We start from the raw sequence: 453483 nt of genomic DNA, 5'->3' as shown, positions 1-453483 counted from the left end.
GGCGCGGATGGAACAGGAGTTGGCCCGCCTGCAGGAGGGAATCGCCTCGATCCAGGACACCTACGGCCAGGATCACCTGCATCTGACCGTGATCAAAGCCTACATCAGCAAGCTGCTTGGGAACGCCAGGGTCGTTCGCTACCTCATGCAGACGCGACCGGAATTCCTGTCCGAGTTTCAGACGATTGCAGAGATGGACTCTGTCGCGCCGGCAGAGGCGGAATAGCCGGCGCGGCAGACTTGATGGGGACCCGGACCCGATAAGCGCGGGGACCGCGGGAGACGCCGGACGGTGGGCCGGATCGAGCGCGGCGGTGGAGATGGCGGCGAACCCGCTCGGAGCCCACCAGGCTGGCTCGAGTTTTCGCCGACCGCGCAGATTGTATCGACCCACTGAAAACCTGCTCATGCTACAAGGGAGAACGTAGCCATGAGTAAGACGATGGACGACAGCATCAAGCGGTTGACGGCGAAGCGTAAAACGGCGCTCGTCATCGAGATCATCCAAGGCAAGACGACCGCGTCGGAGGCAAGCCGGTCCTTCGACCTGACGCCCTCCGAGATCGAGGGCTGGGTCGAGGATGCCAAGCGCGGCATGGAGAACTCGCTGCGCGCCAACCCGCTCGACATCCGCGAGCAATACGAGAAGCAGCTCCGGGACCTGCAGGAAGCCTATGGAGAGGCGATGCTGGAGCTGCGGGCGCGAAAAAAGCTGCAGGCCCTGCTGGATGCGCAGGACGGGAATTGATCCGTCGCACCCAGCAGGGCCTCATTGCCGAGGGCGTCGTTGTGTCCGTCGCCAAGCTGTGTGCCTGGTTCGGCATCCCGAGGCGGACGGTCTACTACAAGCCGGTGAAGGCTGCGCCTAAGGTCGAGGCCCGCTTTTCCGAGCCGATCAAGAAGCTGATCGAGGAAGAGCCGTCCTTTGGCTATCGGACCGTGGCTTGGCTCCTGGGGTTCAACAAGAACACCGTGCAGCGGATCTTCCAGATCAAGGGCTGGCAGGTGCGCAAGCGTGCCGTGGGCATGCGGCCTCGCATCCAGGCCGTGCCGTCGGTTGCGGCTGCGCCGAACGAGCGCTGGTCGACGGATCTCGCCCGTATCTGGACGGGCAAGGACGGCTGGGCTTCCTTGGCGTTGGTGATCGACTGCCACAACCGAGAGTTGCTGGGCTGGCATCTGTCGAAGTCCGGCAAAGCCACGACCGCCAGCGCCGCCCTCGAGCACGCCCTGATCGCCAGGTTCGGCACTTTGGGCAAGGTCGAGAAAGAGTTCCTGCTGAGGTCGGACAACGGTCTGGTCTTCACCAGCCACCACTTCACCAAGATCGCCCGCAGCTACGGTCTGAAGCAGGAGTTCATCACCCCACACTGTCCCCACCAGAACGGCATGGTCGAACGCTTCATCCGGACGCTGAAGGAGCAATGCGTGCATCGCCACCGTTTTGAGACCATCCAGCACGCGATGCGCGTCATCGGTGACTGGATCAGCTTCTACAACAAACGCCGCCCTCATCAGGCCCTTGCCATGCGCACGCCTGCCGAGGCATTCACATTAGCGGCTTAACCTGAGCAGATTCAGCTGGGTCGATACAGACACACGCCGGAGATCATTGCGCGCACTGCCCGCGCGCTGAAGAAGGAGCGGCCTGGTGCACCAGCAGTTTGCAGGCATGAGAGCCGATGTAGCCCGCGCCGCCCGTGACCAAGACATGTTTCATTGGATCTGCCCTTCAAATTCCGATTTGTGTCTGCGGCTGATTTCAGATGGACCGCAATTGGTCCGCCCCGACAGCCACGCGGGTCTGCACGCCCATGATTTCCATCAGGACCCAGACACGCCGGTCGGGTGCGATCTTTTCCACCTCTGCCACAAAATTGGCAAACGGTCCCTTGGTCAGGGTGACCTGATCGCCGGGCTTCAGAAGCTTTGGTGGCAGCAGCTTGCCCTCGGCGTCACAGCGCAGCATGAGCTGCGAGACCAGGTCCAGCGGCACGGCTGTCGGCTCCTTGCCGAAGCTCACCAGCCGCGTGATGCCATAGGTCGAGTTCACGGTGCGCCAGAGCCCGCGGGCCACATCGAAAGCCACGAAGATGTAGCCTGGAAACAGTGGCCGCATGGCGGTGACGAACTTGCCGTTCCGCTGGCGCGTCTCCTCTTCCATGGGCAGGAAGGTCTGGAAGCCCTGGCGCTTGAGGTTCTTGTCCGCGATGTTGGCGCAGTTCGGCTTCAGCTGCGCCAAAAACCAGCTCGTGCCGCGCTCGTGGAATGTCACCTCGGAACCTCATTAACACCTCGCCGCCCACATATCGCTCAAGCTTGAACAGGTGCAAGAAAGCTCTTCCGGGTGCGACGTGACGTCTTGATGAAGATGACGGCCGCTCGCCCTCCAGCGCATTGATATAATGGGAGAATACAGAACTATCAGCTTGATACACTTTCCTGCCTACGCAAACGTCCGACTGACTTGACGACAGTTCGGAGGCTGAGTTGGACGGGAGTGGCGAGATTACCGAGTTTCGGGCGGCGCAATATGTGCGCATGTCGACAGAGCACAAGCAGTATTCAACGCACAACCAATCCGACAAGATCCGCGAATATGCCGAGAAGCGCGGCATCGAGATCATCAAGACCTATGCCGACGATGGTAAGAGCGGCCTTTCAATCGGCGGGCGCGCTGCCCTGCAGCAGCTGATCGCGGATGTGGAATCCGGTGCGGCCGATTTCAACGTGATCCTGGTCTATGACGTCAGCCGCTGGGGCCGTTTCCAAGACGCGGATGAAAGCGCCTATTACGAATACATCTGCAAGCGCGCCGGCATCAACGTCGCCTATTGCGCCGAGCAGTTCGAGAATGACGGCTCCCCCGTCTCGACCATTGTCAAAGGCGTCAAAGCGCCATGGCCGGCGAATACAGCCTCGAACTCTCGGTCAAGGTCTGCGCCGGCCAGTGCCGCCTGATCAAGTTGGGCTTTCGCCAAGGCGGCGCGGCAGGCTTGCCTGAGCCGCTCTTGAGCAGATGCCCACCGATAGCCCTACGAGCGTTAACGACTGACGAACTGGTGATGTTCATCTGGCGCGAAGGGCGTAGGCAAGGCACCAGCGACGTGGCCTTGGACGCCGCGGTCGAAGCTTTCAAGCGTGCGGGCCAGGCAAGCCAACCGAGTCTGAGAACTGCGGCACGGGTGCTGCAGAGGGCAGCCGATCTCGAATGTCACCCCACGCTGCATTGAACCGATGTCACGAGCTCGTCACACAAGGGAGGCGGCCTCGTGACTGAATTCGAGATTATCTTCGACGTGTTTGGTATCGGCGCATGCATCGTTGGCGCCATCCAGGTCACCATCGCCTACCGCTCTTCGATACGAGATGTCGAACCAGATCCGGAACGGGTTCGGCGATTTGTGGAACGGGGAATGGAGTTACGGCGGCAGGCACTGGAAGAATCGCGCGCAACCGACAGGCCGAGCGACGACGTCACCGAGCCAAAGTCTGCAGATCTTCCCACGCGGCAAGCGGATACTGATTGAGCTCGTCCCGTATGCTGCGCCACTTCGGCATATTGTCGTCAAGGACCTTGATGAAACGCTCATCATGGCGCGGCGATATCAAGTGGGCGAGCTCATGCAGCAGTACGTACTCAATCGCCCGAACGGGTTTCTTCGCGAGCTCGAGGTTGAGCCAGACGATCTTCTTGTCCGGATTGCAGCTCCCCCATTTCGTTTTCATTGGCCGGATGCCCCAAGCTTCGGTGGCAACGCCTAAGTGCGATGACCAATGCTCGAGCCGTGGAGCCACGTGCTCCCTTAGGCGAGCCTTGTACCAATTCTCCACACAACGCCTGCGTACTGCAGGCGTTGTGTCTGCCGGCACCGAATAGCGGAGCCGGTCACTGCCGATGAGTTCGATCCGGTGGACCTTCTTGTCCCAGTGGATCACATCCAGTCGAAGAGGCCAGCCGAAAACGAAGTGCGTCTCGCCGGAGACGTACTGCCGGCGAGTCTGGCGCTCCTGAGCGAGGAAACGGGCCTGTTTGCGGCGAACCCAATCCATTCTCGTGAGTACAGCCAGCTTGACGGCATCGAGACTGACGCTCAGCGGGGCGGCGACTCTGACCTGGCCATCAGGCGGATAGACACCGACATGGAGGTTCTTGATCGCCTTCCAGCGGACCTCGACCGGCGTCCCTCCGATGATGTGGTGTTCAGTATTCACCATGGTTCTTCAGTATCTGCAGCAGCGTTTCGACAGTGTCGGGATCCGAAATCTCAGCTTCCAGGCAGCGTTTGACTTTCTTTTCTTTCATCGTATGACCGCGCCACCCGTGGGGGGCAGTCGCTCGTACAGCCTCGTCGACCCGGCGCGCGAGGGCCTCATCTTGTCCGAGGTTGTCGAACAACGCCTTTTGCCCGGGCGATTTCATGCTCTCAGGATAGGTATTGCCATGCCCGGATTTCGCGGCCCTTACCAGTTCCGCGACCTTCTCCAAATACTCGGCATACTCGATCGCGCCGCTCCGGCGCTGCGCCACCAGGTCAGTCAGCAGCTCCGACATCTTCTCGTAGAACTTGGGGTTCACGGGGGTTTCGTCGATGATCAGCTTCCTGACGTTGTTCTCGATCGCCTCGGCGACATTCTCACGCTTCCGCTTGGATAGCGCCGGAAGATCATCCTCGGCTTGGGCGCCCTTGCTCTCGACCAGGTCAATAAGGCTGATGTCATCCAGGTGAGAGATGACCTGAGAGTCGTCGGCCCGGATGTAATTGTCGATCAGGTGGCGCATGGCCGGCTCGTAGAGCTTCATGTCAACGGCATCGCCGCTGTGGAGCCGCACGGCATCGCGGACGCCGATGGCATGTTCGACCTCCTTGCGCATTTCCCCCAGTTCCAGCTCGTTGAAGTCTGATCCGTCCGGCTCGGCGGCGACGTTCGTGTAGGCGCGCGCATACCGCCCAGCCAACTTGTAAAGCGCTTGGCGGCGGCGAGCCTTCTCTTCCGCGTCCGGATCGCTTTCAATCCCCCCGGGGCTCGAGAAATAGGCGAAGAGCTCATCGTCCCCCTTGGGCTGTTCAACGGCATCCAGAAGCCCGAGCCAGGCATCGCGCGCTGTCCGCAGATCCGTGTCGGCCTGCTCGGCACGGTCCGTGATCAGGCCCTCGACATCCTCCTTGTCGAAGGCATCGAACGCCTCGGACGTATAGTCATCCACCGCGCTCTCGATGTTTCGGAACAGATCCTTATAGTCTACGATGTAGCCGAAGTCCTTATCGTCACCGTCCAGGCGGTTCACCCGGCAGATCGCTTGGAACAGCCCATGATCCCGCATCTGCTTGTCGATGTAGATGTAAGTGGCCGTCGGCGCATCGAAGCCGGTCAAGAGCCGGCTCACGACGATCAGCAGCTTCATCCGCCCCGGCTCTTTCTTGAACAGCCGCAGGGCCCCTTCTTCGTATTCTTCCTCAGACGTATCACCCAAGAGATCGGTATAGACCCGGTGGACGCGCTGCTTCTCGGTCTCGCCCATGCCGGTTTCTTCACCGGTAATTTCCGGGGCGGCGCGTTTGTAGGACGTCACGATCGCGCACTTGTCGGCCAGGATTGACCCGGACTTCCGGAAAATCTCGAAGAGCTCGCACGCCTCGGGGATGGAGCCCGCCACGAGCATGGCGTTCCCCATGCCCGCATTCAGGCGCGGCTTCATCTCCATGTCCAGGATGATATCGTTCGCGATCTGCTCCAGCCGGTCACGGCTCGACAGCACACGTTGAAGCGTTCCCCATCGTTGCTTGAGCGTCGCCTTTGCGATCGGGGTCAGCCCCTTCGTCTTGGCCTCGAACCAGGCGTCGATCTTGTCCGGCGCACTGATCCTCTGGTCGATGTCGCGGGCTTCATAGCGCAGGTCCAGCACCACGGCGGCGGAGGTGGACATGGCGTTGGGGATGGCACGTCCTCGGGCAGAGCGTGCTCTGGCGGCGCAACAACGATCACATCAGCAGGTGAACAGCTGGGTTCCGCGGCAGGTGGTCTGGGCGGCTTGAACGGTCAAGCGCCACGTTCTGGAAATAACGGCGAAGGGACAGCATACGGTCCTGGTGGCGCCGGGGGAAAAGTCAATTCTGCTGGCGGCGCGGCGCTCAGTTCATCCTATGGCGCGGGTGGTGGCGGAGGGGGCGGAGATAACCCATCGACCTATGATTCGTCCGGTGCGGGTGGGTTTGGCGGCTCGGCTGGGACGCGGCGCACTGGCTCGATTGAGTCGGTCTACGGTGCCGTGCTGAACATCAGAATCGGCGCTGGCGGCCCCGGTTCTAATGCCGGCTATCGCGGAGGCGACGGCGCTGCGGGATATGCACTGACCTGCCCCCCGGAAGTTCCCTCGCTGTGATGTAGAGTCTGCCCAACCTGAGAAGGAGCAGACGATATGAGAAAAAGCCGTTTCACCGAGGCGCAGATTATTGGGATGCTCAAGGAGCAGGAGGCTGGTTTGCCGAGCTCCGAGCTTTGCCGGAAGCACGGGCTGAGCCCCGCGACGTTCTACAAGCTCAAAGCCAAGTATGGCGGGATGGATCTGTCGGACGCCAAGCGGCTGAAGCAGCTCGAGGACGAGAACGCGAAGCTGAAACGCCTACTGGCGGATGCGATGCTGGACAACGTGGTTCTGAAGGATCTGTTGGGAAAACCCTGACGACACCGATGGCGCGGCGGGACGCGGTGTTGCGGGCGATGAAGGACCATCCGATCTCTCAACGCCGGGCCTGCGTCCTGATCGGTGTCGATCCGAAGACGGTGCGGCGTGAACGGCCGCCCGACAACCCGGAAATCCGTGAGGAAATGCACAAGATCGCCGAGGAGCGCCGTCGCTTCGGCTATCGGCGCGTGGGTATCCTGCTGGAGCGCAAGGGCATGATCATGAACGAGAAGAAGCTCTACCGCATCTACCGGGAAGAGGGCCTGTCGGTGCGCCGCCGCCGTGGCCGCAAACGGGCGCGCGGCAGCCGAACCCCGATGCCAGTGCCCCTGCAGCCAAATCAGCGTTGGTCGCTGGACTTCCTATCGGACACATTCGGGGCCTGCCGGAAGTACCGCATCTTGGCCGTGAACGACGATTGCTGCCGCGAGAACCTGGCGCTGATCGCTGACACCAGCATCTCGGGAGCCAGGGTGGCGCGGGAGCTTGATGCGCTGGTCAGGGTCTACGGAAAACCGGCCTGCATCGTCAGTGACAATGGCACCGAGTTCACCAGCAAGGCCATCCTGAAATGGGCCAACGAGAACGGTGTTGAATGGCACTACATCGATCCGGGCAAGCCCCAGCAGAATGGCTACATCGAAAGCTTCAACGGCAGCCTGCGCGACGAATGCCTGAACGAGGAGATCTTCGACAGACTGGCCGATGCCCGGCGCAAACTGGCAATCTGGCGATACGATTATAACCACGTCAGGCCGCATTCCTCGCTGGGCAACAAGACCCCCGCAGAAGCTCGCCGGGCGCTTGAGCAATCTGAGGGCTCCGCGCCCGGCGCGCTTGCCACACCTGAAACCTACCACTATCAACCCCAAGGGCTCTCGTTATGAACGAGGGACGACCGGGGGGCAGGTCAGCACGCCTGACCTGGGACGAAAAAGCCGCCAGCTTTACAGCCGGCGGCTCGGTGGTTGTCGACTAGGAGGCGAGAAAATGCAGTTTCTAGAGATCGACGCTTTGACGGGATATTCGGCTGCACTGGATGCCCTGATTGAAGGCCAGCGCGCGGCGCTCGTGGAAATCGTGTTTTGTAACAGGCTCGGGTCTTTATCGGCGACGGCCGTGTTCGAAGACATTGAAGCCCTGCGCGAGATTGCCGGTCAGGTCCCGGCTGAGATCGAGAGGGCCGTCTCGAAGCGTTATGGCGTCGATCTTGAAAGCCTGGCCGAAGGCCGGGCTCGGTTCTACGTCGATGGTGACGATTCAGAAACCGTGCTCCTTGGATTCACCTATTCTGCTGTAGGGCAGCTGAAAGAATGGAAGCGATATCGACGAGATCCTGATTGCAAACTGCGCCTCCTGATCGATCGGTTCGATGCCGCGGACGTGGCAATATCGATCGGAGAGGTGGAACACGCTGGAGGTCCAGATCTATGGAAAGGGCCGCGAGATTTGCCTAACAAGGCCAAGCAGGCAGGTTTGCAGGTCATTTTCCTCGCAAAAGACGCAAAGGATCAGTGCTACTTGCGCGTACTGCCATCATGAGCACCACGTCCATTGGGGAGTTCACGAAATGTTCTTGAGGCGACAAGCGTGAATTGCGATCTCACCCGAGCAAGACACGTTTCACGCGCTCCACGCCCTTCGCAACGAGTTCATCGTCGCCACGCGCTTCAACGTTCAGCCGCACAACCGGTTCGGTGTTTGAACTGCGCAGATTGAACCGCCAATCTCCCATGTCGAACCCCAAGCCGTCCATTTCGTCGATGGATATCGCTCCGGGTTCAAATTCTGATCGGACCCTCGCGATGGCGGCCTTGGGATCGTCGAGCGTGAAATTAATCTCCCCCGAAGAGGGAAATGCCGCTTTGCGATCCGCCACAAGATCCGCCAGCGGCCCGTGCCGGCTGACAAGTTCCGCGACGAGGAGCCAGGGGATCATGCCACTGTCGCAGTAAACGAAGTCGCGGAAATAGTGATGCGCAGACATTTCTCCGCCGTAGACAGCGTTTTCATCCCGCATCGCTACTTTGATGAAAGCGTGACCTGTGCGGGTTTGGACCGCCCGCCCGCCGGCTTTCGCCACAAGGTCCTGTGTGTTCCAGATGATCCGGGGATCATGAATGATAGTCGCGCCTGGATCTTTGGCGAGGAATGCCTCTGCGAGCAGACCGACAACATATTCGCCGTCGATGAATGAGCCTGTGTGATCAAAGAAGAAGCAGCGGTCAAAATCGCCGTCCCACGCAACCCCGAAATCAGCCCCTGAAGCGTGGACAGCTTCAGCGGTCGCTGATTGGTTTTCTGGAAGGAGCGGGTCTGGGATGCCCTGCGGGAACGTGCCGTCTGGCGCGTGGAACAGACGTTCGAACACCAGCTGGGCCCCAAGCTCTCCAAGCCGTGCTGCGATGGCATCTAAGGTCGGGCCAGCAGTGCCATGGCCGGCATTCACCAAGATTTTCAGAGGCTGCAGAGCGGAGATGTCGACCAACTGGCAAATATGCTCGACGTATGCTGTCCGCGCCTCTTCGGCGACGTTCCGGATCTTGCCGAGAGTAGCGTTTTTCTCGAACGCGTTTGCTTCAGCGACTTCTTTGATGCAGGCCAAACCACTTGCTGCATCAAGTGGCGCCGAACCTGCCCGCACCATCTTCATGCCATTATAATCCATCGGGTTGTGTGATGCAGTAACGCAAATCCCGCCATCGGCACCGAAATGCGTGGTTGCGAAATACATTTCCTCTGTGCCAGAAAGCCCGAGATCAAGCACCTCGCACCCCTGGTCAATCAAACCCTGTGCGACGCAATTCGCCAGCGCTTCCGAGGACGATCGGACATCGTGGCCGAGAGCTACCGTTTTCGCTTGAAGAGCCACGGCAAAAGCTGCACCGATGCGGTAGGCGATGCCTTCGTCCAAGTCGATGCCCAGGCGTCCACGAATGTCGTAGGCTTTGAAGCAGGTGAGAGGGGTTATCCTTTCGTCCCTTGCCCGCGGGCATAGACATCCTCATAGCGGATGATGTCGTCCTCGCCCAAATAGCTGCCGGTTTGCACCTCGATAAGGGTTAGCGGCACTTTGCCGGGGTTTTCCATGCGGTGGATGGCGCCGAGAGGGATGTAGACGGACTGGTTTTCCGCAACGAGTTTCACTTCACTATCGACAGTCACCTTTGCTGTGCCCTCAACGACGATCCAGTGTTCGGCGCGGTGGTGGTGCGACTGCAGCGACAGTGCGGCACCAGGATGAACGACGATGCGCTTTACCTGGAAACGAGGCCCGACGACGAGGCTTTCGTACCAGCCCCAGGGGCGGTAGTCGCGCGGCAGTGTCTCAGCCTGTGACACGGCTTTCGATTTGAGCTCGGCGACCGCCTGTTTGACCTCCTGCGCGCGATCCTTGTGTGCAATGAGCACGGCGTCTGGCATGGCGACGGCAATAATGTCCGTCAGGCCGATGCCCACAAGTTGCTGCGCCTCGCTTGTCGCCTGCAAGAACGTGTCATGGCAATCAAAGGCGGTTGCAGGGCCTGCGGTGACGGTGCCCGAGGTGTCTGCCTCGGCCTCGCGCCAGACGGCTTGCCAGTCGCCGAGGTCGGACCAAGCGCCGGCATAGGGGACAACGGCCAAGTTCGGCGCGCGTTCCATCACCGCGTAGTCGATCGAGATATCGGGCAGCTCTGACCATGGTGTCGGTGCGAGCCGGGTGAAGCTAAGGTCTTTTTCGGCTGCGTCAAAGGCAGCGCGAGTGGCGGTCAGAACCTCGGGCGCGTGGATGGCAAAGGCCTCGAGGACTGCGGTGGTAGAGAAAAGGAAGATGCCGGCGTTCCATAAGTGCATGCCACCAGCGAGTAGCGCCTCGGCTTTGGCGAGGTTGGGCTTTTCGACAAAACTGCGCAGGGTTTGCGGCACGGGGGCGAAGTCTGGCGTCGGGCTTGAGAGTTCGAGCCAGCCGTAGCCTGTCTCGGGGCGGTCGGGGCGGATGCCGAAGGCAACAAGCTGCCCGGCGGACGCGGCGGGTGCTGCGGCCTGAACCGCAGCACGGAAACGGCCGGCGTCAGGGATTACATGGTCCGAGGGCGCAACCAGCATCAACGCGCCGGGCGCGCGGGCCTCAAGCGCCAGAGCGGCGGCACAGATGGCGGCGGCGGTGTTCTTGGCGGCAGGCTCGATCAGGATGTCGGAGGGAGCAATTTCCAACGCGGCAAGTTGCTCAACTACGATAAAGCGGTAGTCGGCGGAGGTGACGATCGAAGGTGCTGCAAATCCGGCGCCCGAGAGGCGGCGCGCAGAGGCCTGATAAAGGCTTTCATCGCCAGTCAGCTTGACGAACTGCTTAGGATAGGATTTGCGCGACAAAGGCCAAAGTCGAGAGCCGGAGCCACCGCAAAGGAGGACGGGATAAATGAGTTGGGTCATAATATTTGCCTAGCGGCGATAGTTGTCGGCATTTTCCAGAAACCACTGGTAGGTTTCGGCTAGGCCCTGGTCTAATCCGATCTGCGCCGACCAGCCCATATGCGCAAGCCGCGAGACATCCATTAGCTTGCGCGGGGTTCCGTCGGGCCGCGTCGAGTCGGTCACGATGCGGCCTTTGTAACCCGTGACAGCCGCGACCTTCTGCGCCAGTTCAAAGATTGAAATATCGGTGCCGGAGCCGACGTTGATGTGGCTGAGCATCGGTTGGGTATTCGTCTCATAGTCGGCTTTCGGCAGATCCAGCACGAAAAGCGATGCTGCCGCCATGTCATCCACATGCAGGAATTCACGCCGGGGCGTACCGGTGCCCCAAATCATCACCTCTTCGGTCTCTGAATGCACGGCCTCGTGGAAACGGCGGATTAGGGCGGGGAGTACATGGCTGTTCTCGGGGTGGAAATTGTCGCCTGGCCCATAAAGATTGGTCGGCATGACCGAGCGGTAGTCGGTGCCGTACTGGCGGTTGTAGCTCTCGCATAGCTTGATCCCGGCGATCTTGGCTATGGCATAGGGCTCGTTCGTCGGCTCCAGAACGCCTGTCAGCAGCGCATCCTCGCGCATCGGCTGGGGCACCGCGCGGGGGTAGATGCAGGATGAACCAAGCTGCAAAAGCCGGGTGACACCAGCGGCATAGGCCTGGTGGATGACATTCGCTTCGATCATCAGGTTTTGGTAAATGAAATCGGCAGGGTAGCTGTTGTTCGCCATAATGCCGCCCACCTTTGCCGCAGCCAGGATCACCACATCAGGGCGCTCCGCCTGCATAAATGTCCGCACGGCAACCTGATCGGTGAGGTCAAGTTCCACATGGGTGCGGGTGATGATGTTGGTTTCGCCGCACGACTGCAGAGCGCGCAGGATCGCGCCTCCAACCATGCCACGATGGCCTGCGAGGTATATCTTGCGCATCGCCTTAACCCTCGATCGAGATCGGGAGATCTAAACCGTGATCGCGCAAGAGGCGGGTGCGCCGCGCGTTCCTCAGGTCATGTGCGACCATCTCGGCGCACATCTCCTGAACCGTGATCTCGGGCGTCCAACCCAGCTTGGCCTTGGCCTTGGAGGGATCGCCGAGCAGGGTTTCGACCTCGGCAGGGCGGAAATAGCGCGGGTCGATGCGAACGATCACATCGCCAACCGACAGCGCGGGTGCCGCATCACCGTCAATCGCAGCTACAATGCCTACCTCGTCAAGCCCTGTGCCCTCAAAACGCATCGTGACGCCCAGCTCGGCGGCGGACCATTCAATGAACTGGCGCACGGAATATTGTACGCCGGTGGCGATGACAAAATCGTCGGGCGTATCCTGTTGCAGCATCATCCACTGCATGCGGACGTAATCTTTGGCGTGGCCCCAATCGCGCAGGGCGTCGATATTGCCCATGTAGAGGCAAGGCTCCAACCCTTGGGCGATATTTGCGAGGCCGCGGGTGATCTTGCGGGTCACGAAGGTCTCACCCCGGCGCGGGCTTTCGTGGTTGAAGAGGATGCCGTTGCAAGCATAGATCCCGTAAGCCTCGCGGTAGTTCACCGTGATCCAGTAGGCATACATCTTGGCCACGGCATAGGGCGAGCGCGGGTGGAAGGGCGTCGTCTCGCGCTGCGGGATTTCCTGCACGAGGCCATAGAGCTCCGAGGTCGAGGCCTGGTAGAAACGCGTCTTCTTCTCCAGCCCGAGGAAGCGGATCGCCTCCAGCAGGCGCAGCGAACCGATCGCATCCACGTCGGCAGTGTATTCGGGCTCCTCGAAGCTGACGGCAACATGGCTCTGTGCACCCAGATTGTAGACCTCGTCAGGCTGGATCTCCGAGAGGATCCGGGTGAGGTTCAAGCTGTCGGTCAGATCCCCGTAATGCAGGATGAAATTCGCGTTGTTGACATGCGGATCCTGGTAGATGTGATCGACCCGCTGGGTGTTGAACAAAGAGGTACGGCGCTTGATGCCATGAACCTCGTATCCCTTCTTCAGCAAAAATTCCGCTAGGTAAGAGCCATCCTGCCCCGTGATGCCGGTTATCAATGCTTTCTTGGACATATCTTCTTCACTCATTTATCTTTAGGTTGTGAACGCATTGTTGCCAACGCATGCTTGGTTCTGAACTGATCTGGAAACCCCCGGCGCTTCGTATTTGCGCATCCCGCCACAGGTCCATGACACATCGTCGGGAAGATCAACGCAGCGACCGTATTGATGATCTCATGTTCTTTCAGGGTTGCCGACGAAAGGCTGACAAGAGCACATCAAAGATGAACACTGGAGCCGAAACGAACATCCGTTTCCATAACCGTCTTGGCTGTTGCGCCAGTCGCGGCAACCATTCAAGGCCAAGTTTCTGGAAAATCATCGGAGATCGCTTCACCTGGCCGGTATAGAAGTCGAACACAGCGCCAATGGCGCCGGCAAACTTCACCGGCAGCTGATCTCTGTGCTCTGCGATCCACTTCTCCTGTTTGGGGGCGGTCATTCCAACCCAGAGAACATCCGCTCCGGACGCCGCCACTGCGGAGATAATCTCTGCGTTGTCCTGGGGGCTGAATTCAGGCTTGAAGGGCGGGGAATATGCACCGGCCAGACGGACATTCGGATAATCCAAAGCCAGCTTTTCCCCTATCAAGCTAATGGTATGCTCCGTACTGCCCAGAAAAAACACGCTGCCACCGAGCCTTTCGAGGTCTGACATGACACTCTCAAAGACATCGAAACCGGTGATGCGCTCATTGATCGTACCTCGAACCAGCTTAGACGCTATCACGACGCCGACACCATCCGGAACCAACCACTGTGCGGCCTGAAGAGCTTGTCCAAACCCCGTGTCACCACGTGCAACAGTATAGGAGTGAGGGTTGAGACACGCCAACCACTTGCACTGGCGCTCTTCGCTCCTCAGGCAGACGCCAAGCTCCTCGGCAAGCTTGCTTTTCGGCGATGAGAATACATTGTATCCAACAATATCGACCGTCGTCATCTAATCTTCCCTTGATAGCTCTCGGCACGGAGAGGCGGTTCGGTATGCCTGATCGGGCCTCTTCCCGTCCAGCGATGCATGCGGTCTCCGTATGCTGTAAAAAGCAGGTCGCGGACAAGCTCTGTGCGGGTTCTCGAGACGTTGCCATAGGCGCGCACGCAGATCGCTTCGAAGCTGATCATTCCTCAAGGGCATCCGCTGATACAGGAGCCGGAATGGCATCGGGTCGAAAAAATGCCCAAGGGGCATCGCGCCAGATGCCGGTTCCATCCATCCCGATACCTGCTCATGATTTCAGACTGGCCGTCTCTGACGACAGCTTCTTTTTGAGCATCCGCGCCGAAAAGACCGGTCGCGACAAGGCTGCCAGAACGAAGTAGATCGACTTGCTCGATCTCCCCTCCAACTTGGCAATCAAATGCTTTCTGAACATATTGCACGATGCCGCGAAAAACGCAGCTTCCACGCCCAGTGGAATCGACGTTCCGGCACGATCGACGAAGTCCAGATACGCGATATCCTCGCCGAGTTTCGAACGGCTGCGGGCAGCCTCCAACGCGTATTTGTAGGCAACAAGCCGTTCCCTTGCCTTCGATGCAGAATAGGAATTGAGATCCACCCGCAGGTGATGAACGATTTCCGGCAGGTTCCTAAGCTGCGCCACTTCCGATGCTCTTATGAAGAAATCCAGGTCCTGACCCGGGCCAAAGACGTGATACCCACCAATCGCATCAAACACGTCCCGTCTGATCATGGCCGCCGGATGACAGACCGAAAACCGCATAAGATACAGATCCCGAACGATTTCTTCGTGCTCTAACGGAAACACAGGTCCCGTTCTGGACAGATCGTTATACATGAAATCGATCTGCCCGCCGACAACACCACAGTCTGGATGTCTGCGAAGAAACGCGACCTGGGATGAAAGACGCCCGGCCGGCATGACATCATCCGCATCCATGCGCGCAACAAGAGGCGATTCAATCTGCGAAAAGCCAAAGTTCAACGTGTCGCCCAGGCCCCGACCGGACTGGAACCGGCAGACCTTCAATCTTCTATCCTGGATGTTCTTCAGTATTTCGGGGGTCTCGTCCGTGGACTCGTCATCCACAACGAGAACGTCAAAATCTTCAAAATCCTGTGCCAGAACACTGGTCAGGCATTCCTCCAAAGTATCCGCGACATTCCTGGCAGGGATCAGAACTGTAACCTCGGGCATGCGACAATAGCCTTTCTTCTTCCGCTATTGATCTCAGACGCAGATCTGCGTCACAAAATCTTAAAAAATGACATACTCATCCAACAAAACTCAGCCAAAGGCCCAAGACACGCATAGCGCCGTCTTGCACCGAAGCTTCCATAGCAAAAAAGTTCAACCTTCCAGGGGATGAGATAGAGGTAGAATAAGGTGCCAGCCACCGGCCCCGGCAGCCAGGTGATGTCCCTGGACCAGACCTCGCAGGGGCCCTTCGCGTGGAAGCTCGCAGGTGGCTTGGACCGGCTCGGTGGCCGGGCGCGACCGCAGCGGTGGTTCTGCCCGCGCTCCTGCAACACCCTGTACATGCTGGATTCCGAGGCGATGTATGTGCCCTCGTCGGCCAGGCGCGGCACGATCTGGCTCGGCGGCAGGCTCGCGAACTCCGGCGCGTTGCAGGTGGCGACGATCTGGTCGCGCTCCGCCTCGCTCAGCTTGTTGCGCGGTGCGGGCCGTACGGCACCGGGGCGTCCATCCTCGCGGTTCCCGCCGGCCGGATCCCGCCAGCGCTGCAGCGTTCGCGGATCAAGCCCAAGCACCGCACAGGCCGCCGCCTGGCGCGCACCGGAACCGACAGCTTCGTTCACGAGGGCGACGATCTCCTTGCGATCAGGGGCAGAGGTCATTCGTCCTCTCCCGCCCTGCGGCCCCAGATCGCTTCCGCCTTTTTTCCAGCAAGAGCAGCGCGGCCGCCTCGGCCAGCGCCTTCTCCTTGCGCGCCAGCTCCCGCTCCAATTCACGGATGCGCTTCCTGTCGTCCTTGGTCTCCTGCGCGATCTGCCGCGACGCCGCACGGTCCCAGTCATTCGCCCGCGCACAGGCTTCCCGCCACACCCGAACCTGCTCCGGATACAGGCCCCTCTGGCGGCAGTATTCGGACAGCTCGGCCTCGTTCAGTGCCGCCGTCTCGATCGCCGCCGCAAACTTGTCCTCGGAGGACCAGCCCTCCGGTCCTGATTGCCCATCGGGAAGCAAATCGCCCCACGCGCGCGCCTCCGAACGCCACCGCGACAGCGTCCCGATCGAGATGCCTTCTTCAGCGGACAAGCGTTTCAGCGACTGGTTGTGGGGGGAAGCATCTTCGCGATCACCGATGCCTTCTGCTCGGTCGAGTATGCCATAGGTCGTCCTCTCCTCCGCCCGCCTCGTCGGGTTCAATTTACCATTGAAACCCAGGCGACAACTATCCTGACGGAGGGGGAAGGCTACCATCTGTCGATATCTCGGAACGAACGAGACCTGAGAGCCAATCTCAAATCCCAAACAACCCGCCAAAACCCTTAACGGGGTTTTCTGCACTCAGCCCCACTCGACCCCTTACAGGAATCGTCTGAACTCTCGCTCCGGAAGTCGCACCATCAAGGGCAAGAGCATGATCAGCAGCCACATGAATGTCGACTGAACGAACACATTTGCAATGGTGCATCCCATCAGGAAGAACCAGACAATAGAATGTGCGAGGAGCGCGCCATTGCTCCTTCGTTTTATAGCACTTCGCAAAAACCCAAAGACAACACTCAGCCAGAACGCAACAAACACGCCCAGCCCAATCAAACCATAATCGGTGAGGACTCTGACATATTCATCATGGGGGTCCTGCGAGCCCCAGCCAGCAAAATATGTTGATCGGTTTGACGCCGCCCCGGACCCCAAGCCAATAGCCGTCGACATTGGTTCGGAAAATACCTGCGACGAAAAATAATGCCAGAAGAAAATGCGTGCGCCGATCGTGCCCCCACCGTATCTATCACCGGCCTCCAGCCTGGAGGCAACCACTTCGGGAGTATTGGATTCGATAGCGTATCCAATTTTGTCCCAATGGACAAAGACAACAGTTGACATCATAGCGATAGCTAACACTTGAAAAATAAATGCCTTCGCCTTGCCCCTGATGGCGACGGCCATTGTTATATGTATCCAGATCGCAATAGACGCAAAAAGAGCGCCGCCGACGCCGCCGAGCAATATAAGCAGCGAAACGGGAAGAGCGAAATGAAAAGCAGGAACCCTCTTCAGTCCGAACTGAAGGAGAAGAAGGAGACCCGTAAGGTACATCAAGTGGTTGTTGTTGGTCAATGTGCCGGCCGGCCGGTCCATGCCCAGTCCGAACTTTTGAAAAAACAGTATCGGCACCTGAATGCAGAGAAGAATTAAAAATAGCCGATAGATCTTGAAAAAATCAATCCTGCCATTTCGGACAAGTATATACGCAGAAATATACGTCGCAAATCGAATGACCTCCAGCGCGAAAAACTTGAGAGTCCCGTATTGCACGTAGACATGAAAGCCGCTGAACAGAAGAATGACACCAGAAATGAAAAGAAAGATAAATACCCTCTGACTGACGATGATCTCTTTCTTTTCCAGCATCAGCAACACGGTTGCGATCAGCAGAATCAGCGATCCAACGATTCCGAGCCCGATACCGTCCAATACGTAGCGGAAGAAAAACGCAAGAGAGACAAGCAGAAACCCGGCGTCATACGACGTATTTGATCTGCTAAGTATCAAGGCTGTTCCATTTCAGAAACATGACGTTCAATATCATTGAAGATCCACACTTCGCGCTTGCCCATAACATTCGTGTCCAACTGAATGGACAACCCATCCTGTGAAACCGACGGATGAAAATCACACCTAGCCGACACATCGAGGCTCGGCCGTTCAGGCAACGCCAGTACCCGCGCAATCCTGCCATCGAATGCGCAAAGGTACAACTCTCGATGCTGCTTCCCGTTCGGGTAGGTATCCGTGATATACAGGTTCTCCCGGAGGAGGTTTGGATGGCCATCCGGCAATGACGTTGTCACCGGCTGAACGTTCGACGAAATATCAACGAGATAGTATCCGGGGACATCGTCCAACTTCCCCCACAGGATAATCTCGCGCGCATTTTTCCACGAATAGTGACTCACCATCGCGTCGCGCAGCAAACATGTTGTGGTGCCGTTCCGGACGTCGTGCAGCATCAGGAAATGTTTGGTCGACTGGTCGTTAGTGCCGCTCCCATACCGCAACAAAAAGACGATGAAGTTGCTGTCGGGAGAGATACAGGCATGGTTCAAACGACACCCCTGCGGGATCGTCTCGCCCCCCCCGATTGCATTGGAAAATGTCTCCCATCGCACAAATCGTTCCGTATTCGTTCGATGGTCGAGAACAAAAAGATAGGGAGACAGGTCATCCCCCTCCCCCAAAAGGCTTTCGGTATATCCGTAATCCTTGCGGAATCGGCTCAGGCAGCGATAATTCAGAGACACGAAGCAATCGGATGTCGCATCCTGAACGGGATGTTCCAGCTTTTCCGTTGTGGACTGGTGCAGGTTGAAAATTCGGGTGCCAATCTTCCCGTCCTCGTATTTGTTGTAGATCAGACGATCCTCGTCCAACCAGAAAAGACGAGACCCCTGTTGCCAGTTCCACGCAAGGGTCGAGTCTATCTTGAGGACGAGCTCTTCTTTTTCTCTATCCCACAAGAGCAGATCGGTCTCACTCTGGTTCGCGGGTTCTCTGCTGGAGTTTTCGTTATTTGCATGGAGCAGGACGTGGTTCGAATGCCCCGGACGAAAGGGCGAACGGTCATAATATCCGCAAAAGACGTGCCGGTAACCCGGCACGCGGATCTTGGTCATCGACATGTCGCTCTCCGGCGTAAAGAGCGAGGCGCGGTATCTTTTGTAATTCCTTAGAAACCGCGCATAATCATAGGCTCGGGTACTCCGAAGGCGTGCTTTGATTTCATTTGCTCTGAACATTCGACCATCAACTCTAAATGTGGGGTTTCTCGGGGCGTGATCGATAGAAGCGGTGTTATCGTCGGGTGAAAAAGTCTGCGACAGCATAATAATAGGAATGAAGCAGTCCGGGAACCGCAGACACTGTCCCGCGCCTGTTCCCCGGTTCCAGCGCCTTGTTGATCGCCATCTTTATCGTTTCACCCGCACCTTCCACCAGATACTGGGCCTTGATGTATCTTGCGACGTCTGTGTTTTCATCTTGCGCAGCGAGAAGCGTTTCCTTTGTGGAGATCATCTCCAACAGCGGCTTGAAATCGGTTTCGAACTGGCGTCCGGTAAAATTTGTCTTTTGCAGAGTCCGAACGGTTTCGGTTGTAATCGGAATGACACCGTTATCTTCGGACAGAACGAAGCTCGGCTTTTCAAGCATGGAGCTGGTAAGGACACTGCGCCCCTTGCCGATAGCGATATCCATGGGAACGACGGCTGTTTCGATGTTGTCGACCCAGCCATGGCTGATAAAGCGGAGATTTTCCGGCCGATCCAGATTTTCAGGCGCCATCGCCTTTTCAAAATCACTGGCAGAGGGGTCCAGCAGGTTCTGTCCGAAAAAATGTACGGTCACGTTCGCCCAGGAGCTCGATGCGTTTTCGTAGAAAAAACGGATACAATCCCGGACACCCGCGTGTGTCGTCTGCTTCAGGTTGCCGACGACCGCGATGTTCAGCTCTGTGTTGTCTACAGGCTTCGGCGTGGTCATGCTGCAGTCCAGCTTGATCCGGTTGGAGCAAAGAAAGACGTTCTCTTCGGGATAGCCGGATTTCAGCAGTTGGGCGACATTCTCGGCGCTATAGGCGATTGCAGTCCGGTCTTTGGTCGCTGCAAGCTGTGCCGTTCTGGGAGCTCCCCCGGGAATCACGATGAGCAGCGGGATCGAGAGTTTCGCGGCGATCGGTGAGAGAAAGCGGAACTGGCTTGCCCGGTTTGAAATAATGATATCGGGCGCTTCGCTCTTCAGAATCTTCATCCACGCCTTCGCAGTGGTGAATATTCCCAAAAGGTTTTTCGATGGAAACCTAGGCGCGCAAACGACCTTTGCTCCCGGCGGCGCGAGGCGGTTGATCTGGTCGCTCAGGGTGCTCGCGGTGATCGTGAATGCGAATTCGCTGCTGTCGAGTTGGGAAATCTGTGCGGAGAGAGACCGTGGAGACCCGCCAATATCGTCCAGAAGGTCAACCAGCACTCGGATTTTGCTCTGCGTTTGGACCACGTTAAATTTCTTTTTTACAATGGGTTGTGAGAAATATGTATTATGACATCAGGGCTTGAGTGACCCTGGACATGTCGGATCCGCTGGCCCGGATATGCGCCGCAGGTCACGAGGTGGTGCGTCTTGCCGGTGCCTATGTGTAGATGTTGCCGTAGACCTCGATAGTGGTCCACCTGTCCAAAACGTGATTTGGTTCCGAGGTTACGCCTACGAGCGCCACCCGTCCAGCAAAGCCGCGCATTAGCGAGGATACCACTGTTGCATTGCCCGAACCGAATATCGGCCGGGTAAAATCTGTGCCCTCAGCCAGCTGAAAGCCGTTAGGACCCTGATCTGACACATCACCGTTTACGCCTGTCGTCATAGGCACGTCATCACAAGCGCAGATCGGTAACATTGCGGCCAGCGCCGACATCAGATCGAAAAGCGCTACGCTTTTCTTGCTGTCGGAGTGAACGTTTCAATGCCAAGCGCCTCCAATTCATGATGAGTGTGTCGCGCCCTTCGGCGGTGCCAACGCTGGCCATTAAATTGGTATGCACGACTGCTGTACCGAAGCTGTAGCTTCTAAATCCAAGCCCCTCTATGATCGTACTGGGCGGGGCATAGTCTGGGTAATGTACCGGGTGAGCCGAGAAGATGGATCCGATGTTGCGCAGCTTGCGCGGGAAAAAACGACTGCAGCCGACAGGCATCACCATCCCTCCACGGAGGATATCTGGCTGATCCCTTCGCTCAATCCGCAATGCATGCCAAATATAATCATTTCACAACCTCCAGAACAACCTTGTCCGCTGGATACATCTTACCATCAACCCCTACAAAAAGTGCTTCGGCTTCCATTCGGTAACCTGTGGCGTTCTCAACTGCATTCGTGATGCGCGATATTAGTTCCAGAACATCTCTCGCGCGTGCTCCACCGGCGTTGACGATGAAATTCGCATGGCGGGAAGAGACTAACGCTCCACCAATGCGTTGTCCCTTAAACCCTAAATGTTCAATGACAGCGCCGGGCGGGCCTATTTTGGAGTACATGACTGGGTTGGATTTGAAAACGGACCCGCAATTGGGTTGCTTGCGGGGAAATTTGCGCCGTCGATCGGCCAATATGGCGCGCATCTCGGAGCGGATCTCGGCGTGCGGACGTGGGGCGAACCGCATGCTGGCGGCGGTAATCACCTCGCCATTGGTTTGAAAAACGGACCGGCGGTAGGCAAAGCCGCAGTCGGCCGCCTCGCGGCGGCGAATCATTCCGATAGAATCTACACTGTCGACGGCAAGGATGTTGGACCCGATTCCCTTGCGCTGGCTGCCGCCGTTCATGCAGACAAGGCCGCCTAGGGTGCCAGGGATGCCGCAGGTGTGCTCGGCCCCGCCAAGCCCGGCCTGCATCAGTTTGCGCGCAAACCCTGGAACCCAGGCGCCGGCCTGCGCCCGCACCTCTGACCCGTCGAAGGCGATCTGAGCCATGCGACCGCCAATCTGGATGCAGGGCGCGCGCAGCCCGGCGTCGTCGAACAGCATGTTAGTGGTCAGTCCTATCACCGCAGGGCGTATCCCGTGCCTAGAGAACCAGCGCAGCAGGGCGGCGACTTCTTCGGTCGAAGAGGGCCGCAGCACAAGGTCGGCCCGCCCGCCGATACGCCAAGCGCTGATCGAGGACAGATCGACGTTGCGCTCTAGCCCGCCGGGGCAGAGCGCGCCCAATTCTGTGATCGCTGTTTCGCTCAGTCGGTCCATTCGGCCTGTGCCCCCAGGCTGCGGAGTTTTTCGGGCAGCCGGTTGTACCCCCGCAGCGCCATTTCAACGGCATCCACCGTGCTTGGTCCTTCGGCGCACAAGGCGGCCATGATTTGCGCCATGCTTCCCCGAAGGTCCGTCGATGCCGCATGCGCGCCGACAAGCTTAACAGGGCCGCGAACCGTGATCTTGCCGCGCTCTGCCTCAAGCGCACCGGGGGCGAATTTCGCCAGTTCCGCAACATATGCGATACGTTCTGGATAGCGATAATCATGGATGATTGAGCGGCCATTCGCGAACAATGCAAGAAAGACATAGAACGACTGCATGTCCGAAATGACACCGGGATGTGTCCCGGTCGCCAGTTCGAAAGGCTGAAGCCCTTGCGGCCCGATGCAATCAGGGCCAACCTGCACGGAGTTCGAGTTCGTGAAGAAGTCCAGCCCAGCATCGCGCAGGTGAATGAGCGGCACCTGCATCGTGTCAAGGGGCACGTTCTGGATCGCAAGCCGCCCGCCGCTGACCGCGCCGAGCACCAGCCAGGTCAGTGCTTCGATCCGGTCCGCCATGATGGAGAAGGTCGCATTGCCCAGCACGCCGCCATTGCCCGTCACGTTGATGTGGCTGCTGCCCTCCAGTTCGATTTTTGCCCCCATCTCGCGCAGGAAGGCGATGAGATCGCGCACCTCGGGGGTGACGTAGGCATTTCTGATTTGCGTTTCGCCTGACGCGACCGAGGCGCAGATCAGCGCATTCTCGGTGCCGCCCACCGTGGATATCGGGAAATCTATCTCTCCGCCGCGGAGCTTTCCGGTGACGTTGATGTAGTCGGGCAACTCCTCCACTTCGCAACCAAGGGCTTTCCACACCATGATGTGCAGGTCGTATCCACGGCTGCCTATCTTGCAGCCGCCAGGATAGGGAACCCGGGCGGTCCCGTGCCGGGCAAGCGCCCCGCCGGCAAGAAGATAGGTGGTTCGAATGGGAAGGTTGAAATCCGAAATGTCATCGAAGCTTAGGTTTTGTGCATGAATGCGCAATTCCTCCTGCTCGGGCGACGGCGTCAGCTCGGCACCCATCGCGCGGATGAACGAAAGCTTTGCTTTCACATCCTCCAGTTCTAGTGGAAAATTTCTCAAGGTGACCGGTTGGTCACTCAACAAGGCTGCGGCGAGGACGCGGGTCGCGGAATTTTTTGCACCGCTGACATTTACGGTCCCGTTGAGGGAGGTTCTATCGCCAAGAAAAAGTCTCAAGACGTGGTCCTTCTATACCCGAGGGATGAAGCGGTAAGCGTAATACACACTCAGGGCATAGTGCAGCGAGAGCGTTGCTGCATATGCCCAGACTGTTTTTTCGGCCGTCCACGCGAACAGAGTACTGGCACCGAAAATCGCGATGATCACAAGCACCCTTTGTGCATTCAGCCAAAGCAACTGTTTCTGACCGTCGAAAATATAGAAGACGTGTGCAACAGGAGTTTGGATAAACTGAAAAAACAGGTAGGTGGCAAGGCCTTGGGCAAAAACACCAGCCAAAGCCCAGTCGTCACCGAACAAGAGAGGAAAGAGCCAAGGGGCGAAAAAGAGAAACACGGCGGCAGGGGCGGTTGAGATAAAGCCCAACCTAAGTATCACAGATCTGAGCATCGTTCTTATTTCCTCTGGGCGCTGCCGCCCGAGGGTGGAGGCTTCTGCAAAGAAGGCCTGCGACATCGTACGCCCGAGGATGTTCACCGGCACCGACAAGGCCATCATCGCGAACCCGAACTGGCCGATTGTCTCCGGATCGTAAAGCGCGGCCATTAACAGCGTCGGGGACTGCACGGAAAACACCATCAGGAACTGCGACGGCACCCGCCAGATCGGGAAGCCCCGGTGCCGCCAGGCCGCCTTGCGCATGCGGCTCGCCGACACATGATACCAGTTCGCACGGAACTCTGCTATGAACCCGCGTAGCAAACGGCCGATTCCGCCGGCCTGTGCCACCACCTGACCCAAAAGCAGGCCCAGCGGCTGCAAAGGGGACAGCCCCAGTCCGATCTTCAGCAGTGCGCCCGCCGCGCTTTGGGTCACGTTCGTCTGGGCGATCACCTTGTAGGCCCGTTTGCGCGTGGCCCACATGGTCAGCATTTCGTATGTGGCAACGCCCACTATTCCCAGCGCGATCAGCCACCACCAGGGTGCCAGAACCTCCATGGATACAAGCGCCAGAAGCGGCGCCCCCCACAGGCATAGCACAAGCCCGAGAAGCAAGCTCAACCCCAGCATAAGCGCCGCCGAGAGCACCAGCAGGTTCATCGCCACGCCGTCCTGCCGCGGCAAGGGCAGCGCCAGAACATAGCGCAGCGTGACCAGCGGCGCGAGCATGGTCACCAGTGCGGTAAAGACCGCCAGAACCCCGAAATCCTGGGGTGTGTAAAGCCGCGTCAGGATCGGGATCGACACGATGCCGATCACACGCCCGCCCCCGCTGCCTAACGCCAGCGTAAGCATGCCGCGAAACACCCCGCCCGAGGCGCCACCGAAGACGCGGGCCGAAAAACGCTGCTTCAGGCTATGGAGATCAGACACCGTAATAGGCCCTATACCAGCGCACGAACTGCGCCACACCCTCGCGAAAATCGGTTTCGGGGCGATAGCCGGTCAGGGTCTGCAGCAGCGTCGCATCGGCCCATGTGGCGGGCACATCGCCGGGCTGCATTTCCATGTAGTTGTGGATTGCGGGGCGGCCGACTTCCGTCTCGATGGCCTCCACGAAATCGAGCCGCCGCACCTTGTTGGAATTGCCGATATTGACGATTCGATAGGGCGCAACGGGGGAGAGGCTGTCGCCGTCTGGCACCACGCCATCGGCAGGACGTTCGGGCACTACGTCGATCAGCAGGCGGATGCCGCGCACCAGGTCGGTGACATAGGTGAAGTCGCGCCACATCTCGCCGTGGTTGTATATGTCGATGGGCCGCCCCTCGAGAATCGCTGCCGTGAATTTGAACAGCGCCATGTCCGGCCGTCCCCAGGGCCCGTAGACGGTAAAGAACCGAAACATTTAGGTTGGGATGCCATGCAAGTGGGCATAGCTGTGGCCCATCGCCTCGTTGGCTTTCTTGGTGGCAGCATAGAAGGACATCTGGGTATCGGTCTTGTCAGTCTCGGAATAGGGCATGTCGGTATTTGCCCCGTAGACCGATGAGGTGGACGCCATCAACAGGTGGTCCACCGCATGCCGCCGGGCGGCCTCCATCACGTTGAAGGTTCCGACGATATTGGCATCGACATAGGCGCGCGGGGTCTCGATCGAGTAGCGCACCCCGGCCTGCGCCGCGAGATGGACAATGATGTCGGGCTGGAACGCATCGACGGCGGCGGCAAGGGCGGTTTCGTCCTCCAGCATCGCCTCGGTCGCGGAGAACCCCGACGATTGCAGCAGCATCGCGTGGCGGCGCTGTTTCAGACGACTATCGTAGTAATCCGTCAGTCCGTCAAAGCCATGAACGGCAAAGCCCTCCCGCAACAGCAGGCTGGCCAGGTGGAACCAGATGAAGCCTGCCGTTCCGGTGACGAAGGCCCGTCTCATCGGCCCACTCCCACATACGCCGTGAACCCGGACGCTAGCGCATCGTCACGGCTATAGATATTTCGAAGATCGGCGAGTTTGGCTTCAGTCATCGACCCTGCCAACCGTTTCAGGTCGAGGGCGCGGAACTCGTTCCACTCGGTTAGGATCACCAGGGCGTTGGCCTTCTCCGCCGCCTCGTAGGCGTCGTCCATCCAGTTCACGCCCGGCAGCAGGGCCTCGCCCTCTCGCAGGCCCTTGGGATCCACCACCCGCACCTTCGCGCCCCCGCCTACCAGCGCCGGCACAATGGTCAGGGACGGAGAGTCGCGCATGTCGTCGGTGTTCGGTTTGAAGGTCACCCCAAGCACTGCGATCGTCTTGCCGTTTACCGAACCGTCGCAGAGGTCCATCACCTTGTCGATCATCCGGCGCTTGATATCGTCGTTTAGCTTGATTACCGCCTCGGTGATCTGCATCGGCAGCCCGTGCTCCTGTCCGATCCGTGCCAGCGCCTTGGTGTCTTTCGGGAAGCAGGAGCCGCCGAACCCTGGGCCCGCGTGCAGAAACTTGTTGCCGATCCGGTTGTCAAGCCCCATGCCTTTCGAGACCTGTTTCACGTCCGCACCCACCCGCTCGCAGAGCGCAGCGATCTCGTTGATGAAGGTGATCTTCGTGGCCAGGAAAGCATTGGCCGCGTATTTGATCATTTCTGCGGACTCGAGATCAGTGGTGACGATCGGAAAATCGCGCAGGAAGAGTGGGCGGTAGATCTCCGCCATCACCTCGGCAGCACGTTCGTTCTGGACACCTACAACAACGCGATCGGGGCGCATGAAGTCGTCGATCGCAGCCCCCTCACGGAGGAACTCCGGGTTTGAAGCGACGTCGAACTCGGCCTTTGGATTGGCTTCACGGATGACGTGTTGAACTTTTTGATTGGCGCCAACCGGCACTGTCGATTTCGTCACGACCACCGTGTAGTCGCCGATCGCGTTGGCGATCTCTGCCGCGGCAGCGAAGACATACGTCAGGTCGGCATGGCCGTCGCCCCGGCGTGTCGGCGTGCCCACGGCGATGAAGACGGCGTCCGCGCCGGCCACCGCCTCGCGCAGGTCGCCTGTGAAGCTCAGCCGCCCCGCTTCCACGTTCTTGGCCATTAGTTCATCAAGGCCGGGCTCGTAAATCGGCACATTGCCTGCCTTCAGCATCTCGACCTTGGAAGGATCCTTGTCGACGCAGACGACCTCGTGGCCGAAGTCCGAAAAGCAGACGCCCGAAACCAACCCGACGTAGCCCGTTCCAATCATTGCGATTTTCATGCGAAGATGCTCCCTAGTTCTGTAAATTATTGATTTTACTAGGTTTCAAGGCGTCCAAATTTCTCTATTTAAGACATTCCCTGCCCCAAACGCCCGATAACGCAAACTCTGTGCGATGTCCCAGACGGCGCCGCGTCATCATCGATTTCGGCCGAAAGAGCCTCGATTTCGGCACGAAGCGCCTCGAATTCTTCCATCTTGCGCAGCAGGAACCTTCGCGTGATGGCCGCTTTTTCCGAAATGCCCTTCGCTGTCAGAACATAAGCATACCTACGCTTGTCTTCGGCTGCGGTGAAGTTCCCCAGCTTCACCAGCCCTTTGTCGATCAGGGCGTTCAGCACGTAGTGGATCCCACCGACACTGACGCCGACCGCCTCTGCCAGCTCTCGCTGGGACATTTCAGGATTTTCTTGCAGAAGGCGAAGCACGCGAAAATGCGTGTCCTCCTGCAGCTTGGTGCGCTTGCTGCTCATTTAAGGATTTTCTCAGGCTACCGCACAAGGACTGCCCGGAGGGCGCCTTGTTGGATGCAAAGGTGATGATGAGAATAGCTTCCACATCGTTCAGCTTCGAGCGGTAGCAAATGCTGCGCACGCAAACAAGAGGAAAATTCGGATGATTCAAGAGCTTTTCGGCAATGAAGTCGCAGTAGTCGATCTACGAGTTGGCCGCTCTGATGAAAGCGGAGCCTTGCCCGGGTCGAGGCTGCGGCTGGCATTCATGCAGCCTCCCGCGCCATAGCACTTATATGCAATAAATTCATAACTGAACGACCCTGTCAGCGCAAGGCTACATCATGAACCTGGTTGGTCTTCGACCCCGCTCAGGCTCTGTTGCACAAATCGGGTGATGGGCGGGGTTACCCCTTCCCCGGACAGACTTATCCCGCAGCCTCCGTGATCGGGATGCCGAGCGCGGTGTAGCCGTTCAGGACGGCGATGCGGACTTGGAGTTCGGCGACCTGACTGTCAAAGTTCCGTGCCATGAGCCGCTGGCCCATCCGTTTCACGCAATGCATCTTCGTCTCGACGCGGCTCCGGCGGTGGTATCCCCTCCATCGTCGCCAAATGGCCCGGCCGAGGTATTTCGATGCGCGCAGTGCCTCGTTTCGTGCGACCGCGCCAGCGGTTACAGTCTTCCATGGCTTGGCGTTCTTGCGGGGCGGGATGACAGCATGTGCGCCGCGGTCGGCGATGGCATCGTGGCATTTGCGGGTATCGTAGGCGCCGTCTGCCGTGACGCTGCCGATCTCCTGGCCCTCCGATATCTGGCTGAGAAGGTCGGGCAAGACCGGTGCATCGCCAATGTGGCTTCCGGTGATCTCGACTGCCCGGATTTCCAGTGTTTCCTCGTCGACCCCAAGGTGGATCTTGCGCCAGACCCGCCTTTTTGGGCCCCCATGCTTGCGGGCGTGCCACTCACCTTCGCCCTCGACCTGGATGCGAGGCCGCATGCCCACGGCACGCTTGCGCACCTGCCAGCCCTTGATCTGGAAGATCCGCTGCACGGTGTTCTTGTTGAACCCCAGGAGCCAAGCCACGGTCCGATAGCCAAAGGACGGCTCTTCCTCGATCAGCTTCTTGATCGGCTCGGAAAAGCGGGCCTCGACCTTAGGCGCAGCCTTCACCGGCTTGTAGTAGACCGTCCGCCTCGGGATGCCGAACCAGGCACACAGCTTGGCGACGGACACAACGACGCCCTCGGCAATGAGGCCCTGCTGGGTGCGACGGATCAATTCCCGTCCTGCGCATCCAGCAGGGCCTGCAGCTTTTTTCGCGCCCGCAGCTCCAGCATCGCCTCTCCATAGGCTTCCTGCAGGTCCCGGAGCTGCTTCTCGTATTGCTCGCGGATGTCGAGCGGGTTGGCGCGCAGCGAGTTCTCCATGCCGCGCTTGGCATCCTCGACCCAGCCCTCGATCTCGGAGGGCGTCAGGTCGAAGGACCGGCTTGCCTCCGACGCGGTCGTCTTGCCTTGGATGATCTCGATGACGAGCGCCGTTTTACGCTTCGCCGTCAACCGCTTGATGCTGTCGTCCATCGTCTTACTCATGGCTACGTTCTCCCTTGTAGCATGAGCAGGTTTTCAGTGGGTCGATACAAACCCGCTGACCAAGGCAGTGCCGAAGCGTTCCCACCAGGCGCCGATGAAGGCGTTCCAGGCGGCGCCCTCGCTGTCGGAGGACTCCATCATCTCCTCGAGATTGCCGAGGAAGCCGGGGATGCCTGCGACCTCGAGCACGCCGCCGAGCACGTGCGCCCAGTTCTCGAAGGAGCCGATGCTGCGCCCGCCCCGCGGACGGCCGACGGCGATCCACGCCTGGCAGAGCGTCAGGCAAGCCGCGACCAGCCGCGACCGGTTGGCGCGCACCCAGCTCATTAGGTCGGGGTGGCGGAAGTCGGAGCGCTGCCAGGGGCGGTCGGTATGCGGATCGAGGCGGATGCGCACCAGGCGCCGGGCCATCTCGTTGGAGAACTCCCGGTTGTTGCCGGTGGCGATCCAGAGGCAGCGGATCGGCAATCGCGCCATCTCGGAATGGCCCAGGATGCGGTCCTCCCAGAAGGGCGCGGTGAGCGCGGCGGCGAGGGCCGAGCTGTCGAGCGTGGCCCGGAGGTTGTCGATCAGCACGATGGAGGGGATCTGGCGGAGCTTCGCGGTCACGCGCTTGCGCCATTCCTCGTCGTCGCGCCCCTCGGTCATCACGCTGGCGCCCGCGCCGGTCAGGATGCCGGTGATCGCGTCGACCATCAGCGTCGCCCCGGTGCCGGGCGCGGGCTTCTCGATCAGGTGGAGCGGCGTGGGGCCGTCGATCATGCCGCGCAGGAAGCCCAGCAGCAGGAGCGCCACGACATGGGATCGCTCGGCGTCGCCGGTGAAGGGGAAGTCCCCGAGCAGGTCCTCGCAGATCAGCGTGCGCGCCGCGGTGATCTCGGCCGGTGTGGGCTTGACGGGAATATCCGGCACGGCGAAGCCCAGCGCCGGGACGTAGAGCAGCCGCGCGTCGGGATGATAGCCGGGCGTGGTGAGCAGCGTGCCGTTTCGACCGAAGACCGGCGTGTTCACGATGCCGGTCAGCACGGGTACGCCACCACTCCCTCAACGCGCTCGGAGTTCTGGCGGGCCAAGTTCGCGGCGAACGTTGCACGGGACAGCGTCGTTCGCGGAGCGCTGCTTGATCAGGGGTGGCGCGTGGCGACGATTTGGGAGTGTGCCCTGCGTAAACCCGAACAGGTCTCCGTGGCCGCCGACCGCCGTGCAGAATGGCTGGTGGCTGTTGGTGACACGCTCGAACTCGGTGAAAACGAGGCTTCGGCACACGTGAGAGAAGGTGAGGACGCCGGCTCTTCCCACTGATTGATCCAGCGCAGCAAGGCTATGATCCGCCTGTTGAATGTTCGATCCGGGTTCCTTTTCACGAGCGCCGCTGACATCGAAGTGTTCAGGTGGGGCGCCGTAAAAAGATATATATTTCTGATAGTTGCAAGCTATTCACCAAATTGGCGCAGTCATGAGGTCTGGAGAATACTGGCCCTTAGAGACCGATCCCCGGCCCCCTGGTGCAGATGCCAGTGCTCAGCCCGTCCCGCATAACCCTCGAAAACAACGATAAAATCCGGCCGCAGCCGGATCGGGAGAACGCTTTCGCGAGGGCAAGTGGCGGAGAGACAGGGATTCGAACCCTGGAGACGGTTCCCCGCCTACACGCGTTCCAGGCGTGCGCCTTCGACCACTCGGCCACCTCTCCGTGACCGGGTGTCTACCCTCGGCCGGGGGCGCGATGCAAGAGGAGTTTGAACCTTCCGCGAGACCTTGCCCGCGACGCTCCGGCACGGGCCGGAACCAAGCCCGAGCCGAACCCAGCGCTACGCGCCGAGAAGCACCGTCACCCGGCGGTTCCGGCGGCCCTTTTTCTCGATCTTGCCGATCCGGACCGGGCCGATCTCGCCGGTCCGCGCGACATGGGTGCCGCCGCGCGGATAAAACAACGGCGCCGACAGCAGCACGCCGCCATCGGCATGGGCCGTCACCAAGGCGGCGGCCTCTCTCAGATAGGGATCGCTGCGGTAAAGCGGATCCGTCATCGGGGTCCGTCTCCTCCATCGCCATCGCCATCGGCATCGCCGCCGAGATCGTCAAGCGGCTCGGGCTGCGGCTCGGCGCTCTGGCGCGGCAGGAACGGGCCCGGCGCCTGCTGGGTCCGAGCCGCGGGCCGGTCGCCCAGGGTTTCAGGATTGCGCAGCCAGATGTCGCGCTGGGCGAAGGGGATCTCGAAGCCCTCCTCGGCGAAGCGGCGGGCGATCTCGTGGTTGAGCTCGGTGCGCACCGACAGCCCGTAATTGATGTCGCGCAGAATGACCCTCAGCTCGAATTCCAGCGCATCGGGGCCGAAGCCCTGGAACACGACCAGAGGCGCGGGATTGACCATCACCAGCGGGTGGCTCTCGCCGATTTCCATCAGGATCTTCTCGACCTGGCGGGTGTCGCTGCCATAGGCGACGCCGACCTTGAGGATCACCCGCCCGGTCAGGTTCTGCCGGGTCCAGTTGGTGACCTGCCCGGCGATGAGATCGGCATTGGGCACGATCACGTCGGTGCGGTCGAAGGTCTGGATCCGGGTCGAGCGGACCGAGATGTCCTTGACGATGCCCATCACGCCGCCGACCTCGATCCAGTCGCCCTGGCTGACGGGCCGCTCGATCAGCAGGATGATGCCCGAGACGAAGTTCTGCACGATGGTCTGCAGCCCGAAGCCGATGCCGACCGATAGCGCGCCTGCGACGATGGCCAGCGAGCTGAGATCGATGCCCGCGGTCGTCACCGACACCACCCCGGCGAGGAAGATCCCGATATAGCCCACGCCCGAGATCAGCGCGGTCTGGCCGCCCGGATCGATCTTGGTCTTGGGCAGCACGGTCGAGCGCAGCATCCCCTGCAGCAGCCGGGTCAGCGCATAGCCCAGCGTGAAGACCACGACGAAGGTCAGGAAGCTGGTGGGCGAGATCCGGGTGCCGCCGATGCTGTATCCGGCGGTGAAGCGCGCCCAGAGTTCCGTCAGATCGGCCACCCGGGCGCCCCAGATCAGCGCCAGAACCGGAAGCGCCAGCAGCGCGAGGATCATCCCGATCAGCACCGGGATCAGATCGCCGCCATTCTCGGGGTCCTCGACATCGCGGCCCATCAGGACGGCGTAGATATCCGTCACGAAGCGTTGCAGCAGCAGCAGGAACCCGACCAGCGCCAGCGTCAGGATCGAGGGATAGACGAAGAAATCGCCCGCCTCGGCATAGCCCACCGCCCCCAGCAGGGGCCCGATCAGCCCGGCCCCGATCGCGGCGCGGCCGAAGAAGGCGGCGACGCGGTTGCGGTAGGACCGCTCTTCCGGCCCCTCGGCCGTATCGGCGCGGACATGGACCAGCAGAAGCTGCCCCATTCGGGACAGCATCAGCCCGGCCAGAAGCAGGATCGGGAAGGTCAGCACCGCCACCGCCTCGGCCGGGTATTCCTCGACCTTGCCCGCCTCCCGCGCCAGCATCGCCAGCGCCAGGATCAGCCCGAGGATCCAGGAATTGAACCGTCCCTCGGACCGGCGCTCGGGCGGCAGGGTCAGGATCGCATGGCTGACGCCCAGCTGGGCGAAGACCCGTCCGCCAAGCCAGCCCGCGGTGAAGACCGTGAGCCCGAGCATCGGCAGCATCTGCACCAGCCGCTCGCTGCGCAGCCCGAGCATCGCCGAGGATTTCAGCGCCCCCGCCAGCAGCACGATACCGAGCGTCGGCACCACGATCTGACCGAGCGAGGCGATGCCGGAAAACAGCGTCCGTCCCCTGCCCCGGCCGCGCTGGGCGAGGAAATCCGACAAGATCTCCATCCAGCGGCGGCCGCGCACCGTCAAGAGCCCGGCCAGGGTCAGAAACAGCAGCGTGACCGGCAATCCGCTGCGCAGCGAGGCGCGTGCATTCGGGTTGTCCCAGTTCGCCGCGATCTCGTTGCCGACCTCGACAAGCGTGCCGCGGATCGCGATCAGACCGGCAGGCCAGTTCACCGGGTTCACCGGCGAGGGGCCGAGCTTCAGAAGCTGATCGGCCTGGCGCTCGCGGATGGTCTGGTCGATTTCGCGGATCAGCCCGTCGGCCCGGCTATAGGCCTCGACCGCCTTCAGGCTCGGCGCCTGCGCCTGGTTGAGCTGCTTGGTCAGCTCGGCCCGGCGCTGGGCGATCTCCTTGGGTTCGCTCTCGCCCTCGGCGGGCGGATCGCCCAGGGCCGAGATCTGGTCGCGCAGGGTCTTGATCCGGGACGAGTTGATGTTCTGCGCGTCGAGAAAGCGCGTGCGCCAGTCGACCAGCTCGCTGCGCAACGTGTCGAAGGCAGGCGTCGTGGCCTTGCCCTCGGCAAGCACCTTCTCGGCGCGCGAGGCATCCCTGTCCCACTGGGCGTAGTCGATCCCTTCCTGCTGGCTCTGGGCCTGGGCGAAGGCGGGGGCCGCGCCGCCATGCGAAAACACGGCTGCGGCCATGGCCAGCAGCAGAACGGCCAGAAAACGGGTCTTCATCCGGCGAATACCTCCGGCAGCGCAGGCCTGCATCCATTGCCGTCGTTTCTCATGGCAGCGCGGTCCATCCAGGGCGGGACCGGCAGGCCCTTGCCGCGAAGGAAGTCCGGATCGAACAGCTTCGACTGGTACCGCGTGCCATAATCGCACAGCACGGTGACGATGACATGGCCGGGGCCCATCTCGCGCGCCATCCGCATCGCCCCCGCCACATTCACCCCCGACGAGCCGCCGAGGCAGAGCCCCTCCTCCGCCAGCAGGTCGAACAGCACCGGCAGCGCCTCGTCATCGCCGATCCGGCAGCAGAAATCGGGCGCGAGCCCCTCGAGATTGGCGGTGATCCGGCCCTGCCCGATCCCCTCGGTGATCGAGGAGCCCTCGGATTTCATCTCGCCGGTGGTGTAATGGCTGTAAAGCGCGGCACCATGCGGATCGGCCAGCCCGATCTTCACGCCTTTGGGCTGCAGCGCCATCGCCGTGCCCGCCAGCGTGCCGCCCGAACCGACCGCACAGATGAAGCCGTCGACCCGGCCGCCGGTCTGCTCCCAGATCTCGGGGCCGGTGCCCTCGGCATGGGCCTGCCGGTTGGCGGTATTGTCGAACTGGTTGGCCCAGATCGCGCCATTGGGCTCGGTCTTCGCCAGCGCCTCGGCCAGACGGCCCGAATAGCGGACGTAATTGTCGGGGTCGCGATAGGGTTTCGCGGGCACCTCGACCAGCTCGGCCCCGGCCAGGCGCAGCATGTCCTTCTTCTCGCGGCTTTGGGTCTCGGGGATCACGATGACGGTCCGGAACCCCATCGAGGCGCCGACCAACGCCAGCCCGATGCCGGTATTGCCCGCGGTGCCCTCGACGATGGTGCCGCCCGGGGCCAGCGCGCCGCGGGCCACCGCGTCGCGGATGATCGACAGCGCAGCCCGGTCCTTGACCGACTGGCCCGGATTCATGAACTCGGCCTTGCCGAGGATCTCGCAGCCGGTCGCCTCGGACGGCCCTTTCAGGCGCACCAGCGGCGTATTGCCGATCAGATCGGCCAGATCGCTCCGTATCGCCGCCATGTGGGTCTCCCTCTGCCAGCCAGTTTCGTCATTGCTACTGGCGCCCCGCTGCGAACTCAAGCCAGGCGCTGGTTCGTCTCACGGTGACGTGCAAGCCAGAGCAGCGACAGGATGAGCGGGGCATTGCCGATCTCGCCGGTTCCGATCAGTTCCATTGCCCGGTCGAACGCCACGACATGGCCGCGGATATCCTCGCCCTCGGCCGCAAGCCCGCCAAGCCCGCCCGCCTCGGCGCCCAGATCCGCCTCGCCGACGAAGGAATAGACGTATTCGGCCTTGGCCCCGGGCGAGGGATAATAGCCATAGCAGCGATGCAGCGCCCCCAGCGTAAGCCCCGCCTCCTCGACCGCCTCGCGGCGCACCGTCTCCTCGGGGCTCTCGCCCGGGTCGATCAGCCCGGCAATGGCCTCGACCGACCAGACCTGGCTGTCGCCCCGCGCATAGGGCCCGACGCGCAGCTGCTCGATCAGCAGCACGGCGTCGCGAACCGGATCGTAGGGCAGCACGGTCGCGGCATCGCCGGTCAGGAAGGCCGCGCGGACCATCTGATCGCTCATCCGCCCGTCGAAACGGGTATGGCGGAAGGTATATTCCTCGACCGCGAAGAAATTGGCATAGGGCTGGACCCGCCCGGTCTCGACGACATCGCCCGGCCGGGTCGGTTTGCGCAAGCTGGCGGGGCCCGGCGCGCGCGCCCGCAGCGTCGAGGCGGCGCGGGCCAGCATCATCCGGTCGCGCCGGGCGTTCACCTCGGGCGGGCGGTCAGGATAGCCCAGCATCACCTCGCCCGCGGCCTCGGTCACCAGATCGCCCCAGCGCGCGCGCCAGGCGTCCGGATCCCAGGCCTCGGTGGGCGCGCGCCCCGACCGGGCCCGGGCATAGATCCCGGCCGCGACCGGCCCCGCGGCGGTCTCGACCGTCACCTCGTCGTGGGCGAAGCCGTAGCCGCCCTCGTAATAGTCAAGCCGCGCCCGATCCTCCGTCGTCAGCCCACTGACCAGAAGCCCCTCGGCCTCCGTGCCGGGCTCGGGCAGGATCAGCGGAAAGCCCTCGCCCCCGGCCAGCCGCACGGCATGATCCGGCAGCCGCGCGGGAAGGGTGTCCAGCGTACCGGCGGGGCGGTTCAGCACCCGCGCCAAAAGCGGCAGATGGCACAAAGTGCCGTAAAGGAACATGCGTTCCATGTTCGTGTCCTTCAGCTCCAGAAATGTGAGATGGCCCCGGCCGCCAACCCGGCCGGACCGCGACCGACCGGCAGGAGGCCGATGACCGCAAGCAAGACGCCAAGCCACGGCCCGTAGCCGCCCGCAAGCCCGATCCGGCCCGCCGGAACGGCCTGGGCCAGCCCTCCGCAAGGACGGCATGCGACGGGCTTGGCGGCAATGGGCATGGGTCAGGCGGGCCGTGCGACTGTCAACTGGGTCACGTCGCAGTTTCCGCTGTGGAAGGTGGCCGCGCAAGACGCGAGATAGAGGTTCCACATGCGCCGGAACCGCGCATCGAAGCCCAGCCGCGCGACCTCGTCCCAGCGGTCGTTGAAGGTCTCGTGCCAGCGCCGGAGCGTCAGCGCATAGCTTTCGCCGAATTCCATCGAGCGCCGGATCTCGAGCCCGGCCGCACTGGCCTGGGCGCGCAGGACGCCGGGGCTGGGCAGCATGCCGCCCGGGAAGATGTATTTCTGGATGAAATCGACGCCCTTGCGGTAAATCTCGTAGCGGCGTTCCTGCACGGTGATGACCTGCAGCGTGGCCTGCCCGCCGGGCTTGAGACAATCATTCACCTGGCGGAAATAGGTCGGCCAGTATTTCTCGCCCACCGCCTCGAACATCTCGATCGAGGCGATGCCGTCATAGCGCCCGGTCTCGTCGCGGTAATCCTGCAGCTTGATCTCGACCCGGTCGGCCAGCCCGGCCCTGGCGATCCGCGCCACCGCATAGTCGTGCTGTTCGCGGCTGATGGTCAGCCCGGTGACCTTGAGGCCCCGCTGTCCGGCAGCATATTCGGCGAAGCCGCCCCAGCCGCAGCCGATTTCCAAGACGTGATCGCCCGGCGCCACCCCCATCTGGTCGACCATGGCGGCATATTTCAGCTCCTGCGCGGCCTCGAGGCTTTCTTGCCCGGTGCGGAACAGCGCCGAGGAATAGGTCATCGTCTCGTCGAGCCAGAGCCCGTAGAACTCGTTTCCGAGGTCGTAATGGTGCGAGATGTTCTTGCGCGCCTGGGTCTTCGAATTGCTCTGCAGCCAGAACCGCAGCCGCTCATAGGCGCGGAGCAGCCCGAGGCCGGGGAACCCGTCGAAGAGTTCGTCGTTATCGGCATGGACGAGATCCATGAAGGCCATCAGGTCGGGGGTGGACCAGCCGCCCTCGACATAGGCTTCGCAAAAGCCCAGATCGCCCTCGCGGATCAGCCGGGCGAAGACGTCGGCATCGTGGATATCGAGCTGGGCCACCGGGCCGGCGCCGCGCCCCTCGGCGCGAAAGCGCCGCCCGTCGGGCAGCACGAAGTCGAGCCGACCGTGGCCCATGCGCCCGGCGATGTCGAAGACCTGTGTGAAATAGCGCGGCAGGTCGGCCTGCCCTCTCGTACTCGTCAGGACAGTCATCCTGGCTCCCTCGTTCCCTTATGGTTCTTGTCGTTCGTGCCATGCGATTGTGCAGATCGCGCGCGGCCGTGCAACGGCCTAGCCCTCCCGCGCCTGATAGGCCGCCAGCGCGCGGCGGCGCCCGGCCTCGGGCGTCACCGCCGGGGCCGGATAGGCGGCGTCGGGCGACAGCCCCCAGGCGCGCGGCACCGCGTCGAAATAGTCCCGCGCGCCCTGGCCCGGGCTCTGCCGCCCCTCGGCGATCCAGGCATCGCGATAGGCGCCGTCGGGGTCGAATTTCGCCGCCTGCGTCTCGGGATTGAAGATCCGGAAATAGGGCGCGGCATCGGGGCCCGATCCGGCCACCCATTGCCAGCCCATCGCATTCGAGGCCGGGTCCCAGTCGGTCAGGTGATCGGCAAACCATTCCATGCCCACCCGCCAATGGGTCATCAGGTTCTTTGTCAGCCAGGAGGCCGCGACCATCCGGGCGCGGTTATGCATGGTGCCGGTCACATACATCTCGCGCATCGCGGCATCGACGAAGGGGATGCCGGTGCGGCCGCGCTTCCAAGCGGTGGCCTCGGGGCTGTCGCCATCCGTGGACCAGGGGAAATCGTCCCAGCCCTCGCGCCAGTTCCGCTCGGCGATATGCGGACTGTGCCAGAGCAGATGCCAGGCGAATTCGCGCCAGACGAGTTCCTTGAGAAAGGTCTCGGCCCCGGCCTTGCCCGCCTCCATCGCCCGCAGCCCCGCATGCCAGCAGCTGCGCGGGGAAATCTCGCCCCAGCTCAGATGCTCGGACAGGCGCGAGGTGGCCCCGGCCGCCGGAAAATCGCGCCGCTCGGCGTAATCGGCGATCTTCTGCGCCGCGAAGGCACCCAGCCGCCCCTGCGCCGCCTCCTCGCCGACCGAGGCATGACGCGCCAGCACGGCCGCCCCCCGGCCAAGCGCCGCCCCCATCCGCCAGTCCTCGATCTCGTCGGAGGCGGGCCAGAAATCGGGCCGCGGGATCAGCCCCGGCGCAGGCGCGGGCTCGGGCAGGTCGCGGTCGCGCACCGCCTTCCAGTAGGGCGTATAGACCTTGTAGAAGCCGCCCTGCCCGGTCTCGACCGTCCAGGGCTCGAACAGCAGAGACCCGGCAACCGCGCGCAGTTCGATCCCGGTCCCGACAAGCCCGTCCTCCACCGCCTTGTCGCTGTCACGCCCGAGCGGGTCGTAGGCGCGGCTCCGGACGATCGCGGCGGCACCGGTCTCGGCCGCCACCGCGCGCAGCACGCCCGGCGCGGCGCCCCGGCGCAGGATCAGCCGCGAGCCGCGCGCGCCCAGAGCCCGGGCGAAAGCCGCAACGCCCTCGCCCAGCCGCCATTTCGCCGCCGCGCCAAGCGCCTCGACGGTTTCGTCATGGATGAAGAGCGGCACCACCGGCCGCCCCGACCCCGCCGCCGCGGCAAGCGCGGCGTTGTCGCCGAGGCGCAGGTCGCGACGGACCCACCAGATCACGGGCGCTTGGTCTGACATCCGGTTTTGCCATGTCCCCTTGAAGGCCCGCCACGCTGCGGGTCCTAGAGTTCCGAATCTAGCGCGGCGATCAGGCGGTCAACCTCCTCGGGGAGAGTGTAATGCAGCAGGCTCAGCCGCAGCACGCCCTGCCTGGGGTCGATCCCCATCGCCCCGAGCAGCCGCTGGGCGTAGAAATGCCCGCCTCCGGCCAGCACGCCGCGCGCCGCCAGACGCCCGGCAACCTCGGCCGCCGAGCGGTCCAGCGCGATCGACACCGTCGGCAACCGCGTCGGCCCCGCCGCCCGCGGCCCCAGCACGCGCAAGTCCGGCCGGGTCGCGAGATAATCGAGCAGCGGCTCCAGCACCCGGGTCTCCTGCGCCCGGATCATGCCGGCCACGATCCCGGCCCGGGCATGGGCATCGCGCCCGCCCCGGACATGGTGATCGTAAAGCGCGTCGATATAGTCCGAAATCCCGGCCGTGGCCGCCACCTGCGCGTGATCGGGCCCGGCCGGATCGAACCGGCGCACGGCATCGTCGCCGTTGAACCAATGGCCTTGGTTGGGAAGCTGATAGGCCAGTTCGCGCCGGACCAGCATCACCCCCTGATGCGGCCCGAAGGTCTTGTAGGTCGAGAACAGGTAGATATCGGCCCCGAGCGCGGGCAGATCGGGCAGCCCGTGCGGCGCGAAGCTGACCCCGTCGACGCAGGTGAAGGCGCCCGCCCGGCGCACCATGGCGGTGATGCGGGCGACATCGTTGACCTCGCCGAGGATGTTGGAGGCATGCGGAAAGCAGACCAGCCGCACGGTCTCGTCCAGCAGCGGCTCGAGCCGCTCGGGGTCGAGATGCCCGGTATCGGGATCGACCTTCCATTCCCTGATCTCGATGCCGCGCGCCGCCAGCCGCCGCCAGACGCCGGAATTGGCCTCGTGATCCTGATCGGTGACGACAATGGCCTGGCCTGCCCCGATCCAGTCGCCGAAGGCCTGGGACAGGACATAGGTATTGGCGCTGGTCGAGGGGCCGAAATGCAGCTCGTCCCGGCCGATGCCCAGATGCGCGGCAAGGCGGGTATGGGCCTCGTCCATCTCCTCGCCCGCCAGGCGCGAGACGCCGAAGGCGCCATGGGGCTGGACCTTTCGTTCCTGGTAGAAGCGATGCAGCCGCCAGATCACATAGCGGCAGGCATAGGAGCCGCCCGCATTCTCGCAGAACACCTTGTCGCGCAGATCCTTGTACCCGAAGGCAGGAAACTGATTACGAACAAATTCGATATCGAGCGCAACCATTGCCCACCCAGATGCTGCCTGGCCGTTGGAACCTGTCTAATCGGCCAGGTGCGGCCAGGCAACGCCTTGAAATCCGGGCCCTACGGACTAGGGCCCGGAAGATTCGCCGCTAGCGGCTCTCGGTCTGCAGTCCCCGGAAGATCGAGAAGCACATGACCAGCAGGACCAGCGTGAAGGGCAGCCCGGTCGAGATCACCATCGCCTGCAGCGCAGACAGGCCGCCGCCGACCAAGAGGACGATGGCCACCGCCCCCTCGAAGGTGCACCAGAACACCCGCTGGGGCAGCGGCGCGTCGATCTTGCCGCCCGCGGTGATCGTGTCGATCACCAGCGACCCCGAATCCGACGAGGTGACGAAGAACACGATCACCAGCACGATCCCGATCACCGAGGTGATCGACGCCCAGGGCAGCGCATCGAGCATCGCAAAGAGCGACATCGGCGGGTTGTAAGCGTCGATCACCTGCGCCTTGACCGCGCTGCCTGCCGGATCGGACAGAACCTGATCGATGGCCGCACCGCCGAAGACCGCCATCCACAGCACGCAGACGAGGCTCGGGATCACCAGCACGCAGATCACGAATTCCCGCACCGTACGGCCACGGCTGACGCGGGCGATGAACATGCCGACGAAGGGCGACCAGGAGATCCACCAGGCCCAGTAGAAGGCGGTCCAGCCCTGCAGATAGTCGGTATCCTCCCGGCCGAACGGGTTCGACAGCGCCGGCAGATCCCTGACATAGGCCAGCATGCCCTCGCCGAAATCGGTCAGGATGGTGCCGGTCGGCCCGGCCACCAGCACGAAGACCAGCAGCAGCGCGGCGACGATCATGTTGATCTCGGACAGCACCTTGACGCCGCCGTCGAGCCCGCGCAGCACCGAGATCAGCGCGATCGCGGTGATGCCGGTGATCAGCAGGATCTGCACCGTCAGATCCTCGGGCACGCCGAAGACATGGCTCAGACCGGCATTGGCCTGCTGCGCCCCGAAACCAAGCGAGGTGGCCAGGCCGAACAGCGTGGCGAAGACCGCAAGGATGTCGATGAAATGGCCGGTCCACCCCCAGATCCTCTCGCCGAAGATCGGGTAGAAGGCCGACCGGATCGTCAGCGGAAGCCCCTTGTTATAGGTGAAAAGCGCCAGCGCCAGCGCCACGATGGCATAGATCGCCCAGGGGTGCAGCCCCCAGTGATAGATCGTGGCGGCCAGCCCCATCTCGCGCGCCGCATCGACATTCTCGGGGATCAGGCTGCCATCGGCGGCAAAGGGCGACGGCGTGCCGAGCGGCTGCGAGATCGCCATGTGATAGACCGGCTCGAGCACGCCGAAGAACATCAGACCGATGCCCATGCCCGCGGCGAACAGCATCGCGAACCAGCCCGAATAGCTGTAATCGGGCGTCGCATCGGCGCCCCCCAGCCTGACCCGCCCCACCGGCAGCACGATCAGCGCCAGACAGAACAGCACGAAGACATTGGCCGCGCTCAGAAAGAACCAGTCGAAGGTCGAAGTCAGGAACGGCCTCAGCCAGCCGAATACCGCTCCTGCCTGCTCGGGCAGCGCGAGCGCGTAGAACACGAAGGCCATGATACACAGGCCAGATACCAGGAAAACCGGGTTGTGGATGTCAAAACCGAACGGTCCCAGACTGCCTTCGATATTGTCCTGACCGATCTCGTAATCCGTCTCGATCAGGTCCACCTCGCCTTCCGGCGCGGGAATGCCCTGATCCGTTAACTGCTCCGTTGTCTGGTCACTCATACTTGTTCCTTCTGCTTGAATTCTCAGGAGCGGCTATCCGCGGAGCCGCTCTCGGGCCGCACCAGCAGCACCGAGACCCGCGCATGACCGGCCAGCCGGCCGCCATGCGAGGGCCAGATCCGCTCGGCCACACCCGGCAGATGGCTCGCCATCACCACCAGATCGGCGCCCACCTCTTTCAGCGCGTCCATCAGCGCCGCGTCGAGCTCGGCGGCCGGGTCCGAACAGACGATCACCCGCGCATCGGCAAGGTGACCATGGGTCTCGGCCTCGGCCCGGGCAAAGGCCTCGAGCTTCTTGCGGTATTCCTCGGGCGAGCGCGCCAGCCGGCCGGGCTGCGGCGCGGTCACCGCGACATAGGTGACGCCGATGCCGTAATGCCGCGCAAGATCGCCCGCGACGTCGCAGGAACGCTTCAGCGCCTCGGCATGGGCCAGATCGACCGGCACCAGTATCTTCTTGAACATGGACCCTCCTTCATGGACCCTTCTTCCCCCTGCGGCACCCATGGCAGAGCCCTGCCCCGCCCACCGCCGGACCAGAGCACAGCTTAGAAGTTTTTGTTAGAAAGACCAAGCTTTCGCCCCAAAACGGCCGTCAACGCCCGCGAAAGCCATGGCAGTATTTCGCCATGTCCCTGATTTAAAAACGGAAATATTTTCAGGAGACGCTTAGGGCGGGTAAGCAGATCGCCATCAGAAAGCAGATTGCCAAAGACAAAAAGGGGCGCGACCTCGCGGCGCGCCCCTTTTCAAGCCCGTGTTTCAAGCCCGTGTTTCAAGCCCGGGCCGGGAGGCTCAGGCGTTCAGGTCGACGACGACCCGGCCCTGCACCTGCCCCTTCAGGATGTCCTTGCCGAGCCCTGGCAGATCTTCCAGCGTCGCGCTGCGGATCATGCCCTTGAGCCGGTCCATCGGCAGGTCCGTCGCGATCCGCTTCCAGGCGCGCAGCCTGGCCTCGTAGGGCTGCATCACGCTGTCGATGCCCAGAAGGTTGACCCCGCGCAGGATGAAGGGCGTGATCAGCGCGCCCTCGATGGCCGCGCCGCCCGCAAGACCCACGGCCGCGACCGAAGAACCGTATTTCATCTGCTTCAGGACCCGGCCCAGCATCGCGCCCGCCACCGGGTCGACGCAGCCGGCCCAGAGCTCGCTTTCGAGCGGCTTGCGCGTCACCTCGGACAAGTCCTCGCGCTGCACGACCTGGCTGGCCCCGAGGGCACGCAGATAGTCCTCGGACCCGGGGCGGCCGGTCACCGCCGCCACCTCATGGCCCAGCTTCGCCAGCACCGCCGTCGCCACCGAGCCCACGCCTCCCGAGGCGCCGGTGACCAGGACCGGACCGTCGCCGGGCTTCAGCCCGTGATCCTCCAGCGCGATCACCGCCAGCATCGCGGCCATGCCCGCCGTGCCGACCGCCATCGCCGAATGGGTCGACAGCCCGTCGGGCAGCGGCACCAGCCAGTCGGCCTTGACCCGCGCCCGCTGGGCATAGCCGCCCCAATGCACCTCGCCCACGCGCCAGCCGGTCAGCACCACCCGGTCGCCGGGCTTGTAGCGCGGATCGGCGCTTTGCTGGACCACCCCGGCAAAGTCGATCCCCGGCACATGCGGCCATTGACGCACCAGCCCGCCGCCCGAGCCCAGGCACAGACCGTCCTTGTAGTTCAGCGTCGAATACTCGACCGCGACCGTGACATCGCCCTCGGGCAGACGGTCCTCGTCAAGATTTTGCACCGCGGCATGGGTCTTGCCCTCTTCGTCCTTCTCGACGACCAGCGCCTTGAACATGCTTGTTTCCCTCTTTCTGGTTTTCCCTAACCGACGAGATCCGGCATCAGAAACAGATCTGTCGGGGCCGTCAGCACCCCGGCCGCCGTCAGCATCGCACTGATCTGGCCGCGGTGATGAGTCTGGTGATTGAACATGTGAACGATGCAGATCGCGCGCGGCACGGTCATCTCGCGCCCCGCCGCCCCCGAATACCAGGACAGATCCTCCGCGAGATCGGCCTCGGACAGGCCCTGCGACCAGCGGCTGATCCGGGCATCGGTGATCTGCCGCTTCGAGCGGTATTCCGACCAGTCGGCGACGAAGCCGGCGCTGTCCTCGAGACGGGCATGCGGCGCCTCCCAGCCGTCAAGCCGCGACATCCAGACATGATCGGCCCAGAGCAGATGCGCCATCGTGCCCTGGATCGATCCCCAATGGGCCCCGCGCGGCGCCATGCGCTCGGCCGCGTCAAGCCGGGCGACCTCCTCCATCATCGCGCGGTTCTGCCAGCGATTGTATCGCGCCATCAGCCGGCACCACCCGACCGTGACCACTGCCTGTCCCATCTGTCCGTCCTCTTCTCTGGGCCCCCTTGTGGCAGACCGGCGCGGCAGAGGCGAGTCCCCGCCAATACCCTTGAGCGGAGCCCGGCGCACGACTAGCGTGAATCCGATCCAACCCCCAAAGCGAGGGAAGCCCATGACCATCCGCCCGATTCTCGTCAGCACCGTGGCCCTGATCGCCGGGTCCGCCGCCTGGGCCGCCGACCCCGATCTGCTTGTCTTCGACTATTCCGGCTTCGAGATCCCGGCCTTCCATGCCGATTACGCCGAAAAATACGGCCAGGAGCCGAGCTTCACCTTCTTCGGCGACGAGGAGGAGGCGCTCCAGAAGCTGCGCTCGGGCTTCAGGACCGATGTCAGCCATATCTGCGCGGGCTCGGTCACGAAATGGATCGAATCCGGCATTCTCGAGCCCTGGGACACATCGAGGATCACCGCCTGGGAACATATCAACGCCGATCTCAAGGGCACCGACGTGGCCGATACCGGCGCCGAGGTCTATTTCGTGCCGACCGATTTCGGCTCGACCGCCATCGCCTACAACACCGAGGACGTCCCGGCCGGGGACGTGGCCTCGCTCGACGTGTTCAAGAACCCCGAATATGCGGGCCGGGTGACGCTGCCCGACAATGTCGACGACGCCTTCGCCCTGGCCTATCTGGCGACCGGCACCACCAACTGGAGCACCGTCACCGATGCCCAGTTCGACGCCGCCGTCGCCTGGCTGCGCGATGTGCATCCGAACCTGCGCACCTACTGGACCGATCCGGCCGAGCTGGCGCAGCTGCTGGCCTCGGGCGAGGTGCTGGTCTCCTGGGCCTGGAACGAGACCTTGCCGACCATGGTCGATCAGGGCTTTCCGGTCGGGTTCCAGCGCGAGGCCAAGGAGGGCTCGTCGCTCTGGGTCTGCGGCTATGTCGACCTGAAGGACGGCCCCGGCTCCGAACAGAAGGCCTATGACTTCCTCAATGCCACGCTTGCCCCCTCCTCGACCAAGGCCCTGCTCGATGCGGGCTACGGCCAGGCGAATGCCAAGGCGATGGCCGCGATCGGAAACGAGGCGCTGACCGCGATCGGGCTCGGGCCGATCGACGTGCCGGTGCTGGCCCAGTTGCCGATGCCGGGCGAGCTGCGCGAGAAGCAATCGGCCGCCTTCGAGAAGATCAAGGCAGGCTTCTGAGGCCACGCGCGACCAGGACCCTAAGAACGAACGGGCGGCGCCTCCCAAGTCGGGGGGCGCCGTTTTTCATGAGCCTTCGTGTCACGCCCCATCCCGGCCCGTGAGAGCTGGTTCGGTTCCTCCGGACAGGCTCCAACCTTTTCCCAGGTGGTTTTACGTCTCGGTTGCGGCGCTGCCATCTCTGGCGAAAACGGGGGTGACACAGGCCCGATCCGGCATTCTGCCGTCAGGCGGTAAATGGAAGCGACGGCGCCCATATTGGGACGTTTGGTGTCTTGGGACCCGCGCCACTCGGTGGCTACCTGCCACACCTATTGGATGCTTTCGAACCTGTAGAGGGCAGTCATTTGCGCCGGACCGTCCGGTTGCCGCGCTCACCATAGGCGTTCTGCCGGGGCCTGCCGGAATGGATGCGGGTCAGGGCGATGCCCCTGCTCTCGGCTCATTCCAGGAGCGTGCCACTGACATATCCCGGTGAGACTGTCCGGAATTCCGTGCCACGGCTTGGGACCTCGGAGATGAAGCGATCCGTGCAAGGGCATCGACAGAGATCTTCCGGACGCGCTGATGACAGGCCGATCCGCCGGCGCGCCTTTCGGCAAGGACGGTGTTCCCCGCCTGCCGCAGGAGGCCGATGATCCGGGCTCCGGTGAATCGCGTTTTCTTCCCCACAATTTCCTCGGCCATCCAGCCGGGACAATGCCACTGCCGCCCCCCAAAAACCGAGGGATACCCCCGCTTTGCTAGGGGTCAGCACATCCGCCTGTCACCGATGGATAGCCCCTGCCGGAGGCGAGTGGCGCAGCATCAAACGCTGGAACGTGAGGCTCGCGAGATTCGAGGACATTCAGCCATGGCTTGAAAAGGGCGAAGCATGAAATCAACGCCGCCAGATCCCCCGGCATCTCTCGTCGCCATGGAGGACCATATCGGGGACTGCGTCGAAACACAGCCGTAAGGCCTTGATCTTGCTTGGACTATGGTGCGGTCGAGAAGACTCGAACTTCCACGGGAGTTACCCCACAGCGACCTCAACGCTGCGCGTCTACCAATTCCGCCACGACCGCACGTGTCTGGTAGTGCGGCGGTTCATAACGAGTCGGATCGGGGATGTGAAGGGGGATTTTCGCGTTTTTTCTGCCGCCGGGTGCGGCGCAACGGCAGGGCAGCACGAGGCCCCGTAATCGGGCTCGAAAGCCCCCCTCTCGCCGCCCGCCGGACGGATGCGGAAAGGCCTCGCCCGCCCGCCGGGCGCCGCTCCCATGACCACAGCCTGCGCCGCCCCGGCACCAGACGAAAGCCGACCGGCAGACAGATCCGCACGAATCCGACAGCCCGGGCGACATCGCCGCTTCCGATCCGCGGCCTGACGAACATCGCCGACCGCAGCGCAGAATGCGGGCCGGAGGCGCCGCAAGGCAGGGCATTGCAACTTTCGTCGTCATGCCGACATGTCTCTCCTGACTGGCACGAACGCGCCGCCCCCGCCCGAAGGCAGGGCATTCTGCACGGGCGCGGTTGGCCGCGACAGAAGGAAGACGTGAAGATGGGGCCGGAATGGCTTGAATTAAAAGAACTTTCACCCTACGAGGAAACGGTTGCCGCGATGGAGGCCAGAGCCGGGCAGATTGCGGCCGGACAGGCCCGCGAGGCGATCTGGCTGCTCGAACATCCGCCGCTCTACACCGCGGGCACCTCGGCGCGGCCCGAAGACCTTACCGATCCGGGCCGGTTTCCGGTCTACGAAACCCGGCGCGGCGGCCAGTTCACCTATCACGGGCCGGGCCAGAGGGTGGTCTATGTCATGCTCGATGTCGGGCGGCGCGGCCGTGACGTGCGCCGCTTCGTCTGGCAACTGGAGCAATGGGTGATCGAGACCCTCGCCGAATTCAATGTACGGGGCGAGCGGCGTGCGGGCCGGGTCGGGGTCTGGGTGGTGCGCCCCGATCTGCCGCCCGGGCCGTCGGGCGCGCCGCGCGAGGACAAGATCGCCGCCATCGGCGTGCGACTGCGGCGCTGGGTCAGCTTCCACGGGCTCTCGATCAATGTCGAGCCGGATCTCGGGCATTTCGACGGGATCGTGCCCTGCGGCATCCGCGGCCATGGCGTGACCAGCCTGGTCGATCTGGGGCTGCCGGTCACCATGGCCGATGTCGATGTCGCGCTGCGGCGCAGCTTCGACCGGGTCTTCGGGCCGCTGCCGCCCGAAGCCTCCTAGGCAGAGGGGCGCGCGGCGCGCGCCCCTGAAACCGTCAGGACCTGAAGGCGCGGGCCGAGATATCCTTCAGCGCGCCGGTTTCCTCGATAAGCAGCGAACGCCGGCCGCCCTCGGCCGCGGTCGGAGCGGTGCCCTTCAGATCCTGCAGCTCGCGCTCGAATTCCTCGGCCTTCAGCCGGAAAAAGCGCTGCGACAGGTCCTCATACATCTCTCGCGCGAGCAGCAGCCCCATCCCCACCGCCGTGAGGATGAAAAGCGGATGCTGGTAGATGAAGAGAAACGTGACCAGATGCACCGTGATCAAGGCCAGCGCGCCCGCGCGCAACAACAGCGCCGGCCAGTCTTCGGGTTTGACATTCTTCAGGTATCTCAGCATGGACCGATCCCCGCCTCCGTGTAAGTCTTCACGTTATCTGCCCTCGAGCCCGGGCGGAAGGGCATGCAGCCCCCTGCCTTTCCCCTTACGACGCCGTTTTCCGGATGGCCATGCGCGCACGCGACGCAAGGGGGGCCGCAGAGACGGGCCCTGACAGGACGCGGCCGCCCGCGGTCAGGACAGACGCTGACGCACCATCGGGCCGACGGCGGCGAAATCCATCCGGCCGGCATATCTGGCCTTCAGCTGCGCCATCACCCGGCCCATGTCGCGGATCGAATTGGCCTCGGTCTCGACGATCGCCGTGCCGATTGCCTCGTCGACCTCGTCCGCGGTCAGCTGACGCGGCAGATATTCCTCGATCACGGCGATCTCGGCACGTTCGCGTTCGGCCAGGTCGAGTCGCCCGCCCTCTTCATAGGCGCGTGCGCTTTCCTGTCGCTGCTTGACCATGCGGGCGAGGATGGCCAGCAGCTCGGCCTCGCTCACACCCTCTTCGGTATCGCCGGTACGGGCCGCGATGTCGCGGTCCTTGATCGCGGCATTGATCAGCCTCAGCGTTCCGAGCCGGTTCGCCTCCCTGTCCTTCATCGCCGCCTTGAGCGCCGCAGAAATGCGGGTGCGTAGGTCCATCGGCTGCCTCATCTCGTTTGCCAAGGTCAAGTTGGGCAAGATAAGGGCAGGACCGGACCCTGACAACCCGGGCAATATGACGCTAAATAACTGAATTTAAACCATTTTGCATTTTGCCGCTGGCTCTTGATTCTTCTTTGGCCTCGACCTAGTGTCCGGCCGACCAGCGCCCAGGAGATCCCGATGCCAGCCGCCACGCCTCACCCGACCGCCTGCCTGACCCTCGCCGACGGGACCGTCTTCTACGGCCATGGCTTCGGCGCCGTGGGCGAGACGGTGGCCGAGCTCTGCTTCAACACCGCCATGACCGGCTATCAGGAGATCATGACCGACCCTTCCTATGCGGGTCAGGTGGTGACCTTCACCTTCCCCCATATCGGCAATGTCGGCGTCAATCCCGACGATGACGAGACCGCCGATCCGGTGGCCGCGGGCATGGTGGTGAAATGGGACCCGACCGAGCCCTCGAACTGGCGCGCGGCCGATGCGCTGAAGGACTGGCTGGCCCGGCGCGGCCGGATCGGCATCGGCGGCATCGACACCCGGCGGCTGACCCGGGCGATCCGCCAGCAGGGCGCGCCGCATGTGGCGCTGGCCCATGATCCCGAGGGCAAGTTCGACATCGAGAAGCTGGTGGCCAAGGCGCGCGCCTGGTCCGGCCTGGTCGGGCTCGACCTGGCCAAGGATGTCACCTGCGCGCAAAGCTATCGCTGGGACGAGATGCGCTGGAGCTGGCCCGAGGGGCACGCGAAACGCACCGAGCCCGGCCACCGGGTCGTGGCCATAGACTATGGCGCCAAGCGCAACATCCTGCGCTGCCTGGCCTCGGCCGGCTGCGACGTGACCGTGCTGCCCGCCAGCGCCAGTGCCGAGGACGTGCTGGCGCTCGAGCCCGAGGGCGTGTTCCTGTCGAACGGTCCGGGCGATCCGGCGGCGACCGGCGAATACGCGGTGCCGATGATCCGCAAGATCCTCGACAAGGACGTGCCGCTGTTCGGGATCTGCCTCGGGCACCAGATGCTGGCCCTGGCGCTGGGGGCGAAGACCGTCAAGATGAACCACGGACATCACGGCGCCAACCACCCGGTGAAGGATCTCGAGACCGGCAAGGTCGAGATCACCTCGATGAATCACGGCTTCACCGTCGACAGCCAGACCCTGCCCGAGGGCGTCAAGGAAACCCATGTCTCGCTGTTCGACGGGTCGAATTGCGGCATCCGCATGACCGACCGCCCGGTCTTCTCGGTGCAATATCACCCCGAGGCGAGCCCGGGCCCGCAAGACAGCTATTACCTGTTCGAACGCTTCGCGGCCGCCATGGCCGACCGCAAGCAGGCCTGAACTGACGGGCGGGGGCTCCGGCCCCCCTGCCCTGCCCATTCCCGGGCCTCAGTCTTCCAGAAGCTCCAGCACCCGTTCGGGCGGGCGGCCCAGAACGGCACGGCCATCGGCCATCGCCAGCGGCCGCTCGATCAGCTTCGGATGCGCGGCCATGGCCGCGATCAGCACCTCGTCGGGCGCATCCCTGGCAAGCTCCAGCTCGGAGAATAGCGGCTCGCCGGTCCGCATCATGCCGATGGCGGGTCCGCCCAGCATGTCGAGAACCTCGCGCAGCTCCTTCTCGTTCGGCGGCACCTCGAGATAGCGCCGCACCTGGGGCTCGACGCCCCGCTCCTGCAGAAGCGCCAGAGCCGCGCGCGATTTCGAGCAGCGCGGATTGTGCCAGATCGCGATCGCCGTCATTCCCAGCCCCTCATTCCCAGTCCTTTCGTCCCGTGCCCACGGCCTCGGAGACATGGGCGAACCCGTCCCGCGCCAGCAGCCGGTCGAGCCCCTCGACGATGTCGCCCACGAGGCTCATGCCGCCATAGACCAGCGCGGTATAAAGCTGCAGCGCCGAGGCGCCCGCGCGGATCTTGGCATAGGCCTCCTCGGCCGAACCGACGCCGCCCACCCCGATCAGCGGCAATTGCCCGCCGGTCGCGGCCGACAGCCGGGCCAGAACCCGGGTCGAGCGCGCGAAGAGCGGCGCGCCAGACAGCCCGCCCGCCTGCCCGGCCCCGGCGCTTTTCAGCCCGGTCCGCGCCAGCGTGGTATTGGTGGCGACGATGCCCGAGACCCCGGCCTCCAGCGCCACGGCGGCAATGTCGTCGATCTCGGCATCGGTCAGATCCGGCGCGATCTTGAGGAAAACCGGAACGGGGCGGGAAAGTTCCGCCCGCGCCGCCATCACCCCCGCCAGCAGCGCCGCCAGCGCCTCGTGGCCCTGCAGATCGCGCAGCTTCTCGGTATTGGGCGACGAGACATTGACCGTGGCGAAATCGACATGCGCACCGCAGGCCCGCAGCACCGTGGCGAAATCGGCCGCCCGGTCGGGGCTGTCCTTGTTGGCGCCGAGGTTCAGCCCCACCGGCACGCCTGCGGGCCGCGCCGCCAGCCGGGCGCGGACCGCCTCCATGCCGTCATTGTTGAAGCCGAAGCGGTTGATCGCGGCCCGGTCCTCGATCAGCCGGAACAGCCGCGGCCGCGGATTGCCGGGCTGCGGCCGGGGCGTCGCGGCGCCGACCTCGAGAAAGCCGAAGCCCGCCCGCATCAGCGGTCCCAGCGCCACCGCGTTCTTGTCGTAACCTGCCGCCAGCCCCACCGGGTTGGGCAGCGAAAGCCCGGCCAGATCGGTGGCCAGCCGCGAGCTGGTGAGTTGCCCCGGCAGCGGCACGAGCCCGCGCCGCAGCGCCGTCAGCGACAGCGCATGGGCGCGTTCCGGCTCGATCCGGTGAAACACCGCCAGCCCCACCCGTTCAAGCGGCGTCATATCACCCCCTCGGGAAAGATATGCCCGGTCGCGCCCAGCGGCAGCGACTTGTCCCAGACCAGATCGGCAAGTCGGAGCTCACGGTAAAGATGCGGGAACAGGGCGCCGCCGCGCGAGGGTTCCCATTTCAGGTCGGGCCCCAGCCTGTCGGCCTCGACCGCGACCAGAACCAGGTCGCTTTCGCCCGCAAAGTGCTTCTCGGCGGTGCCGGCCACCTGCCCGGCGGTCGAGAGATGGATGAAGCCATCGGCCAGATCGACCGGCGCGCCGCGACTGGCGCCCCGCTCGCGGAGCGCATCCCATTCGGCGCGTCGGAAAATCTTGTAGATCAGCATGCGCCCGACATGCCCCCTGCCGCGCCCCGGGTCAAGCGCGGGGGGCTTTGACAGCCCGTCCGAACCGCGCCAATCTGGCCCGCGTCAACCATATGGAGCCCCGGACCGATGACCATGCGCATCCTCTTCCCGGCAGCGGCGCTGGCGCTGCTGGCCGGTACGGCGCAGGCCGATTTCGCGCTGACCCTGCTGCACACCAATGATGTGCATGCCCGGCTGGAACCGATCTCGAAATACGATTCGGACTGCCCCGAGGAAGACAACCTGGCCGGCGCCTGTTTCGGCGGCACGGCACGGCTCGCGACCGCCATCGCCGCCGCCCGGGCCGAGGGCGGGCCGATGCTGCTGCTGGATGCGGGCGACCAGTTCCAGGGCACGCTGTTCTACAGCTATTACAAGGGCAAGGCCGTGGCCGAGATGGTCAACCGGCTGGGCTATGACGCGATGGCCGTCGGCAATCACGAATTCGACGACGGTCCCGAGGGGCTGGCCGATTTCGCCGCCCGGGTGACGATGCCGCTCTTGATGGCCAATGCCGATCTGTCGGCCGAACCGCTGCTGAGGGACGCGATCCTCAAATCGACGGTGATCGAGGTGGCGGGCGAGAGGATCGGCGTGATCGGCCTCACCCCGCAGGGCAATCCTGACCTCGCGAGCCCCGGCCCCGATATCGTCTTCACCGATCCGGTCGGGGCGGCGCAGGCCGAGGCCGACCGCCTCACCGCCGAGGGCATCGACAAGATCGTCCTGCTCAGCCATTCGGGCCATGAGACCGACAAGCGGATCGCGGCCGAAACCACCGGCATCGACGTGATCGTCGGCGGCCACAGCCATACCCTGCTGTCGAATACCGATGCGGCGGCGGCTGGCCCCTACCCGACCATGCTGGGCCGGACCGCCATCGTGCAGGCCTATGCCTATGGCCGGTATCTCGGCCGGGTCGATCTGGTTTTCGACGATGCGGGCGGGCTGGTCTCGGCCGGGGGCGACCCGATCCTGCTCGACGCCTCGGTCGCCGAGGATGCGGAGATCAAGGCCCGCATCGCGGAGCTTGCCAAGCCGCTGGAAGAGATCCGCCAGAACGTGGTGGCCGAGACGACGGCCCCGATCGACGGCGATCGCGGCTCCTGCCGCGCGGGCGAATGCGCGATGGGCAATCTGGTGGCCGAGGCGATGCTCGACCGGGTGCGCAGCCAGGGCATCCAGGTCGCGATCCAGAATGGCGGCGGCCTGCGGGCCTCGATCGACGAGGGGCCGGTGACGATGGGCGAGGTGCTGACGGTTCTGCCGTTCCGGAACACGCTGTCGACCTTCCATGTCAGCGGCGCGACGCTGCGCGCGGCGCTCGAGCACGGGCTGGGTCTGGCCGAAGAGGGCGCGGGCCGCTTCCCGCAGGTCGCGGGGCTGCGGTTCATCTGGGCCCCCGGCGCCGAGCCCGGCCAGCGGCTGCGCAAGGTCGAGGTGAAGGAGGGCACCGACTGGGAGCCCCTCGATCCCGACAAGAGCTATGGACTCGTATCGAACAACTATGTCCGGAACGGGGGCGACGGCTACACCATGTTTCTCGACGCCCGCGAGGTCTATGATTTCGGCCCCGACCTTGCCGATGTCACGGCCGAGTACCTGGCCCGGAACACGCCCTATGCACCGGAGACCGACGGCCGCATCGCCGCCGAGTGATCCCCCGGGGCCTTCCCCCCGGGGGCCGGGGGTACCCCTGGCGATCTTCCGGGTTGAACTTGCCGCCCGTGACGGGTTCAACGGGCCGAGCCCGCCCGCCGGAGAGCCGCGATGCCCGACCCCCGCCCTGTTCCGCCCGTTCCGGGCCCGTCCGCCCTGCCCGGGGCGACCGGGGTTCTGGTCGCGGGCGCGGGCTTTGCCGGGCTGACCGCGGCCATCGAGGCGCGGCTTTGCGGGGCCGAGGTGACGCTGATCGACCCGGCCCCGATGCCTCTTTGGGGCGGAAACACGCGCCATTCGCGCAACATCCGCCTCGCCCATGACAGCGAGACCCGCTGGCAGCGCGGCAGCTATCCCGCGGCCGAGTTCACGGCCGATATACAAAAGCTCGTGCCCTCCGATACCGGGCTTGCGGGCGTTCTGGCACGGGGCTCGGCGGATCTCGGGCCCTGGCTGGCGGCAAGGGGCGTCGCCTTCGAGCCCTGGGACGAGGGCAACCTGCCCTTCTCGCGCCGCACCGCCTTCTTTCGCGGCGGCGGTCAGGCGCTGAGCCATGCCTTGCTGCGCGCGGCCGGGCAGCTGGGCGTCCGGATCGCAAGCGGCCGGATCGAGGCGCTGCCGCCCGACTGGGCCGAGGACCGGCCGCTTTGCCTGACCGTGCAGACAGCGGACGGGCAGCACAGCCTTCAGGCAGAGGCGCTGGTGCTGGCCACGGGCGGCTATGGCGCGAACCCGGACGAGATGATCCGCCATCTCGGCCCGGGCGCGGCCGCCTTCGCCAATCGCGGCACGCCGCATCAGGACGGCGCGCCGCTGCTGTGGCTGATGGCGCATGGCGCGGCCACGGTCGGGCGTCCGGGCGACGGCCATCTGGTCGCCGTCGATGCGCGCGCGGCCGCAAGCGATGCCGGCATCGTCAGCCGCGCCGACGGGATGCAGTTCGGCCTCGTCGTCGATGCCGCGGGGCACCGGTTCCGCGACGAGGGGGCGGATGTCGGATCGGCCCGCTATTCGGTCTGGGGCCGGGCGCTGGCAGAGCGCGCCGATCCGTGCGCCTGGCTGATCCTCGATGCCGGGGGCGCGGCCCGGCTGCCGCCGCTGCTTTACCCGCCGCTCACCGCCGAAAACCCGGCCGATCTTGCGAGGCTTTGCGACATCGAGCCCGGGGGGCTTGCCGCGACACTGGAGGCCCTCGCCGCGCATCTGGACCGCGGCACCCCGTTTGAGCCGCCCAGAAGCCGCCCCGAGGGCGTGCCCTTCGCCCCGCCGCTCCGGCCGCCCCTCGCCGCGATTCCGCTGCGGCCGGGGCTTACCTTCACCCGCCACGGGGTCGCGGTCGACGCAACCGCCCGGATAAGGCTTGCCGAGGGCGGAAGTGCGCATCGGGTCTTTGCCGCGGGCGCCTCGATGGCGGGCGCGCTGCTGGGCCAGGGCTACCTTTCGGGAAGTGCGCTGGCCATCGGCGGCGTCTTCGGCCGGATCGCCGGGGCGGGTGCCGCCAGCCTCGCAGATCATGGCGTCGGCCAGGCAGGCCCCGCCACCGACAAACTGCGTCAGGCCTCCGCGGTTCCGGCCCTCCAGCCCGCACCGCCACAACCTGCCGCCCCCGCCTCCGAGCCCGAGCCCGAGCCCTGGGACGAAGCCGCCCGCGCGCTGAACATCTGCAATACCTGCGGCTTCTGTACCGGGCTCTGCGCGGTCTTTCCGGCGGCCCGGTTGCGCCCGGCGCTGGGGGCGGGCGATCTGCGCCACCTGGCCCATCTCTGCCATGACTGCCGCTCCTGCCATTACGACTGCCAATATGCCCCGCCCCATGCGCTGGCGGTGAACCTGCCCGCCGCGCTGGCCGAGGCGCGGGCGGCCGATTACGCCGCCCGCCTGCCCGCGCGGCTGCCGCAGGCGGTCTTCCTGCTCTGCCTTCTCGGCCTGCCGCTCATGGCCCTTCTGGCGATCCCGCCCGAGAGGCTCTTTGCCGCCGGAGCCGCGCCGGGCGCCTTTTACGAGGTGATCCCGCATGCCCTCATGGCGGGCGGCGCGGGCCTGGCTTTCGGCGGCGCGGCGCTGGTGCTGGCGATCCGGCTCTGGCGGTTCTGGCGCCAGACCGCAGGCCCTGCCGCGCAGCCGGGCATCCGCCCTTTGGCCCGCGGGCTCGGCGCGGCGCTGCGGCTTACCAATCTCGGCGGGGCTCGCGGCTGCGACGGGCCGCGGGGCCCGACCGGCCCGGCGCGGCGGATCTTCCATCACCTGCTGGCGGGCGGGTTCGTGCTGACCGGGCTGGCGACGCTGGCCGGGGCCGTGCTTCACGCCGGGGGCGAGATCGCGCCCTATCCGCTGGCCTCGGCCCCGGTCGCGCTTGGCACGCTGGGCGGCATCGCGATGCTGGCGGGGCTTGCGGGCCTCTCGCATCGGCGCAAGCGGGCCGACCGCCGCCCCGCCTCGGCCCGGATGGAGGCCGCCGACCGGGACCTGAGGCGGGCGCTGGGCATTGTCGCGGGCTCGGGGCTGGCACTGCTGGCCCTGCGCGACGGCCCGGCGATGGGGCTGATGCTGGCGCTGCATCTGGGCGCGGTGCTGGGGCTCGCGCTGGCGCTGCCCTTCGGCAAGCTCTCGCACGGGGCCTATCGCAGCCTCGCGCTGATCCGCCATGCCGCCGAGCGCGCGGCCCGGCCAGGGGCCCGCAAATGAGCCCCGCCGCAGAGCCCCCCGCCGGGGCCTTCGCCCGCGCATCGCGCTTGACAAGCGCGCGGCATGAAGGGCATGAACCGCCGCGCTGGTGCCCGTCAGTTGACGGGTGAAAAGGGAATGCGCCAGAGGCATCCGGCCTTCAAGCGCAGCCGCCCCCGCGACCGTGACCGGAGAGGCCGCCCGCTGCCACTGCCCATTCGGGCCGGGAAGGCAGGGCCGCCGCCGAAGGCCCCCCGCCTTCGAGATCCGCAAGCCGGGAGACCTGCCAGCCCGAACGACGTGAACCGGACGGGGTGTTCCGGTGTCGGGTCCGGCTTCGGCTCTGCCCGCCCCCGCCCTTGTCCCCCGACCCCGTGGGGCCCGACGATGAGTGTTTCCGTTTCCTGCCGCCGCCTCCTTTGCCGCCGGGGCCGCCCGGCATGAGCGCGCCCGAGCCCGCCGCGGTCGAGCTTCTGGTCTGCACGACCTGCAAGCGCCGCCAGCCCGCCGACCCCGATGCCCCCCGCCCCGGAAGCCTGCTTCACGACGCCGTCCGGACCCATGGCCTGCCCGAGGGCGTGCGCCTCGTCCCCGTCGAATGCCTCTCGGCCTGTTCCTCGGGCTGCACCGTGGCGCTGAGGGGGCCCGGCCGCTGGACCTATGTCTATGGCAATCTCGACGAGACGACCGGCGCGTCCATCATCGCCGAGGGCGCCCGCGCCTATCGCGACGCGCCGGACGGGCTTGTGCCCTGGCGCCAGCGCCCCGAGCATTTCCGCAAGAACTGTATCGCCCGTATCCCGCCCATGGAGGCCCTTAAATGACCGATCTCGCCAAGCTTCCCGTCACCGTCGTCACCGGCTTTCTCGGCTCGGGCAAGACCACGCTGATCCGCCATCTGATGCAGAATGCGGGCGGCCGCCGCCTGGCCGTCCTGGTCAATGAATTCGGCGATGTCGGCGTCGATGGCGAGATCCTGAAGGGCTGCGCCTTGCCCGACTGCCCGGCCGAGAACGTGGTGGAACTGGCCAATGGCTGCATCTGCTGCACCGTGGCCGACGAGTTCATCCCGACCATGGAGGCGCTCTTGCAACTCGAGCCGCGCCCCGACCATATCCTGATCGAGACCTCGGGGCTGGCGCTGCCGAAACCTCTGCTGAAGGCCTTCGAATGGCCCGCGATCCGCTCGCGCATCACCGTCGACGGGGTGATCGCGGTCGCCGATGCCGAGGCCGTGGCCGCGGGCCGCTTCGCGCCGAATGTCGCCGCCGTCGATGCCCAGCGCGCGGCCGATGACAGCCTCGATCACGAGACCCCGCTGTCGGAGGTCTTCGAGGACCAGATCGCCTGCGCCGATATCGTGCTCCTGACCAAGCCCGATCTGGCCGGGCCCGAAGGCGTGGCCGCCGCCCGTGCCGCGGTCGAGGCCGAGGCGCCGCGCAAGCTGCCCGTGGTCGAGGTGACCGAGGGCGCGGTCGATCCGCGGGTGATCCTGGGGCTTGGCGCGGCCGCCGAAGACGATCTCGACGCCCGGCCCAGCCATCACGACAACGGCGCCGAGCATGACCATGACGAATTCGAAAGCGTGGTGATCGAGCTGCCCGAACAGGACGCGCCCGAGGCGCTGGCCGCCCGGATCGAAGCGCTGGCGCGCAGCCAGAACATCCTGCGGGTGAAGGGCCATGTCGCGGTCGCGGGCAAGCCGATGCGTCTGCTGGTGCAGGCGGTGGGCGCGCGGGTGCGGCATCAGTTCGACCGGCCCTGGGCCCCGGACGAGACCCGCTCCACCCGGCTTGTGGTGATCGCCGAGCATGACGATATCGACGAGGGCGCGATCCGTGCGGCCCTGAGCGCCTGAGGCCCCGCAGATGCATGTCGTCTTCCGCGAAAGCCACGGGCTCGAGGAAACCGCCGTTCCGACGGATCTGGGTCAGGACCCGGCCGATCTGGCGGTGCTGTCCTTTTCCGACAGCGATCTCGGGGCCTTCGCGGCGGGCTGGCATCGGGGCGGCGGCTCCGAGGGCCGGATGCCGACGCTGCGGCTTGCCAATCTGGCGGCGCTGCTCCATCCGCTCTCGGTCGATACCTATGCCGAACGCACGCTGTCGGGCGCGAAGGGCATCCTGATCCGGCTGATCGGCGGGCGCGCCTATTGGGAGTACGGACTGACCCAGATCGAGGCGCTGGCCCGCGCGCACGGCATCGCGCTGGCCGTCCTGCCCGCCGACGGCCGCCCCGATCCCCGGCTCGACGCCGCCTCGACCCTGCCGGTCTCGACGCTCAGGCGCCTGTCCGAGCTCTGCGACGAGGGCGGCGCGGTCGCGGCCCAGGCAGCGCTTGCGCAGCTTGCGCTGGCCGCCGGGCTTTACGCGGCCCCGGTGATCGGCACCAAGACCGTGCCCGAAATGGGCGCCTGGAGCCCCGAGGGCGGCGCCGTGCCCGCGCCCGACCTGTCGCCGGTGGATGCCCCCCGGATCGTCCTGACCTTCTACCGGGCCTATGTCACCGCCGCCGATCTCGGGCCCATCGAGGCGCTTTTCAAAGCGTTCCGGGCCCGCGGCTGCGCTGTCACCGGGCTGTTCGTGCCCTCGCTGAAGGCGCCCGAGGCGGCGCGCTGGCTGGCCGGGCAGATCGCGGCCCTCGCCCCCGCCGCCATCGTCAACGCCACCGCCTTTTCCGGCAAGGGCGAGGATGGCACATCGCCGCTCGATGCCGCCGAGGCGCCGGTCTTCCAGGTGGCGCTGTCCTCGGCCCCCGAAACCGCCTGGGCCGAGGCCGAGCGCGGGCTCTCGCCGGCCGATCTTGCCATGCATGTGGTCCTGCCCGAGGTCGATGGCCGGATCTTCGCCGGCGTCGCCTCGTTCAAGGAGGCGGGCGCGCGCGACCCCGGCCTGCAATTCGCCCGTATCGCCCACCGGCCCCATCCCGCGCGGATCGCGGCCATCGCCGATCGGGTGATGGCCTGGCTGGGCCTCGCCCGGACGCCGCTGGCCGGGCGCCGCCCGGCGCTGGTGCTTTCGACCTATCCCGGGCGGCCCTGGCAGATGGCGCATGCGGTCGGGCTCGACGCGCTGGCCTCGGCCGAGGCGGTGCTGGAGGATCTGGCCCGCGCCGGGCTGCCCGGCGCCCCTGCGGAAGAACTGACCGGCGATCTGGCCGAAACCCTCGGCCGCGAGACCCTGAGCTGGCCGCTGCCAGAATACGAGGCGGCGCTGGCCGCCCTGCCCGCCCCCCTGCGTGACGCCCTGTCGGATGTCTGGGGCGCGCCCGAGGCCGATCCCGCCTGCCGCGACGGGGCCTTTCATTTCGCGGCGACCCGGCGCGGCGCGGCGCTGGTCGCGCTCCAGCCCGAGCGCGGCACGCCCGAGGCCCGCGAGGGCGACTATCACGACCTGTCGCGGGTGCCGCGCCATGGCTATGTCGCCTTCTATCTGTGGCTGCGCCGCGCCATGGGCTGCGATGCGCTGATCCATATGGGCGCCCATGGCACGCTGGAATGGCTGCCCGGCAAGGCGGTGGCGCTGTCTGAGGCCTGCTGGCCCGAGGCGCTGATCGGCGACATGCCGGTGATCTATCCCTTCATCGTCAACGACCCGGGCGAAGCCGCGCAGGCCAAGCGCCGGATCGGTGCCGTGACACTGGGCCATCTGCCGCCACCGCAGCGGCAGGCCGGCGGGTCCGAACGGCTGGCACGGCTCGAGACGCTGCTCGACGAGTTTTCCAATGCCGACGGGCTCGACCCGCGCCGTCGTGACCGGCTGATGGCCGATATCCGCGCCGAGGCGCAGGCGCTGGGTGTCGAGGCCGATCTGGGGCTGGAACCGGGCCTGTCGCCCGCCGAGGCCATCACCCGCATCGACCGCTTCGTCTGCGACGTCAAGGAAAGCCAGTTCGGCGACGGGCTGCATGTCTTCGGCCGCCCCCCCGAAACGCCTGCCGAAGCATGGTCCGGGGCAGGAACCGAAGCGGGAAGCGGCTTCGACACCGCCCCTTCCGTCGCGGCCGAAAGCGCCGCCCTTCTCGGTGCCCTGCAGGGCGCCCCGGTCGCGCCCGGCCCCTCGGGCTCGCCCTGGCGCGGGCGGCGGGACGTGCTGCCCACCGGGCGCAACCTCTTCACCACCGATCCGCGCGCGGTGCCGACGCGGTCGGCCCATGCCCAGGGCGTGCGGCTGGCCGAGGATCTGGTGCGCCGCCATCTGCAGGACCATGGCGACTGGCCCCGGCAGCTGGTGGTCGATCTCTGGGGCTCGGCCACCATGCGCACCGCGGGCGAGGACTTCGCGATGGCGCTGCACCTGCTGGGCGTGAAGCCGGTCTGGGACGAGGGCACCGAGCGCGTCTCGGGCATCGAGGTGCTGCCCGTCGCCATGCTCGAACGGCCACGGCTCGACGTGACGCTGCGGGTCTCGGGGCTGTTCCGCGATGTCTTCCCCTCGCTCTCGGCGCTGTACCAGCAGGCCATCCGCGCACTTTCCCAGCGCGACGAGGCCGCCGACTGGAACCCCTATGCCGGCCGCCCCGAGACCCCGCGCGTCTACGGCCCCGCGCCGGGGATCTACGGGATCGGTATGGACATGCCCGAGCCGACCGAGGCCGGACGGCAGGCGGCCGGCGCCGCCTGGCTTGCCGCCAGCGCCTGGGCGCTCGACGGGGCCGAGGCACGGCGCGACGCCCAGGGCATCCGCGACCGGGTGGCCGGGGCCCAGGCCTTCGTCCATGCCCAGGACCTGCCCGAGACCGACCTGCTGCTGGCGGTCGATTATGCCCGGCACGAGGCGGGCTTTGCCGCGGCCCAGGACGTGACGGGAAGCGAGGCAGGCGGCCGCGCCGCGCTTTATCATCTGGACAATACCGATCCGGCCCGGCCCCGCACCCGGACCCTGACCGAGGAGATCGCCCGCGTCGTCCGTGCCCGGGCCACCCACCCGGCCTGGCTGGCGGGCATGCAGCGCCACGGCTTTCGCGGCGCGGCCGAGATCGCCGCGACGCTGGACCACATGGCGGCCTTCGCGCGTCTGGCGGGGGTCGTGCCCGATCACCTTTTCGATCTCTATTTCGATGCCACGCTGGGCGATCCGGGCTTGACGACCTTCCTCGAAGAGGCCAACCCGCAGGCGCTCGCGGCGATGCGGGCCGAATTCGCGGCGCTGGCACGGGACGGGCTCTGGCAGACCCGCAGGAACTCGATCGCCGCCGCGCTGACAGATCTGGAGACACCGAATGCCTCATGAGTACGAAAAGGACGGCGCGGCGATCTACCTGCAATCCTTCGCCACGATCCGGGCCGAGGCCGATCTGGCACGTTTCGATGCCGACGAGGAACAGGTGGCCGTCAGGATGATCCATGCCGCGGGCATGGTCGAGCTGGCGCCCCATATCCGGTTTTCGTCGGGCTTCGTGCCCGCCGCCCGCGCCGCGCTGGAAGGCGGGGCGTCGATCCTCTGCGATGCGCGGATGGTGTCGGAAGGCGTCACCCGCAAGCGCCTGCCCGCAAACAACGAAATCCTCTGCACCTTGCAGGCCGAGGGCATCGCCGCGCGCGCCGCAGCCATGGGCAATACCCGCTCGGCCGCCGCGCTGGAGCTGTGGCGCCCCCATCTTGCCGGGGCGGTCGTGGCCATCGGCAATGCGCCGACCGCGCTTTTCCATCTGCTGAACATGCTGGAAGACCCCGCCTGCCCGCGCCCGGCCGCCATCATCGGCTGCCCCGTGGGCTTCGTCGGCGCGGCCGAGTCGAAGGACGCGCTCTGGGCCGGGCAGCCGGTGCCCTGCTGCATCGTCGAGGGCCGCCTCGGCGGCAGCGCCATCACCGTCGCCGCCATCAACGCCATCGCAAGCCGACAGGAATGACCATGGCCACCGTCTACGGTCTGGGGCTGGGCCCCGGCGATCCCGATCTGATGACCGTCCGCGCCGACCGGCTGCTGCGCGGCGCCCGCCATGTCGCCTTCTTCCGCAAGGCGGGCTGCGAAGGAAAGGCCCGCTCGATCGTGGCCGATCTGATCCCCGAGGGCGCGACCGAACACCCGATGGAATACCCGGTCACCACCGAGATCCCCTTCGACGATCCGCGCTACAACGAGATCCTCGCGGCCTTCTATGCCGACAGCACCGCGCGGCTGAAGGCGCTGGCCGAGGCCGGCGAGGACGTGGTCGTGCTTTGCGAGGGCGACCCGTTCTTCTACGGCTCGTTCATGCATCTCTATACCCGGCTCAAGGACGATGTCGCGGTCGAGGTGGTGCCCGGCATCACCGGCATGTCGGCAGCCTGGACCGCCTCCGGCGCGCCGATCACCTGGGGCGATGACGTGATGTCGGTCCTGCCCGGCACCCTGCCCGAAGAGGTTCTGGTCCGGGGCATCAAGGCCGCCGATGCGGTGGTGGTGATGAAGATGGGCCGCCATCTGGGCAAGCTGCGCCGCGCGCTTTTGCTGGCGGGCCGGGCCGAGGATGCCTGGATCGTCGAATATGCCGCGATGCCGGGCCAGACCGTGACCCGGCTTGCCGACTATCCCGGCCGGACCGCCCCCTATTTCTCGATAGTTCTGGTCCATGGCCAGGGGCGGCGGCCATGACCGGCTGGGTCGCCATCGCAGGCCTCGGCCCGGGCGCCGAGGCGCTGGTCACGCCCGAGGTCACCGCAACGCTGGCCGAGGCCACCGACGTGGTCGGCTACATCCCCTATGTGGCCCGGGTCGCGGAACGTCCGGGGCTGACGCTGCATGCCTCGGATAACCGGGTCGAGCTCGACCGCGCCCGCCACGCGCTGGAGATGGCGGCCGGGGGTCGCCGGGTGGTGGTGGTCTCGTCGGGCGATCCGGGCGTCTTCGCCATGGCCGCCGCCGTCTTCGAGGCGCTGGAGGCGGGCGCGCCCGAATGGGGCGATCTCGACATCCGGGTCCTGCCCGGCATCACCGCGATGCTGGCCGCCGCCGCCCGCGCCGGTGCCCCCTTGGGCCATGATTTCTGTGCGATCAACCTGTCGGACAATCTCAAGCCCTGGGCCCTGATCGAAAAGCGCCTCCGGCTGGCGGCCGAGGCCGATTTCGCCATGGCCTTCTACAACCCGCGCTCGAAGGCGCGCCCCGAGGGCTTTGCCCGGGTGCTCGAGCTGCTGCGCGAGGCCTGCGGCGACGACCGCCCGGTGATCTTCGCCCGCGCCGTCTCGACCCCGGAGGAAAGGCTGACCGTGGTGCCCCTGACCGAGGCCCGGCCCGAGATGGCCGACATGCGGACCGTGGTGCTGGTCGGCTCCTCGCTGACCCGGGTGTTGCGGGACGGCGCGCGGCCGCTGGTCTACACCCCCAGATCCGCCCCGGAATGAGCCAGCCAACCCAATACCTCGTCGGGCCGGGCCAGCTCCCGCCTTGCGGGCAGCGCGGGCCGGTCGATCATCAGGACCGGCAAACCCAGCGCCCGGGCCGCATCGATCTTGGCGCGCGCGCCCGTGCCGCCCGCGTTCTTCGAGACCACCAGTTCGGTGCCATGCCCTTCCATCAGCGCGCGGTCATCCGCTTCGGTGAACGGCCCGCGCGAGACGATGACCTCCGCCTGCGGCAAGGGCAGCGGGGCGTTCGGCCGATCGACCAGGCGCAGCAGGTAACGGTGCTGGGGCTGGGCCGCGAAGGCCTGAAGATGCATCCGCCCCACGGCCAGGAACACCCGCCGGGCCGGGCCGGCCAGCGCCCCGACCGCGCCCGCGATATCGGCCACATGGCGCCAGTCGTCGCCGGGCTGCGGTGTCCAGGCCGGACGGGTCAGCGCGACCAGCGGCAGGCCCAGCGCGGCACAGGCAGAGGCCGCGTTCCGGCTCATCTGGGCGGCGAAGGGATGGGTCGCGTCGATCACATGGGTCACACCCTCGGCGCGCAGATAGGCGATCAGGCCCGCCACGCCGCCAAAGCCGCCCACCCGCATCGGGATCGGCTGGGCCCTGGGGTTTTCCACCCGGCCAGCCAGCGACAGGGTCGCCCTTATGCCGGTTCCGGCCAGCCGGGCGGCCAGCGCGGTCGCCTCGGTGGTGCCGCCAAGGATCAGAAGGGTGGGATGCATGGCTGAGACTCCGTGGCTGACCATCGTGGGCGTGGGCGAAGATGGCCCGGACGGGCTGCCGCCTGCAAGCCGTCGCGCGCTGGAGGCCGCCGAAATCGTCATGGGTCCGGCCCGCCATCTGGCGCTTTTGCCGGATCTCGCGGCCGAGCGCATCGAATGGCCGGTGCCCTTCGCCGACGGGCTGCCGATCCTGCAGGGTCTGCGCGGGCGCAGGGTCGCGGTACTGGCCTCGGGCGATCCGTTCTGGTTCGGCGCGGGCAGCGTGATCGCGCGGCATTTCGCGCCCGGGGACTGGCACGCCCTGCCCGGGCCCTCGGTCTTTTCGCTCGCGGCGGCGCGGCTTGGCTGGCGGCTGGAGACGACCCGTTGCGCGGGGCTGCATGCCGCGCCCTTCGCCCGGCTGCGGCCGGATCTGGCCCCCGGCAGCCGGGCCATCGTGACCCTGAAGGACGGCGCGGCGGTGGCCGAGTTTGCGGCCTTCCTGACCGGAGCGGGCTTCGGCGACAGCCGCCTGCATGTGCTGGAAGCCCTCGGCGGCCCGCGCGAGCGCATCCGCGAGACGACCGCCCGCGCCATGGACCTGACCGGCATCGCCCATCCGGTCGCCGTGGCGCTGGAACTGGCGGGCGAGGGCCCCGCGATCCCCGCCGCCTCGGGCTGGCCCGACGCCTTCTTCGACAATGACGGACAGATCACCAAGCGCCCCATGCGCGCGCTGACGCTCTCGGCGCTGGCGCCGCTGCCGGGCGAGCATCTGTGGGATATCGGCGGCGGCTCGGGCTCGATCTCGATCGAATGGCTGGCGCGGCATCCGCGGATGCAGGCCACCGCGATCGAGGTCGATCCCGAGCGCGCCCGGCGCATCGCGGCCAATGCCGCCGCCCTCGGGGTCGAGCGGCTGCGCATCGTCACCGGCCGCGCCCCCGAGGCGCTGGACGGGCTTGCCGCCCCCGATGCGGTCTTCGTCGGCGGCGGGCTCTCGCAAGAGCTGCTGCAGGCGCTGTGGGACCGGCTCGCCCCCGGCACCCGGATCGTCGCCAATGCGGTCACGCTCGAATCGGAAGCGCTGCTGGCCCTGTGGCACGCCGCCCATGGCGGCGAGCTGCTCCGGATCGAGCTGGCCGAGGCCCGGCCTCTGGGCCGCAAACGCGGCTGGCGCGCGGCCTATCCGGTGGTGCAATGGACGGCAAGGCGGTGAGGGTCGCGGGCTTCGGCTTTCGCGCCGCCGCGACCGAGGCGAGCCTGGCCGACGCGCTGGACCGCGCGGGCGGCCCGGCGGGGCTGACGGCGCTTGCCGTCCCGGCCGACAAGGCGGGCGCGGCCGGGATCGCCGCATTGGCCGCACGGCTTGCCCTGCCGCTATGCCCGGTCGCCGGGGCCGAGCTGACACGCCCCGCCACCCCGACCCGCTCGGCGCACAGCCTCGCCCATCGCGGCACCGGATCGGTCGCCGAAGCCGCAGCCCTTGCCGCCTGTGGCGAGGGGGCTCGCCTTCTGGCCCCGCGCAGGGTATCGAACGACCGGATGTCCACCTGCGCCATCGCAACGAAAGACCTGCCATGACCGTCCATTTCATCGGCGCCGGGCCCGGCGCCCCCGATCTTCTGACCCTGCGCGGCCGCGACCTGATCGCCGCCTGCCCGGTCTGCCTTTATGCCGGATCTCTGGTCCCCGAAGAGATCCTCGGCCATTGCCCCGAGGGCGCGCGGATCGTGAACACCGCGCCGCTGGATCTCGATGCCATCATCGCCGAATGCAAGCGCGCCCATGAGGCCGGGCAGGACGTCGCCCGGCTGCATTCCGGCGACCTGTCGGTTTGGTCGGCCATGGGCGAGCAGATCCGGCGGCTGAAGACCCTGGGCATCCCGGTCAGCGTGACCCCGGGCGTGCCCTCCTTTGCCGCCGCCGCCGCCGCGCTCGGGACCGAGCTGACCCTGCCGGGCCTGGCCCAGTCGGTGGTCCTGACCCGGACGCCCGGCCGTGCCTCCTCGATGCCCGAGGCCGAGAGCCTTGCCAATTTCGCCGCCACCGGCGCGACGCTGGCCATTCACCTCTCGATCCACAACCTCGCCAAGGTGGTCGCCGATCTTGTCCCGCATTACGGCGCGGACTGCCCCGCCGCCATCGTCTACCGCGCCAGCTGGCCCGACCAGCAGATCCTGCGCGGCACGCTCGGCACGCTGGAAGCGGCCCTGCCCGAGGCCATCGAGCGCACCGCGCTGATCCTTGTCGGCCGCAGCCTCGGGGCCGAAGGCTTCGACGAAAGCTGCCTTTACGATCCCGATTACGACCGCCGGTTCCGGCCGCGCTCTGCCCGGGCGGGCAGCGATGGCTGAGAGACCGCCGGGTCTGGTGATCGCGGCGCCCGCCTCGGGCAGCGGCAAGACCACCGTCACGCTGGGGCTCTTGCGGGCCTTCCGCGCGGCGGGTGTTGCCGTGCAGCCTTTCAAGAACGGCCCCGATTACATCGACCCGGCCTTCCATGCCCGTGCCTCGGGACGGGCCTCCTACAATCTCGACCCTTGGGCGATGGGCGAGGGCCTGCTGGCGACATTGGCGGCCGAGGGCCATGGCGCCGATCTGGTGATCGCCGAGGGCGCGATGGGGCTTTACGACGGCACCCTCACGCGCGGCGTCGCGGGCCATGGCTCCAGCGCCGAACTGGCGCGGCGCTTCGGCTGGCCGGTGGTGCTGGTGATCGATGTCTCGGGGCAGGCGCAATCGGCGGCGGCGGTGGCCCATGGCTTTGCCCGCCACCCCGAAGCGCCCCCCGTCGCGGGCGTGATCCTGAACCGCGTCGCGGGCGCCCGCCACGAGGCGATGATCCGCCCCGAGATGGACCGTCTCGGCATCGCGGTCCTGGGCGCCCTGCCCCGCCGCCCCGACCTGACCCTGCCCGAGCGCCATCTGGGTCTCGTTCAGGCGGGCGAGCAGGCCGATCTCGAGGCCCGGATCGAGGCCATCGGCCGCTTTGTCGCGGAGCATGTCGAGCTTGACGCACTGCGCGCCGCCGCACGTCCGGGCCCCGAGGCGCTGCCGGGCCCGTGGCCCGCGCCCCCGGCCCAACGCATCGCGCTGGCCCGCGATGCCGCGTTTTCCTTCGCCTATCCGCATCTCCTGGAAGGCTGGCGCCGGGCAGGGGCCGAGATCCTGCCCTTCTCGCCGCTGGCCGACGAGGCGCCCGACGAGGGCGCCGATCTGGTCTGGCTGCCCGGCGGCTATCCCGAGCTGCATGCGGGCCGGATCGCCGCTGCCACGCGGTTTCTCGACGGCCTCCGCGCCCATGCCGAAACCCGGCCCGTCCATGGCGAATGCGGCGGCTACATGGTGCTGGGCGAGGCGCTGATCGACAAGGATGGCAGCCGGCATCAGATGGCGGGGCTTCTGGGCCTTGCGACCAGCTTCGAGAGCCGCCGCCTGCATCTGGGCTATCGCCGGGCCGAGCTTCTGGCACCGATGCCGGGTCATGCCCCCGGCACCCGGCTGCTGGGCCATGAATTCCACTATTCGACGATCCTTGCCCAGCCCGACGCGGCGCTTGCCCGCGTCACCGATGCCAATGGCACGGAGGTGGCCGAGACCGGATCGCGGCGCGGCCCCGTGACGGGCAGCTTCTTTCACATGATCGCGGAGGACCCAAGATGAGCGGTTTCGTGAGCTTCGTGAGTTCCGGTCCCGGCGATCCCGAGCTGCTGACGCTGAAGGCGGTCGACCGGCTGTCAAAGGCCGATGCGGTGCTGTTCGACGATCTCTCTTCGGGGCCGATCCTGGGCCATGTCCGGCCCGGCGCGGACCTCGTCGGCGTCGGCAAGCGCGCGGGCCGGGCCTCGCCCAGGCAGGACCATGTCAGCCGCCTGCTGGTCGATTACGCCGCCTCGGGACAGCGCGTGGTGCGGCTCAAATCGGGCGATTCCGGCCTGTTCGGACGGCTCGAAGAGGAAATCACCGCGCTGCGGGCGGCCGGTATCGGCTATGAGGTCATCCCCGGCGTCACCTCGGCCTGCGCGGCGGCAGCGGCGGCGGGCATCCCGCTGACCCGGCGGCTGACCGCGCGGCGGATCCAGTTCGTGACCGGCCATGACGTGACCGGCCACCTGCCGCGCGACATCGACATCGCCGCACTTGCCGACGAACATGCGACGACCGTCGTCTACATGGGCAAGCGCACCTTCCCGGATCTGGCCGAGACATTGATCGCGCGCGGCCTGCCCGCGGACACCCCCGCGCTTCTGGCCGAGGGCGTGGGCACCCCCGAGCAGGCCCTGACCCGGACCACCGTCGCGGGGCTGGCGGCGATGCTCACTGAGGGTCCCGGCTCGGCCGCGCCGGGGCTGATCCTGTTCGGACCGCTGGTCGAGGAGCCCGAGAATGCATGAGCTTTTCCTGATCGGCATCGGCACCGGCAATCCCGATCATGTGACCTTCCAGGCCGCCGAGGCGATCCGGGGCGCCGATCTGATCCTGATCCCGCGCAAGGGCGCCGACAAGGCCGACCTCGCCGATCTGCGCCGCCAGATCTGCGCGCGGGTCCTTGGCGAGGACGCAAGCGAGCGGATCGCCGAATTCGACCTGCCCGTTCGCGATGCCTCGGGCGATTACCGCGCGGGCGTGCTGGACTGGCACGACGCCATTGCCGGGGTCTGGACCGACACGGTCGCCGCGGCCAGCCCCGCCCCGCGGAAGGTGGCGCTGCTGATCTGGGGCGATCCCTCGCTTTATGACAGCTCGCTCCGGATCGCGGCACGGCTGTCACCCGCGCCCAGGATCACCGTCATCCCGGGCATCACCGCGATCCAGGCGCTGTGCGCCGCCCATCGCATCCCCCTGAACGAGATCGGCGCGCCGGTCGTCATCACCACCGGGCGGCAGATCCGCGATCATGGCTGGCCCGAGGGCGCCGATACGGTCGTGGCGATGCTGGATGGCGGCTGCGCCTTCCAGAGCCTCGCCCCCGAGGGCATCCGGATCTGGTGGGGCGCCTATCTGGGCATGGCGGAGGAAATCGCCATCGCCGGGCCGCTGGCCGAGGCCGGCCCCGAGATCCTGAAGACCCGCGAAGAGGCCCGCGCCCGACATGGCTGGCTGATGGACATCTACCTGATGCGGCGGGGCTGAAAACCGGGCTGAAAACGCGGCTGAAGCCGGTATTTCAAAAAGGGACCGGGCGTTCAGGCGGGCACCAGCCGCCCGGCCTGCAGCCGCAGCCCCTCGGGCGCGATCCGGGCCCGCATCTCGGCATCATGGGTCACCAGCAAAAGCGCCTGCGGCAGGCCTTGAAGGATCGCGACCAGCCGCTCGGCATTCTCCTCGTCAAGCGCATTGGTGGGCTCGTCGAGCAACAACACCTCGGGCTCCATCGCCAGCACGGCGGCAAGGCTGACCAGCCGCTTCTCGCCGCCGGAAAGCCGATGGGTGATCCGGTCCTTCAGATGCATGAGATCGAGCCGGGTCAGAACCGTCTCAACCGTTTCCATCGCCGCCTCGCGCCCGAGCCCCAGATTGAGCGGCCCGAAGGCCACGTCCTCGGCCACGGTGGGGCAGAATAGCTGATCGTCGGGGTCCTGGAACACCAGCCCCGCCCGGCGGCGCACCTCATGGAAATCGGCCTCGGCCCGGCGCACCTGCCCGAAGGCATGGATGCAGCCCGCCTGCGGCTGCAACAGCCCCACCATCAGATGCAGAAGCGTCGACTTGCCCGACCCGTTCGCGCCCGCGATCGACAGGCGCTGGCCCGCCTCGAGCCTCAGCCCCGCCCCCTGCAGGATCGCGGGCCGACCGGGATAGCCGAAGACGAGCCCGTCGATCTCAAACAAGGACATGGGCCAGCTCCGCCAGGATCATGGCCAGAAGCAGCACTCCCAGCCCGGCGCCGAAGACCGCATCGCGCCTCCCGTAGGCCAAGGAGGACAGGACCGGCATCCGGCCCGAGAAACCCCGGCATTTCATCGCCGCCAGCACCCGTTCCGAACGCTCGACCGCGCGGACCAGCATCATGCCGACCAGATAGCCGAGGCTGCGATAGCTGTGCCAGGAGGTGCCGGGCCGGAAGCAGCGGACCTTCATCGCCCGGCGCAGCCGCAGATATTCGGCGCGCAGCACCTCGATATAGCGGATAGTGAACAGAAGCAGATGCACCAGCCGGTCGGGCGCGCCGAGACGGTGCAACGCCTGCCCCATGGTCACCGGCTCGAGCGTGCCGACCAGCGACAGAAGCGCCAGCACCACGGCATTGGCGGTCAGCAGGATCCTCGCGGCATGGACCAGCCCCTCGCGCGAGGCGTCGAACCCCCAGAGCGTGAAGACCGGCGCGCCGGGCGTGGTGAAGGGCAGCATGGCGACCAGCAGGAAGATGAACCCGTCCATCGCCGCCATCCGCCGGAGCGTGGCCCCGACCGGCCGGCCCGACAGCGCCATCAGCCCGAGCGCAAGCATCAGCGCGGCCAAGAGCACCGGTAGCCAGGAACAGGCGACCGTGACACAGGCGAAGGCCCCCGCGCCTATCACACGCGCGCGGGGATCGATACCGTCAAGTGCCGCGCCCGGCCCGGACCGGCCGGCCGTCAGGATCTCGGACACCGGACTAGCCCTTCATCCGCCGCCGCGCCGCCACATAGAAGCCGAGCCCGAAGATGCCCACGATATAGCCGATGCCGCCGAGGATCGACTGAAGGTCGTTCTTCTCGCGATAGGCGGCGATCTCGCGCCGCAGCGGCCGCATCTCGTCGCGCACGATCTTCGCCACGGCCGCCTTGTCGGCGTCGCTCAGCCCGGGCGCGGCGGTCAGCGGCACCGCCGAAGAGCCGACAGCCGCCGTCCCGGAGGCCGCGTCCAGCGGGAAGGTCGAGGGGTTGCCCCCGTCCGAAGCCGCCTCGGCCTGCCCGGCCCCGGGAATGCCCCCGGTATCGGCCGCGGCTTCAGCGGCGGCGCGGGCCGCCGGGCTGTCGAGGATCGCGGCGACGTCCTCGGCGCTCATAGTGACCTCGGCCACATGGCCCGCGCCCAGATCGGCGTGGAAGACATGGGCCACCGCCACGCTCGGGCGGAAGGTGAACATCCCATCGGCATCGGTGGCGGTCTCGCCCAGCGGATTGCCCTCGGGATCGGACACCGCGACGGTGGCATCCGCAGCCATGTCGCCATTGGAAAATCCGACCTCGCCCTCGATCAGGGCGCCATCGGCATAGACCGCCGCGATCACCTTATGCGCAAGCGCGGGCAAGGGCGCCAGAACAAGCGCCAGGGTCAGGAAAACAGGGCGGATCATCGGACGGGTCCTTGCAGGCTGAGAAAGAGATCGGGCTTGACCTGGATGGCCAGATAGACGGCAGCGGCACTCAGCAGCCCCTCGATCGCCATCACCGGAACATGGGCGAGGAGGACGAGCTTGGCCGCCGGAATGAAGGCCGCACCGCTGAGCGCGAGCGCCAGGGCGACGCAGGCGGCGGTCAGCGCGATGGCAAGCGCGCCGCCGATGCCGCCCCAGATCGCGGCGATGCGCGGGCTGCCGGTCGCGATCCCGTGGCGGCAGATGTAATGCACGATCACCGCGGGCAAGGCGATGTCGAGCGTATTGACCCCCAAGACCGTCAGCCCGCCGAAGCCGAAGAAGACGGCCTGCAGCAGAAGCCCCACGAACAGCGCCGGAAAGGCGGCCCAGCCGAGCACCAGCCCGGCCAGACCGTTCAGGATCAGGTGCACCGAGGACGGGCCGATGGGCACATGGATCAGCGAGGCCACGAAGAAGCTGGCCGAGAGCATCCCGGCAGCGGGGATCTTTTCCAGCGTCAGGTCGCGCAGGCCGCGCGCCAGGCCCCCCGCAGCCAGCACCGCGCCGCCGATCACAACGGGCGCCGCCAGCGCCCCGTCCACGATATGCATGGGTCCGTCCCTATTTCAGATCGAAGGCGCGGATCCAGAGGACCGCATCCTGGCTGAGCTCCTTGCCCTCGTATTCGGTATCGGGCCCGACCCCCAGCGCGGCAAAGCCCCAATAGCCCGCCTTCGGCACGCCGAAGGTGAAATAGCCGTTCTCGTCGGAAACCGCGACGATCGCGCCGCCCGGCATCGGCCCGGCAATGGCGGGTTTGGGCGCATCCGTCTCCATGTCGGGCTCGGCCGCCATGTATTCGATCTCGATCTCGGCGCCCGCGACCGGCGCCCCCTCCGACAGCACCCGCCCGGTGAAGGTCGAGCCCGCGATCACGTTATAGGGTTTGACCAGCGGCAGGATCTCGGCCTTGAGCCCCTGCGGGCCGTCCCAGTCGGTCGGCATCTGGCCGCGGTTCACATAGGTCTTGGTGATCTGCTGGATGAAGATGTCCTCGGACTCTTCGTAATAGGGGGCAGGCACCGTCACCAGAACGTAATCGCCCATCCGCTTGACCGGCAGGCTGCCATCCCAGGCCACCGCCTCGTTCAGCGGGCCGTGAAAGACCGTCTGGCTGAGCGTCGGTTTGAGATCGATCCGCTCGCCGCGATGGATGGCGTAGAATTCCAGCGGCTCGCCCATATCCATGACCGGGCCGCTTTCCTGCGGATGCCAGAAGATCAGCTTGACCGGCACATCGCCGGGCGCGTCGATGAGGCTTTCCTCGGTATAGGCCAGCTGGAAATGCGCCGCCGCAACCCCGGGAACGAGGGTCAGGGCGAGCGCGGCGGTCACGAGATTGCCGTGGAAGATCAAGGTCGTTGCCTTTCAACATGGGCGGCCGGACAGGCCGCGGGTGAAAGGACGAACGGGATGAGAGGCTCGGAAGCGGCCGGATTGCGGCCGATCCGGGCCAGACGCGCACCCCGGCGTCCGGTGGAAACCGCCCCCATGCGGGGGGAGGCGGGCGGCCGGCAGGTCTCCTGGCTCGCGGGTCGTCGCTTGGCTGGCCTTCCCGGGGGACATCCCCAGTGGCACTCTCAGCCGCGCTCGCCGCTTACAGTTGCGGGGGCAGCCGCGGAATAGCGCGTCCTTCAGGACGGGCGCACCGCGTTCCCTTTTCACGTCCGGGCCATCGGGGCCCGGGCGAACCGGTCACGGATCCGTCATCGCAAGCGCCGCCCGCCTTGTCAATCCGGCCACTCCTGCGCCCGGCCGCCGCAGCGCCGCCCGGGCGCAGGTCCGTTACGTCACGACCCCGATCCGTATGGGGGCCGTGGTTCGGATTTGACGCCCGCCCTGCGCCGCCCTAGCTCCGCCGGGACATCCAAAGCGAGGGAAAGAGCCCATGACCGCCCGCGACCCCGTCTCCGACGACGATGCCCGCCACGCCGCCAAGATGGCCAAGAAGAAGGCCGCCCGCGACAAGATCATGGCCGGCAAGAGCGACGAGAAGGGGCTGATCCTGGTGCATACCGGCACCGGCAAGGGCAAGTCCTCCTCGGGCTTCGGGATGATCCTGCGCTGCATCGCCCACCAGATGCCCTGCGCCGTCGTCCAGTTCGTCAAGGGTGCCTGGGATACCGGCGAGCGGCGGCTGCTGACCTCGCATTTCGGCGATCTCTGCCAGTTCCACGCCATGGGCGAGGGCTTCACCTGGGAAACCCAGGACCGCGCCCGCGACATCGCCGCCGCCGAAAAGGGCTGGGAGAAGGCGAAGGAGCTGATCCGCGACCCCGAGATCCGGATGGTGCTGCTGGACGAGATCAACATCGCGCTGCGCTACGGCTATCTCGACCCGGCCGAGGTGGTGGCCTTCCTGCAGGCCGACAAGCCCGCCCTGACCCATGTCGTGCTGACCGGCCGCAACGCCCCCGAGGAGGTGATCGAGGCGGCCGATCTGGTGACCGAGATGACGCTGATCAAGCACCCGTTCCGCTCGGGCATCAAGGGCCAGCCCGGCGTCGAATTCTGAGCGGCGCTTGACAATGGCAGGCCCCCGGCCCATCACCCTGCGCCGACTGCCGCAGGAGCCCCGATGACATCCGACCGGACCTCGCGCCCGCCTTCCGACCTGCCCGCCGGTGACGCGGCGCCGCCGATGCCCGAGATTTCGGTGCCGATGCTCGACCCGGCCCCGCCGCGCCGGGCCCGGTCGCTGATGCTGCAGGGCACCAGTTCCGATGTGGGCAAGAGCCTGCTGGTCGCTGGCCTCGCCCGCGCCTATGCGCGGCGGGGCCTGAAGGTCGCGCCGTTCAAGGCGCAGAACATGTCGAACAATGCCGCCGTCGCCGCCGACAGCGACCTGCCGCCCGGCCCCGACGGCACCGCACCTAAGGGCGAGATCGGCCGGGCCCAGGCGCTGCAGGCGCAGGCCGCGGGGCTGCCCCCCTCGATCCACATGAACCCGGTGCTTCTGAAGCCGCAGGCCATGGTCGGCTCGCAGGTCGTGCTTCGGGGCCGTCCGCTGGGCAACTGGCCCGCGCGGCATTACCACAAGCTCAAGCCGCAGCTGCTGCCCGCGGTCATGGACAGTTTCAACCGCGTCGCGGCCGAGGCCGATCTGGTGCTGGTCGAGGGCGCGGGCGCGGGCACCGAGACCTATCTGCGCAAGAGCGACATCGCCAATATGCGGTTCGCCGAGGCCGCCGATCTGCCGGTGGTTCTGGTCACCGACAATGACCGCGGCGGCGCGATGGCGGCCGTGGTCGGGTCGTGGTGCCTGCACAGCGAGGCCGAGCGCGCCCGCATCGCGGGCTATCTGGTCAACAAGTTCCGGGGCTATTTCTCGCTTTACGAACCGGCCTGCGAGACCATCACCGCGACCACCGGCTGGCCCTTTCTGGGGGTCGCGCGCTGGTTCGAGGGCGCGGGCCGGCTTCCGGCCGAGGATGCGCTGGCGCTGGAACGGCCCGCTTCGGGCGCCGGACAGGGGCTGGTGATCGCGGTGCCCCATATCGCGCGGATGGCCAATTTCGACGATCTCGATCCGCTTTCGGCCGAGCCCGGCGTCGATCTGCGCTGGGTCCGCCCGGGCGAGCCCATTCCGGCCGAGGCCGATCTGGTACTGCTGCCGGGCTCGAAGACCACCCGGCCCGCGCTCGACTCGATCCGCGCCAATGGCTGGGACATCGACATCCTGGCCCATCTGCGCCGCGGCGGGCGGGTGCTGGGCATCTGCGCCGGGTTCCAGATGCTGGGCCACAGGGTGCACGACCCCGAAGGCATCGAGGGCCCGCCCGGCGAGACCGAGGGGCTGGGGCTTCTGGACATCGAGACCACCATCGGCGGCGACAAGCGGCTGGTCGAGATCGCGGCCGAGGATGCCATCAGCGGCACCCGCGTCACCGGCTACGAGATGCATATGGGCGTGACCCGCGGGCCCGGGCTCGAGAGGCCCTGGCTGCGGCTCGACGGCCGGGCCGAGGGCGCGGTCTCGGCCGACGGGCGCGTGATGGGCGGCTATCTGCACGGGCTGTTCGGCGCCGACGGGTTCCGGCGCCACTGGCTGACGGCGATGGGCGGGCGGGCCTCGGGGCTCGACCATGCCGCCCGGGTCGAGGCGGCGCTCGACGCGCTGGCCGATCAGCTGGAACACGATCTCGATCTCGACGCGCTGCTGGCGCTGGCGCGATGACCGCCCGGCGGCTGATGGTGCTGGGCACCGGCTCGGATGTGGGCAAGAGCCTGCTTGTCGCGGGGCTGGCCCGCGCCTATGCCCGGCGCGGCCTGAAAGTGGCGCCGTTCAAGGCGCAGAACATGTCGAACAATGCCGCCGTGACGGCCGATGGCGGCGAGATCGGCCGCGCCCAGGCGCTGCAGGCGCGGGCCGCGGGCGCGCCGCTTTCGGTCGACATGAACCCGGTTCTGCTGAAACCCGAAACCGATATCGACTGCCAGGTGGTGGTGCGGGGTCAGGTGCGCGGGCGGTATTCGGCCTCGGCCTATCAGGCGCTGAAGCCCGATCTGCGCGCCGAGGTCGTGGCCAGCCTGAACCGGCTGTCGGCATCCCATGATCTGGTGCTGATCGAGGGCGCGGGCAGCGGCGCCGAGCGCTATCTGCGGCCGCAGGACATCTCGAACATGGGCCTGGCCGAGGCCGCCGACCTGCCGGTGGTCCTGCTGGGCGACGAGTCGCGCGGCGGCGTGACCGCGGCCGCCATCGGCCATCACCGGCTCTGGACCGAGACCGAGCGCGCCCGCGTCCGGGGCGTGATCGTCACCAAGTTCCGCGGCGATCCCGGGGTCTTTTCCCCCGCCGCCCGGGACATAAGGGCCGAGACCGGCTGGCCGGTTCTGGGGCTGTTGCGCTGGTCCGAGGCCGCGCGCGCCCTGCCCGAGGAGGATTCGCTGGGGCTCGGGCGGCGCAAGGGCGCGGGCGGGCGGTTGGTGATCACGGTGCCAGAACTGCCCCGGATCGCCAATTTCGACGATCTCGATCCGCTGGCGGCGGAACCGGGCGTCGATCTGCGCTGGCTCCGGCCCGGCCAGCCGGTGCCGGGCGATGCCGATGCGGCGATCCTGCTGGGCTCGAAGACCACCCGCGCCGCGCTTGACGCGATCCGCGCCGAGGGCTGGGATATCGACCTGCAGGCGCTCCTGCGCCGGGGCGGACGGGTGATCGGGCTTTGCGCGGGCTATCAGATGCTGGGCCGCGTCGTGCGCGACCCCGAGGGCATCGAGGGCCCCCCGGGCGAGACGCCGGGGCTGGGGCTGCTCGACATCGAGACGGTGATGACCGGCGACAAGCGGCTTGCCCGGATCGAGGCCACCGACCGGATCAGCGCTCAGCCGGTCACGGGCTACGAGATCCATATGGGCCGGGTCGCGGGACCGGCGACCGCGCGGCCCTGGCTCGATCTCGACGGCACGCCCGAGGGCGCGGTCTCGGCCGATGGCCGGGTGATGGGCAGCCATGTGCACGGGCTGTTCGGCGCTGACGGGTTCCGGCGCCACTGGCTGGCCGGGATCGGCGCCGACCTGTCCCCCGATGCGATGGCAGCCGATCCGGTCGAGCGCGCACTCGACCGGCTGGCCGAGGAGATCGAGGCCGATCTCGATCTCGACGCGCTGCTGACGCTGGCGCGCTGAAACGCGCGGAGGCGCGGCGCCCCGCCGCTTGCAGAGACGCCCCCCGCCCCGATATCGGAAACCGGAGAGGATCGGTCCGGAGGAGGTCTGGCGTGAACGGGAATGCGCAGCAGGGATCGCGCCGCCTTGGCTAGGGGCGAAGAGATCGCAGCCGAGAACCGGCTCGGGGCCCAGATCCGCGACACGCTGGGGCTGTTCCGCGCTTCGGGCTTCGGGCGGCGGGCGGTGCTGCTGGTGGCGGCTCTGGTCGCGGTGATCGGGCTGACCGCCTATATGCAGATCCGGCTGAATGCCTGGAACGAGCCCTTCTACGACGCCCTCACCCGCAAGGACATGGCGGCCTTCGTCACCCAGCTTGGCGTCTTCGCCACGCTGGCGGGCATCCTGCTGGTTCTGAATGTAAGCCAGCTCTGGCTTGACCAGACCATGAAGCTGACGCTGAGACGGGGGCTGTTCCGGGCGCTGGTGCGCGACTGGATGGCGCCGGGGCGCGCGCTCAGGCTGTCGCGGGCGGGCAAGATCGGCGAGAATCCCGACCAGCGCCTGCAGGCCGATATCGACCAGCTGGCCGATCTCAGCGCCGCGCTGGGGATCGGGCTGTTTCAGGCGACGCTGCTGCTGGGGTCCTTCATCGGCGTGCTGTGGCGGAAATCCGAGGGCTTCACCCTGACCCTCGCCGGGCAGATCCACGAGATCCCGGGCTTCATGGTCTGGTGCGCGCTGTTCTATGCCGCCGCCGCCTCCTGGCTCAGCTGGCGCGTCGGCCGCCCGCTGGTCGCGCTTAGGGCCGAGGAATCCGCGCGCGAGGCCACGCTGCGCTTCGATCTGGTCCGGGTCAGTGAGGCCGCGGGGCGGATCGCGCTTGAACGCGGCGAACGCGCCGAGACCGCCCGGATCGAGACCAGCTTTGCCGGGGTCGTCGGCATCGTCGAGGCGGTGATCCTGGCCACCGCCAACCTGACCTGGGTGACGGCGGGCTATGGCTGGTTCACGCTGGTCGCGCCGATCCTGGTGGCCGCGCCCTTCTATTTCACCTCGGACATGAGCATCGGCGAGCTGATGCTGGTGGCGGGCGCCTTCACCCAGGTCCAGGGCTCGCTGCGCTGGTTCGTCAGCAATTTCGCGGTGATCGCGACCTGGCGCGCGACACTGTTCCGGGTCGCAAGCTTTCATCGCGCGATCCGGGCGGTCGACCGGGCCGAGGCCGATGACGGCGCCCCGCGGATCGACCGGCGCGAGGGCGCCGCGCGGATCGAGCTTTCCGGGCTGCATGTCGTCACCCCGCATGTGGGCGTCCGGCTCGATCCGCCCGAGATAAGCCTCGCCCCGGGCGACAGGGTCTTGCTGCAGGGCGGATCGGGCTCGGGCAAGACGCTTCTCTTCGACACGCTGGCCGGGCTCTGGACCCGGGCCGAGGGCCGTCTGGCGATGCCCGCGCCCGAGCGGGTGATGTACATGCCGACCCGGGCCTATGTGCCGCCGGGACGGCTCGATCTGGCGCTTTGCTATCCGGAACCGGCCGAGCGCTACGGCCGCGACGACATGGCGGCGGCGCTGAGCGCGACCGGGCTCGGGCATCTGACCGGGTCGCTGGCCGAAGAGGGGCGCTGGGACCAGTTGCTGAGCGAGAGCGACAAGCAATGTCTGGTCTTTGCGCGGGCGCTGCTGCGCGGTCCCGACTGGCTGGTGATGGATGACGTGCTGGACCAGCTCGACCCCGAAGCGCTGGGCCGGATCGAGGCCTTGCTGCAAGGGCAGATGGCCCGGATCGGGGTGCTGGGCATCGGCGACGGCGCCACGCCCTCGCCGGTCTTCGGCCGGGTGGTGGAGATCGTTGCCGAACCGGGCAGCGGCCGCCCTGCCCCGCAGCCGCGCCGGGCCCCCGAAGGCTGAGCCGCCATCTGTCGCCCCGCGACCCCGCGGGCACGCAGAAGTTGACGCTACGGAAAATCGTGGCGGATACACGCAATGAATGAGAAGATTACACCCATTCTATTTTGGGAGGAATCAATGTTCACGCGCTCCGTCATTTTCTCACTGTTGTTTTCCGGCGCGGCCGCGCCTGTCGCGGCCCAGACCGTTTTCGTCGATCAGGGCGACAGCTGGAGCCCCTCGCTCCGCGCCGCCTTCTACACCCAGGACCAGGGCTCGCGGATCATGCCGCTGGCCTGGATGGAGGCGCTGGCACAGCCCGACGGCACCCCGTTCCTCGCCGACGGGCTGGCGCGCTATGGGTATCTGCCGATGCCCGATCGCGACGACGGCGCGGCCCTGCCGGTCGGGTTCACCACCAATGAGGGCATGGGCGGCACCGCCATCGGCATGACCTGCGCCGCCTGCCACACCCGCCAGATCGAGGTCCGCGGCACCGCCTACCGGATCGATGGCGGCCCGGCCATCGTCGATTTCCAGAGCTTCCTCGCCGATCTCGATGCCGCCATGCAGGCGGTTCTGGACGACGACGCCACCTTCGACGCCTTTGCCGACAAGGTGGCGGGAGAGACGGGCGACCGGGCCGGGCTGCGCGCCGAGCTCGAGACCTGGAGCCTGCGCTTTCATACCCTCATCGACCGCTCGCTGCCCGATCCGGGCTGGGGGCCGGTCCGGCTCGACGCGGTCTCGATGATCTTCAACCGGCTGACCGGGCTCGATCTCGGCAGGCCCGAGGACGCCTATCTGATCCCCGAGAACGTCATGCTGGCGGATGCGCCGACGCGCTATCCGTTCCTGTGGAACGCGGCGCGCCAGGACATGACGCAATGGCCGGGCTTTGCCCATAACGGCAACGACCTGCTGGGGCTCGCGCGCAATCTGGGCGAGGTCTACGGCGTCTTCGGCGAGTTCCATCCGATCAAGAAACAGGGGCTTCTGTTCAACCGCGACTATGTCACCAACAACTCGGCCAACTGGGGCGGGCTGAAGGCGCTGGAGGAATGGATCTGGGACATCGGCGCGCCGCGCTGGCCCTGGGAGCTCGATGCCGGTCTGGTCGAACAGGGCGGCGCAATCTTCGCCCGCCCGACCGATCAGGGCGGCTGCGTCGAGTGCCATGGCAAACGCCAGGGCGCATTCCGCTCGATCTTTCACGCGACCTGGGCCACGCCGATCCTGCCGGTGGGCACCGACGAGCGCGAATGCGAGATCCTGACCCGCACCGCCAAGACCGGCGTGCTGGAAGGCGCCAAGGTTCCGCTGTCGAGCAACGCGCTCGGCGCCGAGGCGCCCGCCTTCGATCTGCTCGGCGCCTCGGTGATCGGGGCCATCATCCAGCATGCCGTCGGTTTCCGCGTCACGGGCGGGCTCGAGGCGACCGGTGCCGCGGCCGCCCTGCAGCAGGATGACAAGTTCATGGCCGAATTCGACGATCTGCGCGGCGCCTTCCCGCGAAGCGGTGACGACAGCGCGCTGGAAACCGCGGCCGCGCCCTGCGCCTATGAGGCCCGCGTCCTGGACGGGATCTGGGCCGCGGCGCCCTATCTGCATAACGGGTCGGTCCCGACCCTGCGCGAACTGCTGACCCCGCCCGATGAGCGCGTCGCCGACTTCACGCCGGGGCCGGCCTATGACCTCGAGGCGGTCGGCATGGCGGTTGAGCAGACCGCCTTCGACCATGTGATCGAAACCACCGGCTGCGACGATCTGAGTTCCGGCAACAGTCGCTGCGGCCATGATTACGGCACGGCGCTCAGCGATGACGACAAGCGCGCGCTGCTCGAATATCTCAAGTCGATCTGACCGGCGCGGCCGATCCGGCCGCCGCCCCCTGCCTTCCGACGCGCCGCCGGGATCCCTCCGGCGGCGCCGTCATTTCGGCGCGCGCGGCCAACCAGGCGCGAGACTCGGCGTAAAGGCGGGCGGGGACATTGGCCGCAAGGCGTCAAGAACAAAGACGCGGCACCGATCGGTATTGACAACCTGTAAGCGATAAATTCGCAACATCCACGAGGGCGCAGAATCGTTTCCCCAAAGATGGCCATGCCGCAGCAACGCACTGACAGGTTATGTTTTTCCCCGTAAATCCCGCTTGATATGCGCCAGCGTTGCGGGCGGCCATCCAGCCTTCCCGCAACGCCCCGCCGCCCCGGTAGCCTTTTGTGAAGGTTTTCAGGGGAGGATTTTTTTGGACTTTCGGCCATTTTTCGCCGATAATCGGTGCAGTGCCGCGAAGGGACCCGGGTCTCCGGTTCGAGGGGCGCGACACAAACCATAAGAGGCGCCTTGCCAGGGCGGCCGCCGGAAACGGCTGGCCCGTCACGGGATAAGTGCGCGCGAGCGAGGCGAGAGCGGTTGTGCGTAAACTGACGGGATTTTGGGGGCTGGTGACGGCCTACTGGGTCTCCTCCCGCTGGGCGGAGGCCTGGGCCTTGACGATCGTGGTCTTCGGGCTGACGACGCTTCTGAGCAAGGCCAGTGTCTGGGTCGCGACATCGAGCGCCGATTTCCTTGCCGCACTGGCCAATTTCCACCGCGCCGAGGCGGGCGTCGACCCGGCCGAGGTGCTGCTGATGGCCGCCGCCGCCCTGGTCGGGATCTATGCCGCCCGCGCCTGCGGCGTGGCGCTGCGCCATTTCCTGTCCTCGACCCTGCACCGCCGCGCCCGGGCCTGGCTGGTCGGCCGCTTCGACGCCGCGATCCTCGCCGATGAACGCATCGCCTTCGACCTGATGAGCGACCGCAGCGAAACCGCGCGCGGCGCGCGCCTGCCCGACGCCATCGACCAGCGGCTCGACGAATGTTCGATCGGGCTTTACGGCGGGCTGATCGGGCTGACCATGGGGCTCTGGGGGGCGGTGACCTCGGTCTGGTTCGTCTCGGCCGCGATCATCGAGCGCAGCCAGCCGGTGCCGCAGCTCGACCGCTGGGGCGCCTCGGCCAATGCCTGGATCGAGGCCGAATTCGGCCCCGGCCTCGCCGCGCGCATCGATCTGGTGCCGGGCGACTATGGCACCGCGCTGCTGGTGGCGGGGCTGATCCTGCTTTACGTGCCGGCCATCACCTGGATCGCCTGGCGACTCGGGCGCATCATCGAACGGCTCAAGCTGCAGCGCCAGCGCCGCGACGGCGCCTGGCGGGGCGAGCTTGGCGGGCTGCTGCACCGGGTCGGACAGATCGCCGCCTCGCGCGGGGAACGCGCCCAGCGCCGGATCAACACCCGGCTTTACGGCGCGCTCGACCGGACCTGGAGCCGGCAGAACGGGCTTGGCGCCGGGATGATGCTGTTCACCGATCTCTACAATTTCCTGTCGCACCGGATGCTGGCCTATCTGCCCGCCCTGCCCGCCTTCATGGCCGGCCATATGAGCTTCAAGACCTTCGCAGCCAGCAGCGAGCTGACCGCCGGGCTGATCGGCGATCTGTCCTGGTTCATCAACGTGATGCCCGAAATCGCGACGCTGCGGGCCAATGCCGGGCGGCTGACCGAGCTTGCCGCCGCGGTCGAGCGGGTGCGGGCGCGGCAGGACTTCTATGCCGAGACCGGGATCAGCCGCTTCGAGCGCAGCCGCGACGCGAAGGACGCGCTGGTCGAGATCGGCGGGCTTGCGCTCTGCCATCGCGGTCACGATGCGACGCCCTTCGTCGAGGTGCCGCGGCTGCGGCTCGGCCGCGGCGACCGGATCTACCTGCGCGGTGCCAACGGCTCGGGCAAAAGCAGCATCCTCAAGGCCGTGGCCGGGCTCTGGCCCTATGGCGAGGGCCGCGTCGCCCTGGCCGGGGGCGCGCGCATGTTCTTTGCCGGCCAGGAACCCGACCTGCCCGAGCGGATGAGCCTCAAGACGCTGGTCTGCTATCCCGATCCGGCCGAGAAGCATGCCGATCTGGTGGTCGCGCGGGTGCTGTTCCGCGCCGGGCTTCAGGACTTCGTGACCGAGATGCATCACGATCTCTATCACGGCAAGACCTGGCGCACGGTGTTCTCGGGCGGCCAGAAACAGCGCCTGGTGCTGGCCCGCATCCTGCTGATGCGCCCCGACATCCTGCTGCTGGACGAGGCGACCTCGGCGCTCGACGTGAACGCCTCGGTGGATTTTCACGACGCGCTGTGCGAGGAATTGCCGAAGACCGCCGTGATCGCGGTTCTGCATGGTGAAACCCTGCCCTACGATCCCGACGGGCGCCCCTTCTATAGCGCAGTGCTCGACATTGCGCAGGGCGTGGGCCGGGTCCGGCCGGTGATGCCGCCGAGCCTCGCCGCTGCCCGCCACGCCGCGGAATAGGCGCAGGACGGATCTGCAGGCGAGGCGAAGGGAGGCCCGCATGGGGAACAGGTCCAGCGAAGATGCCGTCGCCCGGCTGATGGCCGAAATGACGCTGGCCGAGAAGATCGGCCAGCTGAACCTTCTGGCCGCGGGCGAGGGCCTGACCACCGGGGCCGCGACCGACACGCCGCTGGCCAAGAGGCTGGATGCGGGCGAGGTCGGCGCGATCTTCGGCACCAAGTCGCTGGCCTCGGCGCAGGCGCTGCAGGAACGCGCGCTGGCGGGTTCGCGCCTGAAGATCCCGCTTTTCTTCGCCGAGGACGTGATCCACGGCCACCGCACCGTCTTTCCGCTGCCCCTCGCGCTGGCCGCGAGCTGGGACATGGCGCTGATCGAGGCCACCGCCGGTTTCGCCGCCGCCGAGGCCTCGGCCGAGGGGCTGCACCAGGTCTATGCGCCGATGATCGACATTGCCCGCGACGCGCGCTGGGGCCGGATGGCCGAAAGCCCGGGCGAGGATCCGCATCTGGCAGGCGCCATCGCCGCGGCCATGACCCGGGGCCTGCAGGGCACCGACCCGGCCGCACCCGGCAGGGTTGCCGCCTGCCTCAAGCATTTCGTGGCCTATGGCGCGCCGCTTTCGGGGCGCGACTATGACAATGCCTCGCTGGCCTGGGAGGATCTGCTGGAGATCTATCTGCCGCCCTTCGCCGATGGCGTGGCTGCCGGCGCGGCCTCGGTCATGGCCGCCTTCAATGCCGTCAACAAGCTGCCGATGCATGCCCATGGCCCGCTGATCGAGGGCTGGCTGCGCGGCCAGGCGGGCTTCGACGGGCTGGTGGTGTCGGATTATACCGGCATCCGCGAGCTCAGCGCGCATGGGCTGGGCGCCCCCGCCACCGTGGCGCTGCGGGCGCTGGCCGCGGGCATCGACATGGACATGGTGGGCGAGGATTACCTGACCCATCTGCCCGCCCTGGCCGAAGCCGGGCTGGAGGCGCCCGAGGCCGGGCTGACCCTCTCTGCCGAGCGGGTGCGCGCGCTGATCGACCGCGCCTGTGCCCGGGTGCTGGGCTTCAAGGCAGGGCTGGGGCTGCTCGACGATCCCTGGCGCGGCCTGACCGGCAGCCCCGCCGCGCCCGACCGGGCCGAGGGCCGCAAGCTGGCCCGCAAGGCCGCCGCCCGCTCGGCCGTTCTGCTGAAGAATGACGGGCTTCTGCCGCTTTCCCCCGACACCCGGCTGGCCCTGATCGGGCCGCTGGCCAATGACCGCGCCAACATGCTGGGCACCTGGTCAGTCTCGGGCCGGGCCGAGGATGTGACGCCGCTGCTCGAGGCGGTCGGCGCGCTGGCCGGGCCTCCGCCCAGCCATGCCGCGGGCTGCAATCTGGTCGAGGAAGACTGGCTGATCGAGCGGCTGAACGTCCATGGCAAGACCGTCACCCGCGACCCCAGAAGCGAGGCCAACATGCTGGCCGAGGCGGTCGCGGCGGCGAAGGCGGCCGATGTCGTTCTGGTCGCTCTGGGCGAGGCCAAGGAACATGCGGGCGAATCCTCGTCGCGGCTTTGTCCCGACCTGCCCGCGCCGCAGCGCCGCCTGCTTGACGCACTGGCCACGACCGGCACGCCGCTGGTCGTCGCGGTCTTCGCGGGGCGCGCGCTGGCACTCGGCGGCATCGACCGGCACTGCGGCGCGCTGCTTTACGCCTGGCATGGCGGCATTGCCGGGCCCGAGGGCGTGGCCGATCTGCTCTTCGGCCGGGCCGAGCCCTCGGGGCGGCTGCCCGTCACCCTGCCCGCCGCGCCCGGCCAGACCCCGCTCAGCCATGCCGAGGACCCGACCGGCCGCCCCTGGACCGGCCGTTTCGCCAAGTTCCGCACCGGCTGGCTCGACCTCGCGGATGACAGCCAGCCCTACCCGTTCGGCTTCGGGCTGTCCTATACCCAGATCGATTACGGCCCGCCGCGGCTTTCGGCCACCGAGGCCCGGCCGGGCGAGCGGGTCAGCCTGTCCGTCACCCTGACCAATACCGGCGCACGGCCCGCCATCGAGACGGTGCAGCTTTACCTTTCGGACCCCGAGGCCCGCATCACCCGGCCCGCGCGCCGGCTGGTGGCGTTCCGCCAGGTCGAGCTGGCCCCGGGCGAAGAACGCGAGGTCACCTTCGAGATCGGCGCCGAGATGGCGCAATACCCGCTGGCGCCCTCGCTCGAGGTGGCGGAATGGGTCCGCGACCCGGGCCGGATCCTGCTGCATGTCGGGCCGAACAGCCGCGACACCCTCTCGGAGACGCTGACATGGCTGGCGTGATCCGGGGCCTCGACGATGCCGCCCTGCGCGACCGCATCGCCCAGGCGACGGCCGGCTATTTCCTCGACTGGAGCCATCCGGTCAGCGGCATGGCGCGCGAACGGAGCGCCGGAGCCTTCGGCTATGACATCGAGGACACGGTCTGTACCGGCGGCACCGGCTTCGGGCTCCTGGCCCAGATCGTCGCGGCCGAGCGCGGCTGGCGCCCCCGGCGCGAGATCCTCGACCGGGTCGCGCGGCTGGTGGGTTTTCTCGAAACCGCCGACCGCTTCGACGGCGTGTTCCCGCATTTCCTGCATGGCGCGACCGGCCGCGTGCTGCCCTTCATGGCCGGGGACGATGGCGGCGATCTGGTCGAGACCGCCTTCCTGATGACCGGGCTTCTGGGCGCCGCCGCCTTCTTCACCGAGGCGCCCGAGATCGGCGCCCGGATCGAGGCGCTTTACGACGCGGTGAACTGGGCCGCGCATCTGCGCGCGGATGGCGCGGTGATGTGGCACCGCCACCCCGAGCGGCCCTGGCCCGGGAACGCGCTGCCGATCCGGGGCTGGAACGAGGCGATGCCGGTCTTCGTTCTGGGCGCCGGGTCCGAGACCTTTCCGCTTCCGCCCGCCAGCTATCACGACAGCTGGGTCAAGACGCCCAGCTTTCTCAACGGGCGCAGCTATGGTGGCACGGTGCTGCCGCTCGGCCCCGACTGGGGCGGGCCGCTGTTCCTGTCGCAATATCCCTTCCTCGGGATCGACCCGCGCGGGCTGAAGGATGCCTATGCCGATTACGGCCTGCAGGCCCGTGCCCATGCGCTGGTCAACCGCGCCCATTGCCTGGCAAACCCCAAGGGCCATGCGGGCTATGGCCCCGATTGCTGGGGCCTCACGGCCAGCGACGACCCCAAGGGCTATGCCGCGCATTCGCCCATCCATGATACCGGCGTCATCACCCCCACCGCCGCGCTGTCCTCCTTCCCCTATGCACCTGCCGAGGCGATGCCGGTGCTGCGCCACCTGCATGACGATCTGGGCGACCGGATCTGGGGCGAGGCGGGCTTTGTCGACGCCTTCTGCCCGAATGGGGACTGGGTCGCGGAAAGCCGTCTGGCCATCGACCAGGGACCGATCGTGGTGGGGCTGGAAAACCACCGCTCGGGGCTGATCTGGCGGCTGGTCTCGAACCGGCCCGAGATCCGGCGGGGCCTTTTGCGGCTGGGCTTTGCCGCGCCCTATCTCGACGCCAGCGCCTGATCGCGGGCCGCCGCCGCCGCAAGATAGGCCGCCGCCGACCAGCTCAGCCCGAGGCAGGAGCTCGGCGCGCCGGTTTCGCGGTCGGCCTGTTCGGGCAGGTCGTCGCCCTCGGGCGCCAGGTCTTCCACCACCGCCATCAGCGCCTCGGCCCGGTCGAATTCGGCCGCCTCGCCGGTCGCCGCCGCGATCCGGTAATGCGCCTCGGCAAAGCCCAGCGTCACCGGAAACCACGGATTGCCGCCGAAGAACACATCCCCGGCCCAGCGCCCCAAGGCGGGCGCGGCGCGGCCCAGGTTCAGGGGATAGAGCCCGGCAAACAGTGCCTCGAGCGCGGCCATGGTGGCCCGGCTCCGGACCGCGGTCAGGGCAAAGGGGCCGTCGATGCGACCCGCCTGCACCAGCGCCAGCACCGTTGCGGCATCGAGCGCACCGGGCGCCGCCTCGAGGCTTTCGCGCCAGCCGCCCGTCACCGGATCGGCGGCCCCGGCGATCAGCCCTGCGAGCCTGGCAGCGGCCTCGGCCAGATCCGCGCGGCCGAGATGCCGCGCCCCCAGATCCAGCGCATCCCATTGCGCGATCAGCGTGAAGCTGCTGCGCCGGGCGGGGTCTTCCTCCCAGGGGCCGAGACAGGGCGCCCCCGCCATGGCAAGGGTAAAGTCGAGATCGCGCGCGATCAGCCGGGCAGCCTCCGGGCCCTGCGCCTCGGGCATCAGTTCGCCCAGCCGGATCAGCGCCGCGGCCCTCAGCGCGGGCCCGTCGAATTGCGGCCGCCCCCAGCGTTCGAGATCCGGTCCGCCATCGGCGGCACAGCGCGGCTCGGCCAGCCAGGCCGGTCCGCCAAGCGCCGCCAGCTCGGCATCGGGGCGCAGATAGGGGCGGAAGGCCCCGGTCGCGGTGGCTTTCAGCGGGTTGAGTTCCGGCCCGCGCCGGTTCGGGTCCGAGATCGCCAGCGAAAAGCGGATATGATCGACGACCGCCTGGCGCCAGAAGGCCGCGGCCTCGGGCTCGGCGGCCATTGCCGCTGGGATGGCGGCAAGGGCGATGGCGGCATCGCGGGTCCAGTGGTGGAAATAGTCGGGCTCGGGGTCCCATGAGGCCACCCGCGTCGAGGCGAGGATCGCCCCCGGCGCAGGCACCACCGTCCAGCCGAAGCCCGTCCGGTGGCGGGACAGCCCGGTGGCCGAGACCGCCCGGCGCAACGCGCGCGCAGCACCTCGGCGCCGGGTCTCGATCCAATCCGGGTCCGGCCGGGGGCTCAAGCCCCGAGCGCGGCCAGCGCCACGTCCAGCATCGCGGCAACGTCAGGGCCCGAGGGGCAATGGTTCTGCCCCGGCAGCGCACCGAAGAAGCGTCCGTCGGGCGCGGCATTGAAATAGGCCCGGGCATCCGAGAGCGGCACGATGCCGTCCTCGGCCCCGGTGATCACGCCCAGCGGGCAGGCGACCCGGGCCAGCGCGGGGGCGGCATCCTCGGCCTCCATCTCGGCGCGCAGAAGCGGTACCTCGCGTTCGAGCGCGGCGACGGCGGGCGGCCCCATCGCCACCCGGGCAGCCAGAAGCCGAGGGCCCGACAAGACGGGCGAGGCCGCCAGCAGGTGATGGGCCGTGCCGGGCCCGGCACCGAGATGACCGATGGCAAAGCCGCCCAGGCTGTGGCCCGCCAGCGCCAGCGGAGCCTCGGGCCAGCGCGCGCGGGTCCAGCCCATGACCTCGGCCGCGGCGCGGCGCAGCCCGTTCATGGTCAGCCGCTCGGCCGGCCCGGAGGCCGGCAGCGCGATGGAATTGGGCAGCTCGGGCGCCACCACACGCCAGCCGCGCGCGAGATAGGCCTCGGCGATGACGGCGATCTGCACCTGGTCGGGCGCGCCGTTCCGGCCATGGATCAGAAGCACCGTGCCGCGCGGCGCGATATCGGGGTCGGCCATGACCACGGGCACGGGATCGTCGGCGCGCAGCCGCTCGGCGCGGTCGGTCCAGAGAGCGGAGGGAGAGGAAGGGTCCATGCTCCGAGTCTAACCCCTCCGGGCATCTCCGCAAGATCCGCCTTGCGGGCGCATTCCGAAATCGGCGGAAAAAGGGAAACGGCGTGCTTGCCTGTCAGAAGATGCCGGATCTGAAGAGGCCGTGCCGACTGAGCCTGCCGGGTCGCAAGCCCCCGCCCGCACCGGAGGCAGCCCGACCCGCTGCCCGACCGCACGCTTCCTGCCGAGGCCTTGGCCGGACGTTCCCGCCAGCCTCCTCCGCATGCCGGTCATCGGGCCGGGGCGGATCGGGGCAGGTGGCGGCCTGAAGCGACGACGGGGTCCCGTCGCCCCGGCAACGCTCTCGCCCGACCCTTCATCCGCCGTGAAGGCCTTGCCATGACAGACATGCCAAGCGTCGACGCCAGCGGGGCGGAAGGCTGTCACCACGCGATTACCGAAACCGCCGCCCAAGGCCGCAGGACCGGTCCGGCTGCGACGGATATGGCCGACGGCCATTCGGCCCGCATTGCGGAGGACGACCGACCCGCCGCCCCGGGGATTGGCCACCGCTCCGGCCGGCGTCGCCCCGTTGGACCTTCCCTCCCCCTCCGTTCCGGCCGACGGTCATTTCCAGAGCGCGCAGACCCCGCCGGTCAAGCCTCTTTCAAGCGGAAAGGGGCGATCGAGCGCCCGCCACCAGGCCTCGAGCGCGGCCGGGTCGCAGGCCAGCCGCACGGCGCAGCCGCCGGTCAGATCGAGCCAGGCTCCGAACCGCGTCGCAGGCACCGGTACCAGAACCGGCCGCCGGGCGGCGCGCGCCGCGACCAGCGCCGGGCGCCAGTGCCGTTCGGCCGCGACGCCGCCGCAGAGGGTAAGCGCCAGAAGATCCGGCACCCCTGCCCCGGTCGGCTGGTCGCACCCGCTCTGCGGCAGCCGCAGCACCCGGCGGCCCTGTCTGCAAAGCCGCGCCAGGAAGGCCGCGATCACCGGACCGGGGGTCTCGCCCGCAACAAAGGTCAGGGCCGCGACATCGCCATCGGCATCTTCAAGCAAGCATCGGGTCTGGATCATCGGGGCCTCCGGGCGGGGTCGGTCGATCATTGGCCATTCCATCATTATAAAGTCGAACTATATATCGAAATCACGGCACCAACCATCCCATGCAGGCTCCCGCTCTGCCTCGGCGGGCGCGGCGCCCGGGGATTGGGCAGGCAGCTCGTCATTGCGAAAAGCAAAGGCACGGTTGCGCCGCCCGCCTCCAGCCCCCCCGGAAAACGGCGCGACTCGGGCGGTCTCCGACAGGTTTTCTTGCTGAATTGCCTTGTTTTCAGGCACACCCAGACCTGTTGCCCGGATTTCCATCAGCCCTTTCACATCGGCCCTGCGGCGGATCGCACCGATCCGGCGGCAGATCCTTCAAAACCGTTATAAAGCCGTCCTTCCTAGTGTTCAGGCTTGCGCCGATCCGGGGCGGCTCGTTATGTCGTAGAAATACATAGCGCCAGACATGTTTGCAGGACCCCGCCCGATGCCAAACCCATCGCTCAAAGCCGCCCTCACCCTTCAGCGCGAAGGCGCCCCGCGGGTCGGCGGCGACCGCATCCGGCTGCTGCAGGCAATCGACGCGCGGGGCTCGATCGCCGGTGCCGCGCGCGAGATCGGGCTGTCCTACAAGGCCGCCTGGGATGCGGTCGGCTCGATGAACAACCTTTTCGCCCATCCGCTGGTCGAAGCGGCGCCGGGCGGGCGTGCGGGCGGCGGGGCGCGGGTGACGCGCACCGGACATGACCTGATCGCGTGTTTCTCGACGCTGGAAGGCGCGCTCGGAAAGACCTTTGCCGCCATCGATACCGGATTGAAGGCCGCGCCGGGCGGCGCGGTGAACACGCTTTGGAGCCTGATGATGCAGACGAGTACCCGCAACACGTTCCGTTGTACCGTGACCCGCGTCACCCCCGGCGCGGTCAGCACCGAGATCGACATGGCGCTGACCGATGGCCATCGCCTGACCGCCATCATCACCGAACGCAGCGCAACCGAGATGGGGCTTGCCGAAGGGTCCGAGGTCTTCGCGCTGATCAAGGCGACCTTCGTGATGCTGGCCGCGGGCGAGGCGCCGGCGCAGATCTCGGCCTGCAACCGGCTGACCGGCACCGTCTCGGCGCGCGAGGACGGACCGGTCAACAGCGAGGTGACGCTCGATCTGGGCGAGGGCAAGACCATCACCGCCATCCTCACCCGGAAAAGCGCCGAGGCGCTCGGTTTCGAGATCGGCAGCACCGCGACCGCGCTGTTCAAGGCCAGCCACGTGATCGTGGCGATGCCCTGACCGCTCCCGCCCCCAAGGCCCCGTTTCACCAAGTCACCGTTTTACCGAGGAAAGGACCCTCCATGACATTCCGTCCGACCGCCCTTCGTTCCGGCATCGCCGCCCTCCTCGCCGCGCTTGCGCTGAGCAGTCCTGCCCGGGCCGCGGAAACCGTGGTCGCCGTTGCCGCGAACTTCACCGAGGCCGCGACCGAAATCGGCGAGGCCTTCGAGAAAGCCACCGGCGATCGCGTCACCTACAGCTTCGGCTCGACCGGACAGCTTTACGCCCAGATCACCCAGGACGCCCCCTTCGAGGTGTTCCTCGCCGCCGATCAGGCCCGCCCCGAAAAGGCCGAGGCCGAGGGATTTGCCGTGCCCGGCAGCCGCTTTACCTATGCGGTCGGCAAGCTCGTGCTTTACAGCACCGATGCCGGGGCCATCGACGGCAGCTCTGACGCGCTGGAGCAGCCCGGTTTCGCCCATGTCGCCATCGCCAACCCGGTGACCGCCCCCTATGGCGCGGCGGCGGTCGAGGTGATGAAGGCGCTCGGCCTTTACGAGACGCTGGAACCGAAAATCGTGCAAGGCAAGAGCATCAGCCAGACCCATCAATTCGTCGCCACCGGCAATGCCGAGCTGGGCTTCGTCGCGCTGTCGCAGGTCGTCGCCGATGACAGCGGCTCGAAATGGATGATCCCGCAGGAGCTTTACACCCCGATCCGCCAGGACGCGGTGCTGCTGGAGAAGGGTGCCGGGAACGCGGCCGCCCGGGCCTATCTCGACTTCCTGAAAAGCCCCGAGGCGCTGGCGATCATCGGGAAATACGGCTACGGCACCGAGGACTAGGCAATGACGGCGTCCCCCCTCTTCGATGCGGCGATGATCGAGACGATCCTGCTGACCCTGAAACTGGCGGGCATCACCACGGTCGTCCTGCTGCTGGTGGGGACGCCGCTGGCCTGGTGGCTGGCGCAGGGCGGCGGGCTCTGGAAGGAGATCGTCGCCACCGTGGTTGCGCTGCCGATCGTGCTGCCGCCGACCGTTCTGGGCTTTTACCTGCTGATCGCGATGGGGCCGCAAAGCCCGCTGACCGGCCTTCTGGGGCGGCAGCTTTCCTTCACCTTCACCGGGCTGGTGCTGGGCTCGGTCATCTATTCCCTGCCCTTCGTCGTGAACCCGATCCGGAACGCCTTCGAGGCGATGGGCCCGCGCCCGCTCGAGGCGGCGGCGACACTGCGCGCGGCACCGCTCGACGCCTTCGTCAGCGTCGCCCTGCCCTTGGCCAGCCCCGGCATCATGACCGGCGCGATCCTGGGCTTCGCCCATACCGTCGGCGAATTCGGCGTGGTGCTGATGATCGGCGGCGGCATCCCGGGCCGGACCAAGGTGCTGTCGGTGACGATCTTCGATTATGTCGAGACGCTGCAATGGCCCAAGGCGCATGTGCTGGCGGGCGGCATGCTGGCAATGTCCTTCGTGGTGATCCTGGCGATGATGCTGATCGAGCGGCGGCTGAACGGAGGCCGGAGATGATCGAGGCGGATTTCATGGGCCGCCTCGGCGGCTTCGAGCTGGATGCGGGCTTCACCGCCCCGGGCGAGGGCATCACCGCGCTGTTTGGGCCCTCGGGCTGCGGCAAGACCACCGTTCTGCGCGCCATCGCGGGGCTGCTGCGCCTGCCCGGCAGCCGGCTTTCGGTCAATGGCGAGATCTGGCAAGAGAGGCGTCAATTCCGCCCGCCCCATCGCCGCGCCGTCGGCTATGTGTTTCAGGAGGCAAGCCTTTTTCCGCATCTCTCGGTCCGCGCCAACCTGACTTTCGGACTGCGCCGGGTGAAGGGTCCGGTTCGGATCGGCGAAGACGAGGTGGCCGAACTGCTGGGCATCGCGCCGCTCTTCGACCGGCCGACCCGGATGCTGTCGGGCGGCGAACGCCAGCGCGTCGCCATCGGCCGGGCGCTGCTGTCGCAGCCCGAATTGCTGCTGATGGATGAACCGCTCTCGGCGCTCGACCGCTTCTCCAAGGACGATATCCTGCCCTATCTCGAACGGCTCCATGCCGCGCTGTCGATCCCGGTGCTCTATGTCAGCCATGACATCGCCCAGGTCGAGCGGCTGGCCGATACGCTGGTCCTGATGGAGGCGGGCCGGGTCCGCGCCGCCGGGCCCCTGGCCGAGATGCTGGCCGATCCGGCGCTGCCCCTGATCCACATGCCGGCGCCCGCCGCGGTGATCGACGGCGAGGTCGTGGGCCGCGATCCGCGCTACGGGCTGTCCGAGGTGCGGGTGCCGGGCGGCGTGGTCGTCGTGCCGGGCGATCTGGGGCCGAACGGGATGCGGCGGCGGCTGCGCATTCCGGCCAGCGATGTCAGCCTCGGGCGGCATGCGCCGCTCGACACCACGATCCTCAACGCCCTGCCCGCCCGGATCGAGGGGGCCGAGCCCGCGGGCGCGCATCAGATCACCGTGCGGCTGCGTCTTGGTCCCGACGGACGGGGGTCTGCACTTCTGGCGCGGGTCTCGCTGAAATCCTGGGACCGGCTGGCGCTGAAACCGGGCGAGCTGGTGGTGGCGCGGCTCAAGGCCGTGGCCTTGGCCGAACCCGCGCAATCGCCCGCGCAGCCCGTCCCCGCCCTCGCCCGCATCCGCATCCGCATCCGCTGAAAGGAGCCCCGCCATGCGCCTGTCCATCGCTTTCGTCCCGATCCTCGGGCTGGGCCTGTCCGCCGCCGCCCCGGCCGAAACGCTCCATGTCTATTCCGGCGCCGGGCTCCGCCCCGCGGTCGAGCCGCTGGCCCTGGCTTTCGAGGCCCGGACCGGGGCCGAGCTTGCCATCGAATATGCCGGAACCGGCCAGATCCTCGCCCGGGCGAGGACCACCGGCAGGGGCGATGTCTTCATCGCGGGCACGCGCTTCTTCTCGGACCAGCTCGAAGCCGAGGGCCGGATCTCGGGCGTGGTCGCGCTGGGCATCCATGGCGCGGCGATCGGGGTATCGAAGGCGGCGGCATCAAAGGTCGCCGATATCGCCGATCTGGGCCGTCCCGGGCTGAGGCTGGCCCTGGGCGATCCGCAGGCGATGGCGCTCGGCCGCACCGCCGCCGAGATCATGGCGCGCTGCGGCGATCCCGAGGCGATCCGCGCCAATACCGTCGTCCGCGCCACCACGCTGCAACAGCTGGCGATGTATGTCGCGACCGGCGATGTCGACGCCGCGATCATGGCCCGCTCGGCCGCACTGCCCCATGGCGAGCGGATCGCGCTCGTGCCGATCCCGCCCGAATGCTACACCGCCGAGGAAATCACCGCCGGCCTGCTGGACAGTGCCGAAGAGCCGGAGCTGGCCACAGCCTTCATCGCCCTTCTCGCCTCGCCCGAAGGCCGCGCCGCCTTCGAGGCGGCGGGCTTCGGCGCGGAATAGGCCGATGCGCGGGCTGGCGATCCTGCTCTGGGCGCCGCTCGTGCTGATCGTAGCGACGATCCTCGGCGCGCTTGTCTCCCTTGCCAGCCAGTTGCCGCTGGCGGGACTTGCCGAGGCGCTGGCCGCAGAAGAGACCCGCTTTGCCATCGCCATGTCGCTGCGCTCCTCGCTGATCGCGCTGGTGCTGGCGCTGCTTCTGGGCCTGCCCACCGCCTGGCTGCTGGCGCGGCGGCGCTTTGTCGGCAAGGCAGTGGTCGAGACCGTGCTGGATCTGCCGATGGTGACGCCGCCGCTGGTGGCGGGCATCGGGCTCTTGCTGCTGCTGGGGCGCGAGGCGCCGGTGGGCGGGGCGCTGGCCGGGCTCGGGATCGAGATCCTGTTCTCGCCCGCGGGCGTGATCCTCGCCCAGACCTATATCGCCAGCTCGGTCGTGATCCGCAGCGCCCGCGCCGCCATCGGCGCGGTCGATCCGGGCTATGCCGCCAATGCCGCGACGCTGGGCCTGCCGCCCTTCTGGGCCGCAAGTCTCGTCGAGCTGCCGATGGCGGGGCGCGGGCTGATGGCAGCGGCGGTGCTGGGCTGGGCCCGGGCGCTGGGCGAATTCGGCGCCACGCTGATGCTGGCGGGCGCGACCCGGATGCGCACCGAAACCCTGCCGATGGCGGTCTATCTCAACATCGCCAGCGGCCGCACCGACATCGCCATCGCCTGCGCCCTGATCCTTCTGGCGCTGGCCTTCGCGCTGCTGCTGGCGATCCGCCTGCTGACCGCCGACCGCCCCGACCCGATGACGGAGGCGCAGCATGCCCGCCCTCAGGCTTGAGCGGATCGGGAACGCGGTTCTGGGGCCGCTCGATCTCGAGCTTGCCGCGGGCGAGGCGGTGGCCCTGCTCGGCCCTTCGGGCGCGGGCAAGAGCACGCTTCTGAAAATCGTGGCCGGGCTTCTTCCGCATCGCGGCCGGGTCATCTTCGAGGGCCGGGACCTGACCGGCCTGCCGCCGCACCGGCGCGGCATCGGCTACATGAGCCAGGATCTGCACCTCTTCCCCCATCTCAGCGTTGCGGGAAACCTGGCGCTGCCGCTGGTCTTCGCAGGCCTCGACCGCCAGGCCCGCGCCCGGCGGGTGGCCGACACCCTGGCGCTTTGCGCCATCGCCCACCGCGCGAGCCGCCGCCCCGCGCAGCTTTCGGGCGGCGAGCGGCAACGCGCCGCGCTGGCCCGCGTGCTGTCGCTGCGGCCCCGGCTTCTGCTGCTCGACGAGCCCTTCGCCAATCTCGACCGCGACACCCGGGCCGGGCTCTGGGCCGAGCTCGACGCGCTGCGCCGCGGGCGCGGCATGACCGCGCTCATCGTCACCCATGACCCGTCCGAGGCCCGCGCCCTGGCCGACCGCTCGGTCGCAATCAATGCGGGCCGTCTCAACGAAAGGACCCCCTTGCCATGCTGCCCCTCGACGACGCGACCCTCCTTGGCCTTCTGAAGGAGGATGCCCCCTATGGCGACCTGACCACCCGAAGCCTCGGCTTCGGAGCGGCTCCGGGGCGGCTGACGATGCGGGCGCGCGGGCCGATGACCGTCTGCGGCACCGAAGAGGCCGCGCGGATCCTCACCCTGCTGGGCGCCCGGGCCGAGATCGCGGCGCCCAGCGGCACGGCGGTTCCGGCGGGCACGGTGCTGGCCGAGGCCACGGGGCCCGCCGAGCCGCTGTTTCTGGGCTGGAAGGTGGCGCAGACCCTGACCGAATGGGCCTCGGGCGTGGCGACCGGCGCCGCCGCCATCGTCGGCGCGGCCCGCGCCGTGGCGCCCGGGATCGGCGTGGCCTGTACCCGCAAGGCCGTGCCCGGGACCCGCGCGCTGTCGCTGAAGGCCATCCTTGCGGGCGGCGCCGAGATCCATCGCACCGGGCTTTCGGACACGGTTCTGCTGTTTCCCGAACATCGCGCCTTCGGCGGTCCGGAGGCGCTTGCCGCCCAGATCGGCATGCTGCGCCTTGCCTGCCCCGAGCGCCGCGTGGTGGTCGAGGTCAAGACCCTGGCCGAGGCCGAAACCGCCGCCGAGGCCGGGGCCGACGTGCTGCAACTGGAGAAATTCCCCCCCGAGGAGGCCGCCGCCGCCGCCCGCGCGCTTGCGGGCTGGACCGGCTGTCTGGCCGCGGCGGGCGGCATCACGCCCGAGAATGCCGCCGCCTATGCCGCGACCGGCATGCAGGTGCTGGTCACCTCCGCGCCCTATTACGCCAAACCTGCCGATGTTTCGGTCACGCTGGCGCCCGCCTGAGCCTCGGGTCTTGCCCCGTGCCGCCGCCAAGGCGTAAACCTGATTGCAAGACTCATCTTTATTTCAGCCGAGGACCCCTGCCATGACTGACGCCGTACCCGAGATCCGGCCCCGCGGACGCGGCAGAAACGCGCCGCTGACCGCGATCGCCACCGGGCGGCTCGTCCGCGATATCTGGCTGTCGCCGCACCGGCCGTTCTTTGCGCTATCGGCGCTCTGGGCGGTGCTGGCGGTCATGTGGTGGCGGTTCGGCGACCGGATCGGGCTGCCGGTGCCCGCGCTTGGCACGACGACGCTCTGGCATGCGCATGAGATGACCGTGGGAGTCGGCGGCGCGGCGATGGCGGCCTATTTCCTGACCGCGATGCCGAACTGGACCGGAGCGCGGCGGGTGACCGGGCGGGGGCTGATGCTGCTGGCCGGGCTCTGGGCGCTGGCACGGCTGGCCGCGGCCCTGGGGCAGGTTCTGCCGCTGGCCTTGGTGCTGGCGCCGGGGCTGGCCTTCTACGCGCTCTTCACGCTGGTCTATCTGCGCGCCGTGGTCTCGGGGCGACGCGGGGACCGCTGGGCGATCCCGGCCGCCATCGCCTTTCTGGGGCTCGCCGATGCGGCATTCCTCGCCACCGCGCTTGGATATCTGAGTTCTCCGGGCGATGCCGCGATGACGCGCGTCCTGGTGCTGTTCTTCGCGATCAAGGTTTCGATCATCGCGGGCAACATGGCGCCTGCCCTGATCGCGGGCTGGGTCGGGCGCCAGGGCAAGGCCTTGCCGCGCATCGACCCGCTCGCAAGCCGCATCGGGCTGGGCCTCATGCTGGCGGCCCTAGCGCTGACGCTTGGCGGCGCGGTCACGGCCGGATCGACGCTGCTGATCGCGGCGGGGGCGGCGCAGCTCTGGCGGATGCGGCACTGGCACGGCCTCTCGGCCCTGGGCTATGCGCCCGCGCTGATGCTGGTCCTGGCCTTCGCCTGGGCACCGCTGGGGCTTGCCCTGACCGGGCTGGCGGCGCTGGTCCCCCTGCCCTGGCGCGAGGCCGATGCGATCCACGTTCTGATGATGGGGGCGATGTCGGGGCTCGCCTTCTCGATCGCCGCGCGCGCGGCGGCCCGGCGCGAGGGCGGGCTTCTGCGCATCGGCCCGCTGCACAAGACCGGGTTCGCGCTGCTTTGGGGCGCGGTCTGGCTGCGTCTCGCGGCGCCCGCGATGCCGTCGCTTTACGAGCCCCTTCTCGATGCCACCGCGGCCGCCTTCTGCGCCGGCTGGGCGCTGTTTCTGGCCGGCTATCTCCCCAGCCTGCGCGGAGCGGTGATCAACCCGGTCTTCAATGTCGGAGGCCATGGTCACGGGCATGGACACGGGCTTGGGCACGGCAAAGGTCATGGCCAAGGCTGCGGATGCGGCGGGCATGGTGGGGGCGGCGGCCACGGACAGCATGGCGGCCCGGGCCGAGGCGGCGGGCCGTTCCGGATGCCGGAGCCGAGTTAAGCCGGTTCGGTCAGCCCGCCGATCTCGCACAGAAGCCCGATCGCGGCCTCGACGCCCTCGCCCTGCTTCAGCGCGGCAAAGACGGTCGGCAACGCCCCGCGCATGCGTTTGGCGTCGCGGTCCATCACCCCGAGATCGGCGCCGACATGGGGCGCGAGATCGGTCTTGTTGATGACCAGCAGGTCCGACCGGGTGATCGCGGGACCGCCCTTGCGGGGGATCTCCTCGCCCGCCGCGACGTCGATCACATAGACCGTGACATCGGCCAGCTCGGGGCTGAAGGTGGCCGAGAGATTGTCGCCGCCCGACTCGATCAGCACGATATCCAGATCGGGAAAGCGCGCGGTCAGCTCGGCAATGGCGGCAAGGTTGATCGAGGCATCCTCGCGGATCGCGGTATGCGGGCAGCCGCCGGTTTCGACGCCCTTGATGCGCTCGGAAGGCAGAACCTGCATCCGCATCAGCGCCTCGGCATCCTCCTGGGTGTAGATGTCATTGGTGACGACCGCGACCGAATGGGTCTTCGAGAAGGCGCGGGCCAGTGCGGCTGTCAGCGTGGTCTTGCCGGCGCCGACGGGACCGCCGATGCCGATGCGGAGGGGGCCGTGAGGGGAACTCATGTGCGGAAAAGCCTCGAATACTGGGTTTCATGCGTCATCGACGCGATATCGGCGAGGAAGGTCGTCCCGGCAAGATCGTCGAGCGTCTCGGTCAGTGCGGCCTCTGCCACCTCCTCGCAAAGCGGTTGCAGCGCGGTCAGCACCCGCTGGCCCTCGGTCTGGCCGATGGGAATGAGCCTGATCCCGGCCAAGACGAGGTTCGAGACGAAGGCCTGCAGATACATCCGGGCGGTCAGCCCCAGCGGCAGGTCATGAAGCCGCGCGGCGCGGCCAAGCGCCACCGGATAGGCGAAGGCGGGCAGATCCCCGGGCCAGACGGCAGAGGTGACCTGCGCGAAGGCCGCGCCCTGGGCCGTGGTTTCGGTGCGCCGCTCGGCCGAGGGCTGGAAGGCGCAGGCCAGCGCATCGATGCGCGGCAGATCCTCGGGGCGAGCCTCATGGGCGGCCTTGAGAAAGATCGTGTCGGAGCGTCCGGCGCCGAAGCGGAGGATATCGGCCAGCCAGTCCTGCAAAGCGGCGCCATCGCCCACGGCGCCGCTGGCGACCGCCGCTTCCAGACCGTGGCTATAGGCGAAGGCCCCCACCGGATAGGCCGGCGAGAGCCATTGCGCCAGTCTGAGGATCTGGCCGTCAGTGGCCATGCCCGCAGCCACCTCCGCCGCGATTGCCACCATCGGAGGCGCCGCCGTGACCGTGCCCGCCGCAACCGCAGCCGCCCTGCCCCGAACCGCCGCAACAGCCCCCGGCCCCGTGGCCATGGCCATGGCCATGGTCGTGGTGGTGAGGATGGCCATGATCGTGAGCGTGGTCATGATCGTGGGAATGGCCGTGCCCATGGCTGTGGCTGTGGTCGTGCGGATGGTCGTGGGAATGCTCATGCCCGTGCCCATGCGCGTCGCCATGGGAATGGCCATGGGTGCGGCCATGGCCATAGGCGCCGCCTTCGGGCGTGAAGGGCTCGACCACCTCGCGCACGGTGGCGCCGATCCGGTCCAGCATGTCCAGAAGCACGTGATCGCGCTGGATCAACAGCCGCGTCTCCTCGACCTGGCAGGGCGTATGGCGGTTGCCGATATGCCAGGCGAGCCGGGCAAGATCGGTGCCCGTGACCTCGAGCAAAGGTTCCGCCGCGGCCCTGACCACGATGCCGCGGCCGTCTTCCAGCACCAGCAGATCGCCCTCGGCCAGCGAGGTGGTATGCGCCAGATCGACAAGGAAGGCCTGCCCGCCATCGCTGGTCAGCCGCTTGCGGCGCAAGAACCGCGCGTCATAGTCAAGCGTCACGCTGTCTTCGTCCGCCCCCGCGCCCGGCCGGACATCGAGCGCCACCGGAAGCCCGCTCATGCCGACCGCCCCGGCGCCCGCGCGCCTAGCTGAAGAGGTCGCGGAAGACATAGCCCGGGATATCGTCCCGGGTGATCCCCAGCTTGGCCAGCTGCGCGTCGGAACAGGCGTTCAGGTTCTGGATTTCCCGCATCCTTGCGCGCCTGAGCCCATAGGGGTTCACTCCGAGACCGAGCCCCGCGAAGAACAGGTCGAGCCGTTCCGACATGCCGCCGGGCACGGACTTGACCGTCATGAATGGAGTCGCCATCGGAAACCTCCGTCTGTGTCCACAGGCATGGTTTCCCCCCTTTCCCCTTAAAATAGGGCTTACAGACCGGCCGGCCCAGCGCATTCGCTGCCGGGAGGCCATTTTTTTGCTGCATTGCAGCACAGACCGTCGCTGTGATCATTATTGCCTCAGAACATGAAATAACGTTGCGCCATCGGCAGAACCTCGGCGGGTGCGCAGGTCAGCAACTCGCCATCCGCGCGAACCTCGTAAGTCTCGGGATTCACCTCGACCTTCGGCATCGCGTCGTTCAGCCTGAGATCGCGCTTGCCGATGCCGCGGGTCTGGCGGACGGCGACGGTCTGCTTGGCAAGGCCCAGCCTGGCGCGGATGCCCTCGGCCTCGGCCGCGGCGGAAACGAAGGTGACGGCGGAATTCTCGACCGAGCGGCCATAGGCGCCCCACATCGGCCGGGTATAGACCGGCTGCGGCGTCGGGATCGAGGCATTCGGATCGCCCATCTGGGCGCAGACGATGGTGCCGCCGATCAGCACCATCTCGGGCTTCACCCCGAAGAAGGCGGGGTTCCACAGCACAAGATCGGCGCGCTTGCCCTCTTCGATCGACCCGATCTCGTGGCTGAGACCATGGGCGATGGCGGGGTTGATGGTGTATTTCGCGACATAGCGGCGGACCCGCAGGTTGTCGTTCGCGCCGGTCTCGTCGGCGAGGCGGCCGCGCTGGAGCTTCATCTTGTGGGCGGTCTGCCAGGTGCGGATGATGACCTCGCCGACCCGGCCCATGGCCTGGCTGTCGGAGGCGATGATCGAGAAGGCGCCCATGTCGTGCAGGATGTCCTCGGCGGCGATGGTCTCGCGCCGGATCCGGCTTTCGGCAAAGGCCACATCCTCGGGGATCGACTTGTCGAGATGGTGGCAGACCATCAGCATGTCGAGATGTTCCTCGAGCGTGTTGACGGTGAAGGGCCGGGTCGGATTGGTCGAGGACGGCAGCACGAATTCCTCGCCGCAGACCTTGATGATGTCGGGGGCATGGCCACCGCCCGCGCCCTCGGTATGGAAGGCGTGGATGGTCCGGCCCTTCATCGCCGCCACGGTCTGCTCGACGAAGCCCGATTCGTTCAGCGTGTCGGTATGGATCATCACCTGCACGTCCATCGCATCGGCAACCGACAGGCAGCAATCGATGGCGGCGGGCGTGGTGCCCCAGTCCTCGTGCAGCTTCAGCGCGCAGGCGCCCGCCTTGACCTGTTCCTCAAGTGCTGCGGGCAGCGAGGCATTGCCCTTGCCCGCGAAGGCGAGGTTCATCGGGAAGGCATCGGCCGATTGCAGCATCCGGCCCAGATGCCAGGCCCCGGGCGTGCAGGTGGTGGCCAGCGTGCCATGGGCGGGGCCGGTACCGCCGCCCAGCATGGTGGTCAGCCCGGAATGCAGCGCATCCTCGATCTGCTGCGGGCAGATGTAATGGATATGGCTGTCGAACCCGCCCGCGGTCAGGATCTTGCCCTCGCCCGCGATGACCTCGGTGCCGGGGCCGACGACGATGTCGACGCCGGGCTGGGTGTCGGGATTGCCGGCCTTGCCGATCTTCGCGATCCGGCCGTCCCGGAGCCCGACATCCGCCTTGTAGATGCCGGTCCAGTCGAGGATCAGCGCATTGGTGATGACGGTATCGACCGCGCCCTCGGCGCGGGTGGCCTGCGACTGGCCCATGCCGTCGCGAATGACCTTGCCGCCGCCGAACTTGACCTCCTCGCCATAGACCGGGCCGTCCCCGCCCGCCCCCGCGCGTTCGGCGGTCAGGTCGCGCTCGACCTCGACGATCAGATCGGTATCGGCCAGCCGCAGCCGGTCGCCGGTGGTGGGGCCGAACATCGCGGCATAATCCGCGCGGGAAATCGTGACGGGCATCTGGAACCTCATGCGAACGGGAAGAAGGGCGGCGCCGTAAACCGGAAAGGCAGGGACGCCCCCTCTCCGGCGCGGCCAGAGCAGTGCCTTTGGCGCCGGAGAGGGAAATAGGTCATTGCGGCAGCAAGGCGCGCAGGTCGGCGGTGCGCCGGTCGGTCAGGCGGCGGAGGCAGTCGGCATGGACGAGCGGCTGAATGCTGCCTCCGCGATATTGCGCGGCCTCGGCGGCACAGGCGGCATCGCGAAAGGCGATCCACTTGCGCTGCGCATCAAGCAGCAGACCGTCGGCGCCCGAGGCTGCGGCGGCGGCCCGCGCCGCGGGCCAGACCGCGTTCAACTGCGCATCGGCATCGCGATAGGCAGAGGCCGCGCAGTCGTTGATCTCGAGCTGGGTATTGCCCGGACAGGCGGCCAGCGCCGTTCCGGGTAGTCCCCCACAGGCCAGCAGCGCGGCCAGTGTCACCGCAAGATGCCTCACCTGTCGCCCTCGGGACCGCTCCCGTCACCCGGCAGGATCTGCGGCGAGGCGGGCTTGCGCCGTCCCCGGCCCGAGGCCCCGGAGCGCGCAGCCCGCGGCGAAGCCCCCTTGCGCGCCGCCGCCCCCCGCGGCCGCGCCTTGCCCGACGTTGTCGCAGCTGCGGGCGCGGCGGCGGCCATGGCAGGCTCGGGCTCCGGTTCGGATCCGGGCGCGGGACTGGCCTCGGATGCCCGCTTGGGCGCGGTCACGGGCGTAGAACCGGCCGGGGCATTGGAGGCCGCGGGCGCCGCCCCGATGGAGGGCTGGCCAGAGGTCCGGGCGGGCGCGGCGACGGCCGGTTCGGCAACAGTCTCGGCAGCGGCCTCAACGGCCGGATCTGCGGAAGGTTCTGCAGCAGCCTTGACGGAAGGTTCTGCGGCAGGCTCGGGCCGGGTCGGCGAGAGGGCCGAGACATTCGACGGCTCCGCCTCCTCTCCGCCGCCCGAGGCGACACCGGCATCGAGCGGTATCTCGTCGTCGCAATCGGCGCGGCTGAGCCCGGAATCGGCGGTCAGCGGGTCGAACCCGCCCGCCCGCATCATCAGCGCCCAGGGATTTGCACGCAGCATGAAATCGGTGCTGGCCTGAAACAGGCGCATTTGCTGATCGAACATCACATTCGCCGCCCAGAACGGATTGGCAGCGAGAAAGGCCGGGGACGTGAAAGTCATCGCAGGTCCTCCTTGCGGTCTTGCGCTCGATGCGGGCACATCAGAGCGCGCCCATCACCTTCTGATTGAAGCCGAAGATACGCCGCTGCCCGGAAATCGGGATCAGCCGCACCTCCCGGCGCTGGCCCGGCTCGAAGCGGACCGCAGTGCCCGCGGCAATGTCGAGCCGCAGCCCCCGCGCGGCATCCCGGTCGAAATCGAGCGCGGGGTTGGTCTCGGCGAAATGGAAATGACTGCCGACCTGAACCGGCCGGTCGCCGGTATTCGCCACCATAAAGGTGTGCGACTCGCGCCCTGCATTCAAGGTCAGGTTGTCATCGGCGACAAAAAGCTCTCCGGGGATCATCGGCGCACCTCAGCGGATCGGATTGTGAACGGTGACAAGCTTGGTGCCGTCGGGGAAGGTTGCCTCGACCTGCACCTCGTGGATCATCTCGGCCACGCCCTCCATGCACTGGTCGCGGGTCACGACCTGGGCGCCCGCCTCCATCATGTCGGCGACCGAGCGGCCGTCGCGCGCGCCCTCGACCACGGCATCGGTGATCAGCGCGATCGCCTCGGGATGGTTCAGGCTGACGCCACGGGCCAGACGCCGGCGGGCGACCTCGGCGGCCATGGCGATCAGAAGCTTGTCTTTCTCGCGGGGGGTCAGTTGCATGTCAGGTCATCCATGATCTTGGCAGGGCTTGGGTCAGGCGCGACAGCACCGGGATCAGCACCTTGCGCAAGTGGTAACTGTCGGGCGCCAGCAGACGCAATGCCAGCACGTCCTCGGCCAGCAGGCTGGCGCCGCCCATCGCAGGCAGGATCGCCCGCAGCGGCGCCAGATGCGCCGCCGCATCGGGCGCCACCAGCACCAGGCTCGCCAGCGCCCCGGCGCCCTGTGCGACGGCCGGCCGGGCCAGCTGCGCGGCGACGTCGCCCTCGAAACGCAGCGCATCGAGATAAAGCGGCACGCCCTCGCGGCGGATCTCGATCCGGTCGCGGAACCGCGCGGCATGCAGGCTTTCGCCCATCAGCGCGCGGCCGAAGACCAGCGGCTCGACCAGAAGCAGCCGGGCGCCGGGGGCAAGCTCGGCCACGAGGCTCCGTTCGAGGCGGCAGCCCTCGAACAGGATCGTTTCCTGGGGCAGCCAGTCGAGCCTTGCGCCCGCCGCCACCGTCAGCCGGTTCGCGACCTGCCCGGTCTCGCCCGGCTGGGCACGATAGGCGCGCTCGGCCGCCTGGGTCGTCAGCCGCAGATGGCTGCCCGCCCCGGCCTGAAGGCTGCAGGAAAAGCGGTCGCCGCCGGTGATGCCGCCCGCGGTATTGACCAGCACCGCCTCGAGCGGCGGCACCGATCCGGCCCCGGTCACGCGCGGGAAGACCGCCTTGAAGGCACCACTCTGGCGCAGCCCGGCAATGGCCGTCCCGCGCGGGCCGTCCCTGACCGACAGCCGCACCTCGCCGATGGCGCGCGGCTGGCCGAGCGGCGCGACCGCCGCGGCCTCCATGGTGGATTTTCCCTGAAAGGCGATGTTCCCGCCCCCTTCCGAAATCTTGCGCCCCCGTTCTTCCGCATCGCGGGCCGAGCTGCACGGATTTTCGGCGCGAACCGGGCCGGTCCGGGCCAGCCCAGCCGCATGCTGCGCATTAATTGCGCGCGACGCCCGGAAGTGACCTCTTTTTGGGCAGATTATCGCAAGAGGCCGGAATTCCTCCTCCTGTTTCACGGAGTTGCGATTGCGCGTCTTCCGGCCCGGGGAAACCCTTCGCTCACCCGCAGCGGCGACCGGCGTCGATCCTGCCGGGGGTGCGGCAGCCTCGGGACCGGCCCGAGCCCGCCGTGCGGGACGCAACAACCGTCGCAGCCGCCCGCGCAAAGGCGCAGGGACGGGCGCGGGCCGTGTACGCCCGGAGGTAGACCATGACATCCATGAAGAAAATCCTGCTTGGCGCGGTGGCCTGCGGAGCGATCTCGATGCCCGCCTGGGCCGATCACACGATCAAGGTGGGCGTGCTGCATTCGCTTTCGGGCACCATGGCGATTTCGGAGATGACGCTGAAGGATACCGTGCTGATGCTGATCGACGAGCAGAACGCCAAGGGCGGCCTGTTGGGCGAGCAGATCGAGGCGGTGGTGGTCGATCCGGCCTCGGACTGGCCGCTTTTCGCCGAGAAGGCGCGCGAATTGCTGACGGTGCAGGATGTCGACGTGATCTTCGGCTGCTGGACCTCGGTCAGCCGCAAATCGGTGCTTCCGGTGATCGAGGAGCTGAACGGGCTGCTGTTCTACCCGGTGCAGTACGAGGGCGAGGAAAGCTCGAAGAACGTCTTCTATACCGGCGCCGCCCCGAACCAGCAGGCGATCCCCGCGACCGACTATTTCCTCGACGAGCTCGGGGTCGAGAAATTCGCGCTTCTGGGCACCGATTACGTCTATCCGCGCACCACGAACAACATCCTGCAAGCCTATCTGAAATCGAAGGGAATCCCGGAAAGCGACATCTTCGTCAACTACACCCCCTTCGGCCATTCCGACTGGTCGAAGATCGTCTCGGACGTCAAGGCGCTGGGCGCCGACGGCAAGAAGGTCGGCGTGATCTCGACCATCAATGGCGATGCCAATATCGGCTTCTACAAGGAGCTCGCGGCGCAGGGCATCTCGGCCGAGGACATCCCCGTGGTGGCCTTCTCGGTCGGCGAGGAGGAACTGTCCGGCCTCGACACCTCGAACCTGGTCGGCCACCTCGCGGCCTGGAACTACTTCGAAACCGCCGAGTCGCCTGAAAACCGGGCCTTCGTGGCCAAGTGGAAGGAACGCATGGGTCAGGACCGGGTGACCAACGACCCGATGGAGGCGACCTATATCGGCTTCAACATGTGGGTGGACGCGGTCGAGGCGGCCGGCACCACCGATGTCGACGCGGTCTCGGCGGCGATGATCGGGCAGACCTTCCCCAACCTCACCGGCTCGACCGCCGAGATGCTGCCGAACCACCATCTGACCAAGCCCGTGCTGATCGGCGAGATCCGCGCCGACGGCCAGTTCGACATCATCAGCGAGACCGATCCGGTGCCGGGCGATGCCTGGACCGACTACCTGCCCGCCTCGGCGGTGCTGAGCTCGGACTGGAAGGATCTCGGCTGCGGCATGTACAATACCGAAACCGAAACCTGCGTGCAGATCAAGTCGAACTACTGATCCGCAGCGGGGGCGGCCCCGTCCGCCCCCCTTCCTCTCCGAGCAGGGTCCCTCATGCGCCTTTTCTCCGTCCTTTTCGCCTGCCTTTTCGCGGTCGCGGTGGTTGTCGCGGGGCCAATCACGGGGCCGGCGCTGGCGCAGTCGGGCCCGTCTGTGCCCGGCCAGGGCCAGCCCAGCCCGATCCAGAACATTCTTCAGGAAAACCGAGCGCTTATCGAGAAAAGCTCGCGCAGGACAATCGGCCCCGCCATCGCGGCGCTGCGCGACAGCGGCCTGCCCGCCGCCCGGAACGTGCTGGAGAAATGGCAGGACAAGGCGCTTTACCAACGCAAGTCCGACGGGCTGTTCTTCTTTGCCGAGAAGGCCGGCGAGGACAGCTACCGCCTGATCGACATCGCCACCGGCGCCGATGCCGGCACGGCGAACCGGCAGAATCTGGACCGCCTCAGGCCCAATAGCGGCGTGCGTGCGCTGATCGGCGCGGCGCTGGTGCCCTACCAACTGACGGATCCGGACCCGGCGGTCCGCTCGGGCGCGCTGGACGCGATTTCCCGCAATGGCGAGGCCGCCCATCTGCGCGCCCTGCGCGGCGCCATCGCGTCCGAGACCGAGCCGGGGCTGAAGGCGCGCAAGGAGCGGCTGGAACGGCTACTGACCATCGCCTACGACCCCGACCCGGCCGCGCGGATCGCGGCCATCGAAAGCTTCGCGGGCGATCTGGGCGTCGATGTGCGCGCCACGCTGAACCCGCTGGTCGCAACCACCCGCGCCGTCACAACCGGCGCACCGCCCGAGACCGAGAACATCGCCCGCCGCCTGATCCCCGGCAGCGACGCCCTGCCCGAGGCCGAGGCCTACCGGCTGCTGGTCGCGGCCGGTCTGGCCCCGCCCCGCATAAGCGCTGCCGACAGGCGGAACGCGCTTGCGGCCCATATCGAGGACGGGGCCGTCGCGGGCATCCCGCTGAACGACCTGAACAGCGAGGCGACCCGCGAGCGCGCCTATGCGGCGCTTGCCGCCCGGGGCCTCGGCGCTGGTCACGCTGTCGCTGCGCGGCCCGCTTGCGATGCTTGCCTTTGGCCTGAGACTGGCTGTCATCCCGGATGACCGGGCGTCGTCCACCGGCTGACATCCCCCGGGCCACAGCAACTCGCGACGGGCCTCATCGCGAAACCGTCGCGCCGAGGCACATCTTCCCGAGGCCCGCGACCGTGTCGGGGTTGGCGCGTCGAGAAAAAGGCCCCCCTCCTGCATATCTCAGCCGAAACAGCCGGGGGTTGGCATTCCCTTCGATCTCTAAGGGCGGTGGATTTGGGCGATCCTCATGACCGGATGGCTGGCTTCTAGCCCGGCGCTGTCGATCTCGCCCCCCGCCTCCCTCGCGATGCTCCCACCCGCGGCACCGGCCGCGACCTGCGGCCGGGCAAGCTGTCCGGCCGCCCGCTGCGCGCGACCGACCCCGCCCGACCGGCCCGGGCAGACCGCCGGACGGGCGGGCTCAGGCCTCGGCCAGCACCTCGGCCAGCGTCGCGGCGGACAGCGGCACCGGATTACCCTTCATCGAGGACGATGCCCCCGCCTCGGCCGCGACCGCCGCATGGTCCATCCCGGGCAGCGGCGGCAGCCCAGACGCGGCGATCCAGTCCCAGAACCGGTCGAGCGCCTCCGGCCCCTGCCCGCCAAAGGCCGCCCCGATCCAGTCCAGAACCCGCTCGATCCGGGCGGGATCACCCCCTGCATCTGCAAGCGCCGCCCGGTTGGCGCGCAAGACCGGCACCAGCAAGCGGCCGCAGATCGCGCCATGCGGCGCCCCGGTCCGGCCGCCGATCACCCCGGCCAGCCCGTGCACCGCGCCGAGCCCGGCATTGGCCAGCGCCAGTCCGCCGGTCAGGCTGACCCGCGCCATCGCATCCCGCGCCGCCGGGTCCTCGGCCGCCATCAGCCGCGGCAGCGCCGCCAGCCCCTCGGGGATCGCGGCGGCGCAAAGCGCGTCGGTCAGGGGGGTCGCCCGGCAGGACAGATAGGGCTCGATCACCTGCACGATGGCATCGAGCCCCGAGGCCAGCGTCACCGCGCGCGGGCAGCCATCGGTCAGGGCAGGATCGACCAGCGCCAGATCGGGCAGCATGCGGATGTCGCGCAGGCTGACCTTGCGGCCCGCCCCGGGCACCCCGATCACCGCGTTGCGCGTGGCCTCGGACCCGGTGCCCGCCGTGCTGGGCAGCGCGGCAAAGGGCAAGGGCGCGCGCGGCAGCGGCAGCCCCGCGCCCACCACCTCGAGATGGTCGAGCACCGGCCGGTCCGAGGGCACCAGCGCGGCCAGAGCCTTGCCGAGATCGATCACCGCGCCGCCACCCAGCGCGACCACCGCCTCGGGCCCGAAGGCCCGCGCCTCGGCCAGAGCCGCCTCAAGCGCGGGCAGATCCGGCTCGCCCCGGCCTCGGATCTGGCAGACCATAGCACCCGCATCGGCAAGATCGGCCGCCAGCCGGTCGGCGAAGGCCACCGATCCGCCCCGCACCAACAGGATGCGCCGCCCCCAGCCCAGAAGCGCGGGCACGACCTCGGCCGCCCGGCCCCGGCCGAAGACGATCCGGCCGGGCGCGGCGAAGTCGAACCCCGCCACGCTCAGACCGCCTGCACCGCCGCGACCGCGCGCTTCCAGCGCTCGTACCGCGCATCGCGGGCGTCGCTCTCCATCGCCGGGGCGAAGCTGCGCTCCAGCGCCCAGGTCTTGCCGAATTCCTCCATCGTCGGATAAAGCCCGGCGCGCTGGCCCGCGAGCCAGGCCGCCCCCATCGCCGTGGTCTCGAGCACCTTCGGCCGGTCGACCGGGGCGCCGAGAATGTCGGCCAGGAACTGCATCGCCCAGTCCGACGCGCTCATGCCGCCATCGACGCGCAGCGCGGTATCGCCCTCGGCCGACCAATCGGCCCGCATCGCCTCGAGCAGATCGCGGGTCTGGTAGCCCACCGATTCAAGCGCGGCGCGGGCGAATTCGGCCGGCCCCGAATTGCGGGTCAGCCCGAAGACGCCGCCCCGGCATTCGGCGTTCCAGTAGGGCGCGCCGAGCCCCGTGAAGGCGGGCACCAGCACCAGGTCCTGGCCCGGGTCGGCGCGCTCGGCCAACCCCTGGGTCTCGGCCGCGGCGCGGATGATCTGAAGCCCGTCGCGCAGCCATTGCACCACCGCGCCCGCGATGAAGATCGAGCCTTCCAGCGCGTAGGTGCGCTTGCCGTCCATCTGATAGGCAATCGTGGTCAGCAGCCGGTTCTTCGAGGCGACCGGCGCGTCGCCCGTGTTCAAGAGCGCGAAACAGCCCGTGCCATAGGTCGATTTCAGCATGCCGGGCCGGAAACAGGCCTGACCGATGGTCGCCGCCTGCTGGTCGCCCGCGATGCCCATGATCGGGATCTCGCGGCCGAACAGGTCGGGCCGGGTCATGCCGAAATCGCTGGCGCAGTCATGCACCTCGGGCAGCATCGACATCGGGATGTCGAGCATCCGGCACATATCCTCGGACCAGACGCCCTTGCGGATGTCGAACAGCATCGTCCGCGCGGCATTGGTGGCGTCGGTGACATGCACCTTGCCGCCGGTCAGCCGCCAGATCAGCCAGCTGTCGACGGTGCCGAAGGCCAGGTCGCCGGCCTCGGCCCGGGCCCGCGCGCCCTCGACATTGTCGAGGATCCACTTGAGCTTGGTGGCCGAGAAATACGGGTCGAGCAGCAGCCCGGTTATCTCGGTGACCTGCGCCTCGCAGCCCTCGTCGCGCAGCCGCCGGCACAGATCGCCGGTGCGGCGGTCCTGCCAGACGATGGCGTTATGCACCGGGCGGCCGGTGGCGCGGTCCCAGACCAGCGTCGTCTCGCGCTGGTTGGTGATGCCGATCGCGGCGATATCCTCCGAAGCCAGTCCGGCACGCTCGATCACCTCGCGGCTGGTCCCGGCGGTCGAGGTCCAGAGATCGTCGGCATCATGCTCGACCCAGCCGCTGGCCGGGTAATACTGCTCGAATTCCTCCTGCGCGGTGGCGACCACGCCAAGATCCTTGTCGAACAGGATCGCGCGGCTCGACGTGGTCCCCTGATCGATGGCGAGAATGTGCTGCATGGCGAGTGCCTCCCCTGCTCCCTGGTCTCGTTGACTGTGTTCTGCAGGGAAATTTCTACAGGGAAATGGTCGGGGCCGGAAGAGAAAGCCCCCCAAAGGCCCGGAAGGCGCGCTCAGACCCGCCCGTCGGCCCCCGACAGGAAAACATCGACCGCCAGCTCGATGCGGTCGCGCAGGCCCGCGATGTCCCCCTCGGTGCCGCGCAGCAGGTTTTCCAGCGAACAGGGCAAGGCCATGTCCAGCAGCAGATCGGCGGCGCGACCGGTATCGGACAGCCGGATCTCCTGGCGGGCAACGGCGCGGTCGAGCTCGTGGCGGACCGCGCGGCCGTAGCTGCGCGGCCCCTCCTCGATCAGCAATTCGACCAGTTCAGGCGCGCGCGGCGCCTCTGCCAGCACCGCGCGCACCAGCTCGAGCGGCGCAGCACAGATGCCGGGCGCGAGATCCGGCCCCAGCAGCCGCTTGAGCCGGACCGACAGCGACAGCTCGCGCTCCTCGGGATCGAGCGGACGCACCACCCGCGCCCCGAGCCGCCGCAGCACCCCCCCGAACAAGGCGGTGCGCCCGTCGAAGACGGCATAGAGCGTGCGCTTGGACATGCCCGCCTCGCGGGCGACCGCGGACATGGTCGTGCCCGCCAGGCCGCTGGCCAGCAGCACCTTCTCGGTCGCGTCCAGAATCACCGCCTCGCGCTCGGCAGCGGTCATCTGCAGCGGTCTGCCCCGCCTTGGTGCGGTTTCGCATCGGTTCAAGGCAACTCTTCCGCAGTTCAGGTTTCTGTCACATCCGCCATGCAATTTCATGTTGCACAGAGGCGCGGAAGCAAATACCGAAACCGGAAAGTTTTGTAAATCCGTGCGACCAAATTACCGCCCCGAGAGGAGCCTCTTCATGCCGCGATCCTGTCCGCGCCCTGCCCGGGCCGTTCTTCCTGTTCTTGTCGCAGCGCTGACGCTGACCGCGGCTGCCGCCTTCGCGCAGGCACAGGGCGGCGAAAAACCACCGACGGCGGTGACCGTCGTCACCCTCAACGCCGAGGACGTGACGCTGAAAACCACCCTGCCGGGCCGCGTGGTCGCCTCGGGCATGGCCGAGGTCCGGCCGCAGGTGGCGGGCATCATCACCGACCGGCTGTTCGAGGAAGGCGCCGAGGTCGAGATCGGCGACGCGCTCTACAAGATCGACCCGGCCAGCTACGAGGCCCAGGTGGCCGCGGCGCGGGCCTCGGTCGCGCAGGCCGAGGCCAACCTGAAGGCCGCCGGCAAAGAGGCGACCCGGGTGCAGGAGCTGCTTGAACGCAATGTCGCCAGCGAACAGGCGGTCGATGACGCCATCGCCGCGCGCGATGCCGCCGGGGCCGCGCTGCAGGTTGCCGAGGCTCAGCTTCTGAGCGCCGAGATCGACCTCGAGCGGACCACGATCAAGGCGCAGCTTTCGGGCACGGTCGGCCGCTCGCTGACCACGCGCGGCGCGCTGGTGACGGCCGGGCAACCCGAGCCGCTGGCGGTGATCCGGACGCTCGATCCGGTCTATGTCGATGTCACCATGTCGGCGGCCGAGCTGGTGCGCTGGCGCCGCGGCCATACCGAACGCCAGCTGGCCAATGCCGATGTCTCGGTCGATCTGAACCTGCCCGATGGCAGCGGCTACGAACACAAGGGCACGCTGACCGCGGCCGAGCCGCATGTCGACGAACAGACCGGCGTGATCGTGCTGCGGATGAACTTCCCGAACACCGAAGGGCTTCTGCTGCCCGGAATGTATGTGCAGGCCGACATGCCCCAGGGCGTGATCGAGGGCGCGTTCCTCGTGCCGCAGGAAGCGGTGGGCCGCGACAGCCGCGGCCGGCCGACGGCGATGGTCGTCAATGCCGATGACGTGGTCGAGGCCCGCGTGCTGACGGTCCTGCGCGACAGCGGCAATGCCTGGATCGTGACCGACGGCATCGCGGATGGCGACCGCGTCATCGTGGCCGGTCTGCAGAAGGTCCAGCCCGGCGCCAAGGTCGCCCCGCAGGAACGCGCCGCGGCCGCGGCCGACGGTTCGAGCGGCGGCGGCAAAGACCAGCCCGCCCAAGGCAACTGAGCGCCAAGGAGCCCCAGAAAATGGCCCGTTTCTTCATTGACCGCCCGGTCTTCGCCTGGGTCATCTCGATCCTCATCATGGGGATCGGGCTGCTGTCGATCTCGACCCTGCCGGTCGCGCAATACCCGCAGATCGCCCCGCCCAACGTGACGGTGCATGCAAGCTATCCCGGCGCCTCGGCCGAAACGGTCGCCAATACCGTGACCCAAGTGATCGAACAGCAGATGACCGGCCTCGACGGGCTGCGCTACATCTCGTCGTCATCGACCTCGGAAGGCGGCGCCTCGATCGATCTGACCTTCGAGACCGGCACCGACCCCGACATCGCCCAGGTGCAGGTGCAGAACAAGCTGGCACAGGCGACCGCGCTGCTGCCCGAGACGGTTCAGCGCCAGGGCGTGACCGTGCGCAAATCCTCGGCCAGCTTCCTGATGGTGATCGCGCTGATCTCGAAGGACGGCACGCTCGATCAGGTCGACCTGTCGGACTACATGGAAGCCAACCTCGTCGACGAATTCGCCCGGGTCGAGGGCATCGGCGAGGTGCAGGTCTTCGGCTCGCAATATGCGATGCGGATCTGGCTCGATCCCTCCAAGCTCGCCGCCTATGACATGACCCCCTCGGACGTGGTCTCGGCGGTCTCGGCCGAGAACGCGCAGATTTCGGCCGGGGCCTTCGGGTCCCTGCCCGCCCCCGACGGCCAGCAACTGAACGCGACGATCACCGCGCAATCGCTGCTGACCAAGCCCGAGGATTTCGAGCAGATCGTGCTGCGCGCCGAAACCGACGGGGGACTTGTTTTACTGAAGGATGTCGCCAGGGTCGAGATCGGTGCCGAGAACTACTCCACCATCGCCCGCCGGAACGGCCAGCCCGCCGCCGGCATGGCGCTGCGGCTCGCGCCCGGCGCCAACGCGCTCGACACGGCAGACCGGGTCAAGGCCAAGATCGACGAATTCGCCGAGTTCTTCCCCGATAACGTCGATTACGTGATCCCCTACGACACCACCCCCTTCGTCAAGATCTCGATCGACGAGGTGGTCAAGACCCTGTTCGAGGCGATCATCCTCGTGTTCCTCGTGATGCTTCTGTTCCTGCAGAACCTCCGGGCAACGCTGATCCCGACGCTGGCCGTGCCCGTCGTCCTGTTGGGCACCTTCGGCGTGCTCGCGGTCTTCGGCTATTCGATCAACACGCTGACCATGCTGGCCATGGTGCTGGCCATCGGCCTTCTGGTCGACGACGCCATCGTCGTGGTCGAGAACGTCGAGCGGATCATCGAGGAAGAGGGCCTGTCCCCGCGCGAGGCCACGCGCAAGTCGATGGGCCAGATCACCGGCGCCCTTGTCGGCATCGCGCTGGTGCTGTCGGCGGTGTTCATCCCGATGGCCTTCTTCGGAGGCTCGACCGGCGTCATCTACCAGCAGTTCTCGGTCACCATCGTCTCGGCAATGGCGCTGTCGGTGCTGGTCGCGCTGACCCTGACGCCCGCGCTCTGCGCCTCGATCCTGCGCTCGAAGGATGCGGTCCATACCCATCGCGGTCCGTTCGGCTGGTTCAACATCCTGTTCGAGAAGGTCGCCGGCGGCTATGCCTCGACCGTGGGCTGGATCGTGCGGCGGCCGCTTCGGGTCGGCGTGATCTACATCGCCCTGGCCGCGGTAATGGCGCTGCTCTTCATCAGGACGCCCACCGGCTTCCTGCCCGAAGAGGATCAGGGCATCCTGTTCACGCTGATCCAGGGGCCGACCGGCGCCTCGGCCGAACGCACCCAGGCGGTGGCCGACGAGATCCAGAACTACTACCTGACCACCGAGGCCGAGAACGTCAATTCGGTCTTCACCGTGGTCGGCTTCTCCTTCGCCGGACAGGGGCAGAACATGGGGCTCGGCTTCGTCCAGCTCAAGGACTGGGACGAACGCGAGGACCCGTCGCAAAGCGTGCAGGCCATCGCCGGGCGTGCCTTCGGCGCCTTCAGCCAGATCCAGGACGCGATGGTATTCCCGATCGTGCCGCCCTCGGTGATCGAGCTTGGCAACGTTTCGGGCTTCGACTTCTACCTGCAGGCCCGCGGCGGACAGAGCCACCAGGAGCTTCTTGCCGCGCGCAACCAGCTGCTGGGGATGGCCTCGCAAAGCCCGCTGATCGGGTCGATCCGGCCCAACGGGCTTGAGGATGCGGCCCAGTTCAATCTGGATATAGATTGGCGCGCAGCCGGTGCCATGGGGCTGTCGGCGACCGAGGTGGGCAATCTGCTGTCGGTCGCCTGGGCGGGGAAATACGTGAACGACTTCGTCGATCGCGGACGCATCAAGCGGGTCTATGTCCAGGGCGAGGCCGAAGCGCGGGCGACACCCCAGGATATCGAGCTCTGGCGGATCCGGAACGACTCGGGCGGGCTGGTGCCCTTCTCGAACATCTCGACCGCGAACTGGGAATTCGGCGCCCAGGGCCTGACCCGCTATAACGGCATGCCCTCGATGTCGCTTCAGGGCTCGCCGGCCGGGGGCGTGACCACCGGCGAGGCCATGGCCGAGATGGAGCGGCTGGCCAGCCAGCTGCCGCCGGGCTTTGCCATCGCCTGGACCGGCCTGTCGCTGGAAGAGCGCGAATCCGGCAGCCAGGCACCGCTTCTCTACGCGCTGTCGCTGGCGGCGGTGTTCCTCTGCCTCGCCGCGCTGTACGAAAGCTGGGCGATCCCCTTCGCGGTGATGCTGGCGATGCCGATCGGGGTTCTGGGCGCGCTTCTGGCAGCCTGGCTCGGCGGTTTCGAGAACGGCGTGTTCTTCCAGGTCGCCCTGCTGACGGTGATCGGCCTGACCGGCAAGAACGCGATCCTGATCGTCGAGTTCGCCCGCGACCGGCAAGAGGCGGGCTCGAGCCTGTTCGAGGCCGTCGTCCATGCCGCCCAACAGCGGTTCCGTCCGATCATCATGACCTCGATGGCCTTCAGCCTTGGCGTTCTGCCGCTGGTGCTGAGCTCGGGCGCGGGCTCGGGCGGGCGCAACGCCATCGGCTCGGGCGTTCTGGGCGGCACGCTCAGCGCCACCATCCTCGGCGTGCTGTTCGTGCCGCTGTTCTACACCGCGATCCGGAAGATCGCGGGCGGCCGCATGGCCAAGTAGACAGCGCGCCGGAAAGGCACGCATCGCCCAGAGACGCCCGGCCGATAACGGCCGGGCGTTTTCATTTGGGGCCACGTCCCGCCGGGCCTTCGCGGCAAGCCGTGGTGGGGGAAGGGATCAGGACCGGTTCAGAATGCCGTGTCGCCGGGACCGTGGCGGCGGCGTTGCCAGTCGTCGTAGAAGGTGGCCCGGCCGCGACCGCGCCGCTTCGATTCGTAAAGCGCGATATCGGCCTCCTGCAGAAGCACGTCGCAAGACGGCCGGCGCGCCAGGGTCGCGACCGCGATGCCGATACTGGCCGAAATCCGGCAGTCCACTCCTTGAAATTCCATCGGTTGCTCGATCCGTTCGATCAGCCGGGAGGCATGGGACAAGAGATGATCGCGGTCGACGAAATCGACCATCAGCACCACGAACTCGTCCCCCCCGACCCGGGCGATGACATCGCGGCTTCGGAAATGGCTGCGCAACACCGCCGCGACCATGCGCAGAACGGCATCGCCCATGCCATGACCATGATTGTCATTGACCGCCTTGAACAGGTCGAGATCGAGTTGCATCAGCGCGAAAGGCAGACTGCTTGCAGACAGCCGCCCCAGCGCATCGTCCAGGGCCCGGCGGTTGGCAAGCCCGGTCAGCATGTCGGTCGCCGCCTCGACCTCGGCGGTGAGCCTCGCCCCGTTCAGCCGGAGCGCCAGCCGCCGAAGCTCTCCCACCACCGCGGTCTTGGCCTCGTTGAGATAGAGAAGCTCGATCGCAAGGTCGGTCGGCGCGAAATCGGAGGATGTGAGGTCGAAGCGGCCGACGGCATCGACCAGCGAAATCCCGAGCGACAGGTTCAGGAGCGCCGCCCCTCCGGGCAGGGGCACCACCAGCCCCTTGAGCGCGATCTCGGGCCGGGCATTCAGCGTGAACTTGAGCGCACCGCCCTGCATCTGCAACAGCTCTTCCAGCCGGCGGGTCGCGCGGGGCCGGCGCAATGTCACGATCTCGGTCCAGGCGCGCAGCGCCAGCGGCGCCCCGGCCAGACGCTGCAATGTCGGCCCGGCCCGGATCACCTCGCCGCTGGCGTCGATCCAGAGATGCATCGGCATCAGCCGGTCGAGCGCGGCACCGGACAGGGCCGGTCCCACCTCCTGCATCGCCCCCTGCCCCGGCATGTCGGGCGGCATCTTCATGCCAGCGGCCCCTTCAGCGAGAAGCTGCGGCCGGCCGAGAAGGCGGTGTCGAGCAGGCGCACCCCGAGAAGGCCGCCATCGGGTCGTTCCTCAAGCGGTTCGAGCAGAACCAGCGCCCCGTAATCGTCGGCCATCGCCCGAAGCAGCCCCTGCAGGATATAGAAGGCCGCGGGCCAGTCGCCGCGACAGTCGAGCCGGTATCCGTCGGTGGCATCTTCGGACAGGCGCAGCTCGGGCAGCACCAGATCGGGCACGGCAAGCCGCGCGCGGTCGGGCAGATCCTCCAGCGAGAACAGGAACTCGAGGAATGTCTCGCCGCCGAAGCGCAGCAGACGCCGGACCGGTTCCAGCGCGCTCTGCGACACCAGATAGGTTCCCAGATCCTCCAGCAGCATGGCCTGCGGCAGAGCCAGCCGGGCGCTGGCCGAGACAAGCAGCGCCTCGGTCGTGGCATCCTCGTAGTTCAGCATGGCCTCGAAGGCGTGACGTTCAAGCCCGGCATCGCGCACGATATCGGCCCACACCTGCTGACCGTAAGTATCGGCAAGAAAGAAATGGATGGCGCGATTGATCAGCCCTTGCATAGGAACCGGCCCACTCCCTGAACGATATGGCAGGCGCGATCCTCTGCGCGTCGACTTAAGAAATGGCAAAGATGCCACCGCGTCTTCCGGGTCTTCCGGCGCGCGCCCGGGGTGAGTGCCGGGGGTCCGTAACGGGGCTCAGCGCCCGAAGAACAGCGTCCGGCCCTCGACCTCGAGCGCATTGAGCTGCATCGGCCGCAGATCGTAGCGGCCCGCGATCAGGGCATCGATGGCCGCCCCCGCATCGCGATAGGGATCGGCCCCGCCGAGATAGTCGGGACTGCGCATCGTATAGCCGCCCGCCTCGGGGAAATAGGCGCGCAGAAGCGGGCCCTCGCCCGGGCGCTGGGCGAGGATCAGGATCTCGTCGCCGGGCCGGGCCCCCGAAAGATCGGCCAGAACCGCAACGCAGGAAGGGTTGCCGCCGGCCGTGCGCGCGGCGCAGGCTTCGGAAATCTGCCGAACCTCCCAGGGCCGCAGACCGGCAACGAAGCCCTCGGGCAGCGTCGCGCCTTCGGGGCGGACCGGCAGCGTCAGGGCCAGGCTGCTGCGGTCGTCGGCAAGTGCCCGGCCCCGCCGCGCCAGCTCGAAATCGGCGCGGCTCGCTGCGCCCTTCAGCGCCGCAAGCTGCCGCTCCATCGCCTCGGCGCCGGAGCCGTCCTCCATCGCGGCAAGCCGCTCGAGCGCGGCCTGCCCCGCCCGGCCCCAGTCATGGCCGAGGGTCCAGAGATCGAGCTTGTCGGCCGGAACGCGCCCGTCGGCATAGCGCGCCACCTGATCGGCCGCCGAGATCCGCTGCGGATCGAGCAGCGGGGTCAAAAGCCCCGCCGCCAGCACCATCGCGGTCAACGCCATCGCCACATTGACCCGCCGCACCCCGGTCGCCCAGCGCCGCCGCCCGAGCGCGGCGAGGGCATAGCCGAGCCCGTAGCCCATCGCCAGCAGGGCCAGAACCGCGGCCAGCACCCGTTCGGGCGTCGCGCCATACTGCCCCAGCCGCATCGCCACCGCGGTTCCGGCCAGCGCGGCCAGAACCGGCAGCAGCAGCGCCAGAAGCCGCGCGCAGCTCTCGGCCAGTGCGCCCCGGGGACGACACGCCTCTCCGGCATCGGCGGCCGAGGAAATCAGCGTGACCGCCCCGAATGCCGTGGCCAGCAGGATCGAGGCCGCCGAAAGACCGCCGAACAGATGCCCGATCCCACGCAGCGGCAAGGCCAGCAGAAATACCGCGACCACGGCCAGCACCACCGGCAGCAGCAGCCGGAACAGACCCAGCATCAGCTCGGGCGACAGGTATTCGGAGCGCTCGCCGACGACCGCCAGCGCCAGCCCCAGCGTGAGACCGGTCAGCAGATAGGGCACCGGCTCGAGCTCGAGCAGCCATTCGATCACCTCGAGCCCGACCAGGCCGAAAAGCGCGTTCGACAGGAACAGGATCCCCCAGGCCAGGCCGACGAAAAGCCAGGCCGCGGAAAAGCGCACCACGATCTCCCAGGACCGGGTGAACAGCGCGCCGTAATCGAGCCAGCGCCCCCCGGGCGAGAAACCGGCGATCAGGAAGGGCGGCGCCAGAACCAGCAAGGCGGCAAAGGCGGCGGGCGCGACGATATCGTCGAGCGCGCCCGCGACCGTGTCGAAGCGCAGGCTGGCCCAGGTCATCAGCCCGGCCATCGGCAGGGCCAAGAGGGCCGCCGCCGCCAGCGCCCGGCCCAGCCTGAGCGCGCCCGCCATGGCAAGGGCGGCGATGAAGAAGGCGGTGCCGAAGGAGGACAGCAAGAGGTGAAGCCGGGTCATTCCGGCCATCGGCCCGGGCAGGAGCTCGAACAGCAGCCAGGCCGCAAGCCCGGCGCCCCCGCCCAGAGCCCCGTAGCTCCACCGCCCCGGCAGGCCTTGCGTTCCGTCCGCCATCGCTGTCTCCCTGATCGTCGTCGCGCGACCATAGCGCCGGGCGCGGGCGCGGACCAGAGCACCGGGCCGGGCCCGGAACCCGCTCGGCGGTCAGCCGCGTCCGGCCGCGATCCCGTCGAGATAATCCGGAAGCGCGCCGACATCGGGCAGCACGACCCCGGCCAGATCGGACAGATCCTCGGCGCGCGCAGTCCCGGTCAGAACGCCCGCGGTCGCGGCCCCCGCGGCCCGGCCCGCGGCCAGATCGAACCGGCTGTCGCCCACCATCAGCACCTCGTCCGGACTGCGGCCGGTGGCGGCGGCGAAGGCCAGAACCTGCCCCGGCCCCGGCTTGGCGCCATGGCCGCTGTCGAAGCCCGCGATGAAATCGAAGGCCCCGCGCACGCCCGCCGCCTCGAGCTGGGCCAGCGCGGGCGCCTCGGCATCATTGGTCGCGACCCCGAGCACGAGACCGCGCGCGGCAAGCCCCTCCAGAAGCGGGCCGAGCGCGACGGCGGGCACCATGGGCGCGGCGACCGAGGCCTCGGTCAGATGCCGCGCCAGCGCTTCGGCCCGCCATTCCGGCAGATGCGGCAGCAGCCGACGCACGACATCATCGGTGGTGCCCGCGACCACCGGACTGTCGGGACGGAAGCGCGCGGCACAAAGGTCGAAGCCCAGCGCGCTGGCCAGCGCCGCGCGCCGCGCCGGATTGCCCTGCGCGAGCTCGGTCAGCAGATCGAGCGCCCAGCCCGCCCAGCTGCGCTGAAAATCGAAAAGCGTTCCATCCTTGTCGAAAAGGATTGCCGAGATCCTGGTCATGCCGGTTCCTGTCTGTCCCGGCCCGTTCTGCGGGGCGCACCGCCCGGCTGCAAGCCCCCGCGGATCGAAAAGCAATGAAAATGCCGGTCAGTCAGGTCCAGTGCGGATCGGCGCCCCCGGGCAGTCCCGCCCGCGCCGCCATGACCGCCTCGCCGGGCCGCCCGCAGGCGGCGCAGAACCGCAGCACCCAGGCATCGTCGAGCAGCAGGAAGTCCAGCACCGACGCAAGGAACTCCGGCTCCGAGGCCCGGTCGCGCAAATCGCCCGCGCTGGCCCCCGTTGCCCCGAGAAAGACCGGCAGAAGCTCTTCGTCGCCGACCAGCCAGGCCAGCGCCTCAAGCGCAACGGTTTCGGCGAAATCCTGCATCCACTGGCACCCTGACCAAACGTTAAAGGGTTTGTTAACGAATACCTCTCAAAAATGAACCCCGAAAAACAGGGTAAATGGTTCCCAAACACATTTCCTGTGGAGAGCCGATGTCTCGCCGAATATTGATCGTGGATGACGTTGCGACCAACCGGATCGTGATGAAGGTTCGTCTTCGCAACGCCCATTACCAGGTCCTCCAGGCCAGCGACGGCCGGACGGCTCTCGAACTGGCGCGCACCGAACGCCCGGACCTGATCCTGCTGGACATGTGCCTGCCCGATATCGAGGGTACCGACCTCTGCCGGCGGCTCAAGGCCGGTCGCGAGACCGCCTCGATCCCGCTGATCGTGGTCACCGCGGGCCGCGCGCCCGAGACCAAGATGCGCGCGCTGGAGGCCGGGGCCGACGAATTCCTGTCGAAGCCGCTCGACGAGATGATCCTGCTGGCGCGGGTGCGCAGCCTGCTCCGGGCACGGGAAACCGCCGAGGAACTGGCGCTGCGCAACGGCACCCACCAGGTGCTGGGCTTTGCCGAGGCGGCCCCGAATTTCGCACCGCCCGGCCTGGTCGCGCTGATCGCCAGCGATCCGAGGCGGGCGCGGGCCTGGCGCGCGGCGCTGGTGCCGCTGATCTCGGACAGCCTGACGGTGCTGAGCCGGGCCGAGGCGCTGAACCCGCAACCCGGCGCGGCACAGCCCGATGCCTATGTGATCGACGCCGACCTGACGGCCGAGGGGGCGGGCCTCAGGATGGTCAGCGAACTGCGCGCCCATCCCGGCTCGCGCGATGCCGCGATCCTGATCGTGGTGCCCGAGGCGGCCCGCGAAACCGCGGCGATGGCGCTCGATCTGGGGGCCAACGACCTGATCGCCGACCCGATGGACGCGCAGGAACTGGCGCTCAGGATCAAGATGCAGATCCGGCGCAAGACCCAGTCCGACCGGCTGCGGGCAACGCTGGAGGACGGGCTCCGGCTGGCGGTAACCGATCCGCTGACGGGGCTGTTCAACCGCCGCTATGCCCTGCCCCATGTCGCCCGGGTCGCCGAGCGCGCCGCCGAGACCGGGCGAAGCTTCGCGCTGATGATCCTCGACATCGACCGCTTCAAGCTGGTCAACGACCATTACGGCCATGCCTCGGGCGATGCCGTGCTGGTCGAGGTGGCGCGGCGGCTCAAGGAAAACCTGCGCGCGGTCGATCTGATCGCGCGGATCGGCGGCGAGGAATTCATGGTGGCGCTGCCCGAAACCGATGCCGAGCGCGCCTGCGGCACCGCCGAGCGGCTGCGCCGGGCGATCGAGCGCCGTCCCGTGGCGCTGCCCGGCGGCGCCGGCGAGATCCCGGTGACGATCAGCGTGGGCGTGGCGATCGGCGACGGCCGCGCCTTCGTCACCGGCCAGGTCGATCTCGAAGCCAAGGTGCGCGAGCTGATGGAGCATGCCGACCGCGCGCTTTACGGTGCCAAGGCCTCGGGGCGAAACACCGTCGAGATGTCGCGCAGCGCGGCCTGACCGCACTTGCGGGCCCGCGCAATCCCCCTTGCGAGAAGGCCCTGCGACAAAGACAGCACGGCCAAACAGGGGGTGGAAAACGCAAAACCTCTCGGGCCGCCGGAGCGGAGCGGGACAGTCCGGTCACCGGACGATCACTGTTAAATCACGGGGCGCGATCAGCGGGCATGGGGCGGCGCTTCGCAGCGGTTGCGGCCGGGCGGACCGTGCCGCAGCACCCGTTCGAGCCGGTCCGCGAAGGCCGACCGCTCGTCCGGCGACATCGCCGACAAGCGGTCGAGCATCAGCTTGCGCACCATCCCCGCATGCGCCTGCACCCGGGCCTCCTGTCGGTCGAGGACCGCCGCAATCCGGTCGGCATCGAATGTCTCGCCGCGCAGCGCGGTCAGCATGTCGCGGAAGCCCTGCCGCACCTCGCGCCGCTCTTCGCGGAACCGCGGCGCCTCGGCCCGCAGCGCCTTGCGGATCGCCGCCCGGTCCGTATCGGCAAGCGCGCGCCCATAGGGGCCGAGCGCCATCATCGTCACGGCATGGTCCCGCCCGACGCCGGACCTGTGGCCGAGCACCGCGCCGCCGATCAGGCCCAGCAGCAGCACATTCACCGCAAGGCTGAGCCCCAGGGCCAGGGAAAACCGGTTCCGGCCTCGCCGGGGGCCTGCGGTCTCTGCTGGGTCGGCCATGCTCATCCCTCCGTCAGATAAGTGTCGAGGCTGGACATCAGATCGTCCGGTCCATAGGCCGATCCGAGAATCTCGGTGCTGAGCCTGCCGACATCGCCCGGCCCGGCATATCCGATCCAGAGCCCGAAGACGCCTGCCGCCGCAACCCCCGCAAGCGCCGGCCAGCCGCCAATGGCGGCCAGCAGCAGCGCCGGAACGCCACGCCGCATCCGGGCCCGGCGCGGGAGGCTCCTGCCTGCGCTCCTCCCTGCGGCGGCCGTCACCATCGCGTCGTCCATGATCCGCGCCATCAGCGCCGCGGAGGGCTCGGACCGGTCCTGCCGCGCCGCCTCGAACAGCGCCTCGAGCGCCTCGTCTTTCATCCTCGGTTCAGTCATCGTCGAACCCCAATGCCTCGCGCTGCCCGGCCAATGTCCGGGCCAGCGCCCGTTTGCCCCGGGCGGTCAGACTTTCGACCGCCTCGACGCCGATCTCGAGAACCGCGGCGATCTCGGGGTTCGAGAGCCCCTCGATATGCCGCAGGATCACCGCCTGCCGCTGCCGCTCGGGCAGACGCGCCAGCGCCGCGTCAAGCGCCGCGACCCGGGCCGCCTGCTGCAACCGCGCCTCGGCGCCGGGGCTGTCATCGGGCGGCTCGGGCACCTCGTCCAGTGCAGCGCCGCGCCGGCGACGCAGCCGGTCGGTGCAGAGATTGGTGACGACGCGGTAGAGCCAGGTCGTCACCCGCGCCTCGCCCGGGCGCCAGTCGGGCGCGATCCGCCAGAGCCGCAGCATCGCCTCCTGCGCCACGTCCTCGGCCTCGGCCGCATCGCGCAGCAGGCGACGGGCATAGGACAGCACCCAGGGCGTCATCCTGAGCGTGAGCAGCCGCGCGGCACGGGCATCGCCCCGGCCGCAGGCCAGAAGCAACGCCTCGTCGGCTTCTCCGTCTCCGGCATCGAAAGGCATGTCCATCCTGCTTTCGGCCTACCCCGTCGCCCCGGGCCCCGGCAAGCGGGCGGCGCCCCGTCCGGGCAACGCCGCCCATCCCCTGCCTCACCGCTGCGCGGCAGGACCCTGCTGCCGCATCATACCGCGGAACGTGCGGATGGCGGCCTCGAATTCATCCTGCGACAGGCTGCCATCGCCATCGGCATCGATGCGGTTGAACATCATTTCGGGCCCGGGCCGGGTCGCCAGTTCCTCGGCGCTGAGCTGGCCGTCGCCATCGCCATCCAGCATCTCGATCAGCCGCTCGGCGCGCGCGGCGCGATCCTCGGGGCTGAGCGAGGGATCGCCGAAGCCGCCATAGCCCATCGGTCCCGAACCATCGAGCCCGCCGAACATCCCGTAGCCGCCGCCCATCGGACCCTGCCCCTGCATCGCCCCGCGCGGCCCCATGCCACCCGGACCACCACCGCAGGCCCCGCCCATGCCAGGTCCCATCGGGCCCATCATACCTTGGCCCATACCCTGGCCCATACCTTGGCCCATGCCGCCGCCGCGCTGCATGCCATGCCGGGCCTGCATGCCGCAGCCCTGCCCTCCTTGGCGCCAGCCGCCCTTGTCGCGGCCCTGTGCCCGACCCGCCCGACCGGCCGGGCCGAGTTTCTGCACCTCTTCGGGCGAGAGCATGCCATCGCCATCGGTATCGAGACCGGCAAAGCGGGCCCGGGCCCGGGCGGTGAACTCGTCCAGCGAGATCGCGCCATCCCCATCGGCATCCATCCGGTCAAAGAGCATGCCCTGACGGGCGGCTCCCGCGCCCGGCCCCTGCTGGGCCATTGCCGGCGCGGCCAGGGACAGGATCGCCGCCGCCCCGATTGCCAGCGCCGCGCTCGACATCTTCGTTGCATTCCGTGCCATCTCGACCTCCTTCGGTCCTCTCTGCCGGGCGACCTTGCGTCGTCCGCCTTCGAAAGCTGTTACGGGGCGCCTGCGGGTTTCCGTCGCCATCTTCTTTCCCGTCTTCTTTCCGGTCTTGTCCCCCGCCTTCCCTGCCGCCGCGACCTCGTCCGCCGCCGCGCCTCGGGCCCCGGACTTGCGACATCCCGCCGCAAGGACAGACCGCCCCATTTTTAAGGGTTCCATGCTTGACTAGTTTTGATCTCGCAGGCCGGGGATGCGGCATGCGATGGGATACACGGACAAAGAACATGATCGGATCTCACGTCAGACCCGTGGGCGCGGCCGTGATGCGCGGCTGGTGCAAACGTTGCCCGAATTGCGGAGCGGGTCCGATGCTGTCGGGCTATCTCGCGGTGCGCGAACACTGCCCCGTCTGCATGGAAGAGCTGCACCACCACCATTCCGATGACGGCCCCGCCTATCTGACGGTGCTGATCGTCGGATTGCTGAGCGCGCCGCTGGTCGCGGGCAGCATCGCCGTCTTCCGTCCCGACCCTCTGGTGCTGACCTCGGTCTTTTCGATTGGCTGCGTCGCCCTGGCACTCTACCTTCTCCCCAGATTGAAAGGCGTGATGGTGGCATTGCAATGGGCGAAACGGATGCACGGCTTCGGCCAACCGGCGGAATAGACGACCCTCCGATCCGCGATGCGGCAACGGCGATCGTGCTGCGCGATGCCGCCACGACGCCGCGCGTCCTGATGGGGCAGCGCGGCGCGGGCGCGGCCTTCATGCCCAACAAGGTGGTCTTTCCGGGCGGCGCCGTCGATCCGGTCGATGCCACGGTGCCGCTGGCCTGCCCGCTGGCCGCAGCCTGTGCCGCGCGGTTGCAGGCCGAGGCCGACCCCACCATGGCCGACGCGCTGGCCGCCGCGGCGATCCGCGAGCTCTGGGAAGAGACCGGGCTGATCCTCGGGCGCCCCGGCGCCTGGCCCGGCCCGGCTCCGAAGGGCTGGCGCGGCTTTGCCGCCTCGGGGCATCTGCCCTCGCCCGAGGGCTTTCACTTCATCTTCCGCGCGATCACCCCGCCGGGGCGGCCGCGGCGTTTCGATGCGCGCTTCTTTCTGGTCGAGGCCGAGGCGCTGGCCAGCGACCCCGACGATTTCTCGCGCGCCGAGGACGAGCTGAGCCAGTTGCAGTGGATCCCGCTGGCCGAGGTGCGCCGGTTCGACCTGCCCTTCATCACCGAAGTGGTGCTGGCCGAGGTCACACAGCTGATCCGGGGCGGGCTGCCTCCCGCCAGCGTGCCGTTTTTCGACAATCGCGCCCCGGTCTCGAAATTCCAGCGCCTCGCCTGACCGAAAACCGCGACCGGCGGAGCGGCTCCGGGATTAGAGCGGCTTTTGCCCGACCGACCGGCCGACCCCGGCGGGACGCGGCAGCGCGGCATGGGCGCGCGCGATCTCGGCCATCCGGCGGGCCAGCTCCGCTCCGGGCTCGGCGGCCTGGCGGGTCTCGAGGCTCACATGCACCAGCAAGGCCTCTGCGGTCGCGACCTCGCACCCCTCGGCGAACAGCCGGTGGAACAGATGGAGCTTGCGGCCTTCCGCGGCCAGGCACAGGCTCTCGACATGCAGCGCAGCGCCCGGTTTCGCCTCGGCGAGATGGCGGATATGCGATTCGACGGTAGAGAAGCTGGCCCCGCCCGCGATATAGGCCGCGTCGCAGCCCATCAGCTCGACCACCCGGTCGGACGCGTCCGAAAAGACCTGCATATAGCGCGCCTCGGTCATGTGGCCGTTGTGATCGACCCAGTCCAGCGGCACGGTTCGCGCCACGCTGCGGATCGGCCCGGCGATCTCGGCCGCGCCGTTTTCGAGCAGGGCATCGACGTCGCGCAGATGCGCGCCCGCCCCCCAACCGGCCCATTTCAGCGCCCGGAGCACCGCGACGAGGTTCCTGTCGCGGATCCGTTCCAGCTCTTCGAGCGACCGCCCGCCCGACTGCGTCCCGGCCTGTTCGGCCACGGTGCGGGCCAGTGCCTCGGTCGCCTCGGGCATTTCGGTCAGATGGGTGCGGGGCAGATCGAGCCCCGGCCCGATCCGCGACACCACCTGGTCGACCCCGGCCGCACCGCCGGACAGCAGTGCGGATTCGAACGGCCCCATCTGCGCCCAGTTGAGCCCGACCCCCATCCGCACCGCCTCGTCTATCTCGGCGGTGGTGGCGACCCCGTCATGCACCAGCCAGAGCGCCTCGCGCCAGACCGCCTCCATCAGCCGGTCGGCGATATGGCCGTCGATCTCGCGCCGGACCGGCAGCGGCATCATGCCGATGCCGCGCAGCACCTGTTCGGCCCGCTCGAGCGCCCAGCCGGGCGCATCCTCGGCCATGACCAGCTCGACCAGCGGCAGCAGATAGACCGGGTTGAACGGATGCGCCACGACGATCTGGCAGCGCCGCGCGCCCTGCCCGTAAAGCGCGGTCGGGGTAAATCCCGCCGTCGATGAGGCAATGATCGCGTCATCGGCGGCATGTTCCTGCACCTTCTGGTAAAGCGTGCGCTTGAGGTCCAGCCGTTCGGGCACGCTTTCCTGGATCCAGTCGGCGCCCGACACCGCCTGCGAGATGGTGGCGGCATGGACGACGTCGCCCTCGGGCGGCAAGCGCCGGTCCGACAGGCCCGGCAGCGCGCGACGGGCATTGTCGAGCACGGAGGCCACGCGCGCGGCCGCGTCCGGATCGGGGTCGAACACACGCACCGCCCAGCCCATCAGGGCAAAGCGCGCCGCCCAGCCCGCACCGGCGGTCCCGGCACCGAGAATGGCGACAGAGCCGGTCACGCCGCCGCGCCGGCCGCGGCCCGGCCGCGACCTGCCCCGCCATTCATGCGCCCGTCATCCGTGTGAACATCCATGGTCACTCCCCCATCCCCAGCGCCCATAATGTCGCCCGCCGCCAGCGGGGCAAGGGCCGGGCCGGATCGCCCGCACGATGGATACCGGGCGTGCCAGAGATGCAACGCAGGGCTGCCGAAGAGGCCCGGTCCGCCCTCAGAACGGCATCGGATAGGCCTTGTGCATCGCCGCGATCTCGGCCTGGATTTCGGGCGACAGGGTCAGATCGGCCGCGCCCAGGGCGGTTTCAAGCTGCGCGGTCGAGGTCGCGCCGATGATCGGGATCACCGGGAAGGGGCGGCTGGCAACGAAGGCAAGCGCCATCTGCACCGGGTCGAGCCCATGTGCCTTGGCGATCGCCAGATAGCCCGACACCGCCTCCCAGACCCGGGGCGTGATCCGGCCGCCAAGCTCGGGGCTGCGCGACCGGCGCGAGCCGTCGGGCGTGACATCGCCCGCATATTTGCCGCTGAGCAGACCTGCGGCAAGCGGGCTGTAGGCCAGCAGCGGCAGGTTCTCGTTCACGCTGAGCTCGGCCAGATCGGTGTCATAAAGCCGGCAGAGCAGCGAATATTCGTTCTGAAGCGTCTGCGCCCGCGGCAGGCCCTTTTCCTCGGCCAGGCGCAGCCATTGCGCCATGCCCCAGGCGGTTTCGTTCGACAGCCCGAAATGGCGGATCTTGCCCGCCTTGACCAGTTCGTCGAGCGTTTCGAGCACCTCTTCCATATTGGCCAGCGTCGCGGCGCGGTCCTGATGCGAGGGATCGTAGGCCCAGTTCTTGCGGAAATGATAGGAGCCGCGGTTCGGCCAGTGCAGCTGGTAGATATCGATATAATCGGTGCGCAGCCGCCGGAGCGAGCCCTCGACCGCCCGGAGCAGGGAGTCGCGGCAGACCGGTTCGCCCTCGCGCACCGTCTTCATGCCCTCGCCGGTCATCTTGGTGGCGACGATCCAGTCCTTGCGGCGGCCGCTATCCCTGAACCAGTTGCCGATGATCCGTTCGGTGCGGCCCACGGTTTCGGCCAGGACCGGCGCCACCGGATACATCTCGGCCGTGTCCATGAACTGCACGCCCCGCTCACAGGCAAGGTCGATCTGGGCATGTGCCTCGTCCTGGTCGTTCTGGCTACCCCAGGTCATCGTTCCCAGACACAGGCAGGACACTTCCAGCCCGGTGCGGCCCAGCGATACTTTCCTCATGTTCCATCCCTCATTGCAGTCCGCACGAAAAGGTATCCCGCGAATGGGCCGGTGCAAGGCGGATTTGTTCTCGCCCCTTCCGGTTCGCCCATCTGCTGGCCCCGCATGTCGACCCCGCCATGCCGATCCCCAGTCGATCCTCAGTCGGGGCACCAGTCGGGGCGCCGAAACGAGGCGACGACGCGGGGTGACAAAACCCGACGGCGACCTCGACAACCAACCGCCCTGACCGGAAACGCGAGCCCCGGAAACGCGAGGCCGGTCCCCTTCCGGATCCCGGCCTCCCTGCACCGGCGAAGTCTAGCAGATCGTCCGCCCGGGAAGGCGGGAAAAACGTATAGAGAACATCTAAACAACAAGACGTAATGTCAAAGCCTCCGATCCGGGCCGCCCCGGCGCCGCCCGGCGGCCCTGTCCAGCCCGGGCGAGGTCGCGGCTGCGACCCAAAGGCACCCCCGCTTGAACGGCCCCTCACCGCCCCCGATCTGGCGTGAGGATCGAGCCACAAACGGAGAAAAACAAATGGATATACGCTTCGACGGCAAAACCGCGCTGATCACCGGGGCAAGCACCGGGATCGGCGCCGCCATCGCCCATGAACTGGCCGCATCCGGAGCCACGGTCTGCCTGGCCGCGCGCACCGCCTCAAAGCTGACCCCGGTGGTCGAGGACATCGCCGCGGCGGGCGGCAAGGCCTATGCCATGCCCTGCGACGTGTCCGATCCGGGCGCCGTCGAGGCGCTGGTCGCGCGCACGGTCGAGACCACGGGCGGGCTGCATCTGCTGGTCAACAATGCCGGGATCTCGGGCCCCGCGGCCGATGCCGGGGCCTATCCGCTGGACGGCTGGCGCGAGGTCATCGACACCAACCTCAACGGCGTCTTCTACGGCCTGCGCTTCGGCCTGCCCGCGATCGAGGCTTCGGGCGGTGGGGCGGTGGTCAACATGAGCTCGATCCTCGGCAGCGTCGGAATGGCCACCTCGCCGGCCTATGTCGCGGCCAAGCATGCGCTGCTGGGCCTGACGAAATCGGCGGCGCTGGCCTATGCCCGGCGCGGCATCCGCATCAATGCCGTCGGCCCCGCCTTCGTCAGGACGCCGATGATCGATGACGGGCTCGATGCCGAGACCCAGGCCCGGATCACCGCGCTGCATCCGGTCGGGCGGATGGGCCGGTCGGACGAGATTTCGGGGCTGGTGGCCTTCCTGTTGTCGGACCGGGCCAGCTTCGTCACCGGCAGCTATCATCTGGCCGATGGCGGATTTACGGCGCAATAGGCCCCCAAAGGCCATGCCAGAGCCCCATGAGGCTCTGGCCCTTCGGCGCATGGCAGGATAAACGGGCCTCAAGATCCGGCAAGAAGGCAACGGCAGATGGCACGCATCCTGATCACCTCGGCGATCCCCTATATCAACGGGATCAAGCACCTGGGCAACCTCGTCGGCAGCCAGCTTCCGGCCGACCTTTACGCCCGCTACTGCCGCGCCCGCGGCCATGAGGTCATGTTCCTCTGCGCCACCGACGAGCATGGCACCCCCGCCGAACTGGCCGCGGCCAAGGCCGGCAAACCGGTGGCAGAGTATTGCGCCGAGATGCACGAGGTGCAGGCCGAGCTTGCCCGCGGCTTCCGGCTGTCCTTCGACCATTTCGGCCGCTCGTCGAGCCCGCAGAACCACCGGCTGACGCAGTATTTCGCGGGCCGGCTGGCCGAGAACGGGCTGATCGAGGAAGTCAACGAGCGTCAGGTCTATTCCAATGCCGATGGCCGCTTCCTGCCCGACCGCTATATCGAGGGCACCTGCCCCAATTGCGGCTACGAGAAGGCGCGCGGCGACCAGTGCGAGAACTGCACCAAGCAGCTCGACCCGACCGACCTGATCGAGCCGCGCTCGGCGATTTCCGGGTCCACCGATCTGGAAGTGCGCGAGACCAAGCACCTGTATCTGCGCCAGTCGAAACTGCGCGACGATCTGGGAGCCTGGATCGACGGCAAGACCGACTGGCCGGTGCTGACCACCTCGATCGCCCGGAAATGGCTGAACGATGGCGACGGGCTGCGGGACCGGGGCATCACCCGCGACCTGAACTGGGGCATCCCGGTGAAGAAGGGCGAGGAGGACTGGCCCGGCATGGAGGGCAAGGTCTTCTATGTCTGGTTCGACGCGCCCATCGAATATATCGCGGCCTCGGCCGAATGGGCCGAGAAGCAGGGCCGCCCCGAGGCCGACTGGCGGCGCTGGTGGCGGCTCGACGAGGGCGCGGCAGACGTGCGCTATGTCCAGTTCATGGGCAAGGACAACGTGCCCTTCCATACGCTCAGCTTCCCGGCGACGATCATGGGCTCGGGCGATCCCTGGAAGCTCGTGGATTACATCAAGTCGTTCAACTACCTGAACTACGATGGCGGCCAGTTCTCGACCAGCCAGGGCCGCGGCGTGTTCATGGACCAGGCGCTGTCGATCCTGCCCGCCGACTACTGGCGCTGGTGGCTTCTGTCGCATGCGCCGGAAAACTCGGACAGCGAGTTCACCTGGGAGAATTTCCAGACCTCGGTCAACAAGGACCTGGCCGATGTGCTGGGCAATTTCGTCAGCCGGGTGACCAAGTTCTGCCGGTCCAAATTCGGCGAGGTGGTGCCCGAGGGCGGCGCCTATGGCGACCGCGAGCAGGAGCTGAACGACGATCTCTATATCCGCATCCGCGCCTATGACGCCCATATGGAGGCGATGGAGATCCGCAAGGCCGCGGCCGAGCTGCGGGCGATCTGGGTGGCGGGCAACGAGTATCTGCAGGAGGCGGCGCCCTGGTCGGTCTACAAGGAAGACCCGGACAAGGCCGCCGCGATCATCCGCTTCTCGCTGAACCTGATCCGGCTTTACGCGGTGCTGTCGGCGCCCTTCATTCCCGATGCCGCCAAGGCGATGATGGAGGCGATGCAGACCGGGGACGATACCTGGCCCGAACAGATGACCCATGCGATGGAGCGGCTCGCCCCGGGCCAGGCCTTCACCACGCCCGAGATGCTGTTCCGCAAGATCCTGGACGAAGAGCGCGAGGAATGGCAGGCGCGCTTTGCCGGCCAGCGGGGCTGAGCCCGGCCGCCCGGCTCCGGCAGCTGTCGCAAGATGGGTATTTGACCCAAGAAGAAGGGGCCCCCCGCGGGCCCCTTTTTCCTGTCCGGCTGTCGGCCGAGATCAGCTCGAGGGGCGGACCACGTAGACCGAGCAGTCCGAATGGCGGACCACCCGGGCGGCATTGGGCCCCAGCAGATAGTCGCTGAGATCGGGCTTGTGGGCGCCGACCACGATGAGATCGCTGCCCGCCTCGCGGGCGGCATGCAGGATCTCTTCATAGGCCTTGCCGGTCGAGACGATATGGCGGACGGCGGCATTGGCCTCGGCCCCGATCACGTTGCTGACGAAATCGTTCAGCAGGCTGCGGGCGCGCGAAAGCGCCTTTTCATGGTAGCTGGTGTCGAAGAACTGGCCGACCACGCTCATGCCGAAATCGGGCAGGACGGTGATGACGTCGAGCCGGGCGCCGTCCATCGCCGCGAGGCGGGTGGCGACGGTCAGGACCTCGCGGTCATGTTCGGGCTGGCTGACGTCGATGGCGCAGAGGATGGCGCGGATCATGCGGGCACTCCTTCCCGTCGGGCGCGGGACCGTTGCAACCAGACGACCCCCGCCAGTAGCGCGAGCGCGGGCAGGAAGACAAGCTCCTGCGGCCATTGATGCTGCGGCACCCGAAGGGCGGTCAGCGTCACCGGATCGTCGCCGTAGAAATCGAAACCCTGCAAGGTCTCGGAGAACGGGGTGCCGAACATCGGCTCTTCCAGCACGACCCGGCCATCGACCTCGTCGGGCAGAAGCCCGGTCGCGGCAAGCCGGGCCGGGCCGCCCTGTTCGGTGCCGACGGTGACGACCAGCGTGGTTTCCTTGGGCTCGAGCGTGAGGAAATCGGGGCCCGCGACGCGCAGCCGGAGCGTATCGCCCGGCTCGGCCCCGGCCAGCGCCTGTTCAAGCTGGGCGGGTGGCAGGTCGGCGAAGGGCGGCTGCAGCCGGTCCATCACGAAATCGGGCCGGAACAGCAGGAAGGCGATCCCGATCAGGGCGATGCTTTCATAGATCCGGCTGCGGGTGACGAACCAGCCCATGGTGCCCGCGGTGAAGACGAGGATCGCCACGGTCGAGACGATGAAGACGAGGATGCCCTGAAGCCAGGTCACGTCGATCAGCAGGAGATCGGTATTGAAGATGAAGATGAAGGGCAGCACCACGGTGCGCAGCGAATAGAAGAAGGCGATGAAGCCGGTCCGGATCGCATCGCCCCCCGACACCGCGGCGGCGGCAAAGGAGGCCAGCCCCACGGGCGGCGTAACATCGGCCATGATGCCGAAATAGAAGACGAAGAGATGAACCGCGATCAGCGGCACGATGAGGCCCGACTGGGCGCCGAGCTGGACCACGACCCCCGCCATCAACGAGCTGACGACGATGTAATTGGCGGTGGTGGGCAGGCCCATGCCCAGGATCAGCGACAGGATGCCGACGAAGATCAGCATCACGATCAGATTGCCGCCCGAGACGAATTCGACGAGATCGGCCATCACCTGCCCGATGCCGGTCAGGGTCACGGTGCCGACGATGACGCCTGCGGTCGCCGTGGCAAGCCCGATGCCGATCATGTTGCGCGCGCCCGCGATCAGCCCCGAGACCAGGTCGAGCCCGCCCTCGCGGGCCGAGGCGACAAGCCCGCTGCCGCCCCGGAACAGCGCCTTGAGCGGGCGCTGGGTGATCAGGATGACGAAAAGCAGCGCGGTCGCCCAGAAGGCCGAGAGGCCGGGCGATTTCTGCTCGATCATCAGGAAATAGACCAGCACCACGATGGGCAGCAGGAAATAGAGGCCCGACTTGTAGATCTCGGAAATCACGGGCAGTTTGACCTGCGCCGCATTGGGATCGTCGGGTTCGAGATCGGGCACGGTCGCGGCCAGCGCCAGCAGCGCCAGATAGGCCACGAAGACCAGCGCCGCCAGCACCCAGCCCGCGCCCTCGGGCAGGGCGGCGACGATCCAGCCGACCGGATATTGCACGGTATAGCACAGAAGCGCGAAGCCCGCGAAGAAGGCGAACATGCCGCCGATGGTGCGCCCGAGCGAGGTCACGCCATGGCCGAGCGTGGGCATGTTCCGCTTCACCGCCTCGAGATGGACGATATAGACCAGCGCGATGTAGGAGATCACCGCCGGCAGGAAGGCATGGGTGATGACCTCGAGATAGGAAATCCCCACATATTCGACCATCAAAAAGGCCGCGGCCCCCATCACGGGGGGCATGATCTGGCCGTTCACAGAGCTTGCGACCTCGACCGAGCCCGCCTGTTCCGAGGTGAAGCCGACCCGTTTCATCAGCGGGATGGTGAAGGTGCCGGTCGTCACCACATTGGCGATCGACGAGCCCGAGATCAGCCCGGTCGCGGCCGAGCCCACCACGGCGGCCTTGGCCGGGCCGCCCCGAAGATGCCCGAGCGCGCCGAAGGCCATCTTGATGAAGTAGTTGCCCGCCCCCGCCTTCTCGAGCAGGGCGCCGAACAGCACAAAGAGGAAGACGAACTTGGCCGAGACGCCCAGCGCGATGCCGAAGACGCCTTCGGAGGTGGTCCACATATGGCTCATGGCCTTTTGCAGGCTGGCGCCCTTCCAGCGGATCACCTCGGGCACCCAGGGCGCGGCGCCGAAGAAGACATAGACCAGAAAGATCGTGGCGATGATCGCCATGGCCGGGCCCAGCGCCCGGCGCGCCGCCTCGAACAGCAGCAACAGCCCGACCAGCGCCACCCATTTGTCGGTATCGTCGGCCAGCCCGCCCGACTGCACGATCTTGTCGTAGAAGAAATAGCCGTAAAGCGCGATCAGCGCGCCCGCCACCGCGAAGGCCCAGTCCTGCAGCGGGACGCGGCGGCGCGGGCTCGAGCGGAAGGCGGGATAGGCGCAGAAGGCCAGGAAGATCGCGAAGGCCAGATGGATCTGGCGCGAATTGTTGATGATGTCGCCGGGCAGGATCACATTGGCCAGCGGCGAGGCCAGCACCACCTGGAACAGCGACCACGAAAGCGCGACCCCGGCCAGGAACAGCCCCACCGCCCCCGCGGGGCTGCGGGCGCCCGCATCCGAGGCGGCCACGAGATCCTGCAGTTCGTCCTCGCTGAGGGCTCGGCCCCCGGCTGCCTTGTCGGCCATCGCTCTGTCTCCCGGCTGGACCGCGAAAAGGCCGCGGCCGTCATTATCCGGACGCTGTCGCCGCGTCCCTGGAACGGAGGGGCGCCGCAGCGGCGCCCGTCCTTATTTCGCCATAATGCGGGTTGGCCTCAGTCGATCCAGCCCTTTTCGCGATAATAGCGCGCCGCACCGTCATGCAGCGGCACCGACAGGCCGTCCTTGATCATTTCTTCGGCCTTGAGATTGGCGAAGGCCGGGTGAAGCGCCTTGAAGTCGTCGAAATTGTCGAAGACCGCCTTCACCAGCTGATAGACCGCCTCTTCCGAGACCGCGTCCGAGGTGACAAGCGTGGCGCCGACGCCGAAGGTCTCGGTATCCTCGTCATTGCCGCGATACATGCCGCCCGGGATGATCGCCTTGCGGTAATAGGAATTGTCCTCGACCAGCTTGTCGATCTCGGGGCCCCTGATGTTGACCAGGACGGAATCGCAGGCGGTGGTCGCCTCCTGGATCGCGCCCGAGGGATGGCCCACGGTATAGATCATCGCGTCGATCTGGTTGTCGCAGAGCGCGGCCGACTGTTCGGCGGGCTTGAGCTCGGAGGCGAGGGCGAAATCGTCCATGGTCCAGCCCTTGGCGGCCATCACCACTTCCATGTTGCCGCGCTGGCCCGAGCCGGGATTGCCGATATTCACCCGCTTGCCCTTGAGATCGTCAAGCTCGCGGATGCCGGAATCGGCGCGGGCGACGACGGTGAAGGGCTCGGGATGCAGCGAGAAGACCGCGCGCAGCCCCTCGAACGGGCCGTCGCCCTCGAAGCTGGGCGAGCTGCCATGATAGGCGTGATACTGAAAGTCCGACTGGACGACGCCGAATTCCAGTTCGCCCGCGCGGATGGTCTTGAGGTTGTAGACCGAGCCGCCGGTGGATTCGACCGAGCAGCGGATGCCGTGATCCTTGCGGCCCTTGTTGACCAGACGGCAGATCGCGCCCCCGGTCGGGTAATAGACGCCGGTCACGCCGCCGGTGCCGATGGTGATGAACTCCTCGGCCTGGGCGGCGGGCGCCGCGAAGGCCGTCAGCGCCGCAGCGGCGGCAAGGGGTTTCAAGGGAAAGCTCATTGGACACTCCTCGGTTGGTCTTGGGTCGTTTCGGGGTCGGATGGCACGGGGGAAACGGGCGCGGGCTCAGCCGGCCCAGAACTCCCCGAGCCGGTGATTGCGGGATTCGATCTTCTCTATCCGGGCCTTGGCCACGGATCCCGAACGGGTGGCAAGCATGCCGATGACGGTTTCGAGAAAGACGAGGCTGGCGGCATAGGACGAGAAGAACTGCGGACTGTCGGAGGGCAGGATGAAGCCCGCATCGGCCGATTTCAGCGCCGGGCAGGCATGGGTATCGGTCACGACCATGACGAAGGCGCCGCGCTCGCGGCCCATCTCGGCGGCCAGGACGGCGCGGCGGGCATGCGGCAGCTTGGTCAGGATCACGAGCGCATCCTCGGGGCCGAGATCGGCCAGAGACGAGGCCAGCGAGGCCCCCATCCGCGCCGCGATCGACCAGTTGGAGGCGAAGTAATTTCCCAGATAGGCCATGTATTCGACGATACCGGTCGAGCCCAGCGCGCCAAAGAGCGCCACATGCCGCGCCCGGTGCAGCCGCTCGACCGCCGCCTCCAGCCGCTCCGGATCGACCAGCCTGGTCGCGGCCTCGAGATTGGCCATGCAGGCCCCGGAATGGCGCAGCAGGAAGGGCGGCTGTTCGGCCTGCTCGGCCTCGGCCTGCAACCGGCGGACCTTTTCCGACAGGCTGACATAGCGCCGGCCGACCGCGTTTCGCGACAGTTCCCGCATCTCTTCGTAGCTGGCAAAGCCCAAGGCCCGGGCCAGCCGCGAAAATGTCGCGGGCGAAAGCCCGGAAGTGGCCGAGATCGAGCGCAACGAGCGGGTGGCCACATCGACCGGATGCGCCGCGACATAGTCGGCCGCATCCCGCAGCCTGGCGCTGAGCCCGTCATAGCCCGACGCGATCCTGTCCTCGATCGACGGCTGGTCCGACATTGCCCCCCTTGACCCTGGCGTCTCGTCCCCTGCTCCGGCCCCGATCCGAATTATGATCCGAATTCCGGTCCGGGCCCGGCAGCGGACGCTCCCGGATTCGATGAAACATCAGCGTTTCAGTCGTCTTAAAGATTGTCAATTCCTGAAACGTCTGTTGCAGTCCGGCCCAATGCGTCGTCCCTCGCGACTGATCCGCCAGGGCCTCCCCCCCATGTCTTTCCCCGCACCTCGCCGCGGCGCTTCTCGCGATCGACCGGGGCGAGGGCGTCCATCCTTTCGACAACACGCCAAGCGCTAACTCGACGCCCCGGGCGGTGCCGCGGTCTCTCGCCTCGGCCATTCCGAAAGGGCGGTGACCGAGGCGATCAGGGCCCAGCTCGACCCGGTCGCCTTTGCCCATACCGGTTTCTTTCCCTCCGAACCGGCCGGGCCGCTGGCCGATCTGCCGGTCGCCCATGCGCCCGAGGGCATCGCGCGGGTCTGTTCGGTCTGCGTGCGAACCTCGATCATGTGATCGCGGAATGGTCGCGCGTCGAGGTTGCATCATGACAATCGCGCCTCGCTACAACTTCGAAGCCGGAACCGAAATCGTGGTCCAGGGGCGCGACCTCCTGCTCCGCAAGGTCGGTTCGCAAGGATATGAGCTGGCGGACGTGGCGGGCGGCCAGATGAGTATCCTTGGGTTCTCGTCCTTCGTCGAAATGATGAAATCCGGCGCCGTGACTTTCGCCCCTTCGCAGCTGTTGCCGGAGGGAAGTGCCAAGCTCAGGCTGGGTGGTCTGAGCGTTTCGGCCCAACTCTCAGATGAGCAACAGGCTTATGGCCGCTTCCACTACGCGTTATGCAGGGCGATCGACGAGCTGCATCGGCACCGGACCATCGTCGAAAGCGACAAGGACTTTCGGATCTCCATCGGCACATTGAACCACCCGGCGAACAGGAAGTTCCTGCGTCCAATCGTCGAAGCCTTTTTCGGCGAGCGTGTGCATCTTGGAGCAGCCACCTTGAAGGGCGGCCGGCAGAAGAGCTGGTTTATCTACAAAGGGCGGACGCTGAAGAAATACTACGAGATTTATCAGCGCCTTCAGGACGGTGATGATGTCATCGCCGGGCTGGCAACACTCGATCACCTGAAAGGCAACGAGACACCGCGTCTGCCCTTGCGTCTGAAAGAACTCATGACAGAGGCGTGGGAGGAGATCGGCCTGGATCTCAAGGGACCGTCGGTGGCGAACGTGCATGGCTACCTTGCAGCGCTGATCAACAGGGAAAACCGGCAGCGGGCGCTCAACGATCTCCCCGCGCTCCCGGTCCCATCCCATCAATCCGTTCTTCGTCACCGCAAGGAGCTGCTCACCCCGACCGAATATATGGTCGCGAACAAGGGTGAGCGCTATGCGCGCAACAAGCGGGGCCGCGGGCACTCGGACGTGCGCGCGCTCATGATCGGCGAATTCTGTGAGATGGACGAGTGTCGGGCGTCCCTGATTACCTCGGCCAAGGCCAAAGGCTATTGGCATACGCTGTCTGAAGGTATGAAGAAGGCCATGGAATGGGCGGATGAGGAGATCCGCAGCCGCCTCAGCATCCTTGTGATGATCGATGTCGCAACACGTATGCCGTTGGCCTGGGTTGTCAGTGACCAGCCGAAAGCCGAAGCGACGATGCAGCTGCTGCGGATGGCAACGCGCGACAAGACCCGCGAAAGGCGCATCTACGGTTGCGAGGGCGAGGCTATGCCGGCCATGGGGCTCGGCATGGTGCGCAACGACAACGGTACCGGTCTGCGGAACGCCGAGGTCAAGTCCGCGCTCATGGGGATCGCATCGGCGAATACCGATGTGCGGACCCACGCCTCCGCCGACAAGCCCTATGTCGAGCGGATGTTCGGCACCACCGAATCCGTCTTGTTCAAACTGCTTCACGGCTACACGGGTCGCAAAGCAGGAGAGCTGCCTGGATATGACGCCAAGAAATCAGGCGTCCTGGATATCGATCTCCTCTATGAAATCCTGACCAAGTTTTTCATCGACGAGTACCCGTCCCTGAAACACATGGGCGTCGGTATGAGCGGGCGCCGCCCAGCAGAGGTCTATCAAGAACTGAATGAGACCAGGGAGACATTTCGTCTTTTGGATGAAGATCTCCGTCGCATTCATCTGGGCTGGCCATTCAAGGTGCAACCCAACGATGAGGGTGTGCGTGTGCTTGAAGGCCTCTTCTATTCGTCAGACGAGTTCCAGACTGCCCGCGAACACCACCAGGGCAAGGTCACCGTTTATATCGACCCGGACGATCTGAGCTTTGCGACCGCAGTGCTTCCGCGAGATCCCGACCCATACAGGCTGGCACTCCAGACGACCGTCTTCGCAGATCTGACCGTGTCCGAATTCTTGGAGTTGATGACGCAGTACCGGCGCGAAAACCCCGAGTTGACAACGCTCTATGAAGATCGGATCGCAAAGGTTCGCCTCGAGAGACATGAACAGCTCAAGAAAATCGGCGTCGAGCGACGGCTGCCCAGGAGCTATGTCAATGTGGGTGAAGCCCGCAAGATGGCCAAGAGCCTGTTTGCCTCATCTCGGCTGGTCACCACGCACGTGCCGGTCGACACGGTCGCCCCAGGTACTCTGGCCACCGCGATCTCGGGCCCGGGGATCCTGCCACTCGGCGGAGCAAGCCTCATCGATCACGCGCCTGTGGAGACGACCTCTACGCCAGCACTACCAGCCAGGACATCGAAGCCCAAGGCGGAGAAGCCGTCGTCGGAGCCCCCTGTCCGGCTCGGCCGCCCCGCCCAGAAGGGCGAGCTCTCGTAACTACCGCCATCTCAACGACGTCCAGCAATTCAAGGATACGCATGGGTTTCATCGACCAGAACCGCGTCAACGCATCACTTGCTCTGCAGCGTGGCCACTATACCTTCCCGCGCGCGGCAAAGCTCCGCGAAGCTTTCGAAAACTGCCTGCACGACTACTACGTCAAGGCCTCCATCGGCGGGCATTTCGAAGTACGCGGCATGCTGGTCACCGGAGAATCCCGGGTCGGCAAGACTTCCGAGACAGTCAGGCTCATAGAGGAATTCAACGCCAGCATGACGAAAATGCCCAACGGGAAGGTTGGCAAGATTATCTACTGCAAGCTGGATGGGTCGATCAGCTGGAAGGATCTGGGTCACAAGACTCTTGAGGCACTCGGTTACCCCGCGAACCCCCGGCGCACCCAAGGGGAACTCTGGAACATGGTTCGCCACCAGTGCCGCGAACAGGGCGTCATTGGCCTCTACTACGACGAATGCCAGCACGCCTTCACCTCCGGAAAAACGTCCAACGAGAAGCTCCTCGACCGTTTCAAGGCGCTGATGAAGGAACCGGAATGGCCTTTGATGCTCATCCTGTCAGGCGTCCCGGTTCTGGCCAGCCATGTGAACTCTGAAGAGCAGATAGCCCATCTCCTCTCCCACATTCATTTCGATGAGATCCACCTGGGCAGGTTCGCTGATCCGACCCGGGATCCGGACATGATCGAGCTGAACAAGCTTGTCTATACCTATGCCGAACGCGTCGATATCGATGTCGACGACCTCGTTGATGTCGATTTTCTGCAGCGCCTGGATTTTGCCTGCGCATCACGATGGGGCCTTGTCATCGAGTTGCTGATCCGCGCCTTCGGCTTGTGCAGACTTCATGGCCGGAAGACCGCCACGATCGACACTTTCTCCAAGGCCTATGCCCACAACTCTCGCCTGCCTCAGGGCTTGTGCCCCTTCACCGCGCCCGACTATCGCGACATGATCGACGGCGACAAACTCATGGAGATGATGCTGGACGAATAGCGGCTGGACAATATCGATATGGACGTTTCAGGGCTCGCATTGCGGGCCCTTTTTTTGGCCGCAGCCGTGCATGCTTATGTGTCAACTGTGCATGCTTATGCCTTGGAGCGCTATGATGTGATTCTCAAAACTCTGAAATCTATGATGAATTTACCAAGCGCATCGAACACGAATCATTTGGGTGTGCAAACTTATGGCGCATTGGCAGTCGAGCCGGTGCCGGGCGTGACGCCAGGCATGGTCCCCGCGGTGCCGGGCTATTTCCGCCGTATCCGCGAGATCTGCGACCGCCACGGGGGGCTTCCGATCCTCGACAAGGGGATATGCGGCATGTGCCGGACCGGCACGCTTTTCGCCTGCAATCAGGAAGGCATCACCCCCGACATCGCCGACATCGCCAAGGGGCTGGGCGCGGGTTCTCAGCCGGTGGGGGCGATGCTGTGTACCGCCTCCATGACGCCATCGAAGCGGGCAGTGGCACCTTCCCGCACGGACACACCCAGCTGGCCTGGGACGGGCCGCTCGCGCGGGCGCAGATCATGGGCGAAGGGCTCGAGGCGGCCCTGCGCGCGGCCCTTGGCGAGCCCCCATGTCGGCGACATCCGCGGCCAGAACCTGTTTCGCGGCATCGAGCAGGCCAAAGACCGCGCCAGCCGCCCCACTTTCCGCCCGAGCGCAGGGCCCATGCCCGGATCGAGGCCACCGCTTTCGAGGCCGGGCTGCTCTGCCATCCGATGGGCGGCACCATTGACGGGCGGCAGGGCGATCAGGTTCTGCTGGCCCCGCCCCTCACCCCTGACGGCACTCATGCTCTTGAAATCACGGATAAGTTGCAATTCGCGCTGGCAGCCCTGCGGTGAGCCGCCGCGCCTGGCCCCCTGCCACCAAGAGGCGCTTGAACTCCGGCGCATTCTGATCTTCATCCAGGCCGAAAACAGGAAACGGGCGGTCGAGCCGCCCGCCAGCGACCACGTGGGCAGCCCCCCACAGAGGAAATCCGTCCGATGCCCGGCCCGATGCGTTTCGATGAGTTGACGGTGGCAGTGACCGGAGACAGGATCGACAGGCTCGCTTTCTGTCTGATGAACATGCGGGGACAGCTGATGGGCAGGCACATCACAGCCCGGCCTGTCGTCGATACCGTCCGTGCCGATCCCCAGTGCCGCCCCCATCTGCCGGGCACCGATCCGGAAATGACCTCGCCCGACGGATATGCCGCCACGTCCCGGCGCCCGGTCTGTGGCGATGACAGGATGCGGCCCCCTCTCCGCGCCGCGGGCCTCCCGGTCGGGAAGCCGAAGGGCGAGACCGCGCAGAAAGCACCGGGTCGGCAGCGCAGCACCTGTCCACCCGCCGCGGCGGAAGGACGGCCGCCATGCGGTCTTCGAGCCAGGCGCGCCCCATGCCATCTTTGCACCGAGGCGGCAGCATCTGGCGGGCCCGATCGCCCCTGCCGCCGATCTGACCGTCTTCGCCGCGCCTTGCGCCAACAGCGACAGGCGCTTCGGCAAGGGCCGTTTGGCGCCGGGAATGACGGTCCGGTCGGCCTCCCCTGCCCCACCGGCGTCCGGCAATGCGGCGAGAACACGCCCCCGGCCCGGCCCGGACCGGATGCCGGATCGCCGGGCCGGACATCGCCCCCCGTCTGGCGCCGGTCGGGCGTCTTGCCGCAGGCCTTAAGGACATTGCGGCGCGACTTGCGCTTGACCCGGAGGGAAGAGACGACATCTACGAGACAGCGAATGTACCGGACATTCCGCACGGGCTGCGAGACGCCACGGAAACGCCCGGATCCCCGGCCATGCTGCGCGAGGAGATGGCCGATGTCACCCTCGACCACGATACCCGCACCGCCGAAATCGAACGGAAGACCTTCGACCAGGCGGGACCTGGCCGGGAACTCACCCGCGGTTACGAGCGCGCCCAAGGCGCCCGGACCGTATTTCTCCGAAAACCGGCCCCCGGCAGCTACGGACGTTGCGGGTACCGGCTCCTTTCCCAACGGAAGACCCCTCGATGACCACATTGACTTGCATTTCCCCGATTGACGGATCGGTCCTGGCCGAACGCGAGGCGCTGAGCTCCGAGGCGGCACGCGCGGCCGTCGCGCGCGCCCGCGCGGCACAGACCGACTGGGCGGCGCGGCCGCTTTCCGAACGGATCCGGCTGGTGCTCAAGGGCGTCGCGAATGTCGGCGACATGAATGACGAGATCGTGCCCGAGCTCGCCCGCCAGATGGGACGCCCGATCCGCTATGGCGGCGAGTTCCGCGGCTTCGAGGAGCGCGCGAAATACATGGCCGCCATCGCCGAGACCGCGCTGGCCCCGATCGAGGCCGAGGACAGCGGCAGCTTCAAGCGCTACATCTCGCGCGATCCGCATGGCGTGGTGCTGGTGATCGCGCCCTGGAACTACCCCTACATGACCGCGATCAACACCATCGCGCCCGCCCTGATCGCGGGCAATGCAGTGATGCTGAAACACGCGACCCAGACGCTGCTGGTGGGCGAGCGGATGGCGCGGGCCTTCCATGCCGCGGGCGTGCCCGAGGACGTGTTCCAGAACGTCTTCCTCGATCATGGCACCGCCTCGGCGCTGATCTCCGAGCGCGCCTTCGGCTTCGTCAACTTCACCGGCTCGGTCGCGGGCGGGCGGGCGATCGAGCGCGCGGCGGCCGGCACCTTCACGCCGCTGGGGCTGGAACTGGGCGGCAAGGACCCGGGCTATGTGCTCGAGGATGCCAATCTCGACATGGCGGTCGAGGTGCTGATCGACGGGGCGATGTTCAATTCCGGCCAGTGCTGCTGCGGGATCGAGCGGATCTATGTCGCCGAAAGCTTGTATGACAGCTTCCTCGAAAAGGCGGTCAGGCTGGTCGAGAGCTACCGGCTGGGCGACCCTCTCGACCCCGAAACCACCATCGGGCCGATGGCGCAGGCGCGCTTTGCTGATCTGGTCCGCGCCCAGACCGCCGAGGCGGTGGCCTCGGGCGCGCGGGCGATGATCGACCCCGCGCTCTTCCCGCAGGATGGCGGCACCTATCTCATGCCGCAGATCCTGACCGGGGTGACGCATGAGATGCGGGTGATGCGCGAGGAGAGCTTCGGCCCCGTCGTCAGCATCCTGCCGGTCAAGGATGACGAAGAGGCGATCCGGCTGATGAATGACAGCGATTACGGGCTGACCTGCTCGATCTGGACCAATGACGTGACGCGGGCCGAGCGGATCGGCCAGCGGATCGAGACCGGCACCGTCTTCCTGAACCGCGCCGATTATCTCGACCCGGCGCTGTGCTGGACCGGCTGCAAGGATACCGGTCGCGGCGGCGGATTGTCGGTGATCGGCTATCAGAACCTGACCCGTCCGAAATCCTATCACCTCAGGAAGCTCTGAAGGCCTCCGAATGCCGACCGGCCCTGTCCCGCCGGGGCCGGTCGTTCGCGGCCGCTGATGGTGGCCGACAAGGGGCCGGCCCCACGGCCGGTCACTGCCCGCGCCCTCGACATCCCCGACGGGGCGGATCTGGGGCGCCCGGTCCTTGCCGGGGTCGAGGCCGATCCGAGCGGGCAGAGCCTCGCGCCCAAGCCTGAAACCTGCAGGGCCTGAAACCTGTCGTGCCAACGCGAGCGGCCCCGAAACCCGCCGCCCGTGGCCATCATGTCGGGGCATCGCCTCCGGCGACGGTGAGGCGCCAAATATGGCGATATGGGCCATGCGGCCCGCCGGACTGCCTTAGGCGCGTACCGCAGGCACCGGCATCGATCTCCGCGCCGATTGCCTCCGGACCTGTCAGGCGCCGCATTCCCCCGATGTCACAGGGCCGCGCGCTCGAGAGACGGCAGCGCATGGCAGGGGAACTCCGCGCCCAAAGTCAATGCCGACAGCATCGATCCCGGCGCAGAAAGTCCCCTCGACGACCGGCGAGCCGGTCGCGATGACCTCGAAGGAGACCCGCCGCCTGCGCTCGGCATGCCTCCAAAACCGGTAGAACCGCCCAAAGACGGCCCGCCGCGCGGCATTTGCCGCCCCAAGCACCCCGAACTCCCCCTAGGGAAATGGACCACGGAAGGACCGCGGGGATTAACTCGCAACGGACCGGAGCAACGAGGACGTCATGGAGAGGATGGCCAGACGAAGCCGAGCGGCCCTGCCCGGAGGGGACGGCTGACCGCTTTCATGCGCCCCGGCCGCTCCTTCTGGGTCTGACCGAAAAGGGGCGCCCGTCACCGGGCGCCCCGCCGCCTGCCTGCGGCCCCCACCACTGCGCGACCGCCACCCACCCGTGGCAAACCGGGATCGCGCAGGACCGCTTGCGGGCGGTGTCCCCTGCCCCCCTAGACTCGTTGCCCCCAGACCCGTTTTCCTGCCCCCCCGGTGGACCCTAGGTCCGGTCCCCGGGCAGGGGGCAGGCATCAAAAGGCGTGCTCCGGCCGCAGCCTGCAGGGCGACCAAACCCTGCCGCGATGCTCGGCCGTCCCCGTCCTCCCCCCGGCAGATGCCGGGCGGGCGGATCGGAACCGCCGGCGCCGCGGGGCGCGCCGGTGACCGGAAGCGGGATGCGCATGTCGTGCCATCGGACGAAACCCAGAAAACCGATCTCGTCACCAACCCCCAAGAAGGCACCGCGCATCCGCCCCGCTGTCCGGCGGCAGGACGCCGCCGGAGCACGCAAGACGCCTTCCCTCCGCTCCCCCCTTGGAGCATCCGGAAGGCGGGCCTGTGCCGAGGCTGCGAGGGAGGAACTCGGCACAGGCATCCGGGGCGTCAGGCGCACATGCCCGCCGCCCGGATCAGGGCTGCCACCGTCGTGACCGGCTCGCCCGCCGGCCGGACCCCGTCGCGGGGATGCCAGCGGCCGTGATCCGACCCCAGATGGTGCCAGTAACTTTCGGGATCGCAGACGCAGAGCCCGACCAGGGTCTCGGCCAGGATCCGGCTGCCCAGCGGGCCAAGACGGCGCCCGCCGCTCCGCGCTTCGGCCTCGCGCAGGAGGTAATACCAAAGCGGCGTCGCCTCGATCATCCCGGCCCGCGCCAGCACCGCGCCGCCGGGGCCCTCGGCCAGTTCGGCCGGGCTCAGCGGCGCGATCCGCACCCCGAGCCGCGCAATTCCGGCGACGCAGCCCTGCCCCGAAGGCAGGTTCAGCCGCAGCCCGCGATGCAGTCTCCGTTCGGCAAGGCGGCGCCTCCGGGCATTCGGGACGGGCAGCTTCTCGCCCGGGCACAGAAGATCCGGCGCAAACCAGGTATCAGGCCGGGCATTCGCGCCGCGCGACCCGCGATCGGGAGGAGGCACCCTGCCATCGATCAGGCGCGGGAAAACGGCCAGCCCGCCCGGCAGCGGCCTTCCGGAACCGAGGCGCGCCAACCAGTCGTCACCGGGACGGGCCATGGTCTCGGCGCAGCCGAGAGCCGCGGCCTGGAATTCCAAGGGCAGCGGCAGCCGCCCCTCGGGCAGGCCCGGACAGCGCATCAGAAGGTCGCGATAGACCGGCGCTTCTTCCGCCAGGACATCCTCCAGAACCTCGGGCAGGCAGATCCGGCGCAGGTAGTCATTGACCACAAGCCACTGGAAATGCTTGCGGACCTCGCCGCGGGCAAAGGCGAAGGCGGGCTCTCCGGTCTCGGGCCGCGGCCCGCCGATGCCGACGGCATGCGCCATGACGGCCTGATGGAACCGCGCCAGTGCCAGATGGAACCACGCCACCGACCGATCCCCGTCAGGACGCGCCTGCGCGATATCGGCCCCTGCCCCGATCTCTGCCCCGATCTCTGCCTCGACCTTTGTCCGGACGATCCGGAATGGGGACGCGCCGGAACGGCCCGGCGCGGGCTGCGCGCAGGCCCCGGCGGGGCGTCCATTCCGGTCCTGCCCCCCGGAGCCGGCAATGCCGGGCGGGGCCGGGCTGTCGGCATCGGTCCGGAGCCGGACCAAGGCGGCCGGGATCCGGCCCGGCGCCTCAGGCGTCACGCCGCCATAAAGACTGTCAAGCGCCAGGCGGCCGGTGTGCCGGTTGCACAGCGTCGCCGCCGCCCGGTCGCGCGGCAGCGGGTCGAACCGGCCGATATCGGGCGCCGCCGCAGCCTCCGCAAGCCCGGCAGCTTCGGCAATGTCAGCGGCGATGACCCGAGCGAAACAGGCGTAGATCGCGGGCATGCCGGCCTCGCCCGGCCCGGCAGGCAACGGGTCTGCCATCGCCGAGGCGAGATCGTCGAGCGCCGCGGCAATGTCGGCCCCGCCTGGCATCTCGGGCGCGGCGGGAAAGAAATAGCCGAACGGACCGCGCGGGGCCTCGGGCCAGACCGGGAAGGAAAAGGCGTCCATCGGCGCGCGACCGGACTGCAAGCCGGACTGTGGGCCTGAGCGCAAGCCGGATTGCGGGTCGGGCCGGGACGGCGGCGGGGCTGCGGCCGCAAGGGACACAACGCGGTCATGGCGCTGACACTGCAACATCCTTCGACTCCCTGAGATTTCTTCTCGTCGAGTCGAACCTGCACCATCGCCGTCAACGCAGCGTCAAAGGTAAACAAAACCTTTACAGAGCGCCAAAATTCAAGGGTCGGCAAAACTTTGCCGTATCGGAAGACCGGCGCCCCGGTCGAGATCCCCGCCCGATATCAGTCGCGCCAGCCGGTCATCCGGTTGAGCGTCACATCGCAGACCTCGGCCTGCATCCGCGCCAGCCGCTCGGCCTCGTCGCGACAGACCGCGACCGTCTCGCCCAGATAATCCCCCTGCCAGTCGGTCAGGCTTTCGGGAGTGCGGCAGGCGGCAAGACGCTGCATCGCCTCGGCATTGCGCCGGGCCTCGTCGCGCGCGAAGGCCGCCATCTCGCTGCCGGTGCGGCGGACATGATCGGCCATGGTCGCCCCCATCCAGGCCATCATTCCCCAGCCCTCGGCCTGGGCGCGCAGGGCCGCCTCGAGCGCGGCGGTGGCAGAGGGCGTCGCGGGGGTCTTGGACATGATCAGAGCCTCACAATCGAACCGCGGATAGCATCCTAAAGATACGGGTCCTAAAATAGAAAAAAGACGGACGCCGGTCAAAGCCTTGCGCAAGGCCGGGCATGTGGCGCGATGCGCAGGGCCCCCGCCCCTCAGGCGACGCGGGCGCCCTGCACCCAGGCACCGCGCACCACCGGCGCGCCGCCGATCCGCGCCACCCGGATCAGATCGGCCCGCGCACCCGGCGCGATCCGGCCGCGATCGGCAAGCCCCACCGCATCGGCGGGCGCCTGGGTGACGGTGGCGATGCCGCGCGCGAGATCGCCCCAGAGATCGCCAAGCCGCAATGCCCCCATCAGCAGCGCCGAGGGCACGTAATCCGAGGACAGGATGTCGAGCAGCCCCGGCCCGGCCAGATCGGCCGCCGCCACATTGCCGGAATGCGAGCCTCCCCGGATCAGGTTCGGCGCCCCCATCATCACCGCGATGCCTTCGGCCCGGCAGGCCTCGGCCGCCTCGAGCGTGGTCGGAAACTCGGCCAGGCGGATCCCCTGACCGGCCGAGACCGCGACATGGGCGGCGGTGGTGTCGTCATGGCTGGCCAGGATCGCGCCGAAGCGACGGGCCTCGGCCAGGGCCAGGACCTCGTGCCGGGCGCCATTCTGCGCGCGCAGATCCTTCAGCGCGGCGACATGGTCGCGGAACTCGGCCTCGGTGAAATTGTTCTTGCCCATCATGTAGGCCTTGAGCCGGGCCTCGTCGCGGAACTGGCGCTGGCCGGGAGTGTGGTCCATCAGGCTGACGATGCCGACCCGGTCCTCGGGGCCGAAGGCCGCCATTTCCTCGGGCAGGGTCTCGGAACAGATCTCGGCGCGCAGATGCAGGAAATGGCTGATCCTGAGCGCGCCGCCGGCCCGCAGCTCGAGCAGTTCCGAGGCAAGCCCGCGCGCATAGGGACGGTAACGCGCCTTGCGGGACGGGACCGAGCCCACCCGCATCGCGTCGAAGACGGTGGTGATGCCGACGCCTGCCAGCTCGGCATCATGGGCAATGATGGCGCTGGCATGGGGCCAGTCGACGGCCGGCCGCGGCTGGATATGGCGTTCGAGATTGTCGGTATGAAGCTCGATCAGCCCCGGCATCACCAGATCTGCCCCGCAATCGAGCGCCCCGGCAGGCACCGCGGCTCCGGTGTCGATGGCGTCGATCCTGCCCCCGGCGATCCGGACCGAGCCGACCCGGATTTCACCGGGCAGAACCAGCGTGGCATTGGCAAGAACCGTCTCGGCGGTCGGGAGCATGGGCGCCTCCTTCTTGATGCGCGGAGTGGATTGGGGCAGGACAAGGACGGGAACGGCGCGGCATCCCGATGCGGAGGGGGCAATGGAAGGCTACCGGCGCTACGCGATCTATTATGCGCCCGAGGAAGGCGCTCTGGGCGATTTCGGCAAGGCCTGGCTGGGCTGGGATGCCGAAGCCGGAACGCCCCGGGCGCATCCGCGGCTGCGCGGTCTGCCAAGGCCGGTCGAGGAGCTGACCGCGACACCGCGCAAATACGGGTTTCACGCCACCGTCAAGGCGCCGTTCCGGCTGGCCATGGGCAGCGATATCGGGCTTCTGCACGCCTCGGCCGTAGCGCTCTCGGGCCAGCTCCGCCCGGTGCTGATCGAGGGGCTGCGATTGTCGCTTCTGGGCGGTTTCCTGGCGCTGACACCGCGCGGCGACACCCGGCTTCTGGCGGCGATGGCCGGCAGCGTGGTCGAGGCGCTGGACGGCTTTCGCGCCGAGCCGACGCCCGCCGAGCTGGCCCGGCGCGATCCGGACCGGCTCAGCATCCGTCAGCGCAAATTGCTGGAGAAATGGGGCTATCCCTACGTGATGGAGGAATACCGCTTTCACCTGACCCTGACCGGACCGCTGAAGGTCGCCGAGGCCGAGGCCGCGCGGATGGTGCTTGGCCCGGTGCTCGAGCCGCTGATCGACCGGCCGATCCGGATCCGGAGCCTGTGCCTTTTCGGCGAGGCGGAAGACGGCCGGTTCCACAACCTGCACCGCTACAGGCTTGCAGGCTGACGCCCCGGTTGAAGCGCTGTGTGAAGCCTCGGCCGCCAGCACTGCCGTCATATGAAGGCGCGCCGCGTGACGGGCGGTCTGCAGCGCCCCGACCGGTCCGGGCAACCGGCGGGACGGTTCCATCCATGTGCCCTCGGGCGGGGCGTGCAGGGTGCGGCGCGGTTCGGAATGCGATCCGGGCAGCCACATCCGGACCGGCAGGCCCGGGATTGCGCGCCCGCCTGTCCCCCCGCATTGCGAACGAGCCGCAGACCAGCCGGCTCCGGCTCGCACTGGCGGAAACCCCGGCGGCCCGGAAACCGTCCTGTGATGCCCCATGCGGACACGCGCAGCGTACGGAGATCCCGGGGCGCGGATCCTCGCGCCCGCGCACCCGAAGCGCCGACAGTCGCCCCTCCCCGGCCGCACCCGGCCGGGCCAGGCAAAGCCCCAGCCGCGCTGCAGGATCATCCCTTTTCCTCCGACACTCTGCGCCCCGCGACATCGCGCCTCCGGCAGTGACAAGACCGGATGTCGGCACCCCTTGTGGATTGTGTGAACTCTGTATATCCGGCGGGCTTCCGAGATCGACGGGCACCCTGGTGCCATACTCCGGCGACGCCCTGCAGAGCTCTGCTCGCGGGGGTTGTTCTGCTGCGCATCCATGTCTGACCCCAGACTTATCCACAGGCGTGTCCACCGCCCCTCAGGCATGATGCCCATTATTCAAGCGCCGCCCTGTCCTGCCCGCGATCCGGGCCTCCGAAGGCTTGCCGACTTATCCACAGCCCTATACAACTAGACAAGTTGATTACGTGACCCCGGCGAGTCGCGCAAGTATCGAGGATGAAAGATGTCGGCGAAATGACCCCTACCGCGCTTTGGAGATCTATCGCCGCCACGCTACGCAACGAAATCGCCGCCGGCAGCTACCGACCGGGCGACAAGCTGCCCAGCGAGGCCGATCTGGCGCATCGTTTCGGGGTCAACCGGCATACGGTCCGGCGGGCGCTGGCCGATCTGGCCGGGGCACGGCTGGTGCAGGCCCGGCGCGGCGCGGGCGTCTATGTCGCGGCGCGGCCGACCGACTATCCGCTGGGACGGCGGGTGCGGTTCCAGCAGAACCTGGCCGCGGCCGGTCAGAACGCCGAGCGCAAGGCGCTGTTGCACGCGACCCGGGCCGCCGACCGGCGCGAGGCCGAGGCGCTGGAGCTGAGCGACGGCGCGCCCGTGCATGTCTATGAGGGGATCTCGCTGGCCGATGGCAGCCCGCTGGCGCTCTTTCGCAGCGTGTTCCCAGCCGAACGCTTTCCAGACCTTCCGGGCGCGCTGGCCGAAACCGCAAGCGTGACCGCCGCGCTGGCCCGGGCCGGGGTGACGGATTATACCCGCGCCTCGACCCGGATCACCGCCAAGCGCGCCAGTCCGACCCAGGCCCTGCATCTGGAGCTGCGCCCGGGCGACCCGATCCTGCGCAGCGTGTCGGTCAATGTCGATACCGCGGGCCGGCCGGTGGAATACGGCCGCACCTGGTTCGCGGGCGACCGGGTGAGCCTGATCGTGACCGACGATCCCCCCGAGGACTGATCCCCGAAGGACTGGCGCCGGGATGACCGAAGGCAGGCGCCGGGCGCTTGTCATACCGGCGATACAGTCAGCGGGTAGAGTTCAGGCAACGCCACCCGCCCGAGCCGCGACATGCCCCAGTTCCTTCACCCGCTTCGCTTCACCGGCGCCCGCATCCTGCGCGACGGCGAGATGCAGAGACGCTCGATCGCCATCGCCGAGGGCCGCATCACCAAGGGTCCGCTGCCCGAAGTCGATCTGACCGGCTATCTGATCCTGCCCGGCATCGTCGATCTGCATGCCGACACCGTCGACCGCCACCTGCCCCGCGTGGCCTCGCACCTCGCGCCGGATCTGGCGCTGGCCGCGAGCGACCGCGACGCCGCCGCGCATGGCGTGACCACCGGCTGGCTGGCGCAGGACTGGTCCTGGGAGGGCGGGCATCGCGCTCCTGACCGGGCCGAGGCGCTGATGGCGGCGCTTGCGGCCTACCGGCGCCGGATGCTGACCGATCTGCGGCTGCAGCTGCGCTGCGAAATCCATACCGTGGGCACCGCCGAGCGGCTGCTCGAGGCCATCGGCCGGTATCGCATCGACTATGTCGTCTTCCACAACCGGCTTGATGCCGCGGCCGAACGGGCGCAGGACCGGCCCTGGCCGCCGCCCTGCCGGGCGGATCGGGACGGGCTCGCGGCAGCGCAAGCGGCCATGCCCGACGTGCCGCGCTATCTCTGCCGACTGGCCGAGGCCTTCGATGCGATGGGGGTGCTTTACGGCTCGCATGGCGACCCCGACGGCGAGACCCGCGAGCGCTTCTCGATGATCGGCGCCCGGATCGCCGAATTCCCGACCACCCGGCGCGCCGCCGCCGCCGCCAAGGCGATGAACGATCCCGTGCTGCTGGGCGCGCCCGATGTGATGCGGGACGGATCGCAGCCCGGGCAGGTCCCGGCGACAGACCTGATCGCGCAGGGGCTCTGCGATGCGCTGGTGTCGGATTTCTACTATCCGGCCCTGACCCATGCGGTCTGGCGGCTGGTCGATCTGGGGCTGAAGACCCTGCCCCAGGCCTGGGCGATGGTCTCGCAGCGTCCGGCCGAGATCCTGCGCCTGCCCGACCGGGGTCGGCTCGATATCGGGAAACGGGCCGATCTCTGCGTGATCAACGAGCGCACGCGCGCGGTCGAGATGACCATTGCCGGCGGACGGCTGACCTATCTGGCCGGCGAAGCCGCCCATCGCTTCGTCCATCGCATTCATGCGCTGGATATGGCGGCAGAATAGGCCCGACGCGGCTTCTTTTTTTGACCGCGGCGCAGTCCGCCCCGTTTCAAGAACGTTATTCCCGGACTCCGGGCATGGACTCCGTCTAGAGTGGGTCTTGTTAAGCGGTGCGACGATCGTAACCAGCAGCGCTCTTTCCGCCTTCTGGCGACCGGATATTTCAAAGAATTCCTTCGGAACGGGACGGCATTTCAGAACCGGACAGGGGGTCGCGCCGAATGCGCGCCCCCCTTTTTGGTCGCCGCGCACCCTCTGCGCGCCACGCCGATTGCGCCTGAGGCCCGGACCGGGTCCGCCCTCACGCCTTCGGAAACCGCATCGAGACACCGGGCAAGGTTGCCGCCGCCCGCCATCTGGCGCATGGTGCCGCCCGCAACCGCCCAGACAGACGGCAAGACGCATGGAACGATTCATTCCCGGCCCGGACACCCGGCGCCTTTATCGCGATGCGCTCGGCAGCTTTGCGACCGGCGTGACCGTGGTCACCGCCGCCGGCCCCGAGGGCCCGGTCGGCATGACCGCGAACAGCTTTTCCTCGGTCTCGCTCGATCCGCCGCTGGTGCTGTGGTCGCCCGCCCGCGCCTCGGCGCGCTATCCGGCGATGACCGGGGCCGAGCGTTTCGCCATCCATGTGCTGGGCGCGGGCGAGGAAGACATTGCCGCGCGCTTCGCCCGGTCGGGCGACGATTTCGAGGGGCTGGACTGTGCGCCCGACGCCGATCCGCCGCTGCTCGAACAGGGCTGGATCGCCCGTTTTCTCTGCCGCAGGGTCGCACTGCACGATGCCGGGGACCATGCCATCGTGATCGGCCATGTCGAGGAATGCGCCCGGCGCGAAGGTCCGCCGCTGGTCTTCGCGGGCGGCGCCTATGGAGATTTCAGCCCGGTCGACTGAACGCCCGCCACCGGCACGCCGATTGTCGGTGACGACAGGAAGCCACACCGAGCCCACGGATCTGACCTGCGGATGCGGAAAGGCGGCGGGTTTGCCGAAGCAAGTCGGACTGCGTCCCGGCCCAAGCCCGATACGGACCCGGGCCGTCGCCAGGGCGGCGGATCACTCCGCCGCGCTGTCGCAGACGCCGAGGCTGCGCTTGAGGCGCCGCACCGAGGATGGCGTGACGCCGAAATAGCGCCCGATCTCGGCTTCGTTGAGGCCATAGCCGACCATCGCACGCAGCGATGCAGCCGGCATCGGGCCGAGTTTGCCGAAGACGGGGTGAAGGCGCGGACGCATCACCGGTCTGGGCGCAGTCTGTCTGAGGTCCTGGATCATGTTCACGGCCGACTCCTCCCAATTCGTCCCTGCCGCATGGGCCGTCCTCGTCGCATCAGGAAGCAACGGGCGTCCCTTAACCAAATCCATATCACATCTGTCAGGAACTTTCGCGTCTTGACGACAACCTTCCCGCGACTCACCGGCAGAATTCCGCCGCCTTGCACCGCAGCATTCCGCTGCGTCACAGCATTGCACGTTTCCGGCCAAGGCCCCCACCCGGCCCGACCGGACCCGGAAAGGTGGCCCCCGACGCCCCGCCGGAGGCCGCCGGTCCGGCCTAGCCGAAGATGTCGGCGGTGATGCCGGCATACCAGCCGAGGCTTTCCTCATAGGTCGCCTTTCTCAGCGCGGCATCCTCGCCGATCTGGCTGACAAAGCCGTCGACCTTGGCGATCCTGTCCTCGCCGACCTGATAGGAGGCGCCCACCTTGACCCCGTCCCCGCTGTCGATCAGCGACCAGCAGGTATTCGAGTATTTCGCCGGGAAGGCCCGTGCCCCGGTCAGCGCCGCGCGCACCTGCATCGCCGCCACCTTGGCCTGGCTGTTGGCCGAGAAGGCCGATTTCGGCATGTCTCCCGCGATTGTCGCGTCGCCCAGAACATAGACATTTTCATCAAACCGGCTTTGCATCGTGCCCGGCAGGATCGGGCAGAAGCCGCTGTCATCGGCCAGCCCCGCCACACCGGCGATATGGCCCGCCTTCTGCGCCGGGATCACGTTGCAGACATCGACCGTCTCGGCCATGCCGTCGATCACGACTTCCATGCTGTCGGGGCGCACCTCGACATTGGCGCCGCCGAAATCGGGTCCGATCCGCTGGATCATGCCGGGATAGTGGCGCGCCCAGCCATCCTCGAACAGCGCCTGTTTCGAGAAGTTTTCCTTGGGATCGACGATCAGGATCTTGGCGGTCGGATTGCTCTCTTTCAGGACATGCGCAACCATCGAGACCCGCTCGTAAGGCCCGGGCGGACAGCGGAACGGATCGGGCGGAGCGACCATGCAGAAGACGCCGCCCGCGCGCATGGCGCCGATCTGCGCCTTCAGAAGCTGGGTCTGGCTGCCCGCCTTCCAGGCATGCGGCATCCGGTTCTGCGCCGTCATATCCCAGCCCGGCACCGCCCCGTCGACGAAGTCGATGCCCGGCGCGACGATCAGCCGGTCATAGCCCAGCGCATGGCCCGAGGCGAGCGTGACCGACCGGGCCGCGCGGTCGATATCGACGGCCAGATCGTGGATCACGTTGATGCCGTAGCGGCTGGCAAGCGTCCCGTAATCATGGGCGATCGAGGCGAAGTCGCGGAACCCGCCCAGATAGAGGTTCGAGAAGAAGCAGGTGTAATAGGTCTTGCCGGGCTCGATCAGCACCACCTCGATGGCGCCGTCGCTGTCCTTGGCGATGTAGCGCGCGGCCGTCGCGCCGCCCGCGCCGCCGCCCAGGACCACCACCCGCGGCCGGGCCTGGCCGATGGCGCATGGCGCCGACAGGGCCGCGCCCAGCGCCAGCCCCGTTCCCAGAAAGCTCCGTCTGTTCAGGCTCATGTCTCTGTCTCCTCCCTGGAGATGATGTCGCGCGTCTCCGGTCGTCTTGTCCGTGACAACGGGCGGTCAGGGGCCGAGCCCGCCGAAATAGGCCGCCAGCGCCGCGATCTCCTCGTCCGAGAGGCGGCCGGCCATCATCCGCATCACCGGATGCGGACGCAGCTTCTGCTTGTAGGCATGCATCGCCAGAACGAACTTACGTTCGGGCCAGAGCGTGATCGAGGGGATCCCCCGATCGGACCCGTCGCGCTGATGGCAGGTGGTGCATTCGCTCGACAGGTATTCGCCCCAAGCCGGGTCGCCCGCCAGCGCCAGCGTCGCCTCGGGCAGCACCGGGTCCTCGGCACGCGCGGTCGGCGCCGCCTCGGGAATGTCCGAGGGACTGTCGGAATACCGGCGCAGGAAGGCCAGCAGATCCGCCCGCTCGGCCGCATCCTCGAGCCCCGGAAAGCTCATCCTTGTGCCCGAGACCAGCACCACCGGGTTTTCCAGATAGGCATCGAGCGTCTCGAGCGTCCAGGTCAGCCCGTCATCGCCCGCCCGCCGCATCGATTTCGAATAGGGAAAATCCGCGACCGATGCCGCGCGCCGTCCGAACAGCCCGTTCAGAGGCGGGCCGATGCTGGCTTGGGCCCCGGGGCCGATTTCATGGCAGCCGCTGCAATAGATCCAGATCTCGGCGCCGCGGACAGGGTCGCCGATGGCCTCGACATGGGTCTCGGCCCGCCCCGCGCCCGCCCCTCCCAAAGCGAGCGCGAGGATCAGACACAGTTCCTCCCTCATATGCAATTAATGCAATTCCGCTATGCGCCGGGCAAGTGATTCTGCATCGCCAAGCCGCGCGCAGCGTGGACGAAATGACGCACCATGGTCGGGTCTTCCCGGTCTCTGCGCCGCCTCCCCCGGCCCCTTCCAGACACCGGAGCCAGAGGAGCGGCGACAGGCACGGGAAAAGACCAAACCGGGCGGTTTGCGGCACTCCTGCCATCCTTGGGTCCGGGCAGGACCCGCCGGGTGCGATTACCCCGACGCCCGAGCCCGGCAACCGCCGGGCATCCTGTACCAGATCGCACGGCATCGGCTTGCCCGCTCCGCAAGGCATCGGGCCGGATCAAGGCTGGCGCGCGTCAGGGTAGCGGTCAGGACGCGACATCGCCGGGCCGACAAGCAGGCGGCAGAAGGCCGCCGCCCCCGCCGGTCATCGCTTCGGGCCTAGTTCGCCGCCGCCTCGTCGGGCGTGACGTCCAGCACCGCGGCCCGCATGGTGATCTCGACGTTCTGCTTGCAGTCGGTCATGCAGGGCGGCTGGGAAAACAGCGGCAGTTCGGTCGTCTCGCGGTCATCGACGATGAAGCCGTCGGCATTGGGCATCGCGACCTCGAGGAAATTCTCGTTCGACAGCACGAAATCGTCTTCGACCAGGTAGTTCGAATAGAGGATATAGGCGGTGATGGCATAGACCTCGTCCACCGTCAGCACCTGCGCCGCGCCGAAGGGCATCGAGCGATGGACATAGTCCCAGACGGTCGAGAGATAGGGCCAGTAGGAGCCCACGGTCTTGACCGGATCGTCGCGGTCGAGCGTGTCCTCGCCGCCCGCGAGCTTGGGATAATTATCCACGCCCTCGGCGAATTCGCCATGGCAGATGGCACAATTGGCCGAAAAGATCTCTTCGCCATCCTCGACCGAGCCCGAGCCCTCCGGCAGCCCCTTCCCGTCGGGGGCCACATCCAGATCCCAGGCCGCGATTTCCTCGGGCAGCGCCGGGCGGCCGAGCCCGAAATCGCCGGCCTGGGCCGGGGCCGCCAAGGTCAGAAGCAGCGCGGCCGCCGACAGGTTACGAAACTTCGACATTTTCCGCCTCTCCGCTTGTCTTGATCCACCAGGTCTGGATGCCGTTATTGTGGTAGACCGAATTCAGCCCCCGGATCTCCCGCAGCGCGTTCTTGGTCGGCTGGACATAGCCGGTATCGTCCATCGCCCGCGATTGCAGCAGCATCTCGGACCCGTCCCAGTCGATATCGAGATAGAAGCGGGCCAACGCCATCTTCTGCCCCGGCCGGGCCAGCCGCGCGGTCTGCCAGGACTTGCCGCCATCGAGCGAGACATCGACCCGCTCGATCGCCCCCCGCCCCGACCAGGCCAGCCCGGTGATGACCAGCGGCCCCGGCCCGTGGGTGATGGGCGATTGCGGGCTGGGCGAGGTGATGACCGATTTCGCATCCATCGCCCAGGTCCATTTGCGCGAGGTGCCGTCGGCCAGCGTATCGGTGTATTTCGAGGTCTCCTCGCGGCTCTGGATGGCTTCGGTCGTGACCTCGACCCGGCGCAGCCACTTGATCCACATGTTGCCTTCCCAGCCCGGCACGCACAGCCGGACCGGATAGCCATGTTCCTTGCGCAGCGCCTCGCCATTGGCCTTGAACGCCACCAGGCAATCGTCGAGCGCCTTGTCGAGCGGGATCGAGCGGCCGTTCGAGGAGGCATCCGCGCCCTCGACATAGATCCATTTGCCCTCGGGCTTGACGCCGGCCTCTTCCAGCAGGGTGCGCAGCGGCACGCCGGAATATTCCATGTTGTGGATCATGCCATGGGTGAACTGCGCGCCATTCAGCTGTGCGCCCGCCCATTCCATCCCGGAATTGGCCGCGCATTCGAGGAAATAGGTGTGGTTCACCCGCGGGAAGCGCTCGAGATCGGCATAGGTGAAGATCAGCGGCGTCTCGACCAGCCCGTTGATCATCAGCCGGTAATCTTCCTTCGGCAGATCGATGGCGCCGGAATGGTGCCGCTCGAAGGCGCAGCCCTGCGGCGTGATGGTGCCGTCAAGCGCATGGATCGGCGTGAAATTGACCGAGGAGATGGTATCGGCGGTCAGCCAGTCGACATTGCGGCGGATCACGTCGGATTCGTATTCGATGGGCATGCCATAGGGGGTCACATCGACCCCGTCGCCCCACATCTGCGCCCAGGGCTGTGTCTCGGTGATGAGCGGATCGGGGCCCTCGGCAGCCGCCTTGCCCGCGACCAGCGCGCCGCCGCCCGCAAGCCCCGCCTTCAGAAATCCGCGCCGCGTGGGGGCGCCCGGCCGGTCGGTCATCGGTGTCTTCTCCTCCATCGTCCCGCTCATGCGCCACTGACCACGACCGACTTGTTCGGATCGACGCGGACCGTGCCCTGGCGCTTGACGTAATCCTCGACCACCTGCCAGATCGGCGGCCCCTCGGTGCCCTCGTTCACGCTGGCCCAGCCCGAGACCACGTAGGATCGGGCCGGGTCGATCGGCTCGCCGGTCTTCAAAAGCGTCATGCCGGTGATCCGGCTGCCCTGGGGCCTGGTGACGTCGATCCGGTAGCCCATGCCGCCGACCCGGACCATGTCGCCGCCCTGCTGGTAATAGGGATCGGGGTTGAAGAGATTGTCGGCCACGTCCTCGAGGATGGTGTGCAGCATCTCGCCCGTCATCTCGGAGCGGTAGGCATTCGGATAGGTCATGGCGGTGGCGTTATACAAATCCTCCCGGGTGATCGGTTCGCCCGGCAGGAGGCTCGGCCCCCAGCGAAAGCCGGGGCTCAGCGCGATATCGGCCTCGCGCTCGTCGATCAGCGCATTGCAGATCAGATCGTCCCAGGTGCCGTTGAAATTGCCGCGCCGGTACAGGAGCCCGTCGGTCGTGCCCAGCACCTCGGTCATCTCGTCCTTGTAGGGCGCGCGTTCGCGCTCGATCAGCGCGGCCATCTCGGGATCGGGCGCGATCGCGTCCGAGAAGACCGGGATCAGCTTGTGGCGAAAGCCCATCATCCGGCCCTCGCGCACATCCAGATCGAGCCGCGTCACGAACTTGCCGTTCGAGCCCGAGGCGATCAGCAGGGTCTGGCCCACCATCACCGGCTCGGGCAGCGCGTCATGGGTGTGGCCGGTCAGGATCACGTCGATGCCGGGGACATTGCCGGCCATCTTGCGGTCGACATCGAAGCCGTTATGGCTGAGCACAACCACCAGATCGGCGCCCTTGCCGCGGACCTCCCGCACCATCTCGGCCATGCGCTCCTCGCGGACGCCGAAGCTGAGGCCGGGGAACATCCAGTTCGGATTGGCGATGGGCAGATAGGGGAAGGCCTGACCGATCACCGCGATCTTCGCGCCGCCGCGCTCGAAGATCCGGTAGGGCTCATAGGCCGGCTCGTCCCATTCGGCGTCGAAGATGTTGGCGCCGAGAAAGGCGAAGTCGAGCCCCTCGACGATCTCGTTGACCCGGTCGAGACCGAGCGTGAATTCCCAATGGCTGGTCATCGCGTCGGGTTTCAGCAGGTTCATGGCGTTGACCATGTCCTGCGCATCCGAGCGCAGGCAGGTATAGGAGCCATGCCAGGTGTCGCCGCCATCGAGCAGCAGCGCCTCGGGCCGGTCGGCGCGGATGGCCTTGACCACCGTCGCCACCCGGTCGAGCCCGCCCATCCGGCCATAGGACCTGGCCAGCGAGACGAAATCGACATAGCTCAGCGCATAGGCCTCGGGCGTGCCGGGGGCGATGCCGTAAAGCTTGAGGAAATCGGCGCCGGTCACATGGGGCGGCTGCCCCTCGGCGGCACCGACGCCGATATTGACCTCGGGCTCGCGGAACCAGACCGGCACCAGCTGGCCGTGGATGTCGGTGACATGGATCAGCGTCACGTTGCCGAAGCTGTCGAACTCCAGCAGCCGGTCCTGGCTCAGCGCCTGCCGGGCGGCAAGCCGCGCCCAGTTGCCCATGCCCGAGGCGCCCCAGATGGCCGAGGCAGCAAGGGCGGCCTGCAGGAAATCCCGTCGCGCAATCATCGTCTCGGCCTCCTCTTCCGGAGCGTGGTCCGGATCGTGGGCGCACCCGTCATATGCGCCAAAATGAATATATCTGATCGCAAAGGGCCCGCGCCGGACAGGCGGCGCGGGCCCCCGTTCAGTTGCGGACCGACGGCCCCTCGACCGACAGGCCATTGCCGCGCGAGGCGACGTAAAGCTCGAGCGCCACGAATTCGGGCGAGCCCACCGCGAAGGGCACGCCGCGGGTATCGCGGATGCAGCCCCTGAAGCGGTCATGCACGGCATTGAGCCTGGCATTCTTCAGCCGGTAGCTGGGAAAGCCGTTGATCTGGCCCTGGCTCAGATGGTCGGCGCGGATGTAATGGTCGAAATACTGCTCGTGGCAGCTGGCGCAGGACAGGTCGAGCTGGCCATAGCGGGTATAGTAGATCTCGCGGCCCTTCTCCCAGGTCGACTGCGCCGGGCCGTCGATGGCCACGCTGACCGGCATCCCGCGCGAAACCGATGCGATCAGCGCGACCATGGCCGTCATGTCGGGCCCGATATAGTCCCATTCCGGGGCGCCCATCCGCGACGTCCGGCAGGCATTGATCATCTGTTCCACGGTCCGGACCTTGCCCGCGCTTTCGACATATTTCGGATAGACCGCGCGGAGGCCATACATGCCGTCATCGACCGCGCCGTGACAATCGGCGCAGGCCTTGCCCTCGGTCCCCTCGGGCCTGTCCCAGACCGCGCGCGCCTCTTCGACGAAGACCATGCCCGAATTCTCGAAATCGTCCATCTCGAGCGCCTGGGTATCGTCGGTGCGAAAGGTCCAGCCGGACCGGATCTCGTCGAACCGGTCCGCCAGATGGGCAGGCGTCGGCGCGCGGGTGACGATCTCGATCTCGCCGTTGATCACCAGCGGGTCGTCCGGCCCGGCAGAGACCGCGGCGCCGGAAAACGCGCCGCCACAGACCAGCGCCGCAGCCACCAGTCGTCCTGTCATGGTCTTCATTCTTCCCCTCCCTCGGAGCCCCGCCACCGCAGCGACGGAGCGCCTCAACGTCCGGTCACGGCCGAACCTCAGCCGATGGCAATCGACTTCACTTCCTCGTAGACCGAGCCGTCGTCATCATACCATGTGAAGACCATGTCGCCCGCCTCGGGGATCACCGCCTCGAACTCGAAATAGGGATTGGTCGAGATCGCCGGAGCCAGCGCCACGTCGATCACGTTCTGGCCGTTATAGGCCACCGCGAAGCGGTTGATGATCGAGCGCGGGATGAGAGACCCGTCGCTGTCCTTGCGCTGACCCGATTCCATCTGGTGGCTGATCAGGGTCTTGATCACCACGGTTTCGCCCGCCGCCACCGTCCTGGGGGCCTTGACGCGGGCCTTGACGCCTTCTGCCATGTCTCGTTCTCCTCCTTTCGCCTCGGCCTCGGTCTTGACCTCGGCCCCGACCTCAGCCTTGGCCTCGAGCTCAGCCGCCGCAGCCGCCGATGGTGACTTTCACGGTATTGGCCGCGCGCCGGAAGCTGCCATCGCCCATCTTCGCGACGGCGATCACATCCTGGGTGCCGCCAAGCCGGATCCGGGTCGACAGGCGCTGCGCGCCCGCGAGCGGGCCGAAGCTGACCCGCGCCACATCGGGGGTCGGGTTGGCCGAGGCCACGACCATGATCTCGACCGCGCCGGGGGCCTCGACCTCGATCGGCACGGTATTGCCGTTCTCGGCGATCTCGGGCGTGGTCAGGGTGATGCCATCGGCCCCCGCATCAGCGCCGCCGGTGAATTCGGCGATCTTGTCCTCGACGGCCGCGCGCACCGCGCTTGCCGGCAGCATCAGCGCCGCGGCCAGCCCGGCGCTCAGCGCCATCGCTCCTCGTCTGGTGAACTCCATCCTCTCTCTCCTTGCTCGGACGCGCCCGGAGACCGGGTCGATCATTGCGTCAGCGTCATCAGATAAGCGACGACATCCTCGATCTGCCCGGCCGTCATCAGCGGCCGGATCTCCCCTTCGATGGGCTTGGAGGTGAACGCGATGCCCGGGCGGTTGAAGCCCTCGACCCGGTAATAGGCGGGCATCACCGTCTCGGGGAACACGTTCTTGGAATTGACGAGGATACCCCGGATCATCGCCTCGGGATAGCGCGCGGCGACCCCGTCGAGCGACGGGCCGACAGTGCCCGGAAACTGCGCGTCGGCCATCTCGGTGACCTCGTGACAGGCGATGCAATTGCCAACCGAGCGGTCGGTCATCAGCCGGCGCCCCTCCACCGGATCGCCCGGCGCGTCGGTCAGCGGCCTGGCCACATGACCCTGACCGTCGATCGCGACATCGCCCGGCGCGACCTCGGCGGCCGGCCCCGGCCCCGCGCTTGCCCATAGGGCAATACAGGCGGTCGTCAGCCCCATACCTCGCATCCCTGCAGTCTCCTCCCTGTCTCTCCTCCTCTCGACTGTAGCGGAGGCATTCCGTCGCACGCAACAACAAATATAATTATTTGCATGCGACTGCCGCCCGCCTCAGTTGCCCGGATCGGCCATGGTGCGGGCGACGTATTTCTGGAAATGCTCGTCGCCCTCATAGCCACGGTCGAGCACCCATTGCAGCAGCGCCCGCGTCGTGCCCTTGCCGAAGGCGCCGGGCATCGAGGCCACCGCCGCCTCGGCCGCGGTCCCGCCCTCGGGCGGGGTCTCGGGCATGAACATCAGCGTCGGCGTGAACATCACCCCCCAGCGGCCGGCCATCTCCTTCTCGGGCAGGACCGTGCCGTCGAAATCGGTCACCTCGACATCGCCGAAGAGGTTCATCTGCACGACGAAATACCGCTCGCGGATCAGCGCCTCGATTTCGGGATCGGGAAACACCTCCTCGTGCATGCGGGTGCAGTAGATGCAGCCGCGCTGTTCCCAGATCACCAGCATCCGCCGGTTCTCGGCCTCGGCCTCGGCCAGATCCTCGCGCATGTCGCGGAAGGTCTGGCGCAGCCAGTCGGGCTTGTGCAACCCGTCATCGCCCATCGGCGAGGCCAGCGCCGGAACCGCCAGGGCGGCGAAGCCCGCGGCCAGAAGCGTCGTCAGTTTCATGCTATTCCTCCCTGCGGAACGGTCGGCCGGAACGGTCAGCCGAGCGTGGTGAACCAAGGCACGTTGTCGATCAGCACCTGCGCGAGATAGCCGACCGAATTGGTGGCGATCAGGATCGCGAAGACGACCAGCATCGCCCCCATCGCCTTTTCGACATGGCCCAGATGGCGGCGGTTGCGCTGCATCCAGGCCAGGAACGGCCGGGCGAAGGCCGCGGCCAGCACGAAGGGCAGCGTCATCGCCAGCCCGTAGACCAGAAGCAGGAGCCCGCCCCGGCCGATGTCGCCCATGCCGCTGGCCACCATCAGGATCGCCGCCAGCGCCGGGCCCACGCAAGGGGTCCAGCCAAAGCCGAAGGCGAGCCCCATCAGGTAGGCGCCGACAAGCGTGCTGGGCTCGGCCCGGGTCTCGATCCGCGCCTCGCGATACAGCAGCGGGATGCGGAGGATACCCAGGAAATGCAGCCCGAACAGGAACAGCATCAGCGCCGCGACATAGCTGAGCTCGTCCTTCCATTCACGGAAGCCCTGCCCCAGCGCCGTCGCCCCCATGCCCAGCAGCACGAAGATCGAGGTCACCCCCAGCGCGAAGGCGATGGCCGAGACCACGAGGCGGCGCACCGCGCCGGGCGGGATCCGGTCCGAGCCGCGCAGCTCGGTCATCGAGATCCCCGCCATGTAACACAGATAGAACGGAACGATCGGCAGGATGCAGGGCGACAGGAAGGACAGAAGCCCCGCCAGCGCTGCCCCTCCATAGGAAATCTCAAGCATCCCAGCCCTCCCTTGCCGATAATGCAAAAACATATTACAATTTGTATATGTGATGGGATAGCCAAAAAATGACCCCTGGTCTGATGACCCCCGGCATTCGGGCATGGATCTGCGCGGCCGGGCTGGCGCTCATGGCGGGGCAGCCCGCCCGCGCCGATCTTGAACTCGGCATGGTCGAGCGCGTCGGCTGTGCCTATTGCGTCCTGTGGGACCGCGAGATCGCGCCGATCTGGCCAAAGACCCGCGAAGGCCGCACCGCCCCCTTGCGCAGGATCGATCTGGACGCCAATCTGCCGGGGGACGTGCGATTTGCCTCCAGACCCCGGTTCACTCCGACCTTCGTGCTGCTGCGCGACGGGCTTGAGATCGGCCGCCTCGAGGGGTACCCGGGCGAGGATTTCTTCTGGGGCCTGATCGGCGCCATGTTGCAACAACAGCCCGAATGGGCACAGACGGACGAGGATGAGGGGGGATGAGCATCCGGCAGGCCAGGGCGCGACGCGCGACAGGCAGCGCCGCAACCGAGGAGAAGACGGGGCGTTCCTGACGCCCCCGGAACGCATGGCCAGAGACATTGCCCAGACCCAGACCGACGGTCCCCCGTCGATGGATGTAATACAGGCCGAGAACATGCTCCGGCATGCCGAGAGCGCCTCGAGCTTTCTCAAGGCGCTGTCGCATGAGGGACGGCTGATGATCCTGTGCCATCTCTCGACCGGCGAGAAATCGGTGACCGAACTCGAGACGCTCCTGTCCTCGCGTCAGGCCGCGGTCAGCCAGCAGCTTGCCCGGCTGCGGCTCGAGGGGCTGGTCTCGTACCGCCGCGAGGGCAAGGCGATCTATTATTCGCTGGCCGACGAGAAGGCCCGCCGCCTGCTCGAGCTGATGCATGACATGTTCTGCAATGCCAGGGCGCCGGCGCAAGCCTCGGCCGCGCGCCCGGGTGACTGACGACTGAAGGAGGCGACGGAAAGAGGGCGGCGCGCGCGACGGGCGCCGCCGGAGGGGGAGACGGATGGAGACGATACCGCCAGGCGCCATTGCCGCGCTGATCGGCCTTGCGACCGGCTGCGTGCTGGGGCTGGCCGCCCGGCTGGGCGATTTCTGCACGCTCGGCGCGCTCGAGACCGCGATCTGGGGCGCCGATCAGCGGCGGATCAGGATGTGGGGGGTGAGCCTCGGGGTCGCCATCGCCGCGACCGCGCTGCTGGCGGCGGCCGGACAGATCGACACCGGCGCCACGATCTACCACCAGATCCGCTGGAACCCGGCCGCCAGCGTTCTGGGCGGGCTGGCCTTCGGCTATGGCATGGCGCTTGCCGGCAATTGCGGCTTCGGCGCGCTGGCGCGCTTCGGCGGCGGCGATCTGCGCTCGCTGGTCATCGTCGTGGTGATCTCGATCTTCGGTTTCGTCACCCTGTCGGGGCCGCTGGCGCCGCTGCGCGATCTGGCCTTCCCGCAACAGCCCTCGGACGGGCCGCAAAGCCTTGCGCTGACCGGGGCGGCCCTGACCGGGCTGCCGCCGCTGGCGCTCGCGCTGGGGCTGGCGGCACTGGCGGCAGGCTGGGGCCTCTGGCACCGGCCGCTCCGGGCCGAGCCACACCGGATCGGCTGGGCGGTCGCGGCCGGGCTGGCGGTAAGCGCCGCGCTCTGGGGGACATCGGCGCTGCATGAGGCCACGCTGGGCGCGGTCGATGTCGAGGGCCACACCTTCACCGCCCCGCTCGGCCGGACGCTGATGTGGATGATGACCTCCTCGGCGGGCGGGCTCTCGTTCTCGGTGGGCTCGGTACTGGGGGTGCTGGCGGGCGCCTGGCTCGGATCGTGGCGGCGGCGGTCGTTCCGCTGGGAGGCCTGCGAGGACCCGCGCGAGCTGGGTCGGCAGGTCGCGGGCGCCGCGCTGATGGGGATCGGCGGCGTCGTGGCGCTTGGCTGCACCATCGGTCAGGGGCTGACCGCCTTCGCCACGCTGGCCTGGTCGGCGCCGGTGACGCTGGCCGCCATCGCCGCGGGGGCGGTCTTCGGGCTGCGCCGCCTGATCGCGGGTTTCCAGCCCGATTGAGCGAGACCCGCCGCAGCCCGGGCCGAATAGTCGCCCTCGACCTTGCCCGGAGCACGGCGCTCCTCGGCATGGCCGTGTTCCATTTCAGCTATGATCTCGAGATGTTCGGCCATCTGCCGCCGGGCACGGTCGTCACCGGCGGTTTCCGGCTGCTGTCGGTCGGCGTGGCCGCGGCCTTTCTGGCGCTGGCCGGGGCCAGCCTGCATCTGGCCCATGGCCAGGGGCTGCGCCCGCGCGCCTTCCTGCGTCGGCTGCTGCGCATCGCTGCCGCGGCCGCTCTGGTGAGCCTCGGGACCTGGGCGGTCTTTCCGGCCTCTTTCGTCTATTTCGGCATCCTGCATGCCATTGCCGCCGCAAGCCTGCTGGGGCTTTTGCTGGTCAGGCTGCCGCCGCTCGTGCCCGCCATGCTCACGCTCGGCATGCTGCTGATGCCCCGCCCCGCCCCCCTGCCCGACCTCGGCTGGCTCGACTGGACCGGGCTGACAGCGACCCCGCGCCCGAGCGTCGATTTCGAGCCGCTCTTTCCCTGGGCCGCGGCCTTCCTCGCCGGGATGGCGCTGGCCGGGTTTGCAAGCCGCGCCGGGCTCTGGCACCGGCTGTCCGGCCCGCCCGGGCGCCTGAGCGGCCTGCTTGCCTGGCCCGGACGGCACAGCCTTGCCATCTATCTTTTGCATCAGCCGGTGCTGATCGCCCTGGTCTGGGCCGCGACCCGGTTCGCGCCGGTCTGAACCGGGCCCTGCCCCCGACAGGACCGCCGCCCGCCCCCGACGGCCACGGCAAAGAAAAGGCCCCCTTCCGCGAGGGAGGGGGCCGAGGCGCGCCGGTCAGGCTCTGTCCTTACCGCTCGACACGTCTGGTTTTGCCTGGGCCTTCCCGGCGATAAGGGCGGGCGCACCCGCCCCCGGTCTCAATGCATGCTGCGCGCCCCGGTGGCTTTCAGCGTCACCGTGGTGCTGGCGCCTCCCATCCGGATATCGGTCACGTCAAGCCCGCGCGCCCGGTGCGTGCCGTCGAGCACCTCGATCGAGCCGCCGATGAAGGTGGCGTCGATCAGCCGCTTGAGCGCATCGCCCGCCAGCTGCGCCTCGATCCCGCCGGGGATGCGGCGCAGCCTGGCATTGGCGACGATCTGGCTTCCGATGATCAGTTGCAACGGTCTTTCCCTTCGCAGATGGTCCCGATCCCGGCCGGGAGGCCCTCACTCGCGTCCTGTTTCAGCCCGGCTTTTTCCAGCCGGGCCAGGGTCTCAGCTGCAGCCGCTGGTGGCACCGCAGGTATTGCACTTCATGCAGGTGCCGTTCCGCACCAGCGTATAGTTGCCGCAATCGCCGCAGGGATCGCCCTCGTAGCCCTGCATCTTGGCCTTGACCCGGGCATCCATCGGCACCGTGCCCGAGGCGATGGCGGTGGCGGCCGACACGGTCGGCGCGGGCGCAGAGGCGCTGCCGGGCACGGCCGCGACCGGCGTGGCGGAGCCTGCGAAATCGACCGCATTCATCCCGCCCTGCAGCACCACCAGTTCCTGCGGCAGGCGCTTGCGCAGATAGCCGGTCGAGCTGATCTGCCGCAGCACCTCGAGCGATTTCGAAGCGGCGCTTTCCGAGACCGGCGTGACATTGGCCTTGCCCTCTTCATGGCCATGGCCGAGTTCCTCGAAGGCCGCGCCCTTCGGCTTGACATGGGCCAGATCGGTCCGGTCGAGATAGGAAACCGCCAGTTCGCGGAAGATGTAGTCGAGGATCGAGGTCGCGTTCTTGATCGAGTCATTGCCCTGCACGACGCCCGCGGGCTCGAACCGGGTGAAGGTGAAGGCCTCGACGAATTCCTCGAGCGGCACGCCATATTGCAGCCCGACCGACACCGCGATGGCGAAATTGTTCATCATCGCCCGGAAGCCCGCGCCTTCCTTGTGCATGTCGATGAAGATCTCGCCCAGCGTGCCGTCCTGATATTCGCCGGTGCGCAGATAGACCTTGTGGCCGCCGATGATCGCCTTCTGGGTATAGCCCTTGCGCCGCGTCGGCAGCTTTTCGCGGTGGCTGCGGACGATCTCCTTGACCACCACCTTCTCGACGACCTTCTCGGCCAGGACCTGCGCCTTCTCGGCCGGCGTGCCGGTCTCGAGGATCTCCTCGGCCTCCTCGTCATCCTCGACCAGCGCCGCGGCCAGCGGCTGGCTGAGCTTGGAGCCGTCGCGGTAAAGCGCATTGGCCTTCACCCCCAGCGACCAGGACAGCTCATAGGCCGAGAGGCAGTCCTCGATGGTCGCGTCGTTGGGCATGTTGATGGTCTTCGAGATCGCCCCCGAAACGAAGCTTTGCGCGGCCGCCATCATCCTGATGTGGCTGTCGACGCTGAGGAAGCGCTTGCCCTTCTTGCCGCAGGGATTGGCGCAGTCGAAGACCGGGTAATGTTCGGGCTTGAGATGCGGCGCGCCTTCCAGCGTCATCGTCCCGCAGACATGATCGTTCGCGGCCTCGATCTCGGCGCGCGAAAAGCCCAGATGGCGCAGGAGCTCGAAGCCCGGATCGGCCATCTTCGCGGCCGGAATGCCCAGAACCTTGGTGCAGAACTCCTCGCCCAGCGTCCAAGGGTTGAAGACGAAGCGGATGTCGAAGGCCGAGGGCAGCGCCGCCTCGATCTTGTCGATCTCGGCCTGACCGAAGCCATGGCCGATCAGCGAGGTATGGTTGATGCCGGGGCAGTTGCCGAGCGTGCCATGGCCCACCGCATGGCCGATGATCTCCTCGATCTGGGCCGAGCCGTAGCCCAGCGCCTCGAGCGCGGCCGGGACCGAGCGGTTGATGATCTTGAAATAACCGCCGCCCGCGAGCTTCTTGAACTTGACCAGCGCGAAATCGGGCTCGATCCCGGTGGTGTCGCAATCCATCACCAGCCCGATCGTGCCCGTGGGCGCGATCACCGAGACCTGCGCATTGCGGAAACCGTGTTTCTCGCCCAGCGCCAGCGCCTCGTCCCAGGCCGAGATCGCCATCTCGACCAGGCCCTCCTCGGGGCAGTTGGCATGGTCGAGCGGGACCGGCGGCACCGCGAGCCCGTCATAGCCCACAGCCTTGCCCCAGGCCGCGTTGCGGTGGTTGCGGATCACCCGCAGCATGGCCTCGGCATTGCGTTCATGGCCCGGGAAGGCGCCCAGCTCGCCCGCGATCTCGGCCGAGGTGGCATAGGCGATGCCGGTCATGACCGCGCTCAGCGCGCCGCAAAGCGCCCGGCCCTCGTCGCTGTCATAGCCGAGCCCCATGTTCATCAGGAGCCCGCCGATATTGGCATAGCCAAGCCCCAGCGTGCGGAAGTCGTAGGAGAGCTGGGCGATTTCCTTCGACGGGAACTGCGCCATCATCACCGAGATTTCCAGCGTCAGCGTCCAGAGCCGGGTGGCGTGGACATAGTCCTCGGAGCGGAACGCACCGTCATTCCAGAAGGCCAGCAGGTTCATCGAGGCCAGGTTGCAGGCCGTGTCGTCGAGAAACATGTATTCCGAGCAGGGATTCGAGGCGCGGATCTCGCCATCGGCCGGGCAGGTATGCCAGGCATTGATGGTGTCGTGGAACTGGATGCCCGGATCGGCGCAGGACCAGGCCGCATGGCCGACCTGGGCCCAGAGTTCGCGCGCCTTCACGGTCTTGGCGACCTTGCCGTCGGTGCGGCGCACCAGCTCCCAGTCGGCATCGGCCTTCACCGCCTTCAGGAAGGCATCGGTGACCCGGACCGAGTTGTTCGAGTTCTGCCCCGAGACGGTGGAATAGGCCTCGCTGTCCCAATCGGTGTCATAGGCCGGGAATTCGATCGAGCCGTAGCCCTGCCGCGCATAGTCCAGCACGCGCTTGACATAGCCCTCCGGGATCAACGCCTTCTTGGCGGCGCGGATCGCGGCCTTCAGCCCGGCATTGGCCTTGGGATCGTAGGCATCCTCCTGCTTGCCGTCCCAGGCGCGGATCGCCTCGAACAGCGCGTTCAGATGACGCTCATGGGTCTTCGAGCCGGCGACGAGGCTGGCGACCTTCTGTTCCTCGATGACCTTCCAGTTGATGAAGGATTCGATATCGGGGTGATCCATGTCGCAGATCACCATCTTGGCCGCGCGCCGCGTGGTGCCGCCCGACTTGATCGCGCCCGCCGCACGGTCGCCGATCCTCAAAAAGCCCATCAGCCCCGAGGACTTGCCGCCGCCCGACAGCGCCTCGCCCTCGGCGCGGAGCGACGAGAAGTTGGTGCCGGTGCCCGAGCCATATTTGAACAGCCGCGCCTCGCGGACCCAGAGGTCCATGATGCCGCCTTCATTGACCAGATCGTCCTTGACCGACTGGATGAAACAGGCATGGGGCTGCGGGTGTTCATAGGCCGAGGCCGACTTGGTCAGCTTGCCCGACCTGTAATCGACATAGTAATGCCCCTGCCCCGGACCGTCGATTCCATAGGCCCAGTGCAGCCCGGTATTGAACCATTGCGGGCTGTTCGGCGCGGCCATCTGGCTGGCCAGCATGAAGCGCATCTCGTCGTAATAGGCCCGGGCATCCTCTTCGGCGCTGAAATAGCCGCCCTTCCAGCCCCAATAGGTCCAGGCCCCGGCCATCCGGTCGAAGACCTGCCGCGCCGAGGTCTCGCCGCCGAAGCGCTCCTCCTCGGGCAGCGCCTCGAGCGCCCCGGCATCGGGAACCGAGCGCCACAGGAATTCCGGCACGCCCTCTTCGGGCAGCTTCGCCAGCCGCGCCGGCACACCCGCCTTGCGGAAATATTTCTGTGCGATCACGTCGCTGGCGACCTGGCTCCAGCCCGTGGGCACCTCGACTTCATCGAGCCGGAACACCACCTTGCCATCCGGATTGCGAATCTCCGACGTCGTCGCCGTGAACTCGAGCGATCCGTAGGCGCCGGTCTCCTCGGTGGTGAATTTCCGTTCGATCTTCATGGATTTGATCCGTCCTGTTTTCCCTGCGCCGCGCATCGCGCGGGCCCTGTTCGCTGACTCGCCTGCCCTCGGGCAACGACCGAGCGTTCCCGGCCCCGCTCCCTGGCCCGGTTGCAGCCGCCTGCGCGACCGCCTGAACTGCCTCTGTCCTGTCCTGCCTCTGCGCGGTCACCGATCATCGGCATCGCCACTAGATCTGGTGTCGTCGCGCCAGGCCGATACAAATTGACGAATTTTTAAGGGAATGGTCAACGCGATTCTTGCGCTGCAGACCAAGTTTTTGGGGTTGACGGAGCACCGGCCTACAAGCGCTTGATTCATCCACAGCTTGTGGAAAAACCGGGCTCAGCCTGAAAAATCCCACGCCTAGAGCGGATTACACGACCCGGCTGAAAATCTGCCGGCTCCGGGGCATGGCGGGCACCGCCCGATCAGAACCGAAGCCGAAAACGGCAGGACCGCAATAGGTTAATAAAGCAGCTCTTGTCATCTAAGGATTGTATTTCCGCGCCTCGCCCCCTTGGGATGACAGGGGCCCATGTCGGATCGCCGCCCGGGCGCCCTTGTGCACCAGAGAGCTTGTCCGAGACTTGGGAGAAACCCGGCGCCTTGCCTTCGAACGTGGCGGAGAAGGCCAACGCCGCCGCCCCGATCCGGAAGCCGCAATGTGACGCAAGAAGGGGAAATGTGACGCAAGAAGGGGAAATGCCCGATGACCGCAAAATCCGGGTCTGGTCGGGGCGGCGGGATTCGAACCCACGACCTACGGCACCCAAAGCCGTCGCGCTACCAGGCTGCGCTACGCCCCGTCGCCGTCTCCTTAGCGCCCGGACGGGGCCAAGGAAAGAGGCTTCGCGGTCTCTAGTTGCAGGGCCAGGCCGCGTCGGGCCCGAATGCCGGGTGGCGCAGCTCGGTTCCGGGCGCGATGCCCAGCCGCGCGGCCAGACCGCCATTGATCTCCAGCACCGCCAGAATGCCCGGGCCGCCGTCTATGGGCGTCCGGTCGAGCGGCACGGCATCGGCCGCGACCCGCCTGACCCGTCCCGCCGCATCGAGGAAGATCATGTCGAGCGGAATCAGCGTGTTTTCCATCCAGAAGGCGACGCGCCGAGGGCCGGGATAAATGAAAAGCATGCCTGCCGATCCGGCAAGATGCTCGCGGTTCATCAGCCCGAGCGCCCGTTCGGCCTCGTCATCGGCCAGCTCGACGGTGAACCGCGCCGTGCCCCAGTCGCCGCGCAGATCGACCCGGTTCTCGGCGCACTCCGCCGCCTGTGCCGAACCGGCCGCAACACTGGCAAAAAGCCCCGCTGCCGCAGCAGCCCCCGTTATCCAGACGATGACCCGCCCGGCCCGAGCGCACTTTCCCATGGACCCACCGATATCGCGAGGCGTCCGCGCTGGCCCTCGGTGACGCGCACCGCGATGGCCTCGCCCGGCTGCAAATCGGCCAGCCCCGACCGTCGCAGCACCTCGATATGTATGAACACGTCGTCGTCGCGGCCGAAGACATTGGCAAAACCGAAGCCCTTGGCCTTGTCGAACCATTTAACCCGCGCAGGCTCCAGCGGCAATGCCGCCACCTCTTCGGCGGTCAGATGCATGGCATCCTCGAGCGCCGGCGCGCCGGTCGAGACCGCGGGCTCGATCCTGAGCACCTCGGTCGCCTGCAGGCCCCGTGCCGTCCTGTGTACCACTAGCACGATTCCGGCCCCGTCCGAGACCGAGTTCTGCCCGAAATTCCGCAGCACATTGGCATGTAACAGAATGTCGGGCCCGCCTTCGTCCGCCACGACAAAACCAAAGCCTTTTGTCGGATCGAACCATTTAACACGCCCTTCGACGCGCAACGCCGTGTCGCTGTCCTTGTCCATACATCCGATCCCGGTCGTCATTGCTGCCTCCGAGGACTTAAAGGCCGCCGGAGGCTTCGCTTACAAATTCGACGCCCCGTCGCGCCGCCGTCCGACGGCCCGGATCGCCCCCTGCAATCGGGAAAGGCAATCAAGGGTAGAGTCTGTCGATTTGCCACTCTCCGTCAAGTGTATCCCTGCACCAGCGAAACCGGTCATGCAGGCGGAACGCCCCATCGGCCCAGAATTCGATCTCGAGAGGCCGTATGCGGAAACCGCCCCAAAAGGGCGGCCGCGCGGGCGCCACACCACGCCGCGCGGTCACCATTGCCACCTCCGCCATCAATTCGCCCCTCGACGCCAGAGGGCGGGATTGTCGCGAGGCCCAAGCGCCAAGCCGACTTTGCAGGGCGCGGGAGGCATAATAGGCATCGGCCTTTTCCCCCTCTTCCTTTTCCGTAATACCACGAACACGGACCTGCCGCCTGAGTGATTTCCAGTGTAACACGAATGCAGCTTTATTCGTTAGGACAATTTCGCCCGCCTTTGCACTTTCGTAATTCGTATAGAACATGAATGCATCGGCTTCGATCTCTTTCAACAAGACCATTCGCACATTGGGAAGGCCCTGTCCGTCGACCGTCGCAAGCGCGATGGCATTGGGGTCGTTCGGCTCGGTCTTCTCGGCCTCGGCAAGCCAGCGCCGCGCGATCGCGAACGGGTCGTCACCTGCGAATATGCCCTCGCGCTCGGTCATGGGCTGGGTCCTCCTGCTTGATCCTGTCGCACTTGATGGGTCCGTGCATTTGCCCTACACCGGCGGCAATTTTTTGAACAGGTGGTCGAGGGGACCTCGGATGTCGACAAAACTGATGGAGGGCAAGCGGGGCCTTATCATGGGCCTCGCCAATGACAAGTCCATCGCCTGGGGAATCGCGCGCCAATGCGCCGAAGCCGGGGCGGAATTGGCTTTTTCCTACCAGGGCGAGGCGCTTAAGAAGCGCGTCATGCCCCTGGCCGCGAGCCTGGGCAGCGATATCGTGCTGGAATGCGACGTCGCCAGCGAAGAGTCGCTCGACGGGCTCTTCGCGGCGCTCGAGGCGCGCTGGGGCCGGCTCGATTTCATCGTCCACGCCATCGGCTTCTCGGACAAGAACGAGCTGCGCGGCCGCTATGTCGACACGTCGCGGTCGAACTTCCTGATGTCGATGGACATTTCGGTCTATTCCTTCACCGCGGCGGTGCAGCGGGCGGCGAGGATGATGACCGAGGGCGGCGCGGCGCTGACGCTGACCTATTATGGCGCCGAACGGGTCATGCCTCACTATAATGTGATGGGCGTTGCCAAGGCGGCTCTCGAGGCCTCGGTCCGTTACATGGCCGAAGACCTCGGCAAGGACGGAATTCGGGTCAATGCCATTTCCGCCGGACCGATCAAGACTTTGGCCGCCAGCGGGATCGGCGATTTCCGTTACATTCTGAAATGGAATGAATTGAATTCGCCCTTGCGGCGCAATGTCACCCAGGAAGAGGTCGGGAAATCGGCACTGTACCTTCTGTCCGATCTGGGCAGTGCGGTGACCGGCGAGGTGCACCATGTCGATGCCGGCTATCACGGCGTCGGCATGAAAGCCGTGGACGCCCCCGATATCGACGCGGTCACCGGGCGCAAGGACAGCTGAGCCCGGACGCAGGACCGACACCAGACAGGGGCGCCGCAGCGGGATTGACACCTGCGCGGCGCCCCGGCATTTGTCGCACCCACGCACAGGAGACATCGATGGACCCCGACCGCCTGCCTCACGAGAAAGGCTTCCATGTCAGCTGGGACCAGCTGCACCGCGACGCGCGGGCGCTGGCCTGGAGGCTCGACGGACAGGGGCCCGATAACGGCGGCTGGCGCGCGGTGGTCGCGATCACCCGCGGCGGCATGGCTCCGGCGATGATCGTCTCGCGCGAACTCGACATCCGCATGGTCGATACGATCTCGGTCAAATCCTACAACCACCAGTCCCAGAGCGCCCCGGTCATCATCAAGATGCCCGACCGCGAGCTGGTCGGCGACGGCACCGGCGTGGTGATCGTCGACGATCTGGTGGATACCGGGCGCACCCTCGAAGTGGTGCGGGCGACCATGCCCAAGGCCCATGTCGCCACCGTCTATGCCAAGCCCAAGGGCAAGCCGCAGGTCGACACCTTCATCACCGAGGTGAGCCAGGATACCTGGATCTTCTTCCCCTGGGACATGGCGCTGCAATACGTCAAACCCTACCGCGCCGGAGAATAGGAGAGGCGCGATGGCCGCCAGTCAGCCACCGCGCGGCGGAACCGCCGCCACCTTCGCCCCGCCGGTCATGCAGGCCAGGCGCTGGCTTGACGGGGTCTCGTTTCCGGCCGACCGGCCGCTTCTCAATGTCAGCCAGGCCGCGCCGATGGACCCGCCGCCCGAGGCGTTGCGCCAGGCCATTGCCGATGCCGCGCTGAACGATCTCGGCGCGCATCTCTACGGCCCCGTGCTGGGCCTGCCCGAGCTGCGCGCCGAGATCGCCGCCGAGTGGTCCAGGGCCTATGGCGGCGACATCCGGGCCGAGCGGGTCGCCATCACCCAGGGCTGCAACCAGGCCTTCTGCGCCGCGATCGCCTCGATTGCCGCGGCGGGCGATGAGGTGATCCTGCCCACGCCCTGGTATTTCAACCACAAGATGTGGCTCGACATGGCCGGAATGCGGGCGGTGCCGCTCGCGACCGGGACCAACCTGCTGCCCGAGGTCCAGCGCGCCGGAGCGCTGATCACGCCCCGCACCCGCGCCATCGTTCTGGTCACGCCGAACAATCCGACCGGGCTCGAATATCCCGCCGAGCTTGTGGCAGACTTCCTCGCCCTCTGTCGGCGTCACGGGATCGCGCTGATCCTCGACGAGACCTATCGCGATTTCGACAGCCGCGACGGCGCCCCGCACCGGCTGTTCGTCGATTCCGACTGGGGCGACACGCTGATCCATCTTTATTCCTTCTCAAAGGCCTACCGGCTGACCGGGCATCGCGTCGGCGCGCTGATCGCGGGCGAAGCGGTGGTGACCGAGGTCGAGAAGTTTCTCGATACGGTCGCGATCTGCCCCAACCAGCTTGGCCAGCGCGCGGCCCTTTGGGGCCTGCGCCATCTCGGCGCCTGGAAGGCCGACGAACGGGCCGAGATCCTTGCCCGCCGCGACGCCCTGAGCCGGAACATGTCCGCCCTGCCCGGCTGGGAGCTGATGGGCGCGGGCGCCTTTTTCGCCTGGCTCCGCCACCCGTTCGATATCGGCTCCGAACCCCTGGCAAGGCGGCTGGTCGCGGAGGCGGGCGTGCTGCTTCTGCCCGGCGGAATGTTCCTGCCCGAGACCGATCCGGGCGCGCGCGACCAGCTTCGCATCGCCTTTGCCAATATCGACCGGCCGGGCCTTCAGGCGCTGTTCGGACGGCTTGCGGCCTTCCGCCCCTGACGCTTGCGGGGGACCGCGCAAAGACCTACACAGCAGCGAACCCAGATCCGGCAGGGAGACGCCCCGATGTCCAAGTCCAAAGGCAAGCAGTTCTCGAAGACGCTGGTCTGGATGATGCTGATATTCGTGGTGCTCGGCCTCGGCGGCTTCGGGGTCAGCAATTTCGGCGGCCGCGTCGAGTCGATCGGCAGCGTCGGCGATACCGAGATCTCGACCGACAGCTATGCCCGCGCGCTGCAACGCGAATTGCGCGCCCGCGCCGCCGCCACCGGCCAGAACATGAGCCTTGCCGAGGCCCAGGCCTCCGGTCTGGTCGATGCCGTGCGCGCACAGGAGATCTCGAATGCCGCGCTCGACAACGAGATGCACAGGATCGGGGTCTCTGTCGGTGACGACCAGGTCGCCCGCGAGGTGATGCGGCTCGACGCCTTCAAGGGGCCGGATGGCAGCTTCGACCGCGAGGCCTATCGCTATGTGCTGTCGCAGAACGGCATGACCGAGACCCAGTTCGAGACCTCGCTGCGCAAGGAGGCCGCGCGCTCGCTGCTGCAGACGGCGGTGGTCGCGGGACTCGACGCGCCCGAGACCTATGTCGACACGCTTTACACCTATATCGCCGAGCGGCGCAGCGTCAGCCTCATCCATCTGACGGCAGACGCTCTGGACGCCCCGGTGCCGGACCCGACCGAGGACCAGATCAAGGCCCAATACGAGGCGACGCCCGAGGCCTATACCGCGCCGATGACCCGCAAGATCACCTATGCCTGGCTGTCGCCCGAGGCCATGGCCGACACCATCGAGCCCGACGAGGCGTTGCTGCGCCAGCTTTACGAACAGCATATCGACGAATTCGTGCAGCCCGAGAAGCGGCTTGTCGAACGGCTGGTCTTTTCCAGCATGGACGAGGCGCAGACGGCGATGGACCGGATCGAGGCGGGCGAGGAAAGCTTCGACGACGCCGTCGCCGCGCGCGGCCTTGCCATCGACGATATCGACATGGGCGATGTCTCGGAAGTGCAGATCGGCGGCGAGGCGGGGCGCGCGGTCTTCGCGCTGACCGAGCCGGGGCTGGCCGGGCCGCTGATGTCCGATCTCGGCCCCGCGATCTTCCGGGTGAACGCGATCCTCGCCAAGCAGGAAATCCCCTTCGAGGAGGCCCGCGAGAGGCTTGCCCCCGAGGCCGTGCACAGCCGCGCGGTGCGGATGATCGCCGACAAGATCAACGACTATGACGACCTGCTGGCTGCGGGCGCGACGCTGGAGGATCTGGCGCGCGAGACCGAGATGCAGCTTGGCCAGATCGACTATACCGCCGACAGCGATCAGGGCATCGCCGCCTATCAGGATTTCCGCGAGGCGGCCGATGCCGCGGTCGAGGGCGATTTCCCCGAGATCAAGGAGCTTGACGATGGCGGCATCTTCGCGCTGCGGCTCGACCGCGAGATCCCGCCGACCCTGCGCCCGCTCGAGGCGGTGCAGGACCAGGTCGCCGGTGACTGGCGCCAGGCCGAGACCGCGCGCCGGCTGGCCGACAAGGCCGAGGCACTGAAGGCACGGATCGATGGCGGCGAAGAGATGACCGCGCTCGGGGTCGATGTCACGTCGGAAACCGCGCTCTCGCGCGGCGGGCTGATGCCGCAGCCGCTGTCGGACGCGATGTTCCGGCTGGCCGATATCGGAGACAGTGCCGTGGTTCCGGTCGGCGCCGAGGTCTGGCTGATCCGGCTCGACGAGATCCTGCCGCCCGACGCGGACGCGCCCGGTGCCGACATGCTGCGCCAGAACATCGCCGCACAGGCCGGTCAGGGGCTTGCCCAGGACCTCTACGCCTATTTCGCCCAGGCCGTGACCAATGCCGCCGGGCTCTCGCTCGACCAGGCGGCGATCAACGCCGTTCACGCCCAGTTCCGGTAAGCGCCATGTCCAGGATCATTCCCGAATTCACCGCCTTCGAGGCGGGTTACGAAGCCGGCCGCACCCAGGTCGTCTATGCCCGGCTGGCCGCCGATCTGGATACGCCGGTCTCGCTGATGCTGAAACTCGCAGGCGCCCGGACCGACAGCTTCATGCTGGAATCGGTCACGGGGGGCGAGGTGCGCGGCCGCTATTCCGTGGTCGGCCTCAAGCCCGACCTGATCTGGGAATGCCGCGGCGAAACCAGCCGCGTCAACCGGATGGCGCGTTTCGATCCCGACGCCTTCGAGCCGATGGAAGGCCATCCGCTGGCGAGCCTGCGCCAGATCCTTGCCGAAAGCGCCATCGACATGCCCGAGGAGCTGCCCTCGATCGCGGCGGGGCTTTACGGCTATCTCGGCTATGACATGATCCGGCTGGTCGAGCGGCTGCCGAATGTCAATCCCGACCCGCTGGGCCTGCCCGACGCGCTGATGCTGCGGCCCTCGGTGGTGGCGGTTCTCGACGGGGTCAAGGGCGAGGTCACGGTGGTCTCGCCCGCCCGGCCCGAGCCCGGGCTGTCGGCCCGCGCCGCCTATGCCCAGGCCGCCGAGCGGGTGATGGATGCGCTGCGCGATCTCGACCGGGCGGTGCCCGCCGAGACCCGCGATTTCGGCGAGGCCCGCGAGATCGGCGAGCCGATCTCGAACTTCACCCGCGAAAGCTACATGGCAGCGGTCGAGACCGCGAAGGACTATATCCGCGCGGGCGACATCTTCCAGGTCGTCCCGGCCCAGCGCTGGACCCAGGATTTTCCGCTGCCGCCCTTCGCGCTTTACCGCAGCCTGCGGCGCACCAACCCCTCGCCCTTCATGTTCTTCTTCAATTTCGGCGGCTTCCAGGTCGTGGGCGCAAGCCCCGAGATCCTGGTCCGGCTGCGCGGCGGCGAGGTCACGATCCGGCCCATCGCCGGCACCCGGCCGCGCGGCGCCACGCCCTCCGAGGACAAGGCGCTGGAAGCCGACCTTCTTGGGGACCAGAAGGAACTGGCCGAACATCTGATGCTGCTGGATCTGGGGCGCAACGATGTCGGACGGGTCGCGAAAATCGGCACCGTCCATCCGACCGAGAAATTCATCATCGAGCGCTATTCCCACGTCATGCATATCGTCTCGAACGTGGTGGGCGAGATTGCCGAGGGCGAGGATGCGCTGTCGGCGCTGCTGGCGGGGCTGCCCGCGGGCACGGTCTCGGGCGCGCCCAAGGTCCGCGCGATGGAGATCATCGACGAGCTCGAACCCGAAAAGCGTGGCGTCTATGGCGGCGGCGTCGGCTATTTCGCGGCGGGCGGCGACATGGACATGTGCATCGCGCTGCGCACGGCGGTGGTGAAGGACGAGACGCTGTATATCCAGGCCGGGGGCGGCGTGGTCTATGATTCCGACCCGGCGGCCGAATGGCAGGAAACCGTCAACAAGTCGAACGCGCTCCGCGCTGCCGCCGCCGAGGCCGCCCGTTTCGTGCGCCGCGGCAACGGCTGACCCCGGACGTCTCCCGCGCCCCTCCGGGCGCGGGCATGCCGATCCTCAGTAATCGCGCTCGTAGAAGATCCCGATGCCGGTATCGCCCTCGGCCCCGGCATGGCCCTTCAGCGTGACATAGGGCGAGACGTCGAGATTGAGATTGATCTCGCTCTGGCCCTTCTGGTTCACCGTCACCTGCGAATAGACCTTGTCCGACAGGTACTTGCCGGCGCTCAGCTCGGTGCCGCCCTCCTCGGTCGAATTCACGTCGAGATCGTCGAGGCCGGTCGCGCCGCGCAGCGCGCCCAGGATCCCCTGCCCGCCCTTGCCCATCAGCGTCGCCACCGCCGAGGCCAGCTCGGCCGCCTGCAACGGCGACAGCGTGTCGAGCCCGCGGCCGAAGAGGATCCGCGAGATGACCTCTTCCTGCGGCAATTCCGGGCTGGAGGAGAATTTGATCTCGGGCGCGCTGGCCGGGCCCTCGACCACGATCCGCGCGGTCACGTCGCCCGACTGGGTCGCGGCAACGAAATAGAGCCGCGGGTCGAAGGACCCCGACAGCGTGACCCGCCCCTCGTCGAGGGTGAAGCGCTGCGCGAGAATGTCGAGCCGCCCGCGGATCAGCTCGAACTGGCCCGAGGCCACCACATCGGCAGTGCTGCCGCCCAGCCGCAGCCGCCCGCCCAGCTCGGCATCGATGCCGCGGCCGCGTACGAAGACCTGCGACGGCGCGTTGACGGTCAGATCCAGCGGATAGGGCCGCCCGCCCCCGCCCTCGCCCTCGGTCGCGACCAGCCCGGCCCGCCGGAGCGTCGCCTGCACCGCCGCGGGCGTGCCGAGATGGTCGATCTCGGGCAGCTCGCCGCCGCCGCCAAGCCCGGTCGAGGGCACCGTGATCTCGGTCCGGCCGACATCGAGCTGCCCGGCGATCCGGGCGCCGCCGGTCAGGGGGCCGGTGACGGTGACGCTGCCATCGACGGAGGTTTCGTAAAGCGTGGGGTCCTGCAGCCGGGCACGGGTCAGCCGGATCGCAAGCTCGGCCGGGAAGGCGCCCGACAGCGTGATCGGCCCCGAAACCGCGACCTGGCCGCCACCGAGCCGCCCGGTCAGATCCAGCCGTGCGCGGCCGCCCGAAAGATCGACCCGGCCGCCGATATCGGTCAGGGCCGCGCCCAGCGTCGGCGCCGACAGCCGCGCGCCAGAGGTGGTCGCCCGGCCCGACAGGGCCGACAACCCCAACGGTCCTTTCAGCGTCAGATCATAGGCAGCCATCCCGTCGAGGCTGCGCGGGGCGATGAAGGGATTGGCCAACGACAGCGGCGCGCGGCCCTTCAGGCTCAGATCGGCCGAAGAGGCATCGCGGGCGAGCCTGCCCCCGATGGCCGCCGTGGTGCCGCTCGGCCCGGTCGCATTCAGCGTCAGACGCCAGTCAGCCCCCTCGGGCCGGGCCTGGCCCTTGAGCGCAACCGGCCCCGGGAACCCCTCGACCAGCAGCGCCAGATCGGACAGGCTTGCGGTCAGATCGAGCGTGCCGTCGCCCGCGCTGTCTTCGGCCTTGACGGTAAGCCGGGGCGTCTCGATATCGAGCCGCCCGACCGTCAGGTCACCCGCCTTGCGCGCGCCTGCGGCCGCGATCGTGGTCTTGCCGCCGATCAGCCGGTCGATCTGGGCAATGCCGATGGCCAGCCCCTGCCCTTCGGCGCTGAGCGTCGCGTCGAAATCGCCTTTCACCGCGCCCTGTCCGCTCAGCGTCGCGTCGAGCTTGCCCGCAAGCGGCCGCCCGGCCAGACCCGAGAAGACCGAAAGCTTCGGCGCACTCAGCGTCACCTTGCCTTCGGCGGGCAGCGCCGGGTCGCCGGGCGTCAGCGCGCCCTCGGCCGCGATCTCGGCCCCGGCCGCCGTCGCCTTGAACCGGTCGAGCCGAAGCCGTCCGCCCGCCTCCCAGCCGAACGCGGTGTCGAGCCAGCCCGGCCCGGTCAGTTTCGGATCGACCAGCGCCAGATCGGGCACCTGCCCGGTCAGGGTCAGCCCGCCCGCAGCCGATGACAGATCGCCCTGGCCGTCGAGACTCAGGCCCGGGGTTTCAACATGCAGCTGCTTCAGCGACGTGCCCTCGGGCCCGCGCGCCGCCGCAAGCCGCACCTGCCCCGCCCCGGCCAGAAGCGGGTCGAGCCGGGGCGTTCCGGTCTTCAGGTCGGTGGTTTCGGCATCGAGCGAAAGATCGAAGATCCCGTCGAGCAGCCGGTAGCGGCCGGACAGATCGGCCCTGGCCGCGCCGCCCAGCCCCCGCCCCGCCAGCGCCGCGAAGCGCGAGAGATCGTCGAGCGCGGCCCCGATCCGGCCATCGAAGGGCAGCCCCTTGGCGGCGCTGCCAAGCGTGCCTTTCGCCGTCAGCCGCGCATCGCCCGAGGCGATCTGCAGATCGGTCAGCTCAAGCGGCACCCCCGCCTTCCAGGACAGGCGCGCATGTCCCTCGGCCGCCTGCCCCAGGGCCCGGGCAAGCGCAGGCTCGGCATGGCCGATCCCCGTGGCACGAAAGGCGATATCGGCCGCGAGCGCCGGGTCCTGCGGCCGGATGCTGCCGGTTCCGGTCAGATCGGCATGGGCAAGTGTCAGCGGGCCGCTGGCAAGACCGTCAAGCGTGATCGCCGCCTGCCAGGCCTCGCCGGTCGCGGCATCGAAACTGGCCTCGAGCGTCGCGCCGTCAAGCGTCGTGTCCAGCCCCGAGACCGGCAGCAGCACGGGTCCGGACAGACGGCCGGTGAGATCGACCTTTTCGGGCAGGCCGGTCGCGGCCAGAGACAGCGTCCCGCCAAGCTGCAAGGCCCCGGTCGAGACCTCGAGCCGCGAGATGTCGAGCCGCCGGTCGGCGCGGCGTGTCCCGTCGATCTCGAGATCGGTCGCGGCGCCGAAGAAGGGGCGCAGCGGTTCGGCCACCAGCGGCGCGAGATCGCCCGAGAGCGTCGCGGCAAAGGCCCGGTCCTCGGGCGCATCCGCGGGGGCGACAATGGTGAGCCGGCCCGCGACCCTGGGCTCGCCCTCGGTGGCCAGCGCCAGATCGGCGGCGAAATCGCTGAGCGGGCCGTCGCCCTTGACCGTCAGCGCCAGCGGCGGCGCACCCGGCAGCCCCGCAAGGCTGGACACGATGCCGCCCGCCCCTTCGGTCAGCGAGACGTCCAGCGACAGCTCCTGGCTGTCATTGGCATAGGCGGCCCGGATCGCGAAATCGCCCTCGGCATCGCTGCGGGTCGCCTCGATATCGGCCCGGCCGGCACCCCCGGCAAGGCTCAGCGCGCCGTCCAGCGCCAGTTCGGCCTCCTGCCCGATCAGGGCCTCGCCCAGAACCAGCCGCGGAGTCCTGACCCGGCCGATATCGATCGAGACCGGCAGATCGGGCAGCGCGAAGGGCGTGGCCTCGGATTTCTCGACGCTGGCGCCCCCGCCCCTGGGCAGGCGCGGCAACAGGATCTCGTCGGCGGACAACTCGTCGACCTTGACCTCGCCCCTCAGCAATGCCGCCCGCGACCAGTCGAGCACGGCGCCGCGCACCGTCAGCCAGACGCCATCCTCATCGGCGATGGTCAGCTCCTTCAGGGTTGCCCGCGAGGACAGCGCGCCCTCGAAGCCCTCGATCCGGATCTCGCGCCCGGCCGAGGAAAGCTTGTCCTCGAGAAAGCTGACCAGCACGCCGCGGTCATCCTCCTGGGCGGCCAGCGGCAGCGCGGTCAGAAGAAGCAGAAGGAACCCGAGAAAAACGCGCATCAGAAGGCCTGCCCGATACCGATATAGAACTGAACCCCGTCGCCGGTATCGCCATCGACCGGCGCGGCGACATCGAAGCGGATCGGGCCGATGCCGGTATCGTAGCGCAGCCCCAGACCGGCGCCCGATTGCCAGTCTCCGTCCGAGACCCAGGAATCGGGCCCGACAAAGCCCGCATCATAGAAGGCCACCATCTGGATCGCGCCGGTGACGCCGACCCGTGCCTCGCCCGACAGCCCGATGAAGGACCGCCCGCCGATCCGGTCGCCATTCGGCAGATCGACCGCGAGCGACTGATAGGGCTGGCCGCGCACGGTGCCGCCACCGCCCGAGAAGAACAGAAGCGCCGGCGGCACGCCGTCGCTGGCGGCGCCGACCACCGAGCCGATCTGGGCCCGCCCGGCCAGCACCAGACGGCTGCCGAGCTGTTGGTAGATGCGGCCATCGGCCTTGATCAGCGCCCCGCTTTCGGCCGCGCCCCCGACCGCCAGAAGCGGGGTCACGCTGCCGTCGAGATAGAACCCCTTATGGGCGTCGAGCGGGTCGTCGCGACGGTCCCAGGTCAGGCTGACGGGAAAGGTCAGATGGGTCATCTTGCGGTCGCCGAGATCGTCGCTGACATCGGCATAGCGCAACAGCACCCCGGCCTCGCCCTTCAGATGCGGCGAGAAGATCCGGGTCAGACCGCCACCGGCCCGGGCGTTGGTCTCGGTATAGTCGGGCTCGTCCAGATCCTCGACCGCGCCCAGCAGATACAGCCCGGTATCGGCGTCGATCACCGCGGGACGGTCGAAGCGGGCGGAAAGCGACAGGTCCTCGCCGCCATCGTCCTGCCCGCCGATGCCCGCGATCTCGAAGTCGAAGCGCAGGCGTTCGGCCCCGCCCATGAGGTTGCGATGCATCCAGAAGCCCGAGACGGTGGCGCCCTCGAGCGAGGAAAACTCGACCCCGGCCCCGGCGCGGCGCTTCTTCTGGTCGACCACCTCCAGCCCGATATCCATGCTGTTGCCGGGGCCCAGCGTCTCGGCCTCGGTCAGCCGGACCGAGCGGAAGGCACCGGTCCGGCGCAGCCGCTCGGCGCTTCGGTCCAGCGCCTCGGGGTCGAAGGGCTCGCCCATCGGCAGCCCCGCGATGGTCCGAAGCCTGTCCTCGCGCACGCCCGAGCCCGGGGCGATGACGAGATCGCCGAACCGGATGGCGGGCCCCGGTGCAAGCCGCAGCCGGGCGGCAAGCGTGGCGTCGGGATGATCGGCGATCAGGCTTTGCCCCGCGACCTTCGCCTTGGCATGTCCGGCCGCGCGCCAGCCATCGACGCCCGCCTTCGCGGCGGCGCGGACGGTCGCGGCCTCGGCGGGCTTGCCGGGGGCAAAGCCATCGGGCAGGTCGGTACCGGGGGCCAGCGGCTCGATCAGGGCCTGTGAAAAGGCGAAGGGCCGCCCCGGCGCGACCCGGATCTCGACCCGGCCGATCCGCGCGGGCACCGACAAAGGCGAAAGATCGGCCGCCTCGCGCCCGTCAAGGGTGACATGCACCTCGGGGCCGTAATAGCCGCGGGCGTAAAGCACGCCCACCAGCCGCGCGTAATCGGCACGGGCGGCGGCGAAGATGTCCTGTGCGCTGGCATCCGGGGCCCGCGCGGCCTCGAGCGTCAGCGCCGAGGCCTCCAGCGCCTGTCGCAACTCGTCCGAGGCGCCGGGCGCGCTCAGCACGGCCTCGGTGGCGGCGGCCGGATGCGGGCCGGAGGCAAGGAAAACCGCCGTCAGGACGGCCAGTGAAGGAAAGAATCGCGTATCGGTCACAGACGGGCGGCCCCTTTTCCCGGCAATCTAGCCGAGATGGTCGCAGGGAACACCCCGCCGTGACGGATTTTGCCGGAAAGCTCCGGCCCCCGGCGCAACAGCGCGGAGGGCCGGAGAGAGGCTCAGTCGGGCGCGTTCTCGATGCCGAAGGCGCGGCTCAGCATCAGCCGGTAGCCGACGATGATGGTCGCGACCAGCAGCGCCAGTTCGATCGCGTAGACAAAGAAATAAGGCGTCGCCGCGCCGAAGAGATCGCCGATCGGCGAATGCAGCACCGCGTCGCGGAACACGCCCCCAAGCGCGATACCGGCCCCCGCCGAGGTCGCCTGCACCGCCCCCCAGGCGCCGAGCGCGAGCCCGACCTGGGCCTTCGGCGCCGAGCGCATGGTGGCGGTCAGGGTGCCATGGCTGAAGAGCCCCGCACCGAAGCCCGCCATCATCGTGCCGAAGACGAAGACCGGCTCGGATTGCAGCGTCGCAGAGAAGGTGATGATGGCGAAGGCCGGAAGTCCCACCACGGCGCCCCAGCCCGCCATCGCCATCGGGTCATAGCCGCGCGACAGCACCCGCGAGGCCCAGGCAAAGCCGACAAGCGTGCCGCCCGCGACCGCGGCGGTCAGCTTGGTGGTCGCGGCCACCGACATGTCGAGAACCTGGCCCCCGAAGGGTTCCAGCAGAACGTCCGAGAGACCGAAGCCCAGCGTGCCGAGCCCGATCACCCACAGCAGCCTGCGGGCATTGGGTCCGCGCGTGAACAGGCCCCAGGCCTCGCGGAAACTCGGTTCGGGATCGCCCTCGAGACGCTGCCTGGCGCGGACGCGGTCGCGCGCCTCCATCTTCCAGAGCGCGATGACGTTGAACACCATGGTCGCGACGGCGGCGCCCTGGATCACCTTGATCAGCTTGGCGTGGTAGAAATCCTCCAGCCACATCCCGAACAGCAGGGCGCTGACGATCATGCCGACCAGCAGCATCACATACATCAGCCCGACGACATTCGGCTGATCCTCGCGCGGCGCCAGATCGGTCGCCAGCGCCAGCCCCACGGTCTGCACCGTATGCACGCCCGCGCCGACCAGCAGAAACGAGACCGCGGCGGACAGGATGCCGATCCACTCCGGCGCGCCAGCGGCACTTTCCTGCCCCGACAGCACGATCAGCGCGAAGGGCATGATGGCAAAGCCGCCCCATTGCAGCAGCGTGCCCTTCCAGATGTAGGGGACCCTTCGCCAGCCCAGTGCCGATTTGTGGGTGTCGGACTTGAAGCCGATCAGCGCGCGGAAGGGCGCGAACAGAAGCGGCAGGGAAATCATGATGCCGACGATGGACGCCGGGACCTCGAGCTCGACGATCATCACCCGGTTCAGGGTGCCGACAAGCAGCACCATCGCCATGCCGACGGAGACCTGGAACATCGACAGCCGCAACAGGCGGCTGAGCGGCAGGTCTTCGCTGGCGGCTTCTGCAAAGGGGAGGAATCGAGGCCCGACAGTGGCGATACGGTTTACCGCCATCTTGCTCAGTCGATTCATGCGGTCACACTCCGACACGCGGCCCGACACAGTGGGCCCGTGTCCTCTTGCCCGCTGGGGCGCGTTTCCGGTTGGTTCGGGACATCCCGTCCCGAAGGCACGAAGGCCGGGGCATGACCCCGGCCCTCGCAAGTTCCTGCACGGAAGCCGTACCGGCTTACGAGAGCAGCGTGGTGGCGTTGGACACCAGCGACGCAGCTTCGAACGAGCCGCTGTAGTAGTCGCCCATCCAGCCGGTGGTCAGAACCAGCATCAGGTGCACCAGGAAGGAAGCGATGGCGCAGGCAACCAGGAAGAGCGGAATGCCAACGGTGGGCTTAACGACGAGCCACATTTTCGCGTTGTTCATGATCTATGTCCTCTCTCTAGATTAGCCGAGCCACGGGGTGGCGATGGCAGCCAGGAAGTGGGCGAACAGCGCGATCGCGCCGAACACGCGGGTGCCGTCGATGAGTTGCTTATGCACTTCTTCGGCTTCGGCAAGGGTCAGGCCGGTCGGCCAGACTTTGTCCATATCGTCAGTCATATTGTCGTCTCCCCAATATGGTTTTCGACTGTGGTACGTGCGGAGCCCGCACGCAGGCGTCGACAAAGCAGACCGGAGATTTCCTTAGCGATATTCTCGCTGGGCTTCCGACCCGGCATCGTCACGAACAGACGATGTCACAAGCGATTGACGTTGGCAATGTCAACGCAGGCTTACATGGCCCCAGAATCGTGCGACATATAGAACCCTGTTGACAACGCGTCGCAGCCCCTGCGGCGCCCCGTCCTGCGACCGTCCGGCCCCTTGAAATCCTCACGCGCAGGTGGGGTAATATCAAAGCGCCCAACTGCAATTCGCCGTTCTCGTCGGGCCCGGACCGAGCTTGCTCGTGCCAACGACGATCGCGGACGCAAAACCTGGAGGATCTATGAAATATATCTGGGACGACTGGATGCCGAAGCTGTCCAGCAAGCAACGCCTGCTCACCGACGTCGCGGTCGAGGGCGAAAGCACCACCACGCCCTTCTCGGACGCGCTCGGCTTCAAATGCCTGTCCGAGAACAGCACCTCGAAGACCGAGCTGATGACCGATAACCCGACCCCGCTGTCGCGCCAGATGAACTGGCCGCTGCTGGGCGGCATGGGCGAAGGTCATGTCGAGCTGCAAACCAGCAACCCGACCCCGCTGTCCTCGCGCATGGGCTGGCCGCTGCTGTCCAAGCGCGCCTATTACGGCGTCGCCGCGAAATAATCCGGCCCCTGACCGGTGAAAACAGCGCCCGCGCGATCCCCGCGCGGGCGTTTTCCTTTTTATCCCGGGCACTTGTCGGGTTTTCTGCCCCCCGCCCCTTGCCGGCGTCGCCCGGGCGGATCCCCGGCCAGAGCCGCCCTGCCCGCGCGATATGACCGAATACTCTACAATTTTTCGAGAAAATGTACCGTTCCTGCCGGGCCGCCGCCCGGTTTGCCGGGCCTCATGACGGTATCGGCTGGCCAGGACGGGCAGCCCCCATCAGCCAGAGGAGGCCCCCATGGCCAGCGCATTCTCCACCCCCCAAAGCTCTCGTCCGGTCGCACCGCAGGAGCCCGCCCGCGATGCCTCTGCCTCCCGCCCGGCCCCCCATCCGACCCCGGCCGATGGCTACACCTTCCGGGACTGGGCCAGCATCTGACCGGCCCTTTGGGTCCACGGATCGGACCCGCATGAAAAAGGGGGCGAGCCCGCCCCCTCTCTCCGCCGCGCGCCATAGCGGCCCGCAGCGGATCCTTCCAGCACCCGGACTTAGCCGACCAGTTCGAGGCCCGAGAAGAAATAGGCGATTTCTTCCTTGGCGGTGTCCTCGGCATCCGAGCCATGGACCGAGTTCTCGCCGATCGACAGCGCGAATTCCTTGCGGATGGTGCCTTCGGCGGCTTCGGCCGGGTTGGTCGCGCCCATCACTTCACGGTTTTTCGCGATGGCGTCTTCGCCTTCCAGCACCTGCACCACGATCGGCTCGGAGGCCATGAATTCGCAGAGTTCGTCATAGAACGGGCGTTCCTTGTGCACCGCGTAGAAGACGCCGGCCTGGGCCTTGCTCAGGTGGATCCGCTTCTGCGCGACGATGCGCAGACCGGCCGCCTCGAGCTTGGCGTTGATCGCGCCGGTCAGGTTGCGCTTGGTCGCGTCGGGCTTGATGATCGAGAAGGTGCGTTGAATCGCCATGTCTTGCGTCCTCTTGGGCGCCGCCCCGGGGACGGCGGTGAAAAATCGCGGTCCTGCTAGCACGCGCCCCGACCCTTGAAAACAGGCTTTCGCTGCCCGGCCCGGAACCGATAACGCTGGATCACGTTGGATCGAGTGTTCGCGCGCGCCTTTAAAAAGGGTCATTTGATGACTGTTATTGTCGATTTCCTGAATACCGTGCTCTGGGGCTATGTCCTGATCTGGGGACTGATCGGAGCCGGGCTTTACCTGACCATACGCCTCGGCGGGATCCAGTTCCGACATTTTCCCGAATTCATCCGGGTTCTCGTCAGCACCGGCGAGTCGGACCGCAGCGGCATCACCCCCCTGCAGGCGCTGACCGTCAGCCTCGCCAGCCGTGTTGGCACCGGCAACCTGGCGGGCGTCGCGGTCGCGATCTATCTCGGCGGGCCGGGCGCGGTGTTCTGGATGTGGATCGTGGCCCTTGTCGGCATGGCCACGGCCTATGCCGAATCGACGCTGGCCCAGCTTTACAAGGTGCGCAACGCCGATCGCCAGTATCGCGGCGGTCCCGCCTATTACATCTGGCACGGGCTGGGCGCGAAATGGCTGGGCTACGTGTTCTGCTTCTTCTTCCTCTGCTCCTTCGGGCTGATCTTCAACGCGGTGCAGTCCAATTCCATCGCCGATGCCGCCGACGGCGCCTTCGGCATCCCGAAGCTTGCGACCGGCATCGCCATCGGCACGCTGACCGGCATCGTCATCTTCGGCGGCATCCGCTCGATTGCCAGCGTCGCCGAACGCGTGGTGCCCTTCATGGCCGGGATCTACCTTCTGGTCGCGGCCTATGTTCTGGTCGTCCATGCCGCCGAAATTCCGGGCCTGCTGGCGCTGATCGTCAAGAGCGCCTTCGGCATCGACCAGGCCGTGGGCGGATTTGCCGGGGGCTTTGCCGCGGCCGCGCTGAACGGGATCAAGCGCGGGCTGTTCTCGAACGAGGCCGGCATGGGCTCGGCCCCGCATATCGCGGCCGTCGCCGTGCCCGACCCGCATCACCCCTCGAGCCAGGGCATGGTGCAGGGTCTCGGCGTCTTCATCGACACGCTTCTGATCTGTACCGCGACCGCGCTGATGATCCTGCTGTCGGGCGTGGTCGATTACGGCCCCGACGGGATCACCGGCACCGAGCTGACCCAGAACGCGCTGTCGGCCCATATCGGCGCCGTCGGTCCGGCCTTCATCGCGGTGGCGATTCTGTTCTTCGCCTTCACCTCGATCATCGGCAATTACGCCTATTCCGAAAATGTGATGGAGTTTCTGGGCCTCGGTCGCGGCGTGCCGCTGGCGATCCTGAAGGCCGCTCAAGTCGGCATGGTGATCTGGGGCGCGGTGCAGCCGGTGACGAAGGTCTTCAACTTCGCCGATGCCTCGATGGCGACCATGGCCACCATCAACCTCATCGCGCTGATTCTGCTGTCGGGCACGGTGATCCGGCTGACCAGGGACTATTTCGAGCAGCGCAAGACCGTGACCGAGCCCTGTTTCCGGCTGTCGCAGCATCCCGAGATCGATCCGAGGGGGATAGACCGCACGATCTGGAACAAGGATATCGCCGCCGAGCGGGGCGCCTGATCCTGCTTCCCCACCGGCCCGAGCCCTGCTAAGGCACAGGCCATGCTGCGCATCGACGATCTTCGCTATTCCATCGAGGGGCGCCCTTTGTTCGAGGGCGCCTCCGCCGTGATTCCAGATGGCCACAAGGTCGGCCTGATCGGCCGGAACGGGGCCGGAAAGACCACGCTTTTTAGGCTGATCCGGGGCGAGCTCACGCTCGATTCGGGCGCGATCTCCTTTCCGCCGCAGGCCCGGATCGGCGGTGTCGCGCAAGAGGTGCCCTCCTCCGCAACCTCGCTGCTGGACACGGTGCTGGAGGCCGATACCGAACGCGCCAGCCTCATGGCCGAGGCGGAAACCGCGACCGATCCCCACCGCATCGCCGAGATCCAGACCCGACTGACCGATATCGACGCCTGGTCGGCCGAGGCGCGGGCCGCCTCGATCCTGAAGGGGCTGGGCTTCTCCGAGGCCGAGCAGCACATGCCCTGTTCGGATTTCTCGGGCGGCTGGCGGATGCGGGTCGCGCTGGCGGGCGTGCTGTTCGCGCGCCCCGACCTGCTGTTGCTGGACGAACCGACCAACTACCTGGATCTCGAAGGCGCGCTGTGGCTGGAAAACTACCTGGCGCGCTATCCCCATACGGTGATCCTGATCTCGCATGACCGCGGTCTTCTGAACCGGGCGGTCGGCCATATCCTGCACCTGGAAAACTGCAAGCTCACGCTTTACGCAGGCGGCTATGACGCCTTCGCCCGGGCGCGGGCCGAGCAACGCGCGGTTCAGGCCGCCGAGGCCAAGAAGCAGGACCTGCGCCGCGCGCATCTGCAAAGCTTCGTCGACCGCTTCCGCTACAAGGCGTCAAAAGCCAAGCAGGCCCAGGCCCGGATCAAGATGCTGGAGCGGATGCCCCCCGTCGCCGCGCCCGAGGAGATGGCCCGCGTCGCCTTCAGCTTTCCCCAGCCCGAAGAGCTGTCGCCGCCGATCGTGGCGATGGAGGGCGTCTCGGTCGGTTATGACGGCACCCCGGTGCTGCAGCGCCTGTCGCTGAGGATCGACCAGGACGACCGGATCGCGCTTCTGGGCCGGAACGGCGAGGGCAAGTCGACCTTCTCGAAACTGCTGGCGGGCAAGCTCGACAGGCTTTCGGGCCGGGTGACAACGGCCAACAAGCTGAAAATCGGCTATTTCGCCCAGCATCAGGTCGACGAGCTGCATCTGGACGAGACCCCGCTTGAACATCTCCGCCGCGAACGGCCCGACGACGCCCCCGCGAAGCTGCGCGCAAGGCTGGCCGGGTTCGGGCTTGGCGCCGATCAGGCCGACACCGAGGTCGGACGACTGTCGGGCGGACAGAAGGCGCGGTTGTCGCTGCTTCTGGCGACGCTGGACGCGCCGCATCTGCTGATCCTCGACGAGCCCACAAACCACCTCGACATCGAAAGCCGCGAGGCGCTGTCCGAGGCGCTGAACGATTATTCCGGCGCGGTGATCCTCGTCAGCCACGACATGCACCTGCTGTCGATGGTGGCCGACCGGCTCTGGCTGGTCGAGGGCGGGCGGGTCGCGCCCTATGACGACGATCTCGACGCCTATCGCAAGATGCTGCTGAGCGCCGACACCCCCGAACGGGCCCAGACCGTCAGGGCCGCCGCGCCGAAACGCCCCGGGCGCGACGAACTCCTTGCGCTTCGCGCCGAGGTCCGCAAATGCGAGGCGCGGGTCGCGAAGCTGGAGGAGATGCGCGCGAAGCTGCAGGAGAAGCTGGCCGATCCGGACATGTACGACCCGGCCCGCGCCGATGAGAGGATGCTCTGGCAGAAGAAGTTCGCCGAGGCCGAGGAGGCCATGGAACGGGCCGAGGCGCTTTGGATGGAAGCGCTTGAAAAGCTTGACAAGGCAGAGGCTTGAGCGATGGAGCTCGGCTTTTACATCAGCGCTCTGGTCACCCTTTTCGTGATCATAGACCCGATCGGGCTGACGCCGGTCTTCGTGGCGCTGACGCAGGGCATGTCGCCGCGCCAGCGCCGTGCCATCGGCCTGCGCGCGGCCGCCATCTCGGTGGCGATCCTGACCCTGTTCGGGATCTTCGGCGAACAGGTCCTGGTCTTTGCCGGGATCTCGATGCCCGCCTTCCGGATCGCGGGCGGCATCCTGCTGTTCCTGACCGCACTTGAAATGCTGTTCGAGCGGCGCAGCAAGAAGCGCGAGGACCGCGCGCATGAAGAGCTGCCCGATCCGTCGGTGTTTCCGCTGGCCACGCCGCTGATGGCGGGGCCGGGCGCGATCGCGACGATGGTGCTGCTGACCGGACAGGTCGACCGGGCGCCGCTCGACATGCTGCTGGTGCATCTGGCGATGATCGCGGTGATCGGGATCTGTCTCGGGCTTTTCATGACGGCAAGTCTGCTGGAGCGCGCGCTTGGCCATACCGGCATCGTCGTCGTCTCGCGGCTGCTGGGCATGCTGCTGGCCGCGCTTTCGGTCCAGTTCATCCTCGACGGGCTCAGGGATTTCGGCCTTGCACCGGTCTGACACCCTTCGCGCCGGAGCGCGGGTGCCCTATATCCAACTGATCAAGGCGAAGGGAGCGCGATGACGGGCGACGATTTCGGACGGCTGATCTATCTTGTGCTGCTGGGCTCGGTGATTGCGGGGTATTTCCTGCTGTCGAACCGGCACCGGCTGGGTCATGTCGCGCAGCAGGCCGCGATCTGGGGGCTGATCTTCATCGGCGCGATCGCCGGCTTCGGGCTCTGGTCGGACATCCGCCATCAGGTCGCGCCGAGCCAGACGGTGTTCGGCGAGGAGCGGCGGATCGAGGTGCCGCGCGCGCCTGACGGGCATTACTACATGACGGTCGAGGTCAACGGCACGCCGCTGCATTTCGTCGTCGATACCGGGGCGACCGATGTGGTGCTGACCCGCAAGGATGCCGCCCGGGTGGGGCTCGACCCCGAGGACCTGCAATATTTCGGCGAGGCCCATACCGCGAATGGCACGGTCCGGACCGCGCCGGTCCGGCTTGACACCGTCGCGATCGGCCCGATCGTCGACCGCAACCTGCGCGCCTTCGTCAATGCCGGCGAGATGCATGACTCGCTGCTGGGCATGGCCTATCTGAATCGCTTCGAGCGAATCGAATTCGTCCGCGACCGGATGATCCTGACGCGCTGAGCCTCTCGCACCGCGCCGCCCGGCCCGCTAGGCTGGCGCCGATCAAGCGAGGAGACAGGTAATGACAGACGAGCCCCGGGCCACGGACAGCAATGCCACGCCAGCGGATGACCGGATCGCAGAGATCGCCGCGGCACAGCCGCCCTTCGCCCGGCTGCTGGGGCTGAGCCTGGTCTCGGCCGCGCCCGAGCGGGTGGTGGCCGATCTGGTGGTGACCGAGGACCTGACCAACAGGAACGGCACGCTGCATGGCGGCGCCATCATGGCGGTGGCCGACAATCTGGGCGGCACCGCGACCTTCCTGAACATCGATCTCGAGGCGGGCGAAGGCACCTCGACCATCGAGAGCAAGACCAATTTCTTCCGCACAGTGGCGCTTGGAGACACCGCGCGCTGCGAGACCGTTCCGCTGCATCGCGGCCGCAGCACCATGGTCTGGCAGACCACCATCACCCGCGGTGACGGCACGCTGGCGGCCAATGTGATCCAGACCCAGATGGTGCTGCGCCCGCGCGGCTGAGCCCCGGACCGGGTCGGGCCTCAGCCGCCGCTTTCGGCCTTCTTCTGCCAGCGGCCGGTTTCCTCGGACCAGTATTGCGCGGCAAGCCCCGCGCCTGTCAGCGCGCGCCACTGTCCCCGCGCCCGCTCGACCGCCGCCGGATCGTTGCCGTCGAACAGGATGCAGACCCGGTCCAGCGCGCGGGTCTCGTCCGGGCTCACCTCGGCGCCGTCGACCGCCATCAGGCAGCGCGCCCCGTTCGGCATCTCGGGCCCGGTCGTCAGCAGCACCGGCTGATCGGCGTCGAAGCCGGTTCCGGCAAGCCCGTGCGGCAGGAAGCCGTCGCCCATCCAGAGCCGCTCGTCGAGCCGGGCCAGCCGGTCGCGGTCGGACCCGCGCACCGCGACCCGCATGTCATGCTTCAGCGCCTTGTCCAGCAGCATCGGCAGCGTGTCCTCCAGCGGACGTCGGGTCAGATGATAGAAGAGCGCCTGTCCCATCGGGCCGGTCAGTCGCGGGAAAGCGGATTGTAGGAACCGAAGGTCCAGACATGGCCCTCGGGATCGGCGACCGAGAAGGCGCTGCCGCCCGGGCCTTCCCCGGAGAGCGGCGCAACGATCTGTGCCCCGGACTCAAGGACGCGCGCATGCAGATGGGCCGGATCGGGCACGACGGCATAGATCGTCATGCTGCCCGGCCCGGCCCCGCCATCCGGATCGGCCGGAGGCGCGGCAGGCCGCCCCTGCCCGGCCAAGCCGCGGATCGAGACCAGTCCGTCGCCCAGCCGCAATTCGGCATGGAGGAAGGCGCCGTCGTCGTCGCGACGGACGGCATGCTCGTCGAGCCCCAGCACCCCCACCAGGAACAGCAGGGCCGCCTCGGGATCGCGGTAACGGATCGCAGGAATGATCATCGGGCCCTCCCTCGGTCTCGGCGGTCCGATGCTAGCACCGAAGCCTCACTTCTCGAAACGGTCGGCCACCAGCCGGTCGAGCGCCAAAACGCCCCACCCCGTCGCCCCCTTGGGCGCCAGCGCGGTTTCCTCCTGCGCCAGGGCGACGCCCGCGATGTCGAGATGGATCCAGGGCGTGTCCTCGGTGATGAAGCGCTGCAGGAACTGCGCCGCGGTGATCGAGCCCGCGGGCCGGCCGGCCGAATTCCTGATATCGGCCAGGCGCGACTTGATCAGCTTGTCATAGGACGCGCCCAGAGGCATCCGCCAGGCACCCTCGCCTTCGCGGGTGGCGGCCTTGAGGAAATCGGCGCAGAACGCGTCATCATTGGAAAAGACGCCCGCATTGGCATTGCCGAGCGCGACGATGATGGCACCGGTCAGGGTGGCGAGGTCGATCACGCCCGCGGGCTTGAACCGGTCCTGCGCGTACCAGAGCACATCGGCCAGCACCAGCCGCCCCTCGGCATCGGTATTGATCACCTCGATCATGTCGCCCTTCATCGAGCGCACGATGTCGCCCGGACGCTGGGCGCGGCCGTCGGGCATGTTCTCGACCAGCCCGACCACGCCGACGACATTGGCCCTGGACTTGCGAAGCGCCAGCGTGCGCATGACGCCCGCGACCACCGCCGCGCCGCCCATGTCCATGGTCATCTCTTCCATGCCCTGACCGGGCTTGATCGAGATGCCGCCGGTATCGAAGACCACGCCCTTGCCGACCAGCGCCAGCGGCGCCTGATCGGCCGCGCCGCCATTCCAGCGCATCACCACCACCTTGGAGGGGCTTTCGGACCCCTGCCCGACCGCCAGAAGCGCGCGCATGCCCAGCGCCTTCAGCTCGTCCTCCTCGAGGATCTCGACATCGAGCCCGAGCTCCTGCATCGCCGCCAGCCGCCCGGCGAAATCGTCGGTGGTCAGCACATTGGCGGGCTCGTTCACCAGATCGCGGGTGAAGAACACGCCCTCGGCCAGCGCCGCCATCGGCCCGGCCGCGCTCGCGATTTCCTCGGGCTTGGTGACCATCACCTTCACCGCCCCCGGGATCACCGGCTCCTCGCTCCGGTGGGCGTCGAAGCTGTAGGCGCGCAGGGCAAAGCCGAAGGCGATGTCGGCGGCGCGCGGATGGTTGCCCGCCAGCAGCGTCACATCGGCCTTGCCCTGGCGCTTGGCCAGTTCCGCCCCCGCCCGCCGGGCCTCTTCCTGGCTGGCCTTGCGATCAAGCCGCACCAGATCGACCGCCTCGGCCGCAAGCCCGGCGGGCCAGGCCAGCGTCACGATCTCGGCCGGTTTCATCCGCGCAAAGGCCTCGCTTTCGACGACCCGCGCCAGCGCGCCCCGGCTCAGCCGGTTGACCCGCCGCGCGCCCGGATCGAGCTTGCCCTCGGCATCGACAAGGACCGCGACGCGGCCCTCGGACCCCGCGACCGCGTCAAGATCGGTTTCGGCAAAGGCAATGGCGACGGGGGTGCTCATCTGCGGCTCCTGCTCTGGTATAGCTGTCGGTCCCTTACCTAGTCCCGCGCCCCGCACTTGACCAGATAGCAGTTTTCCCCCCTGAGCGATTGGTTTAGTCTGCCGCCCGATCATGGACCTGCCGAGGATATTCGTGCCCAGATTCGACCGATACCTTCTGGCGCAGCTGACCGTCCTGTTCGGCTTTTTCGCACTCGTTCTGGTCTCGGTCTACTGGGTCAACCGGGGCGTGTCCCTGTTCGACGACATCATCGGAGACGGCCAGTCGGCGCTGGTCTTCCTGGAATTCGCCGCCCTCACCCTGCCCAACGTGATCCGTCTGGTGCTGCCGATCGCGGCCTTCGCGGCCACCGTCTACGTGATCAACCGGCTGACCAATGAAAGCGAGCTGGTGGTGATGCAGGCGCTCGGCTGCAGCCCCTGGCGGCTGGCGCGGCCGGTCGCGATCTTCGGTCTGCTGGTCGCGATCCCGATCTGCATTCTCACCCATTTCCTGGTCCCCGCCAGCCGCGCCCAGCTGGACCTCAGGCAAGCCGAGATCTCGAGCGATTTCACCGCCCGCTTCCTGTCGGCCGGGCAGTTCCTGCATCCGGCCGGGGGGATTACCGTCTTCATCCGCGACATCACCCGCAGCGGCGAGCTGAAGCAGATCTACCTGTCGGACGCCACCAGCCCCGGCACCCGCGTCACCTACACCGCGAACCGCGCCTTCCTGGTGCAAAGCGATGACGGCCCCAAGCTGGTGATGGTCGATGGCATGGCACAATGGCTGCGCGAGGAGGACCGGCGGTTGTCGATCGCGACATTCGACGATTTCGCCTACGATATCAGCGCCCTGATCGGCTCTGCCCGGATCCGTCGCCCGTCGCTCGACGTCATGTCGACCCGCGATCTCCTGTTTCCCAGCCCCGAGTTGATCGAGGCCGCGGGCAAGCCGAAGGCGGTCTTCCTCTACGAGGGTCATGCCCGTACGGCGCAGGGGCTGCTGGCGGTGGCGGGGGCCCTGATCGGGTATGGGGCGCTCATGGTCGGCGGCTTCTCGCGGTTCGGCCTCGGGCGCCAGATCGGGCTCGCGATCACGCTGTTGATCGCGGTCAATTTCCTCAACAACACCGCCGCCGGCTTCGCCCAGCGCGACGAGAGCTACTGGCCCGTGACCTACCTGCCGCCACTGGCGGGCATCGGGATCGGGCTCGGACTGATCTGGCTGTCGGCGATGCGCCACCGCCGACGGCGGCCGCGGCAGGAGCGGCCGGCATGACGCTGCATTTCTACATCGCGCGCAAGTTCACGCTGTACCTCCTTGGTATCCTTGGCATTTTCGGGGCGATCATGGCCCTGATCGGCATGGTCGAGGAATTGCGCGATTTCGACCTCGGCCAGATCGGGGTCGGTGGCGCGCTGCATCTGGCATTGCTGAAGGTGCCCGGCGATCTCTACACCATCCTGCCAATGGTCACGGTGATGGCCACGGTGGCGCTGTTTCTCGCATTGGCGCGCAGCTCGGAGCTGGTCGTGGCCCGCGCCTCGGGCCGCTCGGCGATGCGCAGCCTGGTCGCTCCGGTCGCGGTGGCGCTGGTCTATGGCGTGATCGCGGTGGCGATCTTCAACCCGATCATCGCCGCCACCTCGCGCGAATATGACAGCGTGTCTTCGGGCTACAAGGGACAGGAGGCCAGCCTGCTCTCGGTCAGTTCCGAAGGGCTCTGGCTGCGTCAGGGCTCGCTTTCCGGCCAGACCGTGATCCGGGCGGCACGGGCCGATGCCCGGGCGACACGGTTCTACGACGTGACCTTCCTGGCCTTCGATGCCGAGGGCAATCCGGCCTGGCGGATCGAGGCCGAGGAGGCCCGGCTTCGGCCCCAGGGCTGGGACATCCGCAATGCCAAGCGCTGGAACTTCGGCGACGGGATCGACAATCCCGAGGCCCGGGCGGTGGTCTCGCCGCAGCTGGTCCTGCCCTCGGACCTGACCCTGGCGCGCATCCGCGACAGCTTTGCCCGCCCGGCGGAGGTCGCGATCTGGGATCTGCCGACCTTCATCTCGGGGCTCGAACGCGCCGGGTTCTCGGCCCTGCCGCAACGGGTCTGGTTCCAGATGGAGCTGGCCATGCCCGCGGTGATGGTGGCGATGGTGCTGCTGGGCGCGGCCTTCACGATGCGCCATGTCCGCTTCGGCCGCACCGGAACGATGGTGATGATGGCGCTGGGCCTCGGTCTGGGGCTGTTCTTCCTGCGCAACTTCGCGCAGGTATTAGGAGAGAATGGCCAGATTCCCGTGGCCCTGGCGGCCTGGAGCCCGCCGATTGCGGGAATTCTGCTGTCGCTCGGATTGCTGCTGCACCTGGAGGACGGTTGATGCGGGCCCTTCTTGCCCTCGCCCTGACCACGGCCCTGACCACGGCAAGCCTGTCCCTGCCGGGGCGGCTTTGCGCCGAAGAGACTGCCCGCCCGCCCGCGACCCTGGTCGCCGACCGGATCGGGGTGGGCGATCTGCGCCAGCTGGTGGCCGACGGCCATGTCGAGGTGCTTTACGGCGACACGAGACTGTCCGCGTCGCGGATCGTCTATGACCGCGACGGCGAGACGCTGGCCATCGACGGGCCGATCACGCTGACCACCGGGACCGAGACCATGATCCTGGCCGACAGCGCCGAACTGTCGGCCGATATGACAGAGGGTATCCTGCGCTCGGCCCGGCTGGTTCTGGACCAGCAGTTGCAGATCGCGGCCGCCGATATCCAGCGTGTCGCCGGACGCTACAACCGGCTTGGCGAGACCGTCGCCTCGACCTGCAAGATCTGCCGCGACGGCGAGGTGCCGCTCTGGCAGATCCGGGCCAGCCGCATCATCCAGGACGAGCTCGAGGGCCAGATCTATTTCGACAATGCCCGGCTCGAGGTCGCGGGCGTGCCGGTCTTCTATCTGCCGCGCCTGCGCATCCCCGACCCCTCGCGCAAGCGCGCCACCGGTTTCCTGACGCCCTCGACCCGGATCACCGACCAGCTCGGCAGCGGCATCAAGATCCCCTTTTTCATCGAGCTGGGGCCGTCGCAGGACCTGACCCTGACGCCCTATATCTCGACCAGCAGAACCAGGACGCTGGAACTGCGCTATCGCCGCGCCTTCACCCGCGGCGAGCTCGAGATCAACGGCGCGGTCTCGCGCGACGACATTCTCGAGAACGAGACCCGGCATTACCTCTTTGCCGAAGGCAGCTTCGAGCTGCCGCGCGACTTCAAGCTCGACTTCGACATCGAGACGGTGTCGGACCGGGCCTATCTGCTGGATTACGGCTATTCCGAGCAGGACCGGCTGGAAAGCGCGGTCGCGATCAGCCGCGCCCGCCGCGACGAGCTGATCCGGGCCGAGATCGGCTATCTCGAGACGCTGCGCGATTCCGAAAGCAATGCCACCATTCCCTCGATCGTCGGCGATGTCGATTACCGCCGCCGCTTCGCGCCCGCGCTGCTTGGCGGCATGGCCACGCTCGGCTTCTCGGCCGACGCGCTGCACCGAAGCTCGGACGAGGCGACCGACGGGCCCGATTTCGACAGCTATGGCGACGGCATGGACATGGCGCGCCTGACCATCGAGGCCGACTGGCGCCGCGACTGGACCCTGAGCAACGGCATGGTCCTGGGCGCGCTTGGCGCGATCACGCTCGACCATTACGAGATCGGCGATGACACGGTCCATGGCGGCAGCCAGACCCGGCTGACCCCCGGCGCCGCGGTCGAACTGCGCTGGCCGCTGATCAAGGCCGCCGCCGATGGCAGCGCCCAGGTGCTGGAACCGGTGATCCAGCTGGCCTGGAGCCACGAGGACGATGACGAGATCCCGAACGAGGACAGCGTTCTGGTCGAGTTCGACGAGGGCAATCTGTTCTCGATGTCGCGCTTTGCCGGCGAGGATGCGCGCGAGACCGGGCTTCGCCTCAATGCCGGGCTGGGCTGGACCCGCTATGCCGCCAGCGGCTGGGCGCTCGGGCTCACCGTCGGGCGGATCTGGCGGGCCGAGGACAGCACCCAGTTCGCCAAGGGCTCGGGGCTCGACGGCAGCAGCTCGGACTGGCTGACCGCGTTCAAGCTCGATTTCGGCAGCGAGGTCAGCCTGACCAACCGCGCGGTCTTCGACGACGCCTTCGACCTTACCAAGAACGATCTCAGGATCGATTGGGAAAAGGACGCCTACGATATCGGCTCGAGCCTGCTCTGGATCGAGGCCAACCCGTCGGAGGAGCGCCTCTCGGACCGGTCGGAATGGCTGGTCGATGCCGCCTACGACTTTCACCGGAACTGGACCGGCAAGGCCAACTGGCGCTACGACTTCGTCGCCGACGAGGCCGCCAAGGCCGGGGTCGGGCTCGAATACAGCAATGAATGCATCAGCGTGGATCTTTCCCTCTCGCGCCGCTTCACCTCCTCCACTAATGTGAACCCGTCCACCGATTTCGACCTCACGGTCTCTCTGGCCGGGTTCGGGTCGCGTGGAAAGAGCGGCGGCGCGCGGCGGTGCATGCGCCGATGAGGCAGAAGAAAAACGGAGGACAGGCATGATCCGACGCGTTGGCCTGGCGGTTGCGGCCGCGGCGATCCTGGTGCTGACCGGCGCCGATGACGGCAGGGCGCAGCAGGGCGGCCCCTTTGCCCCGCGGCTTTATGTCAATGACACGGCGATCACCAATTACGAATTCAATCAGCGGGTCCAGTTCCTGCGCCTGCTGGGCAACCCGCCCCGGATCGAGAAGGTCGCACTGGACGGTCTGATCGACGACCGGCTGCGGATGGACGAGGCCAAGCGGCTGGGCGTCTCGGTCAGCGACGAGGCGTTGCAGGAGGGCATGGAGGAATTCGCCGCGCGCGGAAGCCTCGATGTCGACCAGTTCGTGGCGCTGATCGGCCAGGCCGGGGTCTCGAAAGAGAGCTTCCGCGATTTCGTCAAGGCCGGTCTGGCCTGGCGCGAGGTGGTGCGGACCCGATACGGACCGCGCACCCAGGTCACCGATGCCGAGATCGACCGCGCGGTGCAATCGGCCGCAAGCGGCAGCGGCGCGGCCGGAACCCAGGTGCTGTTGTCCGAGATCGTGCTGCGCGCGGATACGCCGGATTACCGGCGCGATGCGATGGCGCTGGCGCGCCAGTTGAGCGACTCGATCGACAGTGCCGGCGCCTTTGCCGCTGCGGCCCGCAAATATTCGGTGTCGCGGTCGCGCGATCAGGGCGGGCGCATGGGCTGGATGCCGCTGTCGAAACTGCCGCCCGCGATCGCCGGGCAGGTCCTGGCGCTGGGCCCGGGCAAGGTCTCGGCCCCGATCGAGATGGACAATGCCATCGTGCTGTTCCAGTTGCGCTCGGTGCGCGAGGGCAAGGCCGCCAGCCAGAAGGCGCTTGCCGTCGATTATGCGATCTTCACCATCCCCGGCGGCACGCTGGCCGAGGCGATGAAGGTGCGGATGCAGGCCGATACCTGCGACGACCTTTACGGCGTGGCCCGCGGGCTGCCGCCCGAACGGCTGCTGCGCGAGACCCGGCCGGTGGCAGACCTGCCCCCGGATCTGGCGCAGGAGCTTGCCAAGCTTGACGATAACGAGGTGTCCTACGGGCTCAGCACGCCCGCGGCGGCGGAGGTGCTGATGCTCTGCGGCCGGACCCCGGATCTGGAAGATCGGGGCGGCATCGACCGCGAGGCGGTACGGCGGCAGCTGGTCGGCCAGCGTCTGGCCGGATATGCCGACAGCTATCTTGCCGAGCTGAAGGCCGACGCCATCATCCGCGAGCCATGACCGGCCTGCCGATCGCGCTGAGCTGTGGCGAGCCGGCCGGGATCGGCCCTGAAATCGTGCTCCGCGCCTGGCAGTCGCTGGGCGCGCGGCTGCCCTTCTTCTGGATCGGCGATCCCCGGCATCTGCCCGAGGGGACGCCTCATGCCGAGATCCACGCGCCCGCCGAGGCGATGCATGTGGCCGCGACCGCGCTGCCCGTGCTGCGCCTGCCCTTTCCCGCCCCGGCCGTTCCGGGCCGCCCCGACCCGGCCAATGCGGCGGCGGTGATCGAGGCCATCGCCCGCGGCGTCGCGCTGGTGCAGGAGGGCAAGGCGGCCGCGCTTTGCACCGCACCGATCCACAAGAAGGCGCTGCAGGACGGGGCCGGGTTTCCGCATCCCGGCCATACCGAATATCTGGCCCATCTGGCCGGGGTCGGGGATGTGGTGATGATGCTGGCAGCCCCGGCGCTGAAGGTGGTGCCGGTGACCGTCCATATCGCGCTGTCCGAGGTGCCGCGCGCGCTGAGCGCCGGTCTGCTGGAGCGCAGCCTCAGGATCACCGAGGCCGCGCTGATCCGCGATTTCGGGATCGAGAGCCCGCGTCTGGCGGTGGCCGGGCTCAACCCCCATGCCGGCGAAGGCGGCGCGATGGGGCATGAGGAGATCGCCCTGATCGGTCCGGTGCTGGAGCGGCTACGGGCCGAGGGCATGCGGATCGAGGGACCGCTTTCGGCCGACACGATGTTTCATGCCGAGGCCCGGGCCCGCTATGACGTTGCGGTGGCGATGTATCACGATCAGGCGCTGATCCCGATCAAGACGCTGGATTTCGCGGGCGGTGTGAACGTGACGCTGGGCCTGCCCTTCATCCGGACATCCCCCGATCACGGCACCGCCTTCGACATTGCGGGAACCGGCCGGGCCGATCCGTCGAGCCTGATCGCCGCGCTGAAGCTGGCGCGCGAGATGGCACTGACGCGCGCGGCGGGACGGCACTGAGCCATGCGGCTGGCGCCGGGGGTTTGCCACCCCCGGACCCCCCGCGGGTATTTTGGCCAAGAAGAAGAAAGGGCGCGGGCATGAGCACGATCGACGGATTGCCGCCGCTGCGCGAGGTGATCGCGGCGCATGAGCTGTCGGCGAAGAAGGCGCTGGGACAGAATTTCCTGCTGGATCTGAACCTGACCGCGAAGATCGCGCGGGTGGCGGGCGATCTGGGCGGGACCGATGTGCTGGAAATCGGACCGGGCCCCGGCGGGCTGACACGGGGGCTTCTGGCCGAGGGAGCGCGGCGCGTGCTGGCGGTGGAGAAGGATGCGCGCTGTCTCGCAGCCCTGGCCGAGATTGCCGCGGTTTATCCGGGCCGTCTGGAGGTGGTGAATGGCGATGCGCTGGCGGTCGATCCGCTGGCTTACTTGGCGCCGCCGGTGAAGATCGTTGCCAACCTGCCCTACAATGTCGGGACCGAGCTTCTGGTGCGCTGGCTGACGCCCGCCGACTGGCCTCCGTTCTGGTCGAGCCTGACGCTGATGTTCCAGAAGGAAGTGGCGGAACGGATCGTGGCCCTGCCCGGCAGCAAGGCCTATGGGCGGCTTGCCATCCTGGCGCAATGGCGCGCCGAGGCGCGGATCGCGCTGCGGCTGCCGCCCGAGGCCTTCACGCCGCCGCCCAAGGTGTCCTCGGCCGTGGTTCATCTGACCGCCCTGCCCCGCCCGCGCTTCGAGGCCGATCCGGCCGTGCTGGAACGGGTGGTGGCGGCGGCCTTCGGACAGCGTCGCAAGATGCTGCGCTCCAGCCTCAAGGGGCTTGCGCCCGAGATCGAGGATCTGTTGCGAATGGCGGGCATTGCCCCGACAGAGCGGGCCGAACAGATCCCGCTGGAAGGCTTTTGCGCGCTGGCCCGCGCGCTGGCGGCGGCAGAAAGGTCATAGGTCCGGAACACGGCGGGCCAGGAACACGGCAGGAAAGAAAAAGGCGGCGCATGTAGCGCCGCCGATCCGTTCCGCTGTCACTCTGCCGCGGGGGCCTCGCGCTGGGGATCCGGGCCGGGCTGGGCTTCGGCGGAGGCGTCGCCGCCGTCGCGCTTGCCTTCGTCCGATTTCGTCCCGCCGGACTTGCGCCCGCCGGATTTTCCCTCGCCCGACTTGCCTTCACCGCCGCCGGTCGGATCGGCTTCTGCCGCCTCGCCCTTCGGCTTGACCGCGCGGGGCTTGCGAGGACGACGCGGCTTGGGCGCCGGTTTTTCCTCGGGCGTTTCGACCAGGGTGCTTTCCCGACCGTCATCCCCGGACATGTCGATGACATCGGCGCCGCCGCTGGAACCGGAACTAGCCTGGCTCGTCGGCTGGTCGCTCTCGTCATTGCTGTTCTGCGAGGAGTCGTCGCGGTCGCGGTTGCGCGGCTGCTGGGCCTCCTGCTGCTCGCGGCGGGCCTCCTGCTCGCGCTGGGCCTCGCCCAGCAGGCGGGCATAATGCTCGGCATGCTGCTGGAAATTCTCGGCGGCGACCCGGTCATTGGCCAGCTGGGCATCACGTGCGAGCTGGTTGTATTTTTCGATGATCTGTTGCGGCGTACCGCGCACTTTCCCCTCGGGGCCCGAACTGTCGAAGACCCGATTGACAATATTGCCCATCGAGCGCGAACGGTTCGACTTGGAGCGCGAACGTGACTTGGACGGTCTCATGCGTGTTCTAGTTTCCAGCCTAGTGGTGGTATCTCTGGACAGGGCCACGCGTCTTACGGCGCGGTTCAAAAACGAACCCCTGTCGACCTTTTTTGGCTTGTCTAGCGCGAGCGGCGCCTTCACGGCGCTCAGCCAACGCTCCCTTGAGTAAACACGGGCTGCAGACGCTGGCAAGAGGTAAATACACCAATTGCGGCCATTTGGCGAGGGCCGCGCGCGGCACGCAACGAATTGACGTCACGTCCCCGATGCCGCAACGCGGGTCTCGACAACCCGGTGTCTGCCATCGAGATCGGGCCGAACCGCCACGATTTCAAGACCGGCCGCCGCAAAGATGCGCGACACCGCCGCGGCCTGGGTCGGGCCGATCTCGACCAGAAGCCGCCCGCCCGGCGCAAGCCGCGCGCCCGCCCCGGCGGCAATGGCACGATAGGCCGAAAGCCCGTCGCCGCCATCGGTCAGGGCACCGCGCGGTTCATGGGCAAGGTCGGGGGCAAGGCCCGGCATCTCGGCCTCGGCGATATAGGGCGGGTTCGAGACGATGAGATCGAAGCGGCCCTCGACCGCCTGATACCAGTCCGATTGCAAAAAGCGCGCGGCCGACACCCCCAGCCGCCCGGCATTCCCGCGCGCAACGGACAGCGCCGCGTCCGAGATATCGGTGCCCAGCCCCGCGGCGCCGGGACATTCGGCCAGGAGCGTAAGAAGGATGCAGCCAGATCCGGTCCCGAGATCCAACATATTGGAAAACGGGGCGGAAAGCGCGGCCTCGATCAGGATCTCGGTTTCCGGGCGGGGGTCGAGCACGTCGCGCGTGACCTTGAAATCGCGCCCCCAGAAGGCACGGAGCCCGACAATATGCGAGACCGGCTCATGCGCCGCGCGACGGTCCAGCACGGCCTCGAAACGGGCCGCGGCCGGGGCCGGAACCGGCTCGGGCAGGACCAGGGTCAGCCGTCCCGGGGCGATCTCCAGCGCATGGGCCAGAAGGCGCCGGGCATCGCGCGCCGGGTCGGGGATGCCCGCCTTGCGGAGCCGGGCCACGGCCCCGGCCAGAAGGACCGAGCCGGTGGCGGCGCTCATCCCTCCATCTCGGCCAGCATCCCGGCCTGATCGTCGGCGATCAGCGCGTCGATCACCTCGTCGAGATCGCCGGCGAGGATCTGCTCGAGGCGGTAGAGCGTGAGGTTGATGCGGTGATCGGTCATCCGGCCTTGCGGGAAGTTGTAGGTGCGGATCCGTTCCGAGCGGTCGCCCGAGCCGACCTGGGCCTTGCGGGTGGCGGCGCGTTCATCTGCGGCTTTCTGACGCTCCAGGTCGAAAAGCCGTGCCCGGAGCACGGCCATGGCGATGGCGCGGTTCTGGTGCTGCGATTTCTCCGACGAGGTGACGACGATTCCCGTTGGCAGGTGGGTGATGCGCACCGCCGAATCGGTGGTGTTGACATGCTGGCCGCCCGCGCCCGAGGCGCGCATGGTGTCGATGCGGATATCGGCGGCGGGAATATCGATATCGACCTCCTGCGCCTCGGGCAGCACGGCGACGGTCGCGGCCGAGGTGTGGATGCGCCCGCCCGATTCAGTGGCCGGCACGCGCTGGACCCGGTGCACGCCGGATTCGTATTTGAGGCGGGCGAAAACGCCCTCGCCCTGCACCGTGGCGGTGACCTCCTTGATGCCGCCCAGCTCGGTCTGGCTTTCCTCGAGGATCTCGAAGCGCCAGCCCCTGGTCTCGGCATAGCGCTGATACATCCGAAGCAGATCGCCCGCGAAAAGCGCCGCCTCCTCGCCGCCGGTGCCGGGGCGGATCTCGACGATGGCGGGGCGGGCATCGGCCGCATCCTTGGGCAGAAGCGCGATCCGGAGCGCCTGTTCCAGCTCGGGCAGCCGGGCGCGCAACTCGGGCAGCTCGTCCTCGGCCAGCGCGCGCATCTCGGGGTCCGTCAGCATCGCCTCGGCGGTGTCGATGTCGGACAGCAGCCTGCGATAGGCCTCGATCTCGGCGACCACGGGTTTCAGCTCGGCATATTCGCGGCCGATCCGGGCGAAATCGCCCGAGGCGCCCTCGGCAAGCCGGGCCTCGAGATAGCCGAAACGGCGCTGGATCTGTTCGAGTTTGTCTAGCGGGACCATGGCGCTCTGTCGCGCGAAAGCCGGGGGACGGTCAAGAGGCAGGCCGGGCCAGCCGGGTCTCGAGCGCGGCCTGCCAGTCGGAAAGGCGCTTCGCGTTCACGCCAAGATCGGAATGGCCGTAGCGCGAGCGCGAAAAGGCGGCCCAGGTTGCCCCACCCTCGGCGGGCAGGATGCGGACCGAGATGTAATCGGGAAAGCCCCAGAGCGCCGAGCGCTGGACATAGGTCATGAAGAGATCGTCGGGCCTGCCCGCGATCCGGGAGGTGCGCGGCTGGGCCAGCGCCATCGCATCGAAGGCTTCGGCCAGCGCCTCGGGCGTGACCGGATAGACCGGGGCGGCGCGGTCGCCGCCCTCGGGACGGACGAGGGCCGCATTGGGGGTGGCGGGTTTCGTCGCGGTCAGCGGGTCGACATGCCAGACCGCCGGATCGTCGGGAACGGTGCGGAACCAGACCGCGCCGCCAAGGGCGGCAAGCCCCAGAACCAGCAGGACAAGGGGAAGGATCTTCATGCGCCATCCTCGGCATCGGGGCGCCGGGTCCAGCCCCAGAGGCAGATGAGCTCGACCGCCACATGCGCCCCGGCAATGGCGGTGACGCCGGCCGGATCGTAGGGCGGCGAGACCTCGACCACATCGCCGCCCACCATGTTGAGCCCGCGCAGGCCCCGCAGGATGGCGGCCGCCTGGGCGCTGCTCAGCCCGCCCCAGACCGGCGTGCCGGTGCCCGGCGCGAAGGCCGGGTCGAGCGCGTCGATGTCGAAGCTGAGATAGGCCGGGGCCTCGCCCACGATCTCGCGCACCCGGGCGGTGATGGCGGCGGGGCCGTGTTCATGCACGAAGGGCGCGTCCAGCACGGTGATCCCCATCCTGTCGGGATTGTCGGTGCGGATGCCGATCTGGACCGAGCGCGCCGGATCGATCAGCCCGGCCTTGACCGCCTTGCCGAACATCGTGCCATGGTCGATCCGGGCCATGTCGTCATCGGCCCAGGTATCGGTATGGGCGTCGAACTGGACCAGCGCCAGCGGCCCGTGCCGGGCGGCATGGGCGCGCAGCAGCGGCAGCGAGACCGAGTGATCGCCGCCCAACGCGATGCAGGCCGCGCCCGCCTCGAGGATGCCCGCGACATGGGCCTCGGCCCGGGCCGGAAACTCGGCCACGCTGGCATAATCGAAGGCCATGTCGCCGTAATCGACGATGTCGAAGGCGTCGAACGGGTTGTAGCCCCAGCCATAGGGCCGATCGAAGGCCTGCAGCGTGCTGGCCTCGCGGATCGCGCGCGGCCCGAAGCGGGTGCCGGGCCGGTTCGTCACCGCCTGATCGAAGGGAATGCCGGTGACCGCCAGATCGACGCCCGCAAGATCCTTGGTCAGGCTGCGGCGCAGGAACGAGGTCACGCCGGCGAAGGCGTTCTCATAGGCAAGCCCGCGATGCCCCTTGCGGGTGATCGCCGCATCGACCTCGGATTTCGCGTCTTCCAGTGCCATGGCCGGACCCTCCTGCGCGCCCCGTGCAGGATAGCGCGCGGGTTCCCTTTCTCCAGCCCCGGCTTTACACCCCGGCCTGTCTTTGTCCAACTCCTGCCGATGCCAGATTGCGAGGCCCAGATGACCGAGGATTCCGACCGCCTGATCCGTGACCCGAAGGGCGGCCTGCCGCGCCTTCTGGAAATCATGCGGCGCCTGCGCGACCCGAAGACCGGCTGCCCCTGGGATATCGAACAGGATTTCCGCTCGATCGCGCCCTACACGATCGAAGAGGCCTATGAGGTCGCCGATGCAATCGAGCGCGAGGCCTGGGACGAGCTGGAGGGCGAGCTGGGCGATCTGCTGCTGCAATCGGTCTATCACGCTCAGATGGGCGAGGAGGCCGGGCTGTTCGACTTTCATTCGGTCGCGGACCGGGTGTCGGACAAGATGGTGGCGCGGCATCCGCATGTCTTCGGCGCCGAGGATCGCGAGAAATCGGCCGAGCAGCAGACCCGCGACTGGGAGACGATCAAGGCGGCCGAGCGGGCCGACAAAGAGGCCAGGGGCGTCTTGGACGACGTGGCGCTGGCGTTGCCCGCGCTGACCCGGGCGGTCAAGCTGCAGAAGCGCGCGGCCCGGGTCGGCTTCGACTGGCCCGAAACCGCGCAGGTCATCGACAAGATCGTCGAGGAGGCGCAGGAGCTGGTCGAGGCGCGCGAGACCCTGACCCAGGCCGAGGTATTCGAGGAATTCGGCGATCTTCTCTTCGTGGTGGCCAATCTGGCCCGTCACCTGAAGATAGAGCCCGAAGAGGCGCTGCGCGCCGCCAATGCGAAATTCACCCGCCGGTTCAACGGGATCGAGGCGCGGCTCGCGGCCATGGGCAAGCGCCCCGAAGACTCGGACCTGGCCGAGATGGACGCGCTTTGGGATGCGGTGAAGGCCGAGGAAAAGGCCCCGGACCAGACCGGGCGCTGAGCCCGAGACCCGTTCACGCCCGATCAAGCGGATGTGAGCGGGCACCCCCTGCGGCGCCTTGACCCGACAAAAATTGTCGGATTTAACCCTGACCGGAACGCACCAGACCGGACAGGAGACCCCATGACCTTGCGCACTGCCCTTGCGGCCACCGCCGCGGCGGCCACGCTGGCCCCGACTGCCCAGGCCGATGTGAATATCTATTCCTATCGTCAACCCGAGCTGATCCAGCCGATCCTCGACGCCTTCACCGAGGATACCGGCATCGCCACCAATATCGCCTTTCTCAACAAGGGCCTGGTCGAGCGGCTTCAGGCCGAGGGCGCGCGCAGCCCGGCCGATATCATCCTGACGGTCGATGTCGCGCGGCTTGCCGCGGCGGTCGATGCTGGCGTGACCCAGGCGGTCGACAGCGACACCCTGGTCGAGAAGATCCCGGCGGCCTTCCGCGATGCCGACAATCACTGGTTCGGCGTCACCACCCGCGCCCGGATCGTCTATGCCGCCAAGGACCGGGTCGATCCCTCCGAGATCACCACCTATGAGGAACTGGCCGATCCGAAATGGAAAGGCCGGATCTGCACCCGCTCGGGCACCCATGCCTATACGCTGGCGCTGGTCGCGGCGATGATCCACCACCATGGCGAGGAGGCCGCGAAGACCTGGCTCGAAGGCGTCAAGGCCAACCTCGCGCGCAAGCCCCAGGGCAACGACCGGGCGCAGGTCAAGGCGATCTGGGCCGGCGAATGCGACCTCTCGCTGGGCAATACCTATTACATGGGCCAGATGCTGAAGGACCCCGAGCAGGAGGCCTGGGCGAAATCGGTCAATGTGCTGTTCCCCACCTTCGAGGGCGGCGGCACCCATGTGAACATCTCGGGCATCGCCATGACCAAGGCCGCGCCGAACCGCGAGGAAGCCCTGCAATTCATGGAATACCTCACCTCCGACCACGCCCAGGAGATCTATGCCGAGGTCAATTACGAATACCCGGTCGTGCCCGGCACCGAGCCGTCGGATCTCGTGAAGAGCTGGGGCAGCTTCACCGCCGATGACGTGAACCTCATCGCCCTGTCGCGCGACCGTGCGGCGGCGCTGCGGCTGGTCGAGGAAGTCGATTTCGACGGCTGAGCAGGTTTCGGGCACAGGCCCCCGCGGGACGGGGCCGCTGCCCCGAAAGGCGGGCGCGCTGGACATGCCGGCGCGCCCGCGCCACGTTGCAGGGCCAGCTTTCCCGGAGACCACGCATGCCCCGCAAGATCATCATCGACACCGATCCTGGCCAGGACGACGCCGTCGCCATTCTGCTGGCTCTGGCCAGCCCGGACGAGATCGAGGTTCTGGGCCTGACCGCCGTCGCGGGCAACGTGCCGCTGGCGCTGACCCAGAAGAATGCGCGCATGGTCTGCGAACTGGCCGGGCGACGCGACATCCGCATCTTCGCGGGCTGCGACCGGCCGCTGGCGGGACAGCTCGTCACCGCCGAGCATGTCCATGGCAGAACCGGGCTCGACGGCCCTACCCTGCCCGAGCCGACGATGCCGCTGCAAGAGGCCCATGCGGTCGCCTTCCTGATCGAGACCCTGCGCGCCGCCCCCGAGGGCGAGATCACGCTCTGCCCGCTGGGGCCCCTGACCAATATCGCGACGGCGCTGCGCGAGGCCCCCGAAATCGCGCCCAGGATCCGCGAGATCGTGCTGATGGGCGGAGCTTATTTCGAGGTCGGCAACATCACCCCCGCGGCCGAATTCAACATCTTCGTCGATCCCGAGGCTGCGGCCATCGTCTTCGGCTCGGGCATCCCGATCACCGTCATGCCGCTGGACGTGACCCACAAGGCGCTGGTCACCGCGCCGCGCAACGCGGCCTTCCGCGCGCTCGGCACGCCGGTCGGCCGGGCCGTCGCCGCGATGACCGATTTCTTCGAACGCTACGACCGCGAGAAATACGGCTCGGAGGGCGCGCCGCTGCACGATCCCTGCGTCACCGCCTATCTGATCCGGCCCGAGCTGTTCCGCGGCCGCCATGTCAATGTCGAGATCGAGACCGAGGGCCGCTTTACCCGCGGCATGACCGTGGCCGACTGGTGGGGGGTATCGGGCCGCGCGCCGAATGCCACATTCATGGGCGATCTCGACGCCGATGGCTTCTTCGGGCTGCTGACAGAAAGACTTGCCCGACTGACATGAGGGAATTTCACAATAACAAGGGCATGGCCGGTGGAAACGCGCCGAATTCAACTTAAAGCCCAAGATTATCTCGCCAAGGCTGCAAATACCCCTCCAAAACCTGCATTCCACATGCAGCAAAAGCCAACTGCTTGAAAAGGAGATCATTCGAGCGTCTTGCCCGGGATGCAAAGACGCTGACACCGGTTACTCTGATGCCGCAATAGTGCCCCCCGGAGAGACGCGTATGCACCGTCCGAACAGGCAGGTCCAGGATGCCCTCCGGAACAGGCCCGCATCCGCTACGTCATGGGTGCCTCCCTCGCCTCCGAAAGTCTTGCAGGCACATGAACATGATTGAAAAAGCAGTGAGCGGCCCGGCGAGATCCGTACATCCGAGCCACCCCGCCCCATTCAAATCATACTAAATAAAAAGGTTACCTTGCCCATCAATAATGTGTTAGCGGCCGGGCTGGCGGGCGCACTTCATCGCATTAATGGGGGTCTCCTGTCTGTTCATTAACGGGGTAAAGTTATGAAAACACTTCTTACAACAACTGCGATTGCCGCAATGATGACCGTCGGCGCGCAGGCCGCCACGATGAGCGGTCAGACGAGCGGCGAATTCACTGGCGTGGTGAATGGGACCAACGTCTACGGCAACAGCGGATCGACGGCCATCTGGCCGGGCGACAATACGGGCTACAGCTTTTGCTTTATCGGATGCATCGGGGCCTTCACAGAAGACCAGAGCAAGCTCACGATCCAGACTGTCGACTTCAATGAGGACGTCACCACCGCAGGCGAGGTCACCGTCGGCAAGGTTTCCTGGTACAATGCCTCTTCGCGGGCCGATCCTGCGCCGTACTATGGTGGCACTGACTCGCAATTCGGTCTCAACGCCAACATGAGCATAGACTATGCCCAGCCGACCGATCTGTCGGCGACCAGCCAAGCGCTCTCTTTCTCGATCGACAATTATATCAACCCGCCGGGCGACTCGATTTCCAGCCTGATCTTCAGCGACCTGGACTATGGCTCGGTCCTGCCGCTCGATCTGGGCGAAGGCCTGACGGTCACGGGCTATTCGTTCGTTCTCGACGATGGCAGCGACAGCACGTTCGATGCTATTTCGGGGCTCTGGACCCTGAACGAAGATAGCTGGGCGCATCTCAGTATCGTGGCCAGCGTCGATGTTGCGCCGGTGCCGGTGCCGGCGGCGGGCCTGATGCTGCTGGGCGGGCTCGGCGGGCTGGCCGCGCTGCGTCGCAAGAAGAAAAGCTGAGGACCGCCGCGAACCGTCAGGTTCCGTCGTCCCGACACGCAAGGCCTCCGGCGCTCGTCCGGGGGCCTTTTCGTTGTCATCACGCCCCGCTGGAAAGCCCCGGCGCGCGGCCTATCTGGCCGGCATGACCCTTTCGATCCGCTTCGACAATTCCTATGCCCGCCTTCCCGAACGGTTCTACAGCCGCCAACCGCCCCAACCGGTGCGCGCGCCGCGCCTGATCGCGCTCAACAGCGCGCTGGCCGAGACGCTCGGCCTCGATCCCGCCGCGCTGGCCTCGGAAGACGGCGTCCGGATGCTGGCAGGCAACCGGCTGCCCGACGGCGCAGATCCGCTGGCGCAGGTCTATGCCGGGCATCAGTTCGGCGGCTTCGTGCCCCGGCTCGGCGATGGCCGGGCGATCCTGCTGGGCGAGATCCTGGCGCCCGATGGCAGCCGCCATGACATCCAGCTCAAGGGCGCGGGCCGCACCCCCTATTCGCGGATGGGCGACGGTCGGGCCTGGCTCGGCCCGGTGCTGCGGGAATATCTGGTCTCCGAAGCGATGCATGCGCTTGGCATTCCGACCACCCGGGCGCTGGCCGCGGTCGAGACCGGAGAGACGGTGATCCGCGAGACAGTCCGGCCCGGCGCGGTGCTGACCCGGGTCGCGGCGAGCCATATCCGCGTCGGCACCTTCCAGTATTTCGCGGCGCGTCAGGATACCGACGCGCTAGAGGCGCTGGCGCGCCATGTGATGGCCCGTCATTACCCCGAGACGGAAACCGTGCTTGATATGCTCCGCGCCGTGCTGGCCGCGCAGGCGCGACTGGTCGCGCAATGGATGGGCGTGGGCTTCATCCATGGCGTGATGAACACCGACAATACCTCGGTTGCGGGCGAAACCATAGATTACGGCCCCTGCGCCTTCATGGACGGCTATCGGCCCGAGCAGGTCTACAGTTCGATCGACGCCTATGGCCGCTATGCCTATGCGCGCCAGGCCGATATCGTCGCCTGGAACCTGGCGCAGCTGGCCAGTGCCCTGTTGCCGCTGATCGATCCGGACCGCGACCGCGCGATCGAGGAAGCGACCGCCGCGATGCACGGCTTTCCCGACCTTTTCAAGGCGGCCTGGCTCGACGTGTTCCGCCCCAAGATCGGGCTGGCCGGGGCCGAGCCCGAAGATGCCGAACTGATCCACGGGCTTCTGGATCTCATGGCCGCCGAGCGGGCCGATTTCACCAACAGCTTCCGCGATCTCGCCGAGGGCCGTCCCGGAGCGGGCCTCGGCGACCGCGCGGGCTTCGAGGCCTGGGCCGGGCGCTGGCAGGCCCGGCTTGCCCGCGAGAATACGCCGCAGGCAGAGGCCGAGACCCGGATGCGCGCCGCGAACCCGGCCTATATTCCGCGCAACCACAGGATCGAGGCGGCGATCTCGGCCGCGACCGGGGGCGATCTCGGCCCGTTCCAGCGCCTGCAGCACGTGCTGGAACGCCCCTTCGACAGCCAGACCGGCGCCGACGACCTGCGTGACCCGCCCGCCGCCGGCGAAGAGGTGCTGCAGACCTTCTGCGGCACCTGATCCTGGGCCCGCATCCCGGGGAGGCGCGCGTGGGCCCGGGATATTCCGCTTTGCCCCGTCCGGAGTTCGGGCTAGCCATGTCGGCGACCCGATGTTTCCGACTCTCACCCCCGACCTCTGGACCACGGCATGTCCCTGCTGCAGATCGCCTCGCTTCTGATCGTGCTGGCCGCGCTTTTCGGCACGATAAACTACTTTCTCCTGCGCCTGCCCCAGGCCATCGGCATCCTGCTGGTGGCCCTGATCGTCTCGCTTTCGGCGATGGCGCTCGACGCGCTGATGCCCGGGCTCGGGATCGGCGACAGCCTGACCGGGCTGGTACGGGGGATCGACTTCTCGGACACGTTGCTGGAAGGCATGCTGGGGCTGCTGCTCTTTGCCGGGGCGCTGCATGTGAAGGTGGAAGACCTGCGCGCCCAGGCACCCAGCGTCTTCATCATGGCCACCATCGGGGTGGCGCTGTCGGTCGCGGTGGTGGGGGTCGGCTTCTCCTGGCTGACCGGCATGCCGCTTTTGCTGGCGGTGCTGTTCGGCGCCATCGTCTCGCCGACCGACCCGGTCGCGGTGCTGGGCGTGCTGCGCGACGCAAGGCTGAGCCGGTCTCTGGAAACCACCATCGCGGGCGAGAGCCTGTTCAATGACGGCGTGGCCTATGTGGTCTTCCTGATCCTTGTCGGGCTCGCCTTCCCCTCGGCCCATGACGGCCATGGCGCGGCGGCGGGCGACAGCGCGGCGGCGGCGGCCGCCATCCTGTTCCTGCGCGAGGCGGTGGGCGGCGCGGTTCTGGGCGGGGTGCTGGGCTGGCTGACCTTCCGCGTCATGCGCCGGATCGACGATTACGCGCTCGAGGTCCTGATCACGCTGGCGCTGGCCTTCGGCGGCTACGAGCTTGCGGTGGCCGCCGGGGTCTCGGCGCCGATCATGGCGGTGGTGGCGGGACTGATGATCGGCCATGTCGGCATGAAATACGGCATGTCCGAGGAAACCCGGAAATATGTCGATGCGTTCTGGAAGATGATCGACGAGATCCTCAACGCGGTGCTGTTCCTGCTGATCGGCATCGAGGTCTTCGCGGTGGCCTTCGCGCTTGACGGCATCGCGACGCTGGTCGGGGCGGTGGCGCTGGCGCTGCTGGCGCGGCTGGTCTCGGTCGCTGTGCCGGTGCTGCTGATCGGGCGCCGTCAGGGCTTTGACCGCGGCACCATCCCGATCATGACCTGGGGCGGGCTCAAGGGCGGGATCTCGGTCGCGCTGGCACTGAGCCTGCCGGAAAGCGACTGGAAGCCGCTGATATTGACCGCGACCTACGTGATCGTGGTCTTCTCGATCCTCGTGCAGGGGCTGACGGTGGGCGCGCTTGCCCGCCGGTTCAGCCGCGAACCCGAACTGGTCTAGGCATGAGCACGGCCCCTCTCCAGCCGCTTGCCGCCTTCGATATCGGCCCCGACGGCAGCACAAGGCCGGTTGCCGACCCCTGGCCCGACGCGGCACCCGGCCCCGGCGCGGCCTGGCGCTGGCTGCATTTCGCACTGACCGACCCGGCGCTGGTCGACTGGACCGAGGCGCATCTGCCGGTCGTGGCCGCCGCCGCGATCGTCCAGACCGAAACCCGGCCGCGCTGCACCTCGCTCGAAGGCGGGCTCGTCGTCAACATGCGGGGCGTCAACCTCAATCCCGGCGCCGAGCCCGAGGACATGGTCTCGCTTCGGCTCTGGGTCGGCCCCGGACTGGTGGTCAGCGTGCGCCGAAGCAAGGTCTTCGCGCTCGACGACCTGCGTCGCGCGGCCGAGAGCGGTACCGCTCCGGCCTCCCCCGGCGCCTTCCTCGCCGAAATAGCCGAGGGGCTGACCGACCGGCTGGAGGCGGTCTCGGTCGAGCTTGAGGACCAGACCGACGCGCTGGAGGAGGCCATCCTCGAGCGCGAGGAGGACGACGCGGCCGACGGGCTGGCATCGCTGCGCCGCAAGGCGATCCGGCTGCGCCGCCATGCCGGGCCGCAGCGCGAGGCGCTGGTCCGCCTTTCGGAAGGCTCGAGCGGGCCCGGGCTGATCGATGCCGAGGCGCGCATCCTCCTTGGCGAGAGCGCGAACCGCGCGGCGCGCACCGTCGAGGAGCTCGACGCGGTGACGGCGCGGCTGGTGGCGCTGCACGACCATCTGGAAGGCCAGCGCGGCACGGCGATGGCGCGGAACGGCTATGTGCTGTCGGTGGTGGCGGCGATCTTCCTGCCGCTCGGGTTCCTGACCGGGCTGTTCGGGGTGAATGTCGCAGGCATGCCGGGCACCGCCAGCCCCTGGGCCTTCGCGCTGCTCTCGGCGGCGAATGTGGCCCTGGCGCTCGGGCTGCTGGCGCTGTTCCGCCTGCTGCGCTGGCTTTGAGCCCGGGCCTTGCCCGGCGGGCCGGGCAGATGGCGATTTCACTTCCCTCCCGCGCCCCGGCCCGATAATCGGGACAGACACCCTTTCCTGAGGACGCCTGAAAAATGGACAACATGCGCGGCATCATGCTGATGGTCGCGGCAATGGCCGCGTTTGCCCTTGAGGACATGTTCGTCAAGAAGGTGGCCGCCACGCTGCCGATCGGGCAGATCCTCACGCTTCTGGGCATGGGCGGGGGGATCATCTTCGCGCTGATGGCGCTTCGGCGCGGCCAGCGGCTGTGGTCGCGGGCGCTCTTGAGCCGCCCCGTCCTGTTGCGCAATTCGGGCGAGATCGTCGGCACGCTCTGCTATGTCACCGCCATCGCGCTGACGCCGCTGGCCTCGGCCTCGGCCATCCTGCAGGCGACCCCGCTGGCCGTCACGCTGGGCGCAGCCCTGTTCATGGGGGCGCAGGTCGGCTGGCGGCGCTGGACCGCGATCTCTGTCGGGTTCGCCGGCGTCCTGATCGTCGTGCGCCCCGGGCTCGACGGTTTCGAACCGGCCTCGATCTTCGCGGTGGTCGCGGTCTTCGGACTGGCGCTGCGCGATCTCGCGACCCGGGCCACGCCGCGCAATGTGGGCTCGCTGCAGCTGTCGGCCTATGGCTTCTTCATGCTGGTGCCGATCGGACTGGTGATGATGACATTCGTCCAGGGGCCGGTGGCGATCGACCGCACCGACGCGCTGTCGCTTCTGGGGGCGCTGGTGATGGGGGTCTCGGGCTATTACGCCATCGTCGAGGCCATGCGGATCGGCGATGTCGCGGTGGTGACGCCCTTCCGTTATACGCGGCTGATCTTCGCCCTCGTCATCGCCATGGCCGCCTTCGGCGAGCATCCCGACACGATGACCCTGGTCGGGGCCGCCGTGATCATCTCTTCGGGGCTCTATACCCTCTGGCGCGAACGCGCCCTTTCCCTTCGCCGCGCCGGACGCTAGAACTCGGCCCAAGTTTTTCTTCGTGCATTAGAAAGGGACTGCCCCCCCATGAGCACCATCATCGACATCATCGGCCGCGAGATCCTCGACAGCCGCGGCAACCCCACCGTCGAGGTCGACGTGATCCTCGAGGACGGCACCATGGGCCGGGCCGCCGTGCCCTCGGGCGCCTCGACCGGCGCCCATGAGGCCGTCGAACGCCGCGATGGCGACAAGACCCGCTACATGGGCAAGGGCGTTCTGGATGCCGTCGCCGCCGTCAATGGCGAGATCGCCGAGGCGCTGGTGGGCTTCGACGTGACCGAGCAGGTTGCCATCGACGGCACCATGATCGAGCTTGACGGCACCCAGAACAAGGGCCGCCTCGGCGCCAATGCCATTCTCGGCGTGTCGCTTGCCGCCGCCAAGGCCGCCGCCGATTTCACCGCCCAGCCGCTTTACCGCTATGTCGGCGGCACCTCGGCCCGCGTCCTGCCGGTGCCGATGATGAACATCATCAATGGCGGCGAACATGCCGACAACCCGATCGACATCCAGGAATTCATGATCATGCCGGTCAGCGCGGGCAATATCCGCGACGCCGTGCGCATGGGGTCGGAAGTCTTCCACACCCTCAAGAAGGAACTGGCCGCGGCCGGCCACAACACCGCCATCGGCGACGAGGGCGGCTTTGCGCCGGCGCTGAACTCGACCCGCGATGCGCTCGACTTCATCCTGAAAAGCATCGAGAAGGCCGGCTACACCCCCGGCGAGGACATCTGCCTCGCCCTCGACTGCGCCTCGACCGAATATTTCGAGAATGGCAAATACGAGATGAAGGGCGAAGGCCTCAGCCTCACCGCCGCCGAGAATGTCGAGTATCTGGGCAAGCTGCTGGCCGACTACCCGATCATCTCGATCGAGGATGGCTGCGCCGAGGATGACTGGGAAGGCTGGAAGCTGCTGACCTCGGAACTGGGCGGCAAGGTCCAGCTGGTGGGCGACGATCTGTTCGTGACCAACCCCGAGCGCCTGGCCCGCGGCATCAAGGACGGCATTGCCAACTCGCTGCTGGTGAAGGTCAACCAGATCGGGTCGCTGACCGAGACGCTGAAGGCCGTCGATATGGCCCATCGCGCGCGCTACACCAACGTGATGTCGCACCGCTCGGGCGAGACCGAGGACGCCACCATCGCCGATCTGGCGGTCGCCACCAATTGCGGCCAGATCAAGACCGGCTCGCTGTCGCGCTCGGACCGTCTGGCGAAATACAACCAGCTGATCCGGATCGAGGAGATGCTGGGCGAAACCGCCGAATATGCCGGGACCTCGATCCTGCGCGGCTGAGCTTCACCGCCTCTCGAAACGACAAAGGCGCGGCCCTTCGGGGCACGCGCCTTTTTCCTGCCGACCCGCGACGCGCGGTCGCAGATCGGGCTTGCGGGGCTTTGTCTACATCAGTATACCATCTTGTAGATGCCATAGGCCGAATCACGGCTCATGAGGGCCTCGATCAGAGCCTTCCCGTCGGCAGTGGGCTGCCCGGCCTCGTCCAGCCAGCCGCGACCGCGTGCGACCTGGTCAGCCGGGGCGCGTGAAAACCCCATGCAGAAAAGGGTAAACCCCAGTATTCGCGACACAATATCGTCGCTCGACAATGTTTCGCGCTGAGATGGCGCGGTATCTTCCTGTGTCATGCTTGTTCTTCATTCCCCTTGCATGGCGACAACAGGAAAGCGCCGCCGACCCGGTTCCGGATCGCCGTTCCCGAAGATGCAGCTTGCGGAGACGGTTCCGCGCGTTTTCCAGTGTCGTGACGGCCTGCCTCTTATCACCTTTCGCACCGGGATTCATCGCCTTCTCGCGCTCTTCGGCCGCCGCTCCGGCGAAGGCTGGCCGACGGCTTCGGATGCGGTTGCCCCCTCCCAAGGCTCCGGATAGCCGCCGCCGATGACCGCCGCTCTGGCCATGAAACCGCTTTGCGCAGGACGGGCGCGGACGTAGGGTCGGGCCATGACAGCCGAAGAGATCATCGCGACGCTCGGTCTGGCGCCCCATCCCGAGGGCGGCTGGTACCGCGAAACCTGGGTCGCCCCGGCCGCGCCCGGTGGCCGCCCCTCCGGGACCGCCATCTACTACTTGCTCACCGAAGGCCAGCGGAGCCACTGGCACCGGGTCGATGCCGACGAGATCTGGCTGTATCACGCGGGCGACCCGCTTGAGCTGAGCCTTGCCGCGACCGCGGCAGGCCCTGCCCGGGAGCTTGTGCTCGGGCCCGATCTGACGGCAGGCGCGCGGCCGCAGGCGGTGGTGCCCGCGGGCCAGTGGCAGGCCGCGCGGCCGCTCGGGGCCTGGACGCTGGTCAGTTGCACGGTCAGCCCGGGCTTTCGCTTCGAGGGATTCGAGATGGCGCCGCCCGATTTCGACATCCCGCGGGCCTGATACCGCGGGCCCGACACTCAGGGCTGCGAGATCCGTCCGCCAGAGACCGGCCGGGCGACGCCGGTCGTTCCGGGGCAGGAGGTCGGCAGGCCGCGGGCCACCCGCACCGCAAGAAAGGCGAAAGCCTGCGCCTCGAGCATGTCGCCATCGAACCCCAGCGCCTCGACCGGCTCGGCCGCAAGCCCCGTCCGTTCGGCGATCATCCGCATCAGGACCGGGTTCCGCCGCCCGCCGCCCGTGACCAGCAGCCGGGCAGGACGGTGCGGGCAGAGCCCGACCCCGACCGCCACCGTCGCCGCGACGGCCGCCGTCAGCGTGGCAGCGGCATCGGCATCGCTACAGCCCGCCACCGCGTCGAGCAGCCCCGCGAAATCGTTCCGGTCGAGAGATTTCGGTGGCGGCTTGCGGAAATAGGGATGGGCGAGGAACTCGGTCAGCACGGCATCGTCGATCCTGCCGCCGCCTGCCAGCGCGCCGTCGCGGTCGCAAGGCTGGCCGCAGCGGGAACGAAGCAGATCGTCGATCGGCGCATTGGCCGGGCCGGTATCGAAGGCCAGAAGCGCGCCTTCGGCCTCGGGCCGGTCGCGGGTCGGATCGACCAGCGTGAGATTGCCGACGCCGCCGAGATTGAGGAAGGCCACCGGCGCGCTCAGCCCGGCCCGGCGCGCGCAGGCGAAATGGAAGAAAGGCGCCAGCGGCGCCCCCTGCCCGCCCGCCGCCACATCGGCACTGCGGAAATCCCAGACCACCGGCATCCCGAGCGCGCGGGCAAGTCCGGCCCCGTCGCCCGCCTGATGGGTTCCGCGGCCGCCCGGGTCATGTGCCAGGGTCTGGCCATGCATCCCGGCAAGCGCCGCCCCGGCGAAAGGCGCCATCGCCGCGCGATGCGCCGCCTCGACCACCCGCGCCGCCTCGGCCACGCCCGGCTCGCCCGGCCAGCGGCCGAGCGCCGCGGCCAGCACCGCGCGTTCTTCCGGCGCATAGGGCCGGTAGCCGGTGGCGCCGAAGCCCGCGAGCGTCTCGCCATCGGTCTCGACCAGGGCCACGTCGACACCGTCGAGCGAGGTGCCCGACATGGTTCCCAAGGCCCGCACCGGACCGGTCTGCATCATGGTCTTTCCCTTACTGCCTGCCGCCGATATATCACGGCGGAATGTGAACCCAAGGGACAAGAGGCAATGACCTACCACCCGAAATCGGACTTCCTGCGCGTGATGATCGAACGCGGCTTCCTGGCCGACTGCACCGATTATCAGGGCCTGGACGAGGCTCTGTCGACGGGGGTGGTCACGACCTATATCGGTTATGACGCCACCGCGGCGTCGCTGCATGTCGGGCATCTGCTCAACATCATGATGCTGCGCTGGCTGCAGAAGACGGGCCACCGGCCGATCACCCTGATGGGCGGCGGCACCACCAAGGTGGGCGATCCCTCGTTCCGCTCGGATGAACGGCCGCTGCTGACCCCCGAACAGATCGACGCCAATATCGCCGGGCTCAAGGACGTCTTCGCCAAATACCTCGACTATGGCGAAGGGCCGACCGACGCCTTGATGCTGAACAACGCCGAATGGCTGGACGGGCTCAACTATCTCGACTTCCTGCGCGATATCGGCCGGCATTTCTCGGTCAACCGGATGCTGAGCTTCGACTCGGTCAAGTCGCGGCTCGACCGGGAACAGTCGCTGAGCTTTCTCGAATTCAACTACATGATCCTGCAGGCCTATGACTTCCTCGAACTCAACCGCCGCTACGGCTGCCGGTTGCAGATGGGCGGCTCGGATCAGTGGGGGAATATCGTCAACGGCATCGACCTGACCCGCCGCATCCTCGAAAGCGAGGTCTACGGGCTGACCTCGCCGCTTTTGACCACCTCGGATGGCCGCAAGATGGGCAAGAGCCAGGGCGGCGCGATCTGGCTGAACGGCGACATGCTGAGCCCCTACGAGTTCTGGCAGTTCTGGCGCAACACCACCGATGCCGATGTCGGCCGGTTCCTCAAGCTTTATACCGAGCTGCCGGTCGAGGAATGCGAACGACTGGGCGCGCTGGCGGGATCGGAAATCAACGATGCCAAGATCGTGCTGGCCAACGAGGTGACGGCGCTGGCCCATGGCCGCGCCGCGGCCGAGGCTGCCGAGGCCACCGCCCGCGAGGTGTTCGAGAAGGGCGGGACGGGCGAGGATCTGCCGACGGTCGCCCTGGGCGCAGGCGAGCTGGCCGAGGGCATTTCGGTGGCGCAGCTCCTCACCCGGGCCGGGCTTGCCAAATCGGGCAAGGAGGCCAAGCGGCTGATCGCCGAGGGCGGCGCGCGGCTGAATGACGCGCCGCTGACCGATGCCGGGCTGATGGTCGATGCCGCGATGCTGGCCGAGCCGATCAAGCTGTCGGCAGGCAAGAAGCGCCACGCCCTGGTGCGGCTGGACGGCTGAGCCCGAAGGCCACCGGGAAAAGACGCGCCGCGCCGGGAAACCCGCGCGGCGCCCTTGTCTTCAGGCCCCGGAGCGGCAGCTCAAGGCACGAAAAAAGGGCGAGGCCAGATGGCCCCGCCCGTTTTCGTTTCCAGGCGCGGCGCGCCTCCAGTTTCCAGGCGCGGCGCGCCTCAGTCGGTGACGCTGACCTTGACCATGCGGTCGGGCTGGCCCATCACCTCGCCGTTCCGGCCCGTGCCGCGCTTGATCGCATCGACCACGTCCATGCCCTCGGTCACCCGGCCGACGACCGTGTACTGGCCGTTCAGATGCGGCGCCGGAGCGAACATGATGAAGAACTGCGAATTGGCCGAGTCGGGATTGGCCGAGCGCGCCATGCCGACCACGCCGCGATCGAAGCTCTCGTCCGAGAATTCGGCCTTGAGATCGGGGCGGTCGGACCCGCCGGTGCCGGCGCGGCGCATGTCCATGCCGAACTTGCCGAATTCGACATCGCCGGTCTGGGCCATGAACCCGTCGATCACCCGGTGAAAGACGACGTCGTCATAGGCGCCCTCGCGGGCCAGCTCGGTGATGCGCTGGACATGATCGGGGGCGACATCGTCCAACAGCTCGACATGGACCGTGCCATTCGCCCCCTCGCCCGCGATCTGGATATCGAGCCCCGTCGCCAGCGCCGGGCCTGCAAGCGTGCAGAGCAGCGCGACCAGAAGCTTACGCATCCGCTGCCACCTTGACGCTGATCATGCGGTCGGGATCGGCCGGGGGCTCGCCCCGGACAATGGCGTCGACATGCTCCATGCCCTCGATGACGCGGCCATAGACGGTGTACTGGCCGTTGAGGAAATGGTTGTCGGAGAAGTTGATGAAGAACTGCGAATTGGCCGAGTTCGGATTCGCGGAGCGCGCCGCGCCCAGGGTGCCGCGGTCATGCGGCAGCTTGGAGAATTCGGCGGGCAGGTCGGGCAGATCGGACCCGCCCGTCCCGGCGCGGCGGGGGTTGTAGTCCTTCTCGGCATTGCCATGCGCCACATCGCCGGTCTGGGCCATGAAGCCCTCGATCACGCGGTGAAACACCACATTGTCATAGGCTCCGGCCCGGGCGAGCGCCTTCATCCGCTCGACATGCTTGGGCGCGACCTCGGGCAGAAGCGCGATGGTGACGCGGCCCCCCTTCAGCTCCATGATGATGGTGTTCTCGGGGTCCTTGATCTCGGCCATGGCCGGTTCCTCCTCGGGATCTCTGTCGGGCCGAGACACTAGTGCGGCGGAAAGGCGATGAAAAGGGGCAGGAACGGGACCGGGCATTGACCTTTCCGACACTTCGGGCGAATTAACGCCAACGTGAGCCCTTCGGGAGGACAATGCATGGCTTGGAAAACCCTCGACGACATGGACCTTGCCGGCAAGGTGGTCCTGGTCCGTGTGGATATCAACGTACCGGTCGAGGATGGCCGGGTGACGGACGCGACCCGGATCGAACGGATCAAGCCGACCGTCGACGACATTCTCAAGGCGGGCGGCAAGCCCGTCCTGCTGGCCCATTTCGGCCGCCCCAAGGGGCAGGTCGTGCCCGAGATGAGCCTCAAGATCACCCTGCCCGCCCTGGAAGAGGTGTTCGGACGCGGCGTGATCTTTGCCGATGACTGCATCGGCCTGCCCGCCAAGCAGGCCGTCGCCGCGCTCAGCGAAGGTGACATCCTGCTTCTGGAAAACACCCGTTTCCACGAGGGCGAAGAGAAGAACGACCCGGCCCTGGCCGCCGCCATGGCCGCGCTCGGAGACATCTACGTGAACGACGCCTTCTCGGCCGCACACCGGGCCCATGCCTCGACCGAGGGCATCGCCAAGCTGCTGCCCTGCTGCGCGGGCCGCCTGATGGAGGCCGAACTGAAGGCGCTGGAAGGCGCGCTCGGCAATCCGGCCCGGCCGCTGGTCGCGGTGGTGGGCGGCGCCAAGGTCTCGACCAAGCTCGACCTGCTCGGCAATCTCGTCGGCAGGGTCGACTATCTGGTGATCGGCGGCGGCATGGCCAACACCTTCCTCGCCGCCCAGGAGATCAATGTCGGCAAATCGCTGTGCGAGCATGACATGACCGGCACCGCGCGCGACATCAAGGACAAGGCCGACACGGCGGGCTGTCAGATCGTGCTGCCGGTCGATGTCGTGGTGGCGCGCGAATTCCGGGCCGGCGCGGTGAACGAGACGGTTGCGGCCGATGCCTGCCCCGCCGATGCGATGATCCTCGATGCCGGCCCGCAATCGGTCGAGCTGATCGAGGAGGTCTTCGACAAGTGCAAGACGCTGATCTGGAACGGCCCGCTCGGCGCCTTCGAGATCGACCCGTTCGATGCCGCCACCAATGCCGCCGCCAAGAAGGCCGCCGAGCTGACCGAGGCCGGGCAGCTGGTATCGGTCGCGGGCGGGGGCGACACCGTTGCGGCCCTGAACGGCGCGGGCGCGGCCGAGAAGTTCAGCTATATCTCGACTGCGGGCGGCGCCTTCCTCGAATGGATGGAAGGCAAGACCCTGCCCGGTGTGGCCGCGCTGGAAGACTGATCCGAATGCCTGCATGCGCGCGCGCCGGATCGGACCGGGGCGCGCGCATGTTCCGCGCAAGATGACGCAGCTTGCCGCTGGGGCCTTGTTTTTGAGACCGGCTTTGTGATCCGCGCGCGCCCAGATTTCGATTCCCAACACGAATCGGTTGCCCTAGACTGCCGCGAGCCGCGCATGGGACGCGGCCAGCAGGGGCAGGGTCATGGCCACGACGCGTCTGCGCCCCGCCTGGGGGGCGCTTGTCTATATCGGCGTCAGTTTCTCGCTGGCGATGTATTTCACCTTTGCCGCCGTGCAGGGGGATTACGGCCTGTTCCGTCGCATCCAGATCGAAGCGGATGCCGCCAAACTCGAGGCGCGGAAAGCCGAGCTTGAAGCCGAGCTCGAGGCCATTTCGAACAAGACACGCCGGCTGTCCGACAGCTATCTCGATCTCGACCTGCTCGACGAACGCGCCCGCAGCGTGCTGGGCCTGATCCGCGCCGACGAAATCGTGGTGCGCTGAGCCCCCTCCCCGTCTCTCATATTCCTTGCCCTATCCGCCCTGAAACCCGGCCGGGGAAAAAGCCCTCGCATTCCTAGAACCGCTCTGATATATTTTCGTTTAACGTTAAACCATTTTCCGCGCATGGGAGGCGCTGCCAGATGGCCACGCGAAAACCGCCCGCAAAACCGAACATCTCCAAGGAAGAGCTTCTGACCTATTACCGCGAAATGCTGCTGATCCGGCGTTTCGAGGAAAAGGCGGGCCAGCTTTACGGCATGGGGCTGATCGGCGGGTTCTGCCACCTCTATATCGGCCAGGAGGCGGTCGTCGTCGGCCTCGAGGCCGCGGCCGAAGAGGGCGACAAGCGCGTCACCTCTTACCGCGATCACGGCCACATGCTGGCCTGCGGCATGGACCCGAAAGGCGTGATGGCCGAGCTGACCGGCCGCCAGGACGGTTACTCCAAGGGCAAGGGCGGGTCGATGCACATGTTCTCGAAGGAGCGCCATTTCTATGGCGGTCACGGGATCGTCGGCGCCCAGGTGCCGATCGGCGCGGGCCTGGCCTTCTCGGACAAGTACAAGGACAATGGCCGGGTGACCTTCACCTATTTCGGCGACGGCGCCGCGAACCAGGGCCAGGTTGCCGAGACCTACAACATGGCACAGCTCTGGGACCTGCCGGTGATTTTCGTGATCGAGAACAACCAGTATGCGATGGGGACCTCGGTCAAGCGTTCGACCAAAAGCCCGGATTTCTGGGAACGCGGCGCGGCTTACGGCATTTCCGGCGAATCCGTCGACGGCATGGATGTGCTCGCGGTCAAGGCCGCCGGCGAGAAGGCGGTGGCGCACTGCCGCGCGGGCAAGGGCCCCTATATCCTCGAGGTCATGACCTACCGCTACCGCGGCCACTCGATGTCGGACCCGGCCAAGTACCGCTCGCGCGAAGAGGTCCAGAAGATCCGCGAGGAACGCGACGCGATCGAGAATGTGCGCGAGCTGATCCTGCAGGGCAAGCACGCGACCGAAGACGAGCTCAAGGAGATCGACAAGGAGATCAAGGCCGTGGTCAACGAGGCCGCCGAGTTCGCCAAGGAAAGCCCCGAGCCGCCGGTCGACGAGCTTTATACCGACATATATGCCGAAACGGCGCCGCAGAACGCCTGAGGAGGAGAGACAGACATGGCAACGGAAATCCTGATGCCCGCCCTCTCTCCGACGATGGAGGAAGGCACGCTGGCGAAATGGCTGGTCAAGGAAGGCGATACCGTCACGGCAGGTGACATCCTGGCCGAGATCGAAACCGACAAGGCGACGATGGAATTCGAGGCCGTCGACGAAGGGATCATGGGCAAGATCCTGATCGCGGCGGGCACCGAGGGGGTGAAGGTCAACACCCCCATCGCCGTGCTGGTCGAAGAGGGCGAAGATGCCGACGCGGCCGCAAAGGCCGCGCAGGAGGCCGCGCCCGCGGCCGACGCGGCGGGCAAGGCGGCCTCCGACGGAGGCTCCGCGCCCGACGCCGCCCCCTCCGCAGCCCCTTCCGCCCCGGCCAAGGCGAAGCCACCGGCGGCAGACCCCGAGATCCCTTCCGGCACGAAGATGAAATCGACCACCGTGCGCGAGGCGCTGCGCGACGCAATGGCCGAAGAGATGCGTCGGGACGGGGATGTCTTCCTGATGGGCGAGGAAGTCGCCGAATATCAGGGCGCCTACAAGATCAGCCAGGGGCTGCTTGACGAATTCGGCTCCAAGCGGGTGATCGACACGCCGATCACCGAGCATGGCTTTGCCGGTCTCGGCGTCGGTGCCGGCTTCGGCGGGCTGCGCCCCATCGTCGAGTTCATGACCTTCAACTTCGCCATGCAGGCGATGGACCAGATCATCAACTCCGCCGCCAAGACGCTTTACATGTCGGGCGGCCAGATGGGTTGTCCCATCGTGTTCCGCGGCCCCAACGGCGCCGCCGCCCGGGTCGCCGCCCAGCACAGCCAGGACTATGCCGCCTGGTACGCGCATATCCCCGGCCTCAAGGTGGTCCAGCCCTATTCCGCCGCCGATGCCAAGGGCCTGCTCAAGACCGCGATCCGCGATCCGAACCCGGTGATGTTCCTCGAGAACGAGATCCTCTACGGGCGGAGCTTCGATGTCCCGGTGATGGATGATTTCACCGTGCCCTTCGGCAAGGCCCGGATCTGGCGCGAGGGCAAGGACGTGACGCTGGTGAGCTTCGGCATCGGCATGACCCATACGCTCGAGGCGGCAGACGCGCTTGCCAAGGACGGGATCGAGGCCGAGGTGATCGACCTGCGCACATTGCGCCCGCTCGACACCGCGACCGTGATCGAAAGCGTGAAGAAGACCAATCGCTGCGTCACCGTCGAGGAAGGCTTCCCGGTCTGCTCGATCGGCAACCACATCTCGGCCGTCTTGATGCAGGAGGCCTTCGACTGGCTCGACGCGCCGGTGATCAACTGCACCGGCAAGGACGTGCCCATGCCCTATGCCGCCAACCTGGAAAAGCTGGCGCTGGTGACCACGAAAGAGGTCATCGAGGCCGCCCGCGCCGTAACCTATCGCTGAGGAGCCAGAGACATGGCAACGGAAATCCTGATGCCCGCCCTCTCTCCGACGATGGAGGAAGGCACGCTGGCAAAATGGCTGGTCAAGGAAGGCGATACCGTCTCGGCCGGCGACCTTCTGGCCGAGATCGAGACCGACAAGGCGACGATGGAATTCGAGGCCGTCGATGAGGGCACGGTCGGCAGGATCCTGATCGAGGCCGGCACTGAAGGGGTCAAGGTCAACACCCCCATCGCGGTGCTGCTCGAGGAGGGCGAAAGCGCCGATGACATCGACAGCGCCGCGACAGCGCCCGCGCCGGCATCCGCCCCGGAGGCCCCACAGGCCGACGCGGGTGGCAAATCGGCCCCCGAAGGGGGCACCGGCGGGGGCTCCGCGCCGGCCGCCGCCCCGCCCGCGCCCAGCACGGGCTCGGGCGAACGTATCTTCGCCTCGCCGCTCGCGCGCCGGATCGCGGCCGAGAAAGGGCTCGACCTGGCCGCGATCGAAGGCTCCGGTCCGCGCGGCCGGATCGTCCGCGCCGATGTCGAGAAGGCCAGCGCCGCGCCGAAGGCGCCTGCTGCCTCTGCCGCCCCGGTGGCCAGCCCCGCGGCCGCGATGCCTGCAGGCGCCTCGGCCGATGCCGTCGCGAAGATCTATGAGAACCGCGAGCACGAGGTCGTCACGCTGGACGGGATGCGCAAGACCATCGCCGCGCGCCTGACCGAAGCCAAGCAGACGATCCCGCATTTCTACCTGCGCCGCGACATCCGGCTCGACGCCCTGCTCGAGTTCCGCAAGACGCTGAACGACCAGCTCGGCGCCCGCGGCATCAAGCTCTCCGTCAACGATTTCATCATCAAGGCCTGCGCGCTTGCCCTGCAACAGGTGCCCAAGGCGAATGCGGTCTGGGCCGGCGACCGCATACTGCAGCTCAAGCCGTCGGATGTGGCCGTCGCGGTGGCGATCGAAGGCGGGCTTTTCACGCCGGTGCTGATGGATGCCGAAACGAAATCCCTCAGCCAGCTGTCGAAGGAGATGAAGGATCTCGCAACCCGCGCCCGCGACCGCAAGCTCGCGCCGCAGGAGTATCAGGGCGGCAGCTTCGCGATCTCCAATCTCGGAATGTTCGGGATCGACAATTTCGACGCGGTCATCAATCCACCCCATGGCGCGATCCTCGCGGTCGGTGCGGGCGTGAAGAAACCTGTCGTCAACGATGCCGGAGAAATCGAGGTCGCGACCGTAATGTCGGTAACGCTCAGCGTCGATCACCGGGTGATCGACGGCGCGCTCGGCGCCGAGCTGCTGCAGGCGATCCGGGACAATCTCGAGAACCCGCTGGCCATGCTGGCCTGAGCGGAACCGGCAGCTAGGAAAAAGAAAAGGCCCGGGGGAACCGCCGGGCCTTTTTTCTGTCCCGGGATCGGGCTCAATCCCCGTCGCAGCCGCCCAGCCGGTGATCCATCATCACCGAGGGCTGGTCGCAGCCCGCCTCACCGACGATCTTCGCCGGCACGCCCGCCACGGTCGAGCAGGGCGGCACATCCGTCAGCACGACCGACCCCGCCGCGATCCGCGAGCAATGGCCGACATGGATATTGCCCAGCACCTTGGCCCCTGCCCCGATCAGCACCCCGTCGCCGATCTTGGGATGCCGGTCGCCATCGTCCTTGCCGGTCCCGCCCAGCGTGACCGAATGCAGCATAGAGACATTGTCGCCGACAATGGCGGTCTCGCCGATCACGATGGAATGGGCATGGTCGATCATGATCCCCTGCCCCAGCTTTGCGGCCGGGTGAATATCGACGCCGAAGGATTCCGAAACCCGCATCTGCACCAGATAGGCCATGTCCTGCCTTCCCTGCTGCCAGAGCCAGTGTCCGACCCGGTAGGCCTGCAGCGCCTGATAGCCCTTGAAGAACAGGATCGGCTGAATGTAGCGATGGCAGGCCGGATCGCGGTCGTGAACCGCGGTCAGATCGACCCGCGCCGCACGGCCAAGCGCCGGATCGTCCGCATAAGCCTGATCGGCGATCTCACGCAGAAGCTGCTCGGACATTTCGCCCGAAGACAGCTTCATCGCGAATCGATAGGCCAGCGCATCTTCGAAGCCCGCATGATGCAACAGACTCGAATGCATGAGCCCGCCCAGCAACGGTTCGGCGCTCACAGCCTCCTCGGCCTCGGCGCAGATCCGCTTCCAGACCGGGTCGATTTCGGCAAGGCGCGGCTTGATCTCGGGCATAAACGTTCCTCTTCGTTTCCGGCCCAGCTTACAGCAGAACCGTCCCGCCTTCCAAGATCAAGCCCGACGCGCGCAAAGACGTGAGCGCTCCCATGCCCGCCCCCCTTCCCGCGCCGCAGCGGCGCGGTCAACCCGGGGACGAAAGCGCAGCTTTCCATTCCCGCCAGGTCGCCAGGGCGCCAAGGACCTGCGCCAGACAGCGGCAGTAATCGGTGTCGTCCAGCGACGGCTCCGGCGGCAGATCGAAATTCTGGGCCAGCGCCATCAGCGATCCGTCTCCCCAGCGGGGATGTCCCCGCCCGAACCTTTTACGATAGCAATCTGCCGCCTCGACCCGCAGCAGCATTGAACCGATCATCCGCCCGCGCTCGGTTGCGGGCAGGCGATACAGCGCCCGCGCCGCCGCCACCGCGTCGCCATGAAGAATCGGGCGCATGCGGTCCCTCAGACGCTGGCCGGAAGAGAGAGTTCGGTGAAATGGACGGCAAGACGCACCATCCCGCCGGAAAAGCTGCCACCCTCCGGGCTCAGCCTCAGCGGCATCGCTGCATAGCCGGTGAGCGGCCTGCCCAGCACACCGCGCACATAGGAATTGAGGCCAAGCCCCAGCCCCGAGCCGAAGCGGTTGTCCGATCCGTCCGCGCCAAGCCGCCAGCTGCCCAGCGTGCCGGTGATCTCCTCGATCACCCGTCCTGTGACCCCGAACACGGTTGCATGCGAGGGGATCGCCACCGCCGTATTCTGCACTCCGCCCGCCGCCACCGGATGATCGAATTCAAGCACCCGAAAGGCGATCCCAGCGCCCGAAGGCGCCACGGCACCGCCGACCACGGTCCAGCCACCGCCGGTCCAGCGCATGTCGGTGCCCGCATCCACCACGAAGGCACGCCAGCCGGTCAGGGGCGTCACGAAGACCCAGCCGCCATTGTCCCTCAGGGCGATCCGGCCATCCTGCCCTTCCCACTCGCCCGCGCCGCCCACAGGAACGCCCCAGGCCAAACCGTCGGGCCCCCCCAGCGGCGGCGCAGACACCGTCAGGCTCTGCAGCCGCAGTTGAACCAGCGCATCGAGCCGGGTCAACGCCTCGTTCACGATCACATGCTTCTGCGCCTGTGCCGCCTGCAACAGCGGCAGGGACAGGTTCGCGGTGTTAGCCATCGATCTCGATCCTCCGATAGGGTCCGGGTCCGAACTGATCGGACAGTTGCGCAACCTCGACGGCAAAGGGGGCGACGGCCCCGTCCGCCATCTGCATGGCCGCCGTGTAGGTCCAGCCGGGCGCGGTCACGGTCTCTGCCCGCAATTCGTCCCCGGCAGCGTTCATGATCCGCAGCGCATAAACCTCGCGCGCCTCGCCAAGCGGAACCTCGACCGATGCCCAGCTATCGCCGTCGATCCGGGTGCGGCGCATCCAGCTCAGCGTCAGATCGCCCCCCGCCCCCTTCCGGGATCTCAGATGGCACGGCGCATAGGGCCGCAGCCCGATCCCGTCGAAGGCCAGCCTGGCATGGCTGTAGCTCGGGTCGTCAAAGGCCCGCGTCCCCGGTCCGAAGCGGTAATGCCGCTCAAGCCCCCGCGCCGACGCGGGCAGAGCGATCTGCGACAGGCGCGCATCGATCAGGACGACCGTGCTGCCGACCGGCCAAAGCTCCGGCATGTCGGCCTCGGTTCCCGCCTGCCCCCTGAGCCGCATCCGCAGCTCGTAGGTGCCAGCCTCGACAAGCTCCGCCTCGGCGAACTGGAACAGCTCCCAGCCCGCGGCATCGCCCGTTCCGATAGCCGCCAGATTTGCGCCCGCCAGCAGATCGGCCTCCCGGACCGAGGAAAGCGTTCCCGAGGCAAGTTTCACCCGCAAGGCGGGGCCCCGATCCCATCGTCCCGGCGCCGCCGCATGAAGCGGGGTCTCGGCAAGCCCGATCACGGCCGAACGCTCCAGCGTGGTATTCAGGGTATATCCCGCATCCTCGACGGCAGCGTAAAGATCGACGCTCCCGGGCCAGGGCACCGCCGCTGCCGCCAGATAGGGCGCATGCGGCACCTCGTCTCCGGTCAGAAGCGGCAGATCCATGAACAGAGCATGGACCGGCACCGGTGCCGCGAAAGCGGGCTGTACCACGCCCCGGTCATCGATCCGGGGTGGCAAATACAGCCCGCGCTCGACCCGCACCGCCTCGATCCGGCGCGTATCCCCCAGATCGACCCGGTCGATCCGGTAATCGCCCGAGGACAGATGCATGACATCGCCCGCCCCCACCGACAGCGATGACAGCGGCAGCGCCAGCCGCACCCGGTCGCGTGCAACACGCGACTCGGCCAGCCAGCGCTCGACGATGGCCTGCCCCTCGGCCCCGGTCAGTACCAGCGGCATCTCGCTGGCCGAGACGGTCCGGCTCGCCTCGTCCGGAAAGATCGCCTCCGCGGCGCGGGTCTCGTAGGCGCCATCGGCCTCGACGAAGGAAAGCCGGACCCGCCCGGCAGTCTCCGCCTCGGGCGTCCGGCTGTGTTCGATATCGCCCGCCAACTCGCCGGTCCGGGCCAGATCCGCGGCATCGATGGCCACGCGCTCACGGCCGTCGCGGTTGAAGAAGACGATCCGTCCGTCGCGTTCGGCCGCCTCGATGCCATAGGCCAGCATCAGGGGCTGCAGCGCGGCCCGGGCCCCGGCCAGATCGCCGACGGCATAGCCCCGCACCAGCCCGTAGACATCCGAGACATCCAGGTCGGAAACGCCCGCCTCGGTGCAGATCTCGCGGATCACCGCATCGAGCGCCTGCGCCGAGGCGCGCCCGTTCAGCCAGTGCCCCCGGCTGTAATTGTCGCCATCCGACCAAAGCGCGCGATTGGCCGGAAACTGCGGATAGGGCCGTGCATCCCAGGCCCAGACATGGGCGCGGGACATGTCCACCATCGGCGCCCCGTAAAGCTCCGAGACCGGATTGATCGCGGGATCGCCCCAATAGCCCAGCATCGCCCGCAGATACTGATGCTGGATCAGGTCGTCGCGGGCACCGGTCGAATAGGGCGGCAGCGCGTTTTCCGAGGATTTCGGATCGCTGAAGAGATTGGGCGCATTGGTGCCCTTGTCGACGGCGGGGCAGCCGAGCTCGGTGAACCAGATCGGCTTCGATTGCGGCACCCAGGCGGTCGGCACCACGCTGCGCACCCCGTCGATCCGGTCATGATGGGCATTCTGCCACCAGCTCCGAAGATCCTTGTAGCGCCAGACCCAGGGCTCGCCATGGGCCCCGTCGGTGATCGGCGTGCGGATTTGCGCATCGCGTGCCGCCTGCGAGCCGTAATACCAGTCGAACCCCTCGCCCCCCTCGATATTCGACCGCAGATAGTCCCGATCGTGGATCGTTCTCCAACCGGCATCGGCATGCTCGTCGCCATCCCGCCAGTCCGACAGCGGCATGTAATTGTCGATGCCGACGAAATCGATCGCGGGATCGGCCCAGAGCGGATCGAGATGGAACAGCACATCGCCCGTCCCGTCCTCGGGATGAAAGCCGAAATATTCGCTCCAATCGGCCGCATAGCCGATCTTGCAGGACGGGCCGACGATCCTGCGCACATCCGCCGCCAGCGCCCGCAGCGCCTCCACCGCCGGAAACCGTCCCTCCGCGCCCCGGATCGTCGTCAGCCCGCGCAGCTCCGAGCCGATGCAAAAGGCCGAAACCCCGCCGGCAAGCACGCAAAGATGAGCGTAATGCAGGATGAAGCGGCGATAGCTCCAGTCATCCGGTCCCGAATACAGGACGTCCTGGCCGGAAAGCTCGAAATCCTCCGGCCGCGCGGTCCCGAAGAACAGTGCCACCTCATCCTCGGCAAACCGGCTGCCATCTGTCGTGAAGGCATGGTTCGGCGCGAAATTCAGCGTGATGCGGCCGCGCCAGGGCAAGGGCGGCTGCCCCGCCACCCCGGTATAGGGGTCGATCAGGGAATTGCCCTCAAGCTGGTCCATCAGAATGAACGGATAGAAAACCGCCTCCTGGCCGCGCTGGCGCAACGCCCGGATCGCTTCGACGACACTGGCATCGGTCGGCGTCCCACCATAAATCGGCTTGCCGTCGACATGGGGCACCACTTCGGCCATGCGCCTGCTCAGCCCCGCCACCTGCCAGGGCATCGGCTGACCGTCGAACTTCGTCTGCTCGACCTTGGGTCTGATCCGCGCCACCGGCGCCCGCAGATCCGAGGCGAACCAGCTCACCACCAGCGAAACCGAGCGGACATTCGGCAATTCGCCCTGCAGCATGTCAAGAGACGTGGCGATGTCGGTCTTGCCGCTGGGGGTATTCACATTGGCCGACGCCGCCTGCCCCGGCCCGTAGGAGAAATGAACCGGCGTCGTCGCCAGGGCGTATTCGCCCGTGCCCGGGATCAGAGCCATGCCCTGCACCAGCCCGGGCAGATCGTCGACCGCACCGGCGGCGCGTCGCACCACCTCGAAGGTAAGCTGCGGCACCCGGTTGCCGAAGCGGGCCAGATCCATGTCCGCGATCACGACATAAGCGGTCCCGCGATAGGCCGGGGCGCGGCCCTCTCCTTCGATTGCCTCGATCAGCACATCGGGCAGCTGGTCCTCCGACCCGTCATAGACCCACATCGTCAGCGATTGCGGCTCGATCTCGGTTCCGTCCGCCCAGATCCGGCCGACGCGCGCGATCCGGCCTTCGCAAAGCGCGATGCCAAGGCTCACCGAATAGCTGAATTGCTTGACCTTGGGCCTGCTGGGCGCGCCCTTGCCGCCGCCATGGCTGCTGACGGTCTCGCGAAAGCGCGAGGCCCAGATCACCTGTCCCGCGATCCGCGACCGCCCCCAGAGCCGCCCCACGGCCGCCCCCTCGCTGGCCCCGGTCAGACGAAACCGCTCGACCTTGCCGGTCTCGACCGCCTGCGATCCGCTGCCCAGCAACTGCTGGTCGATCACCCGCCCCAGCGTGGCACCGACCGCCCGGCCGAGGACCGCACTCGACAGCCCCAGCACCGAGCCGCCCAGCGCCGAACCGGCCGCAGCACCAGCCGCCGACAATACGATTGTCGCCATGGATCAGATCCTTTCGGGAAAGGCGAACCGGGCCACGATCCGCCGCGTCCAGGGCTCGGACAGCGAACTTTCGACCACGCCATGGCCGGAATAGGCGTGAATGAAACTCGGCACCCCGTTCACCCGCCCCTGCAAGCCGAGATGCTTGGCAACCGTGTCGTCGCGCATCCGGAACAGGATCACATCGCCCTCGGCGGCCTGCTCCAGCGGCTTGGCGATCAGATGCCGCCCGGCCGCCCGCCACAGCACCTCTTCGCCCTGAGGTTCGGACCAGTCCGGCGTGTAGGGCGGCACCTCCTCGGGTTCGCGGCCATAAAGCGCGCGCCAGACGCCGCGCAACAAGCCCAGACAATCGGCCCCGGCGCCCCGCACCGTGCCCTGATGGCGGTATGGCGTGCCGATCCAGCGCCGCGCCTCGGCGGCGGCCCGCTCTCCCATGTCGATCATGACGTCAGACTTCCCCCGTTGTTCACACCCGTGCGGGTCGGATAGCTCATCAGCCAATCCTCGCCCGGGATATGCGGAAACCCCCTGAAATTGAGGAAATTGTCGAACTTGCTGCGGCAGGTCTCGGCCCGCCGGTCGCATCCAGCCGTCAGCCGCAGAGTGTCGCCGGCAGTGACCGGCCCGCGGATCTCGGACCAGAGCTCGATCACCCGAAGGCCATTCTCCTCGCGGTCGCTCTTGATCGCGCCCGCAAGCCCGGCCGCGGGTCCCGACATCACCTCAAGCCGCCCCTGCTCGAACCAGCGGGAAGAAAAGCCGGACAGCCCCTCGAACCGGAACGCCCGGTGCCCGGTCACGGCCACCGCAGCCAGGACGGCGGAAAAGCCTGCCCGTCCGGTGTCGAAACGGCAGGCCCCATCGCCCAGAACCGCACCGCAAGGGGCCTGGTAGATCTGCCCCTGCGGCTGGTTCAACCCTTCGGCCAGACCGCGCAACTCGGCCTCGAAGGCCCCGGCGGTCCGGGTCATCTCGCCCAGCGTCCCGGTGAAGATCAGCGCGTGCTGTTCGGGATCGCGCCAGTTGACCAGCCAGATCCGCAGCCCCGCGCCGTCATAGCGTCCGGCCGAGATGTCCTCCTCGGTGATCGCCTCCGAACTCAGCGCCGAGACGGCGGCCGAATTGTCGACGGAAAGCCCGGTGGTCTGGCTCAGCGCCCGCGCCGTCATACCGGTATCGGCCCGGAAGGTGACCCCTGCAAAGACAAGATCGCGGTCGTGATCGGTGAAGCCCAGCACGACGCCGTCGCGCCGGACCAGCGCCCAGGCCCTGGCAAGCGTTGTCGCGCCGCTTTCCAGATGCGCCAGAAATGTCCCCGACAGCGGCATCAGATCCGGAGCTCCACGACGGGAACCGAGGGCACATCTCCGGCCCGGAAGCTCTCGACCGAACTCTGGATCCGGTCGGTATCGAACCGCACCGGGACATCGAACTCGAACCCCGCGCTCACGACCGCTCCCGTCGGCGGCGCCTCGGCCAGGGTCACCAAGCCCGAAGCGAGGTCGATCATGTAATCGGTCAGCGCGAAGATCTCGGTGCCGTCCACGGCCAGCCGAACCGTGCCCGCGACCGGCTTTGCGATCGGACGCACATAGGACTGCCCGCCCGAGGCATAGGTCTTCTGAAGCTGGAACTGGACCGTGCCGCCATCGCCGAAACCGATCACCTGATCGCCCGGCGCGATCTCGGCCGAAGGGCGGCAGGACTTGTAATCCGACCAGTCCTTCCAGCGGAATCCGTAAAGCTGGCCGCGCCGCGACTCGAAGAAGGCGATCAGCTGCTCGACATCGTCAAGCGAACTCATCGCGACCCCCGCATCGTAGCGCCGCCGGGCATGCTCCCAGGGGCTGTTGCGCTCCTCGAAACCGTTGGCGAGGGTGACGATCTCCGTGCGACGCTCGGGACCGCCCACCGAGCCGAAGCTGAGATTGGCCGGGAAACGGACTTCGTGAAATCCCATCTGCGATCTCCTCCTTCACCTGTTCCGCTGGGCGCGCGACAGCAAACGGCTCATCTCGGCCGCGATCTGGCTCTGACTGCGCGCGAAGCCCTGTACGTCAGGCGTGTTGATGTTCATCACGATCTGGACCGGCCGCGCCGAACCGCCGCTTTCCGACCGGACCCCCAGCCGGCCATCGGCGCCCCGCGACAGCGGCAGGATCGCCTCGGGCCCGGCCTCTCCCATCAGCCCGGTGCCCCCCCGCATCGGAAAATAGGTCGCCTGACCGACGATACCGCCAGAAGCGAAGGGAATGACCCGGCCCTGCGAAAAGCTCGCGCCCTTTGCAAAGGGCAAGGCGGCACCCAGCAGCCCCTCGATCCCGCCCGCAAGCAAACCGCCCAGCTGCCCCTGCACGGGCTTCACGGCAGCAGCATAGGTTGCGTTGGCCAGCGAATTGGCGACCGATTTCAGGGCATCGGAAAGCTTCATTCCATCGAAGACCAGCCCGTCGAAGGCCCCCCGAAGGCCGCGCCCGATGGCGTTCGACAGCGAACTGACCTCGCGGTTCGTCAGCGTCAGCGAGTCCCGCATCCGCACGAGTTCGACCTCGAAAGCCGCGGCCGTGCCGCTCGCTCCTCCCAGGGTCGTCTCAAGCGCCTCCAGCTGCGCCTCGAATGACTCGATATCGTCAGCATCGGCCATGGCCTATCCTTCGTCCCTCGGTTTGTCCGGAAAGGCGCGGGCCAGTTCCTCCAGCCGCGCGCGGCTCATGGGGGCAGGCCCGCCATCGGCCCCCAGCATCAGCATCAGTTCGGCGGGCGTCAGCGCCCAGAACTCGGCCGGCCTCAGTCCCAGCCCGCGGATGCCCGCCCGCATCAGGGTGCCCCAGTCAAAGCCCATCCTTTCTCGCCTCCGGCAAGGTGAAGGCCCGCGCCAGAAGCTGCGCGGCCGCCTGCGCGGCGGCAATCGGCCCGCCCCCGATATCGGCTTCGGCAAGATCGGCCGTCGTTCCCTTCCATCCACCGCCGCGCAACCCGGCCAGCAAAAGCGCGACCACGTCGCGGGTCGCGAAATGCCCCTCCTCGTAGCGCTCGATCAGCGCCAGCAGCGTGTCGGCGCCCAGCGCCGCCTCCAGTTCGGCCAATGCGCCAAGCGTGAGCTTGAGAACCCGGCGCTCTGCATTGACCATCAGCGCCACTTCGCCTGCATGGGGATTTGGCATGCTCACATCGCCGTAAAGCTGAGGACACCGGCCGAGGCGAGCGTCATTTCATAGGTGGCCTCGCCATTGTGGCTGCCGGCATATTCCAGGCTGCTGACCTGGAACCGCCCCTCGACGACCCCGAAATCCGGGATCACCAGCTGGAAAAGCGGCATGAGGCCATCGAAGAAGACCTGCCGGGCCCGGGCGTCGGTTTCGGCATCCTTGAAGACGCCCGAACCGCTGATCGCGGCCGATTTGACCCCCGCGCCGACCAGCAATTCGCGCCACCCGCCCTGGCTTTCCAGGCTGGTCACGTCCACCGGCTCGGCATTGAAGCTGATGCGCGAGGCCCGCAGCCCCGCGAAGGTCGAGAAGTCTCCCGCGCCGGAGATGTCGACCTTGATGAGAAGATCCTTGCCGTTCTGCGCCGTCATTTCGCGTCCTCCACATGTGTCATTCAATCGTCCTCGACCCGGACGGAGAACCGCAGGTCGATGCGACGCTGATCCTTCGCTCCGACACGCCGGGCGCGGGCGCGGTCGAACCAAAGTCCGACCACCCTGCCCCGGGCGAGCGCGAGCGGTGCCCCGGTCAGGGCGTCGGAGATGGCTCCGGCGGCGGCCTTGGCCCGGGCGAAACCGGCCTCCTCGCTGACGACGGAAATCGTCACGAGATGCCTTGCCCCGTCCGCGCCCTTGTCGGACGCGTCGCGGACCTCTTCCGGACCCAGGCTCACATAGATCGGCGGAACACGTCCCGCGGGCACGGCATCGAAGATCGCGTCGCCGACGATCGCGGCGATGGCGGCATGTCCCGAAATCCGCTCGAAGATCGCGGCCTGCAGCGCCGCCGCCATGCCATAGCTCATGCCCCGATCTCCTCTTCCGCATAGCAGGCTAGGTAGAGGCCGCGCGCGTCATGCTCGGTCACCGCCCGGATGTGGAAATACCGCGTCCCTTCGCGGAACCGCTGGCCGGCCGCGGGCCGGGAGGGCGCGCCCGGTGGAGCGCCCCGAACCACGACCCGGTAAAGGACCCGCGACAGCGCCAGTTCCTCGCCCGCCCGCTCGCCCGCCATGCGCGGGCTCATCTCGGCCCAAAGCGTGCCGCGCGGCACCCAGGTTTCGGAAAAGCCGCCCGCGCCATCGGCGACAGGGACCGGCACTTCTAGGACCAGCTGCCGGTTCAGGATCGGCACCCGGCTCATCGCGGGCCTCCCGGCGTCAGCCGCAACGGGCGCCAGCGGTCGGTCAGCGCGGCAACGCCGAACGGCATCGCGCCTTTCCCGGTCGGCTGCTCGAGCCGGTTCTCGTAGTAATGCGCGGCCAGCAGCAACACCGCATGGCCCAGATCCTCGGGCACCGCTGCCCAGTCGGCACCGAACCCAGCCTCGAAATCGATCCGGGCGCTGCCCTCGAAGGGAATGCCCGGCATCGCCCCCCCCGTGCCCCGCAGCTGCGGCGCATGGGTGTCTGCCACCAGCCGGTAGCGTCCGGGCGGCACCGGAACGGCGGTGCCGTTGCGGTCGACGGCGCGGATCCCGGTCACGGCCTGCACTGGCGCGACCGGCAAAACCTGCCGGTCGCTCTGGCGCCAGCCCTGCAGCTCATAGCTGAAGCTCCGGACGATCAGGGCCTTTCCGGTCCGCGCCTCTACCGCCGCGATGGCGGCCCGAAGCAGCGCCTCGAGATAGGCATCCTGATTTTCCTCTCCGGCAAATCCCGTCCCGAGACGCAGCTGCGCCTTGAATTGCGCAAGCGGAAGCGCCGCTCCGGGCACCCTCGTCTGCTCGATCAGCATCATGTCGTGGTTTCTCCGCTTTTCCTCGCCGCAAGGACGACGCGCGCCGACCCGTCCCGCCCTGTCGGAGGGAACGCCCGGATGGATCGGACCTCGGGGGTCAGCGCGCGCCTCACCGCCCCGATACCGGGGGCCGGTGTGGATGCGGTGCCGGATCGCCTGCGATCAGGACACCGAGAACTTCAGCACCTTGATCGCAGCAAAGTCGCTGACATCGCCGCCGACGCGCTTGGTAGCGTAGAACAGCACATGCGGCTTGGCCGAGAACGGATCGCGCAGCACCCGCAGATCGGGCCGCTCGGCCACGGCATACCCGGCCTGGAAATCGCCGAAGGCAATGGCCGCCGCATCCGCTGCGATATCGGGCATGTCCTCGGCGATCAGCACCGGATAGCCCAGCAGCCGCGCGGGCTCGGCCGCGGCCAGCCCGTCCGACCACAAAAACCGCCCGTCGGCATCCTTCATCTTGCGGACCGCACCGGCGGTCTTCGAATTCATCACGAATGTGGCATTGGCGCGATAGACAGCCCCCAGCGAATAGACCAGATCGAGGATCGCGTCCGAGGGCGCCCCGACGTCGAAATCGCCATCGGCACCGGTCGCGACATAGCCGAGACTGCCCCAGGACCAGGACGCTTCGGCCACCTTCGGATGGTTGAGAAAGCCCCGCGGCTTGTCGGCACCGTCGCCCGAGATGAAGGCGGCGGCCTCGGCCCGGGCGAACTTGTCGGCAATCCGCCCCGCCAGCCAGCCCTCGATGTCGAAGGCGCTGTCATCCAGCAGCCGCTGGCTGATCTTTGGCATCGCCGACAACTCGTGCAGCGGGATCGTCACCCGCTCGATCTGAGGCGTCCCGGTCTCGACCTGGCTGCCGGTCTCGCTCGACCAGCCCGAGCCGGTATCCGAATGGTCGACCAGGACGTCATAGGAACTGGCCTCCACCGTGACCACCTGCGAGATCGACCGGATCGACGCCGTCGAGGTCAGCACCGACTGGATGCTGCTGGCGGTTTCGGGGTCGATCAGATAGCCGCCATCGCCGGCCACCGCGGTCGACATCGCCTTGGCCTCGATTTCGAGCCCGCGCAGAGCGTCATCGTCGCCGGTTCTCAGATAAGCGCCGAAGGCCTTCTTGTGAGGCACTTCGATCTCGGCGGAACGGGACAGAACAGGGCGCCCCGCAGTCACTTGCGATTTCCGGTCGAACATGGTCAGTCGCTCTTCCTGTTGCTTGAGTCTCGATTTGATTTCGGACTGGAAACTACTGAAATCCTTCATGAAGTCCTCCAGCGCCTCGCGTATTTCCACAGCGGGGCCACGCACCCGCCCGGTCTTGGCTTCGGTCTCGGTCATATCGCTCGTCCTGTCTGGGAACGGTCCTGCCGGCATCGGGGCGTCACCCCTCGGCCAGCGCACGACGGGCGCCCGCAAAGGCATCCGCCAGATCGCGCAACAGCGCCTCGGCGCTTTCTTCCGCCTTGGTGCCGACCCGCGCATCGGCAAGCATCGGAAAGGTCACCAGCGACACTTCCCAAAGCTCCAGCTCGGCAAGCAGCCTGTGCCCGCTTGCATCCTTGCTTGCCCGCTTGGTGCGGTAGCCGATCGACAACCCGTCGAGCGCCCCCGCCGCGACCAGCGCCGCCGCCTCGCGGCCGCGGGTCACATCGGTCAGGATCCGGCCCTTGACATAAAGCCCGCGGGCATCCTCGCGAACCTCGTCCCAGACCCCGATCGGTTCCGACGGATCGTGCTGCCAGAGCATCTTCACCCGGCGGCCCTCTGCTGCGATCTGCCGCAACGAGGCCGCATAGGCCCCGCCCTGGACGATGTCGCCCCCGAAATCGGCGGCCCCGAAGACCGAGGCATAGCCCTCGATCACCGCACCCTCCTTCAGCGCCAGCGGCAGGGCGTCGTTCTTGCAGAACTTGTGCTCGAGCGCGCTGCCAACGTCGTACTCCTTCATCCGGTCTGTCCTTTTCACTGCTATGGCGCGGATATGGCGGACAGGATCGAGGCGACGCCTTGGGCAAGGATCACCGCGACGATCCCGTAAACCGTCAGCCACACACGCTTTTCGATCTGGTCCAGCATCTCCTCGATGCGTTTCAGCCGGTATTCGAGCGCACTCCAGCGCTCTTCCATCACCCGCTCGCTGGCCTCGATCCGGATATGCGTCGCATCGAAGGGGGCATAGAGAAACCGCGACCCCGATCTTGGCTGGGGCACCCTCACCCCCCCTCCGGCCGCCTCGGCAACCCGAGCAGCGCACGCTTCTCGTCTTCGGTCAGGAACTCGGCTTCTGAGATTCTCTTCCATTGCGTATCCCGCTCGGCGGCCAGCGCCGGCACCTGGTCGAGATCGGGTTTGAGAGAAACCGCCGAAGAGCCGAAATGCGCCAGAAACTCGGCCAGGGCCCCGGTGACTTTCGCCACCAGAGGCACCACGGTCAGCCGGTAGAAAGCGCGATTGGCCTCCTGGTAATTGGCGTAGGTCGCCTCGCCCGGAATTCCCAGAAGCATGGGCGGCACTCCGAAGGCCGTGGCGATCTCGCGAGCCGCAGCCTCCTTGGTCTTCTGAAACTCCATGTCCGAGGGCGAGAAGCCCATCGGCTTCCAGTCGAGGCCACCTTCCAGCAGCATCGGCCGTCCGGCATTCGCCGCCCCCTGGTGATAGGACAGCATCTCGTCCTGCAGCCGCGAATATTGCTCCTCGCTCAACATCGACTGGCCGTCCGAGCCGGTATAGATGATTGCGCCCGAGGGCCGGGCCGCATTGTCCAGCAGCGCCTTCGACCAGCGCGAGGCGGCATTATGCACGTCGACCGCGGTCGCGGCCGCCTGCATCGGCGACAGGCCGTAATGGTCGTCCTGCGGATGGAAATTCTTGATATGGCAGATCGGCGGCACCGGCCCGGTCATGTCGAAGCGGTGCTTGCGCGCCCCCACCATGTAGTCATAGGCGACGGGCCATCCGTCCGTTCCCGGCACCAGCCTCATCCGGTCCGAGCGCAGCACGTGCAGTTCGAAAGGCAGCCCGGTTTCGCCGCCCACCGCCTCGAGATAGCCGTTCCCCGAAAGCAGAAGCTGGCCGTAAAGCGCCTCCATCAGCTCGGCGCGGCCCTGCGCCGGATTGGGCCGCCTGAGCAGCTCGATCACCGGATGGGTTTCGTAGCGCCTGTCCTCGTCCTGACAGATCAACGGCAAGGCCGCCGCGGATTCCGCGATCAGCTTGACCGCGCGAAAACCGACGGGATTGGCGTTGAACCCCGCCCGGATGAGCGACCCCGTATCGCGCGGCGTCCAGGCCGCGCGGCCCGCTCCCGCCCAGGCGATCACCGGCCCCGTGGCCGAGGCCTTGGTTTCGGGAAGTGTTTCCGTCGCTCGGCGGAACAGGTTGAATTTCATCGCCAGTCATCCTCCGTTTTCGGTCGGCTCCGCCAGCGGACGGAGGGAAAGAAAAGGCCCGCCGCCCGGTCTCCCCGGGGGCGGGCCGATCCCGGCCGTTCCGTGCCGCCCATGCGGGCTGTTCTGCCGGTCTAAAGGCCCCTCACGCGCGGCCGGCGCCAATGCGCGGCCGGCGAGATCATCAGATCGTTGATCGCCCAGACCAGGGCATCGACCCGGTCCGGGCTGCCCCGGCCCTCATAGCCATGCGCCGTCATGTGACACATCTGCTCCTCGAGCACCTGCACCCCCCTCAGATGCCTGACGCGCCCCTGTTCGTAGAGCGCCGCCACCGGTTCGGCCCGGGCGATCTTGCCCCGTGTCGCCCGAACCGCGCGGAACGGCACCATCGCGTCGAGCTGCCGGATCATGGTCTCGACCAGATCGCCACCCTGATTGACCTCGGCCACCATGCGGTCCGCCGAATGGCGTTCCATGGCCGCAAGCGCGATTTTCGCCCAGGCTGTCGGCGCGGCCCCCGCGACGCTCACATCCTCCAGCACGTAAGCGCTCCAGCTCTGGGGCGGGCCCTGCATCCGGACCCCGGCCACGACGATACCGCATTCATCCGAACCGGCATGGCTCGATACCGGCGGATCGACCGCCACCACGATCCGGTCAAGCTCCGGGGCCGCATCGACCCGCAAGACCTCCAGCCGGGCAAGCGTCCAGAGCGCGCTTTCGGCCTCTTCCAGCAGGATGCCGTCCAGCTCCTGCCGCCCGAGCCGCGTGCCCGAATAGCGCGTCCGCACCGCCTCCAGAAAGGACGCCGCCAGATTGGCCCGGTTGGCCTCGGTCGGGGCATGTGTGACAACCGTCATCGGGTTGGACAGGATCGCTTTCAGCACCGGAACATTGCGCGGCGTCGTCGTCACGCATTGCTGCGGGTCCCCCCCCAGCCTCAGCCCGAACTGAAGCATGTCCCAGGTTTCCTCGGCCCGCTTCCATTTCGCCAGCTCGTCCGACCAGGCGGCATCGAATTGCGGGCCCCGAAGCGAGTCCGGATCATGCGCCGAGAAGACCTGCGCCACGGCACCATTCGGCCAGACCAGCCGCCGCCGCGTCGCCTCCCAGTTCGGCCGCCGGTCAGGCGGCGAACAGGCCAGAATGCCGCTCTCGCCGAACACCATGACCTCGCGCGCCTCGTCGATGGTCTCCCCGACCAACGCCACCCGACGCGCCCTGCCCTCGTCCAGCGGACGCGCTCCCTCGACCTGCGAGCGGACCCATTCCGCGCCTGCCCGGGTCTTGCCAGAGCCGCGCCCGCCCATGATCACCCAGGACCGCCAGCCGCCCTCGGGGGCAAGCTGATGCGGCAATGCCCAGAATTCGAACAGGTAAGGCAGCGCCAGCAGCACCGCTTCATCCATCCCCTCCAGAAACGCTGTCTGCGTCTCGGGCGGAGCGCAGGCGATCCAGTCGGCGCCTGACTTCAAGGCGCGCCTGGTCAAGGTCGAGTGCCTGGATTCCTCCGTCGGAACCGGTTTCAGCATTGAGCCGCCTTTCCACCCGCTGCCGTTCATCAAACGCAGTCTGGGCCGCTTTTCCAAGATCGTTCAGCGCACCCCGCAGCATGCGGGCGCGCTCGGAATTGCCGGCCTGGATTTCTTCGATCAGGTCATTCAGTGCGCGGATCATGCGCCTGTAATGTTCTTCGGCTTCCTCTAGCACCGCCCACGCTGCCGCGTCGCCCGCTGCAGGTGAGAGATCGTCTGTCATCGCGTCTGCCTGATTGACCTGCCTATTGCAGTGAGAAGACAAAGAAAAAGCGGCCCCCGGGGTGTCCCCGTGCCGCCATTCCCACGTCTTCCAGCTTGCCTGAAGGTATAGCCCAGACCGCGCGCAGAGTCAAGATGTTTATTATTAACAATAGGTTAATTCAACCAGCTCGTTCGATGACCTGATCCAGCAGGCCACTTCGGCCACCCCGTCAGAAGACGCCGCTCAGCCCAGCACCATTTCCGCGACATCATCCGGCACGATCAACGCCGCCGAGGTTGCCGCAAGGATGTCATCCACCGCCACGCCCGGGCCCCGCTCGCGCAGGACAAGGCCCTCGTCGGTCGGCTCGATCACCGCCATCTCGGTCACGATCAGACTGACCCTGCGCGTCGCGGTCAAAGGCAGCGTGCATTCCGGCACGATCTTCGGCGCGCCCTTCGCGGCATGGACCATCGCCACGATCACCCGGCGCGCGCCCGTGACCAGATCCATCGCGCCGCCCATCCCCGGCACCATCCTGCCCGGCACCATCCAGTTGGCCAGATGGCCCTTTTCATCCACCTGCAGCCCGCCCAGCACCGTCATGTCCAGATGCCCGCCACGGATCAGACCGAAGCTCATCGCGCTGTCGATCGAGGCCGCGCCCGGCACCGCCGTCACGAAACCGCCGCCCGCATCGGTCAGGTCGCGATCCTCCATTCCGTCCGGCGGACGCTGGCCCAGCCCGATCACGCCATTCTCGGCCTGAAAGAACACATGCATGCCGTCGGGGACAAAATTCGCCACCATCGAAGGCAGCCCGATCCCCAGATTGACCAGCATGCCCCCGCGCACCTCCTGCGCTACCCGGCGGGCGATCACCTCCTTGGCATCCATCAGACCAGCCTTTCCAGAATGTGGTCGACCAGCACCCCGGGCGTCTTGACCGCGTCGGGCGGGATCATCCCCACGGGCATGACGTGATGCGGCTCCGCAATCACCGTATCCGCAGCCATCGCCATCACCGGATTGAAGTTATGCGCGGTCAGCGTGTATTCGAGATTGCCGACATAGTCGCATTGCCGCGCCCCGATCAGGGCGAAATCGCCCCGGATCGGCTTTTCCAGCAGATAGGTCTTGCCGTCGACCTCGACCGTCGGCTTGCCCTCGGCGACAACCGTGCCCAGCCCGGTCGCCGTCAGCACGCCGCCAAGCCCGACGCCGCCCGCGCGGATGCGCTCGACCAGCGTCCCCTGCGGCACCAGTTCGACCTCGAGATCGCCCGCAATCATCTGGCGCTGGGTCTCGGGGTTCAGGCCGATATGGCTGACGATGCATTTCGCCACCAGCCGCGCGTCGATCAGCTTGCCGATATCCTGGCCCGGCCGCACGGTATCGTTGGCGATGACGGTGAACCCGCCCACCCCGCGCGCGACCAGTGCGTCGATCAGACGGTGCGGCGCGCCCACCCCCATGAAACCGCCGATCAGCAGCACCGCACCCTCGGGGATCATCTCGGCGGCCTCGGCCGGTTTCAGTGCCCGTTTCATGTCGCCTCCCTCGCTTTCATCGCGCGGCCGGCCGTCCGAGGCGCCCCTGCCGCAGGCAATGCGGATATGGCAGCCATGCCGGCCGGGCGCGAAAGGCGGACCCGAGAATGGGAATATGCGTCAGGAGCGGACACGACGCCCTCGCTGCCAGTCTCGCGCCCGCCCCACGGCAAGCGGACAGACGCCCCGACCGACCTGCACAGTGGCGCCGCATCATCGTGATCCGGCCGATATCCAAGCGGCACATGCCCGCCGATCCGGAGAGCAAGGCCGCCCCCATCACGCCGCGTCCGCAGCGCGCCGCGCCAGCATGTCGCGCGCGGCCCGCGCGATCACGATCTCCTCGTCGGTGGGAATGACCAGAATGCGCACCCGGCTGAAATCGGTCGAGATGATCCGCTCGTTGCGCATGTTGCGCGTTTCGTCCAGTTCCATGCCGATCCACCCCATACCGGTGCAGACCTTCTCGCGGATCAGGACCGAATTCTCGCCGATCCCGCCACAGAACACCATGGTGCTGATCCCGCCCAGCGCCGCGACCAGACCGCCCAATTCGCGGCGGATCCGGAACACGAAATAGTCGATCGCCTGGCGCGCCTCCTCGGTACCCGCGGCCTCGAGCGTCCGCATGTCGTTCGACAGCCCCGACAGCCCCAGAAGCCCCGACTTGCGATACAGCTCGTCCTCGATCTCGGCCGGCGTCATGCCCTCGCTTCTCAGCATGTACAGGAGCACGCCCGGGTCGAGCTGACCGCAGCGCGAGCCCATCGGCAACCCGTCAAGCGCCGTGAACCCCATGGTCGAGGCCCGAGACTGCCCGCCCATCAGCCCGCACATCGAGGCGCCATTGCCCAGATGGGCGACGACGGTGCGGCCCATATGCAGATGCGGCGCCGTCTCGCGCAAGGTCTCGGAAATGTACTGATAGCTGAGCCCATGGAACCCGTAGCGCCGCACGCCCTGATCGTAATACTTGCGCGGAATGGCGAAAGTGTCGTTGACCCAGGGGTGGTTGCGGTGAAAGGCGGTGTCGAAACAGGCCAGCTGCACGGCCTCGGGGAACAGCTTCAGCGCCGCGCGCACGCCCGCCAGGTTATGCGGCTGGTGCAGCGGTGCCAGCGGCTCGAACTGCGCAAGCCGCGCCATCACCTCGCCCGTCAGCTCGACCGGCATGTCGTAATCGGGCCCGCCATGCACCACCCGGTGCCCGACCGCGTCAAGCTCGGCCTGCGGGCGCTGTTCCTTCAGGAACTCGACGGCCCGGGCCAGGGCCGTTTCGTGGTCGGCCACATGGTTGCGGCCGAATTCGCGGTCGACCAGCACCATCCCGTCCTGGCGCTTGGCCTTGAGCCGGGCACGCTCGCCCGTGCCGATCCGCTCGACCGAGCCGACGATGCGCGGGTCCGGATCGTCGGCCGCGCCGTTCAAACGGAAAAAGCCGAATTTCAGCGAGGAAGAGCCCGCATTCAGGGTCAGAACATGCGACATGGTCCTACTCCGCCGCCCGCTGGGCCGGGATCAGCCCGTTCAGCCGGGCATTGTGCAGCGTCGCCACCGCGCAGGAGGCCAGCCGCGCCTTGTCGTCATCCGACCGCGAATTGAGTATAATCGGCACTTTCGCCCCCATCACGACGCCCGCACCTTCGGCATGGCTGATATAGGCCAGTTGCTTGGCCAGCATGTTGCCCGCATCCAGATTGGGCACCACCAGAACCTCGGCCCGCCCCGCCACCTGCGAGGTGATGCCCTTGGTGCGCGCCGCCGTCAGATCGACCGCGTTGTCCATCGCCAGCGGCCCGTCGACCATGCCACCCCGGATCTGGCCGCGCTCGGCCATCTTCGACAAGAGCGCCGCATCGAGCGAGGACGGAATGTCGGGATTCACCGTCTCGACCGCCGACAGCACGCCCACCTTCGGCACCTCGATCCCGATCGAAATCGCCAGATCGATGGCATTCTGCACGATATCGACCTTGGTGCGCAGATCGGGCGCGATGTTGATCGCGGCATCGGTCACCATCAGCGGATGCGGCACCCCCGGCACATCCATCACGAAGACATGGGTGAACCGCCGCCCGGCGCGCAGCCCGTTCTCCTTGCGAAGCGCAGCCCGCAGCAGAACATCGGTATGCAGATGCCCCTTCATCAGCGCCGCCGCCCGGCCGCCCGCCACCAGATCGACCGCAAGATGGGCCGCCGTTACGTGATCGGCCGCCTCGACAATCTCGATCCCGGCAAGCGAGGCGCCGATCTCGGCCGCCGCCGCCGCGATCTTGTCAGGATCGCCGACGAGGATCGGCGCGATGATCGTGTGACGCGCCCCTAGCAGCGCCCCGCCCAGCGCGCGCGGCTCTTCGGGACAGACCACCGCCGTCGGCAGGGGCGCCAGCGGTTCGGCCCGGTCGATCAGCTCATCGAAATGCCGGTGGCGTTCGATCACCAGGCCGGGGATTTCCAGATCGTTGAACACCAGCTTCTTCGGCGGCGCCTTGACCTCGGCCTCGCCGTCCAGCACCAGCGCCCCGTCCGAACAGCGCTCGACCCGGGTCTCCAGGACGATCCGGTTCGGCGGACGCTTCTCGACGACCGTCACCCGGGTCAGAAGCTCGTCCCCGGCCTGGGCACGCTCGTGGAAGACCAGGCTCTGACTGCGATAAAGCGTTCCGGGGCCGGGCAGCAGATTGCCCAGGACCGCCGAGATCAGCGACGCTTCCCAGATCGCGGGCGCGAGGGCTTCATCCACACCGTCGCCGTCGCCATCCAGCCGCGCCAGATGCATCGGGTTGTAATTGCCCGAGGCGCTGGCGAACACATAGAAATCGTCTTCGGAACAGATCCGGACGATTTGGGCGGTGTCTCCCACCGAGATTTCGTCGAAGGTGCGGTTCTCCGTGATCTTCATTCGGACGTCTTTCTTTCTGAAACGGTCTTCGGCGCGTCTCCGACGCCAGCTTCGGCACCGGGGACACCCGCGGCCGCGGATCCGGGCCGCGCCATATCGGCACCATGGACGACGGCCCCATGCGAGGCCAGCGGGTCCTCGACCACGTCCTCGGCAAGCGGCGACAGGCCAAGAACCGCGCGGAACCGCTGCAGCATCTCCAGCGTATGCGGCGCCATCTCCGCGATGGGCCCGGGCACATATTGCACGACGCGCGCGGCAAGCTCCCGGTCCTCCGGATCGCGCAGAAGACAGGGCAATGTCCCGATCGCGCCCTCCGGATCATGGGTCGCGATCAGGGTCTGCTCATGCAGGATCCGCGCGCGGCATTCCGCTGTCAGCGAGGCGAAGGGCTCGTCATGGTTCAGCACCCATGCCGAGCGTTCCAACCGGTCGCGCCGGACCGAACCGCGGCTTTCGGCCAGCAGGATCAGCATCCGGATCACCGCCTCGACGAAACCGCCCTGATCGACATGCGAAAGCACGGTCTCCACAATCGGCATCGCGCGCAGCTCGGCGGTCGTCTTTCGGGTCCGCCGCACGGCCTCCGGGGCACCGAAAGCCCGGGCCCAGGGCGAATTCCACATCGCAAAGAAGCTCATCTCGACCCAAGCATCCCGCATATCCCGCCCGAAGTCGATCCACTGTTCCGTCATGTCGGCGGCGAAGCGCTCGGCCCAGAGGAACGGATTGTCGATCGCCGCCGGATGCCGCTCCTCGCGCAGCCGCCCGGCGGCGGCGGCGACCGGCGCCAGCAAGGGATTGACCGAGGACATCGCCGTTCGTTGCACCCGCAAGGGATGCAGCCGCCGCGTCGTCTCGGCGGCCTGTGCATTCACCGAGGCCCGGACCAGAGGCCGAACCGCGGTATCGTAAATCTCGGACTGGATGGTGCTCATCCGCGAGACCGCCGCAAAGGCTGCCTCCTCCTCGCGCCCGCCCGCGATCTGCTCGAGATCGGCAAAGCTGCGTTCGGCAAAGCTGACGAGGAACTCGCGATCCTCACCCCGGCCCTCGGCGGCATCGATCCGCATCTCGTAAAGCCCCGGGGCCAGCGCCTCGATGGTCCTCAGCGTCGAGGAGACCTCGGTATGTTCCTTCCTGGCGATTTTAGACGAGACGAAGATGCCCAGATGGCCCACCTCCTCATGCACCATATAGACGATCCGCTGACCGCGGATGCGGATTTCCTCGACCCCGGCATAGGCGTCGAGGACCCAGTTCAGCGCCTGTTGCGGTGGTGTGATATTGTCGCCCTGGCTGGCAAAGACGATGATCGGCGCCCGGATCGCCTTGATGTCGACCGGCCGCCCCGGCTCCAGCATGGCGGTGTTCCTGGTCAGACGGTTGCCGACGAAAAGCTGTTCGACGACCCAGCGGATCTCGGCCTCGTTCAGGGTGAAGAAGCCGCCCCACCAGCGCTCGAAATCGAGAAAGCGCTGACGCATGCCGGGCTGGTCGATGTCGCGGAAGATATCGTAATACTTGCGAAAGTAGTTGCGGCTCGGGTTCAGCAGCTCGAAATTCATCACCAGATTGGCGCCGTCGAAGCGGCCGCCGCCCAGATCCGACCACAGCATCGGCTGCATCGCGCCGCCGAGGATCCCGGCATTGTAGCGCATCGGATGCCGACCGACCTCCCCCGACCAGGTCGCGACCGGCGCGCCGTTCAACACGATGGGCCCGGTCAGGTCGGGATTGGTCGCGGCCAGCAAGAGCGTCGCCCATCCGCCCTGACAATTGCCCATCACCACCGGCTTGGCCGCCGCCGGATGCAGCCGGGTCACCTCGCGCACGAATTCCGCCTCGGCGCGGCAGACATCGGCCAGCGTCTGCCCCGGCAGCGGATCGCGCCTGAAGGACACGAAATAGACCGGATGGCCGCCCTTGAACGCCACGCCCACCTGGCTGTCGGGCTTGAACCCGCCGATACCGCCACCATGCCCGGCCCGCGGATCGATGATCACATAGGGCCGCTTGTCTGGACGAAGCTCGACCCCCTCGGGCGGCTCGATGCGCAGAAGCTGGTAGTTGCAGGGATGCGGCAGATCCGTCCCGTCGATCACCACCTCGTAGCGATAGGCCAGGACCGGCGGGCAGCCTTCGGCCTCGTGCTCGCGAAAGATGTCGCCCCTTGCCCGCAGCGCATCCATCGTCAGCAGCCAGCGCTCGCCCGCATCGCGCAGATAGTCGCGATAATCCGCGACAAGCTGCCCCCGCGTCATCTCCTTCTTCGAATTCCGGGCGGCCTCCATCAGCCGCCGCATCTGAGCCAGCAGCTCGCGCGTCCGCGTCGAATGGGTGTCGAGCATCCTGTTGCCGTGGCGGCCCGCAACCTCTCGGATCAGGTCCGCATTCTCCAGCGACCCGCCTGCCAGTGCACTCATCAGCGCAAGCCGGTCCTGAGCCATCCCCCCCGAGCCCCAGATCAGGGCCCGCATCACGTCGGCGGGGTCATCGTCCGAGCGGCTTTCCACATGCATATCCATGGTCGTCTCCTTCAGCCGATGATGGAATAACCGCCATCTATGGCGTGGACGCCCCCCGTCACGTTCTTGGCCTCGCGACTGGCGAGGAATGCGCAATAGGCCCCGACATCCTCGATCGTGGCCAGATGATGGATCGGCGCGCGCTCGGCGGCGGCGTCGAGCAATTCGTCGAATTCGGCGATCCCCGAGGCCGCGCGCGTCGCCAGCGGCCCGGGCGACAGCGCATGCACCGAGATCCCTTTCGGCCCCAGCTCGGCCGCCACGTAGCGCACCGTCGATTCCAGCGCCGCCTTGACCGGCCCCATGATATTGTAATGTTCGACCACCCGCGTCGCGCCCGCGAAGGACACGGTCATGCAGGTCCCCCCGTCGGGCATCAGCGGCTCGGCCTTCCGGATCATTCTCAGGAAGGAATGCACCGAAACATCCATGGCCAGCGAGAACCCCTCGGCAGAGCAGTCGACAACACGCCCATGCAGATCGTCGCGCGGACAGAAGGCGATCGAATGCAGCACGGTGTCGAGCCGCCCCCAGCGCGCCCCGATCTCGGCGAAGACCGCATCCATCTCGGCCTCGTTGCACACATCAAGCGGCATGAAGATCTCCGCGCCGACCTCCTCGGCCAGGGGCCGGACGAAAGCTTCAGCCTTTTCATTCAGATAGGTGATCGCAAGCCTGGCCCCCTGAGCCCTGAGCGCGCGCGCCGCACCCCAGGCGATGGACTTGTCATTCGCGATCCCGACGATCAGCGCCGTCTGGCCTTCAAGTGAAAACATGGATGCTCCTAAACCACAGCGGCTCATGCCTTTGCACCCGCAGCATAACGCGCCCCGAATCCTTTTGCACCTGCAGCATAACCGACAGAGATGACAAAGCCGTGGCGTCCGCCCGGACAGACGGTCCGGGGGCGTCGGTTACGGTTGCAGCACCGACGTCGACAGCGCACGCAGCGCACGCAATTCGGGCCCCTGCTCGTCCTCGGAGACACCGTCGAGCACCAGATGCAGGGTCTCGACGAGATCCGACAGCCGGTCCATATCGGCCGCATCAAAGCGGCCGGACGACCGCGAAAACCCGCCCAGACTACGCGAGGTCGCCGATCCGACAGAAACCGAGACACCATTGGCCACCCCATGCGCACGCGCGGCCTCGACCACGCCGCCCGGATCGTCCAGGGACGGGTCGTCCCACTGGATGACGCCCGTGTTGCAAAAGCTCCAGCGCACGGCGGGGTCGAGCATCACCAACCCGTTCAGATCGTAGTGATCGCACCAGGACTGCGGATAGGTCCGGTACAGCACAAGCGGACGGGTGAAGCGGACATGAAGCGCCAGAACGAAGCCCGTGTCACAGGTCCGCTGCAGCATTTCCAAAAGCTCGGCGACCTTGTTTACCCTGTTCATGAACCACCCGTCGCGACCCGGAAACACACATGGTATTCTGCGCCCGTTCCTGATACCAAAGCGCCACCCTGTTCAAGACCTTCATCACGAGATGCCCCCCGCCCGATGGATCTTCGGAAGAAACTGACCGATCGCCTCTCCGCCCTTGCGCCTGCGGGGTATTATGTCGGGCTGCGTCTGGGCTTCACCTATCCGGCCCAGGAAATCAACCGGCTGCCCGGCGACTGGACCGACCATTACGCCCGCAACGGGTTGATCGTCCAGGACCCGGTATTCCGCTGGGTCTATGCGCGGACAGGCGTCATTTCCTGGGCGGCACTCGCCTTCGACGACCATGCAGATGTCTTCGGCCAGGCCGCAAGTTTCGGGTTGATCCATGGCGCGGTGGTTTCGGTGATGCGGCCGGGCGAGTCCGGTCGGCGCAGCTACGGCACCTTCGCCCGGTCGGATCGCACCTATGCCGAATCGGAAATGGCCGAGTTGCTTCAGATCGTCACCCGCCTGCATCGCGCGGGATCCGAACGGACAGGCCTTACCCATGCCGAAACCGAAGCGCTCAGGCTTCAGGCCGACGGATTGCGGCTCAAGGAAATCTCCGCGGAACTCGAGATCTCGATGAGCGCGGTCAAGGCCCGGCTGGCCAATGCCAAACGCAAGCTCGGTGCCGCGACCACATCCCAGGCAACCTCCATGGCGCGCAGCCGCGGCGTCATCTGAGCTTCACCCCGGCCCAATTGTTCCACTGACCGGAAATTTCCGGCACTCAACGGCCGTCAGCGCCGTTCCACCGGTTGGGCATCGCAAAATCGCAGATGCCATGTCGCGCCCCAATTTACGCGGCCACATTCCGGGCGACGCAATTCGCAACCCCGGCACGAATTGACCTTAATCCACAAATCCTTAAATTGATTTAACAAGCCTGGCGCATCAGCCGCGAGGTGAAACAGTTCCAAAAGGCGGAACTTTCGTAGAGTTTGCGGTATTTGACATTGCCCTTCCCCTCGAACGATAACCCCGAAACGAAGAAACACAGGTATTAACCTAGGCGAATGCACATGCCGGGATTAAAAGATGTGACAAAGCGTCCTTTCGCCCTTGGCAAAAGCACTCAATCGGTACAAAGTCGCGCCATTGCAGATGGCTAACAAATGCCCCCCACTCGACTCAAGGACAATAGAAATGGCAAAAGACCTGGAAACGCTTACCCTCAAGGAGCTGAAAGACCTCCGCAAGGACATCGACGGCGCAATCGCATCGTTCCATGACCGCGAGAAGGCAAAGGCCAAGGCGGTTCTCGAAGCGACCGCAAAAGAAATGGGGTTTTCTCTCGACGAGATCATCGGCAAGAAGTCGCGCCGTGTGAAACCGGTCGCGAAATACCGCAACCCCGAGAATCCCACCGAAACCTGGAGTGGTCGCGGGCGTCGTCCGCGCTGGCTTGAAGAAGCCCTGTCGAAAGGCGCCAGCCTCGAGGATTTTGCGATCGCATGATCCCTTTTCCCCCGGGGGCCGCGCCACGCATTGGCGCCCACCCCGGGGCTTCGCCGTCCCATCGGCCCCCCTTCCTTTTCGCGAATGAATGCCCGGCCTTTCCCTTCCGGCCGCCGCGCTTTAGATAAACGCCATCACCCCCGTTCCGGGAAGGCATCTCATGACCCGCGTTTTCATCACCGGCACCGCCGGCTTCATCGGCTTCCACCTCGCCGACCTTTTGCTGTCCGAAGGCATGATCGTGCATGGCTTCGACGGCATGACCGATTATTACGACATCTCGCTCAAGCGCCGCCGCCTGGCCCTGCTGGAGGGCCGACCGGGCTTCACGATGACCGAGGCGATGCTCGAGGACGACCCCGCTCTCTCGGCGGCGGTCGATGCCTGTGACCCCGACATCATCGTGCATCTCGCGGCACAGGCCGGTGTCCGCTACAGCCTCGAGAACCCCCGCGCCTATATCGACTCGAACCTCGTCGGGACCTTCAACCTGATGGAGGCCGCCCGGCGACACAACGTCAGCCACCTGATGATGGCCTCCACCTCCTCGGTCTATGGCGCCAATACCGACATGCCCTTCACCGAAACCCAGAAGGCAGACCTGCCGCTGACGATCTATGCGGCGACCAAGAAAGCCACCGAGGCGATGGGCCATGCCTATGCCCATCTGCACGATCTGCCGACGACGATGTTCCGCTTCTTCACCGTCTATGGCCCCTGGGGCCGTCCCGACATGGCGCCGATCAAATTCGCCAGCCGCATCGTGAAGGGCGAGCCCATAGACATCTACAATCACGGCGACATGTATCGGGACTTCACCTATGTCCTCGACCTGGTGCGCGGCATTCGCCTTCTGATGGACGCGGTCCCCGAACGCCCCGCCGACGGGCAGGTTCCGGAGGGCGACAGCCTCAGCCCGGTCGCACCGTTTCGGGTCGTGAATATCGGCAATTCGGAAAAGGTGCGCCTGCTCGACTTCATCGACGCCCTCGAATCCGAGCTCGGCGTCAAGGCAATCCGCAACTACATGGAAATGCAGCCCGGCGACGTGCCCGCAACCTGGGCGGATGCGTCCCTGTTGCAACGCCTGACCGGCTATCGCCCGCAAACCCCGATGCGCGACGGGGTGGCCGGATTCGTCTCCTGGTTCCGCAGCCATTACGCGACCTGAAGCTCGCATTTCCCGGCAAAACAAATCGAAACAAGCATGGACCTGCCATAGCCCCTTGCCGGGCTTGCGGCCCCATGGTTACCTTGCAAACGGAAAGGCCTCCGGCTCCGCGATATTCCGGATCTGCGCATACTGTTTCTTTATGGCGATTGCCTAAGACGACATCATGACCGCGTTTATTCAGATCGCCACACAAAGCTTCCGAGCCCTCGCCTGGGCGGTTTGTCTGGCCCTGCCGCCCGCCTCGCTGCCCGGCCAGACGATCCCGCATCCCGGTGCGGTCCGGCTTGCGCTCCAGAATGCCGATGCCCGCGCCCCGCGTCCGAAATCGGTGATCGAATTGCAGGGGCTCCGGGCGTCGCAAAGCGCGCTGTCGCGCGACGGCACCCGGCTCACGCTCATCTCGCTCAATCCCCATGCCAATGGCTGGTTCCTGCTGGAGATTGAGCGCCCCGGCCGACAGCCCGAAACCTATCATCTGGAAAACCCCGCACCGCTCACGCGGGATGTCTCTCTCAGCGACGATCCGGCACCGGCAATCCTGCTGACGGAAGGACAGGCGCAGATCAAATGCCGCCCCTGGGCGGTCGCAACGCCGGAGCTTTCCGATGCCAGGGCCTCGGGCCTGCCCTTCGCGCCGCTTTGCGATGCGCGTCTCTATCTGCGCAACCCGGTCTCGGGCGCACGCACCAATCTCGAACGCACGGCAGAATTCCTGCGCGACAATCTCTGGTTCGGCGAATCCCTCGTCGGCCTCGTCAAGGACACGCTCTACAAGGACCGCTATCTGGCCAGCGGCCAGCTGCTGGCGGGGGCCGATCCCGGCGCGGTCGACCGCCTGCTGGGCCGGGCCGCGCTGCGCGATTTCCCGGTCATGTATACAACGATGACCTTCGATCTCGTCGGCGCCACGCCAAAACGCATGGAGATGGGGGCGTGGTACGCCATAGGCGGCGCCCCCGGCATCTATGCCTCCGCGCTTCAGCCGCGCATGATCGCGCCCGAAATCCTCAGGCGCCGCGGCGAAGCCAACGGGCTCGACGGCATCGAGGGCCGCGCCGATGTCTATCTCGTGGCCTTCGACATGACGCATTTCGACATCGGCTACGAGACGGGCACCGAACATCCCCGTCTCGACTGGTCGTCGCGCCCCTCCGGCCCGGGCCGAAACTGGTCGCTTCCCGGCCCGGACGGCTTTGACACCGCGCGTCCGCTGGCGACCGTTGGAATGATCAATCCCGAAGAGGCCCGCCGTGTCGCCGCGACCTTCACCGGCGGCTTCAAGCGCGACCACGGCGCCTTTCGCTTCGGCCCGATGGCGAGGTTCAATAACGGCCACCATTACGGCTTTGTCGTTCACGGGACCGTGCTCAGCAGCCTGCAACCCGATCTGTCGACCCTTTACGTGCTCGACGATGGCACAATCGGCATGAAGACCTGGACCGAGGCCGACAACGCGCTGCTGCCGCAGATCCGCTTTGCCCGGCAGAACGGCGTGCCGATCATCGAGCGCGACGCCACGACCGGCAGGGGCATCGTCGGGCCGCTGGTCCGCCAATGGGGGGCAGGCAACTGGTCGGGATCGGCCAATGCCGATCTCAGGACGCTGCGCGCGGGCGCCTGCATGAAGACCGCCGCGGGACGAACCTTCCTGATCTATGGCTGGTTCTCGACAGCCACGCCATCGGCCATGGCGCGCACCTTCCAGGCCTATGGCTGCGACTATGCCATGCTGCTCGACATGAACGCGCTCGAGCATACCTATATGGCGCTTTACACTCCCGGCAAGGCAGGCGGGCTCGATACCCGCCATCTGGTCGCCGGCATGAGCCGGATCGACGAGAAAAGCCGCGATGGCCGCCCGATCCCGCGTTTCATCGGCTTTCCCGACAACCGCGATTTCTTCTACCTCATGCGCAAGGAGCCTCCAAGATGACCCGCCGCCTGGGCCTGCTGGCGCTCTGCGCCGCCGTGATCGCCTCCCCGGCGATGTCTCAGACCCTGTCCCAGGCCAATGCCCAGATGTTTCGCGAAATGCAATCAGCCCGCGGTGTCAGCTCGGCCGCGATCACCCGGATCGAAGCGATCTTCGCCCGCTCGGCGGTTATCGGACAGGGCAATCCCGCGATCACGCGTCACGCCATGACCCGCGAGGCCTGCAATGCCCGCGTCGGCGGCAATGCACTGGCGCATTACGCCGACAAGCGGTTCGAGAGGATCTGTGGCGCCCGCTACATGGCGCCGCTTTACGACCCGCGCAGCGAGCGGCCGGAAGACGCGAAAGCCTGCATCGACCAGTTCGAATATCCCGGCATTCCCTGCAGCTATCCGGTGGTCTGGGTGAAGGCCAAGGAGGCCGCCGAGATTTGCGCCGCCGAGGGAAAGCGCCTTTGCGACGCGCATGAATGGGAAGGCGCCTGCGCCGGGGCTCTGGAGCCGCCCGATTACCGGTTCGACCTGGCCCGCGGCCTGTCCGCCTCGAGCGCCGTCGGCCGGATGCGCACGGCCCATAACGCGAAATACAAGAGCAGCGCCGGTTGGAGCTACGGCCCCGCCTTCCGAAGCGGAATATGCGCCCAGAACAGCGTCAAAAGCCCGTCCTGCCCGGGCGGCGGCTTCGGCAATTGCGGGTCGAACACCTATCCGACCGGCAGCTTCGCCAATTGCAAAAGTCCGCTTCAGATCTATGACATCAACGGCAATGCGGCCGAGCACATGAATTTGCCGCTCGCGCCGGACCAGATGGCAAGCGCCGGCAGCACGCGGCTCGGGGTGACCGAAATGAAGGGGTCCTGGTTCATCTGGGACAAATATCGCGCGCATCCAGACTGGTGCCGCTGGCGCGCTCCGTTCTGGCACGGCACCCGCGTCATGAGCCCCGCCAGCCATGAAAACTATCACCTCGGCTTCCGCTGCTGCAAGACGCTGAACTGACGACGCCCTCGGAGGATCGCCCCTCTTCCGCCCGCGATATTGACGCCAGGCCCGGGTTTCGATCCGGCCTGTGCAGCCGCCCCCTTCAACAGTTCACAGAGAACCTCTCTCCGGAAGGAAGCGCCGCCGGGCCGCCCCCGCCTCGACCCGCCGCCTCCGCAATCCCCTCGTTCTAGCAGGCCGCTGAAAAACGTCTTGCGGCGACCATTGTCGTCAAATTCATCGGCGCCCACCCCGTGCAATGCAACGAGAGAAGCCGTGAATGGGGTATTCTGACACCAACGCCTTCGTCTCATGACTTTTTCAGCAGCCTGCTAGGGTATCGGCCCCAAAGGACGGCTTTCCGCTGCTCAAGCGCTCCTCCCCCGGAGGGCCATCGAGCGCCTCACCGCTGTTGCCAGGGGCACAAGCCCCGAAAGGGGCCCAAGGCCGCCGATATCGCCACCAAAAACGGCGCGACAGGGTCGGACGTCGCTTCAAAAAGCTGAAGAAGAGGGCATCCGCCAAGACAAAGCCGCAGACGGTTTCCCCGGCCTCGCAGAGATCATCTGTATCGGGCGATGGCGCCGCCTCCTATCGCCATGACCTGTGAGAGCGCGCCATCGCCCCCCGTTGCCATAGCCTGAAAACGCGCGCTGACGGCCGCTTCAGAAACTCCAGCGACGCCCCCCCCGCGCACCATATCCTCGCCTGTGCCCTCGGCGCGCAGGACAGACGCCGCGCGGCCTTCTCCCGGATCCCTGCGCCCCCGGTCTGATCCGGAAGAACGGGGGGCTCCGGACATCAGCCCGCCTGCGCCTCGCCCGGCAGGATCGTGTCGGGAGAGATGCCACGCCGTAGGGCGCTGTCACGCACCGCCGCGCGGATCGTCGGGCTGCGCGACAGCAGCTTGCGAAACCGCAATTCGTCCAGGAACAGAAGCGTCGAGGGCGCGATCGCCCGCGCCTCGGCGCGCCGGGGCTTTTGCAACAGCATCGACATCTGCCCGAACATCTCGCCCCGGCCGAGCCGCACGGTCTGGCCCGCCGTCTCCATCTCGACCGCGCCGGTGGCGATGAAGAACACGCTCTTGGCGGGCATGTCCTTGCGGAAGATCACCTCGCCCGGGTTCACATGCCGGGTCAACAGCGAGCGCGCCAACCGCCGAAGCGCAGGCTCGTCGAGATCGGCGAAAAGCGGAAGGCGCCGCACCAGATCGGCCTTGCGCAGCGCCAGGTCGAGCCGCGGCCGCTCTTCGGCCTCTGTCCGGCGCCGGGCGATGTCCTGCATCAGCGCGGCATGCAGCTCGGCCCCGATCAGCCCATCCTCGCGCATCGCGAGATATTCGCGCTCTTCCAGCCGCAGCGCGGTCCGGCGGATGAAGCGGCGTTCGAGTTCCTCGGCATAGCCCGGATATTGCAGCCGGAGACCGTCCAACGCGGTCTCGACCGCCTCGCTGCGACGGGCCAGAAGCTCGTGCAGCAGGTCGGCCACCCGGCGACCGTGAATCCGCCGGATGCGGCCGTCGATGAAGCCGCTCAGATCGCGCAGGATCAGCCGCTGCGACAGCAGGATCTCGAACCTGTCGGCCGTCATCCGGGCCAGTGGCGCAGAAACCCCCAGCCGATTGCTCAGAACCACCGCCAGCCGGAAGGTGCGGCCATAACCGGTGCTGGCCTTCGAGGCGCGCACATAGCCTGTGCGCCCGCCCGAGCGCGCGCCTTCGATCAACCGGTCGACATTCGAGAGAATCCGATCGGTCAGCCCCGTCGACATGGTGCGGTCGCGGATCCGGTCGAGAATGGCATCCCGCTCGGCCCCGGCCAGCGCGATCAGCCCCAGTGTGACCCGGTCGCGGTCGAGGATCGGCGCCTCGGCCTCGGCCGCCTTCACCGCCTCGTCAAGCCTTTCGCCGAAGCGTTTGGCCTCGGAACGGACGATATCATGGCTCAGATTGTAGTTCCCGGTGGTGCGCGCCACATCCTCGCGCACGGTCTGCAGCGAGACCGCCACCACCTGGTTCGACAGCGCCTGGTCGAGCGGCGAAAGCCGGGCCAGCCCGAGCCGCCCGATCACCCAGCGCAGCGTCGTCCCCTGCACGATCAGCGTGAAGAGGGTGAAACCGGTGGCGAGAATGCCGACCACGCGCTTGGCCTCGCCCGGCACCCGCAGGCTTTCGGTCACCGCCAGCGCCAGCGCCAGTGTCACCGCGCCGCGCAACCCGCCCCAGAGGATGGCGACGCGATAGGGCCGCTCGACCATGGGCGACAACTTCAGCGCCGACAGAAGCGGCATCAGCCCGAACAGGATCACGGCCCGCGCCGCGATCGCGGCCGCCACCACCACCGCCACAAGCTTGAGATCCTCAAGCCGCAGCTCTTCCAGAAGCCGCGGGATCAGCAGCGCCGCCAGCACGAAGATCAGCGCTCCGGCCCAATGCGCAAGCAGGTCCCAGACCTCGCGAAGCTTGGTCATCGCAACCGGCGTCAGCCGGCCCGGCCCGGTCAGGTTCAGCGTCAGTCCCGCCGTCACCACCGCGATCACGCCCGAGGCGCCGACAATCTGCTCTGCCACGATATAGGCCAGATAGGGCAGCGCCACCGAGACCGTGATCTGCGCCAGTTCGAACCGGGCGACCAGCGCCATGATCCAGAGCGCGACCCGGGCCGCAACCCAGCCCGCCAGCACGCCCCCCGCGACCAGCACCGGGACCTGCGTCAGCGCATCCGAGAGCGTCGGGTCGGGCACGCCGAGCATCACGAAGCCGATGAACAGCCCGAACAGCGCGATGGCGGCGGCGTCGTTCAGAAGGCTCTCGCCCTCGATGATCCGCGCCAGCCGGCGTGGCGCCGAGATCGAGCGGAAAATGCCGACCACGGCCGAAGGGTCGGTGGTCGAGACGATGGCCCCGACGAGAAAGCACACCGCGATCGGCAGCGCCGAGGCGAAGGCAAGCGCATAGCCCACCGACAGCGTCGCCACCACCACCGCGACCACCGCCAGCACGAGGATCGGAACCCAGTCGTCGAGCATCCGCCGGAGGTTCATGCCAAGCGTGACCTGAAACAGCAGGGTTGGCAGGAAGACATAGAGAAACACGTTCGACCGGATCGGCAGACCCAGGATCGCCTCGGCCACCGGGTTCAGGGCATCGGTCAGATCGGTTCGCAGAAAGAAGATCGCGCCGCCCCCGACGAGGATACCAAGGGCGGCGAGGATCACCGCATAGGGCAGGCGCAACCGTGCGGCCAGCGGCTCGCTGGCGCCGATGACAAGAAAGAGACAGGCCACGATCGTGGTCAGTAATATGATGTCCATGGCTCAGACATAGCGGAAACTGAAGCGGTGAAAACTCGGCACGGGCCCGGGCCGCCCGGACGCCATGACGCAGCGGGTCGCAGGCACCGGCCCCGACGCGCCCCCGGACCCGGCGATGCCGGTCTCAGCCCAGCAGGGTGGCGATCCGTTTCAGCGCAAGCTCGTAGCCCTCGACGCCGCATCCGGCAATCACGCCATCGGCGCGCAACGAGACATAAGAGCGGTGGCGGAACGGCTCGCGCCTGTGCACATTCGAGATATGAACTTCGATCACCGGCCCCTCGAAGGCGTTCAGCGCATCGAGAATCGCCACCGAGCTATGGGTGAAGGCGGCCGGGTTGATGACGATCCCCACCGCCGCCTGCCGCGCCTCGTGGATCCAGTCGACAAGCGCGCCCTCATGGTTCGACTGCAGAAAGCGGATCTCCATCCCTGCCCCGGCAGCGACCCGGGCGCAGGATGCCTCGACATCGGCCAGCGTCTCGCGCCCGTAGATCTCGGGCTCGCGTTGACCGAGCAGGTTCAGGTTGGGTCCGTTCAGGACATAGATCGTCTTCACGGCAAGCTCCTCCGGGACCGCGACCCCGCCTCTCTAGCCCGTCCCGGACCGCGCGGAAAGCCCGGTCCGCAGGCCCGGGCCTCAGGCGTTGAACAGGAAATGCATCACGTCGCCGTCCTGAACGACATAGCCCTTGCCCTCGGCGCGCATCTTGCCCGCGTCCTTGGCCCCCTGCTCTCCGCCACAGGCGATGTAATCGTCGAAGGCGACGGTCTCGGCCCGGATGAAGCCGCGCTCGAAATCGCCATGGATGACCCCCGCGGCCTTCGGGGCCGAGGTGCCCACCGGAATGGTCCAGGCCCGCGCCTCCTTCGGCCCCACGGTGAAATAGGTCTCAAGATCCAGAAGCGTGTAACCCGCCTTGATCAGCCGGTCGAGCCCGGCCTCCTCAAGCCCCATCTCCCCGAGGAAGACCTCGGCCTCCTCCGCGTCGAGCTGGCTGATCTCCTCCTCGATCTTGGCCGAGATCACCACGCTGGCCGCGCCCTGGGCCTCGGCCATCGCGGCCACGGCCCGCGAGAAGGCATTGCCGCTCGCGGCCTCCTCCTCGGAGACGTTGCAGACATAGAGCACCGGCTTCGAGGTCAGAAGCTGCAGCATGCTCCAGGCTTTCTCATCGTCCTCGGCGATCTCGACGCTGCGGGCGGGACGGCCCTCGTTCAGCGCCGCCAGCGCGACCTTCAGCAGACGCTCCTGCTGGACCGCCTCCTTGTCGCCGCCCCGCACCTTGCGCACCAGGCCCTGCAACCGCTTCTCGATCGATTCCATGTCCGCGATCATCAGCTCGGTCTCGATCACCTCGGCATCGGCGACCGGATCGACCCGGCCCTCGACATGGGTGACGTCGCCATCCTCGAAGCAGCGCAGCACATGGGCGACGGCGTCGCATTCGCGGATATTGGCCAGGAACTGGTTGCCGAGCCCCTCGCCCTTCGAAGCACCCTTCACCAGCCCCGCGATGTCGACAAAGGTCATGCGGGTCGGGATGGTCTGCTTCGACCCCGCAATCTCGGCAAGCCGGTCGAGACGCGGATCGGGCACGGCGACCTCGCCCACATTGGGCTCGATGGTGCAGAACGGGAAATTCGCCGCCTGCGCCGCAGCCGTGCGGGTCAGCGCATTGAAAAGCGTCGATTTGCCCACATTCGGCAGGCCGACGATGCCGGTCTTGAAGCCCATGATCGCGTCTCTCCTGGCTTTGGTCCGGCCGCATGTAGGAGGCCGGGCCCCCGCCCGTCAAGCGGCATGGTCGCCGCGCGGGACCCACAATTCTTCGACGAAGAATTGCCGCCGACCCTTCGGTCGGTCCGTCCCCGCCTCGTCCCGGCCCCCGCGACGACCAAACGGCCCATTGATTTTCGTCTTTTCCTGGCCCAAACCGCTTCGGAACCACCCGGAGGACGCCCATGACCCGCATCGACGCCAAATTCGCCGCGCTTAAGGCGGAGAACCGCAAGGCCTTCGTGGCCTACGTGATGGCGGGCGACCCCGATTATGCCACATCGCTCGATATCGTGAAGGGCCTGCCCGCGGCCGGCGTCGACATCATCGAGCTGGGCCTGCCCTTCACCGATCCGATGGCCGACGGCCCGACGATCCAGCTGGCAGGCCAGCGCGCGCTCGAGGGCGGCCAGACCCTGCAGAAGACCCTCGAACTGGCCCGCGCCTTCCGCGCCGGGGACGACAGCACGCCGATCGTGATGATGGGCTATTTCAACCCGATCCATTCGCGCGGGGTCGAGCGCTTTCTGGGTGAGGCGAAAGAGGCCGGCATCGACGGGCTGATCGTGGTCGACCTGCCGCCCGAGGAGGATACCGAGCTTTGCCTGCCCGCCCAGGCCGCCGGGCTCGACTTCATCCGGCTGGCCACGCCCACGACCGATGACAGGCGCCTGCCCAGGGTGCTGCGGAACACCGGCGGCTTCGTCTATTACGTCTCGATCACCGGCATCACCGGGGCAGCGGCGGCAGAGGCCGCGGATGTCGCCCCCGAGATCGCCCGGATCAAGGCCAAGACCGATCTGCCGGTGATCGTGGGCTTCGGCATCCGCAGCCCCGAAAACGCCCGCGCGATGGCGGCGGTCGCCGATGGCGCCGTTGTCGGATCTGCCATCGTCAAGCTGGTCGAGGAAAAGAAACCGGTGGCCGAGATCCTGGCCTATGTGAAGACCCTTGCCGACGGCGCGCACAGCGCCTGAGCCGGACAAGCCCTGGCCGCCCCTCGGGCGGCTCAGGCCTTCATCCGGTAGCCGGTCCGGAACCAGTGCCAGCACAGCGCCATGACCAGTGCCGTGGCCAATGTGCAGACCCCGAGCCCGAGCCAGGGCGAGCTGTCCGACCGGCCGATGATGCCGTAGCGTACCCCGTCGATCAGGTAGAAGACCGGATTCGCATGGGTCGCGATCTGCATTCCCAGCGGCAGCCGCTCGATCGAGTAGAAGGTCCCCGACAGGAAGCTCAGCGGCGTGATGATGAAATTCGTGATCGCCGCCATCTGGTCGAACTTGTTGGCGAGGATCGCAGCCATGATCCCCAGCGCCGAAAGAAAAGCCGAGCCCAGAAGCACGAAGACCAGCGCCCAGACCGGATGGGCCACTCCCATCCCCAGCACCGTCAGCATCAGCAGCCCGACCGCAACGGCGACCAGAAGCCCGCGGGCCACGCCCCCCGCGGTATAGCCCGCCAGCAACTCGCCCGGCGACAGCGGCGGCATCAGCGTGTCGACGATATTGCCCTGCACCTTCGAGATCAGGATCGACGAAGACGTATTGGCGAAGGCGTTCTGGATCACCGTCATCATCAGGATGCCGGGCGCCAGGAACTGCACGAAGGGCACCCCCATCACATCGCCCCGCGACGGCCCTATCGCCAGCGAGAAGACGCCCAGAAACAGCCCCGCCGTCGCCAGCGGCGCGGCAAGCGTCTGGCTCCAGACCGCAAGGAACCGCTGAATTTCCCGCCCGCTCAGCGTGTAAAGCCCCAGCCAGTTGACTTGTCCGAAGCGGCGCACCCCCATCCCGGTTGCGTTCATCCGTCCTGTCTCCTTCATAAGCCTTCCGCTTGTATCCCCGAACCCGCCCGGATTAGAATAGGGCCTTGTCGGATTTCTCCAAGGCGGCAGGTCCCGGGCCACTGACCCGGGCCGGGAAGCCGCCGCGAGCCAAGGGAATATCATGTCCTGGACGGATGAACGTGTCGAAACGCTGAAACGCATGTGGGCCGAGGGCCAGTCGGCGAGCCAGATCGCCAAGGAACTGGGTGGTGTGACCCGCAACGCGGTCATCGGCAAGGTGCATCGGCTGGGGCTGTCGAACCGCGCGGGCGCCGCCCCGGCACGCCCGGCCCCCGCTGCGGGCACCGCCGCACCGGCCGCCAAGGAAAAGCCCGCGCCGAAGCCCGAGGCCAGCCCGGCCGCGGCGCCGGCCGCCGCGACGGCCCAGACCCCGGCGGCCCAGGCTCCGGTCCCGCCTGAAAGCCGGCCGGCCGCCGCCGCGCCGGAGCCGCAAGACGCCGCCCCGACGCCGACAGCCTCCCGCAAGGCCATCGTGCCCGCGGGCCAGCCGCTGCCGCCGCAACCCTCCGCCAACGAGATCAGCCCGGAAACCCTGGCCTCGGTGCGCGAGGTCGAGAAGACCGCCAAGCGGCTGACGCTGATGGAGCTGACCGAACGCACCTGCAAATGGCCGATCGGCGACCCGGCAACCGACGACTTCTGGTTCTGCGGCCTGCCGGTGCAGCAGGGCAAACCCTATTGCGAGGCCCATGTCGGCGTGGCCTTCCAGCCGATGAGCGCGCGGCGCGACCGCAAGCGCTGAACGACCGCCCCCTTCGGCGCCCCCGAGGGGCGCCGAAGCTTTGGGCCCGTCAATCTCCGAACAGATTCTTCAGCCCTTTCGCGGCCTCTTCGCCAAGCCGCCGCTTGGCCGCATCCTCGAGGCTTTCGCCCTCGTCGGCCTTCGCCCCCAGCTCGTCGGCGGCCCGCTCGCGCGCCTTCCGCTCCAGCGTCTCGCGCTCCTGTTTCAGGCGCTCCTCGGCCATGGCCCCGGCATCGAGCCGAACGCTCGGCGCCGCCCAGGGACCGGTGATCCGAAGCGGCACGCTGATCCCGCCATTCCCAGCCCCCCGCAAAGCGCTCGGAACCAGAGTGTAGTCGAGGTCGCGAGCGCCGATATCGACACGGCCACGCCCCGCTGCCGCGACAAGGGGCGCCGCAATCCTGAGATCGGAATTCGAGAGCACGCCCCCATCGAGAGTGAAGCTCGCCGAGATCGAGTCGAAAATCGTCTTGGCCCCCGCCCCCATATAGGACGGGTCGAGATTGACCAGCATGCCAGCCAGATCGAGCCCGCGGAACTCGCCGCGGCCGAAATCGAACGCGCCGCCGCCCGAAAGCGAGCCCATCAGCGCCGCAACCGACCGGCCCGACGCCTGCAGCGCAAGCTGCAGATCGGCCGAGGTCTGCAGCCGGTCGAAACCGGCCATGTCGCGCAGCAGCGCCTCGGCCGCCACGCCCGCGATGTCGAGATCGGCGTCCAGCGACAGCCCGTCCCGGCCATCAACCTCGAAACTGCCGGTCACATTGCCCGCATAGGCCTGCAATTCGTGCAGATCGCCCGAAAGCGTCGAATCCTCCAGCCTTGCACCCAGCCGCACCGGCCCCAGCCGCACCTTGCCGAAGTCGAGCGCCTCGGCATCGAGGCCGATCTCGGCATCGAGCGCGCCCATCCAGCCGACATCGATCGGGGCTGTCGACCAGCCCGCCGGAGAGGCCTGCGAAGCTGCCCCGGCGCCCCCCTTCCCCGCACCGCCACCGCCGGACGCCACGAAGGGCGACAGGTCGAGCGTTCCGGCCGAGAGCCTGGCCTCGAGATGGGGCCGCGCGCCGGGCACGAATTCGGCATCGCCCGAGATCGTGTTGCCATCCTGCCGGAAACTGGCCTGGTCGAACCGGATCGCGCCGTCGGGCGTGAGGGCCACGCGCCCCTCCAGCACCAGCCGCTGACCGACGCCGGCAGGCAGGTCGGGCGGTGCGATCCCGGCTGCCGCGGAGATCGCGCGCAGATCCGAGACATCGGCGAAAAGCTTGCCCTCGGCCGTGGGCGGCGCCAGCCCCGCCTCTCCGTCGAAGGCAAGGCTCGCCTGACCCACCGCCGCATCGAGCGTCACCCGCGTCTGCTCTCCGTCGACCAGCGCCGTTGCCCGGGCGATTCGGGCCGAAAGGCTGACCTCCTGCCCGTTCAGCAGCGCCTTGAGGCTCAGATCGCCCGGCCCGCCACGGTCGGGCAGCGTCAGCTCCGCATCGACATCCGCAAGCTCGGTCCGCGCATCGCTGGCATGGTCGAGATAGACAAGCGCGCCATCTGAGATCCGGCCCCGGTCGAGCGTGAAGCCCGCAAGGGCGCCCTGACGCGGTTCGTCAGTCGCCGAGCTCGGGGCCGCCTCCGGCGCGGGCGCGCTTTCGGCCCGGTCGAACTGCCAGTTGCCGCGGCCGTCGGCCCGGCGCTCCAGCAGGATGTGCGGCGCGATCACCGCGACCTCGCGCACCGCGATTTCACCGCGCAGCAGCCGGGCGAGGTCGATGCCGACCGCCAGCCCTTCGGCCGAGAGCATCGGCCCCTGATCGGACCAGTCGGCATTGGCAAGGCTCACCGCCCCGGTCTCGACGCCGATTTCCGGCCAGAGCGAGGGCCGCACCCCGCCCGAGATGGTCAGCACGCGGCCGGTTGCCTTCTCGACCTGATCGGCGGCCAGCCGCGCCACCCTGTCGGTCGGCATCAGCAGCACCAGAGCGCCCCCAAGCCCCACCAGAACCACCACCACCAGAAGTCCCCGGATCATCCAGCGCATCGGACCCTCGCTTGCACATGATTTCGTTTCGGCAAGCCTAGGCCTCCCGCCCGCCCGCAACAAGCCGCCGTAAAAAGACCCGGTGACAAGCCCCAGTTACAGGGAAGGTAACATCGGCAACGTCTTTCCAGACCGCGCGCGCTGGCGTATAGGCACGCAATCATGTCCGATCCCCGATCGCCGAACCCGCCCGACCTCCGCCCCGACCTGGCCCCCCGCGCCCGGATCGCCGATCCTGCCCGCCCGGGCCAGCCGACCATCGGCATGGTCAGCCTGGGCTGCCCCAAGGCGCTGGTCGACAGCGAACGGATCCTGACCCGGCTCCGGGCCGAGGGCTATGCGATCTCGCCCGATTACGCGGGCGCGGATGCGGTGATCGTGAATACCTGCGGCTTTCTCGACAGCGCAAAGGCCGAGAGCCTGGACGCCATCGGCGAGGCGCTGAAGGAAAACGGCCGGGTGATCGTCACCGGCTGCCTCGGCGCCGAACCGGGCTACATCACCGGCGCCCATCCGACGGTGATGGCGGTCACGGGCCCGCATCAATACGAACAGGTGCTGGACGCGGTGCATGCCGCGGTACCGCCCGCGCCCGACCCGTTCGTGGACCTGTTGCCCGCCTCGGGTGTCAGCCTGACGCCGCGCCATTACAGCTATCTGAAGATTTCCGAGGGCTGCAATCACCACTGCCGCTTCTGCATCATTCCAGACATGCGCGGCAGGCTCGCCTCGCGTCCGGCCCATGCCGTCATCCGCGAGGCCTCGAAGCTGGCCGAAGCCGGGGTGAAGGAGCTTCTGGTCATCAGCCAGGACACCTCGGCCTACGGGGTCGATCTGAAACACGCGACCGAAAAGGGCCACCGGGCGCATATCACCGATCTCGCCCGCGACCTGGGTGCGCTCGGAATCTGGGTGCGGCTGCATTACGTCTATCCCTACCCGCATGTGCGCGAGCTGATCCCGCTGATGGCCGAGGGGCTGATCCTGCCCTATCTCGACATCCCGTTCCAGCACGCCCACCCGGACACGCTGAAACGCATGGCCCGGCCCGCGGCGGCGGCGAGAACGCTCGACGAGATCGCCGCCTGGCGCGCGGTCTGCCCCGATCTGGCGCTGCGCTCGACCTTCATCGTCGGCTATCCGGGCGAGACCGAGGCCGAGTTCCAGACCCTGCTCGACTGGCTCGACGAGGCGCAACTGGACCGTGTCGGCTGCTTTCAATACGAGAATGTCTCGGGCGCCGCCGCGAACGCCCTGCCCGACCATGTCCCCGCCGAGATCAAGCAGGAGCGCTGGGAGCGCTTCATGGAAAAGGCCCAGGCGATTTCCGAGGCGAAGCTGGCGGCGAAGGTCGGCCGCAGGCTCGAGGTCATCGTCGACGAGCTCGACGCCGACGGCATCGCCACCTGCCGCACGAAGGCCGACGCGCCCGAGATCGACGGCTGTCTCTTCATCGACGAGGGCGCCGAAGGCCTCGCCCCGGGCGATATCGTGACGGTCGAGGTCGAGGAGGCGGGCGAGTACGATCTCTGGGGACGGCTCGAGAGCTGAGCCAATGGCGGCAAGCCGGGTCCGTCAGGCGACGTCGCCCACGCTGCGGATTTTCTGCCCCAACCTATGACTGCAATTCGCAAATCATCGAAGAGGGCCTCATGCCGAAGGTCAATTCGGTTGTTCGGATCAGCTTTGTCGGCGGGCTGATCGGGCTTGTCTTCGGCAGCACAGGCGGCAAGCTCGACACGATCCTGCAAGGGCAGAATAGGATGGGCTGGAATGTGGCCGAAGTGATTCCCGACACCCCCACCCTCGTGCTGCGGCTTTTGAAGCCGGTCGCGCCACCGGGGCTCTGGACGATTTCCAGCGGCTATCACTTCATCATGGAAAATCCGCGTTAGGCATCGCGGCCGCGCCCTGCGAGACTGCGGCCCCGAAGGCTCCTGCACCCAGCCACACCACCTGCCAGAGGAGGCCAGCATGATCCATGTCACCACCACCTGCCCCGATACCGACACCGCCCGGGCCATCGCGCGCGCCGCGCTCGGGCAGCGGCTGGCCGCCTGTGCCAATATCCTGCCGGGCGTGCTCAGCCTGTTCCACTGGCAGGGCCGGATCGAGGAAGAGCCCGAAGTGCTGCTGAGCTTCAAGACCCGCGCGGCCCACAGGCCGGCGCTCGTGACCCTTATCGAGGAGCGGCATCCCTACGATCTGCCGGTGATCCACTGGGAAGACGCGGAGACCACGCCCGGCGCCACGGCCTGGCTCGACACCGAAACCGGCTGAGGCCCGATCGCCGTTCAGGCCGGTTTCTTCAGCGCCTTCAGCGAACAGCGGACCGCACACCAGTCGGGCGGGCAATCTGCCCCGGAGACCTGATGGCCCATCCAGCCCATGCAGGCCTCGGCGCGGCCGCAATGGCAGCAGCGCGCGACCAGTTCGGAATATTCTCCCCGGCCCAGCTGCCCGGACCGGAGTGCGTGATTGAGGTTGACCCCGATGGTGCGCGCCATGCCCTGGGTCAGCCAGAAATGTTTCGAGAGCCTGCCCTGATCTTCCATCGACCTCAGGCGGACACGAGCCGTGCCCGCATCGCCTCCAGCAGATCCTTGTTGCGGCAATAGTCCGGCGTCTCACCGGCCCCGGCATCATGGGTTCCGAGCCAGCTTCGGCATTGCGACGGATCGGTACAGCCCAGACAGCGGGACACGCTGTCCTGCATGTCTTCGGGGGTCCAACGGCCAGCCATGGTCTCTTCGTCGAGATCCACGCCGAGCACCTCGGCCATCTTCTCGACCAGATGCGCGTGTTCGTCGTATTTGGTTTGGCCCGACATCGGATGTCTCCTGTCGTGTTCGAATTAAACGCACTAGAGCGCAGCACCTGTTTCCGCGCCTTGATGCGTGTCAAATCCGCCGTTCCGCGCGCCGAGACCGCTTCACAAGGCCGTCCGGGGCGGCTAGCCTGCCCACATGTTCAGCATCGAGCACGATTTCGACGCCACCGTCATCACCCTCGTCGACGAGGGGCCCGAACATCTTCGGGAGGACGTGACGATCACGGCCTTCGAGGATTGCGTCACGGTCGAGCAACTCGACCCCCGCACGGACAGGGTACAGAAGATCACGCTGTCTCTGGCACAGCTGCACGAACTCGGCGCGGCGCTCGATTTGCCCGAAGGGGTCTACCGGATCGCCTTCGACCCCGGCTAGCCCGCCATCCGGCCGTTACAATCAGCTGCCCCAGATCCGGCGGACATAGGTCCGGGTCTCGTCATAGGGCGGCACCCCGCCATGGCGTTCGACCGCTGCCGGCCCGGCATTATAGGCCGCAAGCGCAAGCCGCCAGGACCGGAAACGGTCGAATTGCCGCCGCAGATAGCGCGCGCCGCCCTCGAGGTTCTGGCGCGGATCGGTCGGATCGACGCCAAGCCTACGGGCGGTCTCGGGCATCAGCTGCGCCAGGCCGATCGCCCCCTTATGCGACACCGCCCGGCTATTCCAGCCCGACTCCTGCTGCACCAGCCGCAGGAACAGATCCTCCGGCACACCGTGCCTGCGCGCCGCCGCGCGGGCGACATCGACGAATTCACCCCGGTAGCGACCGGAATAAAGCAGCATACCTTGCGTGGGCGTGCGCACACGGTCGGGCTGCAACCGCACCGAATTCGAATATTGCTGGGCGGCGCGACCGTCCAGCACCCGGGTCTGCGACCGGAACAGCGTGAGGCGGGATTTCGAGGAAACCGACGTATCTGCCAGAACCGGCTCGGGATGCGCGCCGGACACCGCCAGCGCGGCCAGTGCAATCGCTGCAAGCTGTCGCTTCACCCTATCGTCCCTCCCCCGTGCCGGGCGGCCTTTTCGCCGCCGGAGTATAGGCAAGGCGGCGCAGTCTGGCCAGCCCGTCCCTTTTCCCGCCCCAGGCCGGGCCTTCAGCGGAAAACTGCGCCCGCAGGATGCGGAATTCGCCGTCGCCCGCCCGGGCGGGCTAGTGTAGACCGGGGCTCTATGGAACTGGAAGATTCGAAAAGAGGGCACGCATGGCAGGTTCGGTGAACAAGGTCATTCTGATCGGCAATCTCGGACGCGACCCCGAGGTGCGCAGCTTTCCCTCGGGCGGCAAGGTCTGCAATCTGCGGATCGCCACATCCGAGACCTGGAAGGACCGCAACACCGGCGAGCGTCGGGAGCGGACCGAATGGCATTCGGTCGCAATCTACTCCGAGCCCCTCGTGCGGGTCGCCGAGCAATATCTGCGCAAGGGCTCGAAGGTCTATGTCGAAGGCCAGCTCGAAACCCGCAAATGGCAGGACCAATCCGGTCAGGACCGCTATAGCACCGAGGTGGCTCTGCGCCCCTACCGGAGCGAACTGACCATGCTCGATGGCCGTGACGGCGGCGGCGGCGGCGGCCGGGGCGGCGATTATGGCGGCGGCAGCGGTGGCGGCGGTTACGACCAGGGCGGCAGCCGCGGCGGCGATTACGGCGGACCGCAACAACCCGCGAGCGATTTCGACGACGAAATTCCGTTCTGAGCGGGGCGCCGGATACAGAATGAAGGGCGCGCCTGCGACCCGGTCATGGCCGCTCGGCCCCGGGATCAGGCCCCCGTCTTTCTTGCCTTTGACCTGAAACGCCGCCGCTAGGAACGAAAACGCTCCGCTGGCGGCGGCGCATATGATCTTCGCGCTGACACATGAATTCGGCCGGGCTCCGCCCCCGCCAGATAGGCATCCCCTTCTGCAGACACCGTTCTGCGGCTCAACTGGATGCAGCAAGAAAGCTTCCCGCGGCAGCCCGTTTTCCTACGCAATTCAGTCCCTGCCACGCTTTCCGGGGGATGGCAGCACACGTCGCGCAGGCGGCTGCCCGCGCGCGTCACACGAAAATTCGCCGAATTTTCGCGACTTATCCCTGCGCGAGCCGCGCCTCGCGGGCCATGCGCATACGGGCGAAATCGTCGCCCGCATGATAGCTCGAGCGCGTCAGAGGCGTGGCCGAAACCATCAGGAAGCCCTTGCCATAGGCCGCCTTCTCATAGGCCGAGAATTCCTCCGGCGTCACGAAACGCGCCACCGCGTGGTGTTTGGGCGTCGGTTGCAGATACTGCCCGATGGTCAGGAAATCGACATCGGCCGCACGCAGATCGTCCATCACCTGATGCACGGCCTGACGGTCCTCGCCCAGCCCGACCATGATCCCCGACTTGGTGAACATCGACGGGTCGATCTCCTTCACCCGCTGCAGCAGCCGGAGCGAATGGAAATACCGCGCGCCCGGACGGACCTCGGGATAAAGCCCCGGCACCGTCTCGAGATTGTGGTTGAACACATCCGGCCGCGCCGCGACCACGGTCTCGAGCGCGTCGGGCCCGCATTTCAGGAAGTCGGGCGTCAGCACTTCGATGGTGGTTCCGGGCGCGCGATGGCGCACCGCACGGATGGTCTGGGCGAAATGCTCGGCCCCGCCATCGTCCAGATCGTCGCGGTCGACCGAGGTGATCACGACATGCTTCAGCCCCAGTTTCTGGACCGCGTCCGCGACCCGGCCCGGCTCGAAGATGTCAAGCGTATCGGGGCGTCCGGTCGCCACGTTGCAGAAGCTGCAGCCGCGGGTGCAGATCTCACCCATGATCATCATCGTCGCGTGGCCCTGCGACCAGCACTCGCCCACATTGGGGCATCCGGCCTCTTCGCAGACGGTCGCCAGCCCGTGCTCGCGGATCACCCGGTGGGTGTCGCGATAGCCATCGCCCCCGGGCGCGCGAACGCGGATCCAGGCCGGCTTCTTGGGCTGGACCGTATCGGGACGGCGCGCCTTTTCGGGGTGGCGTTCGGCGGGGTTCTTGAGATCGCGCAACGGAAGTCTCCCTAGCGGGACGGATCGCCCCCTCTTATGCGCTTGCTGATCCGAAGGCAACCGGCCGCCGGGCCCTGTCTCAGCCGTCGCGGGCCACCCGGGTCAGGCGCTCGCCGGCCTCGGTCAGGATCGCGGCCAGTGCCACGAACCAGCCATCCTCGCGCGAGATCCGCCGCCTGACCAGTCCCAGCCGCCGCGAAGGCTCGGGCATGGCAAAGCGGTGAACGGCCAGCGCCGGGCTCGCCGCCCGTTCCGAGCGCAGCGCGATCTCGGGCAGGAAGGTCAGCCCGAAACCCTCGGCCGCCAGCCCGCAAAGCGTCGCCAGCGACGAGGCCCCCAGATCGACCCGGGTCTCGTCGCGTTTCATGCCGCAGACCTCCAGCGCCTGATCGGCCAGGCAATGCCCCTCATCCAGCAGAAGCAGCCGGTCCGGGTCAAGCGCATCGGGACGCACCCCCTCGGCCCCTGCCCCCAGCGCCGCGATCTGCCGCGCCGAGCCCGCCAGCAGGAAACGGTCCTCGAAGAGCGGCGCCTCGACCAGATCCTCCCGCCCGGTCGGCAATGCCAGAAGCGCCGCATCGAGGCGCCCCTCGTCCAGATCGGCCAGCAGCCGGTCGGTCCGCGCCTCGCGCACCCCGATCTCCAGCGTCAGGTTCTCGGCCCGGATCAGCGGCAGCGCCACCGGCAGCAGATAGGGCGCCACCGTCGGAATGAGCCCGAGGCTCAGCCGCCCGCCCAGCCCGCGCTGCCAGCGCGCGGCATCCTTCAGCGCCCGCACCTCCTGCATCACCCGGCGGGCATGGCGCAGCAGGTCGTGCCCGGCAGGCGTCAGGATCACCCCGCGCGGCTGGCGCTCGACCAGCTGCACGCCAAGCTCGGCCTCGAGTTCGCGGATCTGCACCGACAGCGCGGGCTGGCTGACATGAACCGTCTCGGCGGCACGGCCGAAATGCCGGTGCTCGGCCAGGGCGAGGAAATAGGAAAGCTGCCGCAGGGTGATCGTCATGGCGATGTCCTATCGCAGCCGCGCCGCGCGATCCATGCCCGCGCGGCGCTGCCGGACGGACATGAAAAACCCCCGCCCGGGCAAGGCCGGACGGGGGCGGAACCGGTTGCCGGTCGCCTCAGGCTCAGGCCAGCGCGGCCTTGGCCTTTTCGACGATGGCGCCGAACGCCTCGGGCTCGTTCACGGCGAGATCGGCCAGGACCTTGCGGTCGACCTCGATCCCGGCGACGGCCAGCGCGTTGATGAAGCGCGAATAGGTCAGCGATTCATCATGGGCACGCACAGCGGCGTTGATCCGCTGGATCCAGAGCGCGCGGAAGTTCCGCTTGCGCTGCTTGCGGTCGCGGGTCGCGTACTGGTTGGCCTTGTCGACGGCCTGGGTCGCGGTGCGGAAGGCATTGCCGCGGCGGCCGTAATAGCCTTTCGCAGCCTTGATGACCTTCTTGTGACGGGCATGGGTGGTGGTGCCGCCTTTGACTCGGGACATGGATCAGGCCTCCGTTAGCGCGAATAGGGCATGTAGGACTTGGCGAGCTTCTCGTCCGGAGCCGAGAGCATCGTCGTCCCGCGCGCGTCGCGGATGAACTTGGTGGTCCGCTTGATCATGCCGTGGCGCTTGCCGGCCTGACCCGCCTTGACCCGGCCACTGGCCGTGACCTTGAAGCGCTTCTTGGCGCTCGATTTGGTTTTCATCTTGGGCATTTCCGTCTCCTTTCGGGCGGTGAAGGCGCGACTCGGCATGCCACAACGGCCGGTCGCCCCGGGTGAGTGGCGAGGATATAGAAAGCCCGGGCCCCGCATGCAAGGAGAAAACGCCCCTCCACACCCCCATCGGGCATCCGCGCGCCCCGCATGAAAAAGCCACCGGCCGCGACAACGACCGGTGGCTCATCTCATAAGGCCAGGGCCGCCTTACCGGCGACCGGCAGGTCCCTTATTCGGGCTCGAGGTTGAAGATCAGCCGCTCCTCGCAGGGCGCCACGCGGAGGATGTTGGTCGAGCCGGGAAGATTGAAGGGCAGCCCCGCGATCACGATGATCTTGTCATCGCCCTCGCCATAGCCGCCCTGCCGCGCCGCGCGGGCGGCGCTGACCACGGCCATTTTGAAGCGCTCGACCTTCTCGTTGTAATAGCAGTTGATGCCCCAGCTCAGGCAAAGCCGCCGGCCCGTCGCCGGAAACGGCGTCAGCGCCACGATCGGCACCCGCGGCCGCTCGCGCGAGGTCTTGAGCGCCGTCGTCCCCGATTCCGTGAAACAGCAGATCGCCTTGATGTCGGTGGTCTCGGCGATCTCGCGCGCCGCCGAGACGATGCCGTCGGCCACGCTCGAACGCTCGGCCTGGCGGCTGGCCTCGATCACCGAGCGGTAGGTCGGATCGCTTTCGACCTCGACCGCGACATTGTCCATCATCTTCACCGCCTCGACCGGATAGCGCCCGGCGGCGGATTCGGCCGACAGCATCACCGCATCGGCCCCCTCGTAGATCGCCGAGGCCACGTCCGAAACCTCGGCCCGGGTCGGCATCGGGCTTTCGATCATCGATTCCAGCATCTGCGTCGCCACGATCACCGGCTTGGCGGCGGCCCGGCAGGACCGCACCAGCCGCTTCTGGATCGGCGGCACGCTCTGGACCGGCAATTCGACCCCCAGATCGCCGCGCGCGACCATGATCCCGTCCGAGACCTCGAGGATGTCGTCAAAGGCCTTCACAGCGGCGGGCTTCTCGATCTTCGACAGGATCGCGGCCCGCGTGCCCACGATCTCGCGCGCCTCGATCACGTCCTCGGGGCGCTGCACGAAGCTGAGCGCAACCCAGTCGACGCCGAGATCCAGCGCGAAATGCAGGTCTTCGCGGTCTTTTTCCGACAGCGCCGCGACCGGCAGCACCACGTCGGGCACGTTCACGCCCTTGCGGTTCGAGATGGTGCCGCCGACGATCACCTCGCATTCGGCGAAATCGGGGCCGTGCTCCTTCACCCGCAGCCGCAGCTTGCCGTCATTGACAAGCAGCGTCGCGCCGGGTTCCAGCGCGTCGAAGATCTCCTTGTGCGGCAGCTGCACCCGATGCGCCTCGCCCGGGGCCGGGTCGAGATCGAAGCGGAAGATCTGCCCGTCCTCGAGCTCGGCCGCGCCATTGGCGAACTGGCCGCAGCGCAGCTTGGGCCCCTGCAGGTCGGCCAGGATCGCGATCGGGCGGCCGGTATCGGCCTCGATCTTGCGAATGGTCGCGTGACGCTGCGCGATCTCATCATGAGTGCCATGGCTCATGTTCAGCCGGAACACATCCGCCCCGGCCTCGAAAAGCGCCCGGATCGTCGCGTAGTCGGTCGAGGACGGGCCCAGCGTGGCCACGATCTTGAGGTTGCGTAGACGTCTCATACTGCCCTATCTGTCTTCAGGTGATCCATGCGCAGTATGCGCTGGTGTACAATGTCACCTTCTAGGCCGAACTCCGCGGCAAGACAACCGGCGCCTGCGGGAACGGCCGCAGACAGGGATGTGGCGTGAAAAGATGACAGGACAATGACCGAACAGCCTTTCGAGACGGTCGGCGAGACGCGCGGCGGGCGCTGGCTGGTCACCTGCGATCACGCCACCAACATCGTGCCGCCCTGCGTGAACGGCGGCAGCCTCGGCATCACTCCGGCCGACATGGCCCGCCACATCGCCTGGGACCCTGGGGCCGCGGGCGTGGCCCGCGCGCTGGCCGAGCGGCTCGACGCGCCCCTGGTGCTCAGCCGCTTCTCGCGGCTGGTGATCGACCCGAACCGGAGCGAGGACGACCCGACCCTGGTGATGCGGCTCTATGACGGCACCGTGATCCCGGCCAACCGCGCCATCGACGAGGCCGAGACCGACCGCCGCATCCGGACCTTCTGGCGCCCCTATCACACCGAGGTCGCGCGGCTGGCGGCGCGGCGCTCCGATACCGTGCTGCTTGCGATGCACAGCTTCACGCCGCAATTGAAGGGGCGCCCGCCCCGGCCCTGGCAGATCGGCATCCTGCATGCCGCCGACGACCGGCTCGCGCGGCCGCTGATCGCGCGGCTGCGCGCCGAGGGCGATCTCTGCGTCGGCGAGAACGAGCCCTATGGCGGGCATCTGCCGGGCGATTCCGTCGACCGCCATGCCGAGGCCTTCGGCCGGCCGAACGTGCTGGTCGAATTGCGCAACGACGTGATCGCCGCGCCTGCCGACCAGGCCGCCTGGGCCGCGCGGCTTGCCCCGATCCTCGAGGCCGCGCTGGCCGATACCGGCGCCTGAGCGCGGCCCGCCCCTCCCGGAAGGAGACCCGACATGGACGACGCCACCCGCACCGAAATCGAGGCCGCCGCCTTCCGGCGGCTCAGGCGCCACCTGATGGAGGACCGGCCCGAGGTGCAGAACATCGACCTGATGACCCTGGCCGGGTTCTGCCGCAACTGCCTGTCGCGCTGGATGGCCGAGGCCGCCGCCGAGCGCGGGGTCGCGATGACCGAGGCCGAGGCGCGCGAAGATTTCTACGGCATGCCCTACAAGGACTGGAAGGCCCTGCATCAGACCGAGGCGGGCCCGGAACAGAAAGCCGCCTTCGAGGCCGCGATGGCCGCACGCCCCGAACCCGGCAAGACCTGAGCCTGTCCCGGGCATCTTGACGAAACCTTTGCGGTAACGTGCATTTCGGGGTCGCATCCGCCCCCGGGTTCTGGAGTAGACTGCGCCGCGACTCATGACACCGCCGCGCCGGTCGCGCGCCTTCGGGCGCGGGGCGTCCCGCTGGTGCCGCGCCTGAAAACCGATGGAGGCAAAGCATGATCCCAGCCAGCGGGCCGATGCAGCAATTCACCCCGAAGCTTCTGACCGCGATGGCCGAGGGCTACGGGCTGCGCGCCTTCCGCGCCGATCTCGTGGCCGGACTGACCGTGGCGGTGGTGGCCCTGCCCCTGTCGCTGGCCATCGCCATCGCCTCGGGCGTGCCGCCGGATCGCGGGCTGATCACCGCCATCATCGGCGGCTTCCTGGTCTCGGCGCTCGGCGGCAGCCGGTTCCAGATCGGCGGCCCGGCAGGCGCCTTCATCGTGCTGGTCATGGCCACGGTCCAGCGCCACGGGCTTGACGGGCTCGCGCTCGCGACCTTCCTGTCGGGGATCTTCCTGGCCGCGGCAGGGGCGCTCCGTCTGGGCAGCTTCGTCAAGTTCATCCCCTACCCCGTCACCGTGGGCTTCACCGCCGGGATCGGCGTCATCATCCTCGCCAGCCAGATGCGGCCGTTTCTGGGGCTGACGCTGGACGGCCCCGAACCCGGCCCCTTCCTCGAGAAGATCCCCGCGCTCTGGGCCGCGCTGCCGACGCTCGGCCCGATCGATCTGGCGATGGGCATCGGCACATTCGGCTTCATCCTCGTGCAGCGCCGCTATGCGCCGCGCTTTCCGGGCATGCTGATGGCCATCGCCCTGGCCGGCCTGACGGTCTGGCTGTTCAAGCTTCCGGTCCCGACCATCGGCAGCGCCTATGGCGGCATCGCCTCCAGCCTGCCCGCGCCGCATCTGCCGCCGCTGGGGCTCGAGAAGATCCGCGCCGTCCTTCCCGACGCGCTGGCCTTCACCCTGCTCGGCGCCATCGAGTCGCTGCTCTCGGCGGTGGTGGCGGATTCGATGACCGGCCGGCGCCACCGCTCGAACGCGGAACTGATCGGACAGGGCGCGGCCAACATCGCCTCGGCCTGTTTCGGCGGCTTCTGCGTCACCGGCACCATCGCCCGCACCGCCACCAATGTCCGCGCCGGCGCCCATGGCCCGGTCGCGGGCATGATCCATTCGCTGGCGCTTCTGGGCATGGTGCTGCTGCTGGCCCCGCTCGCCTCGGCGATTCCGCTGGCGGCGCTGGCGGGCGTGCTGGTCTCGGTCTCGCTGCACATGATCGACATCCGTGCGATCCGGACGCTGGCGCGCACCGCCCGGGCCGAGGTCGTGGTGCTGCTGGCGACGCTGGCGATGACCGTGCTGCGCGATCTGACCGAGGCCATCGTGACCGGGCTCGCACTGGGTGCGCTGGTCTTCCTGCACCGGCTGGCACAGATGAGCGGCGTCGACGCGATGCTGGACGAGAGCGATACCGAAAGCCGCCCCGAGGATCGCGGCCTGAACCGGCAGACCGTGGTGCTGCGGCTGACCGGGGCCTATTTCTTCGGCTCGGCCCCGGTGATCGAGAACGTGCTCGACCGTATCGCGGCCCGGCCGCGCCACCTGATCCTCGACATGGCAGATGTTCCGCTGCTGGACATGACCGGCGCGCACAGCCTGACCGGCTTCGCGAGAAAGGCGCTCGATCAGGGCATGGCGGTCTCGCTGGCAGGGGCGCGTCCCCAGCATCTGCAATTGCTGAGGGCAGCCGGGCTGCCGCAGGGCATCCACATCACAGCGGATGTCGCCGAGGCCCGGGCCTCGGCCGATACGGCCTGAGCCCTAGCGGCCCGGCTCCCGGTCGACCGGATCGGCCGGGACCAGCCCGGCCAGCCAGGCCCGGGCCGCATCGACCGTCTCGACATAGGCCGCGACCTGGCCCTCGAGCACCGGGTTCAGCGCGGCGATGGCCGGGGCCTTGAGATAGGCCGCCAGCGCCGCTGCCGCGACCAGCACGGCGACCAGGAAGCCCACCAGGAAGGCCCCGCTCAGACCGTTGCGGGCTGAGGCCGCGGGCGGGATGCTTTCGGCTCCGCGATCGGTGCTGGCCGAAAGCGTCGAGGTGATCTTCTCGACATCGGGCAGCAGATCGCGCCGCGCGGCACCCCGCGACGGCTCGGCGGGCGCGGGGTCCGGTTCGGGCTCGGGCGAAGGCGCCGGCTCGGGGGCTTTGGCCCGCACCGGAGGCGGCGGGCTGGCAAGCCCCAGATCGGCCTGCTCCGAAAAGGTCTCGGCGGTCGCCTCCTCCTCGCGGGCGCGCTGCTCGCGCTCGGCCTCTTCGCGCAAGATGCTCAGCACGTCCTCGTCGAGCCCGCGGCGGGGCGGCGCATCGGCGCCCTCCGGCCCCGGCGCCACCGGCTCCGGAGCGCGCGGCGCCGCGAACCCCGCCAGCGGATCCCGCGGCGCGGGACCGGACGGTTCCTGGAACCATATGTGGTTACAGTTCGAACACTGGACGTCGCGCCCCTCGTCAGGGATCACCGCCTCGTCCACCTCGTATTGGGCGCCGCATTTCGGGCACGTCAATCGCATTCCGCTCTACCCCCCGGGGCGCATCGGCCCGCCGGACCTGCCTGCCATTTCCGCGCCATGTTGTATCACTGCCTGCGGAAATTCAAAGCCTTTGCGGTCGGTGCGATTGCAACCCGCGCGGACGTGGGCAATACCATGGGCGAACGGACCCGGACCCCGGCCGACGGAGCGGACCTTGATCGAGCTCGAAAACGTCTCGCACAGCTATGGCGGAAGCGACCTTCTGTGCGACATGTCGCTGAGGCTGGCACCGGCCTCGTTTCATTTCCTGACCGGCCCTTCGGGGGCGGGCAAGACCACGTTCCTGAAGATCTGCTACGCCGAATTGCAGCCCAGCCAGGGCAGGATGCGCCTGTTCGGCGCCGATCTGGCCGGGCTCGACCGCGACGGGGTCGCGCGGATGCGGCGCCGGATCGGCGTGGTCCATCAGGACTGCCGGTTCCTCGACCACCTGCCGCTCAGCGAGAATATCACCCTGCCGCTGATGGCCGCAGGGCGCGACATCGCGGCCGAAGAGCGGAACCTGTCGGAACTCATGACCTGGGTCGGGCTGAAGGCACAGGCCGGGGCGCTGCCGCCGCAGCTTTCGGGCGGCGAGCGTCAGCGCGCGGCGCTGGCCCGGGCGGTAATCCTGTCGCCCGACGTGATCCTGGCCGACGAGCCCACCGGCAATGTCGACTGGGAGATGTCGCTGCGCATCCTGCAATTGCTGATCGAGCTGAACCGGATGGGCAAGACGATCCTGATCGCGACCCATGACCTGAACCTGATCCGTGCCGCCAAGACCCAGGTCGCGGCGCGCGTGCTGCGCATCAAGGACCGGCAGCTGCATCTGGCGGGGGCGGATCTGTGAGCGCGGTGCTGGCGGCCCTGAGGCAGCGCGCCCGGCTGCTGGTCTCGGCCCTGAGCTCGGACCCCGAAGCCAGCCGGGTCGTGCCGCCGACGGGCTTCACCGCCCGGCTCACGCTGTTCACCGCCGCCACCATGGCCTTTCTCGCGGTCTTCGCGCTGGCGCTGAGCATGGCCTCGGGGCGGCTGGCCGACCGCTGGGCCGACGCGCTTGCCCGGACCGCGACGGTGCGGATCTCGGCCCCGCCCGGGCAGATGGGCACCCAGAGCGAGGCGGTGCTGCAGATCCTGCGCACGACGCCCGGCATCGCCTCGGCCCGGGCGATGAGCGACATCGAACAGCGGCAATTGCTGGAACCCTGGTTCGGCCCCGACCTGCCGGTCGAGACGCTGCCCCTGCCCCGGCTGATCGAGGTGACCGAGACCCGCGCGGGCGTCGATGCCGAGGCGCTCCGGCTGCGGCTGGCGGCCGAGGCGCCGGGGGCGGTTCTCGACGATCACACCCGCTGGCGCCAGCCGCTGGTGCGCGCGGCCGGACGGCTGCGGCTGCTGGGCTGGACCGCGATGCTGCTGATCGGCGCCAGCATGGCGGCGATGATCGCGCTGGCCGCCAATGCGGCGCTGGCCGCCAATGCCCAGGTGATCGGCGTGCTGCGCCTCGTCGGCGCGCGCGACGCCTTTATCGCCAGGGCCTTCGTGCGGCGCTTTACCCGGCGGACGCTGGAAGGCGCCGCGCTCGGAACCCTCGCCGGGATGGGCGCCGTCGCCCTTCTGCCCGGCGACGGCCCCGACGGATTTCTGACCGGGCTCGGATTTTCCGGCCCCCAATGGATCGTGCCGCTGCTCTTGCCGGTGCTGGCCGGAGCCATCGGCTTCGCCGCCACCCGCTGGACCGCGATGCGGATGCTGAGAAGGATCACCTGACCGATGCGCTCTCCCCTGCAATATCTGCGCTCGCTCTTCTTCGTCGGACAGATGTATCTGGCGATGCCGGTCGTCGGCCTGCTGTACCTGCCGCTGGCGCTGGCCTCGCCGCGCGGCGCCACGATGGCGGCACGGCATTATTGCCACTGGGTGCGCTGGACCGCGCGCTGGATGGTCGGCCTGAAATCCGAGGTGCGCGGCACGCCGCCCGAGGGCGAGGTGCTGATCGCCGCCAAGCATCAGTCCTTCTTCGACATCATCCTGCTGGTCGGCTCGCTGCCCCGGCCCCGCTTCATCATGAAGAAGTCCCTGACCTGGGCACCGGTGCTGGGCTGGTACGCGCTGCGGATCGGCTGCATTCCGGTCGACCGCGGCAAGCGCGGCCAGGCGATCGCGACGATGAGACGGCAGGTGGCCGAGGGCCGGCAGATGCCGGGCCAGCTGATCATCTACCCGCAGGGCACCCGCGTCGCGCCGGGCGTGACGCGGCCCTACAAGATCGGCGCGGGCGTGCTCTACCAGCAGCTCGGCCAGCCCTGCGTTCCCGCCGCCACCAATGTCGGGCTGTTCTGGCCCCGCACCGGGATCTATCGCAAGCCCGGGCTCGCGGTGCTGGAATACCTGCCGCCGATCGCGCCCGCGCAGCCGATCGACGTTTTCATGGCTCAGCTGGAAGAGACGGTCGAGACCGCCTCGGACCGGCTGATGGCCGAGGCGGGCTTCACCACAGGGGCCTGAGCCCCACTGCCGGTCCCGCCCGGTCGCCCGGGCGGAAAAGGCAACCGGCTCAGGCGGCCAGCCCTTTCGAGCCGATATCGAGGAATTTCCGACGCCGCTCGGCGACAAGCGCCGCAGGCTCCTTGCCGACCAGCTCGCCCAGCATGGTGGCAAGGTTGCGCCCGACCCGTTCGATGGTCTCCTCGCGGGACCGCTGGGCGCCGCCGATGGGCTCGGGAATGATCCGGTCGATCACCCCGATCTTGAGCAGATCCTGCGCGGTCAGCCGCAGCGCCTCGGCCGCCTCGCGCATCTTCTCGGCATCCTTCCACAGGATCGAGGCGCAGCCCTCGGGCGAGATCACCGAATAGACCGAATGTTCCAGCATCGCGACCTTGTTGGCCGTTGCGAAGGCCACCGCCCCGCCCGACCCGCCCTCGCCGATCACGATCGAGATCAGCGGCACGCCGATCTGCAGGCATTTCTCGGTCGAGCGCGCGATGGCCTCGGACTGGCCGCGCTGCTCGGCGCCCTTGCCCGGATAGGCGCCGGGGGTGTCGACAAGGGTGACGACCGGCAGGCCGAAGCGGTCGGCCATGTCCATCAGCCGCGCCGCCTTGCGATAGCCCTCGGGCCGGGCCATGCCGAAATTCCGTTCCAGCCGGGTCTTGGTGTCGAAGCCCTTCTCATGGCCGATCACCACCACCGGCTGGTCGTTGAACCGCGCCAGCCCGCCCATCACCGCATTGTCCTCGGCAAAGTTGCGGTCGCCCGCCAGCGGCGTGTATTCGCGGAACAGCGCCTCGATATAGTCCTTGCAATGCGGCCGGTCGGGGTGGCGCGCGACCTGGCATTTCCGCCAGGGGGTCAGGTTCTTGTAAAGCTCCTTCAGCATGTCGGCGGCCTTGCGGTCGAGCGCCGAGGCCTCCTGCGCCACGTCCATCTCGGAATTGGCGCGGGCCAGCGCCCGAAGCTCCTCTGCCTTGCCTTCGATCTCTGCCAGGGGCTTTTCGAATTCGAGATAGTTCATCGACGCGGCTCCTTGATGCTGGCGGGGTATATGACGCCCGCCGCGCCGATTTGCAACGCCGCCGCGCGACGACGATGACGCGGCGGACCCGGCGGGCGGTCGGCGCCCGGACCCATGCCGAGATCTCTGGCCGGTCGACATGTCATCGGCGGCGGGCATGGTCGCCCTCCCGCCATCGGGCCGGGAAGGAGTACGGCGGGCCGCCGAAGAGCCCGGCCATGACCCGCGCCGCGCGGGAACGCATCGGGCCACGTCCTGCCCGCCCTTCCCGTGGTCCGCCACCAAGACCGCCGCGGCCTGTATGGGACCGGACCTTCCCCGTTTCGCGCTGTTACGAAAGCCGATGCCGGACCGGATTTGTCCATGCGTTTTCCCCGCAAGTCCCCGTTCACCGGGCGCGGCCGAAGAAGGCTACCGCATCCTGCTCTCCGCAGATGCGGGCGTGCACTGGCCGCGCCCGGCCCGCCCCCGGAAGGGGCGAACCGAAGCACGAGCCCGGCGATCAGCCGATCTGGAAGCCCGGCGTCGAGGCAGAGATCGCCTTTTCCTCGTCATTCATCTCGGCCCCCACCGCCTCGAAAAGCGGGGTCGAGAGATAGCGCTCGCCGGTATCGGGCAGCATCGCGAGGATGACCGAGCCCGGTTCAGCGGTTTCGGCCACCTGCAGCGCCACGGCGACGGTCGCGCCGCCCGACACCCCGGTCAGGATGCCCTCCTTCGCGGCCAGCGCCCGCGCCTGCTTCTGCGCCTCGGGCCCCTCGACCGGAATGAGCTCGTCATAAAAGCCCTGGTCGATCGCCTCCTGCAGCACCAGCGGAATGAAATCGGGCGTCCAGCCCTGGATCGGGTGCGGATGGAAGGCGGGATGGCTTTCGTCCGCCTCGCCCTCGGCATTGCGCTTCTGCGCCCGGCCCGAGGCGATCAGCGCCGCATCGGCCGGTTCGCTGAGGATGATCTTCGTCTCGGGCCGCTCGCGGCGCAGCGCCCGGGCGATCCCGGTCACCGTCCCCCCGGTGCCATAGCCCGACACGACATAGTCAAGCCGCTCGCCCTCGAAATCGGCAAGGATCTCGCGCGCGGTGGTGGTCTCGTGAATATCGGCATTGGCTCCGGTCTCGAACTGGTGGGCCAGGAACCAGCCGTTCTTCTCGGCCAGCTCCTGGGCCTTGCGGTACATCCCCATCGCCTTGTCGGCCTTGGGCGTCAGCACGACCTTGGCGCCCAGCATCCGCATCAGGCGACGGCGCTCGACCGAAAAGCTCTCGGCCATGGTGATGACCAGCGGATAGCCCTTCTGCGCGCAGACCAGCGCCAGCCCGATCCCGGTATTGCCCGAGGTGGCCTCGACCACGGTCTGGCCCGGTTTCAGCGCGCCCGAGCGCTCGGCCGCCTCGATGATGTTCAGCGCCAGCCGGTCCTTGACCGAGGCGCCGGGATTGAAGAACTCGGCCTTGACGTAAAGCGTGACATGGTTCGGGCCGAGATTGTTGATGCGGATCACGGGCGTGTCGCCGATGGTGTCGAGCACGCTGTCGAAGCGCCGCCCCCGTCCGGTGGTTTTGCGGATGCTGTCCTCTGCCATGACCATACCCCTTTCTTCGGTACCGGGCCGCCGCGCGGGCAGCCGCTCTTGTCTCGGCGCGAACCATAGCACGCCCGCCGGAAAGGGCACGGGGGGCCGGGCCCGGAGAGCGCGGATAGGGAGGAAGACCGAGCGCATCCCGCCGCGACGAAACGCGATGCCGCAAACACCCGATAAGGGCGAACGTCAGTCCGGAGGCGCTGGCAAATCCGGAACAGGTTCCCGCCAGGCACGCGCCTCCTGCGTCAAGGCAGGAAAACCGGCACCAGCGAGGCCAGCAGCAGCAGCGCCATCGCCCGGTTGAACAGGCGCAGCCGCGCGGGCCGGCTCAGCAGCAGCCGGATGCGGGTGCCGAGGATGGTCCAGAGCCCGGTCGAGGGCACGCTCGCCGCGGCGAAAGCCCCCGCGACCAGCAGCACCGCCGCCGGCTTTTGCCCCGGCGCGTAAAGCGTCAGCGCCGCCAGCGCCATGGTCCAGCCCTTGGGATTGACCCATTGGAAGGCCGCGGCCTGCAGGAAGGTCATCGGCCGCCCCGGCGCCGCGCCAGGTTCGGGCGGCGCGGCCCGGGCGATCTTCCAGGCCAGCCAGACCAGATAGGCCGCGCCGAACCAGGTCAGCAGCACGCGCAGCATCGGCCAGGCCTCGAAGGCCCGCATCGCGCCCAGCCCGACCAGCACGATCATCGCGACGAAGCCCAGCGCCACGCCCAGAATATGCGGCAGGGTCCGGCGCAACCCGAAATTGGCCCCCGAGGCCATCAGCATCAGGTTGTTGGGCCCCGGTGTGATCGAGGCGACCAGCGCGAAGGCCCCAAGCGCCAGCAGAAGATCGAGATTGTCCATGGGCCGCACTATCGCATGCCCCGTCCGAATTGCCAGTCCCGCGGGCCGCTGTGGCAGGCCGACGGGGGTCCGGGGGCAAAGCCCCCGGCGGGTCGGGGCGCGTCAGCGCCGCGAAACCGGCTCCACCTGACACAAGCACCGTATCGATTGCGGCCAGATATTCGGGAGCCATCCAACGCGCGTCTCTGGCGTCCCGGGGGCAAAGCCTCCGGGATGGGTCGGATCGCGTCAGCGATCCGAAGCCCGGCTCTTTGCCAGCGGTCTCAGCCGGCCGCGATCATCTCGGCCTGACGCACGATCACCTCGGCCTGCTTGATCGAGGCGATATCGACCAGCCGCCCCTTGTAGACCGTCGCGCCCGACCCTTCGGCCTTGGCCTTCTCCATCGCCGCGAGAATCTCGCGCGCCTCGTCCACCGCCGCCCCGGAGGGCGTGAACACCTCGTTGGCCAGCGCCACCTGCTTGGGATGGATCGCCCATTTGCCGACCATGCCCAGCGTCGCCGAGCGCAGCGCCTGGGCGCGGAACCCCTCCTCGTCCGAGAAATCGCCGAACGGCCCGTCGACCGGCAGCACGCCATGGGTCCGGCAGGCTGCAACGATCGCCGTCTGCGCCCAGTGCCACGGGTCCGACCAGTATTTCGCACCCTCCCGGATCATGTAGTAATTCTCCTGGGTGCCGCCGATGCCCGTGGTCTGCATCCCCATCGAGGCCGCGAAATCCGCCGCGCCAAGGCTCATCGCCTGCAGCCGCGGGCTGGCCGCCGCGATCTCCTCGACATGGGCAATGCCGGCCGCCGATTCGATGATGACCTCGAAGCCCAGCGGCTTGCTCCGCCCCGTCGCCCGCTCGACCGCCGTCACCAGCGCATCGACCGCGTAAAGATCGGCGCCGCAGCCCACCTTCGGGATCATGATCAGGTCGAGCCGGTCCGACGCCTGCTCCAGCAACTCGACCACGTCGCGATACCAGTAGGGCGTGTCGAGCCCGTTGATCCGCACGCTCAGCGTCTTCCTGCCCCAGTCGATGTCGCCGATGGCCTGGATCACGTTCGCACGCGCGCTAGACTTGTCGTCGGGCGCGACCGAATCCTCGAGATCGAGGTTGATCACGTCCGCCGCGCTGGCCGCCATCTTCTCGAAGATCGCGGGGCGCGAGCCCGGGCCGAACAGCTGACAGCGGTTCGGACGGGAGACGGGCGTGGGCTGGATGCGAAAGCTCATGGTCGTACCCCTTCGGTAAGGATATGTCGTCTGTCATGGCCGAGTTGGTAGAATGTTACCCCAATCCGCGCAAGTTATTTTGCCGCGCCGCAGCACGGTCTCAGCCCCGGGGCCACGTCTTGTGCAGAATTCTTCGCCAGATCAGACCATATGTCGATGAATCTTCGCGAAATCCACCCGAATGCGCGGAATATCGGCAGGTTTTCCTTCGGTCGGGTGATATTTTCGTGCGAGCAATAAAGGGAACGCCACGATGATCGAAACCCCCTATCTCCTGTTTCTGGGCGACGCCCCTGACCCGCTGGCGGCCAAGGTGGCCCAGGGCATCCGCGACTGGCGTCCGGAAAACGCCGTCGGCCAGTTCCGGATGGACGGCTGCAAGGCCGACCTGAAACTGCCCGACCTCGATCTGGCCGCGGCCAAGGCCGAGGGCGCGAAGACGCTGGTGGTGGGTGTCGCCAACCGCGGCGGCGTGATCTCGCCCGCCTGGAAGAAGGTGCTGGTCGCGGCGCTCGAAGAGGGATTCGATCTCGCCTCGGGGCTGCATAACCTGCTCTGCAACGAACCCGACCTCGCCGGCGTCGCCGAGGCCACCGGCCGCACCCTGCACGACGTGCGCATCCCGACCGTCGCCTACCCGATCGCCAATGGCAAGAAACGCTCGGGCAAGCGCTGCCTCGCGGTCGGCACCGACTGCTCGGTCGGCAAGATGTATACCGCGCTGGCGATGGACCGCGAGATGAAGGCCCGCGGGCTGAAATCCTCCTTCCGCGCCACCGGCCAGACCGGCATCCTGATCACCGGCGAGGGCGTCCCACTCGATGCCGTGATCGCCGATTTCATGGCCGGCGCGATCGAATGGCTGACGCCCGACAATGACGACGATCACTGGGACATGATCGAGGGTCAGGGCAGTCTGTTCCATGTCTCCTATTCCGGCGTGACCATGGCGCTGATCCATGGCGGCCAGCCCGATGCGCTGATCCTCAGCCACGAACCGACTCGGACGCATATGCGCGGCCTGCCGGATTACGGCCTGCCGAGCCTCGAGACGCTGCGCGACACCGCGCTGGGTCTTGCCCGCGTCGCCAATCCGAAGGCCGAGGTCGTCGGCATCTCGGTCAATACCGCGGCGATGGGCGAGGACGAGGCGCTGAGCTGTCTCGAAGGCATCGAGAAACGCATGGGCCTGCCGACGGTCGACCCGTTCCGGCAGGGCGCGGGCCGTCTCGCCGATGCGCTCGACGCGATCTGAGGCAGACAGATGCAGATTTCCGTCACCCCCGAGAGCTTCCGCCTGAAAGAGGCCTTCACCATCTCGCGCGGCTCGCGCACCGAGGCCCGCGTACTGACCGTGCGCGTCGCCTCGGGCGGCGCCACCGGCCGGGGCGAATGCGTCCCCTATGCCCGATATGACGAGACGCTGGACAGCGTCACCGCCCAGATCGGGGCGCTTCCGCCCTCGCCGAGCCGAGCCGCGCTGCAGGAGCTGCTGCCGCCCGGCGCCGCGCGCAATGCCGTCGATTGCGCGCTCTGGGATCTCGAGGCCAAGGAGGCCCGCACCCGGGTCTGGGATCTGGCGGGCCTGCCCGCGCCGGGCCCCGAGATCACCGCCTTCACGCTGTCGCTCGACACGCCCGAGAACATGCGCGCGGCGGCGGCCCGGAATGCCCACCGGCCGCTTCTGAAGATCAAGCTCGGCACCGATGCCGACATGCCCCGGCTGGAAGCGGTGCGCGCGGGCGCGCCCAAGGCCCGGATCATCGTCGATGCCAATGAGGGCTGGACCGCCGAGGTCTATGCCGATCTCGCGCCGCATCTGGTGCGCCTCGGCGTGGCGCTGGTGGAACAGCCCCTGCCCGCCGGTCAGGACGACATGCTGGCCGAGATCGCGCGCCCGCTGCCGGTCTGCGCCGATGAAAGCTGCCATGACCGCGCCAGCCTGCCCGCGCTGAAGGGCAAATACGATCTGGTGAACATCAAGCTCGACAAGACCGGCGGGCTGACCGAGGCGCTGGCCCTCAAGCAACAGGCACTGGCCGAGGGCTATGGCATCATGGTCGGCTGCATGGTCGGCTCGAGCCTCGCGATGGCGCCTGCCGTGCTCCTGGCCCAGGGCGCGGCGGTGACGGATCTTGACGGGCCGCTGCTTCTGGCCGAAGACCGGCCCGAGCCCCTCTGCTTCGACGAGGCGGGCGTGCATGCCCCCGCCGCCGCGCTCTGGGGATAGGCCCCGACTTGCCGGGCTGCGGTGCCGCGCGCCGCGCCCACCCCTGAAAAAAGGACCCCGCGATGACCCGAACCGTCTATGTGAACGGCGACTACCTGCCCGAGACCGAAGCCCGCGTCTCGATCTTCGACCGCGGCTTTCTGTTCGCCGATGGCGTCTACGAGGTGGCCAGCGTGGTCGGCGGCAAGCTTCTCGACTTCCATGCCCATGCCGCGCGGCTGCAGCGCTCGCTGGCCGAGCTCGAGATGCGGTCGCCCGTCGACATGGACGCGCTGCTGCAGATCCACCGCGAGCTGATCGCGAAGAACGACGTCGATCAGGGCATGGTCTACATGCAGATCACCCGCGGCGCGCCCGCTGATCGCGACTTCCACTTCCCCGATCCGGACCAGGTCGCGCCGAGCCTGGTGATGTTCACCCAGTCCAAGGAAATCATCGAAAGCAAGACCGCCGAGACCGGCATCAAGGTGATCTCGATCGACGACCTGCGCTGGGCGCGGCGCGACATCAAGACGGTGCAGCTGCTTTACGCGTCGATGGCGAAGATGGCCGCCGAGAAGGCCGGCGCCGATGACGCCTGGATGGTCGAGGACGGCTTCGTCACCGAGGGCAGCTCGAACAACGCCTATATCGTCAAGAACGGCAAGATCATCACCCGCCAGCTCGGCACCGAGATCCTGCCCGGCATCACCCGCGCCGCGGTGCTGAAATTCGCCGCCGAAGCGCAGATGGAAATCGAGGAACGCGCCTTCACCATCGAGGAGGCCAAGCAGGCCGACGAGGCCTTCTTCACCTCGGCCTCGGCCTTCGTGATGCCGGTGGTGTCGGTCGACGGGGTCAGCCTCGGCGACGGCCTGCCGGGCCCGGTCTCGCGCCGCCTGCGCGAGATCTATATCGACGAGGCGGTCAAGACCGCGATCTGAGGCCGCCGCGCCCGCACCATCCCGCCATCAGGCCCGGGCCCCGCGCCCGGGCCTTTTTCATCGCCTCAGCCGGTCAGCGGCCGACCGATCTCGACCCAGATCGGGCGGTGATCGCTTGGCCGCTCCACCCGCGCCGCGCCCGTGCCCGTCAGCCCGGCCTCATAGGCGTCATGCCCGATCCCGGCCGCCTGAACCCAGGGCGTCAGCCCGGGCGAGATCGCGAAATGATCGAGCAGCAGTGGCCGGTCGGTCACCTCGTCGACGAAATCGTCGAAGCGCGCGGTGAACAGGGCGGCGGCGGGCACATGGGCCAGCAGCGGGTGGTGGAAGATCAACCCCGGCAGGAAGGTCGAGCCCAGAACGATATCGGCCACGTTATGGGTCAGATAGCTGCGCTCGAAGAAATCCGTCCCCGGCCCGTCATTCCAGTCGCCGGTGACGACGATCCGCGCCTCCGGATCCTCAGCGACCAAGGCGTCGAGATAGGCGCGCAGCCGGAACCCCTCGGCCGAGATCCGGCGCCGGGCCAGCAATGCGGCGACCACGAATTCCTGCCGCCGCGCCGGATCGTGCCAGAGCGCCGCGCCACGATGGACGTATTTCGACTTGGTATGCAGCACCACGACCCGGACCGGCGCCCCGCCCACCGGATCGATATCGACCACCAGCGGCAGACGTGTGAACTCGTAGCCCTCCAGCAGCATGTCGCCATTGACATCGGCCGCCCAGGGCTCGGCCAGGGCCCGGGTCGCGGCATCGGTCGCGCGCTCGAGGGCGCGCACCAGGCCGCCCCGGCGCCGCAGCACGTAAAGCTTCTGCGCGCCGCCATCGGACCCGATCAGCGCCTCATAGCGCGGCCCGTCGGCATCCGAGAGAAATTCATCGATGAAAAGCGCCATCTCGGCCTCGGCGCTGGGCCCCTCCTGCAGGCAAAGAAGATCGGGCGCGAGCGCGTCGATCACGGCGGCGGCCTTGCGGGCACAGATCCGCGCCTCGTCGGGCGTAAGCTCGCCCGAGCCCCAGCGCGGCCGGGTATTGCCGGAAAACCACCGGTTCATCCATTCGAGGTTCCAGTCGACGATCTTCATGCCCGCCTCCCCGGCCAGAAAATGACCCAAGGGAAAGCTAGCACGGATTCGCGACCCGCGGGTGACGCGATCAGAACCGCTCGAGCAGGCGCCTGAGATAGTCGAGTTCGAGATCGGGGCGGTTCTGCTCGCCCGAGCGGCGGCGGATCTCGTCCAGCAGATCGCGGGCGCGGCGGTAGACATCCTCGCCCTGCAACATGCTGTCCTCGGTGCCGACCTGCCCGGTCGAGCCCGGCGCCCGGCCCAGCGGATCGCGGCGCTCGCCGCCCGCATCGGCCCGGCCCCGGCCCTGCCCGTCCTCGCCGCGCTGCTGGCGGTTCTGCGCCAGCGCCTCGCCCAGATTGCGCATGCCCTCGCGCAGCGCCTCCATCGCCCGGGCCTGATCGTCCAGCGCCCCGGCCAGATCATTGTCGCGCAGCGACCGTTCGGCCTCGTCCATCGCGCGGCCAGCCCGATCCAGCGCCTCGCGCGTGCCTTCGCTTTCGGGCGAGGCGCCAAGCCCGGGCAGGGTCTGCTGCTGACGCTCCAGCTCGCGGCGCAACGCCTCCTGACGCTCGGCAAGGCTTTGCTGACCGTCCTCACCGCCCTGCCCCGGATCGGCCCGGTCCTGTTCACCCTCGCCCTCACGGCCCTCGCCCTCGCCCTGACCCTGCTGGCCGGGGTTGAACTGCTCCTGCAGATCGCGGAAGGCGTCGTCGGACAGGCCCTGCTGGTCGCGCAGGGTCTCGGCCAGCCCCTCCATCGCCTGCTGACCCGGACTATCCCCGCCCGGGCCCTGGGTGACCTGCATGTTCTCCATCATCTGCTGCAGCATCTGCAGAAGCTGCTGGGCCTCGGCCATCCGGCCCTCTTCCATCAGCTGCTGCAGCCGGTCGAGCATCTGCTGAAGCTGATCGCCGGTCAGCTCCTGCATCTCGCCGTTCTGCGCCTGCTGCCGGTCCTCGTCCTGCTGCTGTTCGGCCAGCTGGCGCATGTAATCCCGCGTCGCCTCGCGCAGCTCGTCCATGAGCTGGGCGATCTCGGCATCGCTGGCGCCGTTCCTCATCGCCTCGGACAGCCTCTCCTGCGCCCGGCGCAGCCGCTCGGCGGCATCCGAAAGGTCGCCATCCTCGATCAGGACGGCAATGTCCCACAGCGCCCCGGCCAGTTCCGCCTGGGTCTCGGCCGTCAGCCCGGGCGCCGCTCTCTCGAGCCTGCGGATCGCGACCCGCAATTGCAGATAGGCGCTTTCGTTGCGGAAGATCTCATCCGGCCGGTAACTGATGGCCCGCAGGACCTGCGCCACCTCGCGGGCGTTCGAGCGCGCCCAGAGCAGCGCCTGACGCTGTTCGACCACCGCGCGCGCGAGCGGGTCGAAAAAGCGCCGCCCCGGCAGCACCATCCCGGCGGGCGCGGACACCCCGCGCTGGCCCAGCGCATCCTCGACGGCCAGTTCAAGCTGCACCGGCAGCCCGGCCCAGGGGTGTTGCGACAGGTTCTCGACAAGGGTCTCGGTGAATTGCCGCCTGTCGCCCGAAATCGGCATCGGCAGGTCAAGCACCAGCGGCGCGCGCGGATCGGGCTCGGCGGCCAGACCATAGCGGCGCTCGACCGCGGCCAGATCGAGCGTGATCGTGGCCTCGCCCGCCGTCACCCCGTAATCGTCGCTGGCCGAGAAGGGCTGGCGCATCTCGCCATCGGCCGTCACGTCGATCTCGCCCGTCAGCCGCACCTCGGGCCGGATGTCGGGGCTCAGCACGATCTGCCAGGACCGACCGCCGGACCCGTCGATCTCGACCCGGCCGTCGCGGATCACCTCGAAGCTCCGGGCCATGGCATCGATCCCGGCGGGCGCCGCGGCCGCGCCCTCGGCGCCGGGCTCGCGGCCCGAGACCGTCTCGGTCACGTCCAGCGCCCCGACCTCCCCATAAAGCCGCAGCGTGACGCGGCTGCCTTGCGGCACGGCCAGCCGGGTGTCGGAAATGTCGTTGAGATAGATCGCGGGCTTTGCGGTATAGGCTGGCGGCTCGATCCAGCCCTCCCAGCTTGGGCCCGAGGCCAGCGCCGGGCCGCCCTTGCCCAGATCGGCCACGCTTGCCACCCGCAGGAAGGACCCGAAGATCAGCGCGACGGTGAAGGCGATCAGCGCGACATGGCGCAGCCCGTAAGGGTCGCGCGAGGACAGCCGCAGGTCGGGCGCCACCGCGCGCGCGGCCCGCGCCCGTGCCGCCATGCGGGTGACATGGGCCCGCCAGACCGCCTCGGAGGCCGGATCGCCAGCGCCGATGGCCTGGCTGTCGGACAGCGCCGCGAGCGGTCGGCCGGGAAGGCTGCGGTCGAGCCGGTCCAGCGCCTCGGCCCGGCCCGGCCGCCGGAAGCTGCGCAGCCCGTAGACCAGCGTCCCCAGAAGCGCCGCAAGCAGCGCGCCGCCAATCGCGAAAGCCGCGGCCGGGGACAGCAGGTCATGCGCTCCGAAGGCCAGCGCCGCGGCAACCAGCAGAACGAGGCTTGCGAGCGGCCAGAAGGCACGGCTCAGACGCTCGGCCAGAAGGCCCGCCCAGGTCAGGCGCAGCGGCCAGCGAAGCTCGGCGAGGGTGTCGTCGGGGCGCGGCGTGCTGTCGGTCATGCTCCCATCCGGCGGCGGATCCGGGCGGGATGCCGGGTCACAGCCATTCCGGGATGGTATCGCGGTTTATGATCTCGTCAAAGGAGGGCCGCTGGCGAATGACAGCGAAGTGATCTCCGCCGACCAGCACCTCGGGCACCAGGGGCCGGGTATTGTATTCCGAGGCCATCACCGCGCCGTAAGCCCCGGCCGAGCGGAAGGCGACCAGATCGCCCTCGGCCAGGGGCGGCAGATCGCGCGCCCTGGCGAAGGTGTCGCCGGTCTCGCAGACCGGACCCACGACGTCATGGGGGGCGTAACCGGTCCCGGCGGCGGGTTCGGTCAAAGGCACGATGTCATGATGGGCGCCGTACATCGAGGGTCGGACCAGGTCGTTCATCGCGGCATCGAGGATCAGGAAGGTCCGTCCCTCGCCCTCCTTCACGTAGATCACCCGGCTGACCAGCAGGCCGGCATTCCCGGCGATCAGCCGCCCCGGCTCGATCTCGATCTCGACATCCAGATCGCCCAGCACCCGCTTGATCATGGCGCCGTATTCGACCGGCAGCGGCGGCGCGCTGTTCGAGCGCTCATAGGGAATGCCAAGCCCCCCGCCCAGATCGAGCCGGCGGATGTCATGGCCGTCGGCGCGCAGCACACGGGTCAGCTCGGCGATCTTGCCATAAGCCAGCTCGAAGGGCGCAAGCTCGGTCAGCTGGCTGCCGATATGCACGTCGATCCCCAGCACCTCGAGCCCCGGCATCGCGGCGGCACGGGCATAGACCTCGCGGGCGCGGGCGATGGGGATGCCGAACTTGTTCTCGGACTTGCCGGTCGCGATCTTCTCATGGGTCTTCGCGTCGACATCGGGGTTCACCCGCACCGCGATGGGGGCCACCACGCCCATCGACCGCGCGACCTCGTCCAGCGCCGCCATCTCGGGCTCGGATTCGACGTTGAACTGGCGGATGCCGCCCTCGAGCGCCAGCCGCATTTCCTCGCGGGTCTTGCCGACGCCGGAAAACACGATCCTCTCGCCCGGCACGCCCGCCGCGCGCGCCTTGCGATATTCGCCGCCCGAGACCACGTCGATACCCGCGCCGAGATCGCCCATGAGCTTCAGCACCGCGAGGTTGGAATTGGCTTTCATCGCATAGCAGACAAGATGGTCGGTGCCCGCCAGCGCCTCGTCGAACAGCCGGAAATGCCGGGTCAGCGTGGCGACGGAATAGCAGTAGAACGGCGTGCCGACAGCGGCCGCGATCTCGCTCAGCGGCACGTCCTCGGCATGAAGCGTACCGTCCCGGTAAAGGAAATGGTCCATTCGGGTCTCCGGAGGGGCTCAGACGACCTGCGAGGGCCGCGAGCGCAGGAAGATGTAAAGCGGCAGGCCGCAGGACAGGCCGATGCCGAAGGTCAAGGGGATGCAGACCAGCCCCAGCGCATCGCGGCGCCGGGCGCTGTCGATGACGATCCAGAGCGTCAGCGCGATGGCGCTGATGGTCAGATCCCAGGTCAGGCCGGTGGCGCTGTCATTGACATACCAGGCGTCGATCATCCCGCCCCAGTCCCAGTCATTGGCAAGGATCCAGCGCATGAAATAGAACATCGGGTGGATCGCGCCCCAGATCGCCAGCGCGAGGAAGACATAGCGCAGGTATTTCATGGCCGGTTGCCCCCGACGACGCCGAATTCGGCCGTACCGCTGACCGACACGCCCGGCTCCGAAGGCGCGGGCTGGGGCCGTTCGGGCTTGCCATCGATGCCGCAGCCGCCCAGCGCCACCAAAAGCGACAAGGCACAGGCCGCAAGACCGCCCCGCCGCAAGATCCGATCAGAATCCAAGTCCCACTCCTCCCGTCCCAAGGATCACCCGCACCGGGGCGCCGCGCGGGCGCAGCCCGACCGAGGCGCCATCGGTGCCCACCCTAACAGCCGTGGTGCCGGTGTCCACGACCCGGGCCGAGGCGCGGGCGCCATCCGGCCCCGCCCCGACCGCGACCCCGCCGGCCGACACCGCGCCGCTGACATCGCCCTCGTTCGAGACCGCGACCCCGCCATGCGGCCGGGCGCAGGCCGACAGCGCCAGAAGCGCCAGAAGAGCCGCAAGCCTCGCGCCGCATGTCATCCCAGCCGGTCCTTCCAGCGCGCGATCTGGGTCCGGACCTGTTCGGGCGCGGTGCCGCCATGGCTCATCCGGCTCGCCACCGAATTATGCACGCCCAGCACGCCGAACACGTCCTCGCGGATGCCCTCATGCACCGACCGCATCTCGGCAAGGCTCAGATCGGGCAGATCGCAGCCCTTCTTCTCGGCCATCGCGACCAGCGTGCCGGTGACGTGATGGGCCTCGCGGAAAGGCAGGCCCAGCTCGCGCACCAGCCAGTCGGCCAGATCGGTCGCGGTCGAGAAACCGCTGGCGGCCGCCGCTTCCAGCGCGGGCCGGTTCGCGGTCATGTCGCGCACCATGCCCTCCATCGCGGCCAGGGCCAGCATCAGGTTGTCGGCCGCGTCGAAGACCTGTTCCTTGTCCTCCTGCATGTCCTTGGAATAGGCCAAGGGCAGGCCCTTCATCACCGTCATCAGCGCGACATTGGCACCGAAGATCCGGCCGATCTTGGCGCGGATCAGCTCGGCCGCGTCGGGGTTCTTCTTCTGCGGCATGATCGAAGAGCCGGTCGAGAACCGGTCCGAAAGCGCGACAAAGCGGAACTGCGCCGAGGACCAGATCACCAGCTCTTCGGCGAAACGCGACAGGTGCATCGCACAGATCGAGGCCGCGGCCAGGAATTCCAGCGCGAAGTCGCGATCCGAGACCGCATCGAGCGAATTGGCCATCGGCCGGGCAAAGCCCAGCGCCTCGGCGGTCATGTGCCGGTCGATGGGAAAGGAGGTGCCGGCCAGCGCCGCGGCCCCCAGCGGGCTTTCGTTCATCCTCTCGCGCGCATCGGTGAAGCGCGACAGGTCGCGGGCGAACATCTCGACATAGGCCATCATGTGATGGCCCCAGGTCACCGGCTGGGCGGTCTGCAGATGGGTGAAGCCCGGCATCACCCAATCCGCCCCTGCCTCGGCCTGCACCAGGAGCGCGCGGATCAGCCGCCCGATCCCGTCGATGGCGGCATCGGCCTGGTCGCGCACCCAGAGCCGGAAATCGGTCGCGACCTGGTCGTTCCTGGACCGCGCCGTATGCAACCGCCCGGCGGGTTCGCCGACGATCTCCTTCAGCCGCGCCTCGACATTCATGTGGATGTCTTCAAGCGCGGTGGAAAAGGCGAAGCTGCCATCCTCGATCTCTGACAAGACCGTGAGCAGGCCTTCCCGGATCGTCTCGGCATCCGTATCGGTGAGGATACCGGTCGCCGCCAGCATGGCGGCATGGGCGCGCGAGCCTGCGATATCCTGCGGGGCAAGGCGCTTGTCGAACGAGATCGAGGCGTTTATCGCCTCCATGATCGCGTCCGGCCCGGCAGCGAAACGCCCGCCCCACATCGCGTTGGAACGGGTCTGGTTCTTGGCGTCGGTCTGGTCTTTTGTCATCGGCTGGCCGCCTTCGGAGGGAAACATGATCTTAAGGTCGCTCGTCCTCTACATCGCCCTCGGGCTCTGTGCAAACGCGGCCCATGCCGCCGACATCGCCACGCTCGAGGCGATGCGCGAAGGCAGCATGAAGAAACTGGTGCTCCATGCCGAACCGCGGGCCATTCCCGATGCCGTGCTGCTGGACGAAACCGATGCCGAGCGCAGCTTGGACGAATATCGCGGCCGCTGGGTGGTGCTGAATTTCTGGGGCACCTGGTGCCCGCCCTGCCTGGCCGAGATGCCGACGCTCGACAGCCTCGCCGCAACCATGGGCAGCGACCGTTTCGCCGTCGTCACCGTCGCGACCGGGCGCAACCCGCCGCAGGCCATCGACCGTTTCTTCGACGACAAGCAGATCGCCCATCTGCCGAAATGGCGCGACCGCTCGTCCGGGCTCGCCCGCGGGATGGGAATCATGGCGCTGCCGGTGACGGTGATCCTCGATCCCGAGGGCCGCGAGATCGGCCGCCTGATGGGCGAGGCCGACTGGAACAGCCCCGGGGCGAAAGCGCTGCTGGGGCGCCTGATCGAGGGATCCTGAGCGGTCATCCCAGCGCCGCCACCTCGGCATGGCGCGGGCAGGTCAGCACATGGTCGTTGACCATGCCCACCGCCTGCATGAAGGCATAGGCGATGGTCGGGCCGCAGAACTTGAACCCGTCCGCCTTCAGCGCCTTCGACATCGCCTGCGAGCGCGGCGTCTGGGCCGGGACCTCGGCCATGCTGGCAAAGTCGTTCTGCAGCGGCGCGCCATCGACGAAGCGCCAAAGATAGTCCGAAAACCCCTCGCGCGCCTCGATCTCGCACCAGGCCCGGGCATTGCCGATGGCCCCCTCGATCTTGCCGCGATGCCGCACGATGCCGGGATCGGCCAGCAGCCGCGCCACATCGGCCTCGCCCCAGCCCGCGATCGCCTCCGGATCGAAGCCCGCAAAGGCGGCGCGAAAGCCCTCGCGCTTGCGCAGGATGGTCAGCCAGGACAGCCCGGCCTGGAAGCCGTCGAGAATCAGCTTCTCGAACAGGGCGCGCGAGTCGTATTCGGGAACGCCCCATTCCGTGTCGTGATACGTCACGTAAATCGGCTCGCTGCCGCACCAACCACACCGCTCTGCCATGAAGTTTCCCTTTTTTCGTCGCATCTTGGCTCAGGGGATCGAGGTTATCTCAAATTGGAACCAAAAGCGAACCTTCACCTGTCCTTAACCGCTCTTGCGTCATCACGTTCCAGAGCGAAGCGGAGGACAGGAATGCCCGACGACAGTCACGAAAACGACGTCGGTTCGACCGAAGGGGCGGAGAATCCGCTTCCCGGGGCGGGCGCCGAAGACGACCGGAACGTCATGGAAATGGTCCGCGCCGCGCTTCGGAGGCGCGACATGGTGCTGGCCTTCCAGCCGGTGGTCCAGAACATGGAAAATGGCAAAATTGCGTTCTACGAGGGGCTGATCCGCATCCTCGACCGCGGCGGCCGGATCATCCCCGCGGCCGAATTCATCGAGACGGTCGAACCCACCGAACTCGGCCGCCGGATCGACTGCCTCGCGCTCGAGATGGGGCTGGCCGCCCTTGCCGATTGCCCCGACCTGCGGCTTGCGATCAACATGTCGGCCCGCTCGATCGGCCATCCGCCCTGGATCCGCACCCTCAACCGCGCCATCGAGACCGACCCGACCCTGGCAGAGCGGCTGATCCTGGAAATCACCGAAAGCTCGGCCATGGTGACACCCGGCCTCGTCATCGCCTTCATGCGCGAGCTGCAGGCCAAGGGCATCGCCTTCGCGCTTGACGATTTCGGAACCGGCTATACCGCGATACGCTATCTGCGCGAGTTCTATTTCGACATCCTCAAGATTGACGGCCAGTTCATCCGCGGCATCGCCGACGACCCCGACAACCAGGTGCTGACCTCGGCGCTCATCGCCATCGCCCGGCATTTCGACATGTTCACCGTGGCCGAAAATGTCGAGACCGCGCGCGACGCCGCCTGGCTCGCCGCCGCCGGAATCGACTGCATGCAGGGCTATGCCTTCGGCGCGCCGACCCTGATCCCGCCCTGGCGCGCGCAGCCCCGGCGGCGCACCGCCTGACCCGCAACCGCCCCCTGTCGCCCCGCCAAATATGCTGCGGCGCGGCGCCGCGCCGAAACCCGCCTGCCCGCGGCATTCCGGCCTTCGGCGGGGGTGCAAGTCCGTATCTGCATCCCCTATAGTCGCCCTGTCAGGCACTCAGGGGAGAAGGACCTACCCATGACCAATGTCGTCATCGTTTCTGCCGCCCGAACCGCGGTCGGCAGCTTCAACGGCGCGTTCGCGACCGTTCCGGCCCATGAACTCGGCCGGACGATGCTCGAAGCGCTCGTCGCGCGCGCGGGCATCGACAAATCCGACATCTCGGAAACCATTCTCGGCCAGGTGCTGACAGCGGGTCAGGGTCAGAACCCGGCCCGTCAGGCCCATGTCAATGCGGGCTTCCCGATCGAATCCGCCGCCTGGTCGATCAACCAGGTCTGCGGCTCGGGCCTGCGCTCGGTCGCGCTGGCCGCGCAGCATATCCAGCTGGGCGACGCCGCCATCATCGCCGCCGGCGGCCAGGAGAACATGACGCTGAGCCCGCATGTCGCGCATCTGCGCGCGGGTCACAAGATGGGCGATGTCAAGTTCATCGATTCGATGATCCGGGACGGGCTGTGGGACGCCTTCAACGGCTATCACATGGGCCAGACCGCCGAGAACGTGGCCGAACAATGGCAGATCAGCCGCGACATGCAGGATGAATTCGCCCTGGCCAGCCAGAACAAGGCCGAGGCCGCGCAGAAGGACGGCAAGTTCACGGACGAGATCGTGCCGGTCACGGTCAAGGGCCGCAAGGGCGACACCATCGTCGAGGCCGACGAATACATCCGCCACGGCGCTACGCTCGAGTCGATGCAGAAGCTGCGTCCGGCCTTCGCCAAGGACGGCTCGGTCACCGCGGGCAATGCCAGCGGCATAAATGACGGCGCCGCCGGCGTGCTCCTGATGACAGCCGACGAGGCCGAGAAGCGCGGGCTGGAACCGCTGGCGCGGATCGCCTCCTACGCCACCGCCGGGGTCGATCCCTCGATCATGGGCACCGGTCCGATCCCGGCCTCGCGCAAGGCGCTGGAAAAGGCCGGCTGGAAGGTCGAGGATCTCGACCTGGTCGAAGCCAACGAGGCCTTCGCCGCCCAAGCCTGCGCGGTCAACAAGGACATGGGCTGGGATCCGGCCATCGTCAACGTGAATGGCGGCGCCATCGCCATCGGCCACCCGATCGGCGCCTCGGGCGCGCGGATCCTCAACACGCTGCTCTTCGAGATGAAGCGCCGGGACGCCGCGAAGGGCCTTGCCACCCTTTGCATCGGTGGCGGCATGGGCGTTGCCATGTGCCTCGAACGTCCCTGATTGCGACGAAATTGAAACGGGCGCGCAATATTCTTGCGCGCCTAATCCTCATTGCGTAACGAGATTTTTGGAACCACATTTCCATCTGGAGGAAACATGGCACGAGTTGCACTGGTCACCGGCGGCACGCGCGGTATCGGAGAAGCCATCAGCAAGGCCCTGAAAGCGGCGGGTTATACCGTGGCGGCCACCTATGGCGGCAATGACGAGGCGGCGAAGAAATTCACCGACGAAACCGGCATTTCGACCTACAAATGGTCGGTCGCCGATTACGAGGCGTCGAAAGAGGGCCTGGCGAAGGTCGAGGCGGATCTGGGGCCGATCGACGTCGTGGTCGCCAATGCCGGCATCACCCGCGACGCCCCCTTCCACAAGATGACGCCCACGCAATGGCAGGAGGTGATCGACACCAACCTGACCGGCGTCTTCAACACCGTGCACCCGATCTGGCCCGGCATGCGCGAGCGCAAGTTCGGCCGCGTCATCGTGATCAGTTCGATCAACGGCCAGAAGGGGCAGTTCGGTCAGGTAAACTATGCCGCGACCAAGGCGGGCGATCTCGGCATCGTCAAGTCGCTGGCCCAGGAAGGCGCGCGGTCCGGCATCACTGCCAACGCGATCTGCCCCGGCTATATCGCGACGGAAATGGTGATGGCCGTGCCCGAAAAGGTGCGCGAGGCGATCATTTCGCAGATCCCCACGGGGCGGCTCGGCGAGCCCGAGGAAATCGCACGCTGCGTGGCCTTCCTCGCCTCCGACGACGCGGGCTTCATCAACGGCTCGACGATCTCCGCCAACGGCGCGCAATTCTTCGTCTAAGCCCGGCCTCCGGCGTCACGATCCGGGGCGGCCCACTGGCGGGCCGCCCTTTTCCATTGCATGGCACACCGCCGCATGGCCCGCTGTCGCGGGCGCGCTGCGCGCCGGGTATTTTTGCCAAAAAGAAAACCAGGCCTGTCTTCTTCTTGGCACAAATACCCATGACGCTACGTCGGCCGACAGCGCCACGCTCTGGCCGATGCGGCCCGGCCCGGATAAGTCTCGTCCCATGACCCGTCCCCGCGCCACCGCCACCGGATTCATCGCCGTCCTGCTCTGGGCGCTGCTTGCGCTTTTCACCGTCGGCTCGGCCCCGGTGCCGCCGCTGCAGCTCAACGCCATCTGTTTTGCCATCGGCGGCACGCTCGGACTGGTCTGGGTGCTCGCCCGGGGCGAAGCGGCGCTGCTGCGGCAGATTTCCTGGAAGGTCTATGTCTTCGGAACAGTGGGACTGTTCGGATACCACGCGCTTTACTTCTCGGCGCTGCGACTGGCCCCTGCGGCAGAGGCCGGACTCATCGCCTATCTCTGGCCCTTGCTGATCGTGCTGATGTCGGGGCTCCTGCCCGGCGAGAGGCTGCGTCCGGCACATGTTCTGGGCGCGCTTGCCGGCTTCGCGGGCGCGGCGCTGATCGTGGCGCGGGGCGCCATGACCGGTTTCGAGGCCGCCGCCCTGCCCGGCTATGGCCTTGCCCTGCTTTGCGCGCTGACCTGGTCAAGCTATTCGGTGCTGTCCCGCCGCCTTGGAACGGTGCCGACCGCAAGCGTTGCCGTTTTCTGCCTGGCGACGGCCGCGCTGTCCTGGCCGCTGCATCTGATCTTCGAGGAGACCGTCTGGCCGCAAGCCGCGCAAGGCTGGCTCAGCGTCGCGGCGCTTGGCCTCGGCCCGGTCGGGCTGGCCTTCTATGTCTGGGATATCGGGGTCAAGCGGGGCGACATCCAGCTGTTGGGAGTGGCGAGCTATGCCGCGCCGCTGCTATCGACCCTTGTCCTGGTCGGCGCCGGGGTTGCGGTCCCGACGCCCACCCTGTTCGCGGCGGCCCTCCTGATCACCGGCGGCGCGGCCCTGGCCGCGCGCGCCAGCCGAAGGGCGGCCGATCAGGCCTGAGACAGGCGTTCGATCTGTTCCTTCAGCTTGAGCTTCTGCTTCTTGAGTTCGGCGACCTGGATATTGTCGGCGGCCGGGGTCTGTTGGGCCCGTTCGACCTCGTCCGAGAGAGCTTTGTGTTTCTTGCGGAGTTCCTGCAGATGCGAACTCAGATTCATGGCCGATGCTCCTCTCTAGCTGTCATGAAACAGTCTTAGTCCAACACGATTTCCGAGTCGTGTCACCTCCTTGAAAAAAAACAGTTCGTGCATAACTGGCCGGGTCATCCAGGCCAGGACAATGCCGCCCCGTTGCGCAGAATGTCCGTCAGTTCCGCGGTATAGCTGTCGCCATCCCCGAGATGCGCGGCCCCCTCATGCAGCACCAGCGGCGGATGCAGCCGGAACGGCCCGTGCCGTCCCTTCCGCGCCGCCAGCAGAACCAGCTTGGCCGCGCGGCCGGGCCTCGGCGCCAGCGGCAGCAGCTCGATCGCGCCGAAGGCCGCCGCGGCGGCACAAAGCAGCTCTGGCAGACGCTCGGCGCGCTGGATCGCGGTCAGGCGACCGCCGGGCCTGAGCCGCCGCGCCGCGACCGCGACCCAATCGGCCAGGGGCGTCGCCTCGCCCATCGCGGTCTCGCGGCCCGGATCGGGGGCCGCACTGCCGCAGTCGCGCCGGAAATAGGGCGGGTTCATGATAACGTGATCGTAGCTTCGGGCCTTCACCCCGGGCGGCAACGCGGTCAGATCGGCCGTGACGACCTCCAGCGGCAGCCCGGTCTCGGCGGCATTCCGACCGGCAAGCGCCGCATAGGCCGGTTGCAGCTCCACCCCCGTAAGCGACAGTCCCGGCACCCGCGCCGCAAGGCACAGGCTCGCCACCCCCGCTCCGCAGCCCAGTTCCAGCACGCCCTGCCCGGCGCGGGCGGGCGTCGCCGCCGCCAGAAGCACCGCGTCGATCCCGGCGCGATAGCCCGCAACCGGCTGCCAGAGTGCCAGCCGCCCGCCCAGAAACCTGTCCTGGCGCAGCGCTGTCATCGGCTCAGCCCTCATCGCCGCAGGGGATGCCATTGTCGCGCAGCACGGCGCGGGCGCGAAACAGATCGCGGTCGGCCACCATGATCCGGCGCGGCAATACGCCTAGCGACCCCTCCAGAACGCTCATGTGGACATCCATATGAAAGCAGTCTATCTCCTCGCCCTGAAGAAGCGCCGAGGCATAGGCAATCACTGTCGGGTCGTTGGTGCGAACGAGTTCTTTCATGGCAACGAATTAAGGGCAGTGGCGCCCCGTTGTCGAGCAAGAGACGAGGCAGCCATGGGCTTGGACACCGCCGTAACCAAACCGCACGAACGCCTGGCTGCGCTCCTGACCGAAGAGATGGCGGCCGTCGACCGGCTGATCCGCGAGCGGATGACCTCGGAATATGCGCCCCGGATCGACGAGGTCGCGGCGCATCTGGTCGGCGCGGGCGGCAAGCGTCTGCGGCCGATGCTGACCATAGCGGCGGCCCGGATGTGCGGCTATGACGGCCCCTATCACATCTATCTGGCAGGCACGGTCGAGTTCATCCATACCGCGACGCTGCTGCATGACGACGTGGTCGACGAAAGCGGCCAGCGCCGCGGCCGGCCGACGGCGAACCTGCTCTGGGACAACAAGTCCTCGGTTCTGGTCGGCGACTACCTCTTCGCCCGGTCCTTCCAGCTGATGGTGGCGCCCGGCAACATGCGGGTTCTCGACATCCTGTCGAACGCGGCCGCGGTGATCGCCGAGGGCGAGGTGCTGCAGCTTACCGCCGCGCAGGATCTCGGCACCACCGAAGAGATCTACCTGAAGGTCGTGCGCGGCAAGACCGCCGCGCTTTTCGCCGCCGCGACCGAGGTCGGCGGCGTGATCGCGGGCATGCCCGAGGAACAGGTCAAGGCGCTGCATACCTATGGCGATGCGCTGGGGGTGGGCTTCCAGATCGTCGACGATCTTCTGGACGTGGCGGGCGACGCGGCCTCGACCGGCAAGAATATCGGCGACGATTTCCGCGAGCGGAAGCTGACCCTGCCGATCATCAAGACCATCGCCAAGGCCGATGACACCGAGCGTACCTTCTGGGCCCGCACCATCGAGAAGGGCGATCAGCGTGACGGCGATCTGGAGCATGCGCTCGAGCTGATGGCGAAACACGGCGCCATCGAGGCGACCCGGCAGGAGGCGCTGGCCTGGACCGCGCGCGCCAAGGAGGCTTTAAGCCTGCTGCCCGAGCACGAGATCCGCGACATGCTGTCGGATCTGGCCGATTACGTGGTGGCCCGAATCAGCTGACCGGCCTCAGCCACGCATGATCGAAACGGCGCGCGGCCCCGGCCCGCGCCGTTTTTCTTTGGAAGCCGCCCGCAATGACAGGCACACAAAGTCCTTCCGCGCCCGTCCTCATCGGCTCCATTCACTGGCTGAAAGCCCGGCTGACCGGGATGCGTCCGGCAGAGCCTGTCCGCGAATCTGGCGCCGTAAGGGGCTGCCCCGAGCCCTTAACGCAAGGTCTTTTCCATAAGATAATTGTGGATCATGACGGCATTTCGCTCGAACTCCCGCCGCTTCAGCAAGGTGAACCCCTGTCCCAGGAAAAAACGGCGGGCCGCTTCGCTGGCCTCGACATGGAGACGGGAGAGGCCCATCGCCAGGGCTGCCGCTTCAAGTCTCTGGTAAAGCGCTTTTCCGACGCCATGGCCGACGAATTCGGGACTGCAATAAAAGCAATCGATATGGCCATCTTGCTCCAGCTCTATGAAGGCGATTGGCGCGTCGCTGCCTGTCACCGCAACGAAAACCGACCGACCGTCGGAGATGCGGGTCAGGAACTGCTCCGCAGGAACCGGCGCAGGGCTCCATGCCGCCACCTGTTCCGGGCTATAGTCGCGGCTGCCCACAGCATGAACCGCCTCGTGAAAGATTGACGCGAGCATGGCAGAGTCGCCGGGTCTGAAGTCGCGAATGGTCATGCCTGAGATCTCGTCCGTTTGCCGACCGTCGTGAATTTCCACTCCGTGCCACATAGCACACCGCCTTGTTTCGGGACCGCTGCATCTTCTTTGCAGGAAGAGCGCCCGGCCCGCGCAGGGGCTGCGCCGCCTGCCGCCGGACGAAAGGCCGAACGGAGCCTGCTAAAGACTGTAGGGCGCCCCGGCCTCGGCCCACCAGTCGGGCCGGGTCTCGTGCAGCAGGACGGCGGCGCGCTCGGCGGCGGCGCGGTCGGCATAGATCCCGAAGCAGGTCGCCCCCGAGCCCGACATCCGCGCCAGAAGGCAGCCCGGCGTCGCGGCAATCGCGGCCAGAACCTCGCCGATCACCGGCGCCTCGGCCCGTGCGGGCGGTTCGAGATCGTTGCGCTGGCCCGCCAGCCAATCGGCAAGCCCGCTGGCCGAGCCCCAGCCCGGCAGGTCGGGCATCGGCGCGTTGGTCTTGCGCGAGAGCCCCCTGAAGACGGCGGGCGTCGGCACCTCGACGCCGGGATTGACCAGCAGAATACCGAATTCGGGCAAGGCGGGCGCGGGCAGGATCTCTTCGCCGACCCCGCGCATCCGGACCGGCCCCGGTGCGAGGCAAACCGGCACATCGGCCCCGAGCGACAGCACCGCCTCGGCTCCGGGCAGATCGCACCCCCAAAGCGCGGCCAGCCCGCGCAGGGCCGCCGCCGCGTCCGAGGACCCGCCGCCGATGCCCGCCGCGGCCGGCAGCCGCTTGTCGAGCCGGACCCTGGCGCCCTGCCCCGGCCCGAACAGAGCCGCGGCCTTCAGCACCAGATTGCGCCCGTCGACCGGCACGCCCTCGGCACGCGGACCGGTCACCGACAGGCTGATATCCTCGGCCGGGTCAAGCCTCAGCCGGTCGCCGATATCGGCGAAGACGACCAGGCTGTCGAGCAGATGATACCCGTCCTCCCGCTGTCCGGTGACATGCAGGGTCAGGTTGATCTTGGCGGGCGCGAAGGCCTCAACCGTCATTGGCAGCCCGGAGCGGCGGCGCCCCCTCTTCCTTAAGCACCGTGTCGAGCCCGACCTCCAGCTTGCGGCGGATACGCTCGGCCTCGGCCTCCTCCGGCCCGAAGGACAGCGCCCGGTGCCACTGGAACCGCGCCTCGACCTTGCGGCCCACCGCCCAGTAGACATCGCCCAGATGGTCGTTGATGACGGGATCGACCGGCATCAGCGCGGTCGCGCGCTCCATATGCGGCACCGCCTCGCTATAGCGGCCAAGCCGGTAGAGCCCCCAGCCCAAGCTGTCGGTGATATAGCCGTCATCGGGCCGGGCCGCGACGGCGCGCTCGATCATCGTCATCGCCTCGTCGAGATTGGTGTTCATCTCGAGATAGGAATAGCCCAGATAATTCAGCACCTGCGGCTGGTCGGGTTCAAGCTCCAGCGCCTTGCGGAAATCGGCCTCGGCCTCGGGCCAGCGGCCGAGCCGCTCATAGGAGATGCCGCGGGCATAATAGACGATCCACTGGCCGCGGGCGGTCTCGTCGAACAGCGCGATGGCGGCGTCATAGGCCTGCAATGCCTCGTCAAAGCGCTCCTGACCGCGCAGCGCATCGCCCAGCGTCACCTGGACGATGGCAATGTCGGGATAGGTATCGGCCAGCCCGCGCAGGGTCTCGACCGCGCCCTCGGCATCGCCCGCATGGCGCATCGCCTCGGCGCGGCCAAGCTCGGCGGCATAGAAGGCCGGATCGTCGGCCGGCACGGCGGCATAGGCCTCGGTCGCCAGCTCGTAGCGGTCCTGCGCCTCGAGCAGCCCCGCCGCCAGCAGGATCGCATCGGAATTTCCCGGCGCGAGGAACTGGGCCAGACGGGCGTAAAGCAGGGTGTAGCCGTCCAGCGCATCGCCGTTCAGCGCACTGGCAACGGTGAAGAACACCTCGGCCGCGCCACCCGCCGCCCCGTCGATGGCATCGAAAGGCAGGACGTCGCCCTCGGCCAGCCGCGCGCGGATCTCGGCCACGCCCGGATCGGCCTCGCTGCCGAAGGCCGCGTCGATCAGCTCGATGGCGTCATCGTTGCGTTCCAGCTGGCTCAGCACCTCGACATGGGCCAGCACACCGCGCCGCGTGGCGCGCAGCGGCCCCTCGGCCTCTCCCGAGAAGATCCGGTCGGCCCCCTCGAAATCGCCGACAGCCGCCAGCGCCAGCGCCTTGTGATAAAGCCCGAACGCCTTCAGCCCGGTCTGCGCCGCCGCGGCGTCGAACGCCTCGAGCGCATCGCCCATCCGGCCCTGACCGAACAGCGCCCAGGCCCGGATCAGCCCGTCGACAAGCGGCGCGGTACGCCGCCCGGCCTCGAAATCGGCCAGCACCCGGTCATATTGCCCCTGCCGGATCTGATCGGCCATCAGCACCAGACTGGCCAGCTGATCGGGATTGCCCTGCGTCGCGATCCGGCGGGCGACCGGCACCGCCTTCTCGACCTCCCCCAGCCCGACGAAGGCGGTCATCGCATTTTCCAGCAACCGAGGATTGGCGGGATCGGCGGCCAGCGCCTCGGTGAAATAGACCGCCGCGGCGCGGTAGTCGCTGAGAAAGCTCGCCTGGCGCGCGGCCAGATAGGCGCCCGAGACGCCCTGATCGGCATGGGCCGGCGCAGCCGGTGTCAGCGCGGCAAGCCCCAGGGCAGCCAGGGCGGCGAGGCGCGGCAGCGAATTGGCCAAGAATGCTCTCCTGTTCATTTTTCCGGCAGGGTAGAGCCGCAGGGGGTCCAAGGCAATGCACCGGCGGACGCGCGGTGCGCAATCGGACCCGCCGTCGCGCGGATGTGACAGCCCGGCCTGCCCGGTAGCGCCGAAGCTGGCCATTTGCATGCGCCTGTCCCGGCGGACAGGCGCCCGCCGAGGCCGCGATCTTCACATGCCGGGCTCACATATTGGGATAGTTCGGCCCGTCGCCCCCCTGCGGCGTGACCCAGGTGATGTTCTGGCTCGGGTCCTTGATATCGCAGGTCTTGCAATGCACGCAGTTCTGGAAATTGATCACGAAGCGCGCATCCTGGCCCTCGTCGACCACCTCATAGACCCCGGCCGGGCAATAGCGCTGCGCCGGTTCGGCATAGTCGGGCAGGTTGACCCTGACCGGCACATCGGGATCGGTCAGCCGCAGGTGGCAGGGCTGGCTTTCCTCGTGATTGGTGAAGGAGAAGGCCACATTGGTCAGCCGGTCGAAGCTGATCTTGCCGTCGGGCTTGGGATAGTCGATCTTCGGGAAGTCGGCGGCCTTGCCGGTGGCGGCGGCATCGGTCTTGTCGTGATGGATGGTCCCGAGCGGGTTCCAGCCGGTCAGATGCGCGACCCACATGTCGAAACCGCCCAGCATGGTGGCCAGGAAGCCGCCATATTTCGACCAGAGCGGCTTGACGTTGCGCACCTTCTTCAGGTCCCTGGCGATGTCGCCCGCATGCAGCGCCTCGTCATAGTCGCTGAGCACGTCGCCCGCACGCCCCGCCTTGATCGCCGCGACCGCGGCCTTGGCGGCCTCGATCCCCGACATCATCGCATTGTGGTTGCCCTTGATCCGCGGCACGTTCACGAGCCCGGCCGAACAGCCCAGCAGCACACCCCCGGGGAAGGCCGCCTGCGGGATCGACTGATAGCCGCCCTCCGAGATCGCCCGCGCGCCATAGGCCACGCGCTTGCCGCCCTCCAGCAGCTCGGCCACCATCGGGTGATGCTTGAAGCGCTGGAACTCCATGTAAGGGGCGAGATGGGGGTTGCGGTAGTTCAGATGGACGACGAAGCCGATATAGATCTGGTTGTTCTCGGCATGGTAGATGAAGGAGCCGCCGCCGCCATTGCCGTTGAGCGGCCAGCCCATGGTATGGGTGACCGTCCCCAGCCGGTGCTTCTTGGGATCGATCTCCCAGACTTCCTTCATGCCGAGCCCGTATTTCTGCGGGTCGCGGTCCTTCGAAAGCTCGTGCCTGGCGATGATCTGCTTGGCCAGCGAACCGCGCACGCCCTCGGCGATGAAGACATACTTGCCGTGCAGCTCCATTCCCGGCTCGTAATTCGGCCCCGGCGTGCCGTCGGCCTGCCGCCCGAACTCGCCCGCGACGACGCCCCTGACCGCGCCATCCTCGCCCCAGACCAGTTCCGAGCAGGCCATGCCGGGAAAGATCTCGACCCCCAGCGCCTCGGCCTGTTCGGCCAGCCAGCGGCAGACATTGCCCATCGAGACGATGTACTTGCCATGGTTCGACATCAAGGGCGGCATCAGCCAGTTGGGAAAGCGCAGGTTGCCGCTCTTGCCGAGAAAGACGAAATTGTCCTCCTTGACCGGCACGTTCACCGGCGCGCCGCGGTCCTTCCAGTCGGGAAACAGCGCCTTCAGCCCGATCGGGTCGAGCACCGCGCCCGACAGGATATGCGCGCCGACCTCCGAGCCCTTCTCGAGCACCACGACCGAAAGCTCGGGATCGAGTTCCTTCAGGCGGATCGCCGCCGAAAGCCCCGAGGGCCCGGCTCCGACGATCACCACGTCGTATTCCATCGATTCCCGTTCGATCTCGGCCATGCGAATACCCTTATTCGGCCGGCGCCCGGCCGCCCTGGCTGGAGTCTGTCGGCAAACCGTTAACTCAGCCGGGCGGTCAATTCAATTGTTCGGCAACATCATTTCACTGGGGGGCACCATCAGAAAACGAATAGTCTTTACCCTGTCTGCCGTCCGCCTGTGGCGCATCTGCGGCGAACCGCCTGCCCCGGCTCCGGCGCCGGATGCGGGGCTTTCGCCTCTTGCAATTGCCTCCGCACTGCGGTCAGGGTAAGGCGACCCACACGAAGACGGCGGGCCCCTGCGGCCCGCCTTCTGTCATGTAATCATGTAAACTGTCCGAAGAGTCCTATGGAAAAGATACCCATGACCCGCGCGGGCTGCACCGCGCTCGACGAAGAACTCAAGACGCTGAAAAGCGTCGAGCGTCCCGCCGTGATCCGGGCCATCTCCGAAGCACGCGAACATGGCGACCTGTCGGAAAACGCCGAATACCATGCCGCCCGCGAAAAGCAGAGCTTCATCGAGGGCCGCATCAAGGAGATCGAGGGGCTTCTGTCGCGCGCCGAGGTGATCGACCCGGCCAAGCTCTCGGGTCCGATCAAGTTCGGCGCCACGGTGACGCTTGCCGACGAGGATACCGACGAAGAGAAGACCTACCAGATCGTCGGCGAGGCCGAGGCCGATATCGAGAAATGCCTGCTCAACATCAAGTCGCCGCTGGCCCGGGCGCTGATCGGCAAGGAAGAAGGCGACAGCGTCGAGGTGCGCACGCCCGGAGGCGAGCGCAGCTACGAGGTGCTCAGCATCCGCTACATCTGACATCATCACCGACGGGACCGCTGGCATGGCGGAGAAGGACACCAAGAAGCCGTTCGATATCGGGCTCCTCGCGGCAGGTCGCCGCGGCGGGCTGTCCCGGATCGAGATCGGCGCCGGGCTGCTGAGCCTGGTCTGGCTCGGCCTGTCGGTCGCGGTTCTGGCCGGGTCGGACACGGCCGGCGAGGATGGCGCGCTCGGCACCGTGGTCGCGGTTCTGGCCGTGACGATGCCGGTCGGGCTGATCTGGGTCGTGGCCCAGGGCGCGCGCGCCGCAAGGACGCTGCGCGAGGAGGCGGCACGGCTGCAGGCGGCGGCCGATGCGCTGCGGCTTGCCTATCTGCACCAGCAGCAGGGCCCGGGCCCGGACAGCCGCCCCTCGATGGAAAAGCGCATCGAGGATCTGGCCCGCGCCCAGCGCGAAACCCAGGACGCGATCGCCACATTCGCCACCCGGCGCGACCGCGCCACCGAAACCGCCGATGCGCCGGTCTCGGTCGAGGCCCAGCCGCCCGGCGCGCCCGCTGCCCGCCCGGCCAGGACCGCCTCCGATCCGCAGCCGAGCCTCGCGCTCGACGGCCCTGTCGAGGATGTTCCGCCACTGACCACCGAGGAATTCGTGCGGGCGCTGAACTTCCCCGAGAACACCGCGGACCGGGCCGGGTTCCGGGCGCTGCGCCGCGCGCTCGACGATCGCATCGCTGCCAAGCTGGTGCGCTCTGCCCAGGACATCCTGACCCTTCTCAGCGAGGAAGGGATCTACATGGACGACCTGCAGCCCGACCGCGCCCGTCCCGAGATCTGGCGCCGCTTTGCCCAGGGCGAACGCGGGCTGCCGGTTTCGGCCCTGGGCGGCGTGCGCGACCGCTCCTGCCTGGCGCTGACCGCGGCGCGGATGAAGAAGGACCCGATCTTCCGCGACGTCGCGCATCACTTCCTGCGCCAGTTCGATCGGATCCTGGTCGAATTCGAGCAGGCTGCCAGCGATCAGGATCTCAACGATCTGGCCGAGACCCGCACCGCCCGCGCCTTCATGCTGCTCGGCCGCGTCACCGGCATGTTCGGCTGAGCGCGGCCCCGGCCCGCAGAAGCCCGGGCGCGGCGGTCCCGAGGATCCATCCTTCCTCGGCCAGATCCGGTACAGACGGCACGCCCAGCAGGGCATCCGTGTCCTCGGCCGCCAGCACCGCCCCGGCCATCAGCCGCACCTGAACCTCATCGGGGATCTGTCCGGGCCGCGCGGCCAGCGCCTCGGCCACCTCCGGGCCGATCATCGCCGGATAGATCTCGGCCAGAGTGAGCGGTGCCTCTTCCGTATCAAACGGCCAGACCGCCAGATCGGCTCCGAACCGCTGTGCCAGTCGGTGCAGCATCGGCAGCCCGACCAGCACCTGCGAGCCGACCGCGCCCGCACCGTAAAGCTGCCAGACGCTCTTGACCGCCCGACCCGGGCCGCCCCGGTCGCGCAGCACATGCTCGACCCGGCGATGCCGGGCAAAGCCCGGCACGGCGTTCGCCCTCCAGAAGATCCGCAAGCGCCGCCTCGGCCGTGGCGCGGGTGCGGAAATAGGCCGTCGCGGTCGTCCAGCCCTGGCGCGCGACCGCGATCCAGATCGCGTCAGAGGAGGGCCGCGCCGGAGAACGGCCCGAGCGGGCCGACCAGTCGGCCATGATGACGGTATCGAGCCCGCTCATCGCAGCGCGGCCCCGGCCGCCGCCAGATCCTCGGCGGTGTTGATGTTGAAGAACGGATCGGGGCCGGGACCGGTCGCAAACTCGGCCAGGGCCGCGCCGCGTGCCGCCCCGAAGGCGCCAAGCTTGCGCAGCCCGCCTGCCAGCTCGGCGGCCAGCTCGTCCCGAAGCGCCACCGGCCAGAGCGCCGCCGTCGGATGGCGCCGCCCGCCGCTGGCCGCCATCGCCATGCCCGCCGTCCCGGCCGTCTCAACCGCCAGCAGCAGGCGCGGCACCAGATCGCAGGGCAGGAAGGGCGTGTCGACGGCCGCCGTCACCAGCCAGTCGGCGCCCCCCGCCCCGGCCCAGTCGAGCCCCGCCAGCACGCCCGCAAGCGGCCCCAGATCGCCGGGCGGCGGGTCGGGCAGAACGGCATCCTCGCGCGCCAGCCCGGCGGCGCGATAGGCCGCCTCGGGACCGTTCGCGCTCAGCGCCAGCCGCTCGACCTGCGGCCCCAGCCGTCCGGCGGCGCGCTCAAGCAGGGTCTCGCCGCCAAGCCGCAGCAAAGCCTTGTCGACACCGCCGAGGCGGCGGCCCTGCCCGCCTGCCAATATCGTTCCGAAGATCCGCATTCCGCCTCCGGTTTTGCGATTGCATCCGGTCCGTCGGCACCTTACGCCCGACGGATCTGCCGCAAGATTAGTCCGCCGCCATGCCCGCCTCCACCCGGAAATCCGCCTATCTCACCGGCCTGACCCAGGGCACGCCCTTCCTTCTGATAATCGTGCCCTTCGCGCTGCTGTTCGGCGTCGTGGCAACCGAGGCCGGGCTTGCCCTGCCCGAGGTGATGGGCTTCTCGGTGGTGGTGGTCGCGGGCGCGGCACAGTTCTCGGCGGTCCAGCTGATGGCCGAGAACGCCCATGCCGCCGTCATCATCCTGACCGCGCTGGCGGTGAACATGCGGATGGCGATGTATTCGGCCTCGCTGACGCCCTATCTCGGGCCAGCACCGCTCTGGCAGCGGGCGCTGGTGGCCTATTCGCTGTTCGACCAGACCTATGCCGTCGCGCATGCCCGCTATGAGGCGCGCCCCGAAATGGGCGTGGCCGAGCGGATCGCCTTCTATGCCGGGGCGGCCACGCCGCTGCTGCCCACCTGGTACGGCATGACCCTGGTCGGCGCCCTTGTCGGGCGCAGCATCCCGCCGGAATTCGCGCTCGATTTCGCGCTGCCGATCACCTTCCTCGCGATGGTCGCCCCGGCGCTGCGCACGCCGGCCCATGTCGCGGCCGCAGGCAGCTCGGTCGCGCTGGCACTGGTCTTCGCCGGGCTGCCCTACAATCTGGGGCTCATGATCGCGGCGGTCGCGGGCATGGCGGTCGGGGCCGAGATCGAACGCCGGATGGGAGCGCGCTAGATGGACTGGAGCATCGCAGAGACCTGGGCGATCATCGTCGCGCTCGGGATCGGCACCTTCCTGTTGCGGTTTTCCTTCCTCGGCGCGATGGGCGGGCGGCAGTTGCCGGACTGGCTGCTGCGCCATCTGCGCTACACGCCGGTGGCGGTGCTGCCCGCGCTGGTCGCGCCCGCCGTGGCCTGGCCGGAGGCCACCGGCGGCGACCCCGATCCGGCCCGGCTGGCCGCGGCCTTCGTCACCGTCGCGGTCGGCTGGTGGCGGAAATCGGTGATCGCCGCGATCTGCGCTGGCGCGGCCACGCTTTACGCCATGCTGTTCCTCCTGGGCTGAGCGCCCCGGGCGGCGCGGCGCAAAACCGCCGCCGCGCCACTCCGATCTTGACGCTCGGGGTCCTGGGGCTCGGGGCCTCAGCGGCCCTCGGCGATCCCCTCGACCAGCTTGTCGAACCGGGCGCGCTGCTGTTCGCGCAGCAGCTCTTCGTGTTCGTCCGGATCGTCATCGTAGATCTTGCGGGTGGTGACGCCGGGCAGCTTGCCGAAAGCCTCCATCACCTTGATCGGCCGGAGCGTATGCGGGATGCTCTCGAAGCCCGGCAGCCGGTTCAGCACATCGCTGGTCGAGCGGGCGCACATCGCCTTGGGCACCGCGCCATAGCCCTCGACGATACGCAGCGCCTGCTCGGCCAGTTCGGGCGAGACCTGCAGGGTCTGCTCGACCACGTGATAGGTCTCGCGGGCATGGTAGTCGATGTAGAAGTCCAGCATCGTCGGCGTGATGCCGTAGATCACGTCATTGCGCTCGGGGGCCAAGCGGTGCCACCAGCTTCCGGCCGGGTCGAATATCACCCGCTGGCTGGCATTGATCAGCAGCGCGGAATGGCCACCCGCGCCCGAGCGGTTGTTGACCATGGTGTAAAGCGTGATCGAGGGCGGGGCCTTGTCGCGATAGGCGGCGCGGGCGACATCCTCGTCAGGCGCCCAGACGGGCTGGGCGCCGCAGCCGAGCAGGAACAGCGGAAGCAGACAGGCGATCAGGAAACGGAACATGGTGGAAAAGACCGGAAATGGGCGGCACGTCCCGGAGGACCGGAGCATGCGGCAGATGAGGGAAGGACAAGCGGGGAATGTCGCGCGCGCCACGGCATTCCGACAGGCGCACCGCGCCGGTACAAGAAGCTGCCATGCCCGCGAAGTCCCCTGCCTGCCCGCTGCGCGGCACCCTAGTCGAGCGGCGCGCGGCTGTCACCTCGAAGCCGGGCGCGGGCCGCATCGCGGCGGCGCGGCGTGGCATTCCGCCCACGCCTGCTTTCCCGCCGGGGCTCAGGCCGCCCCGCTCCTGCGGTAAAGCCAGGCGCCGTCCGGCCGCCGCCGCCGGGTCGCGCGGCCCGTCAGGTAGAGGTGATTGAGATGGCCGACCGCCTCGGCCAGCGCGAGCCCGTATTCGGCCGTGCCGATCTCGCGCCGGTAGAGCACCCCGAAACAGTCGCAGGCGGTGCGCTCTTCGGCCAAGGCCTCGAGCAGCCGCGCCAGCGCGCCGTGATGGTTCTCGATCAGCTGCACCAGACGGGTCGGCAGGCCGGTGAAGGGCAGCTTGTGGCCCGGCAGCACCAGATGATCCTCGCGCGCATGGGCGGCAAGGCGGGTACAGCTGTCCAGCCAGCCCGCGACCGGATCGTTCAGCGGCTCGGTGGCATAGACCCCGAGATTGGGCGAGATCGAGGACAGAAGCTGATCGCCGCCGATCACCAGCCCGTCGTCGCGGCTCCAGAGCGTGACATGGTCAGGCGCATGCCCGTCGCCCAGCCGCACATCCCAGTCGCGCCCGCCCGCGCGGATCCGGTCGCCCTCGGCCAGCGCGCGGAAGCCCAGCGGCATCGGCGCCACCACATCGGCGAAGTTGAACGGCCGCTCGGCCGCGCGCTCGGCCAGAAGCGCCGGATCCATCCCGGCCCCGCGGTAGAAATCGAGCGTCTCGGGCCGCGGCCGCGGCTGTTCGTCAAGCGTCAGCATCCGCGCGAACAGCCAGGCGGTGCGGCTGGTCCAGAGCTCGGCCCCGGCCTCGGCCTGGAACCAGCCCGCAAGCCCGACATGGTCGGGATGGTGATGGGTCAGGATCACCCGCTCGACCGGGCGCCCGCCCAGCGGCCCGGCCAGCAGCGCGGCCCAGATCCCGCGGCTGCGGCCGGTCGACAGCCCGGTATCGACCAGCGTCCAGCCCTGCCCCTCGTCGAGGGCGAAGACATTGACATGCTTCAGCGGCGAGGGCAGCGGCAGCCGCATCCAGAGCACGCCCTCGGCAATCTCGACCGCCTCGCCCTCCTCGGGCGGCAGATCGAACGGGGTCCGGACCGGGGCGAAGCGTCCGTCCCTCACGCCGAGAGGGCCGCGTCGGACAGCTCGTAAAGGTCGCCCGCGCCGGCCCGGGCCGCCGCCAGCGCCGAGGCATGCTCGGGCAGCATCCGGCGGATGAAGACCCGCGCCAGGGCACTGCGCGGCCCCTCGCCGCCCTCGGCCAGCGCCGCCTTCAGGTGCAGATGGGCGCCCAGAACCCGGGCCCAGGCGCGCAGGAAGGGCACCGCCCCGGCAAAGCGGTCGGTCATCTCCCGGGTCAGCATCCATTCGGTCGCCTCGCGCAGGGCCTCGGCCGCGGTCCAGAGATCGCCCGCGAGATCCGGGAAGGCCTCGCGCGCGGCTTCGGCGGTCTGCTCGACCTCTTCCAGAAGCCGCCAGGCGGCCTCGCCGCCATCGCCGAGCTTGCGCCCGACCAGATCCATCGCCTGGATGCCGTTGGTGCCCTCGTAGATCGCCGTCACGCGGACGTCGCGCAGATATTGCGCGGCCCCGGTTTCCTCGATGAAGCCCATGCCGCCATGGACCTGCACCCCCTGCTGGGCGACCTCCATGCCGACCTCGGTGCCCCAGGCCTTGATGATCGGGGTCAGGAAGGCCGCGCGCGCGGCCCAGTCGGGCTCGCCGCTGGCCTCGGCCATGTCGGCCGCGACCGCGCAGGACAGCGCGATGGCCCGGGCGGCGAAGATCTCGGCCTTCATCCCCGCCAGCATCCGGCGCACATCGGCATGGCCGATGATCGGCCCGTCGCCCATCGGCGTCGGGCCCTGCCGGCGTTCGCCCGCATAGGCGAGGGCCTGCTGGAACGCGGCCTCGGCCACACCGACGCCCTGGGCGCCGACCCCGAGCCGGGCATTGTTCATCATCGTGAACATCCCCGCCATGCCCTTGTTGGGCGCGCCCACCATCCAGCCGGTGGCGCCGTCGAACTCCATCAGCGCGGTCGGGCTGCCATGCAGCCCCAGCTTGTGTTCGAGGCTGACGACCTTCACGCCATTGGCCACGCCCGGCCGCCCGTCCGCATCGGGCAGGTTGCGCGGCACCAGAAACAGGCTGATCCCCCTTGTGCCCTCGGGCGCGTCGGGCAGACGTGCCAGAACCAGATGGATCACGTTCTCCATGAAATCCGCATCGCCCCAGGTGATGTAGACCTTCTGGCCGGTGACCGCATAGGTGCCGTCACCATTGGGCACCGCCCGGGTCTTGAGCGCGCCCACATCCGAGCCCGCCTGCGCCTCGGTCAGGTTCATCGTGCCCGACCAGTCGCCCGCGATCAGCCTGGGCAGATACAGCGCCTGGATCTCGTCGCTGGCATGGTGGCACAGCGCCTCGATCTGGCCCTGGGTCAGAAGCGGGTTCAGCTGCAGCGACAGGCAGGCGCCGCTCATCATGTCGTTGACCGCGGTCGACAGGGCCGTCGGCAGCCCCATCCCGCCATGTTCGGGCGGCGCCGACAGCGCGACCCAGCCGCCCTCGGCGATGGCCCGGTAGCCCTCGGCATAGCCGGGCGAGGTCCGGACCACGCCGTTTTCCAGCCGCGCCGGATGCAGGTCCCCGGGCCGTTGCAGCGGCGCCAGCACCTCGTCGCAGAGCCGCCCCGCGCCGTCGAGGATCGCGGCGGTGACATCGTCCGTGGCCTCGGCGAAACGCTCGGTGGCCACGACATCGGGCAGGCCCGCGACATGCTCGAGAATGAACCGGAATTCCGCTACCGGAGCACGATATGCCATGGCTGTCTCCTTTGTCACCGCTTGCCGGGATCGTTTTGCGGCTGTATCTGACCGCCTGTTTCCTGGGCAGAAGGTAACCGAACGCCTCGTCCCATCAAGCGCAAACGCAACGTAAGGGACCCCGAGATGAGCGCCGAATTGCTGAGACCCGATACAGAGGGACTGGCCCGGGCCGCGACCCTGCTGGCCGAGGGGCGGCTGGTGGCGCTGCCCACGGAAACCGTCTACGGGCTTGGCGCCGATGCCCGCAACGACCGCGCGGTGGCGCAGATCTTCGAGGCCAAGGGGCGGCCGCGCTTCAATCCGCTGATCGTGCATCTGCCCGACCTCGCGGCGGCCCGGCATCTGGCGGTCTTTTCCGACGCCGCGCTGCGGCTGGCCGAGGCGTTCTGGCCCGGCGCGCTGACGCTGGTGCTGCCGCTTCGCCCCGGGCACGGGCTGTCGCCGCTGGTCAGCGCGGGGCTGCCGACGGTGGCGCTGCGGGTGCCCGACCATCCGGTCGCGCAGGGCGTGCTTTCGGCCTTCGGCGGTCCGGTCGCCGCGCCCTCGGCCAATGTCTCGGGCGCGGTCAGCCCGACCCGCTCCGATCACGTGATCGAGGGGCTCGGACAGCGGATCGCCGCGGTGGTCGAGGGCGGCGCCTGCCCGGTCGGCGTCGAATCGACGATCCTTGGCCTGTCCGCCGATGACGGCGCGGCGCCGGTCCTGCTCCGGCCGGGCGGGCTGCCCACGGAGGCGATCGAGGCCTGCCTGGGCCAGCCGCTTGCCGTCCGGGACGAAAGCGCCGCGATCAGCGCGCCGGGCCAGCTCGGCTCGCATTACGCCCCGGGCGCCCGTGTCGTTCTGAACGCCGCGACGCCGCCCGAACAGGGGCTCTGGCTTGGCTTCGGCCCCGATTGTCCGGGCGCGGCGCTGAACCTGTCGCCCTCGGGCGATCTGGTCGAGGCCGCGGCGGCGCTGTTCCACGCGCTGCGCCAGCTCGACGCCCGGGCCGCCCCGTCGGAGGTCATCGCCGTCGCCCCCATCCCCGAGAAGGGCCTTGGCCGCGCCATCAATGACCGGCTCCGCCGCGCGGCCGCGCCGCGTCCGGACCAGAGCGCGCCCTGAACGCAGCGGGAATGAAAGCCTGCGCGCGCCGGGATCGGGGCTGAGGGATCAGGCCCGCCCGGCGGCAGAGGACAGGACCAGCGGGTCGATGCCCATGGCCCGCAGGGCGCGTTCCCATTTCAGGGCATCGGCGCCGTCGAAGACCAGCCCGGGCTTGGCGTCGCAGGTCAACCAGCCATTCTGGAGGATCTCGCCCTCGAGCTGACCCGGCCCCCAGCCGGCATAGCCGAGCGCCAGCAGGGATTCGGCAGGACCGTCGCCCTGGGCGATGGCCTCTAGAATGTCGAGCGTGGCGGTCATGCCGAACTCGGAATCGACCCGCAGCGTGGTGTCGCGGTTGGTCCGGTAATCGCCCGAATGCAGCACAAACCCCCTTGCATGCTCGACCGGTCCGCCGAAATGCACCCGGATATCCTGCGACTCGGGGCTGCGAACGATCTCGAGCTGGTCGAGCAGGTCGGAAAACGAAATCTCGCTGAGCGGCTTGTTGACGATAAGCCCCATCGCGCCCTCGTCGGAATGGGCGCATAGATAGACCACGCTTCGCTCGAAACGCGGGTCGCCCATGCCGGGCATCGCGATCAGGAGCTTGCCTCCAAGCTGCATCGGGTCCCTTCCATTCGCCTGTCCGGTCCAGCATGTGCCGCCGCCCCCGCGGACGCAAGGGCAAGGAAAGCGAATTCCGGCGGGCTCTCGCCGCTTTGTGATTCCGCCCCGGCCGCGGAACGCCTATCTTCTGCGCCATGGCAAGACATCTTTTCGCTTCCCGCGCCGCCGCCCTGATGCTCGCGGCCTTCGCCGCAACCACGACTGCGACCGCGCCGCCCCCGGTCGCGGCCGGCACCGCTGCCCGGCAGGACGGCGTGCTGCAGGCAGAGATCCTGCCGGGCTGGCAGACCGCGCACGGCACCTACATGGCGGGGCTGCATCTGCGCCTCGCCCCGGGCTGGAAAACCTACTGGCGCGCGCCCGGCGATGCCGGCATCCCGCCCAGCTTCGACTGGCGCGGATCGGCGAATCTGGCGGCGGTGAAAATTCACTGGCCCAGACCGCGGGTGTTCTCGTCGAACGGGATCCGCAGCATCGGCTATGTCGCGGACGTGGTGCTGCCGATCGAGCTGACGCCCGCCGATCCGGAACGCCCGATGGAGCTGCGCGCCCGGATCGATCTGGGGGTCTGCCAGGATATCTGCATGCCGATGGAGCTGCGGCTCGACCGGCGGCTGCCGGATGCAGGCCCGGCCGAACCGATCCGCGCGGCCCTCGCCAGCCAGCCTCTCGACGCCCGCACCGCGCGGGTCGGGCGGGTCACCTGCGAGGTCGCGCCGATCTCCGACGGGCTGCGGCTGACCGCACGGATCGAGGTGCCGCCGCTCGGCGACACCGAAACCGCCGTGTTCGAGCTGCCCGACCCGACGATCTGGGTAAGCCAGACCGAGCTCGCGCGTCAGGGCGGGACGCTGGTCGCGCGCTCGGACATGGTTCCGGCCGATGGCACCCCCTTCGCGCTGGACCGCTCGGCCCTCCGGATCACGCTTCTGGGCCAGGACCGCGCCATCGACATCCGGGGCTGCGACGCCGCGCGCTGACATCGGCGCGCCGATGGGCCCTGCCCTGTCGACGCGCCCTATCGATCCGGCGCGCCTGGCAGGCGCGACGGCCGGGACAGGGCCCAGGCCGCCAGCGCAACCAGCCCGCCACCGGCCAGGAACAGGATCAGGCCCGCCGCCGCCGCCGAAACCGCCCCGAGCGGCGGCAGCACCGCCAGCAGGATCGCGGGCAGCCGCCCGGTCGCAAGCACCGGCAGCAGCGTCGCGGCGAAGACCGCGGCCAGCGCCAGGGCTATGACGGCAGGGACAGGCAGCGCCCGACGCCCGCGGCGACCCAGCGCGCGGCGCAGCGCCCGCAGGGCCTGCCCGACATCCTGCCCGATCGCCAGCAGGGAAGGCACCACCAGAAGCACCAGCCCGACCCCGAAGCCGAGCCCGTAGACCAGCGTGATCACCGTCGGCTTGAGGAACTGCGCCTGCTGCGAGGTCTCGAACAGAAGCGGCGCCAGCCCCAGCACCGTGGTCAGCGTCGTCAGCAGCACCGGCCGCAGCCGGTCGGCCGCGGCATCGACGATGGCAGGCACCAGTGCCCGTCTTTCGGCATATTCATCGACCGTCCCGACCAGCACGATGGAATCGTTGATGATGATGCCGGTCATCCCGATCAGCCCGACCACGGTGAACATCGACAGCGGCACATCCCAATGCGCATGGCCCCAGATCGCGCCGACCAGCCCGAAGGGGACGATTGCCATCACCGCCAGCGGCCGGCTCCAGCTGGAGAAGATCCAGGCCAGCACCAGGTAGATCCCGACAAGGCACAGCCCGAAGCCAAGCCGCGCATCGGCGAGAAAGTCCCGTTCCTGTTCCGACAGCCCGCCCAGCCGCCAGGACACGCCCAGATCGCGCTCGATCCCGGGCAGGATCGCGTCTTTCAGCTCGGCCGAGATCTCGGCAGCGCGCGCCGGGTCGTCCTCGGACAGATCGCCGGTGACCGTGACCACCCGCAGCCCGTTTTCGCGCCGGACCGAGGAAAACCCGGTCCGGCGCTCGACCGTGACCAGATCGGCCAGCGGCAGGTAGACACCCTGGGGGCTGCGCACCTGCAGGCGGTCGAGGAAATCGGCGGTCAGCTCGGCCTCGGGCAGCTCGACCCGGATCGTGGCCGAACGCGGGCCCTCGGGATAGGTCGCGGCCTCGATCCCGTTGATGCGGTGGCGCAGCACCCGGCCCAGATCCTCGATCGTGAAGCCCAGCGCCGTGCCCTGGGCGGTCAGGTCCAAGACCGCCTCTTCCTTGTCATAGGCCAGGCTGTCTTCCAGCGCCGAGACCTCGCCAAAGCGCGACAGCTCGGTCTTCAGCCGCTCGGCCGCGGCCTTCAGCACCCGCGCCTCGGCACCGAAGAATTCGACATCGAGTGCATCGCCCCCCGGCCCGGCCCGCCAGCTGCGGAAACTGAGGCTTTCCACCTTGGGATGGGGCCGCACCTCGTCCTGCAGCGCGCGCACGAAGTCGAAGGAGGAATAGGGCCGGGCATCGGCATCGATCAGTTCAAGCGAGATCGCCCCCAGAAGGTCCGGGTCCTTGATCTCGGCCCCGGCCAGCCCGCGCCCGGCATTGCCGCCCATCTCGGCCAGCGCATAGGTCACCGGGTCGGTGCCGTATCGGGCTGCATAGCGCGCACCGACCGCCGCGGCCGCGCGCTGCAGCTCGGCCATCATCGCGGCGGTATCGGCCCGCTCCGCGCCCGAGAGCATCATGAAATTGCCGCTGACAGAGCGCTCTTCGGGGGCGTTGAAGAAGCGCCAGGGCACATCGCCCCGGATCACCGCCGCCACCTGCACCGCCAGCAGCAGCAGACAGCCCGCCATCACCGGATAGCGGCCCCGGATCACCAGCCGCATCAGGCGGCGGAACGGGCCTTCGCGGAACCGCCGGAACCCCCGGTTGAACTGGCGCGACGGCCAGTCATACCAATGCTCCCTCGCCGAATGGGCCAGCGCATGGACCATGTGATTGGGCAGGATCAGGAAGCATTCCAGCAGCGAGGCGGTCAGCACCGCGATCACGGTGAAGGGAATATCGGCGATCAGATGCCCCATGCGCCCGCCGATCACCACCAGCGCATAGAAGGCGACGATGGTGGTCAGCGTCGCCGAAAAGACCGGCGCGGCCATCCGGCGGGCGGCATTCTCGGCGGCCAGGACCGGCGGCTCGCCCAGATGGCGGGCGCGGAAATCGGCATGCTCGCCCACCACGATGGCGTCGTCCACGACGATCCCGAGGGTGATGATCAGCGCGAAAAGCGAGATCATGTTGATCGTCAGCCCGGCCGCGAACATCAGCGCGGCGGTGGCCAGCATGGCGACCGGAATGCCCGCCGCCACCCAGAAGGCGGTGCGCGCGTTCAGAAACAGGAACAACAGCCCCAGCACCAGCCCGAGCCCCATCAGCCCGTTGCCGAGCAGGATGTCGAGCCGCCCGGCGATATAATCGGCCTGGGTCTGGATCAGGTCGATGCGCACGCCCTCGGGCAGCGACGGCGTCATCCCGGCCACGACGGCGCGCACCCCGGCCTCCATCTCGATGGCGTCGCCCCGGTCCGAGCGGTCGACCCGGAGCGAGATCGCCGGGTGGGGGCCGACGAAATAGGCGCGCTCGCGATCCGCGCCCTCGACCCGGACATGGGCCAGATCGCCCACCGTCAGCTTGGAACCGTCCGGGTAGGAGCGCAGCACGACGCCGGCGATGCTGGCCGCGCTGCGCTTCTCGACCCCGGTCCGGACCCTCGTATTGCCGCCCGAGACATCGCCCGCGGGCGCGGTCTCGGCCTCGGCGGCCAGCACGGCGGCAATCTCGGCCATGGTGATGTCATGCCGCATCAACTCGATCGAGGGCACCTCGACCAGCGTTTCGGGCGCGGCGAGGCCCCGGATCGTGGTGCGGGTGATGCCCGCGGCGAACAGCCGGTCGACCAGCTCGTCGGTCAGCCGCCCGAGCTGGTCCACCGCGACCGGGCCGGTGATCACCACATCGGTCACCCGGTCGCGCCAGGCGCCGCGGGTCACCTCGGGTTCCTCGGTCTCCTCGGGCAGGTCGGTTTCGGCATCGACCGCGGCCTGCACGTCATTGGTGGCACGCGCCATGTCCCAGCCGGGCTCGAAATCGAGGGTGATGGTGGCAAGCCCCTCGAGCGATTGCGAGGTGGTCTCTTCCACCCCCTCGACCGCGCGCAGCTCGGGTTCAAGGAGCTGCACGATCCCGGCATCGACCTCCTCGGGCCCCGCCCCCTCCCAGATCACCGAGACCGAGACCGTCTCGACGATCACGTCGGGGAAGAACTGCGCCCGCATCCGCGGCGCAGAGAAAAGCCCGGCCACGATCAGCAGCAGCAACAACAGGTTCGCCGCCGTCCGGTGGCGGGTGAAATAGGACAGAAGCCCGCCCGCGGCGCTGGCGACCCGGCCCGGCACCGGCCTAGCCCCCCATCCGGGTTTCAAGCCGTTCGACCAGTTGCGCGGGCACCAGCGGCCGGTCGAGCTGGGCCCGGATCCGGGCGCGCGCCTCCTGCGGCAGGGCCGGGCTGGTCTCGACGAAGGCGATCAGCGCGGCGCGGCGTTCGGGGCTGAGCTCGACCGTCGCCTCGGTCGCGGCCTCGGTTTCGGCGGCGGCCCCCGGACGCAACGGGCGCACCTTGATCCCAGCCCCCAGAAGCGGCGAGCGTTCGGCCACCGCCTCGTGCCCCGCAAGCTCCGGCGCGCGGATGATCACCCGGTCGCCCTCGCGGCGCAACAGCGTCACCGGCACCGAGACCAGCCGGTCCCCGGCGTCCAGCACCAGGATCTCGCCCGCCGCGTCAAGCGCGCTTGCGGGCAGGACCATGACATCGTCCAGCGCGGGTTCCTCGACCCGAAGCGTCACGAAATCGCCCGGCCGAAAGCCCGGGGCGGCCTCGAGCCGGGCATAGACCAGCCGCCCGACCTGATCCTCGGGCACCGCGCCGCTTTCGCGCGACAGCACCCCCCGCGCGGTCAGGTTGGCCCCGTAGACATCGAGCGTCACCGTCACCGGCAGCGGCCGCAACGCGCCCCCGTCGTCGAGCAGGCGGCTGAACTCGGCGGTCGAGACCCGCACCCCCGCCTCGAGCTCCGAGACGTCGATCAGGTCGGCCACCCGTTCATTGGCCCCGACCAGCCCGCCCTCGACCAGGCTCACATCGATCAGCGTGCCGGAAAAGGCCGCGCGCAGCTCGGTATCGGCCAGCGCCCGTTCGGCATCGGCCAACGCGATCCGGGCCCGGGCCAGCGCGGTGGTGGCGGTCTCGAGCCCGATCTCGGCCTGGGCCAGGGCCTGGCGCCGGGACACCACCGCCTGATCGGCGGCGGCGGCGGTCAGTTCGGCCTCCTCGACCGCGGCATCGGTGCCGACACCGCGCCCGCGCAGGTCCTTCTGGCGCCCCAGCGCCTTCTGCCGCAACCCGGCCTGAAGCTCGGTCGCGGCCAGCTCGTCATGGGCCAGCTCCAGCCGCTTTTCGGCATCGCGCAGCTCGGCCTCGGACTGGCTCAGATCGGCCCGCGCCAGATCCCGGGCCGAGGTCGCATCGGCCGGATCGACCCGCAGCAGCAGATCGCCCGCCGCGACCCGCCCGCCCTCCTCGAAGGCGGGATGCAGGTAGACCACCCGGCCGCTGGCCTCGGCCCGAAGCTCGAGGCTCCGGCGCGAGCGGATCTCGCCGAAGGCAGTCAGCTCTGGCGTCACGGTCCGGGGATGAAGCGGGATCACATTGACGGAAAAGACCCGCTCGGCGGAGGGCGGGGCCTTGGGCCGGGCGGCCAGGCGCGCGTCAATGGCCGATCGCAGCGTGGCCGCGGCATAAGCCAGCAGCCCAAGCGTCAGGGCCAGCAGAAACAGCCCCGTGAGGCTGCGGCGGAGGAAACGCATCGAACCGTCCTTTCCCGTCGCATCGGGTCGCAAGGCCACAGGTCGCGGCACCACCGGTCGCGGCCTCCGGCGTCAGATCTGCCCGAACCTCCGCGACGGGGCTCGCATTCCCTACGTCGGCTACACCTATTTCCGTCGCCGGTGTTCGTCGAGTCGCGGAAAGATCTCGACGAAATTGCAGGGCGGGTGGCGATAGTCGAGCTGATGCACCAGGATTTCGTCCCAGGCATCCTTGCAGGCGCCGGTGCTGCCCGGCAGCGCGAACAGGTAGGTGCCCTGCGCGACGCCCCCGGTGGCGCGGCTCTGCACCGCCGAGGTGCCGATCTTGCCGTAGGAGACCAGCGTGAACAGCGTCCCGAAGGCCTCGATCTCCTTCTCGTAGACATCGCGATGGGCCTCGACGGTGACGTCGCGCCCGGTCAGCCCGGTGCCCCCGGTCGAGATCACCACGTCGATCTCCGGATCGGCGCACCAGGCGCGAAGCTGCTCCGCGATCTCGGCACGCTCGTCCCTCAGGATCCTGCGGTCGGCCAGCACATGGCCCGCCGCCGCGATGCGGTCGGCCAGGGTCTTGCCGGACCGGTCCTCGTCAAGGCTGCGGGTATCCGAGACCGTGAGAACCGCGATCCGGACCGGCACGAAGGCCTTGCTGTCGTCGATGCCTGCCATGGTCATCCCTTTTGCAGAAGCGCCAGCCTTACCGCCAGCGCCGTGAAGATTGTCGCCGAGACGAGGCCGAGACCGCGCTGCACGGCGCGCGAGCCCCCCAGAAGCCGCCGCGCCTGCCCGGCGAACAGCCCGACCGCGCCATTGACCAGAAGCCCGCCAAGCGACAGCACGGCCCCGAGGATCAGGAACTGCGCCAGCACCGCGCCGCGCTCGACGACCACGAATTGCGGCAGGAAGGCCAGCACGAACAGGATCACCTTGGGATTGGTCAGATTGACCGTCAGCCCCTCGCGGAAGGCCCGGCGCGGAGAGACGGCGGGCAGATCCGGGGCCAGCGCGCCCTGCCGGACCGCCCGCCAGGCCAGCCAGAGCAGATAGGCGACGCCCGCCCAGCGGATCGCCTCGAAAGCGCCCGGCACCGCCGCAACCACCGCGCCAAGGCCGAGCCCGGCCAGCGTGACATGGACGAAACCGCCCAGCGCGATGCCCAGATCGGCCGCCAGCGCCGCGCGCGGACCGCCCCGCAGCCCCTGACCCAGGCAGAACATCATGTCGGCCCCGGGCGTCAGGTTCAGCGCCAGCGCCGCCGGCACGAAGGCCGCAAGCGTCAGAAGATCGACCGGCCCCATCACCCCCCCCGCAGCCGCGCCTGCAGCATCAAAAGATCGTGCCAGGCATCGCGCTTGGCCAGCTGGGTGCGCAGCAGATAGGCTGGGTGGAACATCGGCAGCGCGGGCCGGCCCAGCGCCTCGACCCAGCGGCCGCGCAGCCGGGTGATGCCCTTCCGACCCAGAAGCGCGCCGCAGGAATGATTGCCCATCAAGACCAGGATATCGGGATCGACCAGATCCACGTGCCGCTCGAGGAAAGGCAGCATCATCGCGACCTCGCCTGCCTCGGGGTCGCGATTCTGCGGCGGCCGCCAGGGCAGGACATTGGTGATGTAAAGCGCGCGCTCGGCCGCCGGATCGCCCCGCCCCAGCCCGATCTGGGCGAACATCAGGTCGAGAAGATGCCCGGCACGGCCGACGAAGGGCTTGCCCTGCAGATCCTCGTCCCGGCCCGGGGCCTCGCCGATCACCATCACCCGCGCCTTCGGGTTGCCATCGGAAAAGACGAGGTTGCGCGCGCCTTTCTTCAGCTCGCAGAGCTCATAGGCCGCCATCGCCGCCGCCAGCCCCTCGAGATCGGTGGCCGCCGCGGCCGCACCTTGCGCCACCGCCACCGGATCGACCGCCGCGGGCCGGGCGGGCGGAACCGGGGCCGACGGTCCCGGACGCGCCGCCGCTGCCGGGGCCGGGGCCGGCGCGGGGCGGACTTCCTCATAGCGGTTCACGGGGGTCTCGCAGATCGCCTCGGTCGCGCCGAGATCGACCTGCCAGGCCAGAAGCGCCAGGGCGTCATGCGGGGTCAGTGCGGGGTCCATGGCGCCTAGGCTATGCTGCCGCAGAGGGCTCGGCAATGCCTCCCTTGCCCCTGCCGCGCCCCGTTTCTATAAGCGGGCCAATCAGGTCGGAGGCTCCATGGAATTTCGCGCGCGTCACCTGCTTGGCATCGAGCATCTCAGCCCCTGGGACATCCGCATCATCCTCGACCTGGCCGAAAGCTATGTCGATCTCAGCCGCGGCGCCACGAAGCATGCCGATGTGCTGGCGGGGCTGACCCAGATCAACATGTTCTTCGAGGCCTCGACCCGGACCCAGTCCAGCTTCGAGATCGCCGGAAAGCGCCTCGGCGCCGATGTGATGAACATGGCGATGCAGGCCAGTTCCATCAAAAAAGGCGAGACGCTGATCGACACGGCGCTGACGCTGAACGCGATGCATCCCGATCTGCTGGTGGTGCGCCATCCGCATTCGGGCGCGGTCGATCTGCTGGCCCAGAAGGTCAATTGCGCCGTCATCAACGCCGGCGACGGCCGCCACGAGCACCCGACCCAGGCGTTGCTCGACGCGCTGACGATCCGCCGCGCCAAGGGTCGGATCCAGCGCCTGACGGTCGCGATCTGCGGCGACATCGCCCATAGCCGGGTCGCGCGGTCGAACCTGCTTCTGCTCGGCAAGATGGAGAACCGGGTGCGGCTGATCGGGCCGCCGACGCTGATCCCCTCGGGCGCGGCCGATCTGGGGGTCGAGATCTATGACGACATGAAAGAGGGCCTCGAAGGTGCCGATGTGGTGATGATGCTGAGGCTGCAGAAAGAGCGGATGGATGGCGGCTTCATCCCCTCGGAACGCGAATATTACCACCGCTTCGGGCTCGATGCCGAGAAGCTGGCCTATGCCAGGGAGGACGCCATCGTCATGCATCCCGGGCCGATGAACCGCGGCGTCGAGATCGACGGCACGCTGGCCGACGACATCAACCGATCGGTGATCCAGGACCAGGTCGAGATGGGGGTTGCGGTCCGGATGGCCTGCATGGACCTGTTGGCGCGGAACCTGCGCGCGGCCGGGGAGGCAGCTCATGTTTGATCCCAAGACCGAGGCTCCGCTGGAAGACGGCGAAACCGTGCAGATACAGTTCCGGGCCGACCGGGGCGCCTATCTCAAGGCCCATGCGATCATCGCCGTTCTGGCCGGGATCGGCGCGACCGTGCTGCTGGCGGCGACCGGCAATCCCTACCCCTGGGCCGGGATCGTCGCGGCGGTGCTGGCGATCGCGGTCCGGGGCGCCTTCCTGATGAGCGACGAGCTCGGCACGCGCTGGGTGCTGACCGACCGCGCCCTGCTGGGGCCCGGCGGGCGGCGGGTCCGGCTTTCGAGCATCGCCAGGGTCCGCACCATCGGCGCCGCGACCCAGGTCATCACGCTGGGCGGCGACAAGCATCTGATCAAGTTCCTCGCCGACCCGGCGGGTGTGAAGACCCGGATCGAGGCGGCACGGATGGCCGCAGGAGGGCCGGAGGCATGAGAACCGTCTTTTCCAATGCCCGCCTGATCGACCCCGAGGCCGGAACCGACAGCACGGGATGGCTTCTGACCGGCGGCGGCACCGTTCTCGACAAGGGCCATGACGCGCCGCCCGATTGCGACCAGGTCATCGACTGCAAGGGCGCCTGCCTCGCCCCCGGCATCGTCGATATCGGCGTCAAGGTCTGCGAGCCGGGCGAACGCCACAAGGAAAGCTTCCGCTCGGCCGGGCTGGCGGCGGCGGCGGGCGGCGTCACCACCATGGTCATCCGCCCCGATACCCTGCCCGCCATCGACACGCCCGAGGTGCTGGAATTCGTCAGCCGCCGCGCGCGCGAGGTCTCGCCGGTCCGGATCAAGCCGATGGCCGCGCTGACCAAGGGCCGCGCGGGCCGCGAGATGGTCGAGATCGGCTTCCTGCTCGACGCCGGCGCCGTGGCCTTCACCGATGGCGACCATGTCGTCACCGACAGCAAGGTGCTGAGCCGGGCGATGAGCTATGCCCGCTCGCTGGGCGCGCTGGTGATGGCGCATCCGCAGGATCCGGGCCTGTCGGCGGGGGCCGCCGCGACCTCGGGCAAGTTCGCCTCGCTGCGCGGCCTGCCCTCGGTGCCCGCGCTGGCCGAGAGGATGGGCTTCGACCGCGACATGGGCCTCGTCGAGCTGACCGGCGTGCGCTACCATGCCGACCAGATCACCACCGCCCGCGCCCTGCCCGCGCTTGACCGCGCCAAGGCCAATGGCCGCGACGTGACCGCGGGCGTCTCGATCCATCACCTGACGCTGAACGAGTTCGATGTCGGCGACTACCGCACCTTCTTCAAGGTCAAGCCGCCGCTCCGGGCCGAGACCGACCGGGTCGCGCTGGTCGAGGCCGTGGCCTCGGGGCTGATCGACGTGATCTCGTCGATGCACACGCCGCAGGACGAGGAATCGAAACGCCTGCCCTATGAAGAGGCAGCCTCTGGCGCGGTCGCGCTGGAAACCCTCCTGCCGGCGGCGATGCGGCTTTATCATGCCGGGGCGATCACGCTGCCCCAGCTCTGGCGCGCGCTGGCGCTGAACCCCTCGACGCGGCTCGGCCTGCCGACCGGGCGGCTGGCCCGCGGCGCCCCGGCCGATCTGGTGCTGTTCGACCCCGACGCGCCCTTCGTGCTGGACCGCTTCGCGCTGAAATCGAAATCGAAGAACACGCCGTTCGACGGTGCCCGGATGGAGGGCCGCGTGCTCGGCACCTGGGTCGCCGGAACCCGCGTCCACGGCGGAGACTGATCCGATGCCGATGATCGACACGCCCCTCCTGCTGCTGGCGCTTTTCGGGCTCTGCGGCTACCTGCTGGGGGCGGTGCCCTTCGGCATCGTCATGGCGCGGCTGTTCGGGCTGGGCGACCTTCGGAAGATCGGCTCGGGCAATATCGGCGCGACCAATGTGCTGCGCACCGGCAACAAGCTGGCGGCCTTCCTGACGCTGGTGCTGGATGCGGGCAAGGGCGGCATCGCGGTGCTGATCGCGCGGGCGCTCGCGGGCGAGGACGCGGCCCAGATCGCGGGCGGCGCGGCCTTTCTGGGGCATCTCTTCCCGGTCTATCTGGGCTTCCGGGGCGGCAAGGGGGTCGCGACCTTCCTGGGCACGCTGCTGGCGCTGGCCTGGCCGGTGGGGATCGCCGCCTGCGCCACCTGGGCGGCCTTTGCCGCCGCCTTCCGCTATTCCTCGCTTTCGGCGCTGGCCGCGGCCGCGCTGGCGCCGGTCTGGGCGATCCTTCTGGGCCGGGGCGAAACCGTTCTGCTGGGGGCGGTGCTGGCGGTGCTGATCTTCATCCGCCACCACGCCAACATCCGCCGCCTGCTGACCGGAACCGAGCCGAAGATCGGCCGCAAGACCGGCTGAGGCCCGGGGCCTGAGCGCCGGGCCTCTTCCCTAGGCTCAGACCTGTTCCAGCTCGATCAGCGTGCCGTTGAAATCCTTGGGATGCAGGAACAGCACCGGCTTGCCATGGGCGCCGATCTTCGGCTCGCCCGAGCCCAGCACCCGCGCGCCCTGGTCCTTGAGCCGGTCGCGGGCGGCGAGGATGTCCTCGACCTCGTAGCAGATATGGTGAATGCCGCCCGAGGGGTTCTTGTCGAGAAAGCCCTTGATCGGGCTTGCCTCGCCCAGCGGGAAAAGCAGCTCGATCTTGGTGTTGGGCAGCTCGATGAAGACCACGGTCACGCCGTGATCGGGTTCGTCCTGCGGCGCGCCGACCTTTGCTCCCAGCGTTTCGGCATATTGCGCCGAGGCGGCTTCCAGATCCGGCACGGCGATGGCGACATGGTTGAGACGGCCGATCATCCCTGATCCTCCTGATGATGTTCGCCCGGGTTATCCGGCCTGCCGTCCCGCGACGCAAGACCCGCCTCGGGACCGGAGGCAAGCGCGGGGTCGCGGGCCGCGAGAATCGGCCGGGTCAGCTCTGACAGCGGGACGATCTGCCGCCCCCCGGCATCGAAATTGGCCGGGTCGAGCCAGGTCTCGTAGGCCGCCTTCAGCGCCGGCCACTCGGCATCGATGGCGGCGAACCAGGCGGTGTCGCGGTTCCGCCCCTTGACCACCGCGGCCTGGCGGAAGACGCCCTCGTAGCTCAGCCCGTAGCGTTCGGCCGCCCGGCGCGACGCCCGGTTCAGCGCGTTGCACTTCCATTCGAGCCGCCGGTAGCCCAGCGCGAAGGCCCGGCCGATCAGCAGCGTCACCGCCTCGGTCGCGGCCGGACGCCGTTGCAGCGGCGCCGAGAAATTCACATGGCCGATCTCGATCGATCCGGCCCCGGGCGCGATCCGCAGATAGCTGAGCACGCCCAGCGCCCGGCCCGAAACCGCCTCGCGCACCGCGAAGAACAGCGGGTCCGCCCCAGAGGCGTCCCGGGCGATCCAGTCGGCCAGCGCCGCTTCGTCCGGGAACGGGCCATAGGGCAGATAGGTCCAGATCGAGCCATCGAGCAGCTGGGCGGCATGCAGCTCGGCGGCATGGTCGCGCGAGAGCGGCTCGAGCCGGCAATACCGCCCGGCAAGGCTGTCGCGATCGGGGCGGGGCGGCGGGCTCCAGCCGGGAAGCGGCGCGCCGAGGGGCAGATCCTGGGTCATTGCGGGCTCCTTTGCATCCCGGACCGGTCCGGGCCCGCCCCCATAAGGGAGAAGCGGCCCGCATTTGTCCATTGGCCCCTGCCCCTGCGCCACGCCCCGCCGCGGAGCGGCGCAGAGCGAAAAGGGCCGGGTCCGCTCCGACGGGCCGAGACCGGGACGCCGCGCAGCGATGTCGGCAGCAGGGCCGCACGGCCGCGCGCGATGACCGGTCAAGGCGGCCTCCCCTTCGCGCCGCTTCCGCAAGATGCCGCGCTGACCGGCGATCCGTTGCCTCGCCCCTGCCCTTTCGCGCCGAAGACCGGCGGCAAGGCCGAGCGGGTCATCCAGACCCGGCCCCGCGACGGGACCGAGCAACGGCCTTGCACATCCCTCATCGCAGACGCGCAATTCCGGCCAGACGCGCCGACCGGACATGCCGGGACCGCTCAAGGCCATATCCGGCACTCAACATCCTGCCACCGCGCGTAATAGCTCCCCCGGGAAACCGCAGGCGGGGTGTATGACAGGAGCGCCGCAAACCGGCTGAGGCCCGTCTCATGCCCTTGTCCGTCCCCCTTCTACGCCATGGACTGCAATGTCATGAGCCGGTTTTCTTGCTCCATGGCCGCCCCGGAGGACCGGGCATGGTGCCGCGTTCGGAACATGAACCGTCCGCCCGAGCACCGCTGGCGCTCGCCGCAACACCCCGCCGCTTACCTGTCTGCCTGCTCCGACATTGCTGCAAGGCGCCGGTCCCGCCATCCTGCCCACCTTGCCTGTCGGGCCATCGCCTTCCCGAGGCCGGGGGCCATGGCTCCGGGTGCGGCCAAGACCATCTGCCTTCGCGCATGCGGTTTCCGAACAAGCGGAAGCGACAGGCGCCCCGCGAGAGGCGCAGCGTGACCGGAGCGCGCGCCAGAGGACCGGCCGCGGCGCCCGCCCGCGAGGCCGAGCCGCATGATCCAGCGCCCGAAGCCCGGACGAGGACCAGGCTGCCGCATGCCATCGCCCGGACGCGCGTCGCCGATGCCGACGGACGGACCCGGCCAACGCGCCCGGGCGATGCGGCGACGGATCGTCTGGACAGGGCCGGTTTTTCCCGCTAAAGGCGCTCAGCATGACCCGTTGCGTTCATCTCTCCCTGCGCCGACGCCGCCGCCGTCTCTGAGCCGGCCGCCTCCGCCTGCGCCCACGCAATATCCCGACCTTTCCCCTCCGTGCCCCGGCACCTTTCCGAAGACAATTGACACGTACTGTCGCCCGAGGCACCCATAAGGCCTCTTTTCCGAAGGATTTCCCTGATGGTTCCGTCCGTCCTGCCGATCTATAACCGCGCGCCGCTCAGCTTCGAGACCGGCGAAGGCTCCTGGCTTGTCGCGACCGACGGCACCCGATACCTGGATTTCGGCGCCGGGATCGCGGTGAATGCGCTCGGCCATGCCAACCCGGCACTGGTGGCGGCGCTGACCGCCCAGGCGAACCGGATCTGGCACCTGTCGAACCTCTACCACATCCCCGAGCAGGAGGCCCTGGCCGACGCGCTGGTCGAGAAGACCTTCGCCGACACCGTCTTCTTCACCAATTCCGGCACCGAGGCCTGCGAACTCGCGGTCAAGATGGCCCGGAAATACTGGTACGAGAAGGGCCAGCCCGAGCGGGTGAACATCGTCACCTTCTCGGGCGCGTTCCACGGGCGGTCCTCGGCGGCCATCGCGGCGGTGGGCACCGAGAAGATGACCAAGGGGTTCGGGCCGCTTCTGCCGGGCTTCATCCACCTGCCCTTCGGCGCCCATGGCTCGGTGCTGCAGAACGCCATCGACGAGACCGTGGCCGCGATCATGGTCGAGCCCGTCCAGGGCGAGGGCGGCCTCCGGCCGCTGCCCGATCCCTGCCTGAAGGGGCTGCGCGACCTCTGCGACGAGACCGGGACGCTTCTGATCTATGACGAGGTGCAATGCGGCATGGGCCGGACCGGCAAGCTCTTTGCCCATGAATGGGCCGGCGCCGCGCCCGACATCATGATGATCGCCAAGGGCATCGGCGGCGGCTTTCCGCTGGGCGCGGTGCTGGCGACCGAGGCCGCGGCCTCGGGCATGAGTGCGGGCACCCATGGCTCGACCTATGGCGGCAACCCGCTGGCCTGCGCCGTCGGCAAGACGGTGATCGACATCATTTCCGATCCCGCCTTCCTCGACGAGGTGAACCGCAAGGCCGGGCTGTTGCGGCAACGGCTGGAAGGGCTGGTGGCGAGCCATCCCGAGGTGTTCGAGGCGGTGCGCGGGTCCGGGCTGATGCTGGGGCTGAAATGCCGCGCGGCCAATACCGACGTGGTGCAGGCGGGCTACGATCAGCACCTGCTGACGGTTCCGGCGGGGGACAATGTGGTCCGCATCCTGCCCCCCCTGACGATTTCCGACGAAGAGATTGCCGAGGCCGTTGCCCGGCTCGATGCGGCCGCGACGGCCGTTGCCGCGAAGGAGGCCCGGGCATGACCCATTTTCTCGATATCGACAGCACAGCGCCCTCCGATCTGCGGGCGATCCTCGATTGCGCCCATGCGATGAAGCAGGCCCGCGCGGGGCGCACCAAGGCCACGCCCGATGACGGCCGCCCGCTTGACGGCCGGATGGTGGCGCTGATCTTCGAGAAGCCCTCGACCCGGACCCGGATCAGCTTCGACGTGGGCGTGCGGCAGATGGGCGGGCAGAGCATGGTGCTGTCGGGCAAGGACATGCAGCTGGGCCATGGCGAGACCATCGCCGACACCGCCCGGGTGCTGTCGCGCTATGTCGACCTGATCATGATCCGGACCTTCGAAGAGGCGACGCTGCAGGAGATGGCGGATCACGCGACGGTGCCGGTGATCAACGGGCTGACCAACCGCACCCATCCCTGCCAGATCATGGCCGACCTGCTGACCTTCGAGGAACATCGCGGCCCGATTGCCGGGCGCAAGATGGTCTGGTCGGGCGACGGCAACAATGTCTGCGCCTCCTTCATCCAGGCCGCCGGGCAGTTCGGCTTCGACCTGACCTTCACCGGCCCGCAGCCGCTGGACCCGGAACCGGTCTTCGTCGAGGCGGCACGGGCGAAGGGCGCCGATATCGTCATCGAACGCGATCCGCTCAAGGCGGTCGAGGGCGCCGATCTGGTGGTGACCGATACCTGGGTGTCGATGCACGATCCGCAATCGGCGCGCGAGCGGCGCCATAATCAGCTGCGTCCCTATCAGGTGAACGAGCGGCTGATGGCGGCGGCCAAGCCCGACGCGCTGTTCATGCACTGCCTGCCCGCGCATCGCGACGAAGAAGCCACCAACGCGGTGATGGACGGACCGCATTCGGTGGTCTTCGACGAGGCCGAGAACCGGCTGCATGCGCAAAAGGCGATCATGCGGCATTGCCTCGGCGTCTGAGATTTCGGCGCCGGGGGCTCCAGCCTCTGAGGCCGCACCGATAGACCGGGGGGGGCTCCCGCCCCCGGACCCGCACCGGGCTTTGCCCGGCTTGACCGGGGTTGGGCCGAGCCGCGCGCAAGACGCGCGCGGCGCCTCTGGCGGGGGTATTGGCACCAAGAAGAAGGGGTGGGGCGTTCTCCGAGGCGACGGCCCTCCGGGGCCGGAGCCGAGACGGGGATGCCGAGATGGGGATCTTGCGCCGCAGGCGCTCCATCTGACAGCGCGCCCGCTGTCAGCTCCGGCGTTTGGCGCGGAGCGTGGGGGCGGCGGCGGTCGGGTCCTCGGGCCAGGGATGGCGCGGGTAGCGCCCGCGCATGTCCTTGCGTACATCGGCATAGCTGGTCGCCCAGAAGCCGGGCAGGTCCAGGGTGACCTGCACCGGACGCCCGGCGGGCGACAGCAACGTGATCCGGAGCGGCAGCCGGTTCGGCCCCACCGTCGGGTGTTCGGTCACGCCGAAAAGCTCCTGCAGGCGCAGTTCGATCCCCGGGGCCTCGGCGCCATAGTCGATGGGGATCTTCCGCCCCAGCGGCGTCTCGAAGGCGGGCGGCGCCAGGCGGTCGACACTCTGCCGGGCCTCCCAGTCGAGCCGGGCGGTCAGCGCGGGCAGAAGGTCGAGGCGCTTGAGGTCCTCTGCCGACCGGACCCCGCCCAGATGCGGCAGCAACCAGTCCTCGAGCCCCGCCATCAGCCCCGCATCGGAGAAATCGGGCAGCTCCGCCCCTTCGGCGCGCAGAAGCTCGACCCGCGCCCGGAAACGGCGCGCCGCATCGCTCCAGGGCAGGCCCAGCGCGCGGACGCCCTCGAGCATAGCGCGCGCGACCGTCTCGGGCGGGGGATCGGGCCAGCTGCGGTCGTCGAGCGCCAGCGCGCCGAAGCGTTCCTGCCGCCGTGCCGTCACGCGGGACTCGCGCCGCGACCACTCGCAGGTATCGGTCCAGGCGATGGCCGCGCCATGGACCGCGCGCAATTCGGCCTCGGAGAGCGGCGCAGCAAGCCGCACCTTCGCCTCGCGGGCATCGCCATCGAGATCGAGCGCCACGATCAGCCGCTGCCCCGCGAGCGGATCGGCCTCGTCCAGGACGGCCCCCTTGCCGCCCGAGAGCACGAAGCGCGGCGCGGTCCCCCGGCGCCGCAGCCCGACCCGGTCGGGATAGGCCAGCGCCGCCATTTCGCCCGGGCTCATCGGACGCGGGGCCCCGGGCGCGCGCCCGGCCAGCCGTTTCGCCTCGGTCCGGATCCGGGCCAGCGCGCCCCGGTCGGGCGGCACCGGGCTCGGCGCCTTCGGATCGCTCAGGCAACGCAGCCGCAGCGCCAGATCGGCGCCCGCACCGCGCAAGGGGTCGCGTTCGGACAGGAGCGCGGCCAGAGGCGCGGCCTGCCGCCCCGCCGCAAGCAGCATATGTCCGAGCCGCGGATGCAGGGGCAACGCCGCCAGCGCGCGGCCATGGCCGGTGATCCGCCCCGCGGCATCGAGCGCCCCGAGCCCGGCCAGAAGCGCCCGCGCCTCGGCGAAGGCGCCCGGATTGGGCGGGGTCAGGAAGGCCAGATCGCCGGGGCCGGAGGCGCCCCAGGCCGCGAGTTCCAACGCCAGCCCCGCCAGGTCGCCCGCCTCGATCTCGGCCGGGGGATAGGCGGCAAGGGCGCCGTCCTCGCCTTTGCTCCAGAGCCGGTAGCAGACGCCCTCGGCCACCCGCCCGGCCCGGCCGCGGCGCTGATCGGCCTCGGCCCGGGTGACGCGCTCGGTCACCAGCCGCGCCATGCCCGAATTCGGATCGAAGCGCGACCGGCGGGCGCGGCCCGCATCGACCACCACCCGCACATCCTCGATGGTCAGCGAGGTCTCGGCGATCGAGGTGGCCAGCACCACCTTGCGCCCCTCGCGCGCGGGCAGGATCGCGGCGCGCTGCTCGGCGAAGGGCAGCGCACCGTAAAGCGGCCGGATCCGGCAATCCTCCGGCAACCGCCCCTCGAGCGCTGCGGCACAGCGGCGGATCTCGCCCTCGCCCGGCAGGAAGACCAGCAGCCCGCCCGCGGTCTCGGCGGCGGCCTCGACCACCAGATCGGCCGTGGCGGCGGGCAGGCGCGTGCCCTTCGGCAGCGGGCGCGGCAACCAGCGCGTCGTCACCGGAAAGCTGCGCCCCTCGGAGCTCACGACCGGCGCATCCTCCATCAGCGCCGCCACCGGCTCGGCATCCAGCGTCGCCGACATCACCACGAGGATCAGGTCCTCGCGCAGCGCCGAACGAACCTCCCAGGCCAGCGCCAGCCCCAGATCGGCGGTCAGCGAGCGTTCGTGGAACTCGTCGAAGAGAATCGCGCCGATGCCCTCGAGCCCCGGATCGGACTGGATCATCCGCGTCAGGATGCCCTCGGTCACCACCTCGATGCGGGTGGCGCGGCCGACCCTGGCCTCGCCCCGGATGCGGTAGCCGACGGTCTGGCCGACCGGTTCGCCCAGGGCCTCGGCCATCCTTTCGGCAGCGGCCCGCGCGGCAAGGCGCCGCGGCTCCAGCATCACGATCCGGCCCCCGGTCAGCCCGGCCTCCAGCATCGCCAGCGGCACCCGCGTGGTCTTGCCCGCTCCGGGCGGCGCCTGCAGCACGGCCCGGCCCGCGCGGGCAAGGGCGGCGGTCAGGTCGGGAAGCACGGCATCGATGGGCAGCTGCGTCATGCCCGCCTTATGCGCCATCGCGGCCCGCACGGCCAGACTGCGCGACAGAGCGGGAGGGAGGGCTGGACAGCCCGGCCCGGGCAGGGCAAGACAGGAGCCGCCCCCGAAAGACCCGGAGCCGCCGATGACCCCAGACGAGCTTGCCCCCCGCATCAAGTCCGGCGAACGCCGTGCCCTCGCCCGGGCGATCACCCTGATCGAAAGCGGCCGCGAGGATCACCGCGCCCAGGCCCAGGAGCTGCTGGGCCTGCTGACCGACGCGCCCGGACAGGCGCTCCGGATCGGGCTGTCGGGCACGCCGGGCGTGGGCAAATCGACCCTGATCGAGAGCTTCGGGCGGATGCTGACAGACGAGGGCCACAAGGTCGCGGTGCTGGCGGTCGATCCGTCCTCGGCCCGCTCGGGCGGCTCGATCCTCGGTGACAAGACCCGGATGGAACGGCTGTCGCGCGACCCGAACGCCTTCATCCGCCCCTCGCCCAGCCAGTCGGCGCTGGGGGGCGTGGCGCGCCGCACCCGCGAGGCGGTGGCGCTTTGCGAGGCGGCGGGCTTCGGCATCGTGCTGATCGAGACCGTGGGGGTCGGTCAGTCCGAGACCATGGTCGCCGAGATGACCGACCTGTTCGTGTTGCTGATGGCGCCCGCCGGCGGCGACGAGCTGCAGGGGGTCAAGCGCGGCATCATGGAAATGGCCGACCTGATCCTCGTCAACAAGGCCGATGGCGACCTGAAACCCGCCGCCGAACGCACCCGGGCCGATTACGCGGGCGCGCTGCACCTCTTGCGCCGCCGTCCCCAGGACCCCGAGGGGTTCCCCAAGGCGGTCGCGGTCTCGGCGGTCGAGGAACGCGGGCTTCGCGAAGCCTGGGAGGACATGCAGGCGCTTGCCGACTGGCGCCGCGAGCACGGCCATTTCGATGCCCGCCGCGCCGCCCAGGCCCGCTACTGGTTCGCCGAGGAGGTCCGGCGCGGCCTGCTGGCCCGGCTCGATCGCGACCCGGCGATGCGGGCCCGGATGGCGGATCTCGGCGCGAAGGTGGCCGGGGGCGAGCTGACCGTCGCCCATGCCTCGACCGAGATGCTGACCGCGCTCGGCGTCAGCGCCTGACCCATCGGCAGGGCCGCGCATGAAGCCCTTCCTGATCCTCCAGCTCCGCCCCGAGGCCGAGGCCGCCGATGACGAATACGCGGCCTTCCTCCGGAAAGGCGGGATCGCTCCCGAGAATGCCCACCGCCTCCGGCTTGACTGCGAACCGCTGCCGGCCGATCTCTCGCTCGATGCCTTTTCCGGGGTGATCGTGGGCGGCGGCCCGGGCTGCGTCTCGGACCCCGAGGCAGCAAAATCCGCCACCGACCGCCGGATCGAGGCCGCGATCCTCGGCCTTCTGCCCGACATCACCGCCCGCGACATTCCCTTCCTGGGCTGCTGCTACGGCATCGGCCTTCTCGCCCACCATCTTGGCGCACCGGTGGCCAGGGGCCGCTTTGCCGAGCCGGTCGGCACCACCACCTGCCGCCTGACCGAGGCCGGACGCACCGAGCCGCTGACCCGCGGCCTGCCCGAGACCTTCCCGGCCTTCGTCGGCCACAAGGAGGCGGTCGAGGCGCTGCCCCCGGGCTGCGCCCATCTGCTGGCCTCCGACACCTGCCCGTTCCAGATGATCCGCCACGGCGCCAATGTCTACGCCACCCAGTTCCATCCCGAGGCCGACAGCGCGGGCTTCGAGCTTCGGATCCGGATCTACCGCGACCGGGGCTATTTCCCGCCCGAGGCCGCCGACGACCTGATCGCGCTCTGCCGTGCCCGGAAGGTCGACATCCCCGAGACCATCCTCGCCCGCTTCGTCGCCCGCCACGCCAGCCCATGAGCCCCCGACGCCCGGCGCCGGTCCGCCCCCGGGATGAATCGCTTGACCCCACCCCGTCTTCCCCCTATTAGCCTCGGACGGAATTCTTGGCGCTGCCTTTGCGGCGTCGGTCGCTTTATCGAAACGAGGAAAAGAACCATGTCGCGCGTCTGCGAACTGACCGGCAAAGGGCCGATGACCGGCAACAATGTCAGCCATGCCCATAACAAGACCCGGCGCCGGTTCCTGCCGAACCTCAACGAGGTCACCCTTATCTCCGACGTTCTGGGCCGGTCCTTCAAGTTCCGCGTCTCGGCGGCGGGCCTGCGCACCGTCGACCACCGCGGCGGTCTCGACAACTTCCTGGCCAAGGCCAGCGAAGCCGAGCTGTCCGACAAGGCGCTCAAGGTCAAGAAGGACATCGAGAAGGCCCGGGCCACGGCCTGATCCGGCCCGGCCGAGCCCGACCTGCAAAACTGTCCGGCGGCCCCGCTTGCGCGGGGCCTTTTGCATTGGCGCCGCCTTCTTCTTGGCTCCAATACCCCCGCCGGAGGCACCGCGCGCCTGCGCACGGCCCGGCCCGACTCGGGACAAGCGGGGCGCAACCCCGTGCAGGCCCGTGCAGGCCCTGGTCGGGAGTGCCTGCTTTCGACGTTTCAGGATCGCCCCCGGTCTCGAGTCGCTCTAAACTGGCGCCATGACCGGGTTCCGCTCCCTCATCGGCATCTGCCTCGCATTGCTGCTCGCGCTCACCTCGCTGAGCCTCGCGGCGGCGCGCGCGGCCCCCCGTCCGGTGGACCGGATCGTGCTCTGCACCGGCTTCGGCCTGCAGGCGGTCGAGGTCGATGCAAGCGGACACCCGACCGGGCCGCCGCATATCTGCCCCGACGGGATCGCGGCGCTGGCAGCGCTTGCGCCCGCGCCCCCGGCCCTGCCGGTCCGCCTGCTCCGCGCCCGGCCGCTCGGCCACCGCGACCGGCGGCGCGCGGCCTGCGGACGCCGCCCGCCGCAACCGCGCTCGCGCGCGCCTCCCGGCCGCATCGACTGACCCCCGACGACCCTTTCCAGAAAGCCAAGGACCAGGAGGCCAGAAATGTCCCTGAAAACCACCCTCTATGCGAGCCTGATCGCGCTCGCCCCCGCCCTGCCCGCCATTGCCGGCGATATCGCCGTCGAGGGCGCCTATGCCCGCGCCTCCTCGGCGATGGCGCAATCGGGCGCCGCCTTCATGACCCTCGTCAATACCGGCGCCGAGGACGACCGGCTGATCGCCGCCGCCTCGGACGCCGCCGAGCGGGTCGAGCTGCACACCCATGTCTCGGATGCCAACGGGGTGATGCGGATGATCGAGGTCGAGGACGGCTTCCCGGTGCCCGCCCATGGCCATCACGATCTGCGCCGCGGCGGCGACCATGTCATGCTGCTGGGCCTGACCCGACCGCTGACCGAGGGCGACATCGTCGGCCTGACCCTGACCTTCGAGAAGGCCGGCACGGTCGAGGTCGACGCCCCGGTCGAAAGCGTCCGCTCGTCGATGGGCAACGAAACGGACATGCCGATGAAGGGCCACATGGCGCACTGAGGCGGCCCGGGCGCCGGGGGCCTATCGGGGCCTCGGGCGCCTCCTCAGCGCCGCGCGCCGAGATACTCCTCGACCCAGACCGGCACGATCTCCGAGGCGGGGCCGTGCAGCCCCCGGTCGAAATCGCGGGCGATCTCGGAAGGTTCGAGGTTCAGCTCCAGCGTTTCGGCCCCGGCCCGCGCCGCATCCTGCACGAAGGCCGCCGCCGGATAGACGCTGCCCGAGGTGCCGATCGAGACGAACAGATCGGCCGCGCGCAGCGCCTCCCAGATCTCTTCCATGCGATAGGGCATCTCGCCGAACCAGACGATGTCGGGCCGGGTCGCGGCCACGCCGCAGGACGGGCAGGCATCCGCCACCCGCATCTCGGCCGGGGCCGGCCAGCCCGCGCCGCAGGACGCGCAGCGCGCCCGCGCCAGCTCGCCATGCATGTGCCAGACCGCCCGGCTTCCGGCGCGTTCGTGCAGGTCGTCGACATTCTGGGTCACGATCCGGACCGATCCGGGCGGCAAGGCCGCCTCGAGCCGGGCCAGCGCCAGATGTGCCGGGTTCGGCGCCGCCTCGGCCGCGTTCCGGCGCCGCGCATTGTAGAACTCCATCACCAGCCCCGGGTCGCGGGCAAAGCCCTCGGGCGTCGCCACATCATTCAGGTCATAGCGGGTCCAGAGCCCGTCCACGTCGCGGAACGTGCCGAGCCCGCTTTCGGCCGAGATCCCGGCCCCGGTGAGAATCACGATCTTGGTCATCGGGCGCACCTCCGCTATCCCTCAGAGCAAAAGGAGGCCGCCATGACCACCCGAATCCTTTTCGTCTGTCTCGGCAATATCTGCCGCTCGCCGACCGCGCATGGGGTGTTCCAGACCCTGGCCCTGGCCGAGGGCCTCGACATCGAGGTCGAGAGCGCCGGAACCGGGGGCTGGCATGTGGGCGATCCGCCCGACCCGCGCGCGATCCGCGCCGCGGCCGGGCGCGGCTACGACCTGACGCGGCTGCGCGCCTGTCAGGTCAAGGCCGCCGATTTCGCCACCTATGATCTGATCCTCGCGATGGACCGCTCGAACCTGACCGCGCTGGAACGGATGCGCCCGATCGACAGCGAAACCCCGGTCAGGCTGTTTCTCGACTTTGCCGACACCCCCCGCGACGAGGTTCCCGACCCCTATTACGATGGCAGCTTCGATCTGGTGCTCGATCTGGTCGAGGACGCATCGCGCGGGCTCATCCGCCATCTGGCGGGCTGAGCCCCGACCGCTCAGCCGACCGGATCGGGCAGCGGTCGGCCGTCGAGATGGGCGCGGATATTCTCGACCGCCATCAGCCCCATCGCGGTCCGGACCTCCAGCGTCGCGGTGCCCAGATGCGGCAGCAGCGTCACATTCTCGCGGCTTCGCAGTGCCTCTGGCACCTCGGGTTCGAATTCGTAGACATCGAGCCCCGCCCCCGCGATCTTGCCCGCCTCGAGCGCCGCGATCAGCGCCGCCTCGTCGACCACCTCGCCGCGCGAGATGTTGACCAGATGCGCCGTGGGCTTCATCGCCGCCAGCACATTGGCCCCGATCAGATGCCGGGTCCCGGCCCCGCCCGGCACCGCCGAGACGAGGATGTCGGCCTCGGCCGCCAGCGCCTCGGGACTGCCCAGCGCCCGGGCCGGAAAATCCAGCGCCTTCGGGCTGCGGGTGTGATAGAGAACCTCCATCCCGAAGCCGAAATGACAGCGCCGGGCGATGGCCTGCCCGATATTGCCCATGCCGAGGATGCCGACCGTCCTGCCGGTGACATGCAGCCCCAGCATCTGGGTCGGATGCCAGCCCTGCCAACGGCCTGCGCGCACCAGCCGCTCGCCCTCGCCCGCGCGGCGGCAGGTCATCAGGATCAGCATCATGCCGATATCGGCGGTCGCATCGGTCACGGCGCCGGGGGTGTTGGTCACGGCCACCCCGGCCGCCCGCGCCGCCGCGATGTCGATATGGTTGAAGCCGACGCCGAAATTGGCCAGCAGACGCGCCCGCGGCGCCGGCACATCGGCAAAGACCCCGGCCGAGAAGGCATCGCCCAGCGTCGGCAGCACGATGTCGTAATCCGTCAATGCCGCGCGCAGCTCGTCGGGTGACAGCGGCAGCGTCGATTGCCGAATCTCGGTCTCGCCCAGGGTCCGGACGGCCTCGACGACCCTTTCGGGCATCGGGCGGGTGACAAGGATCCTGGCCATCAGAACATCCGCCCGCCCAGAGGCACATCCTTGTCGGGCACGATCAGCACCACCTCGCCGTTTTCGTCGGGCAGCCCGAGGACCAGCACCTCGGAGCGGACCTTGCCGATCTGGCGCGGCGGGAAATTGACGACGCCCAGCACGCGGCGGCCCGGCAGGTCCTCGGGCGTGTAATGCGCGGTGATCTGGGCCGAGCTTTTCTTCTCGCCGATCTCGGGGCCGAAATCGACCCAGAGCTTGATCGCGGGCTTGCGCGCCTCGGGATAGGGTTCGGCCCGGGTGATCCGGCCCACCCGGATATCGACCTTGAGGAAATCGTCGAAGGAAATCTCGCTCATGCGCCCAACTCCTTTCCGCGTGCCGTCGCTGCCGCGACCGCCTTTTCCAGCAGCGGCGGAAAGCCGGTCTCGGGATCCATCAGAACCGCCAGCGCCGCCGCCGTCGTGCCGCCCGGCGAGGTCACGTTGATGCGCAACTGGGCGGGGTCTTCGGCGGCCTCCTCGGCCAGCTGACCCGCCCCCGCGACCGTGGCCCGGGCCAGTTTCATCGCCATGTCCGGTGGCAGCCCGGCGGCCTCGCCCGCCTTGGCCAGGGTCTCGATCAGGTGGAACACATAGGCGGGCCCCGAGCCGGACACGGCCGTGACCGCATCCATCTGGCTTTCGTCGTCAAGCCGCACCGTCTGTCCCACCGCCGACAACAGCGTCTCGGCCAGCGCCAGCCCGGCCTCGTCGACAGTGTCATTGCCGATCAGAGCGGTGATGCCGCGCCCGACGGCGGCGGGGGTGTTCGGGATCGACCGGACCACCGGCGCCCCGGCGCCCAGATGCGCGGCGAAATAGCCAAGCGTCTTGCCCGCCGCGATCGAGACGAACAGCGTCTGCCCGTCGGCAAAGCCCGCCACCTGCGGCAGCGCCTCATCCATCAGCTGCGGCTTGACCGCCAGCAGCACCAGCGCCGGGGCCGCGGGCAGATCCTCGTTGAGGTGAAGCCCCTCGGCGGCCCGTGCGCGCAGCCAGTCCGAGGGGTGCGGGTCAAGCACCCAGACCGCACCCGCGGGCAGGCCCTGCTTGAGCCAGCCCTCGAGCAGCGCGGATCCCATCTTGCCGCAACCCAGAAGCACCAGCCCCCGGGCGGAAAGGTCGTCGAATTCCATGATATGCCCCTTCTGCCTGTCGGGGCCGGAGGTTAGGCGCGCCCGTAGGCATCCGCAATGGCGACCTGCAGGGCATTGGCGGGCGTGCGGTCGGCCCAGACCACCAGTTGGAAGGCCGGGTAGAAGCGCTCGCAGGAGGACACCGCCGCCCGGATCAGCTGGTCGACCTGCTCGGGGCTTGCGGTCTGCCCGCCCGACAGCATCAGCCCGTGGCGCCAGACCATGAGCTGCTGGTCGTTCCAGAAGGTAAAGGCCCCGGCCCAGCACAGGTCATTGGTGGCGTTGAGCGTCTCGTAAAGCACCGGCAGGCGCTCGGGCGGGGGTTCCATCTCGAAGGTGCAGACCAGCCGCAGCGTCTCGTCGAAGGCCGACCAGGCCAGAGTGATCGAATAGGTGCGCCACTGGCCGACCACCGCCATCGCGATCTGGTCATCGGCGACACGGTCGAATTCCCAGTCGTGATGCGAGGCGAGGGTCTCGACCAGGTCGATGGGATGGATCTCGTCGCTCAGCAGGTAATCTTCGGTATAGCTCATGCCCGGCCTCGCTTTCGATCTAGCCCAGGTTGGACCGAGGCCCACTAGGCTTTGGCTCTCACTCTAGGTCCGGGGTGCTTTCCCCGCTTCCTTACCAAATATGGTGAGGGCAAAGCAGAAGGCTGTAAAGCGGATTTTTGTTAAGTTTGAACGACAGACCGCAATATCTTGTGGACAATTCCGGCGTGACACTGAGATCCGGCGTGGGCTGGGTTTCAGGTTGCAAAGGGGGCCTTGCCCGACCGTTTCCGCCAAATGTCTCGGGGCCTTTCGGAGCGGCGGATCGCCTGGTGTTGTTGCACAATCGAAGAAATAAGCGGTCGCAGCGGCTTGTACGAAGGGTTTCTTGCTCGCTGAGCCGCGCAACATCCGGCCTCGAAAGCCACCCGGCGACGCAAGATCCTTCGATTATACGACAAAGCCGGTTCGCCTTCTGCCATCAGGATGGCGTCCGAGCGGAACCGAACAGGGAAGACAATTTTCTTCGACGCGGGGAGATTGCCCGACACCCGGCCCCGCGAGGACCTCTGTGCATGCCCCAAGCCGAATTATGCCAGATCCGAAGGTCCGACCCTACAAACGCTGGCAGTGCCGGGCTGCCTAGGCTCCGGCCACAAACCGGACGCGTCGCCCAAACGCACAAAACAATGTCTGTCCTTTTGGTGCCGGAACGAATTTTCGTCGAAAATTCGCGCCCCGGCAACGGCCGCGCAGAGCGCCGCCTATTTCGCTTCCAGCGCCGCGATCCGGGCTTTCAGCGCCTCGTTCTCCTCGCGCGCTTTCTGCGCCATCGACCGCACCGCATCGAATTCCTCGCGGGTCACGAAGTCCCGGTCGGCGAGCCAGCGGTCGAGCATGCTCTTCATCGCGGTCTCGGCCTCGTCCTTGGCCCCCTGGGCCACGCCCATGGCATTCGTCATCAGCTTCGACATGTCGTCGAGAAATTTGTTCCGGGTCTGCATGGCGGCCTCTGGCTTTTACACTGGCTTTCACAATCGCGCTCTATATGGCCCGCAGGCGCGCCAAGCTCAAGGTTGACTTCGCCGCGCCGCACAGAGAACAGAAGACCCAAGATGCAAGCGGTACTCTCCTTCCCCGACCTCAGCCCCGAGATCTTCTCGATCTCGGTCTTCGGCCTCGACTTCGCGCTGCGCTGGTACGCGCTCGCCTATATCGCCGGCATCGTGCTTGGCTGGCGCCTAGTCGTCGCGCTGATGCGACGCGACCGGATCTGGGCCGGGGCGCGTCCGCCGATGCGCCCGGAGCAGGTCGAGGAGCTTCTGACCTGGATCGTGCTCGGCGTGATCCTCGGCGGGCGGCTTGGCTTCGTGCTGTTCTACAAGCCCTTCGAATACCTGCAGGCCCCCTGGGAGATCCCGATGCTCTGGCATGGCGGGATGTCCTTCCATGGCGGCCTTCTGGGGGTGATGATCGCCTTGGTCATCTTCACCCGCAAACAGGCAATCCCGCTTCTGCCCGCGGCGGACGCGCTTGCGCTTGCGGTGCCCATCGGCCTCTTCTTCGGACGGATCGCGAATTTCATCAATGGCGAGCTCTGGGGCCGCCCCTCCGATCTGCCCTGGGCCGTCGTCTTTCCGGGCCCGGCCGCGCAATACTGCCCCGGATGGAACAGCCTGCCCTGCGCCCGCCACCCCTCGCAGCTTTACGAGGCCGGTCTGGAGGGGCTCCTGCTCGGGGCGCTTCTGCTCTGGCTCGCGCTGTCCCGCGGGGCGCTCAGGACGCCGGGCCGGATCGCCGGAACCTTTTTCACCGGCTACGGGCTCGCGCGCTTCGCGGTGGAATTCCTCCGCCAGCCCGATGCGCAATTCGCGGGTCCCGGCAATCCGCTCGGGCTCGCCCTGCATTGGCAGGGCTACGGGCTGACCATGGGCCAGCTGCTGTCTTTGCCGATGATCGCCTTCGGCCTCGGCCTCATCCTGCACGCGGCGCGGCGGCGGCCATGACCGAAACCCCGCTGGCCCGCCTCCTCGCCCGGCGAATCGCCGCGACCGGCCCGATCAGCATCGCCGAGTTCATGGCCGACTGCCTGATGCATCCCGAGCATGGCTATTACAGCACCCGCGACCCGTTAGGGCAGTCGGGCGACTTCACCACCGCGCCCGAGATCAGCCAGATGTTCGGCGAGCTTCTGGGGCTCTGGGTCGCGCAGGTCTGGCTCGACCAGGGCGCGCCCGCCCCCTTCACCCTGGCCGAGCTCGGCCCCGGGCGCGGCACGCTGATGGCCGACCTCTGGCGCGCGACGCGGGGCGTCCCGGGCTTTCACGCCGCCGCGCGGCTGCATCTGGTCGAGACCTCGCCCACCCTGCGCGCCCGCCAGCGCGCGGCCTTGCCGGAGCAGGACATCGCCTGGCTCGACAGCGTCGAGGCACTGCCCGACGCGCCGCTCTTCCTGATTGCCAACGAATTCTTCGACGCCCTGCCGATCCGCCAGTTCCAGCGCGACGATGCCGGCTGGTGCGAGCGTCTGGTCGGGCTCGACGGCGCGCGGCTGAGCCTCGGGCTTTCGGCGCCGTTGCCGCTTGCCGCGCTGGAACACCGGCTTGCCGATACCAAGCCTGGCGACATCGTCGAAACATGCGCCGCCGCCGAGGCCATCACCGCCAGCCTGTCTGCGCGGATTTCCACTCATGGCGGCGCCGCGCTGATCGTCGATTACGGCGGCTGGCGCAGCCTCGGCGACACCCTGCAGGCGCTGCGCGCGCACCGGCCCGAGCCCGTCCTCGACCATCCCGGCGAGGCCGATCTGACCGCGCATGTCGATTTCGAGGCGCTGGCCCGGGCCGCAACCGGCCTTCGCGTCAGCGGCCCCGTGCCGCAGGGCACCTTTCTCGAACGGCTGGGAATTGCGACCCGAACCGAGGTCTTGGCGCGAAACCTTGCCGGTGACGCCCTTGCCGGCCATCTCGCCGCATATCGCCGCTTGACCCATCCCGAGGAAATGGGAACGCTCTTCAAGACGCTCGCCCTGACCCCCCCACGCGCTCCCGATCCGCCAGGACTGCATTCATGACTCTGGAAATACTCACCTCCGACGCGCTGGCGCCGCTTCGCCACGGGTTCTTCACCCGACGCGGCGGCGCCTCTTCGGGGGTTTTCGCGGGGCTGAACTGCGGCGGCGGCTCGTCGGACCTGTCCGAGGCGGTGGCCATCAACCGCAGCCGGGTGGCCGGGGCAATGGGGGTGCAGAGCGACCGGCTGGTCACCGTCCATCAGGTCCATTCCGCCGAGGTCGCAACGATCGAGACCCCGACAGCGACGCCGATGCGCGCCGATGCGATGGTGACGCGGCAACCCGATCTGGCGCTGGGCGTGCTGACCGCCGACTGCCAGCCCGTTCTCTTTGCCGACCTTAGCGCCGGCGTGGTCGGCGCGGCCCATGCCGGCTGGCGCGGCGCGCTCGGGGGCATTCTCGAGGCCACGCTCGAGGCGATGGAGGCGCTGGGGGCCCGGCGCGAGGACACGGCCGCGGTGATCGGCCCGACGATCAGCCAGCGTGCCTATGAGGTCGGCCCCGAATTCCTCGACGCCTTCCTCAGCGAAGACCCGGATTCTGCACGTTTCTTCGCCGCCGGTCAGGGTGATCGGATGCAGTTCGACCTGCCGGGCTTCAGCCTCGCAAGGCTGCGCGGCGCAGGCATCGGCCAGGCCGCCTGGACCCGGCATTGCACCTATTCCGACCCCGAGCGGTTCTTTTCCTACCGGCGCAGCGTGCATGTCGGCGAGGCCGATTACGGGCGGCTGATCTCGACGATCCGGCTGTAAGCCCGGCATGGCGACCAGGGACCCGTTTCACCCGGCCGACGCCACCGCCTGCGCGCTGGCCCGCAAGCTGATCGCCGAGGCGCGGTTCGGGGCGCTCGCGGTCCTGCGCGACGGCGCGCCCTTCGTCACCCGAATCGCATTGGCAGCGGGCGCCGACGGGCTGCCGGTGACGCTGATCTCGGATCTCGCCCCGCACACGGCCGCGCTTCGCGCCATTCCCGACTGTTCGCTCCTGGTGGGCGAGCCCGGTCCCAAGGGCGATCCGCTGACCCATCCGCGGCTGACGCTTCAGGCCCGCGCGGTCTTCATCAGCCGCGACGCTGAACGGTCGGCCTTGCGCGAAACCTATCTCGAGCGGCAACCCAAGGCCCGGCTCTATGTCGATTTCGCCGATTTCCATTTCGTGCGGCTGGTGCCGCTTTCGGGACATCTGAATGGCGGTTTCGGCCAGGCGTTCCGGCTGACGGCCGAAGATCTCGGCGCCTGAGCCCATTTCCGCCGCAGCGCGACGCCCAAGCGCAGCCCCGGGACAGGAAGGCGGCCCCGATGCCGCGGCCAAACCTTGTTCTACTGTCGCAAAAGGCGGACATTGTCGTCCCGAACATCGGACCGAGGTCCGGCATCAACGAGTTCAAAGACGCGGCATTCTCCGGCATGACCTGTCGCCTGAAACGCTCGAACAGAGCACCGACACCGCCCTCCGCAGGATCGCGATCCAGAAGATCGACGCAGCACCGCCAGAGTTCGACGCCCCCGGGGCTCGAGCCGCATGAAAAGATCCACCAGCTGCGCGGGCTGTTCCGCCTGATGCGCCCCGCCTCCCCCGCCTATGCCCAGGACGAGGCGCTTCGTGATGACGCGACGACGAGGCCATAGTCGAGCACCTGGACAACCTGGCGACCGCGGGTCGGTTGGGCCGGCTCGAACCTTTGCGCGCGCATCTTGGTAGAGGCCCGGACAGGGCCCCATGCCGCGAGGGATCTGGCGGCGTTCCGACTGGAGTTTCTCGCGTTGGGCGAACGGGCTCGGAGCTGGGCGCTTTACGGCGACGGCTTGCGGCCGATGCAGCGCGGACTGGAACGCAGCTTCGAGCGCGCCCGCAAGGAACGGGCCACCGCCGACAGGCCCCGGATTGCGGCGAGCCACGACTGGCGCAAGCGGTTGAAATAATTATGGATCACACGCGGCTGCGACCGACCAACCGAGCGCGGGCCGCCGGGCCTGAGAGCAGGAAGCTGTCCGAACTTCTGAGCGACCATCACGATCTGGCCGAGCTCGACAGCCAAGTCGCGGCCAGCCCCGAACTACCGGGCGTTCCCGAACTGCGCGCAGCCCTGCAGGCAAGGATCGCGGCGCGGCAGGCCGAACGGACCGGGGCCGCGCAGAGCCTCGGCACCTTTTTCGCAAGCCCGGCCCGGGATCTGGGCCGGAGCTGGAGACGCCGGTGGCAATCCTGGCAGCAGGACGAAAAGCACCGGGACCAGAGGCCCCGGAAGCCGAAACGCCGTTGCCGCCTAGCCCCGGGCGAGCGCGTCCTCGATCAGCCGCACCGTTTCATCGACGCCGTAAAGCGCGATGAAACCGCCGAAGCGCGGGCCCTGGCTCGCGCCCAGAAGGACCTCGTAAAGCGCCTTGAACCAGTCCCGGAGCGGCTCGAAGCCGTGATCCTTGCCGACGGCGAAGACGAGGCTTTGCAGCTCTTCGGCGTCCTGCCCGCCCTCCCAGGCCTTGAGCCGGGCGACCAGGTCCTCCATCGCCGCGCGTTCCTTCGCGTCGGGGGCACGGAACTGGCGAAGCGGCGCGACGAAGTCGTGGAAGTAGCGCACCGCGAAGGCCGCCGCCTGATCGAGATCGGGATGGGTCTCGGGCGAGGCCTCGGGGGCGTAGCGCTTGATGAAGCCCCAAAGCCCGTCCTTGTCGGTCGCGCCCGCAACGGAGGCGAGGTTCAGGAGCATCGCGAAGGGCACCACCATCCGGCTTTCAGGCGGATTGCCGCCATGGATGTGCCAGACCGGATTGTCGATCTGCGCCTTCGGCTCCTGCCCCGGATAGGCGCGCAGCTGCTGGTGGTATTCGTCCACCGCCTTCGGGATCACGTCCCACCAGAGCCGCTTGGCGGTCTTCGGCTTCTGGTACATGAAATAGCTCAGGCTCTCGGTCGCGGCATAGCTCAGCCATTCGTCGATGGTCAGCCCGTTGCCCTTCGATTTCGAGATCTTCTCGCCATTCTCGTCCAGGAAGAGCTCGTAGGTGAAATGCTCGGGCTTCGCGCCGCCGAGGATCTCGCAGATCCGGTCATAGATCGGCGTGTTGGTCGAATGGTCCTTGCCATACATCTCGAAATCGACGCCGAGCGCGGCCCAGCGGGCGCCGAAATCGGGCTTCCACTGCAGCTTGACCTTGCCGCCCGTCACCGGCAGCGTCCATTCGCGGCCATCCTCGTCATCGAAGGTGATCGTGTGGTTCACGGCATCGACATGCTTCATCGGCACGTAAAGCACGCGCCCGGTCTCGGGATGGATCGGCAGGAAGATCGAATAGGTCTGCTGGCGCTCGTCGCGAAGCGATTTCAGCATGACCTTCATGATGTCGTCATAGCGCTCGGTCGCCAGCTTCAGCGTGTCGTCGAACCGGCCCGAGCGGTAGAACTCGGTCGCCGAATAGAACTCGTATTCAAAGCCGAACGTGTCGAGAAACCGCCGCAGCATGGCGTTGTTGTGATCGCCGAAGCTGTCATCCTCGCCGAACGGGTCGGGCACCGAGGTCAGCGGCCGCTGCAGATGTTCGTGCAGCATGTCCTGGTTCGGCACGTTGCCGGGCACCTTGCGCATGCCGTCCATGTCGTCGGAAAAGCAGATCAGCCGGGTCGGAATGTCCGAGATCGCCTCGAAGGCGCGGCGGACCATGGTGGTGCGCAGCACTTCGCCGAAGGTGCCCATATGGGGCAGACCCGAGGGGCCGTAGCCGGTCTCGAACAGGATATAGCCCTTGTCCGCAGCCCCCTTCTCGGCGCGCTTGAGCAGCTTCCGGGCCTCTTCGAAGGGCCAGGCCTTGGAACTCATCGCGGCATCGCGGAGGTTGGACATCGTTTCGCACTCTCTTCGCTGGCCGGACACTGCGCCGGTCGCTTCGCTGCCGGACCCCATGCCCGGCAAGGCCCCGACTCCTATTGCCCCCCTGCCGCCTCGTCAATATTCTGCGCCGCAACAGGACCCCACGGAGGCAGCATTGACCGATACCGAAACGCCCCTTTCCGCCCAGGACGCGCTGGTCGCGATCATGGTGGCGGTCTCGGCCTCCGACGAGACCATCCGCACCGCCGAGTTGGTCACCATCGAACGGATGGTGAATCACCTGCCCATCTTCGGCGCCTACGACCAGGACCGGATCCGGATCGTGGCCCAGACCGTGTTCGACCTGTTCAGCGAATATGACGGGCTCGACGCGCTGTTCGGGCTGGTCAACGAGGCGCTGCCCGAAAAGCTGAACGAAACCGCCTATGTGCTGGCCTGCGACGTGGCCGCGGCCGACGGCCGTCTGGGCGAGACCGAATTGCGGCTGCTCGAGGAAATCCGCTACGAGCTGAATATCGACCGTCTGGCGGGGGCGGCCATCGAGCGCGCGGCGCGGGCCCGGCACATGGTGCTCTAGCCGATGGTTCCGGTCGATCTGCCCGCGCGGTTCTGGCCCTTCGCCGACCGCTTCGTCGCCAGCGCCCGGATCGTGCTCGACCGCCCCAAAGGCTCGGCCCATCCGCGCTTTCCCGAGATCGTCTACCCGCTCGATTACGGCTATCTCGACGGCACCCGCGCCATAGACGGCGACGGGGTTGACCTGTGGCGCGGCAGCCTGCCCGAGCCGCGGGTCACCGGCGTGATCGCCTCGATGGACCTGACCAAGCACGATGCCGAACTCAAGCTGCTCCTGGGCTGCACCGAGGCCGAAATGGCCCGGATAGACGCCTTTCACAATCAGGCGGGCTTCGTCGCCGGGCTGCTGATCGCCCGGCCCGAGGGAGTCTGAGCCGGCTCAGGCCCCCGCCTCAGGCCCCCGCCTCAGGCATAGGTCTCGGCCCAGCGCCGCAACAGCTCGTGCTGCAGCATCCGCGCCCGCGTCAGCCAGGCCCGGCCGCCGCGCGGACGCTCCATCTCCTCGGGCCTGATCCGGGCGCGCCGTTCCTCGTCGGCCGAGAAGATCGCGAAGGCCATCTGCCGCCCGCCGGGCTGGCCGATATAGCCCGCCAGCGCCGAGACGAAATTGAGCGTGCCGGTCTTGGCCTCGACCTTGACCGGATGCGCGCGCATCGGCCGGCCGGAGGCGTCGCGCAAGGGAACATCCTTCAGCAGCGGCCTGAGCTGGCCCTCGGGGGCGGCGATGGCCAGCGTGCGCACCAGTTCGAGCGGCGAGAGCCGCGAGGCATCGCCCAGCCCCGAATGATCGACGAAGCGGGCCTTCTGCGCCCCCATGCGCGCCGCCATCCACTCGGTCATCGCCTGCCCGGACTGGGCCAGATCCTGCGGCTGTCCGCCCCGGGCGATGGTCGCGGCCAGGCCCACGGCCTCGGCCGTGACATTGGTCGAGTATTTCAGCATCCCGCGCAGGATCTCGGCCAGCGGCGCGCTGTCGATCCGGCCGATCTGGAAGGCCTCGGCCGACCCCGCCAGCGCCTCGGGCCGGGCCATCGCGATCCCCTGCGCGCTGGCGAGGGTCTGGAACACCTCGGCGCAGTACAAAGCGGGGCGGCGCACCGGCAACCAGCGCGCACCCTCGGCCCCCAGGGCGCCACGGGCCACCGTCCATTCGTCGATGCCGCCTTTCGAGGCATAAGTATAGACCGGGGCCTTGCGGTCGACGACCAGCATCCGCGCCACACCGACCTCGGGCGAATAGCGCCGGGCGCGGGCATCCATGGTCACGGCATAGCCGTCCGAGGCGCGGCGCCATTCGAAATGGACCCGGTTGAAATTGAGGTTCAGCCCCGAAAGCGCCGGATTGTACCCGACCTGAGGCGGCTGGTCCGGGTCGATCGCCGCGATCTTCGGCAGCGCCCCGGCATGGTACAGGAACCGTCCCGCCACCTCGGTCACGCCATTGGCCCTGAGCTGGGCCGCAAGCTCGCCAAGCTGGTCGGTATCGAGCGTCGGATCGCCGCTCCCCACCAGCACCAGGTCGCCCTCGAGCCGCCCGCCCATGATCGGGCCGGTCGCGATCAGCCGCGTGGTGAAGCGGTATTCCGGGCCGAGCGCATCAAGCGCGTAAAGCGCGGTGACCGATTTCGCGACCGATGCGGGGGGCAGGCCAAGTTGCGGCCGATGCGCCTCCAGCAGCGCGCCGGTCTCGAGATCGGCAATCGCGAAGGCGACCTTGCCCGTCAGACGGGCCCGCTCGACCAGCTGCGCGGGATCGGCAATGCCGCCGCTCTGTTCCGGTCGCGGTCGCGGCACCAGCGAACGCACGAGCGGCGCGCCCAGCGCAGAGGAGGCCGGAGCGGCCAGAAGCCCGCCGAGGAACAGGCGCCGCGTAAAGGAAGTCTTCGAAGTCTTCATGCGCGCGAGTGAACCAAATCGGCCCGGTGCGGGCAAGCGGGGAAAGGGCGGGCTGTCCGGATCTGCCCCGGGCCCGCCTCGGCACGGTCGGGGCGCGCGGGGCGCAGCGGGATCACCCCCGCCTCGCCCAGTCGCCGCGGGCACGGATTTCGGAGGAGGACAGATCGACCATCGGCATGTTGAGATAGCACCAGGCCGGGGGCTGGCTGTCGGCCAGCAGCGCCGCATCCGTCGGGTCGAGCCGGTAGCGTTCATGCGTCAGCGCCGCCCGCGCCCGCCGCGCCGCAACCCCCTGCCCCGGGCGCGCCAGCACGCCCACCGGGACATTGTCGAGGATCCAGCGCCAGCGCTCCCAGCGGTGGAAACTGATCAGGTTGTCCGCGCCCATCAGCCAGACGAACCGGACCCCGGGATAAAGCCGCATCAGCCGCTCCAGCGTCTCGGCGGTGTAGCGGGTGCCGATCCGGGCCTCGAGATCGGTGATCGCGACGCGCGGATGCTGCATCACCGCCTCGGCCGCCGCGAGCCGCCGCGCCATCGGCGCCGGGCCTTCGGCCTTCAGCGGATTGCCCGGCGAGACCAGCCACCAGACCCGGTCGAGCCCGAACCGCTTCAGCGCCGTGCGGGTGATATGCGCATGCCCCTCATGGGCCGGGTCGAATGACCCGCCCAGCAGCCCGACCCGCATCCCTGCCCGCGCCTTCGGAAAACCCGCCCGCATTCACCTGCCCCAACCGCTCAATCGACAGGACCGGACGTTAACCTGCCCGTCATTGCCCTTGTCCAGCGGAATCGCTATGTGCTGGCTCGACTGTTACACCTTCTGCACGAGGCGTTCGCGATGGCTTCCTACCAATATGTCTACCACATGGACGGCGTGTCCAAGACCTATCCGGGCGGCAAGAAGTGCTTTGAAAACATCCGGTTGAACTTCCTTCCCGGGGTCAAGATCGGCGTCGTGGGCGTCAACGGCGCCGGGAAATCGACGCTTCTGCGGATCATGGCGGGCTGGGACAAGGACTTCTCGGGCGAGGCCTGGGCCGCCAAGGGCGCCCGCGTCGGCTACCTGCCGCAGGAGCCCGAGCTCGACCCCAAGCTGTCGGTCCGCGAGAACGTGATGCTGGGCGTGGCCGAGAAAAAGGCCAAGCTCGACCGCTTCAACGAGGTCGCGCTGAAGGTCGCCGAGGATTACTCGGACGAGCTGATGGAAGAGATGACGACCCTGCAGGACCAGATCGACGCCGAGAACCTGTGGGATCTCGACAGCCAGATCGACGTCGCGATGGAGGCCCTGCGCTGCCCGCCCGACGACGCGCCGGTCGAGACGCTTTCGGGCGGCGAGCGGCGCCGGGTGGCTCTGTGCAAGCTGCTGCTCGAAGCGCCCGAGATGCTGCTCTTGGACGAACCGACCAACCACCTCGACGCCGAGACCGTCGCCTGGCTGCAGCAGCACCTGATCGAGTACAAGGGCACGATCCTGATCGTCACCCATGACCGCTATTTCCTCGACGACATCACCGGCTGGATCCTCGAACTCGACCGCGGCCGGGGCATTCCCTATGAGGGCAACTATTCGTCCTGGCTGGAACAGAAGGCCAAGCGCCTGGCCCAGGAGGCCCGCGAGGACAAGGCCAAGCAGAAGCAGCTGGAACGCGAACTTGACTGGATCCGCGCCGGCCAGAAGGCCCGGCAGGCGAAATCCAAGGCCCGGATCCAGGCCTATGAGGAAATGGCTGGCCAGTCCGAACGCGAAAAGCTCAGCCGCGCCCAGATCATCATCCCGAACGGTCCGCGCCTGGGTGGCAAGGTGATCGAGATCGAGGGCCTCAAGAAGGGCTTCGGCGACAGGCTGCTGATCGAGGATCTCAGCTTCGCGCTGCCCCCAGGCGGCATCGTCGGTGTGATCGGCCCGAACGGCGCCGGGAAATCGACCTTCTTCCGGATGCTGACCGGCCAGGAGACGCCCGACGAGGGCACCATCGAGTTCGGCGACACGGTCAAGCTGTCCTATGTCGACCAGTCCCGCGACGCGCTCGACCCCGACAAGACGGTCTGGGAAGAGGTTTCCGACGGGCTCGACATCGTGGTCCTCGGTGATGCCGAGGTGAACAGCCGCGCCTATTGTTCGTCCTTCAACTTCAAGGGCGGCGACCAGCAGAAGAAGGTGGGGCTGCTGTCGGGCGGCGAGCGCAACCGCGTCCACATGGCCAAGCTTCTGAAATCGGGCGGCAACGTGCTTCTGCTTGACGAGCCGACCAACGATCTGGACGTCGAGACGCTGCAGGCGCTGGAAGCCGCCCTGGAAGATTTCGCGGGCTGCGCGGTCATCATCTCGCACGACCGTTTCTTCCTCGACCGGCTGTGTACCCACATCCTGGCCTTCGAGGGCGAGGCCCATGTGGAATGGTTCGAGGGCAACTTCGAGGCCTATGAGGAAGACAAGATCCGGAGACTGGGCCCCGATGCGGTCGAGCCCAAGCGGGTGAAGTACAAGAAGTTCGCGCGGTAAGTCACACTTGCACCATTGATACTCATGCCACAAGAATTGCGAAAAGGAGCAATTCTTGTGGCACATTTTACCTTCTTTGCTGACGAAAGCGGCCATGTAACACAAGAGCCGGGCATCTCGGACGAAGTGGGCCCTTCACAATACTTGTGTATGGGCGGCGCGCTCATTCCAAAAGCCCGAGAATCCGAGGTGGCTGAACGCTTTGATGAGATTCAGAGAAAATTCAAGAAAAAGAAATTTCTGCATGCCGCGGACATCAATCATGTCCAAAAAATATACTTAATTCGCGAGATACTTGCTTTAGACATTGATGTCTTTGGGATCGTCAGCGACAAAAATACACTCGGTGGCTTCCGGACACGCTCGCGCGGAAACCCTCAGCAATACTACAATCGCACAGCCCTGTATTTACTGAACATTCTGGGCCGCCATCTTCGCGATAGGAACATACCCCGGGACGCGGTCGAAATTGTCTTCGAAAGGCGAGAGCACGACTATGAACAGCTGCAACGATACATAAAAAAGGTTGCAGGAAACCCGACCGGCGACGACGTCGATTCGATCCCCCACATTTCCGCCAGCTCAATCAAAGCAAGAAAAAAGGAAGATAGCCATATCTTCTCTGTGCCGGACATCATTGCGCACGCAGTATTTTCTGCATTCGACAGGAACCGAAACAATTTTGGAATCACAGAATCTAGGTACCTGCGAGAGCTTCTAACGAGCTCCCTCCACGAAAGCTCAGGACTGGAACTATACCTAATACAGAGTTCCAAGATGAAAAACATCTGCCAACCGACGTCAGATCTGCTTAGAGAGCACGGAATGTTTGTAAAACCTCGAAAGCCCGTGCAGCCATCTGAAAACCTCGAGGCGACCCTCTGAAACGCTCGGGGTCTGTCTCGGACGTCCGATGATCCCCGCTCCCACTCTGCTGCCGAGTTTTGACCGGGGACTTCCGGATGACCTTCCCCGACGGGCGGAAATTCTGCCGGTCGGCCCAGTCGCTGGGTTCAACGGCAAGCGCTACGGCTGGGTCAAGAGGCAGCGTCCCGGGACCGATGCCGAAACCGGAGAACACCGGGGGTTCGATGCCGGCCATCCCTGCGGAGAATGATCCGGCGGCATGCGCTTGGGCGGCAACGGCAATATCGACATCATCGCCCTCCGGGACGGAAAGATCGCCTAAACCGATATCCGGCAGGCCCGAGCTGCGCCCTGCTGAAGCGCGAGAACCCGGCGAAAGCCACGCCGCCGTCGCAACCGGGCAACGGTGGGACGAGAAGGCGTATCCGGTCGGGGACAGCCCTTGTGGCCGGCGCCGAGCCACCGCATTGAAAGGCCCGAATGAGACCCCAAAGCGGAGCGGCGTATATGGCCCAGGCAATCATCTCGCAGGATCTGACGATCGAAGGCGATCTCGTCGCCAAGGACAGCGCCGTGATCGTCAACGGACAGGTCAAGGGAAACATCACCGCCAAGGCGATCGAGATCAGCGCGACCGGGCAGGTCACAGGCGCCCTCACCGCCGAGGCGGTCACCATCAGCGGCACGATCTCGGGCCGCGTGACCTGCACCGATCTCACGCTTTCGGCCTCGGCCCGGGTGCAGGCCGATCTGACCGCCGAAAGCCTGACCTCGAGCAAGGGCGCCAGGGTCTCGGGCCGGGTCGAGATCGCCGGACGCTGAACACCCAGCCCCTTGGTCGGCCCCCGGCCGCCCCGTCGGCACCGCCCGGCCATTCAGGCCGTTCAGGCCGCGATCACGGCCATCGCGGGCAGCACCGGTTCGTCGAAACTCAGCAGCCCCAGCATCAGCCCGGCCCGGGCCTGCAGCCGGTCGCGGAGCTGTTCGACCGCTTCGGGCGAGCCGGGATGCTCGGATAACAGCCGCAGATTGGCGGCCAGCGCCCGCGCGACAGGCTCGCCCGCCCGACGCCGCCCGGCAATATCGGCGCGCCAGTCCAGCGTCCGGAGCAGATGCACATCGGCGCCGAGGATCAGCTCCAGCGCCCGCGGCGGGGTCGTCGCGCGGTGCAGCTCCGAGGCATGCGGCGTGAGCGCGCCATAGGCCAGAAGCCCCGGCGCCGACAGGATCTCCTCCAACCGGAACAGGTCCTGCCGCGCCTCGGCATCGAGATGCCGGGCAGACAGGCAGACAGGCCGGCCGTCCTCGCCCATCACCACCAGCGCCTCGGCCGGATGACCGGTCAGCGACCGCCGACCGAAGGCGATGAACCGCTTGACAAGACCAATGCACTCGCCCGCCCGGGCGTCGCGCGCCCGGGGAAACAGATCGGCCAGCAAGGCGCCCGCGCGCGCGCTGACCAGTCCGCGCGTCCATGCAAAAGGCACGGGCGCAATTTCTGCGATCTGGGTCATTTTCACGTCCTGCTCGTTTTTTATAAAATTATACAACGCAGGATAGAATTGATTTAAAATTTCAATCAAGCAAAAATTCAAAGACCGTGCCGCGAAGAAAAACATGTTGCGATCCGGCCCAGTCCGAAAGCGCCCACCCGCAGGTTTCAACCGAACCGCTTCGCGGTTTTCTCTGCACCGCTTTTGACAGGCCCGCGTCGCTGGATGCAGGACGCCCCCGAAAAGGGGCCAGATTTTTCGACGCTGTTTTCGACGCTTTTCGATAGCGGCCCGCATCAAGACCTCGCCGCGGGGGCTATCAGGCGGGCCTCCGCAACCCGGGCAACGTTGATGCGGGCCACCCGTCTCGGCCGCGCCAAGGTCGGGAGGGTCCTTCTCAGGTCATCCCGGAGGCCTCCCCGGCACCGCGTCCGGCCTCCGAAGATGGCGCCTTGCCGTTCAGAGTGCCGGTCTCGTCGCGGACGTGATCGGCGACATGGGCCCCGCGTTCGCCCTCGGCGCGCTCGGGGCCGGTCGTGCTGTCGCAGCGCGTCAGCAACTCGAGTTCGGCATTCAGCGCCGCGCCGATCAGCGTCACCGCCGCGCTGAGGTAAAGCCAGAACAGCAATGCCACCACCGCGCCCAGCGAGCCGTAAACCTCGTTGAGCCGGTCGAAGCTGCGCATATAGGCAGCCAGCGCGACCGAGCCCAAGGCCCAGGCGCCGACCGCAAAGACCGCCCCCGGCGTCACCCATTGCAGCCGCGCCGACCGCCGGTTCGGGCCGTAACGGTAGACCAGCGCAATGGCCAGAAAGGCCACGCCCAGCATCAGCACCCATTTCAGCAGCGTGATCGGCAACTCGATGGCAGCGGGCAGCTTGACGAAAGCCAGTACCGCCGGGATCAGCACCACCGCCGAAAAGGCCAGAAGCGCCACGAAGATCAGAACCGCCGTCAGCGCCACCGCCAGCGCTATCCTCACGATCGGATTGCCCCGGTTCTTCTCGCCGTAAATGGCGTTGAGACCGCGGATAAGCCCCGCAACCGCCGCCCGCGCGCTCCAGATCGCGAGCAGGATCGACACCAGACTGGTCCAGCCCAGCGTCGAGGAACTGGTGCCGACCAGCGCCTCGACCTGCCGCTGCACGACCTCGTAGGCGCCCGCGGGCAAAAGCTCTGACGCCATCGACAACTGATCCTGGATCACGGTCGGATCGGCGAGGAAGCCCCAGATCGCGATCAGCGCGGCAAGCGCGGGGAAGATCGAGAGAAAGCTGTAGAAGGCCACGCCGGCCGCGATCAGGGCGACATTGCGCTCGTCCATGCCCCGCCAGACGCGAAATATCGCGATGCGCCAGTCGCGGGCACTGTATTGGGCCGGGCGGATCGCGGCCTGTCCCGGCTGCGACGAGGTCTGGCTGGCGGCAGTCATGCGCGGCACTCCCGGCAGGCCCCTTCAGCGGGACGAACAAAGGCGGACAGAAGGCTCAAGGGCATCTCCTCCGGGTTTCATATTGGTGGTTCAACACGTCTCCCCGAACGCGCGAAGCCGCCCCGGGGTTCCCGCGGAACGCGCAATCGCGGGCCCGGCCCGCCCGCGACCCTGCGGCGCGGCATGGCCCTGCCCTTCCGGGCCGGTTTCGGGAACGCAGCGCGAACCGGGACGTTGCGGCACTGCCCCGGCCCGAGACCGGCCCCAGAACAGGACTGCCACATGCCAAGATCTTCCGCCTTCTGCCTCATCGTCAACGACCGGGCCGGAGACCATTCCGGCTCGGGATCGCGCAGCGACATGCTGCGCGGGCTTTGCCTGCAAGCGGGGCTCAAGGCCGAGATCTGGCGCCCGCGCCGGGGCCAGAGCCTGACCGGGCTTGCGCATGAGGCGCTCGACCGGGGCTGCGGCAAGCTGGTCGCGGCGGGCGGCGACGGCACGATCTGTGCGGTGGCCGAGGCCTGCCATGCCCGCGACGCCCCGCTCGGGGTGATCCCGCAGGGCACCTTCAACTATTTCGCCCGCGGGCTCGGCATCCCGCTGGAGCCCGAGGCGGCCGTCGCGGCCCTGGCCGGCGGCACCACGGCCGAGGTGCATCTGGGCGAGGTGAATGGCAGGATCTTTCTCAACAATGCCAGCCTCGGGCTTTACCCCGCGATCCTCGAGCGGCGCGAGACCACCTATCGGCGCTGGGGCCGCAGCCGGGTCGCGGCCTATTGGTCGGTGGCCCAGACCCTGGTCGGCGCGCGCCGGGCAATGCGGCTGAACATGACGCTGGACGGCGAGAGGCAGGAGCTGCAAACGCCGCTCGCCTTCATCGCCAACAGCGCCTATCAGCTGCGCCAGTTCAATCTCGAAGGCACCGACGCGCTGGAGGATGGCGGCTTCGCGCTGTTCACCGCCCCCGCCGGATCGCAGGTCGAGATCATGCGCGCGACGCTGGGGCTGGCGCTCGGCACCGCGCAGGAGGGCCAGGATTTCGACCTGCACCGCGCGGCAAGGATCGAGATCGACCCGGGGCGGCCGCGGGTCCTGGTCGCCCGCGACGGCGAGCGCCAGACAATGCGCACGCCGCTGACGATCCGCCGCCGCGACCGCCCGCTGCAGGTGCTGGTTCCGGAGGCCCCGGCGTGATCCGGATCGCGCATATCTCGGACCTGCATTTCGGCCGCACCGCGCCCGAGCTGCTCGACCCGCTGATCGGGGCGCTGAACGCGGCCGGGGCCGATCTGGTCGCGGTGACCGGCGATCTGACCCAGCGCGCGCGCGACAGCCAGTTCCGCGCCGCCCGCGCCTTCCTGAACCGGCTCGACCCACCCTGGATTTCGGTGCCCGGCAACCATGACGTGCCGCTCGACAATCCCTGGCTGCGGCTCTTACGCCCCTATGCCCGCTATCGCCGCCATGTCTCGGCCGATCTGGCGCCCCGGGCCCGGATCGGTGCCTTGACGGTGCAGGGCTTCAACACCGTCGATCCGCTGCGCTGGCAGCGCGGCAAGGTCCGGCGCCGCGACCTCGATCAGGCCTGCCAGGCCTTCGCCGAGGCCCCCGGGCCGCGCCTCGCAATGGCCCATCACCCGTTCGAACAGGCCCCCGGCACGCCGAAAAGCCTGATGAAACACGCCGGGCCCTCGCTGGAGGCCTTGGCGCGCTGCGGCGCCGATATCGTGCTGTCGGGGCATCTGCACCGCTGGCGCGCCGAGCCCTTCCTGACCCGCGAGGCCGGGCGGCGGGTGTTGCAGGTCCATGTCGGCACCGGGCTCTCGACCCGGCTGCGCGGTCAGGAAAACGACTTCGCGCTTCTGGCGATCGAGGGCGACCAGATCGAGCTGACCCGGATGGTGGCGAAGGAGGGCGCGTTCCGCCCGGCCAGCCTCGCCGTCTTCCGCAAGGGGCTGGCGGGCTGGACCGGGGTCTGATCCCGGCCCCTCATTCCGGGCCGCTCAATGCCCGGCGCCGCCGCCCCCTCCCGGGTCCGGCTTGCGCATGAAGAAGGCGCTGGCCGCGAGCCCGCCGAACAGCAGCGCGAGCATCAGGAAGACGTCGATGAAGGACATCACCGTCGCCTGCTGGCGCAGCCGGGCCGCCATCTGCACAAGGGCCCCGGTCTGCCCGTCGAGCCCCCGCGCCGACAGGTTCGCCGCCATCACTGAGAGCTCGCGCATCGCGGCATCATTGGTCCAGCTGACGGCCTCGCGCAACCGCTCGTAATGCAGATCGCCCCGGTCCGAGAGCTGGGTATTGATCACCGCCAGACCGACCGCGCCGCCGAGATTTCGCGTCAGGTTGAACAGCCCCGAGCCGCCCTTCATCTTGTCGCGCGGAAGCGTGCCCAGCGCGAGGTTGTTGATCGGCACCATGCTCAGCATCAGCGACACGCCACGCAGGATCTGCGGCACCAGAAGCTCGTTGAAATCCCATTCGGCGGTCATGCCGGTCAGCATCCAGGTCGAGACCGCGAAGCCCGCGAAGCCCGCAAGCAGCATCAGGCGCAGATCGATCCGGGCCGAGAGGAAGCCCGCGATCGGGGCGCTGACGAACATCGCCAGCCCCGAGACGAAGACCGTCTCGCCGATCATCAGGCTGTCATAGCCGCGGATCGAGGCCAGATAGAGCGGATAAAGATAGGTCAGCCCGTAAAGCCCGATCCCCATCACGAAGCTGAAGGCCGAGCCCAGCGCGAAATTGACATTGCCGAAGGCCGAGAGATCGACGATGGGCTCGTCGCGGGTGAAGGCGCGCCAGAAGCTGACGATGGCGCCCAGCACGGTCACGACGACGAAGGCCGCGACCGTCTCGTCGGCCAGCCAGTCATTGCCGGGCCCCTCTTCGAGAACATATTCCAGCCCGCCGAGAAAGGCCGCCAGCGCCAGCAGCCCCCACCAGTCGAAGCGGTCGAAAAGCCGCCAGTCGGGCCGGTCGAAATCGATCAGCAGGAAGGCGCCCAGCGTCACCCCGATGCCCGGCAGCACATTGACCAGGAACAGCCAGTGCCAGGACAGCGTGTAGCTGAGATAGCCGCCGACCGTGGGCCCGACGGTCGGCGCCAGCGTCGCGATCAGCCCGATCACCGGCGAGACCACGCTGCGTTTCGAGGCCGGGAAGATGGTGAAGGCCGCGGCGAAGACCGACGGGATCATGCCGCCGCCCAGAAAGCCCTGCAGCGCGCGCCACAGGATCATCTCTTCGATGCTGCCCGACGTGGCGCAGAGAAAGCTCGATGCGGTGAAGCCCGCCGCCGACAGCACGAACAGATAGCGCGTCGACATCATCCGGGCGAGAAAGCCCGAAAGCGGGATCATCACCACCTCGGCGATCAGATAGCTGGTCTGGACCCAGCTGATCTCGTCGGGGCTGGCCGCGAGCCCGGCCTGGATTTCCGACAGCGAGGCCGAGACGATCTGGATGTCGAGGATCGCCATGAACATTCCGAATACCATCACCACGAAGGCGAACACGCGGCGCGGTGTCAGTTGCGGCTCGTCGGCTGTCATCTGGGGGCTCCGGGCGGGCCGGCTCAGCGCGCGGCGGCAAGGCGGGCCGCGGGCGCCCCGCCCGAGCGCGTGTCGACGGCGACCACCGCCGACAGACCGGCGCGAAGCTGCCCGGTCGCCGCCGCCTCGGGCGGAAGCGCGATGCGCACCGGCACCCGTTGCACGATCTTGGTGAAATTGCCGGTGGCATTGTCGGCGGGCAGCACCGAGAAGACCGAGCCGGTGGCGGGCGCGGCCGAGGTCACCCGGCCCTCGAAGCTGCGGCCCGGAAGCGCATCCAGCGTCACCTCGACCCGCGCGCCGGGGGTGATGCCCTGCATCTGGGTTTCCTTGAAATTCGCCTCGACATAAAGCGCATCGTCAGGGACCAGCGCGGCCAGTTGCGTGCCCGCGGTGACCAGATCGCCGATCTCCAGCCCCAGATTGGCAAGGATGCCATCGGCCGGTGCGCGCAGCACGGTGCGTTTCAGATCGCGCTCGGCCTGATCGACGGCCAGTTCCAGCTCGTGCTTGTCGCCTTCGGCCTCGGCGCGCTGGGCGACCAGAACCGCGACCTCGGCATGCGCACTCGCCACCGCGGCCACGGCCTTGGCGAGGCTGGCCTGCGCGGTGTCATAGCCCTCGGTCGCGCTGTCGAGCTGGGCCTGGGCGGCGAAATTGCGCTCGGCCAGCCCCGTGACCCGCTCGAGCGTGTTGCCCGCGGTCCGCAATTGCGCCTGCGCCGCGTCGCGATCAGCCTCGGCCTGGCGGACGGCCGCGCGCGCCGCATCGATCTGGGCGTCGATCCGCGCCAGCCTGCGATCGGCGGTCGCGACCCGGCTTTGCGCGGTGGCAAGCGCGGTGCGGTAATCGCCATCCTCCAGCCGCACCAGGACCTCGCCCGCGCGGACATGCGCGTTCTCCTCGACCGGCAGGCTGGCGACATAGCCCTGCACCCGGCTCGAGATCCGGGCGATGTCGGCCTGGACATAGGCGTCGTCGGTATCCTCGAAAAAGCGCCCCTCGGTCCAGTAATACCAGCCGCCATAGCCCGCCCCTGCCAGAACCAGCGCCGCGATCCCGGCCAAGAGTGCGCGCCTGTGCCCGCCGGACCGTGCGGGCCCGTCCTGCGACGGGGCATCGACGGAGGCGCGGTCCTGGGCGCTCGGGTGGGCCTGACGGGACATGGGCGGCAACCTTCTTGAGGGCTCGGGTTTCTCGAGGGTCCGGGCTTCTTCCAGGGCAAGCGCGGGCGTGAGACCGGTTTGCGGCGACAGGCGGATACGGGGCGGCCCGGAACGATGACACGGGGCAGGTCTGCAAAATTCATCGAACCATGCGGTTCGATTAATCATCTAGGGCATCGCGCCGCAGCGTTCAAGACTTTATCGAACCGCGCAGTTCGATTAAACCCTACGGACTGCCCCGCCCCGGTCGGGCAGACGACAAGGAGACCCGCATCATGCAATGCGCGCCAGGCGATGCCCCCGAGCCGAAAACCGACCCTGAAGCCGAGCCCGAGGCAGAGCCCCCGGCGGAAGACACCGCGCAGGACTGCGACGGCCCGCGCCGCCCCTGTCGCCGCCACGCCGCGGGAGAAGACCCCGCCAAGCGCGACCAGATCATGGCCGGGGCGATGAAGGCCTTTCTCGACAAGGGCTTCGACGCGACCAGCGTCAACGATATCTGCCGCGCGGCCGGGGTCTCGAAGGGCACGCTTTACGTCTATTTCGCCGACAAGCAGGATCTGTTCGTCGCGCTTGTGGCGGAACAGCGCGAGAAGATGTTCGGGGGCGTCGACGCGGTGCTGCGAAGCGATCTGCCGCTGGCCGAGAAGCTGACCCGCTTCGGCCGCCAACTGGCCGAGATCGTCACGTCGGACCATGTCGTGCAGTGGCAGCGCACCATCGCGGGCATCGTCGACCGCATGCCCGAGCTGGGCGTGCGATTCTACGATGCGGGCGCGCTGCGCACCCATACCGACCTGACCGACCTTCTGCGCCGCGAGGTGGCGGCCGGACGGCTCGACCTGCCCGATCCGGTGCTGGCCAGCGCCCAGTTCATCGATCTGTCGGGGGCCGGGATCTGGCGCGCGCGGCTCTTCGGCAAACGGCCGACACCGCCCGGGCCCGACGAGATCGAGCGGACCGTCGACAGCGCCGTGCGGCTGTTCCTCGCCGCCTATGCGCGTTCCGGCGCGCGCCGGGAGGACTGAGCCCCGCCTAGGCGGCCACGTCGACCCGCGTATTCCAGCCCCGGCAGCGCTCGGCCAGCGGGGCGGGAAGCGGACGGTCGGTGAAGACCTCGTCGAGATCGCGCAGCGAGGCGATCCGGACCGGCGCGCTGCGCTCGAACTTGGCGGCATCGGCAACCAGAAAGGCACGGCGGGCCTGGGCCAGGATGGTCTGGCTGACGCTCACCTCCTGGATATCGAAATCCAGAAGGTCGCCCTCGGCATCGAGCGCCGAGCAGCCGATCACCGCGTAATCGACCTTGAAGGCCTGGATCGCGCGCATCGTCAGCGCGCCGACCAGCCCGCCATCCGAGCGCCGCAGCGTGCCCCCGGCCACCACCACCTCGCAGCCGGGATTCTCGACGAGGATATTGGCGACATTCATGTTGTTGGTGACGACCAGCAGGTTGCGGTGGGTCAGCAGCGCCCGGGCCACCGCCTCGGTCGAGGTTCCGATATTGAGGAAGACCGACGCCTCTTCGGGGATCGACGCCGCGCAGCGCGCCGCGATCGCCGCCTTGGCCTCGGCATTCAGCCCGCGCCGCGCCTCGTAGCCGATATTGGTCACGCCCGAGGGCAGGATCGCACCGCCATGCACGCGCTCGAGCTTGCCCGCCTCGGCCAGCTCGGCCAGATCGCGGCGGATCGTCTGCACGGTGACGCCGAAATGTTCGGCCAGGCCATCGACGGTGACACGGCCCTCGCGCCGGGCGATGTCGAGAATGTCGGGCGCGCGGAAGGTCTGGGACATCGGCTTTCCTTTCCACTCGAGAATGTTCGGCCATCGCCCCATGCGCAAGTCGACACGCGGCCCATGCGACTTTCGGGCGCTGCATTCGCAGACGTGGCACGCGCGATAATGCGCGGAAAGCGCATAAATTCGAACATAAAAGATATACAAACGAAAATATTCATTGACCCTTCTCGGCGCAGCATGCTTCGCTTTCGAAGGATGGAGGACCGAGTCATGCCGACGCGCATCGCGGAAGGGACCGCAAAGGACACTGCAGAGGATAAGCCGGCCGACCTGCTGATCGTGGGCGGCGGCATCAACGGCTGCGGCATCGCCCGCGACGCGGCCGGGCGCGGATTGTCGGTCACGCTGGCCGAGATGGACGACCTGGCCTCGGCCACCTCCTCGGCCTCGACCAAGCTTTTTCATGGCGGGCTGCGCTATCTCGAATATTTCGAATTCCGGCTGGTCCGCGAGGCCCTGATCGAACGCGAGACCCTGCTGTCGGCCATGCCCCATATCAGCTGGCCGATGCGCTTCGTGCTGCCGCTCGACCGCGAAATGCGCTTCGATGCCAGCACGCCCGCCTCGCAGCTGCTGAGCAGGGCAATGCCCTGGATGACGGGACGCCGTCCGGCCTGGCTGATCCGGCTCGGGCTTTTCCTCTACGACCATCTCGGCGGGCGCAAGATCCTGCCGCCGACGCGCAGCCTCGATCTGACCACCGATCCGGCCGGGCGGCCGCTCAAGCCCCGGTTCCGGCGCGCCTTCGAATATTCCGACTGCTGGGTCGAGGATGCCCGGCTGGTGGCGCTGAATGCCCGCGACGCGGCCGAGCGCGGCGCCGAGATCCTGACACGGACCAGGGTCGTGAAGGCCCGCCGCGAGGACGGGCTCTGGACGGTCACCCTGCGCGACTGCGAGACCGGGGCCGAGACCACTCGGCGGGCGCGGATCCTCGTCAATGCCGCCGGACCCTGGACCGCCGATCTGATCGCAGGCGCGCTGCAGCAGGCCGCCACGGACAAGGTCCGGCTGGTGCGCGGCAGCCATATCGTGACCCGCCGCCTGTTCGAGCATGACCGCTGCTATTTCTTTCAGGGACAGGACGGAAGGATCGTCTTCGCCATCCCCTACGAGACCGATTTCACCCTGATCGGCACCACCGATGCCGAACATGCCGAGCCCGACACCCCGCCCCGCTGCACCGAGGAGGAACGCGATTACCTGATCGGCTTCGTCAACCGCTATCTCGCAAAACCGGTCTCGGCGGAGGATATCGTCTGGACCTATTCCGGGGTGCGGCCCTTGCATGACGAAGGCGAAGGCTCGGCCTCCGCCGCCTCGCGCGACTACGTCATCCGGCTTGACCGCGCGGGCGCCCCGCTCGTGAATATCTTCGGCGGCAAGATCACCACCTATCGCCGCCTCGCGGAAACCGCGCTGGAGAAGATCGCCGAAATCCGGCCGGATCTGCCCGGGCCCTGGACCGCAGGCGTGGCGCTGCCCGGCGGCGATGTCGCGGTCGACGGGATCGACGGGCTGATCGCCACGCTCCGGCAGGACTATCCCTTCCTGACCGCCCCCTGGGCTCGGCGTCTGGTCCGCGCCTATGGCACCGAGGCCCGCGGGGTCCTGGGCGATGCGCAGGCGGCCGCCGATCTCGGCCGCGATTTCGGCGCCACGCTTACCGAGGCGGAACTGATCTGGCTGATGGATCGCGAATTCGCGCGCCGCGCCGAGGATGTGGTCTGGCGCCGCAGCAAGCTCGGGCTCCGGCTGAGCCCCGATCAGATCGCCCGGATCGACGACTGGATGAAAGACCGGCACCAGCGTCCCGCGCCCGAATGACATCCGGGCGCCACCGGCGGTCGCAACGATGCCAGGACGGCCCGCGCTCATGCGGAAGGCCCGGGAGCTTGCCGGCCGGTCCTTCGCAACGACGCATGCGCAGGTCGGCCGTAACCGCCGCCTTCCCCTCGCGAATTCAGGAGCGAAGTGTTTCCCTCGGATCACGGCCTCCTGATCCGTATTACGGCTGTCCCGGAGGCTGACCGGCATGGACGCCGCGCCCTTCGCCACTACCATATGCCCCGCACGGGCAGCTCCGGTCCCGACCGGAACGGCCGCCCGCCGCGGGCCTGCCGACCGCCATGGCCGGTGCGCCCGCACCGCATTTCGGACGCAACGACATCGCCGGGCGCCTTGCCCCGGGAGGGTTTGATGACAGCAGATCAGGAAGCCATGATCCGGGAGGCGCTGGCCGCGCTGCCGGCCGGGGAATTCCACCTGCCCGACGCGGTGGGGCCGCGCTGGGACGAGCTCTGGATCGGAGAGAAGGTCGGGCTCGGCAACGATTTCCTCAAGCATGTCCGGCAGGGCCGGTTCGAGGGCATCGAGGATACCGGCCGCAAGGAACACGGCCTGCATGTCTACCTGAAGACCGGGTGACCGCATCGGCGGGACACCGATGATACAGCTGTCCGGCGGCCGCATCCTTCCGACCTGACGATCCCTGCGCGCTTGCAGACGGGTCGCGCGGGCCGGTCGGCTGGCAGTCTCCCCCTGCCCGCGCAGAACGGGCCACTGAGGGTCGTCCGGCAGGGAACCTGCCGCGCGCGCCCCGACCTGCGAGATCGATGCGGGCGGATCGTCAGGCGCTCCGGGCCGGTGATCGTCATGTCTTTCCTTCCTTGCCGAAAGCCAGGGATGCTTGAGCGCACCCTCAAGACAGACCGCAAACGCGTCCCTATTTTCAGCCATGGCTCGGGCTGGCCTTGATCCGGCCGAGATGAGCGGCTACTTATTTATACGATGTATAATTAAAGGTGTGAAATGATCACGGGACATGTTTTCATCGCGACCAGCCTGGACGGCTTCATCGCCCGCGCCGACGGGGATATCGCATGGCTTCTGGAGCGCGATGAGCCCGACGAAGACCATGGCTACGACACCTTCATCGCAAGCATCGACGCAATCCTGATGGGCAGAGGAACCTATGAGAAAATCCGCGACATCAGGCCCTGGCCCTATACACGGCCGGTTGTTGTCCTGTCCGCAACCATGACAGAGGACGATCTGCCCGAAGAATTGGGCAGCAAGGTACGGGTCACCGACCTCTCGCCGACAGAGGCGATGCGCATGCTGCAATCCGAGGGCCACCGAAGGGTCTATGTCGATGGCGGCCGCGTCATTCAGTCCTTCCTGCGGGCGGGCCTGATCGTCGACATGGTGATCACGACCGTGCCTGTTCTTCTTGGCGAGGGGCGGCGCCTGTTCGGCAGCCTTGCCGGCGACATTCGGCTGCAGCACGATAAGACGAAAAGCTTTCCCTCCGGGCTCGTCCAGTCCCGCTACCGGATCGCGGCATGACGCGGCCGCGGGGAAGACCGCCCCGGGCTGACGCCCCGGTCTCGCGCGACGAGATGCTGACGGCCGCCCTGACGCTTCTGGACGGTGAAGGTGCCGAGGCCTTCACCATGAGGGCGTTGGCCAAGCACCTGCACGTCAATCCGATGACGATCCACCATCACTTCGGCGGCCGTGACGGGCTGATCGGCGCGATGTCGGAACGGGTCCATGCGCGGGTATCGGCCCCGAGGGAAGGCACAGCGACAGAGCGGATCCGCGGGCTGCTGAAAGCCTACCACGCGCAGGTGCTGCTGCATCCCGGCCTGACGATGCTCATCTTCAGCCGACCGGCCGTATTCCCCGAACAGGCAAAGCGGATAACCGAAGAGCTCTCGGCCCTTCTCGCAAAAGCCGGTCTGTCGGATCGAAAGCGGCGGTTATGGCTCGACATCCTCGTGGACCTCACCCATGGCGCGGCCCTTGCCACCGCAATGGCGGGACGAAAGGCGGCCGATGATCCTGGCGGGGATCAGGGATATGGGGCCACACTGGAAGAATTGCTGAACTGCCTCGGGGACGAAGCGGCCGTGCGGGCAGAAAGAGGCTAAAGGGCGCGCGCGATGCGGAAAATCCGTTTGCCCGTTGATGTGCAAATCTGCCCTGCGGCGGGGAGGGACGGTCAGATCTGCCTGCCATCCCCGTCCTGCCCGGAGGCGGGAAAGACGAAGCAGCGGTCGCGGCGGATGGTCAGCCACATCGCCGTGTCGGGCGCGGGCAAGAACACCGCGGGTACGGTGGCCTTGAGCACCGAGCCGTCATGATCCATGCGGAACTCGACGAGGCTTTCCGAGCCCATGAACCGCGCGCGCTGGACCCGGGCACGCGCGGCGACCCCCTCCTCGGGCGTCGGATTGGGGCCGCGACCGTTGCGGTCGAAATCGATCCGCAGATGCTGGGGCCGGATGATGATATCGACCTCGGCGCCGTCCTCCATGCCCGGCGTCAGGAACTTGCCGAAGGGCGTTTCCGTCAGCAAATTGCGCACCCTGCCCCGGATCACGTTGATATCGCTGAAGAAGGCCGCCGCCGCGCGGTCGACGGGGGCATTGTAGAGATTATAGGGCGCGCCCTGCTGCACGATCCGCCCGCCGCGCATCAGCGCGATCTCGTCGGCCATGCGCATCGCCTCGTCGGGCTCGTGGGTGACCAGAAGAACCGCCGCGCCCTCCTCCTTGAGGACCTGCAGCGTCTCGTCGCGGATCTCGTCGCGCAGCCGGTTGTCGAGCCCCGAGAAGGGCTCGTCCATCAGCATGATCTTGGGCCGGGGCGCCAGCGCGCGGGCCAGCGCCACCCGCTGCTGCTCGCCGCCCGAAAGCTCGTGCGGGAAGGCGTCGATGAAACGCCCCAGCGCGACCCGCTCGAGCAGGGCCTCGACCCGCGCGCGCCGCGCCGCCTTCGGCCCGGTCAGCCCGAAGGCCACATTCTCGGCCACGCTGAGATGCGGGAACAGCGCGAAATCCTGGAACATCAGCCCGACCGAGCGGCGCTCGGGCGGCAGCCGGAAGACGGTATCGCAGACCAGCTGCCCGTCGATCCGGATCTCGCCCGCATCCTGGCGGTCGACGCCCGCGATGATCCGGAGCGTCGTCGACTTGCCGCAGCCGGAGGGCCCCAGCAGACAGGTCACCTGCCCCGGCAACACCTGAAGCGTCACCCCGTCGACAACCTTGCGTCCGCCGAAGATGCGGTCGATATGGCGGATTTCGAGCCTCGGGTTGCGGTCGGAAGTCTGGAGCGTCACACGGGGCCTCGCGCTATTTCCGATGGAAACTATCGGATTTTGATCGCAAAAGGCAATGCCCGCTCGGGGCGCAAGGTGCAAGTCCGGACCTGTAAGTATCAGCCCCGGCAGTAGGATTGCGCCCGGGTCCAGGCGGCGATTTCCGCGCGCTTGGAGGCCACCGTCATCGGTCCCCAGTCGGCGGCGACGCCCCGGCCCCGGGCCGCGACCACCCCGTCGCGGGCGACCGCGCTGGACGCGATCCGCACCGCACAGCTGAGATTGGCCTTGCCATCGGTCAGCGCGCTACCGCTGGTGGCCGCGCAGCCATGATAGCGCGCGGTGGCGGGCGAGATCTGCAACAGACCGAACCAGCGGCCGCCGCCGCCCACCGCGGCCTCGTTCCAGGTGCTTTCATGCTTGGCCAGCGCCGAGAACAGCCCCGCCCAAAAGGCGCGGCGTTGCGCCGGGCGCGCCTTTTCATAGGCCGGGCACCAGGTCTCGATATCGGCGGGCACGGTCTCGGTCAGACCGTCGCCGTAAAGGCTCAGCGCATCGAGGCTTGCCCGCGTCCAGTCGGTCGCTTCGGGCATGTGGTCCCAGCGCATCGTCGGAAGACCGCGCCCCCTGTCCGCCATGTCGGCCTGGCTGCAGCCGAGGGTCAGAAGCGAAAGGGCCAGGACAAGGGCGAGACGATGCATCGGGGCTCCGCAAGGCAAGGTCGGGCATCATGTCCCGGCGCGTCCTTATGGACGAGACCGGCGCCCTCCGGCAAGAAACCCGCCCGGCAATGGGCAAAGGACCGCCGACATCGCGGTGGGATCATGCCGCCCGGCGCGAATGCCGGCCCTCTTCGATCTCTTCCACGATCTTCGCCACGAAGGCCCCCAGATCCTGCGCCGCGCGGCTGGTGACGATGCCGTTCGAGGTGACCACGGCCTCGTCGACCCAGATCGCACCGGCATTTCTCAGATCGGTGCGGATCGAGCGGCACGAGGTCATCTTCCGCCCCTCGACCGCCCCGGCCTCGACCAGCAAGACCGGGCCATGGCAGATCGCAGCGACGATCCGGCCCTCGGACACGAAGCCCCTGACCAGCCGCACCGCCTCGGGCGCGACGCGCAGGCTGTCGGGATTCATCTGCCCGCCCGGCAGCACCAGAGCGTCATATTCCCGGACACGGACATCGGTCAGCGACTTGGTCGTCTCCTGGGTCGTGCCCCAGTTCCGGTTCTTCCAGCCGGTGATCGGCGCGCCGCCGGGGCTGGCAATGTCGACCTGAGCGCCCTTGGCGCGAAGCTCGGTCAGCGGGACCTCGAGCTCGGATTGCTCGAACCCGTCAGTGGCCATGATCAGGATCTTCGACTTCGCGATACTGGTCATGTCGTCCTCCTGTGTGCCATTGTTGTGTGTCATTGCGTGGGAAATTGCATCAAAGGGGAATAACGCGGCCCCGCCGGCACGGTTCCCCGCGCCGCGGTCGCGATCCCGTGAAGGCGCGCCCGCCCGGGGATCCCCCCCGAGGAGCCCCTTGCCCGCGCCCGCCCCCTGTCCTAAACATGCGCCCTGCCGCAGATGAGGATGCCGCCATGCTTGACCTGACCTTCGAGCCCCCCAAACCCAAGGTGATTTCCGGCGCCAAGGCCGACTGGGAACTGGTGATCGGTCTCGAGGTCCATGCCCAGGTCGCCTCGAAATCCAAGCTGTTCTCGGGCGCCTCGACCGGCTTCGGCGCCGAGCCGAACTCGCATGTCGCCTTCGTCGATGCGGCGATGCCGGGCATGCTGCCCGTGATCAACGAATTCTGCGTGGCCCAGGCGGTGCGTACCGGGCTGGGGCTGAAGGCCGAGATCAACCTGGTCTCTGCCTTCGACCGCAAGAACTACTTCTATCCCGACCTGCCGCAGGGCTATCAGATCAGCCAGCTTTACCACCCCATCGTGGGCGAGGGCGAGGTGATCGTCGACATGGGGCCGGGCGTCGCCCGCCGGGTCCGGATCGAGCGCATCCATATCGAGCAGGATGCCGGCAAGTCGATCCATGACATGGACCCGAACATGTCCTTCGTCGATCTCAACCGCACCGGCGTCGCGCTGATGGAGATCGTCTCGCGCCCCGATATCCGCGGCCCCGAAGAGGCCGCCGCCTATGTCGGCAAGCTGCGCCAGATCCTGCGCTATCTGGGCACCTGCGACGGCAACATGCAGAACGGCAACCTGCGGGCCGATGTCAACGTCTCGATCTGCCGCCCCGGCGCCTACGAGAAATTCCGCGAGACGGGCGATGCCTCGGTTCTGGGCACGCGCTGCGAGATCAAGAACATGAACTCGATGCGCTTCATCCAGGCCGCGATCGAATACGAGGCCCGGCGCCAGATCGCCATCGTCGAGGATGGCGGCAGCATCGATCAGGAAACCCGGCTTTACGATCCCGACAAGGGCGAGACCCGGTCGATGCGTTCGAAGGAAGAGGCGCATGATTACCGCTACTTCCCCTGCCCCGACCTTTTGCCGCTGGAAATCGAGCAGGCCTGGGTCGACGAGATCGCGGCCTCGCTGCCCGAGCTTCCCGACGAGAAGAAAGCCCGCTTCGTCGCCGATTTCGGGCTGACCGAATACGATGCCTCGGTGCTGACGGCCGACGTCGAATCCGCCGCCTATTTCGAGGCGGTGGCGCAGGGCCGCGACGGCAAGGCCGCCGCCAACTGGGTCATCAACGAGCTGTTCGGACGGCTGAAGAAGGACGACCGCGACATCACCGACAGCCCGGTCAGCCCGGATCAGCTGGGCGGCATCCTCGATCTGATCGCCGCGGGCGACATCTCGGGCAAGATCGCCAAGGACCTGTTCGAGATCGTCTATACCGAGGGCGGCAACCCGGCCGAGATCGTGGCAGAGCGGGGCATGAAGCAGGTCACCGATCTGGGCGCCATCGAGAAGGCCGTGGACGAGATCATCGCCGCCAACCCGGCCCAGGTCGAGAAGGCCAAGGCCAACCCGAAACTCGCGGGCTGGTTCGTGGGTCAGGTGCTGAAGGCCACCGGCGGCAAGGCCAATCCGCAGGCCGTGAACGAGATCGTGGCCCGGAAACTGGGATGATCATGCCGGCGAAGTATGAATACCGGGTTCTTCCCGCCCCCGAACGCGGGCGCCGCGGCCGGGGCCTCAAGGGGCCGGCGGAGCGCTTCGCCCATGCGCTCGAAGAGACGATGAACGAGATGGCCGCCGAGGGCTGGATCTATCTCCGCGCCGAAAGCCTGCCATCGGAGGACCGTCAGGGCCTGTTCGGCGGCCGCAGCCGGGCCCTGCGCAACGTTCTCGTGTTCCGCCGGGCGCGCGAGGCCGAAGCAAACCGGGATGCGGGCCGGAAGGAAGGCCGCGACCCGGCCTTCCACCATGGCAGCCCCGAAGAGATCGCCGCATCGGCCGCGGCCTCTGTGCAGGCGCTGCCCGAGCGGACCTATCCACCGCTCGGGGCGCCCTCACGCGGATCGGTGCCGCCACGTCCCGAGCACGCGCTCGGCGGCGCCCCGCCCCGCAGCGACGAGGACTGAGCACCCGCCGCCCGGGACGCGCGCCTCAGGTCTCGATCTCGATCGCCAGCGCGTGGATCTGCCCGATCAGCTCGGGTCCCAGCGCCTTGTGCACCGCCCGTTCGCGGGCCACGCGCGACATCGGCGCGAAGGCGGGCGCCGCGATCCGTACCTGGAAATGGCTTTCGCCGCCCTCCTGATAGCCGGCATGACCGCGATGCTTCTCGCTCTCATCCAGCACCTCGAGTGTCGTCGGTTGGAACGCCTGTTCCAGCTTTTCGCGTATTTGCTCTACTCGTCCCATTTTTCCTCCTTCGCCCCCTTCATTCTTATCTCCAATTGACTAAACTCTCGGGTCCGAGTCGAAAAGGTGGCTGCCATGACCAAAACCGATCCCTTCGGGTTCGACATTTCCGTATCGGCCGACAAGAAGCGGCGCACCCGGGGCCGGCGGGGCATGTCGGGCGCCTTCGAGACCTCGCGGCGCAAATGCGAACATCCCGGCTGCGACCTCGACGGCCAGTACCGCGCGCCGAAATCTCCGGACCAGCTGGACGAGTATTTCTGGTTCTGCAAGGACCACGTGCGGGAATACAACCTGAAGTGGAATTTCTTCAACGGTGTCACCGAGGAGGAATTCGAGGCCCAGATCGACAAGGACCGGGTCTGGGACCGTCAGACCCAGCCTTTCGGCAACAAGGACGAACAGCGGGCCTGGGCACGGCTCGGGGTCGACGATCCGCATCAGGTTCTGGGCGAGAACGCGACGCGGAACCCCGGCAAGACCGGAACCCCCGCCCGCCGCCTGCCGGCGACCGAGCGCAAGGCGCTCGAACTGCTCGAGGCCCAGGACAACTGGACAAAGGCCGAGATCCGCAAGCAGTACAAGTCCCTGGTCAAGGACCTGCATCCCGACATGAACGGCGGCAACCGCGCCGATGAGGAACGCCTGCAGGAAGTCGTCTGGGCCTGGGACCAGATCAAGGACAGCCGCAGCTTCAAGTAGCGCGGCCCGGCCCCGGCAGGAGGGGGCGGGCCGATGCGGCGGGCGGGCGCCTGCCGGGGCTTCCTCTTGCGCACCCTCCGGATATGTTTCAAGACGGCGAGTGACAGGACAAGCGACGGGGTCATGATGAACGACGTAGTGAAACCCACCGAAGAGATCTCGGTTCGCGAGGTCTTCGGGATCGACACCGACATGATCGTGAAGGGCTTCGAGGCGCCAACCGATCGCGTGCCCGACAGCGACCCGACCTACAAGTTCGACCCCGACACCACGCTGGCGATCCTCGCGGGCTTCACCCATAACCGCCGGGTGATGATCCAGGGCTATCACGGCACCGGCAAGTCGACCCATATCGAGCAGGTCGCGGCGCGGCTGAACTGGCCCTGCGTGCGGGTCAACCTCGACAGCCATATCAGCCGGATCGACCTGATCGGCAAGGATGCGATCAAGCTCAAGGACGGCAAGCAGGTCACCGAGTTCCAGGAAGGCATCCTGCCCTGGGCGCTGCGCAATCCCTGCGCCATCGTGTTCGACGAATATGATGCGGGCCGGGCCGATGTGATGTTCGTGATCCAGCGGGTGCTGGAAGTCGACGGCAAGCTGACGCTTCTCGACCAGAACGAGGTGATCACCCCGCACCCGTCCTTCCGGCTGTTCGCGACCGCGAACACGGTGGGTCTGGGCGACACCACCGGGCTTTACCACGGCACCCAGCAGATCAACCAGGGCCAGATGGACCGCTGGTCGCTGGTCGCGACGCTGAACTATCTCAGCCACGATGCCGAGACCGCGATCGTTCTGGCCAAATGCCCGCATTACAACACCGACAAGGGCCGCAAGACGATCAACCATATGGTGACCGTGGCCGAGCTGACCCGGACCGCCTTCATGAATGGCGATCTGTCGACGGTAATGAGCCCGCGGACGGTGATCGCCTGGGCCCAGAATGCCGAGATCTTCCGCAATGTGGGCTTTGCCTTCCGGCTGACCTTCCTCAACAAATGCGACGAGCTCGAACGCCAGACCGTGGCCGAGTTCTACCAGCGCCTGTTCGACGAGGAACTGCCCGAAAGCGCCGCGAGCATGAGCCTGGGGTAACCGGCATGCCGCCCCGGCATTCTCGCCAGGGCGGCCCCGCCGCGACGAAAGCGGCGCCGGGATTGCCATCGCAGCCCGGCCCGCTCCGGAGACCGGCCGATGCGACGGCCTGACGCCGCGCGGTCTCGTCCTGCCGCCGCCCTCGCGGTGTTTTTCCTCGCCGCGCCCGCCGCTTTCGCGCAAGGTGCCGATCCGGCCTTTCCCGCAATCGATTGTGCCGCGCTCTGGCAGGCTACCGCCGATTTCCGCACCCGCTACGCCATCGCCGAAGGCTCCCCCGCCGAAGCTCAGGCCATGGCCCGCGCCTTTCGCGAGGCGGCGCTTGCAGAAGGCGCGGATCGGGACGGGGTCGATGACCGGATCGCGGCGCTGCATCCGGTCTACCTTCTGCTGCTGCAGCGCTACATCCTGGACGGGGAACGTCGCGCCCGCGACCAATATGTCCGGCTGTCCGGGCTCTGCGACGACTTAGGCCGCGCGTCCGGCCTGAGAGGGCACCGGCACGCGCCGCGCTGACATGCGCGACCTCTCTGCCGAAAACCGACTTTTCGGGTCCGCGCCCAGCATTTTTACATCATTCGTATATACATCTTGACGCAACGTCATTTCACCGTAGCATGAGCTGATGCAGGGCAGGATCGCAGGCATGACGAGAGTGACGCTGGTCGCCGCGACCGGTTTCGCCACCGCTTTAATCCTTGCGACCACGCCCGCGCATCCGGCGCCCCCGGGCACGCCCTGGAAACGGGCCGAGGTCTTCGCGACCTGCTCGGGTCGGCTGGCCGCGGTCTCGGCGCGCCAGCAGGCCGAGCACGACCCGGACTGGCCCCGCACCGTCAGCCAGCGCGACATGTTCAATCTCATGCTTGAGGCGACGCTGCCCGAGGCGATCCGCTTCGGCGTGCCGCGGCGCGAGCCGGTGCTCTGGCGTTCGGCCGGCTGGAGCGAAATGGCGGGCCTTCTGGCCGACATCGCCTATAGCGGCGATCACGGCCGGGCCGAGCGTGCCCGCGCGGCCCTGGCACGACGGCTGTCGGACTGCACCGGGCTGCTGCTCGGCGGCTGAGACCGCCCCGTCGTCTTTCGCCGCGCGGCCACTGGCCAATTCCGGTCAACCTTTCTAGATTGGCCCCGCAAGCCAAGCGGACCCTGCCCGATGACCAAACCGACCGACAACCCCGCCGATCCCTTCAAGAAGGCGCTGGCCGAGGCCACCAAGGTCCTGGCCGACGACGCCGAACTGGGCGTCAGCTATTCGGTCGACCCGCCCGGGCTGACCGACGACGCGGTGCGCCTGCCCCAGGTCTCGCGCCGGATGACCCGCGACGAGGTGCTGCTGGCGCGCGGAACCGCCGATGCCTATGCGCTGCGTCACAAATATCACGACGGCGCCACCCATGCCCGCTACCGTCCCTCGGGCCAGATCGCCTGCGAGCTTTACGAGGCGATGGAGATGGCGCGTTGCGAGGCTGTCGGGGCCCGCGTCATGCCCGGCACCGCCGGCAATATCGACGCGATGATCGCCGCCGAGGCCGCGCGCAAGGGCTATGCCCAGGCCCGCGAGGCCTCGGAGGTGCCGCTGGCCGTCGCGGCGGGCTATATCGTGCGCCATCTCGCGACCGGCCGCCCGCTGCCGAAGGGCGCGGCCCAGGCGATGGAGCTGTGGCGCGGCTTCATCGAGGAACAGGCGGGCCCGGCGCTTGACGGGATCGACGCCAGCCTGGGCGATCAGGCCGCCTTCGCCCGTCTGAGCCGTCAGGTGATCGCCGATCTCGGCTATGCCGATCAGCTTGGCGACGATCCCGATGCCGATCAGAACGACGAGGAGGACAACTCGGCCGAAACCGAGGACGAGGCGCCCGAGGAATACGGCGAGGAGGAAAGCCAGGACAGCGACGAGGCCGATGCCAGCCCCGAGCAGTCGCAGGACGAGATGCAGGACGCGGCCCAGGCCCATGTCAATCCCGACGATATCGACGACATGGAAATGGGCGAGGAGACCGAGCTGCCCGATGGCGAGGCCCCGCGCGAGCCGCCGCCGCCCGCACCGCCCTCGGAGGCCGACCCCGATTACAAGATCTTCAGCGCCGGTTTCGACGAGGAGATCGGCGCCCAGGACCTGGCCGAACCGGCCGAGCTGGAACGGCTGCGGGCCTATCTCGACCAGCAGCTCGACCCGCTGAAGGGCGCGGTCGGACGGCTGGCCAACAAGCTGCAGCGGCGGTTGCAGGCCCAGCAGAACCGCAGCTGGGAATTCGACCGCGAGGAAGGCATCCTCGATGCCGGGCGGCTGGCGCGTGTGGTGGCGAACCCGACCACGCCGCTGAGCTTCAAGGTCGAGAAGGATACCGAGTTCCGCGACACGGTGGTGACGCTGCTGCTGGACAATTCCGGCTCGATGCGGGGACGGCCGATCTCGATCGCCGCGATCTGTGCCGATGTGCTGGCCCGCACGCTTGAACGCTGCCATGTCAAGGTCGAGATCCTGGGCTTCACCACCCGTGCCTGGAAGGGCGGGCAATCGCGCGAGCAATGGCTGGCCGAGGGCCGTCCGCAAAGCCCGGGGCGGCTGAACGATCTGCGCCATATCGTCTACAAGAATGCCGATGCACCCTGGCGGCGGGCGCGCGAGAATCTGGGCCTGATGATGAAAGAGGGCCTGCTGAAGGAGAATATCGACGGCGAGGCGCTGGAATGGGCCCATAAGCGGATGCTGATGCGGCCCGAGGCGCGCAAGATCCTGATGGTGATCTCGGACGGCGCGCCGGTCGACGATTCGACCCTCTCGGTCAATGCCGCGAATTACCTCGAAAAGCACCTGCGCGACGTGATCGCCATGGTCGAGCGCCGCAAGGCCGTCGAGCTGATCGCCATAGGCATCGGCCATGACGTCACCCGCTACTATCAGCGCGCCGTCACTATCACCGATGTCGAACAGCTGGCCGGCGCGATGACCGAACAGCTGGCGGCGCTGTTCGACAAGGATCCCCGCGCCCGCGCGCGCATCTTCGGGATCAGGAAGGCAAGCTAGATGTTCCAGAACTTCGACAGCACCACCCGTCCCGAGGACGGCCCCGTCCGGCTGGCACAGTTGCGCGAGGAGATGGCCCGCGAGGGGCTTTCGGGGTTTCTGGTGCCCCGCGCCGATGCCCATCAGGGCGAATATGTGGCCCCCCATGACGACCGGCTGGCCTGGCTGACGGGCTTCACCGGCTCGGCCGGGATCGCCTGCATCCTGATGAACCGCGCGGGCGTCTTCATCGACGGCCGCTACCGGGTGCAGGTCAAGGCGCAGGTCGATCTGGCGCATTTCACGCCCGTGCCCTGGCCCGAGACCAAGCCCGGCGACTGGCTGAAGGCGGCGCTGCCGCAGGGCGGCGCGGTCGGGATCGATCCCTGGCTGCATACGCCCAGGGACCTGGACGCGCTGACCGGGGCGCTGGCGGGCACCCAGGTCGCGATCCGCGAGACCGCCAACCTGGTCGACCGGATCTGGGCCGACCAGCCGGCCCCGCCCCAGGGCCCGATCACGCCCTACCCGGAAGAGTTGGCAGGCGAGAGCCATGCCGACAAGCGCGCCCGGATCGGGCGGCTGCTGGCCGATGCCGGGCAGAGTGCCGCGGTGCTGACCCTGCCCGATTCCATCGCCTGGTTGCTGAACGTGCGCGGCTCGGACATTCCGCGCAATCCGGTGCCCCATACCTTCGCGATCCTGCATGATGACGGCCGGGTGACGCTTTACGCCGATCCCGCCAAGGTGAGCGACGCGCTCAAGGCCCATCTCGGCCCCGAGATCACGCTGCGCCCAGCCGGAGCCTTCGGACCGGGGCTGCGCAGCCTTCTGGGCCGGGTGCGGGTCGATCCGGCCTCGGCGCCGCTCTGGGTGCTGCGCCAGCTCGAGGATGCGGGCATCGAGATCGCGCAGGCCGAAGATCCCTGCATCCTGCCCAAGGCGCGCAAGACCGCGGCCGAACTGGAAGGGTCGCGCGCCGCGCATGCCCGCGACGCGCGGGCGATGATCGAGTTCCTGGCCTGGATCGATGCCGAGGCGCCGAAGGGCGGGCTGACCGAGATCGACGTGGTGCGCGGGCTCGAAGGTTTCCGCGCCGCGACCGGCAAGCTCCGCGATATCAGCTTCGAGACCATCGCCGGCGCCGGGCCGAACGGCGCCATCGTGCATTACCGGGTGACCGAGGCCAGCAACCGCGCCGTGGCGCCGGGCGATCTGCTGCTGGTCGATTCGGGGGCGCAATATCTCGACGGCACCACCGACATCACCCGCACCATTGCCGTCGGCCCCGTGCCCGAGGCGGCGAAGGCCCCCTTCACCCGGGTGCTGAAAGGCATGATCGCGATCTCGCGGGCGCGCTTCCCCAAGGGGCTTGCGGGCCGCGATCTGGACGCGCTGGCGCGCAATGCGCTCTGGCAGGCCGGGCAGGATTACGACCATGGCACCGGCCATGGCGTCGGCGCCTATCTCTCGGTCCATGAGGGGCCGCAGCGCATCGCCCGGAGCTCGACCGTGCCGCTGGAGCCGGGGATGATCCTGTCGAACGAGCCCGGCTATTACCGCGAGGGCGCCTTCGGCATCCGGATCGAGAACCTGATCGCGGCCCGGGAAGCCCCGGCGCTGACGAGCGGGGACGACCGCCGCATGCTGTCCTTCGAGACGCTGACCTGGGTCCCCATCGACCGCCGCCTGATCCTGCCCGAGCTGCTTGACGCGGGCGAGCGGGCCTGGCTCGACGCCTATCACGCCGAGGTGGCCGAGCGGGCCGGAGACGGGCTGTCGGAGCGGGCGCGGGCCTGGCTGGCGGAGGCGACGCAGCCGCTCTGAGCCCCGGTCGTCACCTCGGTCTGACAGGTTCAATTCCGGTCCGATCCGGGCATTCCGCGCCGCGCCCGCGCAACAGGGCCGCGGCGGCGGCGCGATCCGTTTCCAGGCGGATGGTGGGCCTATGGCCTGCAGAACTGGACAAGACAAAGACAAGCATGACAGAAGAACGGCATAAAAATGCTATCCGACAGGACCGAGGGAGAACACGCATGTCCGACCATATCACGATCCACAAGGCCGAGGGGGCCTGGGTGGTCCGGGCCGGAGGCGCGGTGATTGCCGAAAGCCGGAACGCGCTTGAACTGACCGAAGGCGGCATGGGACCTGTCATCTACTTCCCGCGCGAGGATGTGGCGATGGCCTTCCTTGACCGCTCGGACAGCCGCACGGCCTGCCCGCACAAGGGCGTGGCGAGTTATTTCACCCTGCGCGCCAAGAGCTACGACATCGCCGACGCGGCCTGGTCCTACGAAGAGCCGAATACCGGGCTCGAGCGGATCGCCGGGCATCTGGCCTTCTATGCCGACAAGGTGACGGTCGAGCAGCTTTAGGCCGCCCGCCTTCAGACCCGCCCGCCTTTAACCCCGTCCGTCGCTCAGGAATGCTCCTCGGCGGCGGTCGTCGCCAGCGCGCGGGAATAGGCGCGCAGCGCGTCGACATGGAACAGCGCGCCCAGCAATTCGGGCTCGCGGCCAGCGGTAGCCCGCGCCACCACCGGCACGAAGCCGTGCCCCCATTTCTCGAAGACCGGCAGCGCCTCGACCAGGGTCGTGTCGGCCTCGAACATCACCCCCTGCCCGATCAGCTCGGCGCAGGCGCCCGGCGAGGCTGCGCCGGGGCTCTCCTTGGACCGCATCAGCACGCCCGCGGTCAGGGCCGCCAGCAGATAGGATTGCGGCCCGGCCGCCAGCCTCTTGCCGCGCCGTTCAAGCTGGGTGAGGAAGAACGAGCGGTCGACAAGGCGGCTGGCCAGCGCGGTCGAGAGCGACACCGCCACCATCACCGCCAGCCCGGTCTGCCAGTCGCCGGTCATCTCGAAGACGATCATCGTGGTCGAGATCGGCGCGCCCAGCACCGCGGCCGCGACCGCGCCCATCCCCGCCAGCGCATAAAGCGTCTCGGCCCCCGAGACATTGGGAAAGGCAGAGGTCGCGATGATGCCGAAGGACAGCCCGGTCAGCGCCCCCACCATCAAGGAGGGCGAGAAGACCCCGCCACCCATCCGCCCGGCCATGGTCATCGACACCGCCACCGATTTCAGCAGGCAGAACACCACCGCCTCATGCAGGACCAGCGTCCCGGTCAGGGCCGCCGAGGTGGTCTCGTAGCCGACACCGATGATATGCGGAAACCAGATCGCCAGCGCCCCGAGCCCGAGCCCCGAGACCGCGGGCCTCAGCCAGCGCGGCATCCGGGTCCGGCGCTGGACCGCATCGCCGATCCCTTCGGCCCAGAAGATCGCGCGCATCAGGATCACCGCGACCAGACCGCAAAGCAGCCCCAGCATCAGGAAGGCCGGAAGCTCGCCATAGAAGGCAAGCCGGTCGGTCTGCGGCAGCGCGAATTCCGGCACGCCGCCGAATTCGATCCGGTTGATGACCGTGCCTGCCACCGCCGCCACCGTGATCGGGGCGAAGGCATGGACCGCGAAATGCCTGAGCACGACCTCAAGCGCGAAGAGCGTGCCCGCGATCGGCGCGTTGAACGAGGCCGAGACCGCGGCCGCCACGGCGCAACCCAGCAGATCGCGCCCGGTGATGCCATCGGCATGGATCCGGTTCGACACCCAGGTCGCGACCACGCCCGCCATATGCACCACCGGCCCCTCGCGGCCGGTCGAGCCGCCCGAGGACAGCGTGATCAGCGAGGCCAGCGCCGAGGCCAGCCCGGCCTTGACCTCGACCCGGCCCTCGTTGAGCGCCGCCCCCTCGATCACGTCGGCGACCGAGCGCACCCGGGCATCGGGCGTGAAGCGGTGCAGCAGCAGCCCGACGACGAGCCCGCCACAGGCCGGGATCACCAGGATCCAGCCCCAGTGCAGCGTCTGGGCATAGCTGTGCAGCCGGTGCGGATCATCGACCCCGTAGAGCGCGCGTTGCAGCACATCGATCCCAAGCCTGAAGCCCAGAGCGGCGAATCCGGCCGCGATGCCGATCGCCGCCGCGATGAACCAGAACTGCACCTGCGACGGGCCATGCACCCGCAAGACGCGTAAAACGCCATTCAACCAACGGAAAACGGTACCGAAAGCTCTCGAATTCCGCCGTTTCACCCTGCTCTGCCCGGCATTTTGCCTCTTTTGGTCGCGTTTGTTTAGCAAGGCTTTTCCCGGCCGCCGCTCTCGCCTAGGGTGCCCGCCTCTGGCACTGCAAGGAGTACCCCGATGTCGAAACCGGATGCCCTCACCGCACTCGGGGAAATGCTAGGCGATCGCCTCAGCCGGTCCAAGTCCGATCTGGACCTGCACGGGCGGAATGAAACCTATTTCCCGTTCCTGCCTCCCGATGCGGTCGCCTATCCGGAAACCACCGACGAGGTCGCGCAGATCGTGCGAATCTGTGCCGCGCATGGGGTGCCGCTGACCGGCTGGGGCCGGGGCACCTCGCTCGAAGGGCACGCGCTGGCGCTGCAGGGCGGGGTCACCATCGATTTCAGCCGGATGAACCGGGTGCTGAAGGTCAATTCCGAGGATATGGACGTGGTCGTCCAGCCCGGCCTTACCCGCGAGGATCTGAACCGCGAGCTGCGCGCGACCGGGCTGTTCTTCCCGGTCGATCCGGGCGCCAATGCCTCGCTGGGCGGCATGGCCTCGACCCGGGCCTCGGGCACGACGGCGGTGCGATATGGCACCATGCGCGACAACGTGCTGGCGCTTGAGGTCGTGCTGCCCGACGGGCGGGTGATCCGCACCGGCACCCGGGCGCGGAAATCCTCGGCGGGCTACGACCTGACCGGGCTTTTCGTGGGCTCGGAGGGCACGCTGGGGCTGATCACCGAACTCACGCTGAGGCTTCATGGCCAGCCCGAGGCGATCTCGGCCGCGGTCTGCGCCTTCGACGAGATCGGCGCCGCGGTGGATACCGTGATCCAGACCATCCAGTTGGGCATTCCGATGGCGCGGATCGAATTCGTCGATGCCGCGACCGCCGCCGCCTTCAACGCCTATGCCAGCGCCGACATGCCGGAAAAACCGCATCTGATGGTCGAGTTCCACGGCTCGGCCTCGGGGGTGGCGGAGCAGGCCGAGAGCTTCGGCGAGGTCGTCGCCGAAAATGGCGGCGAGGGCTTCAAGTGGTCCTCGCGTCCCGAAGACCGCAACGCGCTCTGGACCATGCGCCACAATGCCTATTACGCCTGCCTCGGGCTGCGCCCCGGCGCCACCGCGCTGGTCACCGACATGTGCGTGCCGATCTCGCGGCTGGCCGAGGCGGTGGAAGAGACCCGCGCCGATATCGCCCAGGCCTCGATCCCCGGCCCGATCCTCGGCCATGTCGGCGACGGCAACTTCCACGCGATCCTGCTGGTCGAGCCGGACAACGCCGCCGAACTGGCCGAAGCCAAGGCGCTGGCGCACCGGATGGTCGAGCGCGCATTGCGCATGGGCGGCACGGTCACCGGCGAGCATGGCATCGGCATGGGCAAGCTCGACTACATGGAAGAGGAGCATGGCGCCGCCTGGGACGTGATGGGCCAGATCAAGCGCGCGCTCGACCCGATGACGCTGATGAATCCCGGCAAGATGGTCCGCGCCAACTGAGGCCCGCCCCGCGCGGGCGGCATGTCGAAACCACCCGCGTCCGGAGCCTGCCCGGCCGCCCCTTCGGCCTTGTCCGGAGGCCCCCGCACCCCTGCCCCGGCACGGATCGGGACGCGCCTCCGGGCGGCCGCGCGGACGTTCGGATCCGGCTTTCCGGTCTGGTGCCGATGCGGTTTTGACGCTACACTGCGCCTCAGACCCGGTAAACGGGCATTGACAGAGGCTGATCGAGGCAGTGGCCGATGACAGAGATGGTCTACGGCACCGCGCCCATCCGGGCGGGTGAACCTGTTCTGCCGCGCTGGTGGCGGACCGTGGACAAATGGGCGATGTCCTTTGTCCTTATCCTGTTCGGCGTGGGCATGCTGCTGGGCCTTGCTGCCTCGCCGCCCCTGGCCGAGAAGAACGGCTTTCCTCCCTTCTATTATGTCGAGCGGCAGGCGGTGTTCGGCGGGCTCGCGCTTTGCGCGATGCTGGTCTGCTCGATGCTCTCGCCGACCATGGTCCGGCGGCTCGGCGTGATCGGTTGCGGCGCGGCGCTGCTGGGGCTTGTGCTGCTGCCGGTCTTCGGCACCGATTTCGGCAAGGGCGCGGTGCGCTGGTATTCGCTGGGCTTCGGCTCGGTCCAGCCCTCGGAATTCCTCAAGCCGGGCTTCATCATCCTGACCGCCTGGCTGATGGCCGCGGCGCAGGAGGTCGAGGGCCCGCCCGGCAAGACCATGTCGCTGGCGCTCGCCGTCGTCGTGGTGGCATTTCTGGCGCTGCAGCCCGATTTCGGGCAGGCCGCGCTGATCCTCTTCGCCTGGGGGGTGATGTATTTCGTGGCCGGAGCGCCCTTCATGGTGCTGGTCGCCGTGGCCGGGGGCGTGGTCTTCGCGGGCACCATCGCCTATGAGAATTCCGAGCATTTCGCGCGCCGGATCGACGGCTTCCTGAACCCCGAGATCGACCCCCGCACCCAGCTTGGCTATGCCACCAACGCGATCCGCGAGGGCGGCTTCTTCGGCGTCGGCGTCGGCGAGGGCCAGGTCAAGTGGTCCTTGCCCGACGCGCATACCGACTTCATCATCGCGGTCGCGGCCGAGGAATACGGGCTGGTGCTGGTCGCGGTCATCATCGCGCTTTACTGCGCCATCGTCATCCGCTCGCTGTTCCGGCTGCTGAAGGAACGCGATCCCTTCATCCGGATCGCGGGCACCGGGCTTGCCTGCACCTTCGGCGTGCAGGCGCTGATCAACATGGGTGTGGCGGTCAAGCTGCTGCCCGCCAAGGGGATGACCCTGCCCTTCGTCAGCTATGGCGGCTCGTCGCTGATCGCGGGCGGGATCATGGTCGGCATGCTGCTGGCCCTGACCCGGAACCGGCCGCAGGGCGAGATCACCGACCTTCTGCGCCGGAGGACCCGCGAATGAGCGCCCCGCTTCTGGTCATCGCCGCCGGCGGCACCGGCGGGCACATGTTCCCGGCCCAGGCCCTGGCCGAAACCATGCTGGCGCGCGGCTGGCGGGTGAAGCTGTCGACCGATGCCCGCGGCGCGCGCTATGCGGGCGGCTTTCCGGCCGCGGTCGAGATCGAGACCATCGCCGCCGACAGCCCCGACCGGGGCGGGCCGGTGGCGCGGGCGGTCGCGCCGCTCCGGCTGGCGGCGGGCGTCGCGGCGATGCTGTGGCGGATGCTGCGCGACAGGCCTGCCGTGGTGGCGGGCTTCGGCGGCTACCCCTCCTTCCCGGCGCTGACGGCGGCGACGCTGCTCAGGCGGCCGCGGATGATCCATGAGCAGAACGGCGTGCTGGGCAAGGTCAACCGGCTGTTCGCGCCCCGCGTCCATGCCATGGCCTGCGGGGTCTGGCCGACCGAGCTGCCCGAGGGCGTCGAGGCCTTCCATACCGGCAACCCGATCCGGGCGGCGGTGCGCGAACGCGCGGGCGCGCCCTATATTCCGCCCGGCGACTATCCGATGAGCCTCGTCGCCATCGGCGGCAGTCAGGGCGCGCGGGCGATCTCGGAAAGCGTGCCCGCCGCCATCGCTGCCCTGCCCGCCGAGATGCGCGGTTATCTCAGGGTGTCGCATCAGGCCCGCGAGGAGGATCTCGACCGCGTGGTCGCGGCCTATGAGGCGGCCGGGGTCACGGCCGAGGTCCGGCCCTTCTTCGACGACATTCCCGCCCGGCTGGCCGAGGCGCAGCTGGTGATCAGCCGCTCGGGCGCCTCCTCGGTGGCCGATATCGCGGCGATCGGACGGCCCGCGATCCTGATCCCCTACCCGCATGCCGCGGGCGATCACCAGACCGCAAATGCCCGCGGCCTGGTCGAGGCCGGCGCGGCGATACTGATCCCGGAAAAGGCGCTTGACCCGGTCGCGCTTTCGGACCAGATCGCCACGGTTCTGGGCCAGCCCAAGGGCGCGATGCAGATGGCGGTGGCGGCGATGCGCTGCGGCAAACCCGATGCCGTCGACGGGCTGGCCGAGATCGTCGAGGCACTGGGCGGAGAAGGCAAATGATGAACGCGGCAACCAAGCTTCCGACCGATGTAGGGCCGATCCACTTCGTCGGGATCGGAGGCATCGGCATGTCCGGCATCGCCGAGGTGCTGCTGAACCTCGGCTACCGGGTGCAGGGCTCGGACCTGAAGGCCTCGAAGATCACCGACCGGCTGGCGGGCCTGGGCGCGACGGTGTTCGAGGGCCAACGCGAGGAAAACCTCGAGAATGCCGAGGTCGTGGTGATCTCTTCGGCGATCAAGCCCGGCAATCCCGAACTCGACGCCGCCCGGCGGCGCGGCCTGCCGATCGTGCGCCGGGCCGAGATGCTGGCCGAGCTGATGCGGCTGAAATCGAATGTCGCGGTCGCGGGCACGCATGGCAAGACCACCACGACGACGATGGTGGCGACGCTGCTGGATGCGGGCGGGCTCGACCCGACCGTCATCAATGGCGGCATCATCCATGCCTATGGCTCGAATGCGCGGATGGGCGCGGGCGAATGGATGGTGGTCGAGGCCGACGAATCCGACGGCACCTTCAACCGCCTGCCCGCGACCATCGCCATCGTGACCAATATCGACCCCGAGCACATGGAGCACTGGGGCAGCTTCGAGGCGCTCCGGCAGGGGTTCTACGATTTCGTCTCGAACATCCCCTTTTACGGGCTGGCGGTCTGCTGCACCGATCATGCCGAGGTGCAGGCGCTGGTCGGCCGGGTCACCGACCGCAAGGTGATCACCTTCGGCTTCAACGCCCAGGCCGATGTGCGCGCGATCAATCTGCGCTATGAAACGGGCAAGGCGCATTTCGACATCGCCCTTCAGGCCGAGGAGATGGTGATCGAGGACTGCACGCTGCCGATGCCGGGCGATCACAACGTCTCGAACGCGCTGGCCGCGGTGGCTGTGGCGCGGCATCTGGGCATGAAGGCCGACGAGATCCGCGCCGCGCTGGAAGGTTTCGCCGGGGTCAACCGGCGCTTTACCCGGGTCGGCGAGGCCAACGGGATCGCCGTCATCGACGATTACGGCCACCACCCGGTCGAGATCGCGGCGGTGCTGAAAGCGGCGCGGCAGGCGACCGAGGGCCGGGTCATCGCCGTCCATCAGCCGCATCGCTATTCGCGGCTGCATTCGCTGTTCGACGATTTCTGCACCTGTTTCAACGAGGCCGACGTGGTCGGCATCGCCGAGGTCTATGCGGCGGGCGAAGAGCCGATCCAGGGCGCGACGCGCGACGATCTGGTCGCCGGGCTGATCCGCCACGGCCACCGCCATGCCCGGGCCATCCTCAGCGAGGACGACTTGGTTCGGCTGGTACGCGAACAGGCAGGCCCCGGCGACATGGTGGTATGCTTGGGCGCGGGCACGATCAGCGCCTGGGCCAACAACCTGCCCGCACGGCTTTCAGAGTAAGGGAGCGGACGAAGCGGCATGATCTCCTGTCCGGTCATAGCGATCTGCGGCCCGGCGCCGCTGGTGGGCATTTCGGGGCTGCGCACTATGCGCCGCGCCGCGCCGCCGGTCACGGCCGGGCTGCTGGCCGCGGCCGTGATCCCGCCTGCCACGGCGCAGGCCGCCTTCGGTCCGGGCGCCGCGCCGACCGGGCCGCTTCATGCATCCGCCTTTCGGCCGGTCGCACGGCCCGCCGGTCCCGGCAGCACGCCCCAAGCGCTGTCGCGCGACCGCGGCGCCGAAGGCGGTGAGCAATGACCGCGGACCGGGCTGCGGCCCCGCACGCAATCGCCCCCCGACATCGCGCCCTTGCCCCGCAGATCCTTCCGGTTTCGGCGACCATCCCCCCGGAGGCCCCGACATGACGCTGTCCCTGCTTCTGGCCTGTCTGTGGGTCCTGCTGGCGGCGGTGATCGGGGTTCTGCCCGAAAAGCTCCACTGGATCGCAGCCTTTTCGCTGATCGCCTCCGGCATTCCGCTGCTGGGCTTCGTGACCTATCAGAGCGGCCCGCTCTGGGGCCTGATCGCGCTGGCGGCGGGGGCCTCGACCCTGCGCTGGCCGCTGCTCTATCTCGGGCGATGGCTCAACCGGCGGCGGCGGAGCACCGGCGAATGACGGGACCGACGCTCCTTCTGGCCTATGGCAGCTGGGCGGTCGGGCCGCTGGTGGCCTATGCCGCGCTGAGCCACGGCCTGATGCGCAATGCCATCGGCTTCACCATCATGTTCGGGCTTTACACCAGCTCGGTCTGGGCGATCTGGGGCGGCCTCAAGCTGCAGGCAACGGGCAACGGACCCGCGGTGCTGGCGCCCTCGGCCGTACTGCTGCCCTGGGGCGCGGTTGCGCTGGTCTCGGCGGTCCTTTATGCGCTCGGCGCATGGATCGGAGGCGGTGACGGATGACCCAGATGCCCGAACCCCGCGGCCGGCTGACACCCGGCAAGGCGCTGAGCGAGCTGACCTGGCTTCGGGTCGGCGGCCCGGCCGACTGGCTGTTCCAGCCCGCCGATACCGAGGATCTCGCCACCTTCCTGGCCGCCCTTCCCGCCGGGATGCCGGTCTTTCCGATGGGCGTGGGATCGAACCTGATCGTGCGCGACGGCGGCATCCGCGGCGTCGTGATCCGGCTTGGCCGCGGCTTCAACGCGATTTCGGTCGAGGGTGCGCGGGTCACTGCCGGGGCTGCCGCACTCGATGCCCATGTCGCCCGCCGCGCAGCCGAGGCCGGGGTCGACCTGAGCTTCCTGCGCACCATTCCGGGCGCCATCGGCGGCGCGGTCCGGATGAATGCGGGCTGCTACGGGCGCTATGTCGCCGATGTCCTGGTCTCGGCCCGGGCGGTGACGCGGAGCGGCGAGATCGTGACGCTGTCGCCCGGGGATCTGCACCTGGGCTACCGCCAAAGCCATTTGCCCGAGGGCTGGGTCATCACCGAGGCGACCTTCGAGGGCAGGCCCGGCGCGCCCGAGGCGCTGGCCGCCCAGATGGAGGAGCAGATCGCCCGCCGCGATGCCAGCCAGCCCACCCGCGCGCGGAGCGCCGGGTCGACCTTCCGCAATCCGGCCGGGTTCAGCTCGACCGGGCGGGCCGATGACAGCCACGAGATGAAGGCCTGGAGCCTGATCGACGCGGCCGGGCTGCGCGGTGCGACGCGGGGCGGCGCGCAGATGTCGGAAAAGCACTCGAACTTCCTGATCAATGCCGATGGCGCCACCGCCGCCGATCTCGAGGGGCTGGGCGAAGAGGTCCGAAAAAGGGTGTTTCAATCCTCCGGAATAGAGCTAGAATGGGAAATACTGAGGGTCGGCGAACCGGCCCCGGGAAACCCATAAGCACGCGGGACGGAACGTTCCCGCATCACGAGGCAGCAGAAGTGGCGGGCGAGTCGAGCAGGACAGCCCCCCGTGTAGCGGTATTGATGGGCGGCCCCTCGTCGGAGCGCGAGGTGTCACTGTCATCCGGGCGCGAATGCGCCGCCGCTTTGCGTGGGGAAGGCTTCGACGTGATCGAGATCGATGCCGGGCAGGATCTGCCCGGGCAACTGATCTCGGCTGCGCCCGATGTCGCGTTCAACGCGCTGCATGGCCGCTGGGGCGAGGATGGCTGCGTCCAGGGCCTGCTGGAATGGCTGAAGATCCCCTATACCCATTCGGGCGTGCTGGCCTCGGCGCTGGCGATGGACAAGCAGCGCGCCAAGGATGCCTATCGCGATGCCGGGCTGCCGGTGGTGGACAGCGTGCTGGCGGCCAAGGCCGAGGTCTCGGCCCGCCATGTGATCGCGCCGCCCTATGTGGTGAAGCCCAATAACGAGGGCTCGTCGGTCGGCATCCATATCGTCCATGAGGCGGCCAATGCGCCGCCGCAGCTTGGCGCCGAGATGCCCGGGATCGTGCTGGTCGAAAGCTATGCGCCGGGCCGCGAGCTGACGACCACGGTGATGGGCGACCGGGCCCTGGGCGTGACCGACATCCTGACCGAGGGCTGGTACGACTATCACGCCAAATACGTGCAGGGCGGCTCGCGCCATGTGGTCCCTGCCGAGCTGCCGAAGGAGGTCTCCGAGGCCTGTCTCGATTTCGCCCTCCGCGCCCATCGCGCGCTGGGCTGCCGCGGCCTCAGCCGCACCGATTTCCGCTGGGACGAAGGCCGCGGCACCGACGGGCTGATCCTTCTGGAAACCAATACCCAACCCGGCATGACGCCGACCTCGCTGGCGCCCGAACAGGCCGCGCATTGCGGGATTTCCTTCGGCCGGCTCTGCCGCTGGCTGGTGGAGGATGCGTCATGCGACAGGTGATGCCCCCCTATCGCGACCCGGCGCCGTCGCGCTGGGCCTACCGCGCCCAGCGGCTGTGGCTGACGCCGATGGTGCGCCGGGCGGTGCTGAAGGGCCTGCCGCTGGTGGTGCTGGCGGCGATCCCGGCGATCTGGCTGGCCGATGCCGACCGCCGCGCGGCGCTCGGCGACGGGCTGGCCGAGATCCGCCGCGAGATCGAGACCCGCCCCGAATTCATGGTCAAGCTTCTGGTGATCGAGGGCGCCTCGGACCCGATCGACCGGGAGATCCGCGCCATCGTGCCCCTGAACCTGCCGGCCTCCTCCTTCGATCTGGATCTCGAGGCGATGCGCCAGGCGGTGACCGCGCTCGACGCCGTCAAATCGGCCGAGCTGCGGATCCGGCCCGGCGGCGTGCTGGAAATGAAGATCGCGCAGCGCGAGGCGGCGCTGGTCTGGCGCAGCCGCGACGGGCTGAGCCTGATCGATGCCGGGGGACGGCGGGTCGCCGCGCTCGACAGCCGCGAAGACCGCGCCGACCTGCCGCTGATCGCGGGCGACGGTGCCGGGAAGGCCGCGCCCGAGGCGATGGCGCTGTTCGCGGCGGCGGCACCGATTTCCGACCGGGTGCGCGGGCTGGTGCGCATGGGCGAGCGGCGCTGGGACGTGGTGCTTGACCGCGATCAGCGCATCCTGCTGCCCGAGACCGGCGCGGTCGCGGCGCTTGAACGGGTGATCGCGCTGGAGGACGTCTCCGGCATGCTGGCGCGCGACATCGAGGCAGTCGACCTGCGCAACCCCGAGCGGCCGACGCTGCGGCTGACCGAGGCAGCGATCGAAGACTTCCGGAAAATCCGGGCAACACAGGCAGGAGCGGTGAACTGATGACGGACCTCTATCACTCGCAGCGGGCGATGCGGCGGATGCGCAAGCTGGCGATGGACCGGGGCGTGATCGCGATCCTCGATGTGGGCAGCTCGAAAGTGGCCTGCCTGGTGCTGCGCTTCGACGGCATCGCGCCGAAGGGCGGGGTCGAGCAGATGGGCGCGCTGGCCGGGCAGTCGCGGTTCCGGGTGATCGGCGCGGCCACCACCCGCTCTCGCGGGGTGCGTTTCGGCGAGATCCACGGCATGAACGAGGCCGAACGCGCGGTCCGCACCGCGCTGCAGGCGGCGCAGAAGATGGCGCAGGTCCGGGTCGATCAGGTCATCGCCTGTTTCTCGGGCGGCGAGCCGCGCTCCTACGGGCTCGACGGCCAGGTCACGGTGCTGGACGATGCGGTTGCCGAACAGGACGTGGCCCGGGTTCTGGCCGCCTGCGACATGCCCGAGATCGGCGCCAGCCGCGAGGTGCTGCATGCCCAGCCGGTGAATTTCGCGCTCGACCACCGCTCGGGGCTTGTCGATCCGCGCGGTCAGGTCGGCCACCGGCTGGCCTGCGACATGCATATGCTGACGGTCGATGACGGCGCGGTGCACAACCTTCTGCATTGCATCAAGCGCTGCGACCTGGAACCGGCGGGGCTGGCCTCCTCGGCCTATGCCTCGGGGATCTCGGCGCTGGTCGAGGACGAACAGGAGCTGGGCGCAGCCTGCGTCGATCTGGGCGGCGGCGCGACCGGCATCTCGATCTTCATCAAGAAGCACATGATCTATGCCGACAGCGTGCGGATGGGCGGCGAGCATGTCACCTCGGACATCTCGAAGGGGCTGCATGTGCCGCTCTCGACCGCCGAGCGGATCAAGACGCTGTATGGCGGCGTGGTCGCAACCGGCATGGATGACCGCGAGATGATCGGCCTGGGCGGCGACAGCGGCGATTACGAGACCGACAGCCGCTCGGTCAGCCGGGCCGAGCTGATCGGGATCATGCGCCCGCGGGTCGAGGAGATCCTCGAAGAGGTGCGCGCCCGGCTCGACGCCGCGGGCTTCGAGCATCTGCCGAGCCAGCGGATCGTCCTGACCGGCGGCGGCAGCCAGATCCCCGGGCTTGACGGGCTCGCCGCGCGCATTCTCGGCAACCAGGTCAGGCTGGGGCGGCCGCTGCGCGTCCATGGCCTGCCGCAATCGGCAACGGGCCCCGGATTCGCGGCCCTGGTGGGGCTGTGCCTTTTCGCGGCGCAGCCGCAGGACGAGTGGTGGGATTTCGAAATGCCGATGGATCGCTACCCGGCCAGATCGCTGAAAAGAGCGGTGAGATGGTTCAAGGAAAACTGGTAAGCGCTACATATCGACAGATCGGCAAAATCTCGCAGATTGTTGTCAAGCCACATATGGATTTTGTGGTATTAAAGCGTTTTTTCCGTGACGATCCGGCACTAGTTGCGTAGGATAAGACTAGATTTGGTGGAAAACGGCCCCCGAGGCCCCATAGAAAACAGCAGGCGGACCAGACCTATGGCATTAAACCTCACCATGCCTGAGCAGGAAGAGCTCAAGCCGCGGATCACGGTGTTCGGCGTCGGTGGCGCCGGGGGCAACGCCGTCAACAACATGATCGAAAAGCGCCTTGAGGGGGTCGAGTTCGTGGTCGCGAACACCGATGCCCAGGCGCTTCAGCAATCGAATGCCCAGGCCCGCATCCAGATGGGCGTGAAGGTCACCGAAGGCCTCGGCGCAGGCGCCCGCCCTTCGGTCGGCGCCTCCGCGGCCGAAGAGTCGATCGAGCAGATCGTCGACCATCTGGCCGGCGCGCATATGTGCTTCATCACCGCCGGCATGGGCGGCGGCACCGGCACCGGTGCGGCCCCGATCATCGCCCAGGCCGCCCGTGAGCTGGGCGTTCTGACCGTCGGCGTCGTGACCAAGCCGTTCCAGTTCGAAGGCACGAAGCGGATGCGGCAGGCCGAGGAAGGCGTCGAGAACCTGCAGAAGGTCGTCGACACCCTCATCATCATCCCGAACCAGAACCTGTTCCGGATCGCCAACGAGAAGACCACCTTCACCGAGGCCTTCTCGCTGGCCGATGACGTGCTGTATCAGGGCGTCAAGGGCGTCACCGACCTGATGGTCCGCCCGGGCCTGATCAACCTCGACTTCGCCGACGTCCGCTCGGTGATGGACGAGATGGGCAAGGCGATGATGGGCACCGGCGAGGCCGATGGCGAGGATCGCGCGATCCAAGCCGCCGAGGCCGCGATCGCCAACCCGCTGCTGGACGAGATCAGCCTGAACGGCGCCAAGGGCGTGCTGATCAACATCACCGGCGGCTACGACCTGACCCTGTTCGAACTGGACGAGGCCGCGAACCGCATCCGCGACGTGGTCGATCAGGACGCCAACATCATTGTCGGCTCGACCCTCGACCCGGACATGGACGGCCGGATGCGGGTCTCGGTCGTGGCGACCGGGATCGACGCCGCCGCCCGCATCGACGAGGTTCCGCTGCCGCGCCGCCCGATGCGCGAGCCGCTGCACCGCCCCGCCGAGGTCCAGGAAGCCCCGGCCGCCGCGCCGGCGCCCGCCGCAGCCCCGGCCGCCCAGGCCCAGCGCCCGGCCGTGGCCGCCCGCGAAACGGTTCAGGAGCCGACGCAGGAACCGTCGCTCTTTTCGGGCTTCGATCCGGCCAATGCCGGGTTCGCGGCCGATGAGCGCGCCGAGACCGCCCGCGACGGTGCCGACCTGCCGCCGCCCGCCTACCAGCCCGAGGAAAACCCGGAAGCCGAAACCTTCGTCGCGCCGCAGCCGCGCAATGCCGGCGAACCCACCCCCGAGGCGCTTGCCCGCCTGCGTGCCGCCGTCGCCAAGACCCCGGCGCGCCAGCCGGTGCATACCCCGATGACAGCCACCGCGCAGGACGATCCGCGCGGGGACAAGGGACGGTTCGGCATCGGCTCGCTCATCAACCGGATGTCGGGCCATGCGCCGGAACAGACCGAGCGCAACCCCCATACCTTCCGCCAGCAGCCGCCGCTCTACAGCCGCGGACAGGTTGCCCAGCAGGAGGAAGAGGATCTTGACCCCGATCAGGAACGGATCGAGATCCCGGCCTTCCTGCGGCGCCAGGCGAACTGAGCCTGGCCCGCATCGGCGGGGACAGTTTCGGGGGTCGGTTCGCCGGCCCCCTTTTCGTTTCGGAAGCCCCTTCAGGCTACCGTTGCGTCAAGCTGGCCGCACTTTCGGCCGGGCAATTTTCATGCCCTAAATCATATATTTGTCGAACAGGCGGGTTCCTGCCGGCGGCTGCGCCACGTTGTTTCAGACCGTTGCAATGTTTGAATTGAGCAGACCCGGATCGGCCTCTACATCCAAGATGCCGGGACGCGCGAAGCCCGGATCAAACGCGAGCAGGTCCGAGATGCAGACGACGCTGAAATCACCGATCACCTTCACCGGAACGGGCCTCCATACCGGCCGCCCGGTGCGGCTGACGATCCATCCCGCCTCGGCCGAATACGGCCTCTGGTTCCGGCGCACGGATATCGAGGGCCCCGACGCCCTGATTCCCGCCCGCTGGGACGCGGTCGAGCCGTCGCGCCTCTGCACCAAGCTGGCCAATGGCCGCGCCTCGGTGATGACGGTCGAACATCTGATGGCCGCGCTTTCCGGCTGTGGCGTGCATAATGCCCTGATCGAGATCGACGGCCCCGAAGTGCCGGTGATGGACGGCTCCTCCGCCCCCTTCGTGCAGGGCATCCTGTCGCGCGGCCTGCGCCGGCTCGCCGCCCCTGTCCGGGTGCTGCGCATCCTCGAACATGTCGAGGTCTCCGAAGGCGCGGCCCGGGCCAGCCTCGGCCCGGCCGACACGCTGGAAATCGATTTCGAGATCACCTTCGTGGACGCCGCCATCGGCCATCAGGCCAAGCGGCTGAACATGGCCAACGGCGCCTTCGTGCGCGAGCTCTGCGACAGCCGCACCTTCTGCCGCAATGCCGATGTCGAGGCCATGCGCGCGGCCGGCCTGGCCCTGGGCGGCACCTTCGACAATGCCGTCGTGATCGATGGCGAGAAGGTGCTGAGCCCCGGCGGGCTGCGCCATCGCGACGAGCCCGTGCGCCACAAGATGCTGGACGCGCTCGGAGATCTGGCTTTGGCCGGGGCCCCGATCCTCGGCCGTTACCGCGGCGAGCGGGCGGGACACGCGCTGACCAACCGGCTGCTGCGGACGCTGTTCGCGCAACCCGGCGCGTTCCGGCTGGAAACCTGCTCGACCGACCAGGGCGCCGCCCTGCCCGGCTTCGGGCTCAATTCGGCTGACCTGAAGGCCGTTGCCTGAGCTGTGCAGTTTCCGCGCCAAAGGCGTTTTGCACCGGATTTTTCTGTGCTAGGACAGCCCCAAGGCCCGGAATGAGTGCGGATCAAGCACCGGCCCCGGGCAGCGTTTGAGGACGGGGTGACAGGCATATGGCGACAAGCAGCAGGCGCATCGGAGCGGTAGCGGCAATCATGGTGCTTTCGCTGACCGCGGCCTGCGACCCGATCGGGTCGCGCAAGCCGCCGCCGCTCGAGACCTTCGATGCGCCGACGATTTACCAGATGGCCGAGACCAAGCTGGAGAAGGACCGCGACCTCGAGGAAGCGGCGCGGCTCTATGGCGAGGTCGAGCGGCTTTATCCCTATTCGGAATGGGCCAAGCGCGCGCTGATCATGCAGGCCTATACCTATCACCAGGCCAAGGATTACGAGACCGCCCGCGCCGCGGCCCAGCGCTATATCGACTTCTATCCGGCGGACGAGGACGCGGCCTATGCCCAGTATCTGCTGGCGCTGAGCTATTACGACCAGATCGATCTGGTGGGCCGCGACCAGGGCCTGACCTTCCAGGCGCTGCAGGCGCTCCGGACCGTGATCGAGCGCTATCCCGACAGCGAATACGCGCAATCCGCGATCCTCAAGTTCGACCTCGCCTTCAACCACCTGGCGGCGAAGGAAATGGAGGTCGGCCGGTATTATCTCAAGCGCAAGCATTATGCCGCCGCGGTCAACCGCTTCCGCGTGGTGGTCGAGGACTTCCAGACCACGACACATACCGCCGAGGCGCTGTACCGTCTGATCGAATCCTATCTGGCGCTCGGGCTCGACAACGAGGCGCAGACCGCGGCCGCGATTCTCGGCCACAACTTCCAGGGCACCGACTGGTATGCGGACGGCTACAAGCTGCTGCAGGCCAAGGGGCTGGAACCAGAGGCCAAGGGCGAGGGTTGGCTGCGCTCGGTCTACCGCCAGATGATCAAGGGCGAGTGGCTCTGAGCCGCATACAGGGGTTTGGGGCATGCTGCGCAGTCTCGATATCCGGGACATGCTTATCATCGACCGGCTGGAGCTCGGGTTCCGGCCCGGTCTGAATGTGCTGACCGGCGAGACCGGGGCAGGCAAGTCGATCCTTCTCGATTCCCTCGGCTTCGTCCTCGGCTGGCGCGGTCGCGCCGACCTGGTCCGGGCGGGGGCCGCACAGGGCGAGGTGGTCGCCGAATTCGAACTGCCTGCCGGACATCCGGCCCACGCGGTTCTGGCCGAGGCCGGGCTCGAGGCAGGAGACGAGCTGATCCTGCGCCGGATCAACACCGCCGAGGGCCGGAAGACCGCCTGGGTCAACGACCGGCGGGTTTCGGGCGAGGTTCTGCGGCGGTTGTCGGACACGCTGGTCGAACTGCACGGTCAGCAGGACGATCGCGGGCTTCTCAATCCGCGCGGCCACCGGCAGCTGCTTGATGCCTTTGCCGGGCTGGAGACCGAGATCGACGCCGTCCGTGCGGCCTGGCGCGCCCGCGCCCGGGCCGAGCGCGTCGTTGCCGAGGCCGAGACCCGGATCGCCGAGCTCCGCGCCGAGGAGGATTTCCTGCGCCACGCGGTGGACGAACTCGACGCGCTGGCCCCCGAGCCGGGCGAAGAGGCCGACCTCGATGCCCGGCGCCGGACGATGCAGGCCGCGGAACGCATTCGCGAGGATATCGCCCGCGCCCATGCCGCGCTCGGCCCCGGCGAAGGCGCGGAAGGGCGGATGGGCGACGCGCTGCGCTGGCTCGAAGGCGCGGCGGACCGCGCCGAGGGGCGGCTGGACGCCCCGCTTGCGGCCCTGTCGCGCGCCCTGGTCGAGCTTGGCGAGGCGGTGCAGGCCACCGAGGACTGCCTCCAGGCCCTCGATTTCGACCCGAACGCGCTCGAAACCACCGAGGAGCGGCTTTTCGCCATCCGGGCCCTGGCGCGCAAGCACGGCGTGCAGCCCGACGATCTGAGCGCCTTCGCCGCTGACCTGCGCGCGCGACTGGCCGCGCTCGACGCCGGCGCGGGTGACCTGGCTGGGCTTGGCCGAGCGGCAGCCGAGGCGCGGGCCGATTATGATGCCGCGGCAGCAAGGCTCGGGGCGGCACGACGCGCCGCCGCGCTCCGTCTCGACGCCGCGATGTCGGACGAGCTGGCGCCGCTGAAGATGGAGCGCGCCGTCTTCTCGACCGTGATCTCGGATGCCGAGCCCGGCCCGGACGGGCGGGACGCGGTGGCCTTTACCGTCGCAACCAATCCCGGCGCGCCTGCCGGCCCCCTGAACAGGATCGCCTCGGGGGGCGAGCTGTCGCGCTTCCTGCTGGCGCTGAAGGTCTGCCTGGTGCGCGGCGCGAGCCCGCTTACCCTGATCTTCGACGAAATCGACCGCGGGGTTGGCGGCGCCACAGCCGATGCGGTCGGCCGCCGACTGGCGGCGCTGGCGCGCTCGGCCCAGGTTCTGGTGGTCACGCATTCGCCTCAGGTCGCGGCCCGGGGAGCGCATCACTGGCGAGTGGAGAAGCGGGTCGAGGGCGAGATGACCCGCTCGATCGTGACGCCGCTCGACAGCCCGGCCCGGGTCGACGAAATCGCCCGCATGATATCGGGCGACACCGTGACCGATGCCGCCCGCGCCGCGGCGCGGTCACTTCTGGAAGACTGAACGCGCCGCCGGGGCGAGGCGCGATTTTTCGGCGAAAAATCGAACACGGCCCCGACGGCCCCGGGTCAGGCGATCAGTTCCCGCCCCGCCCGGCCTCGATGGCGCGCCAGCGCGCGACATTGCGGTTATGTTCGTCGAGGCTTCTCGCGAAGGCGTGCCCGCCCGTGCCGTCGGCCACGAAATACAGATATTCCGTGGTCTCGGGGTTCAGCACCGCCTCGATCGAGGCGCGGCCGGGATTGGCGATGGGCGTCGGCGGCAGGCCGTCGATCTGATAGGTGTTGTAAGGCGTGCGCCGTGCCAGTTCGCTTTGCCGGATCCCCCGCCCGAGCGGCGCCTTGCCCATGGTAAGACCGTAGATCACGGTCGGGTCGGTCTGCAGCCGGATACCCCGTTCAAGCCGGTTGACGAAGACGCTCGCGACCCGGCGCCTTTCCCCGGGCACACCGGTCTCCTTCTCGACGATCGAGGCCAGAACCAGCGCCTCTTCCTTGCTGGCCAGCGGCAGGCCCTCGGCCCGCGTCTCCCAGAGACGGTCGAGCAGCGCAGTTTGCCGCGCCGCCATCTCGGCCAGAAGCGCCTCGCGTGCCTCGCCCGGCGTCACCTCGTAACTGTCGGGCGCCAGGCTGCCCTCGGCCGGAACGGCAGCGATGTCGCCATCGAGGAAGTCGGCCTGTTTCAGCTCGTCGACCACCTGCCAGCTGGTCACGCCCTCGGCCAGCGTCACCCGGTAGCGCAGATCGGGTTCGGCCATCAGCCCGGCATACTCCGCCGGCACCTCGCCCGCCCCGGGATCGAAGGCCAGCACCTCTTCATAGCGGCCGGTGGCCGGGTCGAAGGTGCGGACCTGCAGCTCGGCGCTGGCGATTCCGATGCGGAAATTCACGTCGGTGCCACAGGTCGAGCGGCCCACGCGGGTCACCAGGTCGACGATCTCTTCCATCGAGGCATGGGCAGGCAGAAGAAAACTGCCCGCCTTCAGATCGTCGTCCTTTTCGGCATAGCGCGCGCCCAGCCGGAAGATCAGCGGATGGCGCACCGCCTCCTGGTCGCCCAGATCGCGCGAGACGCCGACCATGGTCGAGCCCGGCTCCACCCTCAGGCAGATCGCGGTCTCAAGCGGCCCGGGCTCGGCATATTTCTGCTTGGCCCAGATCAGAAGTCCGCCGGCGAACAGCAGCACCACGATGAAAAGCGTCAGCGCGTTGGAGGCGACGGCCTTCCACATCAGCGGTCCCCGCGGCCCATGACAAGCGAAGCGTTGGTCCCGCCGAAGCCGAAGGAGTTCGACAGCGCAAGGCTGATCTCACGCTTCACCGCGGTTTTCGGCGCAAGGTCGATCCGGGTGCCTTCGGGCGGGGTGTCGAGGTTCAGCGTCGGCGGTGCGATCTGATCGCGCAGCGCCAGAATGCAGAAGATCGCCTCAACCGCGCCCGCAGCCCCCAGAAGGTGGCCGATCGAGGATTTGGTCGAGGACATGGTGGTGCGCTCCGCCGCCTCGCCCAGCAACCGCTCGACCGCCCCCAGCTCGATGGTGTCGGCCATGGTCGAGGTGCCATGCGCGTTGATGTAGTCGATATCGGCCGGGACCAGCCCCGCACGCTTCAGCGCCGCCTGCATCGAGCGGAAGCCGCCATCGCCATCCTCGGCCGGGGCGGTGATGTGGTAGGCATCGCCCGAGAGGCCATAGCCCAGCACCTCGGCATAGATCTTGGCGCCGCGGGCCTTGGCATGTTCCAGCTCTTCGAGGATCACGACGCCCGCGCCCTCGCCCATCACGAAGCCGTCGCGCTCGGCGTCCCAGGGCCGCGAGGCGGTTTCGGGGGCATCGCCGCGTTTGGTCGACAGCGCCTTGCAGGCGTTGAAGCCCGCGATCCCGATCTCGGAAATCGGGCTTTCGGTGCCGCCCGCGACCATCACGTCGGCATCGCCCCACTGGATCAGACGCGCCGCGTCGCCGATGGCATGCGCCCCGGTCGAACAGGCGGTCACCACCGCATGGTTCGGCCCCTTGAAGCCGAAGCGGATCGAGACCTGGCCCGAGGCGAGGTTGATCAGCGCCGAGGGAATGAAGAAGGGCGACACCCGGCGCGGTCCCTTCTGCTGGATCAGCACGGCGGTATCGGCGATGGAATTCAGTCCGCCGATGCCGGACCCGATCATCACGCCGGTGCGCTCGCGCTCGGCATCGGTCTCCGGCACCCAGCCGGAATCGGCCACCGCCTGGCTTGCCGCCGCCATCGCGTACAGGATGAAATCGTCGACCTTCCGGCGCTCCTTCGGCTCCATCCAGTCATCCGGGTTGAAGGTCCCGTCGGACCCGTCGCCGAAGGGAATCTCGGCGGCATAGCCGGTGACCAGGCGGCTGGCATCGAAGCGGGTGATCGGCCCGATGCCCGATTGCCCCTCCAGGAGACGTTTCCAGGTCTCTTCCACCCCGCAGGCCAACGGGGACACCATCCCCAGCCCGGTGACAACCACACGACGCATATGCCTCTCCTCGCTCTCGGCCCCGGCCCAGGCCCTTTCGGGCGATCTGATACAGCGGTTTGGCCGCCATGGGCAAGGGAGCGGCTGCCCGACGGGCGTTTTCGGCGCAGAGCTGCGGCACCCGCAAATATTCGTCAATCATATGCCGCAATACTCGGGCCTTCTCGAAGCGAAAGGATGACACGCGCCATGGGACCCCGCCGCGTCATGTCCGTCATGTCCGTCATGTCTGTCATGCGCCTCCTCGCCCTGATCGCATTCGTGCTGGCGGGCAGCGGCCCCGCACGGGCCTCGGCCCCCTGCCCGATGCATGACTGGCTGGTCTGGATCTATGTCGAGGGCGAAACCCTTGCCCGCGCCGGACCCGGCATGTTCCGTCTGGAAGAGGCCCGCAGCCTTTCGAAGGCCATCGCAAGCGCCGATCCCGCCAGCCTCGCACGGGTGATGCGCAAGGCCGGGCTCGAAGACGGTCTGCCCGTGGTCTCCGGTTACATCGAGCTGGTGGCCGACAGGCTGCGCTTCGTCCCCTCCCCGCCCGAGGCCGGCGCCGTGGTCCGCCGGATGCAGGGCTATCTGCGGGAATTGCGCTGCCGCGCCGACCCGGCCTGGCGCGCGGGACTGGAGCTGACCACGGCCGGAGGCCTCGCGAAAGCTCTCGGCTCGGGCGAAACCGGGCGCGCCCCCCCCCGGGAGCCGACCCCTCGCCGTATCGGCAAGCCCCCCGCGCCGCAGCCTGTCATCGCCGACACCGCCGGGCAGGACATGGTGGATCTCTCACCGCCCGAGACCGGCCCCGGCGGCCCTTACCCCCCAAGTGGCAACAGGGATGTCAACACCGAGGAGCGGCTCAGGGGCCAACCGGACTTCTCGCAGGAAGCGGTCAATGACGGTCAGCTCGGCACCCGGCTTCCGGCGATGTCGAAGCTGCTGAAGGCCGCGCGGGCGGCGCCCTGGCTCGCCTATGCCGCAGCCGGGATCGGCGGCCTGGCCCTGGCCGGAGCGACCACCGTCTATGTGCTTCGGCACATGCGCCGCCGAACGCCGCGGACCCTCTGCCACATGAACACCTATCTGCGGCTGCCCGACGGCCGGACCCCGGCAGTGGCGGTCGATATCAGCCCCAACGGCGCCAAGCTGCACCTGAAGACCGTCCCCGAACCGGGTCAGCGCGGCACGCTTGAACTGAGCGGTCTCGAGGTTGGCTGCCGTGTCACCTGGTCGACGACCTATTTCGTCGGGCTGGCCTTCCTCAAGACCATCGACAAGGCCGAATTCGAAAACCTGCTGCAGTACCACCGCTGGGACGCCTCATCCTCGGACATGCCCGATTTCAAGGGGCCGTCGGCGGCCGCCATGGACCACGCGGCGAAGGCCTAGCCGTGTTTCCAGCTCGCAGAGGCCACCGCCGGGCGCGGGCCGTCAAGGGCCGGTCATGGCCGATTGTGTTGAAAAACTCCGGCCGCGGTTGAGAGGTCGTCTGAGTTTGGAACGCCGCTCTTCACAGGGGCAGAAAAGGTCCATTTACGAGGCGGGATCGCAGAAAAGCGGAACCATGTCCCGTGGGCTTTTGCTCTGCGGCCCCGCAAGCGAGTTTTTCAACAGTATCGGCCCGACCGGAACACCCGGCCCGGCCGCGCGATTGCCCGGCGAAGGCAAGATCGCGCCCCGATTGCGCCAAAAGGATCCGGATGCCTTTTGGGGGCCGCATTGCCATCGGTCTGCGACATGGCAGGCCCTGTGCTGCTGTGACGTCTGCCCCGCCGCAAGGGATCTTGCCGAAGCGGCGCGCGCGGCAACTTGCACGGATCGGGCTCGCTCCTCCATCCTGCGCCCCTTGCCAAAGATTGCGGCCTCACGCCCCCCATCGCCAAAAGCGCGAAATTTCGGCCGCGCTGCGGTTGTGCCAACGCCCCACAACTGTGTCGGCAAGGGGCTTTGGGGCATAATCGAAGGATCTTGCGTCGTCGAGCGGCTTTCGAGGCAGGATATCATGCGGCTTGGCGAGCAGGAAATCCTTCTTACAGGCCGCTGCAGCCTCTGATTTCTTCGATTCTGCAACAACAGCTCGGCAAGACGATGACGAGGGGTGTCGCGGCTGGTTTGCAAGAGCCGCAGCGGTCAGTCGCCGCCTCCGATGTGGCAACATCCACCCGTTGCGGGAACGGCATGACCGGTTGCAAGGCCGCCCGCCTGAAATCCTGATGACACCACGTCGCGCCGAGAGCAGCCACCAGTCCGGCAGCCACCAGACCGGCGCCGTCCCACGCCCTGATCCACCCCGGCCGGTGGCGGCGCAATTGCCCTCTGCCGCGCGCGGGCCTCCTCCCGTGATGCCACGACAAGGGCGCCGGCGCTGCTCCGGGGGAAAAGTCAGCAGCCCCAAGGGCAATCGCGCCGAAACAAGCGGAAGGCCACAAGCAGGACCGCTCCGTCTTCAGGGGGAAACCGAGTACGGCCTGCACGCAGCCCGACCGCGCGGAAGCCTCGGCTGCAACCCATATGCCCCCGGAAACCGGTATCGGCGGTATCCGCCTTCGGCCCGGAGCCTCCGCGCGATCGGGGCACGGGCCGCGGCAGCGGCGCAAGCGGTCAGGCGCTCTGCCGACCGACCTCATAGACCGAGCCCGCGGAATACTGCCGGAAGGCTCTCGGGCAGATCCTCGGCAATGAGGCCGGGGCCGAAGACCCGGGCAGCCTCGACATGCAGCCAGGCTCCCAGGCTGGCGGCCTCGAAGGGCGGGCGGCCCCGGGCCAGCAGGCCCGCCACGATCCCGGCCAGGACATCGCCCGCCCCGGCCGTCGCGAGCCAGGGCGCGGCGCGGTCGTAAAGCGCGGCATGCATCGCGGCGCGGCCATCGGGCGCGGCTATCGCGGTATCCGCGCCCTTCAGCAGCACCACCGCCCCGGACCGGGCCGCGGCGGCGCGCACCGCGTCGATCCGCGAAAAGCCCGGGCCGTGGGGGGGCCGACCGGCCAGCTTCTCGGCCAGATCGGGGAAGAGCCGGGCGAATTCGCCGCCATGCGGGGTCAGCACACAGTCGCCGTGAAGGCGGGAAAAGGGAGCCTCCAGCTGCGCCAGAAGGCTCAACCCGTCGGCATCGAGCACGAGGGGACGGTCGCTGTCGAGCGCAAGGCGCAAAAGCTCGGCCTCGCGCGATCCGGTGCCGAAGCCAGGACCGAGGCCAAGCGCCGAAATCCGCGGATCCTCCAGCAGCGCAAGCAGGTCCCCGACATCGTCGACCCGGCGCAGCATCGCCGCGGTCAGATGGGCCGCGCATTCGGCCAGCGCCTCCCCGGGCGCAGCCAGCGTCACCAGACCTGCCCCCACCCGCAGCGCGCCGCGCGCCGCCAGCCGGGCCGCGCCGGTGCGCCCCGCGCCGCCCGCCAGCACCAGCGCGTGGCCGTGGCTGTATTTGTGCCCGCCGACCGCTCCGACCTTGCCGATCTCGGGCCCCGGCGCGCCGACCAGCGTCACCGATCCGGGACAGGGGCCGGGATCGAGCCCGATATCGGCCACCACGATCCGGCCGCAAAAGGCGCTGCCCTCGGCGGTGAACTGGCCGATCCGGGCGCGGTGGAAGGTCACGGTCAGCGTGGCGGGCAGCACCCCGCCCAGATCGCGGCCGCTATCGGTGCACAGCCCGCTTGGCATGTCGATTGCCAGCACCCGCCCGTCCGCTGCGCAGAACCGGCCGAGCGCCGCCGCCGTGCGCCCGGCGATGGCCTCGATCCCGCGGCTGCAACCGCTGCCGAACAGCGCATCGATCACCAGATCGCAGCCGCCCGCGTCGAGACGGTCGGCCAGGGCCGCGTCGTCCCAGGGCCGGATCCGGCCGAGCTCCGCCCAGCGGTCGTGATTGAGGCGGGCATCGGGCGGCAGCCGGTCGGGCGCCCCGAAGAGGAACAGCTCTACCTGCCAGCCGCGTTCGGTCAGCAGCCGCGCCACCACGAAGCCGTCGCCGCCATTGTTGCCGGGGCCGCAGAGCACAAGCGCCGAGAGCGGAACCGTGCCGAGATCGGGCCAATGCGCCAGCGCCGCATCGACCACGCCCTCGCCCGCGCGTTCCATCAATGTCCGTCCATCTGCATCGCCTCGCGCCATCGCCTCGGCCTCGATGGCGCGCATTTGGGCAGCGGTCAGAAGTTCGGACATGGTTTCCCCCGAAATCCGTTTCCAAATTGCTCATTAAGAAGGCATTGCGCCCAATTCGTTGGCGGCGCTGCAAGATTCCATGAATGCCAAACTTTCCGACCATCCTAGCCAATTGTGCCCCTTCGGGGAAAGTGGTCTGTCGGGCTTCGAACCATACCAAAAGGGAGTCGCGCGCCGTGAAGAAGATCGAGGCGATCATCAAACCCTTCAAGCTGGACGAGGTCAAAGAGGCGCTGCAGGAGGCGGGCGTCCAGGGTCTTTCCGTGATCGAGGTGAAGGGCTTCGGCCGCCAGAAAGGCCATACCGAACTCTATCGCGGCGCCGAATATGTCGTCGATTTCCTGCCCAAGGTGAAAATCGAGATCGTCCTGCCCGACGATCAGGTCGAGGCCGCGATCGAGGCCATCGTCGCCGCCGCCAAGACCGAGAAGATCGGCGACGGCAAGATCTTCGTCTCGCCGGTCGAGCAGGCGATCCGCATCCGCACCGGCGAGACCGGCGAGGACGCACTCTAATCATCCGAACCAAGCGCGCCGGGTGCGCCCGGCCAGGACGCGACCAAACCTAAATACAGAGGGGAAGTAGGTCACATGAGCAAGAACAAGGTTCTCGAGACCATCAAGGACGAGGACGTCGAATATGTCGACATCCGCTTCACCGATCCGCGTGGCAAGCTGCAGCACGTGACGGTGATGGCCGATCAGGTCGATGAGGATTTCCTGGACGAAGGCTTCATGTTCGACGGCTCGTCGATTGCCGGCTGGAAGTCGATCGAAGCCTCCGACATGAAGCTGATGCCCGACACGGACAGCGCCTATATCGACCCGTTCTATGCCGAGAAGACGCTCTGCGTGCATTGCTCGGTGGTCGAGCCCGATACCGGCGAAGCCTATGACCGCGATCCGCGCGGCACCGCCGAGAAGGCCGAAGCCTACCTGAAATCCTCGGGCATCGGTGATGTGGCCTATTTCGGCCCCGAGGCCGAGTTCTTCCTCTTCGACGACGTGCGCTATTCCGTGACCCCGAACAAGGTCGCCTATGCCATCGATGTCGAGCATGCCGCCTGGAACACCGACACCGAATACGAGTCGGGCAACCTCGGCCACCGTCCGACCTACAAGGGCGGTTACTTCCCGGTGAACCCGTCGGACGAGGGCCAGGACATCCGTTCGGAAATGCTCTCGACCATGAAGCAGATCGGCATGAAGGTCGACAAGCACCACCATGAGGTGGCGACCTGCCAGCACGAGCTGGGCATGATCTTCGACAGCCTGAAGAACCAGGCCGACAACCTGCAGAAGTTCAAGTACATCATCCACAACGTGGCGCTGGCCTATGGCAAGACCGCGACCTTCATGCCGAAGCCGATCGCGGGCGACAACGGCTCGGGCATGCATTGCAACATGTCGATCTGGAAGGACGGCAAGCCGCTCTTCGCGGGCGATCAATATGCCGATCTCAGCAATGAAGCGCTGTGGTTTATCGGCGGCCTGCTGAAACATGCCAAGACGCTGAACGCCTTCACCAACCCCTCGACCAACTCCTACAAGCGGCTGATCCCCGGCTTCGAGGCCCCCGTGCTGCGCGCCTATTCGGCCCGCAACCGCTCGGGCTGCATCCGTATCCCGTGGACCGAGAGCCCGAAGGCCAAGCGCGTCGAGGCCCGTTTCCCCGACCCGTCGGCGAACCCCTATCTCTGCTTCTCGGCCCTGCTGATGGCCGGTCTCGACGGGATCCGGAACAAGATCGATCCGGGCGAGGCGATGGACAAGAACCTCTACGACCTGCCGCCCGAAGAGCTGGACGGCATCCCGACCGTCTGCGCCTCGCTGCGTGAAGCGCTGGAAAGCCTCGAGAAGGATCACGACTTCCTGCTCGCGGGCGACGTCTTCACCAAGAGCCAGATCCAGGGCTACCTGGAGCTCAAGTGGGAAGAGGTCTATGCCTTCGAACACACGCCCCACCCGATGGAATACAAGCTGTATTACAGCTGCTGATCGGACCTTCCGAACCCGGGACTTACGGGAAAGGGCGCCTTCGGGCGCCCTTTTCTGTCGGCACCTCCTGCCCGCTGGACGAAGCGGGGCGCCTACCGGCGACGTGGCCGAGACGCGGGCCAGAAACACGGGGGCGGGCATCGGGAGATCCCGTCAGAATGCGGATCGCGGCCCTGGCGCCAGCGGCGCCACAAGCCTCGCAACGGTGACACGGGAAAGACAGGACGGGCGGGCGAGGCCTCCAGACCGACGGGAACGGCCCAGCAGAGGCGCGTCTAGAGGTCAGAGTCTAATCGGACGGCGTATCGCGGACGCGGCCCATGGAGCGCCATGATCGAACACCGCGCAGGATCAACCGGGAGCCCTCGCCCGATCAGACCCTGCCCCGGGCACGCCCCCGGAGGACACCGGTCATCCCTCCGCATGCAAAAGGGGCGCGCCCCGCAGGCCGCGCCCCCTTGCAATTCCGAAAACTTCGGTCCGATCAGTCGCGGCCGATCAGCCGCCAGACCGCAGGAACCGCCAGCGCGGCCAGCGCCAGTTTCAGCGCGTCGCCCAGCAGGAAGGGGGTCACGCCCCAGGCCAGAATCGGCTGGTCCCAGCCGTAGAGCTGGCCGAGCCAGATCACGCCGGGGATATAGAGCACGAGATTGCCGACCAGCATCGCCAGAGCCATCCGGCTCATCGAGCGGTCCCAGCCGGCGCGGGCGAAGGTGCCGAGCGTGAGGGCGGCCAGCGCATAGCCGACCAGATAGCCGCCGGTCGAGCCCATCATGTAGGTCAGCCCGGAGGCCTCGGCCGCGCTGCCGGCGAAGACGTCGAAGCCCAGCGCGCCGACCCCGAGATAGCCGAGGATGGTGATCAGACCGCGCCGCGGGCCATAGGCGGCGCCCAGCGTCAGCACGGCGAAGGTGGTCATGGTCACCGGCACCGGGAACATCGGCACCTTGATATGGGCCGCCAGCGCCAGGACCGCGATCCCGGCCACGACCAGGGCCACTTCCCGAACCAGGCGCTGCGCGCCGTTCCGGGGCATGATATTGTCGACAAGGACCTTTTGGGTCAGGGCATACGCCATTACGGTCACTCCCGTTGCAATTCGTTGCGCCCGTATTGCCCGAGCGTCGCTTCCGGCGCAAGACCCGGCGGGGAGCCGCAAGTGGCATCGACTAAGATTCTGGCCGGTAGCTGCTTTCCATCGCATAATTCTTTCGCGGACCGCGAACCTCCCAGCAACTCGACCAGCAGGGCCAGGCCGAGAAATCGTAGCGGACGCGGTAAAGATCGGGCGCGCAGTCATGCCGCGCCTCGGGCCGGGCGCCAGGGGCGATGAGATGAAAGAAGCGGCCATCCTCGAAAAGGACCTCGAGCCCCTCTGCTTGTCGCGCGCGCCAGAGATAACGCCGTGTCGCGACCGCCGGGGCCTGTCCCGGGATCTCGAGCCGCCCGGTCTCGTCATAGACCAGGCCCGCCCCAAGATCATCGCCGTCGGGCGTAAAGACCGCCCTGCCCGTCAGCCGCAACACCTGCCCCGTCAGTCGGTCGTCGATCCGACGCTCGAGCCGCCAGCATCCCTCGAAATCCTCAAGTCCCGGCACCCCGCCCCCGCTTCTTGCCGCGCCTGCCCCCAGGCGGTATCAGACCGGGAACCCACGTCCAAGCGAAGGCTGCGCCAATGATCCCCCGCTATGCCCGCCCCGAGATGACCGACATCTGGGAGCCCGCCACCAAATTCCGCATCTGGTACGAGATCGAGGCCCATGCCTGCGATGCCCAGGCCGAACTGGGGGTGATCCCGAAAGAGAATGCCCAAGCGGTCTGGACCGCGAAGGACGCGGTCTTCGACGTGGCCCGGATCGACGAGATCGAAGCCGTCACCAAGCATGACGTCATCGCCTTCCTCACCCATCTGGCCGAACATGTCGGCGCCGATCAGGCCCGCTTCGTGCATCAGGGCATGACCTCGTCGGATGTGCTCGACACCTGCCTCAACGTGCAGCTGATGCGTGCCGCCGATCTTCTGATCGCCGACATGGACAAGCTTCTGGCCGCGCTCAAGCGCCGCGCCCTCGAACACAAGGACACGGTCAGGATCGGGCGCAGCCACGGCATCCATGCCGAGCCCACCACCATGGGCCTGACCTTCGCCCGCTTCTATGCCGAGATGGAGCGCGGCAGGCGCCGCCTCCTGGCCGCCCGCGAGGAAATCGCGACCGGCGCCATCTCGGGCGCGGTCGGCACCTTCGCCAATATCGACCCGGCGGTCGAGGAACATGTCTGCCGCCAGATGGGCCTGAAACCCGAGACGATCTCGACCCAGGTCATTCCGCGCGACCGCCATGCGATGTTCTTCGCGACGCTGGGCGTCATCGCCTCGTCGATGGAGAATATCGCCATCGAGATCCGCCACATGCAGCGTACCGAGGTGCTGGAGGCCGAAGAGTTCTTCTCGAAGGGGCAGAAGGGCAGCTCGGCGATGCCGCACAAGCGCAACCCGGTCCTGACCGAGAACCTGACGGGCCTCGCGCGTCTGGTGCGCATGACCGTGGTCCCCGCGATGGAGAATGTCGCGCTCTGGCATGAACGCGACATCTCGCACAGCTCGGTCGAGCGCGGCATCGCGCCCGATGCGACGGTGACGCTCGATTTCGCGCTGAACCGGCTGGCGGGCGTGATCGACAAGCTGGTGATCTATCCCGAGAACATGCTTGCGAACATGAACAAGTTCAAAGGGCTGGTGATGTCCCAGCGGGTGCTGCTGGCGCTGACCCAGGCCGGTGTCAGCCGCGAGGATGCCTACCGGCTGGTGCAGCGGAACGCGATGAAGGTCTGGGAACAGGGCAAGGACTTCAAGGAAGAACTGCTGGCCGATGCCGAGGTCACGGCGGCGCTGAGCCCGGCCGAGATCGAGGAGAAATTCGACCTCGGCTATCACACCAAGCATGTCGACACGATCTTCGCCCGGGTCTTCGGCGCCGAGTGAGACGGGGGTGCGGCGGGTGCGCGTCCGGCGGAGGCGCGCCTGCTGAATTTTCCGTGACTTCGGAAGGCGGTGATTCGTGTTACGCTGGGGCACCTCAGGACGGAGATGCACAATGACCACCAGGACGATCCTTGCAGCGGCGGCCCTTGCGCTTCTGCCCGCATTCGCCTCGGCGGAATGCGGCTGGCAAAAGCGGATCAACGCCAGTCAGTGCGGCGATGGCCAGATCTTCGATGCGGCCTCTGGCCAATGCGTGACCCAAAGCACCAGCTGAGCTGAGGCCCGGGCCCGGCACAACCGAACCGAAGGCGGCACGGCAAAGGTGCCGCCTTCTTTGTTGGCCGTTTCGCATAATGGCCGTTGCGTATAATAGCCGTTTCGGCACAGGTTTTCGAAACCGCCCCGGCAGATCGCCCAGATCGCGACAAATTTCCTCCCTGCAGACGGTCTTCGATAACCCCGGCTTAACACCCGGGGATTACCCCTCTTGATCAAGAAGACGGAGACCCACGTGCAGAGTTTCGGAGCCCCTATCGCCCCTCACGGCCTGACCTCGCGCCAGAAGGCGGCAATTATCGTTCGTCTGGTGCTGAATGAGGGGATCGACCTGCCGCTTCATTCGCTCCCGGCCTCCGTGCAGACCGACCTCGCCGACGAAATCGCCAACATGCGCTATATCGACGGCAACACGCTGCAGGGCGTGATCGAGGAATTCCTGATGGAGATCGAACAGTTCGGCCTCTCCTTCCCGGGCGGGATCGATGAGGCGATGCGGCTGCTCGGCGACCATCTCAGCCCCGAGGCCGCGGCCGCGATCCGCGCCCGCTTCGGCGGCGAACGCGGCGGCGACCCCTGGGCGACCCTGTCGGAACTGCCGCCCGACCGCATGACCGAACTGCTGCTAGCCGAAAGCCCCGAAATAGCGGCCGTGGCATTGTCGAAGCTGCCCAGCCCGATCGCGGCGACCATCCTGGGCCGGATGCCCGGCCCCGAGGCCCGCCGCATCGCCTTCGCGATTTCCCGCACCGCCGAGGTGCCCCCGGCCGCCGTGACCCGGATCGGCCGCGCGCTGGCCGACCGGATCAATTCCGCCCCCGAACCGGCTTTCGAGCTTGCCCCGGAAACCCGGATGGGCGCGATCCTGGACGTGGCCCCGGCCGCGACGCGCGAGGACGTGCTGCAGGGCCTGCGCGAAACCGATGCCGAACTGGCCGAAAAGGTCCGCCAGGCGGTCTTCACCTTCGCCGACATCCCCGACCGGCTGGACGAACGCGACGTGCCGGCACTGACCCGCGCGATCGAGCAGACCAAGCTGATCACCGCCATGGCCGGCGCAGACGGGCGGACCGGCCCGGCGGTCGAATACATTCTTGCCAACATGTCGCAGCGGATGGCCAACCAGATCCGCGACGAGATCAACGAGCGCGATGCCCCCGGCGCCGAGGAAGCCGAGGCGGCGATGTCCGAAGTGATCGGCGCGATCCGCAACATGGAGGCCGCCGGCGAAATCAAGCTCAGAAAGCCGAGCAAGACCGCCTGACGCCGCGAACCGCCGTCCCGCGCCGCCAGGGCGGGGGGCGCTTGTCGCCCGGGCGCCGGGGGATTATGTCTGCCTGCGCGACACATGGCGGCCCGACGACGGATGGTGGGGCCGCGACGTGACGCAGAGTGCAGATCCCGGCCTGGCGGACCGGAAAACGAGAGGAAACCGGTCCGATGGGCAAGCGGAACAAGCCGTCCAGGCGTCTTGGCGACTGGCTGACGGATCGGGTTGCGCGCCTTCTGATCGCCACCGCCCTCGCCCTGCCCTACGAGCGCCGGGTTCCTTTCGGCGGCTGGGTGACACGTCGGCTGATTGCGCCCATCGCGGGCTATCGCGACCGGGCCGAGGCCAATCTGGCGATGATCTGGCCCGACATGCCCGCGCCCCGGCGCCGCCGCATCGCCGATCAGGTGGCCGACAATGCCGGCCGCACCCTGATCGAGAACTACTCGACCGAAGCCTTCCTCGCCCGGATGGCCGGGACCGAGCCGAAGGGTCCGGGGCTTGCCGCGCTCGCCGCAGCAAGGAAGGCGGGGCGCCCCGCGATCCTCGTCACCGGGCATTTCGGCAATTACGAGGCCGCCCGGGCCGCGCTGGTCGCGCGGGGCTACGAGATCGGCGGTCTTTACCGGCCAATGGCGAACCCGTTCTTCAACGCCCATTACGTGCGCACGATGGAGGCCTTCGGCGGCCCGGTCTTTCCCCAGGGACGCCGCGGCACGACCGGCTTCGTGCGCCATCTGCGCAGCGGCGGCATGCTGGTACTGCTGACCGACCAGCATGCCCGTCGGGGCGCCGAACTGCATTTCATGGGGCAGCCCGCCCTGACGGCGCTATCGGCGGCCGAACTGGCCCTGCGCTACGATGCCGAGCTGATCCCGTTCTACGCGACCCGCTGCCCGGACGGGCTGAGCTTCGAGATCGAGATCGAGGCGCCCATCGCCCGCGCCACCCCGCGCGAGATGATGCAGGCCCTCAATGACAGTCTCGAGGCCCGGGTCAGGCGTCATCCCGAACAATGGTTCTGGATCCATCGGCGCTGGAAGGCCCACTGAGCGCCGCCAGCCACAGCAATGCGCCGGGCGGAGCGTCCCCACCGTCAGCGCCTGTACGGCTGATCCCGCCCTATCGCAGGCGCGCCGCCGCGAGGATCGCACCCGGCCCGGGGCGCTGCAGGATCGCCACGATCGGCTCGTCCCCGGCCGCCTGCACGCTCACGGAAAGCGGCTCGGCCCCGTTCCAGCGCGCAACCGGGGTCCAGGCCTCCACGATATTGGCATAGCGCAGGCTCTTTCCGGCATTCTCGCCGCGCTTGATATCGACCTGCTGTTCGGGCCGGTAACGCACGATCTGAAGCACCACATCCTCGCCGAAGGGTTCGGCCGAGACCGCCGTCACCGTCACCATGTCGCCCTGCCGGGCAAGCCCGAGCTCGACATGACTATCTGCCAGGGCATGCGCCTCGATCAGCTGGGCAAGATCCATCGGCCGGTAGCCGACGACATGATCGGCGCCCTCGACAACCATCTGCGGCGTGTAGATCGAGCGCTTGCCTGCGGCATGGGCATAGGCTTTCTGCCGCCGGGTGAAGGCCGGGTCGGCAAAGATGTCCTTCCAGCCGATATAATCCCAGTAATCGACATGCAGGGCCAGCGCGATCACGTCGTCGCGCTTGGCCAGCTCGGCGATCAGCGCATCTGCCGGAGGACAGGCCGAGCACCCCTGCGAGGTAAACAGCTCGACCACCACCGGGCTCGGATCGGACCGGGCGGGACCGGCAAAAAAAACACTTCCCGCCAACAGGACCGTTAGGACTGCGCGCATCATACTCGCCTTGATTTCCCCTTCGCCCGATCTTCGTACCCAAGCGTCCGAACACCTGCCAATCAAGGATTCGGGAGGGGGCCGTGCGGATCGGCCGCGCGTCCTCTGGACATTTCAGTGCACAACGGTATACAAAAGGCTTCGCACCCCCTTGATCGCCCCGATGCGATCGGGCAAGAGCGTGCAGTAATTTTATGAACCGCGCGACACCCTGATGGAGAACGATCTTTCATGCCGATCACCGTTGGACAGGACACAGCCAAGACTCGCAAGACGCTGAGCGTCGGTAGCGCCAGCTATGCCTACTATTCGATCCCCGCGGCCGAGGCGGCCGGGCTCGGTGATTTTTCGCGCCTGCCGGCGGCGCTGAAGGTCGTGCTGGAAAACCTTCTGCGCTTCGAGGACGGCAAGACCGTCACCGTCGACGACATCCGCGCCTTTTCGGACTGGGCCGCGAATGGCGGCAAGACCGCGCGCGAGATCGCCTATCGCCCGGCCCGCGTCTTGATGCAGGATTTCACCGGGGTTCCGGCGGTGGTCGATCTGGCCGCGATGCGCGACGGCATTCTGGGCCTCGGCGGCGATGCGCAGAAGATCAACCCGCTGAACCCGGTCGATCTGGTCATCGACCACTCGGTGATGATCGATGAATTCGGCAACCCGCGCGCGTTCCAGATGAATGTCGACCGCGAATACGAACGCAATATCGAACGCTACACCTTCCTGAAATGGGGCCAGAAGGCGTTCAACAACTTCCGCGTGGTGCCGCCCGGCACCGGCATCTGCCACCAGGTCAACCTCGAATACCTTGCCCAGACCGTCTGGACCGATACCGATCAGTCCGGCGACCAGGTGGCGTATCCGGACACGCTGGTCGGCACCGACAGCCACACCACCATGGTCAACGGGCTGGGCGTGCTGGGCTGGGGCGTCGGCGGGATCGAGGCCGAGGCCGCGATGCTGGGCCAGCCGGTCTCGATGCTGATCCCCGAGGTCGTGGGCTTCCGGCTGACCGGCAGCATGGTCGAGGGCACCACCGCCACCGATCTGGTGCTGAAGGTCGTGCAGATGCTGCGCCAGAAGGGCGTCGTCGGCAAGTTCGTCGAATTCTACGGCGAGGGGCTCGCCCATCTGCCGCTGGCCGACCGCTCGACCATCGCCAACATGGCGCCCGAATACGGCGCCACCTGCGGCTTCTTCCCGGTCGATGAGGAAACCCTGCGCTATCTGACCCAGACCGGCCGCGACAAGGACCGTATCGCGCTGGTCGAGGCCTATGCCAAGGCCAATGGCATGTGGCGCGATGCCGATTACGACCCGGTCTATACCGACACGCTGCATCTCGACATGGGCACGGTCGTGCCCGCGATCTCGGGGCCGAAACGGCCGCAGGATCACACCCCGCTGACCAATGCCGCGCAGTCCTTCTTCAATGTCGTGTCGGATTATCGCGGCATCGACGAAAGCGAGGAAGCGCGCGACATGCTGGCCGAGGCCCCCGCGCCCGATCTCGATGCCGACCCGCGCAAGAGCGCAAAGGTCGAGGGCCAGGATTACGAGCTGCGCGACGGCTCGGTGGTGATCGCCTCGATCACCTCCTGCACCAACACCTCGAACCCCTATGTGATGATCGGCGCCGGGCTGGTGGCGCGCAAGGCGCGCGAACTTGGCCTGAACCGCAAGCCCTGGGTCAAGACCTCGCTCGCCCCCGGCTCGCAGGTCGTCAGCGAGTATCTCGAGGCGGCCGGGCTGCAGGAAGACCTGGACGCGATCGGCTTCAACCTCGTGGGCTATGGCTGCACCACCTGCATCGGCAATTCGGGGCCGCTGGCCGAGGAGATCTCGAAGGCGATCAACGACAATGACCTGATCGCGACCTCGGTGCTGTCGGGCAACCGCAACTTCGAGGGCCGGATCAGCCCCGATGTGCGCGCCAACTACCTGGCCTCGCCGCCGCTGGTCGTGGCCTATGCCATCGCGGGCGACATGAATATCGACCTGACCCGCGATCCCATCGCCCAGGACAAGGACGGCAAGGACGTCTTCCTCAAGGACATCTGGCCGAGCCAAGCCGAAATCGCCGAACTGGTCGAGAAGACCGTGACCCGCGAGGCGTTCCAGTCGAAATATGCCGACGTCTTCAAGGGAGACGAGAAATGGCAGGCGGTCGAGACCACCGACAGCGAGACCTATGACTGGCCGGCCAGTTCCACCTATGTGCAGAACCCGCCCTACTTCCAGGGCATGGGGACCGAACCGGGCGAGATCACCGATCTCGAGAACGCGCGTCCGCTGGCGATCCTGGGCGACATGGTCACCACCGACCACATCAGCCCCGCCGGGTCGTTCAAGGAGACGACGCCCGCCGGCAAGTACCTGATCGAGCGCCAGGTGCCGGTGCGCGAGTTCAACTCCTACGGGTCGCGCCGCGGCAACCACGAAATCATGATGCGCGGCACCTTCGCCAATATCCGGATCCGCAACGAGATGCTCTCGGGCGTCGAGGGCGGCTATACCAAGGGTCCGGACGGCGCCGAGACCTCGATCTTCGAGGCGGCCATGGCCTGGCAGGAGAAGGGCGTTCCGCTGGTGGTGATCGGCGGCATCGAATATGGCGCGGGCTCCTCGCGCGACTGGGCGGCCAAGGGCACGGCGCTTCTGGGGGTCAAGGCGGTGATCGCCGAGAGCTTCGAACGCATCCACCGCTCGAATCTGGTGGGGATGGGGGTGATTCCCTTCGAATTCACCGGCGGCGACACCCGCAAGACGCTGGGTCTGACCGGCGAGGAAAGCTTTTCGATCAAGGGCCTCGCCGGCGATCTGAAACCCCAGGCCGAGGTGCCCTGCACCATTTCCTATGCCGACGGGACCGAGAAGACCGTGACGCTCAAGTGCCGGATCGATACCGCGATCGAGAAGGAATATGTCGAACATGGCGGCGTGCTGCATTACGTTCTGCGCAACCTCGCCAAGGCTGGCTGAGCCACCAACCCCTTGAAAACAAAGTCGCCCCGGAGCTTGCTCCGGGGCGACGTCGTTTGCTGAAACAAAAGTTTTGCGAACCACCCCGCCGGTTCTTCTTTGCGATAGATCAAGTTTCGGCTATGGTTGGTCCATATTAGAAGACTTTTGACGCAACGTTTTCAGAGCACCTTTTGATGGGGATAATTGGGGGATCGTCACAATAGACGTCATCGGCCTTGATTGCGTGAGACAGGTTGGCGCCCGCGTCAGCCGCGGCCACTGCGGCTATTGAGCCGCACCTATTTTTCCAGGCCCGCTTCCGGACCGCACTGTCCGGAAGCGGGCTTATCTGGTCAAGTTGACGGCATCCGCTCCGCGCCTCCCGAACCGGTATCGAGGCAATCGCCCAGCCGCAGGTTGAACCTGCGGAAGGGGACTATGCTGGCAGCGGCGACCTCGCCTAGGCTCAGTCCAAACTCGCCCAGGCTCAGTCCGAAGCGGATGATGTGGATGGCCCCTGCTCCCCCGGCGTCGCGATGCGCCATAGTGCAGTTGTCATCGACTGCTGAGAGAGGAGCCACCCAATGACAGTCAATACGGTCGGCCTGGATTTGGCCAAGGATGTCTTTCAGGTTCACGGGATTTCCGCGAATGGGCGCGTCATTTTCAACAAGACGGTGAAGCGCGCCAAGCTTCTGCAATTCTTCGAGGCCCTGCCGCCCTGCGTCGTCGGGATGGAGGCGTGTGGGTCCGCCCATCACTGGGGCCGCGAATTGGGCAAGCTCGGTCACGACGTCCGGCTGATGCCTGCGGGCTATGTGAAACCCTATGTGAAGCGGGGCAAGACCGACGCGGTCGATGCCGAGGCGATTTGCGAGGCGGTGCGCCGACCCACGATGCGCTTCGTCGAACTGAAGACGGAAGATCAGCAGGCGATCCTGGCGATCCACCGCACCCGCGATCTTGTGGTCCGGCAGCAAACCCAGATCGTGAACATGATCCGCAGCATCTTGCGCGAATTCGGCCACATCCTGCCGACCGGAGTGGGCGCCATCCTCACCTTTGCCAAACGCCACCTCGGCGGGGACCATCCCGACATGCCGGAACTGGCCAACGGTATTCTCGGGACGCTGTGCCATCAGCTGGTGGGCCTCAACACCCGGGTCGTCGGCTACACCAGGATGATCGAACAGCACGCCATGATGACGGCAGATGCCCGGCGGCTGATGCGCATACCCGGGATCGGTCCGATTACCGCCTCGGCCATCATCGCCACGATCGGCGATGCGAAACAATTCCGGACCGGGCGCGATCTGGCGGCCTGGCTGGGTCTGCCCCCCCTGAACAAATCCAGCGGCGGCAAGGAGCGGCTCGGGAAGATCACCAAGAAGGGCGACCGCTACATCAGGAAGCTGCTGATCGTCGGCATGACGTCGCGCGCCTTGATGGCCAGGAAGCATCCCGAGCGTGCCGATCTCTGGACGGCGAAGATGCTGGCCCAGAAGCCGTTCCGGCTGGCCACCGTCGCCATGGCCAACAAGGCCGCCCGGATCGTCTGGGCCATGCTGACGAAGCAACAGGACTACCGCCAGCCGGGCACCTGACCGCCCGGCCGGCACGAGTTGCAAGACGCTTGGACCGTGATGATGCGGAACGAAGTCAACCAAAAGCAAGGACACTCCGTGAATGTCAGCGGCCCGCGAGGTCGCTAAGCCGATTGGAACCTCGCTTGCGGAACTCATCAGGGCCAGTGGCATCCCGAAGGTGTCACGCAAACAGGCCGGACAGACGACTGTACTGACAATGGCGCCGCAAAATCACAATAAAGCTCTTGCAAAGCAGGGGCCATCCACAGAAGACATCTCAGTTCGAAGTGGCGGGCGGATTATCCAGCAGCGGCCGGATCTCGGCCTCGACGATGGCCGGTGTCAGCGGGCCCGGATTGCGCAGCAGCACGGTTCCCTCGCCATCGATAACGAAGGTCTCGGGCACGCCATAGACGCCCCATTCGATGGCGGTGCGGCCTGATGGATCGGCCCCGAGCGCAACGAAAGGATTGCCCAGCTCGTCGAGGAACCGCATCGCCTTGGTCGGATCGTCCTTGTAGTTGATGCCGTAGATCTCGACCCCGGTCCCGGCCAGCGTCTCGAGCTCGGGATGTTCCTGCCGGCAGGGCGCGCACCAGCTGGCCCAGAAGTTCACCAGCTTCACCTTGCCATCGGCCAGCGTCGCGGCATCGAAGGGCCCCTGCCCGGCCAGATCGGACAGCGCCAGCGCAGGTGCGGGCTTGCCGATCAGCATCGAGGGCAGCGCGTCCGGGTCGTCGCGGGCCATGCCGATGAAGAACAGCGCCGCAAGCCCCGCAAACAGGACCGGCGGCAGCAGCAGCAGAGGCGAAATCCGGCGTTTCTCAGACATCGGCGTTCCTCCGGGCCTCGATCTCGGCCAACTGGCGCCGGACCCGTGCCCCGCGCCAGAGCGAGACCGCGATCAGCACCGCGATCAGGCCCATCGTCACCGCATAGGAGGACAGCACGGCGACCGCGTATTTTCCAAGATCGGGGATCATGCCATCCGCTCCCTTGCCAGCATCGCCCGGACCCGGCGGGCCCGGATCTCGGTCCGGGTGCGCAACAGGACCAGCGCGACGAAGAGGCAGACGAAGCCCGCGATGCAGAACAGAAGCGGGATGTAGAACACGTCGGCCACGTTTTCCTTCTTGTCGAGGCTGAGCGAGGCGCCCTGATGCAGGCCCTGACTCCAGAAATTCACGGCATAGCGGCTGAGCAGCGCGAAAACCGAACCGACGATGCACAGGACCGAGGTCAGGTCGGCGGCGGCATCCGGGTTCTCGATCGCCTCCCAAAGCGCGATATAGCCGAGATAGAACAGGAACAGGATCATGAACGAGGTCAGCCGCGGGTCCCAGACCCAGTAGGTGCCCCACATCGGCTCGCCCCAGATCGCGCCGGTGATCAGCGCGATCAGGGTCATGGTCATGCCGATGGGCGCGGCCGCCCGCGCCGCCAGCGCCGAGACGTGATGGCGCCGGACCAGCCAGATCAGCGAGGTCACCAGCATCATCACCCAGGCATTGATCGCCATCATCGCCGCAGGGACGTGGATGTAGATGATCTTGACGGTGGACCCGAAATTCTCGGCCTCGGGCGTCAGGAAGAAGCCCCAGACCAGCCCCACCCCCAGACAGATCGCCGCCGCCACCGAGAAGACCGGCAGCAGGACCGACGAGGTCCGCATGAATTTCTGAGGATTGGCATATTCCCAAAGCGACGACATGAGCGTGTTCCTAGTGGCGTTTCGGAAGGCCCTCAAGTGACGAGCGTGTGAGGCCCCTAGCGCAGATTGATACGGATTGCCGCAGCCGCGGCGAAGGGCAGCAGCGCCATGGCGGCAAGCGTGATCGCCGTCAGCATCAGAAGCGGCGTTCCGGTGTCGCGCCCGTCGATGCCGCGCGCCACCGCCTCGGCGCCGAAGATCAGCGTCGGCACGTAAAGCGGCAGCACCAGCAGCGACAGCAGAAGCCCGCCCCGCTTGAGCCCGACGGTCAGCGCAGCGCCGAAGCTGCCGATCATGCTGAGCGCGGGCGTGCCGAGCGCAAGGCTCGCGGCCAGCCAGCCATAGCCCGCCGCAGGCAGGTTCAGCAAAAGCCCGAGCCCCGGGGCTGCCAGCGTCAGCGGCAGGCCGGTCGTCACCCAATGCGCCGCCGCCTTCATCGCGACGACGCCTTCCAGCGGGATCGGCGCGGTCGCCAGCAAATCGAGCGAGCCGTCCTCGTGATCGAGCGCGAAGATGCGGTCGAGCGAGAGAAGGCAGGCCAGAAGCGCGCCGACCCAGAGGATGCCGGGCGCGATGGCGGCAAGAAGCCCGCTGTCCGAGCCGACGCCGAAGGGTACCAACACGACGATGATGAGAAAGAAGGCCAGTCCGAGCCCGAAGCCGCCGCCGGCGCGGATCGCGAGCCGGAGGTCGCGTTGCAGCAGGGCGATCATGCGAAGGCCTCGTCGAAACTGTCGATCCGGCGCGGCCGGGCGCGGAAGGTCGAGATGTCGAGCAGCGCCGCCTCGAAGCCGAGGTCGATATGGGTCGCGATCAGCGCGGCGCCGCCCCGGTCGAGATGGCCGCGCACGGCGCGTCCGAACTGCGCCACCGAGGCCGCGTCGAGCGAGACCGTGGGTTCGTCGAGCATCCAGATCGGCCGGCCGGTGACCAGCAGCCTGGCGAGGCCCAGCCTGCGCTTCTGCCCGGCCGAGAGGTTCTGCGCCGGGCGCCCGGCCAGATCGCCGAGATCGAAGGCCTCGAGCGCAGGTCCGATGTCGCTCTGGCCGAAGATGCGGGACCAGAAGGTCAGGTTCTCGGAGACGGTGAGCGTGGCCTTGAGCCCATCCGCATGCGCGGCATAGGCGATCGACTCGGGTGGCGCGGAAACGGAGCCCTCAAGCGGCGGCTGCAGCCCCGCCAGGGTCCGGAGCAGCGTTGTCTTGCCGCTGCCATTCGGGCCGCGCAGCATCAGCGCCTGCCCCGCGGCGAGCGTGAAGCTTACCCCTTCGAGCACCGGCACGCTGCCGCGTGCGCAGGCCAGATCCCTCGCCACCAGTTCCATGTGCCCCGCATAGCCGAAAGGGCGGCGGGCGGGAAGCAGGAAAGGCGGGCGCTTGCCGCGCGGCCCTATCGGTCCGGCCACGGGGTTCGGGCGCGCTGATGCGCGCCGCCTCCGGCTGGGGTATTTTCGCCAAGAAGAAGCGCGCGAAAGGATGCGCGCGGTCCCGGGGGCGACCGGCGGGGTGAGAAGACGCCCCGGGGGCCGAGGGGTCAGGGGACGGGCACCAGCGCGACGGCGACCCGGCGGCCTTCGGCGAGAAGGACATTGTAGCTGCGGGCGGCCGACGGGCTGGACATCAGCTCGACCCCGAGGCCCGCGGCCTCGAGCCGGGACTGGAGCCGGTTCGGCAGCGGCGTCAGGCTTTCGCCGGTGCCGATCAGCAGGATGTCGACGCGGCCCTCAAGTGCCATCAGTGGCGCCTCGTCGCCCGGCCCCTGCCAGGGCAGCAGCGTTCCTTCGGCGACAAGCGCCCCACCCTCGTGGATCTCGCCCGCGATCCTGAAGAAGCCCGGGCCGTAGCCGTCGATGGGCAGGCCGTCGGGGATGGTCATGTCGGTCAGTTTCATCGGGGTCTCCTGTCGCCTGGCGTGCCCCGATCATAGACCGGGCGCCGGGCGGGGAAAACCGCCGGGCGCCCGGGAATTCCGGCTGTCATCGCGATCGCGCCGCCGCGGGGCTCAGCGCTCGGCGTTGGCGAACTGGGTGCCCGCGCCGCCATCGCCTTCCTTCGACCAGTCGCGCTTGACACCCAGCATGAGCAGGATGTTCGCGGCCACGAAGATCGAGGAATAGGTCCCGACGATGATGCCCCAGGTCATCGCGAAGACGAAGCCGCGGATCACGTCGCCGCCCAGGACGATCAGCGCAATCAGGGCCAGCAGCGTGGTGAAGGAGGTCATCGTGGTGCGCGAAAGCGTCTCGTTGATCGAGAGGTTCAGCACGTCCTTCAGGGCCATCTTCTTGAACTTGCGCAGGTTCTCGCGGACCCGGTCGAACACCACGACGGTGTCGTTGACCGAATAGCCGACGATGGTCAGCAGCGCCGCGATGATCGCGAGATCGAATTTGAGCTGCAGACCGGCGAAGATGCCCATGGTGAGGGTGACGTCATGGATCAGCGCGACCACGGCGCCGAGCCCAAACTGCCATTCGAAACGCAACCAGATATAGACCAGCATGGCGAGGATCGAGAGGCTGACCGCGATCGCCGCCGAGGTCACCAGCTCGCCCGAGACCTTCGGCCCCACGCTCTCGACCGAGGGGAAGGTGATCGAGGGATCGACCGCGCTCAGCGCCTGTTCGAGCGCGGCGATGGTTTCGGGGGTGACGCTTTCGGCATCGCCCTGGGCCTGGATCCGGATCTGGGCCACGTTCTTCCCGGGGCCGAAGCTCGGATCAAATACCTCGGTGATCGACACATCGCCCAGATCGAGCGCCGAGATCGCCTGGCGATAGGCGCCGACATCGACCGGCTGGCTGCTTTCGGTGCGGATCGTGGTGCCGCCCTTGAAGTCGATGCCGAAATTGAGCCCCATGGTGAAGACCAGCACGATCGAGACCACCATCGCCAAGGCCGAGGCACCGAGCGAGATATGCGAGAACTTGAAGAAGTCCCAGCTGGTATTGGAGGGAACGAGTTTCAGGCGCATGGATCTTCCCTTACAGCACGATGGACTTGGGGCGACGGCGGGCCATCCACATCACGATCATCATCCGCGTGACATAGATCGCGACGAAGACCGAAGTGACGATGCCGATGGCCAGCGTCACCGCGAAGCCGCGCACCGGGCCGGAGCCCATGACGAACAGGATCACCGCCGTCAGGAAGGTGGTGATGTTGGCGTCGAGAATCGCCGACAGCGCCCTCTGATAGCCCAGCTCGATGGCCCGGGCCGGGCCCTTGGCGGTCTTGAGCTCCTCGCGGATACGCTCGAAGACCAGCACGTTGGCATCGACCGCCATGCCGATGGTCAGCACGATCCCGGCGATGCCGGGCAGGGTCAGCGTCGCCCCGATCATCGACAGGAGCCCGAAGATCAGCCCGATATTCACGATCAGCGCGACATTGGCGAAAAGCCCGAACAGCCCGTAGCTGGCCCACATGAACAGCAGGACCAGAAGGAAGGCCGCGGCCGAGGCGATCTTGCCCGCCTCGATCGAGTCGGCGCCGAGCTGCGGGCCGATGGTGCGTTCCTCGAGGAAGGTCAGTTCGGCCGGAAGCGCGCCCGCGCGCAACAGAACGGCAAGCTGGGTCGATTCCTCGACCGTGAAATTGCCGGTGATCTGGCCCGAGCCCGACGGGATCGCCTCTCGGATCACCGGGGCCGAGATCACCTCGTCATCAAGCACGATGGCGAAGGGCGAGCCGACATGTTCGGCGGTATACTGGCCGAACTTGCGCGCGCCCGAAGGGTTGAAGCGGAAGGTGACCGAGGGCTCGCCATTCTGGTCGAAGGCGGGCTGTGAATCGGTCAGCTCCTCGCCCGAGACGACCGGCGTCTTCTCGATGATGTAATAGGTGCCCGGCTCGTCCATCGAGGGCAGAAGCTCGTTGCTCGCCCCTGGCGCCTCGTTGGGATTGCTGGTGCGCGAGACGACCGGGTTGAAGGTCAGCCGCGCGGTGGTGCCGATCAGCGCCTTCAGCTCGTCGGCCGAGCCGATCCCGGGCACCTCGATCAGGATCCGGTCCTCGCCCTGGCGCTGGATCGTCGGCTCGCGGGTGCCGACCTCGTCGATCCGGCGGCGGACGATTTCCAGCGACTGGCGCAGGGTGCGGTCGATGGTGGCCTGCTTCTCGGGCTCGGAAAGCTGCACGGTCAGGACCGCGCCCTCGCCCGAGACGTCGATATCCGACGCCCCGACGCCGGTCAGGCTGACGATGGGCCGGGCCAGGCCGCGGACCGCCTCGAGCGCGGCGGGCATGCCCGCGGGCTCGCCCAGACGGACCTGCAGCGTGCCGGGCGTGCCGTCGATCCGGCGGATCGGGCCGACCCGGTCGCGGACCTCGCGCAGCGCGTCGCGCACATCGGGCCAGAGCGCATCCATGCGGTCGGCATAGACATCCTCGACCTGCACCTCGGCAAGCAGATGGGCACCGCCGCGCAGGTCGAGGCCGAGATTGACCAGGCCCGAGGGCAGCCATCCGGGCCAGCCGTCGCGCTTGGCGATCAGTTCAGGGGTCGCGCCCTGGGTTTCTATGGCCTTCAGGGCATCGTTATGCCCCTCGACCCGGGAATAGAACATGTTGGGCGCGGCAAAGAGCAGCCCCAGCAGAACCACCCCCCAGATCGCGACCCGCTTCCAAAGCGCGAAATCAAGCATCGGCGATCAGGCCTTTTCCGCCGGCTCGGTCTTGTTGAGCACCTGAGAGATGGTCTGACGCACGACACGGATCTTGACGTTCTCGGCGACCTCGATCTCGACCTCGGCGTCATCCTTGACCTTCGAGACCTTGCCGATGATGCCGCCCTGGGTCACGATCTGGTCGCCGCGCCGCAGCGCGTCCACCATCGCCTTGTGCTGCTTCGCCTTCTTCTGCTGAGGGCGGATCAGCAGGAAATACATGATCGCGAAGATCAGGATCAGCGGAAGAAAAGAGCCGAAGGCGCCGGCGGCGCCCCCGCCGGCCGCTTGCGCGAAGGCTGGCGTTGCAAACATGTGGAAGTCCCCGTGTTCGAAGGGCAGACGGGCCGCCCCGTTTTCAGTCGCGGCGCACCCTATCCGTGGGTCTTCTGCTTGGCAAGGCGCTGCGCCGGGGCTTCAAATGGCGTCCCGATCAGGGCATATCAAGGGCCATGCGACCTTCGAGCCGCCCGCCTGCCGCACTGAGCCTCGCCCTTGCCGTCGCGCTGGGGGCAGCGACCCTGCCCGCCGCCCACGCCGCCGGCACCCGCGACCGGGCCGAGCCGCTGGCCGAGGCCCAGCACCGCGCCTGGCGCGCCATTGGCCGGGTCAACGTGGCGGGGTTCGATACCGGCGGGTTCTGCACCGGCACGCTGATCGCGCCCGACCGGGTGCTGACCGCGGCTCATTGCCTTTACGCGCTGCGCGGCGGCGCGCGGGCCCAGCCCGGACAGGTGCATTTCCTCGCAGGCTGGTACAAGGGCAGCTATGCCGCCCACCGCACCGCCCGAGCGCTCCGGCCGAACCCCGGCTTTCATCCCGGAAAGAAACCGGATTCCCGTAGCTTGCGCAGCGATGTGGCGATCCTTCTGCTCGAGACGCCGATCACCGGCATCGCGCCGCTTGCGCTGGCCCTGCCCGAGCGCATCGGCCCCGAGGTCACCGTGATCGGCTATCGCCGCGACCGCCCGAACGCGCTCAGCCGGGTCCGCGACTGCCGCGTGCTGGTCCAGAGCCCCGGCATGGCCGGGCTCAGCTGCCCGGTGACCAAAGGCCTTTCGGGCGCCCCGGTCCTGCAGCGCGCGGGCCGGGGCTGGCAGGTGGTCGGCGTGATCTCGGCCGCATTGCGTGGCGCGGGCGGGATCCGCTCGATCGCCGCCCGCCCCGGCGCGGCCTTTCTGGCGGGTCAATAGGCCCCGGTGAAACCGGTTCCCAGCAGCGGCGGTTCGGGGCAGTCTGCGCTTCAAGGAAACGGAGTGTCCTATGCCCGACAAGCGCCCGGATCTGATTGACTGGCTGGGCTATAACAGATCGCCCGATTTCACAGCGGCACGGCGGTTCGGACGGATCATTGGTCTTGCGGTCTCGGCGCTGGCGCTGGCTCTCATCGCCGGAACCCTCCTCGCCTTCATCATGGCCCTTGTCGGACTGGGCGACTTCGCCCCCGCTGAACGCCGATCCGAGGCAATACGAAATATCGGCCTCGTGCTCGCGGGCCTCATCGGGGTTCCGTTTCTGGTCTGGCGCTCGATCGTCGCGCAAAAGCAGGTGGAGGTGGCCGAACAGGGGCTTATCACCGACCGTCTGAACAAGGCGGTCGGGGGGCTGGGGGCGGAAAAGACCGTAAAGCGGCGGATCACGCACCCGGATGGCACGACCGAGATCGAAGAGACGACCGAACCCAATATCGAGGTCCGCATCGGCGCGATCTACGCGCTGGAACGGATCAGCCGGGACAGCGACCGCGACCATGTGAACGTGATGGAGATCCTCTGCGCCTATATCTGCGAGAATTCACATAGACCGCCATCATCGCAGCCTCTGTCCCGCTCGGAGGACACGGACGCGGCGAAGACTTCCCTTTCCGAACTGACAGACCTGACCGATGTCCAGACCGCGTTGACCGTGCTGGGACGGCGGGCGGAATCCCGTCGTCGCCTTGAAACCGCTGCCCGCTACCGTCTTTCACTGAGCAGATGCAATCTCGCGAAATGCGATCTGAGTGGCGCAGATTTTTCCCACGCCGCGTTCGCCGGGTCCAATCTGAACGATGCATTCCTCTACCGGTCCCGATTTCGCGACTGCAATTTCACGTCTGCCAACATGAAAAGGGTTCAGGGCTATGAGAGCATCTTCGAAGGAGCCGTGTTCGAAAACGCCAATCTGTCGCAGGCCATCTTCAATCGAAGCCGCTTCCTCTTTTCTCCGAAGACACAAATCGGGGCGAACTTTTCGCAAGCACAAATGGAAGACAGTGTCGTCGCCTTCTCGGGAGTGAGGGGACCCGATAGGTGGGCGCTCGGTGCGAACTTTGCAGAAGCCACTTGGAAAAACGCGATCATAATTGGCTTTGAAAGCCAACGCGATACCGACTTCGGCTTCAGGACAGCCCGAACTGGCCCCCCTCCACGTCCAGCGACGATCCATCAGGGGCTCGCCTTCCGCGATTGCATCCTCGGCGCACATCATATCGGGACCCTCGATCTCGAACGCTGCTTCGGTGATGGAACAGTCGTCCTAATCGGGCCGATCATACGACCGCCTCACTGGCCGTCCGAGGCCCTGAGCCAGACAGCATTCGACCGGGAATGCGCCAGGTGGCGCGCCGATCCGGCCTCTTACGTCGCCCCTCAGGATCGGGCATAACCGCCCCAAGACAGAGACCCAGACCACCCGAGGACAAGACATGCACGACATCCGCGCCATCCGCGAGACACCCGACGCTTTCGACGCCGCCATGGCGCGCCGCGGGCTGGCGCCGGTCTCGCCCGCGATCCTTGCGCTCGACGAGGCCCGCCGCGCGAAGATCACCGCCGCCGAAGAGGCCCAGGCCGCGCGCAACGCTGCCTCGAAGGAGGTCGGCGCCGCCAAGGCCCGGGGCGACGAGGCCGAATTCGAGCGCCTGCGCGCGCTGGTGGCCGAGAAGAAGGACGAGATCGCCCGGCTCGACGAAGAGGCCAAGGCCGAGGACAGGCGTCTTCAGGACATGCTGATGAGCCTGCCGAACCTGCCGCTGGCCGACGTGCCCGACGGCGCCGACGAGGCCGACAATGTCGAGCGTCACCGCTGGGGCACCCCGCCCGACCCGGGCTTTGCCGCGAAAGAGCATTACCAGCTGCCGGGCGTCGCCGCGGGCATGGATTTCGAGACCGCGGCCAAGCTGTCGGGCGCGCGCTTCGTGGTGCTGAAGGGGGCCGTGGCGCGCATCCACCGGGCTCTGGCGCAGTTCATGCTGGACACCCATGTCACCGAGAACGGGCTGACCGAGGTCAACGCGCCGGTGCTGGTCCGCGAAGAGATGATGTACGGCACCGGCCAGCTGCCGAAATTCGGCGAGGACAGCTATCAGACCCGCGAGGGCTGGTGGTTGATCCCGACCTCGGAAGTGACGCTGACCAACACCGTCAACGACACCCTGCTGGAAGAGGCCGACCTGCCGCGCCGGCTGACCGCGCATTCGCTCTGCTTCCGCTCCGAGGCCGGATCCGCCGGGCGCGACACCGCGGGCATGCTGCGCCAGCACCAGTTCGAGAAGGTCGAGATGGTGTCGATCGTGCATCCCGAGCAGGGACTTGACGAACTCGAGCGGATGACCGGCTGTGCCCAGGGCATCCTCGAGCGGCTAGGCCTGCCCTACCGCACGATGACGCTCTGCACCGGAGACACGGGCTTCGGCGCGCGGCGCACCCATGACCTTGAAGTCTGGCTGCCCGGACAGGGCACCTATCGCGAGATTTCCTCGGTCTCCTATTGCGGCGATTTCCAGGCGCGGCGGATGAATGCGCGCTTCCGGCCCGTCGGCGGCGGCAAACCGGCATATGTCCATACCCTGAACGGCTCGGGCCTTGCGGTCGGTCGATGCCTGATTGCGGTGCTGGAAAACGGCCAGCGCGAGGACGGATCCGTCGCCCTGCCCGAGGCGCTCGCACCCTGGCTCGGCGGCAAGACGCTGCTGACAGTTGAAGGAGAACTGGCATGATCGACCCTGTGAAGGCGATACTTGTCTTTGTCGCAACGGTATTCTTCGTCGCCTCGGCGCTGATGCCGGGCGGCTTCTCGGGCTTTTCGCCCGACCAGTTTCCGATACCGCAGAACAATCCGCCGGTGCAGCCCGCGGGCTATACCTTCGCGATCTGGAGCGTGATCTATGTCTGGCTTCTGATCTCGGCCGGGTTCGGGCTGTTCCGCCGCGCCCGCGACGGCGCCTGGGAAGCCTGCCGGGTGCCGCTGATCCTGTCGCTCGCCCCCGGCGCGGCCTGGATCGGGGTCGCGCAGCTCTCGCCGGTCTGGGCCTCGCTTCTGTTGTGGTGGATGGCCGCCATGGCGATCTGGGCGCTGGTCGAGACGCCGCTCGTCGACCGCTGGTGGCTGCAGGCGCCGGTCGGGCTTTATGCGGGATGGCTGACCGCGGCCAGCTGGGTCTCGGTCGGCCTTCTGGGCGCGGGCCACGGCATCCTCTTCGGCGAAACGGGATGGGCCTTCCTGGCACTGCTCGGCGCGCTCATCACCGGCGCCGCGGTGCTCTTCCCGCTCGACCGCGCCCCGGCTTATGGCGCGGCGCTGATCTGGGGGCTCATCGGCATCGCCATGGCCAACATCACCGCCGCACCGCTGGTCGCCATTGCCGCCCTCGCGGGCGCCGTGCTGGCCGGGTTCCTGACGGTCCGTGCCGCAACCTGAAAGCCCCGCTCCGGCCGCCTTGCGCGGTCGGATTCGATGCCGGAGGTATTTTCGCCAAGAAGAAGACACGATCGGGCTTCTTCTTGGATCAAATACCCATGACAGGACGGAAAGCGCCGCCCCTGTCCTAAGGGCGGCGCGATGAGCGATCAGCCCTCGGGCTTCTTCCCGAGATGCTTCCTCAGCCGCGAGGGCGTCTTTTTCTTCTTCGCCCTGAACGGGTTGCGATCGCCCTGGCCGCGGAAAGTCAGCCGGATCGGCGTGCCCGGCATCTCGAAATCCTCGCGCAGCCCGTTGACCAGATAGCGGCGATAGCTTTCCGGCAGCTTCTCGGGCAGCGAGGCCATCACCACGAAGGCCGGGGGCCGGGTCTTGACCTGGGTCATGTAGCGCAGCTTGATCCGGCGCCCGCCCGGGGCCGGTGGCGGGTGCATCTCGAGCATACCCGAGAGCCAGCGATTGAGCCGCGCGGTCGGCACCCGGCGGTTCCAGACCGTATAGGCCGACAGCACCGCATCATGCAGCCGGTCGAGCCCGCGCCCGGTCAGCGCCGAGACCGTCACCAGCGGCGCGCCGCGCAGCTGCGGCAGAAGCCGGGCGAATTCTTCCTTGAGCGCGATCAGCTTGTCCTGCCGGTCGGTTTCGAGGTCCCATTTGTTGACGGCCACGACCACCGCGCGCCCCTCGCGCTCGGCCAGATCGGCGATCCTGAGATCCTGCGCCTCGAACGGGATCTGTGCATCGAGCAGCACGACCACCACCTCGGCGAATTTCACCGCCCGGAGCCCATCCGACACCGACAGCTTCTCGAGCTTGTCCTGAACCCTGGCGCGCTTGCGCATGCCCGCGGTGTCGAACAGCCGGACCGGCGTTTCCTGCCAGTCCATCGACAGTGAAATCGAATCGCGGGTGATCCCCGCCTCGGGACCGGTCAGCAGCCGGTCTTCGCCGAGAATGGCGTTGATCAGCGTCGACTTGCCGGCATTCGGCCGTCCGACCACCGCCACCTGCAGGGGGTGCGCGGCGGTCGGCATCCGGACCGGCACCTCCATGTTCTCGTCGTCGTCTTCCTCGTAGAGGTCGACATCGATCTCGGGCGCGGCCTCGGTGTCGATCCGCGCCTCGGCGGCCTCTATCAGCGGCGCCAGCACGGAATGCAGCTCGGCCATGCCCTCGCCATGTTCGGCCGACAGCCGGAGCGGCTCGCCCAGGCCCAGCCCATAGGCCTCGAAGAAGCCCGCATCGGCGGCGCGGCCCTCGGACTTGTTGGCAGCGAGGATCACATGGGCCGATTTCTTGCGCAGGATCTCGGCAAAGACCTCGTCGGCCGCCAGCACGCCCGCGCGGGCATCGATCACGAACAGACAGGCATCGGCCATGCCGACCGCGCGTTCGGTCAGTTGCCGCATCCGGCCCTGCAGGCTTTCATCGGTCGCCTCTTCCAGCCCGGCCGTGTCGATCACGGTAAAGCGCAGATCGCCCAGCCGCGCCTCGCCCTCGCGCAGGTCGCGGGTGACGCCGGGTTGGTCGTCGACCAGCGCAAGGCGCTTGCCGACCAGACGGTTGAACAGCGTCGACTTGCCGACATTGGGCCGTCCGACGATGGCCAGGGTAAAGCTCATGGGTCTCTCCGAACCGGATCAGAGCGCCCGCCTACACCATCCCGGGCCTAGCGGAAAGCCTCGAGTTCCCCGCGCTCGGACAGTACGTAAAGCGTTCCGCCCGCCACCACCGGTCGCGAGGCGGCGCCGCCCGGCAGGTCGATCTCGGCCAGAAGCGCGCCAGAGGCCGGGTCGAAGCCCCTCAGCCAGCCATCATCCGAAGCAAGCCAGATCCGCCCACCGGCCAGGATCGGCCCGTAATGGGCATAGACGGCCTTGAGCTTCTTGGGCTTCTTCTTGGTGAAATAGGGCAGGTCCACCGACCAGATCCGGCTGCCGTCCGAGGCATCTAGCCGGACCAGCTTGTCCTGATCGGTCAGGAAGAACACCGAGCCGCCGACCGGCAGCATCGCGCCGTAGGCCCCGTCCTCGGCGGTCCAGATCCGTTCGCCCGAATTGACGTCGAGCGCGACCGAGCGGCCCGACTGGTTGCCAGCGTAAAGCACGTTGCCCGCCACGACCGGATCGCCGGTGATGTCGGTCACCGCGGCATAGACCGCCCCGCGGCGCTGGCCAGCCAGCGCCGTCCCCCAGACGCGCACCCCGCTTTGGCGAAGTGCGGCGACCAGATCGGCCGAGCTGAACGGGAAGATCGCCAGCCGCTCGGTCACCGCGGGCGCGGCGCCGCCCAGCATTGCGGCCGGCGCGGGCGTGCCCGGGATCTGCCATTGCACGCGGCCGTCGGTGGCCGAGATCGCCCAGGCGCGGTTGTCGCGGCTGACGAAATAGACCATGCCCTCGCGATAGGTCGGCGGGGCCGAGATCGCGGCATCGGCCTTCTGGGTCCAGAGTTCGTCGCCGGTCGCGGGATCGAGCGCGATCAGCGTGCCATAGCCGGTGGTGGCGAAGAGCCGTCCGTCGCCATAGGCAAGCCCGCCGCCGCTGACATCCTTGCCGCGCTTGCCATCGGGCCGCAGGTCGGCCTTCCAGAGAACCTTGCCATCGGCCGAGACGGCCGACGCCTGGCTGCGCGCATCCAGCGTGTAGATCACGCCGCCCGCGACCACCGGCGGCGCGGTGATGCGGTAGCGCCGGCTGTTGCCGGCCCCGATCGAGGTCGACCAGATCCGCGCGGGTTGGGCCGACAGCGCGGCATGCGGGGTGAGATGTTCGGGATTGCCGCCAAGCTGGGGCATGTCGGCCACTGCCTGCGGCGCCGGCAGCGAAATCGCACGCTCGGTCCCGGACGGGTCCGGCTGCGCGGTCTCGAGCCCCAGCGCCTCGCGCACCCCGAGGCGTTCGCCGGGCAGGATTTCCTCATCGCTGCCGCAGCCCGCAACCAGGGCGATCAGCGCGAGAACGCTCGTTACTTGGCCGAATTTCACTGTCGCTGTCCCCTTGATCCTGGGCCCGTCTTTTACGGCTGTCCGCCCCTGCCCGGCCTCAGCCTGCATCCTGCGATCCGCCAAGCGCCACAATCAACTGACTGGCGCGCCGACGCAAGTCCGCGCTGGCCTCGGCATCCTGAAGAAGCCCGCGAAGACGGTCGAGCGCGGCCTCGGTCCGGCCCGCCTCGATCTCGGCATAGGCGATCTGTTCGAGCACCAGCGGGCGGAACGGCCGCCCCGGCCCGGCCAGCGGCTCGAGCGCGGCGATCCGCGCCTCGGGCGGGATCTCGCTGCCGCGCAGCAGCACCAGTTTCAGGGCCGCGAGATCGGCCATGTAGGGCGGCAGCGCGCTGTCGGAGGCGACCGCCTCGAGCCGTTCGGTGGCCGCGATCCGTGCGGCCGCGTCCGGTGCCTCGGAGGCGGCGAGAAGGGCAACCAGCGCGCCCGCCTCGCCCTCTGCCTCGATCCCGGCCAGGGCTTGCGAGCGGGCGGCGGCATCCTGGATGTCGAGCGCGTCGAGAATACGGTCGCCCAGCGCCTGCGCCTCGGCCTGCCGCTGCACCAGGCTCCATTCGCGCCAGGCGGCACCGCCGACCAGAATCAGGATCACGAGCGCCGCGATCCAGCCATAGCGGCGCATCCAGGAGAACAGGCGGTCGCGACGGACCTCTTCGGTCACTTCCTGGATGAAACTTTCGGGATTGGTCATGGGCGTCTCGGAGGTCCGGCTGCTTGGGCTCTTCTGGCGCCTGTCTTAGCGCAGCACCCACCGCTTTGCAAAGCCCGCAACTTTGGCGCCCGGCAGGGTCCGGAGCGCTTGTACGTCCAGGCGGTTTGACAGTACGATCAGGGGAAACGGGGACGGCCGCCGGACCGGCCCCCGAAAGCCCCCGCCGAAGGTGCCGACCCGTGCGGGAGCGATGATGGCGGCGATGGCCCGGCCCGAGGCCCGCCAAGGCGGGTCCCTGTGCATCGGAACGAGAAAGGCAAGCCCGTCCATGCGTTGGATCTCGATGCTCACCGCCCTTCTGGTGACAGTGTCATTCTACCTGCTGATGATGGAACGCGAGCGCGTGATGGCGCTGGCCGGGGTCGATCCCGCCAGTGCTGCGCCCGACACGACCGCCGGCGAGGACGCGCCGCAGGCGGTCTCGGTCGTGGTCATCGACAGCGAGGCCCGGCCGGTCCGGGGCGGCGTGCGGCTCAGGGGCGAGACCGCAGCCGCGCGCAGCGTCGCCGTGCTGGCCGAGATCGACGGCCGGGTGGTTTCGGAACCGCTCAGGAAGGGCCGGTCGGTCGCCGCGGGAGACACCCTCTGCCGGATCGAACCGGGGACCCGGCCGACGGCCCTGGCCCAGGCCCGCGCGGTGCTGGCCGAGGCCCGCGCCCGCCTGCCCGAAGCCCGCGCCGCCGTGACCCAGGCCCGCGCCCAGCTCAACGAGGCCGAGATCAACGACCGGGCCGCGCAGCGGCTGTCGCGCGAGGGCTATGCCTCCGATACCCGCGTCGCGGGGACCGCCTCGGCGGTGTCGACCGCCCAAGCGGCGGTCGCCTCGGCCACGGCCGGGCTTGAAGCGGCCGAAACCGCCCGCCGTACCGCAGAGGCCCAGGTCAGAAACGCCGAGATCGAGATCGAACGGCTGACCATCACCGCGCCCTTCGCGGGCGTGCTCGACGAGGATACCGCCGAGTTGGGCGCCCTGCTGCAGCCGGGGTCGTCCTGCGCCACGGTGACCGCACTCGACCCGATCCGGCTGGTGGGGGCCGTGCCCGAGACCGAGGTCGACAAGATCCGGACCGGCGCGGCCGCGACGGGCAAACTGGTCTCGGGGCACGAGATCAAGGGCCAGGTCTCCTTCGTCGCCCGCATCAGCGACCCTGTCACCCGCACCTTCCGGGTCGAGGCCGAGGCGCCCAATGCCGATGGCGCGGTCCGCGCCGGGCAAAGCGTCGATATCCGCATCGCCGGACCGGCCCGCGACGGCCATCTGGTGCCGCAATCGGCACTGACGCTTGACGATAGCGGACGGCTGGGGCTGCGCTGGGTCGATGCCGACAGCCGCGCGCGCTTTGCCCCGGTCGAGGTGATCCGCGACACCCCTGACGGCATCTGGGTCTCGGGCCTGCCCGACAGCGCCCGGGTGATCGTGGTCGGCCAGGAATTCGTCTCGGACGGCACGCCGGTCGAGGTCCATCGCCGCGAGCCGCCGCAATGACCGGTCTCGTCGACTGGGCCGCGGCCCGCGCGAGGATGGTCGTGGCCTTCGTGCTGATGTCCCTGGTCGCGGGCGCATTGGCCTATATCGAGCTTCCCAAGGAGGGCGAGCCCGATATCGAGATCCCGGCGCTGTTCATCTCGGTCCCCTTCCCCGGCATCTCGGCCGAGGATTCCGAACGGCTGCTGATCAAGCCGATGGAAACCGAGCTGTCCGATCTCGACGGGCTCGACAAGATGTCGGCCACCGCAAGCGAGAACTATGCCGGGATCGCGCTCGAATTCGAATTCGGCTGGGACAAGACCAAGATCATCGCCGATGTGCGCGACCGGATGAACAAGGCCGAGGCCGATTTCCCGAGCGGCTACGAGACCTATACGATCTCCGAGATCAACTTCTCGGAATTCCCCATCCTCGTCGTGAACCTCGCGGGCACGCTGCCGGAACGGACGCTGGTGCGCACGGCCAAGGACCTGCAGGACCGGCTCGAGGCGCTCGATCCGGTGCTCGAGGTGTCGATGGCCGGGCAGCGCGACGAGATGCTCGAGGTGATCCTCGATCCGCTCAAGCTCGAATCCTACAACGTGACGGCGCAGGAGCTGGTCAATGTCGTCACCGCCAACAACCAGCTGATCGCGGCCGACGAGATCGAGACCGCGCAGGGCGCCTTCGCGCTCAAGATCCCGGCCTCGTTCGAAAGCCCGGAGGATGTCTACGACCTGCCGGTCAAGGTGAACGGCAACCGGGTGGTCCGGCTCGGCGATCTCGCCGAGATCCGGCTGACCTTCGAGGACCGCAGTTCGACCGCCCGCTTCAACGGCGAGCAGACGCTGGCGCTGCAGGTGGTCAAGCGCAAGGGCTTCAACATCATCGACACGTCGCGGCTGGTGCGCGAGGAGGTCGAGAAGGCCCGCGCCGAATGGCCGCCCGAGCTGCGGCAGGCCATCGTGGTCACGACCTCGAACGACCAGTCGACCAATGTGGAATCGATGGTCCGCCAGCTCGAGGGCTCGGTTCTGACCGCGATCGCGCTGGTGATGGTGGTGGTCTTGGCCTTTCTCGGCACCCGCTCGGCGCTGCTGGTGGGCTTTGCGATCCCGACCTCGTTCCTGTTGTGCTTCGTGCTGCTGGCGATCCTCGACGTGACGGTGTCGAACATCGTCATGTTCGGGCTGATCCTCGCGGTCGGGATGCTGGTCGACGGCGCCATCGTGGTGGTCGAATATGCCGACCGCCGGATCGCAGAGGGCACAGGACCCATGCATGCCTTCGCCGAATCGGCCAAGCGGATGTTCTGGCCCATCGTCAGTTCGACCGCGACCACGCTCTGCGCCTTCCTGCCGATGCTGTTCTGGCCCGGGATCGCGGGCGAGTTCATGGGGCTCTTGCCGGTCACGCTGATTTTCGTGCTGTCGGCAAGCCTGGTGGTGGCGCTGGTCTATCTGCCGGTGGTGGGCGGGGTCGCGGGCCGGTTCTCGCGGCTTCTGTCGCGGATCAGCGCGAGGCTGCGGCCGAGGCCCAGGCCGCTGCGGATCGGGGTGATGGCGCTGGCGATGGCGACGGCCTTTTTCGGCCTCATGCGGATGCTGAACCCGTCCTATCCGGCCTCGGGCCCGGCCAGTTCCGGCCCGCTCGAGATGCTGCCCGGGATGGCGCTTTTCACGCTGGGGCTGATCGGCTGTTCGCTGGCCGCGAACGCGCTTCGCCGCGAGCGACCCGAACCGGTGGAGGTGGGCCACAGCCCCACTCTCTTCGGCCGGCTGATCCGCGCCATTGCCGGCAATCCGGTGATGCCGCTGGTGACCGTCGCCGTGGTGGGGGCCTTCGTCGCCGGGGTGTTCTTCTATTACGGCAAGCACAATAACGGGGTCGAGTTCTTCGTGAAGACCGAGCCCGAACAGGCAATCGTCTATGTCCGGGCGCGCGGCAACCTGTCGATCGACGAGAAGGATGCGATGGTGCGGGAGGTCGAGCGCATCGTGCTGGCCGAACCCGGGGTCGAGAATGTTTTCGCCTTCGCGGGTGATGGCGGCCTGAGCCAGAACACGGGCGGTGCGAGCCCGCCGCTCGACACCGTCGGCCAGGTTCAGATCGAGCTGCAGAAATGGCGGGAACGGGCCGGGAACCCCGACCTGAACGGCGCCCTGATCCTCGAGCGGATCGAGCGCAAGCTGGAAAAGATCCCCGGCATCCGCACCGAGATCCTGAATCTGGCCGACGGCCCCGCCTCGGCCAAGCCTGTGCATCTGCGGCTGAAGGGCGATGACTGGGACGATCTCGCGGCGGCGACCCAGACCGTTCTCGACCGCTTCGAAGAGACCGAGGGGCTGCGCGACATCGAGGATACGCGGCCCCTGCCCGGCATCGACTGGCAGATCGATGTCGATACCGAAGAGGCCGGCCGCTTCGGCGCCTCGGCGGCGCTGGCGGGCCAGATGGTCCAGCTGGTCACGCGCGGCGTTCTTCTCGACACGATGCGGGTGCCCTCCTCGGATGAAGAGATCGACATCCGGGTCCGGCTGCCCGAACGCGACCGGCTGCTGTCCACGCTCGATACCCTGAAGGTGAGGACCGAATTCGGGCTGGTCCCGCTGTCGAATTTCGTGACCATCAGCCCGGTGCGAAAGATCGGCCGGATCGACCGGGTGGACGGCAAGCGCTATTTCGACGTCAAGGCGGCGGTGACCGACGGGCTGACCACGGCGGACGGCCAGCCGATCAACGCCAATGAGCGGATCGCGACCCTGACCCGCTGGCTCGAGACCGCCTCCTTTCCGCAGGGCGTGAGCTGGGAATGGACCGGCGACCAGGAGAACCAGGAGGAAAGCACGGCCTTCCTGTCGAAGGCCTTCACCGCCGCGCTGGGGCTGATGTTCATCATCCTGCTGGCGCAGTTCAACAGCTTCTACAATTCGGTGCTGGTTCTGCTGGCGGTGGTGCTGTCCTCGGCGGGGGTGCTGATCGGGATGCTGGTGATGGGCCAGCCCTTCTCGATCATCATGACCGGGACCGGCGTGGTGGCGCTGGCGGGGATCGTCGTGAACAACAACATCGTGCTGATCGACACCTATCAGGACTATGCCCGCTACATGCCGCGGATCGAGGCCATCGTCAGGACCTGCGAGGACCGCATCCGCCCGGTCTTCCTGACCACGGTCACCACCATGGCGGGCTTGCTGTCGATGATGCTGGGGGTCAGCTTCGACTTCGCCAATGGCGGCTACACAATGGGCAGCCCGGCCTCGCTGTGGTGGACCCAGCTTGCGACGGCGGTGGTCTTCGGGCTGGGGGTGGCGACGGTGCTGACGCTGGTCTTCACGCCATCGCTGCTGGCCTTGCGCGAATGGGTGCGGGCGGGCGCCTATGGGTCGCTGCGCCGTCTCGCGGCGCTGAGCGCGGGGCCCGGCAGCCGTGCCGCCCGCGACCTGGCCCTGAACCGGGCCGCCGGGCAGCTGGATCTGCCCGAGATCGTCTGGAGCGAGCCCTCGGGCCCGACACCGCCCGGGCAGGCCGCGGAGGACAGCAAGGACGGGGACGGGAAGGGACTGCGCGCCGCCGAATAGCCCCCCCCGGGTCGTATGTTCCGGATGTCGGCCCCGGATGGCAGACCGGGGCGTCATGGGTATTTGAACCAAGAAGAAGCAAGGGACCGCTGTCAATGGCGGCGCGACACGGAGCCCCGGGCTTATTCGGCGGCGATATCCCCGTCCTCGCCCGCCTGCTGGCGCTGCCACATCGCGGCGTAGCGGCCGCCATGGACCAGAAGCGCCTCATGGGTGCCGCGTTCGACCGCCTGACCGTCTTCCAGCACCACGATCTCGTCGGCATCGACGATGGTCGAGAGCCGGTGCGCGATGGCGATCACCGTGCGGCCCTCGCCCATCGCCTTGAGTTCCGACTGGATGCCCGCCTCGGTCTCGGAATCGAGCGCCGAGGTCGCCTCGTCGAGCAGCAGGATCGGCGGGTTCTTCAGCAGCGTCCGGGCGATGCCCACGCGCTGTTTCTCGCCGCCCGAAAGCTTGAGCCCGCGTTCGCCGACGAGGGTCTGATATCCCTTCGGCAGGGACGTCACGAAGTCGTGGATCTTGGCGGCGCGGGCCGCGGCCTCGATCTCGGCGGGGCTGGCCCCGGGGCGGCCATAGGCGATGTTGTAAAGGATGGTGTCGTTGAACAGCACCGTGTCCTGCGGCACCACGCCGATGGCACGATGAAGGCTGTCCTGGGTGACCTCGCGCAGATCCTGCCCGTCGATCGCGACCGCGCCGCCGGTCACGTCGTAGAAGCGGAAGAGCAGCCGCCCGATGGTCGACTTGCCCGCGCCCGACGGCCCGACGATGGCCACCTTGCGCCCGGCCGGAACCGAAAGCGAGACGCCCTTGAGGATCGGCCGTCCGGGGTCGTAGCCGAAGCGCACATCCCGGAATTCGACCGCGCCGCCCGTCACCTTCAGCGCGGCGGCATCGGGCCGGTCGGTCACCTCGGCGGGTTGTTCCAGCAGGGCGAACATGTCACCCATGTCGATCAGGCTTTGCCGGATCTCGCGATAGACCGCGCCGAGGAAGTTCAGGGGCATGGTGATCTGGATCATGTAGGCGTTGACCATCACGAAATCGCCGACCGTCAGCTTGCCCGCCTGCACCCCCAGCGCCGCCATCACCATCACCGCGATCATGCCGGCGGTGATGATCAGCGCCTGACCGAAATTCAGCAGCGCCAGCGAATAGGAGGTCTTGATCGCGGCCTCCTCATAGCCCTCCATCGCGCGGTCGTAGCGTTCGGCCTCGCGCGCCTCGGCGCCGAAATACTTCACCGTCTCGAAATTGAGCAGGCTGTCGATGGCCTTCTGGTTGGCGTCGGTGTCCTGATCGTTCATCCGGCGGCGGATCTTCACCCGCCAGTCGGTCACGACGAAGGTGAACTTGACATAGACCGTGATCACCGCCGCCACGACGGCGAGATACCAGAGATCGAAGGCCAGCGCGAAGACGACGCCGACCATCGCAAGCTCGAGGACCAGCGGGGCAATGCTGAACAGCAGGAAGCGGAGCAGGAACTCGACGCCCTTCACGCCGCGCTCCATCACCCGCGACAGCCCGCCGGTCTTGCGCGAGATGTGATAGCGCAGCGAGAGCCGGTGAATATGGGTGAAGGTTTCCAGCGCCAGCCGGCGCAGCGCGCGCTGCCCGACCCGGGAGAAGATCGCGTCGCGAAGCTGCTGGAAGCCGGTATTCATCAGCCGCGCCATGCCATAGGCGACGGTCAGCCCGACCGCGCCCACCGCCAGCAGCAATGTGTCGTTACGGGCCTCGCCGGTCAGGCTGTCGACCGCGGCCTTGTAGAGGAAGGGCGTGCCGACCGAGACCACCTTGGCCAGCAAAAGGGCAGCCAGCGCCAGCACGACGCGGCGCTTGACCCAGCCCTGACCCTGCGGCCAGAGATAGGGCGCGACCTTGCGGATCGTGCGCATGCCCTGCTCGCGGTCGAATTGCGACAGGTCTGCGGTAGTGGGACGTCTGCCACGGCGCATCGGGGAGAGGCCTTCCTAAGGGGAGCGCGGCCGACCCTAGCGCCGGAGACCGGAAAATGCCAGCGACGCCATGACTATTCGACATGCGGAAGATCGAAGATCTGGCCGGGATAGATCAGGTCGGGATCGCTGATCTGGCCGCGATTGGCCTCGAATATCTTCACATATTGCATGCCCCGGCCATAGGTCCGGTCGGCGATGCCCCAGAGCGTATAGCCGGGCTGCACGGTCATGACCCGGACCCCGGCCGGTCCGGCGGGCGGCGGCATGGCGGCCGCGATCTCGGCGGCGGGCTCGCGCTGGAACGGGGTCTCGATCCGCGCCGCAACCCCGCCATCGTCGGCCAGCAGATCCGCCCGGAGGACATGGCGACCGGCGGCGATGCCGGGCGCGCGGAGGGTCCAGCGTCCGGCGCCGTCGATCGCGGTCTCGGTCAGCGGCGCGTTGTCGATATAGAGCCGAAGCGCGGCCCCGGGACGGCCGCGACCGGCAAGACGCACGGCCCCTTGGGCATCATAGGAAATCGCGTCGAGCGTCAGTCCAGAAACCGGCGGCGCCTCATGGGGATGCGGGGGCTCGAGCAGGCGCACCCCTCCGGCATCCGAGATGAGGATGGCGGCGGCATCGGCCGGAGGCGGCCCGATTATCGCGGATGACGGCGCGCCGCTCTGCGACGGGCGCGGTCCTTCCGCCGCATCCTCGAGCCCTCCGGCTGGCCCGGTGGCAGTGGAAACGGACCGGTTCGGGGCCAGAATCACCGTCGCCTCGGAGGCGGTCCGGCGCCCGTCGGCCCCCAGCATCGCAAGCGAGATCCGCCGCGGCTCGTCGCTTTGGCCAAGATCGAACAGGACCGCGAAATTGCCAGCGGCATCGGCCTTGGCGCGGGCGGCCTCGCGGCCCTCGACCAGCACCGCGACGACGCTGCCCGCCCCGGCCCGGCCCGAGACCAGCGCGCTGCCCTCGGGCGTGACGCGGACCAGATCGAATGCAGGCGGCGCGAACACGGGCATCGCGGGCGGCACCGCCTCCGAGCGGTCGCCCGCAGCAGGGGGTTGCGCGTCGGTATTTGCAGCATCAGGGGCCTTGTCGGTCGTATCCGGCGAGGTGACGGCCGCATCCTGTTCTGCCTGGGGCCCGTCGCTCTTGCGCTCGTCGTCCCGCCCGAGGAACCAGGCAGCGACCATGAGAACCAGCGCCGCCTCGCCGCCGAGGATGATCCAGGTCCAGACCGATCTCCGGATCGGTGCCTTGCGCGCGCGTTCTGGCATCGCCCCTCCTCCCCCGCATGGACCGCCCTGTGGCCCGATGCCTTGCGGGACAATATCAACCCCGGTATCACGGGTCCATAAAACCGATCCGCAGGCGTGCCATGACCCTTCAAAACCCATCCATCTGTGTCTTCTGCGGCTCACGCGACGGCGACCGTCCCGCCTATGCGGCCCAGGCCGACGCGCTGGGCCATGCCCTGGCCGAGGCGGGCTGGCGGCTGGTCTATGGCGCGGGCGATGTCGGGCTGATGGGCCGGGTCGCACGGGCGGCGCAGGGCTCGGGCGGGCAGACCTTCGGGGTGATCCCGGTGCACCTGCTGGACCGCGAGGTCGGCAAGCGCGACCTGTCGGCCTTCATCGTGACCGAGAACATGCATGAGCGGAAGAAGGTCATGTACATGAATTCGGACGCGATCGTGGTGCTGCCGGGCGGTGCCGGGTCGCTGGACGAATTCTTCGAGGTGCTGACCTGGCGCCAGCTCGGGCTGCATGCCAAGCCGATCTACCTGCTCAATACCGAAGGCTTCTGGAACCCGCTGAGCGCGCTCATCCATCACTTCATCGACGAGGGCTTCGCCGAGCCCTCGCTGGCAGGCTATGTCCGCATGGTGTCCGACGTGCCCGCGCTGATGGAGGATCTGCGCGACGCCCTGTCCAGCCGCAGGCTTTCGGCCGAATAAAGCGCAAGCGCCGTCCAGATCAGGGCGAAGGCCAGGATGTGCCAGCCGGTGAAGGGCTCGCGGAAGACCAGTGTCGCCACCAGAACCTGCAAGGTCGGGTTCAGATACATCACCAGCCCCACGGTCGCGAAATCGACCCGCTTGGTGGCATAGCTGAACAGCATCAGCGGCACCGCCGTCAGCGGCCCGGAAAAGACCAAGAGCAGGCTGTCGCCGAGATCCTGGCCGAAGGCGCCCAGCGCCCGGCCGGTCAGCCCGGGCCAGCCCGCGACATGCACCCCCCAGAGCCAGACCAGCGCCAGCGGCAGCAGCAGCACGACCTCGGCGGTGACCGAAACCACCGGCCCGGCGGGCACGCCACGCTTGGCCAGCCCGTAAAGCGCGAAGGTTCCCGCCAGCGCCAGCGACATCCAGGGCGCGACGCCAAGCCCCCAGGTCAGCGCTCCGACGGCCACAGCGGCAAGGCCCACCGCGCCCCATTGCAGCGCCGAGGGTCGCTCGCCCAGCACCGCGAAGCCCAGCGCCACCGCGACCAGCGGGAAGATGTAATAGCCAAGGCTCGCCTCGACCGCATGGCCGATCTGGATCGCGTAGATGAAGAAGAACCAGTTGGTCGAGATCATCACCGCCGCCGCCGCCACCAGCCAGAGCGCCCGGGCCTGACCGAACAGCCGCCAGAGCTCGACCAGCCGCCCCTGCAGCGCCAGCACCAGCCCGAAGAAGACCAGCGACCAGATCGTCCGGTGGCTGAGCACCTCAAGCGGCGGGACATGGGCCAGAAGCTTGTAATACATCGAGGACAGGCCCCAGATCGCCGAGGCCCCCACCATCGCCAGAACGCCCTTCGCAGCCGGGCGCAGCGGGCTCATCGCGACGCCATGAAACGGGCGAGCCGGGCCAGGCCCTCCTCGATATCGGCGGTCGAACGGGCATAGGAAAAGCGCAGCGTGCCCGCCCCCCTCTCGGGGTCGAAATCGAGCCCCGGGGTCACCGCGACACCGGCCTTTTCAAGGATCTCGGCGGCGAAGGCGCGGCTGTCGGTCGTCAGGTCCGACACATCGGCATAGACATAGAAGGCCCCGTCGGGTGGCGCTATCCGGGTGAAGCCCGCCTTCGGCAGCCCCTCCAGCATCAGCGCGCGGTTCTTCCGGTAGACCTCCATATTGGCCTGAAGCTCGTCACCGCAATCGAGTGCTGCCAGCGCCGCGACCTGGCTGGCATGGGGCGCGCAGATGAAGAGGTTCTGCACCAGACGCTCGACCCGGCGGATATGATCCTCGGGCACGACCATCCAGCCGACCCGCCAGCCGGTCATCGAGAAATATTTCGAGAAGGAGTTGATGACATAGGTCTCGTCGGTGATCTCGAGCGCGGTCACGGCTTTGCGCTCGTATTCGATGCCGTGATAGATCTCGTCCGAGATGAAGGCCGCGCCGCGGGCATGGGCGGCGTCGATCAGCGCGGCCAGCGCGTCGCGGTCGAGCATCGTGCCCGAAGGGTTGGCGGGAGAGGCCACCAGCAGCCCGTCGAGATCCTGGGGCAGATCGCCCGGCACCGGTTGCAGGCGGTGCTGGGTTTCGGTCCGGATCATCACCGGCTCGAGCCCCAGCGCCTTGAGGATCGCCTTGTAGGAGGGATAGCCCGGCGCGCCGATCCCGACCCGGGCGCCGACATCGAAAAGCGAGGTGAAGGCCAGCGTGAAGCCGCCCGACGAACCCGGCGTCACCACCACCCGCTCGGGGTTCAGATCGACGCCGTACCAGTCGCGGTAAAGCGCGGCGATCCGGGCACGAAGCGCGGGCAGGCCAAGACCAAGGGTATAGCCCAGCGGGCTTTCCTCCATCGCGCGGGCCAGCGCCTTCCGGGCCGCGGCGGGTGCGGGGGTGCCGGGCTGGCCCACCTCCATGTGGATGATCCTGCGCCCCTGCGATTCGGCCCGGGCGGCGGCCTCCATCACATCCATCACAATGAAGGGATCGACCTCGCCTCGGCTTGAAACCTTCATGCCCGTCTCCTTAGGGTGCCTGCCAGTTGCAGGCTTTCTTCCAGCCGAGGGGGACGAGGTCAATGGGAGCCATGACGGGACCGGCGCGCGGCCTGATCGGCCTGGCGCTGGCGCTGATCCTGAGCTTTGCCCCGGCGGCCTCGCGGGCCCAGTCGCTGATCCGCGATGCCGAGATCGAATATGCGCTGAAACGCCTGACCCAGCCGCTGGCCGTCGCCGCCGGGCTCAGCCCCGAGCGGGTCCGGGTGATGGTGCTGCGGGATTCGAGCCTGAACGCCTTCGTCCTCGACAGCCAGACGGTGATGGTGCATTCGGGCCTTCTGCTCAGGCTGGAAAGCGCGGCCGAGTTGCAGGCGGTGATCTCGCATGAGCTGGCCCATATCGCCAATGGCCATATCACGCGCAGGCTGTCCAACATGCGCAGCGCGGGATCGGCCGCGGCGATGGGGATGCTGATGTCGCTGGCGGTCGCGGCGGCGGGCCATGCGGATGCGGGCGCGGGAATTGCCATGGGGTCCTCCTCGACCGCGCAGCGGCTTTTCTTCGCCCATACCCGGGCCGAGGAGGCCTCGGCCGACCAGGCGGGCGCGCGCTACATGGCGCGGGCCGGGATCTCTCCGCAGGCGATGGTCAAGGTGCTCGAGATCTTCCGCGGTCAGGAGGCGCTGAGCCAAAGCCGACAGGACCCCTATATTCGCACCCACCCGCTCAATGCGGACCGGCTGCGCAATGCGCGCGGTTATGCCAGCGCCTATAGCGGCGCGGTGCAGTCCGATACCCAAGCCGATTACTGGTTTGCCCGCGCCCGGGGCAAGCTGGGCGCCTTCCTGCAAAACCCGCGCTACACGCTGCGCCGCGCCGAAAAGGACAAGACGGCCGTCGGCATGATGCGCCGCGCCGTGGCCTGGCACCGCACCCCCGACGCGCGCCGCGCGATGGCCGAGATCGCGCGGCTGGAGGCGGCGCGGGGCAGCGATCCGTTCGTGCAGGAGCTGAAAGGACAGATCCTTCTGGAATCGCGCCAGTTCGGCCCGGCAGTGCAGGCCTATGCCCGCGCCGTGCAGATGGCGCCGAAAGAGCCGCTGATCCTTGCCGGCTACGGCCGCGCGCTGCTGGCGCTCGACCGGCCGGCCGAGAACCGCAAGGCCCTGGCCGCGCTTGAAAAGGCGCGGGCCCGCGACCCCCGCGACCCACGGATGCTGCGCGATCTGGCCGTGGCCTATGCCCGCACCGGCAATAACGGCATGGCCTCGGTCGCGACCGCCGAACGGTATGCCGTCGCCGGCCGGATGAAGACCGCCGCTGTCCATGCCCGCCGCGCCGAAGGGCTGCTGCCGCGCGGCTCGCCGGGCTGGCTGCGGGCCGATGACATCCTCGCCGCAGCCGAAAAGCTGAAACAGCGATGAAGCTGGTGCTGTGTCTTGCTGTTGCGGTGGCGACGGCCACTCCGGGCCTCGCCCTTCCGCTGAACGACGCCGAGAGGGTCGCCTTCCGGGCCGAGCTTCGCGCCTATCTGCTGGAGCATCCCGAGGTCATCCGCGAGGCTCTGGAGGGTGCCGAGACGCGCCGGATGGCGCGCCATGCCAATGCCGATCTGGCCCGCATCGAGGCCCATGCCGAGACGCTTTTCCGCGCACCGGATGACTGGACGGGCGGCGCGCCGGACGGCGACGTGACGCTGGTCAGCTTCGTCGACTACCGCGCCGAAGGGGCAAGGCGGGCGCTTGACGCGGCGCGCGAGGCAGCCGAGCGGGACGACCAGCTGCGGCTGGTGGTCAAGGAGGCGCCCCGCCCCGGCGACGAAGCGGCCGAGCGCGCCGCGCGCTTCGCTTTGGCGGTGCTTCGACTGGCGGGCCCCGCGGCCTATGAGGCCGCCCAGAGCCGGTTGTTTGACGCGGGCGCCACGCTCGACGCCGCCACGCTCGACCGGATATCGGCGGAACTGGGGCTGGACCCGGCAGAGGCGACGACACGGATGGCGGGCGCGGACATCACCGCAAAGCTGGCCGAGACCCGCGCCCTCGCCAAGGCGCTGGAGCTGGGCCCCGCCCCCGCGCAGGTCCTGAGGCGGACCATGGTGCGCGGCGACGTGCCCGCCGTCGCGCTCCTGCGCATGGTCGAGGCGATACGCCGCAAGAAGTGACCCCGGCCTTGGCTTTTGCCCATTGGCGCCGTCGTCCGGATATGGTGGAAGAGAGCCCGACCCGCGTCACGACGAACGGAGAGAGCCGATGACCCGCATGACCGCAGCCGCGCTGATGGCCCTTGGCCTCGCCGCCCCCCTCGCAGCTCAGGCCGAGGCCTTCGACCTCACCGACATGAGCGCGGCCGAGCGCACGGCCTTCCGCGCCGAGGTACGGTCCTATCTGATGGACAATCCCGAGGTGCTGATGGAGGCGATCGGCGTCCTCGAACAACGCCAGGCCAATGCCCAGGCGCAGAATGACGAGACGCTGGTCCGGGTCAATGCCGAGGACATCTTCGAGGATGGCGTTTCCTGGGTCGGCGGCAATCCCGAGGGCGACGTGACCCTCGTCGAGTTCACTGATTACCGCTGCACCTACTGTCGCAAATCCTATTCCGAAGTCTCGGACCTGGTCGCAAGCGACGGCAATATCCGCTTCGTGGTGAAGGAATTCCCGATCCTGGGCGAGCAATCGGTGCTGTCCTCGCGCTTTGCCATCGCGGTCAAGCAACTGGCCGGGGACGCGGCCTATGAGAAGATCCATGACGCCCTGATCACCTTCCGCGGCAATGTCAGCGACGAGTCGCTGAAACGGCTGGCCGAGGAGAACGGGCTGGATGCGGCCGCGGTGCTGGAGCGGATGAAGGCCCCCGAGGTCGAGAAGGTGATCGCCGACAATCAC

General features: G+C 67.7%; 427 protein-coding genes, 3 tRNA genes, 7 pseudogenes and 2 riboswitches (2 of these 439 running past the window's edge). Of the genes and pseudogenes, 203 read left to right on the top strand and 234 right to left on the bottom strand.

Translation table 11 applies throughout. The annotated features are described in order from the left end of the window. The 3 genes from A6W98_RS10285 to A6W98_RS10275 form a co-directional block, all read left to right on the top strand. On the top strand, positions 1 to 226 hold the 3' portion of the coding sequence (locus A6W98_RS10285) for a plasmid partitioning protein RepB C-terminal domain-containing protein (RefSeq protein WP_042461120.1). It extends 692 nt beyond the left edge of the window; 226 of the gene's 918 nt are visible here — the last part of the coding sequence; its start codon lies beyond the left edge, outside the window; it ends in the stop codon at positions 224 to 226. A 204-nt stretch (positions 227 to 430) separates the two neighbouring features. Further along, complete coding sequence (locus A6W98_RS10280; RefSeq protein ID WP_042456997.1) at positions 431 to 748, top strand: DUF1153 domain-containing protein; 318 nt, start codon at positions 431 to 433, stop codon at positions 746 to 748. Then, positions 745 to 1566, top strand: coding sequence for an IS3 family transposase (locus A6W98_RS10275; RefSeq protein WP_042456999.1), 822 nt, complete (start codon positions 745 to 747; stop codon positions 1564 to 1566). The genes A6W98_RS10280 and A6W98_RS10275 overlap by 4 nt, the downstream gene beginning before the upstream one ends. Before the next feature lie 196 nt (positions 1567 to 1762). Here A6W98_RS10275 and nusG read toward each other — a convergent pair whose 3' ends face one another. Further along, positions 1763 to 2275: a transcription termination/antitermination protein NusG gene (gene nusG, locus A6W98_RS10270; protein WP_042461117.1), complete on the bottom strand. Its 513-nt coding sequence runs from the start codon at positions 2273 to 2275 to the stop codon at positions 1763 to 1765. Between the two features lie 266 nt (positions 2276 to 2541). Between nusG and A6W98_RS10265 the strand changes: the two are divergent. Both A6W98_RS10265 and A6W98_RS21055 read left to right on the top strand, forming a co-directional pair. Further along, a pseudogene (locus tag A6W98_RS10265) lies at positions 2542 to 2996 on the top strand (recombinase family protein); the annotation flags it as partial. Positions 2997 to 3272: 276 nt separating this feature from the next. Further along, the gene (locus A6W98_RS21055) at positions 3273 to 3530 is read left to right on the top strand and encodes a hypothetical protein (RefSeq protein ID WP_155734774.1); all 258 of its coding nucleotides are present in this window, start codon (positions 3273 to 3275) and stop codon (positions 3528 to 3530) included. Here A6W98_RS21055 and A6W98_RS10260 read toward each other — a convergent pair. Both A6W98_RS10260 and A6W98_RS10255 read right to left on the bottom strand, forming a co-directional pair. Then, positions 3478 to 4218: a M48 family metallopeptidase gene (locus A6W98_RS10260; protein WP_042461115.1), complete on the bottom strand. Its 741-nt coding sequence runs from the start codon at positions 4216 to 4218 to the stop codon at positions 3478 to 3480. The genes A6W98_RS21055 and A6W98_RS10260 overlap by 53 nt on opposite strands. Continuing rightward, positions 4205 to 5929: a type I restriction endonuclease subunit R gene (locus tag A6W98_RS10255; RefSeq protein WP_196760173.1), complete on the bottom strand. Its 1725-nt coding sequence runs from the start codon at positions 5927 to 5929 to the stop codon at positions 4205 to 4207. The genes A6W98_RS10260 and A6W98_RS10255 overlap by 14 nt, the downstream gene beginning before the upstream one ends. Before the next feature lie 492 nt (positions 5930 to 6421). Here A6W98_RS10255 and A6W98_RS10245 point away from each other — a divergent pair. After that, positions 6422 to 7575 (top strand): IS3 family transposase gene (locus A6W98_RS10245; RefSeq protein ID WP_155734773.1). Its coding sequence is split into 2 segments (ribosomal slippage): positions 6422 to 6680 and positions 6680 to 7575, totalling 1155 coding nucleotides; the frame shifts between segments, so codons are not numbered across the junction. Between the two features lie 103 nt (positions 7576 to 7678). Beyond that, on the top strand, positions 7679 to 8230 hold the full coding sequence (locus A6W98_RS10240) for a hypothetical protein (RefSeq protein WP_042461111.1): 552 nt from the start codon (positions 7679 to 7681) through the stop codon (positions 8228 to 8230). A gap of 61 nt (positions 8231 to 8291) precedes the next feature. On the opposite strand, the gene A6W98_RS10235 is transcribed toward A6W98_RS10240, so the two are convergent. The 33 genes and pseudogenes from A6W98_RS10235 to A6W98_RS10080 all read right to left on the bottom strand — a co-directional run bounded on the left by A6W98_RS10235 (position 8292) and on the right by A6W98_RS10080 (position 44090). Next, positions 8292 to 9659 carry a phosphohexomutase domain-containing protein gene (locus A6W98_RS10235; protein WP_042461108.1) on the bottom strand — a complete coding sequence of 456 codons (1368 nt, stop codon included), beginning with the start codon at positions 9657 to 9659 and terminating at the stop codon, positions 8292 to 8294. After that, complete coding sequence (locus A6W98_RS10230; protein WP_042461106.1) at positions 9656 to 11101, bottom strand: mannose-1-phosphate guanylyltransferase/mannose-6-phosphate isomerase; 1446 nt, start codon at positions 11099 to 11101, stop codon at positions 9656 to 9658. The genes A6W98_RS10235 and A6W98_RS10230 overlap by 4 nt, the downstream gene beginning before the upstream one ends. 9 nt (positions 11102 to 11110) lie before the next feature. After that, positions 11111 to 12070: a GDP-L-fucose synthase gene (fcl, locus tag A6W98_RS10225; protein WP_072071676.1), complete on the bottom strand. Its 960-nt coding sequence runs from the start codon at positions 12068 to 12070 to the stop codon at positions 11111 to 11113. A gap of 4 nt (positions 12071 to 12074) precedes the next feature. Next, positions 12075 to 13196: a GDP-mannose 4,6-dehydratase gene (gene gmd, locus A6W98_RS10220; RefSeq protein WP_042461103.1), complete on the bottom strand. Its 1122-nt coding sequence runs from the start codon at positions 13194 to 13196 to the stop codon at positions 12075 to 12077. 172 nt (positions 13197 to 13368) lie between these two features. After that, positions 13369 to 14127: a WecB/TagA/CpsF family glycosyltransferase gene (locus tag A6W98_RS10215; RefSeq protein WP_042461101.1), complete on the bottom strand. Its 759-nt coding sequence runs from the start codon at positions 14125 to 14127 to the stop codon at positions 13369 to 13371. A 286-nt stretch (positions 14128 to 14413) separates the two neighbouring features. Next, complete coding sequence (locus A6W98_RS10210; RefSeq protein WP_052678001.1) at positions 14414 to 15346, bottom strand: glycosyltransferase family 2 protein; 933 nt, start codon at positions 15344 to 15346, stop codon at positions 14414 to 14416. A gap of 50 nt (positions 15347 to 15396) precedes the next feature. Continuing rightward, on the bottom strand, positions 15397 to 16008 hold the full coding sequence (locus A6W98_RS10205) for a helix-turn-helix domain-containing protein (protein ID WP_081251885.1): 612 nt from the start codon (positions 16006 to 16008) through the stop codon (positions 15397 to 15399). Then, positions 15992 to 16594 carry a hypothetical protein gene (locus A6W98_RS21475; RefSeq protein WP_081251883.1) on the bottom strand — a complete coding sequence of 201 codons (603 nt, stop codon included), beginning with the start codon at positions 16592 to 16594 and terminating at the stop codon, positions 15992 to 15994. The genes A6W98_RS10205 and A6W98_RS21475 overlap by 17 nt, the downstream gene beginning before the upstream one ends. 105 nt (positions 16595 to 16699) lie before the next feature. Beyond that, positions 16700 to 17893: a hypothetical protein gene (locus tag A6W98_RS10195; protein ID WP_042461098.1), complete on the bottom strand. Its 1194-nt coding sequence runs from the start codon at positions 17891 to 17893 to the stop codon at positions 16700 to 16702. Further along, positions 17890 to 19020, bottom strand: a complete 1131-nt coding sequence (locus A6W98_RS10190; RefSeq protein ID WP_042461093.1) for a hypothetical protein — start codon at positions 19018 to 19020, stop codon at positions 17890 to 17892. The genes A6W98_RS10195 and A6W98_RS10190 overlap by 4 nt, the downstream gene beginning before the upstream one ends. Positions 19021 to 19192: 172 nt before the next feature. Further along, the gene (locus A6W98_RS10185; RefSeq protein WP_155734771.1) at positions 19193 to 20389 is read right to left on the bottom strand and encodes a glycosyltransferase family protein; all 1197 of its coding nucleotides are present in this window, start codon (positions 20387 to 20389) and stop codon (positions 19193 to 19195) included. Positions 20390 to 20763: 374 nt separating this feature from the next. Continuing rightward, complete coding sequence (locus A6W98_RS21050) at positions 20764 to 21084, bottom strand: hypothetical protein (protein WP_155734770.1); 321 nt, start codon at positions 21082 to 21084, stop codon at positions 20764 to 20766. Between the two features lie 67 nt (positions 21085 to 21151). Then, on the bottom strand, positions 21152 to 22129 hold the full coding sequence (gene murB / locus A6W98_RS10180) for a UDP-N-acetylmuramate dehydrogenase (RefSeq protein ID WP_042461091.1): 978 nt from the start codon (positions 22127 to 22129) through the stop codon (positions 21152 to 21154). Beyond that, complete coding sequence (locus A6W98_RS10175; protein WP_042461090.1) at positions 22117 to 23385, bottom strand: UDP-N-acetylglucosamine 1-carboxyvinyltransferase; 1269 nt, start codon at positions 23383 to 23385, stop codon at positions 22117 to 22119. The genes murB (A6W98_RS10180) and A6W98_RS10175 overlap by 13 nt, the downstream gene beginning before the upstream one ends. A 12-nt stretch (positions 23386 to 23397) precedes the next feature. Beyond that, positions 23398 to 24702: a lipopolysaccharide biosynthesis protein gene (locus tag A6W98_RS10170; RefSeq protein ID WP_052678000.1), complete on the bottom strand. Its 1305-nt coding sequence runs from the start codon at positions 24700 to 24702 to the stop codon at positions 23398 to 23400. After that, positions 24695 to 25705: pseudogene (locus tag A6W98_RS10165) on the bottom strand (GDP-mannose 4,6-dehydratase). The gene A6W98_RS10170 and the pseudogene A6W98_RS10165 overlap by 8 nt, the downstream one beginning before the upstream one ends. Next, entirely contained in the window at positions 25702 to 27006 is a 1305-nt protein-coding gene (locus tag A6W98_RS10160) for a UDP-glucose dehydrogenase family protein (protein ID WP_042461088.1), read from the bottom strand. Before A6W98_RS10160 ends, A6W98_RS10165 begins: the two are co-directional and overlap by 4 nt. Positions 27007 to 27074: 68 nt before the next feature. Beyond that, complete coding sequence (locus A6W98_RS10155; protein WP_042461082.1) at positions 27075 to 27479, bottom strand: MarR family EPS-associated transcriptional regulator; 405 nt, start codon at positions 27477 to 27479, stop codon at positions 27075 to 27077. 407 nt (positions 27480 to 27886) lie between these two features. After that, a pseudogene (locus A6W98_RS10150) lies at positions 27887 to 28447 on the bottom strand (IS5 family transposase); the annotation flags it as partial. 290 nt (positions 28448 to 28737) lie between these two features. Beyond that, the gene (locus A6W98_RS10145; protein WP_042456997.1) at positions 28738 to 29055 is read right to left on the bottom strand and encodes a DUF1153 domain-containing protein; all 318 of its coding nucleotides are present in this window, start codon (positions 29053 to 29055) and stop codon (positions 28738 to 28740) included. 33 nt (positions 29056 to 29088) lie between these two features. Then, positions 29089 to 30081 carry a hypothetical protein gene (locus A6W98_RS10140; protein ID WP_063490907.1) on the bottom strand — a complete coding sequence of 331 codons (993 nt, stop codon included), beginning with the start codon at positions 30079 to 30081 and terminating at the stop codon, positions 29089 to 29091. 577 nt (positions 30082 to 30658) lie between these two features. After that, positions 30659 to 30748 (bottom strand) — tRNA-Ser (locus tag A6W98_RS10135). Between the two features lie 118 nt (positions 30749 to 30866). Next, positions 30867 to 30980, bottom strand: a pseudogene (locus A6W98_RS20330) (alanyl-tRNA editing protein); the annotation flags it as partial. A 101-nt stretch (positions 30981 to 31081) separates the two neighbouring features. Continuing rightward, the gene (locus A6W98_RS10125) at positions 31082 to 33553 is read right to left on the bottom strand and encodes a DUF3772 domain-containing protein (RefSeq protein ID WP_231098257.1); all 2472 of its coding nucleotides are present in this window, start codon (positions 33551 to 33553) and stop codon (positions 31082 to 31084) included. After that, entirely contained in the window at positions 33550 to 34611 is a 1062-nt protein-coding gene (locus A6W98_RS10120; protein ID WP_042461077.1) for a cysteine synthase A, read from the bottom strand. The genes A6W98_RS10125 and A6W98_RS10120 overlap by 4 nt, the downstream gene beginning before the upstream one ends. Before the next feature lie 56 nt (positions 34612 to 34667). Further along, entirely contained in the window at positions 34668 to 35795 is a 1128-nt protein-coding gene (locus A6W98_RS10115; RefSeq protein ID WP_042461074.1) for an NUDIX domain-containing protein, read from the bottom strand. Between the two features lie 209 nt (positions 35796 to 36004). Beyond that, on the bottom strand, positions 36005 to 37216 hold the full coding sequence (locus A6W98_RS10110; protein ID WP_042461072.1) for an SAM-dependent methyltransferase: 1212 nt from the start codon (positions 37214 to 37216) through the stop codon (positions 36005 to 36007). A gap of 78 nt (positions 37217 to 37294) precedes the next feature. Continuing rightward, positions 37295 to 38716 (bottom strand): cryptochrome/photolyase family protein, encoded by a 1422-nt coding sequence (locus A6W98_RS10105; RefSeq protein ID WP_042461070.1) that lies wholly within the window; start codon positions 38714 to 38716, stop codon positions 37295 to 37297. Between the two features lie 44 nt (positions 38717 to 38760). Beyond that, on the bottom strand, positions 38761 to 39990 hold the full coding sequence (locus A6W98_RS10100) for an aminotransferase class V-fold PLP-dependent enzyme (RefSeq protein WP_042461067.1): 1230 nt from the start codon (positions 39988 to 39990) through the stop codon (positions 38761 to 38763). Positions 39991 to 40099: 109 nt separating this feature from the next. Further along, positions 40100 to 41752 carry a BCCT family transporter gene (locus A6W98_RS10095; protein ID WP_042461064.1) on the bottom strand — a complete coding sequence of 551 codons (1653 nt, stop codon included), beginning with the start codon at positions 41750 to 41752 and terminating at the stop codon, positions 40100 to 40102. 23 nt (positions 41753 to 41775) lie between these two features. Beyond that, the gene (locus A6W98_RS10090; RefSeq protein ID WP_042461061.1) at positions 41776 to 42219 is read right to left on the bottom strand and encodes a universal stress protein; all 444 of its coding nucleotides are present in this window, start codon (positions 42217 to 42219) and stop codon (positions 41776 to 41778) included. 330 nt (positions 42220 to 42549) lie between these two features. Beyond that, entirely contained in the window at positions 42550 to 43542 is a 993-nt protein-coding gene (locus tag A6W98_RS10085; RefSeq protein WP_042461057.1) for an MDR family oxidoreductase, read from the bottom strand. A 26-nt stretch (positions 43543 to 43568) separates the two neighbouring features. Then, positions 43569 to 44090, bottom strand: coding sequence for a DinB family protein (locus A6W98_RS10080; protein ID WP_231098256.1), 522 nt, complete (start codon positions 44088 to 44090; stop codon positions 43569 to 43571). Positions 44091 to 44223: 133 nt separating this feature from the next. On the opposite strand from A6W98_RS10080, the gene A6W98_RS10075 reads away from it, so the two are divergent. Next, complete coding sequence (locus A6W98_RS10075) at positions 44224 to 45267, top strand: ABC transporter substrate-binding protein (RefSeq protein ID WP_042461054.1); 1044 nt, start codon at positions 44224 to 44226, stop codon at positions 45265 to 45267. Between the two features lie 980 nt (positions 45268 to 46247). On the opposite strand, the gene A6W98_RS10070 is transcribed toward A6W98_RS10075, so the two are convergent. Further along, positions 46248 to 46334, bottom strand: a tRNA-Leu gene (locus tag A6W98_RS10070). A gap of 479 nt (positions 46335 to 46813) precedes the next feature. Between A6W98_RS10070 and lipB the strand changes: the two genes are divergently transcribed. Then, complete coding sequence (gene lipB, locus A6W98_RS10065) at positions 46814 to 47485, top strand: lipoyl(octanoyl) transferase LipB (RefSeq protein WP_042461051.1); 672 nt, start codon at positions 46814 to 46816, stop codon at positions 47483 to 47485. Between the two features lie 34 nt (positions 47486 to 47519). Here lipB and A6W98_RS10060 read toward each other — a convergent pair whose 3' ends face one another. Both A6W98_RS10060 and A6W98_RS10055 read right to left on the bottom strand, forming a co-directional pair. Further along, a complete protein-coding gene (locus A6W98_RS10060) occupies positions 47520 to 47861 on the bottom strand; it encodes a hypothetical protein (RefSeq protein WP_042461049.1) in 342 nt (113 codons plus the stop codon). A 174-nt stretch (positions 47862 to 48035) separates the two neighbouring features. Beyond that, the gene (locus A6W98_RS10055) at positions 48036 to 48494 is read right to left on the bottom strand and encodes a GatB/YqeY domain-containing protein (RefSeq protein ID WP_042461046.1); all 459 of its coding nucleotides are present in this window, start codon (positions 48492 to 48494) and stop codon (positions 48036 to 48038) included. Between the two features lie 183 nt (positions 48495 to 48677). On the opposite strand from A6W98_RS10055, the gene carA reads away from it, so the two are divergent. Then, positions 48678 to 49835 carry a glutamine-hydrolyzing carbamoyl-phosphate synthase small subunit gene (gene carA, locus A6W98_RS10050; RefSeq protein ID WP_042461043.1) on the top strand — a complete coding sequence of 386 codons (1158 nt, stop codon included), beginning with the start codon at positions 48678 to 48680 and terminating at the stop codon, positions 49833 to 49835. 48 nt (positions 49836 to 49883) lie between these two features. Here carA and arsC read toward each other — a convergent pair whose 3' ends face one another. From arsC to A6W98_RS10035, 3 genes are read right to left on the bottom strand one after another with little or no spacing between them, the layout of a single operon-like run. Continuing rightward, positions 49884 to 50237: an arsenate reductase (glutaredoxin) gene (arsC, locus tag A6W98_RS10045; protein ID WP_042461040.1), complete on the bottom strand. Its 354-nt coding sequence runs from the start codon at positions 50235 to 50237 to the stop codon at positions 49884 to 49886. Positions 50238 to 50247: 10 nt separating this feature from the next. Then, entirely contained in the window at positions 50248 to 51306 is a 1059-nt protein-coding gene (locus tag A6W98_RS10040) for a quinone-dependent dihydroorotate dehydrogenase (protein ID WP_042461037.1), read from the bottom strand. Continuing rightward, a complete protein-coding gene (locus tag A6W98_RS10035; protein WP_042461034.1) occupies positions 51303 to 51641 on the bottom strand; it encodes a DUF952 domain-containing protein in 339 nt (112 codons plus the stop codon). The genes A6W98_RS10040 and A6W98_RS10035 overlap by 4 nt, the downstream gene beginning before the upstream one ends. Positions 51642 to 51749: 108 nt before the next feature. On the opposite strand from A6W98_RS10035, the gene A6W98_RS10030 reads away from it, so the two are divergent. From A6W98_RS10030 to cobJ, 8 genes are all read left to right on the top strand, one after another. Then, positions 51750 to 53321 carry a bifunctional metallophosphatase/5'-nucleotidase gene (locus A6W98_RS10030; protein WP_042461031.1) on the top strand — a complete coding sequence of 524 codons (1572 nt, stop codon included), beginning with the start codon at positions 51750 to 51752 and terminating at the stop codon, positions 53319 to 53321. 111 nt (positions 53322 to 53432) lie between these two features. Next, on the top strand, positions 53433 to 56006 hold the full coding sequence (gene tcuA, locus A6W98_RS21045; RefSeq protein WP_155734768.1) for an FAD-dependent tricarballylate dehydrogenase TcuA: 2574 nt from the start codon (positions 53433 to 53435) through the stop codon (positions 56004 to 56006). Between the two features lie 69 nt (positions 56007 to 56075). Then, positions 56076 to 56290, top strand: a riboswitch (cobalamin riboswitch). Between the two features lie 135 nt (positions 56291 to 56425). Next, a complete protein-coding gene (locus A6W98_RS10020; protein ID WP_042461028.1) occupies positions 56426 to 56809 on the top strand; it encodes a DUF1636 family protein in 384 nt (127 codons plus the stop codon). Beyond that, entirely contained in the window at positions 56806 to 57843 is a 1038-nt protein-coding gene (cobW, locus tag A6W98_RS10015; protein WP_042461025.1) for a cobalamin biosynthesis protein CobW, read from the top strand. Before A6W98_RS10020 ends, cobW begins: the two co-directional genes overlap by 4 nt. 10 nt (positions 57844 to 57853) lie before the next feature. After that, entirely contained in the window at positions 57854 to 61216 is a 3363-nt protein-coding gene (cobN, locus tag A6W98_RS10010) for a cobaltochelatase subunit CobN (RefSeq protein ID WP_042461022.1), read from the top strand. After that, entirely contained in the window at positions 61206 to 61835 is a 630-nt protein-coding gene (locus A6W98_RS10005; RefSeq protein ID WP_042461019.1) for a precorrin-8X methylmutase, read from the top strand. Before cobN ends, A6W98_RS10005 begins: the two co-directional genes overlap by 11 nt. Continuing rightward, entirely contained in the window at positions 61832 to 62560 is a 729-nt protein-coding gene (cobI, locus tag A6W98_RS10000) for a precorrin-2 C(20)-methyltransferase (RefSeq protein ID WP_042461016.1), read from the top strand. The genes A6W98_RS10005 and cobI overlap by 4 nt, the downstream gene beginning before the upstream one ends. Then, positions 62557 to 63309, top strand: coding sequence for a precorrin-3B C(17)-methyltransferase (gene cobJ / locus A6W98_RS09995; RefSeq protein WP_042461013.1), 753 nt, complete (start codon positions 62557 to 62559; stop codon positions 63307 to 63309). Before cobI ends, cobJ begins: the two co-directional genes overlap by 4 nt. Here the strand turns inward: cobJ and A6W98_RS09990 are convergent. Further along, complete coding sequence (locus A6W98_RS09990; RefSeq protein ID WP_042461010.1) at positions 63282 to 64037, bottom strand: cobalt-precorrin-6A reductase; 756 nt, start codon at positions 64035 to 64037, stop codon at positions 63282 to 63284. The two genes, cobJ and A6W98_RS09990, sit on opposite strands and share 28 nt — an antisense overlap. On the opposite strand from A6W98_RS09990, the gene A6W98_RS09985 reads away from it, so the two are divergent. The 6 genes from A6W98_RS09985 to cobF are packed head-to-tail and all read left to right on the top strand — an operon-like array spanning position 64036 to position 69152. Further along, the gene (locus tag A6W98_RS09985) at positions 64036 to 65235 is read left to right on the top strand and encodes a bifunctional cobalt-precorrin-7 (C(5))-methyltransferase/cobalt-precorrin-6B (C(15))-methyltransferase (RefSeq protein ID WP_042461007.1); all 1200 of its coding nucleotides are present in this window, start codon (positions 64036 to 64038) and stop codon (positions 65233 to 65235) included. The two genes, A6W98_RS09990 and A6W98_RS09985, sit on opposite strands and share 2 nt — an antisense overlap. Next, on the top strand, positions 65217 to 65600 hold the full coding sequence (locus A6W98_RS09980) for a cobalamin biosynthesis protein (protein WP_319801162.1): 384 nt from the start codon (positions 65217 to 65219) through the stop codon (positions 65598 to 65600). The genes A6W98_RS09985 and A6W98_RS09980 overlap by 19 nt, the downstream gene beginning before the upstream one ends. Then, on the top strand, positions 65597 to 66373 hold the full coding sequence (gene cobM, locus A6W98_RS09975) for a precorrin-4 C(11)-methyltransferase (protein ID WP_042461004.1): 777 nt from the start codon (positions 65597 to 65599) through the stop codon (positions 66371 to 66373). The genes A6W98_RS09980 and cobM overlap by 4 nt, the downstream gene beginning before the upstream one ends. Then, on the top strand, positions 66366 to 67682 hold the full coding sequence (locus tag A6W98_RS09970; RefSeq protein WP_042461002.1) for a cobyrinic acid a,c-diamide synthase CobB: 1317 nt from the start codon (positions 66366 to 66368) through the stop codon (positions 67680 to 67682). Before cobM ends, A6W98_RS09970 begins: the two co-directional genes overlap by 8 nt. Continuing rightward, positions 67679 to 68413, top strand: coding sequence for a uroporphyrinogen-III C-methyltransferase (gene cobA / locus A6W98_RS09965; RefSeq protein WP_042461000.1), 735 nt, complete (start codon positions 67679 to 67681; stop codon positions 68411 to 68413). Before A6W98_RS09970 ends, cobA begins: the two co-directional genes overlap by 4 nt. Beyond that, complete coding sequence (gene cobF / locus A6W98_RS09960; protein ID WP_042460997.1) at positions 68406 to 69152, top strand: precorrin-6A synthase (deacetylating); 747 nt, start codon at positions 68406 to 68408, stop codon at positions 69150 to 69152. The genes cobA and cobF overlap by 8 nt, the downstream gene beginning before the upstream one ends. Positions 69153 to 69205: 53 nt before the next feature. Here the strand turns inward: cobF and A6W98_RS09955 are convergent, their stop codons facing one another. Genes A6W98_RS09955 through A6W98_RS09935 form a run of 5 tightly spaced genes read right to left on the bottom strand, consistent with a single transcriptional unit; the run spans position 69206 to position 72720 of the window. Continuing rightward, entirely contained in the window at positions 69206 to 69856 is a 651-nt protein-coding gene (locus A6W98_RS09955; RefSeq protein WP_042460994.1) for an energy-coupling factor ABC transporter ATP-binding protein, read from the bottom strand. After that, the gene (gene cbiQ, locus A6W98_RS09950; protein WP_042460991.1) at positions 69843 to 70613 is read right to left on the bottom strand and encodes a cobalt ECF transporter T component CbiQ; all 771 of its coding nucleotides are present in this window, start codon (positions 70611 to 70613) and stop codon (positions 69843 to 69845) included. Before cbiQ ends, A6W98_RS09955 begins: the two co-directional genes overlap by 14 nt. 4 nt (positions 70614 to 70617) lie before the next feature. Further along, a complete protein-coding gene (locus A6W98_RS09945; RefSeq protein WP_042460988.1) occupies positions 70618 to 71301 on the bottom strand; it encodes a cobalt ABC transporter permease in 684 nt (227 codons plus the stop codon). Further along, positions 71298 to 71915 carry a cobalt transporter CbiM gene (cbiM, locus tag A6W98_RS09940; RefSeq protein ID WP_042460984.1) on the bottom strand — a complete coding sequence of 206 codons (618 nt, stop codon included), beginning with the start codon at positions 71913 to 71915 and terminating at the stop codon, positions 71298 to 71300. The genes A6W98_RS09945 and cbiM overlap by 4 nt, the downstream gene beginning before the upstream one ends. Positions 71916 to 71925: 10 nt before the next feature. After that, on the bottom strand, positions 71926 to 72720 hold the full coding sequence (locus tag A6W98_RS09935; protein ID WP_202923884.1) for a DUF4198 domain-containing protein: 795 nt from the start codon (positions 72718 to 72720) through the stop codon (positions 71926 to 71928). Positions 72721 to 72860: 140 nt separating this feature from the next. After that, positions 72861 to 73075, bottom strand: a riboswitch (cobalamin riboswitch). Positions 73076 to 73252: 177 nt separating this feature from the next. Here A6W98_RS09935 and cobO point away from each other — a divergent pair. From cobO to A6W98_RS09895, 8 genes are all read left to right on the top strand, one after another. Then, positions 73253 to 73879 carry a cob(I)yrinic acid a,c-diamide adenosyltransferase gene (gene cobO / locus A6W98_RS09930; RefSeq protein WP_042460981.1) on the top strand — a complete coding sequence of 209 codons (627 nt, stop codon included), beginning with the start codon at positions 73253 to 73255 and terminating at the stop codon, positions 73877 to 73879. A gap of 147 nt (positions 73880 to 74026) precedes the next feature. Beyond that, complete coding sequence (locus A6W98_RS09925) at positions 74027 to 75541, top strand: cobyric acid synthase (protein ID WP_042464860.1); 1515 nt, start codon at positions 74027 to 74029, stop codon at positions 75539 to 75541. After that, positions 75538 to 76995 carry a cobyric acid synthase gene (locus tag A6W98_RS09920; RefSeq protein ID WP_042460978.1) on the top strand — a complete coding sequence of 486 codons (1458 nt, stop codon included), beginning with the start codon at positions 75538 to 75540 and terminating at the stop codon, positions 76993 to 76995. Before A6W98_RS09925 ends, A6W98_RS09920 begins: the two co-directional genes overlap by 4 nt. A gap of 126 nt (positions 76996 to 77121) precedes the next feature. Then, on the top strand, positions 77122 to 78888 hold the full coding sequence (locus A6W98_RS09915) for an ABC transporter ATP-binding protein/permease (protein WP_168161823.1): 1767 nt from the start codon (positions 77122 to 77124) through the stop codon (positions 78886 to 78888). 117 nt (positions 78889 to 79005) lie between these two features. Continuing rightward, a complete protein-coding gene (locus A6W98_RS09910; protein WP_155734767.1) occupies positions 79006 to 80730 on the top strand; it encodes a di-heme-cytochrome C peroxidase in 1725 nt (574 codons plus the stop codon). 554 nt (positions 80731 to 81284) lie between these two features. Next, positions 81285 to 83210: an ATP-binding cassette domain-containing protein gene (locus A6W98_RS09905; protein ID WP_155734766.1), complete on the top strand. Its 1926-nt coding sequence runs from the start codon at positions 81285 to 81287 to the stop codon at positions 83208 to 83210. A gap of 40 nt (positions 83211 to 83250) precedes the next feature. Then, complete coding sequence (locus A6W98_RS09900) at positions 83251 to 85503, top strand: glycoside hydrolase family 3 N-terminal domain-containing protein (RefSeq protein WP_052677998.1); 2253 nt, start codon at positions 83251 to 83253, stop codon at positions 85501 to 85503. Then, positions 85491 to 86744 carry a glucoamylase family protein gene (locus A6W98_RS09895; protein WP_042460968.1) on the top strand — a complete coding sequence of 418 codons (1254 nt, stop codon included), beginning with the start codon at positions 85491 to 85493 and terminating at the stop codon, positions 86742 to 86744. The genes A6W98_RS09900 and A6W98_RS09895 overlap by 13 nt, the downstream gene beginning before the upstream one ends. On the opposite strand, the gene A6W98_RS09890 is transcribed toward A6W98_RS09895, so the two are convergent. The 3 genes from A6W98_RS09890 to A6W98_RS09880 form a co-directional block, all read right to left on the bottom strand. Further along, positions 86723 to 87943: a glycoside hydrolase family 15 protein gene (locus tag A6W98_RS09890; protein WP_042460965.1), complete on the bottom strand. Its 1221-nt coding sequence runs from the start codon at positions 87941 to 87943 to the stop codon at positions 86723 to 86725. The genes A6W98_RS09895 and A6W98_RS09890 overlap by 22 nt on opposite strands. Positions 87944 to 87999: 56 nt before the next feature. Then, positions 88000 to 88746 (bottom strand): alpha/beta hydrolase, encoded by a 747-nt coding sequence (locus tag A6W98_RS09885; RefSeq protein ID WP_042460963.1) that lies wholly within the window; start codon positions 88744 to 88746, stop codon positions 88000 to 88002. Between the two features lie 585 nt (positions 88747 to 89331). Continuing rightward, positions 89332 to 89778, bottom strand: a complete 447-nt coding sequence (locus A6W98_RS09880) for a DUF2478 domain-containing protein (RefSeq protein ID WP_168161822.1) — start codon at positions 89776 to 89778, stop codon at positions 89332 to 89334. Positions 89779 to 90235: 457 nt separating this feature from the next. On the opposite strand from A6W98_RS09880, the gene A6W98_RS09875 reads away from it, so the two are divergent. The 9 genes from A6W98_RS09875 (at position 90236) to A6W98_RS09835 (ending at position 98201) form a co-directional block, all read left to right on the top strand. Then, positions 90236 to 91036, top strand: a complete 801-nt coding sequence (locus tag A6W98_RS09875) for a TOBE domain-containing protein (protein ID WP_042460958.1) — start codon at positions 90236 to 90238, stop codon at positions 91034 to 91036. Between the two features lie 62 nt (positions 91037 to 91098). Then, on the top strand, positions 91099 to 91863 hold the full coding sequence (modA, locus tag A6W98_RS09870; protein ID WP_042460957.1) for a molybdate ABC transporter substrate-binding protein: 765 nt from the start codon (positions 91099 to 91101) through the stop codon (positions 91861 to 91863). A 3-nt stretch (positions 91864 to 91866) separates the two neighbouring features. After that, the gene (gene modB, locus A6W98_RS09865; RefSeq protein ID WP_042460955.1) at positions 91867 to 92550 is read left to right on the top strand and encodes a molybdate ABC transporter permease subunit; all 684 of its coding nucleotides are present in this window, start codon (positions 91867 to 91869) and stop codon (positions 92548 to 92550) included. Next, positions 92547 to 93680 (top strand): molybdenum ABC transporter ATP-binding protein, encoded by a 1134-nt coding sequence (gene modC, locus A6W98_RS09860; protein WP_042460952.1) that lies wholly within the window; start codon positions 92547 to 92549, stop codon positions 93678 to 93680. Before modB ends, modC begins: the two co-directional genes overlap by 4 nt. A 13-nt stretch (positions 93681 to 93693) precedes the next feature. Continuing rightward, positions 93694 to 94437: a molybdate ABC transporter substrate-binding protein gene (modA, locus tag A6W98_RS09855; protein ID WP_042460949.1), complete on the top strand. Its 744-nt coding sequence runs from the start codon at positions 93694 to 93696 to the stop codon at positions 94435 to 94437. A 4-nt stretch (positions 94438 to 94441) separates the two neighbouring features. Continuing rightward, entirely contained in the window at positions 94442 to 95260 is an 819-nt protein-coding gene (locus A6W98_RS09850) for an ABC transporter permease (protein ID WP_042460946.1), read from the top strand. Beyond that, a complete protein-coding gene (locus A6W98_RS09845) occupies positions 95241 to 95918 on the top strand; it encodes an ABC transporter ATP-binding protein (RefSeq protein ID WP_042460943.1) in 678 nt (225 codons plus the stop codon). Before A6W98_RS09850 ends, A6W98_RS09845 begins: the two co-directional genes overlap by 20 nt. Beyond that, positions 95879 to 96715: a ModD protein gene (gene modD / locus A6W98_RS09840; RefSeq protein WP_042460941.1), complete on the top strand. Its 837-nt coding sequence runs from the start codon at positions 95879 to 95881 to the stop codon at positions 96713 to 96715. The genes A6W98_RS09845 and modD overlap by 40 nt, the downstream gene beginning before the upstream one ends. Positions 96716 to 96797: 82 nt before the next feature. Beyond that, positions 96798 to 98201 carry an NnrS family protein gene (locus A6W98_RS09835; protein ID WP_052677997.1) on the top strand — a complete coding sequence of 468 codons (1404 nt, stop codon included), beginning with the start codon at positions 96798 to 96800 and terminating at the stop codon, positions 98199 to 98201. Here the strand turns inward: A6W98_RS09835 and ureG are convergent. The 10 genes and pseudogenes from ureG to A6W98_RS09785 all read right to left on the bottom strand — a co-directional run bounded on the left by ureG (position 98198) and on the right by A6W98_RS09785 (position 104988). Next, entirely contained in the window at positions 98198 to 98821 is a 624-nt protein-coding gene (ureG, locus tag A6W98_RS09830; protein WP_042460939.1) for an urease accessory protein UreG, read from the bottom strand. The two genes, A6W98_RS09835 and ureG, sit on opposite strands and share 4 nt — an antisense overlap. Next, positions 98818 to 99462, bottom strand: a complete 645-nt coding sequence (locus A6W98_RS09825) for an urease accessory protein UreF (RefSeq protein WP_042464850.1) — start codon at positions 99460 to 99462, stop codon at positions 98818 to 98820. Before A6W98_RS09825 ends, ureG begins: the two co-directional genes overlap by 4 nt. Before the next feature lie 205 nt (positions 99463 to 99667). After that, positions 99668 to 100165: pseudogene (gene ureE / locus A6W98_RS09820) on the bottom strand (urease accessory protein UreE); the annotation flags it as partial. A gap of 25 nt (positions 100166 to 100190) precedes the next feature. Then, positions 100191 to 100415, bottom strand: coding sequence for a DUF1127 domain-containing protein (locus tag A6W98_RS09815; RefSeq protein ID WP_231098414.1), 225 nt, complete (start codon positions 100413 to 100415; stop codon positions 100191 to 100193). A 149-nt stretch (positions 100416 to 100564) separates the two neighbouring features. After that, positions 100565 to 102307: an urease subunit alpha gene (ureC, locus tag A6W98_RS09810; protein WP_042460933.1), complete on the bottom strand. Its 1743-nt coding sequence runs from the start codon at positions 102305 to 102307 to the stop codon at positions 100565 to 100567. A gap of 112 nt (positions 102308 to 102419) precedes the next feature. Further along, on the bottom strand, positions 102420 to 102785 hold the full coding sequence (locus A6W98_RS09805; protein WP_042460930.1) for a lysozyme inhibitor LprI family protein: 366 nt from the start codon (positions 102783 to 102785) through the stop codon (positions 102420 to 102422). Further along, entirely contained in the window at positions 102782 to 103495 is a 714-nt protein-coding gene (locus tag A6W98_RS09800; RefSeq protein ID WP_042460927.1) for a hypothetical protein, read from the bottom strand. The genes A6W98_RS09805 and A6W98_RS09800 overlap by 4 nt, the downstream gene beginning before the upstream one ends. A 40-nt stretch (positions 103496 to 103535) precedes the next feature. Then, positions 103536 to 103841, bottom strand: coding sequence for an urease subunit beta (locus A6W98_RS09795; protein WP_042460925.1), 306 nt, complete (start codon positions 103839 to 103841; stop codon positions 103536 to 103538). 9 nt (positions 103842 to 103850) lie between these two features. After that, entirely contained in the window at positions 103851 to 104153 is a 303-nt protein-coding gene (locus A6W98_RS09790; protein ID WP_042460922.1) for an urease subunit gamma, read from the bottom strand. Between the two features lies 1 nt (position 104154). After that, positions 104155 to 104988, bottom strand: coding sequence for an urease accessory protein UreD (locus A6W98_RS09785; protein ID WP_042460919.1), 834 nt, complete (start codon positions 104986 to 104988; stop codon positions 104155 to 104157). Between the two features lie 467 nt (positions 104989 to 105455). Between A6W98_RS09785 and urtA the strand changes: the two genes are divergently transcribed. Beyond that, positions 105456 to 106679: an urea ABC transporter substrate-binding protein gene (urtA, locus tag A6W98_RS09780; protein WP_406678821.1), complete on the top strand. Its 1224-nt coding sequence runs from the start codon at positions 105456 to 105458 to the stop codon at positions 106677 to 106679. 54 nt (positions 106680 to 106733) lie between these two features. Next, positions 106734 to 107786 carry a hypothetical protein gene (locus A6W98_RS09775; RefSeq protein ID WP_052677996.1) on the top strand — a complete coding sequence of 351 codons (1053 nt, stop codon included), beginning with the start codon at positions 106734 to 106736 and terminating at the stop codon, positions 107784 to 107786. Positions 107787 to 108177: 391 nt separating this feature from the next. Here A6W98_RS09775 and A6W98_RS09770 read toward each other — a convergent pair whose 3' ends face one another. From A6W98_RS09770 to A6W98_RS09760, 3 genes are all read right to left on the bottom strand, one after another. Next, positions 108178 to 109305, bottom strand: a complete 1128-nt coding sequence (locus A6W98_RS09770) for an iron-containing alcohol dehydrogenase (RefSeq protein ID WP_042460913.1) — start codon at positions 109303 to 109305, stop codon at positions 108178 to 108180. Between the two features lie 2 nt (positions 109306 to 109307). Continuing rightward, positions 109308 to 110792 carry a glycerol kinase GlpK gene (gene glpK / locus A6W98_RS09765; protein ID WP_042460910.1) on the bottom strand — a complete coding sequence of 495 codons (1485 nt, stop codon included), beginning with the start codon at positions 110790 to 110792 and terminating at the stop codon, positions 109308 to 109310. A 113-nt stretch (positions 110793 to 110905) separates the two neighbouring features. Further along, positions 110906 to 111499, bottom strand: a complete 594-nt coding sequence (locus A6W98_RS09760; protein WP_042460908.1) for a TetR/AcrR family transcriptional regulator — start codon at positions 111497 to 111499, stop codon at positions 110906 to 110908. A 184-nt stretch (positions 111500 to 111683) separates the two neighbouring features. Between A6W98_RS09760 and A6W98_RS09755 the strand changes: the two genes are divergently transcribed. Both A6W98_RS09755 and A6W98_RS09750 read left to right on the top strand, forming a co-directional pair. After that, positions 111684 to 112877, top strand: coding sequence for an efflux RND transporter periplasmic adaptor subunit (locus A6W98_RS09755; RefSeq protein WP_052677995.1), 1194 nt, complete (start codon positions 111684 to 111686; stop codon positions 112875 to 112877). A 20-nt stretch (positions 112878 to 112897) separates the two neighbouring features. Further along, a complete protein-coding gene (locus tag A6W98_RS09750) occupies positions 112898 to 116002 on the top strand; it encodes an efflux RND transporter permease subunit (RefSeq protein ID WP_042460904.1) in 3105 nt (1034 codons plus the stop codon). Between the two features lie 128 nt (positions 116003 to 116130). On the opposite strand, the gene A6W98_RS09745 is transcribed toward A6W98_RS09750, so the two are convergent. The 5 genes from A6W98_RS09745 to A6W98_RS09725 form a co-directional block, all read right to left on the bottom strand. Continuing rightward, positions 116131 to 117180 carry a GGDEF domain-containing protein gene (locus A6W98_RS09745; RefSeq protein WP_052677994.1) on the bottom strand — a complete coding sequence of 350 codons (1050 nt, stop codon included), beginning with the start codon at positions 117178 to 117180 and terminating at the stop codon, positions 116131 to 116133. Next, positions 117177 to 117764 carry a heme NO-binding domain-containing protein gene (locus A6W98_RS09740; protein ID WP_042460902.1) on the bottom strand — a complete coding sequence of 196 codons (588 nt, stop codon included), beginning with the start codon at positions 117762 to 117764 and terminating at the stop codon, positions 117177 to 117179. The genes A6W98_RS09745 and A6W98_RS09740 overlap by 4 nt, the downstream gene beginning before the upstream one ends. Positions 117765 to 117902: 138 nt before the next feature. Then, positions 117903 to 119672 (bottom strand): DUF4153 domain-containing protein, encoded by a 1770-nt coding sequence (locus A6W98_RS09735; RefSeq protein WP_042460899.1) that lies wholly within the window; start codon positions 119670 to 119672, stop codon positions 117903 to 117905. 90 nt (positions 119673 to 119762) lie between these two features. Continuing rightward, a complete protein-coding gene (locus A6W98_RS09730) occupies positions 119763 to 120473 on the bottom strand; it encodes an HAD family hydrolase (RefSeq protein WP_042460896.1) in 711 nt (236 codons plus the stop codon). 91 nt (positions 120474 to 120564) lie between these two features. Further along, entirely contained in the window at positions 120565 to 120840 is a 276-nt protein-coding gene (locus A6W98_RS09725; RefSeq protein WP_042460893.1) for a DUF3572 domain-containing protein, read from the bottom strand. A gap of 131 nt (positions 120841 to 120971) precedes the next feature. Between A6W98_RS09725 and A6W98_RS09720 the strand changes: the two genes are divergently transcribed. Continuing rightward, on the top strand, positions 120972 to 122354 hold the full coding sequence (locus A6W98_RS09720; RefSeq protein WP_231098413.1) for a diguanylate cyclase: 1383 nt from the start codon (positions 120972 to 120974) through the stop codon (positions 122352 to 122354). 158 nt (positions 122355 to 122512) lie between these two features. Here A6W98_RS09720 and A6W98_RS09715 read toward each other — a convergent pair whose 3' ends face one another. The 4 genes from A6W98_RS09715 to A6W98_RS21930 form a co-directional block, all read right to left on the bottom strand. Beyond that, positions 122513 to 123034 (bottom strand): periplasmic heavy metal sensor, encoded by a 522-nt coding sequence (locus A6W98_RS09715; protein ID WP_042460887.1) that lies wholly within the window; start codon positions 123032 to 123034, stop codon positions 122513 to 122515. Between the two features lie 2 nt (positions 123035 to 123036). After that, a complete protein-coding gene (locus A6W98_RS09710; protein ID WP_155734765.1) occupies positions 123037 to 123411 on the bottom strand; it encodes a hypothetical protein in 375 nt (124 codons plus the stop codon). Beyond that, positions 123404 to 123988, bottom strand: a complete 585-nt coding sequence (locus A6W98_RS09705) for an RNA polymerase sigma factor (protein WP_042460883.1) — start codon at positions 123986 to 123988, stop codon at positions 123404 to 123406. The genes A6W98_RS09710 and A6W98_RS09705 overlap by 8 nt, the downstream gene beginning before the upstream one ends. A gap of 81 nt (positions 123989 to 124069) precedes the next feature. Then, positions 124070 to 124879 (bottom strand): EF-hand domain-containing protein, encoded by an 810-nt coding sequence (locus A6W98_RS21930; RefSeq protein ID WP_052677993.1) that lies wholly within the window; start codon positions 124877 to 124879, stop codon positions 124070 to 124072. A gap of 290 nt (positions 124880 to 125169) precedes the next feature. Here A6W98_RS21930 and A6W98_RS09695 point away from each other — a divergent pair, with 290 nt between their 5' ends. Both A6W98_RS09695 and A6W98_RS09690 read left to right on the top strand, forming a co-directional pair. Next, complete coding sequence (locus A6W98_RS09695; RefSeq protein ID WP_052677992.1) at positions 125170 to 125550, top strand: DUF983 domain-containing protein; 381 nt, start codon at positions 125170 to 125172, stop codon at positions 125548 to 125550. Further along, entirely contained in the window at positions 125508 to 126218 is a 711-nt protein-coding gene (locus A6W98_RS09690) for an NUDIX hydrolase (protein WP_042460878.1), read from the top strand. The genes A6W98_RS09695 and A6W98_RS09690 overlap by 43 nt, the downstream gene beginning before the upstream one ends. A 33-nt stretch (positions 126219 to 126251) precedes the next feature. Here the strand turns inward: A6W98_RS09690 and A6W98_RS09685 are convergent, their stop codons facing one another. Together A6W98_RS09685 and A6W98_RS09680 are read right to left on the bottom strand one after the other, a co-directional pair. After that, positions 126252 to 127703 (bottom strand): carnitine 3-dehydrogenase, encoded by a 1452-nt coding sequence (locus A6W98_RS09685; RefSeq protein ID WP_042460876.1) that lies wholly within the window; start codon positions 127701 to 127703, stop codon positions 126252 to 126254. A 210-nt stretch (positions 127704 to 127913) separates the two neighbouring features. Continuing rightward, a complete protein-coding gene (locus tag A6W98_RS09680) occupies positions 127914 to 128957 on the bottom strand; it encodes an aldo/keto reductase (RefSeq protein ID WP_042460873.1) in 1044 nt (347 codons plus the stop codon). A 522-nt stretch (positions 128958 to 129479) separates the two neighbouring features. Between A6W98_RS09680 and A6W98_RS09675 the strand changes: the two genes are divergently transcribed. Together A6W98_RS09675 and metG are read left to right on the top strand one after the other, a co-directional pair. Beyond that, a complete protein-coding gene (locus tag A6W98_RS09675; protein WP_042460866.1) occupies positions 129480 to 130235 on the top strand; it encodes an SDR family NAD(P)-dependent oxidoreductase in 756 nt (251 codons plus the stop codon). Positions 130236 to 130331: 96 nt separating this feature from the next. After that, on the top strand, positions 130332 to 132050 hold the full coding sequence (gene metG, locus A6W98_RS09670) for a methionine--tRNA ligase (protein ID WP_042460862.1): 1719 nt from the start codon (positions 130332 to 130334) through the stop codon (positions 132048 to 132050). Positions 132051 to 132152: 102 nt separating this feature from the next. On the opposite strand, the gene A6W98_RS09665 is transcribed toward metG, so the two are convergent. From A6W98_RS09665 to A6W98_RS09650, 4 genes are all read right to left on the bottom strand, one after another. Then, positions 132153 to 132593, bottom strand: coding sequence for a universal stress protein (locus A6W98_RS09665; protein WP_042460859.1), 441 nt, complete (start codon positions 132591 to 132593; stop codon positions 132153 to 132155). Beyond that, the gene (locus A6W98_RS09660) at positions 132590 to 135199 is read right to left on the bottom strand and encodes a TRAP transporter permease (protein ID WP_042460856.1); all 2610 of its coding nucleotides are present in this window, start codon (positions 135197 to 135199) and stop codon (positions 132590 to 132592) included. Before A6W98_RS09660 ends, A6W98_RS09665 begins: the two co-directional genes overlap by 4 nt. A gap of 128 nt (positions 135200 to 135327) precedes the next feature. After that, positions 135328 to 136299: a TAXI family TRAP transporter solute-binding subunit gene (locus A6W98_RS09655; protein ID WP_042460853.1), complete on the bottom strand. Its 972-nt coding sequence runs from the start codon at positions 136297 to 136299 to the stop codon at positions 135328 to 135330. 66 nt (positions 136300 to 136365) lie between these two features. Further along, positions 136366 to 137238, bottom strand: coding sequence for a MurR/RpiR family transcriptional regulator (locus tag A6W98_RS09650; RefSeq protein WP_042460849.1), 873 nt, complete (start codon positions 137236 to 137238; stop codon positions 136366 to 136368). 352 nt (positions 137239 to 137590) lie between these two features. On the opposite strand from A6W98_RS09650, the gene A6W98_RS21040 reads away from it, so the two are divergent. From A6W98_RS21040 to A6W98_RS22205, 4 genes and pseudogenes are all read left to right on the top strand, one after another. Beyond that, the gene (locus A6W98_RS21040) at positions 137591 to 137752 is read left to right on the top strand and encodes a hypothetical protein (protein ID WP_196760264.1); all 162 of its coding nucleotides are present in this window, start codon (positions 137591 to 137593) and stop codon (positions 137750 to 137752) included. Between the two features lie 31 nt (positions 137753 to 137783). Further along, complete coding sequence (locus tag A6W98_RS09645; protein WP_042460847.1) at positions 137784 to 140057, top strand: hypothetical protein; 2274 nt, start codon at positions 137784 to 137786, stop codon at positions 140055 to 140057. A gap of 41 nt (positions 140058 to 140098) precedes the next feature. Next, entirely contained in the window at positions 140099 to 141073 is a 975-nt protein-coding gene (locus tag A6W98_RS09640; RefSeq protein WP_042460844.1) for an AAA family ATPase, read from the top strand. A gap of 18 nt (positions 141074 to 141091) precedes the next feature. Further along, positions 141092 to 141469: pseudogene (locus A6W98_RS22205) on the top strand (aminotransferase class III-fold pyridoxal phosphate-dependent enzyme); the annotation flags it as partial. 23 nt (positions 141470 to 141492) lie between these two features. Here the strand turns inward: A6W98_RS22205 and A6W98_RS21920 are convergent. After that, positions 141493 to 142245, bottom strand: coding sequence for a hypothetical protein (locus tag A6W98_RS21920; RefSeq protein WP_042460841.1), 753 nt, complete (start codon positions 142243 to 142245; stop codon positions 141493 to 141495). 629 nt (positions 142246 to 142874) lie between these two features. Here A6W98_RS21920 and A6W98_RS09630 point away from each other — a divergent pair. Together A6W98_RS09630 and A6W98_RS09625 are read left to right on the top strand one after the other, a co-directional pair. After that, entirely contained in the window at positions 142875 to 143093 is a 219-nt protein-coding gene (locus A6W98_RS09630) for a hypothetical protein (RefSeq protein ID WP_063490904.1), read from the top strand. Continuing rightward, positions 143090 to 144466: an aldehyde dehydrogenase family protein gene (locus A6W98_RS09625; protein WP_042460838.1), complete on the top strand. Its 1377-nt coding sequence runs from the start codon at positions 143090 to 143092 to the stop codon at positions 144464 to 144466. Before A6W98_RS09630 ends, A6W98_RS09625 begins: the two co-directional genes overlap by 4 nt. Positions 144467 to 145837: 1371 nt before the next feature. On the opposite strand, the gene A6W98_RS09620 is transcribed toward A6W98_RS09625, so the two are convergent. From A6W98_RS09620 to A6W98_RS09610, 3 genes are all read right to left on the bottom strand, one after another. After that, entirely contained in the window at positions 145838 to 147397 is a 1560-nt protein-coding gene (locus tag A6W98_RS09620) for a peroxidase family protein (RefSeq protein WP_042460835.1), read from the bottom strand. A 293-nt stretch (positions 147398 to 147690) separates the two neighbouring features. After that, positions 147691 to 148038, bottom strand: a complete 348-nt coding sequence (locus A6W98_RS09615) for a phasin family protein (protein ID WP_042460833.1) — start codon at positions 148036 to 148038, stop codon at positions 147691 to 147693. A gap of 131 nt (positions 148039 to 148169) precedes the next feature. Next, on the bottom strand, positions 148170 to 149318 hold the full coding sequence (locus tag A6W98_RS09610) for an alpha-D-ribose 1-methylphosphonate 5-triphosphate diphosphatase (protein WP_042460831.1): 1149 nt from the start codon (positions 149316 to 149318) through the stop codon (positions 148170 to 148172). Positions 149319 to 149400: 82 nt separating this feature from the next. On the opposite strand from A6W98_RS09610, the gene A6W98_RS09605 reads away from it, so the two are divergent. The 4 genes from A6W98_RS09605 (at position 149401) to A6W98_RS09590 (ending at position 153814) form a co-directional block, all read left to right on the top strand. Next, the gene (locus A6W98_RS09605) at positions 149401 to 150090 is read left to right on the top strand and encodes a DUF1045 domain-containing protein (RefSeq protein ID WP_042460829.1); all 690 of its coding nucleotides are present in this window, start codon (positions 149401 to 149403) and stop codon (positions 150088 to 150090) included. An 843-nt stretch (positions 150091 to 150933) separates the two neighbouring features. After that, positions 150934 to 151656, top strand: a complete 723-nt coding sequence (gene phnF, locus A6W98_RS09600) for a phosphonate metabolism transcriptional regulator PhnF (protein WP_042460826.1) — start codon at positions 150934 to 150936, stop codon at positions 151654 to 151656. A 111-nt stretch (positions 151657 to 151767) separates the two neighbouring features. Beyond that, a complete protein-coding gene (locus tag A6W98_RS09595) occupies positions 151768 to 152919 on the top strand; it encodes an alpha-D-ribose 1-methylphosphonate 5-triphosphate diphosphatase (protein WP_042460823.1) in 1152 nt (383 codons plus the stop codon). Positions 152920 to 153319: 400 nt separating this feature from the next. Beyond that, positions 153320 to 153814, top strand: a complete 495-nt coding sequence (locus A6W98_RS09590) for a flavin reductase family protein (protein WP_042460820.1) — start codon at positions 153320 to 153322, stop codon at positions 153812 to 153814. A gap of 162 nt (positions 153815 to 153976) precedes the next feature. Here the strand turns inward: A6W98_RS09590 and A6W98_RS09585 are convergent, their stop codons facing one another. From A6W98_RS09585 to A6W98_RS09530, 12 genes and pseudogenes are all read right to left on the bottom strand, one after another. After that, positions 153977 to 154201 (bottom strand): hypothetical protein, encoded by a 225-nt coding sequence (locus tag A6W98_RS09585; RefSeq protein WP_060835246.1) that lies wholly within the window; start codon positions 154199 to 154201, stop codon positions 153977 to 153979. A 274-nt stretch (positions 154202 to 154475) separates the two neighbouring features. Next, a complete protein-coding gene (locus A6W98_RS09580) occupies positions 154476 to 155741 on the bottom strand; it encodes an NAD(P)/FAD-dependent oxidoreductase (protein ID WP_042460814.1) in 1266 nt (421 codons plus the stop codon). A 66-nt stretch (positions 155742 to 155807) separates the two neighbouring features. Continuing rightward, complete coding sequence (locus tag A6W98_RS09575) at positions 155808 to 156524, bottom strand: c-type cytochrome (protein ID WP_042460811.1); 717 nt, start codon at positions 156522 to 156524, stop codon at positions 155808 to 155810. 435 nt (positions 156525 to 156959) lie between these two features. Then, positions 156960 to 157595 (bottom strand): annotated as a pseudogene (locus A6W98_RS09570) (c-type cytochrome); the annotation flags it as partial. Further along, positions 157579 to 158841, bottom strand: coding sequence for a sulfite dehydrogenase (gene soxC / locus A6W98_RS09565; RefSeq protein WP_042464832.1), 1263 nt, complete (start codon positions 158839 to 158841; stop codon positions 157579 to 157581). The pseudogene A6W98_RS09570 and the gene soxC, both read right to left, overlap by 17 nt. Before the next feature lie 26 nt (positions 158842 to 158867). Further along, entirely contained in the window at positions 158868 to 160559 is a 1692-nt protein-coding gene (soxB, locus tag A6W98_RS09560; RefSeq protein ID WP_042460805.1) for a thiosulfohydrolase SoxB, read from the bottom strand. A 118-nt stretch (positions 160560 to 160677) separates the two neighbouring features. Then, positions 160678 to 161541, bottom strand: a complete 864-nt coding sequence (gene soxA, locus A6W98_RS09555; protein ID WP_042460802.1) for a sulfur oxidation c-type cytochrome SoxA — start codon at positions 161539 to 161541, stop codon at positions 160678 to 160680. A 68-nt stretch (positions 161542 to 161609) separates the two neighbouring features. After that, complete coding sequence (soxZ, locus tag A6W98_RS09550) at positions 161610 to 161939, bottom strand: thiosulfate oxidation carrier complex protein SoxZ (RefSeq protein WP_042460800.1); 330 nt, start codon at positions 161937 to 161939, stop codon at positions 161610 to 161612. 70 nt (positions 161940 to 162009) lie between these two features. Further along, positions 162010 to 162429 (bottom strand): thiosulfate oxidation carrier protein SoxY, encoded by a 420-nt coding sequence (gene soxY, locus A6W98_RS09545; RefSeq protein ID WP_042460797.1) that lies wholly within the window; start codon positions 162427 to 162429, stop codon positions 162010 to 162012. A gap of 41 nt (positions 162430 to 162470) precedes the next feature. Further along, on the bottom strand, positions 162471 to 162944 hold the full coding sequence (soxX, locus tag A6W98_RS09540; protein WP_042460794.1) for a sulfur oxidation c-type cytochrome SoxX: 474 nt from the start codon (positions 162942 to 162944) through the stop codon (positions 162471 to 162473). Positions 162945 to 163055: 111 nt separating this feature from the next. Then, entirely contained in the window at positions 163056 to 163619 is a 564-nt protein-coding gene (locus A6W98_RS09535; protein WP_042460791.1) for a thioredoxin family protein, read from the bottom strand. A 35-nt stretch (positions 163620 to 163654) separates the two neighbouring features. Then, a complete protein-coding gene (locus A6W98_RS09530) occupies positions 163655 to 164392 on the bottom strand; it encodes a cytochrome c biogenesis CcdA family protein (RefSeq protein WP_042460788.1) in 738 nt (245 codons plus the stop codon). An 83-nt stretch (positions 164393 to 164475) separates the two neighbouring features. On the opposite strand from A6W98_RS09530, the gene A6W98_RS09525 reads away from it, so the two are divergent. The 4 genes from A6W98_RS09525 to A6W98_RS09510 all read left to right on the top strand — a co-directional run bounded on the left by A6W98_RS09525 (position 164476) and on the right by A6W98_RS09510 (position 167182). Beyond that, positions 164476 to 164868 (top strand): thioredoxin domain-containing protein, encoded by a 393-nt coding sequence (locus A6W98_RS09525; protein WP_042460784.1) that lies wholly within the window; start codon positions 164476 to 164478, stop codon positions 164866 to 164868. A 130-nt stretch (positions 164869 to 164998) separates the two neighbouring features. Further along, a complete protein-coding gene (locus tag A6W98_RS09520; RefSeq protein WP_042464829.1) occupies positions 164999 to 165343 on the top strand; it encodes an ArsR/SmtB family transcription factor in 345 nt (114 codons plus the stop codon). 64 nt (positions 165344 to 165407) lie between these two features. Further along, positions 165408 to 166454 (top strand): YeeE/YedE family protein, encoded by a 1047-nt coding sequence (locus A6W98_RS09515; RefSeq protein WP_042460780.1) that lies wholly within the window; start codon positions 165408 to 165410, stop codon positions 166452 to 166454. Continuing rightward, a complete protein-coding gene (locus A6W98_RS09510; protein ID WP_042460778.1) occupies positions 166451 to 167182 on the top strand; it encodes an acetyltransferase domain-containing protein in 732 nt (243 codons plus the stop codon). The genes A6W98_RS09515 and A6W98_RS09510 overlap by 4 nt, the downstream gene beginning before the upstream one ends. A gap of 179 nt (positions 167183 to 167361) precedes the next feature. Here the strand turns inward: A6W98_RS09510 and A6W98_RS09505 are convergent, their stop codons facing one another. The 6 genes from A6W98_RS09505 to pdxH form a co-directional block, all read right to left on the bottom strand. Beyond that, positions 167362 to 167607 carry a hypothetical protein gene (locus A6W98_RS09505; protein WP_052677990.1) on the bottom strand — a complete coding sequence of 82 codons (246 nt, stop codon included), beginning with the start codon at positions 167605 to 167607 and terminating at the stop codon, positions 167362 to 167364. Positions 167608 to 167700: 93 nt separating this feature from the next. Next, positions 167701 to 171384 (bottom strand): vitamin B12-dependent ribonucleotide reductase, encoded by a 3684-nt coding sequence (locus tag A6W98_RS09500; RefSeq protein WP_042460772.1) that lies wholly within the window; start codon positions 171382 to 171384, stop codon positions 167701 to 167703. 732 nt (positions 171385 to 172116) lie between these two features. Beyond that, positions 172117 to 172193: transfer RNA gene (locus tag A6W98_RS09495), tRNA-Pro, on the bottom strand. Between the two features lie 52 nt (positions 172194 to 172245). After that, a complete protein-coding gene (locus tag A6W98_RS09490) occupies positions 172246 to 172755 on the bottom strand; it encodes a DUF192 domain-containing protein (protein WP_081251871.1) in 510 nt (169 codons plus the stop codon). Next, the gene (locus tag A6W98_RS09485) at positions 172713 to 173279 is read right to left on the bottom strand and encodes a cold-shock protein (RefSeq protein ID WP_331250192.1); all 567 of its coding nucleotides are present in this window, start codon (positions 173277 to 173279) and stop codon (positions 172713 to 172715) included. Before A6W98_RS09485 ends, A6W98_RS09490 begins: the two co-directional genes overlap by 43 nt. Before the next feature lie 109 nt (positions 173280 to 173388). After that, the gene (pdxH, locus tag A6W98_RS09480; RefSeq protein WP_042460768.1) at positions 173389 to 173994 is read right to left on the bottom strand and encodes a pyridoxamine 5'-phosphate oxidase; all 606 of its coding nucleotides are present in this window, start codon (positions 173992 to 173994) and stop codon (positions 173389 to 173391) included. A gap of 100 nt (positions 173995 to 174094) precedes the next feature. Here pdxH and fabI (A6W98_RS09475) point away from each other — a divergent pair, with 100 nt between their 5' ends. The 5 genes from fabI (A6W98_RS09475) to trpE all read left to right on the top strand — a co-directional run bounded on the left by fabI (A6W98_RS09475) (position 174095) and on the right by trpE (position 180153). After that, positions 174095 to 174919, top strand: a complete 825-nt coding sequence (fabI, locus tag A6W98_RS09475) for an enoyl-ACP reductase FabI (protein WP_042460766.1) — start codon at positions 174095 to 174097, stop codon at positions 174917 to 174919. 98 nt (positions 174920 to 175017) lie between these two features. Next, a complete protein-coding gene (gene gpt / locus A6W98_RS09470; RefSeq protein WP_042460763.1) occupies positions 175018 to 175524 on the top strand; it encodes a xanthine phosphoribosyltransferase in 507 nt (168 codons plus the stop codon). Positions 175525 to 175534: 10 nt separating this feature from the next. Beyond that, complete coding sequence (locus tag A6W98_RS09465; protein ID WP_042460760.1) at positions 175535 to 176719, top strand: aminotransferase; 1185 nt, start codon at positions 175535 to 175537, stop codon at positions 176717 to 176719. Positions 176720 to 176785: 66 nt separating this feature from the next. Then, positions 176786 to 178633 (top strand): SurA N-terminal domain-containing protein, encoded by a 1848-nt coding sequence (locus tag A6W98_RS09460; RefSeq protein ID WP_042460757.1) that lies wholly within the window; start codon positions 176786 to 176788, stop codon positions 178631 to 178633. 5 nt (positions 178634 to 178638) lie between these two features. Beyond that, positions 178639 to 180153: an anthranilate synthase component I gene (gene trpE, locus A6W98_RS09455; protein WP_042460754.1), complete on the top strand. Its 1515-nt coding sequence runs from the start codon at positions 178639 to 178641 to the stop codon at positions 180151 to 180153. A gap of 45 nt (positions 180154 to 180198) precedes the next feature. Here the strand turns inward: trpE and A6W98_RS09450 are convergent, their stop codons facing one another. From A6W98_RS09450 to pufB, 5 genes are all read right to left on the bottom strand, one after another. Beyond that, a complete protein-coding gene (locus A6W98_RS09450) occupies positions 180199 to 183897 on the bottom strand; it encodes a translocation/assembly module TamB domain-containing protein (RefSeq protein WP_042460752.1) in 3699 nt (1232 codons plus the stop codon). Then, positions 183897 to 185696, bottom strand: a complete 1800-nt coding sequence (locus tag A6W98_RS09445; RefSeq protein ID WP_231098410.1) for an autotransporter assembly complex protein TamA — start codon at positions 185694 to 185696, stop codon at positions 183897 to 183899. Before A6W98_RS09445 ends, A6W98_RS09450 begins: the two co-directional genes overlap by 1 nt. A gap of 122 nt (positions 185697 to 185818) precedes the next feature. After that, positions 185819 to 187228 (bottom strand): PucC family protein, encoded by a 1410-nt coding sequence (locus tag A6W98_RS09440; RefSeq protein ID WP_042460746.1) that lies wholly within the window; start codon positions 187226 to 187228, stop codon positions 185819 to 185821. 157 nt (positions 187229 to 187385) lie between these two features. Beyond that, a complete protein-coding gene (locus tag A6W98_RS09435) occupies positions 187386 to 187577 on the bottom strand; it encodes a light-harvesting protein (protein ID WP_042460744.1) in 192 nt (63 codons plus the stop codon). A gap of 21 nt (positions 187578 to 187598) precedes the next feature. Then, on the bottom strand, positions 187599 to 187754 hold the full coding sequence (gene pufB, locus A6W98_RS09430; RefSeq protein ID WP_042460741.1) for a light-harvesting antenna LH1, beta subunit: 156 nt from the start codon (positions 187752 to 187754) through the stop codon (positions 187599 to 187601). Positions 187755 to 188142: 388 nt separating this feature from the next. Between pufB and A6W98_RS09425 the strand changes: the two genes are divergently transcribed. Together A6W98_RS09425 and A6W98_RS21035 are read left to right on the top strand one after the other, a co-directional pair. Beyond that, positions 188143 to 188466, top strand: coding sequence for a hypothetical protein (locus A6W98_RS09425; RefSeq protein ID WP_042460733.1), 324 nt, complete (start codon positions 188143 to 188145; stop codon positions 188464 to 188466). A 280-nt stretch (positions 188467 to 188746) separates the two neighbouring features. Further along, positions 188747 to 188887 carry a hypothetical protein gene (locus A6W98_RS21035; protein WP_155734763.1) on the top strand — a complete coding sequence of 47 codons (141 nt, stop codon included), beginning with the start codon at positions 188747 to 188749 and terminating at the stop codon, positions 188885 to 188887. Positions 188888 to 188997: 110 nt separating this feature from the next. Here A6W98_RS21035 and ndk read toward each other — a convergent pair whose 3' ends face one another. Next, complete coding sequence (gene ndk, locus A6W98_RS09420; RefSeq protein ID WP_042460731.1) at positions 188998 to 189420, bottom strand: nucleoside-diphosphate kinase; 423 nt, start codon at positions 189418 to 189420, stop codon at positions 188998 to 189000. 168 nt (positions 189421 to 189588) lie between these two features. On the opposite strand from ndk, the gene A6W98_RS09415 reads away from it, so the two are divergent. The 5 genes from A6W98_RS09415 to A6W98_RS09395 all read left to right on the top strand — a co-directional run bounded on the left by A6W98_RS09415 (position 189589) and on the right by A6W98_RS09395 (position 194713). After that, a complete protein-coding gene (locus tag A6W98_RS09415; protein ID WP_042460729.1) occupies positions 189589 to 191034 on the top strand; it encodes an alanine/glycine:cation symporter family protein in 1446 nt (481 codons plus the stop codon). A gap of 42 nt (positions 191035 to 191076) precedes the next feature. Then, entirely contained in the window at positions 191077 to 192927 is a 1851-nt protein-coding gene (locus A6W98_RS09410) for an ABC-F family ATP-binding cassette domain-containing protein (RefSeq protein WP_042460726.1), read from the top strand. 3 nt (positions 192928 to 192930) lie between these two features. Then, complete coding sequence (locus tag A6W98_RS09405) at positions 192931 to 193551, top strand: MarC family protein (protein WP_042460723.1); 621 nt, start codon at positions 192931 to 192933, stop codon at positions 193549 to 193551. Between the two features lie 60 nt (positions 193552 to 193611). Next, positions 193612 to 194193 (top strand): retropepsin-like aspartic protease family protein, encoded by a 582-nt coding sequence (locus A6W98_RS09400; RefSeq protein ID WP_042460720.1) that lies wholly within the window; start codon positions 193612 to 193614, stop codon positions 194191 to 194193. Between the two features lie 61 nt (positions 194194 to 194254). Further along, positions 194255 to 194713, top strand: a complete 459-nt coding sequence (locus tag A6W98_RS09395; RefSeq protein ID WP_081251869.1) for a PaaI family thioesterase — start codon at positions 194255 to 194257, stop codon at positions 194711 to 194713. A 20-nt stretch (positions 194714 to 194733) separates the two neighbouring features. On the opposite strand, the gene A6W98_RS09390 is transcribed toward A6W98_RS09395, so the two are convergent. Genes A6W98_RS09390 through A6W98_RS09380 form a run of 3 tightly spaced genes read right to left on the bottom strand, consistent with a single transcriptional unit; the run spans position 194734 to position 197120 of the window. After that, complete coding sequence (locus A6W98_RS09390; RefSeq protein WP_042460718.1) at positions 194734 to 195192, bottom strand: DNA polymerase III subunit chi; 459 nt, start codon at positions 195190 to 195192, stop codon at positions 194734 to 194736. Positions 195193 to 195200: 8 nt separating this feature from the next. Next, positions 195201 to 195605 (bottom strand): VOC family protein, encoded by a 405-nt coding sequence (locus A6W98_RS09385; protein ID WP_042460716.1) that lies wholly within the window; start codon positions 195603 to 195605, stop codon positions 195201 to 195203. A gap of 45 nt (positions 195606 to 195650) precedes the next feature. After that, the gene (locus A6W98_RS09380; RefSeq protein WP_042460714.1) at positions 195651 to 197120 is read right to left on the bottom strand and encodes a leucyl aminopeptidase; all 1470 of its coding nucleotides are present in this window, start codon (positions 197118 to 197120) and stop codon (positions 195651 to 195653) included. Between the two features lie 133 nt (positions 197121 to 197253). Between A6W98_RS09380 and lptF the strand changes: the two genes are divergently transcribed. The 6 genes from lptF to rsmA all read left to right on the top strand — a co-directional run bounded on the left by lptF (position 197254) and on the right by rsmA (position 204816). Continuing rightward, entirely contained in the window at positions 197254 to 198381 is a 1128-nt protein-coding gene (lptF, locus tag A6W98_RS09375) for an LPS export ABC transporter permease LptF (protein ID WP_042460711.1), read from the top strand. Further along, positions 198378 to 199478, top strand: coding sequence for an LPS export ABC transporter permease LptG (gene lptG, locus A6W98_RS09370; RefSeq protein WP_042460708.1), 1101 nt, complete (start codon positions 198378 to 198380; stop codon positions 199476 to 199478). Before lptF ends, lptG begins: the two co-directional genes overlap by 4 nt. Next, the gene (locus A6W98_RS09365) at positions 199478 to 201649 is read left to right on the top strand and encodes an LPS-assembly protein LptD (protein ID WP_052677989.1); all 2172 of its coding nucleotides are present in this window, start codon (positions 199478 to 199480) and stop codon (positions 201647 to 201649) included. Before lptG ends, A6W98_RS09365 begins: the two co-directional genes overlap by 1 nt. A gap of 25 nt (positions 201650 to 201674) precedes the next feature. Next, on the top strand, positions 201675 to 202904 hold the full coding sequence (locus A6W98_RS09360) for a peptidylprolyl isomerase (RefSeq protein WP_052677988.1): 1230 nt from the start codon (positions 201675 to 201677) through the stop codon (positions 202902 to 202904). Beyond that, positions 202901 to 203884: a 4-hydroxythreonine-4-phosphate dehydrogenase PdxA gene (pdxA, locus tag A6W98_RS09355; RefSeq protein ID WP_042460702.1), complete on the top strand. Its 984-nt coding sequence runs from the start codon at positions 202901 to 202903 to the stop codon at positions 203882 to 203884. Before A6W98_RS09360 ends, pdxA begins: the two co-directional genes overlap by 4 nt. A gap of 80 nt (positions 203885 to 203964) precedes the next feature. Continuing rightward, positions 203965 to 204816, top strand: coding sequence for a 16S rRNA (adenine(1518)-N(6)/adenine(1519)-N(6))-dimethyltransferase RsmA (gene rsmA / locus A6W98_RS09350; protein ID WP_042460699.1), 852 nt, complete (start codon positions 203965 to 203967; stop codon positions 204814 to 204816). Positions 204817 to 204893: 77 nt separating this feature from the next. Here the strand turns inward: rsmA and A6W98_RS09345 are convergent, their stop codons facing one another. From A6W98_RS09345 to speB, 5 genes are all read right to left on the bottom strand, one after another. Further along, the gene (locus A6W98_RS09345) at positions 204894 to 205568 is read right to left on the bottom strand and encodes a DUF4167 domain-containing protein (protein ID WP_042460696.1); all 675 of its coding nucleotides are present in this window, start codon (positions 205566 to 205568) and stop codon (positions 204894 to 204896) included. Positions 205569 to 205805: 237 nt separating this feature from the next. Continuing rightward, on the bottom strand, positions 205806 to 206651 hold the full coding sequence (gene prmC / locus A6W98_RS09340) for a peptide chain release factor N(5)-glutamine methyltransferase (RefSeq protein ID WP_042460693.1): 846 nt from the start codon (positions 206649 to 206651) through the stop codon (positions 205806 to 205808). Beyond that, on the bottom strand, positions 206648 to 207700 hold the full coding sequence (prfA, locus tag A6W98_RS09335; protein ID WP_042460691.1) for a peptide chain release factor 1: 1053 nt from the start codon (positions 207698 to 207700) through the stop codon (positions 206648 to 206650). The genes prmC and prfA overlap by 4 nt, the downstream gene beginning before the upstream one ends. A gap of 31 nt (positions 207701 to 207731) precedes the next feature. Next, complete coding sequence (locus A6W98_RS09330; RefSeq protein WP_042460688.1) at positions 207732 to 208211, bottom strand: DUF1499 domain-containing protein; 480 nt, start codon at positions 208209 to 208211, stop codon at positions 207732 to 207734. Further along, positions 208208 to 209188 carry an agmatinase gene (gene speB, locus A6W98_RS09325; RefSeq protein ID WP_042460685.1) on the bottom strand — a complete coding sequence of 327 codons (981 nt, stop codon included), beginning with the start codon at positions 209186 to 209188 and terminating at the stop codon, positions 208208 to 208210. Before speB ends, A6W98_RS09330 begins: the two co-directional genes overlap by 4 nt. 120 nt (positions 209189 to 209308) lie before the next feature. On the opposite strand from speB, the gene mazG reads away from it, so the two are divergent. From mazG to eno, 9 genes are all read left to right on the top strand, one after another. Then, the gene (gene mazG, locus A6W98_RS09320; RefSeq protein ID WP_042460682.1) at positions 209309 to 210148 is read left to right on the top strand and encodes a nucleoside triphosphate pyrophosphohydrolase; all 840 of its coding nucleotides are present in this window, start codon (positions 209309 to 209311) and stop codon (positions 210146 to 210148) included. Between the two features lie 123 nt (positions 210149 to 210271). Further along, entirely contained in the window at positions 210272 to 211279 is a 1008-nt protein-coding gene (locus tag A6W98_RS09315; protein WP_143540857.1) for a Fe(3+) ABC transporter substrate-binding protein, read from the top strand. A 116-nt stretch (positions 211280 to 211395) separates the two neighbouring features. Then, positions 211396 to 212337 carry a nucleoside hydrolase gene (locus A6W98_RS09310; RefSeq protein WP_042460679.1) on the top strand — a complete coding sequence of 314 codons (942 nt, stop codon included), beginning with the start codon at positions 211396 to 211398 and terminating at the stop codon, positions 212335 to 212337. A gap of 514 nt (positions 212338 to 212851) precedes the next feature. Then, complete coding sequence (locus A6W98_RS21915) at positions 212852 to 213601, top strand: VPLPA-CTERM sorting domain-containing protein (protein WP_231098409.1); 750 nt, start codon at positions 212852 to 212854, stop codon at positions 213599 to 213601. A 124-nt stretch (positions 213602 to 213725) separates the two neighbouring features. After that, a complete protein-coding gene (locus A6W98_RS09300) occupies positions 213726 to 215165 on the top strand; it encodes a protein adenylyltransferase SelO (protein WP_042460673.1) in 1440 nt (479 codons plus the stop codon). Positions 215166 to 215294: 129 nt separating this feature from the next. Then, entirely contained in the window at positions 215295 to 216560 is a 1266-nt protein-coding gene (locus A6W98_RS09295; RefSeq protein WP_042460670.1) for a cation:proton antiporter, read from the top strand. 2 nt (positions 216561 to 216562) lie between these two features. Continuing rightward, complete coding sequence (locus A6W98_RS09290) at positions 216563 to 217543, top strand: zinc transporter ZntB (RefSeq protein WP_042460667.1); 981 nt, start codon at positions 216563 to 216565, stop codon at positions 217541 to 217543. Positions 217544 to 217647: 104 nt separating this feature from the next. Then, a complete protein-coding gene (locus A6W98_RS09285; protein ID WP_042460665.1) occupies positions 217648 to 218523 on the top strand; it encodes a DMT family transporter in 876 nt (291 codons plus the stop codon). A 48-nt stretch (positions 218524 to 218571) separates the two neighbouring features. Then, the gene (eno, locus tag A6W98_RS09280) at positions 218572 to 219849 is read left to right on the top strand and encodes a phosphopyruvate hydratase (RefSeq protein ID WP_042460661.1); all 1278 of its coding nucleotides are present in this window, start codon (positions 218572 to 218574) and stop codon (positions 219847 to 219849) included. Between the two features lie 110 nt (positions 219850 to 219959). Here the strand turns inward: eno and A6W98_RS09275 are convergent, their stop codons facing one another. After that, positions 219960 to 220199, bottom strand: coding sequence for a hypothetical protein (locus A6W98_RS09275; protein ID WP_042460657.1), 240 nt, complete (start codon positions 220197 to 220199; stop codon positions 219960 to 219962). Between the two features lie 316 nt (positions 220200 to 220515). On the opposite strand from A6W98_RS09275, the gene A6W98_RS09270 reads away from it, so the two are divergent. Further along, positions 220516 to 220944 carry a cupin domain-containing protein gene (locus A6W98_RS09270; RefSeq protein ID WP_042460655.1) on the top strand — a complete coding sequence of 143 codons (429 nt, stop codon included), beginning with the start codon at positions 220516 to 220518 and terminating at the stop codon, positions 220942 to 220944. Between the two features lie 17 nt (positions 220945 to 220961). Here A6W98_RS09270 and A6W98_RS09265 read toward each other — a convergent pair whose 3' ends face one another. Further along, complete coding sequence (locus A6W98_RS09265; protein WP_042460652.1) at positions 220962 to 222056, bottom strand: anhydro-N-acetylmuramic acid kinase; 1095 nt, start codon at positions 222054 to 222056, stop codon at positions 220962 to 220964. Positions 222057 to 222122: 66 nt separating this feature from the next. Between A6W98_RS09265 and tyrS the strand changes: the two genes are divergently transcribed. Then, on the top strand, positions 222123 to 223376 hold the full coding sequence (tyrS, locus tag A6W98_RS09260) for a tyrosine--tRNA ligase (protein ID WP_042460649.1): 1254 nt from the start codon (positions 222123 to 222125) through the stop codon (positions 223374 to 223376). Between the two features lie 170 nt (positions 223377 to 223546). On the opposite strand, the gene A6W98_RS09255 is transcribed toward tyrS, so the two are convergent. Next, entirely contained in the window at positions 223547 to 224098 is a 552-nt protein-coding gene (locus A6W98_RS09255) for a peptidylprolyl isomerase (RefSeq protein ID WP_042460647.1), read from the bottom strand. Then, the gene (locus A6W98_RS09250; protein WP_042460644.1) at positions 224091 to 224597 is read right to left on the bottom strand and encodes a peptidylprolyl isomerase; all 507 of its coding nucleotides are present in this window, start codon (positions 224595 to 224597) and stop codon (positions 224091 to 224093) included. The genes A6W98_RS09255 and A6W98_RS09250 overlap by 8 nt, the downstream gene beginning before the upstream one ends. Before the next feature lie 147 nt (positions 224598 to 224744). Here A6W98_RS09250 and A6W98_RS09245 point away from each other — a divergent pair, with 147 nt between their 5' ends. The 5 genes from A6W98_RS09245 to A6W98_RS09225 all read left to right on the top strand — a co-directional run bounded on the left by A6W98_RS09245 (position 224745) and on the right by A6W98_RS09225 (position 230345). Further along, positions 224745 to 225935 carry a phosphoglycerate kinase gene (locus A6W98_RS09245; RefSeq protein WP_042460641.1) on the top strand — a complete coding sequence of 397 codons (1191 nt, stop codon included), beginning with the start codon at positions 224745 to 224747 and terminating at the stop codon, positions 225933 to 225935. A 202-nt stretch (positions 225936 to 226137) separates the two neighbouring features. Beyond that, the gene (locus A6W98_RS09240; RefSeq protein ID WP_042460638.1) at positions 226138 to 226440 is read left to right on the top strand and encodes an FtsB family cell division protein; all 303 of its coding nucleotides are present in this window, start codon (positions 226138 to 226140) and stop codon (positions 226438 to 226440) included. A gap of 140 nt (positions 226441 to 226580) precedes the next feature. Further along, the gene (pdhA, locus tag A6W98_RS09235; RefSeq protein WP_042460635.1) at positions 226581 to 227591 is read left to right on the top strand and encodes a pyruvate dehydrogenase (acetyl-transferring) E1 component subunit alpha; all 1011 of its coding nucleotides are present in this window, start codon (positions 226581 to 226583) and stop codon (positions 227589 to 227591) included. A gap of 15 nt (positions 227592 to 227606) precedes the next feature. Further along, positions 227607 to 229007 carry a pyruvate dehydrogenase complex E1 component subunit beta gene (locus tag A6W98_RS09230; RefSeq protein ID WP_042460632.1) on the top strand — a complete coding sequence of 467 codons (1401 nt, stop codon included), beginning with the start codon at positions 227607 to 227609 and terminating at the stop codon, positions 229005 to 229007. A gap of 12 nt (positions 229008 to 229019) precedes the next feature. Further along, positions 229020 to 230345, top strand: a complete 1326-nt coding sequence (locus tag A6W98_RS09225) for a pyruvate dehydrogenase complex dihydrolipoamide acetyltransferase (RefSeq protein WP_042460629.1) — start codon at positions 229020 to 229022, stop codon at positions 230343 to 230345. A 73-nt stretch (positions 230346 to 230418) separates the two neighbouring features. Here A6W98_RS09225 and cysE read toward each other — a convergent pair whose 3' ends face one another. The 27 genes from cysE to A6W98_RS09090 form a co-directional block, all read right to left on the bottom strand. Beyond that, entirely contained in the window at positions 230419 to 231234 is an 816-nt protein-coding gene (gene cysE / locus A6W98_RS09220) for a serine O-acetyltransferase (RefSeq protein ID WP_042460626.1), read from the bottom strand. A gap of 127 nt (positions 231235 to 231361) precedes the next feature. Next, positions 231362 to 231670: a DUF7742 family protein gene (locus A6W98_RS09215; protein ID WP_042460623.1), complete on the bottom strand. Its 309-nt coding sequence runs from the start codon at positions 231668 to 231670 to the stop codon at positions 231362 to 231364. Positions 231671 to 231678: 8 nt separating this feature from the next. After that, on the bottom strand, positions 231679 to 232392 hold the full coding sequence (locus A6W98_RS09210) for a DUF2793 domain-containing protein (RefSeq protein ID WP_042460620.1): 714 nt from the start codon (positions 232390 to 232392) through the stop codon (positions 231679 to 231681). Beyond that, complete coding sequence (locus A6W98_RS09205) at positions 232385 to 236284, bottom strand: baseplate multidomain protein megatron (RefSeq protein WP_042460617.1); 3900 nt, start codon at positions 236282 to 236284, stop codon at positions 232385 to 232387. The genes A6W98_RS09210 and A6W98_RS09205 overlap by 8 nt, the downstream gene beginning before the upstream one ends. A 3-nt stretch (positions 236285 to 236287) precedes the next feature. Continuing rightward, a complete protein-coding gene (locus A6W98_RS09200) occupies positions 236288 to 236731 on the bottom strand; it encodes an NlpC/P60 family protein (RefSeq protein ID WP_042460614.1) in 444 nt (147 codons plus the stop codon). Beyond that, positions 236728 to 237615: a DUF2163 domain-containing protein gene (locus tag A6W98_RS09195; protein ID WP_042460612.1), complete on the bottom strand. Its 888-nt coding sequence runs from the start codon at positions 237613 to 237615 to the stop codon at positions 236728 to 236730. Before A6W98_RS09195 ends, A6W98_RS09200 begins: the two co-directional genes overlap by 4 nt. Beyond that, a complete protein-coding gene (locus A6W98_RS09190; protein WP_042460609.1) occupies positions 237615 to 238247 on the bottom strand; it encodes a DUF2460 domain-containing protein in 633 nt (210 codons plus the stop codon). The genes A6W98_RS09195 and A6W98_RS09190 overlap by 1 nt, the downstream gene beginning before the upstream one ends. A gap of 15 nt (positions 238248 to 238262) precedes the next feature. Then, on the bottom strand, positions 238263 to 238931 hold the full coding sequence (locus tag A6W98_RS09185) for a phage tail tape measure protein (protein ID WP_042460605.1): 669 nt from the start codon (positions 238929 to 238931) through the stop codon (positions 238263 to 238265). Between the two features lie 3 nt (positions 238932 to 238934). Then, positions 238935 to 239129, bottom strand: a complete 195-nt coding sequence (locus tag A6W98_RS09180) for a rcc01693 family protein (protein WP_042460602.1) — start codon at positions 239127 to 239129, stop codon at positions 238935 to 238937. Further along, positions 239119 to 239451, bottom strand: a complete 333-nt coding sequence (locus A6W98_RS09175) for a gene transfer agent family protein (RefSeq protein WP_042460599.1) — start codon at positions 239449 to 239451, stop codon at positions 239119 to 239121. Before A6W98_RS09175 ends, A6W98_RS09180 begins: the two co-directional genes overlap by 11 nt. Before the next feature lie 2 nt (positions 239452 to 239453). After that, on the bottom strand, positions 239454 to 239867 hold the full coding sequence (locus A6W98_RS09170) for a phage major tail protein, TP901-1 family (RefSeq protein ID WP_042460596.1): 414 nt from the start codon (positions 239865 to 239867) through the stop codon (positions 239454 to 239456). Between the two features lie 23 nt (positions 239868 to 239890). Further along, a complete protein-coding gene (locus A6W98_RS09165; protein WP_042460594.1) occupies positions 239891 to 240301 on the bottom strand; it encodes a DUF3168 domain-containing protein in 411 nt (136 codons plus the stop codon). Beyond that, positions 240298 to 240639 carry a head-tail adaptor protein gene (locus A6W98_RS09160; RefSeq protein ID WP_042460592.1) on the bottom strand — a complete coding sequence of 114 codons (342 nt, stop codon included), beginning with the start codon at positions 240637 to 240639 and terminating at the stop codon, positions 240298 to 240300. Before A6W98_RS09160 ends, A6W98_RS09165 begins: the two co-directional genes overlap by 4 nt. Further along, entirely contained in the window at positions 240636 to 241235 is a 600-nt protein-coding gene (locus A6W98_RS09155) for a head-tail connector protein (protein ID WP_042460589.1), read from the bottom strand. The genes A6W98_RS09160 and A6W98_RS09155 overlap by 4 nt, the downstream gene beginning before the upstream one ends. A 162-nt stretch (positions 241236 to 241397) precedes the next feature. Next, positions 241398 to 242585 carry a phage major capsid protein gene (locus tag A6W98_RS09150; protein ID WP_042460587.1) on the bottom strand — a complete coding sequence of 396 codons (1188 nt, stop codon included), beginning with the start codon at positions 242583 to 242585 and terminating at the stop codon, positions 241398 to 241400. Between the two features lie 43 nt (positions 242586 to 242628). Continuing rightward, on the bottom strand, positions 242629 to 243195 hold the full coding sequence (locus A6W98_RS09145; protein ID WP_042460584.1) for an HK97 family phage prohead protease: 567 nt from the start codon (positions 243193 to 243195) through the stop codon (positions 242629 to 242631). A gap of 20 nt (positions 243196 to 243215) precedes the next feature. Beyond that, positions 243216 to 243458, bottom strand: coding sequence for a GTA head formation protein, RCAP_rcc01685 family (locus A6W98_RS09140; RefSeq protein ID WP_042460581.1), 243 nt, complete (start codon positions 243456 to 243458; stop codon positions 243216 to 243218). Positions 243459 to 243460: 2 nt separating this feature from the next. Next, positions 243461 to 244636 carry a phage portal protein gene (locus A6W98_RS09135; protein WP_042460578.1) on the bottom strand — a complete coding sequence of 392 codons (1176 nt, stop codon included), beginning with the start codon at positions 244634 to 244636 and terminating at the stop codon, positions 243461 to 243463. 131 nt (positions 244637 to 244767) lie between these two features. Then, a complete protein-coding gene (locus A6W98_RS09130) occupies positions 244768 to 246045 on the bottom strand; it encodes a DNA-packaging protein (protein ID WP_042460575.1) in 1278 nt (425 codons plus the stop codon). Then, the gene (locus A6W98_RS21910; RefSeq protein WP_063490901.1) at positions 246038 to 246394 is read right to left on the bottom strand and encodes a hypothetical protein; all 357 of its coding nucleotides are present in this window, start codon (positions 246392 to 246394) and stop codon (positions 246038 to 246040) included. The genes A6W98_RS09130 and A6W98_RS21910 overlap by 8 nt, the downstream gene beginning before the upstream one ends. A 225-nt stretch (positions 246395 to 246619) precedes the next feature. After that, positions 246620 to 247273 carry a 3-oxoacid CoA-transferase subunit B gene (locus A6W98_RS09120; protein WP_042460568.1) on the bottom strand — a complete coding sequence of 218 codons (654 nt, stop codon included), beginning with the start codon at positions 247271 to 247273 and terminating at the stop codon, positions 246620 to 246622. Further along, the gene (locus A6W98_RS09115) at positions 247273 to 247926 is read right to left on the bottom strand and encodes a CoA transferase subunit A (RefSeq protein ID WP_042460565.1); all 654 of its coding nucleotides are present in this window, start codon (positions 247924 to 247926) and stop codon (positions 247273 to 247275) included. The genes A6W98_RS09120 and A6W98_RS09115 overlap by 1 nt, the downstream gene beginning before the upstream one ends. A 279-nt stretch (positions 247927 to 248205) precedes the next feature. Next, positions 248206 to 249414 (bottom strand): acetate/propionate family kinase, encoded by a 1209-nt coding sequence (locus tag A6W98_RS09110; protein ID WP_042460562.1) that lies wholly within the window; start codon positions 249412 to 249414, stop codon positions 248206 to 248208. 4 nt (positions 249415 to 249418) lie between these two features. Beyond that, positions 249419 to 250828, bottom strand: coding sequence for a bifunctional enoyl-CoA hydratase/phosphate acetyltransferase (locus A6W98_RS09105; RefSeq protein ID WP_042460559.1), 1410 nt, complete (start codon positions 250826 to 250828; stop codon positions 249419 to 249421). Beyond that, complete coding sequence (locus tag A6W98_RS09100) at positions 250825 to 253356, bottom strand: DUF3141 domain-containing protein (protein WP_063490900.1); 2532 nt, start codon at positions 253354 to 253356, stop codon at positions 250825 to 250827. The genes A6W98_RS09105 and A6W98_RS09100 overlap by 4 nt, the downstream gene beginning before the upstream one ends. Positions 253357 to 253367: 11 nt before the next feature. Beyond that, on the bottom strand, positions 253368 to 254132 hold the full coding sequence (fabI, locus tag A6W98_RS09095) for an enoyl-ACP reductase FabI (protein ID WP_042460556.1): 765 nt from the start codon (positions 254130 to 254132) through the stop codon (positions 253368 to 253370). 138 nt (positions 254133 to 254270) lie between these two features. Further along, the gene (locus A6W98_RS09090) at positions 254271 to 254759 is read right to left on the bottom strand and encodes an autoinducer binding domain-containing protein (protein ID WP_042460553.1); all 489 of its coding nucleotides are present in this window, start codon (positions 254757 to 254759) and stop codon (positions 254271 to 254273) included. Positions 254760 to 254864: 105 nt separating this feature from the next. Between A6W98_RS09090 and A6W98_RS09085 the strand changes: the two genes are divergently transcribed. The 5 genes from A6W98_RS09085 to A6W98_RS09065 all read left to right on the top strand — a co-directional run bounded on the left by A6W98_RS09085 (position 254865) and on the right by A6W98_RS09065 (position 260355). Continuing rightward, complete coding sequence (locus A6W98_RS09085) at positions 254865 to 255476, top strand: helix-turn-helix transcriptional regulator (RefSeq protein WP_042460550.1); 612 nt, start codon at positions 254865 to 254867, stop codon at positions 255474 to 255476. A gap of 462 nt (positions 255477 to 255938) precedes the next feature. After that, complete coding sequence (locus tag A6W98_RS09080; RefSeq protein WP_042460548.1) at positions 255939 to 256250, top strand: H-NS histone family protein; 312 nt, start codon at positions 255939 to 255941, stop codon at positions 256248 to 256250. A gap of 160 nt (positions 256251 to 256410) precedes the next feature. Next, entirely contained in the window at positions 256411 to 257421 is a 1011-nt protein-coding gene (locus A6W98_RS09075) for a GDP-mannose 4,6-dehydratase (protein ID WP_042460546.1), read from the top strand. Between the two features lie 166 nt (positions 257422 to 257587). After that, complete coding sequence (locus A6W98_RS09070; RefSeq protein WP_042460544.1) at positions 257588 to 259357, top strand: hypothetical protein; 1770 nt, start codon at positions 257588 to 257590, stop codon at positions 259355 to 259357. Beyond that, a complete protein-coding gene (locus tag A6W98_RS09065; protein WP_042460543.1) occupies positions 259354 to 260355 on the top strand; it encodes a hypothetical protein in 1002 nt (333 codons plus the stop codon). The genes A6W98_RS09070 and A6W98_RS09065 overlap by 4 nt, the downstream gene beginning before the upstream one ends. A 783-nt stretch (positions 260356 to 261138) precedes the next feature. Here A6W98_RS09065 and A6W98_RS09060 read toward each other — a convergent pair. From A6W98_RS09060 to ychF, 3 genes are all read right to left on the bottom strand, one after another. Beyond that, the gene (locus A6W98_RS09060) at positions 261139 to 263652 is read right to left on the bottom strand and encodes a cation:proton antiporter (protein WP_042460541.1); all 2514 of its coding nucleotides are present in this window, start codon (positions 263650 to 263652) and stop codon (positions 261139 to 261141) included. Positions 263653 to 263776: 124 nt separating this feature from the next. After that, a complete protein-coding gene (gene aroQ / locus A6W98_RS09055) occupies positions 263777 to 264211 on the bottom strand; it encodes a type II 3-dehydroquinate dehydratase (protein ID WP_042460539.1) in 435 nt (144 codons plus the stop codon). Positions 264212 to 264292: 81 nt separating this feature from the next. Next, the gene (ychF, locus tag A6W98_RS09050; protein WP_042460538.1) at positions 264293 to 265390 is read right to left on the bottom strand and encodes a redox-regulated ATPase YchF; all 1098 of its coding nucleotides are present in this window, start codon (positions 265388 to 265390) and stop codon (positions 264293 to 264295) included. Between the two features lie 227 nt (positions 265391 to 265617). Between ychF and trpA the strand changes: the two genes are divergently transcribed. Then, entirely contained in the window at positions 265618 to 266409 is a 792-nt protein-coding gene (gene trpA, locus A6W98_RS09045; protein ID WP_042460536.1) for a tryptophan synthase subunit alpha, read from the top strand. Between the two features lie 32 nt (positions 266410 to 266441). On the opposite strand, the gene A6W98_RS09040 is transcribed toward trpA, so the two are convergent. Further along, positions 266442 to 267242 carry an ABC transporter permease gene (locus A6W98_RS09040; RefSeq protein WP_042460533.1) on the bottom strand — a complete coding sequence of 267 codons (801 nt, stop codon included), beginning with the start codon at positions 267240 to 267242 and terminating at the stop codon, positions 266442 to 266444. 142 nt (positions 267243 to 267384) lie between these two features. Between A6W98_RS09040 and A6W98_RS09035 the strand changes: the two genes are divergently transcribed. Further along, positions 267385 to 268026, top strand: a complete 642-nt coding sequence (locus A6W98_RS09035) for a GcrA family cell cycle regulator (protein ID WP_042460530.1) — start codon at positions 267385 to 267387, stop codon at positions 268024 to 268026. Between the two features lie 49 nt (positions 268027 to 268075). Here A6W98_RS09035 and A6W98_RS09030 read toward each other — a convergent pair whose 3' ends face one another. Continuing rightward, on the bottom strand, positions 268076 to 270058 hold the full coding sequence (locus A6W98_RS09030; protein WP_042460528.1) for an AsmA family protein: 1983 nt from the start codon (positions 270056 to 270058) through the stop codon (positions 268076 to 268078). Positions 270059 to 270220: 162 nt separating this feature from the next. Between A6W98_RS09030 and rimO the strand changes: the two genes are divergently transcribed. The 3 genes from rimO (at position 270221) to cutA (ending at position 272338) form a co-directional block, all read left to right on the top strand. Beyond that, complete coding sequence (gene rimO, locus A6W98_RS09025; RefSeq protein ID WP_042460526.1) at positions 270221 to 271609, top strand: 30S ribosomal protein S12 methylthiotransferase RimO; 1389 nt, start codon at positions 270221 to 270223, stop codon at positions 271607 to 271609. Between the two features lie 101 nt (positions 271610 to 271710). After that, complete coding sequence (locus A6W98_RS09020) at positions 271711 to 271953, top strand: hypothetical protein (protein WP_042460524.1); 243 nt, start codon at positions 271711 to 271713, stop codon at positions 271951 to 271953. A 79-nt stretch (positions 271954 to 272032) separates the two neighbouring features. After that, positions 272033 to 272338 (top strand): divalent-cation tolerance protein CutA, encoded by a 306-nt coding sequence (gene cutA / locus A6W98_RS09015; protein ID WP_042460522.1) that lies wholly within the window; start codon positions 272033 to 272035, stop codon positions 272336 to 272338. 14 nt (positions 272339 to 272352) lie between these two features. Here the strand turns inward: cutA and A6W98_RS09010 are convergent, their stop codons facing one another. After that, positions 272353 to 272613, bottom strand: coding sequence for a DUF6455 family protein (locus tag A6W98_RS09010; RefSeq protein WP_042460520.1), 261 nt, complete (start codon positions 272611 to 272613; stop codon positions 272353 to 272355). Positions 272614 to 272618: 5 nt separating this feature from the next. After that, positions 272619 to 272888 carry a DUF6455 family protein gene (locus A6W98_RS09005; protein WP_042460518.1) on the bottom strand — a complete coding sequence of 90 codons (270 nt, stop codon included), beginning with the start codon at positions 272886 to 272888 and terminating at the stop codon, positions 272619 to 272621. Between the two features lie 136 nt (positions 272889 to 273024). Between A6W98_RS09005 and A6W98_RS09000 the strand changes: the two genes are divergently transcribed. Continuing rightward, positions 273025 to 273264 carry a hypothetical protein gene (locus tag A6W98_RS09000; RefSeq protein WP_042460517.1) on the top strand — a complete coding sequence of 80 codons (240 nt, stop codon included), beginning with the start codon at positions 273025 to 273027 and terminating at the stop codon, positions 273262 to 273264. A gap of 21 nt (positions 273265 to 273285) precedes the next feature. Here A6W98_RS09000 and A6W98_RS08995 read toward each other — a convergent pair whose 3' ends face one another. Continuing rightward, positions 273286 to 273882, bottom strand: coding sequence for a lytic transglycosylase domain-containing protein (locus A6W98_RS08995; protein WP_042460515.1), 597 nt, complete (start codon positions 273880 to 273882; stop codon positions 273286 to 273288). A gap of 212 nt (positions 273883 to 274094) precedes the next feature. Here A6W98_RS08995 and ssb point away from each other — a divergent pair, with 212 nt between their 5' ends. Next, positions 274095 to 274589 carry a single-stranded DNA-binding protein gene (gene ssb, locus A6W98_RS08990; protein WP_042460513.1) on the top strand — a complete coding sequence of 165 codons (495 nt, stop codon included), beginning with the start codon at positions 274095 to 274097 and terminating at the stop codon, positions 274587 to 274589. A gap of 373 nt (positions 274590 to 274962) precedes the next feature. Here ssb and lipA read toward each other — a convergent pair whose 3' ends face one another. The 5 genes from lipA to pyk all read right to left on the bottom strand — a co-directional run bounded on the left by lipA (position 274963) and on the right by pyk (position 279299). Continuing rightward, positions 274963 to 275913, bottom strand: coding sequence for a lipoyl synthase (gene lipA / locus A6W98_RS08985; RefSeq protein WP_042460511.1), 951 nt, complete (start codon positions 275911 to 275913; stop codon positions 274963 to 274965). 79 nt (positions 275914 to 275992) lie between these two features. Next, positions 275993 to 276919 carry a LysR substrate-binding domain-containing protein gene (locus A6W98_RS08980; protein ID WP_042460509.1) on the bottom strand — a complete coding sequence of 309 codons (927 nt, stop codon included), beginning with the start codon at positions 276917 to 276919 and terminating at the stop codon, positions 275993 to 275995. Between the two features lie 124 nt (positions 276920 to 277043). After that, positions 277044 to 277406 carry a 50S ribosomal protein L20 gene (gene rplT / locus A6W98_RS08975; RefSeq protein ID WP_042460507.1) on the bottom strand — a complete coding sequence of 121 codons (363 nt, stop codon included), beginning with the start codon at positions 277404 to 277406 and terminating at the stop codon, positions 277044 to 277046. Between the two features lie 14 nt (positions 277407 to 277420). After that, complete coding sequence (gene rpmI, locus A6W98_RS08970; protein WP_042460504.1) at positions 277421 to 277621, bottom strand: 50S ribosomal protein L35; 201 nt, start codon at positions 277619 to 277621, stop codon at positions 277421 to 277423. Positions 277622 to 277853: 232 nt separating this feature from the next. Beyond that, complete coding sequence (gene pyk, locus A6W98_RS08965; protein WP_042460501.1) at positions 277854 to 279299, bottom strand: pyruvate kinase; 1446 nt, start codon at positions 279297 to 279299, stop codon at positions 277854 to 277856. A gap of 144 nt (positions 279300 to 279443) precedes the next feature. Between pyk and A6W98_RS08960 the strand changes: the two genes are divergently transcribed. From A6W98_RS08960 to A6W98_RS08950, 3 genes are all read left to right on the top strand, one after another. Then, positions 279444 to 280184 (top strand): N-formylglutamate amidohydrolase, encoded by a 741-nt coding sequence (locus A6W98_RS08960; protein ID WP_042460498.1) that lies wholly within the window; start codon positions 279444 to 279446, stop codon positions 280182 to 280184. 33 nt (positions 280185 to 280217) lie between these two features. Beyond that, entirely contained in the window at positions 280218 to 280535 is a 318-nt protein-coding gene (locus tag A6W98_RS08955; protein WP_042460495.1) for a DUF1244 domain-containing protein, read from the top strand. A gap of 176 nt (positions 280536 to 280711) precedes the next feature. Next, entirely contained in the window at positions 280712 to 282361 is a 1650-nt protein-coding gene (locus tag A6W98_RS08950; protein WP_042460492.1) for a SulP family inorganic anion transporter, read from the top strand. A 3-nt stretch (positions 282362 to 282364) separates the two neighbouring features. On the opposite strand, the gene A6W98_RS08945 is transcribed toward A6W98_RS08950, so the two are convergent. Beyond that, positions 282365 to 283114, bottom strand: coding sequence for a zinc-ribbon domain-containing protein (locus A6W98_RS08945; RefSeq protein ID WP_072071673.1), 750 nt, complete (start codon positions 283112 to 283114; stop codon positions 282365 to 282367). A 175-nt stretch (positions 283115 to 283289) separates the two neighbouring features. On the opposite strand from A6W98_RS08945, the gene A6W98_RS08940 reads away from it, so the two are divergent. From A6W98_RS08940 to A6W98_RS08930, 3 genes are read left to right on the top strand one after another with little or no spacing between them, the layout of a single operon-like run. Next, on the top strand, positions 283290 to 283967 hold the full coding sequence (locus tag A6W98_RS08940) for a cell division ATP-binding protein FtsE (protein ID WP_042460486.1): 678 nt from the start codon (positions 283290 to 283292) through the stop codon (positions 283965 to 283967). A gap of 5 nt (positions 283968 to 283972) precedes the next feature. Continuing rightward, positions 283973 to 284887, top strand: coding sequence for a cell division protein FtsX (locus A6W98_RS08935; RefSeq protein WP_406678820.1), 915 nt, complete (start codon positions 283973 to 283975; stop codon positions 284885 to 284887). 3 nt (positions 284888 to 284890) lie between these two features. Continuing rightward, positions 284891 to 285625 (top strand): lysophospholipid acyltransferase family protein, encoded by a 735-nt coding sequence (locus tag A6W98_RS08930; protein ID WP_042460483.1) that lies wholly within the window; start codon positions 284891 to 284893, stop codon positions 285623 to 285625. Between the two features lie 49 nt (positions 285626 to 285674). Here the strand turns inward: A6W98_RS08930 and A6W98_RS08925 are convergent, their stop codons facing one another. The 4 genes from A6W98_RS08925 to A6W98_RS08910 form a co-directional block, all read right to left on the bottom strand. Then, on the bottom strand, positions 285675 to 286634 hold the full coding sequence (locus tag A6W98_RS08925) for an acetyl-CoA carboxylase carboxyltransferase subunit alpha (protein ID WP_042460480.1): 960 nt from the start codon (positions 286632 to 286634) through the stop codon (positions 285675 to 285677). A 502-nt stretch (positions 286635 to 287136) separates the two neighbouring features. Beyond that, on the bottom strand, positions 287137 to 288216 hold the full coding sequence (gene cysK, locus A6W98_RS08920; protein ID WP_042464813.1) for a cysteine synthase A: 1080 nt from the start codon (positions 288214 to 288216) through the stop codon (positions 287137 to 287139). A gap of 245 nt (positions 288217 to 288461) precedes the next feature. Then, a complete protein-coding gene (locus tag A6W98_RS08915; RefSeq protein WP_042460477.1) occupies positions 288462 to 289058 on the bottom strand; it encodes a LysE family translocator in 597 nt (198 codons plus the stop codon). Positions 289059 to 289321: 263 nt separating this feature from the next. Next, a complete protein-coding gene (locus A6W98_RS08910) occupies positions 289322 to 290281 on the bottom strand; it encodes an L-malyl-CoA/beta-methylmalyl-CoA lyase (RefSeq protein WP_042460473.1) in 960 nt (319 codons plus the stop codon). A 253-nt stretch (positions 290282 to 290534) separates the two neighbouring features. On the opposite strand from A6W98_RS08910, the gene dgcN reads away from it, so the two are divergent. From dgcN to A6W98_RS08895, 3 genes are all read left to right on the top strand, one after another. Beyond that, positions 290535 to 291536 (top strand): N-acetyltransferase DgcN, encoded by a 1002-nt coding sequence (gene dgcN / locus A6W98_RS08905; RefSeq protein WP_042460470.1) that lies wholly within the window; start codon positions 290535 to 290537, stop codon positions 291534 to 291536. A gap of 9 nt (positions 291537 to 291545) precedes the next feature. Next, positions 291546 to 292511 carry an N-acetyl-D-Glu racemase DgcA gene (gene dgcA, locus A6W98_RS08900; protein WP_042460467.1) on the top strand — a complete coding sequence of 322 codons (966 nt, stop codon included), beginning with the start codon at positions 291546 to 291548 and terminating at the stop codon, positions 292509 to 292511. A gap of 62 nt (positions 292512 to 292573) precedes the next feature. Then, positions 292574 to 293434, top strand: a complete 861-nt coding sequence (locus tag A6W98_RS08895; protein WP_042460464.1) for a D-amino-acid transaminase — start codon at positions 292574 to 292576, stop codon at positions 293432 to 293434. Positions 293435 to 293499: 65 nt separating this feature from the next. Here A6W98_RS08895 and A6W98_RS08890 read toward each other — a convergent pair whose 3' ends face one another. The 7 genes from A6W98_RS08890 to argH form a co-directional block, all read right to left on the bottom strand. Next, entirely contained in the window at positions 293500 to 294522 is a 1023-nt protein-coding gene (locus A6W98_RS08890) for an endonuclease/exonuclease/phosphatase family protein (RefSeq protein WP_052677987.1), read from the bottom strand. Positions 294523 to 294592: 70 nt separating this feature from the next. Then, positions 294593 to 297127, bottom strand: coding sequence for a TIGR02302 family protein (locus tag A6W98_RS08885; RefSeq protein ID WP_042460461.1), 2535 nt, complete (start codon positions 297125 to 297127; stop codon positions 294593 to 294595). A gap of 37 nt (positions 297128 to 297164) precedes the next feature. Beyond that, the gene (gene lysA, locus A6W98_RS08880) at positions 297165 to 298430 is read right to left on the bottom strand and encodes a diaminopimelate decarboxylase (protein WP_042460458.1); all 1266 of its coding nucleotides are present in this window, start codon (positions 298428 to 298430) and stop codon (positions 297165 to 297167) included. A gap of 18 nt (positions 298431 to 298448) precedes the next feature. Then, positions 298449 to 298772: a DUF2834 domain-containing protein gene (locus tag A6W98_RS08875; RefSeq protein ID WP_042460455.1), complete on the bottom strand. Its 324-nt coding sequence runs from the start codon at positions 298770 to 298772 to the stop codon at positions 298449 to 298451. Next, entirely contained in the window at positions 298769 to 298951 is a 183-nt protein-coding gene (locus A6W98_RS08870) for a hypothetical protein (RefSeq protein ID WP_042460452.1), read from the bottom strand. The genes A6W98_RS08875 and A6W98_RS08870 overlap by 4 nt, the downstream gene beginning before the upstream one ends. Further along, complete coding sequence (locus tag A6W98_RS08865) at positions 298941 to 299234, bottom strand: hypothetical protein (protein ID WP_042460449.1); 294 nt, start codon at positions 299232 to 299234, stop codon at positions 298941 to 298943. Before A6W98_RS08865 ends, A6W98_RS08870 begins: the two co-directional genes overlap by 11 nt. Next, positions 299231 to 300646, bottom strand: coding sequence for an argininosuccinate lyase (gene argH, locus A6W98_RS08860; RefSeq protein ID WP_231098408.1), 1416 nt, complete (start codon positions 300644 to 300646; stop codon positions 299231 to 299233). Before argH ends, A6W98_RS08865 begins: the two co-directional genes overlap by 4 nt. Positions 300647 to 300674: 28 nt before the next feature. Between argH and A6W98_RS08855 the strand changes: the two genes are divergently transcribed. Continuing rightward, complete coding sequence (locus A6W98_RS08855) at positions 300675 to 301229, top strand: TlpA family protein disulfide reductase (RefSeq protein ID WP_042464806.1); 555 nt, start codon at positions 300675 to 300677, stop codon at positions 301227 to 301229. Positions 301230 to 301233: 4 nt separating this feature from the next. On the opposite strand, the gene A6W98_RS08850 is transcribed toward A6W98_RS08855, so the two are convergent. Beyond that, entirely contained in the window at positions 301234 to 301803 is a 570-nt protein-coding gene (locus A6W98_RS08850; protein ID WP_042460446.1) for a DNA-3-methyladenine glycosylase I, read from the bottom strand. Positions 301804 to 301935: 132 nt separating this feature from the next. On the opposite strand from A6W98_RS08850, the gene A6W98_RS08845 reads away from it, so the two are divergent. The 4 genes from A6W98_RS08845 (at position 301936) to yddG (ending at position 306037) form a co-directional block, all read left to right on the top strand. Next, positions 301936 to 302775, top strand: a complete 840-nt coding sequence (locus tag A6W98_RS08845) for an EAL domain-containing protein (RefSeq protein ID WP_042460443.1) — start codon at positions 301936 to 301938, stop codon at positions 302773 to 302775. 159 nt (positions 302776 to 302934) lie between these two features. Further along, positions 302935 to 304110 carry an acetyl-CoA C-acetyltransferase gene (locus A6W98_RS08840; RefSeq protein WP_042460439.1) on the top strand — a complete coding sequence of 392 codons (1176 nt, stop codon included), beginning with the start codon at positions 302935 to 302937 and terminating at the stop codon, positions 304108 to 304110. A 96-nt stretch (positions 304111 to 304206) separates the two neighbouring features. Next, positions 304207 to 304929, top strand: coding sequence for an acetoacetyl-CoA reductase (gene phbB / locus A6W98_RS08835; protein WP_042460436.1), 723 nt, complete (start codon positions 304207 to 304209; stop codon positions 304927 to 304929). A gap of 229 nt (positions 304930 to 305158) precedes the next feature. Next, positions 305159 to 306037, top strand: coding sequence for an aromatic amino acid exporter YddG (gene yddG / locus A6W98_RS08830; protein ID WP_042460432.1), 879 nt, complete (start codon positions 305159 to 305161; stop codon positions 306035 to 306037). On the opposite strand, the gene A6W98_RS20315 is transcribed toward yddG, so the two are convergent. The 3 genes from A6W98_RS20315 to A6W98_RS08820 all read right to left on the bottom strand — a co-directional run bounded on the left by A6W98_RS20315 (position 306028) and on the right by A6W98_RS08820 (position 307278). Continuing rightward, a complete protein-coding gene (locus tag A6W98_RS20315; protein ID WP_072071672.1) occupies positions 306028 to 306195 on the bottom strand; it encodes a DUF465 domain-containing protein in 168 nt (55 codons plus the stop codon). The genes yddG and A6W98_RS20315 overlap by 10 nt on opposite strands. Before the next feature lie 104 nt (positions 306196 to 306299). Further along, positions 306300 to 307052: a tRNA1(Val) (adenine(37)-N6)-methyltransferase gene (locus A6W98_RS08825; RefSeq protein ID WP_231098406.1), complete on the bottom strand. Its 753-nt coding sequence runs from the start codon at positions 307050 to 307052 to the stop codon at positions 306300 to 306302. 4 nt (positions 307053 to 307056) lie between these two features. Further along, entirely contained in the window at positions 307057 to 307278 is a 222-nt protein-coding gene (locus A6W98_RS08820; RefSeq protein ID WP_042460427.1) for a putative signal transducing protein, read from the bottom strand. 54 nt (positions 307279 to 307332) lie between these two features. On the opposite strand from A6W98_RS08820, the gene A6W98_RS08815 reads away from it, so the two are divergent. After that, the gene (locus A6W98_RS08815; RefSeq protein WP_042460425.1) at positions 307333 to 308334 is read left to right on the top strand and encodes a polyprenyl synthetase family protein; all 1002 of its coding nucleotides are present in this window, start codon (positions 307333 to 307335) and stop codon (positions 308332 to 308334) included. A gap of 206 nt (positions 308335 to 308540) precedes the next feature. Here the strand turns inward: A6W98_RS08815 and A6W98_RS08810 are convergent, their stop codons facing one another. The 4 genes from A6W98_RS08810 to A6W98_RS08795 form a co-directional block, all read right to left on the bottom strand. Next, positions 308541 to 309011 carry a GNAT family N-acetyltransferase gene (locus A6W98_RS08810; protein WP_042464804.1) on the bottom strand — a complete coding sequence of 157 codons (471 nt, stop codon included), beginning with the start codon at positions 309009 to 309011 and terminating at the stop codon, positions 308541 to 308543. 162 nt (positions 309012 to 309173) lie between these two features. Beyond that, complete coding sequence (locus tag A6W98_RS08805; protein WP_042460422.1) at positions 309174 to 310013, bottom strand: 4-(cytidine 5'-diphospho)-2-C-methyl-D-erythritol kinase; 840 nt, start codon at positions 310011 to 310013, stop codon at positions 309174 to 309176. Further along, positions 310003 to 311712 (bottom strand): tetratricopeptide repeat protein, encoded by a 1710-nt coding sequence (locus tag A6W98_RS08800; RefSeq protein WP_042460419.1) that lies wholly within the window; start codon positions 311710 to 311712, stop codon positions 310003 to 310005. Before A6W98_RS08800 ends, A6W98_RS08805 begins: the two co-directional genes overlap by 11 nt. Before the next feature lie 205 nt (positions 311713 to 311917). After that, positions 311918 to 313567 carry an electron transfer flavoprotein-ubiquinone oxidoreductase gene (locus A6W98_RS08795; protein ID WP_042460416.1) on the bottom strand — a complete coding sequence of 550 codons (1650 nt, stop codon included), beginning with the start codon at positions 313565 to 313567 and terminating at the stop codon, positions 311918 to 311920. A 330-nt stretch (positions 313568 to 313897) separates the two neighbouring features. Between A6W98_RS08795 and greA the strand changes: the two genes are divergently transcribed. Together greA and A6W98_RS08785 are read left to right on the top strand one after the other, a co-directional pair. Then, positions 313898 to 314368 (top strand): transcription elongation factor GreA, encoded by a 471-nt coding sequence (greA, locus tag A6W98_RS08790; RefSeq protein WP_042460413.1) that lies wholly within the window; start codon positions 313898 to 313900, stop codon positions 314366 to 314368. A 25-nt stretch (positions 314369 to 314393) separates the two neighbouring features. Continuing rightward, a complete protein-coding gene (locus tag A6W98_RS08785) occupies positions 314394 to 315434 on the top strand; it encodes a hypothetical protein (protein ID WP_042460410.1) in 1041 nt (346 codons plus the stop codon). On the opposite strand, the gene A6W98_RS08780 is transcribed toward A6W98_RS08785, so the two are convergent. Further along, the gene (locus A6W98_RS08780; RefSeq protein ID WP_052677986.1) at positions 315415 to 315900 is read right to left on the bottom strand and encodes a hypothetical protein; all 486 of its coding nucleotides are present in this window, start codon (positions 315898 to 315900) and stop codon (positions 315415 to 315417) included. The two genes, A6W98_RS08785 and A6W98_RS08780, sit on opposite strands and share 20 nt — an antisense overlap. 156 nt (positions 315901 to 316056) lie before the next feature. After that, positions 316057 to 316668: a molybdenum cofactor guanylyltransferase MobA gene (gene mobA / locus A6W98_RS08775; protein ID WP_042460407.1), complete on the bottom strand. Its 612-nt coding sequence runs from the start codon at positions 316666 to 316668 to the stop codon at positions 316057 to 316059. An 80-nt stretch (positions 316669 to 316748) separates the two neighbouring features. Here mobA and A6W98_RS08770 point away from each other — a divergent pair, with 80 nt between their 5' ends. After that, positions 316749 to 317453 carry an AzlC family ABC transporter permease gene (locus A6W98_RS08770; RefSeq protein ID WP_042460404.1) on the top strand — a complete coding sequence of 235 codons (705 nt, stop codon included), beginning with the start codon at positions 316749 to 316751 and terminating at the stop codon, positions 317451 to 317453. Next, positions 317454 to 317783 carry an AzlD domain-containing protein gene (locus tag A6W98_RS08765; protein ID WP_042460401.1) on the top strand — a complete coding sequence of 110 codons (330 nt, stop codon included), beginning with the start codon at positions 317454 to 317456 and terminating at the stop codon, positions 317781 to 317783. Between the two features lie 77 nt (positions 317784 to 317860). On the opposite strand, the gene A6W98_RS08760 is transcribed toward A6W98_RS08765, so the two are convergent. The 3 genes from A6W98_RS08760 to A6W98_RS08750 all read right to left on the bottom strand — a co-directional run bounded on the left by A6W98_RS08760 (position 317861) and on the right by A6W98_RS08750 (position 321531). Continuing rightward, positions 317861 to 318499: a hypothetical protein gene (locus A6W98_RS08760; RefSeq protein ID WP_042460398.1), complete on the bottom strand. Its 639-nt coding sequence runs from the start codon at positions 318497 to 318499 to the stop codon at positions 317861 to 317863. A 273-nt stretch (positions 318500 to 318772) separates the two neighbouring features. After that, positions 318773 to 319825, bottom strand: a complete 1053-nt coding sequence (locus tag A6W98_RS08755; protein ID WP_042460395.1) for an MBL fold metallo-hydrolase — start codon at positions 319823 to 319825, stop codon at positions 318773 to 318775. Further along, positions 319822 to 321531 (bottom strand): acyl-CoA dehydrogenase, encoded by a 1710-nt coding sequence (locus tag A6W98_RS08750; protein WP_042460393.1) that lies wholly within the window; start codon positions 321529 to 321531, stop codon positions 319822 to 319824. The genes A6W98_RS08755 and A6W98_RS08750 overlap by 4 nt, the downstream gene beginning before the upstream one ends. A 126-nt stretch (positions 321532 to 321657) precedes the next feature. On the opposite strand from A6W98_RS08750, the gene A6W98_RS08745 reads away from it, so the two are divergent. Then, the gene (locus tag A6W98_RS08745) at positions 321658 to 322638 is read left to right on the top strand and encodes an L-threonylcarbamoyladenylate synthase (protein WP_042460390.1); all 981 of its coding nucleotides are present in this window, start codon (positions 321658 to 321660) and stop codon (positions 322636 to 322638) included. A 48-nt stretch (positions 322639 to 322686) separates the two neighbouring features. On the opposite strand, the gene A6W98_RS08740 is transcribed toward A6W98_RS08745, so the two are convergent. Continuing rightward, complete coding sequence (locus tag A6W98_RS08740; RefSeq protein ID WP_042460388.1) at positions 322687 to 323244, bottom strand: YqgE/AlgH family protein; 558 nt, start codon at positions 323242 to 323244, stop codon at positions 322687 to 322689. Between the two features lie 137 nt (positions 323245 to 323381). Here A6W98_RS08740 and A6W98_RS08735 point away from each other — a divergent pair, with 137 nt between their 5' ends. Beyond that, positions 323382 to 324227 carry a protein-disulfide reductase DsbD domain-containing protein gene (locus A6W98_RS08735; RefSeq protein WP_081251863.1) on the top strand — a complete coding sequence of 282 codons (846 nt, stop codon included), beginning with the start codon at positions 323382 to 323384 and terminating at the stop codon, positions 324225 to 324227. Positions 324228 to 324265: 38 nt separating this feature from the next. On the opposite strand, the gene A6W98_RS08730 is transcribed toward A6W98_RS08735, so the two are convergent. The 5 genes from A6W98_RS08730 to A6W98_RS08710 all read right to left on the bottom strand — a co-directional run bounded on the left by A6W98_RS08730 (position 324266) and on the right by A6W98_RS08710 (position 331224). Continuing rightward, entirely contained in the window at positions 324266 to 327661 is a 3396-nt protein-coding gene (locus tag A6W98_RS08730) for an efflux RND transporter permease subunit (RefSeq protein WP_042460386.1), read from the bottom strand. Between the two features lie 4 nt (positions 327662 to 327665). Continuing rightward, positions 327666 to 329129, bottom strand: a complete 1464-nt coding sequence (locus A6W98_RS08725) for an efflux RND transporter periplasmic adaptor subunit (RefSeq protein WP_042460384.1) — start codon at positions 329127 to 329129, stop codon at positions 327666 to 327668. A 126-nt stretch (positions 329130 to 329255) separates the two neighbouring features. Continuing rightward, complete coding sequence (gene moaB, locus A6W98_RS08720; protein WP_042460382.1) at positions 329256 to 329798, bottom strand: molybdenum cofactor biosynthesis protein B; 543 nt, start codon at positions 329796 to 329798, stop codon at positions 329256 to 329258. A 2-nt stretch (positions 329799 to 329800) separates the two neighbouring features. Further along, positions 329801 to 330427 carry a LysE family translocator gene (locus A6W98_RS08715; RefSeq protein ID WP_042460380.1) on the bottom strand — a complete coding sequence of 209 codons (627 nt, stop codon included), beginning with the start codon at positions 330425 to 330427 and terminating at the stop codon, positions 329801 to 329803. Then, the gene (locus A6W98_RS08710; RefSeq protein WP_042460377.1) at positions 330427 to 331224 is read right to left on the bottom strand and encodes a uracil-DNA glycosylase; all 798 of its coding nucleotides are present in this window, start codon (positions 331222 to 331224) and stop codon (positions 330427 to 330429) included. Before A6W98_RS08710 ends, A6W98_RS08715 begins: the two co-directional genes overlap by 1 nt. A 97-nt stretch (positions 331225 to 331321) precedes the next feature. On the opposite strand from A6W98_RS08710, the gene A6W98_RS08705 reads away from it, so the two are divergent. The 4 genes from A6W98_RS08705 to plsY are packed head-to-tail and all read left to right on the top strand — an operon-like array spanning position 331322 to position 334598. After that, complete coding sequence (locus tag A6W98_RS08705; RefSeq protein WP_042460373.1) at positions 331322 to 332272, top strand: aspartate carbamoyltransferase catalytic subunit; 951 nt, start codon at positions 331322 to 331324, stop codon at positions 332270 to 332272. Then, positions 332265 to 332711 carry a hypothetical protein gene (locus A6W98_RS08700; RefSeq protein ID WP_042460370.1) on the top strand — a complete coding sequence of 149 codons (447 nt, stop codon included), beginning with the start codon at positions 332265 to 332267 and terminating at the stop codon, positions 332709 to 332711. The genes A6W98_RS08705 and A6W98_RS08700 overlap by 8 nt, the downstream gene beginning before the upstream one ends. After that, the gene (gene pyrC / locus A6W98_RS08695; RefSeq protein ID WP_042460367.1) at positions 332708 to 333982 is read left to right on the top strand and encodes a dihydroorotase; all 1275 of its coding nucleotides are present in this window, start codon (positions 332708 to 332710) and stop codon (positions 333980 to 333982) included. The genes A6W98_RS08700 and pyrC overlap by 4 nt, the downstream gene beginning before the upstream one ends. Before the next feature lie 4 nt (positions 333983 to 333986). After that, entirely contained in the window at positions 333987 to 334598 is a 612-nt protein-coding gene (gene plsY / locus A6W98_RS08690; protein ID WP_042460364.1) for a glycerol-3-phosphate 1-O-acyltransferase PlsY, read from the top strand. A 36-nt stretch (positions 334599 to 334634) separates the two neighbouring features. On the opposite strand, the gene mce is transcribed toward plsY, so the two are convergent. Next, positions 334635 to 335039, bottom strand: coding sequence for a methylmalonyl-CoA epimerase (gene mce, locus A6W98_RS08685; protein ID WP_042460361.1), 405 nt, complete (start codon positions 335037 to 335039; stop codon positions 334635 to 334637). After that, a complete protein-coding gene (locus tag A6W98_RS08680) occupies positions 335036 to 335827 on the bottom strand; it encodes a GNAT family N-acetyltransferase (RefSeq protein WP_063490899.1) in 792 nt (263 codons plus the stop codon). Before A6W98_RS08680 ends, mce begins: the two co-directional genes overlap by 4 nt. A 1280-nt stretch (positions 335828 to 337107) precedes the next feature. Here A6W98_RS08680 and A6W98_RS08670 point away from each other — a divergent pair. Both A6W98_RS08670 and argF read left to right on the top strand, forming a co-directional pair. Continuing rightward, complete coding sequence (locus tag A6W98_RS08670) at positions 337108 to 338298, top strand: aspartate aminotransferase family protein (RefSeq protein ID WP_042460355.1); 1191 nt, start codon at positions 337108 to 337110, stop codon at positions 338296 to 338298. After that, positions 338295 to 339221, top strand: coding sequence for an ornithine carbamoyltransferase (gene argF, locus A6W98_RS08665; protein WP_042460353.1), 927 nt, complete (start codon positions 338295 to 338297; stop codon positions 339219 to 339221). Before A6W98_RS08670 ends, argF begins: the two co-directional genes overlap by 4 nt. 274 nt (positions 339222 to 339495) lie before the next feature. Here the strand turns inward: argF and hrpB are convergent, their stop codons facing one another. Then, positions 339496 to 341937: an ATP-dependent helicase HrpB gene (gene hrpB / locus A6W98_RS08660; protein WP_042460351.1), complete on the bottom strand. Its 2442-nt coding sequence runs from the start codon at positions 341935 to 341937 to the stop codon at positions 339496 to 339498. Between the two features lie 124 nt (positions 341938 to 342061). Here hrpB and meaB point away from each other — a divergent pair, with 124 nt between their 5' ends. From meaB to A6W98_RS08635, 5 genes are all read left to right on the top strand, one after another. After that, positions 342062 to 343045 carry a methylmalonyl Co-A mutase-associated GTPase MeaB gene (meaB, locus tag A6W98_RS08655; protein WP_042460348.1) on the top strand — a complete coding sequence of 328 codons (984 nt, stop codon included), beginning with the start codon at positions 342062 to 342064 and terminating at the stop codon, positions 343043 to 343045. A gap of 19 nt (positions 343046 to 343064) precedes the next feature. Continuing rightward, on the top strand, positions 343065 to 343805 hold the full coding sequence (locus tag A6W98_RS08650; protein ID WP_042460345.1) for a glutamine amidotransferase: 741 nt from the start codon (positions 343065 to 343067) through the stop codon (positions 343803 to 343805). 138 nt (positions 343806 to 343943) lie between these two features. Next, on the top strand, positions 343944 to 344231 hold the full coding sequence (gene rpmB, locus A6W98_RS08645; RefSeq protein WP_042460342.1) for a 50S ribosomal protein L28: 288 nt from the start codon (positions 343944 to 343946) through the stop codon (positions 344229 to 344231). A gap of 250 nt (positions 344232 to 344481) precedes the next feature. After that, positions 344482 to 344832 (top strand): hypothetical protein, encoded by a 351-nt coding sequence (locus A6W98_RS08640; protein WP_042460339.1) that lies wholly within the window; start codon positions 344482 to 344484, stop codon positions 344830 to 344832. A gap of 45 nt (positions 344833 to 344877) precedes the next feature. Next, positions 344878 to 345366 carry a copper chaperone PCu(A)C gene (locus A6W98_RS08635; RefSeq protein ID WP_042460336.1) on the top strand — a complete coding sequence of 163 codons (489 nt, stop codon included), beginning with the start codon at positions 344878 to 344880 and terminating at the stop codon, positions 345364 to 345366. Between the two features lie 44 nt (positions 345367 to 345410). Here A6W98_RS08635 and A6W98_RS08630 read toward each other — a convergent pair whose 3' ends face one another. Beyond that, positions 345411 to 346112: an NAD-dependent deacylase gene (locus A6W98_RS08630; RefSeq protein ID WP_042460333.1), complete on the bottom strand. Its 702-nt coding sequence runs from the start codon at positions 346110 to 346112 to the stop codon at positions 345411 to 345413. Positions 346113 to 346154: 42 nt separating this feature from the next. Here A6W98_RS08630 and A6W98_RS08625 point away from each other — a divergent pair, with 42 nt between their 5' ends. Beyond that, positions 346155 to 346607 carry a low molecular weight protein-tyrosine-phosphatase gene (locus A6W98_RS08625; protein ID WP_042460331.1) on the top strand — a complete coding sequence of 151 codons (453 nt, stop codon included), beginning with the start codon at positions 346155 to 346157 and terminating at the stop codon, positions 346605 to 346607. A gap of 11 nt (positions 346608 to 346618) precedes the next feature. Here A6W98_RS08625 and A6W98_RS08620 read toward each other — a convergent pair whose 3' ends face one another. The 5 genes from A6W98_RS08620 to A6W98_RS08600 form a co-directional block, all read right to left on the bottom strand. Then, complete coding sequence (locus A6W98_RS08620) at positions 346619 to 347575, bottom strand: 2-hydroxyacid dehydrogenase (protein WP_042460328.1); 957 nt, start codon at positions 347573 to 347575, stop codon at positions 346619 to 346621. Further along, entirely contained in the window at positions 347575 to 347913 is a 339-nt protein-coding gene (locus A6W98_RS08615; RefSeq protein WP_042460325.1) for a tRNA-binding protein, read from the bottom strand. Before A6W98_RS08615 ends, A6W98_RS08620 begins: the two co-directional genes overlap by 1 nt. Beyond that, on the bottom strand, positions 347910 to 348731 hold the full coding sequence (proC, locus tag A6W98_RS08610; RefSeq protein ID WP_042460322.1) for a pyrroline-5-carboxylate reductase: 822 nt from the start codon (positions 348729 to 348731) through the stop codon (positions 347910 to 347912). The genes A6W98_RS08615 and proC overlap by 4 nt, the downstream gene beginning before the upstream one ends. A 32-nt stretch (positions 348732 to 348763) precedes the next feature. Then, positions 348764 to 349267, bottom strand: coding sequence for a type III secretion system chaperone family protein (locus A6W98_RS08605; RefSeq protein ID WP_042460319.1), 504 nt, complete (start codon positions 349265 to 349267; stop codon positions 348764 to 348766). Positions 349268 to 349989: 722 nt separating this feature from the next. Continuing rightward, entirely contained in the window at positions 349990 to 350229 is a 240-nt protein-coding gene (locus A6W98_RS08600) for an accessory factor UbiK family protein (protein WP_042460316.1), read from the bottom strand. Positions 350230 to 350340: 111 nt separating this feature from the next. Here A6W98_RS08600 and lgt point away from each other — a divergent pair, with 111 nt between their 5' ends. The 5 genes from lgt (at position 350341) to A6W98_RS21030 (ending at position 354220) form a co-directional block, all read left to right on the top strand. Continuing rightward, the gene (gene lgt, locus A6W98_RS08595) at positions 350341 to 351231 is read left to right on the top strand and encodes a prolipoprotein diacylglyceryl transferase (protein ID WP_042460313.1); all 891 of its coding nucleotides are present in this window, start codon (positions 350341 to 350343) and stop codon (positions 351229 to 351231) included. After that, on the top strand, positions 351228 to 352298 hold the full coding sequence (locus A6W98_RS08590; RefSeq protein ID WP_042460310.1) for a class I SAM-dependent methyltransferase: 1071 nt from the start codon (positions 351228 to 351230) through the stop codon (positions 352296 to 352298). Before lgt ends, A6W98_RS08590 begins: the two co-directional genes overlap by 4 nt. Continuing rightward, entirely contained in the window at positions 352295 to 353050 is a 756-nt protein-coding gene (gene pgeF, locus A6W98_RS08585; RefSeq protein ID WP_042460307.1) for a peptidoglycan editing factor PgeF, read from the top strand. Before A6W98_RS08590 ends, pgeF begins: the two co-directional genes overlap by 4 nt. Positions 353051 to 353057: 7 nt before the next feature. Continuing rightward, entirely contained in the window at positions 353058 to 353537 is a 480-nt protein-coding gene (locus A6W98_RS08580; RefSeq protein WP_042460303.1) for a HugZ family pyridoxamine 5'-phosphate oxidase, read from the top strand. Positions 353538 to 354061: 524 nt separating this feature from the next. Beyond that, complete coding sequence (locus tag A6W98_RS21030) at positions 354062 to 354220, top strand: hypothetical protein (protein WP_155734761.1); 159 nt, start codon at positions 354062 to 354064, stop codon at positions 354218 to 354220. A gap of 344 nt (positions 354221 to 354564) precedes the next feature. Here the strand turns inward: A6W98_RS21030 and A6W98_RS08575 are convergent, their stop codons facing one another. After that, a complete protein-coding gene (locus A6W98_RS08575) occupies positions 354565 to 356136 on the bottom strand; it encodes a lysine--tRNA ligase (protein WP_042460297.1) in 1572 nt (523 codons plus the stop codon). Between the two features lie 193 nt (positions 356137 to 356329). Between A6W98_RS08575 and A6W98_RS08570 the strand changes: the two genes are divergently transcribed. Together A6W98_RS08570 and A6W98_RS08565 are read left to right on the top strand one after the other, a co-directional pair. Beyond that, positions 356330 to 356701: a tellurite resistance TerB family protein gene (locus A6W98_RS08570; protein WP_042464793.1), complete on the top strand. Its 372-nt coding sequence runs from the start codon at positions 356330 to 356332 to the stop codon at positions 356699 to 356701. 3 nt (positions 356702 to 356704) lie between these two features. After that, positions 356705 to 357073, top strand: a complete 369-nt coding sequence (locus tag A6W98_RS08565; protein WP_042460294.1) for a hypothetical protein — start codon at positions 356705 to 356707, stop codon at positions 357071 to 357073. A gap of 32 nt (positions 357074 to 357105) precedes the next feature. On the opposite strand, the gene dacB is transcribed toward A6W98_RS08565, so the two are convergent. Further along, positions 357106 to 358596: a D-alanyl-D-alanine carboxypeptidase/D-alanyl-D-alanine endopeptidase gene (dacB, locus tag A6W98_RS08560; RefSeq protein ID WP_042460291.1), complete on the bottom strand. Its 1491-nt coding sequence runs from the start codon at positions 358594 to 358596 to the stop codon at positions 357106 to 357108. 112 nt (positions 358597 to 358708) lie between these two features. Continuing rightward, positions 358709 to 359317, bottom strand: a complete 609-nt coding sequence (locus tag A6W98_RS08555) for a nicotinate-nucleotide adenylyltransferase (protein ID WP_072071670.1) — start codon at positions 359315 to 359317, stop codon at positions 358709 to 358711. A 120-nt stretch (positions 359318 to 359437) separates the two neighbouring features. On the opposite strand from A6W98_RS08555, the gene ettA reads away from it, so the two are divergent. The 3 genes from ettA (at position 359438) to A6W98_RS08545 (ending at position 362794) form a co-directional block, all read left to right on the top strand. Further along, entirely contained in the window at positions 359438 to 361105 is a 1668-nt protein-coding gene (ettA, locus tag A6W98_RS08550) for an energy-dependent translational throttle protein EttA (protein ID WP_042460286.1), read from the top strand. 57 nt (positions 361106 to 361162) lie between these two features. Beyond that, positions 361163 to 361990 carry a DUF3800 domain-containing protein gene (locus A6W98_RS20310; protein ID WP_072071669.1) on the top strand — a complete coding sequence of 276 codons (828 nt, stop codon included), beginning with the start codon at positions 361163 to 361165 and terminating at the stop codon, positions 361988 to 361990. Between the two features lie 489 nt (positions 361991 to 362479). Beyond that, a complete protein-coding gene (locus A6W98_RS08545) occupies positions 362480 to 362794 on the top strand; it encodes a bactofilin family protein (protein ID WP_042460283.1) in 315 nt (104 codons plus the stop codon). A gap of 62 nt (positions 362795 to 362856) precedes the next feature. Here the strand turns inward: A6W98_RS08545 and A6W98_RS08540 are convergent, their stop codons facing one another. Both A6W98_RS08540 and A6W98_RS08535 read right to left on the bottom strand, forming a co-directional pair. Next, the gene (locus tag A6W98_RS08540) at positions 362857 to 363486 is read right to left on the bottom strand and encodes a hypothetical protein (protein WP_042460280.1); all 630 of its coding nucleotides are present in this window, start codon (positions 363484 to 363486) and stop codon (positions 362857 to 362859) included. Positions 363487 to 363862: 376 nt separating this feature from the next. Next, positions 363863 to 364897 (bottom strand): YihY/virulence factor BrkB family protein, encoded by a 1035-nt coding sequence (locus A6W98_RS08535; protein WP_155734759.1) that lies wholly within the window; start codon positions 364895 to 364897, stop codon positions 363863 to 363865. Between the two features lie 282 nt (positions 364898 to 365179). Here A6W98_RS08535 and A6W98_RS08530 point away from each other — a divergent pair, with 282 nt between their 5' ends. Further along, positions 365180 to 366091: a diacylglycerol/lipid kinase family protein gene (locus A6W98_RS08530; RefSeq protein WP_042460277.1), complete on the top strand. Its 912-nt coding sequence runs from the start codon at positions 365180 to 365182 to the stop codon at positions 366089 to 366091. Continuing rightward, positions 366088 to 366876: a metallophosphoesterase family protein gene (locus A6W98_RS08525; protein WP_042460274.1), complete on the top strand. Its 789-nt coding sequence runs from the start codon at positions 366088 to 366090 to the stop codon at positions 366874 to 366876. The genes A6W98_RS08530 and A6W98_RS08525 overlap by 4 nt, the downstream gene beginning before the upstream one ends. A 24-nt stretch (positions 366877 to 366900) precedes the next feature. Here A6W98_RS08525 and A6W98_RS08520 read toward each other — a convergent pair whose 3' ends face one another. Together A6W98_RS08520 and A6W98_RS08515 are read right to left on the bottom strand one after the other, a co-directional pair. Next, positions 366901 to 368451: a DHA2 family efflux MFS transporter permease subunit gene (locus A6W98_RS08520; protein ID WP_042460272.1), complete on the bottom strand. Its 1551-nt coding sequence runs from the start codon at positions 368449 to 368451 to the stop codon at positions 366901 to 366903. A gap of 23 nt (positions 368452 to 368474) precedes the next feature. Next, complete coding sequence (locus A6W98_RS08515; RefSeq protein WP_042460269.1) at positions 368475 to 369617, bottom strand: HlyD family secretion protein; 1143 nt, start codon at positions 369615 to 369617, stop codon at positions 368475 to 368477. A 275-nt stretch (positions 369618 to 369892) separates the two neighbouring features. Between A6W98_RS08515 and A6W98_RS08510 the strand changes: the two genes are divergently transcribed. Then, positions 369893 to 370645 carry a TetR/AcrR family transcriptional regulator gene (locus A6W98_RS08510; protein ID WP_042460266.1) on the top strand — a complete coding sequence of 251 codons (753 nt, stop codon included), beginning with the start codon at positions 369893 to 369895 and terminating at the stop codon, positions 370643 to 370645. Between the two features lie 7 nt (positions 370646 to 370652). On the opposite strand, the gene A6W98_RS08505 is transcribed toward A6W98_RS08510, so the two are convergent. Beyond that, positions 370653 to 371414, bottom strand: a complete 762-nt coding sequence (locus A6W98_RS08505) for a DeoR/GlpR family DNA-binding transcription regulator (RefSeq protein ID WP_042460263.1) — start codon at positions 371412 to 371414, stop codon at positions 370653 to 370655. Positions 371415 to 371630: 216 nt separating this feature from the next. Between A6W98_RS08505 and glpD the strand changes: the two genes are divergently transcribed. The 4 genes from glpD to A6W98_RS08485 all read left to right on the top strand — a co-directional run bounded on the left by glpD (position 371631) and on the right by A6W98_RS08485 (position 375355). Continuing rightward, entirely contained in the window at positions 371631 to 373247 is a 1617-nt protein-coding gene (gene glpD, locus A6W98_RS08500) for a glycerol-3-phosphate dehydrogenase (RefSeq protein ID WP_042460261.1), read from the top strand. A gap of 372 nt (positions 373248 to 373619) precedes the next feature. Then, the gene (locus A6W98_RS08495; RefSeq protein ID WP_042460259.1) at positions 373620 to 373847 is read left to right on the top strand and encodes a DUF1413 domain-containing protein; all 228 of its coding nucleotides are present in this window, start codon (positions 373620 to 373622) and stop codon (positions 373845 to 373847) included. A 384-nt stretch (positions 373848 to 374231) separates the two neighbouring features. Continuing rightward, the gene (locus A6W98_RS08490) at positions 374232 to 374768 is read left to right on the top strand and encodes a dihydrofolate reductase family protein (protein WP_042460257.1); all 537 of its coding nucleotides are present in this window, start codon (positions 374232 to 374234) and stop codon (positions 374766 to 374768) included. A 53-nt stretch (positions 374769 to 374821) separates the two neighbouring features. Then, positions 374822 to 375355: a TetR/AcrR family transcriptional regulator gene (locus A6W98_RS08485; protein ID WP_211138699.1), complete on the top strand. Its 534-nt coding sequence runs from the start codon at positions 374822 to 374824 to the stop codon at positions 375353 to 375355. 71 nt (positions 375356 to 375426) lie between these two features. On the opposite strand, the gene A6W98_RS08480 is transcribed toward A6W98_RS08485, so the two are convergent. The 3 genes from A6W98_RS08480 to A6W98_RS08470 form a co-directional block, all read right to left on the bottom strand. Further along, on the bottom strand, positions 375427 to 376548 hold the full coding sequence (locus tag A6W98_RS08480; RefSeq protein WP_081251855.1) for an ABC transporter ATP-binding protein: 1122 nt from the start codon (positions 376546 to 376548) through the stop codon (positions 375427 to 375429). Positions 376549 to 376646: 98 nt separating this feature from the next. Further along, positions 376647 to 377228, bottom strand: coding sequence for a transglycosylase SLT domain-containing protein (locus A6W98_RS08475; RefSeq protein ID WP_042460253.1), 582 nt, complete (start codon positions 377226 to 377228; stop codon positions 376647 to 376649). A gap of 121 nt (positions 377229 to 377349) precedes the next feature. Next, a complete protein-coding gene (locus A6W98_RS08470; protein WP_042460251.1) occupies positions 377350 to 377910 on the bottom strand; it encodes a type 1 glutamine amidotransferase domain-containing protein in 561 nt (186 codons plus the stop codon). A gap of 206 nt (positions 377911 to 378116) precedes the next feature. Between A6W98_RS08470 and gatB the strand changes: the two genes are divergently transcribed. Beyond that, positions 378117 to 379625 carry an Asp-tRNA(Asn)/Glu-tRNA(Gln) amidotransferase subunit GatB gene (gene gatB, locus A6W98_RS08465; protein ID WP_042464786.1) on the top strand — a complete coding sequence of 503 codons (1509 nt, stop codon included), beginning with the start codon at positions 378117 to 378119 and terminating at the stop codon, positions 379623 to 379625. A 2-nt stretch (positions 379626 to 379627) separates the two neighbouring features. Next, a complete protein-coding gene (locus A6W98_RS08460; RefSeq protein ID WP_155734758.1) occupies positions 379628 to 380080 on the top strand; it encodes a DUF4177 domain-containing protein in 453 nt (150 codons plus the stop codon). A 25-nt stretch (positions 380081 to 380105) separates the two neighbouring features. Here the strand turns inward: A6W98_RS08460 and A6W98_RS08455 are convergent, their stop codons facing one another. Further along, complete coding sequence (locus A6W98_RS08455) at positions 380106 to 380363, bottom strand: BolA family protein (protein WP_042460248.1); 258 nt, start codon at positions 380361 to 380363, stop codon at positions 380106 to 380108. A 75-nt stretch (positions 380364 to 380438) separates the two neighbouring features. Between A6W98_RS08455 and A6W98_RS08450 the strand changes: the two genes are divergently transcribed. The 7 genes from A6W98_RS08450 to A6W98_RS08420 all read left to right on the top strand — a co-directional run bounded on the left by A6W98_RS08450 (position 380439) and on the right by A6W98_RS08420 (position 387551). After that, complete coding sequence (locus A6W98_RS08450) at positions 380439 to 381065, top strand: J domain-containing protein (RefSeq protein ID WP_042460245.1); 627 nt, start codon at positions 380439 to 380441, stop codon at positions 381063 to 381065. Between the two features lie 126 nt (positions 381066 to 381191). Next, on the top strand, positions 381192 to 382163 hold the full coding sequence (gene cobS, locus A6W98_RS08445; protein WP_370501686.1) for a cobaltochelatase subunit CobS: 972 nt from the start codon (positions 381192 to 381194) through the stop codon (positions 382161 to 382163). A 99-nt stretch (positions 382164 to 382262) separates the two neighbouring features. Then, positions 382263 to 382679, top strand: a complete 417-nt coding sequence (locus tag A6W98_RS08440; protein WP_063490898.1) for a hypothetical protein — start codon at positions 382263 to 382265, stop codon at positions 382677 to 382679. Between the two features lie 130 nt (positions 382680 to 382809). After that, positions 382810 to 383229 (top strand): hypothetical protein, encoded by a 420-nt coding sequence (locus A6W98_RS08435; protein WP_042460239.1) that lies wholly within the window; start codon positions 382810 to 382812, stop codon positions 383227 to 383229. Between the two features lie 90 nt (positions 383230 to 383319). Next, complete coding sequence (cobT, locus tag A6W98_RS08430) at positions 383320 to 385194, top strand: cobaltochelatase subunit CobT (protein WP_042460236.1); 1875 nt, start codon at positions 383320 to 383322, stop codon at positions 385192 to 385194. Next, complete coding sequence (locus A6W98_RS08425; RefSeq protein ID WP_042460233.1) at positions 385195 to 387000, top strand: aminopeptidase P family protein; 1806 nt, start codon at positions 385195 to 385197, stop codon at positions 386998 to 387000. Between the two features lie 209 nt (positions 387001 to 387209). Then, the gene (locus A6W98_RS08420; RefSeq protein WP_042460230.1) at positions 387210 to 387551 is read left to right on the top strand and encodes a DUF427 domain-containing protein; all 342 of its coding nucleotides are present in this window, start codon (positions 387210 to 387212) and stop codon (positions 387549 to 387551) included. A 44-nt stretch (positions 387552 to 387595) separates the two neighbouring features. On the opposite strand, the gene A6W98_RS08415 is transcribed toward A6W98_RS08420, so the two are convergent. Further along, positions 387596 to 389182, bottom strand: a complete 1587-nt coding sequence (locus A6W98_RS08415) for a chloride channel protein (protein ID WP_247904422.1) — start codon at positions 389180 to 389182, stop codon at positions 387596 to 387598. A gap of 201 nt (positions 389183 to 389383) precedes the next feature. Here A6W98_RS08415 and A6W98_RS08410 point away from each other — a divergent pair, with 201 nt between their 5' ends. The 15 genes from A6W98_RS08410 to recN all read left to right on the top strand — a co-directional run bounded on the left by A6W98_RS08410 (position 389384) and on the right by recN (position 405334). Continuing rightward, positions 389384 to 390757, top strand: a complete 1374-nt coding sequence (locus tag A6W98_RS08410; RefSeq protein ID WP_042460224.1) for an FAD-binding oxidoreductase — start codon at positions 389384 to 389386, stop codon at positions 390755 to 390757. 242 nt (positions 390758 to 390999) lie between these two features. After that, a complete protein-coding gene (locus A6W98_RS08405; RefSeq protein WP_042460221.1) occupies positions 391000 to 392169 on the top strand; it encodes a peptidoglycan glycosyltransferase FtsW in 1170 nt (389 codons plus the stop codon). Beyond that, the gene (locus tag A6W98_RS08400; protein ID WP_042460219.1) at positions 392166 to 393260 is read left to right on the top strand and encodes a UDP-N-acetylglucosamine--N-acetylmuramyl-(pentapeptide) pyrophosphoryl-undecaprenol N-acetylglucosamine transferase; all 1095 of its coding nucleotides are present in this window, start codon (positions 392166 to 392168) and stop codon (positions 393258 to 393260) included. Before A6W98_RS08405 ends, A6W98_RS08400 begins: the two co-directional genes overlap by 4 nt. Next, a complete protein-coding gene (gene murC, locus A6W98_RS08395) occupies positions 393260 to 394657 on the top strand; it encodes a UDP-N-acetylmuramate--L-alanine ligase (protein ID WP_042464783.1) in 1398 nt (465 codons plus the stop codon). Before A6W98_RS08400 ends, murC begins: the two co-directional genes overlap by 1 nt. A gap of 18 nt (positions 394658 to 394675) precedes the next feature. Continuing rightward, positions 394676 to 394954 (top strand): hypothetical protein, encoded by a 279-nt coding sequence (locus tag A6W98_RS08390; RefSeq protein WP_042460216.1) that lies wholly within the window; start codon positions 394676 to 394678, stop codon positions 394952 to 394954. A gap of 103 nt (positions 394955 to 395057) precedes the next feature. Next, positions 395058 to 395312 (top strand): DUF2484 family protein, encoded by a 255-nt coding sequence (locus tag A6W98_RS08385; RefSeq protein ID WP_042460214.1) that lies wholly within the window; start codon positions 395058 to 395060, stop codon positions 395310 to 395312. Continuing rightward, the gene (locus tag A6W98_RS08380; RefSeq protein ID WP_042460211.1) at positions 395309 to 395599 is read left to right on the top strand and encodes a hypothetical protein; all 291 of its coding nucleotides are present in this window, start codon (positions 395309 to 395311) and stop codon (positions 395597 to 395599) included. Before A6W98_RS08385 ends, A6W98_RS08380 begins: the two co-directional genes overlap by 4 nt. Next, positions 395596 to 396528, top strand: coding sequence for a UDP-N-acetylmuramate dehydrogenase (gene murB / locus A6W98_RS08375; RefSeq protein WP_042460208.1), 933 nt, complete (start codon positions 395596 to 395598; stop codon positions 396526 to 396528). The genes A6W98_RS08380 and murB (A6W98_RS08375) overlap by 4 nt, the downstream gene beginning before the upstream one ends. A gap of 41 nt (positions 396529 to 396569) precedes the next feature. Continuing rightward, complete coding sequence (locus tag A6W98_RS08370) at positions 396570 to 397493, top strand: D-alanine--D-alanine ligase (protein WP_072071667.1); 924 nt, start codon at positions 396570 to 396572, stop codon at positions 397491 to 397493. Continuing rightward, on the top strand, positions 397481 to 398356 hold the full coding sequence (locus A6W98_RS08365; RefSeq protein WP_042460202.1) for a cell division protein FtsQ/DivIB: 876 nt from the start codon (positions 397481 to 397483) through the stop codon (positions 398354 to 398356). Before A6W98_RS08370 ends, A6W98_RS08365 begins: the two co-directional genes overlap by 13 nt. Next, positions 398356 to 399690: a cell division protein FtsA gene (ftsA, locus tag A6W98_RS08360; protein WP_042460199.1), complete on the top strand. Its 1335-nt coding sequence runs from the start codon at positions 398356 to 398358 to the stop codon at positions 399688 to 399690. Before A6W98_RS08365 ends, ftsA begins: the two co-directional genes overlap by 1 nt. A gap of 177 nt (positions 399691 to 399867) precedes the next feature. After that, entirely contained in the window at positions 399868 to 401484 is a 1617-nt protein-coding gene (ftsZ, locus tag A6W98_RS08355; protein WP_042460196.1) for a cell division protein FtsZ, read from the top strand. Positions 401485 to 401767: 283 nt separating this feature from the next. Beyond that, a complete protein-coding gene (lpxC, locus tag A6W98_RS08350) occupies positions 401768 to 402685 on the top strand; it encodes a UDP-3-O-acyl-N-acetylglucosamine deacetylase (protein ID WP_042460193.1) in 918 nt (305 codons plus the stop codon). Between the two features lie 128 nt (positions 402686 to 402813). Beyond that, positions 402814 to 403659: an outer membrane protein assembly factor BamD gene (locus A6W98_RS08345; RefSeq protein WP_042460190.1), complete on the top strand. Its 846-nt coding sequence runs from the start codon at positions 402814 to 402816 to the stop codon at positions 403657 to 403659. A 22-nt stretch (positions 403660 to 403681) separates the two neighbouring features. Continuing rightward, the gene (recN, locus tag A6W98_RS08340) at positions 403682 to 405334 is read left to right on the top strand and encodes a DNA repair protein RecN (protein ID WP_042460187.1); all 1653 of its coding nucleotides are present in this window, start codon (positions 403682 to 403684) and stop codon (positions 405332 to 405334) included. 73 nt (positions 405335 to 405407) lie between these two features. On the opposite strand, the gene mltG is transcribed toward recN, so the two are convergent. Further along, complete coding sequence (gene mltG / locus A6W98_RS08335) at positions 405408 to 406562, bottom strand: endolytic transglycosylase MltG (RefSeq protein WP_042460184.1); 1155 nt, start codon at positions 406560 to 406562, stop codon at positions 405408 to 405410. Then, positions 406562 to 407824, bottom strand: a complete 1263-nt coding sequence (gene fabF / locus A6W98_RS08330; protein ID WP_042460181.1) for a beta-ketoacyl-ACP synthase II — start codon at positions 407822 to 407824, stop codon at positions 406562 to 406564. Before fabF ends, mltG begins: the two co-directional genes overlap by 1 nt. A 189-nt stretch (positions 407825 to 408013) precedes the next feature. On the opposite strand from fabF, the gene A6W98_RS08325 reads away from it, so the two are divergent. Further along, positions 408014 to 409201: a PilZ domain-containing protein gene (locus A6W98_RS08325; RefSeq protein WP_063490897.1), complete on the top strand. Its 1188-nt coding sequence runs from the start codon at positions 408014 to 408016 to the stop codon at positions 409199 to 409201. A 1234-nt stretch (positions 409202 to 410435) separates the two neighbouring features. Here the strand turns inward: A6W98_RS08325 and A6W98_RS08320 are convergent. Beyond that, positions 410436 to 411977, bottom strand: coding sequence for a bifunctional ADP-dependent NAD(P)H-hydrate dehydratase/NAD(P)H-hydrate epimerase (locus A6W98_RS08320; RefSeq protein WP_042460175.1), 1542 nt, complete (start codon positions 411975 to 411977; stop codon positions 410436 to 410438). 176 nt (positions 411978 to 412153) lie between these two features. Between A6W98_RS08320 and A6W98_RS08315 the strand changes: the two genes are divergently transcribed. Beyond that, positions 412154 to 412492 carry a P-II family nitrogen regulator gene (locus A6W98_RS08315; protein WP_042460172.1) on the top strand — a complete coding sequence of 113 codons (339 nt, stop codon included), beginning with the start codon at positions 412154 to 412156 and terminating at the stop codon, positions 412490 to 412492. A 75-nt stretch (positions 412493 to 412567) separates the two neighbouring features. Then, positions 412568 to 413974 carry a type I glutamate--ammonia ligase gene (gene glnA / locus A6W98_RS08310; RefSeq protein WP_042460169.1) on the top strand — a complete coding sequence of 469 codons (1407 nt, stop codon included), beginning with the start codon at positions 412568 to 412570 and terminating at the stop codon, positions 413972 to 413974. 484 nt (positions 413975 to 414458) lie between these two features. Here the strand turns inward: glnA and A6W98_RS08305 are convergent, their stop codons facing one another. Both A6W98_RS08305 and A6W98_RS08300 read right to left on the bottom strand, forming a co-directional pair. Beyond that, positions 414459 to 415052 (bottom strand): biotin transporter BioY, encoded by a 594-nt coding sequence (locus A6W98_RS08305; protein ID WP_042460166.1) that lies wholly within the window; start codon positions 415050 to 415052, stop codon positions 414459 to 414461. 91 nt (positions 415053 to 415143) lie between these two features. Further along, positions 415144 to 415572, bottom strand: coding sequence for a DUF6314 family protein (locus tag A6W98_RS08300; protein WP_042460163.1), 429 nt, complete (start codon positions 415570 to 415572; stop codon positions 415144 to 415146). A gap of 77 nt (positions 415573 to 415649) precedes the next feature. Between A6W98_RS08300 and purB the strand changes: the two genes are divergently transcribed. From purB to A6W98_RS08285, 4 genes are all read left to right on the top strand, one after another. Further along, positions 415650 to 416957, top strand: a complete 1308-nt coding sequence (purB, locus tag A6W98_RS08295; protein ID WP_042460160.1) for an adenylosuccinate lyase — start codon at positions 415650 to 415652, stop codon at positions 416955 to 416957. A 112-nt stretch (positions 416958 to 417069) separates the two neighbouring features. Continuing rightward, positions 417070 to 417231 (top strand): hypothetical protein, encoded by a 162-nt coding sequence (locus A6W98_RS21025; RefSeq protein WP_155734757.1) that lies wholly within the window; start codon positions 417070 to 417072, stop codon positions 417229 to 417231. A gap of 213 nt (positions 417232 to 417444) precedes the next feature. Continuing rightward, positions 417445 to 418497 (top strand): FliG C-terminal domain-containing protein, encoded by a 1053-nt coding sequence (locus A6W98_RS08290; protein ID WP_042460158.1) that lies wholly within the window; start codon positions 417445 to 417447, stop codon positions 418495 to 418497. A gap of 176 nt (positions 418498 to 418673) precedes the next feature. After that, the gene (locus tag A6W98_RS08285; protein WP_042460156.1) at positions 418674 to 419555 is read left to right on the top strand and encodes a lysophospholipid acyltransferase family protein; all 882 of its coding nucleotides are present in this window, start codon (positions 418674 to 418676) and stop codon (positions 419553 to 419555) included. A gap of 70 nt (positions 419556 to 419625) precedes the next feature. On the opposite strand, the gene A6W98_RS08280 is transcribed toward A6W98_RS08285, so the two are convergent. Continuing rightward, the gene (locus tag A6W98_RS08280) at positions 419626 to 420324 is read right to left on the bottom strand and encodes a DUF1223 domain-containing protein (protein ID WP_042464782.1); all 699 of its coding nucleotides are present in this window, start codon (positions 420322 to 420324) and stop codon (positions 419626 to 419628) included. A gap of 231 nt (positions 420325 to 420555) precedes the next feature. On the opposite strand from A6W98_RS08280, the gene acnA reads away from it, so the two are divergent. Together acnA and A6W98_RS08265 are read left to right on the top strand one after the other, a co-directional pair. Beyond that, the gene (acnA, locus tag A6W98_RS08275; RefSeq protein WP_042460153.1) at positions 420556 to 423306 is read left to right on the top strand and encodes an aconitate hydratase AcnA; all 2751 of its coding nucleotides are present in this window, start codon (positions 420556 to 420558) and stop codon (positions 423304 to 423306) included. A 566-nt stretch (positions 423307 to 423872) separates the two neighbouring features. Then, positions 423873 to 424892: an IS110 family RNA-guided transposase gene (locus A6W98_RS08265; protein WP_042456325.1), complete on the top strand. Its 1020-nt coding sequence runs from the start codon at positions 423873 to 423875 to the stop codon at positions 424890 to 424892. Between the two features lie 259 nt (positions 424893 to 425151). Here the strand turns inward: A6W98_RS08265 and A6W98_RS08260 are convergent, their stop codons facing one another. From A6W98_RS08260 to yajC, 9 genes are all read right to left on the bottom strand, one after another. Then, positions 425152 to 425706: a DsbE family thiol:disulfide interchange protein gene (locus A6W98_RS08260; protein ID WP_155734756.1), complete on the bottom strand. Its 555-nt coding sequence runs from the start codon at positions 425704 to 425706 to the stop codon at positions 425152 to 425154. Further along, a complete protein-coding gene (gene ccmD / locus A6W98_RS08255; RefSeq protein WP_060835448.1) occupies positions 425699 to 425857 on the bottom strand; it encodes a heme exporter protein CcmD in 159 nt (52 codons plus the stop codon). The genes A6W98_RS08260 and ccmD overlap by 8 nt, the downstream gene beginning before the upstream one ends. Beyond that, positions 425854 to 426585, bottom strand: a complete 732-nt coding sequence (locus A6W98_RS08250; RefSeq protein WP_042460146.1) for a heme ABC transporter permease — start codon at positions 426583 to 426585, stop codon at positions 425854 to 425856. The genes ccmD and A6W98_RS08250 overlap by 4 nt, the downstream gene beginning before the upstream one ends. 56 nt (positions 426586 to 426641) lie before the next feature. Continuing rightward, positions 426642 to 427298: a heme exporter protein CcmB gene (gene ccmB, locus A6W98_RS08245; RefSeq protein WP_042460143.1), complete on the bottom strand. Its 657-nt coding sequence runs from the start codon at positions 427296 to 427298 to the stop codon at positions 426642 to 426644. Next, positions 427295 to 427909, bottom strand: coding sequence for a heme ABC exporter ATP-binding protein CcmA (gene ccmA / locus A6W98_RS08240; protein ID WP_042464779.1), 615 nt, complete (start codon positions 427907 to 427909; stop codon positions 427295 to 427297). The genes ccmB and ccmA overlap by 4 nt, the downstream gene beginning before the upstream one ends. A gap of 209 nt (positions 427910 to 428118) precedes the next feature. Next, positions 428119 to 428475: an Mth938-like domain-containing protein gene (locus tag A6W98_RS08235; protein WP_042460140.1), complete on the bottom strand. Its 357-nt coding sequence runs from the start codon at positions 428473 to 428475 to the stop codon at positions 428119 to 428121. A 111-nt stretch (positions 428476 to 428586) separates the two neighbouring features. After that, positions 428587 to 429558 (bottom strand): protein translocase subunit SecF, encoded by a 972-nt coding sequence (gene secF, locus A6W98_RS08230; RefSeq protein WP_042460137.1) that lies wholly within the window; start codon positions 429556 to 429558, stop codon positions 428587 to 428589. Positions 429559 to 429568: 10 nt separating this feature from the next. After that, the gene (gene secD, locus A6W98_RS08225) at positions 429569 to 431230 is read right to left on the bottom strand and encodes a protein translocase subunit SecD (protein WP_042460134.1); all 1662 of its coding nucleotides are present in this window, start codon (positions 431228 to 431230) and stop codon (positions 429569 to 429571) included. A gap of 6 nt (positions 431231 to 431236) precedes the next feature. Continuing rightward, positions 431237 to 431566, bottom strand: a complete 330-nt coding sequence (gene yajC, locus A6W98_RS08220; RefSeq protein ID WP_042460131.1) for a preprotein translocase subunit YajC — start codon at positions 431564 to 431566, stop codon at positions 431237 to 431239. Between the two features lie 65 nt (positions 431567 to 431631). On the opposite strand from yajC, the gene A6W98_RS08215 reads away from it, so the two are divergent. From A6W98_RS08215 to A6W98_RS08200, 4 genes are all read left to right on the top strand, one after another. Continuing rightward, positions 431632 to 432444, top strand: coding sequence for a trypsin-like serine peptidase (locus A6W98_RS08215; protein WP_052677983.1), 813 nt, complete (start codon positions 431632 to 431634; stop codon positions 432442 to 432444). Between the two features lie 70 nt (positions 432445 to 432514). Further along, positions 432515 to 433897, top strand: coding sequence for a pentapeptide repeat-containing protein (locus A6W98_RS08210; RefSeq protein ID WP_052677982.1), 1383 nt, complete (start codon positions 432515 to 432517; stop codon positions 433895 to 433897). Positions 433898 to 433937: 40 nt separating this feature from the next. Next, entirely contained in the window at positions 433938 to 435230 is a 1293-nt protein-coding gene (gene serS, locus A6W98_RS08205; protein ID WP_042460128.1) for a serine--tRNA ligase, read from the top strand. Continuing rightward, positions 435227 to 435931 (top strand): hypothetical protein, encoded by a 705-nt coding sequence (locus A6W98_RS08200; protein ID WP_042460125.1) that lies wholly within the window; start codon positions 435227 to 435229, stop codon positions 435929 to 435931. Before serS ends, A6W98_RS08200 begins: the two co-directional genes overlap by 4 nt. Before the next feature lie 149 nt (positions 435932 to 436080). On the opposite strand, the gene der is transcribed toward A6W98_RS08200, so the two are convergent. Genes der through A6W98_RS08185 form a run of 3 tightly spaced genes read right to left on the bottom strand, consistent with a single transcriptional unit; the run spans position 436081 to position 439629 of the window. Further along, a complete protein-coding gene (gene der / locus A6W98_RS08195) occupies positions 436081 to 437553 on the bottom strand; it encodes a ribosome biogenesis GTPase Der (protein ID WP_042460122.1) in 1473 nt (490 codons plus the stop codon). Positions 437554 to 437600: 47 nt separating this feature from the next. Next, positions 437601 to 438917 (bottom strand): PQQ-binding-like beta-propeller repeat protein, encoded by a 1317-nt coding sequence (locus A6W98_RS08190; RefSeq protein ID WP_042460119.1) that lies wholly within the window; start codon positions 438915 to 438917, stop codon positions 437601 to 437603. Positions 438918 to 438975: 58 nt separating this feature from the next. Then, positions 438976 to 439629 carry a tetratricopeptide repeat protein gene (locus A6W98_RS08185; protein WP_042460116.1) on the bottom strand — a complete coding sequence of 218 codons (654 nt, stop codon included), beginning with the start codon at positions 439627 to 439629 and terminating at the stop codon, positions 438976 to 438978. A 289-nt stretch (positions 439630 to 439918) separates the two neighbouring features. Between A6W98_RS08185 and A6W98_RS08175 the strand changes: the two genes are divergently transcribed. Both A6W98_RS08175 and A6W98_RS08170 read left to right on the top strand, forming a co-directional pair. Next, complete coding sequence (locus tag A6W98_RS08175) at positions 439919 to 441136, top strand: efflux RND transporter periplasmic adaptor subunit (RefSeq protein ID WP_042460110.1); 1218 nt, start codon at positions 439919 to 439921, stop codon at positions 441134 to 441136. Next, entirely contained in the window at positions 441133 to 444699 is a 3567-nt protein-coding gene (locus A6W98_RS08170; protein WP_042460107.1) for an efflux RND transporter permease subunit, read from the top strand. Before A6W98_RS08175 ends, A6W98_RS08170 begins: the two co-directional genes overlap by 4 nt. Before the next feature lie 122 nt (positions 444700 to 444821). Here the strand turns inward: A6W98_RS08170 and A6W98_RS08165 are convergent, their stop codons facing one another. Both A6W98_RS08165 and A6W98_RS08160 read right to left on the bottom strand, forming a co-directional pair. Beyond that, on the bottom strand, positions 444822 to 446663 hold the full coding sequence (locus tag A6W98_RS08165; protein ID WP_081251848.1) for an ABCB family ABC transporter ATP-binding protein/permease: 1842 nt from the start codon (positions 446661 to 446663) through the stop codon (positions 444822 to 444824). A 74-nt stretch (positions 446664 to 446737) separates the two neighbouring features. Further along, positions 446738 to 447931: a LysM peptidoglycan-binding domain-containing protein gene (locus A6W98_RS08160; RefSeq protein ID WP_052677981.1), complete on the bottom strand. Its 1194-nt coding sequence runs from the start codon at positions 447929 to 447931 to the stop codon at positions 446738 to 446740. Positions 447932 to 448032: 101 nt separating this feature from the next. Here A6W98_RS08160 and A6W98_RS08155 point away from each other — a divergent pair, with 101 nt between their 5' ends. Then, the gene (locus A6W98_RS08155) at positions 448033 to 448611 is read left to right on the top strand and encodes an LOG family protein (protein WP_042460104.1); all 579 of its coding nucleotides are present in this window, start codon (positions 448033 to 448035) and stop codon (positions 448609 to 448611) included. Here A6W98_RS08155 and rarD read toward each other — a convergent pair. Both rarD and A6W98_RS08145 read right to left on the bottom strand, forming a co-directional pair. After that, the gene (gene rarD / locus A6W98_RS08150) at positions 448527 to 449480 is read right to left on the bottom strand and encodes an EamA family transporter RarD (RefSeq protein ID WP_042460101.1); all 954 of its coding nucleotides are present in this window, start codon (positions 449478 to 449480) and stop codon (positions 448527 to 448529) included. The genes A6W98_RS08155 and rarD overlap by 85 nt on opposite strands. Beyond that, positions 449477 to 450616 carry a pyridoxal phosphate-dependent aminotransferase gene (locus tag A6W98_RS08145; RefSeq protein ID WP_042460098.1) on the bottom strand — a complete coding sequence of 380 codons (1140 nt, stop codon included), beginning with the start codon at positions 450614 to 450616 and terminating at the stop codon, positions 449477 to 449479. Before A6W98_RS08145 ends, rarD begins: the two co-directional genes overlap by 4 nt. Before the next feature lie 62 nt (positions 450617 to 450678). On the opposite strand from A6W98_RS08145, the gene A6W98_RS08140 reads away from it, so the two are divergent. The 3 genes from A6W98_RS08140 to A6W98_RS08130 form a co-directional block, all read left to right on the top strand. Beyond that, positions 450679 to 452022 (top strand): M48 family metalloprotease, encoded by a 1344-nt coding sequence (locus A6W98_RS08140; protein WP_081251845.1) that lies wholly within the window; start codon positions 450679 to 450681, stop codon positions 452020 to 452022. Next, entirely contained in the window at positions 452019 to 452759 is a 741-nt protein-coding gene (locus A6W98_RS08135) for a DsbA family protein (protein ID WP_052677980.1), read from the top strand. The genes A6W98_RS08140 and A6W98_RS08135 overlap by 4 nt, the downstream gene beginning before the upstream one ends. Positions 452760 to 452847: 88 nt before the next feature. After that, a protein-coding gene (locus tag A6W98_RS08130; RefSeq protein ID WP_042460095.1) for a DsbA family protein crosses the window boundary here: on the top strand, positions 452848 to 453483 show its 5' portion. It continues 123 nt past the right edge of the window; the window shows 636 of its 759 coding nt (coding positions 1-636); its start codon is at positions 452848 to 452850; its stop codon lies off the right edge, out of view.

Origin of the sequence: Rhodovulum sulfidophilum DSM 1374 (assembly GCF_001633165.1) — a bacterium.
In the GTDB taxonomy this organism is placed as follows: domain Bacteria; phylum Pseudomonadota; class Alphaproteobacteria; order Rhodobacterales; family Rhodobacteraceae; genus Rhodovulum; species Rhodovulum sulfidophilum.
Note: the sequence above shows the minus strand (reverse complement) of the source record. Positions and strands in the feature narration are given on the sequence as shown.

Coding starts and splice junctions, on each gene's coding strand:
- A6W98_RS08305 (WP_042460166.1), bottom strand. CDS start 415,052: ATGGCGTATGCCCTGACCCAAAAGGTCCTTGTCGACAATATCATGCCC.
- A6W98_RS09040 (WP_042460533.1), bottom strand. CDS start 267,242: ATGAACGCAACCGGGATGGGGGTGCGCCGCTTCGGACAAGTCAACTGG.
- modB (WP_042460955.1), top strand. CDS start 91,867: ATGACGGCGTCCCCCCTCTTCGATGCGGCGATGATCGAGACGATCCTG.
- A6W98_RS09955 (WP_042460994.1), bottom strand. CDS start 69,856: ATGTCCTTGTTTGAGATCGACGGGCTCGTCTTCGGCTATCCCGGTCGG.
- cobN (WP_042461022.1), top strand. CDS start 57,854: ATGCATGTCGTCTTCCGCGAAAGCCACGGGCTCGAGGAAACCGCCGTT.
- mobA (WP_042460407.1), bottom strand. CDS start 316,668: ATGCGGATCTTCGGAACGATATTGGCAGGCGGGCAGGGCCGCCGCCTC.
- phnF (WP_042460826.1), top strand. CDS start 150,934: ATGACCCCTACCGCGCTTTGGAGATCTATCGCCGCCACGCTACGCAAC.
- A6W98_RS09945 (WP_042460988.1), bottom strand. CDS start 71,301: ATGATCCGCCCTGTTTTCCTGACCCTGGCGCTTGTTCTGGCGCCCTTG.
- yddG (WP_042460432.1), top strand. CDS start 305,159: ATGACCCGTCCCCGCGCCACCGCCACCGGATTCATCGCCGTCCTGCTC.
- pdhA (WP_042460635.1), top strand. CDS start 226,581: ATGGCCACGCGAAAACCGCCCGCAAAACCGAACATCTCCAAGGAAGAG.
- A6W98_RS09985 (WP_042461007.1), top strand. CDS start 64,036: ATGGCTGAGACTCCGTGGCTGACCATCGTGGGCGTGGGCGAAGATGGC.
- A6W98_RS09695 (WP_052677992.1), top strand. CDS start 125,170: ATGATCGGATCTCACGTCAGACCCGTGGGCGCGGCCGTGATGCGCGGC.
- A6W98_RS09160 (WP_042460592.1), bottom strand. CDS start 240,639: ATGAGCCGGGTGCCGATCCTGAACCGGCAGCTGGTCCTAGAAGTGCCG.
- A6W98_RS09195 (WP_042460612.1), bottom strand. CDS start 237,615: ATGCCGCTGTCGGGGACATTTCTGGCGCATCTGGAAAGCGGCGCGACA.
- A6W98_RS08625 (WP_042460331.1), top strand. CDS start 346,155: ATGACCACCCGAATCCTTTTCGTCTGTCTCGGCAATATCTGCCGCTCG.
- A6W98_RS09525 (WP_042460784.1), top strand. CDS start 164,476: ATGACCCCCGGCATTCGGGCATGGATCTGCGCGGCCGGGCTGGCGCTC.
- A6W98_RS09265 (WP_042460652.1), bottom strand. CDS start 222,056: ATGATGCAGACCGGTCCGGTGCGGGCCTTGGGAACCATGTCGGGCACC.
- A6W98_RS10210 (WP_052678001.1), bottom strand. CDS start 15,346: ATGCCCGAGGTTACAGTTCTGATCCCTGCCAGGAATGTCGCGGATACT.
- A6W98_RS09580 (WP_042460814.1), bottom strand. CDS start 155,741: ATGAGCCTGAACAGACGGAGCTTTCTGGGAACGGGGCTGGCGCTGGGC.
- A6W98_RS08160 (WP_052677981.1), bottom strand. CDS start 447,931: ATGCCAGAACGCGCGCGCAAGGCACCGATCCGGAGATCGGTCTGGACC.
- A6W98_RS09030 (WP_042460528.1), bottom strand. CDS start 270,058: ATGCGCTGGATGATCCGGGGACTTCTGGTGGTGGTGGTTCTGGTGGGG.
- A6W98_RS08185 (WP_042460116.1), bottom strand. CDS start 439,629: ATGACCAATCCCGAAAGTTTCATCCAGGAAGTGACCGAAGAGGTCCGT.
- A6W98_RS09795 (WP_042460925.1), bottom strand. CDS start 103,841: ATGATCCCCGGAGAGCTTTTTGTCGCCGATGACAACCTGACCTTGAAT.
- A6W98_RS08265 (WP_042456325.1), top strand. CDS start 423,873: ATGACAGTCAATACGGTCGGCCTGGATTTGGCCAAGGATGTCTTTCAG.
- A6W98_RS10040 (WP_042461037.1), bottom strand. CDS start 51,306: ATGACGCCGCTTGAACGGGTGGGGCTGGCGGTGTTTCACCGGATCGAG.
- gpt (WP_042460763.1), top strand. CDS start 175,018: ATGGACCCCGACCGCCTGCCTCACGAGAAAGGCTTCCATGTCAGCTGG.
- A6W98_RS08605 (WP_042460319.1), bottom strand. CDS start 349,267: ATGAGCTATACCGAAGATTACCTGCTGAGCGACGAGATCCATCCCATC.
- ftsA (WP_042460199.1), top strand. CDS start 398,356: ATGACGGACCTCTATCACTCGCAGCGGGCGATGCGGCGGATGCGCAAG.
- modC (WP_042460952.1), top strand. CDS start 92,547: ATGATCGAGGCGGATTTCATGGGCCGCCTCGGCGGCTTCGAGCTGGAT.
- A6W98_RS09145 (WP_042460584.1), bottom strand. CDS start 243,195: ATGAAGGAGTACGACGTTGGCAGCGCGCTCGAGCACAAGTTCTGCAAG.
- A6W98_RS09655 (WP_042460853.1), bottom strand. CDS start 136,299: ATGAGCTTTCCCTTGAAACCCCTTGCCGCCGCTGCGGCGCTGACGGCC.
- murB (WP_042460208.1), top strand. CDS start 395,596: ATGACCCAGATGCCCGAACCCCGCGGCCGGCTGACACCCGGCAAGGCG.
- A6W98_RS10115 (WP_042461074.1), bottom strand. CDS start 35,795: ATGGAACGCATGTTCCTTTACGGCACTTTGTGCCATCTGCCGCTTTTG.
- cobO (WP_042460981.1), top strand. CDS start 73,253: ATGACCGCCCGCGACCCCGTCTCCGACGACGATGCCCGCCACGCCGCC.
- A6W98_RS08680 (WP_063490899.1), bottom strand. CDS start 335,827: ATGACCCAGGATCTGCCCCTCGGCGCGCCGCTTCCCGGCTGGAGCCCG.
- A6W98_RS08885 (WP_042460461.1), bottom strand. CDS start 297,127: ATGACCGACAGCACGCCGCGCCCCGACGACACCCTCGCCGAGCTTCGC.
- A6W98_RS09680 (WP_042460873.1), bottom strand. CDS start 128,957: ATGAGGAAAGTATCGCTGGGCCGCACCGGGCTGGAAGTGTCCTGCCTG.
- A6W98_RS08365 (WP_042460202.1), top strand. CDS start 397,481: ATGCGACAGGTGATGCCCCCCTATCGCGACCCGGCGCCGTCGCGCTGG.
- A6W98_RS09150 (WP_042460587.1), bottom strand. CDS start 242,585: ATGACCGAGACCGAAGCCAAGACCGGGCGGGTGCGTGGCCCCGCTGTG.
- A6W98_RS09675 (WP_042460866.1), top strand. CDS start 129,480: ATGGATATACGCTTCGACGGCAAAACCGCGCTGATCACCGGGGCAAGC.
- ureC (WP_042460933.1), bottom strand. CDS start 102,307: ATGCCCGTCACGATTTCCCGCGCGGATTATGCCGCGATGTTCGGCCCC.
- A6W98_RS10005 (WP_042461019.1), top strand. CDS start 61,206: ATGCCTCATGAGTACGAAAAGGACGGCGCGGCGATCTACCTGCAATCC.
- A6W98_RS08950 (WP_042460492.1), top strand. CDS start 280,712: ATGATCCCAGCCAGCGGGCCGATGCAGCAATTCACCCCGAAGCTTCTG.
- A6W98_RS08145 (WP_042460098.1), bottom strand. CDS start 450,616: ATGAAGGTTTCAAGCCGAGGCGAGGTCGATCCCTTCATTGTGATGGAT.
- A6W98_RS09520 (WP_042464829.1), top strand. CDS start 164,999: ATGGATGTAATACAGGCCGAGAACATGCTCCGGCATGCCGAGAGCGCC.
- argH (WP_231098408.1), bottom strand. CDS start 300,646: ATGACAAAAGACCAGACCGACGCCAAGAACCAGACCCGTTCCAACGCG.
- A6W98_RS08805 (WP_042460422.1), bottom strand. CDS start 310,013: ATGACGGTTGAGGCCTTCGCGCCCGCCAAGATCAACCTGACCCTGCAT.
- A6W98_RS21025 (WP_155734757.1), top strand. CDS start 417,070: ATGACCACCAGGACGATCCTTGCAGCGGCGGCCCTTGCGCTTCTGCCC.
- A6W98_RS08795 (WP_042460416.1), bottom strand. CDS start 313,567: ATGGCCGAGATCGAACGGGAATCGATGGAATACGACGTGGTGATCGTC.
- A6W98_RS09090 (WP_042460553.1), bottom strand. CDS start 254,759: ATGAACAGGGTAAACAAGGTCGCCGAGCTTTTGGAAATGCTGCAGCGG.
- cobT (WP_042460236.1), top strand. CDS start 383,320: ATGACCAAACCGACCGACAACCCCGCCGATCCCTTCAAGAAGGCGCTG.
- A6W98_RS08945 (WP_072071673.1), bottom strand. CDS start 283,114: ATGCGATTGACGTGCCCGAAATGCGGCGCCCAATACGAGGTGGACGAG.
- A6W98_RS09900 (WP_052677998.1), top strand. CDS start 83,251: ATGGGGAACAGGTCCAGCGAAGATGCCGTCGCCCGGCTGATGGCCGAA.
- dacB (WP_042460291.1), bottom strand. CDS start 358,596: ATGAAGACTTCGAAGACTTCCTTTACGCGGCGCCTGTTCCTCGGCGGG.
- A6W98_RS08875 (WP_042460455.1), bottom strand. CDS start 298,772: ATGAAATACCTGCGCTATGTCTTCCTCGCGCTGGCGATCTGGGGCGCG.
- soxY (WP_042460797.1), bottom strand. CDS start 162,429: ATGGAGTTCACCAGACGAGGAGCGATGGCGCTGAGCGCCGGGCTGGCC.
- A6W98_RS09615 (WP_042460833.1), bottom strand. CDS start 148,038: ATGTCCAAGACCCCCGCGACGCCCTCTGCCACCGCCGCGCTCGAGGCG.
- A6W98_RS09425 (WP_042460733.1), top strand. CDS start 188,143: ATGAAATATATCTGGGACGACTGGATGCCGAAGCTGTCCAGCAAGCAA.
- A6W98_RS08520 (WP_042460272.1), bottom strand. CDS start 368,451: ATGACAGCCGACGAGCCGCAACTGACACCGCGCCGCGTGTTCGCCTTC.
- A6W98_RS08670 (WP_042460355.1), top strand. CDS start 337,108: ATGGTTCCGTCCGTCCTGCCGATCTATAACCGCGCGCCGCTCAGCTTC.
- A6W98_RS09210 (WP_042460620.1), bottom strand. CDS start 232,392: ATGGCTAACACCGCGAACCTGTCCCTGCCGCTGTTGCAGGCGGCACAG.
- A6W98_RS08770 (WP_042460404.1), top strand. CDS start 316,749: ATGCCCGCCTCCACCCGGAAATCCGCCTATCTCACCGGCCTGACCCAG.
- fabI (WP_042460556.1), bottom strand. CDS start 254,132: ATGTTTTCACTTGAAGGCCAGACGGCGCTGATCGTCGGGATCGCGAAT.
- meaB (WP_042460348.1), top strand. CDS start 342,062: ATGACCCCAGACGAGCTTGCCCCCCGCATCAAGTCCGGCGAACGCCGT.
- A6W98_RS21930 (WP_052677993.1), bottom strand. CDS start 124,879: ATGGCACGGAATGCAACGAAGATGTCGAGCGCGGCGCTGGCAATCGGG.
- A6W98_RS08495 (WP_042460259.1), top strand. CDS start 373,620: ATGACAGCAGATCAGGAAGCCATGATCCGGGAGGCGCTGGCCGCGCTG.
- A6W98_RS09575 (WP_042460811.1), bottom strand. CDS start 156,524: ATGAGGGAGGAACTGTGTCTGATCCTCGCGCTCGCTTTGGGAGGGGCG.
- cobM (WP_042461004.1), top strand. CDS start 65,597: ATGACCGTCCATTTCATCGGCGCCGGGCCCGGCGCCCCCGATCTTCTG.
- A6W98_RS09435 (WP_042460744.1), bottom strand. CDS start 187,577: ATGAACAACGCGAAAATGTGGCTCGTCGTTAAGCCCACCGTTGGCATT.
- A6W98_RS08705 (WP_042460373.1), top strand. CDS start 331,322: ATGGAATTTCGCGCGCGTCACCTGCTTGGCATCGAGCATCTCAGCCCC.
- A6W98_RS08405 (WP_042460221.1), top strand. CDS start 391,000: ATGACAGAGATGGTCTACGGCACCGCGCCCATCCGGGCGGGTGAACCT.
- A6W98_RS09790 (WP_042460922.1), bottom strand. CDS start 104,153: ATGCAACTGACCCCCCGCGAGAAAGACAAGCTTCTGATCGCCATGGCC.
- A6W98_RS08630 (WP_042460333.1), bottom strand. CDS start 346,112: ATGACCAAGATCGTGATTCTCACCGGGGCCGGGATCTCGGCCGAAAGC.
- A6W98_RS09080 (WP_042460548.1), top strand. CDS start 255,939: ATGGCAAAAGACCTGGAAACGCTTACCCTCAAGGAGCTGAAAGACCTC.
- lgt (WP_042460313.1), top strand. CDS start 350,341: ATGCAAGCGGTACTCTCCTTCCCCGACCTCAGCCCCGAGATCTTCTCG.
- A6W98_RS09485 (WP_331250192.1), bottom strand. CDS start 173,279: ATGACGACCGGGATCGGATGTATGGACAAGGACAGCGACACGGCGTTG.
- A6W98_RS09100 (WP_063490900.1), bottom strand. CDS start 253,356: ATGGATATGCATGTGGAAAGCCGCTCGGACGATGACCCCGCCGACGTG.
- A6W98_RS08540 (WP_042460280.1), bottom strand. CDS start 363,486: ATGACCCAGATCGCAGAAATTGCGCCCGTGCCTTTTGCATGGACGCGC.
- A6W98_RS08135 (WP_052677980.1), top strand. CDS start 452,019: ATGAAGCTGGTGCTGTGTCTTGCTGTTGCGGTGGCGACGGCCACTCCG.
- A6W98_RS09595 (WP_042460823.1), top strand. CDS start 151,768: ATGCCCCAGTTCCTTCACCCGCTTCGCTTCACCGGCGCCCGCATCCTG.
- A6W98_RS08410 (WP_042460224.1), top strand. CDS start 389,384: ATGTCGAAACCGGATGCCCTCACCGCACTCGGGGAAATGCTAGGCGAT.
- cobW (WP_042461025.1), top strand. CDS start 56,806: ATGACCGATCTCGCCAAGCTTCCCGTCACCGTCGTCACCGGCTTTCTC.
- ssb (WP_042460513.1), top strand. CDS start 274,095: ATGGCAGGTTCGGTGAACAAGGTCATTCTGATCGGCAATCTCGGACGC.
- A6W98_RS09925 (WP_042464860.1), top strand. CDS start 74,027: ATGCTCGACCCGGCCCCGCCGCGCCGGGCCCGGTCGCTGATGCTGCAG.
- rpmB (WP_042460342.1), top strand. CDS start 343,944: ATGTCGCGCGTCTGCGAACTGACCGGCAAAGGGCCGATGACCGGCAAC.
- A6W98_RS09385 (WP_042460716.1), bottom strand. CDS start 195,605: ATGATCATTCCTGCGATCCGTTACCGCGATCCCGAGGCGGCCCTGCTG.
- A6W98_RS09980 (WP_319801162.1), top strand. CDS start 65,217: ATGGACGGCAAGGCGGTGAGGGTCGCGGGCTTCGGCTTTCGCGCCGCC.
- A6W98_RS09115 (WP_042460565.1), bottom strand. CDS start 247,926: ATGAAACGGGCACTGAAACCGGCCGAGGCCGCCGAGATGATCCCCGAG.
- A6W98_RS09620 (WP_042460835.1), bottom strand. CDS start 147,397: ATGGACGCCTTTTCCTTCCCGGTCTGGCCCGAGGCCCCGCGCGGTCCG.
- A6W98_RS09240 (WP_042460638.1), top strand. CDS start 226,138: ATGGCCACGACGCGTCTGCGCCCCGCCTGGGGGGCGCTTGTCTATATC.
- A6W98_RS08555 (WP_072071670.1), bottom strand. CDS start 359,317: ATGCGGGCGGGTTTTCCGAAGGCGCGGGCAGGGATGCGGGTCGGGCTG.
- trpE (WP_042460754.1), top strand. CDS start 178,639: ATGTCCAGGATCATTCCCGAATTCACCGCCTTCGAGGCGGGTTACGAA.
- A6W98_RS09410 (WP_042460726.1), top strand. CDS start 191,077: ATGCTGCGCATCGACGATCTTCGCTATTCCATCGAGGGGCGCCCTTTG.
- A6W98_RS08735 (WP_081251863.1), top strand. CDS start 323,382: ATGGCAAGACATCTTTTCGCTTCCCGCGCCGCCGCCCTGATGCTCGCG.
- A6W98_RS09660 (WP_042460856.1), bottom strand. CDS start 135,199: ATGGCCGACAAGGCAGCCGGGGGCCGAGCCCTCAGCGAGGACGAACTG.
- fcl (WP_072071676.1), bottom strand. CDS start 12,070: ATGCGCAAGATATACCTCGCAGGCCATCGTGGCATGGTTGGAGGCGCG.
- A6W98_RS10080 (WP_231098256.1), bottom strand. CDS start 44,090: ATGGGACAGGCAGTGGTCACGGTCGGGTGGTGCCGGCTGATGGCGCGA.
- A6W98_RS09230 (WP_042460632.1), top strand. CDS start 227,607: ATGGCAACGGAAATCCTGATGCCCGCCCTCTCTCCGACGATGGAGGAA.
- A6W98_RS08785 (WP_042460410.1), top strand. CDS start 314,394: ATGGCGGAGAAGGACACCAAGAAGCCGTTCGATATCGGGCTCCTCGCG.
- A6W98_RS10125 (WP_231098257.1), bottom strand. CDS start 33,553: ATGAAGACCCGTTTTCTGGCCGTTCTGCTGCTGGCCATGGCCGCAGCC.
- gatB (WP_042464786.1), top strand. CDS start 378,117: ATGCTTGACCTGACCTTCGAGCCCCCCAAACCCAAGGTGATTTCCGGC.
- A6W98_RS08850 (WP_042460446.1), bottom strand. CDS start 301,803: ATGGCAGAGCGGTGTGGTTGGTGCGGCAGCGAGCCGATTTACGTGACG.
- ftsZ (WP_042460196.1), top strand. CDS start 399,868: ATGGCATTAAACCTCACCATGCCTGAGCAGGAAGAGCTCAAGCCGCGG.
- pdxH (WP_042460768.1), bottom strand. CDS start 173,994: ATGACCGAGCGCGAGGGCATATTCGCAGGTGACGACCCGTTCGCGATC.
- serS (WP_042460128.1), top strand. CDS start 433,938: ATGCACGACATCCGCGCCATCCGCGAGACACCCGACGCTTTCGACGCC.
- A6W98_RS09225 (WP_042460629.1), top strand. CDS start 229,020: ATGGCAACGGAAATCCTGATGCCCGCCCTCTCTCCGACGATGGAGGAA.
- A6W98_RS09035 (WP_042460530.1), top strand. CDS start 267,385: ATGTCCTGGACGGATGAACGTGTCGAAACGCTGAAACGCATGTGGGCC.
- A6W98_RS10190 (WP_042461093.1), bottom strand. CDS start 19,020: ATGTCGATGACCAAGATCCGCGTGCCGGGTTACCGGCACGTCTTTTGC.
- cobA (WP_042461000.1), top strand. CDS start 67,679: ATGAGCGGTTTCGTGAGCTTCGTGAGTTCCGGTCCCGGCGATCCCGAG.
- ccmB (WP_042460143.1), bottom strand. CDS start 427,298: ATGATCGCCCTGCTGCAACGCGACCTCCGGCTCGCGATCCGCGCCGGC.
- A6W98_RS08380 (WP_042460211.1), top strand. CDS start 395,309: ATGACGGGACCGACGCTCCTTCTGGCCTATGGCAGCTGGGCGGTCGGG.
- A6W98_RS08955 (WP_042460495.1), top strand. CDS start 280,218: ATGGACGACGCCACCCGCACCGAAATCGAGGCCGCCGCCTTCCGGCGG.
- secF (WP_042460137.1), bottom strand. CDS start 429,558: ATGCGCCTGAAACTCGTTCCCTCCAATACCAGCTGGGACTTCTTCAAG.
- A6W98_RS09440 (WP_042460746.1), bottom strand. CDS start 187,228: ATGAATCGACTGAGCAAGATGGCGGTAAACCGTATCGCCACTGTCGGG.
- A6W98_RS09000 (WP_042460517.1), top strand. CDS start 273,025: ATGTTCAGCATCGAGCACGATTTCGACGCCACCGTCATCACCCTCGTC.
- A6W98_RS08155 (WP_042460104.1), top strand. CDS start 448,033: ATGACCCTTCAAAACCCATCCATCTGTGTCTTCTGCGGCTCACGCGAC.
- dgcA (WP_042460467.1), top strand. CDS start 291,546: ATGCAGATTTCCGTCACCCCCGAGAGCTTCCGCCTGAAAGAGGCCTTC.
- A6W98_RS09130 (WP_042460575.1), bottom strand. CDS start 246,045: ATGGATGAAGCGGTGCTGCTGGCGCTGCCTTACCTGTTCGAATTCTGG.
- A6W98_RS08425 (WP_042460233.1), top strand. CDS start 385,195: ATGTTCCAGAACTTCGACAGCACCACCCGTCCCGAGGACGGCCCCGTC.
- A6W98_RS10095 (WP_042461064.1), bottom strand. CDS start 41,752: ATGAGTGACCAGACAACGGAGCAGTTAACGGATCAGGGCATTCCCGCG.
- A6W98_RS09910 (WP_155734767.1), top strand. CDS start 79,006: ATGTTCACGCGCTCCGTCATTTTCTCACTGTTGTTTTCCGGCGCGGCC.
- A6W98_RS09070 (WP_042460544.1), top strand. CDS start 257,588: ATGACCGCGTTTATTCAGATCGCCACACAAAGCTTCCGAGCCCTCGCC.
- A6W98_RS09845 (WP_042460943.1), top strand. CDS start 95,241: ATGCCCGCCCTCAGGCTTGAGCGGATCGGGAACGCGGTTCTGGGGCCG.
- A6W98_RS09120 (WP_042460568.1), bottom strand. CDS start 247,273: ATGGATGCCAAGGAGGTGATCGCCCGCCGGGTAGCGCAGGAGGTGCGC.
- A6W98_RS09920 (WP_042460978.1), top strand. CDS start 75,538: ATGACCGCCCGGCGGCTGATGGTGCTGGGCACCGGCTCGGATGTGGGC.
- A6W98_RS09175 (WP_042460599.1), bottom strand. CDS start 239,451: ATGCCAAATCCCCATGCAGGCGAAGTGGCGCTGATGGTCAATGCAGAG.
- A6W98_RS08825 (WP_231098406.1), bottom strand. CDS start 307,052: ATGACAGCGCTGCGCCAGGACAGGTTTCTGGGCGGGCGGCTGGCACTC.
- A6W98_RS10215 (WP_042461101.1), bottom strand. CDS start 14,127: ATGACGACGGTCGATATTGTTGGATACAATGTATTCTCATCGCCGAAA.
- A6W98_RS09705 (WP_042460883.1), bottom strand. CDS start 123,988: ATGGACATGCCTTTCGATGCCGGAGACGGAGAAGCCGACGAGGCGTTG.
- A6W98_RS10205 (WP_081251885.1), bottom strand. CDS start 16,008: ATGACCTCTGCCCCTGATCGCAAGGAGATCGTCGCCCTCGTGAACGAA.
- A6W98_RS08810 (WP_042464804.1), bottom strand. CDS start 309,011: ATGACCATTCGCGACTTCAGACCCGGCGACTCTGCCATGCTCGCGTCA.
- A6W98_RS09750 (WP_042460904.1), top strand. CDS start 112,898: ATGGCCCGTTTCTTCATTGACCGCCCGGTCTTCGCCTGGGTCATCTCG.
- A6W98_RS09460 (WP_042460757.1), top strand. CDS start 176,786: ATGTCCAAGTCCAAAGGCAAGCAGTTCTCGAAGACGCTGGTCTGGATG.
- cysE (WP_042460626.1), bottom strand. CDS start 231,234: ATGCCCGAGATCAAGCCGCGCCTTGCCGAAATCGACCCGGTCTGGAAG.
- A6W98_RS08765 (WP_042460401.1), top strand. CDS start 317,454: ATGGACTGGAGCATCGCAGAGACCTGGGCGATCATCGTCGCGCTCGGG.
- A6W98_RS09880 (WP_168161822.1), bottom strand. CDS start 89,778: ATGATCCAGACCCGATGCTTGCTTGAAGATGCCGATGGCGATGTCGCG.
- A6W98_RS09165 (WP_042460594.1), bottom strand. CDS start 240,301: ATGAGCTATGGCATGGCGGCGGCGCTGCAGGCCGCGATCTTCGAGCGG.
- A6W98_RS09735 (WP_042460899.1), bottom strand. CDS start 119,672: ATGGCGGACGGAACGCAAGGCCTGCCGGGGCGGTGGAGCTACGGGGCT.
- murC (WP_042464783.1), top strand. CDS start 393,260: ATGAACGCGGCAACCAAGCTTCCGACCGATGTAGGGCCGATCCACTTC.
- carA (WP_042461043.1), top strand. CDS start 48,678: ATGCCAGCCGCCACGCCTCACCCGACCGCCTGCCTGACCCTCGCCGAC.
- A6W98_RS08580 (WP_042460303.1), top strand. CDS start 353,058: ATGGCGACCAGGGACCCGTTTCACCCGGCCGACGCCACCGCCTGCGCG.
- ettA (WP_042460286.1), top strand. CDS start 359,438: ATGGCTTCCTACCAATATGTCTACCACATGGACGGCGTGTCCAAGACC.
- A6W98_RS10105 (WP_042461070.1), bottom strand. CDS start 38,716: ATGTCAGACCAAGCGCCCGTGATCTGGTGGGTCCGTCGCGACCTGCGC.
- A6W98_RS08490 (WP_042460257.1), top strand. CDS start 374,232: ATGATCACGGGACATGTTTTCATCGCGACCAGCCTGGACGGCTTCATC.
- A6W98_RS09730 (WP_042460896.1), bottom strand. CDS start 120,473: ATGACCAGGATCTCGGCAATCCTTTTCGACAAGGATGGAACGCTTTTC.
- soxB (WP_042460805.1), bottom strand. CDS start 160,559: ATGATTGCGCGACGGGATTTCCTGCAGGCCGCCCTTGCTGCCTCGGCC.
- A6W98_RS08640 (WP_042460339.1), top strand. CDS start 344,482: ATGACCGGGTTCCGCTCCCTCATCGGCATCTGCCTCGCATTGCTGCTC.
- A6W98_RS09345 (WP_042460696.1), bottom strand. CDS start 205,568: ATGAGACCGTCCAAGTCACGTTCGCGCTCCAAGTCGAACCGTTCGCGC.
- rplT (WP_042460507.1), bottom strand. CDS start 277,406: ATGTCCCGAGTCAAAGGCGGCACCACCACCCATGCCCGTCACAAGAAG.
- A6W98_RS08320 (WP_042460175.1), bottom strand. CDS start 411,977: ATGTCCGAACTTCTGACCGCTGCCCAAATGCGCGCCATCGAGGCCGAG.
- A6W98_RS08285 (WP_042460156.1), top strand. CDS start 418,674: ATGGGCAAGCGGAACAAGCCGTCCAGGCGTCTTGGCGACTGGCTGACG.
- A6W98_RS08235 (WP_042460140.1), bottom strand. CDS start 428,475: ATGAAACTGACCGACATGACCATCCCCGACGGCCTGCCCATCGACGGC.
- A6W98_RS09745 (WP_052677994.1), bottom strand. CDS start 117,180: ATGAAGATGCCGCCCGACATGCCGGGGCAGGGGGCGATGCAGGAGGTG.
- pyrC (WP_042460367.1), top strand. CDS start 332,708: ATGAGAACCGTCTTTTCCAATGCCCGCCTGATCGACCCCGAGGCCGGA.
- pyk (WP_042460501.1), bottom strand. CDS start 279,299: ATGAGACGTCTACGCAACCTCAAGATCGTGGCCACGCTGGGCCCGTCC.
- A6W98_RS10260 (WP_042461115.1), bottom strand. CDS start 4,218: ATGGTGAATACTGAACACCACATCATCGGAGGGACGCCGGTCGAGGTC.
- A6W98_RS09390 (WP_042460718.1), bottom strand. CDS start 195,192: ATGGGACAGGCGCTCTTCTATCATCTGACCCGACGTCCGCTGGAGGAC.
- A6W98_RS09075 (WP_042460546.1), top strand. CDS start 256,411: ATGACCCGCGTTTTCATCACCGGCACCGCCGGCTTCATCGGCTTCCAC.
- A6W98_RS10145 (WP_042456997.1), bottom strand. CDS start 29,055: ATGAGTAAGACGATGGACGACAGCATCAAGCGGTTGACGGCGAAGCGT.
- pgeF (WP_042460307.1), top strand. CDS start 352,295: ATGACTCTGGAAATACTCACCTCCGACGCGCTGGCGCCGCTTCGCCAC.
- A6W98_RS10280 (WP_042456997.1), top strand. CDS start 431: ATGAGTAAGACGATGGACGACAGCATCAAGCGGTTGACGGCGAAGCGT.
- ndk (WP_042460731.1), bottom strand. CDS start 189,420: ATGGCGATTCAACGCACCTTCTCGATCATCAAGCCCGACGCGACCAAG.
- A6W98_RS10255 (WP_196760173.1), bottom strand. CDS start 5,929: ATGTCCACCTCCGCCGCCGTGGTGCTGGACCTGCGCTATGAAGCCCGC.
- A6W98_RS08545 (WP_042460283.1), top strand. CDS start 362,480: ATGGCCCAGGCAATCATCTCGCAGGATCTGACGATCGAAGGCGATCTC.
- A6W98_RS09500 (WP_042460772.1), bottom strand. CDS start 171,384: ATGAAGATCGAACGGAAATTCACCACCGAGGAGACCGGCGCCTACGGA.
- plsY (WP_042460364.1), top strand. CDS start 333,987: ATGCCGATGATCGACACGCCCCTCCTGCTGCTGGCGCTTTTCGGGCTC.
- soxA (WP_042460802.1), bottom strand. CDS start 161,541: ATGAAGACCATGACAGGACGACTGGTGGCTGCGGCGCTGGTCTGTGGC.
- A6W98_RS09380 (WP_042460714.1), bottom strand. CDS start 197,120: ATGAGCACCCCCGTCGCCATTGCCTTTGCCGAAACCGATCTTGACGCG.
- lipB (WP_042461051.1), top strand. CDS start 46,814: ATGGGGCCGGAATGGCTTGAATTAAAAGAACTTTCACCCTACGAGGAA.
- A6W98_RS10085 (WP_042461057.1), bottom strand. CDS start 43,542: ATGTTCAAGGCGCTGGTCGTCGAGAAGGACGAAGAGGGCAAGACCCAT.
- A6W98_RS09190 (WP_042460609.1), bottom strand. CDS start 238,247: ATGGGATTTCACGAAGTCCGTTTCCCGGCCAATCTCAGCTTCGGCTCG.
- A6W98_RS09405 (WP_042460723.1), top strand. CDS start 192,931: ATGGAGCTCGGCTTTTACATCAGCGCTCTGGTCACCCTTTTCGTGATC.
- soxX (WP_042460794.1), bottom strand. CDS start 162,944: ATGGGGCTGACGACCGCCTGTATTGCCCTATGGGCAAGCGCGGGGCCG.
- A6W98_RS08710 (WP_042460377.1), bottom strand. CDS start 331,224: ATGGACCCCGCACTGACCCCGCATGACGCCCTGGCGCTTCTGGCCTGG.
- soxC (WP_042464832.1), bottom strand. CDS start 158,841: ATGACCGACCGGCCGGGCGCCCCCACGCGGCGCGGATTTCTGAAGGCG.
- A6W98_RS08250 (WP_042460146.1), bottom strand. CDS start 426,585: ATGTCGTCGCTTTGGGAATATGCCAATCCTCAGAAATTCATGCGGACC.
- A6W98_RS08210 (WP_052677982.1), top strand. CDS start 432,515: ATGCCCGACAAGCGCCCGGATCTGATTGACTGGCTGGGCTATAACAGA.
- tcuA (WP_155734768.1), top strand. CDS start 53,433: ATGCCCGACCCCCGCCCTGTTCCGCCCGTTCCGGGCCCGTCCGCCCTG.
- modD (WP_042460941.1), top strand. CDS start 95,879: ATGCTGCCCCTCGACGACGCGACCCTCCTTGGCCTTCTGAAGGAGGAT.
- mltG (WP_042460184.1), bottom strand. CDS start 406,562: ATGTGGAAGGCCGTCGCCTCCAACGCGCTGACGCTTTTCATCGTGGTG.
- A6W98_RS08620 (WP_042460328.1), bottom strand. CDS start 347,575: ATGGCCAGGATCCTTGTCACCCGCCCGATGCCCGAAAGGGTCGTCGAG.
- A6W98_RS09690 (WP_042460878.1), top strand. CDS start 125,508: ATGGGCGAAACGGATGCACGGCTTCGGCCAACCGGCGGAATAGACGAC.
- A6W98_RS09110 (WP_042460562.1), bottom strand. CDS start 249,414: ATGTCGCATGTTCTGACCCTGAATGCGGGCTCTTCCTCGCTGAAATTC.
- lysA (WP_042460458.1), bottom strand. CDS start 298,430: ATGGACCATTTCCTTTACCGGGACGGTACGCTTCATGCCGAGGACGTG.
- A6W98_RS09645 (WP_042460847.1), top strand. CDS start 137,784: ATGACAATCGCGCCTCGCTACAACTTCGAAGCCGGAACCGAAATCGTG.
- A6W98_RS08820 (WP_042460427.1), bottom strand. CDS start 307,278: ATGAAAGAACTCGTTCGCACCAACGACCCGACAGTGATTGCCTATGCC.
- A6W98_RS09185 (WP_042460605.1), bottom strand. CDS start 238,931: ATGGCCGATGCTGACGATATCGAGTCATTCGAGGCGCAGCTGGAGGCG.
- prfA (WP_042460691.1), bottom strand. CDS start 207,700: ATGGTCCCGCTAGACAAACTCGAACAGATCCAGCGCCGTTTCGGCTAT.
- A6W98_RS08600 (WP_042460316.1), bottom strand. CDS start 350,229: ATGCAGACCCGGAACAAATTTCTCGACGACATGTCGAAGCTGATGACG.
- A6W98_RS08530 (WP_042460277.1), top strand. CDS start 365,180: ATGCCAAGATCTTCCGCCTTCTGCCTCATCGTCAACGACCGGGCCGGA.
- A6W98_RS08915 (WP_042460477.1), bottom strand. CDS start 289,058: ATGGACAATCTCGATCTTCTGCTGGCGCTTGGGGCCTTCGCGCTGGTC.
- cobS (WP_370501686.1), top strand. CDS start 381,192: ATGAACGACGTAGTGAAACCCACCGAAGAGATCTCGGTTCGCGAGGTC.
- A6W98_RS10090 (WP_042461061.1), bottom strand. CDS start 42,219: ATGTTCAAGAAGATACTGGTGCCGGTCGATCTGGCCCATGCCGAGGCG.
- A6W98_RS21050 (WP_155734770.1), bottom strand. CDS start 21,084: ATGCCTGTCGGCTGCAGTCGTTTTTTCCCGCGCAAGCTGCGCAACATC.
- A6W98_RS10240 (WP_042461111.1), top strand. CDS start 7,679: ATGCAGTTTCTAGAGATCGACGCTTTGACGGGATATTCGGCTGCACTG.
- cysK (WP_042464813.1), bottom strand. CDS start 288,216: ATGGCAGAGGACAGCATCCGCAAAACCACCGGACGGGGGCGGCGCTTC.
- A6W98_RS08345 (WP_042460190.1), top strand. CDS start 402,814: ATGGCGACAAGCAGCAGGCGCATCGGAGCGGTAGCGGCAATCATGGTG.
- glnA (WP_042460169.1), top strand. CDS start 412,568: ATGAGCAAGAACAAGGTTCTCGAGACCATCAAGGACGAGGACGTCGAA.
- hrpB (WP_042460351.1), bottom strand. CDS start 341,937: ATGACGCAGCTGCCCATCGATGCCGTGCTTCCCGACCTGACCGCCGCC.
- A6W98_RS08700 (WP_042460370.1), top strand. CDS start 332,265: ATGTTTGATCCCAAGACCGAGGCTCCGCTGGAAGACGGCGAAACCGTG.
- cobI (WP_042461016.1), top strand. CDS start 61,832: ATGACCATGGCCACCGTCTACGGTCTGGGGCTGGGCCCCGGCGATCCC.
- A6W98_RS09155 (WP_042460589.1), bottom strand. CDS start 241,235: ATGATGCTGATCGAGCAGACGAGGGTGCCCGGAGCGGCGCTTCCGCTT.
- A6W98_RS08910 (WP_042460473.1), bottom strand. CDS start 290,281: ATGAGCTTTCGCATCCAGCCCACGCCCGTCTCCCGTCCGAACCGCTGT.
- A6W98_RS09815 (WP_231098414.1), bottom strand. CDS start 100,415: ATGGCGACTCCATTCATGACGGTCAAGTCCGTGCCCGGCGGCATGTCG.
- A6W98_RS08455 (WP_042460248.1), bottom strand. CDS start 380,363: ATGGGACGAGTAGAGCAAATACGCGAAAAGCTGGAACAGGCGTTCCAA.
- A6W98_RS09875 (WP_042460958.1), top strand. CDS start 90,236: ATGCCAAACCCATCGCTCAAAGCCGCCCTCACCCTTCAGCGCGAAGGC.
- A6W98_RS10100 (WP_042461067.1), bottom strand. CDS start 39,990: ATGGTTGCGCTCGATATCGAATTTGTTCGTAATCAGTTTCCTGCCTTC.
- A6W98_RS09630 (WP_063490904.1), top strand. CDS start 142,875: ATGCTGCGCGAGGAGATGGCCGATGTCACCCTCGACCACGATACCCGC.
- A6W98_RS09005 (WP_042460518.1), bottom strand. CDS start 272,888: ATGTCGGGCCAAACCAAATACGACGAACACGCGCATCTGGTCGAGAAG.
- A6W98_RS08715 (WP_042460380.1), bottom strand. CDS start 330,427: ATGGGGCCGGTCGATCTTCTGACGCTTGCGGCCTTCGTGCCGGCGGCG.
- recN (WP_042460187.1), top strand. CDS start 403,682: ATGCTGCGCAGTCTCGATATCCGGGACATGCTTATCATCGACCGGCTG.
- A6W98_RS09135 (WP_042460578.1), bottom strand. CDS start 244,636: ATGAAATTCAACCTGTTCCGCCGAGCGACGGAAACACTTCCCGAAACC.
- A6W98_RS08390 (WP_042460216.1), top strand. CDS start 394,676: ATGATCTCCTGTCCGGTCATAGCGATCTGCGGCCCGGCGCCGCTGGTG.
- A6W98_RS10055 (WP_042461046.1), bottom strand. CDS start 48,494: ATGGACCTACGCACCCGCATTTCTGCGGCGCTCAAGGCGGCGATGAAG.
- cobJ (WP_042461013.1), top strand. CDS start 62,557: ATGACCGGCTGGGTCGCCATCGCAGGCCTCGGCCCGGGCGCCGAGGCG.
- glpK (WP_042460910.1), bottom strand. CDS start 110,792: ATGCAGCACATTCTCGCCATCGATCAGGGGACCACGTCGAGCCGCGCG.
- A6W98_RS10120 (WP_042461077.1), bottom strand. CDS start 34,611: ATGGCGGCGATACGGAGCGATCTGGCCGATCTGATCGGCAATACGCCG.
- A6W98_RS09610 (WP_042460831.1), bottom strand. CDS start 149,318: ATGCTCCCGACCGCCGAGACGGTTCTTGCCAATGCCACGCTGGTTCTG.
- A6W98_RS21915 (WP_231098409.1), top strand. CDS start 212,852: ATGAAAACACTTCTTACAACAACTGCGATTGCCGCAATGATGACCGTC.
- prmC (WP_042460693.1), bottom strand. CDS start 206,651: ATGAGCGCCGCCACCGGCTCGGTCCTTCTGGCCGGGGCCGTGGCCCGG.
- A6W98_RS09725 (WP_042460893.1), bottom strand. CDS start 120,840: ATGCAGGATTTCGCCGAAACCGTTGCGCTTGAGGCGCTGGCCTGGCTG.
- rarD (WP_042460101.1), bottom strand. CDS start 449,480: ATGAGCCCGCTGCGCCCGGCTGCGAAGGGCGTTCTGGCGATGGTGGGG.
- A6W98_RS09785 (WP_042460919.1), bottom strand. CDS start 104,988: ATGGAGGCCGCGGCGGTCGCGCCGCTCGGCCAGCCGCGCGCCATCGGC.
- A6W98_RS09270 (WP_042460655.1), top strand. CDS start 220,516: ATGACAGCCGAAGAGATCATCGCGACGCTCGGTCTGGCGCCCCATCCC.
- A6W98_RS09285 (WP_042460665.1), top strand. CDS start 217,648: ATGGACAACATGCGCGGCATCATGCTGATGGTCGCGGCAATGGCCGCG.
- A6W98_RS08740 (WP_042460388.1), bottom strand. CDS start 323,244: ATGCAGCTTGGAGGCAAGCTCCTGATCGCGATGCCCGGCATGGGCGAC.
- urtA (WP_406678821.1), top strand. CDS start 105,456: ATGCCCGCCTGGGCCGATCACACGATCAAGGTGGGCGTGCTGCATTCG.
- purB (WP_042460160.1), top strand. CDS start 415,650: ATGATCCCCCGCTATGCCCGCCCCGAGATGACCGACATCTGGGAGCCC.
- A6W98_RS09060 (WP_042460541.1), bottom strand. CDS start 263,652: ATGGACATCATATTACTGACCACGATCGTGGCCTGTCTCTTTCTTGTC.
- phbB (WP_042460436.1), top strand. CDS start 304,207: ATGGCACGAGTTGCACTGGTCACCGGCGGCACGCGCGGTATCGGAGAA.
- A6W98_RS21910 (WP_063490901.1), bottom strand. CDS start 246,394: ATGACAGACGATCTCTCACCTGCAGCGGGCGACGCGGCAGCGTGGGCG.
- A6W98_RS08420 (WP_042460230.1), top strand. CDS start 387,210: ATGTCCGACCATATCACGATCCACAAGGCCGAGGGGGCCTGGGTGGTC.
- A6W98_RS09970 (WP_042461002.1), top strand. CDS start 66,366: ATGGCTGAGAGACCGCCGGGTCTGGTGATCGCGGCGCCCGCCTCGGGC.
- A6W98_RS09850 (WP_042460946.1), top strand. CDS start 94,442: ATGCGCGGGCTGGCGATCCTGCTCTGGGCGCCGCTCGTGCTGATCGTA.
- arsC (WP_042461040.1), bottom strand. CDS start 50,237: ATGACGGCGATCGCGATCTGGCACAATCCGCGCTGCTCGAAATCGCGC.
- A6W98_RS09180 (WP_042460602.1), bottom strand. CDS start 239,129: ATGGGCTTTGACTGGGGCACCCTGATGCGGGCGGGCATCCGCGGGCTG.
- greA (WP_042460413.1), top strand. CDS start 313,898: ATGGAAAAGATACCCATGACCCGCGCGGGCTGCACCGCGCTCGACGAA.
- A6W98_RS08745 (WP_042460390.1), top strand. CDS start 321,658: ATGAGCGCCGAATTGCTGAGACCCGATACAGAGGGACTGGCCCGGGCC.
- A6W98_RS09105 (WP_042460559.1), bottom strand. CDS start 250,828: ATGAAGATCACGGAGAACCGCACCTTCGACGAAATCTCGGTGGGAGAC.
- A6W98_RS08280 (WP_042464782.1), bottom strand. CDS start 420,324: ATGCGCGCAGTCCTAACGGTCCTGTTGGCGGGAAGTGTTTTTTTTGCC.
- A6W98_RS09300 (WP_042460673.1), top strand. CDS start 213,726: ATGACCCTTTCGATCCGCTTCGACAATTCCTATGCCCGCCTTCCCGAA.
- A6W98_RS09775 (WP_052677996.1), top strand. CDS start 106,734: ATGCGCCTTTTCTCCGTCCTTTTCGCCTGCCTTTTCGCGGTCGCGGTG.
- A6W98_RS09760 (WP_042460908.1), bottom strand. CDS start 111,499: ATGACCGCTGCCGAGCGCGAGGCGGTGATTCTGGACGCGACCGAGAAG.
- cutA (WP_042460522.1), top strand. CDS start 272,033: ATGATCCATGTCACCACCACCTGCCCCGATACCGACACCGCCCGGGCC.
- lptG (WP_042460708.1), top strand. CDS start 198,378: ATGACGCTGCATTTCTACATCGCGCGCAAGTTCACGCTGTACCTCCTT.
- A6W98_RS09535 (WP_042460791.1), bottom strand. CDS start 163,619: ATGAAACTGACGACGCTTCTGGCCGCGGGCTTCGCCGCCCTGGCGGTT.
- A6W98_RS08895 (WP_042460464.1), top strand. CDS start 292,574: ATGACCCGAACCGTCTATGTGAACGGCGACTACCTGCCCGAGACCGAA.
- A6W98_RS21920 (WP_042460841.1), bottom strand. CDS start 142,245: ATGGGGGCGGCACTGGGGATCGGCACGGACGGTATCGACGACAGGCCG.
- glpD (WP_042460261.1), top strand. CDS start 371,631: ATGCCGACGCGCATCGCGGAAGGGACCGCAAAGGACACTGCAGAGGAT.
- A6W98_RS09715 (WP_042460887.1), bottom strand. CDS start 123,034: ATGGCCGACCCAGCAGAGACCGCAGGCCCCCGGCGAGGCCGGAACCGG.
- yajC (WP_042460131.1), bottom strand. CDS start 431,566: ATGTTTGCAACGCCAGCCTTCGCGCAAGCGGCCGGCGGGGGCGCCGCC.
- A6W98_RS09665 (WP_042460859.1), bottom strand. CDS start 132,593: ATGATCCGCGCCATCCTCTGCGCCATCGACGTCAGCCAGCCCGAACAT.
- A6W98_RS09205 (WP_042460617.1), bottom strand. CDS start 236,284: ATGGCGACAATCGTATTGTCGGCGGCTGGTGCTGCGGCCGGTTCGGCG.
- A6W98_RS10110 (WP_042461072.1), bottom strand. CDS start 37,216: ATGACTGTCCTGACGAGTACGAGAGGGCAGGCCGACCTGCCGCGCTAT.
- A6W98_RS08460 (WP_155734758.1), top strand. CDS start 379,628: ATGCCGGCGAAGTATGAATACCGGGTTCTTCCCGCCCCCGAACGCGGG.
- A6W98_RS08485 (WP_211138699.1), top strand. CDS start 374,822: ATGCTGACGGCCGCCCTGACGCTTCTGGACGGTGAAGGTGCCGAGGCC.
- rimO (WP_042460526.1), top strand. CDS start 270,221: ATGTCCGATCCCCGATCGCCGAACCCGCCCGACCTCCGCCCCGACCTG.
- A6W98_RS08725 (WP_042460384.1), bottom strand. CDS start 329,129: ATGCGTTTCCTCCGCCGCAGCCTCACGGGGCTGTTTCTGCTGGCCCTG.
- A6W98_RS08450 (WP_042460245.1), top strand. CDS start 380,439: ATGACCAAAACCGATCCCTTCGGGTTCGACATTTCCGTATCGGCCGAC.
- secD (WP_042460134.1), bottom strand. CDS start 431,230: ATGCTTGATTTCGCGCTTTGGAAGCGGGTCGCGATCTGGGGGGTGGTT.
- A6W98_RS08590 (WP_042460310.1), top strand. CDS start 351,228: ATGACCGAAACCCCGCTGGCCCGCCTCCTCGCCCGGCGAATCGCCGCG.
- A6W98_RS08515 (WP_042460269.1), bottom strand. CDS start 369,617: ATGTCCCGTCAGGCCCACCCGAGCGCCCAGGACCGCGCCTCCGTCGAT.
- A6W98_RS08440 (WP_063490898.1), top strand. CDS start 382,263: ATGCGACGGCCTGACGCCGCGCGGTCTCGTCCTGCCGCCGCCCTCGCG.
- acnA (WP_042460153.1), top strand. CDS start 420,556: ATGCCGATCACCGTTGGACAGGACACAGCCAAGACTCGCAAGACGCTG.
- A6W98_RS09755 (WP_052677995.1), top strand. CDS start 111,684: ATGCCGCGATCCTGTCCGCGCCCTGCCCGGGCCGTTCTTCCTGTTCTT.
- trpA (WP_042460536.1), top strand. CDS start 265,618: ATGACCCGCATCGACGCCAAATTCGCCGCGCTTAAGGCGGAGAACCGC.
- murB (WP_042461091.1), bottom strand. CDS start 22,129: ATGGACCGACTGAGCGAAACAGCGATCACAGAATTGGGCGCGCTCTGC.
- A6W98_RS09450 (WP_042460752.1), bottom strand. CDS start 183,897: ATGCGCGTTTTTCTCGGGTTCCTTCTGCTTCTTCTGACCGCGCTGCCG.
- lpxC (WP_042460193.1), top strand. CDS start 401,768: ATGCAGACGACGCTGAAATCACCGATCACCTTCACCGGAACGGGCCTC.
- A6W98_RS09295 (WP_042460670.1), top strand. CDS start 215,295: ATGTCCCTGCTGCAGATCGCCTCGCTTCTGATCGTGCTGGCCGCGCTT.
- A6W98_RS09250 (WP_042460644.1), bottom strand. CDS start 224,597: ATGGCCGAGATCAAGGACCCCGAGAACACCATCATCATGGAGCTGAAG.
- gmd (WP_042461103.1), bottom strand. CDS start 13,196: ATGTCCAAGAAAGCATTGATAACCGGCATCACGGGGCAGGATGGCTCT.
- cbiM (WP_042460984.1), bottom strand. CDS start 71,915: ATGCATATCGTGGACGGGGCGCTGGCGGCGCCCGTTGTGATCGGCGGC.
- A6W98_RS09740 (WP_042460902.1), bottom strand. CDS start 117,764: ATGCAAGGGCTGATCAATCGCGCCATCCATTTCTTTCTTGCCGATACT.
- A6W98_RS08470 (WP_042460251.1), bottom strand. CDS start 377,910: ATGACCAGTATCGCGAAGTCGAAGATCCTGATCATGGCCACTGACGGG.
- A6W98_RS08575 (WP_042460297.1), bottom strand. CDS start 356,136: ATGTCCAACCTCCGCGATGCCGCGATGAGTTCCAAGGCCTGGCCCTTC.
- A6W98_RS08980 (WP_042460509.1), bottom strand. CDS start 276,919: ATGACGATCACCCTGCGGCAGCTTTCCTATTTCCTCGCCCTGGCCGAG.
- A6W98_RS09170 (WP_042460596.1), bottom strand. CDS start 239,867: ATGACGGCGCAGAACGGCAAGGATCTTCTCATCAAGGTCGACATCTCC.
- A6W98_RS08815 (WP_042460425.1), top strand. CDS start 307,333: ATGGGCTTGGACACCGCCGTAACCAAACCGCACGAACGCCTGGCTGCG.
- A6W98_RS10030 (WP_042461031.1), top strand. CDS start 51,750: ATGACCATGCGCATCCTCTTCCCGGCAGCGGCGCTGGCGCTGCTGGCC.
- A6W98_RS09530 (WP_042460788.1), bottom strand. CDS start 164,392: ATGCTTGAGATTTCCTATGGAGGGGCAGCGCTGGCGGGGCTTCTGTCC.
- A6W98_RS09365 (WP_052677989.1), top strand. CDS start 199,478: ATGCGGGCCCTTCTTGCCCTCGCCCTGACCACGGCCCTGACCACGGCA.
- A6W98_RS21475 (WP_081251883.1), bottom strand. CDS start 16,594: ATGGTAGCCTTCCCCCTCCGTCAGGATAGTTGTCGCCTGGGTTTCAAT.
- speB (WP_042460685.1), bottom strand. CDS start 209,188: ATGGCACTGGAAGACGCGAAATCCGAGGTCGATGCGGCGATCACCCGC.
- A6W98_RS08325 (WP_063490897.1), top strand. CDS start 408,014: ATGGGACCCCGCCGCGTCATGTCCGTCATGTCCGTCATGTCTGTCATG.
- A6W98_RS08750 (WP_042460393.1), bottom strand. CDS start 321,531: ATGGCATATCGTGCTCCGGTAGCGGAATTCCGGTTCATTCTCGAGCAT.
- A6W98_RS09020 (WP_042460524.1), top strand. CDS start 271,711: ATGCCGAAGGTCAATTCGGTTGTTCGGATCAGCTTTGTCGGCGGGCTG.
- A6W98_RS09650 (WP_042460849.1), bottom strand. CDS start 137,238: ATGTCGGACCAGCCGTCGATCGAGGACAGGATCGCGTCGGGCTATGAC.
- A6W98_RS10230 (WP_042461106.1), bottom strand. CDS start 11,101: ATGACCCAACTCATTTATCCCGTCCTCCTTTGCGGTGGCTCCGGCTCT.
- A6W98_RS08960 (WP_042460498.1), top strand. CDS start 279,444: ATGACCGAACAGCCTTTCGAGACGGTCGGCGAGACGCGCGGCGGGCGC.
- A6W98_RS10020 (WP_042461028.1), top strand. CDS start 56,426: ATGAGCGCGCCCGAGCCCGCCGCGGTCGAGCTTCTGGTCTGCACGACC.
- A6W98_RS08510 (WP_042460266.1), top strand. CDS start 369,893: ATGCAATGCGCGCCAGGCGATGCCCCCGAGCCGAAAACCGACCCTGAA.
- A6W98_RS08170 (WP_042460107.1), top strand. CDS start 441,133: ATGACCGGTCTCGTCGACTGGGCCGCGGCCCGCGCGAGGATGGTCGTG.
- A6W98_RS09625 (WP_042460838.1), top strand. CDS start 143,090: ATGACCACATTGACTTGCATTTCCCCGATTGACGGATCGGTCCTGGCC.
- A6W98_RS10160 (WP_042461088.1), bottom strand. CDS start 27,006: ATGAAAATCGCAATGATTGGAACGGGCTACGTCGGGTTGGTTTCGGGC.
- A6W98_RS09200 (WP_042460614.1), bottom strand. CDS start 236,731: ATGATCGACATGGGAGAGCGGGCCGCCGCCGAGGCGCGGCGCTGGATC.
- A6W98_RS09640 (WP_042460844.1), top strand. CDS start 140,099: ATGGGTTTCATCGACCAGAACCGCGTCAACGCATCACTTGCTCTGCAG.
- A6W98_RS10075 (WP_042461054.1), top strand. CDS start 44,224: ATGACCATCCGCCCGATTCTCGTCAGCACCGTGGCCCTGATCGCCGGG.
- fabI (WP_042460766.1), top strand. CDS start 174,095: ATGTCGACAAAACTGATGGAGGGCAAGCGGGGCCTTATCATGGGCCTC.
- A6W98_RS09710 (WP_155734765.1), bottom strand. CDS start 123,411: ATGACTGAACCGAGGATGAAAGACGAGGCGCTCGAGGCGCTGTTCGAG.
- A6W98_RS08435 (WP_042460239.1), top strand. CDS start 382,810: ATGACGAGAGTGACGCTGGTCGCCGCGACCGGTTTCGCCACCGCTTTA.
- A6W98_RS09010 (WP_042460520.1), bottom strand. CDS start 272,613: ATGGAAGATCAGGGCAGGCTCTCGAAACATTTCTGGCTGACCCAGGGC.
- A6W98_RS09290 (WP_042460667.1), top strand. CDS start 216,563: ATGAGCACGGCCCCTCTCCAGCCGCTTGCCGCCTTCGATATCGGCCCC.
- metG (WP_042460862.1), top strand. CDS start 130,332: ATGGCACGCATCCTGATCACCTCGGCGATCCCCTATATCAACGGGATC.
- A6W98_RS09330 (WP_042460688.1), bottom strand. CDS start 208,211: ATGAAGATCCTTCCCCTTGTCCTGCTGGTTCTGGGGCTTGCCGCCCTT.
- A6W98_RS09825 (WP_042464850.1), bottom strand. CDS start 99,462: ATGGCCACTGACGGCCAGATCCTCAGACTGGCGCAATGGCTCTCGCCG.
- A6W98_RS10060 (WP_042461049.1), bottom strand. CDS start 47,861: ATGCTGAGATACCTGAAGAATGTCAAACCCGAAGACTGGCCGGCGCTG.
- A6W98_RS10035 (WP_042461034.1), bottom strand. CDS start 51,641: ATGCTGATCTACAAGATTTTCCGACGCGCCGAATGGGATGCGCTCCGC.
- A6W98_RS09215 (WP_042460623.1), bottom strand. CDS start 231,670: ATGCGCCCGATTCTTCATGGCGACGCGGTGGCGGCGGCGCGGGCGCTG.
- pdxA (WP_042460702.1), top strand. CDS start 202,901: ATGACCGGCCTGCCGATCGCGCTGAGCTGTGGCGAGCCGGCCGGGATC.
- A6W98_RS09515 (WP_042460780.1), top strand. CDS start 165,408: ATGGAGACGATACCGCCAGGCGCCATTGCCGCGCTGATCGGCCTTGCG.
- A6W98_RS08200 (WP_042460125.1), top strand. CDS start 435,227: ATGATCGACCCTGTGAAGGCGATACTTGTCTTTGTCGCAACGGTATTC.
- A6W98_RS09490 (WP_081251871.1), bottom strand. CDS start 172,755: ATGGGAAAGTGCGCTCGGGCCGGGCGGGTCATCGTCTGGATAACGGGG.
- cobF (WP_042460997.1), top strand. CDS start 68,406: ATGCATGAGCTTTTCCTGATCGGCATCGGCACCGGCAATCCCGATCAT.
- A6W98_RS08890 (WP_052677987.1), bottom strand. CDS start 294,522: ATGAAGATCGTCGACTGGAACCTCGAATGGATGAACCGGTGGTTTTCC.
- A6W98_RS08760 (WP_042460398.1), bottom strand. CDS start 318,499: ATGTTCCGTTTCCTGATCGCCTGTCTGCTTCCGCTGTTCCTGCTCGGC.
- soxZ (WP_042460800.1), bottom strand. CDS start 161,939: ATGGCAGAAGGCGTCAAGGCCCGCGTCAAGGCCCCCAGGACGGTGGCG.
- A6W98_RS08475 (WP_042460253.1), bottom strand. CDS start 377,228: ATGCATCGTCTCGCCCTTGTCCTGGCCCTTTCGCTTCTGACCCTCGGC.
- A6W98_RS09885 (WP_042460963.1), bottom strand. CDS start 88,746: ATGGACCCTTCCTCTCCCTCCGCTCTCTGGACCGACCGCGCCGAGCGG.
- modA (WP_042460957.1), top strand. CDS start 91,099: ATGACATTCCGTCCGACCGCCCTTCGTTCCGGCATCGCCGCCCTCCTC.
- A6W98_RS08565 (WP_042460294.1), top strand. CDS start 356,705: ATGGTTCCGGTCGATCTGCCCGCGCGGTTCTGGCCCTTCGCCGACCGC.
- A6W98_RS09415 (WP_042460729.1), top strand. CDS start 189,589: ATGACTGTTATTGTCGATTTCCTGAATACCGTGCTCTGGGGCTATGTC.
- A6W98_RS08505 (WP_042460263.1), bottom strand. CDS start 371,414: ATGTCCCAGACCTTCCGCGCGCCCGACATTCTCGACATCGCCCGGCGC.
- A6W98_RS09590 (WP_042460820.1), top strand. CDS start 153,320: ATGGAACGATTCATTCCCGGCCCGGACACCCGGCGCCTTTATCGCGAT.
- A6W98_RS08385 (WP_042460214.1), top strand. CDS start 395,058: ATGACGCTGTCCCTGCTTCTGGCCTGTCTGTGGGTCCTGCTGGCGGCG.
- mce (WP_042460361.1), bottom strand. CDS start 335,039: ATGATCGGCCGTCTCAACCATGTCGCCATCGCCGTGCCGGATCTGGAA.
- A6W98_RS09990 (WP_042461010.1), bottom strand. CDS start 64,037: ATGCATCCCACCCTTCTGATCCTTGGCGGCACCACCGAGGCGACCGCG.
- rpmI (WP_042460504.1), bottom strand. CDS start 277,621: ATGCCCAAGATGAAAACCAAATCGAGCGCCAAGAAGCGCTTCAAGGTC.
- A6W98_RS09255 (WP_042460647.1), bottom strand. CDS start 224,098: ATGCGTAAGCTTCTGGTCGCGCTGCTCTGCACGCTTGCAGGCCCGGCG.
- A6W98_RS09275 (WP_042460657.1), bottom strand. CDS start 220,199: ATGACACAGGAAGATACCGCGCCATCTCAGCGCGAAACATTGTCGAGC.
- A6W98_RS09895 (WP_042460968.1), top strand. CDS start 85,491: ATGGCTGGCGTGATCCGGGGCCTCGACGATGCCGCCCTGCGCGACCGC.
- A6W98_RS20315 (WP_072071672.1), bottom strand. CDS start 306,195: ATGAATCTGAGTTCGCATCTGCAGGAACTCCGCAAGAAACACAAAGCT.
- der (WP_042460122.1), bottom strand. CDS start 437,553: ATGAGCTTTACCCTGGCCATCGTCGGACGGCCCAATGTCGGCAAGTCG.
- A6W98_RS08650 (WP_042460345.1), top strand. CDS start 343,065: ATGAAGCCCTTCCTGATCCTCCAGCTCCGCCCCGAGGCCGAGGCCGCC.
- A6W98_RS10155 (WP_042461082.1), bottom strand. CDS start 27,479: ATGAGCAGCAAGCGCACCAAGCTGCAGGAGGACACGCATTTTCGCGTG.
- A6W98_RS09400 (WP_042460720.1), top strand. CDS start 193,612: ATGACGGGCGACGATTTCGGACGGCTGATCTATCTTGTGCTGCTGGGC.
- ureG (WP_042460939.1), bottom strand. CDS start 98,821: ATGAGTTCCCCTCACGGCCCCCTCCGCATCGGCATCGGCGGTCCCGTC.
- A6W98_RS09465 (WP_042460760.1), top strand. CDS start 175,535: ATGGCCGCCAGTCAGCCACCGCGCGGCGGAACCGCCGCCACCTTCGCC.
- A6W98_RS08175 (WP_042460110.1), top strand. CDS start 439,919: ATGCGTTGGATCTCGATGCTCACCGCCCTTCTGGTGACAGTGTCATTC.
- fabF (WP_042460181.1), bottom strand. CDS start 407,824: ATGCGTCGTGTGGTTGTCACCGGGCTGGGGATGGTGTCCCCGTTGGCC.
- A6W98_RS08845 (WP_042460443.1), top strand. CDS start 301,936: ATGCCCGACGACAGTCACGAAAACGACGTCGGTTCGACCGAAGGGGCG.
- A6W98_RS08925 (WP_042460480.1), bottom strand. CDS start 286,634: ATGAACTATCTCGAATTCGAAAAGCCCCTGGCAGAGATCGAAGGCAAG.
- ccmD (WP_060835448.1), bottom strand. CDS start 425,857: ATGATCCCCGATCTTGGAAAATACGCGGTCGCCGTGCTGTCCTCCTAT.
- argF (WP_042460353.1), top strand. CDS start 338,295: ATGACCCATTTTCTCGATATCGACAGCACAGCGCCCTCCGATCTGCGG.
- A6W98_RS09800 (WP_042460927.1), bottom strand. CDS start 103,495: ATGACTTTCACGTCCCCGGCCTTTCTCGCTGCCAATCCGTTCTGGGCG.
- proC (WP_042460322.1), bottom strand. CDS start 348,731: ATGGAATTCGACGACCTTTCCGCCCGGGGGCTGGTGCTTCTGGGTTGC.
- A6W98_RS09315 (WP_143540857.1), top strand. CDS start 210,272: ATGACCTTGCGCACTGCCCTTGCGGCCACCGCCGCGGCGGCCACGCTG.
- A6W98_RS08165 (WP_081251848.1), bottom strand. CDS start 446,663: ATGCGCCGTGGCAGACGTCCCACTACCGCAGACCTGTCGCAATTCGAC.
- A6W98_RS21035 (WP_155734763.1), top strand. CDS start 188,747: ATGGCCAGCGCATTCTCCACCCCCCAAAGCTCTCGTCCGGTCGCACCG.
- A6W98_RS08615 (WP_042460325.1), bottom strand. CDS start 347,913: ATGAGCGAGATTTCCTTCGACGATTTCCTCAAGGTCGATATCCGGGTG.
- modA (WP_042460949.1), top strand. CDS start 93,694: ATGCGCCTGTCCATCGCTTTCGTCCCGATCCTCGGGCTGGGCCTGTCC.
- A6W98_RS08570 (WP_042464793.1), top strand. CDS start 356,330: ATGGTGGCGGTCTCGGCCTCCGACGAGACCATCCGCACCGCCGAGTTG.
- pufB (WP_042460741.1), bottom strand. CDS start 187,754: ATGACTGACGATATGGACAAAGTCTGGCCGACCGGCCTGACCCTTGCC.
- A6W98_RS08140 (WP_081251845.1), top strand. CDS start 450,679: ATGGGAGCCATGACGGGACCGGCGCGCGGCCTGATCGGCCTGGCGCTG.
- eno (WP_042460661.1), top strand. CDS start 218,572: ATGAGCACCATCATCGACATCATCGGCCGCGAGATCCTCGACAGCCGC.
- A6W98_RS08865 (WP_042460449.1), bottom strand. CDS start 299,234: ATGACATGCGGCGCGAGGCTTGCGGCTCTTCTGGCGCTTCTGGCGCTG.
- ychF (WP_042460538.1), bottom strand. CDS start 265,390: ATGGGCTTCAAGACCGGCATCGTCGGCCTGCCGAATGTGGGCAAATCG.
- A6W98_RS09360 (WP_052677988.1), top strand. CDS start 201,675: ATGATCCGACGCGTTGGCCTGGCGGTTGCGGCCGCGGCGATCCTGGTG.
- A6W98_RS09245 (WP_042460641.1), top strand. CDS start 224,745: ATGGCTTGGAAAACCCTCGACGACATGGACCTTGCCGGCAAGGTGGTC.
- mazG (WP_042460682.1), top strand. CDS start 209,309: ATGACCGAGGATTCCGACCGCCTGATCCGTGACCCGAAGGGCGGCCTG.
- A6W98_RS08260 (WP_155734756.1), bottom strand. CDS start 425,706: ATGTCTGAGAAACGCCGGATTTCGCCTCTGCTGCTGCTGCCGCCGGTC.
- A6W98_RS09310 (WP_042460679.1), top strand. CDS start 211,396: ATGCCCCGCAAGATCATCATCGACACCGATCCTGGCCAGGACGACGCC.
- moaB (WP_042460382.1), bottom strand. CDS start 329,798: ATGGCAGGCATCGACGACAGCAAGGCCTTCGTGCCGGTCCGGATCGCG.
- A6W98_RS08930 (WP_042460483.1), top strand. CDS start 284,891: ATGCGCTCTCCCCTGCAATATCTGCGCTCGCTCTTCTTCGTCGGACAG.
- A6W98_RS09605 (WP_042460829.1), top strand. CDS start 149,401: ATGGAAGGCTACCGGCGCTACGCGATCTATTATGCGCCCGAGGAAGGC.
- A6W98_RS08400 (WP_042460219.1), top strand. CDS start 392,166: ATGAGCGCCCCGCTTCTGGTCATCGCCGCCGGCGGCACCGGCGGGCAC.
- rsmA (WP_042460699.1), top strand. CDS start 203,965: ATGAGCACGATCGACGGATTGCCGCCGCTGCGCGAGGTGATCGCGGCG.
- A6W98_RS08635 (WP_042460336.1), top strand. CDS start 344,878: ATGTCCCTGAAAACCACCCTCTATGCGAGCCTGATCGCGCTCGCCCCC.
- A6W98_RS09395 (WP_081251869.1), top strand. CDS start 194,255: ATGACAGACGAGCCCCGGGCCACGGACAGCAATGCCACGCCAGCGGAT.
- A6W98_RS09085 (WP_042460550.1), top strand. CDS start 254,865: ATGGATCTTCGGAAGAAACTGACCGATCGCCTCTCCGCCCTTGCGCCT.
- dgcN (WP_042460470.1), top strand. CDS start 290,535: ATGATCGAAACCCCCTATCTCCTGTTTCTGGGCGACGCCCCTGACCCG.
- A6W98_RS09065 (WP_042460543.1), top strand. CDS start 259,354: ATGACCCGCCGCCTGGGCCTGCTGGCGCTCTGCGCCGCCGTGATCGCC.
- tyrS (WP_042460649.1), top strand. CDS start 222,123: ATGACCTACCACCCGAAATCGGACTTCCTGCGCGTGATGATCGAACGC.
- A6W98_RS09835 (WP_052677997.1), top strand. CDS start 96,798: ATGACTGACGCCGTACCCGAGATCCGGCCCCGCGGACGCGGCAGAAAC.
- A6W98_RS08535 (WP_155734759.1), bottom strand. CDS start 364,897: ATGACTGCCGCCAGCCAGACCTCGTCGCAGCCGGGACAGGCCGCGATC.
- ccmA (WP_042464779.1), bottom strand. CDS start 427,909: ATGGAACTGGTGGCGAGGGATCTGGCCTGCGCACGCGGCAGCGTGCCG.
- A6W98_RS08840 (WP_042460439.1), top strand. CDS start 302,935: ATGACCAATGTCGTCATCGTTTCTGCCGCCCGAACCGCGGTCGGCAGC.